This window comes from Burkholderia torrens (assembly GCF_984668525.1).
On record NZ_OZ480211.1, the window covers coordinates 3,110,026 to 3,512,147 of the forward strand.

Consider the following 402,122-nt stretch of genomic DNA (forward strand, 5'->3'; position numbering starts at 1 on the left):
CGGTGCTATGATGAAACGTCAGGATTCTCTGCTTCCCATGCGCATCGTCCTTATCACCGGCATCTCCGGCTCAGGCAAGTCCGTCGCGCTGAACGCGCTCGAAGACGCAGGCTATTACTGCGTCGACAACCTGCCGCCGCACGTGCTTCCCGAACTCGCCCGTTACCTCGCCCAGAACGGCCAGCGCCGGCTCGCGGTCGCGATCGACGCGCGCTCGAGCGCATCGCTCGACGAAATGCCCGGCCTGATCCGCGAACTGTCGGGCGAGCACGACGTGCGCGTGCTGTTCCTCAACGCCAGCACCCAAGCGCTGATCCAGCGCTTCTCCGAAACACGCCGCCGCCATCCGCTGTCCGGCTCGCGGTCGCACGATGCGGACGTCGGCCTGCTGTCGTCGCTCGAGGAAGCGATCGAGCGCGAGCGCGAACTCGTCGCGCCGCTCGCCGAATTCGGCCACCAGATCGATACGAGCACGTTGCGCGCGAACGCGCTGCGCACGTGGGTCAAGCGCTTCATCGAGCAAAAGAACAACGACCTGATGGTCATGTTCGAATCGTTCGGCTTCAAGCGCGGCGTGCCGCTCGACGCCGACCTGATGTTCGACGTGCGCGCGCTGCCGAATCCTTACTACGACCACCAGTTGCGCCCGCTCACCGGGCTCGACCAGCCGGTCATCGCCTTTCTCGACGCACTGCCGATCGTCCACCAGATGATCGACGACATCCATGCGTTCCTGATGAAATGGCTGCCGCACTTCCGTGATGACAACCGCAGCTACCTGACCGTCGCCATCGGCTGCACGGGCGGTCAGCATCGCTCGGTGTTCATCGCGGAAACGCTCGCCGCGCGCCTCGCGCATGAGGCGAACGTGATCGTGCGGCATCGTGACGCGCCAGTGGATGTCGACGCGTCGTCGCGGCTCGTCTCCGAGGTCGCCCGACCCTAGCGACGCCCGCTCCCTTGTCAGCGCGCCATGTCCTCCCTATCGACCACCCTGATCGACCTGCCGCTGTTTCCACTGCACACGGTATTGTTTCCGGGCGGCCTGCTCCCGCTCAAGGTGTTCGAGGCGCGCTATCTCGACATGTCCCGCGCGTGCCTGCGCGATGACGCGCCGTTCGGCGTGTGCCTGCTGAAGAGCGGGCCCGAAGTCGCGCAGGACGGCGCCGTATCGGTGCCCGAGACCATCGGCTGCATGGCGCGCATCACCGAGTGCGATACCGGTGAATTCGGGATGCTGTACCTGCAGGCGGTCGGCACGCAGCGTTTCGAGCTGCTGTCGTATCGCGTCGAAGGCAACGGGCTGCTGGTCGGCATCGCGGAGCCGCTGCCCGACGACGTCCCGCTCGAAGGCGAGCAGGCGCTCGCGCAGTTCGGCTCGTGCGCCGAGGTGCTCGAGCGCATCATCAACGCACTGAAGAAGTCCGATCCGGACAAAATGCCGTTCGGCGAACCATTCCGCCTCGACGATCCGAGCTGGGTGTCGAACCGCCTCGCGGAACTGCTGCCGCTCGACCTGCGTGCGCGGCAGAAGCTGATGGAGTTTCCGGACGTCGGGGCACGCATCGACGCCGTGCACCACGTGCTCGACCGGCACGGCTGGCTGTAAAACTCCGGGCTACTACGTGACGCAAGCCCGGTAGTCCGACGCTTCCGGGCGTGCGACCGGCGCAGCACCCCTCCCCCTTCGGCTTACAGCAGCGACCCGCTCAGCGCGTCGAGCAGCTTGCGCACGGGCGCCGGCACGCCGTACGCATCGAGCCGGCCCAGCGGCACCCACGCGGTATCGGCGTCCCGTGCGGACGAAGGCAATCCGCCGCTGCTCGTCATGTCGCTCAGCCGCGGCTCGATCTCCAGCCGGAAATGCGTGAACGTGTGCGTGAGCGGTGCGAGCGGCACCGTACCGCCGCCGCCGAAATCGCGGGCGAGCTCCGCGAGTGCGGCATCACCGTCCGCTTGCGGCAGGCTCCACAGCCCGCCCCAGATGCCGGTCGGCGGACGTCGCTCCAGCAGCACCGCGTCGCCGTCGCGCAGCACGAGCATCCAGGTCTTGCGCGTCGGCACGGCCTTCTTCGGCCGCGCGGCCGGCAGTTCGCGCTGGCGGCCCGTCGATTGCGCGACGCAGTCGCCCGCGAACGGGCAGCGCGCGCAATCGGGCTTGCCGCGCACGCACAGCGTCGCGCCGAGATCCATCAGCCCCTGCGTATAGGCACTCACGTCAGCGGCGTTCGCGGCGTCGGGCAGCAGCGATTCGGCGAGCGCCCACATGTCGTTCTCGACGCGCTTCTCGCCCGGAAACCCCTCGACGCCGAACACACGCGCAAGCACGCGCTTCACGTTGCCGTCGAGGATCGTCGCGCGCGCACCATAGGCGAACGATGCGATCGCCGCGGCCGTCGAGCGGCCGATGCCCGGCAGTTCGGCCAGCGCGTCGGGCGTCGCCGGAAACGCGCCGCCATGCTCGGCGACGACGACCTGCGCGCAGCGGTGCAGGTTACGGGCGCGAGAGTAGTAGCCGAGCCCGGCCCATAGCGCCATCACGTCGTCGGTCGGCGCAGCCGCGAGCGCGGCGACGTCGGGGTAGCGTTCGAGAAAGCGCGTGTAGTAAGGGATGACGGTCGACACCTGCGTCTGCTGCAGCATGATTTCCGACAGCCAGATCCGGTACGGATCGCGAGTGTTCTGCCACGGCAGGTCGTGGCGGCCGTGCTCGCGCTGCCACGCGACCAGGCGCGTGGCGAACGTGCGATGCAGCGGCGTGACGGGGAACGGAGCGGGAGCGATGCGGGGCGGCTTCAAGTTGTCTAATTGTGGAAAAGGGTTTCAACGCTGGCAGGTCGGACAGAAATAGGTCGACCGCTGGCCCTGCACGATCTGGCGGATCGGCGTGCCGCACACGCGGCACGGCTGGCCCGCCCGGTCGTAGACGAAACAGTCGAGCTGGAAATAGCCGCTTTCGCCGTTGCTGCCGACAAAATCGCGCAACGTGCTGCCGCCGCGCTCGATCGCGTCGGCCAGCGTCGCACGCACGGCGTCGGCCAGCCGCTCGTAGCGCGGCAGCGAGACCTTGCCGGCGGCCGTCGTCGGCCGGATGCCGGCGCGAAACAGGCTCTCCGACGCATAGATGTTGCCGACGCCGACGACCATGTCGCCCGCGAGAAGCGCCTGCTTGACCGACACCGTGCGGCCGCGCGTGCGCGCGTGCAGCAGCGCACCGGTGAACGCGGGCGAGAACGGCTCGACGCCGAGGCTCGCGAGGAGCGGGTGCGCATGCACGTCGCCCGCTTCGCGCGGGTGCCACAGCACGGCGCCGAAGCGGCGCGGATCGCGGAACCGCAGCACGAATTCGTCGAAGATCCAGTCGATGTGGTCGTGCTTCGCGGCGACCGGCACGCCGGCCGCGGGCAGCACGCGCAGCGTGCCCGTCATGCCGAGATGGACGATGAACCAGCCGGCATCGACCTCGAACAGCAGATACTTGCCGCGGCGCTCGACGGCGAGCACCTCGCGCGCGCGCAACTGCTCGGCGAGCTCCGCCGGCACGGGCCAGCGCAGCATCGCTGTACGGACGTCGACACGCTCGACGCGGCGGCCCGCGACAAAGGGCTCGATGCCCCGGCGCGTGACTTCGACTTCTGGCAACTCTGGCATGTTTTACGGGTCTGAGGCTACGGTCTGTTTACTATGGAACACACTATGCGCCGCCGCGAGAACGTCCGTTCTCGCGGCTTCGCCGGATCAAACACGCGAATGCCCGAAATCGCCCGCGTGGCACCACGCGCGGCGGACGATTTCGGGCATTCGCATGTGGGTTCCACAGGTAGCGGGACCCCATCACGATCGTGCGTGTATTGTAGCGAGCGCGTTACAATCGGTTGAAACATCGAACGGATTTCCATGACTCTGCCCTCGAAGCTGCTTCAGAAGCGCCCCGCCGCCGTGCGCGGCGTGCGCGCCTTCCCGGTCCGACGTGCACTCGGCGCCGCGCTGTTTGCCGCCTGGACCCTCACCGCCTTCCCGGCCCACGCGCAAGATCCGGCATCGGACGACGCGGAGCCGCAGGGCGCGTTCGAGCATGTGATGCCGGACGAGCAGAAGAATCTCCCCGGTGTGCCGCTGACGAGCCAGATCGTCTACCAGGTGCTCGCCGCCGAGGTCGCGCTCCAGCGCAACCAGCCGGCGCCGGCCTACCAGACCTACCTCGCGCTTGCCCGCGACACGCGCGATCCGCGCATGGCGCAGCGCGCGACCGAGATCGCGCTCGGCGCGCAGAGCCCGGCCGACGCGCTGTCCGCCGCGAACCTGTGGCGCCAATACGCGCCGGATTCGAACCGGGCGTCGCAGGTCGACGCCGCGCTGCTGGTGCTCGCCGGCAAGCCGGCCGACGCGCAGCCGATGCTCGCGCGCGAGCTGGCCCGCGCGACCGGCGAGACGCGCGGCCCGGCGATCCTCGCGCTGCAGGCGCTGCTCGTGCGCGGCTCCGACCGCGTCGGCGGCCTCGCAGTGCTGAAGGACATGCTGAAAAACGACATGAACCGGCCCGAGGCGCAGCTCGCGATCGCACGGCAACAGCTCGCGGTCGACGACAAGGACGGCGCCGCGCAGTCGCTGAAGCAGGCGCTGGCGCTGCGCCCCGACTACCTGCCGGCGGCGCTGATGCTGTCGCAGATGGGGCCGGCGGAACGCGCGGCCGGCATCGCGTCGTTCGAAAAGTATGTTCAGCAGAATCCGAAGTCGCGCGATGCGCGGCTCGCGCTGTCGCAGCTGTATCTCGCCGACGATCGCCTCGACGACGCGCAGAAACAGTTCGAGACGATGCGCAAGCTCGACGCGAAGGATCCGACGCCGCTGATGGCGCTCGCGCTGATCAAGATCCAGCAGAAGAAACTCGACGAGGCGACCGGCTACCTGAAGCAGTACGTACAGCTCGGCGACAAGCAGCCGAACCTCGACGTCGGCCAGGGCTACATCTACCTCGCGCAGATCGCGATCGACCAGAACAACGACGCGCAGGCGTCGCAGTGGCTCGACAAGGTCGACCAGACGAGCCAGCACTACCTGCCCGCGCAGATCACGCGCGCGCAGCTGCTGCAGAAACAGGGCAAGACCGACGAGGCGCGCAAGGTGCTCGACAACCTGCCGATCTCGGATCCGCGCGACGCGGCCGTGGTCGCACGCACGGACGCGTCGATCCTGTTCACGGCGAAGCGCTATCCGGAAGCGGAAGCGCGCCTCGGGCAAGCCGTCCAGGACTTCCCGGACGATCCCGACCTGCGCTACGACTATGCGATGGCGGCCGAAAAGACAGGCCACTACACGACGATGGAAAAGCAGTTGCGCGAGCTGATTCGCACGCAGCCCGACAACCCGCAGGCGTACAACGCGCTCGGCTATTCGCTGGCCGACCGCAACCAGCGCCTGCCGGAGGCCAGCAAGCTGATCGACAAGGCGATGGCGCTCGCGCCGAACGACGCGTACATCATGGACAGCCTCGGCTGGGTGAAGTACCGGATGGGCGACACGGCCGGCGCGACGAAGGTCCTGCGGCGCGCGTACGAGCTGCAGCCGAACGCCGAAATCGGCGCGCACCTCGGCGAAGTGCTGTGGAAGAGCGGCGCGCAGGACGACGCGCGTACCGCGTGGCGCGACGCGCAGAAGCTCGAACCCGACAACGACACGCTCGTGCAGACGCTGAAGCGCCTCCAGGTCAACGGTCTCTGATGCGGATGTTCCCGACGCTTTCCCTGTCCTCCCGCGCGCAGCGCACGCTGGCCGCGGCCGGCGCGGCGCTCGCGCTCGCCGGCTGCGCGAGCACGCCGCCGTCGGCCAGCGTGCCGGCGACGGGCGCGGTGCTGCAAACGGCCGCGACGCACGCTTACCACGGCCGCTTCGCGGTGCAGTACGACGACCGTCTCGGCAAGCAGCAGCACGTGTACGGCAACTTCGACTGGCAGGAGCGCGGCGACGACGTGTCGCTCGAGCTGCGCAGCCCGCTCGGCCAGACGCTCGCAATCGTGAAATCGACGCCGCAAGCGGCCTCGCTCGAACTGCCGAACCGTCCGACGCAATATGCACCGGATGTCGGCGACCTGATGCAGAAGACCCTCGGCTTCGAGCTGCCGCTTGCCGGCCTGCGCTACTGGCTGCTGCCGACGGCCGCGCCCGCGACGCACGCGGAAACCGTGCGCGACCCAGCCGACGACACGCGCGTCAAGCAGATCCGCCAGGACGGCTGGACCATCGACTACCTTGCCTACGCGGATGCCCCGGCCACGGGCGTCAAACGCGTCAACCTCGTGCGCGCGACACCGCCGCTCGACATCAAGCTCGTGCTCGACCAGTGAGCACCGGCCCAGCCCAGACCTACGCATGACCGATTCGACCCGCTCGCTGCGCAACTGCCTTGCGCCCGCGAAACTCAACCTGTTCCTGCACATCACCGGCCGTCGTCCGAACGGCTATCACGATCTGCAGAGCGTGTTCCAGCTGCTGAACTGGGGCGATACGCTGCACTTCACGCTGCGCGACGACGGCCGTGTCGCGCGCGTCACCGATGTGCCCGGCGTGCCCGAGGAAAGCGATCTCGTCGTGCGCGCGGCCAACCTGCTGAAAGCGCATACGGGCACCGCGCACGGCGTCGACATCGAGATCGACAAGCGCCTGCCGATGGGCGCCGGCCTTGGCGGCGGCAGCTCCGACGCGGCGACGACGCTGCTCGCGCTGAACCGCCTGTGGCAGCTCGACCTGCCGCGCGCCGAACTCCAGTCGCTCGCGGTCAAGCTCGGTGCAGACGTCCCGTTTTTTATTTTTGGAAAAAATGCGTTCGCAGAGGGTATCGGAGAAGAATTAGCTGAGGTACAATTGCCGACTCGCTGGTTCTTGGTTGTGACGCCAAGCGTTCATGTCCCCACCGCTGAAATATTTTCAGATGAGTTGTTGACAAGAGATACGAAGCCCGTCACAATTGCTGACTTTCTTGCACAGCAAACCAGCGATGCGGGATGGCCAGATAGCTTCGGCCAAAACGATATGCAGGAAGTTGTAACAAGGAAGTACTCGGAAGTTGCGCAGGCGGTTAAATGGTTGTATGATTTGACCCCCGCGAGGATGACCGGCTCCGGAGCAAGCGTGTTTGCAGCGTTTCACAGCAAGCACGAGGCAGAAGCGGCGAAAGCCAAGCTGCCCGCCAGTTGGAATGGCGCAGTTGCCGAGAGTCTGAACGAGCATCCGCTCTTCGCTTTCGCGTCATGAAGTTTTACTTTGCCGAACGGCCTACACGAGTTCGGTGAAGCAGTCAGTTAAGTGTAGGGGAGTCGCCAAGTTGGTCAAGGCACCGGATTTTGATTCCGGCATGCGAGGGTTCGAGTCCTTCCTCCCCTGCCAAAAATTTTCCCGCATTTCCCGCCCAAGCCTGAAGCAGGTGCACGATGAGCAGCCACAGCCATGATGGCCTGATGGTCTTTACTGGCAACGCGAATCCCGCGCTCGCCCAGGAAGTCGTCAGTATCCTTGGTATTCCCCTCGGCAAAGCAATGGTCAGCCGTTTCTCCGACGGCGAAATCCAGGTCGAGATCCAGGAAAACGTGCGCGGCAAGGACGTTTTCGTCCTGCAATCCACGTGCGCACCGGCGAACGACAATCTGATGGAACTGATGATCATGGTCGATGCGCTGAAGCGCGCATCCGCCGGCCGGATCACCGCAGCCATCCCCTACTTCGGCTATGCCCGTCAGGATCGACGCCCGCGTTCGGCGCGCGTCGCGATCTCGGCGAAGGTCGTCGCGAACATGCTGGAAATCGCCGGCGTCGAGCGGATCATCACGATGGATCTGCACGCCGACCAGATTCAGGGCTTCTTCGACATCCCGGTCGACAACATCTACGCAACGCCGATCCTGCTGGGTGACCTGCGCAAGCAGAACTACTCGGATCTGCTCGTCGTGTCGCCGGACGTCGGCGGCGTGGTGCGTGCCCGGGCACTCGCGAAGCAGCTCAACTGCGATCTCGCGATCATCGACAAGCGTCGCCCGAAGGCGAACGTCGCCGAAGTGATGAACATCATCGGTGAAGTCGAAGGCCGCACCTGCGTGATCATGGACGACATGGTCGACACGGCCGGCACGCTCTGCAAGGCCGCGCAAGTGCTGAAGGACCGCGGTGCGAAGCAGGTGTTCGCGTACGCGACGCACCCCGTGCTGTCGGGCGGTGCCGCAGATCGCATCGCCGCATCGGCACTCGACGAGCTGGTCGTCACCGATACGATCCCGCTGTCGGCCGAATCGCTGGCCTGCTCGAAGATCCGCTCGCTGACGAGCGCGAGCCTCCTGGCCGAGACGTTCTCACGGATCCGCCGCGGCGATTCGGTGATGTCGTTGTTCGCGGAATCCTGATCGCGAATCGACTGAACAAAGTATGCGCGGAAAGCGAAGCGGCAACGCTTCGCTTTTTGCACAATCGGACGGGATAGACGAAACCCCGGCCGTTTCATCAGGGGCCGCCGTTTGACGGCCCCGTTTTACTGCCTGGTCGCGGGCAGCTATTGGAGAATCATATGAAAGTCGTCGCTTTCGAGCGCCAAGAGCAAGGTACGGGTGCGAGCCGCCGCCTGCGCAACGCTGGTAAGACCACGGGTATCGTTTACGGTGGCGAAGCAGCCCCGCAAAAGATCGAACTCGATCACAACGCCCTGTGGCACGCCCTGAAGAAGGAAGCTTTCCACTCGTCGATCCTCGACCTCGAAGTGGCTGGCCAGTCGCAACAGGTCCTGCTGCGCGACGTGCAATACCACCCGTTCAAGCAACTGGTGCTGCACGTGGACTTCCAGCGCGTTGACGCGAAGAAGAAGCTGCACACGAAGGCTCCGCTGCACTTCCTGAACGCGGAAATCAGCCCGGCCGTGAAGCTGTCGAGCGCGATTGTTTCGCACGTCGCGACGGAAATCGAAATCGAGTGCCTGCCGGCTGACCTGCCGGAGTTCCTCGAAGTCGACCTGTCGAAGATCGAAGCCGGTCAATCGCTGCATGCGAAGGACATCACGCTGCCGAAGGGCGTCGTGCTGGTCGCGCACGTCGACGCGGAAAACCCGGTTGTCGCATCGGCGACGATCCCGGCTGGTGCCGTGTCGGACGCAGCTGAAGGCGAAACGCCGGCTGCCTAAGCGGCTGCCTGCTCGCCCCATCGATCCGTTTCACGAAACGGTCGACGCAACCCGCCGCGGCTTGCCCGGCGGGTTTTTCTTTTTCTGCGCCCAGGCGGCCGCTGCCGCCTTCGAAACGTCATGATCAAACTGATCGTCGGCCTCGGCAATCCCGGGGCGGAATACACCGCGACGCGCCACAACGCCGGCTTCTGGCTGATCGACCAGCTCGCCCGCGAAGCCGGCGCGACGCTGCGCGACGAACGCCGCTTCCACGGCTTCTACGCGAAAGCGCGCCTGCACGGCGAGGAAGTCCATCTGCTCGAGCCGCAGACCTACATGAACCGCTCCGGCCAGTCGGTCGTCGCGCTCGCGCAATTCTTCAAGATCCTGCCCGACCAGATCCTCGTCGCGCACGATGAACTCGACCTGCCGCCCGGCACCGTGAAGCTGAAGCTCGGCGGCGGCAGCGGCGGCCACAACGGCCTGAAGGACATCACCGCGCACCTGTCGTCGCAGCAGTACTGGCGGCTGCGGATCGGCATCGGCCATCCGCGCGACCTGATTCCGGAAAGCGCGCGCGCCGGCGCGAAGCCCGACGTCGCGAACTTCGTGCTGAAACCGCCGCGCCGCGAGGAGCAGGACGTGATCGACGCGTCGATCGAACGCGCGCTCGCCGTGATGCCGATGGTCGTCAAGGGCGAACTCGACCGGGCTACGATGCAGCTGCATCGCAACTGATCTGGGCTCGCACCGGCCCGGTGCATCGGGCCGTCCGCCCCACCACGACGCGCACATGCGGTAATCTCGACGTTTTGCCCGACAGGAGCCAAGCGGTGAGCCGTTACTGGAGCGACGTCGTTCAGCAACTCGTGCCTTACGTGCCGGGCGAGCAGCCCGCGCTCGCGCACCCCGTCAAGCTGAACACCAACGAGAATCCCTATCCGCCGTCGCCGCGCGTCGTCGCGGCGATCGCACGCGAACTCGGCACGACCGGCGACACGCTGCGCCGCTATCCGGACCCGGTCGCGCGCGCCCTGCGCGAGACGGTCGCGGCCCATCATCGCATCGAGCCAGAGCAGGTGTTCGTCGGCAACGGCTCCGACGAGGTGCTCGCGCACACGTTCCAGGCGCTACTGAAGCACGACCGGCCGCTGCGCTTCCCGGACATCACGTACAGCTTTTATCCGACCTACGCGCGCCTGTACGGCGTCGAGACCACGATCGTGCCGCTCGCGGACGACTTCTCGATCCGCGTCGAAGACTATCTCGACGACGCCGGCGGCGTGCTGTTTCCGAACCCGAATGCGCCGACCGGGCGCGCGCTGCCGCTCGCGGACGTCGAGCGGATCGCGGCCGCGAATCCGTCATCGGTCGTCGTGATCGACGAGGCGTATGTCGACTTCGGCGCGCAGTCGGCGATTACGCTGATCGACCGTCATCCGAACCTGCTCGTCGTGCACACGACGTCGAAGGCGCGCTCGCTCGCGGGCATGCGCGTCGGCTTCGCGTTCGGCGATGCGGCGCTGATCGACGCGCTGAACCGCGTGAAGGACAGCTTCAACTCCTATCCGCTCGACCGGCTCGCGCAGGTCGCCGCGCAGGCCGCGTATGAAGACACCGACTATTTCGACGCGACCTGCCGGCGCGTGGTCGACAGCCGGACGCGGCTCACGCACGCGCTCGACGCGCTCGGCTTCGACATCGTGCCGTCGGCCGCGAATTTCGTGTTCGCGCGTCATCCCGCGCACGATGCGGGCACGATCGCGGCGAAGCTGAAGGAACGGGAAATTTTCGTGCGGCACTTCCGGCTGCCGCGGATCGACCAGCACCTGCGCATCACGGTCGGCACCGATGCCGAATGCGATGCGCTCGTCGCGGCACTGCGCGAGCTGCTGGCCTGACACGGAAGAACCGGCGCCGGACGGCGCCGATCTGAAAGCGGAACGCGCGCTCGCCAGTCAACGGGCGCGCGTCACCGCCGGATCACGACGCGTCGTCGCCTTTCACGGCGATCAGCGCGTGATACTTCTCCATCAATTGCGCGTGCGATTCGTCATGCTGCGGATCGCGCGGAATGCATTCGACCGGACACACCTGCTGGCACTGCGGTTCGTCGAAATGGCCGACGCACTCGGTGCACTTGTTCGGGTCGATCACGTAGATGTCCGGGCCCATCGAAATCGCACCGTTCGGGCACTCGGGCTCGCACACGTCGCAATTGATGCACTCGTCGGTAATCATCAAAGCCATACTGATCTCACTTCTTCAGGCCAACGGCCGGCTTCACGACGAAACCGGCCGGCGCCGCATTACGCGGCAGGGCCTCCCATCGCCGTCACTTTCTCGGTCAGCCACTTTTCGACGGACGGGAACACGAACTTGCTGACATCGCCGCCCAACTGCGCGATTTCGCGCACGATCGTGCCCGAGATGAACTGGTACTGATCGGACGGCGTCATGAACATCGTCTCGACATCGGGCAGCAGGTAGCGGTTCATCCCCGCCATCTGGAACTCATATTCGAAATCCGACACGGCGCGCAGGCCGCGCACGATCACCCGCGCGTTGTTGGTCCGGACGAAATCCTTCAGGAGGCCAGTGAAACTCATCACCTTCACGTTCGGATAATGGCCGAGCACCTCGTTCGCAATCGTCAGACGTTCTTCGAGCGAGAAGAACGGCTTTTTCGCGCGGCTGTCGGCGACGCCCACAACCAGCGTATCAAAAATGCTCGACGCACGCCGCACGAGGTCTTCGTGCCCGCGCGTCAGCGGATCGAACGTACCGGGATACACGGCGACTACCATGTCGCTCCTCCTGTCATCACGCAAACGGGATGGCAGCCGCGCGATGCGCACGCCACTGCCGAGATGGGCATGCGTCGCCTTTGCGGCGCGCCGCCTCGTATGGAACGCGCATTATTCATCATTTTCGCGCCGCAGCAAATGATAGTGAACCGCCCCCGCCTTGCCGTGCTTCACCACCTGCCAGCCGGCGAGCGCGTCATGAGCGGCCGGGGCGAGTTCCGCCCCCGTTTCGACGTACAGCGCGCCGCCCGCCGCGACGAGCGGCGCCGCCAGCGCGATCGCGCGATCGAGCACGGCCGGTTCGCCGAACGGCGGATCGAGGAACACGACGTCGAACGCACCGGGCGTGAGCCCGGCCGCGAGCCGCAGCGCGTCGGCCTCGGCCACCTCGACCGAGCGCGCGCCGAGCTTGTCCTTGATCGCCCGCAGCTGCTGCGCGGCGCGCGGATGGCGCTCGACCATCACGACGCTCGCCGCGCCGCGCGATGCGGCCTCGAAGCCGAGCGCACCGGTGCCCGCGAACAGGTCGAGGCAGCGGCGGCCTTCGAGATCCTGGCCGAGCCAGTTGAACAGCGTCTCGCGCACGCGATCGGGCGTCGGCCGCAGGCCGTCGAGATCGAGCACCGCGAGCGGCGTGCGCTTCCAGTCGCCGCCGATGATGCGGATCGTGTGCGGCTTGCCGCGGGCAGGAGGGGCCGCCGGGCGGCCGGAAGAGGAACGGGACATACGGAATATCGACGACGGAGGGACCGGGCGCGCGCAGGGGCGCACCGCCAAACAGGCGCACGTTACCACAGCGGCGGCGCCCACTGACGCGGGCGCCACGCCGCACTGATAAAATGCACGGTTTCGGCCGCCGTGCGCCGCGCCCGCGCGAACGCACAACGGCCCGTCCAGCGCCCCGCTCTTCTCAGCGGGCCTGCCCTCTTCCCGACGTCAGACCATGTTCAGTTTCTTCAAACGATTCAAGAAATCGCAGGAGCCCGATCCGGCGGAATCGCAATCGGCCGACGCGCAGCAAGCGGACGAATCGTCCGACGCGCCCGCGCTCGAGGCCCCGCCCGCGGCCGACGTGCCGCAGGCGCCCGCACAACCGGCCGCACCGGCCGTCGTGATGACGGTCACGCCGACCAACGACGGCCGCGACGAAGTCGTCGAGACGGTCGAGATCGTCCCGCCACCGCTGCAGGATGCCTCCGCGAAGAAGTCGTGGCTCGCGCGCCTGAAAACGGGGCTCGCGAAGACGGGCTCGAGCATCACCGGCGTCTTCGTCAACACGAAGATCGACGAGGACCTGTACGAAGAGCTCGAAACCGCGCTGCTGATGTCCGACGCGGGCGTCGATGCGACCGAGTACCTGCTCGGCGCGCTGCGCGAAAAGGTGCGCACGGGCCGGCTGACCGACCCGCAGCAGGTGAAGGACGCCCTGCACGACCTGCTCGTCGAGCTGCTGGCGCCGCTCGAGAAATCGCTGATGCTCGGCCGCGCGCAGCCGCTCGTCATGATGATCACCGGCGTAAACGGCGCAGGCAAGACGACCAGCATCGGCAAGCTCGCGAAGCATCTGCAGAGCTTCGACCAGTCGGTGCTGCTGGCCGCGGGCGACACGTTCCGCGCGGCCGCACGCGAACAGCTCGCGGTCTGGGGCGAGCGCAACAACGTGACGGTCGTGCAGCAGGAAAGCGGCGATCCGGCCGCGGTGATCTTCGATGCCGTCAGCGCCGCGCGCGCGCGCAAGATCGACGTGATGATGGCCGACACGGCCGGCCGCCTGCCGACGCAGCTTCACCTGATGGAAGAGCTGAAGAAGGTGAAGCGCGTGATCTCGAAGGCGCACGACGGCGCGCCGCACGAAGTGCTGCTGGTGATCGACGCGAACACCGGCCAGAACGCGCTCACGCAGGTAAAGGCATTCGACGACGCGCTCGGCCTCACGGGCCTGATCGTCACGAAGCTCGACGGCACCGCGAAGGGCGGGATCCTCGCCGCGATCGCGCGGCAACGCCCGGTACCCGTCTACTTCATCGGCGTCGGCGAAAAGGTCGAGGACCTGCAGCCGTTCAGCGCGGTGGAATTCGCGGACGCGCTGCTCGGCTGAACCTCGCCGGCACGCATCGCACGGGGCGCCTTCGGGCGCCCTTTTTCATGCGCGCTCGCGCCCGCCCACGCTCGAAGCGGGCGCGCCGTGCTCATTCCGCGTCGGGCTGCACGCCGGGTTCAGCGGCCTTGAACGCGTCAAGCGTCGCGGCATGGTCGACGATCCGCTGGATCGTCGGAAAACGCGTGGTATCGATCGAGAAGCGGTTCGCGTTGAACACCTGCGGCACGAGGCACACGTCGGCGAGCGTCGGCGTGTCGCCGAAGCACAGCTTGCCGGTGCGCGGATCGCCCGCGAGACGCGTCTCGAGCGTCTCGAAGCCGGCCTCGATCCAGTGCCGGTACCACGCGTTCTTCGCGTCCTCGGGCACCTTCAGCGTGTGCTTCAGGTACTTCAGCACGCGCAGGTTGTTGAGCGGATGGATTTCGCACGCGATCTGCAGCGCAACCGCGCGCACGTACGCGCGGTCGACCGGCTGCTTCGGCAGCAGCGCGGGCTCGGGATGGGTTTCCTCGAGATATTCGATGATCGCGAGCGACTGCTGCAGCGTCGCGTCGTCGTCGATCAGCGTCGGCACGACCGCGTCCGGATTCAGCGCGCGGTACGCATCCTTCAATTGCTCGCCGCCGTCGCGCAGCATGTGCACGGGGACATAGTCGAACGGCAGCTGCTTCAGGTTCAGGGCAATCCGCACGCGGTACGACGCGGAACTGCGGAAATAGCTGTAGAGCTTCATGGGATGTCTCTCGTAGTCGTATTCGGCCGGCAACGGCACGGGCGCGGCGCAGCCGGCGCGCGCACCGCCGGGACCCAGAGTGTAGCGCGGCACGATGCGCGCCTGCGCCCGTGCGATACTCGGGCATTCCTCACCGCTCACCGCGCGGCCCGATGCCGGCCGCCCGCTCCACGTACCGATGACCGCTTCCCACGATCCCGCCACCGCTCCGTTCCCGTGCGCCCGCTTCATCAAGGAAATCGGCCGCGGCCCGAACGGCGCGCGCGCGCTGTCCGCCGAGGACACGTTCGAGCTCTATCGCGCGATGCTCGACGCGCGCGTGTCGGACGTCGAACTCGGCGCGATCCTGATCGCCTACCGGCTGAAGGGCGAATCCGCCGACGAGCTGGCCGCGATGCTCGCCGCCGCGCAGGCCTCGTTCGAGCCCGTGCACGTGCAGGACGCCGCGTTCCGCCCGGTCGCGATCCCGAGCTACAACGGTGCGCGCAAGCAGCCGAACCTCGTGCCGCTGCTCGCGCTGCTGCTCGCGCGCGAAGGCGTGCCGGTGCTCGTTCACGGCGTGGCGCGCGACCCGGGCCGCGTGACGAGCGCGGAAATTTTCTCGGCGTTGTCGCTCGCGCCGTCGACGTCGCACGATGCGATCGAGGACATGCTCGCCGAGCGCCGCGTCGCGTTCGCGCCGGTCGAAGTCCTGGCACCGCGCATCGCACGTCTGCTGTCGATGCGCAGCGTGCTCGGCGTACGCAACTCGACGCACACGCTCGTGAAGATCCTGCAGCCGTTCGCGCCGGCGGGGCTGCGGCTCGTCAACTACACGCATCCGCCGTACCGCGACAGCCTCGCGCAACTGTTCCGCGATCATCCGGACGCCGCGCTCGGCGGCGCGCTGCTCGCACGCGGCACCGAGGGCGAAGCCGTCGCCGACACGCGGCGCCAGGTGCAGGTCGACTGGCTGCACGACGGCGTGTGCGACACGCTGATCGAGGCCGAACGTTCGTCGACCGACGCGCCGCCCGTCGCGCTGCCCGAATCGCGCGATGCGGCGACCACGGCCGCGTGGACGGACGCCGTGCTGCGCGGCGAGGTGCCGGTGCCGGACACAGTTGCGCGGCAGGTCACGACGATCGTGCAGATCGCCCGTATCGCGCGCTGACGGCACGGGCGGCGCCCCGCCCCTTTATCCCGACCATTTGACACAATGCCGCATCCTGGCATAGAGTGGTCGCCATGCGTTCCTTTCCGAACACCCTCCGAATTACCTCCGGCCGCCTAGCGCGGCCGCTATCGCTACGACTAGCCTAAGGCTGTCGTAGCGCCGTGTGCTGTCCGCACGGTCCCTCCCAGCAGTTCCTCGCAGTACCCCTCTCGTAGTTTTTACAACCGAAGTCGTCAGCATTCGTCCGTCTATCCGTCGGCCGATTCGCGAAGATCATCCGCATCCGCGGCGCCATTGCGCGCGGCGGTGCGAGGCAGCGCCAACCGTCGCCCATGCCGCCCGTCTTCGCTCGCGACTTGAGACCCGAGGTCCAGAAGATGCAGCGCAATCCGCAAGACAAGTACCGTCCGTTCGAGCCCGTCCGCCTCAATGGCCGCCGCTGGCCGTCCCGCACCATCGAGCGTGCGCCCGTGTGGATGAGCACCGACCTGCGCGACGGCAACCAGTCGCTGATCGAGCCGATGAGCATCGAGCAGAAGCTCGAGTTCTTCGAGATGCTGGTTGCGATCGGGTTCAAGGAGATCGAAGTCGGTTTTCCGTCGGCGTCGCAAACCGACTTCGATTTCGTCCGCAAGCTGATCGACGACAAGCGGATTCCCGACGACGTGACGATCGAGGTGCTCGTGCAGGCGCGCGAAGACCTGATCGCCCGCACGTTCGACGCGCTCGAAGGCGTGCCGCGCGCGATCGTGCACCTGTACAACGCGGTGTGCCCATCGTTCCGCCGCATCGTGTTCGGGATGTCGAAGAACGACGTGAAGGCGCTCGCGATCGACGGCACGCGCATCATCAAGGAACACGCGGTCGCGCGCCCCGACACGCAGTGGACCTTCCAGTACTCGCCGGAAACCTTCAGCATGACCGAGCTGACGTTCGCACGCGAGATCTGCGACGCGGTCGCGCAGACGTGGCGCCCGACCCGCGACCACAAGATGATCGTCAACCTGCCGGCCACCGTCGAAGCCGCGAGCCCGAACGTGTTCGCCGACCAGATCGAATGGATGGACCGCAACCTCGCGTATCGCGACAGCATCGTGCTGTCCGTGCATCCGCACAACGATCGCGGCACCGCGGTCGCGGCGGCCGAACTCGCGCTGCTCGCGGGCGCCGACCGCATCGAAGGCTGCCTGTTCGGCAACGGCGAGCGCACCGGCAACGTCGATCTCGTCACGCTCGCGCTGAACCTCTACACGCAGGGCATCGACCCGGGCCTCGACTTCTCCGACATCGACGCGGTGCGCCGCGTCGTCGAGCGCTGCAACCAGATTCCCGTGCATCCGCGCCACCCGTACGCGGGCGACCTCGTGTTCACCGCGTTCTCGGGCTCGCACCAGGACGCGATCCGCAAGGGCTTTGCGCAGCAGCGCCCCGACGCGGTCTGGGAAGTGCCGTACCTGCCGATCGACCCGGCCGACCTCGGCCGCAGCTACGACGCGGTGATCCGCGTGAACAGCCAGTCCGGCAAGGGCGGCGCGACGTTCCTGCTCGAACGCGGCATGGGCTTCACGCCGACGCGCCGCGTGCAGATCGAATTCAGTCACGCGGTGCAGACACTCGCCGACGCATCGGGCGAGGAAGTGACGGGCGACGCGATCTGCGCGCTGTTCGCACGCGAATTCTTCGAGACCGAAGGCCCGGCCGCACGCAACGGCAGCGGCGCCCGCTGGCAGAACCGCGAGATCGCGGCAGCGGCGCCCGCCGCCGATGCAACGCCCGAAGACACCGTGCGACGTTTCGCCGCGGCATTCGCGGCGGCCGCCGGCGCCGCGATCGACGTCGCGTCGTGCGAATCCGTGCGCACGACGGACGGACGGTTCGCGGTATCGGCCGGCTGCCGGGTCGGCGACGCGCCGCTGCGGCACGGCGTCGGCCTGCATGCCGATGCGGCGAGCGCCGCGCTCGACGCGGTCGTCAGCGCGATCAACCGTTCGGCCTGGCACTGCGCGGATCGGCGCGCGGCGGCCTGACGGCCCGGCATCGACTCAGGGTTCAGACGTCAGCGAGCGGGACGTGACCGCCCGTGCGCCGCGCGATCCGCGCCGCACGGGCCAGCAAAAAGCGGCCCAGAAGGCCGCTCGATCGGGGGACATGAAAAGGAGCGCGACGCGCGCTCATGTCTCGGTCGCGCACCGCGTCGCCTGCCACGCGAGCAGGCACCAGCGCCCCTGCTCCTCGGTATGGACGGACGTATAGGCAATCGGGAACACCAGGCCGCCGTTGTTCGTTTCCATCTCGATCAACGCGCGCCCGGTGACGACGCAGGTTTCGCCGCCGGCCGGCAGCACGTCCTGCGACTGGATCTCGATCTGGCGGTAGCGGCGGCGGCCGGCAACGATGGCATCGATGAACTGCTGCTTGGTTTCGCGTTTGCCGTTGGTGTGTACGAAGAACACCTTGTCCGACAGCAGCGCGTCGAGCGCCTCGCCGTCCCCGTCCACCATCGCCCGGAACCGATCGCGCTCGAGCGCGCGGATCGCATCGACCACCTTCGCCATCGCCTGACTCCTCGGCAACGCGCCCGCCGTGCGCGGGCGTGCGGATCAGAAGTTGTACTGCACGTAGAACTGGTGGAAATTTATACCAGGATTCGGCTCTTTGATACCCGCGTTAGACACATGTTCAAAACGGTAGCCGACCTGATACTGTTGCCGTTGGCCGAACTGCACGCCGACGCCCGCGGTCGGTGCGAACTGGAACGCGGTCGACAGCGAGAAATTGTTCGAAATCGTCGGATGAGTCAGGAGCCGGACACCACCGCCGGCCTCGATGAACGGGCGAACCTCCCCCGCGCTCCTGATGAAGCGGAACATCGGCGTCACGCCGAATTCGCCGATGCTGCTGTGGACGTTGCCGCCCGTGTGCCAGTAGCCGACGTGCCCTTCGACGACGAACGCGAAGTGCCAGCCGCCGACCTGCCACCAGTTCCAGCCCGGATCCCACACGACACCGAGATCGCCCTTGTCGATCCCGCGACGATCCGAAAACCCGCCACCCGCCTGGATTCCCCATCGATCCGCGAACGCCGCGCCCGATCCGCCCAGAAGTGACGCCGCCAGCAACGCATGCAGCGCCAGCCGGCTGCGGGGTCGGCGATTCTTCTTGTTGTTCATTCTGACACTCCAACTTTTTGGGTTGAATGGAGCCGGCCGCGACGGCCTGGCCCGAGCGAACTGAATGGTATGGTAAAGGACTTTTCGGATCGGCATCACGAAGCGAAATGGCTTCCTTCCAAAACGACAAAAATCGAAATCGTCTACCGATTACCATCAGAAACAACGGCTTACGGAACTTCGCGCCGCACCTCGTGTCGCAGATTAGACTATCGGCTCGACTTCTTTGATAGAAAAAACGGGAACTCGGATGCCCACGCCCGCTCTAAGGAATTAGCACTCGTCTTGCGGGAGTGCTAAGATGGCCCACGGAATCTCATTCGAGACCGGGGGTTTGTCCCTGATTCCAAAGGAGTTTTTTAGTGAGCAACGCCCTGACCCTCCCGAATACCCTGAGCCCGGCGCCGGCCAAGGCCGAATCGGCAGGCTCGCTGGCGCTCGCAGCCCAATCGATGTTGCCCGGCCAGCTCGGCAACATCGACGCGTATATCCAGGCCGTCAACCGCATCCCGCTGCTGACCGCCGAAGAGGAACGCCAGTACGCAACCGAATTCCGCGAAGACAACAACCTCGACTCGGCGCGCCGCCTCGTGCTGTCGCACCTGCGTCTGGTCGTGTCGATCGCGCGCAACTATCTCGGCTACGGCCTGCCGCACGGCGACCTGATCCAGGAAGGCAACATCGGCCTGATGAAGGCGGTGAAGCGCTTCGACCCGGCGCAAAACGTGCGCCTGGTGTCGTACGCGATCCACTGGATCAAGGCCGAGATCCACGAGTACATCCTGCGCAACTGGCGCATGGTGAAGGTCGCGACGACGAAGGCGCAGCGCAAGCTGTTCTTCAACCTGCGCAGCCACAAGAAGTCCATGCAGGCGATGACGCCCGAGGAAATCGACGGTCTCGCGCAGGAGCTCAACGTCAAGCGCGAAGAAGTGACCGAGATGGAAACGCGCCTGTCGGGCGGCGACATCGCGCTCGAGGGCCAAGTGGAAGACGGCGAGGAGTCGTACGCGCCGATCGCCTACCTGGCCGACTCGCATAACGAGCCGACCGCCGTGCTCGCCGCACGTCAGCGCGACATGCTGCAGACGGACGGCATCGCGCAGGCGCTCGAGGCACTCGACGCGCGCAGCCGCCGCATCATCGAGGCGCGCTGGCTGCACGTCGACGACGACGGCTCGGGCGGCTCGACGCTGCACGATCTCGCGGCCGAATTCGGCGTATCGGCGGAACGCATCCGCCAGATCGAAGCGAGCGCGATGAAAAAGATGCGCACTGCCCTCGCCGAATACGCGTAAATCCCCGGCGATTCAGAGTGCCTCATCGAAAACCGCTGCCCCTCCGGCAGCGGTTTTTTTTCGCCCGTCTTTTCGCGTGTTTTCACACGCTTCCGCACGCGTTTCTCCGCCTGCTTTTCCGCCCGTTTCTCCGCCGATTAATTGACCTGATTCATCAGGTATATGGTCGTTTCCGGGCCCCTTCCGCATAAGCTTGATCTGCCTCAACTTTTGCCCCGCGTTTCGCGACGGTCTGCCGCAGTGCAGCACTCGGCTTCGGAAAGCCGTCCTTTTAAAATTGGCATGTCAGGCGCAAAAGGATTAAAACAGCTTCACGGCCGTCATAAATCCGACGTAAAGTCGCCCCAAATCCGACGTAAATCGATTCAGGATAATCGCCTTGATCTCGATCAATAAAAGGCCTGCGCCGCCGCCGTCCCCGCGACCGCCCGGCACGATCGGCTGGCGCGCGCGCATCGCCGCGTGGGCACGCGGCCCGACCCTCGCCCGCGACATCACCCTGGTACTGATCGTCAAGCTGATCCTCCTGATGTCGCTCAAATACGCATTCTTCAATCATCCGCAGGCCGAGCACATGTCGCTTCCGCCTGCCGCCGTGGCCGAGAAGCTGCTCTCGGTACCGGCGCCTGCATCTACCGAGGGAGACCACCATGATAAGTAGTGAAGTCGTCGATCTGTCACGTCTGCAGTTCGGCATCACGGCGCTCTACCACTTCCTGTTCGTGCCGTTGACGCTCGGCCTGTCCTGGCTGCTCGTCATTATGGAAGCCGTCTACGTGATGACCGGCAAACAGGTCTACAAGGACATGACCCAGTTCTGGGGCAAGCTGTTCGGGATCAACTTCGCGATGGGCGTGACGACCGGCATCACGCTCGAATTCCAGTTCGGCACGAACTGGTCGTACTACTCGCACTATGTCGGCGACATCTTCGGCGTACCGCTCGCGGTCGAAGGCCTGATGGCGTTCTTCCTCGAATCGACGTTCGTCGGCCTGTTCTTCTTCGGCTGGAACCGCCTGTCGAAGGTCAAGCACCTGATGGTCACGTTCCTCGTCGCGCTGGGCTCGAACCTGTCCGCGCTGTGGATCCTGGTCGCCAACGGCTGGATGAACAACCCGGTCGGCGCCGAGTTCAACTACCAGACGATGCGCATGGAGATGACGAGCCTGTTCGACGTGCTGTTCAACCCCGTCGCGCAGGTGAAGTTCGTGCACACGGTGTCGGCCGGCTACGTGTCGGCGGCGATGTTCGTGCTCGGCGTGTCGTCGTGGTACCTGCTGAAGAAGCGCGACGTCGACTTCGCGCTGCGCTCGTTCGCGGTCGCGGCCGGCTTCGGCCTCGCGGCGACGCTGTGCGTGATCGTGCTCGGCGACGAATCGGGTTATACGACCGGCGAAGTGCAGAAGATGAAGCTCGCCGCGATCGAATCCGAATGGGAAACGCAGCCGGCGCCCGCCTCGTTCACGCTGATCGGGATTCCGAACCAGGAAGAACAGCGCACCGACTATGCGATCAAGATCCCGTACGCGCTCGGCCTGATCGCGACGCGCTCGATCGACGAACCGGTGGTCGGCCTGCGCGAGCTCGCGAAGCACAGCGAGGAGCACATCCAGAGCGGGATGGTCGCGTACGGCGCGCTGCAGAAGATCAAGCAGGGCGACACGAGCGACGCGACCCGCGCGCTGTTCGACCAGCACAAGCAGTATCTCGGCTACGGGCTGATGCTCAAGCAGTTCACGCCGAACGTGGTCGATGCGACACCCGAGCAGATCAAGGCCGCCGCGAAGAAGACGATCCCGCCGGTCGCGCCCGTGTTCTTCTCGTTCCGGATCATGGTGGCCCTCGGCTTCCTGTTCGTCGCGACGTTCATTGCCGCGTTCTGGTTCTGCGCACGCCGCGAACTGCTGCAGGACAACCGCCGCTGGTTCCTGCGCTATGCGGTGTGGGCGATCCCGCTGCCGTGGATCGCGATCGAATTCGGCTGGATCGTCGCCGAGCTCGGCCGCCAGCCATGGACGATCGCCGGCGTGCTGCCGACGCACCTGTCCGCGTCGAGCCTGCAGCCGTCCGACCTGTACCTGAGTCTCGCGGGCTTCATCCTGTTCTACACCGCCCTGTTCGTCATCGAGATCAAGCTGATGTTCAAGTACGCGCGCCTCGGCCCGTCGTCGCTGCATACCGGCCGCTATCACCACGAACTCGCAGCCGCCAGCGAGCGCGCCCCGGCGTGAGCACGCACCTGAAACCGAACAAGGAATCGCTATGGACTATGCAACTCTCAAGCTGATCTGGTGGCTGCTCGTCGGCGTGCTGCTGATCGGCTTCGCCGTCACCGACGGCTTCGACATGGGCGCGACCGCGCTGCTGCCGTTCCTCGGCAAGACCGACGACGAGCGCCGCATCATCGTCAACACCGTCGGCGCGACGTGGGAAGGCAACCAGGTGTGGCTGATCACGGCCGGCGGCGCGATGTTCGCCGCCTGGCCGCTCGTCTACGCGGCGTCGTTCTCCGGCTTCTACTTCGCGATGCTGCTCGTGCTGTTCGCGCTGTTCTTCCGGCCGGTGGGCTTCGACTACCGCAGCAAGCGGCCGGACCCGCGCTGGCGCGCCGGCTGGGACTGGGGCCTGTTCGTCGGCGGCTTCGTGCCGGCGCTCGTGTTCGGCGTCGCGTTCGGCAACCTGCTGCAGGGCGTGCCGTTCAAGTTCGACAGCGACCTGCGCGTGACCTACTACGGCGGCTTCTGGGCGCTGCTGAACCCGTTCGCGCTGCTGTGCGGGCTCGTCAGCCTCACGATGCTCGTCGCGCACGGCGCCGCGTTCATCAAGATGAAGACCGACGGCGTGATCGCGCGCCGTGCGTCGATCGCGCTGCGCGTGGCGTCGTTCCTCGCGGTCGTGCTGTTCGCGCTGGCCGGCGTGCTGATCGCATCGTATGTCGGCGGCTTCCACATCACGCACGCCGCGCCGAACGACACCGTCGCGAACCCGCTGCTCAAGGACGTCGCCGCCGGCTCGGGCCTGTGGCTCGCGAACTACGGCGAATTCCCGTGGATGATCGCGGCGCCCGTCGTCGGCATCGCGGGCGGCCTGCTCGCGATGCTGCTCGCAGGCTCGAAGCAGGAGAAGACGGCCTTCTTCTGCACGGGGCTGATGATCGCCGGCGTGATCCTGACCGCGGGCTTCTCGATGTTCCCGTTCATCATGCCGTCGTCGCTCGACCCGCGCAGCAGCCTGACCGTGTGGGATTCGACGTCGAGCCACATGACGCTGCAGGTGATGCTGTTCGCGGTGATCGTGTTCCTGCCGATCGTGCTGCTCTACACGAGCTGGGTGTATCGCGTGATGCGCGGCAAGGTCACGCGCCAGACGCTCGAGGAAAACAAGCACTCGATGTATTGAAGAACCGGGCCGGGGCGCGCCCGCGCCCTCGCCCACCGTTTCGCAAGGAGTCGGACCATGTGGTATTTCAGCTGGATTCTCGGTATCGGCGTCGCGCTGTCGTTCGGCATCGTCAACGCGATGTGGCTCGAAGCGCGGCAGAAGGCCCAGGAAGCGCCCACGCGCGCACGCCGCGACTGATGCCCGCCTGACGCGTGCGGCCGAGCGCGCCGCCGCCGTCCGGAATGAACCTCGCCTCGTGCGAGGTTTTTTTTCGTCCGTCCCGTCCGGACAGGCGCGTCACGTCGATGCCAATTTAGCGCCAGATTGATACCACTTGAATACCAATAAAAGGTTTCATAAGATCGTTGGACACGGCCGCCGACAGGCCGATTCCTTCTGGTGGGGGAGACATGCGAATCCCGTGTGTGGCGCGCGCCTGCGCGCCGTGTCGACGTCCGCGCGCCGCGGCGTCTGCCGTCGCGCTCATGCGCGGCCGGCCGCGTGCCGTCTGTTGCGGCTGCAGTTGCCTCCACACCGCGGCGATTGCCGCGCACCGACGATGATCATGCGCACACCACCCCGCCGATCCAATCGGCACGCGTGTCCGCCTCCCGTTCCGTAACGCACGCCTTTGCGTGCAGCGTGCGCGCGGTGCGGCCGTATCGCCCCGCGTGCCGGTATCTCCCGCAGCGCCACTGAAAGACCCGATCGCAGCGACGTCGCCCCACGACGCCGCTACGCCCCCTTTTTTGTGAGGAGTTCGAATGAAGCACACCTTGCCATCCCTCATTGCCGGCCTGCTGATCGCGGTGCTGCCGCCCGCTGCGATCTCCGCGCAGCCGGCATCGCCCCCCGCCACCGCAACCGCCGGCACCGCGCAGTCGGGCGCATCGGCGGCCAGCCTCGCGACGCTGCTGTCAAACGGCCTCGCGTTGCGCGTGGCCGTCGACAACAACCATGCGGCCACGGCCGGCGTGCCGTGCGCCGATCTCGGCGCCGACGGCGCGGCCTGCGCGACGGGCCGCCTGATCCTGCAGAACCGCGGCCACCAGGCAATCGCCGACGGCGGCTGGAAGCTCTACCTGCACAGCATCCGCCGGCTGCTGCGGATCGACCGCCCGGGCTTCGCGCTGCGGCGGCTCACCGGCGACCTGTACGAACTGACGCCGCAGCCGGGCTCGGTGCGGCTCGCGCCCGGCGAGCGCATCGAGCTGCCGTTCGTCGCCGAATACTGGCTGCTGCGTTACAGCGACGTGATTCCGCGCCCGTATGTCGTCGTCGACGGCGCGCCGCCGGCCGTGCTCCGCTACAACGACACCGACGACGAGCTGCGCTACGTCGAATCGCTGCCGGCCGACGCGCAGAACAACTCGACCGGCAATGCGCCGCCCGTCGCCGCTCGGCCCGACGCGAGCCGCGCGCTGCCGAGCGTGAAGCGCGAACAGCCGCTGCCCGGCACGCTCGACCTGCGCGGCGTCGAACTCGCGCTGCCGGACCTGCCGGACGCGCAGGTCGCGGCGCTGCGCGACCGCGCGACGACCCTCGGGCTCGACGGCGCGCGCGTGCCGGTGCGCGGCTTCGTCGCGCCGCGCCGGCTGCCGGCCGACATCGCGACGCCGGGCGGCTACCGGCTCGCGATCGGGCCGCGCGGCGTGCTGATCGAAGGCTACGACCGCGCGGGCCTCTACTACGGCGTGCAGACGCTCTACTCGCTCGCACCGGCCGGCGGCGGCCCGATTCCGGCGATGCTCGTCGAGGATGCGCCGCGCTTCACGCATCGCGGGATGCACGTCGACCTCGCGCGCAACTTCAAGCATCCGGCGACGCTGCGCCGCCTGATCGACCAGATGAGCGCATACAAGCTCAACCGCCTGCACCTGCACCTGTCCGACGACGAAGGCTGGCGCATCGAGATTCCCGGCCTGCCCGAGCTGACCGAGATCGGCGCTCGCCGCTGCCACGACCCGAGCGAGACGCGCTGCCTGCTGCCGCAGCTCGGCTCGGGGCCGGACAACCGTTCGGGCGGCGGCTACCTGACGCGTGACGACTATGTCGCGCTCGTGCGCTACGCGGCCGCGCACTTCGTGCAGGTCATTCCCGAGATCGACATGCCCGCGCATGCGCGGGCGGCCGTCGTGACGATGGAGGCGCGCTACCGGCGGCTGCATGCGGCCGGCCGCGAGCAGGAAGCGAACGCGTACCGGCTGCTCGATCCGCAGGACACGACGAACCTGACGACGGTGCAGTTCTACGACCGGCGCAGCGATCTGAACCCGTGCGTGTCGGGCGCGCTCAATTTCGCGTCGAAGGTGATCCGCGAGATCGCGGCGATGCATGCGGACGCGCAGGCGCCGCTGCACACCTGGCACTACGGCGGCGACGAAGCGAAGAACATCTTCCTCGGCGGCGGCTTCCAGCCGCTGAACGGCACCGACCCGAACAAGGGGCGCATCGACCTCGCCGCGCAGGACAAGCCGTGGGCGCGTTCGCCCGCGTGCACGGCGCTGCTCCAGCGCGGCGAGATCAAGTCGATCGACGAGCTGCCGACGCGCTTCGCGAAACAGGTGAGCGCGGCCGTCAACGCGAACGGGATCGACACGATGGCCGCGTGGCAGGACGGCATCAAGCATGCGAACGGGCCGCAGGACTTCAGCACGCGCCACGTGATGGTGTCGCTGTGGGACACGATCTTCTGGGGCGCATCGGACAGCGCGCGCGACCTGAGCGGCAAGGGCTACCTGACGGTGCTTGCGTTGCCCGACTACCTGTACTTCGACTTCCCGTACACGCTCAACCCGCGCGAGCGCGGCTACTACTGGGGCTCGCACGCGACGGACGAGTACAAGGTGTTCTCGCTCGCGCCGGAGAACCTGCCGCAGAACGCCGAGGTGATGGGCGACCGTGACGGCAATCCGTTCGAGGTGACCGGCACGGGCCCCGCGCCGCGTATCGAAGGCATGCAGGGCCAGGCATGGGGCGAGGTGATGCGCAACGACACCTTCCTCGAATACATGACCTATCCGCGGCTGCTCGCACTCGCCGAGCGCGCGTGGCACCGGGCCGACTGGGAGCTGCCGTATGCGGCCGGCGTGCGCTTCAAGCGCGGCGACACGCATCACGTCGACACGGCCGCGCTGCAGCGCGACTGGGCCGGCTTCGCGACGCTGCTCACGCAACGCGAATTGCCGAAGCTGGAGCGCGCCGGGGTCGGCTACCGGAAGCCGACCTTCACGCTGACGAATCCGTGATCGGTTGAACGCATCGGATGAGGCGCGATGCGGGCGAACGCGGCGCGCCATCGCCCGCGCCAAAGAAAAACGGCTTGCGAGACGTACGTCGCAAGCCGTTTTCGTTTTACCGCCCGGCCGGACCCGCCACGCGGATCGGGCCGGTTTTCATCGCATCAGGCCGGTTGCGCGGCTGCGCCACCGCTCGACGGCGGCAGGCGCGCGCCGAGCTGTTCGGCATAGCGTGCGGCCGCGTTGCCGCAGACGATGTGGAACGTGTCGAGCGACACCCATGCGACGTCGAGCGCGGCGAGGCGATCGCGATCGACCGCCGACGGATCGCGCACGACGACGCGCAGGCGCGTGGTCGCCACCGCGTCGAGCGATGCGACGTTGGTCGCGCCGCCGAACACCGCGAGCCAGCGCGCCGGTTCCGGATCGAGCGGGCCGGCGGCCGCGCCCGTGACGGGCTGCGCGGCGGCGGCCGTCGCGGTCGACGCGACACCGGTCGCGCCGCTGCCGATCGCGGCACGCATCTCGTCGGCGATGATGTCCGCTTCCGGCCCGATGATCACCTGCACGCTGTTGCCGCCGCGCTTGAGCACGCCGCGCGCGCCGATCGACTTCAGTTCCGGCTCGGAGACCTTCTCCGGATCGACGACGGTCAGGCGCAGGCGCGTCGTGCAGGCGTCGACGACCGACAGGTTGGCCGCACCGCCGAGTGCCGCGATGTAGCGTTGCGCGCGCGGTGCGGCGGCCGTCGCAGCGGCGCCGGCAGCCGGCGCGACGAAGCCGCCCGATGCATACGATTCAGCGGCCGCATCGGCCGATGCCGGCTCGCGGCCCGGCGTCGCCATGTTGAACTTGCGGATGAAGAAGCGGAACAGCCCGTAGTACGCGACGCCGTACGCGATGCCGAGCGGAATCGCGATCCAGCCCTTCGTCGACAGCCCGTAGTTCAGCACGTAGTCGATCGCGCCGGCCGAGAACGTGAAGCCGAGCTTCACGCCGAGGATCTGGCAGATCGCGAGCGACAGCCCCGTCAGCACCGCGTGGATCACGTACAGCACCGGCGCGAGGAACATGAAGCTGAATTCGATCGGCTCGGTCACGCCGGTCAGGAACGACGTCAGCGCCATCGAGAACAGCAGGCCGCCGACCATCGCGCGGCGTTCCTTCGGCGCCTCGTGCAGCATCGCGAGACACGCGGCCGGCAGGCCGAACATCATGATCGGGAAGAAGCCGGCCATGAAGGTGCCCGCGGTCGGGTCGCCCGCGAAGAAGCGGTGCAGGTCGCCGTGCACGATCTCGCCGCCGGCCGGCGGCGTGAAGTTGCCGAACACGAACCACGCGAGCGAGTTGATGATGTGGTGCAGGCCCGTGACGAGCAGCAGGCGGTTCAGGAAGCCGAACACGAACGCACCGATCGCGCCCGCCGTCGTCAGCCACTGGCCGGCCGCGTCGATCACATGCTGGACCGGCTGCCACACGTACCCGAACACGATGCCGAGTACCACGCACACCAGCCCCGTGATGATCGGCACGAACCGCTTGCCGCCGAAGAACGCGAGGTAGTCCGGCAGCTTGATGTCCTTGTAGCGGTTGTACAGCAGGCCCGCGACGACACCCGCGATGATCCCGGACAGCACGCCCATGTTCAGCTTGGGATCGATGTCCTTCATGATCGCGGTTTCGATCAGGTAGCCAATCGCGCCCGCGAGCGCCGCCACGCCGTTGTTGTCCTTCGCGAAACCGACCGCCACGCCGATCGCGAACAGCAGCGGCAGGTTGTCGAAGATCGCGCCGCCGGCGTCGGCGATCATCTTGATGTTGAACACGTCCGGCTGGCCGAGTCGCAGCAGGATGCCGGCGACCGGCAGTACCGCGATCGGCAGCATCAGTGCCCGGCCCAGGCCCTGTATTTTCAGAAACGGATTCCCGTTCATTCAGTCCTCCAATCCTTGTCTCGTCGTTGATCGTCGTTGAGCTGATGGCTTTCGTCGTAATACGGGTCGCGAACCTGCCGCCGACGTTCAGTCGAGCGGCCAGACCTCGCGACTTGCTGCCCTTACCGCCTGTGCCGAATCGAGCGCGAGCAGGTCCTGCGCGCGCTGACGGCACAACTGGTAATCGAGACGGCGCACACGCGCCTTGATGCCCGGCACCGATACGGGGTCGACCGACAGTTCGGTCACGCCGAGGCCCACCAGGATCGGCACCGCGAGCGGATCGCCGCCGAGCGCGCCGCACACGCCGACCCACTTGCCGTGCTTCGCGGCGCCGCGCACCGCGATGTCGACCAGGCGCAGCACGGCCGGATGCAGGCCGTCGGATTGCGCGGCCAGGTCGGCCTGGCAGCGGTCCATCGCGAGCGTGTACTGCGTCAGGTCGTTTGTGCCGATCGACAGGAAATCCGCGTGCTGCGCGAGCTGGTCGGCCAGCAGCGCGGCCGACGGCACCTCGATCATCACGCCGACCTCGATCGGCTCGGTGCGGCCCTGTGCACGCGCGAATTCGTCGATACGCTTGCGCAGCCGCACGAGCTCGCCCGCATCGGTGACCATCGGCAGCAGGATGCGCACCGCGCCGAACGGCTTCACCGCGAGCAGGCCCTGCAGCTGGTCGTCGAGCAGATCGGGGCGCACCTGCGCGAGGCGGATGCCGCGCAGGCCGAGCGCCGGGTTCGGTTCGGGCGGCAGCGTCAGGTAGTCGACTTCCTTGTCCGCGCCGACGTCGAGCGTGCGGATGATCGCGGTGCGGCCCTGCAGCGCGTCGACGATCGACTGGTAGCTCTGCTGGTGTTCGACGGCCGTCGGCGCGGCCTGGCGATGGATGAACATCAGCTCGGTACGCAGCAGGCCGACCGCATCGGCGCCATTGTCGACCGCGGTGTTCGCGTCGTCGAGCGTCGCGATGTTCGCGGCGACCTCGATCGCGCGGCCGTCGACCGTCTCTGCTGCAACACCGGCCAGTTGCCGGTTCGCCTCGCGCACGCCGTCCAGGCGCTGGCGCTCGTGCCGCGCGCGTTCGACGTCGAGTGCGGTCGGTGCGTGTTCGAGCCGGCCCGCGCTCGCATCGACGACGACCTGCGTGCCGTCCGGAATCGCATACAGCGCATCGCCGACCGCGACCAGTGCCGGAATGCCGAGCTGCCGCGCGATGATCGCCGCGTGCGACGTCGCGCCGCCGCGCGCCATCACGAGCGCGGTCACGCGCTGGCGATCGAGCGACGAAAGGTCGGACGGCGTGAATTCCTCGGCCGCGAGCACGGCCTCGTCGGGCAGCGCACGCGCGGCGCCGTTCGTGTGGCCGAGCGCGCGCAGCACACGCTTCTCGATGTCGCGCAGGTCGGCCGCGCGTTCGGCGAGCAGCGCGTCGTCGAGCTTCGACAGCGTGTCGATCTGCGTGCGGATCGTCGCGCGCCATGCGAAGCCCGCGCTCTTGCCGAGGCTGATCAGGTCGCGCGCCGCGTCGATCAGCGTCGGATCCTCGAGCAGCACGCGATGCACCGCGAAGATGCCCGCTTCGCCGACCGCGCCGCGCGCCGATGCGTTGCGCACCGTTTCGTCGAGTTCGGCATCGACCGCCTTCAGCGCCTGGTCGAGCTGGCGGCTTTCGGCGGCCGGTGTGCCGGCCGCCTGCTCGGGCGGCACGATTTCCGCATGGTCGAGACGCACCAGCGTGCCGACCGCGATGCCGGGCGCCGCGCACACGCCGGCGAGCGTGTTCGGATCGATGGGGGCGCCGGTGTTGCGTGCGATCGTCTGCGGCACGGGCGACGACATCCGCGCCGGCCGCTCCTCGACTTCGCCGTGCGCTTCGCGCAGCAGCTCGTGCTCGACCGCCTCGACGGCCTGTTGCGCGTGCGCGCCGCGGCCGACCAGTTCGACCGTCGCGCCTTCGCCAGCGCCCAGGCCGAGCAGGCCGACGACGCTCGCGATCGACGCCTTGCGGCCGTCGAACAGCACGTCGACGGTCGCGTCGAACCCGCGCACGGCTTCACGCGCACGCGCGGCCGGCCGCGCATGCAGGCCGCCCGGCTGCGCGAGCACGATCTCGCGACGCACTTCGTTCATGGCCGCCGCGCCGGTTTGCGCCGCCTGCGCAGCGGCTGCGCCCTTGCCGCGCAGCGCGAGCAGCGGCGTCTCGCCGGCCGTCGCGAAACCGCTCGCGCGATCGACGACCTCGAACGCATCGGAGTTCGCGATCGCGACCACCGACACGAGCGAATGCGCATTGCGCGCCACCGCGTCCTGGTCGAACTCGATCAGCAACGCGCCGGCTTCGACGCGTGCGCCGGCCTCGACGTGCGCGATGAAGCCCTGCCCGTTCAGCTCGACGGTATCGATGCCGATGTGCAGCAGCACTTCCGCGCCTTGCGGCGTCGTGATCGTCACCGCGTGGCCCGTGCGCGCGAGATGCGACACGACGCCCGCGCACGGCGCGACGAGTTTGCCCGCGAGCGGGTCGATGCCGATGCCGTCGCCGAACATCCCGCCGGAGAACACCGGATCGGGCACGTCGGCCAGCGCGACGATCGGCCCCGTCATGGGGCTAAGCAGGACGATCTGATCGTGGGTAGGGCTCTTCAACTGGGACTCCTCGGCGCGTCTCATCGGCTGTCTCGGCTATCAGTGCGTTTCGGTGACTTTGTTCAGGTGGCGCGGCGTGTCGGGATTGCGGCCGCGCGCGACGGCGAGATCGGCTGCCATCACGTAGAACGAAAGAATGGCGGCGATCGGGTCGAGCGCCGGATGGGCGGACTGCGCGAGCGGCAGCACGGTGCCCGATACGCCGGGCGTGCCGGCCGGTGCCGCGAGCAGCACGGCCGCGCCGCGGGCGCGCATGTCGTCGGCGAGCTGCAGCAGGCCGGCCTGCTCGGGGCCCGGCGGCGCGAACACGAGCAGCGGATAGTCGCGGTCGATCAGCTCCATCGGACCGTGGCGGACTTCGGCGCTCGAGAATGCCTCGGCCTGGATGCCGGACGTTTCCTTCAGCTTCAGCGCGGCTTCCTGCGCGATCGCGAGGCCGAGACCGCGGCCGATGACGATCATCCGCTCGACGCCCGCGAGCGCGGCAACGGCCTGCGACCAGTCGAGCCGGCCGGCCTGCGCGAGCACGTCGGGCAGCCCGCGCAGCGCGGTCATCAGCGCGGCGTCGCGCTGCCAGTACGCGACGATCTGCGCGGACAGCGACAGCATCGCGATATAGCTCTTCGTCGCGGCGACCGACAGTTCGGGGCCGGCGAGCAGCGGCAGCTGGTGCTCGCATGCATCGGCGAGCGGCGACGGCAGCACGTTCACGGCGGCGACGGTGCGTGCGCCGGCTTCGCGCAGCGCGGCCATCGTGTTGACGAGATCGGGGCTCTTGCCCGACTGGGAAAACGCGATCGCGAGTTGATCCTGCACCTTCAGCGGCGCCTGCTGCAGCGTCGCGACCGACATCGGCAGCGACGCGACCGGCACGCCGAGGCGGCTCATCGTCAGGCTCGCGAAATAGCTCGCGGCGTGATCCGAGCTGCCGCGTGCGACCGTCAGCGCGACGGCCGGCGGATGATCGAGCAATTGGCCGGCGAGCGCTTCGACGCGCGAGGTGTCGGCGATCTGCGCGGCGACGACCTGGGCGGACTCGCGCGCCTCCTTAAGCATATTCGACAATCGATTCTCCTTCGACGTAGGTCGCGGTGAGGTTCAGGTCGCGATCGAACACCGCGAGGTCGGCCCATGCGCCGCGCTCGAGGCGGCCGCGATCGGCGACGCCGAGGTAGTCGGCCGCGTAGCGCGACATCCGGTTCGACACGTCGGCGATCGGCAGGCCGAGCGACACGAGGTTGCGCAGCGCCTGGTCCATCGTCAGCGTGCTGCCGGCGAGCGTGCCGTCGGCCAGCCGCACGCCGCCGAGGCACTTCGTCACGTGCTGGCTGCCGAGGCGGTATTCGCCGTCGGGCATGCCGGTGGCCGACGTGCTGTCGGTCACGACGTACAGGCGCGGGATCGCGCGCAGCGCGGCACGAATCGCGCCCGGGTGCACGTGCAGCAGGTCGGGGATGATTTCCGCGTATTCGGCGTGAGCAAGCGCCGCGCCCACCAGGCCCGGATTGCGGTGATGCAGCGGCGACATCGCGTTGAACAGGTGCGTGAAACCGCATGCGCCGTGCTTGAGCGCGGCGACCGCGTCGTCGTAGGTCGCGAGCGAGTGGCCGAGCTGCACGCGCACGCCGCGCGCGGCCATCTCGCCGATGATCTCGATGTGGCCCGCGATCTCCGGCGCGAGCGTGACGACGCGGATCGGCGCGATCGACAGGTATTTCAGCACTTCGTCGAGCACGGCCGATACGGCCGCGTCGGGCTGCGCGCCGAGCTTGCCGGGATTGATGTACGGCCCTTCGAGGTGCACGCCGAGCACGCGCGCGCCGCCCGGCGTACGCGTGCGCGCAACGGTGCCGAGGTTCGCGACGACCTGCATCAGTTCGTCGCGCGGCGCGGTCATTGTCGTCGCGAGCAGGCTCGTCGTGCCGAATTGCGCGTGCGTGCGGGCGATCGTCTCGATCGCGTCGCCGCCTTCCATCACGTCGGCGCCGCCGCCGCCGTGCACGTGCAGGTCGATGAAGCCGGGCAGGATGTACGGCGAGTCGTTCTTCGCGGGATCGACGGGCGTGCCGTCGAGCGTGGTGATGCGGCCGTTCTCGCTATCGAGCGAACCGTGAATCCAGCCGTCGGGGGTGAGGATGTTTCCAGTCAGCATGACGTTCTCTTGATGATCTGGTGACGCGGGCATCCGCGTCGTGATTTGCAAATTCGTGTCGTTGCTTCGCGCTTGTCGCGCGCGGTCAGTCTCGCGCGTCAGCGTTTCAGTTCGGCGACGAAGTCGTAGTAGTCGTCGCGGCAATACGTTTCAGTCACTTCGATCGCGCGCTGGTCGGCGCCGTAGCCGATCCGCGTGATCACCAGCAGCGCCGAGCCCGGCTTCACCGCCATCCATTTCGCGATCGCGTGCGGCGCATTCGCCGCGCGAAAGTGCTGCAGCGCGCGCACGACGGTCATGCCGCGCGCGTCGAGATATTCGTACAGCGACGCGCCAAGCGCCTGCGGATCGGGCACCACCGCAGCCGGCAGCGTCGAATGCTCGACGGCCATCACGATGCCGTCCGCGCGGCGCAGCCGTTCGAGCCGCGCCACCGACGCGCCGGGCGCGAGGCCGAGTCGCGTGATCTCGTCGCGGCTCGCGGTGCGCAGCGTGCGCGACAGCCACACCGAATCGGGCACGAAGCCGCGCTGCTGCATCTTCGCGGTGAAGCCGACGAGACGCGACAGCGGATCGGCGACACGCGGCGTGATGAAACTGCCCGCCCCGCGCGCCCGCTTGATCAGCCCCTGCTCGACCAGCAGCGCCAGTGCGCGACGGGCCGTGATCCGCGACACGCCGACCGACACCGACAGCAGCCGCTCCGACGGCAGCGCCTCGCCGGCCCGCCACGCGCCGCCGTGAATCGCGCTCGCCAGGTTGCGGGCGAGCTGCAGATAGAGCGGCGTGTCGTCGAGGGGATCGGGCGCCAGTTCGGACCAGCCGGTTTCCATGTGCCTCCGGGTGTCGGACGACGGCCTCGGGCCATCGAAAGTGAACGCATTATATAACCACCATAATACCAGTCAACGAACTGGTATTAGCGTCGCGAAAATCTCCGAAAGCCTTGCCCGGCAAGCGTTTTAGTACTGAGAAAACCTTTGTTTACAACGCAGTGCGGGATAGGGATTTACCCGGAGTGGTATGCAAGGGGACAGTTCCAGTGAGCGGTCCGGCCAGGTTTTGGGTGCGGATATGAGACCGGGATAGAACCAATTTGATCAACTGGTATGCATCGGCTGCGGGTGTGCCGTGCGACTCGCGTGTCAGTGAAACTCGCGGCTCGACGTGCGCAGGCCGCCGAGCAGCGGCGTCAGATCCTCGAAATGCTGCACGACGAGGTGCCTCACGTCGCTCGCGACCTGCCACACGCCGGACGCCGCGAGCAGCCGCGAATCGAGGGTTTCGCGGCGCTGCCGTGCGAGCAGCTCGGGCCGGACGATCAGGTTCACGCAGCCGGTTTCGTCCTCGAGCGTCATGAACATCACGCCTTTCGCGGTGCCCGGCATCTGCCGCGCGGTCACGAGCCCGCATGCGCGGGCGAGCCGGCCGTCGGGCCGGTCATGCAGTTCGGCCGCGGACGACAGCCGCCGCGCGCGCAGCGCGGGCCGCAGCAGCGCGACCGGGTGGCGGTTCAGCGTGAGGCCGGTGGTGTGATAGTCGGCGAGGATGTCGTCGGCTTCCGACGGCGCGCCGAGCGCGGGTTTCTCCGCTTCGTCGATCGGCGCGGCGGCGAGCAGGTCGCGCTCCGGCGCCGCGGCGACGGCCTGCCACAGCGCGTCGCGGCGATGGCCGGCGAGCGTCGCGAGCGCATTCGCGGCGGCGAGCGCTTCGAGGTCGCGGCGTTCGAGCTGCGCGCGGCGCGCGAGCGTGTCGACGTTGTCGAACGGGCCGGCGGCGCGGGCGGCTTCGATGCGGCGCGCGGCGGTTTCGCCGAGGCCGCGCACGAGCGACAGGCCGAGCCGCACGGCCGGCTGGCCGTGTGGCGGCGGCTGGCCGGGTAGCGCTTCGAGCGACGCCTCCCAATTGCTGTGCGTCACGTCGATCGGCATGACCTGAACGCCGTGGCGTTTTGCATCCTGCACGAGTTGCGACGGCGGGTAGAAACCCATCGGCTGGCTGTTCAGTAGCGCGGCGAGGAAGATCGCCGGTTCGTGACATTTGAGCCAGCTGCTCGCGTAGGCGAGTTTCGCGAAGCTCGCCGCGTGGCTTTCGGGGAAACCGTAATCGCCGAAGCCCTTGATCTGCTCGAAGATCTGCTCGGCGAATTCAGGCGGATAGTCGCGCTCCCGCATCCCGTCGACGATCTTGCGGTGATACTGCTCGAGATTGCCCTTGCGCTTCCAGGCGGCCATCGCGCGCCGCAGTTCATCTGCCTCGCCAGGTGTGAAGCCTGCCGCGATCATCGCGATCTGCATCACCTGCTCCTGGAAGATCGGCACGCCCTTCGTGCGTTCGAGCGCCGGCTTCAGGTCTTCCTTTGGATAACTGACCTTTTCGATGCCCTGGCGCCGTTTCAGGTAGGGATGCACGGCCCCGCCCTGGATCGGCCCCGGCCGCACGATCGCGACCTCGATCACCAGGTCGTAATAGGTGCGCGGCCGCAGGCGCGGCAGCATCGACATCTGCGCGCGCGATTCGATCTGGAACACGCCGACCGTATCTGCGCGGCAGATCATGTCGTAGGTCGCTTCATCGTCCTGCGGGATGTGCTTCAGCGTGAACGGCTCGCCGTCCGGCTCGGGCGGCCCACGCCACGCGGTGCGCATGTCGAATGCGCGATGCAGCGCCGACAGCATGCCGAGCGCGAGCACGTCGACCTTCATCAGCTTGAGCGATTCGAGATCGTCTTTATCCCACTGAATCACGCGCCGCCCGTCCATCGCCGCATTCTCGACCGGCACGAGCCGCGTGAGCTTGCCGCGACTGATCACGAAACCGCCCGAATGCTGCGACAGGTGACGCGGAAAATTGAGGAGCCGCGCGGCGAGTCGGGCCCATGCCTGGATGAGCGGCGTCTGCGGATCGAGCCCGATCGTCCCGAATTGCTGCAGCAGATCGCGACTGCCGTCGAACCAGCGGTGCCCCTTCGCGACACGATCGACCAGCATCGGATCGACACCGAGCGCCTTGCCGGTTTCGCGCAGCACACCGCGCGGACGGTAGGTCGATACAGCGGCCGCGAGTGCGGCACGGTCGTCTCCATATTTTTTGTAGATGTGCTGGATCACCTCTTCCCGGCGCTGATGCTCGAAGTCGACGTCGATATCGGGCGGCTCGCCGCGCTCCGCGCTGATGAAGCGTTCGAACAGCATCGTGCTCTGCTCGGGATTCACCTCGGTGATGCCGAGGCAGAAGCAAACGACCGAGTTCGCCGCCGAGCCTCGCCCCTGGCACAGGATGTTCTGGCTGCGCGCGTATTTGACGATGTCGTAGACGGTCAGGAAGAACGGTTCGTAGCTCAGCTTCTCGATCAACGCCAACTCGTAATCGATCCGCTCCTGCACGTGCCCGGGTATCTTTCCGGCGTAACGTTGAAGTGCGCCGCCCTGAGCCTCCTGCTTGAGATAACTCGTCGGCGTATGCCCCTTCGGCACGATCTCGTCGGGATACTCGTAGCGCAGCGAGTCGAGTTCGAAATCGCACGCATCGAGAATCGCGCAGGTCTCCTCGATCTCCGCCGGCGAATACAGATTCCCGATCCGGTTCCGCGCGCGCAGATGCTGTTCCGCATTCGGCGCCAGCGCATAGCCGCACTCCGAAACCGGCATGCCGACGCGGATTGCCGTCATCACGTCCTGCAGCTCCTTGCACGAGCGCCGGTGCATCGTCACGTCGCCGAGCGCAACGACACGCACGCCGCGCCGCTCGGCCGCAGCGCGAATCTCCTCGCGCTGCGCGCCGTCCAGCGCACGCTGCAACTGCACGAGCCCGAGCCGCGCACGTTCGCCGAACGTCGCGCGAAACCACGCGACCTGCGCATCGAGCACGTCGGCCCGCACCGGGTACGCGGGCACGAGAATCGCGAAACAGTCGGGCATGCCGCGCAAGTGCGCAAACTCCGCGGGCGGTGCCGACAGCATCCGCGACGTCAGCTTGTAAGTCCCCTTCGGCGACGCCATCCGCCGCCACGAAATCAGCTCGGACAGGTTGCCGTACCCCTCGCGGTTCTGCGCGAGCAACACGAGCCCGAACGCACCGGGGCCCGGGTCGTGGCCGGGCGCGACGTCATCCGGCGTGACTTCGAAGTACGAACCGATGACGAGCGGCAGCCCTTTCGCCTTCGCCGCGACATGCATCCGCGGCGCGCCGGCAAGCGAGCATTCGTCGGTGATCGCGATGCCGCGATAGCCGAGTTCCACCGCACGCTCGACCAGTTCGTCCGCATGCGACGCGCCATGCAGGAACGAAAAGTTCGAACGGCAGAACAACTCCGCGTAATCGGGCAGCCAGCTGAATTCCGCCACCATCTCCGTTCACCCGAACAAGCCGTGCAGGAACCAGTGCGGTTCGATCCCGCCACTGCTGCTCGGCAGTTCCTGAAAAATCCAGTAGCACGCACCGGCTTCGTCCTGCGCAACGTAGTAATCGCGCGCAGCGAGCTGGCCATCGAACCATCCGGCCTCGATCCGCTCCGCCGACGACATCCGCCTCAGCGGCGTATGGAATACCGGCCGCTCGCCACGCATCAGGAGCAGCAACGGCTCGGCCAGCAGCCACGCCGGCCGCGGCGGCACCGCCGGCGGCCCGCCGGCCGGCTTGCCGGCCTGCGCATCGAGCGGCAGCCAGCGGTTCGCGGCCTCGGGCCGGTGATCGGCCACCGGCGCCGCGCGCAATACGTTCTCCGCACCCAGCCGCGCGACCAGCAATTCGAACAGCCGCGCACGCGTCTCGCGCGTGCCGCCCGGCTCGGGGAAAAGATCGTCGGCCGGCGGCGCGACCGATTCGACGCGCGTGGCCTTCAGACGCACCGCGATCACGGCGGCCGGCAATTCGACGCGCGCGAGCCGCTCGCCGAGCAGCCGCATGAAGTGCACCTCGTCGCGCACCGGCGCGGCGAATGCAAGCTCGAGCGGCGTCGGCGGCACGGCCTGGCGGCCGCGCTCGTGTTCGAGATCGAACGTCATCGCGGCCAGCGACAGCTGCCGCGCGGCCAGCCAGCCGCACAGCTGCACGACGAGCCGGCGCGCGGCGAACAGCACGGCTTCCGCGTATTCGACGCGCTCCGGCAATTCGAGCCGCACGTCGAACACGGGCGGCACCGCCATCCATGCCAGCGGCTCGACCGCGTCGCCGTACGCGCGATCGAGCGCGGCCAGCAGCGCGGGGCCGCAACGGCGCTGCAACCCCGCGCGCGGCAGGCCGCGCAGATCGGCGAGCGTGCGGCAGCCGAGGCCGTCGAACCAACCCGCATACGGACGCGCATCGGGCAGCAGCACGCAGGGCAGCCGGTCGAGCGAGCGGACGAGCGAGGCCCTACCGGCGACGCGGCGCCGGATGCGCGAGCGCGCCGACATGCGCGCGAGCAGCCATGCCCCTTGCCCGGTCGGCGCGGCGGACAGGCGCGCCGCATAGCCGAGCGCCGCGAGCGTCGCGCGCACCTGGCGGCACAGCGACGGCAGGCCGCCGAACAGGCGCAGGCTCGGGCCGACGTCGACGAGCAGCGTGGCTTCGTCGTCGAGCGCGACGCACGGCGAGAAACGCAGCAACGCGAGCGCGACCGCGCGCAGCGCATCGGCCTCGCGTGCGGGATCGCGTTCGACGAGCTGCGTCTCGGGCGCAAGCGTGAGCACGCCGCCGCGCTTCATGCCCGCGCGCACGCCCTGCCGCCGCGCGGCCGCATCGGCGATCAGCACGACACCCTGCTCGAGCACCGCACGGCCCGCGCCGCCGGCCGCTGCGTCAGGCGGCGGCGGGGCGCACACGTCGAGCGGCAGGCGCGGCAGATGGATGCCGAGCAAGACGCGCATAGCGGCTCTCCACGATAGGCGACGGCAGGTCGAGCACGAGCGGCTCGCTGCGCGCGGGCCCGCGACGCTTGACGATGTCGAGCGACACGCCGCCCGGCACGGGATACAGCGCGACGCGCAGCACGGCCGGCGACGGCTGCCGCGCGGCCGACAGCGGGCGCAGCATCACGAACAGCGTGTCGCCCGTGCGCGCGGCCGCGAGATGCAGGCGCCGCAGCGCATCGGGTCGCGCGTCCTGCCAGAGCAGCAGCGCGCCGCAACAGCCGGTCCTGAGTGCCTGCTCGGCGGCCCATAGCGCGTCCGTACGGCTGCCGGCGCGCAGCCACAGCAGCGCGTCGGCCGGCACGCCGAGGCTGGCGAGCGCGGTTGCATGCGGCGATTGCGGCGGCGCGACGAGCGCGAGCGGACGCCGGGCGCTGACGGTGCGGGCAAGCGCGGGCGCAAGCAGCCGCATCTCGCCGCAGCCCGGCTGCGCGGCCAGCAGTTCGACGAGCCCGCCGACCGGCCAGCCGCCGCCAGGCAGCTCGGCCGACAGCGGCACGAAGCCGGTCTCGATCGTGCGCGGCCCGCCGCGCGCGAGCTGCGAGCCGCGCCAGAGCGACGGATGAAGGGATTCGGGAGAAATGGAGGATGCGAGCATGACGCCACCCACAACTGTATGGATATACAGTATATGGCAATGCGCCCGCGTCGCACAGCACCGGTGCGAAACCGGTTTTCGTCAGAGGAAAAACCGAGAGGAAGCCGGCGCGCGCGTCATGTCACCGCGCGCCGGCCCGCCTGCCGCCCGTCAGCCGAGCAGCAGCGCGTCGTCGTCGAGCTGCTCGTGGCGCACCTTCTCGAACATCTGCAGCAGGTCCGGCACGTCGAGCCCGCGGCGCGCGTCGCCCGACACGTCGAGCACGACCTGCCCCTGGTGCAGCATCACCGTGCGGTCGCCGTAGTCGAGCGCCTGCCGCATGCTGTGCGTGACCATCATCGTCGTCAGCTTGCTCTCGGCGACGATGCGCGCGGTCAGCTCCAGCACGAACGCGGCCGTCTTCGGGTCGAGCGCGGCCGTGTGCTCGTCGAGCAGCAGGATCCGCGACGGCCGCAGCGACGCCATCAGCAAGCTCACGGCCTGCCGCTGGCCGCCGGACAGCAGCCCGATCCGGTCGGTCAGCCGGTTCTCGAGGCCGAGATTCAGGAGCCGCAGCTTGTCGCGGAACAGCTCGCGCGACGGCCGGTCGAGCGCCGCGCGGAAACCGCGCCGCACGCCGCGCGCCATCGCGAGCGCCATGTTCTCCTCGATCGTCAGCGCCTCGCAGGTGCCGGCCATCGGATCCTGGAACACGCGCGCGACGAGGTGCGCGCGATCCCACGCGGCCTTGCGCGTCACATCCGTGCCGTCGATCGCGATGCGTCCCCCATCGACCGGCTGGTCGCCGCTGACCGCATTGAGGAAGGTCGACTTGCCGGCGCCGTTCGAGCCGATCACCGCGACGAACTGGCCATCGGGAATCTCGAGCGACAGCCCGCGCAGCGCACGCGTCTCGATCGGCGTGCCGGGATTGAACGTGAGTTTGAGATCTTGTGCGGACAGCATGTCATGCCCCTCCGTTCTTGCGCGCGAACAGCTTCCTGCGCGTCGCCGGCAGCACCAGCGCGATCGTGACGAGCGCGGCCGTCACGAGGTTCAGGTCCTGTGCCTTCAGGCCGATGAATTCGCTGTTCAGCGCGAGCGCGATGAAGAAGCGGTAGACGATCGCGCCGAGCACGACCGCCAGCGTCGTCAGCACGAGCCGGCGCGCGGGCAGCAGCGTCTCGCCGATGATCACCGCGGCCAGCCCGATCACGATCGTGCCGATCCCCATCGAGATGTCCGCGCCGCCCTGCGTCTGCGCGAACAATGCGCCGGCGAGCGCGACGAGCGCGTTCGACAGCGCCATCCCGGCGAGCGTCGCGCGGCCGGTCGCGATGCCTTGCGCGCGCGCCATCCGCGGGTTCGCGCCGGTCGCGCGCATCGCGAGGCCGAGCTGCGACGAGAAGAACCAGTCGAGGCCGAGCTTCGCGACCACGACGACGATCGCGAGCAGCGCCGGGCGCAGCACGTAGTCCGGCATCCAGTCGGGCTGCAGCACGGTGAACAGCGTCGGCTCGGTGATCAGCGGCACGTTCGGCCGGCCCATGATCCGCAGGTTCACCGAATAGAGCGCGATCATCATCAGGATACTGGCGAGCAGATCCATGATCTTCAGGCGCACGTTCAGCCAGCCGGTGATGAAGCCGGCCACCGCGCCCGCGACGATCGCGATCAGCGTCGACGTGAACGGATCGTAGCCGGCCGAGATCAGCGTCGCGGCGACGGCGCCGCCGAGCGGAAAGCTGCCGTCGACGGTGAGGTCGGGGAAGTTGAGGATGCGGAACGAGATCAGCACCCCGAGGGCGACGAGACTGAAGATCAGGCCGATCTCCAGCGCGCCCAGAAACGAGAACAGAGACATGATGGGGAAATCCTGTTGCTTCCCGGCCGGACGTGTACGGCCGGGCGAAGCGAACGGGCGGCTCCGGGTGGGAGCCGCCCGTCCGGCGATGTCGTCCAGGCCCGGATCGGGCCTGCAAGCGCGGCGCTCGGGCCGCTTACTTGATGACCGTCTTCGCTTCCTTCACGAGATCCGGCGCCAGCGTGACGCCCTGCTTCGCGGCCGCGCCCGTATTCGCGAACAGTTCGAGGTTGCTGCTCGTCTCCGACGCGATCGCGCCCGGCTTCTCGCCCTTCAGGATGCGCGCGACGACCTTGCCCGTCTGGCGGCCGAGGTCGCCGTAGTTGATGCCGAGCGCCGCGATGCCGCCGCGCTTCACGCTGTCGGTGTCGCCCGCGACGAGCGGGATCTTCGCCTCGTTCGCGACCTTCACGAGCGCTTCGTACGCGGACACGACGTTATTGTCGGTGTTCGTGTAGATCACGTCGACCTTGCCGATCAGGCTCTTCGCGGCCGGGCCGATGTCGACGGTACGCGGCGCGGCCGCTTCCTTCAGCGTCATGCCCTGCTTCGCGAGGATCTCCTTGAGTTCCTTCACGACGACGACCGAGTTCGCCTCGCCCGGGTTGTAGACCATGCCGACCGTCTTCGCATTCGGCACGACGCGCTTGATCAGCGCGACCTGGCGATCGAGCGGCAGCTTGTCGGACACGCCCGTCACGTTGGTGCCCGACGGGCCCCAGCCTTTCACGAGCTGCGCGGCGACCGGATCGGTGACGCCCGAATAGACGACCGGCACGCTCTTCGTCGCGGCAACGACCGACTGCGCGGCCGGCGTCGCGATCGCGACGATCACGTCGGGTTTGTCGCCGACGAACTTGCGCGCGATCTGCGCGGCCGTGCCCGTGTTGCCCTGCGCGCTCTGGTATTCCCACTTGAGCTTGTCGTCGCCGTAACCTTCCGCCTTCAGTTCGGCGCGCACGCCGTCGCGGATCGCATCGAGTGCCGGATGGTCGACGATCGACAGCACCTTGACGGTCTGTGCATGCGCGGCGCCTGCAAGCGCGAGTGCGGCGACGCCGGCCGTGATCGAACGGATCGCGAAATTCTTGAAACGCTTCATGGGTGTGTCTCCCCCGTATTGTGTTGGTTCTGGATGATGGATTCCCGCCGCCGTCGGGCGGGCGCCGCCGCACGTACGAGACGCGGCGATCGGCCCGCGCACGCTCCGGGAAAGCGTGCAGCGGCGAACGCACGAGGATACCATTTCCGCAGACCACCGCCTGACGCCGCGCTTTCGTGCGATCGGCCGATGCACGTTGCTGCCGCGCTGTCACGAAATGCCCGGGCAGCCCGGCTGGCGGCGCTTCGCGCCCGTTCCGGCACAACGCGCCAGCCGCGTTGACAGCTTTACGTTATGCTGTCCGCCGACCCGAGCCACATCATCGGAGGGGACTTGAAACGAACGATTCATACGATCGCATTCGCGGCCGTCGCGCTGGCGCTGCCCGGTGCGGCATTCGCGCTGACCGACGGCAGCGAGCAATACGACAACTGCATGCTCAATGCGCTGCGCGAAAGCCGCAACGGCGCGGCGGCGCAGCTGATCCAGCGCTCGTGCGACGCGCTGTATCGCAACAACGCGATGCTGCTGCCGCGCGAACGGCGCTTTCACGAGTGCGTCGTGCAGTCGCTGCCCGGCGTGCGCGACAACTACGCGATCCAGCAGATCATGTCGATCTGCTCGCGGCGCGGCGAGATGTGAACGGGCGGCGGACGCCGCGCCGTCGCCCCGCCTTTACGCGCACCGATTTGAAAAAAGGGGCTGCGCGATGCTTGCATCAACGCCGCACGGCGCCCCCTCAGGCCGCAGGCAAACTCGGTGAGCGGTCAGTCGTAGAGCCAGCGTCCCGCTTTTGCCGATGCGATCAGCATTCGAACATTCAGATCCGGTACACGATGGATCACTTTTTTCTTAAACGGATTGATTAAGTCAAGAAACGAAGAATCGTCTTCCGGATAATATTTTTTTATATCGAATCCACTTATATCAACATTGAATTTCATCGAATACTTCCGCATCAGATCCTCGACCTCACAATCATCAAAATCCAAGTCCAGATCCAAATCGGTACTTTCCGTTATCTCATCAGCCATGAACGATATAGAGAATCCGGACTTTTTCCTTATAAATTCAATCACCTCCTTCTCAATATCTACCATAGCCCATCCTCCTCCGTTGCAACTCTATTGTAGTGAGCCACCGCCTTGCCAGCAATAATGGAAATATCCCTTGCAAGAATTACCCAACCCAGCACGGGGATCGTCCTTCCTGCAAAGGTTCCGATATTTCTGACCATCCTGATTTTCAAATTTCTCACCGGCCCGCCCACCAGTGTTGGCAATTTCAATCCAAACGGGAATTGAGCTTTTTGAAAAACTCTTCTAGAGTATTTGCTTGCAAGCGAAGTTCCCTGTATCGCGCCGATCGGCTTTGTCCTGGTCGGCAAATTACTTCTACCAAGCAAGATCATGCCAACCGACACGGCATCATCGACGCCCAACTGATTCATCGTTTCGTCGATCATGATCCAGAAGAACAATTCTCCCGCAGTCAAGTTGACCATCCCATAATAATGGTAAGCCCCATTCGATTTCCCGACAGCATCCATTCAGCGTCCTCGTTCATATTTTTTAAAACTGTTTTTTTAGTCTAACGAAGACATACGGTTACCGTGCCGACAAACCCGGCCGATCTATTGACTGATCGCACCGCAACGATGGTGGAATTTCACGCGAAAAGAATCGTTATTCGGCTCGGCGTGAACAACGACGGGACGCGGCGGGATGCCGGAGAGAGAACGTGCATACCGATTCCGAATTGGAGCGGCCGCGCACACGCTCCATATGAACGTGACGAACCGTTATCAAACGGCTTTTATCCATGAGCGCCAATGCAATTGCGCCGTGCAATCTTCACGCTGCGCCTGAATCTCGAAAGCACTCCGATCGCACATAAAAAAAGGCCTGCATACATGCAGGCCTTCGTTCGATCAACCGATCGCGTTCAGAACGACGCGACCATCGAGCCCTTGAACTGCTTCTTGATGAATTCCTTCACTTCCGGCGACTGGTACGCCTTGACCAGCTTCTTCACCCACGGCTGGTCCTTGTCCTTCGCGCGCACGGCGATCAGGTTCGCATACGGGCTCGTCAGCGCTTCGAGCGCGATCGCGTCCTTGGTCGGCTGCAGGTTCGCGGCCAGCGCGTAGTTCGTGTTGATCACGGCGGCGTCGACGTCCGACAGCACGCGCGGCAGTTGCGCGGCGTCGAGTTCCGAGATCTTCAGCTTCTTCGGGTTCTCGGCGATATCGAGCACCGTCGCGTTGTTGCCGCCCGTACCGGCGCCGGCCTTCAGCTTGATCACGCCTTGCGTCTGCAGCAGCAGCAGCGCGCGGTTCTCGTTCGACGGATCGTTCGGCACCGCGATCTTCGCGCCTTGCGGCAGGTCCTTCAGCGCCTTGAACTTCTTCGAGTACACGCCGATCGGCGAGATGTAGGTCAGGCCCGCGCTGACGATCTTGTAGCCGCGCTGCTTCACCTGGCTGTCGAGGTAGGGCTGGTGCTGGAAGCTGTTCGCGTCGAGGTCACCCGAGTCGAGCGCCGCATTCGGCTGCACGTAGTCGTTGAACTCGATGACCTTCACGTTCAGGCCTTCCTTCTCCTTCGCGACCTTCTGCACGAGCTGCCACACTTCCGAATCCGGGCCGGCGACCGTGCCGACCTTGATCACCTTGTCTTCGGCATGCGCGCCTGCCGACAGCGTCAGCGCGGCGCCGGTGGCCAGCACGGAAAATACCTTCAGGAGACTGCGACGCTTCATCTGTTTCTCGCTTTCTTGCTTGACTGAAATGGGGCGCGATACGGGTAAGCCCCGACTCGCAGGAAGGGGCAAATGGTGTCACAGGATCAGCGGGAAGTGAAATACATCCCGCTCATATGGGTATGCACCGCAGCGGTGCTGCCGGTCGCTGCACGACTTGGCCGTTAGTTGCGTTCCCAATGTGCCGCGCCTCGGCCGGCACGCGTCACACCACTACCCAACCGCCTCGTCGGCCGCCTGCGCGCCGAACGCCGGTTCGGCCGCCCGCCCGCCGGCCCGGCGCAGCGCCGGCCCGCCGGTGTCGCGGACCCGGAACGCGCCGACCGCGTCGCGCAGCCGCGCGGCCTGTTCCTGCAGCGACGCGGCGGCCGCGGCGGCCTCCTCGACGAGCGCCGCGTTCTGCTGCGTCACCTGGTCCATCTGCGTGACCGCGCGCCCGACCTGCGTGATGCCGCTCGCCTGCTCCTCGGACGCGGCCGCAATCTCGCCCATGATGTCGGTCACACGCGCGACGGCCTGCAGGATCTCGCCCATCGTCGTGCCGGCCTGGCCGACCAGCGTCGAGCCGTTGCGCACGCGCTCGACCGAGTCGACGATCAGCTCGCGGATCTCCTTGGCGGCCGTCGCGCTGCGCTGCGCGAGCGAACGCACTTCGCCTGCGACTACCGCGAACCCGCGGCCCTGCTCGCCCGCGCGCGCAGCCTCGACCGCCGCGTTCAGCGCCAGGATGTTGGTCTGGAATGCGATGCCCTCGATCACGCCGATGATGTCGGCGATCTTGCGCGAACTGTCGTCGATCTCGCCCATCGTGCCGATCACGCGGTTCACGACGTCGCTGCCGGTGCGCGCGATGTCCGATGCGTTGTTCGCGAGCCCGCTCGCCTGCCGTGCGTTATCGGCGTTCTGCTTCACGGTCGCGGTCAGTTGCTCCATGCTCGCGGCCGTTTCTTCCAGCGACGCGGCCTGCTCCTCGGTACGCTGCGACAGGTCGTCGTTGCCGGCCGAGATCTGGCGGCTCGCCGACGCGATCGATTCGGCCGACTGGCGGATCCCGCCGATCGTCGCCTGCAGCCGCGCCTGCATGTCGTGCATCGCGGCCATCATGCTCGTGCGGTCGCCCGCGCGCACCGGCACCGGCTGCGTCAGGTCGCCCTGCGCGATCCGCGCCGCGAGCGCGGCCGCTTCGTCGGGCTCGCCGCCGAGGCTGCCGCGGACGTTGCGGATGATCACCAGCATCGCCGCGCTGATCACGAAGCCGATCACGAACACCACCGCGAGGTGGCCCAGAAGCGTCCGGTAATAGAGCGTGTCGATGTCCTTCAGGAACACGCCGCTCGAGATGTTCCAGTCCCACGGCGCGAACCGCGTGACATAGCTGATCTTCGGCACGGCCGTCTCGCTGTGCGGCAGCCGCCCGCGATATTCGGCGAAACCGCTGCCGGTCGCCTTCGCGGCGTTCAGGATCGTCACGAACAGCGGCTTGCCGTCCGGATCGAGATAGTCGCCGACCTGCGTGTCGACGAGCTTCGGCAGCGTCGGGTGCATCAGCACGACCGGCTTCGAGTCCATCACGAACACGTAGCCCGAATCGCCGTAGCGCATCGCGGCGAGACTCGCGAGCGCATCGCGCTTCGCGTCGGCCTCGGGCAGCGTGCCGCTCTGCGCGAGCGCGTGATACGCCTTCACGATGCCGGCCGCGGAATCGACGAGATTCGCGATGCCCGCCTTGCGTTCGTCCAGCATCGTCGCGCGCGTCTCGTACGCGCTCCATGCGCCGACGCCCAGGAGACCGATCCATACCAGCGCAAGCGCGAGCCACAGCTTGCGGTTCAAACTCATTCTGCTCATCTGCGTGCCTCTGTCGATGTCGATGCGCGCGAACGGCCTGTCCCGCGCAAACGGTTGCCTATTTATTTACGGCAACGAGGCTTACAACTTGAATACACGTCCGCATGGCGAACCGGCGAACGACAGGCCGTGCCGGCGCGACAGCCGCGATCCGCTGTGCTACAAAGACCGGCTGACCGGCGCGCCACGCGCCGGCACCATTCCAGGGCCATCCATGTACGTCATCGACATCCACTACACCGCGTCGCTCGCGCGCATCGACGACGCGCTCGAACGCCACCGCGCGTATCTGCAACCGCAGTTCGACAAGGGCATCTTCATCGCGGCGGGGCCGAAGGTGCCGCGCGAAGGCGGCGTGATTCTCGCGGCCCGCATCGATCGCGACGAACTCGACGCGATCCTCGAGACCGACCCGTTCGTCACCGAAGGGCTCGCCACGTATCGCGTGACCGAATTCCGGATCACGCGCGCCGCGTCCGGCTTCAACGTGCCGACGCTGCCGTAACGCGACGCCGGCGCATCACGCGCACGGGCAAACGCGCCGCCCGGCGGGCAGCGCATGCAGGCAACGGGAAAAGAGGGAAAGCGTGACGGCGCGGGTTGGCCGTCACGTGATCGCCGGGCCGTGCGCCCGGCGGCTGCCGGTCAGCCGACCAGCAGCTTCAGGTCGTGGACCCACGGGGCGGGACCCTGGCCGTCGCGCACGAACAGGCGCAGCTTGCCGTCGCGGTCGAACACATAGCTCGCGGCCGTGTGATCCATCGTGTAGCTGCCGGGCGTCTTGCCGGGCACCTTCGCGTAGTACACGCGGAAATCCTTCGTGACCTTCTTCAGCGCCGCTTCGTCGGCCGGCCGCAGGCCGATGAACGACGGGTCGAACGCGGGCACGTACTGGCCAAGCAGCGCCGGCGTGTCGCGCTCCGGATCGATGGTGACGAACAGCACCTGCACGCGCTTCGCGGCATCGGGCCCGAGCTGCTTCAGCGCTTCGGACAGCTCGGCCATCGTCGTCGGGCACACGTCCGGGCAGTGCGTATAGCCGAAGAACATCACGACGGCCTTACCCTTGAATTCGCCGAGCGTGCGCACCTTGCCGGCCGTATCGGGCAGCGAGAAGTCGCTGCCGAACTGCGTGTTGCCGGTGATGTCGAGATTCTGGAATTTCGGCGCGTTGTCGCATCCGGCGAGCAGCAGCGCTGCCGTGAATGCGCACGCGAGCATCCAGCCTTGGCGCGCGCGGCGCCCGAACCGTGAATGGAGCATTGCGTTCAAACCGTGCGGTTACACGCCGAGCAGCGGGCGTGCGTAGTGATCGACGAGCAGCGCGGCGAACAGCAGCGACAGGTAGACGATCGAGTAGCGGAAGGCCTTGCGGGCAAGTTCGTCCGAGTAGTCGCGGTGGATCTTCCACGCATACGCGAGGAACACCGCGCCGAGCAGCACCGCGCTCGTCAGGTAGACGGCGCCGCTCATCCCGGAGATGAACGGCATCAGCGTGACGGCGAACAGGATCACCGTGTACAGCAGGATGTGCAGCCGCGTGAATTTCTCGCCGTGCGTGACGGGCAGCATCGGCAGCCCCGCGTTCTCGTAATCCTTGCGGCGATAGAGCGCGAGCACCCAGAAATGCGGCGGCGTCCACACGAAGATGATCAGCACGAGGATCCACGCGTCGCCCGGCACCGCGCCGGTGACGGCGGCCCAGCCGAGCGCCGGCGGCATCGCGCCCGACGCGCCGCCGATCACGATGTTCTGCGGCGTCATCGGCTTGAGCAGCAGCGTGTAGATCACCGCGTAGCCGACGAACGTCGCGATCGTCAGCCACATCGTCAGCGGGTTCGTGAACGTATAGAGCGTCCATGCGCCGACGCTGCCGAGCACGGCCGAGAACAGCAGGATCTGCGGCGTCGTGATCTCGCCGCGTGCGGACGGGCGCCACGCGGTACGGCGCATCATCGCGTCGATCTTCTGTTCGACGAGGCAGTTGATCGCGAACGCGGCGCCGGCCAGCAGCCAGATGCCGATCGTGCCGCCGATCAGCACATGCCACGGCACCATGCCCGGCGTCGCGAGGAACATGCCGATCACCGCGCAGAACACCGCGAGCTGCGTGACACGCGGCTTCGTCAGCGCCATGTACTGGGAGAAGCGGCTACCGGGCGATTGGGAGAGGGTGCTTTGCATGGGGACGGTCACGCCGGGGCGGCGTCGCGCGCAGGCTGCGCGACACGGCCGGGGCGGCTTGAAAGGATGCGAAAGTTTAACATGACGACGAGCAGCAGCAGGACCGCGGCCCCGCCGTTGTGCGCGACGGCGACCGGCAGCGGCCACTGCAGCACGATGTTGGTCAGGCCCGTCACGAACTGCAGCAGCACGACCAGCAGCACGCCGTTCGCGGGCCGCCGCAGCGATTCGAAGCGGCGCATCTTCAGCGCGAACGCGACCAGGTACGCGACCACGACGAACGCGAACGTGCGGTGCGTCCAGTGGATCGCGACCAGCGCGTCCTGCGTGATCGCGTCGCCGTCCTTCGTCATCCCGAGCGCGCGCCACAGATGGAAGCCGTGCTGGAAATCCATCGGCGGGATCCACTGGCCGTTGCAGGTCGGGAAGTCGGTACACGCGAGCACCGCGTAGTTGGTGCTCACCCAGCCGCCGAGCGCGATCTGCACGACCAGCAGCACGAGCGCCGCGAGCGCGGCCGCGCGGAAGCGCCCTGCCTCCGGGTCATACGACGGCAGCGGGGTCTGCCGCGCCGCGAGCCAGCCGAGCGTGCCGAGCAGCGTGAGGCCGAGCAGCAGGTGGATCGTGACGATCACCGGCTGCAACTTCATCGTGACCGTCCACGCGCCGAACGCGCCCTGCACGAGGATCAGCAGCAGCAGGCTCGTCGGCCACCACGGCGACACGTGCAACGGGCGGCGGCGCAGCCGCGCGGCCCATGCGATCACGACCTGCGCGATGATCAGCACGCCGATCGCCATCGCGAAATAGCGGTGGATCATCTCGATCCATGCCTTGGTCATGCTGACCGGCCCCGTCGGCATCGCCTGGTGCGCGGCCGAGATCGCGGCGTGCGCGATGAACGGCGACGACGTGCCGTAGCAGCCGGGCCAGTCGGGGCAGCCGAGCCCCGAATCGGTCAGGCGCGTGAAGCCGCCGAACATCACGAGGTCGAGCGTCAGGAACGTGGTGATCCACACCAGCTTGCGGAACTTGTCGTCGTCGGCCTTCACCCACACGTACGACAGCGGCAGCAGCGCGATGCACAAGCCGATCAGGCCGAGTTGCAGTAGATACGACATCGGAATGGTGCCTCGTTCTCTCGCCTTAACCGATGCTCGACCACTTCAGCAGCTTCGTCACGTCCGACTTGATCTTGCTGGGATTCGGGTCTTTCGGGAAACGCATCATCAGGTTGCCGTTCGGATCGACCATGTAGATGTGGTCGCTGTCCTTCGTGCCGGCGTCGGCCGGCAGCCATGCGGCCACCGCGGCCGGATCGGCGACGAGCCGGCGCGTGTCCGGGTAGGCATCCAGCACCTTCTGCGGCATCGCGCCCGCATCGCTGCGCAGCCACACCATCGTGATCCGGTGCCGCTCGCCCGCCTGCGTGACGCGGATCTGGCGCATGAAATAGAGCTTCTGCGCACACGCGTCGTCGCACGCGCTGCGGTCGGTCATCACGAACAGCCACACGCCGCGCAGCGACGACAGCGGCACGGTCTTGCCGGTTTCGTCGGTCACCTGCAGATCGGCCGGGATCGGGCGCTGCGGCTCGATCAGCGTGCCGTAGTTCGTCGACCCGCCCTTCGGCTTGATCACGTAATAGGTGAAGTACGACGCGATCATCGGTGCGGCGCACACGAGACCCAGCAGCACGAGCATCCAGCGGCCGCGCTTGCGGGCCGCAGGCGAGATCGGCGCAGCGGCCGGACCCTGACGGGAAGATTGCATGGACAAATCAGACCTCTCGAAACGAACCCGCGGCGCCGGCGCCGCGTCCTGGGATGGCGCTCATGCGCCGGCCGACTTCTTCGCCGCACGCCGCGCGGCGTACAGGCCGAAGCCGAGCGCGGCCGCCGCCATCGCCCACCACTGAAACATGTAACCGTAATTGCGCTCGACGCCGGTCGTCGCCGCCGGCCAGTCGCGCACGAGCTTGTCGCCGTCGTCGCTCGTCTGCTGGATCACGAACGGCTGCAGCGGCAGCCCCGTTTCCTTCGCGTACTCGGCGACGTCCAGGTTCTGCCGGATCTTCTGGTGCGCGGCCGACCCGCCTTCGCCGAGCTCGAACGCACGCGATGCGTCGGCGCGCGCGATGCCGACGATCTCGACGTCGCCCGCCGGCGTCGCGAACGGCTCGATCGCCGTGCGATCGGCAATATTGCGCGGCAGCCAGCCGCGGTTCACGAGCACGACGCCGCCGCCCGTGAGTTTAAACGGCATCACGACGTAAAAACCCGGCTGGTCGTTATACGGCCGATTGTCGAGGAACACCGCCTGCTCGGGCAGGAACCGGCCCCTGGCCCGCACGCGATGAAACTCGATCGACGCGAGCGGCATCGGCTGCGCGCCGACGTCGACGGGCACCGCCTGCTCGTAGCGCGCGATGCTCGCCTGCAGCGCTTCCTTCTGGTGCGCGCGGTCGCGCTGCCAGAACCCGAGCCGGATCGTGACGGCGACGACGAAGAGGATCAGGAGCGCGGGCAGCCAGCGGATCTTCATCATGCGGCCCGCCCGGCACCTGCGCGAAAGCGAAGTGCGATAATTATCCTCTTCCTTTCGAATTGCCGTTGTCCGGTTCGTGTCATGCACATACTCGTTCCCATCGCCTTCGTCCTCATCATTGCCAGCATGGGCTCGGCGCTCTACTTCATGATGCACGACCGCGGCCACACGAAGCGCATGGTCTGGTCGCTCGCCACCCGCGTCGGGCTGTCGGTGTCGCTGTTCCTGCTCATCCTGGTCGCGAACTGGATGGGCTGGATCCATTCGACCGGCCTGCCGATCGGGCGTTGATGCCGTTGCCGCGGCCGCCGCTGCGACCACTGTGACATTTCGCCGCACGGCCGCGCCACCAAGCAAAAGCGCCGCCTGACTGAGTCGCGGCGGCGCCGGGGTGGTGTCGGCAGGCAGCGGCGCTGCCTGCCGACACCAATGAAAACGGCCCGCGCATTGCTGCGCGGGCCGTTGTTTCATTTACAGCCAGTAGACGACGACGTACAGGCCGAGCCAGACGACGTCGACGAAGTGCCAATACCACGCGGCGCCTTCGAATGCGAAGTGATGATCGGGCTTGAAGTGGCCGCGGATCATCCGCACCAGCACCACCGCGAGCATCGTGCCGCCGAGGAACACGTGGAAACCGTGGAAGCCCGTCAGCAGGAAGAACGTCGAGCCGTACACGCCCGAGTTCAGCGTCAGGTTCAGTTCGTTGTACGCGTGGTAGTACTCGAAGCCCTGCAGGAACAGGAAGCAGATACCGAACACGAGCGTCGCGGCCAGCCACGCGATCGCCTTCTTGCGATGATCGTCACGCAGTGCGTGGTGCGAGATCGTCAGCGTCACGCCCGACGACAGCAGGAACGCGGTGTTCAGCGTCGGGATCGGCCACGGGCCCATCGTCTTGAAGTGACCGGCGAGCGCGGCAGGGCCTTCGTTCGGCCACACGGCGGAGAAATCCGGCCAGATCAGCTTGTAGTCGAGGCTGCCGAGCTGGTGCAGCGCGATTTCGCGCGCATAGAACAGCGCGCCGAAGAACGCGCCGAAGAACATCACTTCCGAGAAGATGAACCAGCTCATGCTCCAGCGGTACGACTTGTCGACGTTCTTGCCGTAATGACCGCCTTCCGATTCGGCGATCGCGTCGCCGAACCAGTGATACAGCGTGAAGAGCAACCACAGCAGGCCGAGCAGCGCCGTAAACGGCGCCCAGTCGTGACCGTTGATCCACAGCGCCGCCGATCCGAGCATGACCAGCAGGCCGATGGCTGCACTGATCGGATGGTGCGACGGATGCGGCACGAAATAGTACGGGGTCTGGTTTTGACCGCTCATGCTTGATTCTCCACTTCTGTCCAATTTGTTTACCGGAAACCGCTCCGGCTTTATTTCTTGCGCGGCATGACTGCACCGCTCTTTCCTGCGCGCAGCACCATGGCGCTGCGCACTGCATTCTTTCGTGACCGCGGGCCGCGCGCCGCTGGCCGCACGCCCTCAACCCACGACGGCACGCACGATCAGGATCAGCACGCCGATGAACACGCCGGCCGCGAGCAACGCGACGATCAGCACGTGCAGCGGATTCAGCTGCGTCGCGTCGGCCTCCAGGTCGCGCCGCTTGCGCACCCCGAAGAACGACCACAGCACCGCTTTCAGCGCCTGACCGAACGTCCCGCTCCGCTTGACTTCCGTCATCGCCCCGCCTCCGTCGTCATGCGTCCGGCTTTACCGCGCCCTGCGCCGCGGTACTCCGCTGCGCCGGCGCCGGCGTGGCCGGCGTATTCAGCTCGAAGAACGTGTACGACAGCGTGATCGTCTTCACGTCCTTCGGCAGTTTCGGATCGATCACGAACACCACCGGCATCTTGCGCGACTCGTTCGCGGCCAGCGTCTGCTGCGTGAAGCAAAAGCACTCGATCTTCTTGAAAAACTCCGTCGCCTGCTTCGGCGCGTAGCTCGGAATCGCCTGCGCAACGACCGGCCGGCCCTGCCCGTTCGTCACGTCGTACACGATCGTCGTCAGTTCGCCCGGATGCACGTCGAGGCTGTTGTGCTCCGGCTTGAAACCGAGCGGCCCGCGCGCGTTCGCATCGAACTCGACCGACACCGTCCGGCTGGTGTCGACCTGCGAGTTCTTCACCTCGCGCTCGCTGACGTCGCGCTGCACCAGGTTGTTGATGCCGGTGATCTGGCAGATCGCCCGATACATCGGGATCAGCGCGAAGCCGAAACCGAACATCAGCCCGGCCACGACAAAGAGCTTCACCAGCATCGAACGATTGAACGCGCGATCGACGGCGCCCTCTTCCGGCTTCGACATACGACGACTTCCTCGCTACTGCGTCAGTTACTGCATCAGTGAGTGGACAGCCACCACTGCTTGATCACGACACCCACAAAGAAAACGGCGGCGATGACGAGCAGGATGAGGCCGAGCCGCTTGTTGCCCGCGCGAATCTGCTCGGGCGTTCGTCTTTCTTGTGGATTCCGGGTCATCTGAAACTTCGCTGAAACTTCAGTTCCGCGCCCGCCGCGCCTGCCTGCACGGCAGGCAGCGGCGGAGCGCACTGTGAAACTTACTCGACGTGCGGCGGTTGCTCGAACGTGTGGAACGGAGCCGGGCTCGGCACCGTCCACTCGAGGCCCGTCGCGCCATCCCACGGCTTGTCCGACGCCTTTTCCAGCTCGCCGCCGCCACGGTAGGCCGGCAGCGCGACTGCGAACAGGAAGTACACCTGCGCGAGGCCGAAGCCGAATGCGCCGATCGTCGCGACCTGGTTGAAGTCCGTGAACTGCGCCGGGTAGTCCGCATAGCGGCGCGGCATGCCCGCGAGACCGACGAAGTGCATCGGGAAGAACGTCAGGTTGAAGAAGATCATCGACGCCCAGAAGTGGATCTTGCCGCGCGTCTCGTTGTACATCCAGCCCGTCCACTTCGGTGCCCAGTAGTACCAGCCCGAGAACAGCGCGAACAGCGAGCCGGCCACCAGCACGTAGTGGAAGTGCGCCACCACGAAGTAGGTACCGTGATACTGGATGTCGAGCGGCGCCATCGCGAGCATCAGGCCCGTCAGGCCGCCGAACGTGAACACGAACAGGAAGCCGATCGCGAACAGCATCGGGGTTTCGAACGTCATCGAGCCGCGCCACATCGTCGCGAGCCAGTTGAACACCTTCACGCCCGTCGGCACCGCGATCAGCATCGTCGCGTACATGAAGAACAGCTGGCCGGTGACCGGCATGCCCGTTGCGAACATGTGGTGCGCCCAGACCATGAACGACAGGATCGCGATCGATGCCGTCGCGTACACCATCGAGCTATAGCCGAACAGCGTCTTGCGTGCGAACGCCGGGATCACCTGCGACACGATCCCGAACGCCGGCAGAATCATGATGTACACCTCGGGGTGGCCGAAGAACCAGAAGATGTGCTGGTACATCACCGGGTCGCCGCCGCCTGCCGCGTTGAAGAACGACGTGCCGAAGTGGCGGTCGAACAGCACCATCGTGATCGCGCCTGCCAGGACCGGCATCACGGCGATCAGCAGGTACGCGGTGATCAGCCACGTCCACGCGAACATCGGCATCTTCATCAGCGTCATGCCCGGTGCGCGCATGTTCAGGATCGTCACGACGATGTTGATCCCGCCCATGATCGACGACGCGCCCATGATGTGGACCGCGAAGATCGCGAAGTCCATGCCCGGGCCCATCTGCGTCGACAACGGTGCGTACAGCGTCCAGCCGGCGGCCGTCGCGCCGCCCGGCGCGAAGAACGAGCCGACCAGCAGCACGGCCGCGACCGGCAGCAGCCAGAAGCTGAAGTTGTTCATCCGCGCGAACGCCATGTCGGATGCGCCGATCTGCAGCGGAATCATCCAGTTCGCGAAGCCGACGAACGCCGGCATGATCGCGCCGAACACCATGATCAGGCCGTGCATCGTCGTGAGTTCGTTGAAGAACTCCGGACGCATGATCTGCAGGCCCGGCTCGAACAGCTCGGCACGGATGCCGAGCGCCATCACGCCGCCCGACAGGAACATGATGAACGAGAACAGCAGGTACAGCGTACCGATGTCCTTGTGGTTGGTGGCGAACAGCCAGCGACGCCAGCCGTGCGGCATTTCGTGCGCGTGGTCGTCGTGCGCGTGGTCCGCGGCTACGTCGTGCCCGATGCTAGACATGAGAATCTCCTAATGCGAATACGTCGACTAACTCAGCGACACGTCAAGCCGCCGGACCGATCTCGACACGCCGGGCTTCCTTGGCGTCAGCCCCGCCCGTGATCGTTTCCGGCTTTTTCATGATGATGTGGTCTTCCGCCACGCCTGCTGCCTTCAGCGCGTCGCGCACGGCCTGTGCACGATGCTTCGCCAGTTCGGCGTTTGCGTCGGCCGAGCCCGTCTTGTCGGTGAAGCCCGACAGCGCGAGCTTCGCGTCCGGATGTGCCTTCGCATAGTCGGCCGCGGCGGCGATCGCCGCTTTCGCGTCGGCCGGCAGCACGCTCTTGCCCGTTTCGAAGTAGATCGTCGACAGCGCGGCCGATGCCGCTGCTGCCGGCTGCTCGGCGGCGCCCGACGCGGCTTGCGCCGGTGCCGAAGCCGCTTCCGCCGGAGCTGCTGCCGCGCCTGCCGTGTCTTCCGGCATCTTGCCGTTGCGCGCGTCGGCCACTTGCTTGGGCTGCAGCAGGTCGTTCTTGTGATTGCCCCACGAGTTGCGTTCGTACGTGACGACCGAAGCGATGTCGAGGTCCGACAGCGACGCCCACGACGGCATCGCGCCCTTGCCGTGCAGCACGCGCTCGACGTGCGCGGCGATCGGGCCGTTCACGATCGGGCTGCCGTCCATGGCCGGGAACGCGCCGAGGCCCTTGCCGCTCACCTGGTGGCAGGCCGCGCAGTTCGCCTTGTAGACTTCCTCGCCGTGCGCGACGAGTTCGGCCATCGTGTAGACCTTGTTCGGGTCGACCGCCGCGCCGGCCAGCTTGGCCTTCTGCGCGGTGACCCACTTCGCGTAGTCGTCGTCCGACAGCACTTCGACCACGACCGGCATGTACGCGTGTTCCTTACCGCACAGCTCGGTACAGAAACCGCGGAACGTACCGACCTTGTCGGCCTTGAACCACGTGTCGCGCACGAAGCCGGGGATCGCATCCTGCTTCACGCCGAACGCGGGCACGTACCACGAGTGGACGACGTCGTTCGCGGTCGTGATGATGCGAATCTTCTTGTTGACCGGCACGACGAGCGGGTTGTCGACTTCCTGCAGATAGGTGTCGGTGATCGGCTTCTTGCCCATCACTTCGTCGCGCGGGGTGGTCAGCGTCGACAGGAAGCCGATGCCCTCGCCCGGGCCCTTCACGTAGTCGTAGCCCCACTTCCACTGGTAGCCGGTGACCTTGATCGTGAGATCGGCGTTCGTCGTGTCCTTCATCGCGACGACGGCCTTCGTCGCCGGCAACGCCATCAGCACGACGATGACGAACGGCACGATCGTCCAGATGATCTCGACGGTCGTGCTTTCATGGAAATTGGCGGCCTTGTGGCCCTTGGATTTGCGGTGCGCGAAGATCGAATAGAACATCACGCCGAACACGCCGACGAAGATCACCGTACACAGGATCAGCATCATCGTGTGGAGATCGTAGAGCTCCTCGGCGATCTTCGTGACAGGCGGCTGAAAGTTGATCTCGTTGACACGGGGGCCGCCCGGGCTATCACCGACCGCCAGGGCCGCACCGGCAAAGAGCAATCCGCTGCATGCCAGCACGCCCGCGAGGGCTCGCTTGATTGTTTTCATAGCATCCTTACCCAAAATTTCCATTCAAACCCTCCCCCGTCGCAAGCCGCCGGCCTGTTCCGGCCGGTGCCCGCGCCTCGTCAGCCGCAGCGCCTGAGCGACACGCGCAGTTCGTCGGCGAACTGCGCACGCTTGTGCTGCGCGAGATGCTGCCCGATTACGACGGTCTGCCCGCGCGATACCAGCCGAATCGGATCGCGTGGCGTCGCACCCGGCTCGACCCGCACCCAGCGCGGGTTGAATTCGATCTGCGTGAGCCGCTCCGCATCCATCCGCTCGATCACGAGCCGATGCGGATACAGCCTGATGCGCTCGTAGTCGACCGCATGGCGAGCGTAGATCGCAAATGCGACACCCACTGCCAGCAACTCGACTCCGGTAAAGGGCATGACGAGCCAGGCCCCTCTCCACATCAGCAACGTCGCGATCGCCAGCGAGAAGCCCGCGAGCGACGCGTAAAACAGCACGAACTGGCGTGGCGACACCGAACAGTTGCGTTTCATCAGCCAGTCTTCGAGAACCGGCTCGCCGTTCGTCGTCTCCGCCGAAACCCTCGCTGCTTCCATCGCCGCCTCACGCGAATGGCATGCGATGCATGCCTGCATCGGACTCGTCGCCCCGTATTGCGGGGACCCCGGGACGACAAGCTGACGCATTATAGGCGGGTTCAATGGCATCCACAAGCAAGCGGCTATCGCCCGCCGAGCCAAGCGCGACAAGCTTTTCGGCCATTTTTCGCACCATTTCGACCGCGCCTCGCGCCGCTAATTTCAGACATAACAAAACCCCTCTTTACCGCTTTACCGATTCTTCGGACGCCCCTTGCCGATATCCTCGATGCGCACGATCCCGTGCCCTTCGGCGGTCGTGCGCGGCACGGCCTTCCATGCGTGGCCGTAGATCACCTCGAAGGTCAGCGGAATCGTGCCGTCCTCGCGCCGGCGCGCCTCCAGCGCGTCGCCGAGCGCCGCGCGAAAGCGCCGCGTCGCGTGCCGCGGCGCCGTGCGCTCGAACGGATAGGCGCCCCAGCGGCGCACGTCGGCCAGCAGGGAATCGGGGGATTTGTAAGTGACGGTCAGCACTTCCTGATCCATCACGGGAATCTCGAAACCGCTCTCGACGAGCATGTCGCCGAGGTCGTGCATGTCGACGAAATCGATCACGCGTGCGGCCGGCGGCGCCATGCCGAGCGCCGCTTCGGCGTCCGCGCAGGCCGCGCGCAGCTCGCGCAGCGTGTCGGGGCCGAGCGTGCTGAACATCAGCAAGCCGTTCACGCGCAGCACGCGCTGCCATTCGGGCAGCACCGCGTCGGGACGTGAATGCCAGTGGAGCGCGAGATTCGACCAGATCAGGTCGAATGCGCCGCCCGGGAACGGCAGCGCGGCGAAATCGGCCTGCGCGACGCGCGGGCCGCGCTGGCCCAGCGCGCGGCCGAGCGACGCCGGCAGCCAGCGGCGCCAGCTGGCCTGCTCGACCTCGCGCTGACCGGCCCGCGCGAGCATCGCGCCGGACAGGTCGACGCCGAACACGGGGGCTTCCGGAAAGCGCGCACGCAGCGCCGGCAGGTCGTCGCCGGGGCCGCAGCCCGCATCGAGCACGGCCGCGGGGCTCACCTTGATGTATTCGAGACGCTCGTTCATCCGCTGCGCGATCTCGCGCGGCAGGAACGCGACCGCGTCGAAGGTGGCGGCGCGGCGGTCGAAGATCCGCCGCAGGCGCCTGGCGTCATTGGCCGGACGGCCGGTGGAAGTCGAAGCTGGGGACATGTCGGGCACACTGGCGAAGAGCCCGAAGTATACTCGCTCGCCCCGGAAGCTTCATTGAGGCGGGGTGGCAGGAGTGTTGCGATGATCCGCAGTTCCGCCGAGCGCACGATGCGCGTCGTTTTGTCGCAGGTTCGCGTGCTGGCGACGAAGGTCGCCGCCGTCGCGCTGCCGAATCGCTGCGCACTGTGCGGCAATTTGTCACATGCCGTGATATGCGATGCTTGCGACGCCGCGTACTGGAATGAAGCGCGATTGCGCTGCGACGCCTGCGCGCTGCCGCTGGGCGCCGGGCAGGCGCATGCGCGCCGTGGCGCGCGCACTGCCGCCGGCCACCCGGCCGCGTATCGGTGCGATGCGTGCCGCACCGCCCCGCCGCCGTTCGATGCAACGCTCGCGCTCGCGGATTACCGTGCGCCGCTCGACGGGCTCGCGCGCGGCCTGAAGTTTCACGCGCGGCTCGCGCTCGGCGCCGAATTCGCGGCGCGGCTCGCGCGGCTGGTCGACGATACGCCGGGCGCGAGCGGTTTCGACCTGGTCGCGCCGGTGCCGCTGTCGCGCCGGCGGCTCGTCGCACGCGGCTACAACCAGGCGTGGGCGATTGCACGTCCGCTCGCACATCGGCTCGGGGTCCGCGCGGACGCGGCACTGCTCGCACGCGTCGCCGACACGGCACCGCAGTCGCGGCTCGACCGGCAGGCCCGGCGCGACAACGTGATGGCGGCGTTCGCGGTGGCCGGTGATGTCGCCGGTCGCCACGTCGCGCTCGTCGACGACGTGATGACGTCCGGCGCGACGCTCGCGGCCGCCGCGCACGTGCTGAAGGCGGCGGGCGCCGCGCGCGTGACGAATCTGGTTGCGCTGCGCACCGCCAGGGATTAATTAGATAGGGAGGCCGGCCGCGCCAACGCGGCCGCTGCCGTCACGAACCGGCCGGCCGGGAACGCGCACGTTGCGCCGCCCCGGCCGGCCCAGCCAAACCGAAACATGTTCAACGTCGTCCTCGTCGCCCCCGAAATTCCGCCGAACACCGGCAACGTGATCCGCCTGTGCGCCAATACGGGCGCGCACCTGCACCTGATCGAACCGCTCGGCTTTCCGCTCGACGACGCGCGGATGCGCCGCGCCGGCCTCGACTATCACGAGTACGCGCAGATGCGCGTGCACCGCGACTGGGACGCATTCGTCGCGTCCGAGGCACCCGATCCCGCGCGGATGTTCGCGTTCACGACACGCGGCTCGGGCCGCTTCCACGATCATGCGTTCCTGCCGGGCGACTGGTTCGTGTTCGGTTCCGAGACGCGCGGCCTGCCCGCCGAACTGCTCGAGCGCTTTCCGAACGAACAGCGCGTGCGCCTGCCGATGCGGCCGGACAACCGCAGCCTGAACCTGTCGAACACGGTCGCGGTGGTCGTATTCGAGGCGTGGCGCCAGGCCGGCTTCGAAGGCGGCGCCTGACGCTCGTCGGCCATCACCCGCCGCGCGGAAGGCATCAGGCCCGCGTGAGCCGCACGCGATACAGGTCGTAGATGTCGGGGGAAAAGCACGCGAACACCACGCGTGCGAGGCTCGGCGCCTGCGGCAGCATTTCGGCGACGGTGCCGACCGCGATGCCGACGGCCTCTTCAACGGGATAACGGTAGATTCCGCAGCTGATTGCGGGGAATGCGATCGACGTCGCCGCGACCTCCTCGGCCAGCTCGATCGCCCGCCGGTAGCACGACGCGAGCAGGTCGGCCTCGCCGCGCCCGCCGCCGTACCACACGGGGCCGACCGCATGGATCACGTAACGCGCCGGCAGCCCGTGGCCGCGCGTGAGCTTCGCGTCGCCCGTGTCGCAGCCGCCGAGCGTGCGGCACTCGGCGAGCAGGCCGGGGCCGGCTGCGCGATGGATCGCGCCGTCGACGCCGCCCCCGCCGAGCAGCGAGCCGTTCGCCGCGTTGACGATCGCGTCGACATCGAGCGTCGTGATGTCGACGACCTGCGCGTCGAGCGTGGTGGAACCGATCTGCAGCATGACACCCTCCCGGAACGCCGGAGACTGTTCAAGCGTAGTCCGCTTTGGCGCCGCGCGCCCGGTGCAACCGCACCGGGGAGCAGCGGTTCGCGCTACTCGGCGCGCGCGTCGCGCCGCAGCAGGCCGCTGACCGCGTCGCGCGGTGCGATGCCGTCGAACAGCACGCCGCACACGGCTTCGGTGATCGGCATTTCGATCGACTGCGCACGCGCGAGCGCCAGCACGGCCTGCGCGCAGCGCACGCCTTCGGCCACGTGGCCGAGCGCACCGAGGATGTCGTTCAGCGTGCGACCGGCCGCCAGTTGCAGGCCGACCGTGCGGTTGCGCGACAGGTCGCCCGTCGCGGTGAGGATCAGGTCGCCGAGGCCCGTGAGGCCCGTGAAGGTTTCCGCGCGGCCGCCGAGCGCGACGCCGAGCCGCGACATTTCGGCGAGGCCGCGCGTGATCAGCGCGGCGCGCGCGTTCAGCCCGAGGCCGAGGCCGTCGGCAATGCCGGTCGCGATCGCCAGCACGTTCTTCACCGCGCCGCCGACCTCGACGCCGACCACGTCGTCGCCCGTATAGATCCGCATGGCGCCGTGATGGAACGCGGCGAGCGTGCGTTCGCGGCACTCGGCCGACGTGCTCGCCACCGTCAGCGCGACGGGCAGCGACTGCCCGACCTCGCGCGCGAAGCTCGGGCCCGACAGCACGCCGTTGCTCTGCTGTTCGGGCAGCTCGGCCGCGATCACCTGGTGCGGCAGCAGATGCGTGTCGGCCTCGAAGCCCTTGCAGACCCAGACGATATGCGCAGGCACGCAGCCCGCGTCGCGCATCGCGTGACACAGCGTGCGCAGCCCGGCCACCGGCGCGGCGATCACGCACAGCGCGTCGTCCGCGGCGCCATGCGCGAGCGCGGCGCCGAGATCGGCGTCGTAGCGCAACGCGTCAGGCAGCGCGATGCCGTCCAGATAGCGGGAATTTTCGTGCCGGGCCTGCAGCCCGGCGATGAGCGCGGCATCGCGCGCCCACAGAAGCGTATCGTGCCGCGCGGCCAGATGGCCCGCGAGCGCGGTGCCCCAGGCACCGGCGCCGAGAACGGCTACTTTCATACCCAGCACCGGTCCGAGTGAAACGTCAGTTCAGCGTCGTGCCGTTCGGCGCGCCTGCTGCGGCGCCGGCCTGCTGCTGAAGCTGCGCGAGACGCTGCTCGTACAGCGCCTGGAAGTTGATTTCCGCCAGGTGGATCGGCGGGAAGCCCGCGCGCGTGATCGCGTCGGCGATGTTCGAACGCAGGTACGGGAACAGGATCGTCGGGCATGCGATGCCGACGAGCGGGTCGAGCTGTTCGTCCGGAATGTTGCGGATGTCGAAAATGCCGGCCTGCTTCGCTTCGATCAGGAACGCGACCTTGTCCTTCACCTTCGCCGTGACGGTACCCGACACGACGACTTCGAACACGCTTTCCGCGAGGCGGTCGGCCTTCACGTCGACTTCGACTTCAACCGACGGCATGTCCTGCTCGAGGAAGATCGCCGGCGAATTCGGCTGCTCGAGCGACATATCCTTCAGGTAGACGCGCTGGATGTTGAAGAACGGTTGGTTTTCGACGTCGGACATGGTGTTTCCCTAAAAGTGGTGACGGAGCGGCCCGGCTTCTCGCCGGCCGCCACGGATGAATCCTGCGCGCCCAAGCCGCGGCGCGGCCGGCGGCCATTCTGCCCTAATCAGGCCGCTTGCAGAAGCGGAACGAGCCCGCCTTCGCGGTCGAGCTTCGACAGATCGTCGTAACCGCCGACGTGCGTGTCGCCGATATAGATCTGCGGCACCGTGCGGCGCCCCGTGCGCGTCATCATTTCCTCGCGGCGCGCCGGATCGCGATCGATCAGCACCTTTTCGATCTGCTCGACCCCGCGCAGCTTCAGCAGGCGCTCGGCCTGCATGCAATACGGACACACCTGCGTGCTGTACATCAAAACCTTGTTCACTTCGCCACTCCTTGTTTGACGACCGGCATCCCGGCCTGCTGCCAGGCGGCCACGCCGCCTTCGAGCACGTGCACTTCGGCGTAACCCGCCGCCTCGACCTCGCGCGCCGCCTTCTGCGACTGCTGGCCGTTCTGGCAGACGAGCAGCACCGGCGTGCTCTTGTTCTTCGCGACCTGCGCAATTTTCGCGCCGATCTCGCCCGCGGCGACCTGGCGCGCCGACGGCAGGTGGCCGGCGGCGAAATCGGCCGCGGCGCGCACGTCGATCACGATCGCGTTGCGGCGGTTGATGAGTTGCGTCGCCTCCGCGGCCGACAGGCCGCCACGGCCGCGGCGCAGTGCGGGCCAGGCCAGCAGGCCGCCGGAGACCACCAGGATCGCGATGAGGGCCAGGTTCGTGTAATCGGTAAAGAACGTCACGGAATTCCGCCGGAAAAAGAGAAATCGGATGAGGACAATCCCGCCATTATAAAATAACCGTCTTGCGCGATGGCGGGCCCGGGTCGGGTCCTGCACGACGCGCCACAGCTTCCTTCACTACCGACCGCAAGATCCATGTACAAACTCGTTCTCATCCGCCACGGCGAATCGACGTGGAACAAGGAAAACCGCTTCACCGGCTGGGTCGACGTCGACCTGACCGAACAGGGTCGCAACGAGGCCTACCAGGCCGGCGAATTGCTCAAGGAGGCCGGCTACACGTTCGACATCGCGTACACGTCGGTGCTCAAGCGCGCGATCCGCACGCTGTGGCACGTGCAGGACAAGATGGACCTGATGTACCTGCCGGTCGTTCACTCGTGGCGCCTCAACGAGCGCCACTACGGCGCGCTGTCGGGCCTGAACAAGGCGGAAACCGCCGCGAAGTTCGGCGACGACCAGGTGCTCGTGTGGCGCCGCAGCTACGACACGCCGCCGCCCGCGCTGGAGCCGACCGACGAGCGCGCGCCGTTCAACGACCCGCGCTATGCGAAGGTGCCGCGCGAGCAGCTGCCGCTCACCGAGTGCCTGAAGGACACGGTCGCGCGCGTGCTGCCGCTGTGGAACGAGTCGATCGCGCCGGCCGTCCGCGCCGGCAAGCAGGTGCTGATCGCCGCGCACGGCAACTCGCTGCGCGCGCTGATCAAATACCTCGACGGCATCTCGGACAGCGACATCGTCGGCCTGAACATCCCGAACGGCGTGCCGCTCGTCTATGAACTCGACGAAAACCTGAAGCCGATCAAGCACTATTACCTCGGCGACCAGGACGCCATCGCGCAGGCGCAGGCCGCCGTCGCGAAGCAGGGCAAGGCGGGCTGACGCCCGTCGCGCCGGGCAGGCCGCGTCAGGCGCGGCGTGCCCGGCCGCCGTCGGGCGCGCCGCGCGAACCTTCGCGCCCCCGGCGCTGTCGAATCCGCTTTCGAACCCGCAGCGCGTCCGGCGGTGCCCTGCCGGGCCGGCTCCAGGCCCTTTTCGACGCTTTTCGCGCCGTTCCACTGAGTCTTCGGACGAACAGTTATACTTGTCCGCTACATCCCCGCTACCGCCACGCGCTTCCCGACCGCACCAGATCTCTATGCGAATGAAATTGAAGAACATCGGCCTGATTGCCGCGGGCCTCGCCACGGGCGTGTTCGCCACGCTGCAGGTTTCCGCATCGGCCGAGCAGACCGCCACGGCGCCGCTTCCTCTCGACCAGCTCCGCCTGTTCGCGGAAGTCTTCGGCCAGATCAAGCGCGAGTACGTCGAACCGGTCGACGACAAGAAGCTGCTGACGGCGGCGATCAAGGGCATGGTGTCGAGCCTCGACCCGCACTCGTCGTTCCTCGACAAGACCGACTACGACGAGCTGCAGGAGCAGACGAAGGGCCGCTTCGCGGGTCTCGGCATCGAGATCTCGCAGGAAGACGGCCTCGTCAAGGTGATCTCGCCGATCGAGGATACCCCCGCGTTCCGCGCCGGCCTCCGTCCGGGCGACCTGATCACGCGCATCAACGACAAGCCGGTGCGCGGCATGACGCTCGACAAGGCCGTGAAGCAGATGCGCGGCGAGCCGGGCACCAAGGTCACGCTGACGATCTTCCGCAAGAGCGACGACCGCACGTTCCCCGTCACGGTCACGCGCGCGATCATCAAGGTCCAGAGCGTGAAGATGAAGATCCTCGATCCGGGCTACGCGTATATCCGGATCACAAGCTTCCAGGAACGCACGACGCCTGACCTCGCGGCGAAGCTGCAGGACATCGCACGCCAGCAGCCGAACCTGAAGGGCCTCGTCCTCGACCTGCGCAACAACGGCGGCGGCCTGCTGCAGAGCGCGGTCGGCGTGGCCGGCGCGTTCCTGCCGCCCGACTCGGTCGTCGTGTCGACCAACGGCCAGATCCCCGATTCGAAGCAGGTCTACCGCGATACGTACGACAACTATCGCCTGCCGTCTTTCGACGGCGATCCGCTGAAGAGCCTGCCGCCGGTCTTCAAGACCGTGCCGATGATCGTGCTGACGAATGCGTATTCGGCGTCCGCGTCGGAAATCGTCGCCGGTGCGCTGCAGGATTCGAAGCGTGCGCAGATCATGGGCAAGACGACGTTCGGCAAGGGTTCGGTGCAGACGGTTCGCCCGATGACGGCCGACACCGCGCTGCGCCTGACCACCGCGTACTACTACACGCCGAGCGGCCGTTCGATCCAGAACAAGGGCATCACGCCGGACGTGCCGGTCGATCAGTACGCCGACGGCGATCCGGACGACGTGCTCGTGACGCGCGAGGTCGACTACACGAACCACCTCGCGAACACGCAGGACCCGAACGAGAAGAAGGAACAGGAAGAGCGCGAGCAGCGCCGGATGGATCAGCTGCGCGTCCTCGAAGAGCAGAACGACAAGAAGACGCCGGAGCAGCGCCAGAAGGATCGCGATCGCAAGCCGATCGAGTTCGGCAGCACCGACGACTTCATGATGCAGCAGGCGCTCAACAAGCTCGAAGGCAAGCCGGTCCAGGAATCGAAGTCGCTGCTCGCCGAGAGCACGACGAAGAGCCCGGCCACCAAGGCCGCCACGGGCGCGAAGGCATCGGGCGCCAGCGCGAAGCCGGCTTCCGCACCGAAGCCCGCGTCCGCGCCGAAGTAAGCGCCGGCCGGCATCCGACGGGCCATCGCGGGAAGACCGCGATGGCCCGTTTTTCATGCGCGCCTAAAATAACGAAACGTCCGCCCGCCTCGCCCACGACTCTCCATGAACGACGATCAACTTCTGCGCTACTCCCGACACATCCTCGTCGACGAAATCGGCATCGAGGCGCAGCAGCGCTTTCTCGATGCGCATGCGATCGTCGTCGGCGCGGGCGGCCTCGGCTCGCCCGCCGCGATGTACCTCGCGGCATCGGGCGTCGGCACGATCACGCTCGTCGACGCCGATACGGTCGACCTCACGAACCTGCAGCGACAGATCCTGCACGTGACGGCATCGGTCGGCCGCAGCAAGGTCGAATCGGGGCGCGACACGCTCGCGCAGTTGAACCCCGAGGTGAAGGTGAATGCGGTCGCGGCGCGCGTCGACGATGCGTGGCTCGATGCGCACGTGCCGCACGCGGCCGTCGTGCTCGACTGCACCGACAACTTCGCGACGCGCCACGCGATCAACCGCGCGTGCGTCGCGCACGGCGTGCCGCTCGTGTCAGGCGCCGCGCTGCGTTTCGACGGCCAGATCAGCACGTTCGACTTCCGCGACCCGGCCGCGCCCTGCTATGCGTGCGTGTTCCCGGAAGACCAGCCGTTCGAGGAGGTCGCGTGCGCGACGATGGGCGTGTTCGCGCCGACGGTCGGCATCATCGGCGCGATGCAGGCCGCCGAAGCGCTGCGCGTGATCGGCGACATCGGCAAGACGCTCAACGGGCGGCTGATGATGCTCGATTCGCTGCGGATGGAATGGACGACGATGAAAATCACGCGCCAGGCCGACTGCCCCGTGTGCGGGGGCCGGCACTGACGCGCGGCGGGCATGCGCCGGACGGCGCATGCGTGACACTTCACTACAGTTAACGGCGGCCTGAACGCCTATGCGGCTGCATCCGCGCGTGGTTCGGCGACCGACAGGCGCTGCAGTGCCGCCTGCACTTCTTCCGGCTCGAACGCGGCCAGCACGTCGGCCGTCGGCTTCTCGAGCGCCTTCAGATGCGCACGCAGGATCTCCTGCTTCACGACGAGCAGCTGGCTCGGGTGCATCGAGAACTCGGTGAGCCCCATCCCCAGCAACAGGCGCGTGAGCGCCGGATCGCCGGCCATCTCCCCGCATACCGACACCGACACGCCCGCGCGCTTCGCTTCGCGCAGCGTATAGGCAATCAGGTGCAGCACGGCCGGATGCAGCGGGTCGTACAGGTGCGCGACCGCGTTGTCCGCGCGGTCGATCGCGAGCGTGTACTGGATCAGGTCGTTCGTGCCGATCGACAGGAAATCGAACCGCTTCAGGAACAGCGGCAGCGCGATCGCCGCGGCCGGAATCTCGATCATCGCGCCGATGCGCACGTTCGGATCGTACGCGAGCCCCGCGTCGTCGAGCTGGTGCTTCGCCTCGCGGATCAGGTCGAGCGTCTGGTCGATTTCCTGCGCGTGCGCGAGCATCGGGATCAGGATCTTCACCTGGCCGAACGCGGACGCGCGCAGGATCGCGCGCAGCTGCGTGAGGAACATCTGCGGCTCGGACAGGCTCCAGCGGATCGCGCGCAGGCCGAGCGCCGGGTTCGGCGCCGTCTCGTAGCCTTCGTCGAGCGCCTCGAGCGGCTTGTCCGCGCCGACGTCGATCGTGCGGATCGTCACCGGCATGCCCTTCATCCACTCGACGGCGCGCTTGTACGCGGCGAACTGCTCCTCCTCTTCCGGCATCTCCTTCTGATGCATGAACAGGAACTCGGAGCGGAACAGCCCGACGCCGACCGCGCCGGCCTCGACGGCCGCCTTCGCGTCGTCGGGCAGCTCGATGTTCGCGTACAGGTCGATCTTGGTGCCGCACAACGTTTGCGTCGGCGAGAACTTCAGGCGCTGCAGCTTGCGCTGCTCCAGCAGCTTCTCGGACTGGCGGTACGAATATTCCTCGAGGACGATCGGCGCGGGATCGACGATCACGATGCCCTGGTCGCCGTCGACGATGATCAGGTCGTCCTGGCGGATCAGCGCGCTCGCGTGCTGCACGCCGACCGCGGCCGGGATGCCGAGGCTGCGCGCGACGATCGCCGTGTGCGACGTGCGCCCGCCGAGGTCGGTGACGAACGCCTGGAACGACTGCGTCTTGAACTGCATCATGTCGGCCGGCGCGATGTCGTGCGCGACGACGATCATCTCGTTCGTGCCGTTCTTGGCCGCGCGGTCGAGCGCCTGCGACGCGGACGGCGCGCCGGCGAGCGCCTTCAGCACACGCTCGACCACCTGCTCGATGTCGGCCTTGCGCTCGCGCAGGTATTCGTCCTCGATGTCGTCGAAATGGCGCGTGAGCAGCTCCAGCTGCTCGGTCAGCGCCCATTCGACGTTGTAGCGGCGCGTGCGGATCAGGTCGATGGTTTCCTGGACGAGCATCTCGTCGCTCAGGATCATCGCGTGGACGTCGATGAATGCGCCGACTTCGCTCGGGGTGTCGTCGGTCAGGTCGGCGCGCAGCGCTTCGAGTTCGTGATGCACGACGTCGAGCGCCGTGCGGAAGCGCTCGACCTCGGCGTCGATCTGGTTGGCCTCGACCAGGTAATGGGCGACGTCGAGCGCCGCCGGCGCGATCAGATACGCTCGCCCGATCGCGATACCACGTGAGACGGGAATGCCATGCAGCGTGAAGGACACGCGCACCTCCTCTGTACAAGTAAAGCCGCGGCACACTGCTGCGATGCGCTTATGACCCCGGTTAGCGATTATAAATTCCGCGACTCACTGCTGACTGCATGCACTGCAGCATTGCGCATTCCGCATCAATGCTTCCGACGAAAAAAATGCCGCGAAATCCGCGGCATTCTGGCTGGAAAGGGCATCGATCGCACGTGGCGATCACTGGCCTTCGCCGAACTTGTCGGCGATCAGCTTCAGCAGCGCGTCCATCGCTTCCTGCTCGTCGGCCCCTTCGGTCTCGATCGTCACGGTGCTGCCGATGCCGGCCGCCAGCATCATCACGCCCATGATGCTCTTCGCATTGATCTTGCGCCCGTTGCGCGTCATCCAGACTTCCGACTGGAAGTTGCCGGCCAGTTGCGTAAGCTTGGCCGATGCGCGCGCATGGAGCCCCAATTTATTGACGATGGTGGTTTCTTGTTGAAGCATGATTCTCGGTCGGGTCGGTCGGGGCCGCCGGCGGCGCACGTCGGCGGTACGGTCTAAAACGGAAAACGGGCAATCAGTGCGATTCGGTGCGCGGCTGCGGTTCGGGCGGAATCGGCGCGCACTGGCCGCAGCCGGTTTCCGTCGGCGGCGGCGGCGTACCGGCCGACACCTCGTGGACGCCCTTCGCGCCGCCGGACAGCGCCTTGTCGACCAGCTTGTCGAGCGGCACGGTGCGGTAGCAGACGGCGCGCACGAGCATCGGCAGGTTCACGCCCGCCAGCACGCGCACGTTGTCGAGCTTGGCGAGCTGGCCGGCGATGTTCGCGGGCGTCGCGCCGTACATGTCGGTCAGCACGACCACGCCGTTGTCTTCCCTGAGCCGCGCGAGTTCCGCGTGGGCGAACGCCATCACCTGGGTCGGATCGCTGTCCGCCGTCACGTCGATACAGCCGATGCGCGCGGGCACGCCGCCGTAGATGTGCGCGATGCAGTCCCGCAGCGCGGTGGCGAGCGGGGCATGCGCGATGATCAGAATCCCGGCCATGTCAGATCGCTCCCGGCCGCCCCTGGCGGGCCGACACCCCGCGGCGGGGCAATGAGCGTAGCGAGTATGGGAAACGTTTCATGTTCAGCCTTGCAACAGTATCGGCCCGACCGCCGGGCCTTCGGTGCGCCGATCACGGCACCTGGCAAGCGGGCATTGTAACAGGCCGGTCAAGCTGCTCCGGCGACGGGGGACCTGCGCGGCCGCCGCCGGGGTTGCGCGGGAAGCGGCCTACGCGGCCGCCCGCTCCAGCGCGTCGATGAACATCGCGGCGACGTCGAAGCCCGTCTGCTCCATGATCTCGCGGAAGCACGTCGGGCTCGTGACGTTCACCTCGGTCAGCCAGTCGCCGATCGCATCGAGGCCGACCAGCAGCAGCCCGCGCGACGCGAGCACCGGGCCGAGCGTCTCGGCGATCTCGCGATCGCGGGCCGTCAGCGGCTGCGCGACACCCAGCCCGCCGGCGGCCAGGTTGCCGCGCACCTCGCTGCCCTGCGGAATCCGCGCGAGCGAATACGGCACGGGCTCGCCGCCGATCAGCAGGATGCGCTTGTCGCCGGCCTTGATCTCGGGAATGAATTTCTGCGCCATCACCGAGCGCGTGCCGTCGTGGCTCAGCATCTCGATGATCGAACCGAGGTTCATGCCGTCCGGCTTCACGCGGAACACGCCCATCCCGCCCATGCCGTCGAGCGGCTTCAGGATCACGTCGCCGTGCTCGGCGTGGAACGCGCGCAGCCGTTTCGCGTCGCGCGTGACGAGGGTCGGCGCGACGAATTGCGGAAACTCGCCGATCGCGAGCTTCTCCGAATGGTCGCGGATCGACTGCGCGTTGTTGAACACGCGGGCACCCGCCCGCTCGGCCAGCTCGAGCAGCCAGGTCGACGTCACGTACTCCATGTCGAACGGCGGATCCTTGCGCATCAGCACCGCGCCGAACGATTCGAGACGACGCGCGTCGACCGGGCCCGCGTCGAACCAGGTCTCGCGATGCAGGTCGTCCAGTTCGCCGACGAACGTGATGCGCCGCACGTCGGCCTCGACCGAGGAACCCGTCCACGCGAGATGGTTCGGCTCGCATGCGTACACCGCATGCCCGCGGCGCGCGGCCTCGGCCATCATTGCGTAGGTCGAATCCTTGTAGATCTTGAAGCGCTCGAGCGGGTCGGCGATAAAGAGAATGTCCATGCGGGTCCTGTACGTAGCGAAGGTCCGTTATACCTGGATGGCTTCGGGATCGGTCTTTTCCAGTTCGATCGACGACGCGATCAGCGACAGCCGCGCGACGACGCCGTACATGTAGAACCGGTTCGGCGGCGCGGCACCGGGCTTCGCGCCGGCATCCGGCAGCGCGGTGTGCTCGAAGCCGAGCGGCACGTAGTGCATGCCGGGCGCGTTCAGGTTCTGGTCGCGCTCGCGGCCGCCGTGCGTGCGGTAGAAGCCGCCGACCACGTAGCGGTCGATCATGTACACGACGGGCTCGGCCACTTCGTCGCCGACGCGCTCGAACGTATAGACGCCTTCCTGCACGATCACGTCGCGCACCGCGAGGCCGGCCTTCGACTCGGCCATCTGCGCGCGCTCGGCCTTCGACATCCGGCCGATCTCGGCCGCGTCGTGCACGGTCATCACGCCGCGCCCCGCCGTGCCCGCGTCGGCCTTCACGACGACGTACGGCTTCTCGCTGATCCCGTATTCGCGGTACTTGCGCGCGATCTTCTTCAGCACGCCGTCGATCGCGTCGGCGAGCGCCTGCTCGCCCTCATGCGCCTGCCAGTCGACGCCTTCGACGTGCGCGAAATACGGATTCACCATCCACGGATCGACGCCGACCATCTTCGCGAACTTCTTCGCGACGTCGTCGTAGCACGAGAAGTGCGTCGACTTGCGGCGCACGGCCCAGCCCGCATGCAGCGGCGGCAGCAGGTACTGCTCGTGCAGGTTCTCCAGCACGGCCGGGATGCCGGCCGACAGGTCGTTGTTCAGCAGGATCGAGCACGGGTCGAAATTCTTCAGGCCGAGGCGGCGCTGCGAACGCTCGAGCGGTTCGAGCACGATCTTCTGGCCGTCAGCCAGCGTGATCGGCGTCATGTCGGTGATGCTCGGGTCGAGCGAGCCGAAGCGCACGTTCAGGCCGGCCTGGCGCATGATCGTCGCGAGGCGCGCGACGTTTTCGAGGTAGAACGCGTTGCGGGTCGGCAGCTCGGGAATCACGAGCAGGTTCTTCGCGTCCGGGCAGATCTTCTCGATCGCGGCCATCGCCGCCTGCACGGCGAGCGGCAGCACTTCGGACGGCAGGTTGTTGAACGCGCCGGGAAACAGGTTCGCGTCGACGGGGGCCAGCTTGAAGCCGGCATTGCGCAGGTCCACCGAACAATAGAACGGCGGGGTATGTTCCTGCCATTCGAGCCTGAACCAGCGTTCGATCGCAGGCGTCGCGTCGAGGATCTTCTGCTCGAGTTCGAGCAGCGGACCGTTCAACGCGGTAACGAGGTGGGGAACCATGAATCACTCGCGAGCGGGAGAATGAAGATTGTAGAGCAATTGCCCTGCCCATTTGGGGATTGTTCCCGGCTTCACAAGGATATGGAGGAAGTTTTCGGCTATTGACCCGATAGAGTGAAGGGTTATCCGCTACGCCAGTGGATGACAGGAGAAAAAAAGCCCGCCGGGTGGGCGGGCCGAAGTCGCTGCGCTCATTCGGTGGCGGGCGCCGTCTTCGCGGCGGCCCGCCGGTCATCCTTGTGACTTATTCGACATGCTCGCCGTGCAGGATCACGTCGAGACCTTCGCGCTCTTCCTCTTCGGTCACGCGCAGGCCGATCGTCAGATCGATCAGCTTCAGCAGCACGAAGCTCAGCACGCCGCTGTAGACCAGCGTGATCAGGACGCCCTTCGCCTGCAGCAGCAGGCTGCCGTCGGCGCCGCCGATATCCTTGACCGCGAACACGCCGGTCAGCAGTGCGCCGAGAATCCCGCCGATGCCGTGCACGCCGAACGCGTCGAGCGAATCGTCGTAGCCGAGCTTCGACTTGAGCCACGTCGCCGACCAGAAGCACACGACGCCCGCCGCGATACCGATCACGAGCGCGCCTGCCACGCCGACGAAGCCGGCTGCCGGCGTGATCGCCACCAGACCCGCGACCGCGCCCGACACGATGCCGAGCACCGACGGCTTGCCCTTCGCGATCCATTCGGCAAACATCCAGCCGAGCGCCGCGCAGGCCGTCGCGACTTGCGTCGTCAGCATCGCGAAGCCGGCACGACCGTCGGCCGCGACCGCGGAGCCCGCGTTGAAGCCGAACCAGCCGACCCACAGCATCGAGCCGCCGATCATCGTCAGCACGAGGTTGTGCGGTGCCATCGATTCGCGACCGTAGCCGACGCGCTTGCCGAGCACGAGGCACGACACGAGGCCCGCGATACCGGCGTTGATGTGCACGACCGTGCCGCCCGCGAAGTCGAGCACGCCGTCGGCCGACAGCCAGCCGGTCGGTTCCCACACCATGTGCGCGATCGGCACGTAGACGATCAGCGACCAGAGCGTCATGAACACGAGCATCGCCGAGAACTTCATCCGGTCGGCGAACGCGCCGCAGATCAGCGCCGGCGTGATGATCGCGAACGTCATCTGGTAGACGAAGTAGACCGATTCCGGAATCGTCGTCGCGAGGTGGCTGACGGTCAGCGTCGTCGCCTTGTCGCCCTTGATGTAGTTCATGCCGTGCAGGAACGCGCGCGACAGGCCGCCGATGAAGCCGTTGCCCGGCGTGAACGCGAGGCTGTAGCCGACCACCGTCCAGAGCACCGTGATCACCGCGGTGATCGCGAAGCTCTGCATCACGGTCGCGAGCACGTTCTTCTTGCGGACCATGCCCGCGTAGAACAGCGCGAGGCCGGGGATCGTCATGAACAGCACGAGCGCGGTGGACGTCAGCATCCACGCGGTGTCGCCCGCGCTGATCTTCGACGAATCGACCGAGAACGGGGCGGTCGGCGCAGCCGGTGCGGCAGGCGCGGACGCGGCGGCGGCAGCCGATGCGTCGGCGGCGCCCGAGGCCGGTGCGGCGGCAGCGGCGGTCGCGGATGCGTCGGTCGCAGCCGGCGCCGAAGCGGCCGGCGCGGCGGCGGCCGGCGCGGCGGCGGCCGATGCGTCGGAAGCCGTGGCGGCGGGCGCGGACGCAGCCGCGGCGGACGCCGCGTCGTCGGCGAGCGCGGGGCCGACGCCGGCCGCGATCAGCGAGCCGGCCATCAGCAGGGACATCAGAAGTTTGCGCATCTTGGGTTTCCTCTTGTCGCTTGTCTTTGGTCTGTTCTGTTACAGCGCGTCGGCGCCGGTCTCCCCGGTGCGAATCCGGATCACTTGTTCGATGGGCGTGACGAAAATCTTGCCGTCGCCGATCTTGCCGGTGCGCGCGGCCCGCTCGATCGCTTCCACCGCCTGGTCGACGAGATCGTCCGACACGGCCGCCTCGATCTTCATCTTCGGCAGGAAATCGACCACGTATTCGGCGCCGCGGTACAGCTCGGTATGCCCCTTCTGGCGCCCGAACCCTTTCACCTCCGTCACCGTGATGCCCGAGACGCCAAGCGCCGACAGCGCTTCGCGCGTCTCATCGAGCTTGAACGGCTTGATGATTGCGGTAATGAGTTTCATGAAGTCCTCTCGCTGGGTTGTCCCGTCGAATTGGTTGGAATGTTGTAACGGACTCTTCTCAGCAACTCGCATGCCATGTCCGTTCGAACACCGTCTCGAAGGGCTCTGGAACAGGGTCGCATCCCGCGATGTAAGTCGCGGAAGCCCGGCCGAATGGCCAACGTGGCCCGGTTTGCTGGCGCGGCGAAAGGAACGTTGCTAGAGTGCACGCACGTCCCGGCTCGCCGGGCCATTCACCCATGCGGGCGCCATGCCCGGAATTCGCGCCCTGCGCGCACCATTTCCGGTCATGCGTGCATCATGGGCACGTACGCAACTGAAGATGCACATTTTTTGTGCAAGGAAGGGGAATCACATGAAGCAACCCAGCGACGTTTTCAACGATCTGCAGTCGCGCGTCAGCGACCTGCTGAAAAACTCGCCGGCCAAGGACGTCGAGCGCAACGTGAAGGCCATGCTGTCGCAAGGCTTCTCGAAGCTCGATCTCGTCACGCGCGAGGAATTCGACACCCAGGCGCAGGTGCTCGCCCGCACCCGCGTGCGCCTCGAGGAACTCGAAAAGCGCGTTGCGGAACTCGAGCAGAAGCTCGCCGCCCCGCAGGCCTGACGCCCCACCCGGCCGCAAGGTCCGGGCGCGGGCCGCCTCGTGCGGCCCGTGCCCGCCGCCCTGAAGGCGTTCCGCCGCTCCCCATAGTCCGTCGTTCTTCGCAGCATCCTCGCTCTTCGCAGTCCATCGCTCTTCGCAGTCCATCGCTCTTCGCAGTTCCTCGTTCCGCAGTTCGTCGTTCCGCAGTCCCTCGTTCTTTCCCCGCGCCACGCCGGCACGCGCGCACCGATTTCTCCCATTTCCGCGGCATGCGGCCCCGAACGGCCGTCGTCCGCCTGTCACGCAGGAGCCTCGCCATGTCGCTTGCCGTGGTGCGCAGTCGCGCGCCTGCCTCCGGCCGCGCGCCGGACGTCACCGTCGAAGTCCATCTCGCCAACGGGCTGCCGTCGTTCTCGATCGTCGGCCTGCCCGATCTCGAAGTCCGCGAAAGCCGCGAGCGCGTCCGCGCCGCGCTGCAGAACTGCGGCTTCGAATTTCCCGTGCGCCGGATCACCGTCAATCTCGCGCCGGCCGACCTGCCGAAAGAGTCGGGCCGGTTCGACCTGCCGATCGCGCTCGGCATCCTCGCCGCGAACGGCCAGATCCCGGCCGACGCGCTGGCCGGCCGCGAATTCGCGGGCGAGCTGTCGCTGACGGGCGCGCTGCGGCCGATGCGCGGCGCGTTCGCGATGGCGTGCGGCGCCGCGCGCGACTGGCGCGCGGAAGCATCCGGTGTAGGCGTCGCCGGCGGCGCGGGCCTGGATGCCGGCGCCCCGCGTGACTCCGTCGCTACCTCACGTCCGCCCGAGTTGTACCTGCCGTTCGACAGCGCGGCCGAGGCCGCGCTCGTCCCCGGCGTGACCGTGTACGGCGCGCGCGACCTGCCCGCGCTGTGTGCACACCTCGCCGATGCGCCGGACGGGCGGCTCACGCCGGTCGCGGCGCCCTGCCTCGACGGCCTGCCGGCGCCAGCCGCGCCCGACCTCGCGGACGTGGTCGGCCAGCGTGGCGCACGGCGCGCACTCGAAGTCGCCGCCGCGGGCGGTCATCACATGCTGATGGTCGGGCCGCCGGGGGCCGGCAAATCGATGCTGGCCGCGCGGCTGGCCGGCCTCCTGCCGCCGCTGACCGACGACGAAGCGCTGACGTCGGCCGCGCTGCTTTCCGCGAGCCGCCTCGGCTTCTCGCCCGCGCAGTGGCGCCGGCGGCCGTTCCGTTCGCCGCATCACTCGTCGAGCGCCGCCGCGCTGGTCGGTGGCCGCAATCCGCCGCAACCCGGTGAAATCACGCTCGCGCACCTCGGTGTGCTATTTCTCGACGAACTGCCGGAATTCGACCGGCACGTGCTCGAAATGCTGCGCGAGCCGCTCGAAGCCGGCCGCATCACGATCTCGCGCGCGGCCCAGCAGGCCGACTTCCCGGCCGCGTGCCAGCTGATCGCCGCGATGAACCCGTGCCCGTGCGGCTGGCACGGCGATCCGTCCGGGCGCTGCCGCTGCTCGCCCGACGTCGCCGCGCGCTACCTGCGCAAGCTGTCGGGGCCGCTGCTCGACCGCATCGACATCCAGATCGACCTGCCCGCGCTGTCGCCGGCCGAACTCGCGTCGCGCGCCACGGCGCCCGGCGAGCCGAGCGCGGCGGTGGCCGCCCGCGTCGCGCAGGCGCGAGCGCTGCAGCTCGACCGGCAGGGCAAGACGAATCACATGCTGAGCGGCCGCGAAACCGACGACCTGTGCCGGCCGACCGACGAAGGCGAGCGGCTGCTGCGCGAAGCGGGCGAGCGCTTCGGCTGGTCGGCGCGCGCGTATTTCCGCGTGCTGAAAGTGGCGCGGACGATCGCCGACCTGGCCGGCGACCCGCTGCCGACAGCCGCGCAGATCGCCGAGGCGATCCGCTACCGGCGCGCGCTCACGGCGCTCTGAGCGGCCTCGGAGGACAAAATCCGGCTGTCAAGACTTGACTTATGCACAATTTCACGAATCCGGCCCCGGATCGGGGCTCGCCGCGGCCTTTGCCGGATGGAATTCGTATCCCGTTGTTTTGATTGATTTTTCTCAAAGGTCGAACGGGCGACCAAACGGGCCGGAAGGCCGTCCGGCGTGGCTCTGCGGGAAATACCGGCTACTTTTCAACAAAGTTATCCACATGCGCTGTGGATAGCCGAAAAACCCTCGCAAAATCCGGCGATTAGCGTCGAAAGCTGCGAATGAACTTTCAGTTGTCACAGCGTGTCCGAGGCACCCTCGCCGGCCGCGGTCAATCGAGTTTGAACGAGCCGAAAAACTGGTCGAGCTGCTCCTGCGTGAGCGACCCGTCGGCAATCACGACGGCCTGGTACGCGTGCCGGCCGCGCGCGGCGAGCCGCGCGACGATCGTCTTGCGTGCGCGATCGCCGCCGGCAGCCGCCCCCGCGACGCGCAGCTCGATCCCGTTCACCGCGCCGCCGGCCGCGAGCGGCACCGGCACGGACGCCGTCTGCGGTGCGCCTTCGAGATTGCGCGAAAGTCCCGCGCGCAGGAATTCGAGCGCCGCACGGCGCGTGTCGTCGCGGTCGTCCGGCAGCGTCAGCGTGCCGACCGCGAACACCGCGCCGTCGACGTGCGCGGCCTGCATCCGCATCGGCATCGACGTGCCGCCGATCGCCACCGGCTGCTCCTCGACGGTCGGCTTCGCCGGCAGGTCGATCGTGTAGCCGGCGTCGTTGTGCAGCGTGCGCCAGTCGAACGACGGCGAGCACGCGGCCAGCGTGGCGCTCACGCAGGCAAGCGCGGCGAAGTGCCGCAGCGGACGAAAAAGGGGGCGCAACGATTCGATGACTTCCTTCGGCATGGCGTGGGTCGAGCAGGCAAAAACGGGCATTATCCGCCGAACCGGAAACCAGGGATGCGTGGCGGCCGCCGGTGCGCGCACCGCATTCGCGCTAAAATGAGCGCGAATTTCAACGTCGATTTCGACGTCCTTTGCATCGACCCGCGTCATCGACCGACTCCGAGAGCACCAGATGAACACCACGCCTCCCGCCCGCCGCCGTGCCGGCCCCGTCCGCTACCTCGTCGCGGCTGCCGTCGTCGCGGCCATCGCCGTCGCCGGCTTCTTCGCGTTCAACGGCAAGTCCAGCGTGCCGGACGCGACGTTCACGCTGCTGTCGGGCCAGAAGGTCTCGACCGCAGGCGACCTGAAGGGCAAGGTCTATCTCGTGAACTTCTGGGCGACGAGCTGCGCGACCTGCATGCAGGAAATGCCGCAGATGGTCGATACCTACAATCGCTTCAAGGGTCAGGGGCTGGAATTCGTCGCGGTCGCGATGAACTACGATCCGCCGATGTACGTCGCGAACTACGCGCAGACGCGCCAGCTGCCGTTCAAGGTCGCGCTCGACGACGGCAGCGTCGCGAAGCAGTTCGGCAACGTGCAGCTCACGCCGACGACCTTCGTGGTCGACAAGGACGGCAAGATCCTGAAGCGCTACGTCGGCGCACCGCAGTTCGCGGAACTCGACGCGCTGCTCAAGAAGGCGCTCGACGGCAACGCGGCCTGAGCGCCGCGAGATCCGGCTCGCCGGGGCGCACACCGCGCCCTTCCGGTAAAACGACGGACCGTACAACCGGGCACCCCGGTTCCGCGGTCCGTTTGCTTTTCAGCGCTCGGTTTCGCCTTTCGCCGACAAGCCGTAGCGCTTCATCTTCTCGTACAGCGTCGCCTTGCCGACATGCAGCCGGTCGGCCGTCGCGGCGACCGCGCCGCCCGTCTGGTTCAGCGCCTCGGCGATCACCGCGCGCTCGAACTGCTCGATGCGCTCCTTCAGCGTCTGGTCGTTGTCGGCATCGCCGCCGCCCGCGCCCGTTTCCTGCGGCATGTCGGCCACGCCGAGCACGAAGCGGTCGGCCGCATTGTGCAGCTCGCGCACGTTGCCGGGCCAGTCGCGCTGCATCAGGCTCGCGCGCTGCCGGTCGGTCAGCACCGGCGCGGGCCGCCCGTAGCGCACGGCCGCATCGAGCATGAAGTGCTCGAACAGCGGCACGATGTCCTCGCGGCGCTCGGCGAGCGGCGGCAGCGCGATCGTCACGACGTTGAGCCGGTACAGCAGGTCGCGCCGGAACGTGCCGGCCGCGACGAGCTCGCTCATGTCGCCCTTCGCGGCCGCGACGACGCGGCAGTTCACGCGGATCGGCTGGTTCGAGCCGAGCCGCTCCAGCACGCCGTCCTGCAGCACGCGCAGCAGCTTCACCTGCAGCGCGAGCGGCATACTTTCGATTTCGTCGAGGAACAGCGTGCCGCCGGACGCGTATTCGAGCTTGCCGACGCGGCGCTTCGCGGCGCCCGTGAACGCACCGGGCTCGTAGCCGAACATCTCCGACTCAAACATCGGCTCGGGCAGCGCGCCGCAATTCACCGCGATGAACGGCTTGTCGCGGCGCGGCGACAGCTCGTGCAGGCTGCGCGCGATCAATTCCTTGCCGGCGCCCGTGTCGCCGTTGATCAGCACCGACGCGTCGGTCGGCGCGACGTTCGCGAGCAGCTTGCGCACCTGCTCGATCGCGGGGCTGCGGCCGATGATGCGCGGCGCGACGACGTTCTGCCCGGCCAGCTCGCGCCGCAGCGCGTGGTTCTCGAGCACGAGCTCGCGGCGCTCCAGCGCACGGCGCACCGTCTCGATCAGGCGCTCGGCCGCGAACGGCTTTTCGATGAAGTCGTACGCGCCGTCGCGCATCGCCTGCACGGCCATCGAGATGTCGCCGTGACCGGTGACGAGGATCACCGGCACGTCGGGCACGCGCTCGCGGCACTGCGCGAGCACGTCGAGCCCGCTTGCGCCGGGCAACCGGATGTCGCTGACGATCGCGCCGGCGGTATCCGCGACGATCGCCTTCTCGGCCGCTTCGGCCGACTCGAAGCCGGCGACGTCGAAGCCCGCCAGCTGGAGGCTCTGCACGCTCGCCCGGCGAACGAGCGCATCGTCTTCGATATAGATCACTTGCAGCCGGTTGGCCATCGTACTCACTTGCTCCTGACAGGCCGCGCGAAGGTCTCGCGCGCGGCGCTCGTTGATGCCGGTCGTGCGCCGACCGGGCCGGGCCCGATCACGCTAATGCGAGCCCGCCGGCTCGGACACGGAGTCCGGATGATGCGTGCGTGCGCGCCGCAGCGTCAAGACGAACAGCGCGCCGCCCGACGGCGCATTGCGCGCGGTCAGCGCGCCGCCCGCGTCGCTCGCGATCGACGACGAGATCGCGAGGCCGAGCCCGAGCCCGCGCCCCATTTCCTTCGTCGTGAAGAACGGCTCGAACAGCCGCGGCAGCAAATCGGGCGCGATGCCGGAGCCGTTGTCGCGCACTTCGACCGCGAGCGTCGCGGCCGACACCGCGATCGTCACCTCGATCGCCGGCGCCGCAACGCCGGCCACCGCGTCCAGCGCGTTGCCGAGCAGGTTGATCAGCACCTGTTCGAGGCGCAAATCCTCGCAACGCGCCACGAGTGCCGGATAGTCGCGCGTGAGGTCGAGCGGCTCGTCGTGCGCGGGCGACACGGTCGCATCCTGCAGCGTCAGCGTGAGCGCGACGCCGCCCAGGCGCTCGCCCAGCAGCGACAGCACGCTGCGCAGCGCGCGCACGACGAGCGCCCGCTCGTTGCGCGGCTTCGCTCGGCCGACGAACAGCTTCAGCTGGTTCGTGATCTTGCCCATCCGCTCGGTGAGCGCCGCGATCGCCTCGAGGTTCTCGCGTGCGGCCGCCTGCTCGCCGCGGTCGAGCAGCACGCGCGTGTTGTCCGAGAAGCTGCGCAGCGCCGCGAGCGGCTGGTTCAGTTCATGCGTGATGCCGGCCGCCATCTGGCCGAGCGCGGCGAGCTTGCTCGCCTGGATTAGTTCGTCGTGCGCGGCGCGCAGCTCCTGCTCCGCGCGGATCCGGTCGCCGACCTCCTTCTGCAATTGCTCGTTCGCTTCCGACAGGTCGGCCGTGCGCTCCTCGACGCGCCGGTTCAGCTCCGCGTACGCCTGCTGCAACAGCGCGCGGCCGCGGATCATTTCGCGCACGCGCGCCCGGCGCATCCGCCAGTAGAACGCGAGCAACGCGACCGACACGAAGCCGAAACCCGTGACGATCGTCGCGTTGCGCGCGTCGGTGTCGATCGGCGCGATCGGCGCGAGCGTGACGAGCAGCCAGTCGGGCTCGCCGATCCGGCGCTTGCTGACGAGAAAACGCGGCGCGCGCCGGCCGGGGCCGAGCCGCACGATCTCCGCGTCGGCGCCGAGCGTCTGCTCGATGCGCAGCGGCAGCGGCGTGACCGGTTGCTGCGCGTACTGGCGCGTCTCGTAGATCGATGCGGCGACGGGGCCCGTGAGCGGGCGCAGCGTGTGGTATTTCCACGCGGGCACCGACGACAGGAACACGACGCCGTGATCGTCCGCGACGACGAGCGGCTCGGACGCATCGGCGCCCTGGAACCATTCGAGGTTGAGCTTCACGACGACGACGCCCGCGATCCTGCCGTCGCGCCATACGGGCTGCGAGATGTAGTAGCCGGGGTCGCGCGAGATCGTGCCGATGCCGAAGAAGCGGCCGACCTGGCCGTTCATCGCATCGACGAAATACGGCCGGAAGCGGTATTCGGTCCCGACGAAGCTGTCGGGCGCGCGCCAGTTGCTGGCGGCGACGCATAGGCCGTCCGCGCCGATCACGTAGGTGACGGTCGCGTGCGCGTGTTCGTTGAGATCTTCGAGATAGCGGTTGACGCGCGCGGTGTAGTCGCCGCGCTTCGGCTCGGCGAGCAGGTCCTGCACGTACGGATGGCTGCCGAGCAGGTAAGGGAGCGACTCGTAGCGGTCGAGCGTGCTCTTGAGCGCGTTGGTCGTGCGGTCGACGCGCACCGCGGCATTGCGCTGCAGCTCGGCGACGCCGCGCTGCCAGGTGATGGTCCACGTCAGCGCACACGCCGCGACGAGCGCGGCGGCAAGCACGACGAGGATGAGCAGGCGGCGCGTCACGGTCGAGGCTTCCTGGCGATGCGGATCGCCTATTGTGTCATAGGCCTCCGCACCCACGCGCCGATCGCCGCGTGCCGCGCCGCCGGCGGACGGTGCGGCCGCCTGCTCCTTCATGACGTCAGACGCCGGCCGTCTCGGTCGGCGCGACTTCGCCGCCGCCCTTCAGCGCCTGGCTCAGCTTGTTGCGATCGAGTTCCTTCTCCCACGCGGACACGACGACCGTCGCGACGCCGTTGCCAACGATGTTGGTCAGCGCGCGGCATTCGCTCATGAAGCGGTCGATGCCGAGGATCAGCACCATGCCCGACAGCGGGATCGTCGGCACGACGGCCAGCGTCGCGGCGAGCGTAATGAAGCCCGCGCCCGTCACGCCGCTCGCGCCCTTCGACGTCAGCATCGCGACGGCCAGCAGCGTGAGCTGCTGCATCCACGTCAGCTCGATGTTGGTCGCCTGCGCGATGAACAGCACGGCCATCGTCATGTAGATGTTGGTGCCGTCGAGGTTGAACGAATAGCCGGTCGGCACGACGAGGCCGACGACCGAACGCGAGCAGCCTGCCTTCTCGAGCTTTTCCATCAGCTGCGGCAGCGCGGCTTCCGACGAGCTCGTGCCGAGCACGATCAGCAGCTCTTCCTTGATGTAGGACACGAAGCGGATGATCGAGAAGCCCGTGAAGCGCGCGATCGCGCCGAGCACGACGAGCACGAACACGACCGACGTCAGGTAGAACGTGCCGATCAGCTTGAGCAGCGGCACCAGCGAGCCGACGCCGTACTTGCCGATCGTGAACGCCATCGCGCCGAACGCGCCGATCGGGGCCAGCTTCGTGACGATGTGCACGATGCCGAACAGCACGCGCGTCAGGCCGTCGATGAAGTCGGTCACGACCTTGCCGCGCTCGCCGAGGTGCGCGAGCACGCTGCCGAACAGCAGCGCGATCAGCAGGATCTGCAGGATTTCACCCTGCGCGAACGCATCGACCATCGTGTTCGGGATGATGTGCATCAGGAAGTCGACCGTCGACTGCCCGTGCGCCTTCGCCGCGTACGACGCGACGGCCTTGCCGTCGAGCGTCGCCGGATCGATGTTGAAGCCGACGCCCGGACGCAGCAGGTGCGTGGCCGCGAGGCCCAGCAGCAGCGCGAAGGTCGACACGATCTCGAAGTACAGCAGCGCCTTGCCGCCGACGCGGCCGACCTTCTTCATGTCCTCCATGCCGGCGATGCCGGTGACGACCGTACAGAAGATGATCGGACCGATCACCATCTTGATCAGCTTGATGAAGCCGTCGCCGAGCGGCTTCATGTCGGTGGCGATCGACGGGTAGAAGTGGCCGAGGATCACGCCGACGATGATGGCGAAAATCACCTGCACATAGAGCACTTTGTAGAAGGGTTTCTTCTTCACGATGGTTCCTGCTGAAGTAGATGAGCCGTGGAAACGGCGTCACGCGCGCAGGCGAATGCCAGGGGAGGACACTCGCCCGCGCGGCTGCCGTGCCGCAACAAGCGATGCCTCAGGACATCCGGAGGGGGAGGAAGGCATTGGTCATCGGTTGTCTCCTTGCTTGCTGTAGTAGTTCGGCCGGGGGGATGGCCGTGCGTTTTATATCGCAAGGTCGATGCCAGGTTTCCGGAACCCCTCAAACCGTTGTTTTCATTGTATTTCCCATAATGCGGCAGGCAAGAAAATCCGGGATTCCGGATTTCCAGAAAATATCCGTCCGGCGATCCGGACGGATGCATTGTTTCATCAGACGAATCAGTGCTGGACGGCCCGGCTCGCGAGCACGCCGGTCTGCGCGTAGAACTCCTGCTGCTCGAACGCGGCGCGCTCGCGCCGCGCACGCTCGCCGCGATCCGCGAGCGAGCCGACGACGATCCCGATGAACGCGAGCGGCACCGACACGAGCGCCGGGTTGTCGAGGAACACCGGTGCGTGCGCGTGGTGCAGCACGTCGACCCATACCGACTTCGACAGCACCGTGAGCGCGACCGCCGACACGAGGCCGAGGCCGCCGCCGAGCACCGCGCCGCGGGTCGTCATCCCGCGCCAGAAGATCGACATCGCGAGCACCGGGAAATTCGCGCTCGCGGCCACCGCCGCGACGAGCCCGACCATGAACGCGACGTTCACGTGCTCGAACAGGATCGACAGCCCGATCGCGACGGTCGACAGCACGATCGTCGCCGTGCGCGAGATGCGCATCTCCAGCCGTTCGTCGGGCTTGCCGCGCGCCCACATCTGCGCATACAGGTCGTGCGAGATCGTCGTCGCGCCGGCCAGCGTCAGGCCCGCGACTACCGCGAGGATCGTCGCGAACGTGACGGCCGCGATGAACCCGTAGAACCAGTTCCCGCCGACCGCCTGCGCGAGCTTCACGGCGACCATGTTCGAGCCGCCGAGCAGGTCGTGCGTCAGGTTGAACGTGCCGTTCGCGCCGAGCCGGAAGAATTCCGGATGCTGCGCGAGCAGCACGATCGCCGAGAAGCCGATCACGAAGGTCAGCAGGTAGAAGTAGCCGATGAAGCCGGTCGCGTAGAGCACCGACTTGCGCGCCTCCCTCGCGTTCGGCACCGTGAAGAAGCGCATCAGGATGTGCGGGAAGCCGGCCGTGCCGAACATCAGCGCGATGCCGAGCGACAGCGCGTTGGCCGGATCGCGGATCAGCTTGCCGGGCCCCATGATCGACAGCGCGCCCGGATGCACGGCCACCGCGCGGCGGAACATCTCGTCGATGCTGAAGCCGAATTCGCCGAGCGCGAGCAACGCGAGCAGCGTCGCGCCGCAGAGCAGCAGCACGGCCTTGATCACCTGCACCCAGGTGGTCGCGGTCATCCCGCCGAAGAACACGTAGACGACCATCAGCACGCCGACGATCAGCTCGGCAGTGCCGTACGACAGCCCGAACAGCAGCTGGATCAGCTTGCCCGCGCCGACCATCTGCACGACGAGGTACAGCACGACGATCGTCAGCGCGTTGGCGGACGTCAGCAGCCGGATCGGCCGCTGCGCGAAGCGGTACGCGACGACGTCGACGAACGTGAACTTGCCGAGGTTGCGCAGCGGCTCGGCGATCAGGAACATCACGAACGGCCAGCCGACCAGGAAGCCGATCGAATAGATCAGCCCGTCGAAGCCGAACATGAACACCATGCCGGACAGCCCGAGGAACGACGCGGCCGACATGTAGTCGCCCGCGATCGCGAGCCCGTTCTGCAGCCCGGTAATGCCGCCGCCGGCCGTGTAGAAGTCGCGCGTCGAGCGCGTGCGCCGCGCGGCCCAGCGCGTGAGCGCGAGCGTCGCGAACACGAACGCGAAGAACATCCCGATCGCGACCGGGTTCAGCTCGACCTTGTCGGGCATCGGGCCCGCGACGCCGGTCGCATGGGCGGAGGAGGAAACGAGAACGGCCGGCGCGACGAGCGCGCTCGAAATGAATCGCATGTCGGCCTCCGTCACGGACGTTGCAGGATCGCGTCGACGCGGCGGTCGAACGCACGGTTCGCGCGCAGCACGTAGCACGCGGTCAGGCCGATCGCGACCAGGATGATCGCGACGCCCGCGGCGATTCCGACCGTCGTCGTCGCGCCGCGGTACAGCGGCGCCGCGAGCACGTGCGGCGCGAGCGCGACGAGCAGGATGAAGCCGTAGTACGTGGCGATCATCAGTGCCGTGAGCGTGAAGCTGAAGCGGCGCCGTGCGCGCACGAGCTGCTGGTAGTCGCGGCGCGCCGTGACCGATTCGATGACGGAAAGCTCCATGTTGTCTCCATGTCCAGCTCGTCATTGCGAGCAGTGTTTTGTGGAATGGTCGGCGCGCCTCCACTGCCCCGCCCGCGCCGCGGCGGAACAAGCGATCTACACGACGCGATCCGCCCGCAGCCGTGCGACCTCGCCGGCCGACATCCCGAGCCAGCCGCCGAGCACCGCCTCCGTATCGGCGCCGAGCACCGGCGGCGCACCGCGCACCGGCAGCCGCGCGCCGTCGAAGCGGTACGGCGGAGCAAGCACGTCGACGCCACCCGCGACCGGATGCGGCTGCCGCGTGACGAGCCCGGCGCGCGTTGCACGTTCGGACGTCAGCGCTTCATGCAGCCCGAGCACTTCGCCGCACGGGATGCCCGCATCGGCGAGCGCGGCGAGCAGCGTCGCGCGCGACCGGCGTGCGAGTTCGCGGCGAATCTCGGGCAGCAGGTCCGCACGGTTTTCCGAGCGGCCGAGGTTGGTCTTGTAGCGTTCGTCCGCGGCGAGATCGGGCCGCTCGATCGCATCGCAAAAGCGTGCGAACTGCGTGTTGTTGCCGACCGTGATCACGAGCGGGCCGTCGGCCGCGTCGAACACGCCGTACGGCACGATCGACGGATGCGCGTTGCCGTAGCGCGGCGGGTCCTCGCCCATCAGCAGCGCGTCGAGCCCGTAGTACGCGGTGATCATCAGCCCGCAGTCGAACAGCGCCATCTCGATGCGGCGCCCGCGCCCGGTGGCGTGGCGTTCGTACAGCGCGGCGAGGATCGCCTGCGCCGAGTACATGCCGGTGAACAGGTCGACTGCCGCGACGCCGAACTTCAGCGGCGGCTGGCCGGCCTCGCCGTTCAGCGCCATCAGCCCGGCCTCGCCTTGCACGACGAGGTCGTAGCCGGGCCGCGCGGCTTCGGCGCCCGAACGGTCGTAGCCGGAGATCGCGCAGTGCACGAGGCGCGGATTCAGTTCGGCCAGCGCGTCGTAGCCGAGGCCGAGCTTCTCCGCGCCGCCGAACTTGAAGTTGTGAAGCACCACGTCGGCCTGCGCGGCCAGCTCGCGTGCGATGCGCTGGCCCGCTTCCGTCTGCAGGTCGAGACACATCGAGCGCTTGCTGCGGTTCACGCTGTTGAAATAGGTGGTTTCGGTATCGCCGATCCGCAGCCCCCAGTCGCGCGTATCGTCGCCGCGCGCCGGATGCTCGACCTTGATCACTTCCGCGCCGAAATCGGCGAGCACCATCGCGCACCACGGGCCTGCCAGCACGCGCGAGAAATCGAGCACTTTCACGCCGGCCAGCGGCAACGCGCGCGGTTCGTTCGTCATCCTTGTCTCCTCCATTCGCGCTTTGCGCCTTTACTGTCTCGACAGCGCGATGTAGCGCGCGAGATGGTGATCTTCATCACCGAGCTGGTGGTCGATCATCACGAGGCGCTTCGCGTAGTGCGACAGCGGCAGCTCCCACGTCATCCCGATCCCGCCGTGCAGCTGGATGCTCTCCTCGGCGACGAGCGTGCCGATCCGGCCGATGCTGTATTTCGCGGCCGCGAGCGCGCGTTCACGCACCGCGCGCGGCGCGTCGAGCTGCGCGGCCGCGTTGATCACCGCCGAGCGCGCCTGCTCGACTTCGAGCAGCAGGTCGGCCATCCGGTGCTGCAGCGCCTGGAAGCTGCCGATCGGCAGCCCGAACTGCTTGCGCGTGCGCAGGTACTCGAGCGTGTACTCCTTGGCGACATCCATCGCGCCGAGCGCTTCCGCCGACAGCGCGAGCAGCCCATAGCCGAGCACGCGTTCGAGCAGTTCGGCGCCCGCTTCGCCGTCGTGTACATCCGGCGCACCGAGCGCCGCATCGGCCGGCAGCGCGACGCGCTCGAAGCGCACCTCGGCCGCGCGGCCGCCGTCGATCTTCCGGTAGTCGCGCAACGACACGCCCGGCGCATCGGCCGGCACGACGAACAGGCCGATGCCGGCCCCGTCGTCGTCCTGCCCCGACACGCGCGCGCTGACGACGAAGAACGCCGCCTGCGCCGCCTGGTCGACGACGCCCTTCGCGCCCGCCAGCACCCAGCCGTCGCCCGTGCGTTCGGCGCGCGTGCGCACGGTCGTCAGTTCGTAGTGCGAGCCCGGTTCGTCGTGCGCGAACGCGGCGCTCGCGCTGCCGTCGATCAGCGCGGCGAGCCTGTCGCGGTGCGCATCGCCGCCGGCGAGCGCCAGCGCGCGGCCCGCGAGCAGCGCGCCGAGGAACGGCTCGACGACGAGCCCGCGCCCGAGGCATTCGAACACCACGGCGATGTCGAAGCCCGCGCCGCCGAAGCCGCCGTCGGCTTCGGCAAACAGCGCGCCGACCGTGCCGAGTTCGGCAAAGCGCCGCCACATCGCGCGATCGAAGCCTTCGGCCGACTGCGCGATGCGATCGCGCACCGGGAACGCGTACTGTTCGGCGATGAAGCGGTTCAACGTGTCCGCCAGCATCCGGCGGTCTTCTGTGTGCTGGAAATCCATCGTCGCGTCCCTCGTTACAGCCCGAGCATCATCTTCGCGATGATGTTCTTCTGGATCTCGTTCGAGCCGCCGAAGATCGACAGCTTCCGGTTGTTGAAGTACTGCTGCGCGGCGCTCGCGGCGTCGTCCGGGCCGACCGGCTCGCCGTCGTAATCGGCATCGAGTGCTTCCTCGACGAACGGCTGCGCGTACGGCCCCATCGCGCGCCGCATCAGCGCCGTGATCTCCTGGCGGATCTGCGTGCCGCGGATCTTGAGCATCGAGCTTTCCGCGCCCGGGGCGCCGCCGCCCGCCACCGCGGCCAGCACGCGCAGGTTGGTCGTGCGCATGTTCTCGAGTTCGATCTCGACCCGCGCGATGCGCGCCGCGAAGAACGGATCGTCCGCGAGCGGCCTGCCGTTCTTCGTGACTTTCGCCGCGACCGCGCGCAGCCGGTCGAGCGCGGCCGTCGAGAAGCCGATCCCCGCGATGTTGGTGCGCTCGTACGTGAGCAGGTACTTCGCGTAGGTCCAGCCGCGGTTCTCCTCGCCGACGAGGTTCTCCACCGGCACCCGCACGTCGGTGAAGAACACCTCGTTCACCTCGTGCTCGCCGTCGAGCGTGATGATCGGGCGGACCTCGACACCGGGCGTATTCATGTCGATCAGCAGGAAGCTGATGCCTTCCTGCTTGCGCACGTCGGTCGCGGTGCGCACGAGGCAGAAGATCATGTTCGCGTAGTGGCCGAGCGTGGTCCACGTCTTCTGACCGTTCACGACGTAGTGATCGCCATGGCGTACCGCGCTCGTCTTCACCGCCGCGAGATCGGAGCCGGCGCCCGGCTCCGAATAGCCCTGGCACCACCAGTCGGTGCCGTCGAGGATGCGCGGCAGCCAGTGACGCTTCTGCGCTTCGTTGCCGTACTTGATCAGCACGGGGCCGAGCATGTTCACGCCGAACGGCACGATGCGCGGCGCACCCGCGAGCGCGCATTCGTTGTCGAACAGGAACTTCTGCGCGACGCTCCAGCCGGGGCCGCCGTATTCGGCCGGCCAGTGGCTCGCGAGCCAGCCGCGCGCGTTGAGGATCGCGTGCCATTCGCGCATGTCGTCGCGCGTGATATGCAGGCCGCCCTTCACCTTGCGCGCGATGCGCGCGGGCAGTTCGGCTTGCAGGAAGCGCTGCACTTCCGTGCGGAAGGCTTCCTCTTCGGGAGTGAAATTGAGGTCCATCTTCGTTCCGTTGCGAATGCGGTTGGCGTTCAGTCGACGCGGTTCAGGCTCGCGAAATCCGCGCCGCGCGCGACGAGATCGACGAGCAGCGGCGACGGCTTCCAGAACAGCGGGTCTTCCTTCGCGAACGCGCGGATGTCGGCGAGCACGCTCGCGAGGCCGACCGTGTCCGCGTAGTGCATCGGGCCGCCGCGATAGCGCGGGAAGCCGTAGCCGTACAGGAACACCGCATCGACATCGAGCGGACGCAGCGCGATCTTCTCGTGCACGACGTTCGCGCCTTCGTTGATCATCGCGGCGAGGTAGCGGCGCAGGATCTCGTCGTCGGTGAACGTACGCGGCGTGACGCCCTTCTTCGCGCGTTCCTCCGCGACGATTGCTTCGACTTCCGGGTCCGGCGTGCCGACGCGCGCACCGTCCGGGTACAGGTAGTAGCCGCGCGACGTCTTCTGCCCGAACCAGCCGCGCTCGCACAGCCGGTCGGAAATCTCGACGTAGCGTGCGCGCGGGTCGCGCGTCGCCGCGCGGCGCTTGCGGGTCGCCCAGCCGATGTCGCCGCCCGCGAGGTCGACGACCTGGAACGGGCCCATCGGGAAGCCGAATTCGCGCACCGCGCGATCGATCTGGTACGGCGACGCGCCGTCTTCCATCAGGTAGTCGGCCGCCGTCCGATAGACGGCGAGGATCCGGTTGCCGATGAAGCCGTCGCATACGCCTGCCCGCACCGGCGTCTTCTTCAGTTGCTTCGCCAGCGCGAACGCGGTCGCGACGACGTCCGCGCTCACGCGCGCCGGCACCACGATCTCGAGCAGCTTCATCACGTTGGCCGGCGAGAAGAAATGCAGGCCGATCACGTCGGCCGGCCGGTCGATGCTCGCAGCAAGCGCGTCGATGTCGAGATACGACGTGTTGGTCGCGAGCACCGCGCCCGGCTTGCACACGCGTGCGAGCTCGGCGAACACGGCCTGCTTCACGGCCATGTCCTCGAACACGGCCTCGATCACGACGTCGGCCTGCGCGAGCGCGTCGTACGACGTGCTGCCCTTGAAGCGCGCGAGCCGCGCCGCATGCGCGGCCGGCGTCATCCGCCCTTTCGCGACGAGGCCGTCGTACACCTTCTCGACGTGCGCACGGCCGCGCGCGAGCGACGCTTCGTCGCGTTCGATCATCGTCACCGGCAGCCCGGCGTCGAGCGCCGCGACCGCGATGCCCGCGCCCATCGTGCCGCCGCCGACCACGCCGATCCGCTCGACCGGCCGCGCGCTCGCGCGCCGCGCCTCGGGCGCCTTCGCCGCTTCGCGCTCCGCGAAGAACGCGTGCACGAGGCCCGCGCGCTGCGGGCTGTCGATGCATTGCAGGAACAGGCTGCGCTCGAACTTCATCCCCGCGTCGAACGACTGCGTGAGCGCGGCCTCGACCGCGTCGACGATCTTCGCCGGCGAGAAGAGGCCACGCGACTTCTTCGGCAGCTCCGCGCGCGCCGCGTCGATCGCAGCCTGAGCGGCCGCACGATCGACGAGGCCCTGCGCGTCGCGCGTGCGGCGCACCGGTGCGCCGAGCGACACGAGTTCCTGCGCGTAGGCGAGCCCTTCGGCGAGCGTGTCGTCGCTGTGCGCGACGCGGTCGACCAGGCCGAGCGCGAGCGCCTCCTCGGCGCTCGCATGGCGGCCCGTCAGCATCAGGTCGAGCGCGGCCTTCGCGCCGATCAGGCGCGGCGCGCGCTGCGTGCCGCCCGCACCGGGCAGCAGGCCGAGCGTGACTTCGGGCAGCCCGAGCTTGGCGCCGGGCACCGCGAGCCGGTAATGCGCGGCCAGCGCGACTTCGAGGCCGCCGCCGAGCGTCGCGCCGTGCAGCGCGACCACGACCGGCTTCGTGCCCGATTCGATCCGCTCGCACACGTCAGGCAGCGACGGCGGCACCGGCGGCTTGCCGAATTCGCGAATGTCGGCGCCCGCGATGAAGTTGCGGCCGGCACCGACGATCAGCACCGCGCGGATCGCGTCGTCGGCCTGCGCGGCGTCGAGCGCGTCGGCCAGGCCGCGCCGCACGTCGGCGGACAGCGCATTGACGGGCGGATGGTCGATCGTGACGACGAGCACCTTGTCGCGGCGCTCGCGCGTGACCGTGCCGGCCGTCGGGCTGGCGGGGGAAGCAGTGGAATTCATCGTGTCTCCAGTAGTGCGGTGCGCCGGGCGGCGGGAACCGGCCGGGGCCGGCCAGCAGCGCCGGTGCGCGAGCCGGTTCGGGCGGCGCGGGAAACGGTCCGGCGTGGTTGCCAAGCATGACTCGATTCTCGATTGATCGAGATTCATTGACAATTCCCTCCCGCTTTTACAAGCTGTCAAGTCTGACTTGACACTGAATGCTTTCCGACCGTTAAACGGGACGGATCAGGAGACACCGGCATGGACCTGAACGCGCTGACGCTGCTCGTCGAGATCCTCGACGCCGGCAATCTCAGCAAGGCCGCGCAGCGGCTCAAGATGAGCCGCGCGAACGTCAGCTACCGGCTGAACCAGCTCGAGCGCTCGATCGGCCAGCAGCTCGTGCGGCGCACGACGCGGCGCATCGAGCCGACCGAGATCGGGCTGAAGCTGTACGAGCACGGCCGGCGCATCCGCAACGAGCTGCTCGCCGCGCAGGAATCGGTGACGACGCTCGGCCAGGACCTGCAGGGCCGCGTGCGGCTGTCGGTGCCGAGCGGCTACGGGCAGATGGTGATGTCGGAATGGCTGCTCGCGTTCAAGCGGCTGCACCCGGGCATCGTGCTCGACGTCGTGTTCGAGAATCGCGTGGAAGACCTGATGCGCGACGAAGTCGACATCGCGATCCGCGTGATGTCCGAGCCGCCGCAGAACCTCGTCGCGCGCGACATGGGCGCGGTGCGCTATGTCGCGTGCGCGTCGCCTGCGTTCGCCGCCGCGCACGGGATGCCGTCGAGCCTCGGCGCGCTGGCCGCCGCGCCGGTCGTCACCGCGACGGTGATGGGCCGGCAGTTGCGGATCGCCGCGTATCTCGGCGACGAGCGCCACGAGGTGCTGCTCGAACCCACGTTGATTTCGGAGAACTTCCTGTTCCTGCGCCAGGCGATCCTCGCGGGGATCGGCGTCGGCATCGTGCCCGACTACGTGATGCAGGACGACATGCGGCGCGGCACCGTCGTCACGTCGCTCGACGCGTACCGGCTCAGCATCTTCGGCACGCACATGTACATGCTCTACATGCCGAACCGGCATCACACGCGCGCGACGTCGACGTTCATAGAGTTCATCCTCGAACAGGCCGGAAAGACCGGCCGGGGCGGGCCAGGCGGGATTCGTCAGGGTTTTCTGTCGGATGACAAGCCGCCGGCCACGCGGCGACAATAGCGCGCCGGGGCCGGCAGCCGCGTGGCGCCGGCGCCATCGCCTCCTTTGAATTCACTGCTGCCGAGGGTTCAATGTTCGACCGGATTCGCCCGCCTTCGCGTCCCTGGACGCTGCTTGCCGCCGTCGCGCTCGTCGCGTTCAACGCCGGCTGCACGTCCCCGTCCACGCCGTCGGGCGCCGTCGTCCCGGTCGCCGCCGCATCGGGCGCGGCCGTCCCGCTGCCGGGCGTGCACGCGCCGGAACTGTCGTCCGGCTGGACCGACAAGGCGGGCTGGACCTCGCAGCACTTCATGATCGCGGCCGCGAACCCGCTCGCGACGCAGGCCGGCTACGACATGCTGAAGGCCGGCGGCACCGCGATCGACGCGGCCATCGCGACGCAGATGGTGCTCGCGCTCGTCGAGCCGCAGTCGTCGGGGATCGGCGGCGGCGCGTTCATGCTGTACTTCGACGGCAAGGCGACGCAGGCATACGACGGCCGCGAGACCGCGCCGGCCGCCGCGACCGACCGGCTGTTCTACGGACCGACCGGCCAGCCGATGGGCTTCTACGAAGGTGTCGTCGGCGGGCGCTCGGTCGGCACGCCGGGCGTGCTGCGCATGCTCGACGCCGCGCATCGCGCGCACGGCAAGCTGCCGTGGCGCCGGCTGTTCCAGCCGGCCATCCGGCTTGCCGAGCGCGGCTTCACGATCAGCCCGCGGCTCGCGATGCTGATCGCGAACGACAAGTACCTGAGCAACGACCCGGCCGCCCGCGCGTACTTCTACAACACGGACGGCACGCCGAAGGCCGCCGGCACCGTGCTGAAGAACCCCGCGCTCGCAACCGTGCTGCGCCAGGTCGCCGACCGCGGCGCGAATGCGTTCTACAGCGGCGCGATCGCACGCGACATCGTCACGAAGGTCCGCAAGCACCCGACCAATCCGGGCCTGCTGTCGCTGCAGGATCTCGCGCGCTACAAGGCGAAGGTGCGCACGCCGCTGTGCGCCGACTACCGGCGCTCGATCGTGTGCGGGATGCCGCCGCCGTCGTCGGGCGGCCTCGCGATCGCGCAGATGCTCGGCATCCTCGAGGCGATGCCCGACTGGCAGCAGATCGGCGCGCAGAAGCCGGTGCGCAACGATGTCGGCTACGAGCCGACGCCGTTCGCCGCGCACCTGTTCAGCGAAGCCGGGCGCCTCGCGTATGCGGACCGCGCGCGTTATGTCGCCGATCCCGATTTCGTGCCGCTGCCGGGCGGCAGCTGGGCGAGCCTCACCGACAGGACCTATCTCGCGCAGCGCGCGCGGTTGATCGGCGACAGCAGCATGGGCGTCGCGCAGGCCGGCGCGCCGCAGGGCGCGACGCTCGCGATGGCCGATGACCGCAGCCCCGAACTGCCGTCGACGTCCGACATCGCGATCGTCGACCGTTACGGCCAGGCGCTGTCGATGACGACGAGCGTCGAGGATGCGTTCGGCTCGCGGCTGATGGTGCGCGGCTTCATGCTGAACAACCAGCTCACCGACTTCTCGTTCGTGTCGAACGACAACGGCCGGCCGGTCGCGAACCGCGTGCAGCCAGGCAAGCGGCCGCGCTCGGCGATGTCGCCGGAGCTCGTGTTCGACAAGAAGACGAAACAGGTGACGATGATCGTCGGCTCGGCCGGCGGCCCCGCGATCATCAATCACGTCGCGAAGACGCTGGTCGGCGTGCTCGACTGGGGCATGACGATGCAGCAGGCGATCGCGCTGCCGAATTTCGGGTCGATGAACGGGCCGACCCAGCTGGAACGCGGTCGCGTGTCGGAGGCGCTCGCCGACGGGCTCAAGGGCCGCGGACACGACGTGCGGGTCGTCGAGATGAACTCGGGGCTTCAAGGAATCCAGCGGCTGAACGTGCAGGGGCAGACGGTGTGGTTCGGCGGGGCGGATCCGCGGCGGGAAGGCGTGGCGATGGGGGATTGAACGGACGACATCCGTCCGTGGCGGTGTGCGCGAATTGGTGTGCACCGCCTCCTCGTCGCCCCCTCAGTCCACGCGCCGACCGTGGCCGCGCACCGCCTGAGCGCTCCGATCCGTCACCCCCATCCCGGCGTTCACGCCGCCCCCACCATCGCGCAACCATAGCGCGTCCCATCCTCGCTCGATAAATTTCGTACCGGTCTGATCGACGGCGCCTACGTCCGTCCGTATAGTCGCTCGCTCATGTCGGGGCTACGTGATTGTGGTATGCCGCTCACGAGCAACAATGCCCTCGCCCCGCGCCTTTCGACCAAGCCACGTATGCGTCATCCCGCTGCGTCAACCCCCACGGTGATAAGGACTGCGATTCAATGTCACGTACCTCCGCCCCATTCTCCCGAGCCGCGCGTGCCCGCCCGCACGCTTCACCCAAACTGCAACGCACGCCATCCGTCCGCCTGTCGGCGCTCGCCTTCGCCATCGTGGCGCTCGCGCCGTGCCTCGCTCACGCCGAGGACCTGATTCTGGACAATCTGGTGGTCAACGCCGGCACCGGGGACCAGCCGACCGCGTCCGGCGCCGGCTCGATCGCAATCGGACCGGGCGCAAAAGCGAATGGCGAGACCGGTGGTGATTACTCGGCGATAGCGATCGGCGCGAAAGCCGAGGCCAACGGGCGCTCCACCGTTGCCGTAGGGGAATTAGCACGTGTCCAGGGCGACCGCTCGAGCGCGTTCGGCACGTCGTCGTCCATCGTGGGCGACCGCTCAAGCGCATTCGGCTCGTCATCGAGCGTCCAGGCGGTCCGCGGCGTTGCGCTCGGCGCGGATTCGAAGGTCACCGCCAACGGCGCGGTCGCACTCGGCCAGGGTAGCGTCGCCGCCCGCGCGAATACCGTATCGATCGGCGATACGGGCAGCGAACGCCAGCTCGTGAATCTTCGCGCCGGCACGCGCGACACCGACGCCACCAACGTGTCGCAGCTGAAGCCCGTTGTCGACGCGCTCGGCGGCGATGCGGCCGTCAACGCGGACGGAACCGTGCGCGGCCCGACCTACACGGTCAACGGACAATCGTTCAACAATGTTGGCGGTGCGCTGACCCAACTCGACGGACGCGTCACGACGATCGACGGGCGTGTCGCCACCGTCGAAAACAACGTGACGTCGATCCGCAACGACGTCACCGATCTCGGCACGCGGCTCGACAACGGCACGACCGGCCTCGTCCGGCAGGATCCGGCGAATCTCGCGATCTCGATCGGCGCCGACAAGGGCGGCACGTCGGTCAGCATCGCCGGCACGGCCGGCACGCGCACGCTGACCGGCCTGTCGAACGGCGTGGGCGATACCGACGCCGTGACGATCGCGCAGTTGAAGGCGACCGGCCTCGTCGACCCCGAAGGCAAGCCGCTCAGCGCTCTCGTGTACGACGACCTGTCGCTCGGTCGCGCAACGCTCGGCGGCGTGGGCGGCACGCTGCTGGACAACGTGCGGCCCGGTGCGATCGTCGCGGGCGGCATGCAAGCCGTGAACGGCGGGCAACTCTTTACGATGCAGCAGCAGTTCGACAATCGTTTCGATACGCTCGACACGCGTCTGTCGAACATCGAGAAGAACGGGCCGAGCGTCAAGCCGCCGACGGGCGACCATGGCAATCAGCTCGCGCAACTCGGCGATGGTTCCGGCGCGACCGGCTCGAATTCGATGGCGCTCGGCAACGGCTCGACCGCGTCGGGCAACAACAGCGTCACGATCGGCAACAACGCGACGGCGTCGGGCAACAATTCGGTTGCGCTCGGCAACAACTCTGTCGCCGATCGCGACGACACCGTCTCCGTCGGCGCGCCCGGCCAGGAGCGGCAAATCACGAACGTCAAGGCCGGCACCGCGCCGACCGATGCCGTGAACGTACAGCAATTGCACGACCAGATCGGCAGCGTGCGTAACGACGTCGACCACTATCGCCGCGATGCGAGCGGCGGCATCGCTTCGGCCGTCGCGATCGCGAACCTGCCACAGGCGTCGCTGGCAGGCGAGAGCATGGTGTCGATCGCTGGCGGCACGTACAGCGGCCAGTCGGCGGTTGCGTTCGGGCTATCCACCGCCACGCGCAACGGGCGCTGGGTGGTCAAGGCGTCCGGGTCGACCAATACCCGCGGCACGGTCGCAGTGGGCGCCGGCGCGGGCTATCGCTGGTAACTCACCACTTCAACACGATCCACATTAAACAGCAGGGGCCGAGGTTCGATCGACACGAACCCGGCCCATTTGCTTTCTCAATACGGGCACCAACCTGCGTCCGTGCAGCCTGTAACGCCTACCCTCTCCCCTTCCACGGCACCACCCGCCGCTCGACCCACCGCATCGCCAGATCGAACAGCCACGCGATCGCGCCGATGATCAGGATGCCCATCACGACGATGTCGGTGCGCAGGAAGCTCGATGCGTTGAGCACCATCTGCCCGAGTCCGGCCGTCGCGGCGACCATCTCGGCCGCGACGAGCGTCGTCCAGCCAAACCCGATCGCGATCCGCAGCCCAGTGAGGATCTCCGGCAGCGCGGCCGGCAGCACCACGTGGCGCACGATCTGCGCGAAGCTGCCGCCAAGCGAATACGCGGCGTTGATCTGCTCGACCGTCGCCGCGCGCACGCCCGCACGCGCAGCCATCGCGATCGGCGCGAAGCACGCGAGAAAGATCACGACGAGCTTCGCCGTTTCGTCGATGCCGAACCAGATCACGACAAGCGGCAGGTACGCGAGCGGCGGCAGCGGCCGGTAAAACTCCAGCAGCGGATCGAGCACGCCGCGCGCGATGCGGCTCACGCCCATCAGGATGCCGGCCGGCACGCCGATCGCGGTCGCGAGCGCGAACGCACCGAACACGCGCGCGGCGCTCCACAACAGATGTTCGGACAGCGGCAGGCCGCCCTGGATGCGGCCGTGCCACGCATCGACGAAGGCCGCCCACACCGCTTCCGGCGCGGGCAGGAACAGCGGCGGCAGCCACTGGAAATGCGTCGCGACCCACCACAGCACGGCCAGCACCGCGACGGTCGCCGCGCTCAGCCCTGCGGTCTTTCCTTGTCCCGGCAGCCGGTAACGGCGCGACGACGGCGCGCGACCCAACGCCGCCTGAGTCTGCGTGCGATCGCCCGGTTCGAAACCTGCGTCCGTGCGATCGGCCGTCCACGAATCCTGCGTGCTCATGCTGTCCTGCCTGTGCAAAGTACTGTTCCGGCCACGCCCGACGGACGCACCGTGCCGCGCGAGTTCGCCCATCACGCAGGCTCCGCGACCGCCTCGTCGCGATGCAGATACGCGATCAGCCGCTCGCGCCACGCGATGAAATCCGGCGACGACTTCACGGCGCGCGCATCGCGCGATTTGACATAGCGCCGCGCGAACGGCAGCTCGAAGGTTTCCGCGATGCGTCCGGGGCCCGGCGTCATCACGACGAGACGCGTCGCGAGGAACAACGCCTCCTCGACGTCGTGCGTGATGAAGAACACCGTCTTGCCGGTACGCGCCCACACGTCGAGCACGAGCGCCTGCATCGTGCCGCGCGTCAGCGCGTCGAGTGCGCCCATCGGCTCGTCCATCAGCAGCACGCGCGGATCGCTCGCAAGTGCACGCGCGATGCCGACGCGCTGCTGCATCCCGCCGGAGAGTTCATACACGCGCGCATGCGCATGGCCCTCGAGACCGACGAGCGCGAGCATCTCTCTCGCGCGCGCTTCACGCTCGGCCTTCGACACGCGCGCGAAGCGCAGCCCGAGCGCGACGTTGTCGAGCACGTCGAGCCACGGCAGCAGCGCGTATTTCTGGAACACGACACCGCGATCGGCGCCGGGGCCCGTGACCGGCACACCGTCGACGCGCACGTCGCCCGTCGTCGGCGCGACGAAGCCGGCCATGCAGTTCAGCAGCGTGGTCTTGCCGCACCCGGATGCGCCGAGCGCGACGACGAACTCACCGGCATCGATGCGCAGGTCGACGCGCGCGAGCGCCTGCGTCGTCGGCCTGCCGCGCCCGCCCGGATAGGCGACCGACACCTGACGGACTTCCAGCGTGCTCATGATCGGGGCTCCGCGATGAGTGAGTGGGCTGAATCGCCGCGCTCAGCGCGTGGCCTTCTGCACGAACTGCGGATCGACGCCGGCCGAATAGTCGGCGAGCACCGTCTGGATCGTGCCTTGCGATTTGAGGAACGTGGCCGTGGCCGCGAGCGACTTCGCGGCGCCCGATTGCGCGCCGCCGCCGAGCCACGTCGGCGATGCCTGCTCGGCCGCCGTCGGGAATGCGTAGAGCGCGAGGCTCGCCGGCACGTCCTGCGCGTTCGCGCCGGACACCTTTGCCACCGCCGCGACCTGCGGCGAGCCGACCTTCCACGCCGCCGCATGCGCGCGGTAGTCGGCGTCTGCCGCCGCGAGCACCTTCACGAAACGCGTGACGAACTCGGGGTTCTCGCGCGCGAACTTGCGGCTCACGACGAAGCCGTCGAAGGTCGCCTTGCCACTTTCTTTCGCAACCTGGCCCGACGTCGTCAGCACGGTGCCCGATTGCTTGACCTTCGCGAGCACCGGATCCCAGATATAGGTCGCGTCGATGTCGCCGCGCGTCCATGCGGCCGCGACTTCGGGCGGACGCAGGTTGACGATCTTCACGTCGTTCGGATTGACGCCCGCGGCCTGCAGCGCGACGAGCGTGTGAAAGTGAGACGTCGACACGAACGGCACGCCGATCTTCTTGCCCTTCAGCGCCGCGATGCTCGTGACGCCCGAGCCGTTGCGCGCGACGAGCGCCTCGGCGTCGTTGATGTTGTCGAGTACCCAGAACAGCGAAATGTCGAGCCCCTGCGACAGGCCGGCCGCGATCGGGCTCGACCCGGCTTCGCCGAGCTGCACGGAGCCCGACGCGAGCGCGCGGATCACGTCGGCACCGCTGTCGAGCTTGCGGAACGTGACCTTGTAGCCGGTCGCCTTTTCGACTTCACCGCTCGCCTGCGCGTAGCGCCACGGCACGACCATGTCCTGGTACGCGATCACGACTTCGCGCGATTCGGCGTGCGCCGCGCCCAGCGCGGCAAAGGCGGTCAGCGCGACGACGGCGCGGCGGATGAAGCTGAAACGGGACATGCGGCTCTCCTTCGGAATGCGGGCATTGCTGCGGGAGAGCCGACTTTACGAGCTTTGCGCGCGGCGGGAGCGAACTTATCCTGCGAAGCTATCGATGCCGTTTCAGCTTTGCTTTTCATGCTCGACTGGATTGCGCGTCCGGTCGGGTGGCGATTGCCGTGCGGCGGCGCGGATGGCCGCCGCACCAACGAAAAAGCCCGCATCGCTGCGGGCTTTTCCAGGCTCGTCCGAAGACGACGAAGCGAGGACGCTCAGACCACCCCGGCCCCGTGCGCCTGCAGATCGGCGTGATAGCTCGACCGCACCATCGCGCCGACGGCCGCGTGCGTGAAGCCCATCTTGTACGCCTCTTCCTCGTACATCTTGAACGTATCCGGATGCACGTAGGCACGCACCGGCAGGTGGTGTTCGGACGGCTGCAGGTACTGGCCGATCGTCAGCATGTCGACGTCGTGCGCGCGCAGGTCGCGCATCACCTGCAGGATTTCCTCTTCGGTCTCGCCGAGGCCGACCATCAGGCCCGACTTCGTCGCGACGTCCGGATGCTGCGCCTTGAAGTCCTTCAGCAGCTTCAGCGAATGCGCGTAGTCCGAACCCGGGCGCGCTTCCTTGTACAGGCGCGGCACCGTTTCGAGGTTGTGGTTCATCACGTCGGGCGGCGCGGCGTTCAGGATCGAGATCGCGCGGTCGAGACGGCCGCGGAAGTCCGGCGTGAGGATCTCGATGCGCGTTTCCGGCGACTGCTCGCGCACTTCGCGGATGCACTCGACGAAGTGAGCGGCGCCACCGTCGCGCAGGTCGTCGCGGTCGACGCTCGTGATCACCACGTACTTGAGCTTGAGCGCGGCGATCGTGCGCGCGAGGTTCTTCGGTTCGTCCGCGTCGAGCGGATCGGGACGGCCGTGGCCGACGTCGCAGAACGGGCAGCGGCGCGTGCACTTGTCGCCCATGATCATGAACGTCGCGGTGCCCTTGCCGAAGCATTCGCCGATGTTCGGGCAGCTCGCTTCCTCGCACACCGTATGCAGGTTGTGCTCGCGCAGGATCGTCTTGATCTCGTTGAAGCGCGAGCTGCCGGTGGCCGCCTTCACGCGGATCCACTCGGGCTTCTTCAGCTTCTCGATCGGAATGACCTTGATCGGGATGCGCGCCGTCTTCGCCTGCGCCTTCTGCTTGGCGGTCGGATCGTACGCAGCGGGGGCGGCCGAATCGGCCGGTGCGGGAGAAGCGGTAACGTCAGTCATTCGATTGTTCCAGTGCCTGCGGCTTGTCGGCGGCCGCGGATGCGCCGTCGAGGTTGGCGATCAGACGGCGCACCAGCGTGTGGGCGACGTCGTTCCAGTCGGCGGCAACCTCGAGGCTCGCCATGTCGACAGTTTCCAGTCCGGCATAGCCGCACGGGTTGATCGCAAGAAACGGGCGCAGATCCATCTTCACGTTCAGGCTCAGCCCGTGATAGCTGCAGCCGTTGCGGATCTTCAGGCCGAGGGCCGCGATTTTCCCGCCCTCGTGCACGCCGGACGCCACGTAGATCCCGGGCGCGCCCGCCTTGCGGACCGAAGCGAGATTATACGCCGCGAGGGTTTCGATCACGGCCTCCTCGATCTTCGTCACGAGCGTGCGCACCATCAGCTTGCGCCGGCGCAGGTCCAGCAGCAGGTAGACGACGATCTGGCCGGGGCCGTGGTAGGTGATTTGCCCGCCGCGATCGACCTTCACGAGCGGCACGCCGCTGTCGGCCACCAGCAGGTGGGCCGGGTCGCCGGCCTGGCCGAGCGTGTAGACGGGCGGATGCTCGACCACCCAGATCTCGTCGCCGGTGTCGGCGATGCGCGTGTCGGTGAACGCGCGCATCGCGTCGAAGCTCGTCTCGTAGGCCTCGAGGCCCCGCCAGCGCACGGTGACCGGCTGGGCCGGCTGATCCGGGGCTCCGGCGGGTGATGCGGGAACGGCGACAGGCGTGGACACGATGGAAACCGGCGAAACGGACATGGGCGGTAGTTTACCGAAAACCCATGGGTCTCGCCGGGCCAGGAAAGGGACGGATTGCCGGTATCCGTCGGACGAAATGAAGGTCAGACCGTGCGCCAGCCGTCGTGCAGCAGTGCGCTCACGCGTTCGCGCAGCCGTGCCAGCCCACCGAGCGCGACTTCCTTGGGCGGCCGCGACACCGAGAACGCGACGCGCGCGCCCTCGCGCCCTTCCGCGCTGAGCCACAGCCGCTCGCCGCGGCGCAGCTTCAGCGTCTCGCCGTCGACCAGGAAGTAGTCGTCGACGTCGTCGCTGCGCGTGGCCCACACCGGCCCGCATTGAACGATCAGCCGTGTGCTGCGTTGCACCTTCATCGGCACGGTTTCGCCCACAGGGATTTCGAACGTGATGCTTGAGGAAATTTCTTGCATGATCGACTCCGCCAAAAAGTGCTTCGATGGCTACAATCGTAGTCACTCCAAGGCGTCTGACAAAACGACCAATTTTCACGTCGATGTGAGGAAAATTAGCAAATGGACCTCCGACAGCTACCCGCGCTGAACGCCGTTCGTGCGTTCGAAGCCGCCGCCCGTCACGAGAATTTCTCGCGCGCTGCCGACGAGCTGTTCGTCACGCACGGCGCGGTCAGCCACCAGGTGCGCGCGCTCGAGGAAGAGCTGGGCGTGCAGCTGTTCACGCGCAACGGCAAGCGGCTGTGCCTGACCGATGCCGGCATGCGCTACGCGCAGCAGATCCGCACCGCGCTGATGGTGATCGCCGACGCGACGCGCGACGTGCGCGCCAGCGACCGCGACCGGCGGCTCGTGGTGTCGATGCTGTCGTCGTTCGCCGCGCGCTTCATCACGCCGCGCATCGGCACGTTCATCGAGCGGCATCCGGAGATCGACGTCGAGCTGCAGTCGACCAACTCGCTCACCGATTTCGCGCGCGACGACGTCGACCTCGCGATCCGCTTCGGCGGAGGCACCTATCCGGGGCTGCATGTCGAGCCGCTGTTCGAGGAGGTGTTCTTTCCGGCGTGCGCGCCGACGCTGAACGGCGGCAAGCTGCCGCAAACGCCCGCCGATCTCGTGCACTACAACCTGCTTCGCTCGGACGACGAGCTGTGGCGGCCGTGGTTCGACGCGGCCGGGCTCGACACGCTGACCGAGCCGAAGCGGGGGATCCTGTACCAGGATTCGTCGAACCTGCTGCTGGCCGCGATCGACGGCCAGGGCATCGCGCTGGTGCGCCGCTCGCTCGCGGTGCACGACCTGCTCGACGGGCGCATCGTGCGCCTGTTCGACATCGACGGGCAGAGCCCGTGGCACTACTTTTTCGTGTGTCCGCCGCCGGTTTTGAACACGCCGCGCGTGCAGGCGTTCAGGACCTGGCTGCTCGAGCAAGTCGTGGAATACAAGCGGATGTGCGAAGAACTGGACGCGCGGCGCGCGGCGGGGAAGTGCCCCGCCGAGTGTGCGCTGGAGGGAGGATGGAAAGGGATCAGCGGCCGTTCGCGCTGATCCCCGGGCCGCCGGGGCGGCCGCTCAGAGCACGACCTTGACCATCGGATGGCCGGTCAGTGCGCGGTAGATGTTGTCGAGCTGTTCCTGGCTCGTTGCCCGCACGGTGATCGTGAGGCCCGTGTAATTGCCGCCGCTCGATGCACGCTCCTCGATCTTCTCGACATCGATCTCGTTGTCGTGAACGGCCACGACCTTGAAGATCGTGTCCTTGAATTCGGGGTGCGCCTTGCCCATGATCTTGATCGGGAAATCGCACGGAAACTCCAGCAGCGACTCCTTCCGGGTATCGATCGCGCCGGTCACCTCGATGGTTTTGGTCGGTTCGCTCATCATTTTCTCTGGGTTAGGTCAAACTGTTCAAACTCGCGTGCCTTCGCACGCTGGTACGCGTCATACAGCGCCGCGAACACGGGGCCCGGCTTGCCGCCCTGGACGGGCAAGTCGTCGAGCGACGTGACAGGCAGCACTTCCTTCGTGGCCGACGTGATCATGATCTCGTCGGCCGCGCGCAGCTCCACTTCGCTGATCTCGCGCGCGACGAACGGGATCTTGCATTCGTCGGCCAGCTGCTCGATCAGCGCGTAGCGGATCCCTTCGAGGATCTTGTTGCTGCGCGGCGGCGCGAACAGCTCGCCGTTCTTCACGATCCACACGTTCGACGACGAGCCTTCGGTCAGGTAGCCGTCGCGCAGCTGCAGCGTCTCGAACGCATCGCGTTCGGCCGCATGCTGCGCCATCAGCACGTTGCCGAGCAGCGAGATCGACTTGATGTCGCAATGCAGCCAGCGGCGATCCTCGGCCGTCACGCAACGCACGCCCTTCGCGCGCTCTTCTGCCGACGGCAGGCGCAGCGCGCTCGTCATCGCGAACACCGTCGGCACCGCGTTCGCCGGGAACGCGTGGCCGCGCTTCGCGACGCCGCGCGTCACCTGCAGGTAGACGAGCGCGTTGCCGTCGCCGAGGCCTTCGGCATTCGCCGCGACCACGCGCTCGATCAGCGCGCGCCAACCGGCCGCGTCGTGCGGATTGTCGATGCCGATCTTCTTCAGGCTGCGCGCGAGCCGTTCCAGGTGCTGATCGATCCGGAACGGCACGTGCGCGCCGTCATGCGCATAGACGGGGACGACTTCATACACGCCATCGCCGAAGATGAACCCGCGGTCGAGCACCGGCACACGGGCTTCGGACAGCGGCACCAGTTCCTCCCGCGCCGAGACGCTGAGGTAGACGATCGGTTCGAATTCGGCTTGGCTCATAGCAGTGACAGATGGGGATGAAGTCGTGAAAACAAAGGCCCGTCGTGCTTACTTCTTCTTGCTGAACATCAGCAGGATCGAGTCCCAGATACGCCCGAAGATACCCGCTTCCGGCACGGCCTGCAGCGCGACGACCGGGAATTCCGACAGCGTCTTGCCGTCGGCGACGATCTTCACGGTGCCGACCTGCTGGCCTTCCGCGAGCGGCGCGATCAGCGGCGCGTTCACGACGACTTCGGTCTTGACCTTGTCGCCGAGGCCGCGCGGCACGGTCGCCCACTGGTCGCCCTTCACGCCGACCTGCACGGTGTTTTCCTTGCCCTTGTAGAGGCGCGGCGTCGAGATCGCCTGGCCGCCCTTGAACAGGCGCACCGAATCGAACGCGCTGTAGCCGTAGTTCAGCATCTTCATGCTGTCCTGCGTGCGCTCGCCTTCCTTCTGCTCGCCCATCATCACCGACACCAGGCGGCGCTGGCCGTCGACGCCCGGGATCGCGCGCTTCGCCGACGCGATCAGGCAGTAGCCGGCCGCCTGCGTATGGCCGGTCTTCAGGCCGTCGACCGTCGGGTCGAGCCACAGCAGGCGGTTGCGGTTGCCCTGGCGGATGTTGTTGTACTTGAATTCCTTCTCCGAGAAGATGCTGTAGTACTGCGGAAAATCGCGGATCAGGTGGGCCGACAGCTTCGCGAGGTCGCCGGCCGTCGTGTAGTGGTTCGGGTCGGGCATGCCGTTCACGTCGGCGAAGTGCGTGCCCTTCATGTCGAGGCGCTGCGCCTCGGCGTTCATCAGCGTGACGAACTGCCCTTCGCTGCCGCCGACGAGCTCGGCCAGCGCGATCGCGGCATCGTTGCCCGACTGGATGATCATCCCGTACACGAGGTCATGCACGGACACCGGCTTGTTCGCCTCGATGAACATGCGCGACTCGTCGCGGCCGACGCGGCGCACCGCTTCGCTCGGCGTGACGATCTGCTCCATGGAGATCTTCTTCTTGTCGAGCGCCTCGAACACGAGGTATGCGGTCATCAGCTTCGTCAGCGACGCAGGCTCGACGCGTTCATCCGCATTGCCCGACGCGAGCACCGTGTTGCTGGTCGCGTCGACGAGCACCCACGAGCGTGCGTTCACGCCCGGCGGCGGCACCGCGCCCGGCATGTAGGTCGCGGGCGCGCCGGTGAACTGCTCGGCGGCGGCCGGCGCCGCATGCGCGGCCTTGGCCTTGGCGGCCGGCTTCGCCTCGGCGACGACGATCGTCGACGCGAGCGCGACAGGCAGCATCACGCCGAGCGCGACGTTGCGCGCGGCGGTGCCGAAGGCGATGGAGGAAGCGAGGGACTTGAGGCCTTGGGAAGACAGACGCATGATCGATTCAGGCTGATGGCAGAAAGTGCGGTGCGAAACGCGCAGGGTTGAACGGCAAGGCGGCGGGCGTTCCGGGCACGCGCCCGACAACGTCGGGCGGCGCGAAACGCGCCGGTTGGACTCGTGCGGACGCGTTCGGTTCGCGGCCGTCGCGAGCGGGCGGACAGGCGGCGAAACGAGCGCCGCATGGGCCCAGCCGGGCCGCGGGCGACGCGGAATGCGGCCATTATACGTGGCCGCGCAGGGCGTTTTCGCGAACCTGGCGCCGGACGGCCGCACGGCGGCTTCGGGAGGATAGCGCGAGCAGGTTGCGGGCAAGCGCGCTCGAAGCCGCGCGAAAGGCATGCGCAGGCCGTGTGCAAGTCGGGTTGCGCCGTCGTGCGGCAAGCGATGCGCCGCGCGGTGCGGCGCGATGTCGCGCGAGGTTTCGGGAAGCGGCACGCATCATCCGGCCGCGTGCCGGTGCGCGCGACGGGACGCCGGCGCTTGCCCGCAGGCTAGCGCCACGCGTCGACGATGATGCGCTTCAGCACATGCAGCTTGCGGTGGAGGAAATGCTCGGCGCCGGGGATCACGACCACCGGCAGTTCCTGCGGCCGCGCCCAGTCGTACACCGACGCGATCGGCACCGTGTCGTCGGTTTCGCCGTGGATCACGAGCGTGTTCTCGGGCACGTCGGCCACCTGCCAGCGGCTCGCGGCCGTGCCGACGAACACCATCCGCTCGATCGTCTCGCCCGCGTCGCGCAGCCGCTTCGCGACGTGCGACAGCACGAAGGTGCCGAACGAGAAGCCCGCGAGCACGAGCGGCAGGTCCGCGTAAGTGGGCTGCGCGCGCATGTGCGCGAGCACCGCCACGAGGTCGTCGGCTTCGCCGGTGCCGTTGTCGTGCACGCCTTCGGTCGCACCGACGCCACGGAAGTTCGACCGGTAGACAACATAGTTCAATTGCACCAGCGTGCGCGCGAGCGTCTGCGCGACCTTGTTGTCCATCGTGCCGCCGAACAGCGGATGCGGATGCGCGACGAGCGCGATGCCGCGCGGCGCGGCGCCGCCTTCGCGCACGGCGTCGGGCAGGTCGACCGCGATTTCAATCTGGCCGATCGGGCCCGCGATCAGCGATTTCTGCGTATGAACGTTCATTCGGCCGGCCCGCTCAGATCTTCAGGCGGTCGACGACCTTGCCGTCGCGCAGGTGCGACTCGACGATCTCGTCGATGTCGGCCCGGTCGACGTACGTGTACCACGTGCCTTCCGGATACACGACCATCACGGGCCCTTCCTCGCAGCGGTCAAGGCAGCCGGCCTTGTTGATGCGGACCTTGCCGGGCCCCGCGAGGCCGAGTTCCTTCACGCGCTTTTTCGCGTATTCCTGCATGGTCTGCGCGTCGCATTGCGCGCAGCTCGGGCGTTCGGCGCCCGGTTCGCGCTGGTTCAGGCAGAAGAAGACGTGGTGCTGGTAGTAGGAATCCATGATGGTGGCGAGCGGCCCGGCGCGAGGCCGTGCGGAAAGAGGAGCGATTGCCGTTGCGCGCGGCAACGGAGGATGCCGAAGATTATAGCGACCGGCGCGCACGGCTACCCGCGCCACGGCCGCCGCCGCGCGGCCCGGACCGCCGCGTCAGCGGCGCAGCGCGGCCGGCAGCCACGCGCGCTCGACGCGCTGGCCGAGCCAGATCAGCGCCGCGTAGGGCCAGATCCACGCGAGCCAGCGCGCGATACTGTTGAAGTGCACGTAACGCCCCTGCCGCCAGCCCGACAGCGTGAAGTCGAAGAACGGATTGACCGGCAGCAGGTTCACGAGCGCCACGCCGGCCAGCAGCGCAAGCGCCGCGAGCGTCGCACGCCACGTCTCCGGCACGCGCAGCGCGACGAGCGCCGCGGCGAAGCCGAGCTCGATGCCGAGCCGCGCGCCGGGCGTCGCCCATACGACGACGAGGCCGGTGGCCGACTGCATGAACGTCGCGGCCGCCTTCAGCACGAGCGTCGCCACGACGAGCGCGATCAGCAGCCGGATGCGCGGCGCGCGCGGCCGCATCGCGAGCGACGCGATCGCCAGCGCGGCGAACAGCATCAGCCCGCCGAGCGTGGCCTCCCACGCGGAATCGGACAGCCAGCCGTCGACGCGCTCGGGCCATTCGCTGACCTGCCACGCGGCCGGCAGCCACGCGAGCAGCGCGCCCTGCATCGACGCGTCGGCGCGTTCCCACAGCGCGGCCGGCCAGTCGCCGATGCCGAACAGGAACGGCGACGGAAACAGGATCGCGAACGGCCACAGCGCGGCGAGCAGCAGCGGCGTCGCGCCGTCGGCCTCGAACCACGCGAAGCGCAGCCGGCGCAGCGCGCCGCGGTCGAGCAGCGCGCCCGTGGCCGGCGCGACGAGCGCCGCCCCCAGCAGCGCGCCGAGCGCGTTGGCGCCGAGGTCGAGATTCGACGCGATACGCGTCGGCAGGTAGGTCTGCAGCGCCTCCATCGAGCCCGACAGCAGCACGCCGAGCCCGCCCGCGATCAGCGTCGCGGCCACGCCGCGCCAGCGCGGGTGCAGCGCGAGCACGCCGAGCGCGCCGAACGGCAGGTAGCCGAGCACGTTCGTGACCACGTCGAACGCGGTCACATAGCGCTGCATCGGCGCGAACAGGTAGTCGAACGGCCCGATGCCGAGCGACACCCAGCCTTCGAACGGATACAGCGACGCGTAGACGACCAGCGCTGCGTAAGCGGCGAAGGCCTGCCGCGCGAGCGGCGATGCGCGATGCGTGCCGGTCGCGCTCATCGCGGCTGCGCGGCGCGCGTCACGGGGTGCCCGCGTACGCCTGCATGCCGGCCCACGCGGCGATCTGCGACACGAGCTCGTCGCTCGCGGCGGCGAGCGCGCGCGCGCCGCCGGCCGCGTCCGGCGTGCTCGACGGCGCGCGCGCGACGAACGTGCGCTGGCCGAGCACCTTGCCGTCGAGCGTCAGCGTCGCGCGCGCGGTGACGGCGCCGTGGCTCTGCGACTGCCCGTCGAACACCTGCTCGAATTCGTTCAGGTCGACCTTGAGGGTCGGCGCGCGCACGCCGTCGGACCCTTCGAGCACCGCGCCGCGCGACGACAGCGCGCCGCGCAGCCGCTGCGTGAGCAGTTGCGCGGGCGGCGCGGTCCAGCGGCTGTCGCGATAGACGGCCACGTGCTGCGCATCCGCGTACGCGAGGCGGTACGCGAACTTGTCCGAATCGAGCGCATCAGGCGCGGCGACGTCGAGCACCTTCAGCGCGGGGCCGGAACCGGCCGTCACGACCGACGATGCGGGCCCGAGGTCGTAGCGGACATTCGACAGCACCGCGCTGTCGCCAGCGCAGCCGGCCGCCAGCGCGAGCGTCAGCACGGCAAGCGCGGCCGCGGCGGGACGCAGCGCGCGGTCAAGGATTCGTGGCATGGCGTGTTCCTGCATGATGTTTCCGGTTTCGATGGGCGTCATGTCCGGCCTTTCGGCCGGACGATCGATGAACTGCTGCCGTGTCTCACTTCCCGGCCGTCGCACCGGGCCAGACGAAGCCCGCTTCGCCGGGCCCCGGCGCCGCGCCGGGCGAACCGAACAACAGACTGCGCGGGTTGCGGCCGAGTTCACCGGCCACGTCCTTCAATTGCCGCGACGCATCGCCGACGCTGCCGGCCAGCACGTTGAAGCGCGGCAGCGTGTCGTACTGCACGCGCGCGTTCAGGTCGTTCAGCGCGACACCGACCTGCTCGGCGGCCGTGCCGGCCTTGTTCAGGTTCGACACGAGCGGCCCGTTCGGCTGCAGCAGCGTGTTCGCCGACGCCATCGCGCGGTTCACCTCGTGCATCGTTTCCGGCAGCGCCGTGACCGCCGGGCCGAGCTGCTTCGTCAGCGTTGCCGCGCCGTCGGCCGCGTGCTGCAGGCTTTCGGCCGTCGCACGCAACTGCTCGCGCATCTCGGGCGACATCAGCGCGTTCGCGCTCTTGGCGGCCAGTTCGAGCTGCCGCAGCAGCACGTCGCCGCGCTCCTGGATCTGGTCGAACAGGCTCGGCCGCATCGGGATCTGCGCGATCGACTTCGGCGACGACGGCAGCGGCGCCAGGTCGCGCCCCGTATCCTCGAGCTGCACGAACGCGATGCCCGTCACGCCCTGGAACCCGAGACTGCCGTAGGTCGACTGCGTGATCGGCGCGTCGTGATCGACGAGGATCCGGATCCGGATCTGGCCCGGATGCGTGCGATCGAAGCCGATCGACTGCACCTTGCCGACGTCGAGACCGCGAAAGCGCACGGCCGCGTCCGGGAACAGCCCCGTCACGTTGGTGCGCGCGAGCAGGTCGTACGGCACGCGCACGGTGCGGTCGACGTTGAACCAGAACACGGTGCCCGCGATCGCGAGCGTCAGCGCGATCGTGAACAGGCCGGCCCAGAACGCATGTGATTTGTTTTCCATTCGCGGGTTCCTTGCTTCTACAGCTCGACGCTCGACAGCGCCGGTTCGAGGGCCGCCTTCGGCAGTTTCGCGCGCCGCTCGGGCGGCAGCGCCTGCAATGCGCGGCGCCCGCGCAGCCCCAGGAAATATTCGTGGATGAACGGATGGTCGACGTTCGCGGCCTCCTCGACCGGCGCGGCGACCAGCACCTTGCGGTCGGCCAGCACCGCGACGCGCGTCGACAGCGCGACCATCGTGTCGAGGTCGTGCGTCACCATCACGACGGTCAGCCCGAGCGTGCGGTGCAGCGTCGCGATCAGCTCGACGAATTCGTCCGACGCCTGCGGATCGAGGCCGGCCGTCGGCTCGTCGAGGAACAGCAGCTCGGGCTCCAGCGCGATCGCGCGCGCGATGCCGACGCGTTTCACCATCCCGCCCGACAGCGCGGCCGGCATCTTCGACGCGTGCTTGCAAGGCAGCCCGACCATCTCGAGCTTCAGCATCACGATGTCGTGCAGCAGGTCCGGCGGCACGCGGCCGAGCTCGCGCAGCGGCTGCGCGACGTTGTCGAACACCGTCATCGACGAGAACAGCGCGCCCTGCTGGAACAGCATCCCCGAACGCGTGCGCATCATCCGCGCGCTCGCGTCGTCGATCGTCGCGGTATCCTCGCCGAACACCTTGATCGTGCCCGACGTCGGCCGCTCGAGGCCGAGGATCTGGCGTACGAGGGTGGTCTTGCCGGAGCCCGAGCCGCCGACGATCGCCACGATCTCGCCGCGCCGCACGTCGAAGTCGAGCTTCTGGTGAATGATGTTGCGCCCATAGCGCTTGGTCAGGTTGCGCACCTCGATCACGAGGTCGCCGGCTCCGGCCTCCCCGGCCGGCCGCGCGCCGACCGACCCGGCGCCGACGGCCGCCGCGTGCGCGGTCGTTTCGTTCGATGCGTTCATCCGAGCCCCACGTTCTGGAACAGGATCGCGAACACCGCGTCGGCGAGGATCACGACCGTGATCGACGACACGACCGAGGTGGTCGTGCCTTCGCCGAGGCTCTGCGAGTTCGCCTTGATCCGGAAGCCGAAATGGCACGCGACCAGCGCGATCAGCATGCCGAACACGACGCCCTTGCCGACGCCGATGTACAGGTTCGCGATCGGCACGACGCCCGGCAGCGAGCGCACGAAATAGTTGACGTCGATCCCGAGCACGAGCTTCGCGGCGAGCGCGCCGCCCGTCAGCGCGATGATGTTGGTCCACATCACGAGCAGCGGCATGGCGATGCCGAGCGCGAGCACGCGCGGCAGGATCAGCCGCAGCCCGTGCGGGATGCCCATCACGCGCATCGCGTCGAGTTCCTCGGTCACGCGCATCACGCCGATCTGCGCGGTGATCGCCGAGCCCGAGCGGCCCGCGACGAGGATCGCCGACAGCACCGGGCCGAGCTCGCGGATCACCGACAGCCCGAGGATGTTCACGATGTAGCGGTTCGCGCCGAACATCTGCAGTTGCTGCGCGGACAGGTAGCTGAGCACGATGCCGATCAGGAACGCGACGAGCGCGGTGATCGGCAGCGCCTGCGCGCCGGCGCTGTAGATGTTCGCCGAGGTTTCCTTCCACGGCATCGTCTTCGGGCGGCGCAGCACCGACAGCGCATCGAGGATCACGCGGCCGAACATCGCGATGCCGCCCTGAAGATGCTCGCCGAACGCGAAGATCGCCAGGCCGAGCCGGGTGACGGGATCGAAGCGCACGACGCGTTCCGGCGCCTCGCGCTCGCTGTCGAGCCGCTCGATGCGCTCGAAGATCGTGCGCTGCGTGGCGCTCAGCGCGACGCCGGCCGGCAGCTTGCGGCCCCACACGCGCCACAGCGCCTGCCCGCCAACGTGGTCGAGCCGCTCGATGCCGGACAGATCCCATTCGCTCACGCGCCCGGTGGCGATGCTCGCGACGCGGCGCGCGACCGCGCCGCGATTGCGCGCGAGCGCGAGCGCGGTCCACTGGCCGTAGAGGCGCACCGTCTGGCCCTGGCCGCCGGCGTCGACCGACAGGCCGGGAGGAGTCTCGAAGTCCAAGGGCAGGTTGTTTGCAAAAGGATGACAGCGGCCATTGTAGCGAACCGCCCGATGCCGCGACGTGAGGATTTCGGCGGGTTGCGCAGCCGGCGGCGCGAACTCGGGAGGCGCAGCCGGGGCGCCGGGCTGGCGCCTGCCGGGACCGGCCCGAAGCCGAAGCGGACCTCGGCCCGCTGCCCGCATCGCGACCTTTCATTGTTCCGTCACGTTTCCTTTCGATACTCTCACGCGCCGCACCTCAGGCCGACGGCGCGCCGCGCCGCCATTCGTGCGTACCTCGCGTTTCATAAAACAGAACACCAAACAGGACAACCGATGCGTCTCCCCCCGCTTTCCCGCCGCCACGTACCGGCCGCCGCCGCGCTCGCCAGCCTCGCCTTCGTCCTCGCCGGCTGCGGCGGCGACGACGTCACCGCCACGCCGCCGTCGCAGCCCGAGGCCCAGGCGCCCGTCGGCACGACGGCCACGCTCGCGCTGCTCGAGACGACCGACTTGCACACCAACGTGCTGTCGTATGACTATTTCAAGCTCGCCGCCGACAATTCGCTCGGCTTCGAGCGCGTGTCGACGCTGATCGCGCAGGCGCGCAAGCAGTACCCGAACACGCTGCTGCTCGACAACGGCGACACGATCCAGGGCACCGCGCTGTCGGACTACCAGGCGCTCGTGAAGCCGGTCGGCTGCGACCAGACGCTCGCGATCTACAAGGTGATGAACGCCGCGAAGTTCGACGGCGGCGGGATCGGCAACCACGAATTCAACTACGGGCTGCCGTACCTGTCGCAGGTGACCGGCAACACGTTCGAAATCGACGGCCTGCCGGCGCCGGCCCAGCAGAAGAAGTGCGCGGGCCCGAACTTCCCGCAAGTGCTCGCGAACGTGATCAGCGCGAAGACCAATGCGCCGCTGTTCACGCCGTACACGATCCTGACCCGCACGGTGACGGCGACGACGCCGGACGGCAAGACCGTCAGCGCGCCCGTGAAGATCGGCATCATCGGCTTCACGCCGCCCGCGATCATGAACTGGGACAAGCGCTGGCTCGACGGCAAGGTCTACACGACGGGCCTGAAGGAAGCGGCCGAGAAGTACATTCCGGAAATGCGCGCGAAGGGCGCCGATCTCGTCGTCGCGATCTCGCACGGCGGCCTCGACAATTCCGCGTACTCGCCGACGATGGAAAACGGCAGCTGGTGGCTGTCGAAGGTGACCGGCATCGACGCAATGCTGATCGGCCACTCGCACCAGGTGTTCCCGGACGCGAACAGCACCGTGTCGCAGTTCAACCTGCCGGGCGTCGACAAGGTCAAGGGCACCGTCAACGGCGTGCCGACCGTGATGGCCAACTACTGGGGCAAGCACCTCGGCGTGATCAAGCTCGGCCTGAAGTTCGACGGCAAGACGTGGAGCGTCGACAAGTCGCAGACGACCGTCGAGGCGCGGCCGATCCAGAACGCCGACAAGAGCTACGTCGCGGCCGATCCGTCGGTGTCCGCCGCGATCGCGGCCGAGCACCAGGCGACGATCGACTACGTGAAGACGCCGATCGGCTCGACCGACTACCGGATGAACTCGTACTTCGCGGATGTCGGCGATCCGGGCGCGATCCAGATCGTCAACGAGGCGCAGGCCGACTACGTGAAGACCTACGTGCAGGCGAACCTGCCGCAGTATGCGTCGCTGCCGGTGCTGTCGGTCAGCGCGCCGTTCAAGAGCGGCTTCGGCGGCGGCACCGACTACACGGACGTCGCGCCGGGCGCGCTCGCGATCAACAACGCGGCCGACCTGTACCTGTACCCGAACACCGTGTACGCGGTGAAGGTGAGCGGCGCCGACGTGAAGAACTGGCTCGAGACGGCCGCCAAGCGCTTCAACCGGATCGACCCGACCAAGGCGACCGTGCAGCCGCTCGTCAGCACGTTCCCCGGCTACAACTTCGACATGTTCACGTCGGCCGATCTCGCGTATGAAATCGACGTCACGCAGCCGCTCGGCAGCCGCATCCGGAACCTGACGTACAAGGGCGCGCCGATCGACCCGAACGCGCAGTTCATCGTCGCGACCAACAACTACCGCGCGAGCGGCGGCGGCAACTTCCCCGGCCTCGACGGCAGCAAGACGATCTTCGCGTCGCCCGACGCGAACCGCGACGTGCTGATCGCATTCATCAAGAAACGCGGCGCGATCACGCGCACGGCGGACGGCGCGCAGCGCAGCTGGCGCTTCACGAAGCTCGCGAGCTCGGTCGCGCACGTCCAGTTCGCGTCCGCGCCGAACCGTCTCGGCGACGCGGCGGCGGCCGGCCTGGCCGGCATCACGCAGGTCGCGGCCGACGACGGCTCGGGCAAGAACCTCGCCACCTACGAGATCGACCTGACCCAATGAGACACGCGATGCAACCGATCCGGACGATGCGGCCGGCCGAAACCGGCCTCGCCGCTGCCGCGCGGCGCGTGCTGCGCGCGAAACTCCCGCCGGCCGCGCTGCTCGCGGCGGCGGCCGTGACCGTCGCCGCCGTCGTCGCGACGACCGGCCTGCGCGGCGCCGGCCCCGCGCCGAGCGCCGCGCAGCTCGACGAGTGGCAGGCGATGGTCACGCAGGCCACCGAGCCGCACGCGCTGGCGCAGTTGCGCACGCTCGCGCGCCGCGGCTCGGGCGCCGCGCAGGCGGCGCTCGGCATCGCGCTCGTCGATGCGCACGAACCGGGGCTGCGCGATGAAGGGCGCGGCTGGCTGGAAACGGCCGCGACGGCCGACGGCAAGGCCGACGCGCCGGCCGCACGGCGCGCGCAGCTCGCGCTCGGCAAGGCGCTGCTGCTCGGCAGCAACGACATCCCGAAAGACTATGCACGCGCCCGCGCGCTGCTCGGCGCGGCGGCCGGACAGGGCGACCCGGCCGCCGCGTACTACCTCGGGCTGATCTATCGCAGCGGTTACGGCGTCGCCGCCGATCCCGTGCAGGCCGCGCACTGGTTCGAGGTCGCGTCGCAAGCCGACATCCCGGCCGCGGACTTCATGCTCGCGAACGCGTATCGCGACGGCAGCGGCGTGCCGCGCGACGACGCGCGCGCACTGGCGCTGTATCGCCGGGCCGCCGAGCACGAGCTGCCGGAGGCCGTGCAGACGCTCGCGATGGCCTATCGCAACGGCGAGCTCGGGCTCAAGCCCGACGCGGACGCGTTCCACGCGCAGTGGATCGAGACCGCGCACGCGCTGAAGCATCCGGTCGTCGCGCCGTGACGGCCGTTCGGCCGGGACGCGCGCGAGCGTGACCTGGCCGGACAGCCGTGGTTGCGACACGCACGACCCGCGCCTCGACCCCGTGCATCGATCGTCCGGAAACGGCATCGATCGCGGGGCGTCGATTCGAACGCGCCCGCCGATTCGCGCGCGGCAATGCCTTAACATGCAGCCTCACAACAAAACCTGAGAGAACTGCATCATGTCCAATCGCCTGTCGCGGCTTCGCGCCGTCCTCGGCGTGACCGTCATTTCGGTCACGGCCGCCCCGCTCGCCGCACTCGCCGCACCGCCCGCCCACTACGACATCTTCAACGCCGCGCTCTGCAAGCCGCCGTTCACGTCGGACCTGATGGACTCGATCTACAACACCGCGAAGGCGGCCGATCCGAAGCCGGACCAGTCGATGCTGGGCGCCGCGGTCTATCGCCTGCCGGAGCCGATCCGCCGCGACGGCTTCACGACGCAGCACGTGGTGTTCGTCAGTACCGGCATCGGCGTGCTCGTCGACGGCGAAGTCGCCAGCCAGCTCGCCGAGCGCTACCAGCTCACACGTGAGAAGGGCCACCTGCTGGGCGCGTCGTCCGTCGGCTATTCGCGCCGGCTGACCGTCCGCGGCCCGGGCGGCGCGCTGATCCTCGTATCGGCCCGCCAGGGCCCGGCACTGAAGGGCAAGACGCTGCTGGCCTGCGAAATGACGTCCGAAGAGGACATCAAGGCGCTAGAGCAAATGGAGAAGCAGCGCTAAGCAGATGGAGCGCTGGCGCGACGCAACGCCACTGCGGGGATATCTCGCATGCGAATACCGTACGTCGTTACTTCTGCTCCGGCAAGACCGTACCGCACGGATTCTCGCAACTATCCGATGAACACGCTGGAATGAACTCTATCTCTATCTGATTGCGTTCACTCGACGGAACAACGGAGTTGCTTCGCCAGATTTTAGAGTCCATGTGAATCCGATCTTTTGCCACGCCGAGATCGAGCAGATACGTTTGAACAGCATTGGCCCGAGTACGAGCGGTCGAAATTGCGTCTCGCTCGTGCTCGTCGGCATATCCGTAGATCACGACGGGACCGTTGTTGGCCGCACTGTCCCGAACTCTAACCAACAAGCTGGCGAGCGCGATCCGGTCGGCATTCGAAATGGTCACGACGCCGCGGTCGAGCTTACTTGCATATTGCAAGGAAAAGCTGCAAGCAAACACGACGCCTGACGTACAAAGCCCCGCAAGGCTAATCGATGCACAAGATATACCACGCAATATTGTCCGCATTCCTGATCGCCATTGTCGGAGCCTCTTTGGCGAGTCGCCTGCTGAGAAATTGTCCATAGGTGTTCTTGTAGTCAACCGCTCCGAATGTATCCCGAAAATGCACGCACTCGTGAACAATGGTCAGTTGCATCGAGGAAAACGTACCCGCACTCGTATCCGGAAACTCACAGAACTTCGGGGAAATCGATATCGTGTGCGTGGCGGTATCGGGGCCGCAAACGTGCGCAACTTCACCGTCTAGATTTTTGGTATTCGGCGTACAGCCGAGAGCCCGATCAAGGTCGGGATCGGAGCGAACGAAATTCCTTGCCGTCAATCCATTCATGACTGTGATCAACGCCACCAATCCGTTCGTCAGCACCCCGCGAGTGGACTCGTCGGCGATCCCGAACCACTCTCTGACTCTCGCCCGCGTGGGCTCTCTCCAGACATCGAGTTCGTCAATTCGCTGCGTGATTATTTTTACGGCATCGTCGCGCAACGACCGGTGAAAGATCGTCCGTTCATCACATACGCCACTTAAGCAGACGGGAAACATAGGGCTCAAGGTAGAACAGGCCCGCGAGTAGGATTCCAGTGCCGAGCATGGCACTCCACCTCTTGTATGACCAGCGCCTATAAGCCACTACATTGACGATGCAGAAAAACAAGGCAGGCCCCAGCAAGTACGAAAAAAACAATACTCCCTGCCACCACGAGGTCGGGCACTTGTCGATCTCGTAACAACCGCGAGCCGGTGTACCTGCAAGTTTCGGCCAACTGATACGGCTGTATACGAAGAGGTAAAACCAAGTTAACAGCAAACCGCCTAGCGCCCCCGAGAGCACAATCGCAAACCGCTTCACTTGATCTCCCAAAACAAGACTGAATTCGATCTTCCGAGATCGGAATAGCTGAGACTTGGGAGGACATTCGCACCTTGCCGAAACGACGCTATCCCAATATATCGCCCTATCGTCGACGCGGCGCCCCAGAGGCCATTCATCGTCATTCGAGAGCCATTCCAGAGATCAATGTGCCCACCGCTCGCATTCAATTCCGACTCGCCGGCACGCGCCCAGTAACCATCGAACATCACAATACCTGTACGCCCCTTTATTTTCGCCTCCCAGTACGCTCCGGTAATCACCTCCGTCTTTCCGATACCGGCAAATGGCTGCAGGTTGAGCCACGAGCCGAGTTCATTGGCACGCGTGGCCGTTGCCTTTTCATTCAGCAGAATTCTCCCAATACTACGTTGACCGCCAAGCGGCCTGACGAGCCTCGACGAGAATGACTTCATGTCGACACCAACGCGGTGCAACGCGACACTTATACGAATAGCGCACTGATTCGTATAAGCAGGATTGTCGTGTGGATTCCCGGATGGATAGGCATCCCACAACGATTTGAACGTCACCGCCTGAAGCTGTACTACCTTGGTGGATCGAGGGATCGTATTCGCTCTCACCGCTGTCGGTCTGTTGGGCATGGTGTCCAGTCCGGATGAGCAAGCGCATCTTCGCCCCAATAAATCGTGTAACTGCCAGCGGGCTCGGTACCGATGCGTGGCAGTTGGCCATTCGTACCGACACGCCCTGCATACGTGAGTCCGTCGGTCATTTCGATCAAATAGGGATAGCTCTGCGGCAACGTTGTGCCAATACCAACACGTACCTGTTCGTCGTAATCGAGCGTGATATCCGCTCGCGCCGTGGCAACTGGCGCCTCGTCCTCAGGCGTTGGAGTGCGTCTATTCTCCATAGGCTCAGTCGCCTCATGCGAAGTCAGGATCATCCTCATGCCCCGCTCGGCATAGAACACAGGCGGCGGACTGCACCCGCATGCATTGACATCCCCACTCAACGCCCATCCTTGACCATTCGGTGCCCTGCCGGGCAAGCGCGGACCTTTCGGCGCGACAAACCCCACCTGCTCGCAAGCAGTGCAGTAGGTTTTCATGTAGAGCGTGGCGATCTGCACACGCGGCGGCGGATTGGAACACGTGACGCATTCCAGTCCCTCGGTGATCGTCGCGCTGCCGCCCCGATCGCCCCTGGCGAGGAAATAGCGGATCATGCGGCGTCACCTCGGCTCATCGCGCCCGAGCAACGCTCATCCGCGAAAGTACCGGGTCCCGCCCATCGGACGATGGTCGGCCTGCCAGCGGCATACCGACCGCCGCTAGTCATCAACCGGCCGACAATAGCCAATGAAGACTCGAATAACCATTGCTCACGACCATTCATTCGGATTCCCTCTCGTCGCTATCAGCGCAAATCTCACCGCACCAAAATGCACGATCGACATAAAGAAATCCATCATACGAATTCGAAATCCTGACCGATCGATATCGGTCGACGATGTTTCGTCAATCCATCAACCGGAATGTCGGAGCGGCATTTCTTCCAACTCGCGTGCCCATGATTACCTGAATGCAACTTCTGTCGATTCCGCACGAGCGCATTCGCGCGAAGCGTCGCACTTCAATCGGCCCCTGCCTCCCGGGGAAATGACCATTACCCCGCTTGCCGACGCGCCAACGCCCCCTGTCGCTACAATAGGCGCCATGAACGCCCCCACCTCCTCCGACACGCCCGAATCCGGCGACGCGCACATCGCGCGCAACCGGCTCGAGGCCCATCTGGACGCCGCGCCGCGCGCGTGGCCGCTCGACATCGTCGCCGCCACCGGCTCGACCAACGCCGACGTCGCGACGCGGCTCAAGGCGCTGCCGCGCAACGCAAAGGCACTGCCCGCGCCGCTCGTGCGCGTCGCGTTCGAGCAGACGGCCGGCCGCGGCCGGCAAGGCCGCCCGTGGTTCGCGCAGCCCGGCAATGCGCTGCTGTGTTCGGTCGGCTGCATCGTGCCGCGCCCCGTCGACGCGCTCGGCGGCCTCAGCATCGCGATCGGCGTCGCGCTCGCCGAAGGGCTGGCCGCGCTGCCGCTCGACGCCGGCTCGCGCGTCGCGCTCAAATGGCCGAACGACCTGCTGCTGACGACGACCGGCGACGGCGCACCGCGCATCGTCGGCAAGCTCGCCGGGATCCTGATCGAAACCGTCTGGACCACCGCCGACGCCACCGCCGTCGTGATCGGCTTCGGCATCAACGTGCGCGGCGCGGACGCCGTCGCCGCACAGGTCGATGCACTGCGTGCGCGCGAAGCGACGCTCGCGAGCGGGCTGCCGCCGGCCGCGCTGTCGATCGCGTGCGCATCGGCCAACCTCACCGACACGCTCGCCGCATCGCTGAACGCGCTCACGCCCGCGCTCGCGCAGTTCGGCACCGACGGCCTCGCGCCGTTCCTGCCCCGCTGGCACGCGCTGCACGCGTACGCGGGCCGCGAAGTCGTGCTGCTCGAACAGGGCGTCGAACGCGCGCGCGGCATCGCGACGGGCATCGATGCGACCGGGCAGTTGCTGCTCGACACGCCGAACGGCGTGCAGACGATCGCGGCCGGCGACGTGTCGCTGCGCGAAGCGCAATGAGCGAGTCGCACCTGCTGATCGACGCCGGCAACAGCCGGATCAAGTGGGCGCTCGCCGATGCGCAGCGCACGCTCGTCGAGACGGGCGCGTTCGGCCACACGCGCGACGGCGGCGCCGATCCCGACTGGTCGCACCTGCCGCAGCCGCGCGGCGCCTGGATCTCGAACGTCGCGGGCGCCGACGTGGCTGCACGGCTCGACGCGCTGCTCGACGCGCGCTGGCCGGGCCTGCCGCGCACGACGATCCGCTCGCGGGCCACGCAATGCGGCGTGACGAACGGCTATACGACGCCCGGACAGCTCGGCAGCGACCGCTGGGCCGGCCTGATCGGCGCACACGCGGCGTTTCCGGGCGAGCATCTGCTGATCGCGACGTTCGGCACCGCGACGACGCTCGAGGCGCTGCGCGCGGACGGCCGCTTCACGGGCGGGCTGATCGCACCGGGCTGGGCGCTGATGATGCGCGCGCTCGGCACGCACACCGCGCAGTTGCCAACGCTGACCACCGACATCGCGAGCGGCCTGCTCGCGGGCGCGCAGGCCGACCCGTTCCAGGTCGATACGCCGCGCTCGCTGTCGGCCGGCTGCCTGTATGCGCAGGCCGGACTGATCGAACGCGCATGGCGCGACCTTGCCGAAGCGTGGCAGGCACCCGTGCGGCTCGTGCTGGCCGGCGGCGCGGCGGACGACGTCGCGCGTGCGCTGACGGTCCCGCATACGCGGCACGATGGGCTGATCCTGTCCGGGCTCGCGCTGATTGCGGCGGAAGCCGCGCAGGATTGACGAAAAAGGCGCCGGCATCGGGCCGGTGCGCGGCGACGCGGGTCCGGACGGACACGCGGCACGCTGACGAGGCAGTGCGTGCGGGGCGGCGGCAACCGCCCGCGCAATCGATCGGCGGAAGCCATGAAAAAGCCGGCCATGCGGCCGGCTCGACTGAATGACGTGAACGACGTCGATGACGACAAGGAGTTTCGACGATGCTGCGCTGGCTGATCGCTGTTCTCTTTCTCGCCAACATGCTCGCGTTCGTGGTGGCGCGCGGCGTGTTCGGGCCGCTGCCGTCGGCCGGCCCGCGCGAACCCGGCGTGCTGTCGCGGCAGGTACGGCCCGATGCGCTGCGCGTGACACCGCTCGCGCAGGCGACCGACCAGCCCGTCATCGGCGGCCCGATCACGCCGCCGGCCGTCACGACCGCACCGCTCGCGGCGTCCGCGCCCTGACGGCGCCGGTCCGCGCTCAGGACTGCTGCGCGCGCACCTTCTTCAGCAACGCGGTGGTCGAGCGGTCGTGCTCGAACGGAATCGCCAGCGCGCGGCCGCCCCAGCCGCGCACGAGTGCCGATTCCGGCAGCGCATCCATGTCGTAGTCGCCGCCCTTCACGAGGATGTCCGGACGCACGGCCTCGATCAGTGACACCGGCGTCTTTTCCCCGAACGTCACGACCCAGTCGACGCTTTCCAGCGCCGCGAGCAGTGCCGCGCGATCTTCTTCGCGGTTGATCGGCCGGTCGTCGCCCTTGCCGAGCATGCGCACCGACGCATCGCTGTTCACGCCGACGATCAGGCACGCGCCGAGCGCTTTCGCGTCGGCGAGATACGTGACGTGGCCGCGGTGCAGGATGTCGAATACGCCGTTGGTGAACACGACGGGCGACGGCAGCGACGCGCGCAGCGCGACGAGGGCATCACGGGTGATCAGCTTGCGTTCGAAGGTAGCGGACATGGTGGAGGTCGGACGGAATGAACGACGGCGCACGCGACGGCGGCGCCAGTTAAAAAGCCCGCCGGGCTGGCCAGGCGGGCTTCATGCAACGGATACGACACGGCGCCACACGGCCGGCGTGATTCACGCCGGCGGCGGCACCTGCCGGCCTCAGGCCGGCTGCGCAGCCGACGACGGGCCGCTTTCGGCCTGCAGGCGGCCGGTGACTTCCTTGCGGTAGCGGTTCAGTTCCTGCGCGGTCGCGAACGTGCGCTCGAACAGGATCGACAGGTTGTGCAGGATGCGCTCGACGACCTTCTTTTCCCACTCGCCGTCGAAACGGATCTGCTCGTCGAGCCAGCGCTCGAGCCACTCCGGATCGGGCAGGCGCGACTGCACGGTGTCGCGCGGGAACAGCGCCTGGTTCACGTGCAGGTTGGTCGGGTGCAGCGGCTTCTCGGTGCGGCGCGCCGACGCCATCAGCACGCCGATCTTCGCGAACGCGGCACGCGCGACGTCGCCGCAGTTGTTCAGCGCCTTCTTCATGTAGCGCAGGTACGCACCGCCATGACGTGCCTCATCGCGCGAGATCGTTTCGTAGATCTGCTTGATGACGGGCTCGGTGTGCCAGTCAGCCGCGCAGCGATACCAGTGGTTCAGGCGGATCTCGCCGCAGAAGTGCAGCATCAGCGTCTCGAGCGGCGGCGCCGGGTCGAACTGGAAGCGCACCGCGTGCAGTTCCTCTTCGGTCGGCACCATTTCCGGCTTGAAGCGGCGCAGGTATTCCATCAGCACGAGCGAATGCTTCTGCTCTTCGAAGAACCACACGCTCATGAACGCGGAAAAGTCGCTGTCGTGCTGGTTGTCGCGCAGGAACATTTCCGTCGCGGGCAGCGCCGACCATTCGGTGATCGCGTTCATCTTGATCGTCTTCGCCTGCTCGTCGGTGAGCAGCGAAGCGTCGAACTTGTCCCACGGAATGTCCTTCTCCATGTCCCAGCGGACGGCTTCGAGCGACCTGTAAAGTTCCGGATAAAGCATCGTGTTCATGATGGTCCCACCCCTGTTCTGCGCAATGCGACTTCTCTAAACGTGACTGTTGCCGCGCAAGCACGCCCAAGCGCGCTTTTTGCAGCCAAGACTCTAATTTTACGCGGGAAACCGACCGGCCGGACGCTGATTCCTCGTCCGGCGGCCGGGCGGCCGCGTGCCGCCGTTGGGCATGCCGCAGCCCCGCTCCGTTCGGACGGAGCCGGCCGCGCTTGCCTGAGTTGGGGGCCGGCGCTGGCCGGCTCGTTGGCGCGCCCGTCCCCTGCCCCAGGCGGGTTCCCCGGAGGGTCCCGTGCGGATGCCGGATCGGCGGGCTGCTCGATATGGTGTATACGGCGGCGGCCATGATAGCACGCGTGCATGACGGTTCCGAGACGCCCGCCCGGTCGCGCGCCGCCAACCGCGGTGCGGCGATCGGTCGCGGGCGACCGTCGCGAAAACGCAACCTTACATTATCTTGCGCGTGTCAGACCCGTATTTCTCCGGCGGCGAGGCCGTCTTCCGGCGGTGGGCCGGCCGCCGGCGCGCTGCCGCCGGCCGCCTGCGCGATCCATCCGGCCAGCGTGTCGCGCTGCGCGCGCCCGTCGACGTAGCCGAGCTCGATCAGTTCACGTGTGAACGCCTCCTCGAACAGCAGATAGCTCGCGAACGACGCGCCGGCCGGCTGGCTGCCGCCGATCGCGCCGAGCAGCCCGCGCATCGTCGCCGGCATCTGCTTCAGGTGTTTCGCGGCGATCAGCTCGATGCGCTCGGACGGCGCGATCGCGAGCACGTCGACGTGCCGCCAGCCGCTGTCGAGCTCGACCTGGTGCGGCAGGTGCTCGATCATCCTGTTGATGTGCTCGATGCGTTCGATGTCCGAGCCGATCGAGTCGAGGAAAACGCTCGCGAGCACCTGCTGGCCGATCTGCGCGAGCGTCGGGTAGCCGCGCACCAGCCCGGCGCCGTTCGCGGCGGGAATCTCGGGCCGCGGGTCGGCCGCGCCGACGACGACGATCCGGTCGGCACCGAAGTGGATGGCCGGCGACAGCGGCGCGATCTGCCGGATCGAGCCGTCGCCGAAGTATTCGATCTGCCCGTCGAGCACGAGCGGCACGGCCGGGAACACGAACGGAATGGCCGACGACGCGAGCAGGTGCGACGCCGACAAGTCGACGAGCCGCGCGGTGCGCTGCGCGCGCCGCCATGCCTGGATCGGCTGCGCCGCCTGGTAGAAGGTCAGGTGCCGGCCGCTCGAATAGCTGAGCGCGGTGATCGACAGCGCATGCAGCAGGCGCGCCTCGAGCATCTGCTCGATCCGGTGGAAGCTCAGCTCGCGCTGCAGCAGGTGCGCGAGCGGCGCGTTGTCGAGCAGCCCGCGCGGCGAGCGGCGGGCGGCCCAGCCGAACGTCATGGTCGCGAGCCAGCGCGCGCCGGCGCCCGCAATGCCGAGCCAGTCGGTGCGATACACGTAATCGGCACGCAATGGCTCCCAGAATTCGAGCAGGCGCCGCACGCCGTGGGAAAAGTCGTCCGCGTGGCTCGCGATCGACGTCGCGTTGATCGCACCCGCCGACGAGCCGCACACGACCGCGAACGGCAGCGTGTGCCGCTGCGGATCGGCTTCGCGCGCGATTTCGGCCAGCGCCTTCAGCACGCCGACCTGATAGGCGGCGCGTGCGCCGCCTCCCATCAGAACGAGCGCGAGCCGCATGATCGACCTGCTACCTGCGCCGCGTCACGTCGAGCGCTTCGGCGGACGCGTTTCGGGCGACGAAGCGGCGGCTGCGCGCGCGGCGGCGGAACCGGACGGCTTCGCGCGTTTCGCGGCCGGCTTGCGCGGCGCGGCGGCGGCCGGTGCCGGCTTCGCGGCCGGCTCCGGCGCGGCAGCCGCGTCCGGCTGCGCGTCGCCGGGCGCGGCGGGCTGCATGCCCGGCTGCGCCATCGCGAGGCTCGCGAGCTGGTTGAACTGCGACTGCAGCAGGTTCCACCAGCCGGACGGATCGAACGCCTGCCCCGCGGCGTCGCCGGCCGGCGCATCGGCGGCATCCGGCGCCGGCGAGGCATCGCCGGACGGCGCGGCCTTCGCCGCCTGCGCGGCTGCCACGGCCGCGTCCTCGGCCGCCGACATCGAGCTTTGCGCGAACGCGCCGAACGCACGCAGCGTCGCGAGCGTCGCGCGCTGCACCTCGAGCGCCTGGATCGCGGACTGCAGCATCCCGAGGTTGAGCTTCAGCCACTGCTCGACCGCGCGCAGATCGGTGATCCGCTTGTCGAGCTCCTCGACGCTCGTGAGCGGCGCCATCATGTCGGACATGCTCGACAGCGACGGCGGCAGCCCTGGCGTGGCGCCCGGAAACGACGCCATCCCGCCGAACGGCGACATCCGCATCATGTCCCACATGCGGTCCATCATGTCGGCGGGCTTGAAGCCGGCAAAACCGGCGAAAGGGTTGGCGCCGGAGGCATCGGTCGTCATACGGGCATCCTGGTTGACTGGGGGAGCGAGGCGGCCGCCATGCGTCGCGCAGCCGCGCGTGGTTCGATCATAGCGCGCGTCAGAACGGTGCGTCGCCGGGGAACGCGGGCGGGCGCCGTTCGCGCAGCGAACGGACGCCTTCCTGCACGTCGGGCCCCGAGAAGCCCATGAATTCGAGCGCGAGCGACGTATCGAAGGCCGGCCCGGCCGAGCGCAGCCAGTTGTTCAGCGCGTACTTGGTCCAGCGGATCGCCGACTGCGAACCGTGCGCGAGCCGCTCGGCCACTTCGTACGCCTTCGGCAGCAGGTCGGCCGGCTCGACCGCGAGCGAGACCAGCCCGATCCGCTCGGCCTCCTCACCGCTCACGGGCTCGCACAGCAGCAGGTAGTACTTCGCCTTCGCCATCCCGCACAGCAGCGGCCACACGATCGCCGCGTGGTCGCCGGCCGCGACGCCGAGCCGCGTATGGCCGTCGATGATGCGCGCATCCTTCGCGGCGATCGAGATGTCGGCGAGCAGCCCGGCGACGAGCCCCGCGCCGACGGCCGGGCCGTGCATCGCCGACACGATCGGCTTGCTGCAGTTGATCACGTTGTAGACGAGGTCGCGCGCCTCGCGCCACACGCGGGCGCGCACGTCGAAGTCGTTCGCCATGTCCTCGACGAGCGCGAGATCGCCGCCCGCCGAAAAGCCCTTGCCTTCGCCGCGGATCACCGCGACGCGCGTGTCGGGATCGCGATCGACGTCGCGCCAGATGTCGGCGAGCTCGCGATGCATGCGCGCGTTCGCGGTCGCGAGGCCGCTGCGGTTCGCGCCCTCGCCGCTCATCACGATGTCGAGCACGCCGTGGTCGCGGCGCGTCACCTTCAGTGCTTCGTAACCGCCGTACGCGGCGAGATCGGCCATGTGCCGCTCCTTGTTCGAGGCTCTTGCGTCGAGTGTAGCCAAGCCCGCGCGGTCAAACATCGGGCGAAACCCGGCGCGCGGGCCGGAGCCGGGTTTCGCGGTGCGTGACGCCCCCCGCGCGGCTTACGCCGTGCCGTCGGGCGGCGCGACCGACTGCTCGATCGCGCCGAAGATCGACTTGCCGGCCGCGTCGAACATCTCGATGCGCACGGTGTCGCCGTAGCGCATGAACCCGGTCTGCGGCGCGCCGTGCTCGATCGTCTCGAGGCAGCGCTTCTCGGCGATGCAGCAGTAGCCGCGCTTCGCGTCCTTGTTCGACACGGTGCCGGAACCGACGATCGAGCCGGCACGCAGGTTGCGCGTCTTCGCCGCGTGCGCGACCAGCTGGCCGAAGTGGAACACCATGTCGGTGCCCGCGTCGGGCTGGCCGACCTTCCTGCCGTTCCAGTGGACGATCATCGGCCGGTGCACGCGGCCTTCGCGCCATTCGTCGCCGAGCTCGTCGGGCGTCACGGCGACCGGCGCGAACGCGGTGGCCGGCTTGCTCTGGAAGAAGCCGAAACCCTTCGCGAGCTCGGCAGGAATCAGGTTGCGCAGCGACACGTCGTTCACGAGCGTGACGAGGCGCACGGCCTTCAGCGCGGCGTCGGGCGAGGTGCTCATCGGCACGTCGCCGGTGATCACCGCGACTTCCGCCTCGAAATCGATGCCCCATTCCTCCGACGGGCACACGACGTCGTCGCGCGGCCCCAGGAAATCGTCGCTGCCGCCCTGGTACATCAGCGGATCGGTCCAGAACTCGGGCGGCATCTCGGCGCCGCGCGCGCGGCGTACCAGCTCGACGTGGTTCACGTAGGCGGAGCCGTCGGCCCACTGGAACGCGCGCGGCAGCGGTGCCATGCAGTTGGCCGGATCGAACGCGAACGCATTGCGCGCGCGGCCGTGGTTCAGCGCGTCGTACAGGTCGCGCAGCTGCGGTGCGTAGAACGCCCAGTCGTCGAGGACGCGCTGCAGCGTCGGCGCGATCGCGTCGGCGATCGCCGCGGTGTGCAGGTCGCGCGACACGACGATCAGCTGGCCGTCGCGCGTGCCGTCCTTCAGCGAAGCAAGTTTCATAAGGGGGACTCTGCCGTTGTAGTGACGATGGAGGGAATCTATTTTACGATGGTGAATCCATGCGGCGCGCGACGATCACGCCTGCCGTTTTCACCCCCGTTTTCACCCCGATTCCTGCCGCATTTTCGCGCACCCGCTGCCCATGCCCGCCAACCCGCTTCCCGACGACGATCTCGCCGACTCCGACACCGACGACGCCGCTTCCGGCGAGCACGGCGAGAAGGTCCGTTCCGGCATCCAGTCGATCGAGGTCGGCTTCCGCCTGCTCGACGTGCTGACGAGCGAGCCGCGCGCGATGATGCTGCGCGATCTCGCGCAGCGCGCGGGCATGAGTCCTGCAAAGGCGCACCGCTACCTCGTCAGCTTCTCGCGGCTCGGCGTCGTGTCGCAAGACCCCGTCTCCGGGCGCTACGAACTCGGCGGCTTCGCGTTGCAGATGGGACTCGCGCGGCTCGCGCGCGTCGACGGCGTGAAGCTCGCGCGGATCGCGCTGACCGAATTCCGCGACCGCCTCGACCAGACGGTCGGGATCGCGGTGTGGGGCAACCAGGGGCCGACGATCGTGCACTGGATGGAATCGAGCCATCCGGCGAAGGCGTCGCTGAAGCTCGGCGACGTGATGCCGCTGCTCGGCTCGGCAACCGGCCTGCTGTTCGCCGCGTACCTGCCGCGCAGCAAGACCGCCGCGATGCTCGAGCGCGAACTCGCCGACACGCGCCGCTCGCCGCACCACGGCGGCCCGCGCACGCTCGACGAAGTCGACGCGGTGCTTGCCGACGTGCGCCGGCACGAGGCCGCGCGCGTCGAAGGGATGCTGCTGCCGACGATCCACGCGTTCTGCATGCCGGTGTTCGATGCGGTCGGCGAACTCGCGCTCGCGATCGTCGCGCTCGGCCAGGAAGGCTCGTTCGACATCGCGTGGGGCGGCGAGATCGACACCGCGCTGCGCGCATGCGCGCAAAAACTGTCTTACGAACTCGGCTATAGTCCCGACGCACGCGACGCCTGACGCACCGGATTCATCCGGCGTCACGCGGCGCGAACGCGCGGCGCATCCGACGGTCCGATTCCTGTGACGCGCCGTGCGCCCGACGTCACGCGACCGCCCCGATCCTGTTCCGATGCCCATGCCGCCTGCCGACATCCGCCCGAGCCATGCCCTGCCCCGCCGCTGGCTGCGCGTGGGCGTCGCGCTCGTCGTCGTGCTGGTGCTGCACGCGCTTGCGGCGTTCTGGCTGATGCGCAACCGCGATGCGTTCACGCCGCCGCCCGCCGAGATCCCCGTGCAGATCGAGCTGCTGAAAGCGCAACCGATCGAGCGCCAGCCCGCGCCGCCGGCTCCCAAGCCGGCCGAGCATCCGGCCGCGCCTGCGCCCGCGGCACCCAAGACCGCCGCGCCGAAGCCCGCGCCGTCGCCCGAACCGGTCCTCACGTCGACGCAGACGGCCGAGCACGGCGAACCGCCGGCTGCCGTATCCGCCGCGAGCGGAGCATCGGGTGCATCGGGCGCATCGAGTGCGAACGCCGCATCAGCCGCCGGCGCCGCGACGCCAGGCCCCGCGACGAATGGCGTGAAGTTCTCCGCGCCGCCGTCCGGCGACCTGCAGTACGACACGTTCTACAACGGGATGCAGAACATGATCGGCACGATCCGCTGGCGCACCGACGGGCATACGTACGACCTGTCGGTGTCGATGCCCGTGCCGTTCGTCGGCCCGTTCACCTATCGCAGCGAAGGCCGCATCGACGCGTTCGGCGTCGCGCCCGATCGTTACGTCGAGAAACGCGGCAAGCGGCCGGAAGACATCGCGATCTTCAACCGCGAGATCCGCCAGGTCGTGTTCACGCGCACGCCGAACAACGCGCCGCTGCCCGACGGCGTGCAGGACCGCTTCAGCATGCTGATGCAGCTGTCGGGGCTCGTGCGCGGCAATCCGTCCGCGTACAAGCCGGGCGTCACGCAGCAGTTCTTCGTGATCGACAACAACAGCGGCGAGAACTGGCCGATCGCCGTGATCGGCGACGAGCAGGTGCAGACGCAGGCCGGCATCGTCGACGCGCGGCACTTCATGCGCCTGCCGCGCCGCGACGGCGACACGCGCCGCATCGACATGTGGCTCGCGCCGTCGCTCGGCTGGCTGCCCGCGCGGCTGATGCAGACCGAGCCGAACGGCGCGCAGATCGAGCTGGTGTGGCATGGCCGCCTCTCGGCACCGAACGTGCCGGCCGACGTCGCGCCAGCAGGCGGCGCAACGAACGCGCCCGCGGGCGCACCGGCGCCCGATGTGCCGGCCGCACCGGCCGCGGAACCGGCACAACCCGCGCAGCCGGCTGCCGTGCAACCGGCTGCACAACCCGCACAACCGGCTGCACCGCCGGCATCTTCGACTGTCACAGAGTGAACTCGCGCGTGAACGCGCACGATTCGGCAATTTCGACCGATTACAGATTTCCGTGAAATGGCCGATGACACTCTTTAACAACTATTTCAGTCCACCGGCAGACAATGGGAAACGTTTCATAGACATCGGCTTCTAACCGATACACCCCACGCGAACGGGAACGGGGTGTGCAGCGCAAGCCCCTTGAAACCGGCAAGGCTTGCCCCACCTAGGGGACAACAAGGCCAGATGCCACTGCGAAGAGGAGTGCCGCCATGCAAATGATCTACAACAGCCCCAACTACTGCGTCGTCGAATTTGCGCCGCAGGCCGGCCATCACCTGATGAATGCCGGCGGATACGAAATCGTCGACAAGAACGCGCAGCGCGAGATCTTCATCGACGGCGAACTTGCCGAACGATTCCGCGCACACGTGAAGCAGCTGATCGAGGATGAGCCGTCGCTCGACGAGGTCGACGAATTCCTCGGACAATTCGACAGCCTGATGATGATGCCCGTCGTGCTGCACTGACGGGCCACTGCCCGGCGCCGCGTGCGGCCGCCGGGTCATTCGCCGCGCACCGACGCGGCGCCGCGAGCACTCCGATCCTGCCCCCGCCCGGTTCGCCGGCGGGGGTTTTCATTTGGCCGGCCGGCCCGCGCCGCGCAAGGCCGGGCGGCACCCAGGCGCACCGGCTACAATGGCGGTTTTCCCGTCTTCGCCGATCTTCCGCCCATGTCTGCGACACCTCTCGCCGCTTCCGCCCCGCTCGACGCGCGCTACACGCGCGGCGGCGCCCTGCCCGCGCTGCTGAAATCGCGCATCCTGATCCTCGACGGCGCGATGGGCACGATGATCCAGCGCTACAAGCTCGACGAAGCCGCGTATCGCGGCGAGCGCTTCAAGGATTTCCCGCGCGACATCAAGGGCAACAACGAACTGCTGTCGCTCACGCAGCCGCAGATCATCCGCGAGATCCACGACCAGTATTTCGCGGCCGGCGCCGACATCGTCGAGACCAACACGTTCGGCGCGACGACCGTCGCGCAGGCCGACTACGGGATGGAAGATCTCGTCGTCGAGATGAACGTCGAATCGGCGAGGCTCGCACGCGAATCGGCCGCGAAATACGCGACGCCGGACAAACCGCGCTTCGTCGCGGGCGCGATCGGGCCGACGCCGAAGACGGCCAGCATCTCGCCGGACGTCAACGATCCGGGCGCGCGCAACGTCACGTTCGACGAGCTGCGCACGTCGTACTACCAGCAGGCGAAGGCGTTGCTCGACGGCGGCGTCGACCTGTTCCTCGTCGAGACGATCTTCGACACGCTGAACGCGAAGGCCGCACTGTTCGCGCTCGACGAGCTGTTCGAGGACACCGGCGAGCGCCTGCCGATCATGATCTCGGGCACCGTCACCGATGCATCGGGCCGGATCCTGTCGGGCCAGACGGTCGAGGCGTTCTGGAATTCGCTGCGCCATGCGAAGCCGCTCACGTTCGGCCTGAACTGCGCGCTCGGCGCGGCGCTGATGCGCCCGTACATCGCCGAGCTCGCGAAGCTGTGCGACACCTACGTGTCGTGCTACCCGAACGCGGGCCTGCCGAACCCGATGAGCGACACGGGCTTCGACGAAACGCCGGACGTCACGTCGGGCCTGCTGAAGGAATTCGCGCAAGCCGGCCTCGTGAACCTCGCCGGCGGCTGCTGCGGCACGACGCCCGAACACATCGCCGAAATCGCGAAGGCGCTCGCCGACGTGAAGCCGCGCCGCTGGCCGAACCAGTACAGCGACAACGCCTGACCCGACCGCCCCACGTCCTTCATCAACAAATTCGCACCGCCATGACCGATCACATGATGCGCCTTGCCGGCCTCGAGCCGTTCAACGTCACGCCCGGGACGCTCTTCATCAACGTCGGTGAACGCACCAACGTCACCGGCTCGAAGGCGTTCGCACGGATGATCCTCAACGGCCAGTTCGACGAGGCGCTCGCTGTCGCACGCCAGCAGGTCGAGAACGGCGCGCAGGTGATCGACATCAACATGGACGAGGCGATGCTCGATTCGAAGGCGGCGATGGTGCGCTTCCTGAACCTGATCGCATCGGAGCCGGACATCGCGCGCGTGCCGATCATGATCGACTCGTCGAAGTGGGACGTGATCGAAGCCGGCCTCAAGTGCGTGCAGGGCAAGGCGATCGTGAACTCGATCTCGCTGAAGGAAGGCGAAGACGCGTTCCGCCACCACGCGAGCCTGATCCGCCGCTACGGCGCGGCCGCCGTCGTGATGGCGTTCGACGAAACGGGCCAGGCCGATACCTATGAGCGCAAGACCGAGATCTGCAAGCGCTCGTACGATTTCCTCGTGAACGAAGTCGGCTTCCCGCCGGAAGACATCATCTTCGACCCGAACATCTTCGCGGTCGCGACGGGCATCGAGGAGCACAACAACTACGCGGTCGACTTCATCGAGGCGACCCGCTGGATCAAGCAGAACCTGCCGTACGCGAAGGTGAGCGGCGGCGTGTCGAACGTGTCGTTCTCGTTCCGCGGCAACGACCCGGTGCGCGAGGCGATCCACACCGTGTTCCTGTACCACGCGATCCAGGCCGGGATGGACATGGGCATCGTGAACGCGGGCCAGCTCGGCGTGTACGCCGATCTCGACCCCGAGCTGCGCGAGCGCGTCGAGGACGTGATCCTGAACCGTCGCGAGGATTCCACCGACCGCCTGCTCGAGATCGCCGACAGGTTCAAGGCGGGCGGCGCGAAGAAGGAAGAGAACCTCGAGTGGCGCAACCAGCCGGTCGAGAAGCGGCTCTCGCATGCGCTGGTGCACGGCATCACGACCTTCATCGTCGAGGACACCGAAGAAGTGCGCGCGAAGATCCACGCGGCCGGCGGCCGTCCGATCAACGTGATCGAAGGCCCGCTGATGGACGGGATGAACATCGTCGGCGACCTGTTCGGCCAGGGCAAGATGTTCCTGCCGCAGGTCGTGAAGTCGGCGCGCGTGATGAAGCAGGCCGTCGCGCACCTGATCCCGTTCATCGAGGAAGAAAAGCGTCTGCTCGCGGAAGCGGGCGGCGACGTGCGCGCGAAGGGCAAGATCGTCATCGCGACCGTGAAGGGCGATGTGCACGACATCGGCAAGAACATCGTGTCGGTCGTGCTCCAGTGCAACAACTTCGAAGTGGTCAACATGGGCGTGATGGTGCCGTGCAACGAGATCCTCGCGAAGGCGAAGGTCGAGGGTGCGGACATCATCGGGCTGTCGGGCCTCATCACGCCGAGCCTCGAGGAAATGGCGTACGTCGCATCCGAAATGCAGCGCGACGACTACTTCCGCGTGAAGAAGATCCCGCTGCTGATCGGCGGCGCGACGACGTCGCGCGTGCACACGGCCGTGAAGATCGCGCCGCACTACGAAGGCCCGGTCGTCTACGTGCCCGATGCGTCGCGCTCGGTGTCGGTCGCGTCGAACCTGCTGTCCGACGAAGGCGCGGCGAAGTACCTCGACGAGCTGAAGTCCGACTACGAACGCATCCGCGACCAGCACGCGAACCGCAAGGCGCAGCCGATGGTCACGCTCGCCGAAGCACGCGCGAACAAGACGAAGGTCGACTGGGCCGGCTATACGCCGGTGAAGCCGAAGTTCATCGGCCGCCGCGTGTTCAAGAACTACGACCTCAGCGAGCTCGCGAACTACATCGACTGGGGCCCGTTCTTCCAGACCTGGGATCTCGCGGGCCCGTATCCGGCGATCCTGAACGACGAGATCGTCGGCGAATCGGCGCGGCGCGTGTTCTCGGATGCCAAGTCGATGCTCGCGCGCCTGATCCAGGGCCGCTGGCTGACCGCGAGCGGCGTGATCTCACTGCTGCCGGCGAACACCGTCAACGACGACGACATCGAGATCTACAGCGACGAGTCGCGCTCGGAAGTGCTGCTCACGTGGCGCAACCTGCGCCAGCAGAGCGTGCGCCCGGTGGTCGACGGCGTGATGCGGCCGAACCGCTCGCTCGCCGACTTCATCGCGCCGAAGGAATCGGGCGTCGCCGACTACATCGGGATGTTCGCGGTGACGGCCGGCCTCGGTGTCGACGTGAAGGAAAAGCAGTTCGAAGCCGACCACGACGACTACAGCGCGATCATGCTGAAGGCGCTCGCCGACCGCTTCGCGGAAGCGTTCGCCGAAGCGATGCACGCACGCGTGCGCCGCGAGCTGTGGGGCTACGCGAGCAGCGAGACGCTCGACAACGACGCGTTGATCGCCGAGAAGTACGCGGGCATCCGCCCGGCACCCGGCTACCCGGCCTGCCCCGATCACCTCGTGAAGCGCGACATGTTCGACGTGCTGCATGCGGACGAGATCGGCATGAGCGTGACCGACTCGCTGGCGATGCTGCCGGCCGCGAGTGTGTCGGGCTTCTACCTCGCGCATCCGGACAGCCGCTACTTCTCGGTCGGCAAAATCGGGCAGGATCAGCTCGAGGACTACGCGCAACGCATGGCGCTGTCGCTCGACGACGCGCGCCGCGCGCTCGCGCCGCAGCTGTAACCAGCAAGCCGCGGCCAGCCTGCCGCGACTTGCCGTCACGCGCCCCGGTCACGGGGCGCGTTGTACGACCGCCTCTTTAATCAGGATACCTAATCTCAATATCGATCGATCGAAACTGTAGACACCGAGGCGTTCAGGCACCGGTGCGTGGATAGCCCTTCCCCTGACAGCCCGACACTCCTCCGCCATGCCGCCTTTCGAGATCAGGATCACCGAAACGACGATCGACGCCGCCAGCCCGTTCCCGCAGGCACGCTACCGCGGCGAAAACTGGGACCTGAGTCATTTGCGTCCGTTGACGTTCACATGCGATCTCGACACCGGCTTCGACGTGACGGTTCTGGTCCTGTTCTCCTGTCACTGCTTCACGCGCAGTTTCAAGTGGGACGGGCGCGCCCGCGACACCATTCCGGACGACGAGATCTACGACGACGGCCGCGAAACGCGCGTGCTCTGCGCGGACCGGTATCGCGCATCGCGGCATCTGTTACGTGGCGTGATCGTCGGGCTGGCGACGCGCCGGATCGTTGTCGCGGATGAACGGCAACCCAATTTCGTGACGGTGGAAGCGGTCGCATCGGACGGCACGCAACGCGTGTACGCCGTGTTCTTCGAGGTCTCGAAGGACCGGACCAGAAAACGCCGGCTCATCCTGCGCGTGCAGTCGGCCATTTGCTGGATGGCGAGTTGACCCGACGCCAGCGGGAGGCCCGGAAGGTGGCGTTGCGCACGTTGCTGCGCGCCAGCCTGGAAGGCCGCAAGATCCGGGCATAGAAAAACCAACGGCCGCCTTTCGGCAGCCGTCGCATGCGGGATTCTCTTTCCGTCTTTCGACGCAATACCCACTCCAGGTGGGACCCGATTGCTCGGGCGGCGCTATGTTTTCGCACCCGCTTTCACATAGTCTTGCTTTGAATTATAAGGAATTTCCCCTTTCGGTCAAGGCGGACGCCGCGCTGCCGCCTCCCGTTTTCACACGCATCGTCCGCGAAGCACGCTTTCGTCAGACAAAATGAAAAGCCCGCTCGAAAGCGGGCTTTTTGCCTGACGAATCTCTCGTCCAGCCAGACAAGGAAGCTCAGAAGCCCCAGTGCACGTCGGCCTGACCGGCCTTCGCTTCGCGCAGCATCGTGAGGAACGGCGCGACGCGCTGGGCCAGGCTCGGCGGCACTTCGTGGTGCGCGTGGTCGGCTTCGTCCTCATGGAAATGGCCGGCATGTTCGGCGCGTTCCTGCTTCGCCTGCGCAACGGCGCCTTCCAGCTTGGCGATCGCGTGGTCCAGCTCGTCGTGCGTAATCACACCGCGCTCGCCCAGCTGCTTGCCGACGAGACCCAGCACATACACGGCGAAATCCTTCAGCACGTCGAGATCCTGTGCCGCCTTGCTCTTGAACGTAATCATGACAATTCCCTTTTCATCTTGTTGTGCCTGCGCGGCGCGGTTGGGGAACGCCGGCAGACCGGCGTCCGGCCTCGCGGACGCGGGCCGCCTGAGCGGCATATTAGCACCTGTTAAAATTCTGCGATCCCTGAAACGCGCGCTTAAAAAGCGCGCCGGCGGGCCGGCGTTTCCGGCCGCCACCAACGAAGCCTTCTACCAGCATGCTGCCAGCACACAAACAGACCCTCGAAGCCCTGCTCGCGGATAGCGTCAAGCAGGTCGCACACGCGCTGAAAGGCGCCGACGCAGCATCCGTCGCCCCGACCATCACGCTGGAGCGCCCGAAGGTCGCCGCGCACGGCGACGTCGCGTGCAACGTCGCGATGCAGCTCGCCAAGCCGCTCGGCACGAACCCGCGCCAGCTCGCCGAGCAGATCGTCGCCGCGCTCACCGCGCAGCCCGCCGCGCAAGGCCTCGTCGAGGCCGCCGAGATCGCCGGCCCCGGCTTCATCAACCTGCGCCTGTCGGCCGCCGCGAAGCAGGCGGTGATCGCCGCCGTGTTCGACCAGGGCCGCGCATTCGGCACGTCGGATCGCGAGAAAGGCAAACAAGTGTTGCTCGAATTCGTGTCGGCGAACCCGACCGGCCCGCTGCACGTCGGCCACGGCCGCCAGGCCGCGCTCGGCGACGTGCTCGCGAACGTGATCGCGAGCCAGGGCTACGCGGTGCACCGCGAGTTCTACTACAACGACGCAGGCGTGCAGATCGGCAACCTCGCGATCTCGACGCAGGCGCGCGCACGCGGCCTGAAGCCGGGCGACGCCGGCTGGCCGGAAGCCGCGTACAACGGCGAATACATCGCCGACATCGCACGCGACTTCCTGAACGGCGAAACGGTCGCCGCGTCGGACGGCGAGCCGGTCAAGGGCACGGGCGACGTCGAGGATCTCGACGCGATCCGCAAGTTCGCGGTCACCTACCTGCGCCGCGAACAGGACATGGACCTGCAGGCGTTCGGCGTGAAGTTCGACCAGTACTACCTCGAATCGTCGCTGTACAGCGAAGGCCGTGTCGAGAAGACGGTCGACGCGCTGATCAAGGCCGGCATGACCTACGAGCAGGACGGCGCGCTGTGGCTGCGCACGACCGACGAAGGCGACGACAAGGATCGCGTGATGCGCAAGTCGGACGGCACGTACACGTACTTCGTGCCGGACGTCGCGTACCACGTGACGAAGTGGGAGCGCGGCTTCACGAAGGTGATCAACATCCAGGGCTCGGACCACCACGGCACGATCGCGCGCGTGCGCGCCGGCCTGCAGGGGCTGCACATCGGGATTCCGAAGGGCTATCCCGACTACGTGCTGCACAAGATGGTCACCGTGATGCGCGACGGCCAGGAAGTGAAGATCTCGAAGCGCGCGGGCAGCTACGTGACGGTGCGCGACCTGATCGAATGGTCGGGCGGCGCGGCGGCGGGCCAGGAAGCGGCACCCGACCTGATCGACGAGGCCACCATCACGCGCGGCCGCGACGCGGTGCGTTTCTTCCTGATCTCGCGCAAGGCCGACACCGAGTTCGTGTTCGACATCGACCTCGCGCTGAAACAGAACGACGAAAACCCGGTCTATTACGTCCAGTACGCGCATGCGCGGATCTGCTCGGTGCTCAACGAGCTGAAGTCGCGCTACAACGTCGACGTCGCGCAGCTGCCGGGCGCCGACCTGTCGCAGCTGACGAGCGCGCAGGCGGCGTCGCTGATGCAGAAGCTGGCCGAGTACCCGGACATGCTCACGCACGCGGCGAACGAACTGGCGCCGCACGCGGTCGCGTTCTACCTGCGCGACCTCGCTGGCGAATTCCACTCGTTCTACAATGCGGAGCGCGTGCTGGTCGACGACGAAGCGCCGCGCAATGCGCGCGCCGCGCTCCTCGCCGCGACCCGGCAGGTGCTCGAGAACGGTCTGGCGGTGCTCGGCGTGTCCGCGCCCGCCAAGATGTAAGGATGCAAGCAGCCCGATCCGGGCTGTGAACGGCCGCGGCAGCGCCCGCCGCGGCTCTCACGATTCTTTTTGCAGGTGACTCAAGCAATGGCACAACCACGCCGAACTTCGAAGCAATCGAAACAAGCCGGAGGGACATTTCTTGGAATCGTGCTGGGCCTGATCGTAGGCCTCGCGATCGCAGTGGTGGTGGCGCTCTACATCACGCGTTCGCCGTCGCCGTTCGTGTCGAAGGTCGCACCGCCGCCGGCCGACAACGGCGCGAGCCAGCCGCAGCAGTTCGACCCGAACCGCGCGCTGCAGGGCAAGACGCCCGGCCAGCCGGTGCCGCAGGCCGCGCAGTCGGCGCCGCCGAACACCGCGCCCGGCCAGGCCGCGAACCAGACCCAGGGCGGCCTGCTGCCCGAGCCGCAGATCGTCGAAGTGCCGCCGTCGGCCAACGGGTCGAGCGGCTCGAACAACACGGGCAGCTCGAGCAACACGACCGCGTCGAACAATGCGTCGTCGGGCAACGGCGTCGCCGTCGCGCCGAAGCCGGCCGACACCACGCCGCCGCCGAAGAAGACGCAACAGGCGCAGCAACAGCAGCAAGGCGGCGAGGACGATCTCGCACGGTTCGCCGCGCAGAAGCAGGCGCAGCAGGCCGCCGCGCAAAAGCAGCAGCAACAGCAGCTGGCCGCGAACACGCCGAAGCCGACGTCGTCTGCCACGGCCGCGGCAGCAGCGAAGCCGCCGACCGCGAACGACGCGAACACCGGCTACTTCCTGCAAGTAGGCGCGTACAAGACCGAAGGCGACGCCGAGCAGCAGCGCGCGCGCCTCGGCTTCCAGGGCTTCGAGTCGAAGGTGTCGAAGCGCGATGTCAGCGGCGTGACCTATTTCCGCGTGCGCGTCGGCCCGTTCTCGAAATTCGAGGATATGAACTCGGCCCGTCAGCGCTTGTCCGATGCAGGTGTCGACACGGCGGTGATCCGCTTCACGAAGCAGTAAGCCAACCGGCCGAGCCCACGCAGAACCCGTTACGTTCCGTAACCCGAGCAACCGATTCGACGTTCACAACATGAAAAAACTGCTTAGCACGCTCCTTCTGTCCCTGGGCCTGGCTGCCGGCCTCGCCCAGGCTTCGCCTGCCGCGCCGGTCGCCGGCAAGGACTTCGAGGTGATGAAGTCGCCGCAGCCGGCATCCGCGCCGGCCGGCAAGGTCGAGGTGATCGAGTTCTTCTGGTACGGCTGCCCGCACTGCTACGAATTCGAGCCGACGATCGAGGCCTGGGTGAAGAAGCAGGGCAACAACATCGACTTCAAGCGCGTGCCGGTCGCATTCCGTGACGATTTCGTCCCGCACTCGAAGCTGTTCTACGCGGTGTCCGCGCTCGGCATCTCCGAGAAGGTCACGCCGGCGATCTTCAACGCGATCCACAAGCAGAAGAACTACCTGCTGACGCCGCAGGCGCAAGCCGACTTCCTGGCCACGCAGGGCGTCGACAAGAAGCAGTTCATGGACGCGTACAACTCGTTCAGCGTGCAGGGCGAGGTGAACCAGTCGGCCAAGCTGCTGAAGGACTACGCGATCGACGGCGTGCCGACGGTCGTCGTGCAGGGCAAGTACAAGACGGGCCCCGCCTACACGAACAGCATCCCGGGCACGGCCCAGGTGCTCGACTTCCTCGTGAAGCAGGTTCAGGACAAGAAGCTCTGATCGCCGCCCGCGCACCGGCATGACTACTCCGCTGAAGGTCTTCATCACCGGTGCGTCGAGCGGCCTCGGCCTCGCGATGGCCGAGGAATACGCCCGCCAGGGCGCCACGCTCGCCCTTGTCGCGCGACGCACCGATGCACTAGATGCGTTCGCGCGGCGCTTCCCCAAGCTGTCCATTTCCGTCTATTCCGCCGACGTGCGCGATGCGGATGCGCTCGCGACGGCCGCTGCGTCGTTCATCGCGACGCACGGCTGCCCCGACGTCGTGATCGCGAACGCCGGCATCAGCCAGGGCGCCGTCACGGGCCAAGGCGATCTCGCGACGTTCCGCGACGTGATGGACATCAACTATTACGGGATGGTCGCGACGTTCGAGCCGTTCGTCGGCCCGATGACGGCCGCGCGCCACGGCACGCTGGTCGGCGTCGCGAGCGTCGCCGGCGTACGCGGCCTGCCGGGCTCCGGCGCGTACAGCGCGTCCAAATCGGCCGCGATCAAGTATCTCGAAGCGCTGCGCGTCGAGCTGCGCCCGGCCGGCGTCGGCGTCGTGACGATCGCGCCCGGCTACATCCGCACGCCGATGACCGCGCACAACCCGTACCGGATGCCGTTCCTGATGGACGCCGACCGCTTCGCCGCACGCGCGGCGCGCGCGATCGCCCGGCAGCGCGCGTTCCGCGTGATTCCGTGGCAGATGGGCGTCGTCGCGAAGGTGCTGCACGTGCTGCCGCGCTGGCTGTACGACCGCCTGTTCGAAAAGGCGCCGCGCAAGCCGAAGGCCGGCGCGCACTGACGCCCCGATGAGCGCTCGGCCCGCGTGAAGCTTCGCGGGCCGCCTCTCCGCCTCTCCTCACCGACGCCTGGCCGCTTCGTCACTTCGATTCACCGCACGCACCGCTCCCGCGCCGTCCCCGACACGCTGCCATCCCGCCTCCCGGGTCCCAGCGGCCTTCCACCCGCCGCCTCCGTCGCCCCACTCGCCGCCCCAACACCCGTTCCGTCGCGAACGCAGCCGTTTTTCGGCCAATTCGCCGCGTTCAGGCGCCTTTTTTCACGCGCCGTACGCTTTGACGGTATGCTATTCGCCAGCCGCGCCGGCCCTGTCCGCTTCCGGGCCGCGCCCGCATCCCGTCACCCAGCAAAAAACACAAGCCACGTGGGAGATCCTATGCACGTCAAGCTGTTCGCGGCGGCCGCCGTTGCCGCCGCCCTCGCCGTCCCCGCCCTCGCCGCCGCCAAGCCGCTCACCGTCTGCACGGAATCGAGCCCGGACGGCTTCGACGTCGTGCAGTACAACTCGCTCGTCACGACCAACGCGTCGGCCGACGTGATCTTCAACACGCTCGTGTCCTACGACGAAGCCGCGAAGAAAGTCGTACCCGCGCTCGCCGACAAATGGGAAGCAAGCGCCGACGGCCTCACGTACACGTTCCACCTGCGCCCGAACGTCGCGTTCCAGACCACCGATTATTTCAAGCCGGGCCGCACGCTCAATGCGGACGACGTCGTGTTCACGTTCGCGCGGATGCTCGACGACTCGAACCCGTGGCACAAGGTGGCCGGCGCGAGCGGCTTCCCGCACGCGCAGTCGATGGGCCTCGTGAAGCTGGTGAAGTCGGTCACGAAGGTCGACGACAGCACGGTGAAGTTCGTGCTGAACGAGCCGAACGCGACGTTCGTGCCAATCCTGACGATGGGCTTCGCGTCGATCTACTCGGCCGAATACGCGGACCAGCTGCTGAAGGCCGGCAAGCAGGCCGACCTGAACGCGAAGCCGGTCGGCACGGGCCCGTTCGTGCTGAAGAGCTACACGAAGGATGCGCTGATCCGCTACGACGCGAACCCGACGTACTGGGGCACGAAGCCGAAGGTCGACCGGCTGATCTACGCGATCACGCCCGACCCGTCGGTGCGCCTGCAGAAGGTGAAGGCCGGCGAATGCCAGATTGCGCTGTCGCCGAAGCCGCAGGACGTGCTCGCCGCGAAGGGCGAAAGCGCGCTGAAGGTCGTGCAGACGCCCGCGTTCATGACCGCGTTCGTCGCGCTGAACACGCAGAAGAAGCCGCTCGACAACGACAAGGTGCGCGAGGCACTGAACCTCGCGTTCGACCGCGCGACCTACCTGAAGGTCGTGTTCGACAACACCGCGACGGCCGCGAACAACCCGTATCCGCCGAACACGTGGAGCTACGCGAAGGACGTCGCGCCGTATGCGTACGATCCGGCGAAGGCGAAGCAGCTGCTCGCGCAGGCCGGCTTCCCGAACGGCTTCTCGACGACGATCTGGACGCGCCCGACCGGCAGCGTGCTGAACCCGAACCCGAAGGTCGGCGCGGAACTGCTGCAGGCCGACCTCGCGAAGATCGGCGTGAAGGCCGAGGTGAAAGTGATCGAGTGGGGCGAACTCATCAAGCAGGCGAAGCTCGGCCAGCATGACATGCTGTTCATGGGCTGGGCCGGCGACAACGGCGATCCCGACAACTATCTGTCGCCGCTGTTCAGCTGCAACGCGGTGAAATCGGGCATCAACTTCGCGCGCTTCTGCGATACGCAGCTCGACAAGCTGATCGCCGATGGCAAGTCGACGGCCGACCAGGCGAAGCGCGCAAAGCTGTATGAATCGGCGCAGAAGATCATCCACGACCAGGCGCTGTGGATCCCGCTCGGCTACCCGACCGCGGCCGCTTTGACGCGCACGAACGTGAGCGGCTATCACGTGAGTCCGTTCGGACGGCAGAACTTCACGACGGTCGCCGTGCAGTAACCGTGCGTGGCACGCAAGCGACGGCGCACACGCCGCTCGCTTGCCGCCCGCGCGTGACGCTTGCTACACTGCGCGCCTGTTCCTCATACCGGACGCCAGCCAAAGTGAACAACTAAGCCTTCCCGAAATGTTTTCGCCGCCCGTGCCACGCACGCCGCGCGCGAAGGTCTTCACGCATTTTTGGAGGTGCTTATGGCTGCAGCCACGCCCACCGGCGCGCTCGTCGCGCTTCATCACGTTTCCTTCCGCTTCGACGACGGCATCACGCTGTTCGATTCGCTCGACCTGTCCATCGATCGCACGCCGACCGGCATCGTCGGCCGCAACGGCGTCGGCAAGAGCCTGCTCGCGCAACTGATCGCGGGCCGTTGCGCGCCGAGCGCGGGGACGATCGAGCGGCATACGCACGTCGTCTACGTCGCGCAGCAGCACGATCACGACAACGCAGCAGCCAGCCCGCGGACCGTCGCGCAGATCGCCGCGCTCGATGCGCCGCTCGGCGCGCTCGCGCGTCTCGCGGACGGCCGCGCGGAACCGCACGACTTCGACCTGATCGGCGAGCGCTGGGATCTCGCGGAGCGGCTGCGCACGGCGCTCGACGCGGCCGGGCTGCGCGACGTGCAGCCCGGCACGCCCGCGCACGCGCTGAGCGGCGGCCAGCTCGCACGGGTCGCGCTGATCGGCGCGCTGCTGTCGGGCGCCGGCCTGCTCGTGCTCGACGAACCGACCAACCATCTCGACGCGCCGGGCCGCGCATGGCTGCATGCGGCGCTCGACGGCTGGCGCGGCGGCGTCGTCATCGTGAGCCACGATCGTGCGCTGCTCGCCGGCGTGCAGCGCATCGTCGAGCTGACGCCGCACGGCGTGCACTCGTACGGCGGCAACTACGCGCTCTACCGCGCGCAGCGCGACGCGGAACGGGATGCCGCGCAAGCAGCGCTCGACCATGCGCGCACCGAGCGCGGGCGCGTGCGGCGCAGGCTCGAACAGGAACACGACACGATCCAGCGCCATGCGGCCGCGTCGCTGCGCGACGCGAAGACGGCCAACCTGTCGTCGGGCGCGAAGCAAAGCCGCAAAGGTGCGGCACGCAGCATCATGGGGGCGGTCCGGCGTCATCAGGGCGACTTCAAGGCGACGCTCGACGAGCGCGTGCATGAAGCGGCTGCACGCGTCGAAGCCGACGCGCCCGTGCTCGTGTCGCTGCCGGGTACCGAGCTCAGCGCCCGCCGCCAGCTGTTCACGCTCGACCGTGCGCAACTGCCGTGGCACGTCGCTGGCGCTGCCGATGCGATCACGTGGTCGGCGAGCGGCGCGGTGCGTATCGCGCTGACGGGCCCGAACGGCTGCGGCAAATCGACGTTGCTGAGGATGCTCGCGGGCGAGCTCGCGCCGCGTTCAGGGAAATGCGCGACGCATGTAAGCGCCGCGTATCTCGACCAGCGGCTCGCGTTGCTCGATCCCGGGCGCTCGATCGTCGAGCAACTGGGGCTGCTCGATACGCCGCTTGCCGAAGGCGACCTGCGTAGCCGTCTCGCGCTGCTGCAGCTCGACGCGACGCGCGCGACGCAGCCCGCCCGGCAACTGAGCGGCGGCGAACGACTGAAGGCCGCGCTCGCATGCGCGTTGTGGCGGGGCACGCCCGCGCAGCTGTTGCTGCTCGACGAGCCGACCAATCACCTCGATCTGGAATCGGTGCGCGCGATCGAAGCCGCGCTGGGCGGCTTCCCGGGCGCGATCGTCGTCGCGTCGCACGACCCCGCGTTTCTCGCGGCGCTCGAACCGACGCACACGATGCAATGGCATCGCGACGGGTGGCGCTACGAGCCCGTCGTGTAAGGACGACGACGCGCGCTCAGCCGGCCGTGCGGAATCGCAGCACCCCGTCGTCGCCCTGCTCGCGCACGAGCTCGCCCGCGAGCCACAGCAGGTTCAGGTGCGCGAGCGCCTCGCCGAGCGCGAACGTCATCTGGTGAATGTCGAGCTCGCGGCGGCGGAACATGATCGGCACGATGTCCGCTGCGCTCGTCGGCTTCTCCGCGCACGCGACGCGCACTTCGGCAAGCCGCGCATCGTGGTGTTCGCGCAGTTGCGCGATGCGCGTGCGCACGCCGCGGAACGGCTTGCCGTGCGACGGCAGCACGAGCGTATCGGGCGCCATCGTCTCGTAGCGGCCGAGCGACTGCAGGTACAGCGCGAGCGGGTTGCCTTCCGGTTCGAGGTCGAACACCGACACGTTCGTCGAGATGCGCGGCAGCACCATGTCGCCGGAGATCAGCACGCCGTCCGCTTCGCTGTGCAGCGCGCAATGTTCAGGCGAATGACCGAAGCCCGTGACGACGCGCCACGTGCGCGCGCCGATCGTCACCGCATCGCCATCGCGCAGGCGCCGGTAGCGCGGCGGCACGGCCGGCACGAGGTCCGAGTAGTAGTTGCGGCGGTTGCGCAGCTTGTCGAGCGCGGCCGGATCGGTGAGCCCGTGGCGCGCGAAATGATCGGCAGCCGCGGCGCCGCCCGCGTTCGAGCCGTTGCCGGCCGCCATCAGGCAGCCGAACATGTATTCGCCGAGCGTCATCCACAGCCGCACGTTCCAGCGGCCCCGGTCGCCGCCTTCGCACAGCCAGTTCGCGAGGCCGAAGTGATCGGGGTGGCAGTGCGTGACGAGCACGCGCAGCACCGGCAGGCCGTCGAGATGCGTGTCGAAGATCTGCTCCCAGTGCGTGCGGATCGCGTCCGACGCGATCCCGCAATCGACGATCGTCCAGCCGGCCTGCCCGTCGATCTCGTCGCGCAGCAGCCAGAGGTTGATGTGGTCGAGCGAGAACGGCAGCGGCATGCGCAGCCAGCGCACGCCGGGCGCGACCTCGAACGTGTCGCCCGCGGCGGGCAGCGTGTCGGCGAAGGGGTAGTCGAGTTGGTGTTCCAGGGCGTTCATCGGTGGGGCGTCTCGTCGTTATCGGTGCGAATGCACGCCGGCGGCAGTCACGGCGGGCGTTGCGCCGATTCTATCGCCGTCACGCGAAACGCGTGCCCCGGCGGCGGCCGGGCCGGCAAAAAAGTTCGTGCCAGAATCGGTTCCGTACCCGTATCTTTACGCGAAGATGCACCGAACGGCACGCAACGGCAAACAACGCACCGATCGACGGCCGTCGGCGCGTCACCGCGAAAGTCATTGAAACGCCGACTTGGGCGCTAAAATGGCGAGTGCTTACAGCCCCTTGAACGAGCCTGCACGCGATGAATCACTTCCCCAAACTGCTGTCGTCGCAGATCGGTTTCGACGTCGCGCAGACGATGCTCGAATACTTCGATCGCCATTACCGGATCTTCCGCGAAGCGGCGGTCGAGGCGAAGACGCTGTTCGAGCGCGGCGACTGGCACGGGCTGCAGCGGCTCGCGCGCGAGCGGATCACGTCGTACGACGATCGCGTGCAGGAATGCGTCGAGGTGCTCGAAGACGAATACGACGCCGAGAACATCGACGACGAAGTGTGGCAGCAGATCAAGCTGCACTACATCGGCCTGCTCACGTCGCATCGCCAGCCCGAGTGCGCGGAAACCTTCTTCAATTCGGTGTGCTGCAAGATCCTGCACCGTTCGTACTTCAGCAACGATTTCATCTTCGTGCGCCCGGCGATCTCGACCGAGTACCTGGAGAACGACGAACCGGCCGCGAAGCCGACCTACCGCGCGTACTATCCGGGCACCGACGGGCTCGCCGCCACGCTCGAGCGCGTCGTCACGAACTTCCAGCTCGAACCGGCATTCGAGGATCTGCCGCGCGACATCGGCTGCGTGATGCAGGCGATCGACGACGAATTCGGCCACTTCGACGCGGCGCCGAATTTCCAGATCCACGTGCTGTCGTCGCTGTTCTTTCGCAACAAGAGCGCGTACGTCATCGGCCGCATCATCAACGCCGACCGCGTGCTGCCGTTCGCGGTGCCGATCCGCCACGTGCGTCCGGGCCTGCTCGCGCTCGACACGGTGCTGCTGCGCCGCGACCTGCTGCAGATCATCTTCAGCTTCTCGCACTCGTACTTCCTCGTCGACATGGGCGTGCCGTCCGCGTACGTGGATTTCCTCTGCACGATCATGCCGGGCAAGCCGAAGGCCGAGATCTACACGTCGGTCGGCCTGCAGAAACAGGGCAAGAACCTGTTCTACCGCGACCTGCTGCACCACCTGTCGCATTCGAGCGACCGCTTCATCATCGCGCCCGGGATCAAGGGCCTCGTGATGCTCGTGTTCACGCTGCCGTCGTTCCCGTACGTGTTCAAGATCATCAAGGACCAGTTCCCGCCGCCGAAGGAAACGACGCGCGCGCAGATCATGGAGAAGTACCAGCTCGTGAAGCGCCACGACCGCCTGGGGCGGATGGCCGACACGCTCGAGTATTCGAGCGTCGCGCTGCCGCTCGCGCGGCTCGACCACGCGCTCGTGCGCGAACTCGAGAAGGAAGTGCCGTCGCTGCTCGAATACGAGGACGACAACCTCGTGATCAAGCACCTGTACATCGAGCGCCGGATGACGCCGCTCAACCTGTACCTGCAGAACGGCAGCGACGCGGACGTCGAGCACGGCGTGAAGGAATACGGCAACGCGGTGAAGGAGCTGATGAAGGCGAACATCTTCCCCGGCGACATGCTGTACAAGAACTTCGGCGTCACGCGCCACGGCCGCGTCGTGTTCTACGACTACGACGAGATCGAATACCTGACCGACTGCAACGTGCGCCGCGTGCCGCCGCCGCGCAACGAGGAAGACGAGCTGTCCGGCGAACCGTGGTATACCGTCGGCCCGCACGACATCTTTCCGGAGACCTACGGACCGTTCCTGCTCGGCGACCCGCGCGTGCGCAGCGTGTTCATGAAGCATCACGCGGACTTTTTCGATCCCGCGCTGTGGCAGGCGAGCAAGGACAAGCTGATGCAGGGCGAACTGCCCGATTTTTACCCGTACGACACGGCGCTGCGCTTCAGCGTGCGCTACCCCGCGCGCTTCGGCGCGGCGGACCAGAACGACGGCGAAGGCGACGCGCAGCGCGCGGCCTGACGCCGGTGACACCGAACCCGATATCGACCCGATTTCCGCCAACGGAATCCACACCGATGAACACCCAAGACAATCCGCTTTCACATCTGTTCGACAACAACGAAGCCTGGGTCAAGCGCAAGCTCGAGGACGATCCGGAATTCTTCGCGCGCCTCGCCGACCAGCAGGCGCCGGAATATCTGTGGATCGGCTGCTCGGATTCGCGCGTGCCCGCGAACCAGATCATCGGCCTGCCGCCGGGCGAAGTATTTGTGCATCGCAACATCGCGAACGTCGTCGTGCACAGCGACCTGAACTGCCTGTCGGTGATCCAGTTCGCGGTCGACATCCTGCGTGTGAAGCACATCATGGTCGTCGGCCACTACGGCTGCTCGGGCGTGAACGCGGCGCTGCTCAACCGCCGCGTCGGCCTCGCGGACAACTGGCTGCACCACGTGCAGGACGTGCGCGAGCGCCACGCGGCCCTGCTCGACGGCTGGCCGGTCGGCGAAGCGCGCTATCGCCGCCTGATCGAGCTGAACGCGATCGAGCAGGTCGTCAACGTGTGCCGCACGACGATCGTCAACGACGCGTGGGCGCGCGGCCAGTCGCTCACCGTGCACGGGCTCGTGTACGGCGTGCACGACGGCCGGATGCGCAACCTCGGGATGTCCGTGTCGAACTTCGACGCGCTCGACGAGACCTACAAGCGCTGCGTGGCCGCACTGACCGCCGGGGGCCAGCATGCACCGGACAACGACATGATCGCGGCGGACGCCGCCGCTCGGCTCGAAGGCGTTGCGCAGGCGGTCGCCGCGACGCTGAAGCCGTGCGACGACGCGAAGCAGTAATGCGCCAGCAGCCTGGCGGCGGCCGCGACGCGGCCACGGCACGCATCGAACGGATCTGACACCGGCGCCGCCAAGGCGGCGCCCAGGAAAGGAGCGATGGGCATGAAAACCGTACTGATCGTCGGCGCATCGCGCGGCCTCGGCCGCGAATTCGTCCGGCAATACCGGCGCGACGGCTGGAACGTGATCGCGACCGCGCGCGACGAAGCGTCGCTCGACGCGCTGCGCGCGCTCGGCGCGCACGCGCATGCGCTCGACATCACGCAGCCCGAGCAGATCGCGGCGCTCGGCTGGAAGCTCGACGGCGAACGCCTCGATGCAGCCGTGCTCGTGCCGGGTGTGTACGGGCCGCGCACCGAAGGCGTCGAGACGATCACGGCCGAGGATTTCGACGCGGTGATGCATACGAACGTGCGCGGGCCGATGCAGCTGCTGCCGATCCTGCTGCCGCTCGTCGAGGACGCACGCGGCGTGCTGGCCGTCGTGTCGAGCCGGATGGGCAGCATCGCCGAGGCGACCGGCACGACCGGCTGGCTGTACCGCGCGAGCAAGGCGGCGCTGAACGACGCGCTGCGCATCGCGTCGCTGCAGACGCGCCATGCCGCGTGCATCTCGCTGCATCCCGGCTGGGTGCGCACCGACATGGGCGGCGCGCAGGCCGCGATCGATCCCGAAACGAGCGTGACCGGCATGCGCCGCGTGATCGCCGAATCCGGCGCGGACGTGTCGCAGGCCAACGGCCGCTTCTTCCAGTACGACGGCGTCGAGCTGAGCTGGTGAGCCGAATCGACAACCGATCGTCGTTAATTCCCGTTTCGCATGATTTTGAACCGACCTGACGCGTGCCCGTGCGGCGGCGCGTCCCCCGCGCCCGCCGGCAAAGCGCCGGCGCCGCGCTACGCGGCCTGCTGCGGCCGCTTCATCGACGGCGGCGAAGCCGCGCCGACCGCGCTCGAGTTGATGCGTTCGCGGTACAGCGCGTACGTGCTCGGCGCGACCGGCTACCTGCGCGCGACGTGGGCCGCGCGCACCTGCCCACCCGATCTCGATACCGACCCCGATGCACCCGACGCGCCGCGCTGGCTCGGCCTCGCGGTCAAACGCCATGCGCCGCTCGACGAACGCCACGCGGAGGTCGAATTCGTGGCCCGCTACAAGGTCGGCGGACGCGCATACCGGCTCCACGAGACGAGCCGTTTCGAGCGCGACGAACACGGTTTCTGGCGCTATGTCGACGGCGAAGTAAGTGAACGCTGACAAATAGTTGCCATGTCAGACGCCGGGTAATTCCCGCATTGCACAACCCGATTTTGTCGGGCTACGATGAGCTCGAATTGGTCATGTTGCATGGCAGGGCTTACGAATGGCGTTCAGCAAGGTATTGGTGGGATGGATGGCGGCCTGTGCGCTGTCGGCCGCTCAGGCCGGTACGCTGCCGAACGCAAATGCGGGTACGGGCGCCAGCGGGTCGCTCGCCCATGCCGAGCGCTTCGATTACGGCGACTCGAACCTGCCGCAGGTCGCGGCCGATCTCAACGAACGGATTCTCCGCATCCCGGCCGATGCGTCGGGCGCCGTCACGCTCGAGGCGACGCTCTTCAAGCCGGACGGCCCCGGCCCGTTCCCGCTCGTCGTCTTCAATCACGGCAAGAACACCGGCGATCTCCATCTGCAGCCGCGCAGCCGGCCGCTCGCGTTCGCGCGCGAATTCGTGCGTCGCGGCTATGCGGTGATCGCGCCGAACCGCCAGGGCTTCGCCGGCTCGGACGGCACGTACCAGCAGGAAGGCTGCAACGTCGGCAAGAACGGCCTCGCGCAGGCCGCCGACGTCGACGCGACGGTGCGCTACATGTCGCACCAGCCGTATGTCGATGCGTCGCGCATCGTCGTCGCCGGCACGTCGCACGGCGGCCTCGCATCGGTCGCGTACGGCACCGAGGCCGCACCGGGCGTGCGCGGCATCATCAACTTCTCGGGCGGGCTGCGCCAGGACCTGTGCGACGGCTGGCAGCGCAACCTCGTCGATGCGTTCGACCAGTACGGCGCGCACACGGCCGTGCGCTCGCTGTGGCTGTACGGCGACAACGATTCGGTCTGGACGCCCGCGCTCGTCGCGCAGATGCACGACGCGTACGTGTCGCACGGCACGCAGGCGCAGTTCATCGATTTCGGCCGCTACAAGGACGATGCGCACCGGCTGATCGTCGATCGCGACGGCGTGCCCGTATGGTGGCCGGCCGTCAATGCGTTCCTCGCAACACTGAACCTGCCGACCTCGGTGCGCTATGCGGTCGCGAACCCGCACGAGCCGAAGGCCACCGGCTACGCGTCGATCGATGCGGTCAACGCGGTGCCGTATGTCGACGAAGCCGGTCGCGAAGGCTATCGCCGCTTCCTGAACCAGCATCCGAGCCGCGCGTTCGCGGTGTCGTCGGAAGGCGCCTGGTCGTGGGCGGAAGGCGGCGACGACCCGATGGCGCTCGCACTCGACAACTGCTCGAAGCAAGGCGCGGGCGCATGCCGGCTGTACGCGGTCAACGACCATGTCGTGTGGAACACGACGCAGACGGCCGACAACGGCGACGCCAACGCGCGCGACGCCGATACGCACGCACTGGCTTCGCGCTGACGCGCGGCGGGTCCTCCGCCGCCGCACCCTTCCCGCCTGATCCGGTTCTGCCTCCCGCCTCTCCTCGGCGTGCGGTTACGGCTGCCTGCCGTTCCGGCTGCCCGTTTTCGCCCTGATTCCGTAGACGATTCTGGCGCCGCCGCGTAGGCGCGACGTCGCCGCGCTCCCCCCGCGCTCGCCTTCGATCCCCGTTTTTCCCTGGTCATGCCGGCGCGCGGCCCGCGATTTTTTTCTGTCAGGGGGGCTCACTCGAACGTCGCCATCTACGGTCATTTCCCCGCTTCCGCCGCGTTCCGTCCCGAGCACCCCCGAACTGCGCCGAACTCCCGCCCGGCAAGGCTTTGCGGCGTTTGTAACCGCTAGTGCAACGTCCCGCGGAACACGCTAATCTCAGCGCGTTTCGTGTCCCGCCGCGCGGCATCCGTTCGATGCCGCGCGGTCGTTTTACCCCCCGGAGTCGCCTTGAGTACGCCAGCCACCGACGACTGGGTCGCGCGCAGCCTGCGCGCGGTCTGGCATCCCTGCACCCAGATGAAGCATCACGAGCGCCTGCCGCTCGTCCCCGTCGCGCGTGGCGCGGGCGTGTGGCTGTACGACCGCGACGGCCGCCGCTACTTCGACGCGATCAGCTCGTGGTGGGTCAACCTGTTCGGCCATGCGAACCCGGACATCAACGCGGCGCTGAAGGACCAGCTCGACACGCTCGAGCACGCGATGCTCGCCGGCTGCACGCACGAGCCCGCGATCGAGCTCGCCGAACGGCTGCACGCGCTCACCGCGCGCAACCTCGGCCATGCGTTCTTCGCGTCGGACGGTGCGTCGGCCGTCGAGATCGCGCTGAAGATGAGCTTCCACGCGTGGCGCAACCGCGGCCGCGCGAACAAGCAGGAATTCGTCTGCGTCGCGAACAGCTATCACGGCGAGACGATCGGCGCGCTCGGCGTGACCGACGTCGCGCTGTTCAAGGATGCGTACGATCCGCTGATCCGCCACGCGCACGTCGTCGCGTCGCCCGATGCGCGCGGTGCGCTGCCGGGCGAGACGGCCGCCGACGTCGCGGGCCGCGCGCTCGCGGACGTGCGGCGCCTGTTCGCCGAACGCGGCGACCGGATCGCCGCGCTGATCGTCGAGCCGCTCGTGCAGTGCGCGGCCGGCATGGCGATGCACGATCCGTCGTACGTGCGCGGGCTGCGCGCGCTGTGCGACGAATTCGGCGTGCACCTGATCGCCGACGAGATCGCGGTCGGCTGCGGCCGCACCGGCACCTTCTTCGCGTGCGAGCAGGCCGGCGTCTGGCCCGATTTCATGTGCCTGTCGAAAGGCATCAGCGGCGGCTATCTGCCGCTGTCGCTCGTGCTCACGCGCGACGACGTATACGCGGCGTTCTACGACGACGACACGACGCGCGGCTTCCTGCACTCGCACTCGTACACCGGCAACCCGCTCGCGTGCCGCGCGGCGGTCGCGACGCTCGACCTGTTCGCGCGCGACGACGTACTCGCGGGCAATGCGCGCAAATCGGCGACGCTGCGCGCCGCGCTCGCACCGCTCGACGCGCACCGCCAAGTTCGCCACCTGCGCGAGCGCGGCACGCTGTTCGCGTTCGACGTCGCGCTCGACGGCGACGCGGCGCGCGGTTTCTCGCGGCGGTTCTTCGAACGCGCGCTGGAGCGCGAGCTGCTGCTGCGCCCGATCGGCACGACCGTGTACCTGATGCCGCCGTACGTGATGAGCGACGACGATATCGCGTGGCTCGCGCAAAGCACGCGCGACACGCTCGATGCGACGCTGGCGGAGATCTCGCCATGACGAACACGAACAAGCTCCTCGACACCCTGCAACGCGGCCTCGCCGATCTCGACGCGCAAGGGCTGCGCCGCGTGCGCCGCACCGCCGACACCGCGTGCGATGCGCGCATGACCGTCGACGGCCGCGAGATCGTCGGCTTTGCGAGCAACGACTATCTCGGCCTCGCCGCGCACCCGGCGCTCGTCGCCGCGTTCGCCGAAGGCGCGCAGCGCTACGGCTCCGGCAGCGGCGGCTCGCACCTGCTCGGCGGCCATTCGCGTGCGCACGCGACGCTCGAGGAAGAACTCGCGGCCTTCTCGGGCGGCTTCTCCGACGCACCGCGCGCGCTGTACTTCAGCACCGGCTACATGGCGAACCTCGCCGCGATGACGGCGCTCACCGGCAAGGGCGCGACGATCTTCTCCGACGCGCTGAACCACGCGTCGCTGATCGACGGCATGCGGCTGTCGCGCGCGCAAGTTCAGGTCTATCCGCACGCGGATACGGCCGCGCTCGCCGCGCTGCTCGACGCATCGGATGCCGAAACGAAGCTGATCGTCAGCGACACCGTGTTCAGCATGGATGGCGATATCGCGCCGCTCGCCGAACTCGTCGCGCTGGCCGAACGCCACGGCGCATGGCTCGTCGTCGACGATGCGCACGGCTTCGGCGTGCTCGGCCCGCAGGGCCGCGGCGCGCTCGCGGCCGCCGCGCTGCGTTCGCCGCATCTCGTGTACGTCGGCACGCTCGGCAAGGCCGCCGGCGTCGCGGGCGCGTTCGTGATCGCGCATGAAACCGTGATCGAATGGCTGATCCAGCGCGCGCGCAGCTACATCTTCACGACGGCCGCGCCGCCGGCCGTCGCGCACGCGGTCTCGGCGAGCCTGAAGGTGATCGCGGGAGACGAAGGCGACGCGCGACGCGCGCATCTCGCCGCGCTGATCGAACGCACGCGCGCGCTGCTGCGCAACACGTGCTGGCAGCCGGTCGATTCGCACACGGCCGTGCAACCGCTCGTGATCGGCAGCAACGACGCGACACTCTCGGCGATGCGCGCGCTCGACGCGCACGGCCTGTGGGTGCCCGCCATCCGGCCGCCGACGGTGCCCGCCGGCACGTCGCGGCTGCGCGTGTCGCTGTCGGCCGCGCATTCGTTCGACGATCTCGCGCGGCTCGAAGCCGCATTGATCGAAGCCAGCGAGAGGCAGGCCCTGCAGGAGGCCGCCGCATGACCGCCCCGCTCTCGCTGTTCGTCACCGGCACCGACACCGAAATCGGCAAGACCTTCGTGTCGGCCGCGATGCTGCACGGGTTCGCGCGACACGGCCTGCGCGCGGCAGCGTTGAAACCCGTCGCGGCCGGCGCGTACGAACGCGACGGCGTCTGGCGCAACGAGGATGCCGACCAGCTCGACGCGGCCGCGAACGTCGTGCTGCCGCCCGAACTGCGCACCCCGTTCCTGCTGAAGGCGCCGGCCGCGCCGCATATCGTCGCCGCGCGGGAAGGCGTGACGCTCGACCTCGACACGATCGTCGCGTGCCATCGCGAAGCGCTGACGCGCGCGGATATCGTCGTCGTCGAAGGCGCCGGCGGCTTCCGCGTGCCGATGAACGACACGCAGGACCTGGCCGATCTCGCCGTCGCGCTCGGCGTGCCGGTCGTGCTCGTGGTCGGCGTGCGGCTCGGCTGCATCAACCACGCGCTACTGACGGCCGACGCGATTGCCGCGCGCGGCCTCACGCTCGCAGGCTGGGTCGCGAACCACGTCGACCCGGCGATGTCGTTCCCCGACGAGAACATCGCGACGATGCGCGACTGGCTCGCCCGCGAGCACGGCGCACCGCTGCTCGGCCGCATTCCGCACATGAGCCCGGCCGCGCCCGAATCCGCCTCGGCGATGCTCGACATCGCCACGCTCGTCGAGACGCTGCGCACCGCGCAGCATTGACCCTACCGAAACAGATCCCTCGATCCCTCGATCCCTCATCCCCGACCAGGACAGGAAAACGATATGACCCAAGCCCAGACCGCTACCGTGCAACCCGACGCGATTCCCGTGGCCGCTCCGGCCTCGCAGCGCTGGCGTGTCGCCGACGTCGTCGCGCTGTTCGAGCTCCCGTTCAACGACCTGCTGTTCCGCGCGCAGCAGGTGCACCGCGAACACTTCGACGCGAACGCGGTGCAGCTGTCGACGCTGCTGTCGATCAAGACGGGCGGCTGCGAGGAAGATTGCGGCTACTGCTCGCAGTCGTCGCACCACGACACGGGCTTGAAGGCCGAGAAGCTGATGGACGTCGACGCGGTGCTCGACGCCGCGCGCGCGGCGAAGGCGAACGGCGCGAGCCGCTTCTGCATGGGCGCCGCGTGGCGCAACCCGAAGGAGCGCCACATGCCGGCGCTGACCGAGATGGTGCGCGGCGTGAAGGAACTCGGCCTCGAGACCTGCATGACGCTCGGCATGCTCGAGGACGAACAGGCGCAGGAACTCGCGAACGCCGGCCTCGACTACTACAATCACAACCTCGACACGTCGCCGGAGTTCTACGGCCAGGTGATCTCGACGCGCACGTACCAGGACCGCCTCGACACGCTCGACCGCGTGCGCGACGCCGGCATCAACGTGTGCTGCGGCGGCATCATCGGGATGGGCGAATCGCGCCGCGAGCGCGCAGGCCTGATCTCGCAGCTCGCGAACCTGAACCCGTATCCGGATTCGGTGCCGATCAACAACCTCGTCGCGATCGAAGGCACGCCGCTCGAAGGCACCGCACCGCTCGACCCGTTCGAGTTCGTGCGCACGATCGCGGTCGCGCGCATCACGATGCCGAAGGCCGTCGTGCGCCTGTCGGCCGGCCGCGAGCAGCTCGACGACGGGCTGCAGGCGATGTGCTTCCTCGCCGGCGCGAATTCGATGTTCTACGGCGACCAGCTGCTGACGACCAGCAACCCGCAATCGCAGAAGGACCGCGCGCTGTTCGAGCGCCTCGGCATCCGTGCGAGCGACGCGGACGCGATGTCGGCCAGCGCGTAAGCGGCATCGGCCGGCGGGCCGGGCCCGCCAACGAGAAAGCCGGGGCATGCCCCGGCTTTTTTTCATCCGGTCGTCTGCACCGGGTTGCCCTTCGCGTCTCGAATCACCTGCGCGCGGCGTCAGCGTGCGCGCCGCCCTGCTCGTCGTGTGTCGCGTCGGTCATGCAGCCCGCTCTCCCGATTCGTGCTCAAGTGCACATCACACGTGCGCCGCCGCGCCGTCGAGCGCCGCGCGCACGCGCTCGACGCGCTGCTCGTCGACGGGCGCCAGCACCTCGCCGCGCGGCCGCACGCCCGAGCCGAAATGCACCGCGCGCACGCCGGTCGCACGGACGAAATCGCCGACCGCGTCGATCGTCAGCCCCGAGCCGGCCAGCACCGTGCAGGTCGAGCCGGCCGCCTGCCGCACCAGCCGCGTGATCGTCGCGACCGCGTCGAGCACCGACGGATGGCCGCCCGACGTCAGCACGGACGTGACGGCCGGCACGCGCAGCAGCGCGTCGAATGCGGCGTTGAGATCGCGCGCGACGTCGAACGCACGGTGGAACGTGAGCGCGCGCCCGTCGGCGGCGGCGGCGATGCGGGCCAGCGCATCGAGATCGACGTCGCCGCGCGCATCGAGCGCGCCGAACACGACACCGTTCGCACCGGCCGCGACGGCCGCGCGCACGTCGCGTTCGATCACACGCAGGTCGTCGGCGTCATAGACGAACGAGCGGCTGTGCGGGCGCACGATCACGTTGACGGGAATCGGCACGGCAGCCACGACGGCCTCGATCAGGCCGACGCTCGGCGTCAGCCCGCCTTCCGTGATCGCGGTCACGAGCTCGAGCCGGTCGGCGCCCGCGCGGGCGGCGGCCTTCGCATCGCCGACGGTCGTGGCGATCACTTCGAGGAGGATGGAAGAAGCGGCGTTTCGGTTCATGGGCGGCCCGCGAATCGTCAGGACAATTCGCGCATCCTAGTCAGTATGACTCCGCGGGGCAAGGGCTGGCGTGCCGTGCGCGTCAGGCGCGCCGCACGAGCCCGATGCCGGCCAGCGCGGACAACGCCGTCAAGGCGGTGCCGGGCACGAACCTGAACATCCGCGCGTCGAAGTACGCACTCTGCTGCATCATGTCGACGATCTTCGGTGTGAGCACGAGCATCGCCCAGCCCAGCGCCCCGAACGCAGTGATCGCGGTCGCGACGAGCAGCGCGATGCCCGCGCCGCGCTTACGCGGCCGGAATGTGCCGGCAAACGCGCCTGCGGCGAGGAGCACGGCCGACACCGCGAACAGCACGGCGACGAATACGGCCGTCGCGCCCGCCTGGCCGACTTTCATGAACGTGACTGTCTGCGCGGCGCTCACGCAGAAGCCCGCGATCGCGAACAGCACGATCGCGAGCGCATTGCGCACGACGCTCATGCGGGCGTCTGGCGGAAATACGCGGTCGCGGGGCGCCGGAACAGCAGGTAGACGAACAGCGCGAACAGCAGGACGCCGGGAATCAGCACCGCGAGCATCGACGCCGGCATGTTGACCAGCGAGAACGCGATGCCGAACACGAACGTCGCGACGTACGCCTTGCGCGACCATTCGCGCCCCTTGAGGATCGCGATGCCGATCACGACGTTCGCGACTTCGATGATCATGCTGATGCCGAACGTCGCCCAGACGGGCAGCAGGTAGTGCGACATCAGCGCCTGGGTGGTCGGCATCCCGATCGAGAACGGCGTATAGACGCACGTGATCGCGTTGGTCACGATGACGACCCACGCGAGGATGGTCAGCGAAATCGGTCTCTTCATGATGTTTTCCTTTTATTCGCCGCCATGGTGGCCCCCGGGGCGGCGCGATCGCGGACACGACGGCCGCGATCGCGCCATTGTCGGGGAAGCATGCAGCGAACGCAACGGCCGCCCCGCGCCGCCGCGCCCCGATCGCCGCATGCGATCCGCGCGGCGCTAGCCGCCGTCCGCCTCGTCGTCGACCCAGTCGATATCGCCGCACAGCACGCGCTGCGCATCGCCGACGCGCACGGCCACCGACAGCGTCACGCACGGCTGCGCCTCGTTGATCGACAGGTACGGCCGCGTGACCTGCACGCGGCCCGGCTCGGTGATCGCCGAACGGAAATACGGCCGGCGCAGCCAGTTCGCGCCCTGCGCGTCCGCCAGCGGCGAGAAGCGCGCCTCGGCGAGCGCGCGATCGGCGCGCAGCACGACGTTGCGGCCCGACTGGCGGCCGTGCGCGTCGAGCAGGAAGCAGCGCGCGGCCGCGTCGAGCGCGAGGAAGTTCCAGCACACCTCGTCGAGCGGTTCGCCGGCCGCGAGACGCTCGGCCGCCCGCTCGAACGCACGCAGGTACGGCGCGAGCCGCTGCGCGTCGCGCCGCTCGCGCGCTTCGGTCTGCTGACGAAAGCGCTCGGTCAGCTCGCCGATGCAGCCGGTCGCGGTCGCGCTGTCGGGCAGCCCCGGCGCCGGTCGCCCGAAGTAGTAGCCCTGCACGAAATCGGCCTCGCACGACAGCGCGATCTGCGCCTCGTGCTCGGTCTCGATCCCTTCGACGAGCACGAGCTTGCCGGCCTCGTGCAGCAGCGTGACGAGCCCGTGCAGGATCGCGGTGAGCCCGGTGCGGTGCGCCGCGTGCGACAGCATGATCCGGTCGAGCTTCACGATGTCCGGATTCAGTTGCCAGATCCGTTCGAGGTTCGAATGACCGGCGCCGAAATCGTCGAGCGCGATCAGGAAGCCGTGCGTGCGGAATTCGCGCACGGCCTCCGCGAGCCGCTCGACGTCTTCCGCGCGCTGTTCGAGCACTTCGAGCACGATACGGCGCGGCGGCATGCCGAGCCGCTTCAGGTTCGCGAGCAGCGCGGCGGCCTGGAACGGGTCGGTCAGCACGCCCGGATGGACGTTGAGAAACAGCCACTCGCGCTCGGCGCCGAGCAGCGCGAAGTTCTCCAGATGCAGCGCCTGCGCGAGCCGGTCGAGTTGCAGCAGCTCGCCCTGGCGCGCCGCGGCGCCGAACACGTCGAGCGGCGACACCGCGCGGTCAAGCGCATCGTGCGCGCGCAACAGCGCTTCGTAGCCGACCGCACGCTGGTGCGACAGGCTGAATATCGGCTGGAACACGGTCGTCAGCGTCAGGTCGCGATGCTGCGTGGCCAGGCGTTCGAAGCCGGAACTCATCTCCCGCTCGAACCGGTACGGCGACGCGGCGGACGGACGCTCCTGTTGAACGATCGTCATGCCTTCCTCCTGGTGATGCCTTCGAACGCGCCGTCCGGCGAAACGGACGGCGCACTCAATGTCATGGTTGGACCCTCGATTGCCCGGTCGATGCCGGGCGGCTGCCCACTTCAAGCAAGCTCCGTGCAAGGCGCCGACAATCCATATGCCATGCGGCCTGGCCGGGCCATCGCACCACTGCGGCGCACGTCGGGCGCACCATTTTCGTGCGCACGCACCGGCCGCTTGAGCGCAGCCGTCACGTCGGCACGCTACACTCCGTACGATCGTTTCATTCCGCGTTATTCGCCGTATCGATGGAAATCGTTTTCACAGTCCTGATTCTGCTGCTGACCGTCGCACTGTCCGGCGCCGTCACGCGCCTCCTGCCGCTGCAATTGCCGCTGCCGCTGATGCAGATCGCGTTCGGCGCGATGCTCGCGTGGCCGAAGCTGAACCTGCACGTCACGTTTGACCCCGAAATCTTCATGCTGCTGTTCATTCCGCCGCTGCTGTTCGCGGACGGCTGGCGAATTCCGAAACGCGAGCTGTACCTGCAGCGCCGCGCGATCCTGATGCTCGCGTTCGGGCTCGTGTTCATGACGGTACTCGCAGTGGGCTACTTCGCGCATTGGCTGATTCCCGAGTTGCCGCTGCCGATCGCATTCGCGCTCGCGGCCGTGCTGTCGCCGACCGACGCGGTCGCGCTGTCCGGCATCGCCGGCAAGGGCCGGATTCCGCCGCAACTGATGCACATCCTCGAAGGCGAGGCGCTGATGAACGACGCGTCGGGCCTCGTCGCGCTGAAGTTCGCGATCGCGGCCGCGCTCACCGGCGTGTTCTCGCTGCGCGCCGCGTCGGTGACGTTCGTGATCGTCGCCGCCGGCGGGCTCGCGACGGGCGCGATCGTGTCGTGGTTGTTCAGCGCGCTGTCGACGCGCTTCCTGAACGCCGAGCAGGAAGGCGACCCGGCCCCCGGCATCGTGATGACGCTGCTGGTGCCGTTCGCGGCCTACCTGTTCGCCGAGCACCTCGACCTGTCGGGCGTGCTCGCGGCCGTATCGGCCGGGATGATGATGAATTACACGAGCTTCTCGCGCAAAAGCACCGTCGCGTCGCGTGTGCGTGCCGAAAGCACGTGGGCGATGATCGAGTTCGTCTTCAACGGCATGGTGTTCATCATGCTCGGGCTGCAGTTGCCGCACATCATCGGCCGCGCGCTCGTCGACGCGCACCACACGAGCGACGCGCTGGTCGGCCGGATGATCTTCAACGTGGGCGCGATGATGCTCGCGCTGTATGCGATCCGCTTCACATGGGTGTGGCTGCTGCGCTGGTTCGCGAGCCGCCGCGCCGCGCGCCAGGGCCTCGCGGGCACGATGGCCGGCGTGCGCACGATCGCGGTGATGACGGTCGGCGGCGTACGCGGCGCGGTCACGCTCGCCGGCGTGCTGTCGATTCCCGTCGCGTTGTCGGACGGCGCACCGCTGCCGGGGCGCGACACCGCGGTCTTCGTCGCGTCGGCCGTGATCCTCGGTTCGCTGATCGTCGCGGTGATCGGGCTGCCGCTGCTGCTGCGCGGCGTGCGTTCGACGCGCAACCCGCTCGGCGACGAGGAGCGCGTCGCACGCTCGGCCGCCGCGCAGGCCGCGATCCGCGCGATCGACTCGTCGCACGATGCGATCTCGGCCGAGCTCGACGAATCGGGCGCGGCGCGCTGCGCGGACATCTCCGCACGCGTGATGGACCAGTATCGCCGCCGGCTCTCCGCACTCGCCGAGGACGGCCCCACGCCGCGCGCGGAAGCGAAGCAGGCCGAAACGATGGAGCTGCAGATGCGGATCGCGGCCGTGCGCGCGGAACGCTCCGCGCTGTACCGGCTGCGCAGCGACAGCAAGATTTCCGACGAGACGCTGACGAAGCTGATCCGCGAGATCGACCTGTCGGAAACCGCGCTGTCGACGCGCAAGAAAGGCATTCTCTGACGGTTCTGCAACTGCCCGCGTACGGGTACTGAGACGCAAAAAAAACGGCGACGCAGCAGCGTCGCCGTTTTCACATCCGCCCGCGTTCGCGTTACTTCGCGACGACGACCGGAATTCCCTTCAGCATGCCCGTCCCCTTCATCTCGTCGAGTGCGTGCTGCACGGCCGCGCTCGTCGCCGCGTCGATGCCGAGCTGCAGCGCGAGCTCGCGCTCCGCGCGCTTCACGCCGGCCAGGTTGCGCACCTTCACGTGGCCGAAGCCGCGCACGCGGGCGTGCAGGTCGGCCAGCTGCACGACCTGCGCCGCATTGCCGGCCGTCATCGCGGCGAACGCGCGCGTGAGCGTCGTCTCGTAGTCGTCGGCGAGTGCGCGCTCCATCTTGCGCTCGACGGTGCGGCCGAACGGATCGAGCCACGTGCCGCGCAGGCTGCGCACGCGCGCCAGCACGCCGAACACCGGCCACATCCACTGGCCGAACACTCGCTTCTTCGGCGTGCTGCCGTCGCGGCCGGCCTTCGCGACCGTCGGCGGCGCAAGGTTGAACTTCACGCGATACGCCTGCCCCGGCACGCCTTCGAACTGCGCCTCGAGCGCCGTGCGGAACGCGTCGTCCGTGTACAGCCGCGCGACCTCGTATTCGTCCTTCACCGCGAGCAGCCGGTAGAACGTCGTCGCGACCGCGCGCATCAGCGTGTCGTCGCCCTTCGCGCGTGCGGCGTTCACGAGCGCACGGTAGCGCTCGACGTAACGCGCGCCGCCGTAGGCGTCGAGACGCGCTTCGCGATCTGCGATCAGCTCGGCGAGCGTCTCCGGCGCGGTCTGCGCGGCCACCGTGTGACGCGCATTCCACAACGCTTCGAGGCCGGCCGCGTCGCCGGCCGCCATCCGGCCGATCGAGAACGCGAGCTTGTTCATCGGCACCGCGACGTTGTTCAGCTCGATCGCGCGCATCATCGCGGCGAGCGACACCGGCACCAGGCCGAGCTGCCACGCATAGCCGAGCATCAGGATGTTCGCGCCGATCGAATCGCCGAGGAACTTCGCGGCGAGCGCCTGCGCGTCGCAGCTCGACAGGTAGCCGTCGCCGGCCGCGTGATGCATCTTCTCGAGCAGCGCGTCCGCATGCAGGTTCGCGTCGGGGTTCTGCACGAACGACGCGTTCGGGATCCGGTGCGTGTTGACGACGATCCGCGTGCGCTCGTGACGCACCGTCTGGAGCGCTTCCGCGCTCGCGCCGACGACCATGTCGCACGCGAGCAGCACGTCGGCCTGCTGCGTGTCGATACGCACCTGGTTCAGCCAGCGGTCGCTCGACGCGATCCGCACAAACGACAGCACCGAGCCGCCCTTCTGCGCAAAGCCCATGAAGTCGAGGACCGACGCGCTCTTGCCTTCGAGATGCGCGGCCATGCTGATCAGCGCGCCGACCGTTACGACACCCGTACCGCCGACGCCCGTCACGAGCATGTCGAACGGCGCCGCGTCGAGATGGGTCGCCGGCACCGGCAGCCCGTCGACGCGCACCGCGAGCGCCGCTTCGTCGAACGCGGCGCCGGCCGCCTTCTTCAGCGCCGCGCCTTCGACCGTCACGAAGCTCGGGCAGAAGCCGTTCACGCACGAATAGTCCTTGTTGCACGACGACTGGTCGATGCGGCGCTTGCGGCCGAGCGGCGTCTCGAGCGGCTCGACCGACAGGCAGTTCGACTGCACGCCGCAATCGCCGCAGCCTTCGCACACGGCGTCGTTGATGAACAGGCGCTTGTCCGGGTCGGGGAATTCGCCTTTCTTGCGGCGGCGGCGCTTCTCGGCCGCGCAGGTCTGGTCGTAGATCAGCACGGTGACGCCCGGCGTCTCGCGCAGCTCGCGCTGCACCGTGTCGAGCTCGCTGCGGTGATGGAACGTCGTGCCCGTCGGGAACTGCCCGTGATGGCCGTCGTACTTCTCCGGCTCGTCGGACACGACGACGAAGCGCGACACGCCCTCCGCCTCGACCTGCCGTGCGATCTGCGGCACCGAGATGCTGCCGTCGACCGGCTGGCCGCCCGTCATCGCGACCGCGTCGTTGTAGAGGATCTTGTACGTGATGTTCGCTTTCGCGGCGACCGCCTGGCGGATCGCGAGGATGCCCGAGTGGAAGTAGGTGCCGTCGCCGAGGTTCTGGAACACGTGCTTCGTGTTGGTGAACATCGCGTGCGCGGCCCAGTCGACGCCCTCGCCACCCATCTGGATCAGCCCCGTCGTGTCGCGCTCCATCCACGACGCCATGAAGTGGCAGCCGATCCCGGCCTGCGCGATCGAGCCTTCCGGCACCTTCGTCGACGTGTTGTGCGGGCAGCCCGAGCAGAAGTACGGCGTGCGCTTCACCGCGTCGGCTTCGTTCGACAGGATCTGCGGCGCGACCAGATCGACGACGCGTTCGCGGCGGTCGAGCGCGGGCTTGTGCCGCGCGAGCCATTCCGCGAACACCGGCAGGATGCGCGACGGGCGCAGTTCGCCGAGCTCGGACAGCAGGCAGGCGCCGGCGGCGTCGTGCTTGCCGAGCACGCGCGGGCGCGCGCCTTCGCTGCGGTTGTACAGGTAGTCCTTGAGCTGCTGCTCGATGACCGGGCCCTTCTCTTCGATCACGAGCACTTCGTCGAGCCCGTCGACGAAGGTCTCGACGCGCGTCATCTCGAGCGGATACGACAGGCCGACCTTGTAGATCCGCACGCCGGCGGCGTCGAGATCGGCGACCGTCAGGTCGAGTCGGCGCAGCGCTTCCATCAGGTCGAGGTGCGCCTTGCCGCAGGTGACGATGCCGACGTTCGCGTGCGTGCTCGGCGCGATCCACTTGTCGATGCTGTTGGTGCGCGCGAAATGGCGCACCGCGTCGAGCTTCGCGGCGAGGCGCGCCTCGATCGTCAGGCTCGGCAGGTCGGGCCAGCGGTTGTGCAGGCCGCCCGACGGCGGCGTGAAGCCTTCCGGCGCCGGCCACTGCGTCTGCAGCGCGTCGAGGTCGACGGTCGAGCCCGACTCGACCGTTTCCGAGATCGCCTTGAAGCCGACCCATGCGCCGGAGTAGCGCGACAGCGCCCAGCCGTACAGGCCGAATTCGAGCATGTCGGCGATGTTCGCCGGATTCACGACCGGCATGTGCCACGCGATCATCGCGAAGTCGCTCTGGTGCGGCATCGACGACGACACGCAGCCATGGTCGTCGCCCGCGACGACCAGCACGCCGCCGTGCGGCGACGAACCGTACGCGTTGCCGTGCTTCAGCGCGTCGCCGGCGCGATCGACGCCCGGACCCTTGCCGTACCACATCGCATACACACCCTCGACCGTGCGCTCGGGATCGGCTTCGACGCGCTGCGTGCCGAGCACGGCCGTGCCGCCGAGTTCCTCGTTGATCGCGGGCAGGAAGCGCACGCCGCCGGCGTCGAGCAGTTTCTTCGCCTTCCACAGCTGCTGGTCGACCATGCCGAGCGGCGAGCCGCGATAGCCGCTGACGAAGCCGGCCGTGTTGAGTCCCTGCTCGATGTCGACCGCGCGCTGCATCAGCAGCAGGCGGACCAGCGCCTGCGTGCCGGTCAGGAAGATCCGGCCGCGCGTCGCGGTGAGGTTGTCGGTCAGGCGGTAGTCGGACAGGGCAGGCGAGCCGTCGACGGGCAGGCGGGCGGTCATGGGGGATGTCTCCGGATTGTGCTGTTCTGGGCTGCGCGGCGGGGCGTCGGGCGACGCGTGACCGGCGGCAGCGAATGGCTCTATTTTTTCGTGCGCAGCCGAGAATGTTTTTTCTCATCTTGCTCGGGCGGGGCCGTAGCGAGAAAAACTGCGCAGGTTTTCGCGTGGATTTGAGAGAGTTTTCGCGCGCGGTGGTGGGGGCGCGGTTGGCGGGTGTCGAGGCGGCCGGGCGGCCCGCCGCGCAAATCGGTGCGTGCCTGATGGTGCCGCCGCGGCCGCGCGATGGGTGCTCAAACCCCGTCCGGCAAGGGTTTCGGAGGCTTTTGGCAGTCACCCTCACCGTTGAATTGCACAGGGTTCAGATTGGTCGGGGGCGCCGGATGTCCACAACGCCGCGCCCTTCGCGCCGACCGGGTCCGCGCGCTCACCGTTCGATTGCACAGCATTTCGACTGGCGTCGGGGCCGGGATGTCCACATCCGGAATCGGCATGCCATTCGCCCGGGTGTCGACGCTCACCGTTGGAATTCACAGCGCGGCGAGTGGGTCCTGGCGGTGGATATCCACATCCTGGCCGGCTCGTTTCGACGATCCGCTGTTCACTCTCACCGTTCGAATACACAGGGTCGTGAGTGGGTTCGTCGGGCGGATAGCCACGCCGGAAACCGCATGCTGCGCGACTACCGCTTCGCACTCACCGTTGAAATACACAGGGCTTCGACTGGCTGCGGCGGCTGTTTTCCACGGCCGGACCTGCATTGCCCGCGGGCCGTGCGCGCATGCTCACCGGTGAAAATCACAGCGCTTCGACTGGCTTGGCGAGCCGGATATCCACATCGGAAAGAACCGGCCGATCGCCCGCAGAGGCGCGTTTCATCGAGCGTCGGCGACGCGGCAATCCATGCCGGAGGCGGCTGGCCACCCGATCGGACGCCGACACTCACCGTCGAAAAACACAGTGCCGCGAGTCGTTTCGACGGCCGGATATCCACATCGAAATGCGCACGGTGCTCGTGACAGGGCACGTGCTTCAGGCGACGTCGCCGGCCGGACAGCCGCGCCTGGACGGGTTGCCGGCAATCACGCGCGGATACTCACCGTTGAATTCCACAGCGCGTCGAGTCGCTTGAGAGATCGCGAATGCGCGACGAAATTCGCACGTTCCGGACCACGTGCTCGCGCTTGCCGTTAGAATGCACGCCCATTCGATCGCGATCCGGACCCGGATATCGGCGGCGCGACGCACGTCGGGTTCGGTCGCGCATTCATGCATTCCGTTAGAATGCGCGGCGCGCCAAATCACGGCAAAGGCCGCCGAGCCTTGCTGGAAGCGGCGCATCGCGCGATCGGCGTCGACACTCACCGTCGGATTTCACAGCATTTCGCTTCGTCTCGGAGCGAGTTGTCCACACCCCTCTTCATGTATTGCGCGACATCCGGCGATCCTCACCGGTGAAATCCACAGCGCGCCGAGTCGTTTCGGAGCGAGGATATCCACAACCGGTTGCGCGACGGAATCGTCATGCGCACATCAGCGAACGCCTCGGAGCACCGCAACCGGGGAAAGCCGCAAAGGCTTGTCCGGACTGCCTCGGCGGCACGCTCACCGTTCAAATGCACAGCGTTTCGAGTCGTCGCGGAGCGGGTTGTCCACATCCGCTCGTCGATGCGCGATCGCGCCGGCACGCGCGCCCGGGCAATGTCATTCGGCAATCGACCGGATGACCGCTGCCGGATTGCCGCCGACCAGCGTATTCGGCGGAACGTCGCGCGTGACGACGGCCGCGGCCGCGACGACCGAATTCTCGCCGACCGTCACGCCACCGATGATCGTCGCGCCGGCGCCGATCCATACGTTCCGTTCGATCACGATCGGCTTCGCGACGACACCGTCGCGCCGCCGCGAAGGCTCGACCGGATGACCGGACGTGATCAGGCTGACGTTCGGGCCGATCATCACGTCGTCGCCGATCTCGAGCCCGCCCAGGTCGTAGAACGTGCAGTTCTGGTTGACGAACACGTTGCGCCCGAGCTTCATGCCGGTGCCGCCCGTCGCGTGAAACGGCGGGATCAGCACGAAGCCGTCGTCGACCTGCGTGCCGATCAGTTCGCCGAACAATGCACGAACCTCGCCTGCATCGTCGAACGTCAGACGGTTGAGCCGCGCGATGATCGCCATCGCGCGCTTGACCTCGGCCACCATGGCCGCCGATTCCGGTGTTCTCCGCGGAATGATCGTGGTGCGATCGTCGTTTGCCATGCGTGACTTGTCTCCAGTGATTTCCGTGTTTCGCGATGCATCGGCGGTCGTGGTCGAACGCCTGCGAGGTCATGTGCCAGGAGGCTGCGGGGGCCGCGGCGTCCACGGGTGGCGATGTCGTTTTCCGTCAGGATTTCGTCGATTTTCATAACTAGTTTCAATATAACTAGTTATTCGAAAACCTCCTTATCCCACCGGGCTTTGCACGATTTTTCTCCCGATTCACGCTCGACATGCAACGCCGCCAACAGACTTGCTCAGCCGAACCGCCCCGGGCCGGGCGCCCCTAGCCGGGCGCCCCTGTCCTAACCTCCTGCGCTCGGGTACGCTTGAGCATCGACCTGACCGACACCGGCACCCAAACGCGGAGGCGCGATGAAGCTCTACTACTGGCCGAAGACCCGGGCATTCCGGGCGTTGTGGATGCTCGAGGAACTCGGCGTAGTGTACGAACTCGTGCCGATCGACCTGCGCTCGCACGAGCAGGGCAGCGACGCATTCGTGCAGGTCAACCCGATGGCCAAGCTGCCCGCGCTCGACGACGGCAGCGCGCCGTTCGCCGAATCGGGTGCCGTGCTGCTCTACCTCGCCGACCGCTGCCCGGGCGCCGGGCTCGGCATCGCGCCCGACGATCCGCTGCGCGGCCGTTTCCTCCAATGGATGTTCTTCACGCCGACCTGCCTCGAACCGGCGATGGCAGAGAAATTCACCGGCGCGTCGGGCAATCCGGTCGCGTTCGGCTGGGGCAACATCACGCGCGTGCAACGCGCACTCGCGCAAGCGCTCGCCCATCACCCGTGGCTCGTCGGCGACCGCTTCACCGCGGCCGACCTGCTGCTCGCCAGCACGCTGAAGATCGCGTTCGACGCGCATCTGCTGCCGGACGAAGGCGTGCTCGGCGACTACGTTGCGCGCGCCGAGGATCGCGACGCGTTTCGTCGCGCCGTTGCGATCGAACAACGCGAAGCGGCGCGATTGCTGCACGCGTGACGCGCGAGAGGCCGGCCCCTCGCTCACGCCTGCGCGGCCGGACCCTGCGCCGACGCGCCCGCTTCGACCACCACGCCTGGCGACCCACGCTCGTCAGTGTCGACGTCGATCGGCACGACTTCATGAAAATACGTGTAGTCGATGTGCGTGATGCCGTCCTCGTCGTGCATCAGGTCGACATAGCGGTGACGCCAGCGGATCTCGTCATGCGCCCACGAATGACGCGCCTGCATGACCTGCGCGGTCGTTTCGTCCGAGCCCTCGATCGTGATCAGCAACGACGCGTCGCGCGCGGCGAGCGATTCGGGCGTCTCGCCGAACAGCGCGCTCGACTCGTCGATCACGTGCATCAGGTTCCAGCCGAGCAGGAAGATCGGGTGCTCGCTGCGCACGAGCGGCAGGTCGTGGATCTTGCGCAGCGAGTAGCCCTCGTGCGTGCCTTCGATGCGCATCAGCCGCAACTTCGCCTGCGCCTCGGCAATCACGTTCTGGCGCGCATTCGCGGCGCGGACCATCAGCGTCATCCTGCCGTTCAACGGCCGCACGATCGCATTGCGCGCGAACAGGATCTTCGCCTGCGGCCGCGAGAAGCGCGCGAACACGAGCCCCGTGGCCAATGCGATGCTCGACATCCCGACGAAGATCTCGAACGTCGCGACGAGGTGCGCATAGACGGTCTGCGGATGCATGTCGCCGTAGCCGACGGTCGCGAGCGTCTCGACGCTGAAGAAGAACGCGCCGCCGAAGCCGGCCGGCGACTGGTTCGCGATCGACGCATGGCCGAGCAGGTAGAGCGTCGCGAAGCCGCCGTTGAGCAGCAGGAACAGCACCGCGAGCGACAGGAAGAACACGGGCCAGCTCACCGTCAGCGCGCGATGGTAGAAATCGCGCCAGCCGAGCGGCGGCATCCCGTACGCGATCACCGGGCGGGTGCCCGACCAGATCTTGCGGCCACGGCCGCGGGGGGCTGGGGAGGACGAATCGACGGTCATCGCGCGGCGCCGGTTGCAGGGAGGCGATGAGCGTAGCATGCGCGGCGGCGGCCGGGAATGCGTGCCGTCGCGAAACGGAAGTCCGCCGCGCGATGCCGAAAAAAAACCGGCCGCGTGTGCGGCCGGCTGCGATGTCGTCGTGTGGGCCCGCGCGCGATGCGCGCCGCGCTCACTTCCGGTCGACGATCACCTGGTCGAACGTGCCGCCGTCGGCGAAATGCGTCTTTTGCGCGTTCGCCCAGCTGCCGAAAACCTGCTCGACGCTGAACGTCTTCAGCGCCTTGAATTCGGCCGCATGCTTCTTCAGCACGTTCGCGTCGCGCGGGCGCAAATGGTGCTGCGCGATGATCTCCTGCGCTTCCGGCGTGTACAGGTAGTCGAGATAGGCCTGCGCGACCTTGCGCGTGCCTTTCTTGTCGACGACCTTGTCGACGACGGCGACGGGCGGCTCCGCGAGGATGCTCGCCGACGGATACACGGCGTCGAACTGCGCGCCCGAGGCGCCGGTGTCCATCAGCGCGACTTCGTTCTCGAACGTGACGAGCACGTCGCCGATGCCGCGCTGCGTGAACGTCGTCGTCGCGCCGCGGCCGCCCGAGTCGAGCACCGGCACGTTGCGGAAGATCGCCTTCTCGAAATCGAGCGCCTGCTGGTCGGTCGCGCCCTTCTGCTTCTGGAAGCCCCACGCGGCAAGATACGCGTAGCGGCCGTTGCCCGACGTCTTCGGATTCGCGATGATCACCTGGACGCCCGGCTTGGCGAGATCGCTCCAGTCCTTGATCGCCTTCGGATTGCCCTTGCGCACGAGGAACACCATCGTCGTGGAATACGGCGAGCTGTTGTCCGGGAAGCGTGCGCGCCAGTCCTTCGGCAGCAGCTGGCCGCGCTCGGCGAGCAGGTCGATGTCGTTCGGCTGGTTCATCGTCACGACGTCGGCCTGCAGCCCCTGCAGCACCGACAGCGCCTGCGCGCTCGACGCGCCGTGCGACTGCTTGATCGTGACGGACTCGCCGGTCTTCTGCTTGTACGCGGCGGCAAAGCTCGTGTTGATGTCCTTGTACAGCTCGCGCGTCACGTCGTACGACACGTTCAGGATCGACGTGTCCGCGTGCGCGGCCGTCGCCGCCACGACCAGCGCCGCCGCTGCGCCCGTGTGCAGCCAGCGGCCGATCCCCTTGATGCTTGCCATCGTGATGTGCCCCGTTTCCAGTGGTGGTGAATGTGCGTGACGGCACGCGTACGCGCTGTCATCGAAACGTAAGCGGGCATTCTAGCGGCCGGGCACGGCGCGCTTTCCAATCAGTCGTGGAAAGCAAATCTCGAATCCTGCTAAGCGCTGGCCGACGCTCGCGCGCGCCGCCGATCCGGTGTTAAGATCGCCGCTCAGCCCACTCACGGTTCGTCCATGTCCGCTACCCTGCGCTCGCTTTCGATCCTCGCCGCCGTCGCGGCAGGTACGCGCGCGGCCGGGCTGAAACTGAAAAAACGACTCCTCGACTGACGGGGACGTCGCGTCCCGTCAGGCGAATGCCGGACGGGATGCCCGCAGGTCGTTTCTTTCTCCTTGCACGCACGCCTCGCTCCGGCCCCCCGCCGGCGGAACGGTTCCTTCCCACTCCGTTTCCACCATGAGGCTTTGCATGAACACACGTTTCGAAGGTATCTGGCTGCCGATCATCACGCCGTTTCACCACGGTGAAGTCGACCATGCAGCGCTCGCGCGGCTCGCGCGCCACTACGCGGGCGCAGGCATCGCGGGCTTCGTCGCGGGGGCGACGACCGGTGAAGGCGTGCTGCTCGACGCGCGCGAACAGGACGCGGTGTTCGCGACGCTGCGCAACGCGGCGCCCGGGCTGCCGATCGTCGTCGGGCTGACCGCGAGCGCGACGCACTTCGCGGCAGCGCGCGCACGCGAACTTGCCGCGCTGCGACCCGACGGGCTGCTCGTCACGCCGCCCGTCTACGTGCGGCCGACGCAGGACGGCATCCGCCGCCATGTCGAGGCGATCGTCGACGCGGCCGACTTGCCGGTGCTCGTCTACAACATCCCGTACCGCACCGGCGTGAACGTCGAACTGGACACGCTGCAGGCGCTCGCGCGCGACCCGCGTGTCGCCGGCATCAAGGAATGCGGCGGCACGCTCGACCGGATGAGCCGGCTCGTGCACGACACGCCGCTCGCGATCCTGTCCGGCGACGACAACCAGAACTTCGCGGCGATGTGCGCCGGCGCGCACGGCGCGATCGCGAGCAGCGCGCATGTGCTGCCGGAATGGCATGTGCGCATTCATGCGCTGTTGCGCGACGGGCGGCTCGCCGACGCACGACGCCTGTCGGTCGCGCTGCAGCCGCTCATCGCGGCGCTGTTCGCGGAGCCGAACCCGGCGCCGGTGAAGGCCGTGCTCGCCGCGCAAGGGTGGTGCGAGGACGGGTTGCGGCTGCCGTTCGTGCCGGCGAGCGAGGGGTTGCGGGAGCAGCTGGCCACGATCTGCGCGGCGCTCGAAGCATCGATGCAAGCTGCCTCAGCGGCGTAGGATTTCGCGTCGAAAATTGTTTCAGACCGTCAAAATCCGGGACGCGCCATACTGCGAAAGATGGCCGTCCGCGGTGACAAGCAGCAGCGGCTCACACCACGCCTGCGCGACGAGCAGCCGGTCGAACGGATCGAGATGATAGTGGGGCAGATGGCGCACGGCAGCGCCGTGCGCGACGCGAACCGGCAGTTCGCGGTACTCGCTCGTGTTGATCTTGTCGACCAGACGCTCCACATTGACATCCAGCTTTCCCTTTCCGGCCTTGATCGCTACTTCCCAGATACTCGCGCTGCTGACGAACACTTCATCGGCAGCGGTAATCAGGCTGCGCGCGCGAGCGCTCAGCTTCGGATCGTTCGCCACTGCCCAGAGAAAGATGTGCGTATCGAACAGCAGTTGCATTACTTCCCCATGAATGCGGCCAGTTCTTCGACGGAAAGCGGCGCATCGAAATCATCCGCGATCCACATCTGCCCCTCGAGGGCACCGAACGGATGAATCGGCCTGAGCGGTACGAGCCGGACCGACTGCTTGCCGTTCTGCGTGATCACGACACGTTCGCCGGCGATCGCGGCATCGAGCAGCCTTTGCAGGTCGAGTGTGGCTTCTGGGACAGTGGCAACTTGCATGATGGGCTCCATTGGGTGACCCACCATTGTTACGACATTCACCCTGTTGCACCAATAGGCCGAACGTCCAGCCGAACGCACGCTTGCCGATCGATATCAGGCCGCCAGCGCCCCCGCCCCCTCCGTCGCCTCCCGCACCGCCTGCGTCACGATCCGCGCGAGCCGGTCGACCGTCGGCGTCGCCGACGACGTGCGCCGCAGCAGGATCAACGGCAGACTCGGCAGTGCCGGCAGCCCGCACGACGCCGCGTCGAGCACGCGCACCGACGTCGGCAGCCCGTAGTGCGAGCGCACCGTCAGCCCGAGGCCGGCCGCCGCCGCGGCCCATAACCCGGCGAGGCTGGGCGTCGTGAACGCGATGCGCCACGCCACGCCCGCGCGATCGAGCGCATCGGTCGCCGTGCCGAAGAACCGGCACGGCCGGTCGAACACGACGAGCGGCAGCGGCTCGCCGCGTGCTCGCTCGACACGGCCGTTCGTTTCATCCGCATCACCTTCGGCCCCGTCGTCGCCCTCCGGTACCCCGAATCCACCGGCACCCACCGCACCGATCCATTGCATCGGCACCTGCGCGATCGTCTCGCTGCCGATCCCCGCACGCGACACGAACTCGGCCAACGAAGGATCACCCCATACCAGCGCCAGATCGAGCTGGTTCGCATCGAGCCGGTCGAACAGGTCGGCATTGCACGCCACGCGCGCCTCGATCTTCACCTTCGGATGCGCACGCGCGAATCGCCCGAGCACGTCCGGCAGGATCGCCTCGCCGAAATCTTCCTGCAGCCCGACACGCACCCAGCCGTCGAGATTCACGCCGCGCACGGCCGCCGCGGCTTCGTCGTTCAGCGCGATCATCCGCCGCGCATAACGCAGCATCGCGTCGCCGGCGTCGGTCAGCGCGAGCCCGCGCCCGGCCTTCACGAACAGCGGCGTGCCGGCCTGCTCCTCGAGCTTGCGAATCTGCGCGCTCACGGCCGACGACGAGCGCGCGACGCGGTCGGCCGCCTTCGCGAAGCTGCCGAGATCCACGCCCGCGACGAGGCTGCGCAGCGCGGCCACGTCGAAGTTGGGCCGCGCCAGCGCGGCATCGGCCCAGGCGAGCGGCTCGCCGCCGCGCGGAGTGTCTTGTCCGGGCATCTGAATCATCCTGTTTTATCGAACGGTTCATCAAAAACTTTCCGATTTTCAGGATGAATGTAGGCCGCCAGACTAGGGATGTCAATTTCCAACCGGGCCTGCCGCCATGGATACCTCGTGCATCGTTTCCTCCTCCTCGCCCGCCCGCGCCGCGCGCGGCGCGGCCCATCGCTGGCGCGTGCTGGCGGCCGGCGTCGCCGCGAACATGAGCTTTTCGGCGGCCGCGGCCGGCATTCCGACCACGGCCGTCTGGATGCGCTCGGCCTATCACCTCGACAACGGCGCGCTCGGCCTCGTGCTCGGCGCGCTCGGCTTCGGCGTCGCGCTGTCCGAGCTGCCGTGGGGGATCGCGGCCGACCGCTTCGGCGATCGCCGTGTGCTGCTGACCGGGCTCGTCGCGACGGCCGCGATGCTTGCGCTGATGGTGTGCACGATCGTCCCGACCGCCCATGCGGCACCGCCGTTGATGCGCGTCGTCGCGGCGATGTGCTGCGTCGGCCTGCTCGGCGGCAGCGTGAACGGGTCGAGCGGACGCGCGGTGATGCGCTGGTTCGGCGAGCGCGAACGCGGGCTCGCGATGAGCATCCGCCAGACGGCCGTGCCGCTCGGCGGCGGTGTCGGCGCTGCGCTGCTGCCGTCGCTCGCGTCGCATCTCGGCTTCGCCGCGGTGTTCGGCGCGCTGATGCTGCTGTGCGCGGGTTCGGCCGCGTTGACCTGGCGCTGGCTGCACGAGCCGCCCGCCGAGCCGGCCGCGCCGCAACTCGCCACGCATCGCCCTGCCGAGCGGCAGCCGTCCGCGCAGCATGCGCGCAACCCGCTCGCGAGCGGCCCCGTGTGGCGCATCGTGGTCGGCATCGGCCTGCTGTGCACGCCGCAGTTCGCGGTGCTCACGTTCGCGACGGTGTTCCTGCACGACTTCGGCCGGCTCGGCCTCGCCGGCATCAGCGCCGCGATGGTCGTGCTGCAGATCGGCGCGATGGTGATGCGCGTATGGAGCGGCCGTCATACCGACCGGCACGGCAACCGGCGCGCGTATCTGCGCGGATCGGTGTTCGTCGCGGCCGGGTCGTTCGCGCTGCTCGCAGCCGCAACGGCCGGTAGTACGCACGTGCCGCTCGCCGCGATCGTCGCGATTCTCGTGTTTGCCGGCATCTGCGTGTCGGCGTGGCACGGCGTCGCGTACACGGAGCTCGCGACGCTCGCGGGCGCCAACCACGCGGGCACCGCGCTCGGGATGGCGAACACGGTCGTCTACCTCGGGCTGTTCGCGACGCCGCTCGCGATTCCGCCGCTGCTCGCGGTCAGTTCGTGGAGCGTGGTGTGGCTCGCGACCGCGCTGATCGCCTGCGCGACCTATCCGCTGTTCTCCGCGAAATAGCAGCCACCCGCCTCATGCGGGCGTCGCGGCACACACCGTGACACCCGCCCATCCGTCAGGCCGCCTCGCGCGCCAGCGCGCGGCGCGCTGCCGGCCGCTCGGCCTCGCGCTGCGCATGGGCCGTCCACGCCGCATGCCGCGTCATGTCGAGTCCGATCGCGACGCCCCAGCGATACAGCACGAACAGAAACGGATCGACGATCGAATGCGCGCCCGGCTCGGCCCACGTGCGGCCGTCGGCGAGCGCGGCTTCGATCGACGCGTTCGCCGCTTCGATCGTGCCGCGCCCGTGCGTGCTGACCGCACCGTGCAGCGCCGGATCGCCGATGAAGCGGCCAGGCCGCCACAACGCACCGTAACCGACGCCATGCACCCAGCCGACCAGCCAGGCAAGCCATTCGTGACACCGCGCCTCGCGCAGCGGATCGCCGAGCGGCAGCAGTTGCGCATCCGGATGGCGGCGAGCGAGATACGTGAGGATCGCCGGTGTTTCGGTCAGCACGCGCGGTTCGCCCGGAATCGCGAGCACGGGCACGCGCGCCTTCGCGTTGATCGCGAGATAGGGTGCTGCGAGGTTCTGCCGCTTCTGCACCGAGACGATCTCGACGTCGAACGGCGCGCCGGTTTCCTCCAGCGCGATGTGGGCGGCAAGCGAGCAGGCGCCCGGGGAAAGATAGAGACGATATGCGTTCATGGTGTATGGCCCGACGGCGCTGTGGAAGACGGAACCGAGTGTAGGAACGCGTACCGGTGCGCGACAAACGATGAATTGTCGTGCTCGGACATTAGTGTTACTAATACCCGCATGCGACGCATCCACCTCCCTCCGCTGCAGACGCTGCGCGTGTTCGAGACCGCCGTGCGGCTACAGAGCTTCACGCGCGCGGCCGACGCGCTCGCGCTCACGCAAGGCGCGGTGAGCCAGCACATCCGCGCGCTCGAGGCGCAGCTCGGCTATCCGCTCTTCACGCGCGAACGCAACGGCGCGACACCGACGCATGCCGCGCATGCGCTCGCGCTGCAGGTGCGCCAGGGGCTGAGCGTGCTCGAACGCGCGTTCGAGCCGGCACTCGCGGTACGCAGCCGCCCGCGTACCGGCGACGTGACGCTGAACGTCAGCGTGCTGCCGAGTGTCGCCGAGCGCTGGCTCGCGCCGCGCCTGCCTCGCTTCACGGCCGCGCATCCGCACATCGCGATCGCGCTGCACCCGGACGTGGCGCTCGCGCCGCTGCGCAAGCGCGACCGCATCGACGTCGCGCTGCGCTACGGGCCCGGCACCTGGCCGAGCGTCGTCGCCGAAAAGCTGATGAACGAGACGATCTTCCCGGTCGCGAGCCCCGCGTACCGCAACCGCGACGGCATCGCGCCACGCGTGCCGGCCGATCTCGTGCGTGCGACGCTGCTGCGCCATCCCGCGCAGCCCTGGGAGCCGTGGTTCCAGGCCGCGCGGCTCGACCTCACCGAATCCGCGCGCGCGCCGCGCTTCACCGATACGAACGCACTGATCGACGCGACGCTGCAAGGCCGCGGCGTCGCACTCGCGCGCCGCTCGCTGATCGAACCCGAGCTCGCGGACGGCACGCTCGTGCGCGTGTCGACGGTGCGCGTGACCGACGTGTATGCGCACTACGTCGTATGGCGATCCGGCCATCCGCACGAAGCGGCGATCCGCACGTGGCTCGACTGGCTGCGCAGCGAGGTGCGGCGCAGGACGCCGCGGCGCTGACCGGCAGCGATCGACGGCAGCCGGCTGCCGGTCGGCCGCACGCGAAAGCCATTGGTCAGCTTGACGAAAGCCTTTCGCGATCACGTACCGGACGCAAACGATTCACCGAAACGTCGCATCGCACCGGCATACTCGAAAACGTTTCCCGATCAGCCCGCCAGGAGAGAAGTCATGCGTCGCGTTTCCGTCGTCGTCGTTCTGTGTGCCGCCGTTCTCGTCGCCGCCTGCAGCGACGACGGGCAGCACGACGCCCACGCGACCGACGCCTCGCAGCAAACCGGCGCATCGGCCGGCTCCGCCAGCGCATTCAACAACGGTGCCGCCACGAACGCCGCGGCGTCCGATGCCGCACCGCTCGCGCCGCCCGTCGTGCACTACCCGCCCGATGACGACGACGACGCGAAGCCTGCGACGAACGCAACGAACGCGGCCGCGTCGAGCGCCGCGGCATCGTCGCCGGGCTGATCCCGCCGCTTCCGTCCCCCGACCGCAGAACCGAGGTGAACAACATGACGTCATCGAGCCGCCGCCGTTTCCTGCATACCGTTGCACAATCCGCGGGCGCCGCCGTTGCGCTCAACGCTTTCCCCGAATCGATCCGCCGCGCGCTCGCGATTCCCGCGGCGCGCGGCACCGGCACGATCCGCGATGTCGAGCACATCGTCGTGTTCATGCAGGAAAACCGCTCGTTCGATCATTACTTCGGACACCTGCGCGGCGTGCGCGGCTACAACGACCGCTTCCCGATCCCGCTGCCGAACGGCAAGCCGGTGTGGTACCAGCCGTCGAAGGCCGATCCGGGCAAGCCCGTGCTGCCGTTCCGGCTGAACACGCTGACGACGAGCGCGCAGTGCGTCGGCGATCTCGACCACTCGTGGTACAAGACGCACGCGGCGATCGACGGCGGCCGCTACGACCAGTGGCCCGCGAACAAGACCGACATGACGATGGGCTATCACGTGCGCGAGGACATCCCGTTCCACTACGCGCTCGCCGATGCGTTCACCGTGTGCGACAACTACTTCTGCTCGCTGCCGGGGCCGACGCACCCGAACCGCTCGTACCTGATGACGGGCACGGTCGACCCGACCGGCAAGTTCGGCGGCCCGCTGCTCGACAACAGCGACTACGTCGACGGCGACGGGCCGCCGGCGTACCAGCTGCTGTCGTGGACGACCTTTCCCGAACGCCTCGAGGCGCACGGCGTGTCGTGGCAGATCTACCAGCAGGGCACGACCGGCAACGATCCGTACAACGGCAACTACGGCACCAACGTGCTGCAGAACTTCGCGAACTTCATCAACGCGAAGCCCGGTTCGTCGCTGTACCAGCGCGCGCAGACGGTGCGCACGCTCGACAACCTGAAGGACGACGTGATCAACGACCGGCTGCCGCAGGTATCGTGGCTGTGCCCGCCGGCCGCGTTCTCCGAGCATCCGAAATACACGCCCGCTTACGGCGCGAACTACACGTCGCAGATCCTCGATGCGCTCACGTCGAACCCGGACGTGTGGCGCAAGACCGTGCTGTTCATCATGTACGACGAAAACGACGGCTTCTTCGACCACATCGTGCCGCCGCAGCCGCCGACGTCGGCCGCGCAGGGCGCGTCGACCGTGACGACCGACGGCGAGCTGCATACGGTCGTGAACCCGGGCCGCGGCGGCAGCTACACGGCCGACGGCCTGCCGTACGGCCTCGGGCCGCGCGTGCCGATGACGGTCGTGTCGCCGTGGACCAAGGGCGGCTACGTGTGCTCGCAGGTGTTCGACCACACGTCGGTGATCCGCTTCATCGGCGAACGCTTCGGCATCGACGAACCGAACATCACGCCGTGGCGCCGCACCGTGTGCGGCGACCTCACCGCCGCGTTCGACTTCCGCTCGTCGGATGCATCGTTCCCGCCGCTGCCCGACACGAGCCAGTACCGCTCGATCGCGGACCAGCAGTGCACGTCGCAGCCCGCGCCGACCGTGCCCGCGACGCCGTCGCCGGTCGATCCGCAGGAGCCCGGCGTGCGGCCCGCGCGCGCGCTGCCGTATGAACTGCACGTGAACGCGAGCATCTACGACAGGACGAAGCTGCGCATCGAGTTCGCGAACCGCGGCAACCAGGGCGCGCACTTCCACGTGTACGCGACGAACCGTACCGACGGCCCGTGGCGCTATACGGTCGGCGCGCGCCGCGTGCTGCACGCGGACTTCGACCTGACGGAGACGAACGGCGTGTATGCGTTCTCGGTGTACGGGCCGAACGGCTTCGTGCGCGTGTTCTCCGGCAACGTGTCGGCCGCGACCGCGCATCACCGCAATCCGGCGCAGCCTGAGGTGAAGGCCGGCTACGACATCGCGAACGGGAACCTGTACCTGAAGCTGCGCAACCACGGCGGCGCCCACGTCACGTTGACGCTGACCGACAACGCGTACGGTGCGCCGTCACGGCAGGTGACGCTGCACGGCGGCGACGAGCAGGTCGAGCAGTGGGCGCTCGCGTCGAGCCACCACTGGTACGACGTGACGGTCAGCGACGGCGCGAACGGCACGTTCTCGCGCCGCTACGCGGGCCACGTGGAAAACGGCCGGCCGAGCTATTCGGATCCGGCCGCCGTCAAGCCCGTCGCCGCGTCGTAAGCGCGACCGCCTGCGCCATCAGACCGCGTGCGCCAGCGCGCGGTCGACGAGCGCGGTTTCGAAGCCGTCGTCCGCGTCGCGAAAGCGCAGCGGCGCCGCGCAATGCACCAGCGTATCGATGAAGTATTTCGCGCGCGGCCACGGCCCGAAGCCGGCCGCCGTGTTGATGTGCCCGGCGTCGCCGAGGTTCACGAACGCGCTGCCCAGGCGCTGTGCGAGCGTGCGCGCATCGGCGAGCGGCATCCACGGATCGGTCTCGCTGCCGATCACGATCGACGGCACCGCGAGCCGGCGCGCGTCGAACGGCCCGGCGAACGTGAATTTCTTCGGGCTGGCGGGCGCGACGAACAGGACGCCCGCGACATCGCCCGTATGCGGCCCCTGCGTGAGCGCATGCGCGGCCGCGAGGCAGCCGAAGCTGTGCGCGGCGAGCACGAACGGGCCGCGCTCGCGATCGAGCAGCGTGCGCACCGAGTGCGCCCAGCCCGCGAGATCGGGCGCGTCCCAGTCGTCCTGCTCGACGCGCAGCGAACGCGGAAACTGTCGCTCCAGCCAGGTTTGCCAGTGAGCGCCTTCGCTGCCGTGCAGGCCCGGAACGGTGACGAGCCGCGGCGGCCACGCCGATTTGCTGCATGCGCTCATGATTGCCCTCGCTTGCTTGAAGACGAGGTTCGATTGTGGCGCGGCGGCCGCGGCCGCCGAACCAATATTTTGTGCTTTGCTTTTGCGCGGCCGGCGCCCCGGTGGCCGGCACCCCGGCGGCCGCGCGCCGGACGGACGGCCCGCGCGACGGCGCAATGCGCCGCGAAACCGTAGAATGTGGGCTTCCCGTCAGCTTCACACCGAGCCGGGCCGGGCGCCAATGCGCCGGGCCCGGTCGTCAGGAGACGCCCGATGTCCGCTACGCCCGCCGGCGCGCTGCGCCCGGCCCCGTTCCCCTTGCCCGTGACGCGCCCCGCCGGCGCGCACGCCATCACGCAATGAAGATCCTGTTCTACTCCCCGCACCAGGAAGCCGCCGCATGGCGCGACGAGATCGCGCACGCGCTGCCGGAAGCCGAACTGCGCGCGTGGCAGCCGGGCGACACGGCCGCCGCCGACTACGCGCTCGTGTGGCGCGCGCCGCGCGAATTCTTCGCACCGCGCGACGGCCTGCGCGCGATCTTCAACCTCGGCGCGGGCGTCGACGCGCTGCTCGCGCTCGAGCGCGCGCATCCGGGCACGCTGCCCGCGCACGTGCCGCTCGTGCGGCTCGAAGATTCGGGCATGGCGCAGCAGATGGTCGAATACGTGACGCACGCGGTGCTGCGCTACCTGCGCCGCTTCGACGAATACGACGCGCTGCAGCGCGAGCGCCGCTGGCAGCCGCTCGAACCGCATCCGCGCGCGAGCTTTACCGTCGCCGTGCTCGGCCTCGGCGTGCTCGGCGCGCAGGTCGCGCGCGCACTCGCCGCGCTCGGCCTGCCCGTGCGCGGCTACAGCCGCAGCGCGAAGCAGCTCGACGGCGTCACGACCTTCGCCGGCGAAGGCGCGTTCGACGCGTGCATCGACGGCGCGAAGGTGCTCGTCAACCTGCTGCCGAGCACGCCCGACACCGACGGCATCCTGTCGTCGCGTGCGTTCGCGCGGCTCGCGCCCGGCGCGTACGTCGTCAACGTCGCGCGCGGCGCGCATCTCGTCGAGGCCGACCTGCTCGACGCGCTCGCGAGCGGCCGGATCGCCGCGGCCACGCTCGACGTGTTCCAGCATGAACCGCTGCCGGTGGACCATCCGTTCTGGCACGCGCCGCGCGTCACGATCACGCCGCACAGCTCGGCCGAGACGCTGCGCGCGGACGCCGTCGAGCAGATCGCCGGCAAGATCCGCGCGTTCGAGCGCGGCGAGCGTGTCGGCGGCGTCGTCGACTACGCGCGCGGCTACTGAATTCCGCCCTACCGAAAAATCAGGAGACAACCATGACGTTCCCCACCGCCGTCAAGATCGTCGAAGTCGGCCCGCGCGACGGCCTGCAGAACGAGAAGACCTTCGTGCCGACCGACGTGAAGATCGCGCTCGTCGACCGGCTGTCGCGCGCCGGCTTCCGCAATGTCGAGGCCGCGTCGTTCGTGTCGCCGAAATGGGTGCCGCAGATGGCCGACGGCGCCGACGTGATGGCCGGCATCGAGCGCCGCGCGGGCACCGTGTACTCGGTGCTCACGCCGAACCTGAAGGGCTTCGAGAACGCGGTCGCCGCACGCGCGGACGAAGTCGTGATCTTCGGCGCGGCGAGCGAGGCGTTCTCGCAGCGGAACATCAACTGCAGCATCGCCGAGAGCATCGCGCGCTTCGAGCCCGTCGCGAAGGCCGCGAAGGACGCAGGCCTGCGGCTGCGCGGCAGCGTGTCGTGCACGCTCGGCTGCCCGTACCAGGGTGAAGTGCCGGTCGCGTCGGTCGTCGACGTCGTCGAGCGTTTCGCGGCGCTCGGCTGCGACGAGATCGACATCGCCGACACGATCGGCGTCGGCACGCCGAAGCGTACGCGCGAAGTGCTCGCGGCCGTCACGCGCGTGTTCCCGCGCGAACGCCTGTCGGGCCACTTCCACGACACCTACGGCCAGGCGCTCGCGAACATCTACGCGGCGCTGTTCGAAGGGATCGAGATCTTCCACGCGTCGGTCGCGGGCCTCGGCGGCTGCCCGTACGCGAAGGGCGCCACCGGCAACGTCGCGACCGAGGACGTGCTGTACCTGATGCAGGGCCTCGGCATCGACACCGGTATCGATCTCGCGCAGGTCGTCGCCGCCGGCGACTTCATCTCGAACGCGATCGGCCGCGCGAACGTGTCGCGCGCCGGTCGTGCACTGCTTGCCAAGGCGCAGAGCGCGACCGACGACGCGACCTGCGTGTGACCACTGCACTTCACGGATTCCTCAACATGACGACACCTGCTTCCTTCGATTCCCTCCCCGATTCCGCGCGACGCGTCGCGCTCCTGCTGCGCGAGCGCGGCCATGCGAACGGCATCGTGATGCTCGCCGAAACCGGCAAGACGTCGGCCGAAGCCGCGGCCGGGCTCGGCTGTTCGGTCGCGCAGATCGCGAAGTCGATCCTGTTTCGCCGGCAGTCGGACGGCGCACCCGTGCTGGTGATCGCGAGCGGCGTCAATCGCGTCGACGAGAAGAAGGTGGCCGCGCAGGTCGGTGCGGTCGGCCGCGCGGACGCGAAGTTCGTGCGCGACAACACCGGCTACGCGATCGGCGGCGTCTGCCCGATCGGCCATCTCGTCGAACCCGTCACGCTGATCGACGCCGACCTGCTCACGCTCGACAGCCTGTGGGCCGCGGCCGGCCATCCGCACGCGGTGTTCAACCTGTCGCCTGACGAACTCGTGTCGCTGACGGGCGCGCCGGTCGCGGACGTCGCGTTGCGGGAGCCCGCATGAGCGACGTGACGGTAGCGGTGCCGGTCGCGACGGTCGCGTCGCCGTGCACCGACGTATGCCGGATCGATCCGCGCACGGACTGGTGCGCGGGCTGCCTGCGCACGCGCGACGAGATCAAGGGATGGCGGGCGTCGGACGACGACGCGAGGCGCGCGCTGCTCGCGCGGCTCGACGCGCGGCGGCGCCTGCTCGCCGGGAGCGAAGCATAAAAAAAAGCCGTTCAGCCTCACGGGCGAACGGCGTCGAGATCGGAATCCTGTGAACGTGATCAACGTCACAGCCCGCATCATACGAGCGACGCGGCCGCATCGCATCGGGTGTTTCCCTACAAATTCCTGCAGCGTCTTTCGCGCCTGCGCGCGGGCCGCTTTCGCGCGCAATCGTCGTTCCCGGCATTCCCGTTCGGCGGGCCGCAACGGCATCGCGCCGCGGCGCCGAATCGTACGAGCGTTTCAGTTGCCGACGGCCGCGCGACGCGCAGGCACGATGCGCCAGCCGAGGTTCACGCCGGCCGCCGCGAGCAGGATCAGCAGCGCACCGAACACCTGCGTCCACGCGAGCGTCTGCCCGAACGCGACGCGATCGACGACGATCGCGACAACCGGATAGATGAACGACAGCGCGCCCGTCATCGCGGTCGGCAGCTTCTGGACCGCGCCGTACAGCAGCACGTACATCAGCCCCGTGTTGACGATGCCGAGCACGATGAGGTCGGCCCATTTCCCGGCCGTCGCCGGCAAGGTGTCGAAGTGTGCGAACGGCGCGAGCAGCAGGATGCCGAGGCCGACCTGCAGCAGCGCGAGCAGATGCGGCGGCGTGCCCTTCAGGTGCTTCGTGATGATCGACGAGATCGCATACAGGAACGCCGCGCCGAGCGACAGCGCGACCCCTTCCAGGTATTCGCCGGGCACCGCGAGCACGGCCGGCTCGACGCGCACCACGAACACGAGCCCGGCGAACGCGAGCACGAGCCACGCGACCGTCGACGCGGTGATCCGCTCGCGGAACACGATGGCGCCGAGCGCGACGAGCATGAAGGGCTGCGTGTTGTAGACGGCCGTCGCCATCGAGATCGACGCGCGCGAATAGGCGGCGAAGAGCAGCAGCCAGTTCGCGACGATCGCGAGGCTGCCGAGCGTCGTGAGCACGAGCATCCGCGGCGAGAACAGCGAGCGGCGCAGGAAGCCGAACGCCGCGCAGACGATCGCGAGCGTCGCCGTGCCGAACACGCAGCGGAAGAACACGACATTGGTCAGCGGCTGCTGCGACGACATCACGAGCCAGCCGATCGTGCCGGACATCAGCATCGCGACCACCATCTCGGCGGCGCCGCGGCGCATTTCATTCGAGGCCATCATGAACTCCGTTGCAGAGAGTGGATGACTTCGATTCTAGAAACTTGCTTTCGCCGCAACCATGACTAAACTGAAGTGAATCAGCCGATTCACCTTCGAAAGCAAAGCGATCATGCCGAAACGCCTTTCCCCGCCTGCCGTCGCGTCGCTCGACGCGACCGACCGCGCGATTCTCGCGGCGCTCGCCGACGACGCGCGCATCGCCACCAGCGAACTTGCGCGGCAGATCGGGCTGTCGGCGCCCGCGACCGCCGACCGCGTGCGGCGGCTCGAAGCGCAGGGCGTGATCGCCGCGTTCACCGTCGAGCTCGACCCGCGCGCGCTCGGCTACACGCTGCAGGCGATCGTCCGCGTGAAGCCGCTCCCGGGCCAGTTGCACCTGGTCGAGGAGTTGCTGCGGCGCATTCCGGAATTCGTCGAATGCGACAAGGTGACCGGCGAAGACTGCTTCATCTGCCGGCTCTACCTGCGCACGATCGAGCACCTCGACGACATCCTGTCGAAGGTGACAGAGCGCGCGGAGACGAGTACCGCGATCGTGAAATCGACGCCCGTGCCGCGCCGCCTGCCGCCGCTCGTCGAGGACGACCACGCGCACCGCTGAGCCGCGCGCGGCGCACGTTGCCGAGCCGCGGGCGGCGCCCGCGGCCCGCCCGCCCCCTCACGCGGCCGGGTCGCGCGCCTCGAAGAACGCGAGCAGTTCGTCGATCAGCGCGACGGGCGCCTCTTCCGGAATGTAGTGCCCGCAGTCGAGCGCGCGGCCGCTGACGTCGCGCGCGACGCGCCGCCATTCGTCGAGCGGATCGAAGCAGCGGCCGACGACGCCGTGCTCGCCCCACAGCACGCGCAGCGGGCACGCGACCTTGTTGCCGCGCTCGAGATCCGCACGGTCGTGCTCGAGGTCGATCGTCGCCGATGCGCGGTAGTCCTCGCACATCGCATGCACGGCGCCCGGCTGCGCGAGCGCGGCACGGTACGCGTCGAGCGCTTCGGGCGCGAACGGCGCAAGCCCGGCCGACCGGTTGCCCATCACGCGCTCGATGTACGCATCGGTATGCGCGCCGACCAGCGTCTCGGGCAGCGGCGCCGGCTGGATCAGGAAGAACCAGTGGAAATATGCGGTCGCGAATGCGCGGTCGGTTTTCTCGTACATCGCGAGCGTCGGCGCGATGTCGAGCAGCATCATCCGCTCGACGGCGTCCGCGTGATCGAGCGCGAGCCGGTGCGCGACGCGCGCGCCGCGATCGTGCGCGCACACATGGAAGTGCTCGAAGCCGAAATGCCGCATCACCGCGACCTGGTCGGCCGCCATCGCCCGTTTCGAATACGGCAGGTGCTGCGCGTCGCTCGGCGGCCGGCCGGACGCGCCGTAGCCGCGCAGGTCGGTGGCGATCACCGTGAAATGATTCGCGAGCGTCGCGGCAACGCGATGCCAGATCATGTGGGTCTGCGGATGGCCGTGCAGCAACAGCAGCGGCGGCCCCGCGCCTCCTTTGACACCGAAGATGTCGGTGTCCTGCACCGTCACGCGAAACGGTGCAAACGCCTCAAACGACATGGTTTGTTTCTCGTTGGTTTGTTATGGCGACTATTTTATGAGTGCCCATGCATCTACACAGCGGGACAACCACCCGAAACCGTAGAAAGAGAACACTCACTCGATTGCCGCCACACCGAGCATTTTGTTAAGCTCGCGTAGAATCGCACGACCGTTCGTATTAATATGAACGTCCTCGAACGCGCCCGGTTCGCCGCTACACTCGAATCACCGTTCGAATGCAAAGCATGGTGTCGGCATCCGCGCGACCGCGCGGACACCGACGGCCCCTGGAGACTGGAGACATCACATGGCATTGCCCGCTGTCCTGCAGAACCTGACGCTGCCCGTCATCGCATCGCCGATGTTCATCGTCAGCTACCCCGAACTCGTGCTCGCGCAATGCAAGGCGGGCATCGTCGGTTCGTTCCCCGCGCTCAATGCGCGTCCGGCCGAACTGCTCGACGAATGGCTCACGCAGATCCAGTCGGAGCTGGCCGACCACAAGGCGAAGCACCCCGACGCGGTGATCGGCCCGATCGCGGTCAACCAGATCGTCCACCAGTCGAATGCGCGGCTCGAGCACGACGTGCGCGTGTGCGTCGAGCACAAGGTGCCGATCTTCATCACGAGCCTGCGCGCGCCGGCGCGCGAGATCGTCGACGCGGTGCACAGCTACGGCGGCATCGTGCTGCATGACGTGATCAACCTGCGCCACGCGCAGAAGGCGCTCGAAGCCGGCGTCGACGGGCTGATCCTCGTCGCGGCCGGCGCCGGCGGCCACGCAGGCACGACGTCGCCGTTCGCGCTGGTCGGCGAAGTGCGCAAGATCTTCGACGGCCCGATCGTGCTGTCCGGCTCGATCGCGAACGGCGGCTCGATTCTCGCCGCGCAGGCGATGGGCGCCGACTTCGCGTACATGGGCACGCGCTTCATCGCGACGCAGGAAGCGCACGCGATCGACGACTACAAGCACGCGATCGTGAACGCGAAATCGTCGGACATCATCTACACGAACCTCTTCACCGGCGTGCACGGCAACTACATTCGCGAGAGCATCGAGAAGGCCGGCCTCGATCCGGACGCGCTGCCGGAATCGGACAAGACGAAGATGAATTTCGGCAGCGACAAGACGAAGGCGTGGAAGGACATCTGGGGTGCCGGCCAGGGCGTCGGCCTGATGGACGACCTGCCGAGCGTGGCCGCGCTCGTCGAGCGGCTCAAGCGCGAATACGACGACGCGAAGGCGCGGCTCGGCATCCCGCGCTGACGGAAGCGGCGGCCGTCACGGCCGCCGTCGGCGCTCGAATCGTCGGACCAAACAAAAAGCGCGAACCGCAGCGGTTCGCGCTTTTTTGTTGCCCCGCCGCGGCGGAATCCGCCGCTCAGACCGCGCGCTTCATCCGCGTGATCGGCAGCACGCGCAGGCGCGATTCGATCGACGGGCACAGCGACTGCCCTTCGAAACGCGCCGCGAGGAAGTCGACGAACGAACGCACTTTCGCGGACACGTGACGGCGGCTCGCGTACACCGCATAGATCGGCGCTTCGTGCGGCGGCACCGAATCGAGCAGCACCGGCACGAGCCGGCCCGACTCGATGTCGTCGCCGACCACCTCGGTGCCGAGCAGCGCGATGCCCGCGCCGGCGAGCACGGCAGCACGCAACCCTTCGAGATGGTTCACGATCAGGTTGCCGTTCAGGTTCACGCGCGACGCAGCGGCCGCGTCGATCATCAGCGAATCGAGCATCGTCGAATTCGAATCGCGCCGCAGGTAGTTGTGGTGCGCGAGATCGGCGATCGTCTGCGGCGTGCCGCGTTTCTCGAGATACTCGGGCGACGCGACCAGCAGGATGTGCGCGGTCGCGATCTGCCGCGCGACCAGCGACGACGATTTCAATCCGTTCGGCGCCGCGCGTACCGCGACGTCGTAGCCTTCCTCGATCAGGTCGACCACGCGATCGGACAGCGTCATGTCGACGGTCACGTCCGGGAAGCGGCCCGCGTAATCGGTGACGGCCTGCATCACGTGCCGCAGCCCGAACGCGGACAGCGACGTCACGCGCAGCCTGCCCTGCGGCACCACGCTCGCGGCGCCGACGGCCTGCCCGGCTTCGTCGAGTTCGGACAGCGCCTGCACGAGGCGCTCATAGTATTCGCGTCCCGCCTCGGTAGGCGCGACGCGTCGTGTCGTGCGATGCAGCAGCCGCGCGCCGAGCTGCTGCTCGAGATGCATCACGTGCTTGCTCGCCATCGCAGCCGACATCTGCATGCGTTCGGCCGCGCCGACGAAGCTGCCCACTTCGACGACGTAGCGAAACACATTCATGCTGACGAGGGTATCCATCGAACTAGCTCGTAATGACGGGGGAATGGTCCAATTACGAGATAGGGTAACAAAGGCGAGGAAACAGAAAGGTCAAGAAAGGCAAAACGGCGCCGCGAGTGGCGGCGCCGTTTCTGGCGAGAAAACATGCAGCGGGAACGCGCGATTTACGCGCGCGGCCGGCGCACCGATCGCGCGTACGCGTCAGAACTTCGCGCGAATGCCTGCGCCGAACGTGTTGCCGGACGACAGGCCGCTGATCTTGTCGTTCATGTAGGCCGCGTAGACGTCCGTGCGCTTGGACAGCGGATAGTCGTAGCCGACGGCCCAGGTCTGGCGCGTCTGGTCGAGGCCGCCCGCGTCGCGCGAGTACGCGTACGACGCCATCGCGTTGCCCACGCCGATAGGCACCGACACGCCGCCTTGAGCCGTGTTCACGTGCCAGCTTCCCGCGACCTGGTCGTTCTTCGTGTACATGTACTGGCCGAACAGCTTCACGAGCTTCAGGTCGTAGGTGGCGCCGACCAGCGCGATGCCCTGGCTCTTCATGCCGGCGACGAGCGCGCTCAGATCCTGCGGACCGTTGTTGAAGTTCACGTACTGATACGTGGCAGTCGCCGCGAACGGGCCGTTCGCGTAGTTGAACTGCGCGCTCCACTTCTTCGAACGGTTGTCGCCGGCCTGGTTGCCGAGCGCGTACATCGCACCGAAGTTCAGGCCACCGAACGAAGGCGACGTGTATGACAGCGCGTTGTTCCAGCCCGAATCGCCGACCGCGCCCTGGTCGCTCGGATAGGTCGGGAACGTGCCGAGGCCGAGGAACACGTGGTACACCATCGGCGAGAAGGTGTACGAGTCGTAGAACGGGTTGAACAGGATCGTCGACAGGAACAGGTGCGTCGTCAGGCGCCCTGCCGTCACCGTGCCGTACGGCGAGCTGACGCCGACGTACGCGTTGCGCGCGAAGAACGTGTCGCCCTGGAAGCGGCCGTACTGGCCGTTCTGCGCGCGGAAGAAGCTTTCCAGCGTGAAGATCGCCTTGTAGCCGCTGCCGAGATCCTCGGCGCCATGCAGGCCCCAGTAAGACGTCGACATGCCGCCGCCCGACACGTTCCATGCGCGATTGCCGCCCGGGAACTTGGTGGCGCCGACCCATTCGTCGACCTGACCATAGAGCGATACGCTCGACTGTGCATGGACGGGCGCAGTGGCCGCCACGCAGGCGGCCGCGGCGATCAGCTTGACGGACGTGCGCGACGCACGGCGAGCAAATGCTTTCATGGGATCTCCAGGTTTTGTCGGATAGTCGATAAGTGGCGCGAGCGTTGTTTTAAGGAGCCGAGTGCTTGCGTCTTGTGGGGCGCAGCCATCTTTACGGATCATTCGTCCGGTCAAAATTGCGCACACTTATTGCGGGTATAGCGGCGGCATTAACTTCGCGGGGTCGATACATGGCCGGATGCCCGGCGGCGGCCCGGCGCAAACGCGAGCGCGCGGCGGGGCGGCGGCGTGGCATGCACGTGCCGGGCGCGAAAGATAGCGCAATGCGACGGGAAAATCAGCGGAAATCTGCGCGCGACTGTGGCGAATTCGCATCAGCCGGCAGGGGGACGAGCGCCGGGGCGCTCAGTTTCGGTAGAACGGGGAGAAAAACGGCGAGTGCGCAGGCTCTTCCTGCGAGCGGGGCGGCGGCATCGGACGGCCGCCGCGCTCCTCGTTGTAGCGCGCGACGTCGGCGCGGATCGAGCCGGCGCGCAGCGGCACGTTGCCGCCGCCCGGCGGGCGCGGCATCTGGCGCACCTCGGCGCTGATCGGACGATACGGGCTTTGCGCGGCGTAATGGCCGTACGACGGCGTCGGCCGCAACCCCCAGCGGGAGCCGTAGCTGCCCACGCCGCCGGGACGCATGCCGCCGGAAGGCGGGACGCGGCGCCAGACCGGCACACCGCCGGGCCCGCCGCCATTCGGCTGACCGTACGCGCGCATGTCGCCGCCACCGAAGCCGTGGCCGCCGAACCCATGACCACCGCCGTGGGGCGGCTGGGCGAGCGCGAGCGGCACCAGCAACGCGCCGAGCACGCCTGCCGCCCATCGTCCGATCTTCCGTTTCACCCGTTCCGTCATCGTTCAGTGCCTGTCCATGCCCGCCGCCGGCTCCTTTCGGCCGACCCAAGGCTTTCAGCAGTAATTTATGAGCGGTCCGAAACGGTGTCGAGCCAAAAAGTGTTATGTCGCGGGCATCGGTGTAACACCATGTTACTGCTAGGTTTTTTCACTTCCGGGCGCGATCGCGACAGAACATTCTTCTGCCGCTTTGCGCGTCGCCGGGCCGGCGCGACAGCCGCATTCTCATGCAATGAATTCATCAATCAATTCGCACAATGAATTTGTGTAGTGAATCGTCAACCGGGACAATGGCGCTATCCGCGCGCGCGACGCGCGCCTCCGTCGTTTCCGAATCGAGTTCCCGATGGCCCGTCCCCGTTTTCTTCCCGACAACTTCACGCTCGCGCTCGTCGGCACCGTCGTGCTCGCGAGCCTCCTGCCCTGCCGCGGCCCGGCCGCCCACGCGTTCAACTGGGCGACCAACATCGCCGTCGGCTTGCTGTTCTTCCTGCACGGCGCGAAGCTGTCGCGCGAAGCCGTCGTCGCGGGCGCGACCCACTGGCGGCTGCACGCGGTCGTGCTGCTGAGCACGTTCGCGCTGTTCCCGCTGCTCGGCCTGGCGCTGAAACCCGTGCTGCAACCGCTCGTCACGCCGACGCTGTACGCGGGCGTGCTGTTCCTGTGCACGCTGCCGTCGACGGTCCAGTCGTCGATCGCGTTCACGTCGATCGCGAAGGGCAACGTGCCGGCCGCCGTGTGCGCGGCATCCGCGTCGAGCCTGCTCGGGATCTTCGTCACGCCGGCGCTCGTCGGGCTGATGATCACGTCGCAATCGGCCGGCGCCGCGTCGCCGTGGAGCACGGTCGGCAGCATCGTGATGCAGCTGCTCGTGCCGTTCATCGCCGGCCAGTTGCTGCGCCCCGTGATCGGCGGCTGGATCGACCGCAACCGCGGCGTGCTGCGCTTCGTCGACCAGGGCTCCATCCTGCTGGTCGTCTACGTCGCGTTCAGCGAAGCCGTCAACGAAGGCCTGTGGCACCAGATCCCGCCGCGCGCGCTCGGCGGCCTGCTCGTCGTCAACCTCGTACTGCTCGCGATCGCGCTGCTGCTGACGGCGTTCGTCAGCAAGCGGCTCGGCTTCAACCGCGCCGACCAGATCACGATCATCTTCTGCGGATCGAAGAAGAGCCTCGCGGCCGGCGTCCCGATGGCGAAGGTGATCTTCTCGGCGAACGCGGTCGGCGCGGTCGTGCTGCCGCTGATGCTGTTCCACCAGATCCAGCTGATGGCGTGCGCGGCGCTCGCGCAGCGCTGGGGCGCGCGCGACACGAGCGGCGAGCACGACGAGGGCGACGCGACGTCCGCGCGCGGCGCGCTGAGCGCGGGCAAGCGCTGACGCGCCGACGGAATGACGGCCGCCGGAAGGCAGCCTTCTGCCGCCGCGCCCTCCCCGCCACCTTCCGGACGCACGTCGATGCACGTCCGGCGCGACGCACCAGTCGCGTGCATCGTGTCACGAAATCTTCATTCAATTCCCTGCGCGCGGCGCCGTTAAGCCGGACGTCCCGTCGATTCGGCTGCCCTCGCCCATGCCCGCGCTCCACACCGACTCCGCTGCCGCCAGCACCACGCGCCTGATCGCGGATCGCGCGCTCGCGGCCGTTTTCCAGCCGATCGTCGACCTCGCGTCGGGCACGGTCGTCGGTTACGAAGGGCTGATCCGCGGCCCGCGCGGCACGGACCTCGAGCCGCCGGCCGCGCTGTTCGCGCAGGCCGCGCGCGAAGGCAAGACCATCGCGCTCGAGCAAGCCGCCGCACTCACCTGCCTCGACGCGTTCGCGGCGCTCGGCTGCGACGGCAAGCTGTTCCTCAATTTCAGCGCCGGGACGATCCTCGCGCTCGCCGGCGAACGCGAGCGCGCGCGCCAGTTCCTCGGCCGCGCACGGATCGGCGCCGAGCGCATCGTGATCGAGCTCACCGAGCAGAACGCGATTCCCGATGTCGCGCACATCGGGCCGGCGGTCGCGTCGCTGCGCGACGCCGGCATCCAGTTCGCGCTCGACGACTACGGCACCGCGAACGCGAGCATGAACCTGTGGCTGCGCCTGAATCCGGACGTCGTGAAGATCGACCGCTTCTTCATCCACGACATCGCGCGCGACCCGCTCAAGTTCGAGGCCGTGAAGGCGATGCAGCACTTCGCGCAAGCGAGCGGCGCGCAACTGATCGCGGAAGGCATCGAGAACGAATGCGACCTGATCGTCGTGCGCGACATGGGCATCTGCTGCGTGCAGGGCTTCCTGCTCGGCCGGCCGAACGCACAGCCGTCGCGCGTCGTCGCGCCGGCCGCGCGCGACGCGATCCGCGCGCCGCACATCGCGGTGTTTCCCGGCGCGACGCGCTCGGTGCGGCCGGCCGGCACGATCGCCGGGAAGATGCTGGTTCCCGCGCCGGCCCTGCCGCGCGACGCGACCAGCAACGACGTGCTCGACCTGTTCAACCGGATGCCCGACCTGCACGCGGTCGCGCTGGTCGAACGCGGACGGCCCGTCGCGCTCGTGAATCGCCGCGGCTTCATCGACCGCTTCGCGCTGCCGTATCACCGCGAAGTGTTCGGGAAGAAGCCATGCCTGCAGTTCGCGAACGACGCGCCGCTGATGATCGACAACGCGACGACGTTCGAGCAGCTCGCGACGCTGCTCGCGAGCCACGACCAGCGCTATCTCGCGGACGGCTTCGTGATCACCGAGCACGGCCGCTACGTCGGGCTCGGCACCGGCGAGAGCCTGGTGCGCACAGTGACCGAGATGCGCATCGAGGCCGCGCGCTACGCGAATCCGCTGACCTTCCTGCCCGGCAACATCCCGATCAGCGCGCACATCGACCGCCTGCTCCAGCGCGACGCCGGCTTTCATGCATGCTACGTCGACCTGAATCAGTTCAAGCCGTTCAACGACCAGTACGGCTACTGGCAGGGCGACGAGGTGCTGAAGTTCGCCGCGACGGTGCTGGCCGGCGTGTGCGACCCGCAGCGCGACTTTCTCGGCCACGTCGGCGGCGACGATTTCCTCGTGCTGTTCCAGCGCGACGACTGGCGCGAGCGCGCCGCCGACGCGATCGCGCGCTTCAACGACGGCGCGCGGCTCTTCTACACGCAAGCCGACCGGCAGGCGGGCGGGTTGCGCGGCGAAGACCGCCACGGCAACCCGGCGTTCTTCGGCTTCGTGACGATGGCGATCGGCGCGGTCGGCGTGCCGGCCGGCGCGCACGGCGCGAAACGGTACGGCAGCGACGAGATCGCGTCGGTCGCGGCACTCGCGAAGCGGCGCGCGAAACAGCAGCCGGACGGGCTGGCGGTCGTCGATCTCGACGCGGGGCGCGCCGCGCTGCGCCATCGCGGCGAGCCGCCGGCCGTGGCGGCGGGCTGAACGGCACGCGGCCGGCGTTCGCAGGGGGCACGGCCGCACGCCGTGCCATGGCGACGGATGTCCGCTCGCCGCTTACCCTTTTCGCTCGCCGCCAGGATCGTTGCGCACCGCACCGGCTTCAGGCCTGCCCGCGCTGGCCGCCCGGACCAGCGATGCACGCTCGCTTCCAGCCCACCTGCCGCCCGCGACGCGCGCCGCCCGACCCCACACGTCCACCTTGCCTTTTTCGTGTTTTGTTTAGTATTTTTAGTAACGGCGTTTTCGCAGATTAGCGCGTAAAAAGCCGCTATTCGCGGGTATTCCCCGGTTATCCGGCCCGAATTCCGCGATTCGTTTTACTATACAATCGCTTTCACCCTAAACAAACCGGACCCGAACCAACGATGGGTACGACCATTCGCGATGTGGCGCGGGCGGCAGAGGTCTCGATCGGCACCGTCTCCCGCGCGCTGAAGAACCAGCCGGGCCTGTCCGAAGCCACGCGTGCGCGCATCGTCGGGATCGCGCAGCAGCTCGGCTACGATCCCGCCCAGTTGCGGCCGCGCATCCGCCGGCTCACCTTCCTGCTGCACCGCCAGCACAACCGCTTTCCCGCCAGCCCGTTCTTCTCGCACGTGCTGCACGGCGTCGAGGACGCGTGCCGCGAGCGCGGCATCGTGCCGACGCTGCTGACGGTCGGCCCGAACGACGACGTGCTGCGCCAGATGCGCCCGCACGCGCCCGACGCGATCGCGGTCGCCGGCTTCATCGAGCCCGAGACGATCGAGGCGCTCGCCGCGACCGGCCGGCCGCTCGTGCTGATCGACCTGTGGGCGCCCGGATTGCGCTCGGTCAACATCGACAACGCGACGGGCGCCGCGCTCGCGATGCGCCACCTGCTCGCCACCGGCCGTTCGCGGATCGCGTTCATCGGCGGCTCGCCCGCGCACTACAGCATCGCGCAGCGCGCGATCGGCTACCGGCGCGCGTTCTTCGAAGCCGGGCGGCTGTTCGATCCCGCGTACGAGGTGACGATCGACGCGGGGCTCGATCCCGACACGGGCGCCGCGCGAGCGATGGAGCAACTGCTCGACGCACCGGGCCCGCGCCCCGAAGCCGTGTTCGCCTACAACGACGCGGCCGCGCTCGCCGCGCAGCGCGTGTGCACCGCGCGCGGCCTGCGGATTCCGGACGACATCGCGATCGTCGGCTTCGACAACATCCCGGCCGCCGCGCACGCGAACCCGCCGCTCACGACGCTGTCGGTCGACAAGGAAGCGCTCGGCCGCCGCGGCGTCGAGCTGCTGCTCGCCGACTCGCCCGAGCGCACCGAAATCTCCCTGCCCGTCGAGCTGATCGTGCGGGCCAGCAGCCAGCCCGCCGCCTCGGCGGCACTCGACACTGCCACCGTCACCGAATCATGAACATGCCCCCGGTCCAACCCCACCCGGCCGCGCCGGCCGCCCACACGCCAGCCGCACCGTTCGTCGCGAGCTTCCGCGATCCGGCGTTCCTGCTGTCGCACATCGAGGACACGCTGCGCTTCTACGCGACCAACGCATTCGACCCGACGGGCGGCTTCTATCATTACTTCCGCGACGACGGCAGCATCTACAACCGCACGTCGCGCCACCTCGTCAGCACTTGCCGGTTCGTCTTCAACTACGCGATGGCGTACCGGCATTTCGGCGACCCGCGCCATCTGGAATACGCGCGCCACGGGCTGCGCTTCCTGCGCGACGCGCACTGGGACGACGCACTGCAGGGCTACGACTGGGAGCTCGACTGGCGCGACGGCGCGAAGCGCGAGACGCTCGACGGCACGCGCCACTGCTACGGCCTCGCGTTCGTGCTGCTCGCGGCCGCGCACGCGACGATGGCCGGCATCGACGAGGCACGCCCGCTGATCGCCGCGACCTACGAACTGGCCGAGCACCGCTTCTGGGATGCGGCCGCGGGCCTGTACGCGGACGATGCGACGCCGAACTGGATCGTGTCGTCGTACCGCGGCCAGAACGCGAACATGCACATGACGGAGGCGCTGCTCGCCGCGTACGAGGCGACCGGCCACCTCACGTACCTCGATCGCGCGGAGAAGGTCGCGTCCCACATCACGCAGCGCCAGGCCGCGCTGTCGGGCGGGCTCGTGTGGGAGCACTACCATGCGGACTGGTCGGTCGACTGGGACTACAACAAGGAAGACAGCTCGAACATCTTCCGTCCGTGGGGCTTCCAGCCCGGCCACCAGACCGAATGGGCGAAGCTGCTGCTGATCCTCGAACGGCACCGCCCGCTCGACTGGCTCGTGCCGCGCGCGGCCGAGCTGTTCGACGCGGCGCTCACGCACGCGTGGGACGCCGATCACGGCGGCCTGTGCTACGGCTTCGGCCCCGACTTCACGATCTGCGACCACAACAAGTATTTCTGGGTGCAGGCGGAAACCTTCGCGGCGGCCGCGATGCTCGGCGCGCGCACGGGCAGCGAACGCTTCTGGGACTGGTACGACGAGATCTGGCGCTACAGCTGGGCCCATTTCGTCGATCACCGCTACGGCGCGTGGTATCGGATCCTCACCTGCGACAACCGCAAGTACAGCGACGAGAAGAGCCCGGCCGGCAAGACCGACTATCACACGATGGGCGCGTGCTACGACGTGCTCGCGACTCTCGCGCGCATGCAACGCAGCGAGCCGACGCAATGAGCGGCGGCACGTTTCCGGCTTTCGTGTCGGCGGGCGACATCCTGACCGACATGGTGCGTGCGGGTGATGCGCAGTGGGCCTCGGTGCCGGGCGGCGCCGGCTGGAACGTCGCGCGCGCGGTGGCGCGGCTCGGCGTGCCAAGCGCGCTCGCGGGTTCGATCGGCGAAGACTGCTTCTCCGACGAACTGTGGCGCACGAGCGAAGCGGCGGGGCTCGACCTGCGCTTCCTGCAGCGCGTCGCACGGCCGCCGCTGCTCGCGATCGTCCACGAGACGCGCCCGCCCGCGTACTTCTTCATCGGCGAAGCGAGTGCCGATCTCGCGTTCGATCCCGCGCTACTGCCGGCCGGCTGGACCGAGCACGTGCAATGGGCGCATTTCGGCTGCATCAGCCTCGTGCGCGAACCGCTCGCGGGCACGCTGGCCGCGCTCGCGTCCGACCTGCACGCGCGCGGCGTGAAGATCAGCTTCGACCCGAACGTGCGGAACCTGATGACGGCCGCGTACCGGCCGACGCTGGAGAAGATGGCCGCGCTCGCCGATCTGATCAAGGTGTCCGACGAAGACCTGCGGCACCTGTTCGGCGGCGACGGCCCCGACGCGATCGCGGCGGTGCGCGCGCTGAATCCTCAGGCGGCCGTGCTCGTCACGCGCGGCGCGCAGGCGGCGACGCTCTACGCGGACGGCGACGTGCACGAGGCCAGCCCGCCGCGCGTCGAGGTGGCCGACACAGTCGGCGCGGGCGACGCGTCGATCGGCGGCATGCTGTTCAGCCTGATGGCCGCGCCGCAGCGCACCTGGCGCGAGCATCTCGTGTTCGCGCTGGCGGCCGGCGCCGCCGCGTGCCGGCATACCGGCGCGCACGCGCCGACGCTCGACGAGGTCGTCGCGCTGATCGAACGCTGATGGAAAGACGGTGACCGGGCATTGTTCGGTCACCGATAAGCGACGCTGTACATGTTGCGCCGCAGTGCTACGATGAAGTGTCCTTTTGCGGGAGAGCACGATGGACACGAACACGTTCACGAAAGGCATCTACACGGCCAAGGCGCATACCCAGCATGCGGGCAACGGGCAGTTCCAGGGTTACGTGATCCTCGCGCGCGATGACGGCGACGACACCGAGAACACGCGTTACGACGTCCACTCGACGAGCCCCAGCGAGGAAGAAGCGTTCGACGAGGCAAAGGCGCTCGCGCACCGGATCCTCGGCGAGATCGAGCTGTAAGGCCCTCCTTCCGGCGCGGCTCAGAGCAGCCGCGCCACCATCGACAGCAGCATCGTCAGCACCAGCGTCGACATGAACGGGAACGGGTAGCGCCGCCCGCCGAGCGTCAGCGTGACGTCGCCCGGCATCCGCCCGATGCCGAGCTTGCCGAGCCACGGCCAGCAGCGCGTCAGGATCATCACCGCGATGAACGTCGTCAATAGCCAGCGCAGCATGCTAGGGCCTGTTTCCATATGGAACGCGCATGCGTTGCCACGAGAACGGCCGCTCGCGAGGCGCGCGACGCCGCGAATACTGGACGTATTCGCAAGGAGCGCAACGTGGCGAGCGGCCGTTCTCGTGGCAACCCCAAATTAAAAAAATCATGTCACGGGAATGCCCGAAATCGCCCGTATGGCGGCGTCGCTCGTCGCTTGTTTGGCTCGGCCAAACGGCGCTTCTCACTCCTTGCCCTACGAGCGATTTCGGGCATTCGCATGTGCGTTCCATATGGAAACAGGCCCTAGCTCCGTCAGAGTGCGTGCGAGCGGTCGCCGCGCGCGAACGCGTCGAGCGTGCCGTCGATGCCGCGCGAGAACGCGATCACCTTGAACAGCTCGCCCATCTCGGCTTCCGAGATCAGCTTCTGCACCGCGTTCGCGGCCGGCAGGAACGCGCGGATGTCGGACGGATCGATCGCGGCCAGCGCGTCGGTGATGCCCGCGTTCAGCAGGAAGCGCGCCTGCGACGTGTAGCCGAGCAGGTCCGTGCCGGTGGCGACGGCCGCATCGTAGATGCCGGTGAATTCGACGTGCGCGGTGATGTCCTGCAGCCCCGGGTACAGGAACGGGTCGTCGTGCGCGTGGTGGCGGTAGTGGCACATCAGCGTGCCGCGGTCGCGCTGCGGATGGTAGTACTCGTGCGCCGGAAAGCCGTAGTCGACCAGCAGCACCGCGCCGCGCGCGAGCATCGTGCAGACGGTGCGCGTGAACGCCAGCGCGGCCTCGTGCGTCTCGGTCACGTAGCCGTCGCCGACGTCGAGCCCCGCGAGCACCGGCGGCAGGCCGGCTGCATCGGCGGGCCGGTCGTCGAACACGAACGCCTGCTGCGCGTCGAGCGCGACGCCGCGCTCGTGCCACGCGCCGCCCGCTTTCGCGAACAGCCGCACCGGCATCGCGTCGAGCACCTCGTTGCCGACCACGACGCCTTCGAACCGCTCGGGCAGCGCGTCGAGCCAGCGCACCTTCGCGGCGAGCGCCGGCACGGCGGCCGCGATCGTGTCGCGCTGCCGCTCGCGCAACTCGCCGGACAGGTCGACGATCAGGTATTCGTCGAGTTCGACGCCCTGCGCGTCGAGCGCGGCGAGCAACCCGCCCGCGAGCTTGCCCGTGCCGGCGCCGAATTCCATCACGCGACGCGTATCGCTCGCCGCAAGCGCTTGCGCGACCGGTTGCGCGAGCGTCTGCGCGAACAACGGCGACAGCTCGGGCGCGGTGACGAAGTCGCTGCCGTCGTCGGCGCGGCGCCCGAACTTGCGCGCGCCGCCGCTGTAATAGCCGAGGCCCGGCGCATACAGCGCGCGCTCCATGAAGCGGTCGAACGGCAGCCAGCCGCCGGCCGCCGCGATCTCGCCGCGCAATTGCGCGGCAAGGGTTTCGGACTGCGCGAGCGCGTCAGGGCCGGGAGCAGGTAAACTAGCGGGTTCGTGAGCTTTCGGGTTCATCCCGGCATTGTAAATGACCGTTTCAGCCGATACGTCGACCCCGCGCGTGGTGCTCGTCACGGGCGCCCTGGGCAGCGCAGCCGACGCCGCGTCGATCGGCCGTGCGCTCGCGACCGGTTTCGCCCGCCGCGGCTGGGACGTCGCGCTGCAGCGCAGCCCCGGCGCGCCGCGCGCGGCCGCCGATGCGCTCGTCGCCGAAGTCGCGGCGCGCGGCCGCCGCGCAGCCGTGCTCGACGCCGATCTGGCCCTGGAAGCCGATGCGGCCGCGCTCGTCGCCGCGTGCGGCGAAGCGCTCGGCCGGCCGGCGTGCGCGGTGTTCGTCAGCGCCAGCGCGGGTGCCGACGACGCGCAGACGGTGGACGGCGCGTCGCTTGCCGGTGCGCTCGCGCGTAACGTGACGGCGCCGCTCGCGCTGGCCCGCGCGCTCGCCGATGCCACACCCGACGCCGCGCGCGAGCATGAAGCACTGCGCGCGTGTGCGATCCACGTGCTGGATCAGGCCCTGTTTCACCCGGCACCGGCGCAACTGTCGCATGCGCTGATGCAGGCCGCGCTGAACCGCGCGACGTCGGCGCTGGCGCTCGCGCTCGCACCGAAGGTGCGCGTCGCGGCGCTCGTGCGCGGCCACGCGCCGCACGCGGACGATATCGCCGCGGCCGCCTGCTATCTCGCGAGCGCGCCCGGCGTGACGGGCGCGACGCTGACCGTCGACGGCGGCGAGCACCTGGTGCCGCCCGCCGCCGGCCCGAATGAATGAACTGCGCGGGTCGCGCGGCCTGACTGCCGCCGCCCGCGCCGCTTTGCGTGCGCGCACGCCAATTTGACTGGGACGACCATGTTTTCCGCTCTCCTGCACCCCCGCCTCGCGGATTGCCGCAGGCTCTACCTGCGCGACTACGAGGTGCACATCAACATCGGGGCCTTCGAACACGAGAAGCGCGGCGAGCAACGCGTCGTCATCAATGTCGACCTGTTCGTGCCGCTCGCGCTGTCCACCCCCGTCGACGACCGGCTGCATGAAGTCGTCGACTACGACCTGATGAAGCAGAGCGTCGCGCAATGCGTGGCGCGCGGCCACATCCACCTGCAGGAAACGCTGTGCGACGCGATCGCCGCGCACCTGCTGGCGCACGATGCCGTGCGCGCGGTACGCGTCTGTACCGAGAAACCGGACGCTTATCCGGACTGCGACGCCGTCGGCGTCGAAGTCTTTCGCATCAAGGACGAGGAGCGCGCATGAACGCCCCCCACATGAATGACACGGCGGCCGATGCCGCCCCCCTGGACGACGCCGCCGCGGCCGGCCGCCCCGCGCTGACGCGCCGCGAGCAGAAGGAAGCGTACGAGAACAACAAGCTGTACAAGCGGATCGTGCGCCAGGTCGGCCAGGCGATCGGCGACTACAACATGATCGAGCAGGGCGACAAGGTGATGGTGTGCCTGTCGGGCGGCAAGGACAGCTACGCGATGCTCGACGTGCTGCTGCGCCTGCGCGAGCGCGCGCCGATCGACTTCGACATCGTCGCGGTGAACCTCGACCAGAAGCAGCCGGGCTTCCCGGAACACATCCTGCCGGAATACCTGAAGCAGGTCGGCGTGCCGTTCCACATCGAGAACCAGGACACCTACAGCATCGTCAAGCGGCTCGTGCCCGAAGGCAAGACGACCTGCTCGCTGTGCTCGCGGCTGCGCCGCGGGATCCTGTACCGCGTGGCCGGCGAACTCGGCGCGACCAAGATCGCGCTCGGCCACCATCGCGACGACATCGTGCAGACGCTGCTGCTCAACATGTTCTACGGCGGCAAGCTGAAGGGGATGCCGCCGAAGCTGCAGTCGGACGACGGCAAGAACATCGTGATCCGCCCGCTCGCGTACGTGAAGGAAACCGATCTCGAGAAATACGCGGAGCTGCGCGAATTCCCGATCATCCCGTGCAACCTGTGCGGCAGCCAGCCGAACCTGAAGCGCGCGGAAATGAAGGCGCTGATCCGCGAATGGGACAAGCGCTTCCCCGGCCGCGTCGACAACATGTTCAACGCGCTCGCGAAGGTCGTGCCGTCGCACCTGATGGACACGACGCTGTACCCGTTCCAGTCGCTGCGCGCGACCGGCGAGGCCGATCCGCAAGGCGACATCGCGTTCGACGAGGAACCATGCGCATCGGGCGACGACACCGCCGCGCCGGGCGCCGCCCAACCGATCTCGATCGTCCAGTTCGACGACCTGTAAGCGGGGCCCGAACGCCGCCGGAACAGGGGCCCGCGGCCCCTTTCCCCCCGCTGTCGCCCCGCCGCGACAGGCCAGGAACGGCGGGGGCCGCATGCTAAAATGGTCGGCTTCGAACTCCTCTGACAAGCTGGCGCCATGAATATCGTGATTTTGGCGGCAGGCACCGGCAAGCGCATGCGTTCCGCGCTGCCGAAAGTGCTTCATCCCCTGGCCGGCAGGCCGCTCCTCTCCCACGTCATCGACACCGCACGCACGCTGCAGCCGTCCCGGCTGGTCGTCGTCGTCGGTCACGGCGCCGAGCAGGTCGAGGCCGCCGTCGCCGCGCCGGATGTCCAGTTCGCGTTGCAGGCCGAGCAGCTCGGCACCGGCCACGCGGTGCGCCAGGCACTGCCGCTTCTCGATCCCGCGCAACCGACGCTCGTGCTGTACGGCGACGTGCCGCTCACGCGCGCGTCGACGCTGCAGCGTCTCGTCGATGCCGCGCGCGAGGGCCGCTACGGGATCCTGACCGTCACGCTCGACGATCCGAGCGGCTACGGCCGCATCGTGCGCGATGCCTCGGGCTTCGTCACGCGCATCGTCGAGCAGAAGGACGCGTCGCCGGTCGAACTGAAGATCGCCGAAATCAACACGGGCATCATCGTCACGCCGACGGCCCAGCTGTCGATGTGGCTCGGCGCGCTGAAGAACGAGAACGCGCAGGGCGAGTACTACCTGACCGACGTCGTCGAACTCGCGATCGAGGCCGGCTTCGAGGTCGTCACGTCGCAGCCCGACGAGGAATGGGAAACGCTCGGCGTCAACAGCAAGGCGCAGCTCGCGGAACTCGAACGCATTCATCAGCGCAATGTCGCGGAAGCATTGCTGGTCGACGGCGTCACGCTCGCCGATCCGGCGCGCCTCGACGTGCGCGGCACGCTGCGCTGCGGCCGCGACGTGTCGATCGACGTGAACTGCGTGTTCGAAGGCAACGTGACGCTCGCCGACAACGTGACCATCGGCGCGAACTGCGTGATCCGCAACGCGTCGGTCGGCACCGGCACGCGCATCGACGCATTCACGCACATCGACGGCGCCGAGCTCGGCGCGCACACCGTGATCGGCCCGTACGCGCGGCTGCGCCCCGGCGCGCAGCTCGCGGACGAAGCGCACGTCGGCAACTTCGTCGAGGTGAAGAACGCGGTGATCGGCCACGGCTCGAAGGCGAACCACCTCACCTATATCGGCGACGCCGACATCGGCGCGCGCGTGAACATCGGCGCGGGCACGATCACGTGCAACTACGATGGTGCGAACAAGTTCCGCACCGTGATCGAGGACGACGTGTTCGTCGGCTCCGACACGCAGCTCGTCGCGCCCGTGCGCGTCGGCCGCGGCGTGACGATCGCCGCCGGCACGACGATCTGGAAGGACGTGGCCGACGGCGTGCTCGCGTTGAACGAGAAGACGCAGACCGCGAAGAGCGGCTACGTCCGCCCGGTCAAGAAGAAGAGCTGAACCTTTTGCGGGCGCCCCGGCGGCGCCCGCGTCGACTTACAGGATTGACCATTCATGTGCGGCATTGTCGGCGCAGTTGCGCAGCGTAATATCGTTCCGGTGCTGATCGAAGGATTGCGGCGCCTCGAATACCGTGGCTACGACTCGTGCGGCGTCGCCGTGCTCGAGCCCGGTGCACCGAAGCGCGCGCGCAGCGTCGCGCGCGTCGCCGATCTCGACACGCAGGTGCGCGAATCGCACCTCGAAGGCACGACGGGCGTCGCGCACACGCGCTGGGCCACGCACGGCGCGCCCGTCACGCACAACGCGCACCCGATCTTCTCGTCGAACGCACTCGCGCTCGTCCACAACGGCATCATCGAGAACTTCGAGACGCTGCGCGATGCGCTGCGCGCGAAGGGCTACGAGTTCGTGTCGCAGACCGACACCGAGGTGATCGCCCACCTCGTGCACAGCCTGTATCGCGGCAACCTGTTCGACGCGGTGCGCGAGGCCGTCGGCCAGCTGCACGGCGCGTATGCGATCGCCGTGATCCACAAGGACCAGCCGCATACCGTCGTCGGTGCGCGCCAGGGTTCGCCGCTCGTCGTCGGCCACGGCGACGGCGAGAACTTCCTCGCGTCCGACGCGCTCGCGCTCGCAGGCAGCACCGACCGCTTCACGTTCCTCGAGGAAGGCGACGTGTGCGAGCTGTCGCTCGACGGCGTGACGATCGTCGATCGCCACGGCGCCACGGTGCAGCGCGAGATCCGCGTCGTCAGCGCGTACGGCGGCGCGGTCGAGCTTGGGCCCTATCGCCACTTCATGCAGAAGGAAATCTTCGAGCAGCCGCGCGCGATCGGCGATACCGTGCCGCAGACGGAAGCGTTCGACGGCACGCTGTTCGGCGACGCCGCACCGGCCGCGTTCGCGGAGATCGACAGCCTGCTGATCCTCGCGTGCGGCACGAGCTACTACTCGGGCCTCACCGCGAAGTACTGGCTCGAATCGATCGCGAAGATCCCGACGCAGGTCGAGATCGCCAGCGAGTACCGCTACCGCGAATCGGTGCCGAACCCGCGCCAGCTCGTGCTCGTGATCTCGCAGTCGGGCGAGACGGCCGATACGCTCGCGGCGCTCAAGCATGCGCAGTCGCTCGGCCACACGCATACGCTCGCCGTCTGCAACGTCGCGACCAGCGCGATGGTGCGCCTGACCGAGATGCAGTTCCTGACGCATGCGGGCACCGAGATCGGCGTCGCGTCGACGAAGGCGTTCACGACGCAGCTCGTTGCGCTGTTCGTGCTGGCCGCGACGCTCGGCAAGCTGCGCGGGCACGTCGACGCCGCGCAGGAAGCCGAATTCCTGAAGCAGCTGCGCCACCTGCCGGCCGCGTTGAACAGCGTGCTCGCGCTCGAGCCGCAGATCATCGCGTGGTCGGAAGAATTCGCACGCAAGGAAAACGCGCTGTTCCTCGGCCGCGGGCTGCACTACCCGATCGCGCTCGAAGGCGCGCTGAAGCTGAAGGAAATCTCGTACATCCACGCAGAGGCCTATCCGGCCGGCGAACTGAAGCACGGGCCGCTCGCGCTCGTCACGGAAGCGATGCCGGTCGTCACGGTCGCGCCGAACGACACGCTGCTCGAGAAGCTGAAATCGAACATGCAGGAAGTGCGTGCGCGCGGCGGCGAGCTGTACGTGTTCGCCGATGCCGATACGCAGATCGTCAACGACGACGGCCTGCACGTGATCCGGATGCCGGAACACTACGGGCAACTGTCGCCGATCCTGCACGTCGTGCCGCTTCAGCTGCTCGCGTATCACACCGCGTGCGCACGCGGCACCGACGTCGACAAGCCGCGGAACCTCGCGAAATCGGTGACGGTGGAGTAAGGCTGGACGACAGGGATGGCCCGCATCGGGCCGTCCCGACCGCGTCGCGGAACGAAGCAGGCCATTCGGCCAGGTCGAAATATGTACCACGTAGTGGTATATAATCCTGTGCTAACTCGACCGGCTCGACATGTCTGCTTCCGTACGACGCGTCTTCAAGACGAAGTGGTTTCACCAGGCAGCCGGGAAAGCGGGAATCGCCGATGGCGAGCTCTGCCGCGCGGTGCGGGAACTGGCCCGCGGCCAGGGCGTCGATCTCGGCGGCAACGTCTGGAAGAAGAGCCTCGACGGCAATCGGCAGCGCGGAATCGTGCTGGGCAAGATCGGGCACACGTGGATGTTCGTGTTCCTGTTCGCGAAATGCGACCGCGACAACATCGATACACGCGAACTGCGCGCCTTCAGAAAGCTCGCCGCGGACGTAGGTCGACACACCGACAGCGACATCGCGACGCTGGTCGCACTGAAAGAGCTTGTGGAGATTTGCAATGGCTAAGAGTCGATTCAAGAGCGACGCGACGGAGGCGGTCCACAGCGCCGCGTCGGGGCTTTATCGCGCCAGTCTGATCGACAAGAAGACGATGCGGGAATACGACGATCTCTGCATCGAAGCCGCGCCGCAATTCGATCCCGAAGCGATCGCCCGCATCCGCAAGTCCGTCAACGTCAGCCAGAGCGTGTTCGCGCTCTACCTGAACACGACGACGTCGACGATCCGCCAATGGGAACAGGGCGACAAGCGGCCCAGCGGCATTGCCGCGCGCATGCTCCAGATCGTCGAGAAACACGGGCTCGAGGTGTTCTCCTGAGCCGGCTTCCCCGAATGCGCATGCACGGCCGACCGGACGCGGGCCGCAAGGAATATGACGGAGAGACAATGGTAAGACTGATTGGATGCGGTTTGCTGGCGCTGACGTTCGCGTCGACGGGTTGGGCCGCCGAGCATTACGTCGAGGTCTGGAATCCGCCCGAGGCGCGCCATCCGGCGGCCCGTACGCCGGACGCCCGCACGCCGGCCGCACGCACGGGCGCCGATGCGCGCACCGGCAAGAGCGCGGAGAAGCACGCGAGCGTCACGCCGAAAGCCGCCGCGAAGCCGCACAAGCGCCGTGTCGCCCAGACCGTGAAAGCCGGTTCGCACCGCCCGGCCGCCACCGCGACCGACACGTCGGCCGCACCGCGCCCCGTCGCACAGCCCGCGCCGGGCCGCCTCACGGTGATGCGCCCTGCCGGCTCGGACGAGACGCACGCACTAAACTTCTCCAGTATCCCGCGTCAATACACGCCGGACGGCAACGTGCTGCAGGTCGGCACGCACGGCCGCGCTGCGGAGGTGACTCGATAATGGAAGCGCAAACCTACCACGGCTACCAGATCTGGGGCCACGCGATTCTGCAGCAGGACGAGATCATGCAGCCCGAGCGCTTCGCGGCGAGCGGCACGATCACGCAGAACAACCGGCTCGTCGAAGCGTCCGGCGTGCTCGGCGTGTTCGACACCGAAGACGACGCGCGCAATGCAGGGCTCGAATGGGCGCGCGCCTGGATCGACAACCACCGCTGATCCCGTCGCGCGCGCGGATCACGCATCGCAAATGCAGAAAGGGGCGTCATCGACGCCCCTTTCTGCATTCAAACCCGGACATTCAGGCGGCGGCCCGCGGCGGCCTCACCGTCACCTGCGGCCGGCCGACGAGCCGGGCCAGCACGACGATCGCCACCAGCGTCGCCACGTATGCGGCGATCTGGATGCCCGCCGGACGCGCGGTATAGCCGATCAGCGTATGCAGTGCCTTGCCGACGATGCTCGATTCCTTAAGCAGCCACGACGTGTCCCAGACCGCATCGCCCCACGACGGCACGAGCCCCGCGGCCAGCAGGAAGCCGACGCACTGGCTCGCCATTCCCGCCGCGAGCAGCACGATCAGCGCGTTGGTGACGGAGAACAGGCGCTTCAACGGAATCTGCAGCAGGCCCGCATACATCGCGTAGCCGAGCCCGGCGCCGCCGAGCACGCCCAGCAGCCCGCCGGCGATCATCTGCGGCGTCTGCCCCGGATCGCCCGCCGCGATCCCGTAGAGGAACAGCACGGCCTCGGAGCCCTCGCGCAGCACCGCGACACCGACCACGATGGCGAGGCCCGTCAGCGGCCGGCTGCCGGCCGCGACGGCCCGGCCGACCGCGCCCATGTGCAGCGCCATCTCGCGGCCGTGCCGGCTCATCCAGATGCAGTGCCATGCGAGCATCAGCGTCGCGACAAACATCACGCCCGCGTTGAAGACTTCCTGCCCCATGCCGGACGCCCACTGCGAGATCACGTCGGCAAATGCCGCGATCAGGCCTGCACCGATCACGCCGCCGGCCAGCCCGCCGCTCACCCACCAGCCGCGCCGCGGCACGCCCTTCGTGGCGGCCATCACGATCGAGACCACCAGCGCGGCCTCGAGCACTTCACGAAAGACGATCAGGGCAGTCGACAGCATGTCGGTATCCGCTTACTTGACGGTCAGGTGCGTCTTCGACTGCGCTTCGTGATACTCGTCGTGGAACTCGTAGGTCCCCGCCTTCAGCGGCCCGACCAGGATCTCGACCGACTTGCCGGCCGGCACGACCTTCTCCGCCTTGAAGTCGTCACTCTCGAATTCCGCGGGCGTCGCGTCGAGGTTCTTCACGACGAACTTCACCTTCTTGCCGGCAGGGATCGTCACGCCATCGGGAGAAAACTTGTGGTCCTTCAGGGTCAAGTTGACGACGTCGTCGGCAGCGAATGCGGACGTTGCCGATGCGCCCAGCAGGGCCAGCGCGAAGCCGAAAGCAAAACGATTCATGGTGGGAAACGGAGAATGGATCTTGAAGAGAATCGATACTAAGAGCGATTCGCATTTCCGTATCGAATGCCCTCGTTGCCGCCATGGAAATAGTGCTTCACACCGTTTCGCAGTCCGTTGTCCGGAAAGGCTTTTCCCGATGCACGGCGCTGCACGGCCACGGTCAATCGGGCCATACACCGACCGGCATGCGCGGCGCCGCCCCCATTCGTCAGACCACGGCCTGACGCGTCGTCGGCCAGGCGGTATCCTGCACGCAACGCTTGACCTTCCCACCATGGCAAACTTCATGCTGACGGTGTTCGTCAATCGACCACTCAGGAGAACACGATGGAATTCGAAGTCCAGGACATGACCTGCGGCGGCTGCGCCAATGCGATCACGCGTGCGGTGACGGCTGCCGATCCCGCCGCGAAGCTCGACATCGACGTCGCGGCGAAGATCGTCAAGGTCGAATCGGCGCAAGGCGCCCAGCGCGTGCAGTCGATCATCGAAGCCGCCGGCTTCCACCCCGCGCTGCGCACCGCCTGACGCGCACCCGGGAGTCGGGCGCACCGCCGAACGGCGATGCGCCCGTGCATCGCAACGCGTCAGCGCAGCCGGATCAGCGTCGACTTCAGCTCGGTGTATTTCTCGAGCGCGTGCAGCGACTTGTCGCGGCCGTTGCCCGACTGCTTGTAGCCGCCGAACGGGAAGTTCATGTCGCCGCCCTCGTCGTAGCAGTTCACCCACACGGTCCCCGCACGCAACCGGCGCGATACGTCGTGCGCGGTCGTCAGGTTCGACGTCCACACGGCCGCGGCCAGCCCGTATTCGGTGTCGTTCGCGATCCGCACGGCCTCGTCGACATCGTCGAATACGATCACCGACAGCACGGGCCCGAAGATTTCCTCGCGCGCGATCTTCGCATCGGGTTTCACCTCGAACACCGTCGGCTCGACATAGAAGCCGCCCGTCTCCTGCTTCACGCGCGCCCCGCCCGTGACGAGCCTGCCTTCGCTGCGCCCCGCGTCGATATAACCGAGCACGCGCTCGAGCTGGATGCCGTCGACGATCGCGCCCATCGACACCGACGGATCGAGCGGATTGCCCGGCACATAGGCGCGCGCGGCCGCCACGAGCTTCTCGATGAAGGCGTCCTTGATGTCGCGATGCACGAGCAGCCGCGAACCGGCCGTACACATCTCGCCCATGTTGTAGAAGATCGCGCCGGCCGCCGTTTGCGCGGCACGGTCGAGATCGGGGCAATCGGGCAGCACGATGTTCGGCGACTTGCCGCCGAGCTCGAGCCACGCGCGCTTCAGGTTCGACTGCGCCGCATACTGCATGATCAGCTTGCCGACGGCCGTCGAGCCCGTGAACGCGATGCAGTCGACGTCGCGATGCAGCGCGAGCAGCTTGCCCGGTTCGCCCGCGCCCGGCACGACGTTGAACACACCGGCCGGGATGCCGGCTTCGAACGCGAGCTGCGCGACGCGGATCGCGGTCAGCGGCGATTTCTCCGACGGCTTCAGCACGACGCTGTTGCCGGCCGCGAGCGCGGGGCCGAATTTCCACGCGGCCATCAGGATCGGAAAGTTCCACGGCACGACGGCCGCCACCACGCCGACCGGCTCGCGCGTGACGAGCCCGACGAGATGATGATCGGCCGGCGCGACCTCGCCGCCGACCTTGTCGATCGCTTCCGCGAACCATTCGACGCAGTACGCGGCGCCCGGCACGTCGACCGTCGTCGTGTCGCCGATCGGCTTGCCCGCGTCGAGCGTCTCGAGCAGCGACAGTTCGTCGAGATGCTCGCGCATCAGCGCGGCCCAGCGCAGCAGCACGGCCTTGCGTGCACGCGGGTTCAGGCCGGCCCATACGCCTGCGTCGAACGCGCGGCGGGCAGCCGCGACGGCCGCGTTCACGTCGGCTTCGCCGCAGTCGGCGACCTTCGCCAGCACGCGGCCGTCGATCGGGCTCACGCAGTCGAACGTCTTGCCGCCCTGCGCGTCGCGCGACGCGCCGTCGATGAATGCGCGCCCTTCGATCTCGAGCGACGCCGCCTTGTCCTGCCAGTCAGCCAAAGTCAACTTGTTCATCAGGATGCCTCAGTTTTTTGGCATTCGCGATGCGGCACGCCGCTGCGCGTGATGCGCAGCCAGCCAGCAGCGAATGCAGTGATGCGCGGTGGGAAGGTCAGAAGGTCGCCGGCGAATTGGCCGAGACGACCTCGCAGATCAGTTCCGCGCTGGGATTGCGAAAACGGTGCGGCAAACGGCTTTCGAAGTAGTAGCCGTCTCCGGGGTCGAGCAGCCACGTCGCGCCGTCGACGGTCAGCTCGAGCCGGCCCGATACGACGACGCCGCCCTCGTGCCCCGCGTGCACGAGCATCTCGGGCCCCGTGTCGGCGTGTGGCTGATAGATCTCGCGCAGGATGCACATGTTGCGGTCCTTCACGCTCGCGCCGACCAGGTGAAACGCGAGCGTGTCGTTGCCGAGGTTCGGCATCTCGTCACGACGCGACACGACCGAGCGCGACTCGACGAGCTCGAACGTGAAGAACTCCGCAAGACTCATCGGTATGCATTCGAGCAATTTCTTCAGCGAGCCGACCGACGGGCTCACGCGGCCCTGTTCGATCAGCGAGATCGTGCCGTTGGTCACGCCGGCGCGCTTCGCGAGTTCGCGCTGCGACAGGCCATGCTTGTTGCGCACGAAGCGCAGGCGCTCGGCGACTTCGGTGGACATCGATTCGGTTTCGGACACGATAAGTGCGATGACAAAGTGAAACGACGCGGTGGACAGCCGTTGAATATTCTAATCACTTTATGCCGCATATCAGCGGGGAAAACCCTGAAAGGCGTTCGAAATAATGAACACCTCGCCGACCATTCCTTTTGCGAATCTTTTGTTCCCGTTGCTCGGGAAAGCCCTGATACAGGACCGTTAAAAAACATTTGACGCCGTTTTTGGCTCGTATATGCTGGCTCTCAGGTTGGCGTCATCAGACTTTAATGAGCAGCAAAAAAGCGTTATTGCAACGCAAAAATTGATGCTCATCAATGTAAATGATGCCGAACCGGCGCCTTGATTATTTTAAACGCCCAGTGCGTTGAAACGGTCGGGTGTTCAAAACTTTCAACAAACCAGTCGAGTGTAATCGTGAGAGTCCGTGGCCCTCTGGTGAGGTGGGATCGAGGCGATGTGCGAAGTTTGCGCAGCGCCGTTCCCGCTTCCGACGGCAGTTGCGGCTGGCATAGTCCTCGCCTGCTTCACCTGTCGATCTACACCATCCTGTCCCGTCGTTCCGTTCGGCGCCACAACGCCGTTTCCGCACGCGCATTCGTCGCCGTCGATACCGACGAAGTGGCGTCGCTGCTGCCGTAGCGCCTCTCCTTTCTTTACGTCGTTCGTTTCGCCTGCTGATTCGCCAACCGCATGGTCCGTGCGGTGACGGAACGCGTTCGCGCATTCGTTGCCGCGTCGCGTGTCGCAATGAAACGAACGACGGCCTGATCGTCGCGCGCAGCGCGGATCGCCACGCCATCCCGTTGCGCCCATTCACCAGCGGCCTTGCGCCTTGCGCCAGGCTGCGGGGCTGTTGCACGCCTGCGTTTCGCGCCGTCCGGCGAAATGCACGCAACAACCCTCCGGATAACTGATTGACGTCATGGAAAGGAAACCCCTCGTCGGCATCACTGCCGACCTCACGCAAATCGGCGCACATGCGTCGCACACGGTCGGCGACAAATACGTCGCCGCGATCGTCGACGGCGCGCACGCGTTCGCGATGGTGCTGCCCGCGCTCGGCGCGCGCCAGTCGGTCGACGACGTGCTCGCCACGGTCGACGGGCTGCTGTTTACCGGTAGCTACTCGAACGTCGAGCCGCACCTGTATGGCGGCGAACCAAGCGCGCCCGGCACGAAACACGACCCGGCGCGCGACGCGACGACGCTGCCGCTGCTGCGCGCCGCGATCGCCGCGGGCGTGCCGGTGCTCGCCGTCTGCCGCGGCTTCCAGGAGCTGAACGTCGTCTGCGGCGGCACGCTGCACCAGCGCGTGCATGAAGTGCCGGGCCTCGCCGATCACCGCGAGGACGACGACGCGCCGATGGACACGCAATACGGCCCCGCGCACGTCGTGCGCCTGACGCCCGGCGGCAAGCTGCACGCGCTCGCCGGCGGCCGCGACGAAGTGCACGTGAACTCGCTGCACAAGCAGGGCATCGCGCAGCTCGGCTCCGGCCTCGCCGTCGAAGCCGTCGCACCGGACGGCCTGATCGAGGCCGTCAGCGTCGTCGACGCACCGGCTTTCGCACTCGCCGTGCAGTGGCACCCCGAATGGCGCCATGCGCAGGACCCGCTGTCGAGCGCGATCTTCCGCGCCTTCGGCGATGCCTGCCGTGCCCGCCGCACTGCCCGCACGCGCGCCATGGCCGCCGCCGCACTCGCCTGAGCGCGCCGACCCAAACAAAACGAGAACAGACATGCAAGACATCGAAAGTTTTCTGAAACAACACCGGATCACCGAAGTCGAGGCGATCATTCCCGACATGGCCGGTATCGCGCGCGGCAAGATCACGCCGCGCAACAAGTTCACGTCCGGCGAATCGATGCGCCTGCCGCAGGCCGTGATGGTGCAGACCGTCACCGGCGAGTATCCGGAAGACGGCTCGCTGACCGGCGTGACCGATCCCGACATGGTGTGCGTGCCCGACGAGTCGACGATCCGCCTGATCCCGTGGGCCGTCGACCCGACCGCGCAGGTGATCCACGACTGCGTGCACTTCGACGGCTCGCCCGTCGAGATCTCGCCGCGCTACGTGCTGCGCCGCGTGCTCGAGCTGTACAAGGCCAAGGGCTGGAAACCCGTCGTCGCGCCGGAGCTCGAGTTCTATCTCGTCGACATGAACAAGGACCCGGACCTGCCGCTGCGTCCGCCGGTCGGCCGCACGGGCCGCCCCGAAACGGGCCGCCAGTCGTATTCGATCGAGGCCGTCAACGAGTTCGATCCGCTGTTCGAGGACATCTACGAGTACTGCGAAGCACAGAACCTCGACATCGACACGCTGATCCACGAAGTCGGCGCCGCGCAGATGGAGATCAACTTCATGCACGGCGACGCGCTGTCGCTGGCCGACCAGGTGTTCCTGTTCAAGCGCACGGTGCGCGAGGCCGCGCTGCGTCACAACATGTACGCGACGTTCATGGCCAAGCCGATGGAAGACGAGCCGGGTTCGGCCATGCACGTGCACCAGAGCATCGTCGACGAGGAAACGGGCCTGAACCTGTTCACGTCGCAGGAAACCGGCGGCGCGACGTCGATGTTCTACAACTACCTCGCGGGGCTGCAGAAGTACACGCCGGCGCTGATGCCGATCTTCGCGCCGTACATCAACTCGTACCGCCGCCTGTCGCGCTTCATGGCCGCGCCGATCAACGTGCAGTGGGGCTACGACAACCGCACGGTCGGCTTCCGCATCCCGCACTCGGGCCCGTCGGCACGCCGCATCGAAAACCGCATCCCGGGCGTCGACTGCAACCCGTACCTCGCACTCGCCGCGACGCTCGCGGCCGGCTACCTCGGCATGACGCAGCGCCTGGAGCCGACCGAGCCGCTCGTCAGCGACGGCTACGACCTGCCGTACCAGCTGCCGCGCAACCTCGAGGAAGGGCTGACGCTGATGGCCGCGTGCGAACCGCTCGGCGAGATCCTCGGCCACAAGTTCCTGAAAGCGTATTTCGCGCTGAAGGAAACCGAATACGAAGCGTTCTTCCGCGTGATCAGCTCGTGGGAACGCCGCCATCTGCTGCTGCACGTCTGAGCGCGCGCACAACCGAATACGGAATCACGGAGGAAACATGACTTACCGCAACGAATCTGCCTGGATCCAGCCGGCCGCACCAGCCGCCGCGCCGCGCGCGACGCAGGCACGCTCGACCGCCGAATACCGCGCGCTCGACGCCGCGCACCACATCCACCCGTTCTCGGACATGGGCGCGCTGAACCGCGCCGGCAGCCGCGTGATCGTGAAGGCCGACGGCGTCTACCTGTGGGACTCGGACGGCAACAAGGTGATCGACGGGATGGCCGGCCTGTGGTGCGTGAACGTCGGCTACGGCCGCAAGGAACTCGCCGACGCCGCGTATCGCCAGCTGCAGGAACTGCCGTTCTACAACACGTTCTTCAAGACCACGCACCCGCCGGTGATCGAGCTTTCCGCGATGCTCGCGGAAGTGACGCCGGCCGGCTTCAACCACTTCTTCTATTGCAACAGCGGCTCGGAAGGCAACGACACCGTGCTGCGCCTCGTGCACCAGTACTGGCGCGTGCAGGGCAAGCCGCAGAAGAAGTACGTGATCTCGCGCAAGAACGGCTACCACGGCTCGACGATCGCGGGCGGCACGCTCGGCGGGATGGGCTACATGCACGAGCAGATGCCATCGAAGGTCGAGCACATCGTGCACATCGACCAGCCGTATTTCTTCGGCGAAGCGCAAGCAGGCGAGACGCCGGAAGCGTTCGGCCTCGCGCGTGCGCAGCAGCTCGAAGCGAAGATCCTCGAACTCGGCGCGGAGAACGTCGCGGCATTCATCGGCGAGCCGTTCCAGGGCGCGGGCGGCGTGATCTTCCCGCCGTCGACGTACTGGCCGGAAATCCAGCGGATCTGCCGCAAGTACGACATCCTGCTGGTCGCCGACGAAGTGATCGGCGGCTTCGGCCGGACCGGCGAATGGTTCGCGCACCAGCACTTCGGCTTCGAGCCGGACCTGATCACGATGGCCAAGGGCCTGACGTCGGGCTACGTGCCGATGGGCGCAGTCGGCATTCACGAGCGCGTCGCGCGGCCGATCATCGACAACGGCGAGTTCAATCACGGCCTCACGTACTCGGGCCACCCGGTGGCGGCGGCCGTCGCGGTCGCGAACCTGAAGCTGCTGCGCGACGAAGGCATCGTCGAGCGCGTGAAGAACGACACGGGCCCGTACTTCCAGGCGTTGATGCGCGAGACCTTCGCGCGTCACCCGATCGTCGGCGAGGTGCATGGCCACGGCCTCGTCGCGAGCCTGCAGCTCGCCGAATCGCCGGCCGACCGCCGCCGCTTCGCGAACGGCGGTGACGTCGGCACGATCTGCCGCGACTTCTGCTTCAACGGCAACCTGATCATGCGGGCGACCGGCGACCGGATGCTGCTGTCGCCGCCGCTCGTGATCACGCGCCAGGAAATCGATGAACTCGTGTCGAAGGCAAAGAAGGCCGTCGATGCAACCGCCCAGCAACTGGGTATTTCGTAACGGCTTTGCCTACAGGCGTGCGGCGGGCGCCGCACGCCGCCATAACCCAAGGGAATTCCACCATGCGTGCCTGCTTTCTTCGCCAAGCCTGTTCAGTCGCCGCCCTTGCCGCCGCGGCAGCGTTCACGTCAGTCGCCAGTCCGTCGGCGCATGCCGAGGACCTGAACGTCTACAACTGGTCCGACTACATCGCACCCGACACGATCCCGAACTTCCAGAAGCAGACGGGCATCCACGTCAAGTACGACAACTACGACAGCGACGACACGCTTCAGGCGAAGCTGCTTGCCGGCAGTTCGGGTTACGACATCGTCGTGCCGACGTCGAACTACATGGCCAAGCAGATCCAGGCCGGCGTGTACCAGAAGCTCGACAAGTCGAAGATTCCGAACCTCGCGAACCTCGATCCGCTGCTGATGAAGATGATTGCCGATGCCGATCCGGGCAACCAGTACGGCGTCCCCTGGGCGTACGGCACGGACGGGATCGGCTACAACGCGCAGGCGGTGAAGAAGGCGCTCGGCGACAAGGCGCCGGTCGACAGCTGGGCGCTGGTGTTCGACCCGGCCAACATGGAGAAGCTGAAGAGCTGCGGCGTATCGTTCCTCGACCAGGCCGTCGACGTGTTCGCCGCCACGCTGCAATACATGGGCAAGGATCCCAACAGCAAGAACCCCGGCGACTACCAGGCTGCGTTCGAAGTCCTGAAGAAAGTCCGCCCGTACATCACCCAGTTCAACTCGTCCGGCTACATCAACGACCTCGCGAACAACGACGTGTGCGTCGTGCTCGGCTGGTCGGGCGACGTCGGCATCGCGCACCGCCGCTCGTCGGAAGCGAAACGTTCGTACGACATCAAGTTCTCGAACCCGAAGGAAGGCGGCCTGCTGTGGTTCGACGTGATGGTGATCCCGAAGGATGCACCGCACCCCGAAGCCGCACTGAAGTGGATCAACTACGTGTCCGATCCGAAGGTCAATGCGGCGATCACCAACACGGTGTTCTACCCGACCGCGAACAAGGCCGCACACCCGTTCGTCACGCCGGCCGTCGCGCAGGATCCGACCGTCTACCCGCCGGAAGACGTGCTGAAGAAGATGGTGCTGATGAAGCCGATGCCGGCCGACATCCTGCGCCTCGAGAACCGTCTGTGGGCCCAGCTTAAGACGGGCCACTGATCGTCATGCATCACGGCGGCGCCGGCATCGCTTCACGCCTGCCCGCCCGAGATTCGCGGACCTCCGTCCGCCCGCGCGCGCCGCGCGCACTGTTCCATCCGGCACGAGCCGTCGTCCGCGAGTCGCGTTGCGCGCCTCGTGCGGGGACGCTCACGCCTGCAATCCGTGAAGAACGAATGGTGACTCCCATGCAATCGATACCCTCTTCCGCTGCTGCACGACAGACTCAACCGGCCGCCGCGGCCCGCCCGCAAAACGATACGTTCGTCCGCATCGAGAACGTCGTGAAGAAGTTCGGCGACAGCACGGCCGTCGACAACGTGAACCTGACGATCGCGAAGAACGAACTGTTCGCACTGCTCGGCAGCTCCGGCTGCGGCAAGTCGACGCTGCTGCGCATGCTCGCCGGGCTGGAGACGGCGACCTCCGGCAAGATCTTCGTCGACGGCGAGGACCTTGCGTCGCTGCCGCCGTACCGCCGCCCCGTGAACATGATGTTCCAGTCGTACGCGCTGTTCCCGCACATGACGGTCGAATCGAACGTCGCGTTCGGCCTGAAGCAGGAAGGCACGCCGAAAAACGAGATCAAGGAGCGCGTGGCCGATGCGCTCGCGCTCGTGCAGATGAGCAAGTACGCGCAGCGCAAGCCGCATCAGCTCTCCGGCGGCCAGCAGCAGCGCGTCGCGCTGGCGCGCTCGCTGGTCAAGCGCCCGAAGCTGCTGCTGCTCGACGAGCCGATGTCCGCGCTCGACAAGAAGATCCGCCAGAAGACCCAGCTCGAACTCGTGAACATCATCGAGAAGGTCGACGTGACCTGCGTGATGGTCACGCACGACCAGGAAGAGGCGATGACGATGGCCAGCCGCCTCGCGGTGATGAGCGAAGGCAAGATCGTGCAGATCGGCGCGCCGGGCGAGGTGTACGAGTTTCCGAACAGCCGCTTCTCCGCCGAATTCATCGGCTCGACCAACCTGTTCGAAGGCCGCGTGGTCGAGGATGAACCCGATCACATCTTCGTCGAGAGCGATGACCTCGAGGCGCGCATGTACGTGAGCCACGGCGTCACGGGCCCGCTCGGGATGCCGGTCGGCATTTCGGTGCGCCCGGAGCGCATCCACGTGTCGCGCGAGAAACCCGGCTCGAAACACAACTGGGCGCGCGGCGTCGTGACCGACATCGCGTACATGGGCAGCTACTCGCTGTACCACGTGCGCTTGCCGAGCGGCAAGACGGTCGTGTCGAACCTGTCGAGCTCGCACCTGATGAGCGACAACGCACCGGCGTGGAACGACGACGTGTTCGTGTCGTGGTCGCCGGCCAGCGGCGTCGTGCTGACGCAATGAGGACGACGCGATGAGAACCTCTGCTTCCACGCCCTCCACGCCGGTGTCGACCGGCGCCGCGAGCGTTGGCGCGGGCCGCGCCCGCCCGGGCCGCTTCGCCGCGCTGTCGCGCTTCTTGCCGTCGGGTCGCAGCGTCGCGATCGGCGTGCCGTTCCTGTGGCTCGCGGTGTTCTTCGCGCTGCCGTTCGTGCTGGTGCTGAAGATCAGCTTCGCCGACCAGGTGATGGGCATCCCGCCGTACACGTCGCTCGTCGAGTTCAAGGACGGCGTCGTGCACTTCGCGCTGCAGCTGTCGCACTACGCGTTCCTGCTGCAGGACGACCTGTATGTCGCGACCTACCTCAGCTCGCTGAAGATGGCCGCCGTGTCGACGGTGCTGTGCCTGCTGATCGGTTATCCGATGGCGTACTACATCGCGCGCTCGGAGCCGAACCGCCGCAACGTGCTGATGATGGCCGTGATGCTGCCGTTCTGGACGTCGTTCCTGATCCGCGTGTACGCGTGGATCGGCATCCTGAAGGACGACGGTCTGCTGAACCACACGCTGATCGCGCTCGGCATCATCCACACGCCGCTGCGGTTGTATCACAGCGACGCGGGCGTCTACATCGGGATGGTCTATTCGTACCTGCCGTTCATGGTGATGCCGCTGTACGCGCACCTCGTGAAGATGGACCTGACGCTGCTCGAAGCCGCGTACGACCTGGGCGCGAAGCCATGGGTCGCGTTCACGCGGATCACGCTGCCGCTGTCGAAGAACGGGATCATCGCCGGCAGCCTGCTGGTGTTCATCCCGGCGGTGGGCGAGTACGTGATTCCGGAGCTGCTCGGCGGCGCCGACACGCTGATGATCGGCCGCGTGATGTGGGATGAGTTCTTCAACAACATGGACTGGCCGATGGCGTCGGCGGTGACGGTCGCGATGGTGCTGCTGTTGCTGGTGCCGATGGCGCTGTTCCAGTACTACCAGGTCAAGGAACTGGAGGAAGCGAAATGATCAAGCCGAGCAAACCGCTGTCGACGGGCGTCCTCGCCTTCGGCTTCCTGTTCCTGTACATCCCGATCATCAGTCTCGTCGTGTACTCGTTCAACGAGTCGAAGCTGGTGACGGTGTGGTCGGGCTTCTCGCTGAAGTGGTACGCGGCGCTGCTGGAGGACGACGAGCTGCTGACGGCCGCGTGGCTGTCGCTGAAGATCGGCCTCTTGACGGCGACCGCGTCGGTCGTGATCGGCACGTGGGCGGGCTTCGTGCTCGCGCGCTTCGGCCGCTTCAAGGGCTTCACGCTGTACACGGGGATGATCAACGCGCCGCTGGTGATTCCGGAGGTGATCCAGGGCATCTCGCTGCTGCTGCTGTTCGTGGCGCTGGAGCAGATGTTCGGCTGGCCGAAAGGTCGCGGGATGGTGACGATCTGGATCGGTCACGTGATGTTGTGCGTGTCGTACGTGGCGATCATCGTGCAGTCGCGCGTGAAGGAGATGAACAAGTCGCTGGAGGAGGCCGCGCTGGATCTGGGCGCGACGCCGCTGAAGGTGTTCTTCGTGGTGACGCTGCCGCTGATCTCGCAGGCGCTGCTGTCGGGGTGGCTGCTGTCGTTCACGCTGTCGATCGACGACCTGGTGCTGTCGGCGTTCCTGTCGGGGCCGGGTTCGACGACGCTGCCGCTGGTGGTGTTCTCGCGCGTGCGGCTGGGGCTGAACCCGGAGATGAATGCGCTGGCGACGCTGTTCATCACGGCCGTGACGATCGGCGTGATCGTGGTGAACCGGATGATGATCGCACGCGAGCGGCGCCGGATGGCCGACCTGAAGGCGGCGTTCGCGATGGCGTGACGCCCCGTCTCCCGCATCAAGGATAACAAGCACTGCAGACAAGCAAGGCGCGCTGCCCCAGGGGGGGCGCGCGATTCGATCCCGATTTGACAGGCGCACGACAAGGAGAATCCGCAATGAAGAAGAAACTGATCTGCCTGCTGGTGGCCGGCGCGTTGCCGGGCATCGCGCTGGCCGGCTCGACATCCGCCGAGATCAAGGCGCTGCAGGCGCAGGTCGCGGCGCTGCAGAAACAGATGAAGGCGATGCAGGCGCAGCTCGCCGCGAAGCCGGGCGGCGGCGCGGTCGCGACGGCCGGCGCGAGCGCGGGTGCGGGTGCGGGTGCGGCCGGCGGCAGCAAGGCCGTCGCGGTGGCGGCCGATCCGGGCTCGCCGGATTACGGCAAGGCGCAGGCCACGCTGACCAACGACGACGTCAGCGAAATGAAGCAGCAGATCGCGAACCAGCAGCTGAAGGTCGACTCGCTGACCGACGCGGCCAACACCGGCCCGCTGGCCGGCCTGTCGGTCACCGGCTACATCGATCCGACCTACATCTACAACCGTGCGGCCGGCACGTCGTCGTTCCTGTTCGCGAACCACGAGAACGCGTACAACTACTTCAACAGCACGTTCGGCGATCTCTACCTCGACATCAAGAAGACGTTCGGCGTCGGCCCGATGGCGCCGTCGGCCGAGATCACGCTGATGCCGAACCGCGGCAACGGCATCACGTTGCTGCAGAACTCGCGCGGCTCGATCACCGACAACCTGCTGAACACGGCAGTCATCAACGTGCCGATCACCGCCGAGACGACGCTCGTCGCCGGCCTGATCCCGAGCTTCGGCGGCTACGAGGTGCAGCAGTCGAACCAGATGCTCACGCTCACGCACAACCTGCTGTACGATTTCTCCGATCCGGGCAGCTACGTCGGTATCGGCGCGAACTACACGAAGGGCGCCTGGGCGTGGAAGTTCTTCCTCGGCAACGAGCAGTACCGCACGTACGGTTCGGTCACGCAGACAGGCACCAACGCGCTCGGCGACCCGATCACCACCAGCAACAGGGTGCCGACCTTCACCGCGCGCGCGGACTACACGTGGTCGAGTGCGCTCGATCTCGGCGGCTCGTTCAACATCGGCCGGCAGACGCTGTCGAGCGCGATCGACGATCAGGGCAACGTCCACTATGGCCCGGGCGGCGCGGCGCCAAGCGCGTACGGTTCGTTCTTCTTCGGCGAACTCGACGCGACCTACACGCTCGCCGATATTCAGTACAACGCGGAAGTCGACTACGGCCGGCAGCAGCATGCGGCGTTCAACGGCGGGCTCGCGCAGTGGTACGGCCTGTCGCTGCTCGCGCACCGCAAGTTCAACGCGCCGGTGGTCGGCCGCATGGGCGTGACGCTGCGCTACGACCTGCTCGCCAACTCGAAGAACGGCGGCGGCGGCGGCGGCATCGCGCTGAACGGCAACGGGATGGATCCGAGCAACGGCTTCGGCGTCGACGCGGACTGCCTCGCGCAATCGAAGGCCGGCGGCGGCCTGGGCTTCGAGTGCAAGGGCGCGGTACGCCAGGATGTCGCGCTCGACCTGCTGTTCTATCCGACCCAGCAGATCACCGTGAAGGTCGAATACCGGCACGACTGGGCGAACAACAAGGTGTTCCTGCGCAACGACGGCTCGTACGGCAAGTCCAACGACCTGCTCGCCACGCAGTTCATCTATTCGTTCTGACGCAGCACACGCGGGACGCCGTGCCGCGCGCGCGGCGTCCCGCGCCGTTTTCAGGGTGGCTGCGTGCAGGTTGCAGCCTTTTCGAGGGAGTCGTTTTCATGACGCAGTCTTTCACCCGCCGCGCCGATGCGCTCGCGCGCGACTCGTACTACGAAGCAACCGTCACGCGGCCCGTGGTCGACGTCCCCGTGCTCGACGACGCGATCGATGTCGACGTCTGCGTGATCGGCGCCGGCTTCGCGGGCCTGTCGACAGCGCTCGACTGCCGTGCGCGCGGGCTGTCCGTCGCCGTGATCGATGCGCACCGGCCCGGCTGGGGCGCGTCGGGCCGCAACGGCGGCCAGGCGATCACGGGCTTCGCGAAGGACGAGGTGATCGAGCAACAGCTCGGCGCCGACGGCGCGCGTGCCGCGTGGTCGCTGTCGCTCGACGGCGTCGCGCTGATCGCCGAACGCATCGCGCGCTACGGGATCGACTGCGACTTCACGCGCGGCTACCTGACGGTCGCGACCAAACCGCGCCGCATCGACGACCTGCGCGCGTGGATGGCGGCCGCGACGTCGCGCTGGGGCCATCCGTCGCTCACCTGGCTCGACACCGGCGAAATCCACGCACGCATTGCGTCGACACGCTATCTGGCCGGCGTGCACGACCCGCTGTCCGGCCACCTGCATCCGCTCAAGTACTGCCTCGGTCTCGCCGAGGCCGCGCGCCGCGAAGGCGTCGCGCTGTATGCGCATACGCCGGCGCTCGACGTCGTGCGCGGTGCGCGCCCCGTCGTGCGCACGCCGTCGGGCGAGGTGCGCTGCCGCTACGTCGTGTCGTGCTGCAACGCGGGGCCCGGCGGCATCCTGCCGGCCGCGACCGCCGCGCGCATCGCCCCGATCGCGTCGTACATCATCGCGACCGAGCCGCTCGGCCAGGCGCGCGCCGACGCGCTGATCGCAAAGCGCGAAGCCGTGTGCGACAACAATTTCTTCCTCGACTATTTCCGGCTGTCGGCCGACCACCGGATGCTGTTCGGCGGCCGCGCGAACTCGGCCGGCGCATCGCCCGCCACGCTCGCCGAAACGATCCGCCAGCGCATGCTCGGCGTGTTCCCGCAACTCGGCGACGTGCGCGTCGACCACGCGTGGGGCGGCTTCGTCGACGTCACGCGCAACCGCGCGCCGGACTTCGGCGCACTCGATCCCAACTTCTTCTACGTCCAGGGTTTCAGCGGGCACGGCGTCGCGCTCACCGGCATTGCCGGACGCGCGATCGCCGGTGCGATCGCGGGCGACACGCGCGCATTCGACCTGTTCGCGCGTCTGCGTCACCGGCGCTTTCCCGGCGGCGACGCATGGCGGCAACCCGCGCTCGAACTCGGGATGCTGTACCACCGCGTGCGCGAGCTGTTCTGAGCCTACTTACTTCGTTATCCAGACCATGCAGACATTCGCCAACCAGCCGCACGTCGCGTCCTACTACGCGGCGACCGCCAACGATACGACCCGCCACGCGCCGCTCGCCGGCACGATCGACGCCGACGTGTGCGTGATCGGCGCGGGCCTCACGGGCCTGTCCGCCGCGCTCAACCTCGCCGAGCGCGGCCATTCGGTGACCGTGCTCGAAGCGTCGCGGGTCGGATGGGCGGCGAGCGGCCGCAACGGCGGCCAGCTCATCGGCGGCTTTGCATGCGACATCGACACGTTCGCGCAATTCATGCCCGAAGGCGACGTGAAGCGCATCTGGGACATGGGGCTCGAAACGCTGTCGCTCGTGAAATCGCGCATCGCGCAGCACGACATCGACTGCGCGCTGGTGCCCGGCTACCTGACCGCCGCGAACACCGAGCGCGACGCCGATTCGCTGAAGCGCTGGCGCGACGAAGCCGCGAAGCGCTTCGGCTACGACCGCTTCCACTTCGTCGAAGCCGACGAACTCGGCGACTACGTGCAGTCGGCCCGCTATCGCGGCGGTCTGTACGACCCCGACAGCGGCCACCTGCATCCGCTCAACTACACGCTCGGCCTCGCGCGCGCGGCGACCGACGCAGGCGTGCGCATCCACGAGGACAGCTGCGTGACGCGCGTGCGCGACGTCGCCGGCGGCCACGTCGTCGAGACGAGCGGCGGCAACGTGCGCGCGCGCTTCGTCGTGCTCGCGTGCAACACTTTCGTCGGCACGCTCGCACCCGCGCTGTCGAGGAAGATCATGCCGGTCGGCACCTACGTGATCGCGACCGAGCCGCTCGGCGAAGCGCGCGCCGCCGCGCTGATGCCTGCGCGCGCGGCGATCTGCGACAGCCGCTTCGTGCTCGACTATTTCCGGCCGGCGCCCGACACGCGGCTCGTGTGGGGCGGCAAGGTCAGCTATTCGACGCGCGAACCGCGCGACCTCGCCGCGGCGATGCGGGCGGACATGCTGAAGACGTTCCCGCAGCTCGCGGACGTGAAGGTCGACTACGCGTGGGGCGGCTTCGTCGACATCACGATGAACCGCGCGCCGCACTTCGGCCGCATCGCGCCGACGCTGTACTTCGCGCAGGGGTTTTCGGGGCACGGCGTGAACACGACCGCGCTCGCGGGCAAGCTGATCGCCGAAGCGATCGACGGACAGGCGAGTCGCTTCGACCTGTTCGAGAAGATCCGGCATCGCGATTTCCCCGGCGGCGAAGCGCTGCGCACGCCGGCGCTGGTGCTCGCGATGAGCTGGTACCGGATGCTCGACGCGTTCGGCGTGCATTGAGCACCACGAAGCATCGATGCGCGGATACAAGACGGCCGTGCGCTCGCGCGGCCGTTCAGACCGGTTCCGGCACGCCGGGACGGCTGCCGTGCGTCAGTCGGTGCCGTACTTCGGCGAGCGCGGCCCGTACAGCAACCCGTTCGGCGGGCCGGCCGACAGCAGACGGCTGCTCGTCAGTCCGGCCACGTCGTGCGCTTCGTCGGTCAGCGAATGCGCAACCTGCTTGACGGCTGCCTGCACCAGCGCCCCGACGATTCCGAACGCATTGACGCTCATGTTGTTGCCGACTTCCTTGCCTGTCGCCCGGCCCTCGCCCTGCCACAGCACGTCACCGCTCTTCAGGTCGACGAGTTTCGCCGATGCCGAAACGATCGTCGTGCTGTCGACCAGCTGATAGACCGAGCCGTACTGCGTGACCTTCGAGTACAGCGCGGCGTCCGCGCCGAAGATCTCGCGCAGCTTTGCGGGCGACGTGCCCTGGATATCGGTTGCGTTCGTCAACCCGTTTTGCTTGAACGTCTCGTCCATCACCGCGACGGGCACCACGTAGTAACCCGACTCGGCAAGCGGCAGCGTCATTTGCGACAGCACGCCGTAGGTCGCGCCGACGTCAGTGGTTTCGTTGACCGGCGGCAGCACGAGAATCGAGCGCGGCTGGCTCTTCTTGAACGCCGTGTAGTCGGGACGTTGCACCGGTTGCGCGCACGCGCTCAGCAGTGCGGCGATCGACAGCACGGACAGCAGCTTGAATGAAAGTGTCTTGAACATGGCGGGCGCGTCACTGTTTGGCGGAGTTCGAATCGGCGTGCTTCTCGGCGGCGACCGTCTGGCCGGCGGCCGCCGGATTCGCGGCTTTCGATGCGCCGGTTTTCTTCTTCATCAGGAAATCCATGTACGGCGCGGATTCCGGGAACAACTGCTTCTCGGCCTGCAGTTCCTGTTCGGCCTGCTGCCCGTTGCCGACGCTCGCATACAGCATCCCGAGATGCGCATGGAAACCCGGCGGCGGCGTATGCCCCTTCGCGCGAATCTCCTGCAGCGCCTTTTCGAGCGCATCGATCTGCTGCTGCGGTGCTTGCTGACCCTTGAAGTATTCGTACACCTGCGGCTGATAGCCGGTCCATTGATACAGCGGCGGCGTGGTGGGTGCCGCGCAGCCCGCGAGCAGCAATGCAGCCGCCGTCGCCGGCAGCCAGATTCCCCGTTTCATGGTCTAGTCTCTTCTGGTTGATGGAATGATGCGTCCGCGCCGGATTGCGCGCGGGTTTTACTGCGCAGCCTTCAACGCCCCGGCGTCGACCTGGTCGACGAGATGGTTCACGGCTTCCTGGATCGCGAGGTCGAGTACCTTGCCGTTGAGCGTCGAGTCGTAGCCGGCCGTGCCGCCGAAGCCGATCACCTCGCGGTTCGACAGGCTGAATTCACCCGCGCCCTGACTCGATGCGATGACTTCCGACGTCGTCGTGTCGACGATGTTCAGGTTGACCTTCGCATACGCAACCTGCGTCTTGCCGCGGCCGAGAATGCCGAACAGCTGGTGATCGCCGACGTCCTTGCGGCCGAATTCGGTCACGTCGCCCGTCACCACGTAGTTCGCGCCCTTCACGGCCTGCGCCTTCTTCATGAAGCCGGCTTCCTGCCTGATCTCGTCGAGATTCTCGCGGTCGAGCACGTTGAAGCGCCGGCTCTGCTGCAGGCGCGTGACGAGGATCGTCTTCGCCTGCCCGCCGAGGCGGTCGATGCCGTCGGAGAAGATGCCGCGCATATAGCTCGAGCGATTGTCGAACTTGCCGACGGCGATCGCGACGGGCTTGCCCGCATACGGCTTCTGCGCGCTGCTGACGGCCGGCACGTCGAGCGTGCGCGACGATTCGGTCGCGCAGCCGGACAGCGCTGCGACAACCGCAGCCGCCACGAGGACGGTGCGTCGAGTCTGATGGTTCACTGCTGGTCTCCTTGCATGGAAAGATGGCCCTGGCGGACACGCCGGCTCGCGGACGAACCTGCGTTCGAAACGGCTGCGGTGAGGGCTGACACGTACGCATCGGCGCGATGCGCACGTGCGCCGTCATCGCCGGGCCGGCGATCGCGGTATCGGATGGATGGGTACGCGCAACGGATGTGTTGCGGCACAAAGCGGACAGGCAAATCGATGCGCGAATGCGTCGCGCACGTGAATTACCCCGTTATTCTGATTGCTGCGCTGTTGATCGCGCATGACCGGCCCCGGATAGGATTTTGCGCGATCATATCAAGCCTGATTATCGAGACGGGGGTTCTTGATAATAGTTGACGATTTTCGTACTTATATTAAATATCCGCCGGGATCGCACGCGGGTCGCCACGGGCAAAGGCTTTCCGGGAAAGAATCCGGAGCATGCCGATTGCTGCGCATTGCAACGCCGGGCCAATGTGCGACCCGATAATTTCGAGAAACGTGACCGGCACGGTCAGTCGGCGTTATCAAAAGCTCGACCACCATCACCAAAACTCATTCGGCTTTGCCGTGAAAGGAAACGACTCACCGGCCAATGCGCACCGCGGCAATCGAGCCGCACGCGCGCGTGTGTGCCCGCACGCATGCCGCGCCCGCTAGTCGGCCACCTTCTGCCGCATCGTCACGAATTCCTCGGCCGCGGTCGGATGGATGCCGATCGTGTCGTCGAACTGCGCCTTCGTCGCGCCCGCGCGAATCGCGATCGCGATGCCCTGGATGATCTCGCCCGCGTCGCGGCCGACCATGTGCGCGCCGACCACGCGCTGGCTGCCGCGTGCGACGACGAGCTTCATCATCGTGCGCTCGTCGCGGCCCGACAGCGTATGACGCAGCGCCTTGAACGACGTGCGATAGATATCGACCTCGCCGTGCGCGTGACGCGCATCGGCTTCGGTCAGGCCGACCGTCGCGACCTCGGGCTGGCTGAACACGGCCGACGGCACGTACGCGTGATCGGCCGCGACACGCGAGCCGCCGAACAGCGTGCGCGCGAGCAGCCCGCCGTCGCGCGTCGCGACCGGCGTGAGCTGCGGCCGCGACGTGACGTCGCCGATCGCGTGGACCGACGGCACCGACGTCGCCGAATAGGCATCGACGGCGATCGCGCCGCGTGCGTCGAGCAGCACGCCCGCCTGCTCGAGCCCGAGCCCGTCGACGTTCGGCACGCGGCCGGTCGCATAGAGCACCTGGTCGTACGGCCCGTGCCGCGCATCGCCGACCCGCACGCTCAGCGTGCCGTCGTCCGCGCGCTCGATCGACTCGACCACCGCACGCGCGTGGATCGCGACGCCCTGCTTCGTCATCTCGTCGGTCAGGAACCGGCGCACGTCGTCGTCGAAGCCGCGCAGGATCTTCTCGCCGCGATAGAACAGGTCGACGTGGCTGCCGAAGCCGTTGAAGATGCCCGCGAACTCGACTGCGATATAGCCGCCGCCGACCACCGCGATGCGCTTGGGGCATGTCGCGAGCGACAGCGCCTCGCGCGACGTGATCGCGTGTTCGATGCCGGGCCGCGCCGGCATCGACGGGCGCGAGCCGGTCGCGATCGCGATGTGGCGCGCGCGGATCGTGCGGCCGCCGATCGCGACGGTATGCGCATCGACGAGCGTCGCGCGGCCGGCGTGCATGTCCACGCCCGATTGCCGCAGCAGGTTGATGTAGATGTCGCTGAGCCGGTTGATCTCGCGATCCTTCGCGGCGATCAGCGCGGACCAGTCGAGCGTGCCCGGGCCGAAGGTCCAGCCGAAGCCCTTCGCGTCCTCGACTTCATGCGGGTAATGCGATGCGTAGACGAGCAGCTTCTTCGGGATGCAGCCGCGCAGCACGCAGGTGCCGCCGATCTGCTCTTCTTCCGCGATGCCCACGCGTGCGCCGTACGACGCGGACATCCGCGCGAGCCTCACGCCGCCGGAGCCGGCGCCGATGACGAACAGGTCGTAGTCGAAATCCATCGCATCCCCTCATCGCAGTTCGGATGACGGCACGATAGCAAGATTCGGCGATTCGTGCGGCGCACGGCGCGACCCGGCGCGCGCCCAATAAAAAACGGCGAGAGACGTGGCCTCTCGCCGGTCAAACCGGCTGCCGGGTGTGTCATGCGTCACCGATCGACCGCATGCCCGACCCGCCGGCTGCGCGGCACCGGTCCGCCCGGGCGCGCGAAGGGCGCGCCCGCGGCCGGACCAGCCGCCATGCTCAGGCCTGCGACGTGTCGCTACCGTCCGTCGCCTGCGTGTCGTCTGCTGCTTGCACGTCGTCCCTCTTCTTCTCGAGCATGCCTTCGATCGCTTCGGCGCCCTTGAAACCGGCGATGGCCGCGGCCGCCTTGGTCAGCAGGCCCGCATCCGGATCCAGCTTTTCCGCGCCTTCGACGGCTGCCACTGCGCCAGCGATTTCACCCACGGTGTTCAGGATACCCATCGTCATCCCCTTTCAAGAAAATCGTGAGCGCATCGTCCCACGAAAAAAAACCGGCAGACCGCGATTGTCATCACCGGATACACAAGTTACGCACCTGGCCGGCCGCGCTCGCCGAGCGCCACCGGAACGACGCACGCGCGCGCCTCTCGGCACGCAACGGGCGATGCACGCAGCGTAGCGGAAAGCGCTCGCGCGTACTGTAAAAGTATGTTCTGGAATGCCGACGGATCGCTTACGGCGCGGGACTTCCGCAATGGAGCGATTACCGAATAGTCGGGCGCGCGTATGAAGGTCGCGCGTCAAAAAAAAGAGGCGCCTCGCGGAGCCTCTTCGATGCGCGCCGGGCGAATGCCGGCGCATGCGTTCCGACGTTCGTCAGAAGATATTGCGCAGGCCGATCGCGATGCCGGTCTGGTTGTTGCGCCCCGGCAGCTCGACGTTCGCCGCGCCGGTCGTCTTGTTGAAGTCGACGGTGCCGTAGACTTCCGCGCGCTTGCTGAGTGCGTACTCGGCAATGCCGACGACCGCGTAGCGGTTGCCGCTCGCGAGCGTGCCGTTCTCGGTCATCGCATTGCGCATGTGGTCGTAGTAGAACGCGCCCGTCAGCGTCAGCGGCGCGCTGACCTGCCAGCTCACGCCCGCGAACGGACCGTCGTCGATCCGGCCGGTGCCCTTCGCGACCGGAATCGTCTTCTGCGCGAGCAGGCTGTCGACGAAGCCGGTGTCGTCCTTCGAGCGCAGGTAGCCCGCGTAGATCTTCGCCTTGCTGAACGCGTACACGACGTTCGCGTGGTAGATCGTCTGCTTGCGTGCCGAGTTGTCGCTGTTCTGCTGCGCGCCGGCCGCGATGCTGAGCGGGCCCATCACGTACGACAGCGACACGCCCCACGCATTGCCCTTGCCGAGCGAGCCCGGAATCTGGCCCGAGAAGCCGCCGGCGCCGGTCGATTCGTAGTTGGTGCCGGTCGAGTACATCGCCTTCGCGGTCAGGCCTTCGAACTTGCCCGTGTACTTGATCTGGTTGTCCGCATACAGGCCGCCGCCGAGTGCGACCGGCAGCCACGCGTTTTCGAGGTAGTTGCCGACCGTCAGCGGATCGTAGGTATCCGACAGCAGGTCGAACAGCGGCGTCTTCTGGCGGCCGAGGGTCACCGTGCCGTACGGGCTCTGCAGGCCGACGTACGCTGCGCGGTTGAACAGGCGGCCGCTGTCGGCGAAGGCGCCGTTCTGCAGGTTCACGCCGCTTTCGAGGTTGAACACGGCCTTCAGGCCGCCGCCGAGATCTTCCGTGCCGTAGATGCCGAAGCGGCTGTTCGTGATCGCGCCGTTGGTCATCGACAGCAGGCCGTCGTTCTTGGCGTTGGCGTTGGTCAGGTAACGAATGCTGGCGTCGGCGACGCCCCAGAGCGTGACCGAGCTTTGTGCGGCCGCGTACTGGCTGGCAAATGCGAGCGCGGCGCCCCCTGCGATGGCTGCGAGTCGAGTGGTCTGCTTCATGAGCTTTCCTGTTTGTAGGTGTCTCCGTTCATGGCCGGCCGCGTGCGCAGCCGGGTGGCGATCGCTCACGTTCTTGGCGCTCGCGATGTGGGCTGAATCATATGACGAGTGCGATCGCTGAAAGAAATTGAAATGTGCGGTAACGGCGGAACTGTCGCCCGCGCACAACGTTGCGCGTGCGACGCTTGTCCGGCGGGCCGCGGGCGCCGCGCAGCAGCAACCGGCCGCGCGGCTTGCGGTGCGTCGGGGCTGTCAGGATCACGCGGCAGGTGCCGCGGAACGGACGGGCGCACGGGGGCGCCCGCCGGATGCGCGGTCACGCCGCCGCCGGCCCGCCGTCGGCCGTATGCCGGCGCCACGCGCGCCGCACGATTTCCGCGAAGGCGCCGACGAGCAGCAGCACCGCGCCCCACAGCGCGACGTCCGGCACGAGCCGCGTCACGAGACCGCCGACCACCGCGCCGGCCAGGAAGCAGAAGCTGATCGTCGCGAGCAGCGCCGAGTCGTGCAGCGCGCCCGCGTCGTAGCGCGGGATCAGCCCGACGAACAGCTTCTGCGCGGCGCGCCGCAGGTTGCCGGTCGTCATCACCGACGTGTACGACAGTTCCTCGAGATGGGTGAACGACAGCGTCTGCAGCGTCGCGACGAACGAGATGCCCGGAATCAGCCACGCGCTCGACGCGCCGACGAGGCCGCTCGCGGCGATGCCGAGAAACGCGATCTCGACGATCAGGCTCGCGAACGCCGTGTGCCGCATCCAGCCGCGCTGCGCGGCGAGGCCGAGCAGGTGCGCGACGAACACCGCGAGCACGAAGCCGACGAGCGGCGGCACGTGATGCAGCGCGGCGGCCCAGTCGCCGGCCGACAGGTTGATGCCGAGCAGTGCGACGTTGCCGGTCATCGTGTTCGCGAATACGTGGCCGTGGCCGACGTACGTGTATGCGTCGAGATAGCCGCCGGACAGCGTCAGCAACGCGGCGACGGTGAGATTGCGGCTGGCGCCGTCGAGATCCATCGATCCTCCCGTGAAAAGTCGCGCCAGTATCGCGCACGGGCGGCCGGTTGTGCGTCGCTCACTGCCCGATACCCGTGAGTCCGATCAGCGCGCCGCCGGCGAGCAGCCACAGCGGATGGATGCGCGTGCGCCACGCGAGCACCGCACACGCGGCCGTGATGCCCCACTGGATCGCCGTGCGGTTCGACGCCTCGGAGATCAGCACCGCGCTTGCCGCGACGAGCCCGGCCGTGACGGGCATCATCCCCTGCTGCACGTAGCGGCGCCACGGCCGGTCGCGAAAGCGCTCCCACGCATGCAGCGCGAGCACGGTGACGATCGACGACGGCCCGAACTTCGCGAGCGACGCGACCAGCAGCCCGGCCCAGCCGGCCACGTGCCAGCCGACCAGCGACACGATCATCATGTTCGGCCCGGGCGCCGCCTGGGCGAGCGCGAACAGCGCGGTGAACTCGTGCGCGCTCATCCAGTGATGCACGTCGACGACCTGCCGCTGCATCTCCGGCAGGATCGTGTTGCCGCCGCCGAACGCGAGCAGCGACAGCTGGCTGAAGATCGTCGCGATGGCGATCAGCGTGTCGGTCATGAGCGGTCTCCCGGCCGGGTGTCGCGCGCGGCGGCCTGCGCCGACTGCGGCTTGCCCGCGTCGCGGCGGCGTGACGCGAGCCATACGCTGACGGGTGTCAGCACGAGCATCGTGGTCAGCAGCGGGATGCGCAGTACCGCGATCGCGACGAACGCGAGCGCCGCGATGCCGGCCGCCGCGGGTGCGTGCCGCAACGGCTTCGCGACCTTCACGGCCATCGCGACGAGCAGCCCGGCGGCCGCGGCGGCGAGCCCCGCGAACAGGTGCTGCACGTGCGGATCGTTCTGCGTCTTCGCGTACAGCACGCCGAGCGCGACGACGACGAGCGTCGGGCCCGCGATCAGCCCGAGAATGCCGGCGAACGCGCCGGCCACGCCGCGAAAGCGCATGCCGACGGCGACCGACAGGTTGATCACGTTGCCGCCCGGCAGAAACTGGCACAGGCCGAGCAGATCGGTGAATTCGTCGGCGGAGAGCCACTTGCGCTCGTCGACGATCGTGCGCCGCGCGAACGGCAGCGCGCCGCCGAACGACATCAGGCCGAGCGACAGGAAACCGGTGAACAGCTCGGCGAGGCCGACGCTGCGGGGCGTCGCGGCAGACGGCGGGGAAACGGATTGCATGGTGCTCCTCACTAAACGGTGAACCGAGGTTACCGCCGTTCCGGATCGTGGCAAAACGATTTTATCGGCACGCCCTTGTGATCTAGAATCACAAGCATGGCACGTGATCTCCCGCCCTTTTCCGCGCTTCGGGCCTTTGAAGCCGCGGCACGACATGAAAGCTTCAGCGCCGCCGGCGACGAGCTGCATGTGACTCATGGTGCCATCAGCCGGCAGATCGCCGCGTTCGAGGCGTGGCTCGGCAAGCCGGTGTTCCACCGCTACGGCAAGCGCGTGAAGCTCACCGACGAAGGCCGCCGCTACCTGGACACCGTGCGCGCGGCGTTCGACAGCATCGCGCATGCGACCGAGCAGTTGCGCAACACCGGCGCGGCGCGCGTGCTGCGCATCAACGCGCTGCCGACCTTCGCGATGAAATGGCTGCTGCCGCGCCTGTCGCGGTTCCAGCGCGACGTGCCGAACGTCGAGCTGAAGCTGTCGACGTCGAATGCGCCGCTCGACATGCTGAACGGTTTCGATGTCGCGATCCGCCGCGGCCCCGGCCACTGGCCGAACTGCACGAGCGGCCATTTCCTCGACGAAAGCGTGATCCCGGTCTGCAGCCCCGCGCTGCTCAAGCGCGCGCCGATCGTGCGCGCGGACGATCTCGCGCGGCACGTGCTGCTGCATTCGGATACGCGGCCGGAAGGCTGGCGCGACTGGTTCGCGGCGGCCGGCGTGGCGATGAAGGGGCGCAAGCGGCAGTCGTTCGACCACTTCTACCTGGCGCTGCAGGCGGCCGTCGACGGGCTCGGCGTCGCGCTCGGCCCGCTGCCGCTGATCGACGACGAGCTCGCGAGCGGCCGGCTCGTGATGCCGCTCGACGGGCCGCGCATCGCGACGCGCAGCTACTGGTGGATCGCACCGGGCGCGCCGGCCGACGATCCGCTCGTCGCGCAGTTCTGCGCGTGGCTGCAGGCGCAGTCGAATACCGGCGCGTGAGGGCGCGCCGGCGGGCGGCATTGCACCGCCCGCTGTTGAATCAGACCACCGGGCCCGGTTCCTTTTCCTTGCGCAGGATTGCGTACAGGATGATCGCGCCGAACGTCGCGGTGCCGATCCCGCCGAGCCCGAAACCGCCGATCTTCAGCGAGAAGTCGCCGGCGCCGAGCACGAGCGTGACGGCCGCGACGATCAGGTTGCGGTTGTCGGAGAAGTCGACCTTGTTGACAACCCAGATCCGCGCGCCCGTCACCGCGATCAGCCCGAACACGACGATCGACACGCCGCCGAGCACGGGGCCCGGGATCGTCTGGATCACCGCGCCGAATTTCGGCGAGAAGCCGAGCCCGATCGCGATCAGCGCGGCGACCGCGAACACCAGCGTCGAATAGATCCGCGTGACGGCCATCACGCCGATGTTCTCGGCGTAGGTGGTCACGCCCGTGCCGCCGACGCTGCCCGATACGATCGTCGCGAGCCCGTCGCCGATGAACGCGCGGCCGACGTAGCGGTCGAGGCTGGTCCCCGTCATCGCGCTGACGGCCTTGATGTGGCCGAGGTTCTCCGCGACCAGGATCACCGCGATCGGCGCGAGCATCAGCATTGCGTGCGGATCGAAGACCGGCGCACGGAAGCTCGGCACGCCGAACCACGCGGCATGCGCGACGATCGCGAAATCGATCGGCTTGCCGAGGCCCATCCCGTTGGTCGCGACGGCATAGAGCGCGTACGCGATCGCGAGCCCGACGAGGATCAGCAGGCGCTGCATCATCCCGCGCGCGAACACCGCGACGCCGCCGACGCACAGCACCGTGACGAGCGCCATCACCGACTCGAAGGTCGAGCCCGACACGCCCTTCACCGCGATCGGCGCGAGGTTCAACCCGATCACCGCGACGACCGCGCCGGTGACGACGGGCGGCATCAGCGTCTCGATCCAGCGCGTGCCGATCGCCTGCACCAGCGCGCCGAGCGCGACATACACGATGCCGCACGCGACGATTCCGCCGAGCGCGACCGGGATGTTCGGGTTCGGGCCGCTGCCGCTGTAGCCCGTCACCGCGATCACGAGGCCGATGAACGCGAAGCTCGAGCCGAGGTAGCTCGGCACGCGGCCGCCGACCAGCACGAAGAACAGCAGCGTGCCGATGCCCGACATGAAGATGCACAGGTTCGGGTCGAAGCCCATCAGCAGCGGCGCGAGCACGGTCGAACCGAACATCGCGACGACGTGCTGCACGCCCATCGCGACCATCTGCGGCCACGGCAGGCGCTCGTCGGGGCCGACCACGCGCGAGGCCGCGCCGGTCGACTGGACCCGCCAGCGCGGGAAGTAGGAATCGGACATGGGGAAAGGGCTCCTGTCGGTCGCCGGCTGCCAAGGATGCGCCGGTCTGGAATCTGGCGCGAGTTTACGGAGCGGAAATGGGGCTGGCAAGCAGGCTGACATGCGGGCTGACATGCGGGGCGGAATCGCCGGCTGGCCGGCGTGCGACGCGGCTTGCCGGACAAGCGCACCGGTGCGCGGCCGCGCGGCCCGGTGCAACGGCCGCCCGCGCAGGGCACGCGGGCAGCGGATCGCGCCGGCGGTGACGCAAGCGTGCGCTCACATCGCTGCCGGCGCGCCGTGCATCAAGGATTGATGTACTGGAACAGCGACATGTTCTGCAGTTGCACGTAGGCCTTCTGCGCGCCGGTCAGCGCGTTCTGCACCTGCAGGTACTGGCTGATCGTCGTGACCATGTTGGTGCTGGTCAGGTCCGACAGGTTGCTGTTCGTCTGCAGCGCCGCCGTCTGGTTGACGGCCTGCATCGCCTTGACTTCCTGCTCGCGGCCGCCGACCGATGCCTGGATCGTCGTGACGTTGCGCATCGTGTTGCCGAGCTTGGTCGAACCCGTCGTCAGCGCGTTTTTCAGCGCCGCGCCCGCCACCGCATTGGCCGTCACGGGCGTCTTCAGCGCCGAAATCATCGCGTCGAGCGTCGAGAACACGTCGGAACCGCCGCTCGCCTGCGGCGCGGGCGAGACCGCGAACGTGTCGCCGGCGGCCGGCGTGCCCGACACGGCTACCGTCATCCCGCCGCCGAGCGAGATCGCCGAGCCCGCCGAATAGGCCTGCGCCGGCGTGGTGGTCGGCGGGCTGGCCGAGTTGTCGGTCACCGTGTAGGTCGGCGCCGCGGCCGTGCCGCCGAACGTGATCGAATACTGATGGCCGTTCGTCGCGATCGAAGGATTCGTCACCGTGACCGCGCCGATCGTGCCGGTGCCCGTGTTGCCCGCGCCGGCCGACGGCACCGGCGAGCTGCCGATCGTCGGCACCGACATGAAGACGGCCGCGCCCGTGTCGCCCTGCGACACGGTGCTCGAATCGGCGATCTGCACCTCGCGCGTCCCCGTGTCGCCGACATAGGTGACGCTGCCGTTCGCCGTCGTCGAAAACGGCGCCGCCGAATTCTTCGTGCCGGCGAACAGGTAGTTGCCCGCGCCGTCGTTGGTGTTCCCGAGCGTCATCAACTGGTCGCGGTAGCCCTGCAGCTGCGTCGCGAGCGCCGAGCGGTCGCTGTCGGACAGCGAACCGTCGCCGGCGCGCACGAGCAGCGTCTGCGCGCTCGTCAGCACGCCGCTGACGCTCTGCAGCGTCTGATCCTCGGCCTGCAGCGACGCGAGCGCCGCGTTCTGGTTGGTCGCGTACTGCGACAGCGTCGCCGACGTCATCGACAGCTGCACGGCCTGCGCCGCGCCGGCCGGGTTGTCGGCCGCCGTCTGCAGGCTTACGCCGCTCGAGATCTGCTGATACAGCTGCGCGAGCTGGGCCTGCTGGTCGTTCATTTGTGAAACGTTCAGCTGGAAGAACTGGGTGCTGGAAATCCGCATCGCCTCTATCCCTCGAATCCGGTCAGTTGAACAGGCCGAGCACGGTCTGGAACAGCGTCGCCGCCGTCTGGATCACCTTCGCGTTCGCCTGGTAAAGCTGCTGGTACTGCATCAGGTTGGCCGCTTCCTCGTTCTGGTTCACGCCCGACACCGACTGCTGCGCCTGGGTGATCTGGCCGACCAGCCCGGTCTGCGCGGCGCTCGACGATTTCAGCTGGGTCGTCGTGTTGCCGATGCCGTTCACGTAGCTCGCGTACGCGCCCGTGAGCGTCGCCGTGCCGTTGCCGAGCGCCTTCGCGTTGACCAGCTTCGACAGCGCGAGCGCGTTGGAGCCGTCGCTGGTGCCGCCCGCGTACGGCCCGATCGTGAACGAGTCGCCGGTCGCCGGTGCGCCGGACAGCGTGACGCTCACGCCGTTGAGCGCGCCCGCGGCCGTCCCCGACATCGTCATCGTCGCGCCGGCCGCCGGGTCGTACGGGACGGTGTCCGTCGGGCTGCCGATCGTGACCGACGTCGGCGGCGTGGTGCCGACCGTCACCGTGGTGCCGACCGGGAAGCCCGTCAGCGTCTTCGCCGTCGCGTCGTAGGTCAGCTTGGTCGTCGGCACCTGGTAGCCCGCGCTCACGCCGGCCAGCGTGATCTTGCCCGTGCCGGTGTTGGTGCCCGCCGCCGACGTGACGGCCGGCGACGCGGCCGCGATCGCCGACGCGCTCGTCGTCGCGAGGCCGAAGCCGTTCAGCACGCCGCGCGTCGGCAGCACGGTGAACTTGTCGCCGGCGCTCATCGAGCCGGACGGGGTCGAGAAATTCAGCCCGCCGAGCGAGACCGGCATCGGCCCCGCCTTCTGGTCGACCACCGCACCGCTCGCACGGTCGGTCAGCGTGTAGTTGGCGCCGTCGTAGGACAGCGTGTAGTCGCCCGTCGTCGGCTGCGACGCGTTCGCGAACGACACGGACAGCGACGCGTTGCCGGTGTTGCCCTGGTTCGAGTACACGGTCGGCGACGGCGTCGTGAACAGGTTGCCGCCCTTGTTGCCCGACAGGTCGATGCCGAGCGCGTTCTGCGCGTTGACCTGCGCGGCGAAGCTGGTCGCGATCGCGCCGAGCTGGGCCTGCGCGGGGTCGAGCGTCTGGCTGCGGAACGCGAGCAGGCCGCCGAGCGTGCCGCCCGACAGCGACGAATCGGGCAGCGCCTGGTTCGGCCCCTGCGGGTTCGCGCCGGCGATCCCCTGCGACACGACGGTCAGCTCGCTCGGATCCGACGGCGACGTGACGGCCGCGAGCTGGTAGCTCTTGTCGGCGACGACGAGCGGCTGGCCGCCCGACATGAACACGCTGTAGCCGCTGTCGTTGCGCACGACCTGGATGCCGGCGAGGCCCGACAGGTTCGACACCGCGAGGTCGCGCTGGTCCATCAGCTGGTTCGGCGGCTGCCCCTGGCTGCTCGCCGCCGCGATCTGCTGGTTCAGCTGTGCGATCTGCGTGGTGTACGTGTTGATCTGCGATACGGTGCTGGTGAGCTGCGTGTTCACGCTCTGGCGCAGCGCGTCGTACTGCTGGCCGGCCGCGTTGATCTGGTTGGCCAGCGTCTGCGCGTTGCTGATCGCGGTCTGACGCACCGACGGGTCGGACGCGTTGTTCGCGACGTTCTGCAGCCCGGTGAAGTAGCTCGTGATCCCGGTCGAGATCCCCGCCGTCGGGCTGCCGATGTAGTTGTTCAGCTGCGCGACGAGCGTGTACCACGTCGACAGCGCGCCGCCCTGCGTCTGCGCGGTGTTCAGCTGGTCGCTCAGGTACTGGCTGTACTGGCGCTGCACGGTGACGGTGCTCACGCCTTGCGGCATGTAACCGCTGCCCGTGTACTGGCCGCTCGTTTCGGCATAGACCGGCCGCTCGACCGAATAGCCGGGCGTCGCGGCGTTGCTGATGTTGTTGCCGGTCGTCGTGAGGCCCCAGAGCGCGGCATTCAGGCCGCTGACGCCGAGGTTCATGAGTGTGTTGGACATGCGCGATCCTGATGAGCCGGCCGCGCTGCGGCCGCCGGGTTGCGTGACTCCCGGTATAACGGCCGCCGATGGGAAAAATTGAGGAAAAAATGCACGCGCGACGCGCGAATGCGCGGCGCGGGCCGAGGCGTCCGGCAGGTGGCGCCGGCGGAGGGTCGCGAGGCGCGCCGGGCCAGGCCGGCGGCCGCGGGCGCGTCAGGCCCGCGCGAGCGAGCGGCGCTTCATTTCGAGTTGCGTGATCAGCCGCTGCAGCGTGTTTTCCGCGCTGCCCGGCAGCGACATGTAGCGGAAGCCGAGCTGGTAGCGCCGCGACCCGTTCGGCATCTGCGTCGAGCGCTGCGACACGAGCTGCAGGTCGAGCGACAGCTTGCCGTGACCGGTCAGCTCGAGCTCGACGTCCGGCAGCAGCGTGCCGACCTCGAGCGCCTCGACGCGTTCGTCGGCCGTGCGCAGCCCCACGCCGCCGAGCGACAGGTTGTGCACCTCGAACAGGAAGCTCTCGCCGTCCGGCAGCTTGCCGCGGCACAGGAATGGATCGACGATCGGCGCGTCGACGCGGAAATATTCACGGCGCTGGATGCAGACCAGCACGTCGGGGAAATCGGCGACGAACGCGGGCAGCCCCTCGTAGCGCGTCTCGCGCGGCGTACCCGTGGTGAATTCGACGCGCACGCCCTCCGGCGAGGCCGCGAACGTGCAGTGCGACGCGCCGAGGATGCCGGCGTTCTGCTCGGACAGCGCACCCCAGTCGAACGTGAACGTCCGCGCGCCGACATCGACCTCGAGCAGGCGCGTGACGAGCTGGCCGCCCGGATACTGGACGGTCAGGAAATCGCCGCGATTCACGAGGTTGCGCAGCTGCACGCCGATTTCCAGCGGATTGCGGCGGGCATAGTCGGGCCCGGAGTGGCCTGCATCCAGGCTGGGGTCCGTCGACGTTTCGATATTCATGGCTAGCCGGTCTTTCTTGTCATGGGCGCCCGGGCAACCGGTGCGCAGTAAAACCGGGCCAGATCACAGGCCCGGTCGCAGGTCTCTCACACTTAGCGGCAGTGCTGACCGAAAGTTTAGATCGAATTGGCGAATTTTTTCGCGCAAACGTTGAAACCGCGCGCGGCGGGCTGCCGGGCGCGGTCCTGAGGGGGGAAACGGATGGCGGCGGGCGCCAGCTTTCAGCGAAGCGGGCGCTGGCCGTCAGCCGATCTGCTGCATGATCGAGATCAGCTTTTTCGCGTAATTCGGGTCGGTCGCGTAGCCGGCCTTCTGCATCCCGTGCGCGAAGCCTTCGACGCTGCGGCTCGCGCTGAGCACGCCCGAGTAGCGTGGGTTGTTCTTCAGCAGGTTCGCGTAGTCGGTCATCGCGTGCTCGTACGAGTCGTACGCGCGGAACTTCGCGACCACGCGGCGCGGCGTGCCGTTCACGTATTCGGTCGTCAGCGCCGATACCGTGCGGCCCGTCCAGCTCTTGCTCGCCTTGATGCCGAACACGTTGTAGCTGGTCGAGCCGTCGGACGCGCGGATCTCGCGCTTGCCCCAGCCCGATTCGAGCGCGGCCTGGCCGACGATGAAGCGTGCCGGGATGCCGGTCGTCGCACTGGCCGCCTGCGCGGGGCCGGCGAGCCGGTCGACGAACGCGTCGGCGTCCTGCACGCCGCTCGCGCCCTTGACCGGCGGCGTCAGCGCGCTGCCGGCCGAGTAGCCGCGCGCACCGGCGAGCCCGCCGTTGTTCGCCGCGTTCGCATAGGCCTTCGCCATCGCGTTCATCGCGGCGAGGCTGCCTTCGTTGCCGGCCGTGCCAAGGCCGCCGGCACCCATGCCGCCCATGCCGCCTGCGCCGAGGTCGGCCGCGGTGTCGCTGCCCGTGCCCGCACCGGCGTTGCGCAGCAGCTGCTTCATCAGCGCGTCGGCGACGCCGATCCCGTGCTTCGACATCTGCTGCGCGAGCTGCTGGTCGAGCATCGACGTGTACATCTTCGACGTATGCGAATCGAACAGCCCGCCGTCCGGCGACGCGTCGCGCATGCTCTTGAGCATCATCTGCGTGAACATCGCGTCGAACTGGCCGGCGACCGCCTTCGCGCCGGCCTGCGGCGACTGCTTCGCCTGCGCGCGCAGCGCATCGAAACCCTGCACGTCGAGCGCGAAGCGCTGCGTGAGGTCGTTCGCGTTGGGGAGATTCGCCGCCATTTAGATCACCTCCAGGTCGGCGCGCAGCGCGCCGGCCGCCTTCATCGCCTGCAGGATCGACATCAGGTCCGCGGGCGTCGCGCCGAGCGTGTTCAGCGCCTTCACGACGTCGGCGAGGTTCGCGCCGGCCGTCACCATCTTCAGCGCGCCGTTGTCCTGCTTCAGCTGGATCTGCGACTGCTGCGCGACCACCGTCTGCCCGTTCGAGAACGGCCCCGGCTGCGACACCACCGGCTGCGTATTGACGACGACCGACAGGTTGCCGTGCGCGACCGCGCAGCTCTGCAGCGTGACCATCTGGTTCATCACGATCGAGCCCGTGCGCGCGTTCAGGATCACCTTCGCCGCGGCCTTGTCCGGGCTCACGTCGAGGTTCTGCAGCCGCGCCATGAACGCGACCTGCTGCGCCGAATCGGCCGGCGCCGCGAGCTGGATCGTGCGGCCGTCGAGCGCCGTCGCCGTGCCCGGGCCGAAGCTCGAGTTGACCGCGGACACGATCCGCTGCGCGGTACCGTAGTCCATGTCGTTCAGTTGCAGTTGCAGCACGCCGTTCATCTGCGCGACCGCGTTCGGCACCGCGCGTTCGACGATCGCGCCGCCGACGATCCGGCCGGCCGCGAGCTGGTTCACCTGCACGCGGCTGCCGTTCGCGCTGGCGCCCGCGCCGCCGACCGCCATGTTGCCCTGCGCGAGCGCGTACACCTGCCCGTCCGCGCCCTTCAGCGGCGTGAGCAGCAGCGTGCCGCCGCGCAGGCTCTTCGCGTTGCCGAGCGACGATACGGTCACGTCGAGCGCCTCGCCCGGCCGCGCGAACGGCGGCAGCGTGGCCGTCACCATCACGGCCGCGACGTTCTTCAGCTGCATGTTGTTCAGCGACGACGGGCCGCCGTTCGCCGAACCGTTGTTGATCGAGATGCCGAGGTTCGCGAGCATGTTCGCGAGCGTCTGCGTCGTGAACGGCGTCTGCATCGTCTGGTCGCCCGTGCCGTCGAGACCGACGACGAGGCCATAGCCGATCAGCGGGTTGTCGCGCACGCCCTGGATCTGCGCGAGGTCCTTCAGGCGCTCCGCCTGCGCGGGCGCCGCGCCGAGCATGCAGGCCGCGGCCACGAACGCGACGGCGAGCCGTGCGGCACGATGCGCGCGCGCCGACAGGCGGTGGATCAGGGTCGTCTGCATCGTCATCACCACGGCGCGATGTTGAGGAAGAAGCGCTGCAGCCAGCCCATCGTCTCGGCTTCGTTGATGTAGCCCTTCGACGAGTATTCGATCTTCGCGTCGGCGACCTGCGTCGAGTAGACGGAGTTCGCGCCCGAGATCGTGTTCGGGTTGACGACGCCCGAGAAGCGCACGAATTCGTTGCCCTGGTTGATCAGCATCTGCTTCTCGCCGCTGACCACGAGGTTGCCGTTCGGCAGCACGCCCGTGACCGTCACCGTGATCGTGCCGTTGAACGTGTTCGCCGCGCTCGCGCCGCCGGTGGCCGCGAACTTGTTGGCGCCGGTGGCCGACAGGTTCGCCTTCGCGAACAGCCCGCCGAGGAAGCCGGCCGTCGGCACGTTGAAGTCGGTGTTGCCCTGCCGGTTGGTGTTCGCGCCCGACGACTTGGTCGCGTTGATGTTCTCCGCGATCATGATCGTCAGGATGTCGCCGATGTTGCGCGGCCGCTGATCCTCGAACAGCGGCCGCCCCGCGTAGCCGGGGTTGTAGATCGAGCCGGGCGCCTGCATCGACATCGGCGCCGGCGGCTGCGCGGTCATCGGCTGCTGGATGATCGGATCGCGCGGAATCTGCGCGCAACCGGCGAGCGCCGCCACCGCAACCGCGCAGGCTGCGCGGTAGGGGGCTGACGGGAGGAGGCGAACCTGCTTCATGGCTGCGACGGGACTTTCCGGTTAGCTCTTCATCTGCGTGACGGTCTGCAGCATCTGGTCGGACGTCGTCACGGCCTTGCTGTTGATCTCGTAGGCACGCTGCGTCTGGATCATGTTGACGAGTTCCTGCACGACGTTCACGTTCGACGCTTCGACGTAGCCCTGGTTGAGCACGCCCGCGCCGTTCAGCCCCGGCTGCGACACGTTCGGCGCGCCCGACGACGTCGTTTCCGCGAACAGGTTCTCGCCCTTCGCCTCGAGGCCGGTCGGGTTGATGAAGGTCGCGATCTGCAGCGAGCCGATCTGCACCGCGTTGCTCGAGCCCGGCTGCGTGACCGACACGACGCCGTCCTTGCCGATCGTCAGCGACTGCGCGTTCTGCGGCACGGTGATCGCCGGCAGCACCTGGTAGCCGCTCGACGTGACGAGCTGGCCCTGCGCGTTGGTCTGGAACGAGCCGTCGCGCGTGTACGCGTTCGTGCCGTCCGGCATCAGCACCTGGAAGAAGCCCGCGCCGTTGATCGCGACGTCCTTCGAGTTGCCGGTCTGCGTGAGGCCGCCCTGCGTGTACAGGCGCTCGGTCGCGACCTGCTGCACGCCGGTGCCGAGCTGCAGGCCCGACGGCAGCTCGGTCTGCTGCGTCGAGTTCGCGCCGGGCTGGCGGATGGTCTGGTACAGCAGATCCTCGAACACCGCACGCGACGCCTTGAAGCCGTTCGTGCTGGTGTTCGCGAGGTTGTTCGAAATCACGTCCATCTGCGCTTGCTGCGCATTCATGCCGGTGGCGGCGATGTAGAGCGAACGGTTCATTTATCGATTCTCCTGCTTGGGCTGGCGCGGGCGCTCAGCTGAAGTTGAGCAGCTGGTTCGCCGTCTGCTCGTTCTGGTCGGCCGTCTGGATCAGCTTCGACTGAAGCTGGAACGCACGCGCGTTGTCGATCATCGCGACCATCGCGGTCACCGGGTTGACGTTGCTGCCTTCGAGCGAATTCGGCGTGACGACCACGCTCGTGTCGGCATCGGCCGGATTGCCGTCGGCGGTACGGAACAGCCCGTCGTTGCCGCGCGTGAGCGTGGCCGGATCGGGATTGACGAGCTTCATCTGGTCGACGATCGCAACGGCCGTCGGCGGGTCGCCCGGCATCAGCGCGGACACCGTGCCGTCCTTGCCGATCGTCACTTCCGCATTCGGCGGCACCGAGATCGGGCCGCCGTTGCCGATCACCGGCAGGTTGCTCGCGTTGACGAGCTGGCCGTTCTCGTCGACGTGCAGGTTGCCGGCGCGCGTGTACGCCTCGCTGCCGTCGGCCGTCTGCACCGACAGCCAGCCGGCGCCCTGCACGGCGACGTCGAGCGGGTTGCCGGTGCGCGTGATCGGACCCGGTGCGTAATCCGCGCCGGGCGTCGACGCGAGCACGTAGGTACGCGTCGTCGTCGGGTCGATGTTGCTGCCGTCGCCGAAATTCATCGGCACCGCGCGATACGTCGCGAGCTGCGCGCGAAAACCCGTCGTCGATGCGTTCGCGAGGTTGTTCGCGACGATCGCCTGCTGGTCGAGCGACTGCGACGCGCCCGTCATCGCCGTGTAGATCAGTCGGTCCATGGCTGCCGGTTATCCGCGCTTACAGGTTGATGAGCGTCTGGTCGACGGTCTGCTGCGTCTTGATCGTCTGCGCGTTCGCCTGGTAGTTGCGCTGCGCGGTGATCAGGTTGACGAGCTGCGACGTGAGGTCGACGTTCGAGTTTTCCAGCGCGCTGCCCTGCAGCGTGCCGTGGTTCGTGCTGCCCGGCGCGGAGACCTGCGGCACGCCCGACGCGGAGCTTTCCGCATACTGGTTGCCGCCGAGGTTCACCAGCCCGTTCGGGTTGTTGAAGTTCGCGAGCGCGATCAGGCCGAGCACGGCGGTCTGGCCGTTCGAGTAGTTGCCGGTCAGCTTGCCGTCGGAGCCGATCGAATAGGTCGTCAGCGTGCCGCTCGCGAAACCGTTCTGCGCGAGGTTGTTCACGCCGTCCTTGCCGCCGTACTGCGTGGTGCCGGTCAGGTCGAGCGTGAGGCTCTGCGGCGTCGCAGAGCCGTCGGTGTTCGGCACGGTGAACTGGAACTGGCCGACCGAAGCGGTCGGCGCCGGCGGCGTGCCCGTCGTCGTGCTCTTGATCGCGCCCGACGTATCGAACGTGACCGTGCCGAGATCGGTCGTCGTGCCGCCCTGGACGCCCGCGTACGCTTCCCACGTGCCGGCTGCCGACTTCACGAAATACATGTTGACCGCTTGCGAGCCGCCGAGCGAGTCGTACACCTGGATCGACGTCGAGTAGTTGTAGGTCGTGCTGTCGGTCGCGCTGAACGGCGTCTTGGTCGGCACCGTGTCCTGCGAGTTCAGGTTGAACTGGCCGGTGATCTTGGTCGTCGCGGTCGGCGCGATGTTGGTCGTCGGCGCCTGCAGCGGCACGGTCTGCGCGGTGTTGATCACGCCGCCCGCGCCGGCCGCATAGCCCATCAGGTTACGGCCCTGCGAATCGACGATGAAGCCGTTCTTGTCGCGCTGGAACGTGCCGTCGCGCGAGTACGTCGTCACGCCGTTGTTCGACATCTGGAAGAAGCCGTTGCCGTTGATCGCGACGTCGAGCGACGAGTTCGTCGTATTGATCGTGCCCTGACCGAACTGCTGCTGCACCGACCCCAGCGACGTGCCGATGCCGATCTGCGTGTTGACCGACGTCGCGACCGAGTTCGCGTACATGTCGGAAAACTGCGCGGTGCTCGACTTGAAGCCGACCGTGTTCGCGTTCGCAATGTTGTTGCCGATCACGTCGAGTGCGTTCGAGGCACCGGCGAGGCCGCTCAGACCCTGTTGATAACCCATTTCGGTCTCCGTTTCGAGAAAGCTCGATCAGTTGGTGGGGGTGTCGCCGGTCGTGGACGACGTCTTGACGTTCGGGAAGATCGACGCGACCTGGGTGAGCCCCACCGTCGTACCGTTCGACAGCACCAGCCCCGCCGTGCCGTCCGCCTGCTTGATCACGCTCTGCACCGTGGCGGCTGCCAGCACGGTCGGCGCGTAGGCCTTGCCGTCGGTGCCGGTGTACTGCGCGCTGACCGTGTATGCGCCGTCCGGCAGCGCGTTGCCGGCCGCGTCGGTCGGCGTCCAGTTGAACGGCACCGTGCCGGCCGACTGCTTGCCCGCGTTGATCGTGTTGACGACGACGCCCGCGCTGTTCTTCACGGTGATCGTCAGGTTCGACACGTCGCTCGCGAGCGACACGCCGAACGGCGACGCCGCGCCGCTCTTCACCGCGACCGCGTTGCCCGGCGCGAGCACGTTCGTGCCGATCAGCAGCGCCGCCTGCGTCTGCTGGCCGGCCGTGAGCTGCGTCGACAGCGACGTCAGCGACGTGTTCAGCTGCGCGATGCCGCTCACCGTGTTGATCTGCGCGAGCTGCGACGTCATCTGCGAGCTGTCGACCGGGCTCGTCGGATCCTGGTTCTGCAGCTGCGTGACGAGCAGCTTCAGGAACGTCGCCTGCAGGTCGCTCGCCGACGTGCCTTTGGTCGACGACACGTTGTTGGTGTTCATCGTGTCGGTCGGCAGGGTCGACACGTTCGTGCCATTGCTGCCGATCGTCGTGCTGGAGGAAGTCATCCTGGGTGGCCTTCTGTCGAAACTGTCGGGTCTGTCGGGTCTGTGAGGTCGGTGGACGCGCGGCTTACGAGCCGATCGTCAGCGTCTTGAGCATCAGCGTCTTCGCGGTGTTCAGCGTCTCGACGTTGGCCTGGTACGAGCGCGACGCCGAGATCATGTTCACCATCTCCTGCACCGGATCGACATTCGGCATCTGCACGTAGCCGTTCGCGTCGGCGGCCGGATTCGCCGGGTCGTAGGTCGACTTCATCGGCGACGGGTCGTCCATCACCTTCGTCACGCGCACGCCGCCCACGCCCTGGCCGGACGCGGTGCGCGCGCCGCCGATCGGGTCGGTCGCGAACACGACCTGCTTGGCCTTGTACGGCTTGCCGTCGGGGCCGGTGGCGCTGTCGGCGTTCGCGAGGTTCGACGCGGTGACGTTCAGGCGCTGCGATTGCGCGGACAGCGCCGAACCGGCGACGCCGAAGATGTTCATCAACGAAGGCATGGTGGCTCCTGGTGCTTGTGCTCGGGTTCGGTTGCGCTTACGAGTTCGTCGAGATCGCGGCGATCATCGCCTTGATCTGCTGGGTCATCACGGTCATCCCGGTTTCGTAGTGCAGCGCGTTGTTCGCGAACTGCACGCGCTCGACGTCGAGATCGACCGTGTTGCCGTCGAGCGACGGCTGCAGCGGCATCCGGTACTGCGCACGGCCGTAGTCGTCCGACGGGCCGCCGGTCGGGATCAGCTTCGCGGTGCCGGCCATGTGACCGGCCGCCGTCGACACCATCGACATGCCGTTCGTCACGCCGGCCGGCTGCGCCATCGGCAGCTGCGCGGCGTTGCTCGGCGCCAGGCCGCCGCTCGTCTGCTTCAGCGAGCGCGCGAGCGTCGACGCGAAATCGACGTCACGGGCCTGGTAGCCGGGCGTGTCGGCGTTCGCGATGTTCGACGACAGCAGTTCCTGCCGGTAGGCGCGCACGTCGAGCGCCTGTCGGCCGAACGCGAATTCCGCATCGAGTTTGTCCAGCATGTGTGCGTCCCTCCGTATGAAGCGCTGCACGCCCCTCGCGCCGGATGGCGACCCGAGAGGCTTTTTTCCATGACAGCGATGGTAGGCGCCGGACGCAACCGGCAATCGGGCGAATAACGCGGCAAAGGCCCCCTCTATTCATCGTTTGCGCGGCGGCCCGGCTCCCTAGAATGCGAATCGGATCAACGGATCGAGGACACGGCGATGACGGGCGGCGCACTTCGCGGCAGGAACGGGCGGCTCACGCGCGTCCGGCGTGCGTTTGCGTTCGCCGCGGCGCTGTGGATCGTCGCGCCGGCCGCGCACGCGGAAGACGGGATGATCGTGATTCCCGGACGCGGCGAGACGGCCGAAACCGCGCTCGCGCACGCCAACGCGGCGAGCGGCGGGCAGTTCGGCGGGAATGCGGGAACGGCTTCGGGTGCGGGCGTCGCGCCGGAAACGGGCCGCGCGGCGTCGGCGGCAAGTACCGCGACCGGCGTGGTCACCGGCTACGCGGCGCAACCGGCCGGCGCGATGGTCGTGACGACCGTGCCGCCGCCGGCTCCCGTTTATGCAGCCGCCCGCGCAAACACAGGCTCCAGCGCGCAGCAGCGTGCGGCCGACCCGGCGGCAATCGCGACGGTCGTCGCCGGCACGGCCGAACCCGCATCGAACCCCGTTCGGCAGGCGCAACCGTCGGCCGCCGCCGCACGCGTCGCGGCGGTCCGCGCCGCGCCGGCCGCACCGGCACCGCGCACGGCGGCGGGTACCGCGAACGCGGCCCCGGCTGCCGCCGCGGCCCAGCCCGCGACGCCGCCCGGCCAGCAGGATCCCGAGACGATCCGCCGCGCGGCCCTCGCGTTCCTGCAGCAGCAGATCGCCGGCCTGCCCGGCAAGACCACGGCGACGGTCACGACCGCGTTTCCGCGCGGGCTCGCCGCGTGCACGACGCTCGAGCCGTTCCTGCCGACCGGCGCGCGCCTGTGGGGCCGCACGACGGTCGGCGTGCGCTGCGCGGGCGAGCGGCCGTGGACCGTCTACCTGCAGGCGAAGGTCGCCGTGCAGGCCACCTATTACGTCGCCGCGCGCCAGATCGCGCCCGGCGAGCCGCTCTCCGCTGCCGACCTGGTCGCCCGCGACGGCGACCTGACGGTCATGCCGCTCGCGGTGATCACCGACCCGGTGCAGGCGATCGGCGCGACCGCGCTCGCGCGCATCTCGGCCGGCCTGCCGCTGCGGCAGGACATGCTGAAGAGCGCGGCGTCGGTATCGGCCGGCCAGACGGTGCGGGTCGTCGCGGCCGGCCCCGGGTTCACGATTTCGGCCGAAGGCAGCGTGCTCGCGAATGCGGCACCGGGCCAGTCGGTGCGGGTGCGGATGGCCGCGGGCCAGATCGTCACGGCGATCGTCAAGGACGCCGGCACCGTGGAAATTCCGCTATAGGGACGGATTCAACCGCAAGAGTGTAAAGAATTGTTTATTCGGAGCATTTCGGGCTCGCGATGCTAAAGTTCGGGCCGACCCGGCCGTTATCTGGGTCAAACCGTACAGGAAACCCATCGTGAAGATCGATTCCACTCCGAACCCGAGCCCCCTGGCGCCGACCGGCAACGGCGCGTCCCGTGCGCAATCCGGCACGGCCCAGTCGTCCGCGCAGGCGGCCGACGCCGGATCGACCGTCGGCGACACGACCGTGAACCTGTCGGGTCTGTCCGGCCAGCTGCGTTCGGTATCCGCATCGGGCGGTGCCGATATCGACACGGGCCTGGTCCAGTCGATCAAGGACGCGCTGAACAACGGCACGTTGACGATCGACGCGCACAAGATTGCCGACGGCGTATTGAATACCGCCCGCGAGCTGCTGCAGCAGCAGCGCCCGCAGGGTAACTAAGCCGGCCTCGCGGCCGGTTCCACCGGTTTGCCGGCGCGCGCCACCGCGTGCACCGGCGCGACGAGCATGACGCGATGAGAGAAGAGCTGCTGGCCACGGTCAACGACGAACACGCGACGGTCGAGGCGTTTGCGTCCCTGCTCGTCTACGAGGAAAAGGCGCTGACGACGGCCGAGCCGCTCGAGATGCTGCCCGGCATCGTCGAAAGGAAAAGCGCGCTGATCGACCGGCTCGCGCAGCTCGAACGCACGCGCGACACGCAGCTTTCCGCGCTCGGCTTTCCGGCCGGCAAGAAGGGCATGGACCAGGCCGCCGAGCGCGATGCACGCCTCGCCGGCCGCTGGCAGTTGCTGCAGCAGGCCGCCGAACGCGCGCGCCAGGCCAATGCGAACAACGGGATGCTGATCCGCATCCGGATGGACTACAACGAGCGCGCGCTCGCGGTACTGCGCTCGGCCCCCGCGCCGACCGGCGTCTACGGCCCGGACGGGCGCGTATCGGCGCTCGCGCGCTGACCGGCCGGCGGCACCGCCGCTACCGTATCAACTGCCGTTCGCGGCACTTCACGTTTCGACAGACCGGGCCCGAGCCCGGCACCCACGGTCCCTTCCGATACACGGCTGCGCAACCGCGCCGCCGTCCCGTCACAACAATCAGAAGAGGGCCGCATGTCTCATTTCCGTATTCCGCTGTCGTCCCGTGTCTCGTCCCGAGTCGTCGCCGCTTCCACCGTCGCGGCGCTGGCCGCCGCGCTGACGCTCCCCGCCGCCCATGCCGCCGGCCCTGCGCCGCTGCCCACGCCGACTGGCGACATGTCGCTGTCGCCGGCCGGCCCCGAGGTCGCGCCGCCGCCCGCATCGAGCACGCCTGGCGCGACGGCGCGCGCGGCGCGCCGCGGCTCCGACACCTACACGTACCTGCGCTGCTGGTACCGGATCGACACGGATCCGCTGAAGCCGGCCGCGACCTACGAATGGGCGCGCGACCCCGCCGCCGGCGACTGGTATCGCGTGCCCGGCTACTGGTGGGCCGACGGCATCACGCAGTGGAAGAACATGTTCTACAGCACGACGACGCAGGACACGCTCGCCGACGTGTGCCGCAAGACGCTGGCCGCGAAAGGCATCCGGTCCGGCCTCACGCAGGCGGTCGCCGCCAACAACGCGCTGTCGTTCAACTACACGGTATGGACCATCGATGCCGCGCAGCAGGACGCGCGCGTCAACAAGCTGATCGTGTTCGGCGACAGCCTGTCCGACACCCAGAACATGTTCAACGCGAGCCAGTGGACGCTGCCGAACGGCACGAGCTGGCATGCGGGCCGCTTCAGCAACGGCCCGGTGTGGGCCGAATATCTCGCGAACGCGCTGCGGCTGCCGTTCTACAACTGGGCGATCGGCGGTGCGGCGACCGACCAGCACCTCGTCGTGCCAGGCCTCGTGCAGCAGATCGACTCGTGGCGCGAATACATGGATCGCGCGCCGGACTACCGGCCCGCCAACACGCTGTTCGCGGTGTTCGCGGGCGGCAACGATCTCGTGAACTACGGGCGCTCGCCCGAGCAGGCGGCGAATGCGGTGCGCGACAGCCTCGAGCGGCTCGCCGCGGCCGGCGCGACGCGGATCATGCTCGTCACGCTGCCGGACGTGTCGCGCGCGCCGGTGTTCGCGACCCGCGCCGACACGGCGAGCGTCGCCGCGCAGGTCAAGGACTACAACCGGCGCCTCGTCGACGCGGCCGCCGCGCTGCGTGCCCGCTACGGCGCGACGCTGCGGCTCGAGGTGTTCGACGCGTACGCGCCGTTCGACGACCTGCTGAGCCACCCGGCCCAATACGGCTTCGACGACGCGACGCGCGCGTGCCTCGACATCCCGAAGCCGTCGTCGCTCACCTATCTGGGCGCGCAGGTGCCGCGGGCGGACTGCCGCGATCCGGCGCGCTTCGTGTTCTGGGACACGCTGCACCCGACGACGCGCACGCATGCATGGCTCGCCGAGCGGATCGCACCGTTCGTGCGCGCGCGCCTGCTGAACTGAGCGCCGCGGGCGGCGGTGCTTACAGCAGCGGACACGCGGTGACCTGCGTGCCGCGCTCCACGCAAAGCCGCTCGTAGTCGCGCAGGTAAGCGCGCTCGTCGTCGTCGAGCAGCGCGAGATCGATCAGGTCCCAGTCGTAGCCGACCGTCACGATGTTCTCGAACCGCACGGTATCCGACTGCGTTTCGTCCGGGCGGATGATCACGATGTTCTCGATCCGCACGCCGCCCTTGCCCGCCAGGTAGATGCCCGGCTCGACCGAGATCACCGCATTCGGCACCAGCCCGTACTGCGCGCCCGGCGCGAACCGCACGCCGCCTTCGTGCACGTGAATCCCGACGCCGTGCCCGGTGCCGTGGCCGAAATCGTGGCCGTGGTCGCGGCACACCTGCCGCACGAGCGCGTCGACGTCGGCACCCGTCGCCGTGCTCGGGAAGCGCGTGACGAGCCCCTTGATGCAGGCCTTCAGCGCGACCGTGTAGATCTCGCGCTGCCACGGCTGCGCAACGGTATCGGGACGCGTGCGGCGCAACACGACGCGCGTGCAGTCCGTCGCGAAACCGGCTTCGTAGTACGCGCCGCTGTCGAGCAGCACGAGCTCGCCTTCCGTCAGCTCGACGCCGGCGCTTGCCGCCGTGTAATGCGCGAACGCGCTGTTCGCGCCGTTCGCCGCGATCGACGGGAACGTCAGCGCGACGGCCGAACGCGCGCCGTACGCGTCGTTGATCGTGCGGGCGAGGTCGTATTCGGTGTGGCGGGCGCCCGGCTCGCCGGTCTTCGCCCAGCGCATCGTCTCGGCGATCGCCGCCGAGCTGCGCGCGAACGCGTCGCGGAACCGGTCGAGCACCGCCGGCGTCTTGCTCGCCCGCATCGCCTCGACCGGATTGAAATCGGTATGCGGCGCGTGCGGCCACACGCGGCGCACCGCGTCGACGAGCGCGCAGTTCACCGATTCGAAGCCGTAGCACACGTGCTCGACCGCGAACTGCGCGAGAAAACGCTCGAGCGCAGCCACCTCGCGGCGGATCACGTGCAGCGCCGGATACGAATCGAGCACGACCTCGCAGCGGTCGCAGCCTTCCGGCAGGAACAACACGACCTCCCCGCCGACCGCGAACAGGTAGCCGAGGTGCGACGACACATTCGGGATGTGATAACCGCGGCTGTTCAGCAGATACGCGAGATCGTCCGACGCGCACGAGAAGAACGCGGTCTTGCCGTCGGCCGCGCCGGTCCGTGCGGCGAGCCGGCGGTTCAGCGTGTCGAGGTTCTGCGCGACGCTCAGGCCGGTCATCGTTTCCGGCACCTCGAAGATCGGCCGCTCGACGATCCAGCCCGGCAGCGCGATCGCGCGGTCGATCTCGCGATCCGCGAGGCTCGTCCAGTCGAGCGATGCGGCCTGCGTCTGCGCGAGCAGCCGGTCGCGCTGCCCGACGCTGATTCGCAGCGCGTCGTAGCCGACCCGCGCGAGCCGGCTGGCATGCACGACCAGCCAGTCGGCCAGCGCCTGCCAGATCGTCACGTTCATCCCGAGCTTCTCGATGCGCACGCGCGCCGGATCGCACTGCTGCTCGGCCTGCAGGTGGTAACGGCCATCGACGAACAGCACGAACGGCGGCACGCCGAGCGCCTGCGCGGTCGCCGCGCTCAGGAAGATCCCGCAGCCGGCCGAGCCGTCGAAGCCCGACAGCGCGTAGCGCGGGTTGTTGCTGCGCGGCAGGTACTCGGTCACGTATTCGTCCTGCGACGTGACGACCACCGCGTCGAGGCGCGCGGCATCGAGCAGGCGCGACAGGCCGGCCTGCGTGTCGGCGACGGACGCGTCGTACGGGGGAAGGCCGGAGAAGCTGTATTTCAGTCGATCGATCATCGTGTGCCCGTGATTCGTTGTTGTCGGCAGCCGGCGGCGTGACGCGGCATCGCGCATGCCTGAAGCGACACGCCGCCGTGGCGCCGATCACGCACGACCCGGCGCGCCGCCGGGTCGCGGTGCCGTTCCGGCGGCAGGCCTTCGGGAAATTTTTGTCTCACTTAACTTTGTTTGATGCGCGACAGAATCTAGAGCACGTGGAAATTGAGGTCAAGCTAAAATTTTCGTAGGACTAAAATCGGCGCGACGGCTGCGGATCCCGGCACAACGCCAATTCACCCGGCGACGGTGCACGGTACAATGCGCCGGCATTGCCGCCCCGGCGGCCGTGCTTCGTGCGATGCGCGCAAAGCAAGTCCCGGCGACTGCACCGCCCCTCCGCTCGCCTCCCGACTCGTTGCCGCGAAAGAGATTCATGGATTCAGACATCATGCGTATCGGCCTGCGCATTCGCCGCCTGCGCCGGGAAGCGAAGAAGACGCTGCTGGAAGTCGCGACCGAAGCGAAGCTGTCGGTCGGGTTCCTGTCGCAGGTCGAGCGGCATCTCACCGGCATCTCGCTGTCTTCGCTCGTCAACGTCGCCAAGGCGCTCGACGTCCCGCTCGGCGCGCTGATCGACCAGCCGCGCCAGGCGCAGCCCGATTCGCACGAAGGCAGCCGCAAGCCGTACGCGCTCGACGCCACGTCGCAGTGGTACGAGCGCCTCTCCACCACCTTCGACGGCAGCCAGGTCAACGCCCTCAAGGTGCGGATGATGGAAGGCTACCGCTCGGAATGGGTGTCGCACGGCGGCGACGAGTTCGTGTACGTGCTGACCGGCCGCATCTGCTACACGGTCGGCAAGAAGGTGTACCCGCTGGCGCCCGGCGATTCGCTGCACTTCGATGCGCGCAAGCGGCATCGCGTCGCGAACGTCGGCGAAGGGCCGGCCGAGCTGATCGCGGTCGGCACGCTGCCGCTGTTCGACGACAGGTGTGCCGAATTGGTGTCGGCGACGATGGAAATCGGGCAGCCGGTGCCGGGCGAGCCGCGCGTGAAGCGACGCGCCGCGCCGAGCGCCAAGCGCAGCGATCGCGACGGCGATGCGGCACGGCCGGCCACGGCCGGTGCCGCAGGCAAGAAGGCGTCGGCGAAGCCGCGCGCGTCCGCCGGCAAACGCCCGGCGGCCGCCACCCCGGCGCGCAAGAAGAAGCCGTAACGGCTGCGGGCGCGCGCCGCCCGGTCGCCGCCCTTATTCGCCGATCTCGAGCGCTTGCGCAACGGCCTGGATCCGCGCGCGATGCACGGCATCCTTGATCTTCTCGGTATCGTTGCCGACGCCGCGCGCGATCGCGCCGGCATCGACGCTGCGCGCGGCCGCGAGCGCGATGCGCAACCGCTCGGCCTGCGGATACGGTTGCGCATCGAGCCCGAGCCGCCCGCGCGCATCCGATTCGCACGCCTGCAGCATCTCGGCGAAACGCGCCGGCTTGCGCAGCGCATCGCTGCGCTCGAACAGCCGCACCAGCGCGGCCGCCCCCATCTCCATCACGCGATGCAGGTTGCCGTGCTCGCGCGCGACCACGAGCGCGAGATCGCGGCATTCGTTCGGCACGCGCAGCCGCTCGCACAACGGCTTGAGCAGGTCGACGCTGCGGCCTTCGTGGCCGACATGACGCGGCAGCACGTCCGCAGGCGTCGTCGCCTTGCCGAGATCGTGCGTGAGCGCCGCGAAGCGCACCGGCAGCGAATAGCGCTGCTTCGCCGCATAGTCGACGACCATCATCACGTGCACGCCCGTATCGACTTCCGGGTGGTAGTCGGCGCGCTGCGGCACGCCCCACAGCGCATCGACCTCGGGCAGGATGCGCGCGAGCGCGCCGCACTCGCGCAACACCGCGAACATCCGCGACGGCTTCGCTTCCATCAGCCCGCGCGCGATTTCCTGCCACACGCGCTCGGGTACCAGCGCGTCGACCTCGCCCGCGTCGACCATCCGCCGCATCAGCGCGAGCGTCTCGTCCGCCACCGTGAAATCCGCGAACCGCGCGGCGAAGCGCGCAATCCGCAGGATCCGCACCGGATCCTCGACGAATGCGTCGCTCACGTGCCGGAACACGCGGGCGCGCAGGTCGGCCTGCCCGTCGAACGGATCGATCACGGGCCCGACCAGCACACCCTCCGGGTTCACCTCGCGCGCCATCGCGTTGATCGTCAGGTCGCGCCGCGCGAGATCCTCGTCGAGCGTCACGTCCGGCGCGTAATGGAACTGGAAGCCGTGATAGCCGGCCGCCGTCTTGCGCTCGGTGCGCGCCAGCGCGTACTCCTCCTGCGTCTGCGGATGCAGAAACACCGGGAAATCCTTGCCGACCGGCCGGTACCCCTGCGCGGCCATCTGCTCGGGCGTCGCGCCCACCACCACGTAGTCGCGGTCCTGCACGGGCACGCCGAGCAATTCGTCGCGGATCGCTCCGCCTACTGCGTAAATGTTCATGGCGTCGGCTCGTATTCGGCGATCACGTTCGTTTCGCGGCGCGCGGCGTCGATCCAGCGCTGCACGGCCGGCAGCGCCGTCACGCGCGCCGCATAGCCGGCCGCGTCCGGCGACAGGCCCGGCGCATACGTGTTGAAGCGCATCACGACGGGCGCGTACATCGCATCGGCGATCCCGAATTCGCCGAACAGGAACGGGCCGCCCGACGCTTCGAGACACGCGCTCCACAGCGCATCGATGCGCGCGACGTCGGCGAGTGAATCGGGCGTCGCCCCGCGCCCCGGCATCGACGCGCGCACGTTCATGCCCATCTGCGTGCGCAGCGCCGCGAAACCCGAGTGCATCTCGGCCGACACGCAGCGCGCGTGCGCACGTTCGAGCGGATCGGCCGGCCACATCGGAAATTGCGGATAGCGCTCGGCGAGCGTCTCGGCGATCGCGAGCGAATCCCAGATCGCGAAGCCGTGATCGTCGATCAGGCACGGCACCTTGCCGGTCGGCGAGTATTCGCGGATGCGCGCGGCCGAGTCGTCGCGGCGCAGCTCGACCACGATCTCGTCGAACGGGATGCCGAAATGCGCGAGCAGCAGCCACGGCCGCATCGACCACGACGAGTAATTCTTGTCACCAATGACGAGTTTCATGACGGGGTTCCGGACAACGCGAAAAGGGAAAACAAAGGGGCCGGACGACGGCGCCGCACGCGGGCGCTAGCGTCGCGAGCGGAACCAGTCGAATCGCGAGCGCTTCGTGGCTTCGCCGAGATACGCGGGCGCGATGCTTTCGAGACTCGCGGGCGAGATCCCGAGTTCCGGCGCGAGCGGGCCCGACAGCACGTTCGGCACCGACATCGTCGCGAGATTGTCCCGCGTGAGCACGGGCTCGCCGGGCAGGCACTCGAACACGCTCGCCTGCAACCGCGCGAGCGCGTCGGGCAACCGCACGATGCGTGCCTGCCGGCCGACCAGCGTGCCGCAATAGCGCACCAGCTGTTCGAGCGTATAGACGGTCGGGCCGCCGAGTTCGTAGGTCTTGCCGTGCGCGGCCGCGAGATCGAGCGTGTTGACGAACGCACGGACGACGTCGCCGACAAATACCGGCTGGAAGCGCGCATCGGGCATCGCGAGCGGCAGCACGGGCACCGTGCGCTGCAGGTTCGCGAACGTGTTGAGGAACGCGTCGCCGGGGCCGAACACGACCGACGGGCGGAAGATCGTCAGCGCGAGCGAATCGGTCGCCGCGATCGCATGCAGCGCGGCCTCGCCGTCGCCCTTCGACCGCTGGTACATGCTCGCGCCGCGCGAATCGGCGCCGAGCGCGCTCATGTGCAGCACGCGCCGCACGCCGACTTCGGTGCAGGCGCTCGCGAGTGCGGCCGGCAGCGCGACGTGCGCGCGCTCGAAGCCTGGTCCGTACGGCGTGCCGCGGCCGCCGTGCAGCACGCCGACCAGGTTGATCGCCGCGTGCGCGCCGGCGACGAAGCGTGCGAGCGTGCGCGTGTCGAGCGCTTCGAGCTCGACGATCTCGACCGGCAGCATCTGCAGGTGGCGCGCGTGGTCGCGCCGGCGCGTGGCGATCCGGACCTGCTTGCCGGCGTCGATCAGCGCATTGACGAGCCGGCTGCCGATGAAGCCGGTGCCGCCCAACAGCGCGACGGTCTGGCGATCCATATGTTCGGGACCTCAAAAGAACACTGCCGCGTCTCGCGCGGCAGTGTTTAAGTTGCGTATCAGGGCGAGATCATGCCTAGACGTTTCTTCAACGACTGCGGTTTGCCTTCGAAGAGCGCCGCATAGTAGACGGTGTTCGACAGCACGTTCTTCACGTAGTCGCGCGTCTCGTTGAACGGAATCGTCTCCGCGAAGATCGCGCCTTCGACCGGCTGCGTCAACACCTGGCGCCACTGCCGCGGCCGGCCCGGGCCCGCGTTGTAGCCGGCGGTGGCGAGCACCGGCGAGCTGTCGAAGTTGTTGTAGATGTCCGCCAGATACCAGGTGCCGAGCTGGATGTTGGTATCGATGTCGTGCATCTGCGCCCGCGTGATCGCGCCCATGCCGAGCTTCTTCGCGACCATCTGGGCCGTCGCCGGCATCAGCTGCATCAGGCCGCCCGCGCCCACCGACGAACGCGCGCTGATGATGAAGCGCGATTCCTGGCGGATCAGCCCGTATGCCCATTCGACGTCGAGGCCCGTCGACTGCGCATAGCGCTCGACGATGTTGCGGTACGGCGACGGATAGCGCAGCGTGAAGTCGTGCTCGGCCTTCGTGCGGTCGGCCGTGTTGACCGTGCGGTCGAGCAGCTCGACGCGCTTGCCGTATTCGGCGGCCGCGAGCAGCTGGCGATCGGTCATCCCGCGCAGCGGCCAGTTCCATTCGCGGTTGCCTTCGAGGCGCAGGTTCAGCCCGTAGAAGCGCTGCGCGAGCGCGAAGCCCGGAATCTTGCCCATCGCGTCGACCTCGGCGTCGCTCACCTTCGTGCGCGGCGGGATCGACGTGCGCTGGCCGAGCTCTTCGCCGGCCAACTGCCCGTAGAAGTTGAACTGACCGGCGACCTGCTCGAATTCCTGGTTCGCCTGCAGCGTGTCGCCGCTCTGCTTGAGCGCGCGCGCATGCCAGTAGATCCAGGCCGGATCGTCGCGCAGCGACGGCGGCATCTGCTCGATCGACCAGCGCACCATCGGCCAGTTGCCGGCGAGCAGCGCGGCGCGCGTGCGCCATTCGTAGCCCGGGTTCGACAGCGGCGCGTTGGTGGATTTCGCGTACCAGACCGACGCGAGCGCCGAGCGCTTGATCGCGCCCTGATAGCCGATCGCGCCCCACGCGATCGCCTGTTCCTGCTTGGTCAGCGACGGCGCGACCGTCGTCAGCATGCCTGCGGCCGCGTCCGGATCGTTGCGCGCCATGCGGCCGAGTGCGATCAGCGCGAGCTGGTGCGACGTCGCGTCGGCGCCAACGCCGCGCGCGAGGTACAGCGGCGGCGCGCTCGTCGCCTGGTCGAAACCGGCCGGGCGCGGGCCGAGCGCATCGACGATCTTGCCGCCGAGCGTCGTGTAGTTCTGCTCGTACGCGAGGCGTGCCTGCTGCCACACGTCGTCGCTCGTGAACTGCTGGTTGACGGTGAGCGCGGTGATCAGGTCGACGCAGGCGTCGCCGTAGTTCTTCGGCTCGACGAGCAGCGCACGCGCCGCGTCGGCGACGTTCTCGCCGCGCGCCGCGCGCGATTCGAGCGCATAGCACTTGACCTGCGTGTCGTCGTCGAGCACGAAGCGCTTGTACTGGTCGTCGAAGTTGCGCCAGTCGTGGCGCGCGCCGAGCACGAGCAGGTAGTCGTTGCGCAGGCGGTCGGCGATCGCCTGGCCATCGTAGCGCTGCAGGAACGACTGCACGGGCGCGTCCGGCGCATCGACGCGCGCGCGGCCCGTCGAATCGAACAGCTGCGGCTTGATCTGGAAATACTCGACGTAGGACGGGACCGGATAGTTCGGGATCATCGACGCGAGCTGCGCGGCTTTCGCGGCGTCGTTGCGGCGTGCGGCTTCGCGAAGCTGCACGAAGATCTGGTCATCCCCGGCGAGCGTGTCGTCGTTCGGTGCGGCGCACGCGGCCGTACCCGCGACGAGCGCGGCGGCCGCAAGCGTCAGCGCGACCGCGCGATATACTCGAAAAAGGCTGTTCGACATCGTTTTGAATGGAGCACGAATTGAGCGAAAGCATAGCACGCAACCCTGTGCCGAACCCGAAGGTTGCGCTGCGCAAAACGCTGTCCGGCGCGCGTCGCGACGCCGCGTCGCAGCCTGCCGCGAACGCCGCGCTCGATGCGCGGCTGCGCACGCTGCTCGACCGCCTGGCGCCGCACACGGTCGGGTTCTACTGGCCGCTGCCCGGTGAATTCGATGCGCGCGATGCGGTGCTCGCGTGGTGCGCGGCAGGTGCCGGCCGGCGCGCCGCATTGCCGGTGATCGGCGAGCGTCACACGCCGCTCGCGTTCCATGCGTGGGATGCACACACGCCGATGCGCGAAGGTCGTCACCGGATTCCGGAGCCTGCGTCGGGAATCGTCGTCGTGCCCGACCTGTTGCTGATTCCCTGCGTGGGATTCGATCCGCAGCGCTACCGGCTCGGCTACGGCGGCGGCTACTACGACCGCACGCTCGCCGCGTGGCCGGATGACACGCTGCCGGTGACGGTCGGCATCGCGTACGAAGCGTGCCGCGTCGACGCGCTGCCGGCCGAAGCGCATGATCTCGCGCTACGCTGGATCGTGACCGACGGCGCGCTGTACCCGGCCGCCGGATGACGCGGCGCGCGGCGTCGCGGTCGCCGCCGCACGCCCGTCAGCGCAGGCTCGCGCGCAACAGTTTTCGCAATCGCTTACAGCGACGCCGCCGCGCGGGCGGCCGTGTCGTAGAGGCCCGATGCGTGGCGCAGCAGCTGCGCCGCGTCGCCGATCTGCTCGTTGGTGAGCCCGCTGTCCTTCAGCGTCTCGATCAGGCAGTGCTCACGCACCTCGCGATATTTCAGGCACAGGTCGCGGCCCGCGTCGGTCGCGAAGAAAAACGCTTCCTTACCGCTCTTCTCGCTCTTCACGTAGCCGCGGGCGATCAGTTTTTTCAGCGCATAGGTCGCGACGTGCGTATCCTCGATATTGAGCACGAAGCAGATGTCGGCAAGCTTCTTCTTGCGTTCGCGATGGCTGACGTGATGCAGCAGCGACACCTCGACCGCCGTCATGTCCTTCGCGCCGGCCGCCGACATGCAGCGCACCATCCAGCGGTTGAACGCGTTGCCGGCCATGATGAGCCCGTATTCGAGCTCCGACAGCTCCGCGCTCGAATCGGAAACGAGGTGTTCGGATGACACGATCTTGGTCGGATGACGCTTCATGGAAAGGCGGCGCAAGCGGGATGTCAGGGTGTGCCGAGTGTACGCCAGAAGCCCCGGTATACGGGCTAGGCGAAAACGCTTATTGGTAACTTATCGATATCTTATTGACAATGTGCGCTAACATTGCCGTCCGAACCGTGCCAGCCCGATGACGCAACCCCGCATTTATCCGCTCGGCGATGCCGCCCTCGTCTGCGAGGTGCCGCCGCCCGCCACGCTCGATTGCCAGCGCCGCGTCTGGGCCGTTGCCGAGGCCGCGCGCGCGTGGCCCGACGTGATCGACGTCGTGCCGGGCATGAACAACCTGACCATCGTGTTCGACGCGCTCGCCGCGACGGCCGACTCGCTCACGCCCGCGCTGCGCGACGCGTGGGAGACGGCCGACGTCGAGCATGCTGACGGTCGCGAGGTCGAGATCCCGGTCGAATACGGCGGTGCCGCCGGCCCCGACCTGGCGGCCGTCGCCGCGCACACGGGCCTGCCGGCCGACGAAGTCGTCGCGCGCCACGCGGCCGGCGAATACGTCGTGTTCTTCGTCGGCTTCCAGCCCGGCTTCGCGTATCTCGGCGGCCTCGACGCGTCGCTGCACACGCCGCGCCGCGCGGCGCCGCGCCTCGAGGTGCCGGCCGGCTCGGTCGGCATCGGCGGCGCGCAGACGGGCATCTACCCGACCACGTCGCCCGGCGGCTGGCAGCTGATCGGCCGCACGTCGCAGGTGCTGTTCGATCCGGCGCGGCCGCAGCCGACGCTGCTGCTGCCCGGCGATCGCGTGCGCTTCACCATTGCGGGAGTCGACGCGTCATGACCCAGAGCAACGCACCGGGCACCATCGAGGTGTTGCGCGCCGGCCCGCTGTCCACCGTGCAGGATCTCGGGCGCCGCGGCACCCGCCACCTCGGCGTCGCGCAGGGCGGCGCGCTCGACGGCCTCGCGCTCGAGGTCGGCAACCGGCTCGTCGGCAACCGCCCCGACGCGGCGGCCGTCGAAGTCACGATCGGCCCCGCCGCGTTCCGCTTCACGCGCGCGACGCGCATCGCGATCACCGGCACAGAATTCGGCGCGACGCTCGACGGCCAGCGCGTGTATTCGTGGTGGAGCCTGCCGGTCGAGGCCGGGCAGACGCTCGTGCTGCCGGCCGCGAAACGCGGGATGCGCGGCTATCTGTGCATCGCGGGCGGCATCGACGTGCTGCCGATGCTCGGATCGCGCAGCACCGATCTCGCGTCGCGCTTCGGCGGCCTCGGCGGCCGCACGCTGCGCGACGGCGACCGGCTCCCGGTCGGCGTGCCGCCGGCCGGCGCGGGCTGCCTCGCGGCCGATGCGCCCGAATTCGGCGTGAAGGCGCCCGCTTGGTGCGCCTTCGCGCGCGTCGACGAGCCGCCGCGCCGTCACCGCCCCGCGCATGCGCCGTGGGCGATGCCCGTGCGCGTGCTGCCGGGCCCCGACTACGCATCGTTCGCGGCCGATTCGCAGCAGGCGTTCTGGGACGAGGAATGGCTCGTCACCGCGAACAGCAACCGGATGGGCTATCGCCTCGCGGGCGCCGAGCTCGCGCGCGAGCGGCCGGTCGAGCTGCTGTCGCACGCGGTGCTGCCCGGTACGATCCAGGTGCCGCCGAACGGCCAGCCGATCGTGCTGATGCACGACGCGCAGACCACCGGCGGCTACCCGAAGATCGGCACGGTAATCCGCGCCGATCTGTGGAAACTCGCACAGGCGCGGCTCAACCTGCCGATCCGCTTCGTGCGCACGACACCCGACGCCGCGCGCGCCGCCCTCTCCGCGGAACGTGCCTATCTGCGGCAGATCGACATTGCGATCGACATGCGAGAAGAAGCGCGCCGCCGCGCTCAATCGCGCGCAGCGTGACAATGGCGGAAGCAGTAACGAAGGACGCGCCACGCAATCAGTGGACGAGGAAACATCATGGAAATCGATCTGAATGCCGATCTCGGCGAAGGATGCGGATCTGACGAGGCGCTGCTCGACCTCGTCACGTCGGCGAACATCGCCTGCGGCTGGCATGCAGGCGGCGCGAATGCGATGCGCGACTGCGTGCGCTGGGCCGTGCAGAAAGGCGTGTCGATCGGCGCGCACCCGAGCTTTCACGATCCGGAGAATTTCGGCCGCAAGGAAATGCAGCTGCCGGCCGGCGACATCTATGCGGGCGTGCTGTACCAGCTCGGCGCGCTGTCGGCGATCGCGCAGGCCGAAGGCGGGCGCATCGCGCACGTGAAGCCGCACGGCGCGCTGTACAACCAGGCCGCGCGCGACCCGCTGATCGCCGACGCGGTGGTGTCCGCGATCCACGACTTCGATCCGTCACTCGCGGTGTTCGGGCTCGCGAACAGCGTGTTCGTCGCGGCCGCACGGCACGCGGGGCTCGCCGCCGTGGAGGAAGTGTTCGCAGATCGCGGCTACCGCGCGGACGGCTCACTCGTGCCGCGCAACCAGCCCGGCGCCTTGATCGACGATGAAGACGCGGTGCTCGCGCGCACGCTCGACATGGTGCGCAACCGGCAGGTGCGTGCATTGAGCGGCGAATGGGTGCCGCTCAACGCGCAGACCGTCTGCCTGCACGGCGACGGGCCGCATGCGCTCGCGTTCGCGAAGCGGATCCGCGCGGCGCTTGAGGCCGCCGGCGTCGACGTCGTCGCGCCCGGCGCGCTGCAGGCCGACGAAGGCGCGTGACGCGCATTCATCCCGTGCAGCGCACGCTGCACGCATCGGCCGCACAAAAGAAAAAAGCGCCCTCGTGGCGCTTTTCCGTTGGCGCAATCGCTGCGGCTTCGCCGTCTGTCGATTCGCCCCCCGAAACCGTCTTTCGACGGTGACCGGAAAAATCTTCCGGATTAAAAAACGTCCGCCGCCGCCCGATCACTGCATTCCCCGGTCAGACGACGGAACGTTGCTTATGTGCAAGTCGGCCTGCATGCATGTGTTATTCGACGATGATTGGCCCCGCCGTGCATGCAGACTCTCCGCGGCCGGCACGTGCTTCACGTGCCGGCGACGCTCACCCCGCGCTTTATTTCTGCTACCCCGTAGAACTTATCTATTCTTTTCATTTTTTCAACTTGTGGGGTGAAGAATAGAGATTGCCAGAACGGGATGTCAATCGTTTTAAACGCTATTTTCCGACGAATCAAGGGTTTTCCTTATCGATACCCACCACGGCTCAGGCGCTTCACGCCGTGCGCGCGATGTCAATCAAACAGGGGAAGATCAGGGCGTACCGCCGGGCGCGATCAGTTCGCGTCGACCCGGTATCCTTGCTGGCGCAACAATTCGAGCACGCCGCGCGGGCCGCCCAGATGCAGCGCGCCGATCGCGACGAACAGCGGCCGGTTCGGCGCGGCGATTGCGGTCATTCGTGCAACGAAGCGCCGGTTGCGCTCGTACACGATCTTGTTGTCGATCGACGCCGACAGCACCTTCGAACGCGCGAGCCGCTCGCTCTTCGCGACGGCCCACGCGGAGATCGCGTCGGCGTCGCCAATTCGCCACAGCCGGTGCAGCGCCTTGATGTCGTCGGCGTTCTGCGCGGGCGTCTGCACCATGTCCTGCGCGAGCATCTCGCGCTGCTCGGCCAGCGTCAGCCCGGTGAACGCGCGCATCTGTTCGGCGAGCGTCTCGAGCCCGATCACGCGGCCGCCCTTCTTCTTCAGGAACACGTTCTGCAGCTGCGCCTCGGTGCCGTATTCGGTCTGCAGGCCGGCCGACAGCGAATCGTAGGTCTCGACGACGAGCGCCGCGAGCCACGGCCGCATCTTGCGGATTTCGGCGAGCGCGGCCGGATTGCCGCGCAGGCGCGCCGCGAGCCGCTGCCACAGCGGTTCGGGCAGCAGGCGCTGCAGGCACGGATAGCGGCACACGCCGTACTTCGACACGTCGTCCTGCGATTCGAGCAGGTCGTCGGGCGACAGCTCGAGCGCAAGCGTCGGCGATGCGGCGAGTGCCGCGAGGATGCGCGGCCGGAACGGCTGCGCGCTCGGGTAATCGGACGGGTCGCCGGTGTGCAGCGTGCCGAGCACGTACAGCGTGACGTTGCCCTTGGTCGCGACGTAGAACGGCATGCGCGCGGGCTGCACGCGCACGGTGCCGCGCGACACCGTGCCGTCCGACACGGACGGTGCGTGGAAGCCCGGCAGGCTCATGCCGGGCGGCGGGACTTGCGACGGATGGATCGGTGACGTGGCCGGCGCGCGCCCTTCGGCGCGCGCGGATTCGACGGGAACCACGAGGCTGGCCGCCACGCACGCGCCGGCCAGCGCCGCGCCCGTGACGGTGCGCACGCTCCAGCGCCGCGCGTAGCGGTACGCACGCATCACGCGCGCACCGCTCGTCCCCGCACGGCGCACGCCGGACACGCGCGCCGCCAACACTTCAGGCATTCGCCTCCCCTACCTCCTCGGCGCGATGGCACGCGACCTGCCGGCCATCGACCTCGCGCAGCTTCGGCTCCTCCACGCGGCACCGCTCGACCGCGTACGGGCAGCGCTGGTGGAACGCGCAGCCCGACGGCGGATTGAGCGGCGACGGCAGTTCGCCCTGCAGCTTGATCTGCACGCGGCGGTCTTCCTCGAAGATCGCCGGCGTCGCCGACATCAGCGCCCGCGTGTACGGATGGCGCGGCCGCGCGTAGATCGTCGCCTTGTCGCCGAGCTCGGCGACGCTGCCGAAATACATCACCATCACGTCGTCCGCGACGTGCTCGACCACCGACAGGTTGTGCGAGATGAACACGTAGCTCGTCTTGAACTGCTCCTGCAGATCCATGAACAGGTTCAGGATCTGCGCCTGGATCGACACGTCGAGCGCGGACACCGGCTCGTCGGCGACGACGATGCGCGGATCGAGGATCATCGCGCGCGCGATCGCGACACGCTGGCGCTGGCCGCCCGAGAACATGTGCGGATAGCGCTTCGCATGCTCGGGCCGCAGGCCGACCGTGCGCATGATCTGCGCGATGCGCTGCGCGCGCTCGGCCGCCGTCAGGTTCGCGTTGATCTCGAGCGGCTCGGCGAGCGTCTGCTCGACGGTCTTGCGCGGGTTCAGCGACGCGAACGGGTTCTGGAACACCATCTGCACGCGGCGGCGCAGGTCGGCGACCGTCTCGCGGCTCGCGCCGGCGACGTTCTTGCCGTCGATCGTCAGGCTGCCCGACGTGGGCGTCTCGATCATCGTGAGCTGGCGCGCGAGCGTCGACTTCCCGCAGCCCGACTCGCCGACGACGGCAAGCGTCTTGCCGCGCTTCAGCGAGAACGACACGCCGTTCAGCGCCTTCACGGTGCCCTGCCCGAACATCCCGCGCTTCACCGAGTAGTGTTTCGCGAGGCCGTCGGCCACCAGCACAGCTTCATCGTCGTGCGACGCGCGAGGCGTCTGATTGACTGCGTTCATCGTGCGCCTCCCGTCAGGTCGAGGTTGGAAACATTGAGCGGCTTGATGCAGCGCGCGCGCATCGCATCGTTGGCCGGCACCAGCGTGTCGAGCGCCGGCCGCGCCTTGCGGCAATCGTCGACGACATATTTGCAGCGCGGCGCGAACAGGCACCCGGACGGGCGATCATCGCGGCCCGGCACCATGCCGGGCAATGCGGCAAGGCGACGCGCCCCCTGATTGTGCTCGGGAATCGCCGCGAGCAGCGCTTCGGTGTACGGATGATGCGGCGCACGGAAGATGTCGGGCACGCTGTTGGTCTCGATGATCTCGCCCGCGTACATCACCGCGACGCGCTGCGCGACCTCCGACACCACGGCCAGGTCGTGCGAGATCAGCACGAGCGCCATCCCGCGTTCCTTCTGCAGCTTCACGAGCAGATCCATGATCTGCGCCTGGATCGTCACGTCGAGCGCGGTGGTCGGCTCGTCGGCGATCAGCAGCTTCGGGTTGCACGCGACGGCCATCGCGATCATCACGCGCTGGTTCATCCCGCCCGACATCTGGTGCGGGAACGACGCGATGCGGTTCTTCGCATCGGGAATGCCGACCTGGTCGAGCAGTTCGAGCGCGCGCCGGTTCAGCGCGTCGCCGCGCAGGCCTTCGTGCAGCTTCAGCACCTCCTTGATCTGGTAGCCGACCGTGTAGCTCGGGTTCAGGCTCGTCAGCGCGTCCTGGAACACCATCGCGATGTCCTTGCCGACGATCTTGCGGCGCGCCTTCGGCGACGCCTTCAAGAGATCCACGCCGTTGAACGTGACCTCGTCGGCCGTCACCTTGCCCGGTGCGTCGATCAGGCCCATCAGCGCCATCATCGTCACGCTCTTGCCCGAGCCCGATTCGCCGACGACGCCGACCACCTCGCCCGGCGCGATCGACATGTTGATCCGGTCGACAGCGGGCAGGCCGTTGAAGTTCACCGCGAGATTGCGGATGGTCAGAAGATTTTGGCTCATGGTCACGCCATCCGTTTCAGTTTGGGATCGAGCGCGTCACGCAGCCCGTCGCCGAGCAGGTTGATCGCGAGCACCGAAATCAGGATCGACAGGCCCGGCATCGTCACGATCCACCACGCGTTGTCGATGTAGTCGCGCGCGGAGGCCAGCATCGCGCCCCACTCTGCGGTCGGCGGTTGCACGCCGAGGCCGAGGAAGCCGAGCGCGGCCGCGTCGAGGATCGCCGACGAGAAGCCGAGCGTCGCCTGCACGATCAGCGGCGCCGTGCAGTTGGGCAGCACCTGCGAGAACATCAGGCGCAGCGTGCCGGCACCGGCCACGCGCGACGCCGTCACGTATTCCTTCTGCAGCTCGCCGAGCGCCGACGCGCGCGTCAGGCGCACATAGGCCGGCAGCGCGACGATCGCGATCGCGAACATCGTGTTGGTGAGGCCCGGGCCGATGATCGCGACGACCGCGACCGCGAGCAGCAGCGACGGCAGCGCGAGCAGCACGTCCATGATGCGCATCACGGGCGTGTCGGCCCACTTCTGGAAGAACGCGGCGACGAGCCCGAGCACGATGCCGGGGATCAGCGCGAGCACGACCGACACGAAGCCGATCCAGAACGACATCCGCGCGCCGAACATCAGCCGCGAAAGAATGTCGCGGCCCGCCTCGTCGGTGCCGAGGATGAATTGCCAGTTGCCGCCGGCGAGCCACGCGGGCGGGATCTTCACGAAGTCGCGGTATTGCTCGACCGGGCTGTGCGGCGCGATCAGCGGCGCGAGCAGCGCGACTGCGATCAGCACGATCACGACGATGCCGGCGCCGACTGCGCCGCGGTTGCGCGAGAAGTTGGCCCAGAACTCGCGCAGCGCGAGCGCACGGCCGCCGGCCGGCGCGGATTCGGTCGGCAGGGTGTTTTGCAGATTGCTCATGGAATTACCTCGTGTGGCGGATGCGCGGATTCAGCACGCCGTACAGCAGGTCGACGACCAGGTTCACGACGATCACGAGCGTCGCGATCAACAGGATGCCGCCCTGGACGACCGGATAGTCGCGGCGGCCGATCGCATCGATCAGCCACTTGCCGACACCGGGCCACGAAAAGAGCGTCTCGGTCAGCACGGCGCCCGCGAGCAGCGTGCCGATCTGCAGGCCGATCACGGTGACGACCGGGATCAGCGCGTTGCGCAGCGCATGCACGACGACCACGCGCACGGGCGACAGCCCCTTCGCGCGGGCGGTGCGGATGTAGTCCTCGCGCAGCACTTCGAGCATCGACGAGCGCGTCATCCGCGCGATCACCGCGAGCGGGATCGTGCCGAGCACGATCGCGGGCAGGATCAGGTGGCTGACCGCCGACTTGAACGAGCCTTCGTCCGGCGCGAGCAGCGCGTCGATCAGCATGAAGCCCGTCGGGTGCGGGAAGTCGTATTCGACGGCGATGCGCCCCGACACGGGCGTCCAGCCGAGGTATGACGAAAACACCATGATGAGGATCAGCCCCCACCAGAAGATCGGCATCGAGTAGCCGGTGAGCGCGGTGCCCATCACGCCGTGGTCGATGACGGAACCGCGCCGCAGCGCGGCGATCACGCCGGCCGGCAGCCCGACCGCGAGCGCGAACACGAGCGCGCACAGCGACAGCTCGACGGTCGCCGGGAAGCGCGCGAAGAATTCGCCCGCGACGCTCGTGTTGGTGATGATCGACGTGCCGAGGTCGCCATGCAGCGCCCGGCCGATGTAGTGGACGTACTGCATGGGCAGCGGCTGGTCGAGCCCGAGGCGTTTCATCGCCTCTGCGTGCATCGCGGGGTCGACGCCGCGCTCGCCCATCATCACTTCGATGGGGTCGCCCGGTATCAGGTGAATCAGCGCAAACGCCAGGATGGTGATGCCGATGAAAGTCGGGATCACCATGCCCACGCGGCGCAACACGAATCTGAACATGATGCGTCTCGTATTTTCTTGTGGGAAATGTGCGACCGGCGACGGGAAGCTTTTGGCCTCCCGCCGCCGGATGAGTTAGCCGGTCTTCGCGACAGCTTACGACAGGTGTGTTACTTCACGCTAACACCGTCGAAGCGGGCATAGCCGAGCGGTTCGATACGCATGTCCACCACGTTCTTGCGCACCGGCTGGTAGACCGTCGAGTTCGCGATCGGCGAGAACGGCAGCTGTTGCGCGAAGATCTGCTGGGCCTGCGTGTAGAGCTTCGTCCGTGCGTCCTGGCCCGTCGTCGTACGGCCCTTCTGGACCAGTTCGTCGAACGGCTTGTAGCACCAGTGCGAGAAGTTGTTGCCCTTGATCGCTTCGCAGCCGAGCAGCGTGCCGAGCCAGTTGTCCGGATCGCCGTTGTCGCCCGTCCAGCCGATCAGCATCGTGTCCTGCTCGCCCGAGTGCGCGCGCTTGATGTACTCGCCCCACTCGTACGTGACGATCTTCGCCTTCACGCCGATCTTCGCCCAGTCGGCCTGGATCATCTCGGCCATCAGGCGGGCATTCGGGTTGTACGCGCGCTGCACGGGCATCGCCCACAGCGTGATCTCGAAACCGTTCGGGAAGCCTGCCTTCGCGAGCAGCGCCTTCGCCTTCGCGGTGTCGTAGGCCGGCATCTTCAGGTTCTTGTCGTACGACCATTGGGTCGGCGGCACCGGTGCGTTCGCGGCCTGGCCGGCGCCCTGGTAGACGGACTCGAGGATCGCCTTCTTGTTGATCGCCATGTCGAGCGCCTGACGCACTTCGAGCTTGTCGACCGGCTTGTGCTCGACGTTGTACGCGAGGTAACCGAGGTTGAAGCCGGCCTGCGACGGCATGTCGACGTTCGAGTCGGCCTTCAGCGTCGCGATGTCGGCCGGGCGCGGATAGCTCATCACCTGGCATTCGTTGCGCTTGATCTTCTGCACGCGCACGCCCGGATCCGGCGTGATCGAGAAGATCAGCTTCGAGATCTTCACTTCGCCCTTCTTCCAGTAATCAGGATTGCCATCGAAGCGGATCGTCGCGTCCTTCGTGTAGCTGCGGAAGATGAACGGGCCCGTGCCGACCGGCTTCTGGTTGATGTCGGCGGCCTTGCCGGCCTTCATCAGCTGGTCGCCGTATTCGGCCGACAGGATCGACGCGAATTCCATCGCCATGTTCTGGATGAACGGCGCGTTCGGTTCGGCCAGCGTGAACTTCACGGTGTACGGATCGACCTTCTCGATCTTCGTGATCAGCTTGTCGAGGCCCATGTCGGTGAAGTACGGGAACGACACCGGGTACGCCTTGCGGAACGCATTGTTCGGATCGAGCATGCGCTCGAACGAGAACACGACGTCGTCCGCGTTGAATTCACGCGTCGGCTTGAAGAAGTCGGTCGTGTGGAACTTCACGCCGTGGCGCAGGTGGAACGTGTACACCTTGCCGTCGGACGATACGTCCCACTTCTCGGCGAGGCCCGGCTCGACCTTCGTGCCGCCGCGCTCGAATTCGACGAGACGGTTGTAGACGGTGAACGTGGCGGCGGTGAAATCGACGCCGGTCGTAAATTGCGCGGAATCGAAACCCGCCGGGCTGCCTTCTGAGCAGTAGACGAGCGTTTTGTTCGGGATCTGTGCGAATGCAGAGCCCGCGACGCCGAGCGATGCCGCTGCCACGCCTGCAATGGCGGTAACACGCAGGGTGTGCAACAGACGGTTGTATTCCATGTTTCCTCCAGGTCTCCAGATCGGAACCGGCCCCGCCAGGGTCCGGCGTACGCGGATATTACTTGAGCTAACGATGCGGCAACAAGCTGGAGAAAAAACTCTTCTAGACGCACCCACACGGGTTTTTGCCGATGTATCGCGCGAATGAAAAATGCGAAAAACGCGCGCGAGCGACAGTTCCGTTCATTCGGCGCAAGTTTCGTTCGACAACTAAACAATTCGGGCGCGAACGCGTCGGTTCAGCGAGGCTGCTTTCGTCGTCGGGCCACCCATCATTGCGTTTTACGAAACGATCCGATGGCCGTCTTCAATCCGTCATCCGATCACGCCGGCGCGTCGAGGTCGGCACTGCGCGCGGGCACGAATGCGACCGCGACGATCGACAGCGCGATCCCGGCCATCACGTAATAGGTCGGCGCGAGCGGCGTGCCCGTCACCTTGATCAGCCACGTGACGATGAACTGCCCGAAGCCGCCGAACAGCATCACCGCGACGTTGTACGCGATCGACAGCCCGGTCGAGCGCACGTTGGCCGGGAACAGCTCGGCGATCATCGCGCCGAACGGTCCGTAGTAGCCCGCGAGCGTCACCGACAGCACGGCCTGCACCGCGATCAGCCGTCCGATGCTCGGCGCCGCATCGAGCCAAGCGAACAGCGGATACATCAGCGCGAGCGTCAGCACCAGCGACCACAGCGACAGCCCCTTGCGACCGATGCGATCGGACCATGCGCCCGCGATCGGCGACAGGACCATCAGCAGCAGGTTGCCAACGATCACCGCGTAGAACGATTCCGAGTACGGCAGCTTCAGCTGCTTCACCGCGAAGGTCGGCAGATAGCTGATCAGCACGTAGATCGTCACCGTCAGCGCGATCACCGAGCCGAGCCCGCACAGCACCTCGCGCGGGTAGCGCGTGAACACTTCGCCGAGCGTCGCGCGGCGCGCGCTCTGCTGCGCATGCAGGAACGCTTCGGAATCGGCGAGATGGCGGCGGATGTAGAAGCCGATCGGGCCGATCACGAGCCCGAGGATGAACGGCACGCGCCAGCCCCAGCTGCGCAGCGCGTCGTGCGACAGCCCGCGCGTGACGGCCGCGCCGACGAGCGCGCCGATCAGCAGCGCGGCTGCCTGGCTCGCCATCTGCCAGCTGCCGTAGAAACCGCGTTTCGAGAACGGCGCCGCTTCGATCAGCAGCGCCGTCGCACTGCCGAATTCGCCGCCCGCGGAGAAGCCCTGCAGCAGCCGGCCGAGCACGATCAGGATCGGGCCGCCGATGCCGATCGCCGCGTAGGGCGGCGCGATCGCGAGCAGGAAGATGCCGGCCGTCATCAGCAGGATCACGAGCGACAGCGCGGCCTTGCGGCCCGCGCGATCCGCGTACAGTCCGAACACGATGCCGCCGATCGGGCGCATGAAGAACGCGACGCCGAACGTCGCGGTGGTGAGGAGCAGCGACGAATACTCGCTGGAGGTCGGGAAGAACAGCTCGGCGATCACGACCGTCATGAAGCCGAACACCGTGAAGTCGTACCACTCGAGCGCGTTGCCGATCACGGCAGCGGCCACCGCACGGCGGTTCAGCGCACGCTCGGGCCGGACCGTCTTGGTTGAATTCGCAATCGTCGCCATGCGTGCCTCGTCCTCGTGATTTCGCCGTGTCGGGCGGTGCGGCGCGCGGGTGGGTCGCGGCGCGCAGGTTTGCAGCGAGTGTAGAAAGCGACGGAACCGTTTTCAAGCATTAAAAAACGCCCGCCATCTTTCGACGGCGGGCGTTTTGCGGTTTTCGCCACAATGCGGCATCGCACGATGCCGCACGGACTCAACCCATCTTCGAGAAAGCGCTGCACCAGCCCTTCGCCGACACCTGCTTGCCGGGGAAGGCGCCGCACGGGCCCGATGCCGAGCCCTTCTTGCCCTGGTACAGCATGCAGGCCGCACAATCCTGGCCCGCTGCGTATTTCGGGTACTTCGTCTTGTCGACCTTCGTGGCATCGGCCTTGTAGCCGAGCGCCACGGCGGTCGGATCCGTCTCCGACAGCATCGGCGCATCGGCCAGCGCTTCGCGCGACAGCGCCAGCGCGGACACGGCACCAATGCTCGTAATCAGGAAACTCCGACGGGATGTTTTCATGGGGGACTCGCTCCAACGTTATCGGTTTGAAAGCTGTTCTGGCGACAGCCCGTCAACAGAATACCGCTCAAGCGCATAAATGTGCGCGCCGAAATGCCGGAGATAAGGGATTTCACACGGGAACTTCACGCATCCGGCCCGCGCGGGCGCGAGCCGGATGCGTCATGCACGCGACGTCATCTCGCCCACGCGCTGCGCGAGCGCGAGCGACGCGGTGAGCCCCGGCGACTCGATGCCGAACAGGTTCACGAGCCCGCGCACGCCATGCTGCGCGGCCCCCTGCACGATGAAATCGGCCGGCGGCTCGCCGGGCCCCGCGAGCTTCGGCCGGATGCCCGCGTAAGCCGGCTGCAGCGCGTCGTCGGGCAGGCCCGGCCAGAACGCACGGATCGACGCGTAGAACGCGGTCGCCCGCGCCGGATCGACTTCGTAGCGCAGCGAGTCGCACCATTCGACGTCCGGGCCGAAGCGCGCCTGCCCGCCGAGATCGAACGTCAGGTGCACGCCGAGCCCCGCGCGATCGGGCATCGGGTAGATCAGGTGCGAGAACGGCGCGCGGCCCGACAGGCTGAAGTAATTGCCGCGCGCGAGATAGAGCGGCGGCACCCAGCGCGGGTCGAGCCCGCGCGTGCGGCGCGCGAGCGCCTGCGCACCGAGGCCCGCGCTGTTGATCACACACGCGGCCTCGATCTCGGTCGGCGTGTCGCCGCCCGTGCGCACGATGAAGCGCCCGCCGCGCAGCACGTCGATCGATTCGACCGGCGATTGCAGCGCGCACATCGCGCCGTCGCGTTCCGCGTCGCCGAGCAGCGCGAGCATCAGCTGGTGGCTGTCGACGATGCCCGTCGACGGCGAGAACAACGCCTCCACGCATTCGAGCTGGGGCTCGAGCGTCTGCGCCTCCGCTCGCGTGAGCGGCAGCAGGTCGAGTACGCCGTTTTCGGCCGCGCGCGCGGCGATCGCCTTCAACTGCTTCACCTGCGCGGCGCTCGTCGCGACGAGCAGCTTGCCCGTGCGCCGGTGCGGCACGTGATGCGTCTCGCAGAATGCATACAGCATGTCGCGGCCACGCACGCACGACGTCGCCTTCAGCGACCCGCGCGGATAGTAGAGCCCCGCGTGAATCACTTCGCTGTTGCGCGAACTCGTGCCGGTGCCGATCGCGTCGGCCGCCTCGAGCACGATCGTTTCACGTCCGCGCGCGGCCAGTTCCCGCGCAATCGCCAGACCGACGACACCCGCGCCGATCACGACACAATCCATCTGCTCCATGACATTTCGCGCCGCTAACGCGTCGAAGGGAGAGAAGGGAATTGTACGTCCCGGTTCGCACGCTTGCCGAACGCATCCGCAGCGCGGTGCGCGCACGCCGCAGCCGTGCGCGCACCGCCGTGTCAGAAGCCGATCGGCCGGCGCTTCGCGGCACCCTCGTCCGCGCGGATGTCGTGCGGCGCGATCACATCGCGGCCGTCGAGCCGCGCCGCGCCGAATGCATGCAGCAGCGCGCGGCGCATCGTGCGCGGCGGCGTCGCGGCGAGCACGTCGAGCGCATCGTCGCCGAGCGTGTCGGGGAAGCGCCGCCCCCACGCGTGCGACGTGCGGATCTCGTCGTAGATCGTCTGCGCGATCCGGCGCGCGCCGGCCGCGTCGGGCGGCGCGATCTCGTACACGTTCATCCGGTTGAGCAGCGGCTCCGGAATCGCCTGCGCGTCGTTCGCGGTCGCGATCCAGATCACGTTGCCCGCATTGATCGGCACTTCCGCGAATTCATCGACGAACGCGCGCGCGGTGTCGTGTTCGAGCAACGCATACAGCGCGCCGAGCGGATCGTATTGCGCATCGCTGCCGGCCTTGTCGATCTCGTCGACCGCGATCACCGGGTTCGCGTAGCTGCCGTTCACGAGCGCCTCGAACACCTTGCCGGGCTTCGCGTTCTTCCATTGCGACGACGCGCCGGACAGGATCCAGCCGGCCGTCAGCGAACTCATCGGCACGTAGTGGTACGCGGTGCCGAGCAGTTGCGCGAGCGCCTTCGCGAAATGCGTCTTGCCGATCCCGGGCGGCCCGAGCAGCAGGATCGGCATCAGTTCGAGCCGGTCGTCCGTCTCCAGGCACAACGCGACCTGCTTGCGCACGTCGTCGAGCGGTTCGCCGAAATTCGGCAACGCTTCGCCGAGCTCGTCGAATGAAGGCATCCGGTTCGGCTTCACGCAGAAGCGCAGATTCCCCGTCTTGAGCATTCGCTCGTAAGTGGCGCGCAATGCCTCGCTCGCGCTCTCGTTCAGGTCGCTCAGCGCGGCCTCGACCTGCTCGAGGTCGTACACCGTGCTGAAGGACGCCACCGCCAGTTCCTGTTTCACCATCGCCGTCGTCATACCAACCTCGCTGCACTCGCTGTCACACACTCATCAGACCCTTACGATTTCAGTGTAGCGATCCAGTATTCCGGCGCAAGCAAGCAGCCGCGCGAGTCTGCTGCTAACACTTCGCGTGCGCTGCACCGCCGCGCGCCGCGGCGTATGATCGTTGGTTCACCCACCCGCCGCGCCGGCGTTGCCGACGGCGCCCGCACGGCGCGTCGCGCGATGCCCGAAAGGTATGCCGATGTCCGTCCCCGCTGCTTCCCCGCGCGTCGATGCCGATGCGATCGACGCCGTCGACACGGCGCTCACGTCGCGCCGCGCGATCCGCGCCTTCCTGCCGACACCCGTGCCGCGCGACACGCTCGAGGCGATCCTCGAAGCCGCGAGCCGCGCGCCGTCGGGCACCAACATCCAGCCATGGCGCGTGTACGTCGCGACGGGCGCCACGCGCGATGCGCTCGCCGCCGCGCTCACCGCGGCGTACGACGATCCCGCGCGCGACGAGAAGTACGTCGCCGAATACGACTACTACCCGCGCGAATGGGTGTCGCCGTATATCGACCGGCGCCGCAAGGTCGGCTGGGACCTGTACGGGCTGTTGAACATCGGCCGCGACGAGAAGGCGCGCATGCATGCGCAGCACGCGCGCAACTTCCGTTTCTTCGATGCGCCGGTCGCGCTGTTCTTCACGCTCGACCGCGTGATGACGTTAGGGGCCTGGCTCGACTGCGGGATGTTCCTGCAGGGCGTGATGACGGCCGCGCGCGCACGCGGGCTCGATACCTGCCCGCAGGCCGCGTTCGTGCCGTTTCACCGGATCGTCGCCGACCACCTCGGCATTCCCCCCAACGAACAGCTCGTCTGCGGGATGTCGCTCGGCCATGCGAACCCCGACGCGATCGAGAACCGCCTCGTCACCGAGCGCGCGCCCGTCGCCGAGTTCGCGCGCTTCTTTGCTTGAAAATGCACGGCACGGCCCTACCTTTCGAGCAGGACCGAATCGTGCGGCGAACCTGTCGCCGCCTGTCCTGTCACATCACGATCGAAATCGATCGGGCGTAAGATGTGCGTCCGTTCCCCGCTATTGCGCGTTTCCGGAGACGTTTCATGCTGAAACACGGCCTGGCCGTCCTGCTTGCGAGCGTCGCGCTCGCCGCCCATGCGCAAAGCCCCGCGCCGGCCTCCGTCGCGTGGGAGATCCAGGTGCAGCGCGACGGTCAGACGATCGACACGTTCCAGCAACGCACCACCGTCGGCCAGTCCCGCACCGACACCCATCGCTATCCGTCCGCCGTGCCCGTCGGCTGCGGCAATGCCGCGCGCGTCGTGCCGACCGAGCGCACGCGTTCGGTCACCGTCGCGCCGCTCACCGTCGACACCGGCGCGAACACGGTATCGCTTGCGCTCGACGTGCAGGAAACGCTCGACGACGAAAACGCGACGCGCAGCGATCCGTGCGTGCCCGTGTCGCCGCGGCAGATCGTCGCGAGCCACCCCGGCCTGTCGGTCGGCGGCGATGCATGGACCGACTGGACGCTCGTCGAGCAGCATCCGCATCTCGTGTACCGCGTGCGTGCGCACGTCGCGAAGGACTGAGCGTCATGTCCGCCGACGCCCTGTCCTTGCCGTTCGCCGAACCGCACGCCGCGCCCGACGAAATCACCGCGGTGAGCTGGAACCTGCACAAAGGCCGCTCGCCGCTCGGCTTCACCGCGTGGAACGCGATGCGCAACTGGATGCAGTCGACGCACGCCGACGTGTATTTCCTGCAGGAAGCGATGGCGCGCCGCATGCCGCGCCCCATACTCGCGCCCGGCTTCGGCGCGCAGATGGACGACGCGGTCGACGACGTGTGGCATTGCCAGGCCACCGAGATCGCGCATGCGCTCGACTGGCAGATCGCGCTCGGGCCGAACGTGTTCAAGCCGTCGTGGCGGCACGGCAATGCGATCCTGTCGCCGCATCCGCTCGACCTCGGCGGCCGCTGGGACATCTCCGCGCACCGCTTCGAGCGGCGCGGGCTGCTCGTCGCGCGTGCGACGCTCGCGGGCGCGCGCCCGGTCACGCTGCTGTGCGCGCACCTTGCGCTCACGCGCGCCGCGCGGCTGCGCCAGATGCACTGGATCGCGCACTGGATCGTGCGCAACGCGGGCGACGGCCCGCTGATGCTCGCCGGCGACTTCAACGACTGGCGCAACGATTCGGTCGCGCTGTTCGGCGAGATCGGGATGTCCGAGGTCGCGACGCTACTCGGCGAATCGGGCCGCACGTTCCCCGCGTTCTCGCCGGCGCTCGCGCTCGACAAGATGTTCGTGCGCGGCCTGACGCCGCTCGAATGGCGCGCGCCCGCCGGCGAGGCCGCGTGGCTGTCGGACCACCTGCCGTACATCGCGCGCCTGCGCCTCGATCCGCAATGACGTTCCCCGATACCGGGCGGCGCGCGGCCGATCACTGAAAGCTCGCTGCAAGGATTTGTTGCGCCAAATCCGCGCAGCCGCGCGGGTCAAGCCCGCGATTCGCGCCCACAGGGTAAAATAACGAGTTCCTCAAACGTCTGTCATCGAGAAGGCGCGTGTCCGACGCGCCGGCCGGCCGATCCGTGATCGGGCCGTCGCACTCGGTTTTTTGCCCGTTTTTGGGCCCGTTACACGCGTCCGCTACGCGCGTCCGTTTTCAAAGCCATGAGCAAATACGACACCGCCACCGTCCAATCCGTCCATCACTGGACCGACACGCTGTTCAGCTTCACCTGCACCCGTGAGGCGAGCCTGCGCTTCAACAACGGCGAATTCACGATGGTCGGCCTCGAGGTCGACGGCAAGCCGCTCGCGCGCGCCTACTCGATCGTCAGCCCGAACTACGAAGAGCATCTCGAATTCTTCAGCATCAAGGTGCAGAACGGCCCGCTGACGTCGCGCCTGCAGCACCTGAAGGTGGGCGACACGGTGCTGATCGGCAAGAAGCCGACGGGCACGCTGGTCGCCGACAACCTGCTGCCGGGCAAGACGCTGTGGATGCTGTCGACGGGCACGGGCCTCGCGCCGTTCATGTCGATCATCCGCGATCCGGAGATCTACGAGCGCTTCGACAAGGTGATCCTGACGCACACGTGCCGCCTGAAGGGCGAGCTCGCGTACATGGACTACATCAAGCACGACCTGCCGGGCCACGAGTACCTGGGCGACATCATCAAGGAAAAGCTCGTCTACTACCCGACCGTCACGCGCGAAGCGTTCGACAACGAAGGCCGGATCACCGACCTGATCGCGACGGGCAAGCTGTTCACGGATCTCGACGTCCCGCCGTTCTCGCCGGAAAACGACCGCGTGATGCTGTGCGGCAGCACCGCGATGCTGAAGGACACGACCGACCTGCTGAAGCAGGCCGGCCTCGTCGAAGGCAAGAACAGCGCGCCGGGCCACTACGTGATCGAGCGCGCCTTCGTGGACTGATCTGCCCCCGAAATTTGTGCGGCATCAAGGACCGGAGCGAAAGCTCCGGTTTTTTTTCGTCCGGACTTGGCGAATTCGTAACAAACTGGGACCATCTCATCTCAAATAGTTACATTTGGATACGTCACCGCCGGGTGTTCGAGTGTCAGTGTTTTTCCTACAACACCTTCATTCCGATTATTCACATTTACCCTTAAATGTCCGCCCGACATGACCTTTTCAGAAATTTTGAGATATTATTCGCCGCGCATGGTTGCCGTTTGAACGAGAGTGGAAGGGTCGGATGCAAGTGTTACAAGATGTAACTTTTGTTACCTCGGCATGGCGCGATTCTCTGGCGGCGACCGTCATCGAAACGGCAGCCGATCCACGCAGCCAGCCGGTGTCTGAACCGCTTTCTGACAGCAGGGAGAGTCATGGATACGTCGCTTAACGCGCCCTCGGGCGCCCACGCCCCGTTCCCGTCGCGGCAGCGTGTGCCCAGCTGCGCCGCTACTCCGCCCGTTGCCGACACCGCGTCGAAGCGCGACGCTTCCGCCGCACGGATCGCAGCCCTGTCCGCCCAATTGCTCGCCGCCGACGAAGCGGCCCGCCGCCACCTGGCCGGCGAGCTGCACGACGGGCTCGGTGCCGAATTGACCGCCGCGCGTTTCGCACTCGCAAACGTTCAAACGTGGCTGCCGGCCGATGCGCCGGAAGGCTGCCTGCGCGCGCTGGCACTGGCGCAGCAGGCGCTCGACGCCGCCACCGACGCGAATCGCCGGCTGATCGACGAACGCGACACGCCGGCGCTCGACGCCGGCATGATCGGCGCGCTGTCGTCTTGGATCGACACGCACGCGGCCCGCACGGGCCTGCGCACGAGCTTCGTGTGTGCGGCCGACGCACGCCTCACGCAGATCGCCGGCGCCAGCGCGCTCGCGGTATTCCGCGTCGCGCAGGAAGCGCTGTCGAACGTCGCGAAGCATGCCCGCGCGACGTCGGTCGACGTACGGATCGTCACGGACGGCACGCATCTGTCACTGATTGTCACCGACGATGGGACCGGTTTCGCGCGCAGCCGCCGCAGCGGCTACGGCCTCGCCGGCATGCGCGCCCGCTGCGAGGCGTTCGGCGGCGGCTTCGAGACGGCCACGCCGGAAACCGGCCACGGCACGCGCGTCGTCGCGCGCTTCGCGTGGGATTCGCTGCTCGCGGTGCCCGTCGCGGCCCGCCGCGCGTCGCTTTCGTGAGGTCGTCATGAGCCTGAACATCCTGCTCGTGGATGATCACGCGATCGTCCGGCAAGGGATTCGCCAGTTGCTGATCGACCGCGGCATCGCGCGCGACGTCACCGAAGCCGAAACCGGCGGCGACGCGATGGCAGCCGTCGACAAACAGGAATTCGACGTGATCCTGCTCGACATCTCGCTGCCCGACACGAACGGCATCGAGGTGCTCAAGCGCCTCAAGCGCAAGCTGTCGCGCACGCCGGTGCTGATGTTCTCGATGTACCGCGAGGACCAGTACGCGGTGCGCGCGCTGAAGGCCGGCGCGGCCGGCTACCTGTCGAAGACGGTCAACGCCGCGCAGATGATCGGCGCGATCCAGCAGGTCGCGGCCGGCCGCAAGTACGTGAGCCCCGCGATGGCCGAGGCGCTCGCCGAATACGTGTCGTTCGAGAACGAGCCGCTGCCGCACGAGAAGCTGTCCGACCGCGAATACCAGACGCTCTGCATGCTCGCGTCGGGCAAGCGGCTCACCGACATCGCGAACACGCTGTCGTTGTCGGTGAAGACGGTGAGCGTGTACCGGTCGCGGCTGCTCGAGAAGATGCGGCTGTCGAACAACGCGGAACTCACGTTCTACGTGATGAGCAACCAGCTCGTCGACATGGCGCCCGCGGCCGGCGCCTGACCGGTGCGACCGGCCTTCGCCTGAACGCTCGGATTCGTCCGATTCCATGACGCGGCGCACGCCGCGTCGCCTCCCCCCCGCCCGTTTCGCGCGCAAGCGCTTGTTTTATCGGCCGATTCCGCGGCACACCGCTGCACCGCAGCAGGGCTTGTACGCCAAATCGGCTAAAATTATCGGTTTTTACTTAGTCGGCGCGCCGTGCCTGCGCGCGCTGGCGATTCATCCGCAATGTCTCTCTTCCGCAAGAAAAACGTCGATCGCATGATCGCCGGCGCACACGCCGCCGGGCTCAAGAAAGCGCTCGGCGCGATCGACCTCACCTTCCTCGGCATCGGCGCGATCATCGGCACCGGCATTTTCGTGCTGACCGGCACCGGCGCCGTGCAGGCCGGCCCCGCGCTGATGCTGTCGTTCGTGATCGCCGCGATCGCGTGCGGCTTGGCCGCCTTGTCGTATGCGGAGTTCGCGTCGACGATCCCCGTCGCCGGCTCGATCTACACGTATTCGTACGCGACGCTCGGCGAGCTCGTCGCGTGGATCATCGGCTGGGACCTGATGCTCGAGTACGGCCTCGCGTCGTCGGCCGTATCGGTCGGCTGGTCGGGCTACCTGCAGTCGCTGCTGCAGGGCTTCGGGCTGTCGCTGCCGGCCGTGCTGACGGCCGCGCCCGGCGCCGTGCCGGGCGTCGTCACGTGGTTCAACCTGCCCGCGTTCCTCGTGATGATCGTGATCACGACACTGCTGTCGATCGGCATCCGCGAGTCGACCCGCATCAACAACATCATGGTGTTCATCAAGGTGTCGGTCGTGCTGCTCGTGATCGCGGTGGGCCTGTTCCACGTGACGCCCGCGAACTGGAAGCCGTTCATGCCGCACGGCTGGAACGGCGTGTTCGGCGCGGCAGCCGTGATGTTCTTCGCGTTCATCGGCTTCGACGCGGTGTCGTCGGCGGCCGAGGAAGTGAAGAACCCGAAACGGGACCTGCCGATCGGCATCATCGCGTCGCTCGCGGTGTGCGCGGTGCTGTACGTGACGGTCGCCGCGGTCGCGACCGGCATCGTGCCGGCAGCCCAGTACGCGAACATCTCGCACCCGATCTCGTACGCGCTGCAGATCGCCGGCGAGAAGTGGGTCGCGGGCTTCATCGATCTCGGCGCGGTGCTCGGCATGCTGACCGTGATCCTCGTGATGAGCTACGGCCAGACGCGCGTGATCTTCGCGATGTCGCGCGACGGGCTGCTGCCGGCCGCGCTGTCGCGCGTGCACCCGCGCTACGCGACGCCGTTCCTGACGACCTGGCTCGTCGGCCTGTTCTTCGGCCTGATCGCCGCGCTCGTGCCGCTCAACGTGCTCGCCGAGCTGATCAACATCGGCACGCTCGCGGCGTTCTCGATGGTGTCGATCGCGGTGCTCGTGCTGCGCCGCACGCATCCCGACCTGCCGCGCGCATTCCGCTGCCCGGGCGTGCCCGTGGTGCCGATCCTCGCGGTCGCCGCGTGCCTGTTCCTGATGCTGAACCTGCAACCCGTCACGTGGGCCGCATTCGGCATCTGGCTCGTGATCGGCCTCGTGATCTACTTCCTGTACTCGCGACATCACTCGAAGCTCGCGCACGGTCACCACGACGCGCACTGAGCGCCGCCGTGCCGCACACGGCACGATGCGCACCCGCGGGGCCGGATACCGGCCCCGCATTCCCCCTCCCTTCCCCCCCTGCTTCACGCGCCACGCCGCCACGTTGCTTTTTCCGCAACGATCCGCACGGTAATTCCGATTTTCATTTGTTGTTTTTCGAATACCGATATATTCGATTCCGATCACAAAGTCGATCGATTAAAAATTCAACCAGATTGAGTTGAATATGAATAGAAGAAAATAATATCGCGGCCAGCATTGAACTCTTGCATCGGCCAAACTAGTATTCAAGTCGGCTGGCGCGTGCCTCGTCCAGCCCTGACCAGACGGGGCGTGCGCCGCAGCGGGAGCGCGGCGCGCTGCAATCGATTTCATCGAAGCGTCTTTTCATTAAACGGAAATTCATCAAACATTCAAAAAAGAATTTTCAGCACATTTTTAAATAAAACAATTTAAACCGGTTAATCCGGTCGCTGGTATCGAATTGCCTCCATTCGGAGGCATGTCGCTGTACCTGTCCGAAGTTCAACAAGAACCAGAGAGGTCTTTCATGAGCAATACATTGGTCAACGTCACGGCGAAGGTCGAAATCAGCGCGACCAACCAGACGATTGCGGGGCTCAAGGATTATCAAAGCAAGAACTGGGCGATCGGGCTGAACGGGGATACGCTGGCACCGGACGGCTTCCTGACGTTCTTCACCGAGCGCAACCTGCCGTTCAGCTACTACGTCCGTGCGCGTGGCGTCTCGGTCGGCGAGCCGAGCGCTTACCAGGCGAACATCGAAACGCTGACGCAGCGCATCGCCGCGATTCGCGCGTCGGAGACGAACCTGGTCCAGGCGACGATCCGCGATCTCGAGCTGTACAAGTCGAGGAACTGGGCGATCGGCCTGAACGGCACGACACTGCAGCCGGACAACTTCCTGCCGTTCTTCGGCACGCGCTCCGTGCCGTTCGAGTACTACGTGCGCAGCGGCGGCGTCGAGCTTGGCTCGCCGAGCGCGTACGACAACAACATCCGCAACCTGACGCAGTACCTGGGCTCGCTCTGACGCATCGCCCCGCCGGGCGGATGCCTCCGCCCGGCAACCTCCCCGACGGCCCCGTCACGGGCCGTCCTGCCCGCCTTCCTTGCCGCTGCACTGCTCCCTTCCCCGTTTGCGCGTTCCCCGTTGCCTGCACGCTTGCCGCGGCCGGTTCATAATCGCGCCATCGAACCGCGGCCCGCATCGGCGGGCGCGTCCGGCAACAGGAAGAAGATGATGGAAAGCGTCGATCTCGATGTATTGAAATCCAGCGCGCGCTGGCTCGAAGAAGGGCGCCGCGTGCTGCTCGTGACGGTCGTGAAGACGTGGGGCTCGTCGCCGCGCCCCGAAGGCGCGATGCTCGCGGTACGCGAGGACGGGCTCGTGGTCGGCTCCGTGTCCGGCGGATGCATCGAAGACGACCTGATCGCTCGCGTGCACGCGAGCGGGATCGCGGCCGACGCGCGCCCGGAAGCGCTCAAGTACGGCGTGACGGCCGAGGAAGCGCACCGCTTCGGGCTGCCTTGCGGCGGCACGATCCAGCTCGTGCTCGAACCGCTCACGCGCGACAGCGGGATTGCCGCGCTGTGCGCGGAAGTCGAGGCCGGCCGCCTCGTCACGCGCACGATGACGCTCGCGACCGGCCGCGCATCGCTGTCGCCCGCGCAGGCGACCGACGCTCTCGCGTTCGACGGCGAGCGGCTCGTGACGATCCACGGGCCGCGCTACCGGATGCTCGTGATCGGCGCCGGCCAGTTGTCACGCTATCTGTGCCAGATCGCGGTCGGGCTCGACTACCAGGTGACGGTGTGCGATCCGCGCGAGGAATACACGGATGCGTGGGACGTGCCGGGCACGCGCGTCGTGCGCACGATGCCCGACGATACGGTGCTCGACATGAAGCTCGACGCGCGTTCGGCCGTGATCGCGCTGACGCACGATCCGAAGCTCGACGATCTCGCGCTGATGGAGGCGCTGAAGACGCCTGCGTTCTACGTGGGTGCGCTCGGCTCGCGGCGCAACAATGCGGCGCGGCGCGAACGGCTGCGCGAATTCGACCTGAACGAAGCGGAACTGGGCCGGCTGCACGGGCCGGCCGGCATCTACATCGGCAGCAGGACGCCGCCGGAAATCGCGATCTCGATCCTCGCCGAGATCACCGCCGCGAAGAATCACGTATCGTTGCCGACGATCCTGCAGGTCGAAGGCGCGAAGGCCGCGCGCGAGATCGCGGCGAACAGCGGCGCGACCTGCGGGCTCTGACCCGCCGCCGCAGCCAACGACGATCGCGCCGGCTGCGGCCCGGCGCGCGTGCGGGTCAGGTCAAAATCAGGTCAGGCCGGCAGCAAGCGCGGCGGCGACCGAACCGACCACCAGCACGACGCCGACCGTACGGCGCTTGTTCAGTTCGGTCCACAGCAGCACGCCGGTCAGCGACAGCAGGATCAGCGACCCCGCGATCGTATCCATCAGCAGCACCCAGCCGAGGTTCATCCCGACGCCGCGATGCAGGTTGTTCAGCGTCGTCAGGAACGTATTGCCCGTGCGCTTCACGGACACATAGCCGTTGCCGACCCAGTATTCGGCCTGCAGGTTCTGGTGCGGGCCGAACACGCCGAACTGCCAGTGTTCGGGTTGCATCACGCGCTTGTCGCCCCACGCGACGGCCTGCGCGGGCTCCTTGCGCATGCGGCCCGGCTTGCCGTCGAAATGCAGTTCCTGCTGCAACCACTTCGTCATCGCGGCCGGCGTCTTCGGCACCGGATCCGGCAGCGCGACCTGCAACTCCTCGACCTGCGGCTCGCCGGTCGGGATCTTCAGCGGCGGCGCGCGGTGATTGAGCAGCACGCCCGTCACGCCGAACAGCAGCCCGAGCACCGCGCCCCACAGCCCGACCCAGCCGTGCACCTTGCGCAGCCACTTGATGAAGGTGGCGCGGCGCGAGCGCTGGCGGCGCGCGGCCAGCTCGTCGTCGCTCAAATGGCGGCCCGCCGGGTGCAGCACGGTGACGCCGGCGCGCGGCATGCCCGCCTTGGGCGGGTCGATCGTTTCGGGCGCGTTCACGCGGAAGTATCCATTCGTTCAAAACAACGGCCGGCGCGCAATGCATGCGCGCCGGCCGAGCAACATGAAAATGAGAATGGATATCATTACATAAATCAATTGCGAGCTCAATCCGCCGGGATCGCCGGCGGCAGGCCGGATGCGCGGATCAACGCGACCGATGCGCTCGCGTTGCGATGAAATGCCGACCGATCGCAGACAAATGCCGTCAGAACGACCTTGCAAGGCCGAGACAGCATGGCGTAAGAAACCGCGTGATGCCGGCGCCGTCAGCGCAACGGCGGCAGCGGAAAACGCGGCGCGGCGCCGTCCGGCGCGGGATCGGTGCGATCGAGCGCGTACAGCCACGCGAGCAGGTCCGCGACGGCCTGGTAGAGCTGCGGCGGAATCCGGTCGTCGAGATCGACCTGCATCAGCAGCGACACCATCTCCGGCGCCGTATGCACGTACAGCCCCGCATCGCGTGCGCGCACGACGATCATCTCGGCGAGCAGGCCGTAACCTTTCGCGACCACGCGCGGCGCCGTGTCGCCGCCTTTCGGGTCGTAGACGAGCGCGGCCGCGCGCTTGCGGGACGTCATGCTCATCGCGGCGCCTCGTCGTCGGCCGCATGCGCCGGCTGGGCACCGGCCGCGCCGCGCGCATAGGCGGCCGCCGCCGCCTGGGCCGCGAACAGGTCGAAGCCGTCCGGGCCGCCGTCGACCGCGCGGATCGACAGCCCGCCGACCTTGAGCCCCGATCCCTCGAGCCGCTGCCGCAGCGCAGCCTCGTTGCGCGCGAGGCGGTCGGCGCCCGTCTGGTTCGCGCGCAGCCGCGCGACGAGCTGCTCGCCGTTCAGCACCAGTTCCGCATCGACCGTGCCGAGCGACGGCAGCGTCAGCGTCAGGCGCGTGCGCCAGGCGATGCCGTCGCCCGTGTCGTCGCCCCCGCCGCGCGGCCCGCGGTTGCCCGGTTCGTCAGGCTCGATCGTCCAGTCGAGCCGCGCGCCCGGCCAGGCCTCGCCGGTCCAGCGAAACTGGTCGGTCGCGAGCGCATCGAGCTGCTGCCTGACGATCGGTACGGCGGCCGGATGGACGGTCGCGAGGGTCTGCGCCTGCGGATCGGACGATGCGGCAGCCAGGTCGGCACGCGCGGGCGTCCAGCGCGTGTCAGCACGCGCACCCAGCGGATCGGCGGAATCGGGCTGCAACGATCCGCCTTGCCGGGCCGCCGCCGGCATCGCCTGCGCGGGATCGCGAGCCGGTGCGCCGCCCTGGGCCGGCGTGCCCGGCTGCGCGGCCGCCCGCGCGGGCGCGGGTAGCGGCGAACGCTGCGCCAGCAGTTCGTCGAGCACGTCGGTCGAGCCGGGCGGCAAAGCATCGCGGTCGGCCGGCGCGAGGGCGGCCGTCAGGCGTGCCTGCGGCTCGCGCATCAGCGCCGCGAGCGGACGCTGGCCGGCCAGCCACTGCGCCAGATGGGATTCATAGAAGAGGCCGCTCTCGCTCACGGCCTGCGCGAGCGCCTCACGCAGCGCCGCGACCGGCAGCGGCGCGGCCGCTTCGCGTACAGCCGCGGCGGACGATGCCGCGGCGGAGGCAGCCGGGGACGACGTGGCCGGCGCGGATGCGGCCGGCGCGGGTGTAGCGGGAACGCGCGCCGGCGCGGCCGGATCGGTCAGCAGCACGCTGGGATCGGCCAGCAGCGGCGTGCGCCCGGCAATGGCGGGCGTCGCATCGCCGCCCGCGCGCGAAATCGCGTCTAGCACGCGCCCGACATCGGACAGTGCGGTCTGCGTGGAGGCCGGCGGCGCGGCCGGCGGGCTGCCGGCCGGCGGCGGAGACGACGCGCCGGCGCCCGGCGTGCCGACCTGCGCGGTCGCGCCGCCGCCGGCGGGCGCCGCTACGGTGTCGGTCAGCAGGCTGTCGAGGCGGCTCGCCAGCAGCGCGGCCGCAACGGAATCGATACCGGTCATGATCGGAGCCTGCTCACCCTGGGGTGTGTTTGCCTATGGAACGCACATGCGTGGCCCCGAAAACGGGCCCTACCCGCGCGCCCGATAGAGATCGGTCAATACCTGGGTCGAGCGCCGCGCCTCGAACAGCGCGGACAACCGCGCGACGTCCGGGCTCGCGAGATCGCGGATCGCCGCGTCGTCGGCCAGGATGCGGCGGATCAGGTCGAGCTTGCGCCCGAGATCCGATTCGTCGAGCGCGACGCCCGGATCGGCTTCCTTCAACCCGTCGACCAGTTGCATGAATTCGGCCTGCAACCCCGGCAACGCGCTCCAGTCGGCGTCGCGGGCGGCGCACAGCATGCGCCCCGACACGGCGGCGAGCGCCTCGTAAAGTGCGAAGTATTCGGCCTTGTGATTCATCGTGATGCGTCCGCTGCCTGTTGCGCGGCCATCCGCGCGACTTCCGGGCCGATGCCCGTCCATGCTTCCTCGAGCGTCGCGAGCAGCCTGTCGACCTCGACCAGCATCGCGTCGCTCGCCTGCGCGTTCGCGTCCATCAGGCGCCGGCCGATATACGTGTACAGCGCATCGAGCCGGTCCGCGATCTCGCCGCCCGCGTCGCGGTTCAGCGAGGCCTGCAGCCCGCTCTCGACGATCCGGATCGCCTTGCTGATCGCTTCGCCGCGCGCGGGCACGTTGCCCTGCTGCAAATGCATGCGCGCCAGCGCGATCGCCTGCCGCGCGCCCTGGTACAGCATCGCGATCAGCCGGTGCGGGGAGGCGCCCATCACCCCCGTCTCGACGCCGACACGCGCATAGGCACTGGCTCCAGCGTGTCCTGGGGAAAACATGCGCTTCTCCTTGTTCTGCCTTGGCTATACGGTCGCCGCCACCGTGCATCGCACGGCGCGGCCTTCTCCGGAGTTATCGGAAGGGATTTGAAAAGCTTTAGGCGCACGCGGCGGCCGCCGGGCGCTGAAAGCCGGCCCACCGGCCCCGCCCGGCCCGCCTGTCACACCGACATCTGCATGATGTCGTTGTAAGCGCTCACTAGCTTGTTGCGGACCTGGAGCCCGAACTGGAAGCCGATGTTGGCTTTCTGCATGTCGACCATCACGTCGTTCAGCGACACGTTCGGCGCGCCGACCTCGAACGCCTTCGCCTCGCCGAGCGCGTGCTGCTGGTCGCCGCTGATCTTGTCGAGCGACGCCTTCATCGCGCTCGCGAACGTGCTGGCCGTCGCCGCGCCCGAGCCGGCAAGCGCTGCCGTCGGGCTCGCGACGCCGCCGGACGCCTGCGCGGCCATCGACTGCATCTGTTGCAACACCGAACCGATTCCGCTGACGTTCGCAGTCATGCTGTCCCCAGGCTGAGAGAAGAGACCCGGACGTACCGGGCGGATCCGCCGGCGCCGCACCACGCGCACCATGCCGGATCGCGAAAAAGGATAGCAGCGCGCCGCGCGTCAAAGCCGAGAAAGTACGGGGGAAACCCCGCTCTTTTCGGTCGATCGGAGTGCGGCGCGGATCACGATAATCGCATCGTGTCATTGTCCGCCCGCTCGTCCGAGCGAGCTCAGTGGTCCCGCTCCGGAGAAACTCGACGCATGGATTCGCAGGCCAACTCGCTGATCAACCCCGACGCCCGCGCGGGCCTCGCCAGCCCGGCGTCCGGTGCCGCCGCGGCCGCCGCGTTGCCGGGCGCGGGCGTCGCCGGCGCTGACTTCGGGCTGGGCGGCTTCGCGGAACGCATTCCCGGCATCTCGCGGATGAAGGGCAACCCGAAGCTGCCGTTCCTGATCGCCGTCGCGTTCGCGATCGCCGCGATCACCGCGCTCGTGCTGTGGAGCCGCGCCCCCGACTACCGCGTGCTGTACAGCAACCTGTCGGACCGCGACGGCGGCGCGATCATTGCCGCGCTCCAGCAGGCAAACGTTCCCTACAAGTTCGCCGACGCCGGCGGCGCGATTCTCGTGCCGTCGAGCCAGGTGCACGAAACGCGCCTGAAGCTCGCCGCGATGGGGCTGCCCAAGGGCGGCTCGGTCGGCTTCGAGCTGATGGACAACCAGAAATTCGGCATCAGCCAGTTCGCCGAGCAGATCAATTACCAGCGCGCGCTCGAAGGCGAGCTGCAGCGCACCATCGAATCGATCAATGCCGTGCGCGGCGCGCGCGTGCATCTCGCGATCCCGAAGCCGTCGGTGTTCGTGCGCGACAAGGAAGCGCCGAGCGCGTCGGTGTTCGTCGACCTCTACCCGGGCCGCGTGCTCGACGAGGGCCAGGTCCAGGCGATCACGCGGATGGTGTCGTCCGGCGTGCCCGACATGCCCGCGAAGAACGTGACGATCGTCGACCAGGACGGCAACCTGCTGACCCAGACCGCGTCCGCCTCCGGACTCGACGCGAGCCAGCTCAAGTACGTGCAGCAGGTCGAGCACAACACGCAGAAGCGCATCGACGCGATCCTCGCGCCGATCTTCGGCGCCGGCAACGCGCGCTCGCAGGTCAGCGCGGACCTCGATTTCTCGAAGATCGAGCAGACGTCGGAAAGCTACGGCCCGAACGGCAATCCGCAGCAATCCGCGATCCGCAGCCAGCAGACCAGCAGCTCGACCGAACTCGCGCAGGGCGGCGCGTCGGGCGTGCCGGGCGCGCTGTCGAACACGCCGCCGCAGCCGGCGTCCGCGCCGGTCGTCGCCGGCAACGGCCAGAACGGGCCGCAGACGACGCCGGTCAGCGACCGCAAGGACCAGACGACCAACTACGAAGTCGACAAGACGATCCGTCATCTCGAACAGCCGATGGGCAACGTGAAGCGGCTGTCGGTCGCGGTCGTCGTCAACTACCAGCCGGTCGCCGACGCGAAGGGCCACGTGACGATGCAGCCGCTGCCGCCGGCCAAGCTCGCGCAGGTCGAGCAGCTCGTGAAGGACGCGATGGGCTACGACGAGAAGCGCGGCGACTCGGTGAACGTCGTGAACAGCGCGTTCTCGACCGCAAGCGACCCGTACGCCGACCTGCCGTGGTGGCGCCAGCCCGACATGATCGCGATGGCGAAGGAAGCCGCGAAGTGGCTCGGCATCGCGGCGGCCGCGGCAGCGCTCTACTTCATGTTCGTGCGCCCGGCGATGCGCCGCGCATTCCCGCCGCCCGAGCCGGCTGCGCCGGCGCTCGCGGCACCGGAAGATCCGGTCGCGCTCGACGGCCTGCCCGCGCTGGAGAAGGCGGAGGAGCCCGACTCGCTGCTGCTCGGCTTCGAAACCGAGAAGAACCGTTACGAACGCAACCTCGACTACGCGCGCACGATCGCCCGCCAGGATCCGAAGATCGTCGCCACCGTCGTGAAGAACTGGGTGTCCGATGAACGCTGAAGGCTTGACCAAGAGCGCGCTGCTGCTGATGTCGATCGGCGAGGAAGAGGCCGCGCAGGTATTCAAGTTCCTCGCGCCGCGCGAGGTCCAGAAGATCGGCGCCGCGATGGCCGCGCTGAAGAACGTCACGCGCGAGCAGGTCGAGGGCGTGCTGCAGGAGTTCGCGAAGGAAGCCGAGCAGCACACCGCGCTGTCGCTCGATTCGAGCGACTACATCCGCTCGGTGCTGACCAAGGCGCTCGGCGAGGACAAGGCCGGCGTGCTGATCGACCGGATCCTGCAAGGCAGCGACACGAGCGGCATCGAGGGTCTGAAGTGGATGGACTCGGCCGCCGTGGCCGAACTGATCAAGAACGAGCATCCGCAGATCATCGCGACGATCCTCGTGCATCTCGACCGCGACCAGGCGTCGGAAATCGCGTCGTGCTTCACCGAGCGGCTGCGTAACGACGTGATCCTGCGGATCGCGACGCTCGACGGCATCCAGCCGGCCGCGCTGCGCGAGCTCGACGACGTGCTGACGGGCCTGCTGTCCGGCAGCGACAACCTGAAGCGCAGCCCGATGGGCGGTATCCGCACCGCGGCCGAGATCCTGAACTTCATGACGAGCGTGCATGAGGAAGGCGTGCTCGAAAGCGTTCGCCAGTACGACGCCGAACTCGCGCAGAAGATCATCGACCAGATGTTCGTGTTCGAGAACCTGCTCGACCTCGAGGACCGCGCGATCCAGATGGTGCTCAAGGAAGTCGAGTCGGAAACGCTGATCATCGCGCTGAAGGGCGCGCCGCCGGCCCTGCGCCAGAAGTTCCTCGCGAACATGTCGCAGCGCGCGGCCGAGCTGCTCGCCGAGGATCTCGACGCGCGCGGCCCGGTACGCGTGTCCGACGTCGAGACGCAGCAGCGCCGCATCCTGCAGATCGTGCGCAACCTGGCCGAGAGCGGCGCGATCGCGATCGGCGGCAAGGCGGAAGACGCGTATGTCTGATTCGGCGAGCGATCGCGTGGGCACCCTCACCGCGTACCAGCGGTGGGAGATGGCGTCGTTCGACCCGCCGCCGCCCCCGCCGCCGCCCGACGACGCGGCGGCTGCCGCCGCCGCGCTCGCCGAGGAACTGCAGCGCGTGCGCGACGCCGCGCACGCCGAAGGCCATGCGGCCGGTCACGTCGAAGGCCAGGCGCTCGGCTACCAGGCCGGTTTCGAGCAGGGCCGCGAACAGGGTTTCGAGGCCGGCCAGGCCGACGCGCGCGAACAGGCCGCGCAGCTCGCGGCGCTCGCCGCGTCGTTCCGCGAGGCCGTGTCGACCGTCGAGCACGATCTCGCGTCCGACCTCGCGCAGCTCGCGCTCGACATCGCGCAGCAGGTCGTGCGCCAGCACGTGAAGCACGACCCGGCCGCGCTGGTCGCGGCCGTGCGCGACGTGCTCGCGGCCGAACCGGCGCTGTCCGGCGCACCGCATCTCGCGGTGAATCCGGCCGACCTGCCCGTCGTCGAAGCCTACCTGCAGGACGATCTCGATACGCTCGGCTGGAACGTGCGCACCGACGCGTCGATCGAGCGCGGCGGCTGCCGCGCGCATGCCGCGACCGGCGAGGTCGATGCGACGCTGCCCACGCGCTGGCAGCGCGTCGCCGCCGCGATCGGCAAGGTGAGCACGTGGTGACGCGGCCGCCCGAAGCGCTCGCGCACGACGGCATGACGCCGCTCGAACGCGAGCTCGCGCTCGCGTCGTTCGGGCCGGCTGCCGCGCACGACACCGCACACGGTGCCACGCCGCATACGGACGCCGCCCCCGCCGGCGCCGCACCGCGCGCACCGCACAATCCGCATCTCGCGCACTGGCGCACGCACCTGAACGGGCTTGCCGCGCGCAGCCACCGCGCGCTGCCGCTGCGGCCGTGCGGGCGCCTCACGCGCGCGGCCGGCCTCGTGCTCGAGGCGATCGGGCTGCGCCTGTCGGTCGGCGCCGAATGCACGATCGAGCTGCCGCCCGGCAGCACGCTGCCGCACGCGGAAGCCGAAGTCGTCGGCTTCGCCGGCGACCGCCTGTTCCTGATGCCGACCACCGACGTCGCGGGCGTGCTGCCCGGCGCGCGCGTGTGGCCGCGCGAAAGCGCACCCGTCGCCGATCCGCTCGCGGGCGCGAAGCGGCTGCCGGTCGGCTGGGAAATGCTCGGGCGCGTCGTGGACGCGTCGGGCCGCCCGCTCGACGGCCTCGGCCCGCTCACCGCGAAAGTCGAGGCGCCGCTGTCGGCGCCGTCGATCAACCCGCTCGAACGCGAGCCGATCCACCACGTGCTCGACGTCGGCGTGCGCGCGATCAACGCGCTGCTCACCGTCGGCCGCGGCCAGCGGATGGGCCTGTTCGCCGGCTCCGGTGTCGGCAAGTCGGTGCTGCTCGGCACGATGGCACGCTACACGAGCGCGGAAGTGATCGTGATCGGGCTGATCGGCGAACGCGGCCGCGAAGTGAAGGAATTCATCGAGCAGATCCTCGGCGAGGACGGGCTCGCGCGCTCGGTCGTCGTCGCGGCGCCGGCCGACGTGTCGCCGCTGCTGCGCATGCAGGGCGCCGCGTACGCGACGTCGCTCGCCGAGTATTTCCGCGACCAGGGCAAGCACGTGCTGCTGCTGATGGATTCGCTGACGCGCTACGCGATGGCGCAGCGCGAGATCGCGCTGGCGATCGGCGAGCCGCCCGCGACCAAGGGCTATCCGCCGTCGGTGTTCGCGAAGCTGCCCGCGCTCGTCGAGCGCACCGGCAACGGGCCGGAGGGCGGCGGCTCGATCACCGCGTTCTACACGGTACTGACCGAGGGCGACGACCAGCAGGACCCGATCGCCGATTCGGCGCGCGCGATCCTCGACGGCCACATCGTGCTGTCGCGCGCGCTCGCCGAGGCCGGCCACTATCCCGCGATCGACATCGAGGCGTCGATCAGCCGCGCGATGACCGCGCTGATCGACGAAGGCCATCTCGACCACGTGCGGCAGTTCAAGCAGATGCTGTCGCGCTACCAGCGCAATCGCGACCTGATCGCGGTCGGCGCCTATGCACCCGGCCGCGACGCGCAGCTCGACCGCGCGATCGCGCTCTACCCGCGCATCGAGGCATTCCTGCAGCAGGGCTTTCGCGAATGCGCGCCGTTCGCATCGAGCCTCGCTGCGCTCGACGCGCTGTTCGACGCTTACGGAGGCTGACCCGAATGGCTCACGGCTTTCCCCTTCAGCTGCTGCTCGACCGCGCGCAGGACGACCTCGACTCGGCCGCAAAGCAGCTCGGCACTGCCCAGCGCGACCGCACCGCGGCCGCCGAGCAGCTCGACGCGCTGCTGCGCTACCGCGACGAATATCACGCACGCTTCGCGCAGTCCGCGCAACACGGGATGCCGGCCGGCAACTGGCGCAATTTCCAGGCGTTCATCGACACGCTCGATGCGGCGATCTCGCAGCAGCGCAACGTGCTGGCCGCCGCCGAAGTCCGCATCGACGAAGCGCGCCCGAACTGGCAACAGAAGAAACGCACCGTCGGCTCGTATGAAATCCTGCAGGCGCGCGGCGTCGCGCAGGAAGCGACGCGCGAGGCCCGGCGCGAACAGCGCGACGCCGACGAACACGCCGCGAAGATCCTGCGCATGCGGGCCGACGCGGCCCGCTCGTCGTAACCGACCACCGCATTCGAACGAGAGAACCGTCATGCCTCCCCTGCCCCTGCTCGGCGCGCTGCTCGACACCGCCGGCGCCGCACTCAAGGCCGCCCGCGGCTCGGGTTCGTCCGCCGCCGGCAACGATGCGGCGGCGGCCGCGACCGCCGTACCGTTTGCGCAGACGCTGAAGCAAAGCGTCGTCACGCGTCGCGACGCGTCGAATCCCGCTACGCCCGATGCATCGACGACGCAGGCTGCGTCGAAGCCGGCTACGAGCACGAAGCCGTCCGGCACGGACGACGATGACAAGTCGACCGACGTCGCGAACGCGACGGCCAATCCCGACGCCGCCGCGCTCGCGGCCGCCGCTGCCGTGCAGGCACAGCTGCAGGCGCGCACGGACAACGCGGCGCCGGCCGATCCGGCCACCGCCGCTGCCGCCATCGCCGACACGGCGCGCAAGACGACCGTGCCCGGCCAGCCCGACGCCACGGCGACGCTGGCCGATCATGCGGTCGGGGATGCCGCTGCCCAGCCGCTCGAACCGGCGTCGAGCCGCGACGCGCTGCAGGCCGCGCTCGCCAGGCTGACCGGCGGCGCGGGCGCGATTGCGATGCCGGCGACCGGCGCGTCCGCCACTGCGACGACCTCGGCGCCGGCAGCGAGCACATCGACCGCCGCCGCCGCGCCGCTGACGCCGAAGGTGCCGACGTTCGACCGTACGCTCGCCGACGCGAAAGGCGCGCTCGCCACCCAGCAGGCGCCGACCCAGGCCACGCCGCAGGCGCTGCAGGCCGACGCGAACGCGCAGTCCGGCGCACAGCACGCACTCGCGGCAGCCAGCGAAGCGACCGATCCGGCCGCCAGCGCGACGCTCGCGGCCGGCGCAACGGCCGCGGCCGCCGCGCAGGCAAACCTGCAGCTGTCGCCCGCCGCCGGTGCGATCGCCGCCGCCAACGCGCACGTGCTCGCGCCGCATGTCGGCACCGCCGACTGGACGGACGCACTGAGCCAGAAGGTCGTGTTCCTGTCGAATGCGCACCAGCAGAGCGCCGAGCTGACGCTCAACCCGCCCGATCTCGGGCCGCTGCAGGTCGTGCTGCGCGTCGCGGACAACCATGCGCACGCGCTGTTCGTGTCGCAGCACGCGCAGGTGCGCGAGGCCGTCGAAGCCGCGCTGCCGAAGCTGCGCGAGGCGATGGAAGCGGGCGGGCTCGGGCTCGGCAGCACGACCGTCAGCGACGGCGGTTTCGCTTCCCAGCAGCAGAACCCGCAACAGACCTTCGCCGGCGGCCAGTCGTCGCGGCGCGGGAACGGCGGATCGTCAGCCGTCGATGCACCGGCCGACGTTGTGCAATCCGCACCGGCCGCCGCGAGCGTGAGCCGCGCCGGCCTCGTCGATACGTTTGCCTGAGCATGCCGTTTCGGTGCGCGCGCCGCGCTCAGCGGCCGTGCACCGCGGCAGCCGCCTCGCCGCGCGGCACCGCACCCTTGCGCGCCGCGACGATGAAGTCCGCCGCGCGTTCGCCAATCATCACCGACGGCGCATTCGTGTTCCCGCCGACCAGCGTCGGCATCACCGACGCATCGACCACGCGCAGCCCTTCGACGCCGCGCACGCGCAGTTGCGGATCGACGACCGCGCGCGCATCCGAGCCCATCCGGCAGGTGCCGACCGGGTGGTAGATCGTGTCGGCATGCGCGACGATCGTCGCGCGCAGCTCGGCCTCGCTCTGGTCCGCCCGCGTATACAGCTCGCGCCCGCCCTGCGACGCGAGCGGCGCCTGCGACAGGATCCGGCGCATCGCTTGCGTGCCGCGCACGAGCAGGTCGAGATCGCGTGAATCGCTGAAGAAGCGCGGATCGATCAGCGGCGCGTCGCGTGCGTCGCCGGTCGCGAGCGCGACCGTGCCGCGACTGAACGGCCGCAGCGCGCACACGTGCAGCGAGTAGCCGAAGCCCCAGTGCATCTTGCGGTTGTGGTCGTCGACGAGCGCCGTGCAGAAATGCAGCTGCAGGTCGGGACGCTCAAGCGACGGATCGCTCTTGATGAAGCCGCCGGCCTCCGCGACGTTGCTCGTCATCATCCCCGTGCGGCTCGAGAAATAGCGCGCGAGCGCGGGCGTCATCTTCGCGATGCCGCGCAGGCACACGCCCACCAGTTCCGACGAATTCACGCGCGTGTTGATGATGAAGTCGATGTGGTCGATCAGGTTCGTGCCGACGTCCGGTGCATCGTGCACGACCGCGATCCCGTGCCGGCGCAGTTGCTCGGCCGGGCCGATCCCCGAGCACATCAGCAGTTGCGGCGAATTGAACGCGCCGGCCGACAGGATCACTTCCCCGCGCGCGCCCAGCGTCTCGACGCGGCCGTTGCGCGAGACCGCGACGCCGACCGCGCGCTTGCCGTCGAAGCCGACGCGCAGCACCGTCGCGTCGGTGATCACGTGCAGGTTCGGCCGGTTGCGGCCGTAGATGTACGCGCGCGCCACGCTGCAGCGCGAGCCGTCGCGGTGCGTGACCTGATAGAAGCCGACGCCTTCCTGCGTCGCGCCGTTGAAGTCGTCGTTCAGCGGATAGCCGGCCGCGTGCGCGGCCTGGATGAATCGTTCGGAGAACGGATTGCGAAAGCGCAGATCGGAAACGGTCAACGGGCCGTCCGCGCCGTGCCATTCATCCGCGCCGCGTTCGTTGCCTTCCGCGCGACGGAAATACGGCAGCACGTCCTGCCAGCCCCAGCCCGTCGCACCGAGCTGCGCCCACTCGTCGTAGTCGCCCGGGTGGCCACGCGTGTAGATCATCGCGTTGATCGCGCTCGAACCGCCCATCCCGCGCCCGCGCGGCTGGTAGCCGCGCCGCCCGCCGAGGCCCGGCTGCGGCACCGTCTCGTAGCCGTAGTTCGTGCCGAGCTTGTACGGCACCAGCGCCGCGATGCCGACCGGCATGTTGACGAGCAGATTGCGCTCCGTATGCGAGCCGGCCTCGATCAGCGCGATCGTCGCATCGGGGCAGGCATCGGCGAGGCGGCCTGCCAGGCTCGACCCGCCCGAACCGCCGCCGACGATGATGTAGTCGTATTGCATGTCACGTCTCCGTCGTGTCATGGATGGCGCCCGGCACCGCCGCGCGACCGCGTCCCCTCTTGTGTTCGGGCATTGTAGGAATGGCCGCCGCGCACGCGGCGCGCGGATTCAAGAGCGATTCCTCTAAACGCCCGCGTGAACTAAATTTAAGATGTATCGATTCGCTTCGCGCGATCCACCGGCCACGAGAAGCCGATTCGTCGCGAAACGGGAGGGACGACGATGCAGCGCCAGGTTCTGCAGGACGTGTGCCGACCCGGTCCTCCGGATGCCGCGCGCGCGGCCCGCATTTCATTTCAAACGGCGGCCCGCGCGACGTTGCACGACGGCATGCGCGCAGTCGATGGAAATCGAACGGCACGTATCGTCGCCGACCGTTTGGACGGTCTGCCGCCGCGGCAGCACGATGCACCGCGACACGCCGTCGCGTACCCGTCGCGCCGCCGTGCGTCGGTGCACCGGCAGGCGCCGGCAACGCGGCATCCCGCACCTGCTTGCCGTCGCATCGGGTCGTGCGCGCGTGCCGTGCGGCACGATTTTCGGACGCCGATACCGTCGCGCGGATGCGACGCCGGCCGAATGCAGCAACCGGTTTTCGAGCACACGTCGCATCCGGCCCCGCGCCGCGCGACACGCATCACCCGATCCGCGTCGCCGCGCTCGCCGAGCGTGCGCGTGCGGCGCGACGGCCGGCCCGCCGGCCAGGCCCAACTGGAGGAGACGACATGAAGAACGACCTGCCCGAACTGGCCCCGCAAGCATTGCCGTCGGTCGATGCGCTGACGGCGCTGCTGCGCGATCAGCGCGCGGCGTACCTGCGCGCCCCGTATCCCGCATGGGAGACGCGCGCGCAGCACCTGCGCGCGCTGCGCACGATGCTGATCGACTATGCGGACGCACTCGCCGAAGCGATCAGCGCCGATTTCGGCCATCGCGCGAAGCAGGAAGTGCTGCTGTCGGAAGTCTGGATGGCGAAGGAAGAGATCGACGACGCACTGAAGCACGGCAAGCGCTGGATGAAGCCGATCCGCAAGCCGATGAACAAGTGGCTGCGCCCGGCACGCGCGAAGGTGATTCCGCAGCCGCTCGGCGTGGTCGGCATCGTCGTACCGTGGAACTACCCGGTGCTGCTCGCGGCCGGCCCGCTGATCTGCGCGCTCGCCGCCGGCAACCGCGCGATCATCAAGATGTCCGAACTGACGCCGCGCACGTCGGCGCTGTTCGAGCAGCTCATCGGCAAGACCTTCACGCGCGACCACGTCGCGGTCGTGAACGGCGATGCGGAGGTCGGCGCCGCGTTCAGCGGGCTGCCGTTCGATCACCTGCTGTTCACCGGCTCGACGCATGTCGGCCGCCACGTGATGCGCGCGGCCGCCGACAACCTCACGCCCGTCACGCTGGAGCTCGGCGGCAAGTCGCCGGCGATCGTCGGCCCGAACGCGCGCTTCGATGCAGCCGTCGACGCGATCGTCGCCGGCAAGACGCTGAATGCGGGCCAGACCTGCATCGCACCCGACTACGTGCTGTTGCCGCGCGGAATGGAAGCCGCGTTCATCGAGCGCGCGCGGGCACGCTTCGCGAAGATGTATCCGGACCTGTCGACGAACGGCGACTACACGACGATCGTGTCGCCGCGCCACTACGCGCGCCTGCAGCAACTCGCGAGCGACGCGCAGGCGGCCGGCGCGCAACTGCATCCGCTGTCCGACGCGCAATCCGATCCCGCGTCGCGCCGCTTCGTGCCGTGCGCGGTCACGCAGGTGCCGGCCGCGTCGCAACTGATGCAGGAGGAAATCTTCGGGCCGCTGCTGCCGCTCGTGCCGTACGAGCGGCTCGACGAGGCGATCGCCTACGTGAATGCGCGCCCGCGTCCGCTCGCGCTCTACCTGTTCGACGAAGATGGCGGCACGATCGATCGCGTGATGCGCGAAACGATCTCGGGCGGCGTGTCGATCAACGAAACGCTGATGCACATCGCGTGCGGCAGCTTGCCGTTCGGCGGGGTCGGTGCGAGCGGCATGGGTGCGTACCACGGCTACGACGGCTTCGTGACGTTCTCGAAGATGAAGCCGGTGCTCACGCAGGCGCGCCTGAATGCGCGCAACCTGCTCGCGCCGCCGTACGGCAAGCGCTTCGCCGCGCTGATCAAGCTGATGCTGAAGTTCTGAGGCAGTCGGCCCGGACGGGCCGCGCGCATCGCGCCGCGGCCCTTGCCGGCCTGCCGCGCGGCGTGAATGCCGCGTGCGCCGTCATACGGGCCAGAGCGGCCCTTCCTGCATCGCGCCGATCTGCTCGCGCAACTCGAGCACGCGCGCTTCCCAGTAGCGATGCGTGTTGAACCACGGGAAGGCGGCGGGAAACGCGGGATCGTCCCAGCGCCGCGCGAGCCATGCCGCGTAGTGGATCAGCCGCAGCGTGCGCAGCGCTTCGACGAGATGCAGCTCGCGCGGCTCGAATTCGCAGAAATCCTCGTAGCCGGCGAGCAGGTCCGCCAGCGCGCGCGACGCGCCTTCGCGATCGCCCGGCAGCAGCAGCCACAGATCCTGGATTGCCGGCGCCATCCGGCTATCGTCGAAGTCGACGAAATGCGGGCCCGCATCGGTCCACAGCACGTTGCTCGGGTGGCAGTCGCCGTGCGTGCGCAGCAGGCGGATGTCGCCCGCGCGCTCGAACGCGGCCTCGACGCCTTCCAGCGCGAGCGCGACGGCCGTCTCGTACGCCGGTCGTACGTCATCCGGAATGAAATCGTGCGCGAGCAGGTAGTCGCGCGGCTCATGGCCGAACGTTTTGATGTCGAGCACGGGACGCGCGACATAGGGTTGCGTCGCGCCGACCGCGTGAATCCGGCCGATGAAGCGGCCGAGCCATTCGAGCGTGTCGCTGCGGTCGAGATCGGGTGCGCGCCCGCCGCGCCGCTCGAAGATCGAGAAGCGGAAGCCGTCGAACGCGTGCAGCGTGCGGCCGTCGAAGGTGCGCGCAGGCACCGCCGGAATCTCGCGCGCGGCGAGTTCGGCGACGAAAGCGTGCTCTTCGAGAATCGCGTCGTCCGACCAGCGCGCCGGGCGATAGAACTTCGCGACGACCGGCGGGCCGTCTTCGATGCCGACCTGGTAGACGCGGTTTTCGTAGCTGTTGAGGGCGAGCAGGCGCCCGTCGGTGCGCAGGCCGGCCGGCATCAGCACGCTGTCGAGCGCGTCGAGCACGCACTCGGGCGTGAGGCCGGCGAACGGCGGGCTGGCGGGAGAAGCGGGAGCGGAAGTGGCGTCTGTCATGCCCCGCATTGTGCCGCCAGCCGGACCGAAAGACGAGCGTCCGGTGCGATGTGCGCTTAGTGAAGCGCCGCGCCGGCCGGCAGGACGGATTCGCCGGTGTCGATCAGATCCTCGAGAAAGAACGGCTCGGTGTTGAGTTCTTTCGAATCACCCGGCACGCCCGCGTACCAGGTCACCATGGCCATGTCGCCCAGGATGCGCTGGACGATACCGCGCGCGCCCTTCGGCACCGCGATATGGGTAGTGCAGACAATCGACCCGATATGCATGATGGTTCCCCACTCTTGAATCTTGAAACCCGGCCCGCTGGCGAGCCGGCAAATGCACGATCCGCGCCGCTCTCGGAGGAGCGTTGCGCGTGATCCCATTGTTCACGGTTTATCGAAGCGCGAAAAGAAGAAGAAGCAGGCGAAGTGCCGCGAATTCGTCGAATGTCTCCAATCAACCACTGCGCCGGGCAGGCACTTGCCCGCCCGGTCACCCCCATCATACCCTGTCGAATGTGACTGCCCGCCGAAACCGCCCGGCACTGCGACGCGCACGGGATCGACGCACTGCTGCGTCGTTCGCGATGCAACACCGCCGACAGTGATTGCGCTCGATGGCTGCCTTGCGGTACCTTAGGCTTTCATTCGCGTTCAATCGCATTCCGACACGATGCATCCGCTCACGTCCGCCCTCGCAAAATCCCGGCCGCAGTTCGACTCGCGGCCGCAGGCGTGCGCGCATCCGTCGGTTCTTCCTCCTCCTGTCGCACCGCCGCTCGTCGGCGCCGCGCCGCCCCCTCCGGCAGCGCGCGCCGGCTGACCAGCCGGCTTCCGTTTCGTCTTCCATTCGCCCCCGTCGGCTTCAGTGCATGCGTCGTCACGCATCGCACGTTGCTGCGCGCGCGAATGGAACGTTCCGATCCGTTCGACAGGTGGATTCACATGGTTTCGTTCAAACGCGCGCTTGCCGCGCATGGCGCGACGTCGCTCTTCGTGCTGCTGTGGAGCAGCGGCGCGATCTTCTCTGAACTCGGTCTGCGTCACGCGTCCGCGTTCGCCTTTCTCACCGCACGCTTCGCACTCGCGTCGCTCGTGCTGCTCGCGCTGGCCTTCATGCGCAAACGCTGGCTGCCGCCGCGCGGCGAGCGGCGCATGGCCGCGCTGACCGGCTTGCTGATGATGGGCGGCTATTCGATCTTCTACCTGCTCGCACTCGAGCGCGGGATCGCGCCCGGTGTGCTCGCAACGATCCTCGGCGTGCAGCCGATCCTCACGCTCGCGATCGTCGAGCGGCGCTGGCAGCCCGTGCGCGTCGCGGGGCTCACACTGTCGCTGGCCGGGCTCGCGCTCGTCGTGTGCCGTGGCGCGAGCGGCGGCGCGGGCGGCCTGTCGGCTGCCGGCATCGCGTGTGCGCTCACCGCCCTCGTCGCGCTGACCGCCGGCTCGCTGCTGCAAAAGCGCGTACGCGCGGCACCTGCCGACGTGCTGCCGCTGCAGAATGCGATCGGCCTCGCGCTGTGCGTCGCGATCGTGCCGTTCCGGCCGGTGTCGTTCGAGATGAGCTGGGCATTCGTCGTCCCGCTGCTGTGGCTCGGCATCGTGATTTCGGTGATCGCGCAACTGCTGTTCTACCGGTTGATGCAGCGCGGCGATCTCGTCAACGTGACGAGCCTGTTCTATCTCGTGCCCGTCGTCACCACGCTGATGGATGCCGTGTGGCTCGGCAACCGGCCGGAGCCGCTCGCGCTCGCCGGCATGGGCGCGATCATCGCGGGGCTCGTGCTCGTGTTCCGCGCATCGGCCACCCGCGCGCAACCCGGGCGCGCGTAAGCGAGCGGGCCGCCGCGCCTGCGGATGCGACGGCCCGCATCGGACACATACGATGATTCCGCGAAAATCGAAAGGAACGAGAAAGATCCGTGCAAGACATTCGTCCGACTTGCAGGAAAAACGCGTGATTCACGCGGCTTTCCGCCGATTTTTAATGGTTCGGATAGCGAAAAGCGCCGCCGGTTGCCTATACTCGAATTGACCGCCCCGCTCGCAACGGGTCGGACAACACTAGAAACACCCGGCATGGGGCCGAATCAAGCGCTGATGCGCTGACCTCGGTCAAGACCTGGAGACACGCATGACGACCTATTTCACGATCGGCGACTTCATCCTGTTGATCCCGATGGCGCTGGCCGGAGCGCTATTTCTCGGCGCGGTACCGTGCGCAACCGAATTTCGTCACAACCTGCTACGCGTGCTCGGCGTCATCCTCGGCGTCGGCGTCGCGGTGCTGCTCGTTGAAGGCCTGCCCGCGCTGATCTAGCGCGACACGACAGCCGGCGCATCACGCGCATCGCTGCACCGCAGCGATGCGCTGTGCTGCCCGCCAGCCCGTGATACGGCACGTGACGTTGTTTCGCATGCCGTATCGACTTCCGGTCAGATCGCCTGATCGGTGGACGGCTTTTCCCACAGATTGATGCCGCCTTCGGTCGCGTAACGGTCGATCTCCGCGAGTTCCTCTGCCGAGAATTCGAGGTTCTTCAGCGCGCCGACGTTTTCGCGCACCTGCTCCGCGCGGCTCGCGCCGATCAGCGCAGACGTCACGCGGCCGTTGCGCAGCACCCACGCCAGCGCCATCTGCGCGAGGCTCTGCCCGCGTCGTTCGGCAATCGCGTTGAGCTTGCGCACATGCTCGAGATTGTCCGCGCTCAGGTGATCCTGCTTCAGCGAGCCGCCGCCCGGCTTGTTCACGCGCGCGTCGGCCGGCACGCCGTTCAGGTACTTCGACGTGAGCAGGCCCTGCGCGAGCGGCGTGAACGCGATGCTGCCCGCGCCGACGTCGTCGAGCGTGCCGAGCAGATCCTCTTCGATCCAGCGGTTCAGCAGGTTGTACGACGGCTGGTGGATCAGCAGCGGCACCTTGTATTGCGCGAGCAGCTCGGCCATCTCGCGCGTCTTCGCGGCCGAATAAGACGAGATGCCGATGTAGAGCGCCTTGCCCTGCTGCACGGCCGACGCGAGCGCGCCTGCCGTTTCCTCGAGCGGCGTGTGCGCATCGAAGCGGTGCGAATAGAAGATGTCGACGTAGTCGAGCCCCATCCGCTGCAGGCTCTGGTCGAGGCTCGCGAGCACGTACTTGCGCGACCCGCCGCCGCTGCCGTACGGCCCCGGCCACATGTCCCAGCCGGCCTTCGTCGAGATCAGCAGTTCGTCACGATACGGCCGGAAATCCTCCTTCAGCAGCCGCCCGAAGTTGGTCTCGGCGCTGCCGTACGGCGGCCCGTAGTTGTTCGCGAGATCGAAGTGGTTGATGCCGAGGTCGAACGCGGTGCGCAGGATCTCGCGCTGCGTCGAGATCGGCGTCGTGTCGCCGAAGTTGTGCCACAGGCCAAGCGACAGGGCGGGCAGTTTGAGCCCGGATTTGCCGCAGGTGCGGTACTGCATGCCGGCATAACGTTCGGAAGCTGCTTCGTAGGCCATGAGTCTGTTCCGTCAGGACATCGGGGGAAGGGACGCGCGCCGGCCGCACACATGGCGCGACGGCGGCGAAGGAGTCATACGACGACTATGGTAGCGAAAGCGGCCGGATCGCGCACGGCGGCACGGCGATGGACGCGACCGCGGTCGTCGCCTACACTGCGGCGTCTCGAATCACCGTTTCAGCGAGGTTGGTATGTCCCGGGTCATCTCGGTTGCACTGCTCGTCGGCGGCGTCCTGCTGCTGTACTTCGGCGGCCAGTCGTTCCATTCGATCAACGACAACGTGTCGCGCTTCTTCACCGGTTCGCCCGCGACGAAGACGATCCTGCTGATCGTCGGCGGCGCCGTCGCATCGTTCATCGGCCTGATCGGCCTCGCGATGCCGGGCGGCAAGCGCTGACGCGCGCCGTCGCGCGGCGCACGCACGGCCCGCGCACCCATCACGCACGCGGGTCGCATCAAACGAAACGGGCGGCCAGGCCGCCCGTTGCTTCATTCGCCGGCGATGCGTCGCATCGCCTGGACATCGCGGCGTCACCGCGCCGCCCGATTCGCACCTAGAACTGCACTTCCGGCTTCGACGCCGAGCGCGTGCCGGGCATCGGCCGGTTGCTCGCGCCGTGGTACGTGTACACGAGCGAGAATTTCACCTGGTCGGAGCGGTTCTGCCCGGCCGAATGCAGCGTGTTGCTGTGGAAGAACACGACGTCGCCGGTCTGCAGCGACGGGCACGTGGCCGCGTCGATCATCCTGCGGTTCTCCGGCAGGTCGCTGCGGAAGAACTTCGCGTCGTCGAACGCTTCCGGCCCGAATTCGGCCGTATGCGAACCCGGCACCAGCCACAGCGCGCCGTTCTCGTTCGTTTCCGGCCCCAGCGCGAGCCACACCGACACCATGTCCGGACGCGCGAACGACCAGTAGCGGAAATCGCGATGCCAACCCGTCAGGCTGCCGTACGCCGGGTGCTTCGTCATCATGCAGTTGTGATGCGCGCGCGACAGCACGGGCTCCTCGCCGAAATACTCGCGCATCCACGCGCCGATTTCGGGCGCAACCGCGCGCTCGGCGAACGCCGGATCGCGCGAGTACGCGTCGAGCAACCGCCGCACCGTGTGCCCGCCCGGCGCATGCTTCGACTCGGGCGCGCCCGGGTAGCGCAGGTCGGCCTCGAATTCGATCGGTTCGGCGGCCTCACGCAACTGGCGCTCCGCGATCTGCCTGAGCGTCGCGCACTGCTGCTCGCCGACGAGGCCACGCGCGACGACGAAGCCGCGCTCGCGCAATTCCGCGACTTGCGCGCGGATCGATTCCAACTGCAATGGAGACGACATGGGATGCCAGACGTTTATTGTGTGAATGTGACGATTGTAAATCGGCGCCGGATGCCGCGAACAGCACCATTGCCGTACGCAGGGGCATGCCAATCGCGGATTTGATCCGGCTCAAGGGAACTGTTCGCCGCAGCACCTGCCTCACCGACAGGCGGTATGCGGCACACGCCTTGTGGCACAAGGGTTTATCGCGACTTTTGCCCGTCATGAATCCCCTGTAGCCTGTCGCGGCCTGTCAATTCTGGCGGGCGCGGCGCGCAGCGAGTTTCAGTAAGATCCGTTGCGCAATCCGAGGCCGTTCATACCAGTGCGCTCTGCAGAGCGCCACCCATACAAGCAAAGCATCGTTCACATGCCATTCCGTCTGACTTCCCGTTTCAACCGCGCTGCGAAGCGCGTCGTGCCGCCCGCTCCTGCCCGTTCGCTGCGCCATCACCGCGCCCGCACGCAGGCGCTGGCCGAGCGCGCGCCCGCACACAGCCGGCTGGACGGCATCCGCGCGTGGTTCCACGCATTTTTCTCGATGATGAGCACGCAGGCGTTCGCCCGCCGTGCCGGCCTGCGCTCGCTGCTGCAGAAGCCGTCGTCGCTGCGCGCGCTCGCGCTGCGCCGTGCGCTCGGCCCGCAGCGCCGCGTCAACCGCCCGCGCCGCCTCGCGGCCAGCAACGGCTGGTTCGGGTTCGGCGCGCGCTGAACGCACACCGGCGGGCACGGCCCGCGACGATCGCCGCCGTCGTGCCGGCGGTCGAAGCCCATAAAAAAACCCCGGCAAGCCGGGGTTTTTCTTTGCGGGCGAACGACGCTTACGCGACGCGTGCCGTCGGCTCGACGCCGGCCGCTTCGGCCAGTGCGAGCGCCTTGTCGGTCGCTTCCCACGAGAATTCCGGCTCTTCACGGCCGAAGTGGCCGTAGGCAGCGGTCTTCTCGTAGATCGGACGCAGCAGGTCGAGCATCTTGATGATGCCCTTCGGACGCAGGTCGAAATGCTCGCGCACGAGCTTCGTGATCACCGCATCCGACACGCGGCCCGTGCCGAACGTGTTGACCATCACCGAGGTCGGCTCGGCGACGCCGATCGCGTACGACACCTGGATCAGCGCGCGCGACGCGAGGCCGGCGGCGACGATGTTCTTCGCGACGTAGCGGCCTGCATAAGCAGCCGAACGGTCGACCTTCGACGGATCCTTGCCCGAGAACGCGCCGCCGCCGTGCGGTGCGGCACCGCCATACGTGTCGACGATGATCTTGCGGCCGGTCAGGCCGCAATCGCCCTGCGGGCCGCCGATCACGAACCGGCCGGTCGGGTTCACGAGGAACTTGATGTCGCCCTTGATCAGGTCGGCCGGCAGCGTCGGCTTGATGATTTCCTCGATCACGGCTTCGCGCAGCGCCGGCAGTTCGATGTCCGGTGCGTGCTGCGTGGACAGCACGACGGTGTCGATCGAATCGGGCTTGCCGTCGACGTAGCGGACGGTGACCTGCGACTTCGCGTCCGGGCGCAGCCATTGCAGGCGGCCGTCGCGGCGCAGGCTGGCCTGGCGCTCGACGAGGCGGTGCGACAGGTAGATCGGCAGCGGCATCAGTTCCGGCGTTTCGTCGCATGCATAGCCGAACATCAGGCCCTGGTCGCCCGCGCCTTGGTCGAGGTTGTCGTCGTGTGCACGATCGACGCCCTGTGCGATGTCCGGCGACTGCTTGTCGTACGCGACGAGCACCGCACAACCCTTGTAGTCGATGCCGTAGTCGGTGTTGTCGTAGCCGATGCGCTTGATGGTGTCGCGCGCGATCTGGATGTAATCGATGTTGGCCGTCGTGGTGATTTCACCGGCCAGAACGACGAGACCCGTGTTGCACAGCGTTTCAGCCGCAACGCGGGAATATTTGTCCTGCTCGAGGATGGCGTCGAGAATCGCGTCCGAGATTTGGTCCGCGACTTTGTCCGGATGGCCTTCGGAGACGGATTCGGACGTGAAGAAATAATCGTTTGCCACTTTTTCAGGCTCCTGTGTGGTTACGGGTGGTTTCACGTAGCCAGCTTCGTTGGGCCTGAAGCGGCGACGCTTTAGCGGATTACCAGGACCGGGCAGTGCGTGTGGCACCAGCCGGCTTCGCCCCGCAAGTTGTCAGTTAACTCGGCGAAGACCGTATTATAGCGGCTTTCCTGAATTGTCACAGAGCGCCGCCCGTGCTGCATCTTCCGCCGTCTTACCACCCTGTTCGCAACGTGCCGGCCAGCCTGCCCTACGGAGATTCCGCATGCTAGGCCGCCTCGGCACGCACCTCGCCATCGGCTTGCTGAAGCTGCTCGCGCTGCTGCCGTACGGTCTGACCGCACGGTTCGGCGATGGCCTCGGCTGGCTGCTGTATCAGATCCCCAGCCGGCGAAAGCGCATCGTACATACGAATCTGAAACTCTGCTTCCCCGACTGGAGCGACGAGCGGCGCGAGGAAGTGGCGGGCAAGCATTTCCGCCATGCGATCCGCAGCTACGTCGAGCGCAGCTACCAGTGGTTCGCGTCGGAAGCGGCCTACCGCAAGCTGTTTACGATCGAGAGCGAGATCGACCTCACCGATCCCGACATGCCGCCGACCCTCTTGCTCGGGTTCCATTTCGTCGGCATCGAGGCCGGTTCGATGGCGATCAACCTCGCGCTCGACCGTCCGTGCGGCTCGCTCTACACGCCGATGAAGAGCCCGGAAATCGAAGCCGCGGCCAAAGCCGGCCGCAGCCGCTTCGGCGCGGAACTCGCGAGCCGGGCCGACAGCGCGCGAACCGTGCTGCGCTGGCTGCGCGACCGCAAGCCGGTGATGCTCGGCGCCGACATGGACTACGGGCTGCGCAACTCGACGTTCGTGCCCTTCTTCGGCGTGCCGGCCTGCACGCTGACGGCCGTCGGCCGGTTCGCAAAGACGGGCCACGCGCAGGTCGTGCCGTTCATCGGCGAGGTGCTGCCGAACTACAAGGGCTACCGTCTGAAGGTATTCAAGCCGTGGGATAACTACCCGACCGGCGACGACGATCTCGACGCGCGGCGCATGAACGCGTTCCTCGAGGAACAGATCCCGCTGATGCCGGAGCAGTACTACTGGGTCCACAAGCGCTTCAAGACGCGCCCGCCCGGCGAGCCGAGCCTGTACTGACCCTGCCGCGCGGCATGCGCGGGCGCGCCGTCAAGTGCGCGCCTGCGCTCTCGCCACCTTCGGCGCGCCCTTCGCGCGCGCCCGCCACAGATCGTGGGCCGACTGCTGCGCGAGCCACAGATCGGCCCTTCCGCCGTTTTCCTCGCCGAGCCACGCCTCGAGGCGCAGCGCCATTTCCGGCGAGATGCCGGCATGGCCGTGCAGGATCCGCGACAGCGCGGCACGTGTCACGCCGAGCTGCGACGCGGCCTCCGTGACGGTCAGGCCGAGCGCCGGCAGCACGTCGTCGCGCAGCGTTTCGCCCGGGTGGGGTGGGTTGAAGATGCGAGTCATGGCTTGAATCACCTCAGTGGTAGTCCTGGTAATCGACCAGAATGACGTCGGAGCCCTCGAACCGGAACGTCAGCCGCCAATTGCCGTTGACGCCGACTGCGTAATATCCGTCCAGCCCGCCGGCGAGGCCGTGAAAGCGCCAGCCGGGCACATTCATGTCGCACGGCGTGCCGGCGACATCGAGGCGCGCCAGCATGCGCCGCAGCCGGGGCGCGTGATCGGGCCGAATGCCCGCCTTGCTCCCGGTGACGAAAAACGCTTCCAGTCCCTTGTGTACCCATGACTTGATCATGGACCTCCCACACTCGAGCGCGACGTCGACAGCATGGCTCGAATGTGTATAGCCAGACTATACGAATCACTTGATTTCCCTGTCAATTTGACCTGTACGAAAAAGCTCGTCCGAGTCGCCCCATACCTTCGTCGTGCATTCGGGCACGAATCGCCAGCCCGCCTCCGTTGCGCCCGCTACACCACGCCAATTTGTTCGCTCGCCACGTCCCTGACCAGTCGACCAATCGACAGATGCCGCCCGTCCGGCCTACCGAAGCGCCCCGAAGCACCATCCCCGCGCAGGACGCCCCAGTCGGCTGCATGTATCATTTGCGGTTGAGATCTGCACGACGAACGAAGCCGCCCGGCATGGCCGCCGGCCGTTCGCACCGTGCCGACCGCCTTGTTCGCCATGGAATTCCGGACCCAGTGAAACTCTCGTTCACCAAGATGCACGGCGCGGGCAACGACTTCGTCGTGCTCGACGGCTATTCGCGCGCGTTGCCGCCGCTCACCGAAGCGCAGGTGCGCGCACTCGCCAACCGTCACTTCGGCATCGGCGCCGACCAGTTGCTGCTCGTCGAGAAACCGACCGTCGACGGTGCGGATTTCAAGTACCGGATCTTCAATTGCGACGGCGGCGAGGTCGAACACTGCGGCAACGGCGCGCGCTGCTTCGTGAAGTTCGTCAGCGACCGCGGCCTGACCGACAAGCGCAGCGTGCGCGTGCAGGTCATGAAGGGCCTGATCACGCTGACGCTGCAGGACAACGGTGAAGTCGTCGTCGACATGGGCGCGCCCGTGTTCGCGCCGGCGCAGGTGCCGTTCGACGCGTCGGGCCTCGACGGCCGCCACGAAGGCCGCGACACGCTGTGGCCGCTCGACGCCGGCGGCGCGACGCGCTGGATCTCGACGGTGTCGATGGGCAACCCGCATGCGGTGCAGGTCGTCGACGATGTCGAGGCGTACCCGGTGCTGGAAGAAGGCCCGCTGATCGAGCGCCATGCGCGCTTCCCGCAGCGCGTGAACGCCGGCTTCATGCAGATCGTGTCGCGCAACGAAGTGAAGCTGCGCGTGTACGAACGCGGCGCGGGCGAGACGCTCGCGTGCGGCACCGGCGCGTGCGCGGCGGTCGCGGCCGGCATCCGGCGCGGCCTGCTCGATTCGCCCGTGACCGTGCACACCCACGGCGGCACGCTGACGATCGGCTGGGACGGCGCGCGCGACGAAGCCGCCGCGCTGATGATGGCCGGCCCCGCCGCGACCGTGTTCGAAGGCGAGATCGACCTGAACGCCTGACCCTGCAACGTCCTTGATAACTGAACGCGCCAGCCACATGAACGATCGCGAAGTCGCCGACTACCTGCTCGCCAATCCCGAATTCTTCGCGCAGCACGCCGAACTGCTCGCGACGATCCGTCTCGCGAACCCGCACGGCAAGGCCGCGATCTCGCTGCAGGAGCGGCAGATGGAGATGCTGCGCGACAAGAACAAGCATCTCGAGCGCCGGCTCGCCGAGCTCGTGCGCTACGGCCACGAGAACGACAGCCTGTCCGCGAAGTTCAGCCGCTGGACCGCACGCGTGATCGCGGAACGCGATCCCTACGCGCTGCCGCGCACGATCGCCGACGGCATCGCCGACGTGTTCGACGTGCCGCAGACGGCGCTGCGCGTGTGGGATGTCGCCGACACCTACGCGCAGGCCGACTTCGCGCGCCAGGTCGGCGAGGAAGTGCGCCTGTTCACGAACGGGCTGTCGACGCCGTACTGCGGCGCGAACACGGGCTTCGAAGCCGCGCAATGGCTCGCGCCCGCGCTCGCCGCGCCGGCCGCGAACGCGGCGGAAGGCGCCGAAGCCGCACCGGCCGGCGACGGCTCGGCCACGTCGGTCGCGCTGCTCGCGCTGCGCACGCCGCTCGGCGGCACCGATGCGCCCGCGTTCGGCCTGCTCGTGCTCGGCTCGCCCGATCCGCGCCGCTTCCACGACGGAATGGCCACCGACTTCCTCGCGCAGATCGCGACGCTCGCGAGCGCCGCGCTCACGCGCCTGCTGCCGCACTGATCCGCCGCACGCGATGACCGACGATCCGATCGCCGCCTACCTGTCGAACCTGAAACACGTCAGGCAGCTGTCGGAACACACGCTGCGCGCGTACACGCACGAACTCGACGAGCTGAAGAAGCTCGCGTCCGGCCGGCCGCTCGACGCATTGACGGCCGCCGACATGCGCGGCGCGGTCGCGCGCGCGCATGCGGGCGGGCTGTCCGCGCGGTCGATCTCGCACCGCCTTTCGGCATGGCGCGCGTTCTACCGCTGGCTCGCGCAGCGCATCGAGATGCCCGCGAACCCGGTGGCCGCGGTGCGCGCGCCGAAACGCCCGAAGACCTTGCCGAAGGCGCTGTCGGTCGACGACGCGTCCGCGCTGATGGACGCGCCGCTCGCCGGCACGACCGAAGGCATCCGCGATCACGCGATCCTCGAGCTGTTCTATTCGTCGGGGCTGCGCCTCGCCGAGCTGATCGGGCTCGACGTGATGTACACGCAGGCCGACGGCTACCGTTCGACCGGCTGGCTCGATCTCGCCGAAGCCGAAGTCACCGTGCGCGGCAAGGGCAACAAGGAACGCAAGGTGCCGGTCGGCCGCAAGGCGATCGACGCGCTGAACGCGTGGCTCGCGGTGCGCGGCGAATTCGTGAAGCACGACCCGCATCCGCTGTTCGTATCGGTGCGCGGCAACCGGATGTCGCCGGGCGTCGTGCGCGAGCGCGTGAAGCGCGCGGCGCTCGCCGCGGGCATCCCCGCCAACGTCCATCCGCACGTGCTGCGCCACTCGTTCGCGACACACGTGCTGCAGTCCAGCGGCGACCTGCGCGCGGTGCAGGAACTGCTCGGCCACGCGAGCGTCGCCGCGACCCAGGTCTATACGTCGCTCGATTTCCAGCATCTCGCGAAGATTTACGACAGCGCGCATCCGCGTGCGAAGAAGCGCGACTGACGCGCTTCCCGTGTTACCCGCCGCGCGCGGCGACCGATCGCGGTCGGCCTCCGTCGCGGCTCATTTCGATCTCATCATGCAAACCGTCACCCTCAAGCCGTCCAAGGAAAAATCGCTGCTGCGCCGCCATCCGTGGGTCTATGCGAATGCGATCGACCGCGTCGACGGCAAGCCCGCGCCCGGCGCGACCGTGCTCGTGCGCGCACACGACGGCCGCTTCCTCGCGCGCGGCGCGTACAGCCCGCAGTCGCAGATCCGCGTGCGCGTGTGGAGCTTCGACGAGCACGAGCCGATCGACCACGCGTTCTTCAAGCGCCGCGTGCAGCGCGCGGTCGCGCACCGCACGACGATGGTGTCGGGCACGGGCGCGGTGCGGCTCGTGTTCGGCGAAGCCGACGGGCTGCCGGGCCTGATCGTCGACTACTACGTCGCGGACACCGCCGAAGCCGGCGCGGCGCCGCGCGGCCAGCTCGTCTGCCAGTTCATGGCCGCGGGCGTCGAAGCGTGGAAGGACGCGATCGTCGCGGCGCTCTCCGGCGCGACGGGCTGCCCGAACGTGTACGAGCGCTCGGACGTGTCGATCCGCGACAAGGAAGGGCTCGAACAGACGACCGGCGTGCTGGCCGGCGACGCGCCGCCCGCGACGCTGATCTCGAACGAAAACGGCGTGCGCTATCACGTCGACGTGCCGAACGGCCACAAGACGGGCTTCTACGTCGACCAGCGCGACAACCGCGCGCTGGTCGCGCAGTACGCGGCCGACCGCGACGTGCTGAACTGCTTCTGCTACACAGGCGGGTTCTCGCTCGCGGCGCTCAAGGGCGGCGCGAAACGCGTCGTGTCGATCGACTCGTCGGGCGATGCGCTCGCGCTCGCGCAGCAGAACGTCGTCGCCAACGGCTTCGACGCCGAACGCGCGACCTGGCTCGACGCCGATGCGTTCAAGACGCTGCGCCGCCTCGTCGACGAAGGCGAGCGTTTCGACCTGATCGTGCTCGATCCGCCGAAGTTCGCGCCGACCCGCGACAGCGTCGACCGGGCGGCACGCGCGTACAAGGACATCAACCTGAGCGGCTTCAAGCTGTTGCGCCCGGGCGGCCTGCTGTTCACGTACTCGTGCTCGGGCGCGATCGACATGGACCTGTTCCAGAAGATCGTCGCGGGCGCGGCCGCCGACGCGAAGGTCGATGCGCGCATCCTGAAGCGGCTCGGCGCGGGCGTCGATCACCCGCTGCTCGCCGCGTTCCCGGAAGGCGAATATCTGAAGGGCCTGCTGTTGCAAATCGTCTGATCGCCCCGATCTACGCGCGTAACCGTCCGCCGGCCGCGGCCTGGCGCCCGGCGGATCAGCGCTTTCGCCTGTCGTTCGGACGACGGGCGAGGGCTTGACAGGTATGTTTCAATGGATGGTTGTGCGCCCCGGCTGACAAAGCCCCGGGCGCGACGCACATCCTGGTTTTGACCCCGATTCACGAACCACAGGCGACCGACATGGCCACTCCCGTCACCATCCTTACCGGCTTTCTCGGCAGCGGCAAGACGACGCTGCTCAAGCGCATCCTGAACGAACAGCACGGCATGAAGATCGCCGTGATCGAGAACGAGTTCGGCGAAGAGAACATCGACAACGAAATCCTCGTGCAGGATTCGAACGAGCAGATCATCCAGATGAGCAACGGCTGCATCTGCTGCACGATCCGCGGCGATCTCGCCCGCGCGCTCGGCGATCTCGCCGCGAAGAAGCGCGAAGGCAAGCTCGACTTCGACCGCATCGTGATCGAGACGACCGGCCTCGCGAACCCGGGCCCCGTCGCGCAAACTTTCTTCATCGACAGCGAAATCGCCGACGACTTCCTGCTCGACGCGGTCATCACGCTGGTCGACGCGAAGCACGCGAACGCACAGCTCGACGAACACGAAGTCGTGCAGCGCCAGGTCGGTTTCGCCGACCGCCTGTTCATCACGAAGTCGGACCTCGTCGACGACCAGACCGTCGCCGGCCTCAAGCACCGCCTGATGCACATGAACCCGAAGGCCGCGATCAAGGTCGTGAACTTCGGTGAAGCCGATATCAAGGAAATCTTCGACCTGCGCGGCTTCAACCTGAACGCGAAGCTCGAGATCGACCCCGACTTCCTCGCCGAAGACGACCACGCGCATCACGACCACGATCACGGCCATGATCACGATCACGCCGGTTGCGACCACGATCACGGCCAATGCGCGCACGATCACGACCACGGCCACCACCATCACCACCACGCGCACCACGACGACAAGATCAAGTCGTTCGTGTACCGCAACGACCGCCCGTTCGACCCGAACAAGCTGGAAGACTTCCTCGGCGGCATCCTGCAGATCTACGGCGAGCGGATGCTGCGCTACAAGGGCGTGCTGTACATGAAGGGCGTCGACCGCAAGGTCGTGTTCCAGGGTGTGCACCAGATGATGGGCAGCGACCTCGCGGCGAAGTGGCTGCCGGTCGAGAAGAAGACCAACAAGATGGTGTTCATCGGCGTCGACCTGCCGCAGGACCTGATTACCGACGGCCTCGACGCCTGCCTCGCCTGACGCGCGCGGGCACCGGCCGCGCACCGCGTCGCCCGGCCGCCTCTTCCGGTGGCCGAGGCGCCCGCGCGGCGCCGTTTTCGGGCAGGGTTTCGCCGTCATCGCTTTTTCGCGATTTGCGCGTTATATTTTCTAGATATTGGCGCAGCCGACGGGGATCGACCCGATACGGCGCCCGCTTGCGATTCAGTTACAATACGTGCCCGCTGGAGTACGGCAACAAACAGGCCCGGTTCTTGCTGAACCAGTTTTCCGGGCATCGCAACCGCGCCGGATCGCCAATCCGCCTCCCGGCCGCGGCCGATGCGATGTGCCGCGCAGCACACCGGTTCGCAGCGCGCGCAACTCCGCGCCAGGCCTATCCTGGTATTTGAGAACCGGTTTTCCAGAGGCTTTCGGCCCCGCGGCGGCAAATCGCAAATGAATGCAAACGCGGTTGCGGGTAATCCCAAAGTGCAGGCAATATCTCTCGATTTGCCGCACATTGAAGAAGCAAGCAGATGACGAAGAAACTCTTGACCGAAGCCGAAATCCTGAAGATGAGCGACAAGGATTACATGAATGAGGATCAGCTCGCCTTCTTCAAAAATCGGCTCGAACAGTTGCAGGCGGACATCCTCAAGAATGCAGGCCAGACGACCGAGAACCTGCGCGAGACGGTGATCGTGCCCGATCCCGCCGATCGTGCGACGATCGAGGAAGAGCACGCGCTCGAACTGCGTACGCGCGATCGCGAACGCAAGCTCCTCAAGAAGGTTCAGCAGTCGCTCGCCCGCATCGATTCCGGCGATTACGGCTGGTGCGAGGAAACCGGCGAGCCGATCGGCATTCCGCGGCTGCTCGCCCGTCCGACCGCCACGCTGTCGCTCGAGGCGCAGGAGCGCCGCGAGTTGCGCCAGAAGCTGTTCGGCGACTGATCGAGCGGCGTTCCGCTCAGACACGCTGCTTCCCGAAAGCGCGCGGCCTGCCGCGCGCTTTTTGTTTTTCCGGCACCGGCTCCCGGTTGGCCGGCTTTCCGATTTGCCTCCCGCCTCTTGATATCCCCGCGCCCGCCCTAAAATGAAACGGACGCGCGCCGGGCCGCTCCCCGGCGCACTGCGGATTCACGCGGCGGCGCCTCGCGCCGCCCGACTCTTCCCCGTTTTTCTCAAGGAACGCAGATGGAGCAATTTCACGGCACGACCATCGTTTCGGTCCGGCGCGGCGACAAGGTCGCGCTCGGCGGCGACGGCCAGGTAACCCTCGGCAACATCGTCATGAAGGGTGGCGCGCGGAAAGTGCGGCGGATCTACAACAACCAGGTTCTGGTCGGATTCGCGGGCGGCACCGCCGATGCGTTCTCGCTGCTCGACCGCTTCGAGGCGAAGCTCGAGAAGCACCAGGGCAACCTGACCCGTGCGGCCGTCGAGCTCGCGAAGGACTGGCGCACCGACCGGATGCTGCGCCGCCTCGAGGCGATGCTGATCACGGCCGATGCCACCACCACGCTCGTGATCACCGGCAACGGCGACGTGCTCGACCCCGAAGGCGGCATCTGCGCGATCGGCTCCGGCGGCGCGTACGCGCAGGCCGCGGCCCGCGCGCTCGTCGAGAACACCGAGCTGTCGCCGCGCGAGATCGTCGAGAAGTCGCTCGGGATCGCCGGTGACATGTGCATCTACACGAACCACAACCGCATCATCGAAACGATCGAGTAAGGACACCCCATGAGCACCATGACCCCTGCCGAGATCGTCTCGGAACTCGACAAGCACATCATCGGCCAGGCGAAGGCGAAGAAGGCCGTCGCCGTGGCGCTGCGCAACCGCTGGCGCCGTCAGCAGGTCGCCGACCCGCTGCGCCAGGAAATCACGCCGAAGAACATCCTGATGATCGGGCCGACGGGCGTCGGCAAGACCGAAATCGCGCGCCGCCTCGCGAAGCTCGCCGATGCGCCGTTCATCAAGATCGAGGCGACCAAGTTCACCGAGGTCGGCTACGTCGGCCGCGACGTCGACAGCATCGTGCGCGACCTGATCGAAATCTCGGTCAAGCAGACCCGCGAAACCGAGATGCGCAAGGTGCGCAGCAAGGCAACCGACCAGGCGGAAGACCGCATCCTCGACATCCTGCTGCCGCAGCCGCGCGCGGTGGGCTTCGGCGGCAACGCCGACCACGCGAACGACGATAACAACGCGACGCGCCAGACGTTCCGCAAGCGCCTGCGCGAAGGCCAGCTCGACGACAAGGAAGTCGAGCTCGACCTCGAGCAGCCGTCGGTCGGCATGGACATCATGGCGCCGCCGGGGATGGAAGAGATGACCGAGCAGATCCGCTCGATGTTCTCGAACCTCGGCAGCGGCAAGAAGCAGCGCCGCAAGGTGAAGATCAAGGAAGCGCTGAAGCTGCTGACCGACGAGGAAGCGGCGAAGATGCTGAACGAAGAGGAAGTGAAGACGAAGGCCGTGCAGAACGTCGAGCAGAACGGCATCGTGTTCCTCGACGAGATCGACAAGATCACGTCGCGCAACAACGAAGGCAGCGGCGGCGAAGTGTCGCGCCAGGGCGTGCAGCGCGACCTGCTGCCACTCGTCGAAGGCACGACGGTCAACACGAAGTACGGGATGGTGAAGACCGATCACATCCTGTTCATCGCGAGCGGCGCGTTCCACCTCGCGAAGCCGAGCGACCTGATTCCCGAACTGCAGGGCCGCTTCCCGATCCGCGTCGAGCTCGACTCGCTGTCGGTGAACGATTTCGAAGCGATCCTCGTCGCGACCGACGCGAGCCTCGTCAAGCAGTACCAGGCGCTGCTCGCGACCGAAGACGTGCAGCTCGAATTCGCCGAAGACGGCATCCGCCGGCTTGCGGAGATCGCGTTCGCGGTCAACGAGAAGACCGAGAACATTGGCGCGCGCCGACTGTACACGGTGATCGAGAAGCTGCTCGAGGAAGTGTCGTTCTCGGCCGGCAACCACGCCGGCGAGCGCGTGACGATCGACGCGAAGTATGTCGACCGCGCACTCGGCGAAGTGTCGCAGGACGAAGACCTGTCGCGCTACGTGCTGTAACGCGCGCGGCGCCGGATACGAAACGGGCGGCCCCTTCAGCGGGGCCGCCCGTTTTCGCTGGTGCGCCGCTTACTGCCGCACCGGCTTCTTCGCGAGCTTGCGCTGCAGCGTGCGGCGGTGCATGTTCAGCGCACGCGCGGTCGCCGAGATGTTGTTGTTGTTCTCGGCCAGCACGCGCTGGATGTGCTCCCATTCGAGCCGGTCGACCGACAGCACGACCGGGTTCTCGAGCGCCTCGTCGGCCTGCACTTCGGTCGCGTTGGTCTGCAGCGCGGCCAGGATCGACTCGACGTTCGCCGGCTTCGCGAGATAGTTGTCGGCGCCTTCCTTCACGGCCTGCACGGCCGTCGCGATGCTCGCGTAGCCGGTCAGCACCAGGATCCGCGCGTCGGGCTGCAGGTCGCACAGCGGCGCGATCAGGCTCAGGCCCGAATCCTCGCCGAGATGCAGGTCGACGGTGATGAACTGGAACTTGCCGCCGGCGGCGAGCCGCAGCGCCGCCTCCTTGTCGTGCGCCTGCTGGACCGCGTAACCGCGGCGCTCGAGGCCGCGCGCGAGCGTGCCCGCGAACACCTCGTTGTCGTCGATCACCAGGAAATTGTTCTCGCTCATGTGGTTTCTCCGTCTACGTGTTGGTTGAGGCGGCCGGCGCCGCGACGCGCACGACCGGCAGGCGCAGCACGGCCCGCGTGCCGCGCGCGGCGGTCGCAGCGGCCGGGCGGCTGTCCGGCGAGCCGGCCGGCCGGTCGGCTGCACGTTCGCCCGGGCGCTGGCCCGTGCGCGGTCCCGATACGGCAGCGGCGTGGCCATTCGCCGCACCGCCGGCCCGCCCGTTGCCGCCCGCCGCACGCGGCACGACATCGGACAGTTCGATCTCGCCGCCGAGCCGCGCGGCCGCACTGAACGCGAGATACAGGCCGACCCCGTGCCCGCCCTGCGTGCTGTCGACCGGCATCGCGCCGAGCGATTCGCGCAGCGAGGCCGGAATGCCGGGCCCGTCGTCGCATACCTCGAATTCGATCTCGTCGGCCGTGCCGCCATGCGCGACCTTCGCGGCCAGCGTCACGCGCTGCGGGCTCGCGCGCGCGGCGTTGTCGAGCAGGATCGTCAGGATCTGGCCGGCCGCGACCGTATCGTCAAGCGCGACACCGGCCGGACGCGCGCCGAGCAGCTCGAACTGCACATGCGGATGCCGCAGGCGCCAGTGCTCGACGAACGTGTCGAGCCAGTCGTCCACCGGCTGGCGGCTCGCCGGCGCGCTCGCGCGGCTGCGCAGGCGCGCGAGCGCCGACGTGCAGAGCGTCATCTGCTCTTCAAGCACCTTCAGGTCGGCTTCGTAGCGCGCGAGCCCCGGATCGGCGCGCGCCGCGTCGCGCAGCTCTTCGGCGAGCATCGCGATCGTCGACAGCGGCGTGCCCATCTCGTGCGCGACGGTGGCGGCCTGCACGCCGAGCGCAACGGCGCGCTCGTCACGCAGCAGGTGCTGTTGCGCCTCGCCGAGCGCCGCATCGCGCTGGCGCAGCGCATTCGACATGCGCGCGACGAACCACGCGATCAGCCCGACGCTCACCATGAAGTTCGCCCACATGCCGGTACGGTAGTAGTCGAACAGGTTCGCCGGATTGTCCATGTTGAGCGGCACCGAATCGAAGCCGAGCGCCGCGTAGCACGCGACCGCGAACGCCGCGAGCCAGATCATCAGGTGCCACGGCAGCACGGCCGCCGCGATCGCGAGCGACGGCAGGTACAGCGACACGAACGGGTTGGTCGTGCCGCCCGACAGGAACAGCAGCGCCGACAGCGCGCCGAGGTCGACCCACAGCTGGCCGAGCAGCTCGAAATTGGTCTCGGGCCGCGCGCGCAGCACGCGCACCCAGGTCAGCGCGTTGAAAACGATTTCGAGCGCGATGACCATCAGCATCGCCGGCAGCGGCAGATGCACGCCGAAATAGGTCTGCACGACGCCGATCGTCACGAGCTGGCCGATGATCGCGAGATTGCGAAGCCAGAACAGGTGACTGAGGTTGACGCGCCCGGTGGTGGTGATTCGTTGCATCCGAGCAGTTTACCCGTTTAGCGGCCGGCGCCTCTAGCGGGGCCGGATCGGTGCGCTGGGCCGATGCCGTCAGCCGGTCGCGCCGGCCATGCGCTGCGCGATCTCGTCGGCGAGGCACTCGGGGCAGCGGCAGCGCGCGCCGGCCGCCGGTTGGGCGCCGCCGGGCAGCACCGGCATCGACGCGCACCAGCAGTCGAACGGCTGCGTCTGCGCGCCGCAGTCGAAGCCGCGCCCGCAGTGCGGGCAGCGCGCGCGGCGCGGGGCGGAACGGGCGTCGGCGGCGGGATCGGTCATGGCGCAATCGCGGAAACGGGCGGGAAGTCGCCCCACGCGACAAGCATAGCGCGGCGAACGGATTTTGCACGCCGGCCGCCCGGCCGCAGCCCATCGCAGACGCACGCGCGCCGGCCCGCCGGCGACACCCGCGCGCCGCCGCCGGAATCGCGCCGCGCCATAGCCGGCGGGCCGCCGCGCGCGGTGCCGGGTTCGCGCCGCCGGTGTTCCGGCCCGTCCAAAAACCCGATGCTGCGCTGCGCCACTCCTGTACAATTCGCCGTGTTTCAACCGTTCCCAGCCAGAGCCGCCGCCATGTCCGAGCCCATCGACCTCTCGCAGATCGCCCCCACGCTGAAAGCAGAAATCCTCGCCGAGGCGCTGCCGTACATCCGCCGTTACCACGGCAAGACCGTGGTCATCAAATACGGCGGCAACGCGATGACGGAAGAGCGGCTCAAGCAGGGCTTCGCGCGCGACGTGATCCTGCTGAAACTGGTCGGCATCAACCCGGTGATCGTCCACGGCGGCGGTCCGCAGATCGATCACGCGCTGAAGAAGATCGGCAAGGCCGGCACCTTCATCCAGGGCATGCGCGTCACCGACGAAGAGACGATGGAAGTCGTCGAGTGGGTGCTGGGCGGCGAAGTGCAGCAGGACATCGTGATGCTGATCAACCACTTCGGCGGCCACGCGGTGGGCCTGACGGGCAAGGACGGCGGCCTGATCCACGCACGCAAGCTGCTGATGCCGGATCGCGACAACCCGGGCCAGTACATCGACATCGGCCAGGTCGGCGAAGTCGAGGCGATCAACCCGGCGGTCGTGAAGGCGCTGCAGGACGACGCGTTCATCCCGGTGATCTCGCCGATCGGCTTCGGCGAAGACGGCCTCTCGTACAACATCAACGCCGATCTGGTCGCGGGCAAGCTCGCGACCGTGCTGAACGCCGAGAAGCTGCTGATGATGACCAACATCCCCGGTGTGATGGACAAGGACGGCAACCTGCTGACCGATCTGTCCGCGCGCGAGATCGACGCGCTGTTCGAGGACGGCACGATCTCTGGCGGCATGCTGCCGAAGATCTCGTCGGCGCTCGACGCGGCAAAGAGCGGTGTGAAGTCGGTGCACATCGTCGACGGCCGGATCGAGCATTCGGTGCTGCTGGAAATCCTGACCGAGCAGCCGTTCGGCACGATGATCCGCTCGCATTGAGCGCGCGCCGCCCGCCCTCCTCTCCCGATCTGCCGGCGTCATTGCGACGCCGGCGCATTTCCCGCAGCCGGCCGCGCGCCGGCGCGCCCGTCTGGCTGTTCGATCTCGACAACACGCTGCACCACGCGTCGCATGCGATCTTTCCCGAGATCAACCGTGCGATGACGCAATACATCATCGACACGCTGCAGGTCGAGCGTGCCGAAGCCGACCGCCTGCGCATCGGCTACACCGAGCGCTACGGCGCCGCGCTGCTCGGCCTCACGCGCCACCATCCGATCGACCCGCACGACTTCCTGCGCGTGGTCCACACGTTTTCCGACCTGCCCGCGATGGTGCGCGCGGAGCGCGGCCTCGCGCGCATCGTCGCCGCGCTGCCGGGCCGCAAGCTGATCCTGACCAACGCGCCGGAGAATTACGCGCGCGCGGTGCTGCGCGAGCTGCGCATCGAGCGGCTGTTCGAGCGCGTGATCGCGATCGAGCACATGCGCGACCGCCGTGCGTGGCGCGCGAAGCCCGATCACACGATGCTGCGCCGGACGCTGCGGGCCGCGCATGCGCGGCCCGCCGACGCGATCCTCGTCGAGGATACGCGCGGCCACCTGAAGCGCTACAAGCGTCTCGGCATCGGCACGGTATGGATCACCGGCCACCTGCCGGGCCATTTGCCGGTTACCGGGCGTCCCCACTATGTCGACCAGCGCATTCGTTCGTTAAAATCGCTGCGACTGGGCACACGATCGGGGCGACAAAAATGCAGCCGACTTACCCGCAGGACCAAGCCGTAACGGAAAGCCAGGCCACACCCTCCCGCCCGCGCCCGAAGCCGGGCGAGCGCCGCGTCATGATCCTGCAGACGCTCGCAGCGATGCTCGAGGCACCGAAACCCGAGAAAATCACGACGGCCGCGCTCGCGGCCCGGCTCGAGGTTTCGGAAGCCGCGCTGTACCGGCACTTCACCAGCAAGGCGAAGATGTACGAAGGGCTGATCGAGTTCATCGAGCAGGCGCTGTTCGGGCTCGTCAACCAGATCGTCGCGAAAGAGCCGAACGGCGTGCTGCAGGCGCGCACGATCGCGCTGACGATGCTCAATTTCGCCGCAAAGAACCCGGGGATGACGCGCGTGCTGACCGGCGAGGCGCTGGTCGGCGAGGACGAGCGGCTGACCGAGCGCGTGAACCAGTTGCTCGATCGCATCGAGGCGACCGTCAAGCAATGCCTGCGCGTCGCGCGTACCGAGGCGAATGCGCCGCAGGACGGCGCGACGCCGTTCGTGCTGCCGGCCGACTACGATCCCGCCGCCCGCGCGAGCCTGCTCGTCAGCTACGTGATCGGCCGCTGGCACCGCTTCGCGAAGGGCGGATTCCAGAAGCCGCCGGGCGAGCAGGCCGATGCGCACCTGCGGCTGATCCTGCAGTGATGCGACGCTGGCGGCACGCCACGCCATGCCCGCCGGAATCCGCGTCCCGCAATTTCCGCTATACTTTGCCGACTTGCCGCCCCTCGGGTGGCAGGTCGGAAGCGCGCCGATTTGCTGACTCGATTGCGGGCGCGCGAACCGGCCGGGGCGTAGAAGTTGTCCGTGTCCCGGCGGTTCACTACAAATGCGGCTAAAGAGGTCGTCAGCCGCGCATCTCCGACTCCGCGCTTCGCCGACACCATTTAGCTGCCCAGTCATAAGGCGGAACGAATGGAATCGATCGGCATCGTCGCTCCACAGACCATGCACTTCGCCGAACCGCTGCGCTTGCAAAGCGGCAGCGTGATCGGCAACTATCAGCTCGTCGTCGAGACGTACGGCGAACTCAACGCCGCGCGCTCGAACGCGGTGCTCGTCTGCCACGCGCTCAACGCGTCGCACCACGTCGCCGGCGTCTACGCGGACGATCCGCGCAGCACCGGCTGGTGGGACAACATGGTCGGCCCGGGCAAGCCGCTCGACACCAACCGCTTCTTCGTGATCGGCGTGAACAACCTCGGCTCGTGTTTCGGCTCGACCGGCCCGATGAGCATCGACCCGTCCACCGGCAAGCCGTACGGCGCAAGCTTTCCGGTGGTGACCGTCGAGGATTGGGTGCATGCGCAGGCGCGCGTGGCCGACGCGTTCGGCATCGAGCGCTTCGCCGCGGTGATGGGCGGCAGCCTCGGCGGGATGCAGGCGCTCGCGTGGAGCCTGATGTATCCGGAGCGCGTCGCGCACTGCATCGACATCGCGTCGACGCCGAAGCTGTCCGCGCAGAACATCGCGTTCAACGAGGTCGCGCGCTCGGCGATCCTGTCCGATCCCGACTTCCACGGCGGCGACTACTACGCGCACGGCGTGAAGCCGAAGCGCGGCCTGCGTGTCGCGCGGATGATCGGCCACATCACCTACCTGTCCGACGACGACATGGCCGAGAAATTCGGCCGCGCGCTGCGCCGCGCCGACGGCGCGCTCGACGCCTACAACTTCAGCTTCGACGTCGAGTTCGAGGTCGAGTCGTACCTGCGCTACCAGGGCGACAAGTTCGCCGACTACTTCGACGCGAACACGTACCTGCTGATCACGCGCGCGCTCGACTACTTCGACCCGGCAAAGGCGTTCGACGGCAACCTGACGGCCGCGCTCGCGCACACGCAGGCGAAGTACCTGATCGCAAGCTTCTCGACCGACTGGCGCTTCGCGCCCGCCCGCTCGCGCGAAATCGTGAAGGCGCTGCTCGACAACAAGCGCACGGTCAGCTACGCGGAAATCGACGCACCGCACGGTCACGACGCATTCCTGCTCGACGACGCGCGCTATCACAACCTGCTCCGCGCGTATTACGAACGAATCGCCAACGAGGTGGGCGCATGAACCAGCAAGCGCTGAATTCCCTGTCCGCACGCGCGGACTTCCGCACGATTGCGCGCTGGGTCGAACCGCGCTCGACGGTGCTCGACCTCGGCTGCGGCGACGGCTCGCTGCTCGCGCTGCTGATGGAAGAACTGGATGTGACCGGCTACGGAATCGAGCTGAACGACGCGGGCGTGCTCGCGAGCGCGAAGAACGGCATCAACGTGATCCAGCAGAACCTGGAAGACGGCCTGCGCCTGTTCGAGGACCACAGCTTCGACATCGCGATCCTGTCGCAGACTTTGCAGACGATTCACCAGACGGCCGCGATCCTGCGCGAAACCGCGCGGGTCGGGCGCGAATGCATCGTGTCGTTCCCGAATTTCGGTTACTGGCCGCACCGGCTGTCGGTGCTCAACGGCCGGATGCCGGTGTCGAAGTCGCTGCCTTATCAGTGGCACAACACGCCGAACGTCCGGGTGCTGACGATCGAGGATTTCGAGGCGCTCGCGCCCGAAGTCGGCGTGACGATCCTCGACCGCGTCGTGCTGCACGAAGGCCAGCCGATTCGATGGGGAGCGAACTGGCGTGGTAGTCTTGCTGTCTATCGCGTCAAGCGCAGCTGAGCCGGGGGGCCGTTGACGGACGCCGACGGTCCGCACGCACGTGCGGCCGCGCTCCTGTGCTACCCGCGCCGCCTGCGCTGCCGCCGCAATCAGTCAACGCTACCCAGTTCCAGCCCATGTCGAAAACGCCACACGAGGCGCCCGCACTCACTGCTCACGAGGAGCACCCCGGCTGGCGAGCCTATCTGAACACGCACATGCTGATCTGCGTGTTCCTCGGCTTCACGTCGGGCCTGCCGCTCTTCACGCTCGTCTACCTCGTGCAGGCATGGCTGCGCTCCGAGGGCGTGAACCTGAAGGAAATCGGCCTGTTCGCGCTGATCCAGTTCCCGTATACGTGGAAGTTCCTGTGGGCGCCGCTGATGGACCGCTACGTCCCGCGCCTGCCCGGCTGGCGGCCGGGCCGCCGGCGCGGCTGGCTGCTGCTCACGCAGGTGCTGGTCGCAGGCGCGATCGCCGCGCTCGGCTTCGTGTCGCCGCGCGACTCGATCTGGACGGTGGCCGCGCTCACGACGCTCGTCGCGTTCTTCGGCGCGAGCGCCGACATCGTGATCGACGCGTACCGCCGCGAGCTGCTGCGCGATACCGAGCAGGGCCTCGGCAACGCGGTGCACGTGAATGCGTACAAGCTCGCCGCGCTGATCCCCGGTTCGCTCGCACTGATCCTGTCCGACCACCTGCCGTGGGACGCCGTGTTCGCGCTCACCGGCGCGTTCATGCTGCCGGGCATCCTGATGACGCTCGTCGTGCGCGAGCCCGAAGTGGTCGGCACGCCGCCGCGCAACCTGCGCGACGCGATCGTGCTGCCGTTCCGCGAATTCATTCAGCGCGACGGCTGGGCCGGCGCGCTGCTCGTCATCGCGTTCATCTTCCTGTTCAAGATCGGCGACACGATGGCCACCACGCTGTCGACGTCGTTCTTCCTCGACATCGGCTTCTCGCGCACCGAGATCGGCATCGTCGCGAAAACCACCGCGCTCGTCGCGAGCGTCGCCGGCGGCATCATCGGCGGCATCTGGCTCGTGAAGATCGGCATCGGCCGCGGGCTGTGGATCTTCGGCGCACTGCAGATGGTGTCGACGCTCGGCTTCGCGTGGCTCGCGCAGCTCGGCCCCGGTTCGCCGGTGCTCGCAGCGCTCTACGATTTCACGGTCGCAGCCAGCCACGCGCTCGCGTCGTTCATGTCGGTGTTCGGTGTCGAGATCACGCCGAAGCTGAGCCCGATGACCGTCGCGCTCGCGATCGTCTACGGCTTCGAAACCTTCACGACCGGCCTGACGATGGCCGCGTTCGTCGCGTATATCGCAAGCACGACCGACCCGCGCTATACGGCCACGCAGTTCGCGCTGTTCACGAGCCTCGCGTCGGTGCCGCGCACGCTGGCGTCGGCCGCGAGCGGCTTCGTCGTCGCGAAGATCGGCTGGTACGACTATTTCATCGTGTGTACCGCGCTCGCGATTCCCGGCATGCTGCTGCTGTTCAAGATCGCGCCGTGGAACGGTGCCGCCCGTAACGGCGAGGCCAGCCGTGCGCAGTGACCGTCTGCACCGCGTCGCGCACGCGGCGGCCTCGCTGAGCATCGGCGCCGCGGCACTCGCCGCGACGTTCGCTCACGCGTCCGACACCGCCGCGACCGCAACGGGCTCCGCGCCGGCTGCCGCACCCGCCACGCCGCCCGCGCCCGCGACTTCCGCCGCCCCCGCCGCGCCGCCGGCCGCCGAAGCCGCGCAGCCGACCGGCGCCGCCGCGCCGGCGAAGGCGTATGCGCAGACGCAGCAGCAACAGCAGCAGGTCCGATACGGCAACGCGATCGCGTTCCGCACGCTGATCCCGTCGCCGCTGCTCGAGCAGCTCACCGCGAACGAATACGCGCAGATCGTGCAGGCCGCCGCCGACAGCAACCGGTTGCTGCCCGCGAACCAGCCGCGCGTGAAGCGCCTGCGCGCGATCGTCGCGAAGCTCGCGCCGTATTCGGTGAAGTGGAACGATCGCGTGAAGAACTGGACGTGGGACGTCAACGCGATCCGCTCGCGCGACATCCGCCTGACCTGCCTGCCGGGCGGCAAGGTGCTCGTGTACGGCGGCATGCTCGACCGTGTGCGCCTGAACGACGACGAGCTCGGCGTCCTGCTCGCGCACGGCATCGCGCACGCGCTGCGCGAACACGCGCGCAGCAACTTCAGCGCAACGTCGCAGACGTCGCTGCGTGCGGCCGCGCTGCCGCCGCTGTTCGGCGTCGGCGATCCGCTGCCGCAGGCGCTGAATCTCGGCGAGCGCCTGCAGTCGCTTCACTACGAACCGACCGACGAGACCGAAGCCGACGTGATCGGCGGCGATATCGCCGCACGCGCGGGCTTCGATCCGCGCGCCGCGATCACGCTGTGGGACAAGCTCGCCGTCGCGACGCGCGCGAACAAGGCAACGGGCTTCATCTACACGCACCCGTACAGCACCGCGCGGCGCCAGGACCTGCTGAACCGGCTGTCCGACCTGATGCCGCTGTATGCGAAGGCGACCGGCAAACGCGTCGAATCGCTGCCCGACTACGCGGGCATCAGCGCGCAGCGGCGCAAGGTCGCGCGGCGCTGAGCGCCGCCGTGTGACCTCGCACGCTATGCGTCCACGTCGGCCATCGCCGGGCGCACCGCGCTGTCACGCATCCAGCGCACATCGTCTCCGGGGCTGCGGCCGAACAACCGCTTGAACTCGCGGCTGAACTGCGACGCGCTCGCATAGCCGACCCGCGCGGCCGCCGCGCCGGCACCCAGCCCGTCGCGCACCATCATCAGCCGCGCCTGGTGCAGCCGCGCGGCCTTCACGTACTGCATCGGCGACGTCGCCGTCACGTGCTTGAACTGCGCGTGAAATACCGCGAGGCTCATCCCGGCTTCGCGGGCGAGCGTCTCGACGTCGAGATCGGCCTTCAGCTCCGCATGGATGCGCCGCAACGCCTTCGCGATGCGGCCGAAATGATGCTGCTGCACGAGCGCCGCGCGCATCGCGTCGCCCTGCTCGCCGGTCAGCACGCGATACGCGATCTCGCGCATGATCGCCGGCCCCAGCACGCGCGTGTCGTGCGGCGACGCGAGCACTTCGAGCAGCCGCACGACCGCGTCGGCCAGCGGCGCATCGAGCGGCGTCGAATAGACGCCGAGCGGCTCGCTGATGGCCGCGCCGAGCGTCTCGTCGAGCAGGATCGCGAGCTCGGCGATCACCGCGAGATCGACGCGGATCGAGATCGCGAGAAACGGCTCGTCGATGCTCGCGAACGTCTCGCACTCGAACGGCAGCGGCACCGACAGCACCAGGTATTGCTGCGCGTCGTACACGAACGAGCGGTCGCCGAGATAGCCGAGCTTGCGGCCCTGGCACACGACGATGATGCTCGGCTCGTACAGCACGGGCATGCGCGGCGCGGGACGGCTCACGCGGAAGAATCGCACGCCGTCGAGCGCCGCGAGCGTGTCGCCCTCGTTCGGCGCGAGGCGCGTGTGCAGCTCGATCATGCGGCGCTGCACGCGGTCGCCCGAGTCAGCAAAAAGGGGCTGGAAGCTCATCTGCGTGGTCCTGTCCGGCAAGAGAATCTGGCTCGCAATTTAGCACCTTGAACGTGTTTTGACCGGCGTTCGCGTGCAATTCGAGAGGAATAGGCAAATCTTCCAGACCTTCATGTATTTCGCCGCGGTGGTGCGCTCCTTACGATAGGCACCTGTCTCGCCGCATCGCCACATGGTGCGGCGGCAGTCTGTTTCGCCGGATGTTTCCGGACAAGGAGCCTTTGCATGAGCACGACCTATGCCTACGCGGCGACCGATTCGCAATCGCCGCTCGCCCCGTTCGAATTCCAGCGTCGCGCGCTGCGCGACCTCGACGTCCAGATCGACGTCCTCTACTGCGGCGTCTGCCACTCGGATCTTCACCAGGCGCGCAACGAATGGCGCAACACGATCTACCCGGTCGTGCCGGGCCATGAAATCGTCGGCCGCGTGACCGCGACCGGCCCGCAGGTGTCGCGCTTCAAGGTCGGCGAGCTGGTCGGTGTCGGCTGCCTCGTCGATTCGTGCCGCACCTGCGCGAGCTGCGAGGAAGGCCTCGAGCAGTATTGCGAGAACGGCTTCGTCGGCACCTACAACGGCCAGGATCGCGTGACGGGCGACATCACGTTCGGCGGCTATTCGACGCAGCTCGTCGTCGACGAGGCGTTCGTGCTGCGCGTGCCCGAGACGCTCGACCCGGCCGGTGCCGCGCCGCTCCTGTGCGCGGGGATCACGACCTACTCGCCGCTGCGGCAGTGGAACGTCGGCCCCGGCAAGAAGGTCGGCATCGTCGGTCTCGGCGGCCTCGGCCACATGGGCGTGAAGCTGGCGCGCGCGATGGGCGCGCACGTCGTGCTGTTCACGACGTCGCCGTCGAAAGTCGAGGACGGCAAGCGGCTCGGCGCGCACGAAGTGGTGATCTCGAAGGACGAAGCGCAGATGAACGCGCACCTGAACAGCTTCGACTTCATCCTGAACACGGTCGCCGCGCAGCACGACCTGAACCCGTTCCTGCACCTGCTGAAGCGCGACGGCACGATGACGCTCGTCGGCGCGCCGGAGCACGATCACCCGTCGCCGCAGGTGTTCAACCTGATCTTCAAGCGCCGCCGCCTCGCGGGCTCGCTGATCGGCGGGATCGCGGAAACGCAGGAAATGCTCGATTTCTGCGCGGAGCACGGCATCACGTCGGATATCGAAACGATTCCGATGCAGCAGATCAACGCCGCTTACGAGCGGATGCTGAAGAGCGATGTGAAGTACCGGTTCGTGATCGACATGGCGTCGATCAAGCAGTAAGCGCCGCTTCAAACGAAACGGGCCGCATGTTCGACATGCGGCCCGTTTTGCGTTCGGCAGCTACGCGCGTGGCGCAGCGCCAGCAATCACTTCTTGTAGTCGTAGTCGATCGTCAGCGGCGCATGGTCGCTGAACTTGATGTCCTTGAAGATCGACGTGCTTTTCGCGGTACCGGCCACGCCCGGCGTCGCGATCTGGTAATCGATCCGCCACCCGACGTTCTTCGCATACGCCTGGCCGCGGTTGCTCCACCATGTGTACTGCTCGGCGCGCGGATCGAGCGTGCGGAACACGTCGACGTAGCCGACGTCGTCGAACAGCTTCGTGAGCCACTCGCGCTCTTCCGGCAGGCAGCCCGAGTTCTTCTGGTTGCTCTTCCAGTTCTTGATGTCGATTTCCTTGTGGACGATGTTCACGTCGCCGCACAGGATCACCTCGCGCTTCTTCTTCAGCGCGGCGAGGTGCGGCATGAATTCGTCCATGAAGCGGTACTTCGCCTGCTGGCGCTCTTCGCCGCTCGAGCCGGACGGCACGTACACCGACACGACCGACAGCTTGCCGTAGCGCGCCTCGACGTAGCGCCCTTCGGCATCGAATTCGCTGCTGCCGAAGCCGATGATCACGTCATCGGGCTCGTGGCGGCTGTACACGCCCGCGCCGCTGTAGCCCTTCTTCTCGGCGTGGTGGAAGTAGCTCTTGAAGCCGTGCGGCTCGACGAATTCGGCCGGCAGGTCGTCGGCCGATACCTTGATTTCCTGCACGCACACGCAATCGGCGTTCTGTTCGCCGAGCCAGTCGAAGAAGCCCTTCTTCGCGGCGGAGCGGATGCCGTTGAGGTTGGCGGTAATCACTCGCATCATGTCGGGTTCCGTTCAGTTCGATATTTTTACAGGGTGGCAGCTTAACGGATCTTCACGCCTTCGAGCTCGGGCTTCGGCGGCGGGAATTCCAGCTTCATGTCGGTCATCGTGCGCAGCAGCAGCTCGGCGATCATCACGTTGCGGTGCGTCTTCGAATTCGCCGGGATCACGTACCACGGCGCATGCTCGACCGACGTCGCGGCAAGCGCGTCGCGATACGCGGACTGGTATGCGTCCCAGTGCTTGCGCGCGTCGAGATCGGAGATGTCGAACTTCCAGTGCTTGGCCGGATCGTCGATGCGCGCCTGCAGCCGCTCGCGCTGCTCGTCCTTCGAGATGTGCAGGAAGCACTTGACGATCGTCGTGCCGTTCTCGAACAGCATCGTCTCGAAATCGCGGATCTGCCGGTAGCGGCGCTCGCACTCCTTGCCGTCGATCAGATCGAGCACGCGCGGCACGAGCACGTCTTCGTAGTGGCTGCGGTTGAAGATCGCGAGCTCGCCCGCGGCCGGCACCTGCGCATGCACGCGCCACAGGAAGTCGTGCGCGGCCTCGATCGGCGTCGGCGCCTTGAACGGCACGATGCGCAGGCCGAGCGGATCGACGTCGCGGAACACCGCGCGCACTGTGCCGTCCTTGCCGCTCGTATCCATCCCCTGCAGCACGAGCAGCACGCGCTTCTTCTGCTGCGTGTGCAGGCGCTCCTGCTGGACGTCGAGCTCGGTCGACACGACCGACAGCCGTTCGCGGTCGGCGTCCTTCGAGCCGGACGAAAACGGCTTCGCGGCCGGGTCGAACGCATCGAGCTTGAATGCGGCGGCTTCCTTCTCGCGCGTGCTGTAAGGCACGCGGAAATCGTCGAGCGACGGTTGTTTCGCCATTCGTTCCTCCGTTGGACGCTGTGGTGCATACGATAACGCATCCGCCAAACGCAACGGGCCGCCCCGAACTGGTTCGGAGCGGCCCGTCGTCAAGCGCGGTTCAGGCGCGCGGTCATGCTCAGCCGAGCTTCTTCTTCAGCAGTTCGTTGACCTGCTGCGGATTGGCCTTGCCCTTGGTCGCCTTCATCGCCTGACCGATCAGCGCGTTGAACGCCTTTTCCTTGCCCGCGCGGAATTCCTCGACCGACTTCGCGTTCGCCGCGAGCACTTCGTCGATGATGGCTTCCAGCGCGCCGGTGTCGGAGATCTGCTTCAGGCCCTTCGCGTCGATGATGCGGTCGGCCGCGCCTTCGTCGGTCGCCTTCTCGTCCCAGATCGCCGCGAAGATTTCCTTCGCGATCTTGTTCGAGATCGTGCCGTCGGCGATGCGCTGCAGCAAAAGCGCGAGTTGCGCAGCCGACACGGGGATCGCGTCGATCTCGATGCCGTCGCGGTTCAGCTGCGACGACACGTCGCCCATCAGCCAGTTCGCGACGATCTTCGCGTTTGCCGCGCCGGCCTTCGCGACCACCGACTCGAAATAGGCGGCCATCGCCTTGCTCGACGTCAGCACGCCCGCGTCGTACGCGGACACGCCGTACTCGTCGGCGAAGCGCTGCTGCATCGCGGCCGGCAGTTCGGGCATGCCCGACTGCACACGCTCGATCCAGTCCTGGCCGATCACGAGCGGCATCAGGTCGGGGTCGGGGAAGTAGCGGTAGTCGTGCGCGTCTTCCTTGCTGCGCATCGAGCGCGTCTCGCGCTTGTCCGGATCGTACAGGCGCGTTTCCTGCACGACTTCGCCGCCGTCCTCGATCAGCTCGATCTGGCGACGAACTTCGTAGTTGATCGCTTCCTCGAGGAACCGGAACGAGTTCAGGTTCTTGATTTCCGCACGCGTGCCGAACTTCTCCTGGCCGACCGGGCGCACCGACACGTTCGCATCGCAGCGGAACGAGCCTTCCTGCATGTTGCCGTCGCAGATGCCGAGCCACACGACGAGGCCGTGCAGCGCCTTCGCGTAGGCGACGGCCTCGGCCGCGCTGCGCATTTCCGGCTCGGTGACGATCTCGAGCAGCGGCGTGCCCGCGCGGTTCAGGTCGATCCCCGTCATCCCGGCGAAGTCTTCATGCAGCGACTTGCCCGCATCCTCCTCGAGGTGCGCGCGGGTCAGGTTGACCGTCTTCTCGTACGCAGCCTTGCCGGCCTTCTCGTTGGCAGGCACCTGGATCGTGATCTGGCCGCCCTGCACGACCGGAATCTCGTACTGGCTGATCTGATAGCCCTTCGGCAGATCGGGGTAGAAGTAATTCTTGCGCGCGAAGATGCTGCGCGGCGCGATGGTCGAGCCGATCGCGAGGCCGAAGCGGATCGCCCGCTCGACCGCGCCGCGGTTCAGCACCGGCAGCACGCCCGGCAGCGCCAGGTCGACCGGGCAGGCCTGCGTGTTCGGCTCGGCGCCGAACTGCGTCGACGCGCCCGAGAAAATCTTCGAGACGGTCGACAGTTGCGCGTGTGTCTCGAGACCGATGACGACTTCCCATTGAGTCATGCTTATACCCCCGCCGGAACTTGCTTGTGCCAGTCGGTCGCGCGCTGGAACGCGTCGGCGACCTGCAGCATCCGGGCTTCGTTGAAATAGTTGCCGATGATCTGCAGGCCGACCGGGCGCTTCGCGTTCGCGCCCGCGCCGAAGCCGCACGGCACACTCATGCCGGGCAGGCCCGCGAGGCTCACCGACAGCGTGTAGATATCCGCGAGATACATCTGCACCGGATCGTCGCCCTTCGCGCCGAGATCCCATGCGACTGTCGGCGACGCCGGGCCCATGATCACGTCGCAGGACTTGAACGCTTCCTGGAAATCGTTCGCGATGATGCGGCGAATCTTCTGCGCCTGCAGGTAGTACGCGTCGTAGTAGCCGTGCGACAGCACGTACGTGCCGACCAGGATGCGGCGCTTCACTTCGGGCCCGAAGCCTTCGGCGCGCGACTTCTTGTACATGTCGAGCAGGTCGCCGTACTGCGCGGCGCGATGGCCGAAGCGCACGCCGTCGAAACGCGACAGGTTCGACGACGCTTCCGCCGGCGCGATCACGTAGTACACGGGGATCGACAGCTCCGTCTTCGGCAGCGACACCGGCACGAGCGTCGCGCCGAGCGCTTCATACTGCTTCAGTGCCGCGTCGATCGTCGCGCGCACGTCGTCGGCGAGGCCTTCGCCGAAATACTCGTTCGGCAAACCGATGCGCAGGCCCGCGAGCGGCTTGCCCGCGTCGTTGCCGGCCGCCCACGGCTGGCCGAGATGGCGCGTGAAATCCTCATCGTCGCGCTCGAGGCTCGTCGAGTCGCGCTCGTCGAAGCCGGCCATCGCGTTCAGCAGCAGCGCGCAGTCGGACGCGCTCTGCGCCATCGGGCCGCCCTGGTCGAGCGACGACGCGAACGCGATCATCCCGTAGCGCGACACGCGGCCGTAGGTCGGCTTGATGCCCGTCACGCCCGCGAACGACGCGGGCTGGCGGATCGAGCCGCCGGTGTCGGTGCCGGTCGCGGCCGGCGCGAGGCGCGCGGCGACGGCGGCCGAGCTGCCGCCCGAGCTGCCGCCCGGCACGGCGTTCGTGTCCCACGGGTTCTTCACCGCGCCGAACGCCGAATTCTCGTTCGACGAGCCCATCGCGAACTCGTCCATGTTGGTCTTGCCGAGCGTGACCATGCCGGCCGCCTGCAGGCGGGCGACGACGGTCGCATCGAACGGGCTCTCGTAATTCGCGAGCATCTTCGAGCCGGCGGTCGAGCGCCAGCCGCGCGTGACGAAGACGTCCTTGTGCGCGATCGGCAGGCCGGTGAGCGCGCCGCCCGCGCCGCGCGCGAGCTCCGCGTCGGCGGCTTTCGCCTGCGCGAGGGTCAGATCGGCATCGACGTGGACGAACGCGTTCAGGTCGCGTGCGGCGTCGATCCGTTTCAGGTAGTGCTGCGCGAGCTCGACGGCCGAGCATTCCTTGGCGGCGAGCGCGGCGCGCAGTTCGGTCAGGCTTTTTGCGTGCATTGAGTGGTTTTCCTGGGAATTCTGGGTGGCGCGCGGCACAGGGCGGCCGGCGCGCTTGTCATCGAATGCTTACTCGATCACCTTCGGCACGAGATAGAGGCCGTCCTGGACGGCCGGCGCCGGACGCTGGTTGTCGTCGCGATTGACGACTTCCGTCACGGCGTCGTCGCGCAGGCGCTGCGCGACTTCCTGGATCTGTTCGATCGGGTGGGCGAGCGGCGCGATGCCGGCGGTATCGACCGCCTGCATCTGCTCGACGAGGCCGAAGAATTCATTGAGCTGGCCGAGCATGTGCTCGGCGTCGGCGTCGGCCATTTCGAGTCGCGCCAGGTGCGCGATGCGTTTCACATCGGTCAGGGTCAGGGCCATGCGATCACCGGAAAAACAAGGCTGCGCAGCGCATCGAAAGCAGCACTGCGGCGGGGGGTTGGAGGGTGCGATCCCACCCTCAAAAATCGGGGCCGAAGCGGCAAAAATACCGCCCGTTTCGATTCAAATACCGAGAAATTATAAGGTATCATTACGCGTTCGACCCAAACCCGGCAGCCTTTTCCCGCACCGTTTCGCCCCGCTTCGGCAAGCCGTGCGTGCATCGTGCGATCCCCGGTAGACATCACTCGCAGCTTCGTGCGCCGCGGCGGCCGCTTCCGCCACGCTTCCCGAGGCTGTTATTTTTTCCGCTGCCGCCCTCAGCGCTCGCTATGCAGGGCCGGCCCAGAGCGAAACAGGATTCTGAATGTTCGGTTTTTTGCGCAGCTACTTCTCCAACGATCTCGCGATCGACCTCGGCACCGCAAACACCCTGATCTACATGCGTGGCAAGGGCATCGTGCTCGATGAGCCGTCCGTCGTGTCGATCCGCCAGGAAGGCGGCCCCAACGGCAAGAAGACGATCCAGGCGGTCGGCAAGGAAGCCAAGCAGATGCTCGGCAAGGTGCCGGGCAACATCGAGGCGATCCGCCCGATGAAGGACGGCGTGATCGCCGACTTCACCGTCACCGAGCAGATGATCAAGCAGTTCATCAAGACCGCTCACGAATCGCGCATGTTCTCGCCGTCGCCGCGCATCATCATCTGCGTGCCGTGCGGCTCGACCCAGGTCGAGCGCCGCGCGATCAAGGAAGCCGCGCACGGCGCCGGCGCATCGCAGGTCTACCTGATCGAGGAGCCGATGGCGGCCGCGATCGGCGCGGGCCTGCCGGTGTCGGAAGCCACCGGCTCGATGGTCGTCGACATCGGCGGCGGCACGACCGAAGTCGGCGTGATCTCGCTCGGCGGCATCGTGTACAAGGGTTCGGTCCGCGTCGGCGGCGACAAGTTCGACGAGGCGATCGTCAACTACATCCGCCGCAACTACGGGATGCTGATCGGCGAACAGACCGCCGAGGCGATCAAGAAGGAAATCGGCTCCGCGTTCCCGGGCTCCGAAGTCAAGGAAATGGAAGTGAAGGGCCGCAACCTGTCGGAAGGCATCCCGCGCAGCTTCACGATCTCCAGCAACGAAATCCTCGAAGCGCTGACCGATCCGCTGAACCAGATCGTGTCGTCGGTGAAGATCGCACTCGAACAGACGCCGCCGGAACTCGGCGCCGACATCGCCGAGCGCGGGATGATGCTAACGGGCGGCGGTGCGCTGCTGCGCGACCTCGACCGCCTGCTCGCGGAAGAAACCGGCCTGCCGGTGCTCGTCGCCGAAGATCCGCTCACCTGCGTCGTGCGCGGTTCGGGCATGGCGCTCGAGCGCATGGACAAGCTGGGCAGCATCTTCTCGTACGAGTGATCGCCTAAGCAGTCCCGTTTGACATGACGCACCCGCGGCGTGGCCGGATCGCTCGTTCAGAACGAACCGCCGCGCCGTTTGCGCGTCTGAGCATCATTTAACCGATCACACGCGCCCGGCGCCGACCATGGAATACAGTCCGCCGCCCCTCTTCAAGCAAGGTCCGCCCGCGCTCGCGCGGCTCATCTTCTTCGTTGCCCTCGCCATCGCGCTCCTCGTGTCGGACGCGCGCTTCAGCACGCTCGAAATCGTGCGCGGCGTGCTCGGCACCGTGCTCTATCCGCTGCAGCGCGCGGCGCTCGTGCCGCGCGACCTGTTCATGGGCGCGGCCGACATCGCCGTCACCGGCGCATCGCTGCGCCACGAGAACGACGATCTCCGCAAACGTAACCTGCAGCTGTCCACGCAGGCCAACCAGGCCGCCGTGCTCACGCAGGAAAACGCGCACCTGCGCGCGGTGCTCGAGCTGCGCCAGCACATCGCGACGCAATCGACGCCGGTCGAGATCCAGTACGACACGAGCGATCCGTTCACGCAGAAGATCGTGATCGGGCAAGGTTCGCAGCAGGGCATCCAGAACGGCTCGCCCGTCGTCAGCGAAGACGGCGTGGTCGGCCAGGTCACGCGCGTGTTCCCGCTGCAGGCCGAAGTCACGCTGATCACCGACCGCGATCTCGCGATTCCCGTGCAGGTGCTGCGCACCGGCTTGCGCAGCGTGATCTACGGCACGCCGAAGGGCGATTCGCTCGACCTGCGCTTCGTGCCGACCAGCGCGGATCTCGTCGCCGGCGACGAGCTCGTCACGAGCGGCCTCGACGGCGTCTATCCGCCCGGCCTGCCGGTCGCGAAGGTCGCGCGCGTCGACAAGCTCGCCGATACCGCCTTCGCACGCGTGACCTGCGCGCCGGTCGCCGCCGTGCGCGGCGCGCGCCAGATGCTCGTGCTGCATTACCAGAACGACATCCCGCCGCGCCCGGTCGAGCCCGATCCGGCTGCCGACAAGAACGCGAAGGGCAAGAAAGGCGCGAAAGCCGCCGCGAAGGGCGAGAAGGCTGACAAGGCCGACGCGAACGCGAAGCCGGCCGCCGCGGCCCAGCCCGCCGCGAAGCCTGCGCCGGCGGCACCCGCCGCCCCGGCCAAGCCTGCCGCCGGGCAACCAGGAGCCCAGCGATGAACCGCCCGCAATACATCCTGCAGCCGGTCAATCCGTACTTCATCGTCTTCAGCCTCGCCGCCGCGTTCCTGCTGAACCTGATGCCGTGGGGCCGCCTGCCCGGCGTGCCCGACTTCGTCGCGCTCGTGCTACTGTTCTGGAACATCCACCAGCCGCGCAAGGTGGGGATGGGCGTCGCGTTCGCGCTCGGCATCCTGATGGACGTGCATGACGCGGGGCTGCTCGGCGAGCACGCGCTCGCCTATACGCTGCTGTCGTACGGCGCGATTACGATCCACCGCCGCGTACTGTGGATGCCGATCGGCGTGCAGGTGCTGTATGTCACACCGCTGCTCGTCGTCGCGCAACTCGTGCCGTTCGTGATCCGTCTCGTGATGGGCGCCGCGTTCCCCGGCTGGCGCTACCTCGTCGACGGCTTCGTCGAAGCCGCGCTGTGGCCGATCGCGAGCCACCTGCTGCTGATGCCGCAGCGCCGTCCGGTCGATCCGGACGATACGCGCCCCATCTGAGCCGGACCGACCTTGAATACCCGCCGCCCCCACGCCCGTTGCACGCCGCGTTCCGGGGCGGCACCTCGCCCGCCTGCGCGCGGGTCGGATTGCCCCTAACCGCATGACCGAATTCAACGACACCCAACAGCAGCTCTCGAAGTTCCGCCTGCGCGTCGCGGCGGCGGGCGTGTTCGTGTTCGTCTGCTTCGGGCTGCTCGCGAGCCGCTTCTTCTACCTGCAATTGATGCAGCACGGCAAATACGCACTGCAGGCCGAGGAAAACCGCATCTCGGTCGCGCCGATCGTGCCGAACCGCGGGATCATCACCGACCGCAACGGCGTGATCCTCGCGAAGAACTATTCGGCCTACACGCTCGAGATCACGCCGTCGAAGCTCAACGACACGCTCGACAACACGATCGACAAGCTGTCCGAGATCATCCCGATCGACGCCCGCGACCGCCGCCGCTTCAAGAAGCTGCAGGAAGACTCGAAGAACTTCGAGAGCCTGCCGATCCGCACGCGGCTCACCGACGCGGAAGTCGCGCGCTTCACCGCGCAGCGCTTCCGCTTCCCCGGCGTCGACGTGCGCGCGCGGCTGTTCCGGCAATACCCGCTCGGCATGACGGCCGCGCACGTGATCGGCTACATCGGCCGGATCTCGAAGCGCGACCAGGATCGTATCGACGCGATGAGCGACGAGAACGACAGCGATCAGGAAAACTACGATCCGCGCCGCGATGCGAACAACTACAAGGGCACCGACTACATCGGCAAGATCGGCGTCGAGCAGAGCTACGAAGCCGAGCTGCACGGGCTGACGGGCTTCGAGGAAGTCGAGGTGACGGCCGGCGGCCGGCCAGTGCGCACGCTGTCGCGCACGCAGGCGACGCCCGGCAACAACCTCGTGCTGTCGCTCGACATCGGGCTGCAGCAGGTCGCCGAGCAGGCGTTCGCCGGCAAGCGCGGCGCGCTCGTCGCGATCGAGCCGAAGACGGGCGACGTGCTCGCGTTCGTGTCGTCGCCGAGCTTCGACCCGAACTCGTTCGTCGACGGCATCGACCAGCAGACCTGGGACGAGCTGAACAACTCGCCCGACAAGCCGCTCCTGAACCGCCCGCTGCACGGCACCTACCCGCCCGGCTCGACGTACAAGCCATTCATGGCGCTCGCGGGCCTGACGCTCGGCAAGCGCACGCCCGGCTGGGGCTTCCAGGATCCCGGCTACTTCACGTTCGGCGGCCACACGTTCCGCAACGACGTGCGCTCCGGCCAGGGCTGGGTCGACATGAACAAGGCGATCATGGTGTCGAACGACACCTACTTCTACATGCTCGCGCGCGACCTCGGCGTGAACTCGATCGCGAACTTCATGAAGCCGTTCGGCTTCGGCCAGATCACCGGGATCGACATCCAGGGCGAGGCGCGCGGGATCCTGCCGTCGACCGACTGGAAGAAGAAGGCGTTCAAGAAGGCCGCGCAGCAGAAGTGGTTCGACGGCGAGACGATCAGCCTCGGGATCGGCCAGGGCTACAACTCGTTCACGATCCTGCAGCTCGCGCACGCGACCGCGACGCTCGCCAACAACGGCGTCGTGATGAAGCCTCACCTCGTGAAGGAGGTCGAGGATCCGATCACGCGCGGGCGTCACCTGACCGTGCCGAAGGAAAGCGAAGTGATCCCGCTCAAGCAGGCCGACATCGACGTCGTGAAACGCGGGATGGAGAACGTGATCGAGAACCCGTCCGGCACCGCATACAAGGTGTTCCGCGGCGCGCCGTACCTCGCCGCCGGCAAGACCGGTACCGCGCAGGTGTTCTCGCTGCAGGGCTCGAACTACAAGGGCCACCTGCTCGCCGAGCACCTGCGTGACCACGCGCTGTTCATTGCTTATGCACCGGTCGACCATCCGCAGATCGCCGTCGCGCTGGTCGTCGAGAACGGCGGCTGGGGCGCGCAGGCCGCGGGCCCGATCGCGCGCCGCGTGCTCGACTACTACCTGGTCGAGCGCCAGAACCCGAAGAACGAGGCCGCGGCTGTGGCAGCCGCCGCGTCGGCGACCGAACCCATCAGCGCGCCGGTGATCGGCGACGCGAACAAGCCCGCCGCCGTCGCGGCCGGCTTCACGGCGCTGCCGCAGCCGGTCGTGCCGACCGCGGCCAGCGCGGCGGATGCGGCATCGGCTGCGTCGGACGCAGCAGCCGCCAGCGCGGCCCAGCCGGCCGACGCGAGCGCCGCGGCGCCGCGGGCCGCGAGCCTGCCGCCGATTCGGCGCCCGCACCGGCCGCGCCGGCCCGCCAGCGATGCGCAGCCGCTCGTCGCCACGCCGCGGGACGACAACCACCGTGCGACGGCCCCCGCGAAAGCCGCGGACGCCGGCACCGCTCATTAACGGAGAAAGGCATGCAATTCGACAAGCGCGCCTGGCTCGACAAGATCAAGCAGATGTTCGCGGGCTTCGACCGCCCGCTCGCCCTCATCGTGTTCCTGCTGCTGTGCGTCGGCATCGTCACGCTGTACAGCGCGGCGATCGACATGCCGGGCCGCGTCGAGGACCAGTTGCGCAACATCCTGCTGACGTTCGTGCTGATGTGGGTGATCGCCAACATCCCGCCGACCACGCTGATGCGCTTCGCGGTCCCGCTCTACACGTTCGGGGTCGCGCTGCTGATCGCCGTCGCGCTGTTCGGGATGACCAAGAAAGGCGCGAAGCGCTGGCTGAACGTCGGCGTCGTGATCCAGCCGTCCGAAATCCTCAAGATCGCGACACCGCTGATGCTCGCGTGGTACTACCAGCGCCGCGAGGGCGGGCTGCGCTGGTACGACTTCCTCGCCGCGTTCGGGATCCTGATGGTGCCGGTCGGGCTGATCGCGAAGCAGCCCGACCTCGGCACGGGCCTGCTCGTGTTCGCGGCCGGCTTCTTCGTGATCTACCTCGCCGGCCTGTCGTTCAAGCTGATCGTGCCGGTGCTCGTCGCGGGCGTGATCGCGGTCGGCTCGATCGCCGTGTTCGAGGAGCGCATCTGCCAGCCCGAAGTGCAGTGGCCGCTGATGCACGACTACCAGAAGCACCGCGTGTGCACGCTGCTCGACCCGACCTCCGACCCGCTCGGCAAGGGCTTCCACACGATCCAGGCCGTGATCGCGATCGGCTCGGGCGGCGTGCTCGGCAAGGGCTACCTGAAAGGCACGCAGGCGCACCTCGAGTTCATTCCGGAAAAGCACACCGACTTCATCTTCGCGGTGTTCTCGGAGGAATGGGGGCTCGTCGGCGGGCTCGTGCTGCTGACGCTGTACATGGCGCTGATCGCGCGCGGGCTCTACATCGCCGCGCAGGGCGCGACGCTGTTCGGCCGCCTGCTCGCGGGCTCGCTCACGCTCGCGTTCTTCGTCTATGCGTTCGTCAACATCGGGATGGTGAGCGGCGTGCTGCCGGTCGTCGGCGTGCCGTTGCCGTTCATGAGCTACGGCGGCACCGCGCTCGCGACCCTCGGCATCGCGATCGGGATGATCATGAGCGTCGGGCGGCAGCGGCGGCTGATGAAGAGCTGACCGCACCGCGGTCAAGGAAAACGGCGCCCCAGGGCGCCGTTTTCCATGGGGCGGGCCGAACGCCGCGTACGCTCACAGCGGCGGCGCATGCGGGCCGCCCGGCTCCGCTCCGCTGCCCGATGCCGGTCCCTGCGACTTCAGCCGCGCGCTCAGCTCCTTGAATTTCAGCCCGGCCGTCTCGTCGCCCTGCGCGGCCGCCGCCGCGTAATACGCCCGCGCGATGTTCAGGTTCTGCGCGACGCCGTCGCCGCCGCGCTCGTAGAACGACGCGGTCACGTACTGCGCGGTCGGCTCGCCCGCGTCGGCGGCCTGCTTGTACCACGCGAACGCCTGCCGGTTGTCGCGCGGCGTGCCGCGCCCGTCGAGGAACTGGTTCGCGAGCGACAGCGCGGCCTGCACGTGCCCCTGCTTCGCCGCGCGCAGGAACCAGCGGTGCGCTTCGGCCGGATTGCGCGCGACGAACTCGCCGTCGTCGAACATCCGGCCGTACACGTACTGCGCATGCGACATGTTCGCGTCTGCCGCGCGCTTCAGCCAGCGCAATCCTTCGTCGACGTTCGCGGTCACGCCTTCGCCCGTCAGCAGCATCATCGCGTAGTTGAATTGCGCGAGACGATCGCCGCGCTCGGCCGCGTCGTGGAACTGCACCAGCGCCGCGCGAAAATCGCCGGCGTTGTAGTCGGCGACCGCCGACTGCGTCTCGCGCGACGGATCAGGCTTCGCTTGCGGCGCGCCCTGCGCGGCCGCCGCGATACACAGGGCCCACAGGCCGAACATCACACCGATCCGCGCGCGCCTGCGGCACGCGCCGTCTCCGCCGTTCATGACCGCACCTCCTGCAACGCCTGCCGCGTCGCGCGCAACAGCCAGCTCACGTCGGCCGATACCGTGATCATCCGGTAGCCGGCCTCGCGGTACTGGCGCGCGGCCGCCGTATCGCCCGCGAAGATGCCGACCGCGACGCCGGCCTGCCGGCCGGCCGCGAGCACGCGCGCCATCGCGGTTTCGACGTCCGGGTGGCGGATGTCGCCGAGATGGCCGAGGCTCGCCGCGAGATCGGCCGGGCCGACGAACAGGCAGTCGACGCCCGGCGTCGCCGCGATCCGTTCGACCTCGTCGACACCGCGTGCCGATTCGATCTGCACGATCACCGCGACCTGCGCGTTCGCGGTCTGCACGTAATCGCGGCGCATGCCGAACGCCGCCGCGCGCACCATGCCCGCAACGCCGCGCAGCCCGTCCGGCGAATCGGGCGACGGATAGCGCGTAAGCCGCACCGCATGCGCGGCTTCGTCGGGCGTCTCGATACCGGGAAACATCAACGTGCGCGCGCCGGCGTCGAGTGCACGCTTCACGAGCCACGGCTCGCGCGCCGGCACGCGCACGACGGGCTCGCTCGGCAGGTGGGCGGCCGCGATCGCGCGCAGCTGCGAGGCCACGTCACGGCTGTCGTTCGGCGCGTGCTCCATGTCGATGCAGAGCCAGTCGTAGCCGGCGTGCGCGAGCGCTTCCGCGGCCGATTCGCTGCCGAGCGACAGCCACAGGCCGTACAGCGGATCGTCGCCGTCACGCAGGCGCTGCTTGAGGGAATTGGTGAGCGTGCTCATCGATACGGCCTCCTGGACGGAACGGCAATCGAACGGGACAAGCAACTGGCGAAGCGGAGCGCGACACGTCGTGCAGCGCAGCAAGGCGGCTGCACCGGATCGCACTCTGGAACGTTAGTCGGCGACGGGCAGCCGATCTGACAGCACGTGCGGCGCGACGGCGCACGGACGCATTGTCCGTTGCCACTCAACGATCATAGCGCGGCGTTACGCGAAATGTGGGAACAGGCGGGAAGCTGCGCCGGTGCGGGTCGAAGCCGCACGGCACGGTGACGGACAGCCTGCGCCGGCCGGCGCGGGCTGCCGGGAAGGCAGGATCAGCGGCCGGGCTGGCGCTCGACGTCGGCCCAGCAGTTCGGCGTTTCGTACAGGCGCACGCGCTCGAGGCGCAGGTTCACGCCGTAGTGCGCGTCGTACACGTTCGCGAGCAGGTCGAACGCGATTGCCGCGAGGTTCTCGACGGTCGGGATCCGGTCGATCACGACGGTCTTGTGGTCGGCCATCTGTTCGAGGAACGAGCGCACGACTTCGTCGCGCGCATAGACGAGGAACGCGTGGTCCCACTTGCTGACGAGGTGCTCCATCGCGAGCGCCTTCACGTCGGCGAAATCCATCACCATGCCGCGGTCGGGTGCCCCCTCGGTATCGACGAGATCGCCGCGCAGCGTGATTTCGAGCACGTAGCGATGGCCGTGCAGGTTCCTGCACTGGCTGCGGTGATCGGGGATGCGGTGGCCCGCGTCGAATTCGAGTTTTCGGGTAATCAGCACGATGTCAAAAGCCGTGGCTCAGGGAATGTTCAGATATTTATGGGTCTGCATCGACAGCCGCCACTGCGGATGACGCTTGCACCAGTCGATCGCGAGCTTCGTATTGAGGTCGCGCGACGGGCCGTCCATCGGCTGGACCAGGAAGTACTCGAAGTCGAGCTTCGCATAGTCTGCCAGCCGCTGGTTGTCCTGCGGGATCACGACTTTCAGCTCGTTGCCCTTCGTGACGACGAGCGGTGCATCGGCCTTCGGGCTCACGCAGATCCAGTCGATCGATTCGAGCACCGGCAGCGAGCCGTTCGTCTCGATCGCGATCTCGAAGCCGGCCGCGTGCAGCGCGTCGACGAGCGGCTGGTCGAGCTGCAGCATCGGCTCGCCGCCCGTGCAGACGACGAAGCGGTGCGCCTCGCCCTCCGGCCACAGGCAGGCGATCGTCGCGACGAGCGCGTCGGCGTCCTTGAACTTGCCGCCGTTCTCGCCGTCGGTGCCGACGAAGTCGGTATCGCAGAAGCGGCATACGGCGTCCGCACGATCCTCTTCGCGGCCCGACCACAGGTTGCAGCCGGCGAACCGGCAGAACACGGCCGGCCGGCCCGCATTCGCGCCTTCGCCCTGCAACGTGTAGAAAATTTCCTTGACCGCGTAAGTCATCGTGCTTCGTCCGGCTCGCGCCGCTCGTTGTCGATCAGAATCCGTTATTCAATCCGTGCTGCCGATGCACCCGCATCACAGCGGCGCTTCGGTCACCCGCTCGCCCTTCAGGTAGGCCTCGTAGCCGCGCTTGCGCAGCTTGCAGGCCGGGCATTCGCCGCAGCCGAAGCCCCAGTCGTGCAGTTCCGCGCGCTCGCCCACGTAGCACGTGTGCGTCTCGACGCGGATCAGCTCGACGAGCGCCTCGCCGCCGAGCTGCTCGGCGAGTTGCCACGTCTGCGCCTTGTCGAGCCACATCAGCGGCGTCTCGAGCACGATGCGCGTGTCCATCCCGAGGTTCAGCGCGACCTGCAGCGCCTTCATCGTGTCGTCGCGGCAGTCGGGGTAGCCCGAGAAGTCGGTCTCGCACATCCCGCCGACCAGCACGCGCAACCCGCGACGATAGGCGATCGCCGCGGCGATCGTCATGAACATCAGGTTGCGACCGGGCACGAACGTGTTCGGCAGGCCGTTCGCGGCCGTTTCGATCTCGATCGTGCGCGTCATCGCGGTATCGCTGATCGCGCCGAGCACCGACAGGTCGATCATGTGATCGTCGCCGAGCCGGTCCGACCAGGCGGGAAAATCGCGCTTCAGCGCTTCGCGCACGCCCTCGCGACATTCGAGTTCGACGCGATGGCGCTGGCCGTAATCGAAGCCGAGCGTCTCGACCGTCTGATAGCGTTCGAGGGCCCATGCCACGCACGTGGCCGAGTCCTGCCCGCCGGAAAACAACACGAGCGCGCCGTCTTTAGCGTCTGTCCGAATCACCGTGATACTCCGTGAATGTGTAGGCTCGCGTCGCGCTGCACCCCAGGGCCGGCTGCCGCCGGGCGGCCCGACGCGGCCGGCCTGCGCCGGCTCGACCAGTATAGGCAGCGCGGTCGGCCGCGAACGCGGCGGTGCGCTTATACCGCCCATCGCGCGGCATCGTTGCCGCATGACACGGCGGCGCGAGACTCGCAGCCTGCCGTGCGCGTGAAGCGATGCGCTAAGTCATTGAGCGGGCACGGATTTTATCACGCCCCTGCGAATGCTGCCGGCCACACCGCCCACGACACGCAATACCCACCACAAACGAAAAACCCCAAGAACCTTCCGATTCTTGGGGTTTTAAATGCTGGTGGCCTGGGACGGAATCGAACCATCGACACGCGGATTTTCAATCCGCTGCTCTACCAACTGAGCTACCGGGCCAACGAAGAATGAAAGTATATCGAGCTATTCATCCTTGGGCAAGTGCTTTCGCAAAATATTTTAAAGCGCGCCTTCGGACGGCTTCTTGCCGAGCTCGACGCCGAGCTGCTTGAGCTTGCGATACAGGTGCGTGCGCTCGAGGCCCGTCTTCTCCGCGACGCGCGTCATGCTGCCGTTTTCGCGCGCGAGGTGATATTCGAAGTACGCGCGCTCGAACGCATCGCGTGCTTCGCGCAACGGGATGTCGAACGGGATCGCGGCCGTCTGCCCCGCGAGGCCGAGTGCCGAAGCCATGTCGTCGCCGAGCGTCGGCAGCGCAGCCGCGGACGCCACCGCCGCCGGCCCCGCCGCCTGCCCGGCGCCGGCCTTCGCCGCCGCGTTCGCGGACACGGGCGCCGCACCACGTGCGAGACCGTGCTCGACGGACTTCAGCAGTTTCTGCAGCGCGATCGGCTTCTCGAGGAAATCGAGCGCGCCGATCTTGGTTGCCTCGACGGCCGTATCGATCGTCGCGTGCCCGGACATCATGATCACGGGCATCGTCAGCAGCCCCTGCGCCGCCCACTCCTTGAGCAGGGTCACGCCGTCGGTATCGGGCATCCAGATATCGAGCAGCACGAGATCGGGCGCCTGATTCAGCCGGTATTCCCGCGCGGCCTGCGCGTTCTCCGCTGCCTCGACGACATGTCCTTCATCGCTGAGGATCTCCGAGAGCAATTCCCGGATGCCCATTTCATCATCTACCACCAGGATGGTTGCCATTTACGCTGCCTTTGTCTGCTCACTTGCTTTTGTCTTGGCGGGGGCCGCCCCGTCCTGCGCGCCCGATTCGGCACCTGGCGCATCGCTCGCCATCTGCAGGAACAGGATCGACACCTGCGCACCCTCGACGGTCTCGCCGTGCATACGATTGCGCAAATCGATCCGCGCACCATGCTCGTCGACGATTTTCTTGACCGTGGCCAACCCGAGCCCCGTGCCCTTCGCCTTCGTCGTCACGTAAGGCTCGAACGCGCGAGTCAGGATGCGTGCCGGAAAACCGGGCCCGTTGTCGGACACGGTAAGACGTACCGCGACGCGCGTTTTGCCCTCGGCGTCGGGATCGCCATATTCTACTGTCTTGGTTTCGATCAACACACGCGGATGCGCAGACTCCGCGACCGAATCCTGCGCATTCTGCAGCAGGTTGTGAATCACCTGGCGCAATTGCGTCGCATCACCGCGAATCACCGGCAGCGACGGCGCGAGCTCGGCGACGATCGGGCTCTTGCCTTCGCCGACACCATACAGCCCGAGCACCTCGCTCGCCAGTTCGTTCAACTGCAGGTTCGCGAGCACCGCCGGCGGCGTGCGCGCGTATTCGCGGAAATCGTCGACCATCCGCTTCATCGCGGCCACCTGGTTCACGATCATCGTCGCACCGCGCTTGAGCACGTCCGCATCGGGCGGCGCGAGCTTGTCGGACAGCTTCATCTGCAGCCGCTCGGCCGACAGCTGGATCGGCGTCAACGGATTCTTGATCTCGTGTGCGAGCCGGCGTGCGACTTCGCCCCATGCAACCGAACGCTGCGCGGAGATCACGTCGGAGATGTCGTCGAACACGACGACGTAACCGGACGTCTGCGGATCGTCGGCCTGCCCCTCGACCGTCGACACGAGGCGCGTGCCGCGCACGAGCAGCGTCAGCGGATCGGTTTCGCCCGGCACCTCGATCGCGAACTGCTGCTGCCAGTGGCCACGATCGCCGCTGCCGCCGTCGGACGCCGCCTCGCGATCGGCGAACGCCTTGCGCACCATCGCGCCGAATCCCGCCGCCACGCCGATCCGGTCGAGCGTCGTGCCGATCAGCGAATTGAACGGCTGCCGGAAGATCCGCTCGGCGCCGCGATTGGCCGTCGTCAGCCGGAACTGGCGGTCGAGCACGAACACGCCGGCCGTCAGGTTCGCGAGGATGCTTTCGAGATACGTCTTCGAATGCTCGAGCGCGATGCGGTTCTTCTCGACCGCGAGCCGCGCCTCGGACAACTGGCGCGTCATCGCATTGAACGACTGCGTGAGGAAGCCGAGCTCGTCGCGCGTCTTGATCTCGCGCTTCGGCGTGTAGTCGCCTTCCGTGATCTCCTTCGTGCCCTGCGCGAGCAGGAACAGCGGCCGCGCGAGCTGCTGGCCGAGCGCGAGCGCGAGCATCATCGCGATGAAGGTCGCGAGGAACAGCGCGAGCGTCAGCGTGCCGATATACATCTTGCGCAGCCCCGTGCGGCCGAGCGACTTTTCCTGGTACTCGCGATACGCGCGCTGCACGGCGTCCGCGTTGTGCGCGAGCCCGGGCGGCACCGGCTGCGTGAGCTGCAGGAAGCGCTCCGCCGGCTGCAGCAGCGACGTCGTCGCATCGGGAATCGGCCGCACGACGCGCAGCCGCAACGCACCCTTCGCGCCATGCGCGCGCGGGTCGCCGTCGACCTCGCCCTCGATCGCCGCGTACGCACCGTGTTCGCGCGCCTGGTTCAGCATCAGCGGCGTCGGCAGGTCGTCCGGAATCAGCGCCGCGAAATTGCCCGACGCCTGCGCGACGATGTGCAGCTCGGGCGCCGCACCCGAGCCGCCCCGGCCCGGCTCGACGATCGTCGCGTCCTGCACGCCGAACTGGTCGCGCAGCCGCAGCAGCGTGAGCGTCGTGCCGTTCGTGTTCGCATCGACGCTCGCGAGCTGGTCGGACATCAGCCGCGCCTTCGTCTGCAGGTCGGACAGCGACGCATCGAGCATGCCGCGGCCGAGGTTCAGGCCGGCCGTCAGCGCGGTCTCGACGTTCACGTCGAACCACGACTCGATACTGCGCGACACGAACTGGTACGACACGATGTAGATGATCCCGCCCGGCACCACGCCGACGAGCGCGAAGAACACCGCGAGCTTCGCGAGCAGCCGCGTGCCGAACTTGCCCTTCCTCAGGCGCACGACGATCATCCCGATCAGCCCGAGCACCACGAGCAGGAATACGAGCGCGACGACAATGTTCGTCGCGTACAGCCACGAGTAGTAGCGATCGAAGAATTCGGTGTTCGCGCTCGCGGCCGCGAGCAGCACGAGCAGCAGCAGCGCGGTCAGCGCGACGGTCGAGACGATCACGCGGACGAGGAGGCTCTTCCCGCTGGCCGCACGGCGCACTTTATTTAGCACGTTCGGTCACCGTGAAGTTGAAGCGCTTCCAGTCCGACCCGAGCGTCCAGTCGCGGTTGTTCACGGCATCGACCTGGAACGGCTTCGGCATCAGCGCCGTGTCGAGCTGCATCCGCACCGACGCCGTGTAGGTTTCGCCCGCGCGCACCTGATTGCGGTCGATCACGTGCCACGACGTGATGTGCCGGACCACCGCGAGCGCGTCCTTCAGCGACGGGAAGCCGAGCTGCAGGCCGCCGGTCGACACGCGGTACTCGCGCGTGAGCGGCTGGAACGACAGGCGGATCGTCTGCGTGACCGCCACCGGCTGCTCGTCGAACCAGTACCAGCGCGCGCGACTCAGTTCGAAGTCGGTCGTGAAGTAAAGCGGGATGCCCTTGTTGACGGCATCCTCGAGGTTCGGGTTCAGCTCGAAGTCGAAACGCGCGTCGAGGCTCCAGCCGCTTCCATCGGACTGGAGCGACGCGCGCTGCACGGCGATCGATTCGGCATGCGCCGGCCGGACGACGGCCAGGCACAGCATCAACGCGACCAGCAGGACGGCCGCGAGCCGAAATGGAAAAAGGTGTTTGATCGTCACCGTTTCTGAAACCGCGCGTAGAAAAATCCGTCGTGATCGGTGTTCTGGTCGAGTGCGGCGGCGGCCGCCCGTCCCTGCACGCCGCCTGGCAACAGCTGGCCGGGGGCGTCCAATCGTACCGCATCTTCACAGGCCGCTTCAAACCAGCGGGCCTGCGATTCGCCTTCCTCGGGGAAGATCGAACAGGTCACGTAAAGCAGTTCGCCGCCCGGCTTCACGAGCGGCCACAGCGCCCACAGGATGCGGCGCTGTTCCGCGACGAGCGCCGGAATGTCGGCCTCGCGGCGCAGCCAGCGAATGTCGGGGTGCCGCCGCACGATGCCGGACGCCGAACACGGCACGTCGGCGAGGATACGGTCGAACGGGCGCCCGTCGTACCACGCGTCGGGCGCACCTGCATCGCCGACGCGCACGTCCGCTTCGAGCGACAGGCGCACGAGGTTCTCGCCGATGCGCGCCGCGCGCGTTGCATCGCTTTCGAGCGCAACGACTTCCGCGTCAGCCAGCTCGAGAATGTGGCCGGTCTTGCCGCCGGGTGCCGCGCATGCATCGAGCACGCGCATGCCGTCGCGCGCGTCGAGCCATTCGGCCGCGAGCTGCGCGCCGGCGTCCTGCACCGACACCACGCCGTCGGCGAAGCCCGGAATGCGCTCGACCGGCAGCGCCGACGCGAGCCGCACCGCGTGCCGGCCGATCGCGGTCGCCTCGATCCCGCTCGCCCGCAGTGTGTCGAGATACGCGTCGACGCTCGCGCGGCGCGCATTCACGCGCAGCGTCAACGGGCCCTGGCGTTCGCCTGCCGCGAGGATCGCCTGCCATGCATCGGGCCATGCGCGCTTCACCGCATCGACCCACCATGCGCGGTAATTCCAGCGCGCGACCGGGTCGGCCTGCATCGCCGCGACGAGCGCGTCGCGCTCACGCAGGAAACGGCGCAGCACCGCGTTGACCATGCCCTTCGCGAACGCGCACTCGCGCCGCGCGCCGATCACGGTGACGGCCTGATCGACCACCGTGAACGCCGGATACGCGGCGGCGTCGGCCGGGTCGAGCAGCAGCGCGAGCGCGCCGGCGAGCACGGCGTGCACGTGCGCGGGCGGTGCCTTGCTGACGAGTTTGCCGACCAGCCAGTCCGCGCTGCCGAGGCGACGCATCGTCCGGTACGCGACGTCCTGCGTCGCGCCGCGCGCGAGCGCCTGCGCACCGGACGGCATCTGTGCGAATACCGCCGACAACGCTGCCGGCAGCGCAGTGCCGCGCCGTACCGCGTCGACCGCCTGCGCGGCCGCGTCGAGCGCGAAGCCGAGCGAATCGGGCGCCAGATGCAGCGCGGCCAGATGCGCCGGGCGGCCGGAAGAAGACGGAGCGGAAGAACGGGTTCGTGTCATCGGTACGGAATCGGCAATCAGGCGCGGCAGACAGGCGCAGCAATCAAATACGGCAAACGGCAGGATCGCTGCGGCCGCACGGCCTCGCGATCCCAAACCGCGCATTGTAGCCTGCGACCACGCGGCCCCTTTGGCCCCTTTACAGCGCGCGCAAATGAAACACCCCGCAGCGCGAAGCGTGCGGGGTGGCGTGACGGCCCCCGTGCGGCAACGCCCGCGCGGGATGCCGGGGTTCAGTCGAAGCGGCCGGTACGCGCCATCTCCATCAGGCGCGCGATGCGCTCCTCGGTGGCCGGGTGCGTCGAGAACAGGTTCTGCAGGCCGCCGCCGTGCAGCGGGTTCATGATCATCATCTGCGCGGTGGCCGGATGGGCCTCGGCCGCCTGGAACGGGATACCGGCCGCATAGCGATGGATCTTGTCGAGCGCGGTGGCGAGCGACTGCGGATCGCCGGAAATCTGCGCGCCGCCGCGATCGGCCTCGAACTCGCGTGCCCGCGAAATCGCCATCTGGATCAAGGCGCCTGCGATCGGGGCGAGCAGCGCGACCGCGATACCCGCGATCGGGTTGGCCGGCCGGCCGTTCTCGTCGCGCCCGCCGAAGAACATCGCGAAGTTCGCGATCGCCGAGATCGCGCCTGCCATCGTGGCGGTGATCGTCGAGATCAGGATGTCGCGGTGCTTCACGTGCGCGAGCTCGTGCGCCATCACGCCGCGCATCTCGCGCTCCGACAGCACGCGCAGGATGCCGGTCGTCGCGGCGACCGCCGCGTGCTCGGGGTTGCGGCCCGTCGCGAATGCGTTCGGCGCGTCCTCGTTGATCAGGTAGACGCGCGGCATCGGCAGGTTCGCGCGCGTGGCCAGCTCGCGCACCATCCGGTAGAACTGCGGCGCCGTGTTCTCGTCGACTTCCTGCGCGTTGTACATGCGCAGCACCATCTTGTCCGAGAACCAGTAGGAAAAGAAATTCATGCCGAGCGCGAACAGCAGCGCGATCGTCATGCCCCGCGAACCGCCGATCATTCCGCCGATCACGATGAACAGGGCCGTGATCGCGGCCATCAGCATCGCCGTTTTGACCCAATTGAACATACCCACTCCTTATCCGTCAGGGGACCCGCCACGCATTACCGGGCGCGGCGGAAAATTGTAAGCGATTTGTTAGATAAGGTCTTGCCGGAAAAATTCAATCTCAGCGTTGCGATGTTGCAAGACGCAGCCCGAGGCCGACGAACGCGCTGCCGACCGTGCGGTCGAGCCACTTCCTGACGCCCGGCTTGCCGGAAAAGCGCTGCGTGACGCTGCCCGCGACCCACGCGACGAGGCTGGTCCAGACCGTGCTCATCGCGACGAACACCGCGCCGAGGGTCAGGAACGCCCATGCCTTGTGCGGGCTGTCGGCCGACACGAACTGCGGGAAGAACGACACGAAGAACAGCACGACCTTCGGATTCAGCACGTTGGTCCAGAAACCCTGCATGAACAGCTGGCGCAGCGGCTTGGCGGCCGTGGCCTGCGCGGTATCGGCGCCCGACGGCGCGGCGGCTTGCTTCGCGACGATCATCCGTACGCCGAGGTAGATCAGGTAGGCCGCGCCGACCAGCTTGATCACCGTGAACGCGGTGGCCGACGCCGCGAGCAGCGCGGTCAGGCCGAATGCACAGGCGAGCGCGTGAACGCAGCAGCCGGCCGAGATGCCGAATGCCGACATCAGCCCCGCGCCGCGGCCCTGCGCGACGCTGCGGCCGACGATGTACGCCGTGTCGGGGCCGGGCGTGATGTTCAGCAGGAATACCGCGAACACGAAGAAGCCGAAATGGGTGATGCCGAACATGAAGACCTCGAAACCGGGGAGCGCAGGGAAATTCTACGCGCGCCTGCCGCGCCGTGCGACTCGACCGTCCGGCCGATTGCGCAGCGCCGGCAGACCGTGTCGAATGGCGATCGGGCCGTGTCAGGCAACGTCGGGCAGCGCGAAATGCTGGCCTGCGGCGAGCGGCGAGCCGGCCAGGAATTCGCGTGCGGGCAGCCGCTTGCCGCCCGGCTTCTGCAACTGCGTGACGCGCAGCGCGCCGCTGCCGCATGCGACGACCACGCCTTCCGGCGCGGCTTCGACGATCGTGCCGGGCGCCGCATCGCCGTGCGCCGCCACGGGCTCGGCCGCCCACAGCTTGATCGCCGCGCCGTCGAGCGTCGCGACGCCGCCCGGGAACGGATCGAACGCACGCACCTGGCGCGCGAGCACGTCGGCAGGCTTGCGCCAGTCGAGCGCCGCTTCGTGCTTGCCGATCTTCTCCGCATAGGTCACGCCGTCGGCCGGCTGCGGCGTCGCCGGCAGCGTGCCGTCGCGCTCGAGCCGCACGAGCGCATCGACGATCAGCCGCGCGCCGTCGGCGGCCAGACGGTCGTGCAGCGTCGCGGTCGTATCGTCGGGCGCAATCGCGAGGCGCGCCTCCTCGATCATCGCGCCGGTATCGAGGCCGACGTCCATCTGCATCAGCGTGACGCCCGTCTCGGCGTCGCCGGCTTCGATCGCACGATGGATCGGCGCGGCGCCGCGCCAGCGCGGCAACAGCGACGCGTGAATGTTGATGCAGCCGGCGCGCGGGATGTCGAGCACTTCCTGCGGCAGCAGCAGGCCGTAGGCGGCCACCACCATCACGTCGTGCGGCGTCGTGCGCAGCAGCTCGATCGCGTCGGCCGCCTCGGCCGGGTACTTGCCCGCGCGGCGCAGCGACGGCGGCTGCGCGACGGGCATCCCGTGCTCGACGGCGTAGCGCTTCACGGCGCTCGCCTGCAGCTTCATCCCGCGCCCCGCAGGGCGATCGGGCTGGGTGAGCACGAGCGGCACCGGGAAACCGGCCTCGTGGATCGCGGCAAGGGCAGCCGCGGCGAATTCCGGCGTGCCGGCAAAAATCACGCGCAACGTATGGGTCATGACAGCGTTCGGGGTCGGGCAGCGTGAACGCGCATTACATCGCGCGTTCGAGTTTCTTCATCTTCGTCTTGATGCGCGTCTGCTTGAGCGGCGACAGGTATTCGACGAACACGCGCCCCATCAGGTGATCCATCTCGTGCTGGACGCACACGGCGAGCAGGCCTTCGCAGTCGAGCTCGAAGGTCTCGCCCTGTTCGTTGAGCGCGCGCACGCGCACATGGTCGGGCCGCTCGACTTCGTCGTAGATGCCGGGCACCGACAGGCAGCCCTCTTCGTAGATCTGCTTCTCGTCGCTCGACCACACGATCTCGGGGTTGATGAACGCGCGCAGCTCGTTCTTCTCCTCGGAGACGTCGATCACGATCACGCGCTCGTGCACGTCGACCTGCGTGGCCGCCAGGCCGATGCCGGGCGCCGCGTACATGGTCTCGGCCATGTCGGCGACGAGCTTGCGGATCCGGTCGTCGACCTTGTCGACGGGCTTGGCGACCTTGTGCAGCCGCTTGTCGGGGTAATGAAGAATATTGAGCAAAGCCATGGTGTTCGGTATTCGGTGGAGCGGCGTGCCGCATCGGCCATCCGGCCGGCTGGTGCCGCCTCCGGGATGCAATGAAGATGAGGCGGATGCGTGGCGAATCAACGCCGCGGATCGCGCCTCCTGCAATTGGCCGGGCGCTCGTGCGCGCGGCCCTGTCGAGTATTTCGGATGATGAAAATTTTATCATGGCGCCACGCGGTCCGCTGGCCGCCGCATTCGAGGGCTGTCTCATGTCGCCGCAAGCGCTGACGCCATCCGCGCTGCGCGCGTGGCTGCAGCTCGCGCATGCACCCGGCCTCGCGCCCGCCGTGCTGCAGATCCTGCTCGATGCATTCGGCTCACCGGCCGCGCTGTTGCGCGCATCCGACCCGGCCATCGCCGCGGCGAGCAGCCCCGCCGCCGCACAAGCCGTGCGCGCGAGCGAGCGCGGCGATCTCGACGCGCGCACCGAGGCCGCGCTCGCGTGGCTCGACGCGCCGGGCAATGCGCTGGTCACGCTCAACGATCCGGCCTACCCGCCGCGGTTGCGCGACCTGCACGATCCGCCGCCCCTGCTATATGTAAAGGGCCGGCTCGACCTGCTGCGTGCACGCGGCCTCGCCGTGGTCGGCAGCCGGCATGCGACACCGCAGGGGCTCGCCGACGCAACGGGCTTCGCGCGTGCGTTGTCCGACGCGGGGCTCTCGATCGTCTCCGGCCTCGCACTCGGGATCGACGGTGCCGCGCATCGCGGCGGGCTCGACGGCCGCTCGGGTACGGTCGCCGTCATCGCGACGGGCGCCGATATCGTCTATCCGGCGCGGCATCGCGCGCTCGCGCACGAAATCGCCGCGCACGGGGCGATCGTGTCGGAATGGCCGCTCGGCACGCCGGCCCGTGCCGCGCATTTCCCGCAGCGCAACCGGCTGATCGCCGCGCTGGCGATCGGCACGCTCGTCGTCGAGGCCGCGCCGCGCTCCGGCTCGCTGATCACCGCACGGCTCGCGAACGAACTGGGGCGCGATGTGTTCGCGGTGCCGGGCTCGATCCACGCGCCGCTCGCGCAGGGCTGCCACGCGCTGATCCGCGATGGCGCGAAGCTCACGGCGGCGCCGCTCGATGTGCTCGAGGAGTACGGGCTGGCCGAACCGGTCGCGCGTGCAACCGGCCGCACGGCTCGCGCCGGGCATCATCCCGGCACGAACGCCGACGGCATCCTCGCGATGGCAATGGCCGGCACCGACCAGACGGATCCCGCCGTTCCGGCCGCCGCGCCATCCCGAACCGACACCCTGCCGCCGCCAGGCACCGCGTCCGAGCATGCGGTACTGGCCGCATTGGGTTACGGCCCCGTGACCTACGAATGGCTTGCCGAGCACAGCGGCCTGTCCGACGACGTGCTGCACGGCGCGCTTCTGGCGCTGGAGCTGGCCGGCCGCGTCGCCAGCCTGCCTGGCGGGCGCTTCGCGCGGCTTGACGCCGCGCCCACCCCGGCCGCACGCGGCGTGCTACATTCCCCGGCATAGGGGCGGCCGCGCCGCCGACGATATCCAAGGAATTCCATGCCCGCGCTGAATCTCGACACCGATGCGGATCGGATCGCCGAGCGCCTCGCCGATCCCGGCACGTTGCTCGTCGCCTGCCTGTGCGCCGAGTGGTGCGGCACGTGCCGCGATTACCGGACGGCCTTCGACCAGCTCGCCGACGCCCACCCGAACGCCTGTTTCGCGTGGATCGACATCGAAACGCATGCCGACCAGCTCGACGATCTCGACGTCGAGAATTTCCCGACGATCCTGATCGAGGACGCCAACACCGCACGCTTCTTCGGCACGGTGCTGCCGCACGCGGCGATCGTCGAGCGGATGCTGTCCGACCTGAGCGCGGTACCCGGCGCGCCGCACGCACCGAAATTGCGCAACGTCCTGATCGTCGAAGCCTGAATGCGCGGGCCGGCGCGGCGGTTCGGCGCGCGTTTGCGCGCCCCGCCGCGGCGGGCGCTTGCCGCCGTTGCAGCCCCCCTCTATGATGAGCCGCTTTTTACACGCTGAGCCGCCGTCGCTGCGGCGTGTGCTATAAAGCGGTCGTAAAAGGGACCCACAACCGGCGAACCCGGTCTACCAACACACACCTGTCATGTCCAAAGCACTGATCATTGCGGAAAAGCCTTCTGTCGCGAACGACATCGCACGCGCTTTGGGCGGCTTTACCAAGCATGACGAGTATTACGAGAGCGACGATTTCGTCCTTTCGTCCGCTGTCGGCCACCTGCTGGAAATCGCCGCCCCGGAAGAGTACGAGGTCAAGCGCGGGAAATGGAGCTTCGCGCATCTGCCCGTCATCCCCCCGCATTTCGACCTGAACCCGATCGCAAAAAGCGAGTCGCGCCTCAAGGTGCTCACGAAGCTGATGAAGCGCAAGGACGTCGACCGCCTGATCAACGCATGTGACGCGGGGCGCGAGGGCGAGCTGATTTTCCGCCTGATCGCGCAGCACGCGAAGGCGAAGCAGCCGGTCCAGCGCCTGTGGCTGCAGTCGATGACGCCGCAGGCGATCCGCGACGGTTTCGCGAACCTGCGCAGCGACACCGACATGCAGCCGCTCGCCGACGCCGCACGCTGCCGCTCGGAAGCCGACTGGCTCGTCGGGATCAACGGCACCCGCGCGATGACCGCGTTCAACAGCAAGGGCGGCGGCTTCTTCCTGACGACTGTCGGCCGCGTTCAGACGCCAACGCTGTCGATCGTCGTCGAACGTGAAGAGAAAATCCGCCGCTTCATCCCGCGCGACTACTGGGAAGTGAAGGCCGAATTCGCGTGTGCGGGCGGCTTCTACGAAGGCAAGTGGTACGACCCGAAATTCAAGCGCGACGAATTCGATCCGGAAAAGCGCGACTCCCGCCTGTGGAGCCTGCCGGCTGCCGAAACGATCGTCGCCGCATGCCGCGACCAGGTCGGCACGGTGTCCGAGGAATCGAAGCCGTCGACACAACTGTCGCCGCTGCTGTTCGACCTGACGAGCCTGCAGCGCGAGGCGAACAGCCGTTTCGGCTTCTCCGCGAAGAACACGCTCGGCCTCGCGCAGGCGCTGTATGAAAAGCACAAGGTGCTGACCTACCCGCGTACCGACGCGCGCGCGCTGCCGGAAGACTACCTGTCGACGGTCGAGTCCACGCTCGAGATGCTCAAGGAGAGCAACAACTACCTGCCGCATGCGAAACAGGTGCTCGATAAGGGCTGGGTGAAGCCGAACAAGCGGATCTTCGACAACTCGAAGATCAGCGACCACTTTGCAATCATCCCGACGCTGCAGGCGCCGAAGTCGCTGTCCGAGCCGGAGCAGAAGCTGTACGACATGGTCGTGAAGCGCTTCCTCGCCGTGTTCTTTCCGGCGGCCGAATTCCGCGTCACGACACGGATCACCGAAGTCGCCGGCCATCACTTCAAGACCGAAGGCAAGGTGCTCGTCGAGCCGGGCTGGCTGCAGGTGTACGGCCGTGACGCCGAAGGCGCGGACGCGAACCTCGTGCCGGTGCAGAAGGACGAGAAGGTGAAGACGGACGAAATCGCCGCCGTCGCGCTCGTGACGAAGCCGCCCGCACGCTACTCGGAAGCGACGCTGCTGTCCGCGATGGAAGGGGCAGGCAAGCTCGTCGAGGACGACGAACTGCGCGAGGCGATGGCCGCGAAGGGTCTCGGCACGCCGGCGACGCGCGCGGCGATCATCGAAGGCCTGCTCGGCGAGAAATACCTGCTGCGCGAAGGCCGCGAACTGATCCCGACCGCGAAGGCATTCCAGCTGATGACGCTGCTGCGCGGGCTCGGCGTGAAGGAACTGACCGCGCCCGAGCTGACCGGCGAATGGGAATACAAGCTGTCGCAGATGGAGCGCGGCAATCTCGGGCGCGATGCGTTCATGCAGGAAATCGCCCGCATGACGCAGCAGATCGTCAAGCGCGCGAAGGAATACGATTCCGACACGATCCCCGGCGATTACGCGACGCTCGAGACACCGTGCCCGAACTGCGGCGGCCAGGTGAAGGAAAACTACCGCCGCTTCGCGTGCACGAAGTGCGAGTTCTCGATCTCGAAGATCCCGGGCAGCCGGCAGTTCGAGATCCCTGAAGTCGAGGAGCTGCTGCAGAAGAAGGAAATCGGGCCGCTGTCCGGGTTTCGCAGCAAGATGGGCCGCCCGTTCTCGGCGATCCTCAAGCTGTCCTTCGACGACGAGACGAAGAACTACAAGCTCGAGTTCGATTTCGGTCAGGACCAGGGCGGCGAGGAAGGCGAAGCGCCCGACTTCTCCGCACAGGAACCGGTCGGCGCGTGCCCGAAGTGCAAGGGCCGCGTGTTCGAGCACGGGATGAGCTACGTGTGCGAGCACTCGGTGGCGACCCCGAAGACCTGCGACTTCCGCTCGGGCAAGGTGATCCTGCAGCAGGAAATCACGCGCGAGCAGATGGGCAAGCTGCTGGCCGACGGCCGCACGGATCTGCTGCCGAACTTCAAGTCGTCGCGTACCGGCCGCAACTTCAAGGCGTTCCTCGTGAAGCAGCCGGACGGCAAGATCGGCTTCGAGTTCGAGAAGAAGGAACCGAAGGCCGCTGCCGCGAAGAAGACGGCAAAATCGGCGACGAAGGATGCCGAAACCGTGACGGAAGGTGCGGAAGAGAAACCGGCACCGGCCCGTAAAACGGCCGCCCGCAAGACGACGGCGCGCAAGACGGGTTCGTGACGGCCCGGCCGCCGGCCCTGCCCCGGCGCGTCAGGCTCCCTCCCGGAGCCATAAAAAAACGCGGATCGATCGCTCGATCCGCGTTTTTTCTTTGTGCCGGCGGCAACCGCCGCCCGGCCGTCGCGCCGTTACAGCGGCGACGGCACCGCGACGCGCGTGCGCGGCGAACGCGGCAGACGCGGCGACAGGTTCGGGTCGGCCGCTTCCGGCTGCTCCGCACGCGTCTCGACGCCGATCGGCGCGAGCGCCGAACTCTGCGCGGCCCACTGCTCGCCGATCATCGCGTCGGTCGAGTGGCTGAAATGCTCGACGAGGTGGTCGATGAACGTCCGCACCTTCGCCGGCAGATGGCGCCGGCTCGGGTACGCGATGTTGATCTCGACCTGCGGCAGCCGGAAATCCGGCAGCAGACGCACGAGCGCGCCGCGCGCGATGTCGCTGCCGATCAGGTAGCTCGGCAGGATCGCGACACCCATCCCGAGCAACGCGAACTGGCGCAGCATCGCGGTGTTGTTCGCGACGATCACGTTGGTCGGGCGCACGCGCACTTCGCCGTCGGGCCCCGTGAACACGCGCTCGTCGCCCCAGTATTCGGCCGGCAGGCTCAGGCTCGGGTGCTCGGCGAGCTGCTCCGGGTGGGTCGGCACGCCATGCTTCTCCAGATAGCTCGGCGTCGCGCACACGGTCATGCAACCGGTGGTCAGGCGCCGCGTGACGATGCTCGCGCTGCGCATCTGGCGCGTGACGACGATACCGACGTCGAAACCCTCCTCGACGAGATCGACCTGCCGGTCGACCAGCGTGAGATCCGGCACCACTTTCGGGAAATTCTCCGTGTACGACTGCAGCACGGGGGCGAGGTTGTGCAGCCCGAACACGACCGGCGCGACGATGCGCAGCGTGCCGACGGGCTCGTGATTGCGTGCGACGACCATCTGCTCGACGTCCTCGAGCTCATCGAGGATCTGGCGGGCACGCTCCAGATAGACCTGACCCGACTCCGTCAGGGAGAGGCTGCGCGTGGTGCGATTCAGCAAGCGCGTGCCGAGCCGGCCTTCCAGGTCGGCGACGTGGCGCGTCGCGACCGCGTTGGAGATATCCATTGCGCTCGCGGCCCGCGCGAAACTGCCGAGATCTGCAACCTTGACGAAAACGCGCATCGACTGCAAGTGATCCATAAACGACTCCTGCCGCTAGTACAACTTCAAAAAGATGAAGCAAATGCGTAATTCTCCTACGACAGCGGAAATGATGCAGAGTTGCTCAACAAAGGGGCTGTTGACGATAAAAATAGTCAAAAATCCTCGCCCTTCGCGGATAGATGATCCAATTATTCTGATTGGAGCAACAATTTGGTGAACCTCGTCGAGTAAGTAGCCGAATCAGGAAAGACGTGTTTGATGCGACACAACAGCGCACCCTTCCGCCCCGCACGCAAGCGGCGCCGGGTCAGGCTCCCGCCAATTGCGGCGGGGCGTAACAACCTGTTAAAAAGACACCATGAAGGCGGCCGACGTAGCATCATGTCGGCCCCGGCCGGGCGGAACGGATGCGCGACGTGCGCCCGCCGCCACTGCCGCTTTCAACGCGCGACACCCCGTTCACCATGAAAATTGCCATCCTCGACGACTACCAGGACGCCGTCCGCAAGCTGAACTGCTTCGAGATGCTTGCCGGCCACGACGTGAAGGTCTTCAACAACACGGTGCGCGGCCTGGGACAGCTCGCCAGCCGCCTGGCGGAAGTCGAGGCGCTCGTGCTGATTCGTGAACGGACCCCGATTTCGTCGCAACTGCTCGCCAAGCTGCCGAACCTGCGGATGATCAGCCAGACCGGTCGCGTGTCGAGTCACATCGATCTCGAAGCCTGTACCGACCGCGGCATCGCGGTGCTCGAAGGCACCGGTTCGCCGGTCGCGCCCGCCGAGCTGACGTGGGCGCTCGTGATGGCCGCCCAGCGCCGCATCCCGCAATACGTCGCGAACCTGAAGCAGGGTGCCTGGCAGCAGTCGGGCCTGAAGACGTCGGCGCTGCCGCCGAACTTCGGCCTCGGCCAGGTGCTGCGCGGCCAGACGCTCGGCATCTGGGGCTACGGCAAGATCGGCCGGCTCGTCGCCGGCTACGGCAAGGCGTTCGGGATGAACGTGCTGATCTGGGGCCGCGAGCATTCGCTCGAAGCCGCACGCGCCGACGGCTACACGGCGGCCGAGAGCCGCGAAGCGCTGTTCGAGCAGAGCGACGTGCTGTCGCTGCACCTGCGCATGCACGACGACACGCGCGGGATCGTGAAGCAGGAAGACCTGATGCGGATGAAGCCGACGTCGCTGCTCGTCAACACGAGCCGCGCCGAGCTGCTCGAGGAAAACGCGCTCGTCAACGCGCTGTCGCACAACCGGCCGGGCATGGTCGCGATCGACGTGTTCGAAAGCGAGCCGATCCTGCAGGGCTACAGCCTGCTGCGGATGGAAAACGTGATCTGCACGCCGCACATCGGCTACGTCGAACGCGAAAGCTACGAGCTTTATTTCAGTGCAGCATTCCGCAACATTCTCGCGTTCGACGACGGCGACATGTCGAGCGTCGCCAACCCGGAAGCGCTGACGCCGATCCGCAAGCGCTGACCGCACGGGCTGCGCACGTCTCGCGGCCCTGCTCCTCCGTTCCCGATCGTCAGGCGGCCACGCGGCCGCCCGTCATCGCGCCGACGCGCGTGAGGAAATGCTCGCCGTCGCGCCGCCCGAGGTCGTACGCATGCCGCATCTGCTGCGGGCTCGTGTAATCCCAGCTCGAAATCGGCACCTTGCTCGACGGCTGTACATACAGCCGCCGCTGGTCGCCATGCGCGACCGTGAACATCTGCGGGCGCGGATACAGCCGCGTGACAAGCACCAGCACGTTGCCCGGCGACGGATCGAGCGCGTCGACCGGCACGTTGTCGACCATTCCGCCGTCGAGCACGGGCCGCCCACCGCGGCGCAACACCGGCGTAAACGGCGGTGTGCACGACGACTGCAGGATCAGGTCGGCAAGCTCGTCGACTTGCGTGCAGGCCTGCGCGCGCACGAACTCGGGCCGAAAGCCGAGCGTGCGCCCGAGCGTCGGGTGCAGCGTCTTGCGCACGTATTTCTCGATGTTGTACGCGACGAGCCCGGCGGCGACCGCGCTGCGCGCGCCGAGCCAGCGCGGCACGTGCGACACGCCGATGCGGATCTCCGGCGCGTCGGCCAGCTTCGCGAACGGCTCGCCGTAGATGTCGAGCAACGCCTGGCGATAGATCCGGTAATGCGGGAACACGGGCTCGCGCCCGAACAGGTTGCCCCAGTACGCGTTCTTCCGGTTGTGGCGCAGCGCCTCCTCGTAATAGCGCATCACCCATGCGGCGTCACGCGTATACAACATGCACGCGGTCGCCGCGCCGGCCGAGATGCCGGTGATCACGCGCGGGCGCAGGTCGAGCGCCGGCCGCGCGACATCCCAGAAGCCGGCCTGCCACCAGCAGCGATTGCCGCCGCCCGCAAAGACGATCTGGTCGAACATCGCGCCGCTCAGCTGACGAGCGCGTAGGTCGACGTCGCGTGGACGGCCATCTTGCCGTCCTCGTCGAACAGCTCGACTTCGCCGAACACGAGGTTGCGGCCCATCCGCAGCACGCGCGCGGTGACGAGCACGTCGCCCTTGCGCACGGGGCGCATGAAGTTGGTGTTCAGCGATACCGTCGTCATCGGCCGGAACTCGCCGAGCGCGGACGAGATCGCGACCACCATCGCGGTATCGGCGGCCGCCGTGAACACCTGACCGCAGATGATGCCGCCCGAATGGCGGAATTCGCCGGAAAACGGCAGGCGCAGCGTGACGCTGTCGTCGCCGATCGACACGGGGACCAGACCGAGCGAGCGGACCCACGGGGCCAGCAGGCGATCCAGCAACTCGCGGACTGCGTTTTCGTCCATCTTCGAATGTCCAGAAAGTGTTGCGCGACCGCCGCGCAACACGTGTGGCGTCATCATACCGGGAGCGCGCAAACTGCGATCGCTCGTTGCCGCGCCGGCAGCCGCCATCGGCGTGACGAAATATTTTCAGGAAATTTGCAGAAAGGTGTTGCCAAGCCCAAAAGGCTCGTGCATAATCTTTCTTCTGTTGGGGGCGTTAGCTCAGTTGGTAGAGCAGCGGACTCTTAATCCGTAGGTCGAGTGTTCGAGTCACTCACGCCCCACCAGGAATTTCAAAGGCCGGTCAGCGCAAGCTGACCGGCCTTTTCCTTTTTCGCCGCCGTATTCACGGCGCGCGCCATTCGCAGCATCGTTTCCGCTAGAATCGTCCGACAAATATCATACGACCGGCACAACGCACTGTCGTTTGCCCGCCGGCACTGAGAGAACATGGGACGTCAGACATGGAAGCATGCGAACGAGACGCGACCATTCAGAGGGGATGGTTGCGCCGATATCGGCCTGTCCGTCGGGACGAGCCGTTCATCCGATCACACCCGAATCCGCCGCGCGGCGCACGAACCGGATCGGGTCATGCCCGGTAAGGGCCCGCTCGTCGCGATGCTGCTCGGCGTCGTGCTGCTGGTGCTGGCCGGCGTGCTCGCCGTCACGGCCGGCGGCGCGACCGGCCGGCTGGTCCGCGCGCCGGGCACGGTCGTGCGCATCGTGCAGGACAGCGACGCGATGCGCGCGTACCGGCCGATCGTCGCGTACCTGTCGAACGACGGCCGGCGCCGTGAAGTTGCCGGCAATACCGCGTCGACCGTCCCCGCGTACGACATCGGCGAGAACGTCGATGTGCTGCTCGACCCCGACCATCCCGACCGCCCCGCGCTGATCGACGATTTCGCGCAACACTGGTTTCCGGTGGTCGTGCCGGCACTGCTCGCTGTCGTATCGCTCGCGATCGGCGGCCTGCTGATCGCCGGCGAGCGTCGCCGCCGGCAATTCGACCCCGCACCGCCGACCCGCGCCGCACGCAGGGCGACGCGGCGCCGCTGGAATATCGCGATCGTGCTGATCCCGGTCGCGATCGGCACGGGCTTTCTCGCCGGCGCCGGCGCGGCCGGCCTGCGCCAGTGGCAGATCGTCCATCACTATGCGCGCTCGACCGGCCATGTCGTCGAGATCGCGACGAACGGAAAATCGTCGCGGTCGCGCACGTCGCTGTATTCGGCGATCGTCGCGTTTACGACCGACAGCGGGCGGCTGATCACGTTCGCGCAGGGCTCGGCGTCGTCGCATCCGGGCTTGCACGAAGGCGATGCGGTCAACGTGCTGTACGACCCCGTCACCCCCGAGCGCGCAATCGTCGACCGCTTCTGGGATCGCTGGGGCCTCACGACGATCCTGTTCGCGATCGGCGCGCCGTTCGTCGCGGCCGGGTTGTTCGTCGCCGCGACGCTGTGGCCCGATCACCGGCCGCACGAAGCCGCCCATTGATGCACGCGCGGCACGGCGGTCGTCACGCCGCGCCGCTTCACCGCTCCCGAAACGCCTCCACCTTCGCGCGATTCCCGCAGGTCCGCATGTCGCACCAGCGGCGCCCGACGCCGCGGCCGCGATCGACGAAGAACCACGTACACCGGCCGCACTGCCGCACGCGCACGAAATCGTCGCTGCGCAGCAACTGCTCGAAGCCGAGCGCGGCCGCATCGATCCAGCGCGACGCGGCACGCGCGTCGGGCCGCCACGCGAAACGGCCGTCGACCGCGTCGAACGCACTGCGCCCGATCGCTTCGCGGATCGCCACCGCAAGCCGGTCCACTACGCGCGCACCGGCGCCGCCGCCCCCGGCCGTCAGGTGCGCGACCGCGACATACGCATCGTCGCGAAAGCGACGCAGCGCAGCCAGCTCGTCAGGCCCGTCCTGCCGCGGATGACGCAGCAGCCGCGCCAGATCGTCCGGCGCCAGCAATCCCGATTGCTCCGCCCACGCGCGCACGGCCGGCCAGTCGACGAGCTTGTCCTCGTCGCGCGTCTTGCCCGTGTCGGCCACCGTATTGAGAAAATCGAGCGCCGGATGGCCGCCGACGAAATCGGCCGCACCCCATGCGTGCGCGTGTCGCGCAGGCTCGGATCGAGTAACCATTTAATTTCACCTATAGGTTTCATATCCGGAGAATCCGGCGTAACCTGTTAACAACCAAAACAGGTTAGCACGGAGAAGCCGATGCTCGAACTCGCGAATCGCTTCAATTTCGAAGGCCACCGGATTGCATGGGGCGCGCTCGGGGAAGGCCCGCCGCTCGTGCTCGTGCACGGCACGCCGTTTTCGTCGCAGGTGTGGCGCCGGATCGCACCGTGGCTCGCGCGGCGGCATCGCGTGTATTTCTACGACCTGCTCGGCTACGGCCAGTCCGACATGCCGGACGCCGACGTATCGCTCGGCCGACAGAACGCGTTGTTCGGCGCAATGCTGAACGAGTGGGGAATTTCGCGGCCACGCGTGCTCGCGCACGACTACGGCGGCGCCACCGTGTTGCGCGCGCACTTTCTCGACGGCATCGCGTATGCGGATCTCACGCTCGTGAACCCGGTCGCGATCGCACCGCAAGGCTCGCCGTTCGTGCGGCACGTCGCGCAGCACGAAGCCGCATTCACCGGCTTGCCCGCGTATGCGCATCACGCTCTCCTGACGGCCTATCTCGGCAATGCAGTGGCGCGGCCGCTGGGCGACGAAGCGCTATCGATCTACCGTGCACCGTGGCTCACGCCGGCCGGCCAGGCCGCGTTCTATCGCCAGATCGCGCAGATGCGCCAGCGCTACATCGAGGAAGCCGAGGCGCGCTACGCGCCGCCGGACTTCCCCGTGCGCATCGTGTGGGGCGAGGACGACGCGTGGATTCCGCTCGAGCAGGGGCAGGCGCTTGCCGATCGCATCGCGAACGGCACGCTGATCAGGGTGCCGCGCGCCGGGCACCTGGTCCAGGAGGATGCACCGGAGGCGATCGTCGCCGCGGTACTGGATGGGCACGCGCCGGACTGAACGCCATCGGCATCGCGTGCCGCATCAAAACGCCGGCACGCCCTGCGCGAGCGTCGCGACGAACTTCGCGGTGCGCGGGTCGCGCGGCCGGCCGAACAGGTCGCGCGATGCGCCGGCTTCGACGATGCGGCCGTCGGCGAGGAATACCGCGTCGTGCGCGATCGACGCGGCCAGGCGCAAGTCGTGCGTGGCCATCAGCATCGTCGTGCCTTCGCGCGCGAGCTGGCGCAGCACCTCGACCACTTCGACGGACAGCTCCGGATCGAGCGCCGACGTCGGCTCGTCGCACAACAGCACCTGCGGAGACGGCGCGAGCGCCCGTGCGATCGCGACGCGCTGCTGCTGTCCGCCCGACAGCGTGGCCGGCCATCCATCGGCCTTGTCCGCGATACCGACCTTGTCGAGCAACGCGAGCGCCCGCTCGCGCGCCCGTTCGCGCGGCCAGCGCTGCACGGTCACGAGCCCTTCCATCACGTTCTGCACGACACTCAGGTGCGGAAACAACTGGAAGTTCTGGAACACCATGCCGGTCTGCCTGCGCACCGCGAACACCGCGTCGCGCGACGGCCGGCGCCCCGGCGCGAATTCGATGCGCGCATCGCCGACCGTGAGCGTACCGGCCTCCGGCACTTCGAGCAGGTTCACGCAGCGCAGCAGCGTGCTCTTGCCGCTGCCGGACGGCCCGATCAGCGCGGTCACGCTGCCCGGCTGCAACGCGAGGTCGATCCCGCTCAGCACGCGATGCGCGCCGAACGACTTGTCGATATGGTCGAGACGAATCACCGCAACTCCGCCTGGAACAGCGCATGCCGACCGAAGCGGGCTTCGAGGCGACGTTGCAGCGTGGACAGCACCGAACTGAACAGCAGATAGATCAGCGCGGCTTCGGTATAGAGGATCAACGGCTCGTAGGTCACGGCCGCGATCCGCTGCGCAGCCTGGAAAATCTCGGGCACGGTCAGCACGGCTGCGAGCGACGTGTCCTTCACGAGCGAGATGAACGAGTTCGACAGTGCGGGCAGCGCCACGCGCGCGGCCTGCGGCAGGATCGCGCGACGCAGCGCCTGCGCGCGCGTCATCGCCATCGAGTACGCGGCTTCCCACTGCCCCTTCGGCATCGATTCGATCACGCCGCGGATCACCTCGGCGTTGTATGCGCCGACGTTCAGCGAGAAGCCGATCACGGCGGCCGTCAGCGGGTCGAGCACGATGCCGACGTTCGGCAATCCGTAGAAGATCACGAACAGCTGCACGAGCAACGGCGAGCCGCGGAACAGCCAGATATAGAAGCGCACGGCAGCCTGCGCCCAGCGCGGCCCGAACAGCCGCGTGAGCGCCGCGCCGAATGCGAGCAGCAGGCCGATCGCGAACGACGCGAGCGTGAGCGGAACCGTGAACACGAGCCCCGCGTAAAGCAGGGGTCGCAGCGATTCCGCCATCAGGTGCAGCCAGGCCGGCATCGTTCAGCCTCGCGTCACGGCTGCGACACGTCGCGGCCGAAGTACTTCTGCGAGATCTTCGCGTAGGTACCGTCCGCCTTGATGTCCGCGAGCGCCTTGTCGATCGCGGCCACCAGCGCGGGGCTGCCCTTGCGCAACAGCACGCCGGACGCGTCGCCGGCGCCGCTCTTGTCGGTCGCCGCGATCTTCAGTTTCGCGTCGGGCTTGTGCTTGCGGAAATCGAGGTACGACAGCGAATCGTTGATCGTCGCGTCGACACGCCCGGACGTCAGCAGGTCGATCGATTCGTTGAAGCCCTGTACGGGCACCACGTCGGCGCCATGCGCGGCCGCGAGCTTGCCGAAATTGCTCGTCAGCGTGTTCGCGGATTTCTTGCCCTTCAGGTCGTCGAACGAGCGGATCGTCGTGTTGTCCGCGCGCACGATCAGCACCGCGTGCGACGTGATATACGGCGACGAGAAATCGTATTTCGCCTTGCGCGCGTCGGTGATCGACACTTCATTGACGACCGCGTCGTAGCGGTTCACGTCGAGGCCCGCGATCAGGCCGTCCCACTTGCCTTCGACGAACTGCGGCTTCACGCCGAGGCGCTGCGCGATCGCCGTGGCGATATCGACGTCGAAACCCGTCAGCTTGCCCGTTTCGTCGTGGTACGTGAACGGCGCGTAGGTGCCTTCGGTGCCGACCCGGAACACGCCGGCCGATTTGATCTGCGACAGGTCGTCGGCAGCCAGCGCACTGGTGGCCGCGGTGGCCTGCAGCAGTGCGACGATCAGGATGGAACGGAGGAATTTCATGGTGCGGACCCCGAATGATTGGAGAGAATCATCCCGCCGGCATGCATGCGCCGTTCGAGAGGTCCGCGAATTCTACCGACGCGCCGGGACGCGGCAAAAACGCAAATCGGCTAACGATATGACCGCGACGAATAACGCGCCGGCCAGCCCCTCTCATCCCGCAGATGAAATCCGTCGCGATGCGGCGCGGCAATCGTCCGACGATTCGTTACCGTCGGTTACAGAAGCGACACCGCGGTATCACCCGTTCGGCATGCGCTACGTACCATGAAGGCAGGTAAAACTGTTGCTCGCGGGCCTTGCCCCCGCGAACGGAGTGAACGGCAAATGAAACGCATCCTGTTCTCCAGTGCCGTCGGCCTCGCGGCCGCCTGCCTGTCGGCAAGCGCATTCGCGCACGCCGACGTCGGCGTGTACTTCGGCGTGCCGGGGCCGGTGATCGAGGCGCCACCGCCTGTCTACTACACGCCGCCGCCTGTCGTGTACGAGCCGGCACCCGCCTATTACGGCCCGTACTACGGCGAATATCGCTACCGCCGCTACCGGCACGACAACGGCTGGCATCGCGGCTGGCGACATCACCGCGACGACGACGATTGACGTCGCCCGGCGGCCATCGCGGCCGCATCCCGCCCCGGGGAAATTCCGCGCGCCGGCCTTCGAGCCGGCGCGCGCGCATCACACGCCGCTTACCACGGCAGCGAATACGTCTTCGTATTCGTGAAGCTCTTCATCGCTTCCTGCACGCCTTCCTTGTACCCGAGCCCCGAATCCTTCACGCCGCCGAACGGCGTCAGTTCGAGCCGGTAGCCCGGCACCTCGCGCACGTTCACGCTGCCGACTTCCAGCTCGGTGATGAAGCGCGTGATGTTGTCGAAGCGATTCGTGCACACCGATGACGACAGCGCATAGTCGGTGCTGTTCGACATCCGGATCGCTTCGTCGATGTCGCTAAAGCGCATGATCGGCGACACGGGGCCGAAGGTTTCATACTTCACGAGCGGCATGTCGGGCGTCACGCGATCGATCACCGTCGGCGAATACAGTGCGCCGTTGCGCACGTTGCCGACCAGCAGCCGCGCGCCGCGCGCAATCGCATCGTTCACCTGCTGCTCGCAGAACTTCGCGGCCGCCTCGTCGATCACCGTGCCCATGTCGACCGACGGATCGGACGGATTGCCGTACGACCACGCACGCGTCTTCTCGACGACGAGTTCCGTGAAGCGATCGGCCACCGATTCATGCACGAGCATCCGCTTGATCGCCGTGCAGCGCTGCCCCGAGTTCTTGTACGACCCCGACACCGCGAGCGTGCTCGCTTCGTCGAGATCGGCATCCTCCATCACGATGATCGGATCGTTGCCGCCGAGCTCGAGCACCGCGCGCCGGTAGCCCATGCGCGACGCGATCGACTTGCCGATCGACACGCCGCCCGTGAACGTGATCAGGTCGATCGCCGGGTTCGTGATCAGTTCGTCGGCAATCTCCTTCGGGTCGCCGGTAATCACCTGCAGCATCTGCGGCGGCAAGCTGGCTTCGTACAGGATGTCCGCAAAGAGATAGCACGACAGCGGCACCTTCTCCGACGGCTTCACGACGATCCGGTTGTTGGTCGCGACCGACGGCACGATCTTGTGCGCGACCTGGTTCATCGGATGGTTGAACGGCGTGATCGCCGAAATCACGCCGAGCAGCGGATCGCGCTGCGTGTACACGCGACGCTTCTTGCCGTGCGGCGTCAGATCGCACGAGAAGATCTGGCCGTCGTCCTTCAGCACCTCGCCCGCGCCGAACGTCAGCACGTCGGCCACGCGGCCCGCCTCGTACGTCGAATCCTTGATGCACAGCCCGGCCTCGGCCGTGATCAGCGCCGCGATCTCCGCGGTGCGCGCACGCACGATCTCGGCCGCGCGGCGCAGGATCGCCGCGCGCTCGTGGCGCGTGAGCGTCGGCCGGTATGCACGCGCGACCGCGAATGCGCGCCGCACGTCGTCCAGCGTCGCCTTCGGCACGGTGCCGACCAGCGAGCCGTCGTACGGATTTCGCACGTCGATGACCGCGTCCCGATGAATCCGTTCTCCATTGATTCGCAGTGCTTCGCGTCGAATCCCGCGGACGTCCGTCGATGCTGCAATGGCGTTCATGAGTGTGTCCCCTTACGGATGCATGCGTATCACTGCAGGTGGTTGAGCGCGATGTCGATGATGTCGAAGTTGCGCAGCCGCGCGCGGCCCGTGACGTCGGTCGCGACCGGCTTGCTGAAGATCAGCGGCACGATCTGCTCGGAGATGCCGCCGTGCGAGCGCAGCGGCACGTCGAGGCCCGACAGGTCGTGCTTGATGCGGCGCGTGCCGAGCACGACGTCCTGCTTCGAGATCACGATCAGGTCGCCCATCCGCGCGGGCGGCAGCTCGAAACGCGCGCAGCCTTCGGCGCCCGTCAGCACGACCTCGATGCCGTCGACCGCGGCAAGCCGTGCGCGCAGCGCGTCGGCATCGGCCGTCGGCGGCACGTAGACGGTCGCGAACGAGCCGAGCGCGCCGTGGTGCACGACGTACGGATCGGTGATCGGCAGGATCACGCGCGCGGCGTCGTGGCCGAGCCACTCGTCGAACAGCTCCTGCAGGTAGATCACGTTCGGCTCGCCGGTCTCGCCGTCGTGCTTCGCGTTCATCCCGTGGTCGGCCGTGATCGCGACGATCGCGCCGAGTTCGTCGAGACGCCGCAGGTAGGTGTCCATCATCGCGTAGAACGCGTTCGCGCCTTCCGTGCCGGGCGCGCACTTGTGCTGCACGTAGTCGGTGGTCGACAGGTACATCAGGTCGATCGGGCGCGTCTCGAGCAGGCGCACGCCGGCCGCGAACACGAATTCCGACAGGTCCGCGCTGTACACGCTCGGCACCGGCTTGCCGACCAGCTCGAGCACGTTGTCGATGCCGTTTTCCTCGACGCTCGCCTCGTCGGCCTTTTCCGACGAGAAGCAGATGCCCTTCAGCCCCTTGCCGAGCAGGCGGCGCAGCTTGTCCTTCGCGGTGACGACCGCGACGCGCGCGCCCTGATCGGCGAAGGTCGCGAGCACGGTCGGCGCGACCAGGTACTTCGGATCGTTCATCAGCACCTCGGCGCCGGTGTCGCGATCGTAGAAGTAGTTGCCGCTTATCCCGTGGATCGCCGGCGGCACGCCGGTCACAATCGACAGGTTGTTCGGGTTCGTGAAGCTCGGCACCACGCACTCGCCCTTGAGCGCCGTGCCCGGCTTCAGCAGCGTGCGCAGGAACGGCGCGACGCCGGCCTGAGCGGCTTCTTCCAGATATTCGTATGCGCAGCCATCGACGCAGACGACCACCACGGGCCGGCTCATCCAGTTGTAGCGGCGGCCGTTCACTTCCACGGATACAGGCGTTTCACTCATGACGTTCATTCCTTTCAGGTCGAAGGGTGTGAGCCGTCGGCGCCCGCGCCGCGCCGAAGGGAGGTGTTTTCCATGCTTGACATTAAAATTGATGATTTGTAGATTGTCAACAACATGCAGAGAACAGAAAGCAAAACAACGTAGCAGCAAGAGGGCTGGTCTCCACTCATCCGCCGTGTGCCGCGGCGCCACATTCAAGGGGTCTGAAGATGAACGAAGTGCCGGTAAACAAGCGTTTGAATGCAGGGGCGGCGGGCGCGGCCCGTTTCGCGCTGGCCGCGGCGGTCGCGCTCGGCGCCGCGCAGGCGGCGCACGCGAAGACGTCGCTGCTCGTCTACACCGCGCTGGAAGACGAGGCGATGAAGCCCTACAAGGACGCATTCGAGAAAGCGAACCCCGATATCGAGATCCGCTGGGTGCGCGACTCGACCGGCTCGGTCACCGCGAAGCTGCTCGCGGAGAAGAACAACCCGCGCGCGGACGTCGTGCTCGGCCTCGCCGCATCGAGCCTCACGCTGCTCGACCTGCAGGGCATGCTGATGCCGTACACGCCGAAGGGCTTCGACCAGCTCACGCGCAAGTACAGCGACGCGAATACGCCGCCGCACTGGGTCGGCATGGACGTGTGGGGCGCGACGATCTGCTACAACCGCGTTGCCGCGCAGGCGAAGAACATTCCGAAACCGACGTCGTGGGAAGACCTGACGAAGCCGGTCTACAAAGGCGCGATCGTGATGCCGAGCCCCGTGTCGTCGGGCACCGGCTACCTCGACGTGACCGCATGGCTGCAGACCTTCGGCGATGACAAGGGCTGGAAATTCATGGACGCGCTCGACAAGAACGTCGCGCAGTACGTCCATTCGGGCTCGAAGCCGTGCACGCTCGCCGGCACCGGCGAATTCCCGATCGGCATCTCGTTCGAGTTCCGCGGCCACGAACTGCAGGCGCAGGGTGCACCGATCGATCTCGTGTTCCCGAAGGAAGGGCTCGGCTGGGACATGGAAGGCACGGCGATCATGAAGACGACGAAGCAGCCCGATGCGGCGAAGAAGCTCGCCGACTTCATGGCGAGCAAGGACGCGAACCAGATCACCGCGCGCTGGTGGGCGATCGTCGCGTATCCGGGCGTCGCGCGGAAGCTGGCCGGCATCCCCGACAACTACTCGGACCTGCTCGTGAAGAACGACTTCGTGTGGTCAGCGAAGAACCGCCAGTCGATCCTCGATACGTGGCAGAAGCGCTACGGGGCGAAGGCGCAGCAATAACGCGGCAACCGGTAGCGGGGCCGCGCAGCGCGCCGCCCCGCCCGTCCCCTCGTCGAATCCGGCCTCCGGGCCGCCCCAGCATGGAGGCGCGCATGGCACCTTACCTGAGCGTAGAACGCATCGAGAAGCGGTACAACGACACGCAGGTCCTCACCGACATCAACCTGAGCGTGATGAAGGGCGAGATGATCTGTTTCCTCGGGCCGTCCGGCTGCGGAAAAACCACGCTGCTGCGGATCATCGCGGGGCTCGAGACGCAGAACGCCGGCCAGATCATGCAGGACGGCCGCGACATCTCGCGGCTGCCGCCGCAACTGCGCGACTACGGCATCGTGTTCCAGTCGTACGCGCTGTTCCCGAACCTCACCGTGTACGACAACGTCGCGTACGGGCTCGTGAACCGCAGGATGAAGCGCGATGCGATCCACGAGCGCGTGCACACGCTGCTCGCGCTGGTCGGCCTGCCCGACAGCCATCGCAAGCATCCCGGCCAGCTGTCCGGCGGCCAGCAGCAGCGGATCGCACTGGCGCGTGCGCTCGCGACATCCCCCGGCCTGCTGCTGCTCGACGAGCCGCTGTCGGCGCTCGATGCGCGCGTGCGCGTGCGGCTGCGCCAGGAGATCCGCGCGCTGCAGCAGCGGCTCGGCGTGACGACCATCATGGTCACGCACGACCAGGAAGAAGCGCTGTCGATGGCCGACCGCATCGTCGTGATGAACCACGGCGTGATCGAGCAGATCGGCACGCCGCTCGAAATCTACCGGCAGCCGGCTTCGCCGTTCGTCGCGGACTTCATCGGCCGCGTCAACACGATTCCCGCCGAAGTCGCGCAGGACGGCACGCTGCGCGCGGGCGCGGTCGGCCTCGACTGCCGCCACGGCGCGGCCCGCCCCGCGCAAGGCGCGGCGGTATCGGTCTACGTACGGCCCGAGGACCTGCGCATCCGCGTGCCGGGTGAAACGGCCGACAACGTGCTGGCCGGCCGCGTCGAGAAGCTCGAGTTCCTCGGCGCGTTCTGCCGCGTGAGCTTCCGGATCGACGGGCTCGACGGCCAGGAGATCGTCGCCGACCTGTCGTATCACGACGTCGACCGCACCGGCGTGCAGGCCGGCGCGCGCATCGACCTCGCGCTCGATCGCGAGCATGTCCGCGTGTTCCCGTGCGCGAAGGAGCGACTGCAATGAGCACCGTCCTCACCGAGCGCCGCCGCGGCGCCTCCGCCCCCGCCGACGTGCGGCAGATCACGCACTGGCACGACCGCATCGCACAGCTCGCGCTCGTCGCGATGGCCGCGCTGATGTCGCTGTTCCTGCTGCTGCCGCTCGCGCTCGTCGTGCAGAAATGCTTCGTCGACGCGGACGGGCGCTTCGTCGGCGCGCACAACTTCGTCGAGTATCTCGAGGACAGCGGCGTGCTGCGCTCGATGCTGCATTCGCTGACGGTCGGCGCACTCGTCACGATGATCGTCGTGCCGATGGCGTTCACGTTCGCGTATGCGCTGACGCGCTCGTGCATGCCGCTGAAGAACGCCGCGCGCACGATCGCGCTGCTGCCGCTGCTTGCGCCGACGCTGCTGTCGGCCGTGTCGTTCATCTACTGGTTCGGCAACGCGGGGCTGCTGAAGCCGCTGCTGCACGGCCATTCGATCTACGGGCTGCCCGGTATCGTGCTGAGCATGGTGTACGCGTCGTTCCCGCACGTGCTGATGATCCTCGTCACCGCGCTGTCGCTCGCGGACGGCCGGCTCTACGAGGCCGCCGACGCGATGGGCACGAGTCGCATCCGCAAGTTCTTCACGATCACGCTGCCCGGTGCGAAGTACGGGCTGATCAGCGCGACGATGGTCGCGTTCACGATGTGCATCAACGACTTCGGCGTGCCGGTCGTGATCGGCGGCTCGTACAACGTGCTGTCGACCGACATCTACAAGCTGATCATCGGGCTGCAGGAATTCAACCGCAGCGCGGTCGTGAGCCTGATGCTGCTGTGTCCGGCGCTGGTCGCGTTCGGCGTCGACTTCTTCATCCGTCGCCGCCAGCAATCGCAGCTCGGTGCGCGCTCGACGCCGTACCAGCCGAAGCCGTCGCGCGGCTTCGACGCCGCGATGCTCGCGTACTGCACGCTCGTGTGCGCGTTCTTCGTCGCGGTGGTCGGCATCTCGGTATTCGCGTCGTTCGTGAAGTTCTGGCCGTACCAGATGAGCGTCGGGCTGCAGCACTACGAGATGGGGCTGATCGGCGCCGGCATCTTCGACGCGTACAAGAACAGCCTGCGGATGGCCGCGACGGTGGCGGCCGGCGGCACGATCGTCGTGTTCGGCGGCGCCTACCTGATCGAGAAGACGCGCGGCGCACGCTGGCTGCGCGGCTTCATCAGCCTGTGCGCGATCCTGCCGATGGGCGTGCCGGGGCTCGTGCTCGGCATCAGCTACATCTTCCTGTTCAACGCGCCGGGCAATCCGCTGAACGGGCTGTACGGTTCGCTGTGGCTGCTCGCGATCGTCACGGTCGTTCACTACTACGCGTCGAGCCACCTCACCGCCGTGACCGCGCTCAGGCAGATCGACAGCGAGTTCGAGGCCGTGTCCGCGTCGCTGAAGGTGCCGTTCTACAAGACCTTCCTGCGCGTGACGGTGCCCGTGTGCCTGCCCGCGATCCTGCTGATCGCGCGCTACCTGTTCGTCAACGGGATGACGACGGTCTCGGCCGTCGCGTTCCTCTACTCGCCGGACACGCAGCCCGCATCGGTCGCGATCCTGAACCTCGACGACGCGGGCCAGATGGGCCCGGCCGCCGCGATGGCCACGCTCGTGCTCGCGACCTCGTCGTTCGCGTGCGTGCTGTTCGCCTGCATCTCGCATCGACTGTTGCGCCGTACGCAGGCCTGGCGCAACCCGCATCGCCACTGATTTTTTAGCCGCATTCACGTGACGTCCCGACTTCATCAAGGAGACACCATGCCGCTCGCCGCCCAGCCCATCCTGCTCACCCCCGGCCCCCTGACGACCTCCGACACCACGCGCGACGCGATGCTGCGCGACTGGGGGTCGTGGGACAGCGACTTCAACGCGATCACCGCGCGGCTGCGCGAACGCCTGCTGCAGATCGTGCACGGCGAAGGCACGCACGAATGCGTGCCGCTGCAAGGCAGCGGCACGTTCTCGGTCGAGGCGGCCCTCGGCACGCTCGTGCCGCGCGACGGCCACGTGCTCGTGCCGAACAACGGCGCGTACTGCCAGCGCATCGCGAAGATCTGCCGCGTGCTCGGCCGCCGGCTGACGACGATCGACTACCGCGAGGATCGCCGCGTCGATCCGGCCGATGTCGAGCGCGCGCTCGCCGCCGATCCGACCATCACGCACGTCGCGCTCGTGCACTGCGAGACGGGTGCCGGCGTGCTGAACCCGCTGCACGACATCGCGCAGGTCGTCGCGAAGCACGAACGCGCGCTGATCGTCGATGCGATGAGCTCGTTCGGCGCGATCGACATCGACGCGCGCACGACGCCGTTCGACGCGGTGATCGCGGCGTCCGGCAAATGCCTCGAGGGCGTGCCGGGGCTCGGCTTCGTGATCGCGAAGCGCAGCGCGCTCGAACGCTGCGAAGGCAACAGCCATTCGCTCGCGATGGACCTGTACGACCAGTGGGTCTACATGCAGCGCACGACGCAGTGGCGCTTCACACCGCCGACGCACGTGGTCGCGGCGCTCGACGCGGCCGTCGCGCAGTACGTCGACGAAGGCGGGCTCGCCGCGCGCGGCGGCCGCTACCAGCGCAACTACCGCGCGCTGATCGACGGGATGCTCGCGCTCGGCTTCCGGCCGTTCCTCGATCCGGCGATCCAGGCGCCGATCATCGTCACGTTCCACGCGCCGGACGATCCGAACTACGACTTCAAGCGGTTTTATCAGGAGGTCAAAAAGCGCGGCTACATTCTGTATCCGGGCAAGCTGACCGAAGTCGAGACGTTCCGCGTCGGCTGTATCGGCCACTTCGGCGAAGCCGGTATTCCGGGCGCCGTCGCGGCGATCGCCGACACGTTGCGCGCGATGGGCGTGAGCCGCGTGTCGGCCGAAGCCGCGGCATGACGGCGTAACACGATGCACCCGGCCGCGTGCGTACGCGCATGCGGCCGCCGGGTTTTGGCTGTGCGCGGCACGGCCCCTTATTGACGAAGCTTCCAATGCGACCCTTCTGGATCGAACAAGCGCTGTTCAACGACGGCGATCTCGCCCCCGCGCTGCAGGGCGCGACGCAGGCCGACGTGTGCATCGTCGGCGGCGGCTTCACGGGGCTCTGGACCGCGATCCAGGCGAAGCAGCAGTACCCCGCGCTCGACATCGCGATCGTCGAGGCCGACCTGTGCGGCGCCGGCGCGAGCGGCCGCAACGGCGGCTGCCTGCTCACGTGGTCCGCGAAATTCCTGACGCTGCGGCGCCTGTTCGGCGAAGCCGAGGCGATCCGGCTCGTGAAGGCCTCCGAAGCGGCCGTGCAGCACATCGCCGAGTTCTGCCGCGCGCACGCCATCGATGCCGAACTGCGGCTCGACGGCACGCTGTACACGGCGACGTCGCGCGCACAGGTCGGCACGCTCGCCCCGGTGCTCGACGCGCTCGCCGCCTGCGGCATCCACAGCTACGAACCGTTGCCGCCCGCCGAAGTCGCGCGCCGCTCGGGTTCCGCGCGCAATCTCGACGGCGTCTACTCGCCGATCGCCGCGACCGTGCATCCCGGCAAGCTCGTGCGCGGGCTGCGCCGCGTCGCGCTCGCAATGGGCATCCGCCTCTACGAACGCACACCGATGCTCGACTTCACGCCGGGGCAGCCGGCCGTCGTGCGCACGCCGTCGGGCAGCGTCACCGCAGGCAAGCTCGTGTTCGCGATCAACGCGTGGATGGCGAGCCGCTTCCCGCAGTTCGAGCGCACGATCGCGGTCGTGTCGAGCGACATGGTGATCACCGAGAAATGCCCGGAGCTGCTCGAGAAGACCGGGCTCGTGGACGGCGTGTCGGTGCTCGACTCGCGGATCTTCGTCTACTACTACCGCACGACGGCCGACGGCCGGCTGATGCTCGGCAAGGGCGGCAACACGTTCTCGTGGCGCAGCCGCATCGCGCCGGTGTTCGACCGGCGCTCGCCGTACGAGGCGCAGCTCACGCATAGCCTGCGCGAATTCTTCCCGTCGCTCGCCGGCGTGCCGGTCACCGCGAGCTGGAACGGCCCGTCGGATCGCTCGGTCACGGGCTTCCCGTTCTTCGGCCGCCTCGACGACGCGCCGAACGTGTTCTACGGCTTCGGCTATTCCGGCAACGGTGTCGGGCCGACCTACATGGGCGGGCAGATCCTGTCGTCGCTCGTGCTCGGCCTCGACAACGCATGGACGCGCAGCCCGATCGTGCGCGGCCCGCTCGGCCACTTCCCCCCGGAGCCGATCCGCTATGTCGGCGCGCACGTCGTGCGCAACGCGATCCGCCGCAAGGAGCGCGCGGAGGACGAAAGCCGGCGGCCTTCGGTAGTCGATACGTGGCTCGCAAAGTTTGCAAGTGCCGCGGGGAAGGCGGACAAGGCGTGACTGCGTCGAGCAGATGACGTGTCGATTCATTTCGAGCATATGCAGACCAGGATCGTCGCGATACGATTCGTGATCTCGCCAATACATATGAAGAAATGATGCGCTTTCTGCTGTTCGCCGCACTCGTCGTGATGGTCGGTGGGTGCTCGAAATATAGAGATGAGAAGTGGACGGCGCTTCGTGAAATGCCGGCCTTCGCCGAACCAAACGACGATAGGACCCAACCGATCTTTACGGTCAGGAAAGGCGAGTCCTGCGCACCCGTGGCGGATCGGGTTGCAAAGGTCTATGCATACACGCTAGTGCGCTGTGAATCCGGAACCGGTTGGGTACTGGACGACTTCTTCAATAAACAGCGCGGCAAATGATCAGCTGCGAAGGATCACCGCATTCGGGCGGACATCGTCAACGTCGAGTGAAGCGTCGGCAGTCATATTCGGCTACACGAACGCGCCGTACGCAGGCCCGCGTCGACCACGCAGGCTGTAATTCAGCCGCTCCGTAGCTTTTCGTCGTCAACGTGCGGGACAGATAACACGTCCACTCACGCGCCCGCCTTCTCCCGCGCCGCCTTGCCCGCCGCAGGCAGCCCCTGCTCATGCGTACGACGCATCCGCGCGAGGCCGTGCGCGACGTGCTCGCGCACGAGCGCGACGGCCTTCTCCTCGTCGCCGCCGGCCAGCGCCTGCACGATCTTGTCGTGCTCGGCCGCGGACACCGAGATCGCATCCTCCTCGGCCTCGATCGCGGCCTGGCGCAGCAGCCCGAGCTGGCGCACGAGGCGCCGGTAGGTATCGGTGAGGTGCGTATTGCCGACGCCGACGACCATCGCGTCGTGGAACTGCACGTTCAGCTCGGTATAGCGCGTGACGTCGTGCGTCTTCGCGGCATCCTTCATCGACTGGATGATGCCCTTCAGCACCTTCAGCGTATCGGGCGAGATGCGCTTCGCGAGCGCGCGGGCGACCGATTCGTCGAGCATCGCGCGCACTTCGTAGATCTCTTCCGCCTCGCGCAGCGGCACGACGCGCACCGTCACGCCGCGGTTCTTCTCGTTGCGCAGCAGGCCGGCCTGCTCCAGCGCGCGGAACGCTTCGCGCACCGGGCCGCGCGACACGTTCAGCTTGGTCGCGATATCGACTTCGTTGAGTTTCTCGCCCGGTGCGTATTCGCCGGAGACGATCGCGCGCTCGAGCATGTCCTGGACGATCATCGCGAGCGACTGGCTTTGCAGGAGTTCGATGGCGCTGAGCGCATTCGGGGAGGTCATGGTCGGGCAGGCAGCGGCGCTGCGGTAGGAAACGAGGGCGCCATATCGGCGAATGATCGTTGTATACCCTCGGCCCGACACATTGTCAACAGTATTCAGTTTCCAAAAGCCAATTTCGCCTGCCGGAATGTACCCGGCGTCCCGGCAGGCGGCGATCGGCGGTCGGCGGTCGCGCGGCGGGTGAGCCTCCCCGCCTCGCGCGACGTGCGGCCGTCAGGCCGTGTGCTTCACCGGCCCCGGATCGCTCTGGCTCGGCCGGCCCGTCTCGACGTGGCCCGCGAAGCGGCGCACGACCTTGTCGTCACCGCCGCGCAGCGTCGTCGCGGTAATCGTCAGATCGTACCAGCCGTGGCTCGACGACAGCGCGAAGTGGTCCTCGACGCGCTCGCCCGGCTCCAGCGTGTAGGTGCGCGCATGCGCATGGCTGTATGCGTTGTCGACCGTGATGCGGCACGTCGCGCGCCCGCTGTTGCGCAGCTGCAGGTACACGTGGCGGTTGCGCACGTCGTAGCCGATCTTCGCTTCCGGGTTCGCGTGGCGGCCGTCCGCGGCGAGCCGCGTGTTGCCCTGGAACTCACACAGATAGCCGTTCGGGCCATAGGCGGCGAGATGGTAATCGCCGCGCGCGGCCGACGTGCTCCACGTGTCGGCGAAGCGGTCGTGCGCGGACACCGCGTAACGGCGCGGCGTCGCCGCCGGGTTGCGGCGGTCGTACACGTAGAACGCGGCGCCCGCGTCACCGGAGTTCGCGAAGTCGAGCGACACGCTGTCGTCGCGGCCATGCACGTGGGCGTGCACGAACAGCTCGTACGGCAGCGCACGCGCCGGACGCGTGCCGGGCTCCTGCGCCGGCATCGACTGCTGCGCGGGCACCTGGTACGCCTGGCCGGCCGTCGCAATGTGCTGCGGCACCGTGAAGCTCACCGTGCGCGTGTCGGGGCGCGCGGAGAAGTCGAATGCCGACGTGAGGTCGCCGCAGATCGACCGGCGCCATGCGCTGATGTTCGGCTCCTTCACGCCGAAGCGCGCTTCGAGGAAACGCAGCACCGACGTGTGGTCGAACGTCTCCGAGCAGACCCAGCCGCCCTTCGTCCACGGCGAGATGATGATCAGCGGCACGCGCGGCCCGAGGCCGATCGGCTGGATGCCGCCCGGGTCGGCGCCCGGCACGAGCGGGCTCATTTCGCCCGGGTACTTGTTCAGGTCGAGCAGCTCGTCGCCGAGGTTCGACAGCAGGTTCGACGACACGATGCCCTGGCCGCCCACGCCGCTCGTGACCGGCGGCACCGGCGGCACGACGTGGTCGAACAGCCCGTCGTTCTCGTCGTAGTTGAGGATGAACACCGTCTTCGCCCACACCTCCGGGTTCGACGTCAGCGCCTCGAGCACCATGTTGATGTAAAACGCGCCGTCGGTCGGCGACGCCTGCGGGTGCTCGCTGTACTTGTACGGCGACACGATCCACGACACCTGCGGCAGCCGGTTCGCCTGCACGTCGGCCTTCAGCTCGGCGAGCGTGTGGTCCGATGCGCCCTTGTCGACCAGCGGGCCGCTCGCGCCCTCCTTCACCTGGAAGCGCTTGAAGAACATCAGCGAGTTGTCGGTGTAGTTGTCGGTCGGGTCGCCCGGGATGCCCGTGCCGCCCTGGTACACCTTCCAGCTGATCTTCGCGTTCTCGAGGCGCTCGGCGTAGGTCGTCCACGTGTAGCCGTTCACGTCGTCGCGCTCGCCGATGCCGGGGCCGTTCGGCGGGTTGCCGTAGATGTTGCGCGGGTCGACCGTGCCGGTCCACAGGTAGATGCGGTTCGGCGCCGTGTCGGCGTGCGCGGAGCAGAAGTACGAATCGCAGATCGTGAACGCGTCGGCCAGCGCGTAGTGGTACGTGAGATCCTGGCGCTTCAGGTAGCCCATCGTCAGCACGTCCTGCTTCTGGTTCACCCACTGGTCCCACTGGCCGTTGTTCCAGGACAGGTGGCCGCTGCTCCAGCCGTGGTTGGTGCCCGGCTGGAATTCGGTCGTCTGCTTCGGGTCGAGGTAGAACGGCAGCACGTACGGCGCCGACGGATCGAGGCCGCGCGAATGGTAGTTCTTCGTGAACACCGACGCCGGCGGCTGTTGCCACACCGGCGCACCGCTCGGCAGCAGGTGCGGGCGCGGGTCGTTGAAGCCGCGCACGCCGCGCAGCCCGCCGAAGTAATGATCGAACGAACGATTTTCCTGCATGAAGATCACGACGTGTTCGACGTCGCGGATCGTGCCGGTGCGATAGGCGGCCGGCATCGCCAGCGCGTTGCGGATCGCGGGCGGGAAGCCCGCGTAGGCGGCCATCGCGCCGGCCGACTGCGCGGCGAGGCGCAGGAAATCGCGTCGATTGTTCGAGGACATGAAGAGAACCCTGTTGTCGATAGGAGTGGGGCGCCGGTCGAGCGGGGCCGGCGGTGGTGCGTTGCCGTTATTACCCCGCACCGGCATGTCCCGGCCGTGACCGGTTACCGCAGGTTTCTTTGGGTGACCCACAGGAATCTTTCGAAGCGGCGCACGACGCGCCTTTCATGCGGCCGACACACGCGCGCGCTACGCTGACGCGCGATACAGAGGGGGAGAAGCCGAGTCGTGTTCGATCAGCTGAAGGCGTTCCACGCGACCGTCCGGCAGGGCAGCATCACGCGCGCCGCGCGCCACCTGGGCGTGAGCCAGCCGACGATCGCCGCGCAGATCCGGCAGGTCGAGCAGGTGTACGGCGTCGAGCTGTTCTACCGCAGCGGCCGCAAGCTCGAGGTGACCGAAACGGGCATCGAGCTGCTGCCGCTCGTCGAGAAGATGATCGCGCTCGAGGCGCAGGCCGACATCATGCTGCGCAACGTCGGCGGCCTGTTCGAAGGCCACCTGCGGATCGGCGCGACGGGCCCGTACTACATCATGGATGCGGTCGGCCGCTTCTCGAGCGCGCATCCATCGATCGCGCTCACGTGCCGGATCGGCAACTCCGAGGAAATCCTGCAGGCGCTGCAGGAGTTCCGCATCGACCTCGCCGTCTCGTCGCAGCGCAACGACGCCGACGGCCTCGAACGCAAGGTGATCTCGACCGATCCGCTCGTGCTCGTCGTGCACCGCAACCATCCGCTCGCGCGGTTCGACGCGATCGATCCGGCACAGCTCGCCGACGTGCGGCTGCTGATTCGTGAAGAAGGTTCGGTCACGCGCCGCTGCACGGAGACGATCCTCGCGACGGCCGGAGTCGCGGCCGTGTCGGTTGCCGAGATCGGCAGCCGCGAAGCGATCCGCGAGGCGATCCTGCACGGCGTGGGCGGCAGCCTGTTTCCGCTCGGCGAGGCCGAGCGCCATCCGGACCTGCGCGTGATCGCGCTGCGCGGCGTCGGCACGACGATCGACGAATACGTGTACTACCTGAAAGCGCGCCGCCAGAGCCCCGCGATCGACGCGTTCCTCGCCTGCATCCTGCCGGACGGTGCCGAAGCGGCCGGCGCGCCCGACCACGGACAACCCGCGCGGCGGGCGAGCGCGCGCTGAGCTGCCGCGCGCTCGCCGGTTCCGCACTCGACTGGCGCTTTTCCCGCGCCTTCCCTCGTGTTTCCTCGTGCCTTCCTTCTGTCGTTGCGCTCACCTCATTTCGGCAGTGCCGGAATCATCCACGTCAGCACGTGCTGCTGCAGGAACACCAGTACGCCGAGCAGCAGCGTGAGGATCACGCTGTGCCAGAAGGTGCGCGCAAACACGACACCTTCCTGCCCTTTCAGGTCCGTCGTCGACACGCCCGTCGCGATGTTCTGCGGCGAGATCATCTTGCCCATCACGCCGCCCGACGAGTTGGTCGCGGCCATCAGCACCGGATCGAGGCCGAGCTGCCGGGCGGCCACGACCTGCAGGTTGCCGAACAACGCGTTGCCCGACGTGTCGCTGCCGGACAGGAACACGGCGATCCAGCCGAGCGACGCGGACACCAGCGGGAACAGCGCGCCCGTCGACGCGACGCCGGTGCCGAGCGTGTAGCTGATCCCCGAGTAGTTCAGCAGGTACGCGAGCCCGACGATCATCATCACCGTGACGATCGCGATCCACGTCTGCCGCCACGTCTTCACCACGCATTCGACGAACGCGCCGGGGCCGGTGCGCGTCAGCGCGGCCGTGACGATCGCCGACAGCAGGATCGCGGTGCCCGTGCCGAGCGGCTGGAAATCCCAGATCGCCGCATACGGCTTGTGATACAGCGACACGTACACGGCGTTGTGCAGGCCCGGCCACTTGATCTTCACGTCGCCGATCGCCGCGATGTTCGCGTGCACCCACACGATCACGACCACCGACACGACGAGCCACGGCAGCCAGCCGCCGAAGCCCGCGCGCGCGGCGCCGGCTGCCGCCGGCACGCTGCGCGCAAGCGCGTATTGCGGATCGGGCTGCGGCTTCCACACCTGCAGGAAGCCGATCGTCACGATCAGCGACGTGAGCGAGGACAGCACGTCGGTGAGCTGGTAGCCGAGGAAGTTCGACGTGACGAACTGCGCGAGCGCGAAGCTGCCGCCCGACACGAGCAGCGCCGGCCACAGCTTCGAGATCGAGCGCAGGCCGCCATACGCGCCGACCACGTAGAACGGCAGCAGCAGCGCGAAGAACGGCAACTGGCGGCCGACCATCTGCGCGAGCGTCGCGGGCGGCAGCGACGTGACCGCGCCGAGCACGGTGATCGGCACGCCGAGCGCGCCGAACGCGACCGGCGCGGTGTTGAACAGCAGCGTATAGGTGAGCGCTTCGAGCGCCGGGAAGCCGAGCGCGATCAGCAGTGCGCTCGTGATCGCGACCGGCGTGCCGAATCCCGAGATCCCTTCGAGCAGGCAGCCGAACGAGAACGCGACGACGAGCAGCACGAGGCGGCGGTCGTCGGGCAGGTTGTCGAGCATCCACTGCCGGAACTGGTCGAAGCGGCCCGACTTCACCGCGATGTTGTACAGCAGCAGCGCGTTGAAGACGATCCACATCACCGGCACGACCGCGAGCGCCATGCCGGCGCCGACCGCGTTGAACGCGAGCCCGGCCGGCATCCCCCACGCGCCGATCGCGACCGCGAGGCCGGCGACGAGCCCGGCGAGCGACGCCTGCCACGCGGGGCGGCGCAGCACGCCGAGCGCGATCAGCGCGACGGCGATCGGAATCGCGGCGACGAGAAACGACAGCAGCAGCGAGTTGGCGACCGGCGTCAACGGCTGCGCGAAGACGATGCCGGGCGGTAGGGCGTCGGTAGGGTTCATCGTGTCTCCAGATGTCGACCCGAGTTGGCGCTTTAGCGCCTACTCGGGTCCCATGCCTTGCGCTGTCGACCCGAGTTGGCGCTTTAGCGCTTACTCGGGTCCCATGCCTTGCGCTGACGACCCGGGCTGGCATGCCGATGCCCCCGGGTTCGGTACAAGGCGATGTCCTGCGGTCACGACCGCGATCAGGCGCTTGCGCACGCAACGACGTTGCACGGCCAACCGATCGGTCGCTTAAAAGAGGTTAGGAGGCGCGTGGCGCTTGTACAAGGGGGACAAGCCCGATGCGCAACGACCCGATACGTCCGCGGCGCCGCACGATGACCGGCGGATGGCGGGCGGCTGTCACGTTCGACAGGAAAGCCGGTCATGCCGTCGCCCGCGCAATGTTGCACGCGCGACAAAGGTGACTGACGGCAACGCGGGTGTTTCGTCCGGCATCCGAAGCCTAGACTGGCTGCATCGATTCCGGCCTGGCCAGAAACGGTGCGGCACCGGAACGTCATGGAGCAATCACGATGAATACGATGAAACACACGGCATGCGCCCTCCTGCTGATGGGCGCGGCCTTCGCCGCCCACGCTCAGGCGGCATCGACGGTGACGCGCGCGCAGGTCCGCCAGGAACTCGTGGAGCTGCAGGCCGCCGGCTATCGGACGAGTCTCGCAAGCAGTCCAGACTTTCCGGAGAACATGCGGGCGATCATGCAGCGTGCCGCGCAGGCGCGCGGCGAGGACGCCGGTTACGGCAGCGACGGCCGGGCGAACGGGGAATCAGGCAAGCTGGCGCTGCCGCGCGCAATCGATCGCGACACGTACGCCCACCACTGATCATTGACGGAACCGGCCCGATCGCACGGCAGAGCGGCGCGACGCGTGCTGCGCCGGCCGCCTGCGATCGTCAGACGCTGAAGCGGTTCAGCGTATACGCGCGGTAGGCCGCCACGAACGCGTCGAACGATCCGGCCTCCTTCGCTTCGAGCTCGGCCTGCTCGGCCAGCGACTTCGCGGCGAGCGCCTGCTCGGTGCGCAGCGTGTCCGCCGACGGCGGATGCGCGCGGAAATGCGCGGCATGCGTTTCGCTCTGCGCGAGCGCGAACGCGAGGAATGACTGGCCGTTTTCGCGCATCGTGCGCAGCACGCGCGCGGACGGCGTGCGCTCCGGATCGGCGAGCTTCTCGCGCTGCGCGGCAATCGCGCGCGCATGCTCGTCGCCGCCGCGAATTTCGTCGAGACGGCGGCCGATGGTTTCGATATCGGCCATCAACTCGTCGGCCCACTGCTGCAGCGTGATCGACTGGCCGTCGCGCGTGAGCGTGAGTCCCGGCTTGCGGCCTTCCATCGTCACGCTGCCGAAGTTCGCGTTCGCTTCCTTGTACGCGGGGCAGTCGAGCGCCGGGCTCTCGTCGAGCGCACACGCGAGCAGGAACGCGTCGATGAAGCGCGCGGTTTCCAGCGCGATGCCGGTCGGCTCGAACGGATCGATGTCGAGGCAGCGTACTTCGATGTACTGCACGCCGCGCGACGCGAGCGCATGCAGCGGCCGCTCGCCCGAATACGTGACGCGCTTCGGCCGGATCGTCGAGTAGAACTCGTTCTCGATCTGCAGCACGTTCGTGTTGATCTGGATCCACTCGCCGTCGCGGTGCGTGCCGATCGCCTCGTACGCCGGATACGGCTCGCTCACGGCCTTCGACAGCGCGTCGAGATAGCCGGGCAGCGTGTTGTAGTCGACGTGCAGCGCGGCCTGGGCCGTCGTGTTCGAATAGCCGAGATCGCTCATCCGCAGGCTCGTCGCATACGGCAGGTACAGCGTATCGGCGTCGAACGTGTCGAGCTTGTGCGGCTTGCCGCGCAGGAACTTCGTGTCGAGCGACGGCGACGCGCCGAACAGGTACATCAGCAGCCAGCTGCGGCGGCGGAAGTTGCGGATCTGCGCGAGATAGCGTTCCGACTGGTAGTCGACGAGCGTGGCCGTCGAGCCTTCGTCCGCATGCAGGCGCCGCCACACTTCCTCGTGAAGCGAGTAGTTGTAGTGGATGCCCGCGATGCACTGCATCGTGCGGCCGTAGCGATACGCGAGGCCGCGCCGGTACACCGTCTTCAGGCGGCCGATGTTCGACGAGCCGTAGTCGGCGATCGGAATCTGATCGTCGGCCGGCAGCAGGCCCGGCATCGAGTCGTTCCACAGCATCTCGTCGCCGAGCGACGCATAGACGTAGCGATGCAGATCGTCGAGGCGTTCGAGCGTGATCGCGGCGTCGCGCTCGGCCGGCGTGATCAGTTCGATCAGCGCTTCGGAATAGTCGGTCGTCAGCGCCGGATGCGTGAGCGCCGAGCCGAGCGCGTGCGGATGCGGCGTGAACGCGATCATCCCGTCGCGCGTCACGCGCAGGCTTTCCTTTTCGATGCCGCGCAGGCCGTCGGGCAGATGCTGCCGCGTCGGGCCCGAGCTCAGCGCTTCGAGACGATTCAGCAGCAGTTCGGACTGGCGGTGAGTCATGGTGTTCGACATGGAGACGCAAGTGCGTGACGGCCGCGCGCAGAATGCCGCGCGCGGCCGGCTGGATTGTTGGTCGCTTCGTTGGTAGCGGGCACTTTAACATCTCGCCGAAACACGCGCTTGAGGTGGCTCCGGGCCGGGTGCGCGGGCTTGAGCGGGCCGCCGGACGGGCCGGCCGCGGTTCTCGAAACACGTGTGACCGGTTCCAGGCGGCGCCGATCGTCACGCCGGTCAGCCGAATTCGTCGGACGGAACGTGGGCAGCAAACAGGTGGCGGCAGGTGCAACCGCGCCACCGAACCGACCGGGACACGACGCGTGCACCTGCATCGCACGCACGGCATCCGGCAGGCGCCGGATTCGAGGAATGGCCGCGACGGCCTGCATCCGGCGGGTAGCCTGAGGAGTCCTGCACGGCCGGCGCAACGGGTTGCATCGCGGCCCGGCCCGGTCGCATCCGGCCGCACGCCGCCGCGTTCACCCGCCGCGCGCGCCGCCCGCCCGGTCGGCCACTTCGTTCCACAGATGCAGTGCCGCATACGCGCGCCACGGCCGCCAGCCTTCGGTGCGGCGCTTCTGGCTGGTGAGCCGGTCGAGCGCCGGATCGCGCGCAGCGATCGACTGCATCAGCACGAGATCGGAGGCCGGCCACGCGTCCGGGTCGCGCCACGCGCGCATCGCGATGTATTCGACGGTCCACGGGCCGATGCCCGGCAGATCGAGCCACGCGCTGCGCAGCGTCGCGAGATCGGCGTGTGCGTGATCGACCGGCACGTCGCCGGCCGCCACCGCGCGCGCCACGCCCGTCAGTGCCGCCACCCGCTTGCCGGGCATCCCGATCCTGTCGAGATCGCACGCGGCCAGCGCGTCGGGCGTCGGGAAACGCCACGCCGGCGCGCCGTCGTCCTCGTGCACCACGCGCTCACCGGCCCGTTCCACGAGCCGGCCGACGATCGTCGTCGCCGCCTTCACGCTCACCTGCTGGCCGACGATCGCACGCACGGCCAGCTCGAACCCCGACCATGCGCCCGGCACGCGCAGCCCCGGCGCGGCCTCGACGAGCGGCGCGAACCACGGATCGCGTGCGAGCCCGCCGCCGATCGCGGCCGGATCGGCGCCGAGGTCGAACATCGTCGCGACGCGCGCGGCGAACGCCTTGTCGACATGGCGCGCAACGGCCCCTTCGACGGTCGCGATCAGGCAATGCTTGCGCGGATGTTTGGCGACGGTGAGCCGGCCGGCATCGCCGTGCAGGTCGACGATGCGGCGATACATGCCGTCGGCAACCTGCTCGACGCCCGGGATCGCGCGCCCGCTGAAGAAGCGCAGCACGCGCGCCCAGTCGTACGGCGCCTTGTAGCGCAGCTCCATCTGCGCGGACGGCGGCACATGGCCGCCGTTCGCGATGGACGTGATCGTTGCTGTTTCGATGCTCAAACCTCACTGCCCTCCGTCACTGCTTCGGGTTCATCGTTGTGGGCATGACGCGCCTCGGACGCGAGCAGCGTCGCCTTGCGGCGCACACCCCAGCGATATCCGGCGAGCGCGCCGCCCTTCTGCACGACACGGTGGCACGGAATCGCGAGCGCGACCGGGTTCGACGCGCACGCGGACGCGACGGCCCGCACCGCGCGCGGCGAACCGAGCGCCTCGGCAATCTCCGAGTAGCTGCGTGTTTCGCCGTACGGAATATGCGTCAGCGCTTCCCATACGCGCTGCTGGAACGCAGTCGGCGCGATGTCGAGCGGCAGGTCGAATGCGTGCCGCGTGCCGTCCAGGTACGCGCGGATCTGTGCGACGAACGGCGCGAGCCGCGCGGACGCTTCGACCAGTTCGGCGCGCGCGAACGCATCCTTCAGCTCGCCGACGAGCGCAGCCGGTTCGTCGCCGAACGCGATCCGGCAGATGCCCTGACCGGTCGCGGCGACGAGCACCGTGCCGAGCGACGTCGACGCGGTCGCATACTCGATCCGCAGGCCTGCGCCCTGGCGGCGGAACGCGGACGGCGCCATCCCGAGCTCGCGCGGCACCGACGCATAGAGCCGCGACGGCGAGTTGAAACCCGCGTCGACGGCCGCCTGCGTGACCGGCTGCCCGCTTTGCAGCGCCTGCCGCAGCGCGGCGCCGCGCTGCGCGGCCTGGTACTGCCGCGGCGACACGCCGACCACGCGCTTGAAGAGCCGCTGCAGGTGGAACGGGCTCACGTGCACGGCGTCGCTCAGTTGCTGCAGCGTGAGCCGCTCGGCATGCGCGTCGAGCACCGCGCATGCGCGGTTGACGATCTCGAGTTCGCGCGGCAGCCCTTCCGGCTGGCAGCGCTTGCACGGCCGGAAGCCGGCCGCGCGTGCGGCCGCCGCATCGGTGAAGAACGACACGTTCTCGCGGCGCGGCTGGCGCGACGCGCAGGTCGGACGGCAGAACACGCCGGTCGTGCTCACGGCATAGAAGAACGCGCCGTCCGCATGCGGATCGCGCTCGGTCACGGCGCCCCAGCGGGCATCGTCGGTCGGATAGGCGGTTTTCATCTGAACCTCGTACGCTTTAGTGTAGATGGTGCCTACTCTAGACATCGGCACATACCGTCGCGCCCTGAATCTTGCTCTGTGATTCGATCGACGAACCGGGGACGCATCAGTTGACAATAAATCCGACGAAACGTGCGCGGCGGCCGCTCCGGCACGATTTTCGTCATCGTCCCGTCACTCTTTTGCTGCAGTGCGGATGCGACAAATCGCCGTCCTGACGTTTTTTTGCAATCGGAATATTGCGTCGCACCATCGCCGTGTGTATAGTTGGAACTGTCTCCTCCATGTCTCCTCCTGATATGGATTAAGCCCGCTCCGCACTGCGTGAGCGGGCTTTTTTTCGTCTGTCGATTGTGCCGCGTTCCGGCCTGCGGCGCAGGCGCGATGCGCCTACACTCGATGCTCGTCGACAGCGAAGGAGTAACCGTTCATGAAGCCCACCATTCGCGGGATCGATCACATCGTGCTGCGCGTGACCGAAATGGCGGCGATGACGCGCTTTTACTGCGACGTCGTCGGCTGCCATGTCGAGAAGGAGCAGCCCGAGCTGGGCCTCGTGCAGCTGCGCGCCGGCGATGCGCTGATCGACCTGCTGACGGTCGGCGGCCCGATCGACCGTCCCGACAGCGGCCCGCCCGGCACGGGGCGCAACCTCGATCACCTGTGCCTGCGCGTCGAGCCGTTCGATCCCGACGCATTGATCGCCCATTTCGCCGCGCACGGCGCGCGGCCGGACGCGCCGGCCGAACGCTACGGCGCCGGCGGCTACGGGCCGTCGATCTACCTGTTCGATCCCGAGGGCAACATGGTCGAAGTCAAGGGGCCGCCGGCCGCGCTCGGCTGAACGCGGCCGGCGCGCGGGCCGTTACGCATCCGCGCGCGCCTTCAGCACCGTCCATTCGACCGCGACCGGATCGTGGTCGGCGCTCGAGATCCATGCGGTGCCGTCCTGCACCGTGCACTGCAGGCGCATCGTGCGCTCCGCGAGCCGCCCGAGCGCGGTCGCGACGCCGTCGGCAAGCGACAGCACCTGCACGTTGCGCAGCCGCTCGACCTTGCTGCGCACGCCCTGCCACCAGATATCCGACGTCTTGCCGCCGTACGCGATCACCGTGACCTGCCCGGCGCGGCCGGCCGCCTTCGAGATGCGCCGTTCGTCGGGCTGGCCGGCCTCGATCCATACGTCGATCGCGCCCGTCAGGTCCTTCTGCCACAGATCGGGCTCGTCGACGTCCGACAGTCCCTTGCAGAATTCGAGCCGCTCGTGCGCGAACAGCGCGAACGCGACGATGCGCACCATCATCCGGTCGTCGGTTTCCGACGGATGGCGCGCCACCGTCAGCGCGTGATCGGCGTAGTAATGCCGATCCATGTCGGCGATTTGCAGTTCGGCTTTGTAGATCGTGGATTTCAGCGCCATGCGGAGTCGGCCCGGGCGGGCATTCGGTTCGGTCGGGCCGTGATGATACCGAATGCGCGCCGCCCGGCGCGTGTCATGCGTACTCCACAGCGCAACGGCCCGGCATCCGCCGGGCCGTGTTCGGTTCGCGCCGCCGGCCCGTCGGGCCGGCGCGCTCGCGCGTCGTGCGACTGCGCGCGGATCGACCGGTTACTGCTTGACGAAGCGCGAATCGGTCCAGAGGCCTTGCTGGTCGCTGTTGTCGGCGCTGACGAACTGCACGTCGCCCTGGTCGACCGACACCACGCGGAAGCGCTGGCCTTCCGGCACCGACAGGCAGCGGAAGTCGTCGAAGTATTGCTGCTTCGCCTGCGACTTGCCGTCACGCTCGTGATTCAGTACGGAATCCAGATTGTCTTTCGACAGGCAGCCCCAGGCGTTCTTCGTCAACTGGATTTCCTGCTTCGGCTTGACGGCCGAATCGCCGCCGGCCTGGGCAATCGACACTGCGCAAAATGCGCCGACGAGGGCAAAAAGGATACCGGTACGCTTCATCATGTTCTGTCTCCAGGCTGCGGGCACCAGGCTTGGGTTAGCTATGCGTTTAAAGATGATCGTGAACCCGCGTTTTTCACTTTAGAAGACCGGCAAACGATAGCAAGCACATTTGTTGTGCGACCGCAATAGCGGCGGATTGTCGCACCCCGTGCGCAGCCCGTTTTTCGCTTGCCGCGCGCCCGCAGCAACGCCCGGCGCGCAGCAGGCAGGCCCGTGACGCCAGGCGCAAAGCGTTGCCAGGCAGGGCTTTCAGGAAAGTTACATTGCGACGATTGAACGGTTTGGATAATCCATTTCGCCATCCGGATCATTTTGATGCGCCGCACATAAAGTCACCCGAAATGATTCAACTTTACTGCGGCGCGGAATCGCAAATACCTGATACAAGAAAAATGCCAGGTATAAGCGAATCCGTATTTATCCGTAGTTCCCCGAATGGTTTCGATGCCCGCGGAATCCCGCCGCGAGCGCTTTTCGTCAGCGTGTTTACCCTGCCTTGTTCGGGCTGGCTTGATGATGCTCGAAATAATCGCGCTGGAAAATGCACATGCGATAGGCGTTGTGATACGCGCCGTTGCCGAAAAACTCCTCCTTCAATTCGGCCTCGTGCTGGAATCCGCATTTCTCGTACACGTGAATCGCCGCCGCATTCGACGTATCGACGATCAGGTACAGCTTGCGCATGTTCAGCACCTTGAATGCGTACTCGATCGCGAGGCGCGTCGCCTGGCCCGCATAGCCGCGCCCCTGGCAGTGCGGCGCGATGATGATCTGGAACTCGCCGCGGCGATGGATGTAGTCCAGCTCGATCAGCTCGACGAGGCCGACCAGTTCGCCTTGCGCATCGACCGCGACGAAACGGCGTTCGCGCTGGTCGTGCACGTGGCGGTCGTACAGTTGCGACAGCTCCGAGAAGGTTTCGTACGGTTCCTCGAACCAGTAGCGCATGATCTTCGCGTCGTTGTTCAGCTCGTGGACGAAGCGCAGGTCCTGGCGCTCCAGCGGCCGCAGCGCGAGCGTGTTGGTATCGTTCTGGAGTTGCATGTTCATGTCCTTTTTGATGCCGGCGCACGTGCGGAATGCCCACGCGGCACGCCCGCGTCCGGGCCCGTTCCGCACTGTAAGAAAATGAACGCGGGCCGGGTTCAGAGCCTAGAATGGGAGCAAGGGTTCCTGCCACCGCAAGGAGGCTATCGTGATCGAGCAAGTCATACTCGGAATATTCCTCGTGCTGCCACTCGTCATCGTCGCGGCGCTGTTTTCCGACGAACTGTGGCAGGAGCACCGGCGCCAGCATCCGCGCGACGAAAACGCACCGCATATCGACTGGAAGCATCCGTGGCGCCGCGTGCGACGCGGTCATTGAGCCGCTTCATCCTCGACGCGCAGCACACGCCGGCCGGGCCATCCCGGGCCCGGTAGCGCGCGGTGCGCCGCCCCTCCGCTTCGATCCGATTCCCGCCCAACCCGCGAGACGCCGCCGTGAACGACAAGCCCGCTGCCCCTGCTCACGATATCCCTCACGAAACGATCGACCTGCAGATCGCCGACGTGCTGGCGGCCGTCCGGTACCCGGCGAACAAGGATGCGATCGTCGATGCCGCGCGCGACGCCGGCGCCAGCAACGAGGTGCTGTCGATGCTCGACGGCCTGCCCGAACAGGACTACGCGGACGTCAATGCCGTCACGCAATGGGTCGCCGGCAACTTCGGCCCGGGGCTCGGCATTTGAGCGGATGGCAATAACGCGATAGGATCGGGCCGCACCGGTCGCGCCGCGATCGGGAGGCGTGCCGCCCGGCGCAAGAACGGGCGTTCGAGCACGCGTGTCCGGGGGACTCCATGGAAGGCATCCTGATCCAGCATACGACGCGCCGTCAGCTCTGGTTCGGCGCGCTGACGGCGCTCGTCATCCTGCTTGCACTCGGGATCGCCGCGCCGCACGCGAACGTCTCGCTGCCGGCCATCGAGCCGTTCATGCCGATGTGCGCGCTCACCGTGTTCACGACCGCGAGCATCGCCGCATTCTTCCTCGGCGCGCAGTTCACCGTCACGCGCCAGCCCGTGCTCGGTGCGCTCGGCGGCGCCTATGCGTTCACCGCGCTCGCCGTCGCGCTGCAACTGCTCACCTTTCCCGGCGTATTCGCGCCGCAGGGCCTGCTCGGCGCGCGCCCGCAAAGCGCTGCGTGGATGTGGGTCTTCTGGCATGCCGGCTTCCCGTGCTTCGTGATGGCCGCGCTGCTCGCACGCGAGCGGCTGACGCGCGCACCGGTCGGCGAGAAAGAGACGCGCCGCTGGACGGTCGCGCTCGTCGGCGGGCCGGCCGTCGCAGCGGCGCTGCTATGCGCGCTCGCGCTGAACGTGTCGCTGCCGCCCGCGTTCCATCCGCCCGGCGACGCGGCCGTGCTGCCCGTCAACGGCATCGCGCTCGTCGTGTGGATCCTCAATGTGCTCGCGCTCGTCACCGTGGTCGTCACCGGCCGGCTGCGCACGACACTCGACCTGTGGCTCGCGATCGCCGTGCTCGCGTGCCTCACCGATACGACGCTGAACCTGCTGGCGACGAACCGCTTCACGGTCGGCTGGTACGTCGCGCGCGTGTTCAGCATGTTCACGCCCGGCGTGCTCGTGTGCGTGCTCGCGTGGGAAGTGACGATGCTGTACCGGCAGCTGTTCGAGGCGCACGCGACGCTGATCCGGTCGTCCGCGCGCGACGGATTGACCGGCGCGTTCAACCGCAGCCACTTCAACGATCATTTCCACACGCTGTTCCTGCAGGCGCGGCGTCAGGGCGAACCGTTGTCGCTGCTGATGATCGACGTCGATCACTTCAAGGCCTACAACGATGCGTTCGGCCACGTGAAGGGCGATGCGTGCCTGATCGCGATTGCGAATGCGCTGGCCGGCGCGGTGCGGCGGCCTGCGGATATCGTCGCGCGCTACGGCGGCGAGGAGTTCGCGATCGTGCTGCCGAACACGGGCGCGCGCGGCGCACGCGTGGTGGCCGACGAAGTGCGCGACGCGGTGCTGCGGCTCGACCTCGAGATGCCGGATTCGCCGGCCGGGCGCGTGAGCGTCAGCGTCGGCTGCGCGACCGTGTCGGCCGACGATCTGTCGACGCCCGATGCGTTGATCGAAGCCGCCGATGCCGCGCTGTATCGTGCGAAGGATACGGGGCGAAACAGGGTCGTCGTCGCCTGAAAACGTCTGCTGTTTGGCTAATTGTTACGGTCATTGTGACCGGAATAATCCGCCGTTACGGATTGCGCAACAGGGAAACGATCGCTTACATCCGGGGTGGGAGGCGCTCGCTATGCTGGGTTTCATATCGAACCCGAGCAGGTGAGTGCCATGAAGAAAACCCTTTTGCTGATTGCCGGTGTCGCCGTGTTGCTGAGCGGCTGTATCGTGGTGCCTGACGGCGGTGGATATTACGGGGATGGGTATTACCACCATCATCGTCATTGGGATTGAGGCGGGTGAAGGTTGCGGCGCTACGGTCGCGAAAAGGTCGGCGCACCGTTGTTGTCGCGAAGGATACGGATGCGTCGATCGCCTTGTTGTCTGCAACGCGATCGATGCGCCGGACTGAAACCCGATCAGGCCGGCCTGGTCAGATCGGCGTGCATCAGGAACACCTGTAGTGCGGCGAGCGTTTCGCCGTGAAGCCGCTCCAGACGCGCATCCTTTTTCCCATCCTTGACCAAGTTGCCACTGGTATCCCGCTTGTACGGCTCCCCCAGCAGTTCGGCCATGTCGAACTGGTAGTACGTGCGATCCCCGTATGGCCGCTTGCCGTCGATGTAGGCCATCGGCCAGAAATCACCTTCGCTCAGCACGTCGTCTATAGCGTCCGCATCGACCGTCCGCCAGTTGGCGCCCCTCAGCACGGCAAGATGCGCGGCACGAAATTCGAAACGGCCCGACGCATCGACACCGCTCCCCTTGAAGGCAAACAGCTTGCGAAGCGCTGGCGGGATCGTGTATCGCCCGGGCGCCAGCGTGCCCGCCGTCGCGACAAACACGGGGACGAGGTGTCCGAGTTCGGCGAGCGTGCGAATGGCGAGCGCATCGTCATTGGTTTTGAGTGCAGCCTTGGCCAACATAATCGTCGACCCTTCGCCGATCAGCGGATGCATCGGATCGATGCCCGGTGCGCCGGATTCGACCGGCACCCACATCACCCGCAACTGCTTCATCAACGCAACGTGGCGCGAGGTCAGGTCGGGAAGAGATGCGCCGTCGGCGAAAACGTCGCGGATGATCGCGTTGCGGTCGGCAGGTCGTGACGACACGGGAGCGCCCGACGCCGCGCGTGCGGCAAGCATCGGGAATGCGGCGAGGGAGGCAACGAAATGTCGGCGGGACAGGGACATGGGTGGTGATCGTTCGGTGATGCCGGATCAGGCTGGCACGCGAGCCGCTATAGATCCACGTCGGGTTAAGTCTTGCTTGAGCCCGACGGAATGTAGCATCAGGACAGCGACCAGCCATCTGACAAGGCTGTCAGGTCGGCGCCGAAGGATCTTCATCGATCAAACCGGCGTCGTTATCGGCGTGATGACGATTCCGGACATTCAATCCCGAACAATTGCTCGATCACGGCATCCGGTCCATCGGGAGATACGTCGAGAGAAACGAAGTCTGACCGCGATAACGAACGCTGCCCGTCTCGAACCGCCTTTTCGCCGTGGGCATTGGCCCGCGTATGGCGCACGGCGCCACGATCGGAAATGTCGGGAAGCGGCATGCCCGGTGGTCCGCCAAACCAACGATATTCGACGATCTTGAGATTGCGATCGACGACGATCCAGATGACGCAACCACTTGGCGTATTTCCCAGTTTCAAGTTGATGTTGATCCGGGACCGCGCGCCGTCGACGAGCGACACCTTGAGCTGAATATGACGCAGGACGCTCGCGCGGCTCATGACGAGGTCGTAGCCGTTCGTGTCAAACTCCGCACGCAGCACTTCGATATCCATGATGTCTCGCTGCCAAAGCCGACGCATGACATCACCGATGAATACATGCTCGACGATGCGCTCCCTCAACACCGAATACGTTGCGTGCTTGGCTCGAACCTCTCGATCCACGCCTTCACTCTCGGACACTTTGTCCTCTTCTCTCATTCGTTGGTGTTTCGCGGGACAAATTAGCGCCGCACAAGCTTCGTGGACGTTAGGCTACCTTGAGCGCCCACTCACTTCCCGATACAAAACCTGCTGAAAATCACCCCCAGCAGATCATCCGAAGTGAACTCCCCCGTAATCGAATTCAGCTGCTCCTGCGCGAGCCGCAGCTCCTCGGCAAACAGATCGAGCGACTGAGCGCGTTGCTCCGCATGATCCGCCGCCTGCGCGAGATGTTCCTGCGCCGCCCGCAGCGCGATCAAATGCCGCTCGCGTGCGAGATACACGCCTTCCGCCCCTGCCTGCCACCCTGCAATCCGCAGCAGCTCCGCACGCAGCATGTCGATCCCGTCGCCGCGCTTCGCCGACAGATGCACCTCCGTCAGGTCGCCCTCGGCCGCCGGATGCTCGACGCATGCCGGCACGCCGGTCAGGTCCGTCTTGTTCAGCACGCGCACCACCGGCACGCCGCCCGGAAACCGCGCCGCGATCACTTCGTCATCGGGCGTCATCCCCGTGCGCGAATCCAGCAGATGCAGCACGACATCCGCGCGCTCGATCTCGCTCCACGTGCGCGCAATGCCGATCCGCTCGACCTCATCCTCCGTCTCGCGCAGCCCGGCCGTATCGATGATGTGCAGCGGAATCCCTTCGACCTGGATCGTCTGCGCGACCTTGTCGCGCGTCGTCCCGGCGATCGGCGTGACGATCGCCAGCTCCGCGCCGGCCAGCGCGTTCAGCAGCGACGACTTGCCGACGTTCGGCTGCCCCGCGAGCACGACCGACAACCCTTCGCGCAGCAGCGCACCCTGCCGCGCATCGCCGAGCACGTGCGCGAGCTGCGCGCGGATCTTCGCGAGCTTGCCACGCGCGTCGGCCGCTTCGAGGAAGTCGATCTCCTCTTCCGGGAAATCGAGCGTCGCCTCGACCAGCATCCGCAGCGTGATCACGTCGTCGACGAGCACATGGATCTGCCGCGAGAACGCACCGTCGAGCGAGCGCCCGGCCGAGCGCGCCGCCGCCTCGGTGCTCGCCTCGATCAGGTCGGCGACGGCCTCGGCCTGCGCGAGGTCGAGCTTGTCGTTCAGGAACGCACGCCGCGTGAACTCGCCCGGCTCCGCGAGCCGCAGCCCGAAACCACGCCCCGCATCGAGGCAGCGCTGCAGCAACAGCTGCATCACGATCGGCCCGCCGTGCCCCTGCAGCTCGAGCACGTGCTCGCCGGTGTACGAATGCGGCGCCGGGAAATACAGCGCGATCCCGCGGTCGAGCGGTGCGCCATGCTCGTCGAGGAACGGCACGTAGCTCGCATGACGCGGTGCGAGCTTCTGCCCGCACAACGCGTCGATCAGCGGCAGCGCGGCCGCCTCGCCGCCGCGCCCGAACGACACACGAACGACCCCGATGCCGCCTCGGCCGGCAGCAGTGGCAATGGCGACGATCGGATCGGAATCGGTAGCGAGCATGGGAATCGGGAAATCAGGATGAAAATGGTGCGCCCGCGCAACAGTTCGGGCATCGGAACGCCGGCATTGTAGCGTGCCGGCTCACACGCCACCGGCCGCCCCGCCGGATTCGGACTCGCCCGAATTTATCCCGCCGGGGATAAGGCAAGTATCAGTCCATCGGGATAACACCGCCATCGCTTCGGACGAGTATGCCTGCCGGAGCGGCCCAACGATTTGCCCCCAAATTCCCATCCCCAATCCGGTCGAGGTCGGGATTCGTCCGAATGAGATATGTTTAGCGCATATGGTTGTCTGAAACGCGTCGAGGGAATTGCACAATCTCCCCCATGCCGACATCCGAAGAAAAAGCCGCGTTCTCGGAACGCCTGAAATTCGCCCTGCGGCGCAGCCCGGAGAAGGTCACCGGTGCGACCGAGCTGGCGAACCGATTCAATCTGCGCCACCGCGGAACGCACCCTGTTTCGCCGCAAACCGCGCACAAATGGCTGACGGGCCGCACGATTCCGACATCGGACAAACTCGAAACGCTCGCCGAGTGGTTGCGCGTCGAAGTGCACTGGCTGCATTACGGGCCGTCGCCGAGCGTGATCGAACACCCGACGCCGCAACCGCTGCCGCGTGACGAGCGCTATCCGCCGACGCCCGAGACGATCGAACTCGCGTCGAAGATCGAGGCGCTGTCCCCGCATCAACGCTACCTCGTGCAGGAACTGGTCGAGCAGTTCTACGGCGATCTGAAACTCGAAGCAAAGAAAGCCTGATCGGGAACGGCACGCGCCGCCGCCGTCGCAGCCTGGAAATAACCGCCGGGAAATGAAAAAGCCGCATGGTCACGAACCATGCGGCTTTTTTTGCGTGCATCGCGGGCGGCTGGCCGCCCGCGCGTGCAACGAGCGTCAGGCTGGCTTCTTCTTGACGCCGCCGAGCTTGCGCGTGATGTAGTACTGCTGCGCGATCGACAGCACGTTGTTCACGACGTAGTACAGCACGAGGCCGGCCGGGAAGAAGAAGAACATCACCGAGAACGCGATCGGCATGAACTTCATCATCTTCGCCTGGACGGGGTCCGGCGGCGTCGGGTTCAGGCTCGTCTGCACGAACATCGACACGGCCATCAGCACCGGCAGGATGAAGAACGGATCGCGCTGCGACAGGTCGTGAATCCACAAAATCCACGGCGCGCCGCGCATTTCGACCGATGCGAGCAGCACCCAGTACAGCGAGATGAACACCGGGATCTGGATCACGACCGGCAGGCAGCCGCCGAACGGATTGACCTTCTCGGTCTTGTACAGCTCCATCAACGCGGCGTTCATCTTCTGCGGATCGCTCTTGAAGCGTTCGCGCAGCGCCTGCATGCGCGGCGTGATTTCCTTCATGCGCGCCATCGACTTGTAGCTGGCAGCCGACAGCGGGAAGAACACGGCCTTGATCAGCACCGTCAGCAGCACGATCGCCCAGCCCCAGTTGCCGACATAGCCGTGAATCTTCTCGAGGAGCCAGAACAGCGGCTTCGCGATGATCGTCACCCAGCCGTAGTCCTTCACGAGCTCCAGGCCCGGCGCGATGCCTTCGAGCATGCGCTCTTCTTCAGGACCGGCGAACAGGCTGGCCTGCACGTCGGCCGATTGGCCCGGCGCAATCGCGGCGACCGGCTGCTTCACGCCGACGCGGTACAGCGTCGGATCGATCTTTTCAGCGTAGATGTCGCGCTTCACGCCCTGCTTCGGAATCCAGGCCGACGCGAAGTAGTGCTGCACCATCGCGACCCAGCCGTTGTCGGCGGAGTTCACGAAGTCGGCCTTGTTCTTGTCGAGGTCGCTGAAGTTGATCTTCTGGAAGTGCTTCGCGTCCGTGTAGACCGCCGGCCCGAGGAACGTATGCGAGAACATCGGCGTTTCGACGGCTGTGTTGTCCCGGACGAGTTCCATGTAGACCGTCGGCGTGACCGGTGCCGTGCCGACGTTGTCGATCTTGGTGTCGACGCCGATCACGTAGCTGCCGCGCGTGAACGTGTAGGTCTTCACGACCTTCACGCCGCCCTTCACCGGCGATTCGAACGACAGCTTCAGCGTGTTCTGGTCACCCGTCAGCGACGTCGAGCCGGGGTTCAGCTGCGTGTAGACGTCGTTGTGGTTTGGGAAATCGCCGCCGAGCAGGCCCGTGCGTGCGAGATACGTGTGGCCGGCCGTGTGGTCGAACAGCGTGATGTACAGGTCGGGCTGCTTGCCGTCGCCCTGCTTCTTCAGCGTCAGCTTCGCGAGCGTGCCGCCGCGCGTGTCGATTTCGCCGTCATAGACGTCGGTCGAGAACTTCACGAGCTGCGCCTGAGCGGCCGATGCAGTGGTCGACGGTGCGGCGCCGGCTGCGGCAGCAGGCACTTCACCTGCGGTCGTCGTCGTCGCGCCCGTGCCCGATGCACCGCCGGCAGCGGCCGCGGGGGCCGTCTGCGTGGCGCTCGGGAAGAACATCGACGGGCGTCCATGGGACCGCTGCCAGTTGTCGTACAGCATGACAGCTGACATGAAGAAGATCACCCATAGGACGGTGCGTTTGATATCCATGCGTTGTCTCAGAGTCGATGGGACCGCGCGTCGGCTTCGCCGCTAGCGCGAGTGTCGGAGTTGGGCGGCGGGACGAGGTCGATGCCGCCCGCGGAAAACGGATGGCATCGGCACACGCGCCTGACGGCGAGATACGTGCCGCGCGCGGCGCCATGATACTGGATTGCCTCGCGCGCGTAATCCGAACAGGAAGGATAAAAACGGCAACGGTTGCCGAGCATCGGGCTCACGGCAACCTTGTAGAAGCGCAGCAAGGCGATCAATACCGTTTCCATACCTTGGGCGGCGCCGTACGACGCCGCGTCAAAACCGGCCGGGCAGGCGCGAACGCCGCACCGGGCACGGATGCGTCACTCGGACGCGGGCTTCGACGCACGGCGGGCGATTTCCCGGACTGCCCTGTCGAGCAGTTCGCGGATCTCGGCCGCGCACATCGCCGCGAGCGGGGCGGAAGCCGCGCTCGGCAGCGCTTTCTTGTCGAAGCGCGTGTGCTGCCGCAGCAGCAGGTCGTAACCGGCGAATTCGGCCCGGCGCAGGCGAAACTGATCGCGCGCCAGCCGCTTCACGAGGTTACGTGTTACTGCACGCGGCGCATACTTCTTGCCGACGACGAGCCCCAGACGCGCGGGCTGACCGGTCGGCTTGCCGTAAATCACGAAGTGCGCGGAGCGCCGCCAGGGACGCAAACGAAAAACGGATGAAAATTCATCCGTTTTCAGAAGTCGCGCAGCTTTCGGGAAGGCGGCTTTCGTCTGCGACGGATTCGCACCCGGCTCGACGGTACCTTCCGCAGGACTGCGGACGGCGGACACAGCGCGCAACCTGCCTTAGATGGCGAGGCGCTTGCGGCCCTTCGCGCGGCGAGCGTTGATGACCTTGCGGCCACCTGCCGTCTTCATGCGGACACGGAAGCCATGGGTGCGCTTGCGGCGCGTCACGGACGGTTGGTAAGTACGTTTCATGATGTTCTCACTTGTTCGAGAATGTCGAAATTCAGGGGACCGCGTGCCCTACCGGAGGCATTCGGGCGAACGCAATCGCCGGGAATACAGGATTGGTTTTCGCGGAACCCGCTATTTAAACCGTTTTTCCGTTGACGGTCAATACTTTAGGAGTCGATCGCCTGTGCACGCCCCGCGCGATCCGGCCCCGCCCCCCACAATCACAGCCTGTGGATAAGTCCCGCTGTGGCCGCTTTTGGCGTTAGAATCTCGCCTTATCTCCAAGAATCCCGCACACCGCTTCGGCTCGCGCCTGCCTCTCCACGACTGTGACGCAGGCGTCCGAGGCACGCTCGCACGACCGCTTCGGGCCTTGTTGCGCAACCGCGACAAGGGCGCCGGCGAGCCGCGCTGTGCACGCAAAAAACGACAGTTACTTG

At 67.7% G+C, this 402,122-nt stretch carries 384 protein-coding genes and 3 tRNA genes; 176 read left to right on the forward strand and 211 right to left on the reverse strand.

From position 1 onward, the window contains the following. Positions 1 to 37 precede the first annotated feature (37 nt). Positions 38 to 946, forward strand: coding sequence for an RNase adapter RapZ (gene rapZ, locus AC5LXX_RS14410; protein WP_124452055.1), 909 nt, complete (start codon positions 38 to 40; stop codon positions 944 to 946). A 27-nt stretch (positions 947 to 973) separates the two neighbouring features. Further along, positions 974 to 1,609: an LON peptidase substrate-binding domain-containing protein gene (locus AC5LXX_RS14415; RefSeq protein WP_493409874.1), complete on the forward strand. Its 636-nt coding sequence runs from the start codon at positions 974 to 976 to the stop codon at positions 1,607 to 1,609. Between the two features lie 83 nt (positions 1,610 to 1,692). Here AC5LXX_RS14415 and mutY read toward each other — a convergent pair whose 3' ends face one another. After that, on the reverse strand, positions 1,693 to 2,799 hold the full coding sequence (gene mutY / locus AC5LXX_RS14420) for an A/G-specific adenine glycosylase (protein WP_493409875.1): 1,107 nt from the start codon (positions 2,797 to 2,799) through the stop codon (positions 1,693 to 1,695). Between the two features lie 24 nt (positions 2,800 to 2,823). Beyond that, entirely contained in the window at positions 2,824 to 3,651 is an 828-nt protein-coding gene (gene mutM / locus AC5LXX_RS14425; protein WP_493409876.1) for a bifunctional DNA-formamidopyrimidine glycosylase/DNA-(apurinic or apyrimidinic site) lyase, read from the reverse strand. 246 nt (positions 3,652 to 3,897) lie between these two features. Between mutM and AC5LXX_RS14430 the strand changes: the two genes are divergently transcribed. The 8 genes from AC5LXX_RS14430 to hisC all read left to right on the forward strand — a co-directional run bounded on the left by AC5LXX_RS14430 (position 3,898) and on the right by hisC (position 11,040). Further along, positions 3,898 to 5,721, forward strand: coding sequence for a tetratricopeptide repeat protein (locus AC5LXX_RS14430; protein WP_493409877.1), 1,824 nt, complete (start codon positions 3,898 to 3,900; stop codon positions 5,719 to 5,721). Next, positions 5,721 to 6,344 carry a lipoprotein insertase outer membrane protein LolB gene (lolB, locus tag AC5LXX_RS14435; protein ID WP_493409878.1) on the forward strand — a complete coding sequence of 208 codons (624 nt, stop codon included), beginning with the start codon at positions 5,721 to 5,723 and terminating at the stop codon, positions 6,342 to 6,344. Before AC5LXX_RS14430 ends, lolB begins: the two co-directional genes overlap by 1 nt. Positions 6,345 to 6,369: 25 nt before the next feature. Further along, positions 6,370 to 7,251: a 4-(cytidine 5'-diphospho)-2-C-methyl-D-erythritol kinase gene (gene ispE / locus AC5LXX_RS14440; protein WP_493409879.1), complete on the forward strand. Its 882-nt coding sequence runs from the start codon at positions 6,370 to 6,372 to the stop codon at positions 7,249 to 7,251. A 55-nt stretch (positions 7,252 to 7,306) separates the two neighbouring features. Then, positions 7,307 to 7,383, forward strand: a tRNA-Gln gene (locus AC5LXX_RS14445). A 44-nt stretch (positions 7,384 to 7,427) separates the two neighbouring features. Beyond that, on the forward strand, positions 7,428 to 8,390 hold the full coding sequence (locus AC5LXX_RS14450) for a ribose-phosphate pyrophosphokinase (RefSeq protein WP_059575643.1): 963 nt from the start codon (positions 7,428 to 7,430) through the stop codon (positions 8,388 to 8,390). A 161-nt stretch (positions 8,391 to 8,551) separates the two neighbouring features. After that, entirely contained in the window at positions 8,552 to 9,157 is a 606-nt protein-coding gene (locus tag AC5LXX_RS14455) for a 50S ribosomal protein L25/general stress protein Ctc (RefSeq protein ID WP_493409880.1), read from the forward strand. A 120-nt stretch (positions 9,158 to 9,277) separates the two neighbouring features. Continuing rightward, positions 9,278 to 9,877, forward strand: coding sequence for an aminoacyl-tRNA hydrolase (gene pth, locus AC5LXX_RS14460; RefSeq protein ID WP_021163050.1), 600 nt, complete (start codon positions 9,278 to 9,280; stop codon positions 9,875 to 9,877). Positions 9,878 to 9,972: 95 nt separating this feature from the next. Next, positions 9,973 to 11,040, forward strand: coding sequence for a histidinol-phosphate transaminase (gene hisC / locus AC5LXX_RS14465; RefSeq protein ID WP_493409881.1), 1,068 nt, complete (start codon positions 9,973 to 9,975; stop codon positions 11,038 to 11,040). An 82-nt stretch (positions 11,041 to 11,122) separates the two neighbouring features. On the opposite strand, the gene AC5LXX_RS14470 is transcribed toward hisC, so the two are convergent. The 3 genes from AC5LXX_RS14470 to rsmD form a co-directional block, all read right to left on the reverse strand. Continuing rightward, the gene (locus AC5LXX_RS14470) at positions 11,123 to 11,389 is read right to left on the reverse strand and encodes a YfhL family 4Fe-4S dicluster ferredoxin (RefSeq protein ID WP_006477774.1); all 267 of its coding nucleotides are present in this window, start codon (positions 11,387 to 11,389) and stop codon (positions 11,123 to 11,125) included. Between the two features lie 59 nt (positions 11,390 to 11,448). Further along, positions 11,449 to 11,946: a pantetheine-phosphate adenylyltransferase gene (coaD, locus tag AC5LXX_RS14475; RefSeq protein WP_021163047.1), complete on the reverse strand. Its 498-nt coding sequence runs from the start codon at positions 11,944 to 11,946 to the stop codon at positions 11,449 to 11,451. Between the two features lie 111 nt (positions 11,947 to 12,057). Next, on the reverse strand, positions 12,058 to 12,672 hold the full coding sequence (gene rsmD / locus AC5LXX_RS14480; RefSeq protein WP_493409882.1) for a 16S rRNA (guanine(966)-N(2))-methyltransferase RsmD: 615 nt from the start codon (positions 12,670 to 12,672) through the stop codon (positions 12,058 to 12,060). Between the two features lie 217 nt (positions 12,673 to 12,889). On the opposite strand from rsmD, the gene ftsY reads away from it, so the two are divergent. Next, positions 12,890 to 14,044, forward strand: a complete 1,155-nt coding sequence (ftsY, locus tag AC5LXX_RS14485; RefSeq protein WP_493409883.1) for a signal recognition particle-docking protein FtsY — start codon at positions 12,890 to 12,892, stop codon at positions 14,042 to 14,044. A gap of 91 nt (positions 14,045 to 14,135) precedes the next feature. Here ftsY and maiA read toward each other — a convergent pair whose 3' ends face one another. Beyond that, entirely contained in the window at positions 14,136 to 14,780 is a 645-nt protein-coding gene (maiA, locus tag AC5LXX_RS14490) for a maleylacetoacetate isomerase (protein WP_124452079.1), read from the reverse strand. Between the two features lie 178 nt (positions 14,781 to 14,958). Between maiA and ybiB the strand changes: the two genes are divergently transcribed. Both ybiB and leuA read left to right on the forward strand, forming a co-directional pair. Continuing rightward, a complete protein-coding gene (gene ybiB, locus AC5LXX_RS14495) occupies positions 14,959 to 15,933 on the forward strand; it encodes a DNA-binding protein YbiB (RefSeq protein ID WP_493409884.1) in 975 nt (324 codons plus the stop codon). Positions 15,934 to 16,313: 380 nt separating this feature from the next. After that, the gene (gene leuA, locus AC5LXX_RS14500) at positions 16,314 to 17,963 is read left to right on the forward strand and encodes a 2-isopropylmalate synthase (RefSeq protein WP_493409885.1); all 1,650 of its coding nucleotides are present in this window, start codon (positions 16,314 to 16,316) and stop codon (positions 17,961 to 17,963) included. A 144-nt stretch (positions 17,964 to 18,107) separates the two neighbouring features. On the opposite strand, the gene AC5LXX_RS14505 is transcribed toward leuA, so the two are convergent. Next, entirely contained in the window at positions 18,108 to 18,491 is a 384-nt protein-coding gene (locus tag AC5LXX_RS14505; RefSeq protein ID WP_124452085.1) for a nuclear transport factor 2 family protein, read from the reverse strand. A gap of 45 nt (positions 18,492 to 18,536) precedes the next feature. Then, a complete protein-coding gene (locus AC5LXX_RS14510; RefSeq protein ID WP_124452087.1) occupies positions 18,537 to 19,106 on the reverse strand; it encodes an acyloxyacyl hydrolase in 570 nt (189 codons plus the stop codon). A gap of 362 nt (positions 19,107 to 19,468) precedes the next feature. Between AC5LXX_RS14510 and rpoH the strand changes: the two genes are divergently transcribed. From rpoH to AC5LXX_RS14540, 6 genes are all read left to right on the forward strand, one after another. Continuing rightward, a complete protein-coding gene (rpoH, locus tag AC5LXX_RS14515) occupies positions 19,469 to 20,404 on the forward strand; it encodes an RNA polymerase sigma factor RpoH (protein ID WP_124452091.1) in 936 nt (311 codons plus the stop codon). Between the two features lie 379 nt (positions 20,405 to 20,783). Further along, on the forward strand, positions 20,784 to 21,065 hold the full coding sequence (gene cydP / locus AC5LXX_RS14520; protein WP_493409886.1) for a cytochrome oxidase putative small subunit CydP: 282 nt from the start codon (positions 20,784 to 20,786) through the stop codon (positions 21,063 to 21,065). Beyond that, entirely contained in the window at positions 21,055 to 22,635 is a 1,581-nt protein-coding gene (locus AC5LXX_RS14525; RefSeq protein ID WP_493409887.1) for a cytochrome ubiquinol oxidase subunit I, read from the forward strand. The genes cydP and AC5LXX_RS14525 overlap by 11 nt, the downstream gene beginning before the upstream one ends. A 31-nt stretch (positions 22,636 to 22,666) precedes the next feature. Continuing rightward, on the forward strand, positions 22,667 to 23,803 hold the full coding sequence (gene cydB, locus AC5LXX_RS14530) for a cytochrome d ubiquinol oxidase subunit II (protein WP_124452097.1): 1,137 nt from the start codon (positions 22,667 to 22,669) through the stop codon (positions 23,801 to 23,803). A 57-nt stretch (positions 23,804 to 23,860) separates the two neighbouring features. Then, positions 23,861 to 23,983: a cytochrome bd-I oxidase subunit CydX gene (gene cydX, locus AC5LXX_RS14535; protein ID WP_493409888.1), complete on the forward strand. Its 123-nt coding sequence runs from the start codon at positions 23,861 to 23,863 to the stop codon at positions 23,981 to 23,983. A gap of 566 nt (positions 23,984 to 24,549) precedes the next feature. After that, positions 24,550 to 27,033 (forward strand): beta-N-acetylhexosaminidase, encoded by a 2,484-nt coding sequence (locus AC5LXX_RS14540; protein ID WP_493409889.1) that lies wholly within the window; start codon positions 24,550 to 24,552, stop codon positions 27,031 to 27,033. A 155-nt stretch (positions 27,034 to 27,188) separates the two neighbouring features. Here AC5LXX_RS14540 and nagE read toward each other — a convergent pair whose 3' ends face one another. The 11 genes from nagE to AC5LXX_RS14595 form a co-directional block, all read right to left on the reverse strand. Then, a complete protein-coding gene (nagE, locus tag AC5LXX_RS14545; RefSeq protein ID WP_124452101.1) occupies positions 27,189 to 28,958 on the reverse strand; it encodes an N-acetylglucosamine-specific PTS transporter subunit IIBC in 1,770 nt (589 codons plus the stop codon). A gap of 87 nt (positions 28,959 to 29,045) precedes the next feature. Then, entirely contained in the window at positions 29,046 to 31,628 is a 2,583-nt protein-coding gene (ptsP, locus tag AC5LXX_RS14550) for a phosphoenolpyruvate--protein phosphotransferase (RefSeq protein WP_493409890.1), read from the reverse strand. A 15-nt stretch (positions 31,629 to 31,643) separates the two neighbouring features. After that, positions 31,644 to 32,660 (reverse strand): SIS domain-containing protein, encoded by a 1,017-nt coding sequence (locus AC5LXX_RS14555; RefSeq protein ID WP_493403169.1) that lies wholly within the window; start codon positions 32,658 to 32,660, stop codon positions 31,644 to 31,646. Beyond that, entirely contained in the window at positions 32,653 to 33,756 is a 1,104-nt protein-coding gene (gene nagA, locus AC5LXX_RS14560; RefSeq protein WP_124452104.1) for an N-acetylglucosamine-6-phosphate deacetylase, read from the reverse strand. The genes AC5LXX_RS14555 and nagA overlap by 8 nt, the downstream gene beginning before the upstream one ends. A 98-nt stretch (positions 33,757 to 33,854) precedes the next feature. Continuing rightward, positions 33,855 to 34,589 (reverse strand): GntR family transcriptional regulator, encoded by a 735-nt coding sequence (locus AC5LXX_RS14565; RefSeq protein ID WP_493409891.1) that lies wholly within the window; start codon positions 34,587 to 34,589, stop codon positions 33,855 to 33,857. 312 nt (positions 34,590 to 34,901) lie between these two features. Continuing rightward, positions 34,902 to 38,105, reverse strand: coding sequence for an error-prone DNA polymerase (locus AC5LXX_RS14570; protein ID WP_493409892.1), 3,204 nt, complete (start codon positions 38,103 to 38,105; stop codon positions 34,902 to 34,904). Between the two features lie 6 nt (positions 38,106 to 38,111). Beyond that, positions 38,112 to 39,605 carry a Y-family DNA polymerase gene (locus tag AC5LXX_RS14575; RefSeq protein ID WP_493409893.1) on the reverse strand — a complete coding sequence of 498 codons (1,494 nt, stop codon included), beginning with the start codon at positions 39,603 to 39,605 and terminating at the stop codon, positions 38,112 to 38,114. Beyond that, the gene (imuA, locus tag AC5LXX_RS14580; protein ID WP_493409894.1) at positions 39,538 to 40,245 is read right to left on the reverse strand and encodes a translesion DNA synthesis-associated protein ImuA; all 708 of its coding nucleotides are present in this window, start codon (positions 40,243 to 40,245) and stop codon (positions 39,538 to 39,540) included. The genes AC5LXX_RS14575 and imuA overlap by 68 nt, the downstream gene beginning before the upstream one ends. Before the next feature lie 150 nt (positions 40,246 to 40,395). Continuing rightward, complete coding sequence (locus AC5LXX_RS14585) at positions 40,396 to 41,190, reverse strand: ABC transporter ATP-binding protein (protein ID WP_493409895.1); 795 nt, start codon at positions 41,188 to 41,190, stop codon at positions 40,396 to 40,398. Between the two features lies 1 nt (position 41,191). Next, the gene (locus AC5LXX_RS14590; protein WP_493409896.1) at positions 41,192 to 42,088 is read right to left on the reverse strand and encodes an ABC transporter permease; all 897 of its coding nucleotides are present in this window, start codon (positions 42,086 to 42,088) and stop codon (positions 41,192 to 41,194) included. A 136-nt stretch (positions 42,089 to 42,224) separates the two neighbouring features. Beyond that, entirely contained in the window at positions 42,225 to 43,190 is a 966-nt protein-coding gene (locus tag AC5LXX_RS14595) for an ABC transporter substrate-binding protein (protein WP_493401622.1), read from the reverse strand. Positions 43,191 to 43,523: 333 nt separating this feature from the next. On the opposite strand from AC5LXX_RS14595, the gene AC5LXX_RS14600 reads away from it, so the two are divergent. Continuing rightward, the gene (locus tag AC5LXX_RS14600; protein WP_493409897.1) at positions 43,524 to 43,832 is read left to right on the forward strand and encodes a VF_A0006 family four-cysteine protein; all 309 of its coding nucleotides are present in this window, start codon (positions 43,524 to 43,526) and stop codon (positions 43,830 to 43,832) included. Positions 43,833 to 43,957: 125 nt separating this feature from the next. Here AC5LXX_RS14600 and AC5LXX_RS14605 read toward each other — a convergent pair whose 3' ends face one another. From AC5LXX_RS14605 to AC5LXX_RS14620, 4 genes are all read right to left on the reverse strand, one after another. Next, a complete protein-coding gene (locus AC5LXX_RS14605) occupies positions 43,958 to 44,290 on the reverse strand; it encodes a DUF1493 family protein (RefSeq protein ID WP_493409898.1) in 333 nt (110 codons plus the stop codon). Then, complete coding sequence (locus tag AC5LXX_RS14610; RefSeq protein ID WP_493409899.1) at positions 44,284 to 44,739, reverse strand: STM2901 family protein; 456 nt, start codon at positions 44,737 to 44,739, stop codon at positions 44,284 to 44,286. Before AC5LXX_RS14610 ends, AC5LXX_RS14605 begins: the two co-directional genes overlap by 7 nt. Positions 44,740 to 45,134: 395 nt before the next feature. Then, positions 45,135 to 45,950 carry a MetQ/NlpA family ABC transporter substrate-binding protein gene (locus AC5LXX_RS14615; protein ID WP_124452126.1) on the reverse strand — a complete coding sequence of 272 codons (816 nt, stop codon included), beginning with the start codon at positions 45,948 to 45,950 and terminating at the stop codon, positions 45,135 to 45,137. 213 nt (positions 45,951 to 46,163) lie between these two features. Beyond that, a complete protein-coding gene (locus tag AC5LXX_RS14620; RefSeq protein WP_493409900.1) occupies positions 46,164 to 47,798 on the reverse strand; it encodes a methyl-accepting chemotaxis protein in 1,635 nt (544 codons plus the stop codon). 214 nt (positions 47,799 to 48,012) lie between these two features. Here AC5LXX_RS14620 and AC5LXX_RS14625 point away from each other — a divergent pair, with 214 nt between their 5' ends. Next, the gene (locus AC5LXX_RS14625) at positions 48,013 to 48,303 is read left to right on the forward strand and encodes a YciI family protein (RefSeq protein ID WP_493409901.1); all 291 of its coding nucleotides are present in this window, start codon (positions 48,013 to 48,015) and stop codon (positions 48,301 to 48,303) included. Positions 48,304 to 48,443: 140 nt separating this feature from the next. Here the strand turns inward: AC5LXX_RS14625 and AC5LXX_RS14630 are convergent, their stop codons facing one another. Genes AC5LXX_RS14630 through AC5LXX_RS14650 form a run of 5 tightly spaced genes read right to left on the reverse strand, consistent with a single transcriptional unit; the run spans position 48,444 to position 52,526 of the window. Next, the gene (locus AC5LXX_RS14630; protein ID WP_493409902.1) at positions 48,444 to 49,061 is read right to left on the reverse strand and encodes an SCO family protein; all 618 of its coding nucleotides are present in this window, start codon (positions 49,059 to 49,061) and stop codon (positions 48,444 to 48,446) included. An 18-nt stretch (positions 49,062 to 49,079) separates the two neighbouring features. Further along, positions 49,080 to 49,982 carry a heme o synthase gene (gene cyoE / locus AC5LXX_RS14635; RefSeq protein ID WP_034189234.1) on the reverse strand — a complete coding sequence of 301 codons (903 nt, stop codon included), beginning with the start codon at positions 49,980 to 49,982 and terminating at the stop codon, positions 49,080 to 49,082. A gap of 8 nt (positions 49,983 to 49,990) precedes the next feature. Continuing rightward, complete coding sequence (locus AC5LXX_RS14640; RefSeq protein WP_493401627.1) at positions 49,991 to 51,103, reverse strand: COX15/CtaA family protein; 1,113 nt, start codon at positions 51,101 to 51,103, stop codon at positions 49,991 to 49,993. A 25-nt stretch (positions 51,104 to 51,128) separates the two neighbouring features. Next, complete coding sequence (locus AC5LXX_RS14645) at positions 51,129 to 51,755, reverse strand: SCO family protein (protein WP_493409903.1); 627 nt, start codon at positions 51,753 to 51,755, stop codon at positions 51,129 to 51,131. A 60-nt stretch (positions 51,756 to 51,815) separates the two neighbouring features. Beyond that, positions 51,816 to 52,526, reverse strand: a complete 711-nt coding sequence (locus AC5LXX_RS14650) for an SURF1 family protein (protein ID WP_493411132.1) — start codon at positions 52,524 to 52,526, stop codon at positions 51,816 to 51,818. Between the two features lie 84 nt (positions 52,527 to 52,610). On the opposite strand from AC5LXX_RS14650, the gene AC5LXX_RS14655 reads away from it, so the two are divergent. After that, positions 52,611 to 52,820, forward strand: a complete 210-nt coding sequence (locus tag AC5LXX_RS14655; RefSeq protein WP_059688661.1) for a twin transmembrane helix small protein — start codon at positions 52,611 to 52,613, stop codon at positions 52,818 to 52,820. 180 nt (positions 52,821 to 53,000) lie between these two features. Here the strand turns inward: AC5LXX_RS14655 and AC5LXX_RS14660 are convergent, their stop codons facing one another. From AC5LXX_RS14660 to AC5LXX_RS14695, 8 genes are all read right to left on the reverse strand, one after another. Then, complete coding sequence (locus tag AC5LXX_RS14660) at positions 53,001 to 53,858, reverse strand: cytochrome c oxidase subunit 3 (RefSeq protein WP_027789064.1); 858 nt, start codon at positions 53,856 to 53,858, stop codon at positions 53,001 to 53,003. Between the two features lie 159 nt (positions 53,859 to 54,017). Beyond that, positions 54,018 to 54,218: a DUF2970 domain-containing protein gene (locus AC5LXX_RS14665; RefSeq protein WP_011546273.1), complete on the reverse strand. Its 201-nt coding sequence runs from the start codon at positions 54,216 to 54,218 to the stop codon at positions 54,018 to 54,020. Positions 54,219 to 54,234: 16 nt separating this feature from the next. Next, a complete protein-coding gene (locus AC5LXX_RS14670) occupies positions 54,235 to 54,843 on the reverse strand; it encodes a cytochrome c oxidase assembly protein (RefSeq protein ID WP_493409904.1) in 609 nt (202 codons plus the stop codon). A gap of 35 nt (positions 54,844 to 54,878) precedes the next feature. Then, on the reverse strand, positions 54,879 to 55,019 hold the full coding sequence (locus AC5LXX_RS14675; protein ID WP_034179107.1) for a cytochrome oxidase small assembly protein: 141 nt from the start codon (positions 55,017 to 55,019) through the stop codon (positions 54,879 to 54,881). An 80-nt stretch (positions 55,020 to 55,099) separates the two neighbouring features. Then, a complete protein-coding gene (gene ctaD, locus AC5LXX_RS14680) occupies positions 55,100 to 56,707 on the reverse strand; it encodes a cytochrome c oxidase subunit I (RefSeq protein WP_021163746.1) in 1,608 nt (535 codons plus the stop codon). A 43-nt stretch (positions 56,708 to 56,750) separates the two neighbouring features. Then, positions 56,751 to 58,346 carry a cytochrome c oxidase subunit II gene (coxB, locus tag AC5LXX_RS14685; RefSeq protein WP_493409905.1) on the reverse strand — a complete coding sequence of 532 codons (1,596 nt, stop codon included), beginning with the start codon at positions 58,344 to 58,346 and terminating at the stop codon, positions 56,751 to 56,753. A gap of 56 nt (positions 58,347 to 58,402) precedes the next feature. Beyond that, positions 58,403 to 58,927 (reverse strand): DUF2244 domain-containing protein, encoded by a 525-nt coding sequence (locus tag AC5LXX_RS14690; protein ID WP_493409906.1) that lies wholly within the window; start codon positions 58,925 to 58,927, stop codon positions 58,403 to 58,405. A gap of 195 nt (positions 58,928 to 59,122) precedes the next feature. Further along, positions 59,123 to 60,088, reverse strand: coding sequence for a methyltransferase domain-containing protein (locus AC5LXX_RS14695; RefSeq protein WP_124452147.1), 966 nt, complete (start codon positions 60,086 to 60,088; stop codon positions 59,123 to 59,125). 81 nt (positions 60,089 to 60,169) lie between these two features. On the opposite strand from AC5LXX_RS14695, the gene AC5LXX_RS14700 reads away from it, so the two are divergent. Then, a complete protein-coding gene (locus tag AC5LXX_RS14700) occupies positions 60,170 to 60,967 on the forward strand; it encodes a ComF family protein (RefSeq protein ID WP_493409907.1) in 798 nt (265 codons plus the stop codon). Between the two features lie 105 nt (positions 60,968 to 61,072). Further along, positions 61,073 to 61,543 (forward strand): tRNA (uridine(34)/cytosine(34)/5-carboxymethylaminomethyluridine(34)-2'-O)-methyltransferase TrmL, encoded by a 471-nt coding sequence (trmL, locus tag AC5LXX_RS14705; RefSeq protein WP_124452151.1) that lies wholly within the window; start codon positions 61,073 to 61,075, stop codon positions 61,541 to 61,543. A 34-nt stretch (positions 61,544 to 61,577) separates the two neighbouring features. On the opposite strand, the gene AC5LXX_RS14710 is transcribed toward trmL, so the two are convergent. The 5 genes from AC5LXX_RS14710 to AC5LXX_RS14730 all read right to left on the reverse strand — a co-directional run bounded on the left by AC5LXX_RS14710 (position 61,578) and on the right by AC5LXX_RS14730 (position 64,488). Next, positions 61,578 to 62,102 carry an O-acetyl-ADP-ribose deacetylase gene (locus tag AC5LXX_RS14710; protein WP_493409908.1) on the reverse strand — a complete coding sequence of 175 codons (525 nt, stop codon included), beginning with the start codon at positions 62,100 to 62,102 and terminating at the stop codon, positions 61,578 to 61,580. Positions 62,103 to 62,194: 92 nt separating this feature from the next. Continuing rightward, positions 62,195 to 63,193, reverse strand: a complete 999-nt coding sequence (locus tag AC5LXX_RS14715) for an NAD(P)H-dependent glycerol-3-phosphate dehydrogenase (RefSeq protein ID WP_322082670.1) — start codon at positions 63,191 to 63,193, stop codon at positions 62,195 to 62,197. Between the two features lie 25 nt (positions 63,194 to 63,218). Beyond that, positions 63,219 to 63,701: a protein-export chaperone SecB gene (gene secB / locus AC5LXX_RS14720; RefSeq protein WP_011353285.1), complete on the reverse strand. Its 483-nt coding sequence runs from the start codon at positions 63,699 to 63,701 to the stop codon at positions 63,219 to 63,221. Positions 63,702 to 63,808: 107 nt separating this feature from the next. Further along, positions 63,809 to 64,069, reverse strand: coding sequence for a glutaredoxin 3 (gene grxC / locus AC5LXX_RS14725; protein WP_006477722.1), 261 nt, complete (start codon positions 64,067 to 64,069; stop codon positions 63,809 to 63,811). Further along, positions 64,066 to 64,488: a rhodanese-like domain-containing protein gene (locus tag AC5LXX_RS14730; RefSeq protein ID WP_124452157.1), complete on the reverse strand. Its 423-nt coding sequence runs from the start codon at positions 64,486 to 64,488 to the stop codon at positions 64,066 to 64,068. Before AC5LXX_RS14730 ends, grxC begins: the two co-directional genes overlap by 4 nt. Before the next feature lie 135 nt (positions 64,489 to 64,623). Between AC5LXX_RS14730 and gpmA the strand changes: the two genes are divergently transcribed. The 3 genes from gpmA (at position 64,624) to AC5LXX_RS14745 (ending at position 68,035) form a co-directional block, all read left to right on the forward strand. Then, positions 64,624 to 65,370: a 2,3-diphosphoglycerate-dependent phosphoglycerate mutase gene (gene gpmA / locus AC5LXX_RS14735; protein WP_027789056.1), complete on the forward strand. Its 747-nt coding sequence runs from the start codon at positions 64,624 to 64,626 to the stop codon at positions 65,368 to 65,370. A gap of 256 nt (positions 65,371 to 65,626) precedes the next feature. Next, a complete protein-coding gene (locus tag AC5LXX_RS14740; RefSeq protein WP_124452160.1) occupies positions 65,627 to 67,177 on the forward strand; it encodes a S41 family peptidase in 1,551 nt (516 codons plus the stop codon). Between the two features lie 105 nt (positions 67,178 to 67,282). Next, positions 67,283 to 68,035, forward strand: coding sequence for a HesA/MoeB/ThiF family protein (locus tag AC5LXX_RS14745; RefSeq protein ID WP_493409909.1), 753 nt, complete (start codon positions 67,283 to 67,285; stop codon positions 68,033 to 68,035). 68 nt (positions 68,036 to 68,103) lie between these two features. Here the strand turns inward: AC5LXX_RS14745 and ptsP (AC5LXX_RS14750) are convergent, their stop codons facing one another. The 7 genes from ptsP (AC5LXX_RS14750) to AC5LXX_RS14780 all read right to left on the reverse strand — a co-directional run bounded on the left by ptsP (AC5LXX_RS14750) (position 68,104) and on the right by AC5LXX_RS14780 (position 75,548). Next, complete coding sequence (gene ptsP, locus AC5LXX_RS14750) at positions 68,104 to 69,876, reverse strand: phosphoenolpyruvate--protein phosphotransferase (protein ID WP_493409910.1); 1,773 nt, start codon at positions 69,874 to 69,876, stop codon at positions 68,104 to 68,106. Positions 69,877 to 70,077: 201 nt separating this feature from the next. After that, on the reverse strand, positions 70,078 to 70,347 hold the full coding sequence (locus AC5LXX_RS14755; RefSeq protein WP_059233115.1) for an HPr family phosphocarrier protein: 270 nt from the start codon (positions 70,345 to 70,347) through the stop codon (positions 70,078 to 70,080). A 73-nt stretch (positions 70,348 to 70,420) separates the two neighbouring features. Beyond that, complete coding sequence (locus AC5LXX_RS14760) at positions 70,421 to 70,891, reverse strand: PTS sugar transporter subunit IIA (protein ID WP_124452168.1); 471 nt, start codon at positions 70,889 to 70,891, stop codon at positions 70,421 to 70,423. 231 nt (positions 70,892 to 71,122) lie between these two features. Next, complete coding sequence (gene gshB / locus AC5LXX_RS14765) at positions 71,123 to 72,079, reverse strand: glutathione synthase (RefSeq protein WP_493409911.1); 957 nt, start codon at positions 72,077 to 72,079, stop codon at positions 71,123 to 71,125. Between the two features lie 27 nt (positions 72,080 to 72,106). Then, positions 72,107 to 73,396 carry a glutamate--cysteine ligase gene (gene gshA, locus AC5LXX_RS14770; RefSeq protein ID WP_044848231.1) on the reverse strand — a complete coding sequence of 430 codons (1,290 nt, stop codon included), beginning with the start codon at positions 73,394 to 73,396 and terminating at the stop codon, positions 72,107 to 72,109. A gap of 244 nt (positions 73,397 to 73,640) precedes the next feature. After that, positions 73,641 to 75,170 carry an ammonium transporter gene (locus AC5LXX_RS14775; protein WP_493409912.1) on the reverse strand — a complete coding sequence of 510 codons (1,530 nt, stop codon included), beginning with the start codon at positions 75,168 to 75,170 and terminating at the stop codon, positions 73,641 to 73,643. A 39-nt stretch (positions 75,171 to 75,209) separates the two neighbouring features. Next, positions 75,210 to 75,548 carry a P-II family nitrogen regulator gene (locus AC5LXX_RS14780; protein ID WP_006398175.1) on the reverse strand — a complete coding sequence of 113 codons (339 nt, stop codon included), beginning with the start codon at positions 75,546 to 75,548 and terminating at the stop codon, positions 75,210 to 75,212. A 355-nt stretch (positions 75,549 to 75,903) separates the two neighbouring features. On the opposite strand from AC5LXX_RS14780, the gene AC5LXX_RS14785 reads away from it, so the two are divergent. Beyond that, positions 75,904 to 76,155 (forward strand): accessory factor UbiK family protein, encoded by a 252-nt coding sequence (locus AC5LXX_RS14785; RefSeq protein WP_006489451.1) that lies wholly within the window; start codon positions 75,904 to 75,906, stop codon positions 76,153 to 76,155. A 296-nt stretch (positions 76,156 to 76,451) separates the two neighbouring features. Next, on the forward strand, positions 76,452 to 78,056 hold the full coding sequence (locus tag AC5LXX_RS14790) for a YifB family Mg chelatase-like AAA ATPase (protein WP_493409913.1): 1,605 nt from the start codon (positions 76,452 to 76,454) through the stop codon (positions 78,054 to 78,056). A gap of 334 nt (positions 78,057 to 78,390) precedes the next feature. On the opposite strand, the gene AC5LXX_RS14795 is transcribed toward AC5LXX_RS14790, so the two are convergent. Continuing rightward, positions 78,391 to 78,963, reverse strand: a complete 573-nt coding sequence (locus AC5LXX_RS14795) for a hypothetical protein (RefSeq protein ID WP_493411133.1) — start codon at positions 78,961 to 78,963, stop codon at positions 78,391 to 78,393. A gap of 172 nt (positions 78,964 to 79,135) precedes the next feature. Here AC5LXX_RS14795 and AC5LXX_RS14800 point away from each other — a divergent pair, with 172 nt between their 5' ends. Then, positions 79,136 to 79,672, forward strand: coding sequence for a peroxiredoxin family protein (locus tag AC5LXX_RS14800; RefSeq protein ID WP_493409914.1), 537 nt, complete (start codon positions 79,136 to 79,138; stop codon positions 79,670 to 79,672). A gap of 99 nt (positions 79,673 to 79,771) precedes the next feature. Here AC5LXX_RS14800 and AC5LXX_RS14805 read toward each other — a convergent pair whose 3' ends face one another. The 9 genes from AC5LXX_RS14805 to AC5LXX_RS14845 form a co-directional block, all read right to left on the reverse strand. Further along, positions 79,772 to 81,127 (reverse strand): sigma-54-dependent transcriptional regulator, encoded by a 1,356-nt coding sequence (locus AC5LXX_RS14805; RefSeq protein WP_124452397.1) that lies wholly within the window; start codon positions 81,125 to 81,127, stop codon positions 79,772 to 79,774. 93 nt (positions 81,128 to 81,220) lie between these two features. After that, complete coding sequence (locus tag AC5LXX_RS14810) at positions 81,221 to 83,230, reverse strand: sensor histidine kinase (RefSeq protein ID WP_493409915.1); 2,010 nt, start codon at positions 83,228 to 83,230, stop codon at positions 81,221 to 81,223. 4 nt (positions 83,231 to 83,234) lie between these two features. After that, positions 83,235 to 84,524: a dicarboxylate/amino acid:cation symporter gene (locus tag AC5LXX_RS14815; RefSeq protein WP_493409916.1), complete on the reverse strand. Its 1,290-nt coding sequence runs from the start codon at positions 84,522 to 84,524 to the stop codon at positions 83,235 to 83,237. A gap of 354 nt (positions 84,525 to 84,878) precedes the next feature. Then, on the reverse strand, positions 84,879 to 86,564 hold the full coding sequence (gene actP, locus AC5LXX_RS14820) for a cation/acetate symporter ActP (RefSeq protein WP_493409917.1): 1,686 nt from the start codon (positions 86,562 to 86,564) through the stop codon (positions 84,879 to 84,881). Positions 86,565 to 86,575: 11 nt separating this feature from the next. After that, positions 86,576 to 86,881 carry a DUF485 domain-containing protein gene (locus tag AC5LXX_RS14825; RefSeq protein WP_069620222.1) on the reverse strand — a complete coding sequence of 102 codons (306 nt, stop codon included), beginning with the start codon at positions 86,879 to 86,881 and terminating at the stop codon, positions 86,576 to 86,578. Positions 86,882 to 86,977: 96 nt separating this feature from the next. After that, the gene (locus AC5LXX_RS14830) at positions 86,978 to 88,183 is read right to left on the reverse strand and encodes a CaiB/BaiF CoA transferase family protein (protein WP_493409918.1); all 1,206 of its coding nucleotides are present in this window, start codon (positions 88,181 to 88,183) and stop codon (positions 86,978 to 86,980) included. Between the two features lie 30 nt (positions 88,184 to 88,213). Beyond that, complete coding sequence (locus AC5LXX_RS14835; protein WP_493409919.1) at positions 88,214 to 89,359, reverse strand: acyl-CoA dehydrogenase family protein; 1,146 nt, start codon at positions 89,357 to 89,359, stop codon at positions 88,214 to 88,216. A 14-nt stretch (positions 89,360 to 89,373) separates the two neighbouring features. Next, a complete protein-coding gene (locus AC5LXX_RS14840) occupies positions 89,374 to 90,570 on the reverse strand; it encodes an acyl-CoA dehydrogenase family protein (protein ID WP_493409920.1) in 1,197 nt (398 codons plus the stop codon). 29 nt (positions 90,571 to 90,599) lie between these two features. Further along, positions 90,600 to 92,735, reverse strand: coding sequence for a 3-hydroxyacyl-CoA dehydrogenase NAD-binding domain-containing protein (locus AC5LXX_RS14845; RefSeq protein ID WP_493409921.1), 2,136 nt, complete (start codon positions 92,733 to 92,735; stop codon positions 90,600 to 90,602). A gap of 240 nt (positions 92,736 to 92,975) precedes the next feature. Here AC5LXX_RS14845 and AC5LXX_RS14850 point away from each other — a divergent pair, with 240 nt between their 5' ends. The 3 genes from AC5LXX_RS14850 to AC5LXX_RS14860 all read left to right on the forward strand — a co-directional run bounded on the left by AC5LXX_RS14850 (position 92,976) and on the right by AC5LXX_RS14860 (position 98,082). Beyond that, positions 92,976 to 93,938 (forward strand): LysR family transcriptional regulator, encoded by a 963-nt coding sequence (locus tag AC5LXX_RS14850; RefSeq protein ID WP_124452197.1) that lies wholly within the window; start codon positions 92,976 to 92,978, stop codon positions 93,936 to 93,938. Positions 93,939 to 94,009: 71 nt separating this feature from the next. Continuing rightward, positions 94,010 to 95,884, forward strand: coding sequence for a gamma-glutamyltransferase (ggt, locus tag AC5LXX_RS14855; protein ID WP_493409922.1), 1,875 nt, complete (start codon positions 94,010 to 94,012; stop codon positions 95,882 to 95,884). Between the two features lie 368 nt (positions 95,885 to 96,252). Continuing rightward, positions 96,253 to 98,082 carry a YadA family autotransporter adhesin gene (locus AC5LXX_RS14860; protein ID WP_493409923.1) on the forward strand — a complete coding sequence of 610 codons (1,830 nt, stop codon included), beginning with the start codon at positions 96,253 to 96,255 and terminating at the stop codon, positions 98,080 to 98,082. A gap of 118 nt (positions 98,083 to 98,200) precedes the next feature. Here the strand turns inward: AC5LXX_RS14860 and AC5LXX_RS14865 are convergent, their stop codons facing one another. The 6 genes from AC5LXX_RS14865 to AC5LXX_RS14890 all read right to left on the reverse strand — a co-directional run bounded on the left by AC5LXX_RS14865 (position 98,201) and on the right by AC5LXX_RS14890 (position 103,421). After that, positions 98,201 to 99,163, reverse strand: coding sequence for an ABC transporter permease subunit (locus tag AC5LXX_RS14865; protein ID WP_493409924.1), 963 nt, complete (start codon positions 99,161 to 99,163; stop codon positions 98,201 to 98,203). Beyond that, the gene (locus AC5LXX_RS14870) at positions 99,163 to 99,960 is read right to left on the reverse strand and encodes a taurine ABC transporter ATP-binding protein (RefSeq protein WP_493409925.1); all 798 of its coding nucleotides are present in this window, start codon (positions 99,958 to 99,960) and stop codon (positions 99,163 to 99,165) included. The genes AC5LXX_RS14865 and AC5LXX_RS14870 overlap by 1 nt, the downstream gene beginning before the upstream one ends. 42 nt (positions 99,961 to 100,002) lie before the next feature. Next, a complete protein-coding gene (gene tauA, locus AC5LXX_RS14875; protein WP_493409926.1) occupies positions 100,003 to 101,019 on the reverse strand; it encodes a taurine ABC transporter substrate-binding protein in 1,017 nt (338 codons plus the stop codon). 251 nt (positions 101,020 to 101,270) lie between these two features. Then, the gene (gene lipA / locus AC5LXX_RS14880) at positions 101,271 to 102,263 is read right to left on the reverse strand and encodes a lipoyl synthase (protein ID WP_124452210.1); all 993 of its coding nucleotides are present in this window, start codon (positions 102,261 to 102,263) and stop codon (positions 101,271 to 101,273) included. Next, positions 102,256 to 103,011 (reverse strand): lipoyl(octanoyl) transferase LipB, encoded by a 756-nt coding sequence (gene lipB, locus AC5LXX_RS14885; RefSeq protein ID WP_493409927.1) that lies wholly within the window; start codon positions 103,009 to 103,011, stop codon positions 102,256 to 102,258. The genes lipA and lipB overlap by 8 nt, the downstream gene beginning before the upstream one ends. A gap of 83 nt (positions 103,012 to 103,094) precedes the next feature. Next, positions 103,095 to 103,421: a DUF2917 domain-containing protein gene (locus tag AC5LXX_RS14890; protein WP_124452213.1), complete on the reverse strand. Its 327-nt coding sequence runs from the start codon at positions 103,419 to 103,421 to the stop codon at positions 103,095 to 103,097. A 102-nt stretch (positions 103,422 to 103,523) separates the two neighbouring features. Here AC5LXX_RS14890 and AC5LXX_RS14895 point away from each other — a divergent pair, with 102 nt between their 5' ends. Further along, a complete protein-coding gene (locus tag AC5LXX_RS14895; RefSeq protein ID WP_124452215.1) occupies positions 103,524 to 104,513 on the forward strand; it encodes a transcriptional regulator GcvA in 990 nt (329 codons plus the stop codon). A gap of 24 nt (positions 104,514 to 104,537) precedes the next feature. Here the strand turns inward: AC5LXX_RS14895 and AC5LXX_RS14900 are convergent, their stop codons facing one another. The 10 genes from AC5LXX_RS14900 to AC5LXX_RS14945 form a co-directional block, all read right to left on the reverse strand. After that, on the reverse strand, positions 104,538 to 104,846 hold the full coding sequence (locus AC5LXX_RS14900; protein WP_011353335.1) for an HP0495 family protein: 309 nt from the start codon (positions 104,844 to 104,846) through the stop codon (positions 104,538 to 104,540). Further along, complete coding sequence (locus AC5LXX_RS14905; RefSeq protein WP_493409928.1) at positions 104,846 to 105,772, reverse strand: D-amino acid aminotransferase; 927 nt, start codon at positions 105,770 to 105,772, stop codon at positions 104,846 to 104,848. Before AC5LXX_RS14905 ends, AC5LXX_RS14900 begins: the two co-directional genes overlap by 1 nt. 48 nt (positions 105,773 to 105,820) lie before the next feature. Continuing rightward, a complete protein-coding gene (locus AC5LXX_RS14910; RefSeq protein WP_124452218.1) occupies positions 105,821 to 107,134 on the reverse strand; it encodes a D-alanyl-D-alanine carboxypeptidase family protein in 1,314 nt (437 codons plus the stop codon). A 497-nt stretch (positions 107,135 to 107,631) separates the two neighbouring features. Then, positions 107,632 to 108,276, reverse strand: a complete 645-nt coding sequence (locus AC5LXX_RS14915) for an alpha/beta hydrolase (protein WP_493409929.1) — start codon at positions 108,274 to 108,276, stop codon at positions 107,632 to 107,634. Positions 108,277 to 108,289: 13 nt separating this feature from the next. Further along, positions 108,290 to 108,607 carry a (2Fe-2S) ferredoxin domain-containing protein gene (locus AC5LXX_RS14920; protein ID WP_045567109.1) on the reverse strand — a complete coding sequence of 106 codons (318 nt, stop codon included), beginning with the start codon at positions 108,605 to 108,607 and terminating at the stop codon, positions 108,290 to 108,292. Positions 108,608 to 108,754: 147 nt separating this feature from the next. Further along, on the reverse strand, positions 108,755 to 109,906 hold the full coding sequence (locus AC5LXX_RS14925; protein ID WP_493409930.1) for a VanZ family protein: 1,152 nt from the start codon (positions 109,904 to 109,906) through the stop codon (positions 108,755 to 108,757). A 19-nt stretch (positions 109,907 to 109,925) separates the two neighbouring features. Beyond that, positions 109,926 to 110,564, reverse strand: coding sequence for an ABC-type transport auxiliary lipoprotein family protein (locus AC5LXX_RS14930; RefSeq protein WP_493403171.1), 639 nt, complete (start codon positions 110,562 to 110,564; stop codon positions 109,926 to 109,928). Between the two features lie 70 nt (positions 110,565 to 110,634). Continuing rightward, positions 110,635 to 111,564: an MlaD family protein gene (locus AC5LXX_RS14935; protein WP_493409931.1), complete on the reverse strand. Its 930-nt coding sequence runs from the start codon at positions 111,562 to 111,564 to the stop codon at positions 110,635 to 110,637. A gap of 17 nt (positions 111,565 to 111,581) precedes the next feature. After that, complete coding sequence (locus AC5LXX_RS14940; RefSeq protein ID WP_493409932.1) at positions 111,582 to 112,496, reverse strand: ABC transporter ATP-binding protein; 915 nt, start codon at positions 112,494 to 112,496, stop codon at positions 111,582 to 111,584. Further along, complete coding sequence (locus tag AC5LXX_RS14945) at positions 112,493 to 113,617, reverse strand: MlaE family ABC transporter permease (protein ID WP_493409933.1); 1,125 nt, start codon at positions 113,615 to 113,617, stop codon at positions 112,493 to 112,495. Before AC5LXX_RS14945 ends, AC5LXX_RS14940 begins: the two co-directional genes overlap by 4 nt. Positions 113,618 to 113,932: 315 nt before the next feature. Between AC5LXX_RS14945 and AC5LXX_RS14950 the strand changes: the two genes are divergently transcribed. From AC5LXX_RS14950 to AC5LXX_RS14960, 3 genes are all read left to right on the forward strand, one after another. After that, a complete protein-coding gene (locus tag AC5LXX_RS14950; protein WP_493409934.1) occupies positions 113,933 to 116,002 on the forward strand; it encodes a bifunctional 2',3'-cyclic-nucleotide 2'-phosphodiesterase/3'-nucleotidase in 2,070 nt (689 codons plus the stop codon). An 8-nt stretch (positions 116,003 to 116,010) separates the two neighbouring features. Next, positions 116,011 to 116,856, forward strand: coding sequence for a tetratricopeptide repeat protein (locus AC5LXX_RS14955; protein WP_124452234.1), 846 nt, complete (start codon positions 116,011 to 116,013; stop codon positions 116,854 to 116,856). Positions 116,857 to 117,058: 202 nt separating this feature from the next. After that, positions 117,059 to 117,604: a hypothetical protein gene (locus AC5LXX_RS14960; RefSeq protein WP_493409935.1), complete on the forward strand. Its 546-nt coding sequence runs from the start codon at positions 117,059 to 117,061 to the stop codon at positions 117,602 to 117,604. 67 nt (positions 117,605 to 117,671) lie between these two features. Here the strand turns inward: AC5LXX_RS14960 and AC5LXX_RS14965 are convergent, their stop codons facing one another. The 4 genes from AC5LXX_RS14965 to AC5LXX_RS14980 all read right to left on the reverse strand — a co-directional run bounded on the left by AC5LXX_RS14965 (position 117,672) and on the right by AC5LXX_RS14980 (position 120,191). After that, positions 117,672 to 118,010, reverse strand: coding sequence for an OmpA family protein (locus AC5LXX_RS14965; RefSeq protein ID WP_493409936.1), 339 nt, complete (start codon positions 118,008 to 118,010; stop codon positions 117,672 to 117,674). Positions 118,011 to 118,092: 82 nt separating this feature from the next. Next, a complete protein-coding gene (locus tag AC5LXX_RS14970) occupies positions 118,093 to 118,614 on the reverse strand; it encodes a M35 family metalloendopeptidase (protein ID WP_493409937.1) in 522 nt (173 codons plus the stop codon). A gap of 360 nt (positions 118,615 to 118,974) precedes the next feature. Continuing rightward, positions 118,975 to 119,604: a type VI secretion system amidase effector protein Tae4 gene (locus tag AC5LXX_RS14975; RefSeq protein ID WP_493409938.1), complete on the reverse strand. Its 630-nt coding sequence runs from the start codon at positions 119,602 to 119,604 to the stop codon at positions 118,975 to 118,977. Further along, on the reverse strand, positions 119,580 to 120,191 hold the full coding sequence (locus tag AC5LXX_RS14980) for a hypothetical protein (protein ID WP_493409939.1): 612 nt from the start codon (positions 120,189 to 120,191) through the stop codon (positions 119,580 to 119,582). Before AC5LXX_RS14980 ends, AC5LXX_RS14975 begins: the two co-directional genes overlap by 25 nt. Before the next feature lie 490 nt (positions 120,192 to 120,681). Here AC5LXX_RS14980 and AC5LXX_RS14985 point away from each other — a divergent pair, with 490 nt between their 5' ends. From AC5LXX_RS14985 to AC5LXX_RS14995, 3 genes are all read left to right on the forward strand, one after another. Beyond that, the gene (locus AC5LXX_RS14985; protein ID WP_493409940.1) at positions 120,682 to 121,602 is read left to right on the forward strand and encodes a biotin--[acetyl-CoA-carboxylase] ligase; all 921 of its coding nucleotides are present in this window, start codon (positions 120,682 to 120,684) and stop codon (positions 121,600 to 121,602) included. Beyond that, positions 121,599 to 122,384, forward strand: a complete 786-nt coding sequence (locus AC5LXX_RS14990; protein ID WP_493409941.1) for a type III pantothenate kinase — start codon at positions 121,599 to 121,601, stop codon at positions 122,382 to 122,384. Before AC5LXX_RS14985 ends, AC5LXX_RS14990 begins: the two co-directional genes overlap by 4 nt. 197 nt (positions 122,385 to 122,581) lie before the next feature. Continuing rightward, positions 122,582 to 122,824 carry a hypothetical protein gene (locus tag AC5LXX_RS14995; RefSeq protein ID WP_493409942.1) on the forward strand — a complete coding sequence of 81 codons (243 nt, stop codon included), beginning with the start codon at positions 122,582 to 122,584 and terminating at the stop codon, positions 122,822 to 122,824. A 16-nt stretch (positions 122,825 to 122,840) separates the two neighbouring features. On the opposite strand, the gene rfaE2 is transcribed toward AC5LXX_RS14995, so the two are convergent. The 6 genes from rfaE2 to AC5LXX_RS15025 form a co-directional block, all read right to left on the reverse strand. After that, positions 122,841 to 123,326, reverse strand: a complete 486-nt coding sequence (gene rfaE2, locus AC5LXX_RS15000; protein WP_012329309.1) for a D-glycero-beta-D-manno-heptose 1-phosphate adenylyltransferase — start codon at positions 123,324 to 123,326, stop codon at positions 122,841 to 122,843. A 150-nt stretch (positions 123,327 to 123,476) separates the two neighbouring features. After that, positions 123,477 to 124,355, reverse strand: coding sequence for a ferritin family protein (locus AC5LXX_RS15005; RefSeq protein WP_011353352.1), 879 nt, complete (start codon positions 124,353 to 124,355; stop codon positions 123,477 to 123,479). 466 nt (positions 124,356 to 124,821) lie between these two features. Then, positions 124,822 to 126,048 (reverse strand): patatin-like phospholipase family protein, encoded by a 1,227-nt coding sequence (locus AC5LXX_RS15010; RefSeq protein ID WP_493409943.1) that lies wholly within the window; start codon positions 126,046 to 126,048, stop codon positions 124,822 to 124,824. A 24-nt stretch (positions 126,049 to 126,072) separates the two neighbouring features. Continuing rightward, positions 126,073 to 126,813, reverse strand: a complete 741-nt coding sequence (locus AC5LXX_RS15015) for a PhaM family polyhydroxyalkanoate granule multifunctional regulatory protein (protein WP_493409944.1) — start codon at positions 126,811 to 126,813, stop codon at positions 126,073 to 126,075. A gap of 79 nt (positions 126,814 to 126,892) precedes the next feature. Continuing rightward, positions 126,893 to 127,720, reverse strand: coding sequence for an enoyl-CoA hydratase/isomerase family protein (locus tag AC5LXX_RS15020; RefSeq protein ID WP_493409945.1), 828 nt, complete (start codon positions 127,718 to 127,720; stop codon positions 126,893 to 126,895). 123 nt (positions 127,721 to 127,843) lie between these two features. After that, positions 127,844 to 128,836, reverse strand: coding sequence for a fumarylacetoacetate hydrolase family protein (locus AC5LXX_RS15025; RefSeq protein ID WP_493409946.1), 993 nt, complete (start codon positions 128,834 to 128,836; stop codon positions 127,844 to 127,846). Between the two features lie 142 nt (positions 128,837 to 128,978). Between AC5LXX_RS15025 and AC5LXX_RS15030 the strand changes: the two genes are divergently transcribed. The 6 genes from AC5LXX_RS15030 to AC5LXX_RS15055 all read left to right on the forward strand — a co-directional run bounded on the left by AC5LXX_RS15030 (position 128,979) and on the right by AC5LXX_RS15055 (position 136,472). After that, complete coding sequence (locus AC5LXX_RS15030; RefSeq protein ID WP_493409947.1) at positions 128,979 to 129,845, forward strand: IclR family transcriptional regulator; 867 nt, start codon at positions 128,979 to 128,981, stop codon at positions 129,843 to 129,845. A gap of 112 nt (positions 129,846 to 129,957) precedes the next feature. Continuing rightward, positions 129,958 to 131,238, forward strand: coding sequence for a DUF3108 domain-containing protein (locus tag AC5LXX_RS15035; RefSeq protein ID WP_493409948.1), 1,281 nt, complete (start codon positions 129,958 to 129,960; stop codon positions 131,236 to 131,238). 254 nt (positions 131,239 to 131,492) lie between these two features. Further along, the gene (locus tag AC5LXX_RS15040) at positions 131,493 to 131,750 is read left to right on the forward strand and encodes a BTH_I0359 family protein (RefSeq protein ID WP_006477667.1); all 258 of its coding nucleotides are present in this window, start codon (positions 131,493 to 131,495) and stop codon (positions 131,748 to 131,750) included. 204 nt (positions 131,751 to 131,954) lie between these two features. After that, entirely contained in the window at positions 131,955 to 133,022 is a 1,068-nt protein-coding gene (locus AC5LXX_RS15045; RefSeq protein ID WP_493409949.1) for a homocysteine S-methyltransferase family protein, read from the forward strand. 41 nt (positions 133,023 to 133,063) lie between these two features. Beyond that, on the forward strand, positions 133,064 to 135,781 hold the full coding sequence (metH, locus tag AC5LXX_RS15050) for a methionine synthase (RefSeq protein ID WP_493409950.1): 2,718 nt from the start codon (positions 133,064 to 133,066) through the stop codon (positions 135,779 to 135,781). 187 nt (positions 135,782 to 135,968) lie between these two features. Next, positions 135,969 to 136,472: a YjaZ family protein gene (locus AC5LXX_RS15055; RefSeq protein ID WP_493409951.1), complete on the forward strand. Its 504-nt coding sequence runs from the start codon at positions 135,969 to 135,971 to the stop codon at positions 136,470 to 136,472. A gap of 387 nt (positions 136,473 to 136,859) precedes the next feature. On the opposite strand, the gene AC5LXX_RS15060 is transcribed toward AC5LXX_RS15055, so the two are convergent. Then, the gene (locus AC5LXX_RS15060) at positions 136,860 to 137,183 is read right to left on the reverse strand and encodes a DUF1840 domain-containing protein (protein ID WP_006489103.1); all 324 of its coding nucleotides are present in this window, start codon (positions 137,181 to 137,183) and stop codon (positions 136,860 to 136,862) included. Between the two features lie 200 nt (positions 137,184 to 137,383). Between AC5LXX_RS15060 and argS the strand changes: the two genes are divergently transcribed. The 6 genes from argS to AC5LXX_RS15090 all read left to right on the forward strand — a co-directional run bounded on the left by argS (position 137,384) and on the right by AC5LXX_RS15090 (position 145,467). After that, positions 137,384 to 139,165, forward strand: a complete 1,782-nt coding sequence (gene argS, locus AC5LXX_RS15065) for an arginine--tRNA ligase (RefSeq protein WP_034189171.1) — start codon at positions 137,384 to 137,386, stop codon at positions 139,163 to 139,165. 87 nt (positions 139,166 to 139,252) lie between these two features. Continuing rightward, entirely contained in the window at positions 139,253 to 140,155 is a 903-nt protein-coding gene (locus tag AC5LXX_RS15070) for an SPOR domain-containing protein (RefSeq protein ID WP_493409952.1), read from the forward strand. A 70-nt stretch (positions 140,156 to 140,225) separates the two neighbouring features. Further along, complete coding sequence (locus AC5LXX_RS15075) at positions 140,226 to 140,864, forward strand: thiol:disulfide interchange protein DsbA/DsbL (protein WP_493409953.1); 639 nt, start codon at positions 140,226 to 140,228, stop codon at positions 140,862 to 140,864. A 19-nt stretch (positions 140,865 to 140,883) separates the two neighbouring features. Continuing rightward, a complete protein-coding gene (locus AC5LXX_RS15080) occupies positions 140,884 to 141,657 on the forward strand; it encodes an SDR family oxidoreductase (RefSeq protein ID WP_493409954.1) in 774 nt (257 codons plus the stop codon). A gap of 375 nt (positions 141,658 to 142,032) precedes the next feature. Continuing rightward, a complete protein-coding gene (locus AC5LXX_RS15085; protein ID WP_493409955.1) occupies positions 142,033 to 143,628 on the forward strand; it encodes an ABC transporter substrate-binding protein in 1,596 nt (531 codons plus the stop codon). Between the two features lie 192 nt (positions 143,629 to 143,820). Then, positions 143,821 to 145,467 carry an ABC-F family ATP-binding cassette domain-containing protein gene (locus AC5LXX_RS15090; protein WP_493409956.1) on the forward strand — a complete coding sequence of 549 codons (1,647 nt, stop codon included), beginning with the start codon at positions 143,821 to 143,823 and terminating at the stop codon, positions 145,465 to 145,467. A 16-nt stretch (positions 145,468 to 145,483) separates the two neighbouring features. Here the strand turns inward: AC5LXX_RS15090 and AC5LXX_RS15095 are convergent, their stop codons facing one another. Continuing rightward, complete coding sequence (locus AC5LXX_RS15095) at positions 145,484 to 146,563, reverse strand: MBL fold metallo-hydrolase (RefSeq protein WP_493409957.1); 1,080 nt, start codon at positions 146,561 to 146,563, stop codon at positions 145,484 to 145,486. Positions 146,564 to 146,865: 302 nt separating this feature from the next. Here AC5LXX_RS15095 and aceK point away from each other — a divergent pair, with 302 nt between their 5' ends. The 9 genes from aceK to bioB all read left to right on the forward strand — a co-directional run bounded on the left by aceK (position 146,866) and on the right by bioB (position 156,961). Continuing rightward, a complete protein-coding gene (gene aceK, locus AC5LXX_RS15100; RefSeq protein ID WP_493409958.1) occupies positions 146,866 to 148,683 on the forward strand; it encodes a bifunctional isocitrate dehydrogenase kinase/phosphatase in 1,818 nt (605 codons plus the stop codon). A 56-nt stretch (positions 148,684 to 148,739) separates the two neighbouring features. Continuing rightward, complete coding sequence (gene can / locus AC5LXX_RS15105) at positions 148,740 to 149,513, forward strand: carbonate dehydratase (RefSeq protein WP_493409959.1); 774 nt, start codon at positions 148,740 to 148,742, stop codon at positions 149,511 to 149,513. A 102-nt stretch (positions 149,514 to 149,615) separates the two neighbouring features. After that, positions 149,616 to 150,293 carry an SDR family oxidoreductase gene (locus AC5LXX_RS15110; protein WP_493409960.1) on the forward strand — a complete coding sequence of 226 codons (678 nt, stop codon included), beginning with the start codon at positions 149,616 to 149,618 and terminating at the stop codon, positions 150,291 to 150,293. Positions 150,294 to 150,332: 39 nt separating this feature from the next. After that, positions 150,333 to 150,770: a YchJ family protein gene (locus AC5LXX_RS15115; protein ID WP_493409961.1), complete on the forward strand. Its 438-nt coding sequence runs from the start codon at positions 150,333 to 150,335 to the stop codon at positions 150,768 to 150,770. A gap of 106 nt (positions 150,771 to 150,876) precedes the next feature. Further along, positions 150,877 to 152,142: a dienelactone hydrolase family protein gene (locus tag AC5LXX_RS15120; protein WP_493409962.1), complete on the forward strand. Its 1,266-nt coding sequence runs from the start codon at positions 150,877 to 150,879 to the stop codon at positions 152,140 to 152,142. Between the two features lie 462 nt (positions 152,143 to 152,604). Continuing rightward, a complete protein-coding gene (gene bioA, locus AC5LXX_RS15125) occupies positions 152,605 to 153,951 on the forward strand; it encodes an adenosylmethionine--8-amino-7-oxononanoate transaminase (protein WP_493409963.1) in 1,347 nt (448 codons plus the stop codon). Continuing rightward, the gene (gene bioF, locus AC5LXX_RS15130; protein WP_493409964.1) at positions 153,948 to 155,162 is read left to right on the forward strand and encodes an 8-amino-7-oxononanoate synthase; all 1,215 of its coding nucleotides are present in this window, start codon (positions 153,948 to 153,950) and stop codon (positions 155,160 to 155,162) included. The genes bioA and bioF overlap by 4 nt, the downstream gene beginning before the upstream one ends. Then, entirely contained in the window at positions 155,159 to 155,878 is a 720-nt protein-coding gene (gene bioD, locus AC5LXX_RS15135) for a dethiobiotin synthase (RefSeq protein WP_493409965.1), read from the forward strand. The genes bioF and bioD overlap by 4 nt, the downstream gene beginning before the upstream one ends. 63 nt (positions 155,879 to 155,941) lie before the next feature. Next, positions 155,942 to 156,961, forward strand: a complete 1,020-nt coding sequence (bioB, locus tag AC5LXX_RS15140; protein ID WP_493409966.1) for a biotin synthase BioB — start codon at positions 155,942 to 155,944, stop codon at positions 156,959 to 156,961. 198 nt (positions 156,962 to 157,159) lie between these two features. Here the strand turns inward: bioB and AC5LXX_RS15145 are convergent, their stop codons facing one another. The 4 genes from AC5LXX_RS15145 to AC5LXX_RS15160 all read right to left on the reverse strand — a co-directional run bounded on the left by AC5LXX_RS15145 (position 157,160) and on the right by AC5LXX_RS15160 (position 160,195). After that, positions 157,160 to 157,885, reverse strand: coding sequence for a copper homeostasis protein CutC (locus AC5LXX_RS15145; protein ID WP_124452289.1), 726 nt, complete (start codon positions 157,883 to 157,885; stop codon positions 157,160 to 157,162). Positions 157,886 to 157,967: 82 nt separating this feature from the next. Then, entirely contained in the window at positions 157,968 to 158,369 is a 402-nt protein-coding gene (locus AC5LXX_RS15150; RefSeq protein ID WP_493409967.1) for a hypothetical protein, read from the reverse strand. Next, entirely contained in the window at positions 158,366 to 158,752 is a 387-nt protein-coding gene (locus AC5LXX_RS15155) for a hypothetical protein (protein ID WP_493409968.1), read from the reverse strand. The genes AC5LXX_RS15150 and AC5LXX_RS15155 overlap by 4 nt, the downstream gene beginning before the upstream one ends. Positions 158,753 to 158,908: 156 nt before the next feature. Further along, complete coding sequence (locus AC5LXX_RS15160) at positions 158,909 to 160,195, reverse strand: sensor domain-containing phosphodiesterase (protein ID WP_493409969.1); 1,287 nt, start codon at positions 160,193 to 160,195, stop codon at positions 158,909 to 158,911. Positions 160,196 to 160,491: 296 nt separating this feature from the next. Here AC5LXX_RS15160 and AC5LXX_RS15165 point away from each other — a divergent pair, with 296 nt between their 5' ends. After that, positions 160,492 to 162,159 (forward strand): Na+/H+ antiporter, encoded by a 1,668-nt coding sequence (locus tag AC5LXX_RS15165; protein ID WP_493409970.1) that lies wholly within the window; start codon positions 160,492 to 160,494, stop codon positions 162,157 to 162,159. A gap of 91 nt (positions 162,160 to 162,250) precedes the next feature. Here AC5LXX_RS15165 and AC5LXX_RS15170 read toward each other — a convergent pair whose 3' ends face one another. The 3 genes from AC5LXX_RS15170 to AC5LXX_RS15180 form a co-directional block, all read right to left on the reverse strand. Further along, on the reverse strand, positions 162,251 to 165,823 hold the full coding sequence (locus AC5LXX_RS15170; RefSeq protein WP_493409971.1) for an indolepyruvate ferredoxin oxidoreductase family protein: 3,573 nt from the start codon (positions 165,821 to 165,823) through the stop codon (positions 162,251 to 162,253). A gap of 1,029 nt (positions 165,824 to 166,852) precedes the next feature. Further along, positions 166,853 to 167,185 carry a hypothetical protein gene (locus AC5LXX_RS15175; RefSeq protein ID WP_493409972.1) on the reverse strand — a complete coding sequence of 111 codons (333 nt, stop codon included), beginning with the start codon at positions 167,183 to 167,185 and terminating at the stop codon, positions 166,853 to 166,855. A 339-nt stretch (positions 167,186 to 167,524) separates the two neighbouring features. Continuing rightward, complete coding sequence (locus tag AC5LXX_RS15180; RefSeq protein ID WP_493409973.1) at positions 167,525 to 168,082, reverse strand: DapH/DapD/GlmU-related protein; 558 nt, start codon at positions 168,080 to 168,082, stop codon at positions 167,525 to 167,527. 375 nt (positions 168,083 to 168,457) lie between these two features. Here AC5LXX_RS15180 and AC5LXX_RS15185 point away from each other — a divergent pair, with 375 nt between their 5' ends. Further along, a complete protein-coding gene (locus tag AC5LXX_RS15185; protein WP_493409974.1) occupies positions 168,458 to 169,072 on the forward strand; it encodes a glutathione S-transferase family protein in 615 nt (204 codons plus the stop codon). A gap of 23 nt (positions 169,073 to 169,095) precedes the next feature. Here the strand turns inward: AC5LXX_RS15185 and AC5LXX_RS15190 are convergent, their stop codons facing one another. Together AC5LXX_RS15190 and AC5LXX_RS15195 are read right to left on the reverse strand one after the other, a co-directional pair. Beyond that, entirely contained in the window at positions 169,096 to 170,064 is a 969-nt protein-coding gene (locus AC5LXX_RS15190; RefSeq protein ID WP_493409975.1) for an ion channel, read from the reverse strand. A gap of 169 nt (positions 170,065 to 170,233) precedes the next feature. Beyond that, positions 170,234 to 171,253: a sulfate ABC transporter substrate-binding protein gene (locus AC5LXX_RS15195; protein WP_493409976.1), complete on the reverse strand. Its 1,020-nt coding sequence runs from the start codon at positions 171,251 to 171,253 to the stop codon at positions 170,234 to 170,236. A 451-nt stretch (positions 171,254 to 171,704) separates the two neighbouring features. Between AC5LXX_RS15195 and dapA the strand changes: the two genes are divergently transcribed. Continuing rightward, on the forward strand, positions 171,705 to 172,598 hold the full coding sequence (gene dapA / locus AC5LXX_RS15200; RefSeq protein ID WP_493409977.1) for a 4-hydroxy-tetrahydrodipicolinate synthase: 894 nt from the start codon (positions 171,705 to 171,707) through the stop codon (positions 172,596 to 172,598). 21 nt (positions 172,599 to 172,619) lie between these two features. Here the strand turns inward: dapA and AC5LXX_RS15205 are convergent, their stop codons facing one another. The 3 genes from AC5LXX_RS15205 to AC5LXX_RS15215 all read right to left on the reverse strand — a co-directional run bounded on the left by AC5LXX_RS15205 (position 172,620) and on the right by AC5LXX_RS15215 (position 174,364). Further along, positions 172,620 to 173,000: a type II toxin-antitoxin system VapC family toxin gene (locus AC5LXX_RS15205; protein ID WP_493409978.1), complete on the reverse strand. Its 381-nt coding sequence runs from the start codon at positions 172,998 to 173,000 to the stop codon at positions 172,620 to 172,622. Then, on the reverse strand, positions 173,000 to 173,227 hold the full coding sequence (locus AC5LXX_RS15210) for a type II toxin-antitoxin system Phd/YefM family antitoxin (protein ID WP_493401745.1): 228 nt from the start codon (positions 173,225 to 173,227) through the stop codon (positions 173,000 to 173,002). The genes AC5LXX_RS15205 and AC5LXX_RS15210 overlap by 1 nt, the downstream gene beginning before the upstream one ends. 96 nt (positions 173,228 to 173,323) lie before the next feature. Further along, positions 173,324 to 174,364 carry a LysR substrate-binding domain-containing protein gene (locus AC5LXX_RS15215; RefSeq protein WP_493409979.1) on the reverse strand — a complete coding sequence of 347 codons (1,041 nt, stop codon included), beginning with the start codon at positions 174,362 to 174,364 and terminating at the stop codon, positions 173,324 to 173,326. Between the two features lie 106 nt (positions 174,365 to 174,470). Here AC5LXX_RS15215 and AC5LXX_RS15220 point away from each other — a divergent pair, with 106 nt between their 5' ends. Continuing rightward, positions 174,471 to 175,742, forward strand: coding sequence for an MFS transporter (locus tag AC5LXX_RS15220; RefSeq protein WP_493409980.1), 1,272 nt, complete (start codon positions 174,471 to 174,473; stop codon positions 175,740 to 175,742). 55 nt (positions 175,743 to 175,797) lie between these two features. Here AC5LXX_RS15220 and AC5LXX_RS15225 read toward each other — a convergent pair whose 3' ends face one another. After that, positions 175,798 to 176,436: a glutathione S-transferase family protein gene (locus tag AC5LXX_RS15225; protein ID WP_493409981.1), complete on the reverse strand. Its 639-nt coding sequence runs from the start codon at positions 176,434 to 176,436 to the stop codon at positions 175,798 to 175,800. A gap of 111 nt (positions 176,437 to 176,547) precedes the next feature. On the opposite strand from AC5LXX_RS15225, the gene AC5LXX_RS15230 reads away from it, so the two are divergent. From AC5LXX_RS15230 to AC5LXX_RS15240, 3 genes are all read left to right on the forward strand, one after another. Then, complete coding sequence (locus AC5LXX_RS15230; protein WP_493409982.1) at positions 176,548 to 177,468, forward strand: LysR substrate-binding domain-containing protein; 921 nt, start codon at positions 176,548 to 176,550, stop codon at positions 177,466 to 177,468. A 171-nt stretch (positions 177,469 to 177,639) separates the two neighbouring features. Beyond that, entirely contained in the window at positions 177,640 to 177,933 is a 294-nt protein-coding gene (locus AC5LXX_RS15235; RefSeq protein ID WP_493409983.1) for a hypothetical protein, read from the forward strand. Between the two features lie 44 nt (positions 177,934 to 177,977). After that, positions 177,978 to 180,098 carry a phosphocholine-specific phospholipase C gene (locus AC5LXX_RS15240; RefSeq protein ID WP_493409984.1) on the forward strand — a complete coding sequence of 707 codons (2,121 nt, stop codon included), beginning with the start codon at positions 177,978 to 177,980 and terminating at the stop codon, positions 180,096 to 180,098. 18 nt (positions 180,099 to 180,116) lie between these two features. Here AC5LXX_RS15240 and AC5LXX_RS15245 read toward each other — a convergent pair whose 3' ends face one another. Further along, positions 180,117 to 180,740 (reverse strand): RBBP9/YdeN family alpha/beta hydrolase, encoded by a 624-nt coding sequence (locus AC5LXX_RS15245; RefSeq protein ID WP_493409985.1) that lies wholly within the window; start codon positions 180,738 to 180,740, stop codon positions 180,117 to 180,119. Between the two features lie 338 nt (positions 180,741 to 181,078). Here AC5LXX_RS15245 and AC5LXX_RS15250 point away from each other — a divergent pair, with 338 nt between their 5' ends. From AC5LXX_RS15250 to AC5LXX_RS15265, 4 genes are read left to right on the forward strand one after another with little or no spacing between them, the layout of a single operon-like run. Continuing rightward, complete coding sequence (locus AC5LXX_RS15250) at positions 181,079 to 182,020, forward strand: 2-hydroxyacid dehydrogenase (RefSeq protein WP_493409986.1); 942 nt, start codon at positions 181,079 to 181,081, stop codon at positions 182,018 to 182,020. 32 nt (positions 182,021 to 182,052) lie between these two features. Further along, positions 182,053 to 182,985: a hydroxymethylglutaryl-CoA lyase gene (locus AC5LXX_RS15255; RefSeq protein ID WP_493409987.1), complete on the forward strand. Its 933-nt coding sequence runs from the start codon at positions 182,053 to 182,055 to the stop codon at positions 182,983 to 182,985. 26 nt (positions 182,986 to 183,011) lie between these two features. Then, positions 183,012 to 183,518, forward strand: a complete 507-nt coding sequence (locus AC5LXX_RS15260) for a YbaK/EbsC family protein (protein WP_124452336.1) — start codon at positions 183,012 to 183,014, stop codon at positions 183,516 to 183,518. After that, positions 183,515 to 183,727, forward strand: a complete 213-nt coding sequence (locus AC5LXX_RS15265; RefSeq protein WP_124452338.1) for a DUF1289 domain-containing protein — start codon at positions 183,515 to 183,517, stop codon at positions 183,725 to 183,727. Before AC5LXX_RS15260 ends, AC5LXX_RS15265 begins: the two co-directional genes overlap by 4 nt. 243 nt (positions 183,728 to 183,970) lie before the next feature. Here the strand turns inward: AC5LXX_RS15265 and AC5LXX_RS15270 are convergent, their stop codons facing one another. After that, positions 183,971 to 184,873, reverse strand: a complete 903-nt coding sequence (locus AC5LXX_RS15270) for a DMT family transporter (protein ID WP_493409988.1) — start codon at positions 184,871 to 184,873, stop codon at positions 183,971 to 183,973. 112 nt (positions 184,874 to 184,985) lie between these two features. Between AC5LXX_RS15270 and AC5LXX_RS15275 the strand changes: the two genes are divergently transcribed. After that, complete coding sequence (locus AC5LXX_RS15275; protein WP_493409989.1) at positions 184,986 to 185,477, forward strand: Lrp/AsnC family transcriptional regulator; 492 nt, start codon at positions 184,986 to 184,988, stop codon at positions 185,475 to 185,477. 57 nt (positions 185,478 to 185,534) lie between these two features. On the opposite strand, the gene AC5LXX_RS15280 is transcribed toward AC5LXX_RS15275, so the two are convergent. Next, positions 185,535 to 186,431: an alpha/beta fold hydrolase gene (locus AC5LXX_RS15280; protein WP_493409990.1), complete on the reverse strand. Its 897-nt coding sequence runs from the start codon at positions 186,429 to 186,431 to the stop codon at positions 185,535 to 185,537. 289 nt (positions 186,432 to 186,720) lie between these two features. On the opposite strand from AC5LXX_RS15280, the gene AC5LXX_RS15285 reads away from it, so the two are divergent. Further along, entirely contained in the window at positions 186,721 to 187,680 is a 960-nt protein-coding gene (locus AC5LXX_RS15285; RefSeq protein ID WP_124452346.1) for an NAD(P)H-dependent flavin oxidoreductase, read from the forward strand. 115 nt (positions 187,681 to 187,795) lie between these two features. On the opposite strand, the gene AC5LXX_RS15290 is transcribed toward AC5LXX_RS15285, so the two are convergent. The 3 genes from AC5LXX_RS15290 to AC5LXX_RS15300 form a co-directional block, all read right to left on the reverse strand. After that, a complete protein-coding gene (locus tag AC5LXX_RS15290) occupies positions 187,796 to 188,758 on the reverse strand; it encodes a LysR family transcriptional regulator (protein WP_124452348.1) in 963 nt (320 codons plus the stop codon). A 183-nt stretch (positions 188,759 to 188,941) separates the two neighbouring features. Next, on the reverse strand, positions 188,942 to 190,018 hold the full coding sequence (locus tag AC5LXX_RS15295) for a porin (RefSeq protein WP_493409991.1): 1,077 nt from the start codon (positions 190,016 to 190,018) through the stop codon (positions 188,942 to 188,944). A gap of 345 nt (positions 190,019 to 190,363) precedes the next feature. Further along, complete coding sequence (locus AC5LXX_RS15300) at positions 190,364 to 190,861, reverse strand: peptide-binding protein (protein ID WP_493409992.1); 498 nt, start codon at positions 190,859 to 190,861, stop codon at positions 190,364 to 190,366. A gap of 346 nt (positions 190,862 to 191,207) precedes the next feature. Here AC5LXX_RS15300 and AC5LXX_RS15305 point away from each other — a divergent pair, with 346 nt between their 5' ends. The 6 genes from AC5LXX_RS15305 (at position 191,208) to AC5LXX_RS15330 (ending at position 198,178) form a co-directional block, all read left to right on the forward strand. Then, on the forward strand, positions 191,208 to 192,239 hold the full coding sequence (locus AC5LXX_RS15305; protein WP_124452354.1) for a bile acid:sodium symporter family protein: 1,032 nt from the start codon (positions 191,208 to 191,210) through the stop codon (positions 192,237 to 192,239). Between the two features lie 193 nt (positions 192,240 to 192,432). Beyond that, on the forward strand, positions 192,433 to 194,271 hold the full coding sequence (locus AC5LXX_RS15310; protein WP_493409993.1) for an EAL domain-containing protein: 1,839 nt from the start codon (positions 192,433 to 192,435) through the stop codon (positions 194,269 to 194,271). Positions 194,272 to 194,654: 383 nt separating this feature from the next. After that, positions 194,655 to 195,674, forward strand: a complete 1,020-nt coding sequence (locus tag AC5LXX_RS15315) for a LacI family DNA-binding transcriptional regulator (RefSeq protein ID WP_493409994.1) — start codon at positions 194,655 to 194,657, stop codon at positions 195,672 to 195,674. Then, positions 195,671 to 196,951 carry an AGE family epimerase/isomerase gene (locus tag AC5LXX_RS15320; RefSeq protein WP_493409995.1) on the forward strand — a complete coding sequence of 427 codons (1,281 nt, stop codon included), beginning with the start codon at positions 195,671 to 195,673 and terminating at the stop codon, positions 196,949 to 196,951. Before AC5LXX_RS15315 ends, AC5LXX_RS15320 begins: the two co-directional genes overlap by 4 nt. Further along, positions 196,948 to 197,856: a carbohydrate kinase family protein gene (locus AC5LXX_RS15325; RefSeq protein WP_493409996.1), complete on the forward strand. Its 909-nt coding sequence runs from the start codon at positions 196,948 to 196,950 to the stop codon at positions 197,854 to 197,856. Before AC5LXX_RS15320 ends, AC5LXX_RS15325 begins: the two co-directional genes overlap by 4 nt. 100 nt (positions 197,857 to 197,956) lie before the next feature. Then, positions 197,957 to 198,178, forward strand: coding sequence for a hypothetical protein (locus tag AC5LXX_RS15330; protein ID WP_011353424.1), 222 nt, complete (start codon positions 197,957 to 197,959; stop codon positions 198,176 to 198,178). A gap of 20 nt (positions 198,179 to 198,198) precedes the next feature. Here the strand turns inward: AC5LXX_RS15330 and AC5LXX_RS15335 are convergent, their stop codons facing one another. Further along, positions 198,199 to 198,393, reverse strand: coding sequence for a DUF2905 domain-containing protein (locus AC5LXX_RS15335; RefSeq protein ID WP_006477606.1), 195 nt, complete (start codon positions 198,391 to 198,393; stop codon positions 198,199 to 198,201). Between the two features lie 296 nt (positions 198,394 to 198,689). Then, positions 198,690 to 199,880, reverse strand: a complete 1,191-nt coding sequence (locus AC5LXX_RS15340; RefSeq protein WP_493409997.1) for a class I SAM-dependent methyltransferase — start codon at positions 199,878 to 199,880, stop codon at positions 198,690 to 198,692. Between the two features lie 13 nt (positions 199,881 to 199,893). On the opposite strand from AC5LXX_RS15340, the gene AC5LXX_RS15345 reads away from it, so the two are divergent. From AC5LXX_RS15345 to AC5LXX_RS15385, 9 genes are all read left to right on the forward strand, one after another. After that, a complete protein-coding gene (locus AC5LXX_RS15345; RefSeq protein ID WP_493409998.1) occupies positions 199,894 to 200,637 on the forward strand; it encodes an SDR family oxidoreductase in 744 nt (247 codons plus the stop codon). A 78-nt stretch (positions 200,638 to 200,715) separates the two neighbouring features. Continuing rightward, positions 200,716 to 201,120, forward strand: coding sequence for a dihydroneopterin aldolase (locus AC5LXX_RS15350; protein WP_059521150.1), 405 nt, complete (start codon positions 200,716 to 200,718; stop codon positions 201,118 to 201,120). After that, on the forward strand, positions 201,117 to 202,109 hold the full coding sequence (ttcA, locus tag AC5LXX_RS15355) for a tRNA 2-thiocytidine(32) synthetase TtcA (protein WP_493409999.1): 993 nt from the start codon (positions 201,117 to 201,119) through the stop codon (positions 202,107 to 202,109). The genes AC5LXX_RS15350 and ttcA overlap by 4 nt, the downstream gene beginning before the upstream one ends. A 135-nt stretch (positions 202,110 to 202,244) precedes the next feature. After that, the gene (gene glmU / locus AC5LXX_RS15360) at positions 202,245 to 203,606 is read left to right on the forward strand and encodes a bifunctional UDP-N-acetylglucosamine diphosphorylase/glucosamine-1-phosphate N-acetyltransferase GlmU (RefSeq protein ID WP_493410000.1); all 1,362 of its coding nucleotides are present in this window, start codon (positions 202,245 to 202,247) and stop codon (positions 203,604 to 203,606) included. Between the two features lie 54 nt (positions 203,607 to 203,660). Next, positions 203,661 to 205,478, forward strand: coding sequence for a glutamine--fructose-6-phosphate transaminase (isomerizing) (glmS, locus tag AC5LXX_RS15365; RefSeq protein WP_493410001.1), 1,818 nt, complete (start codon positions 203,661 to 203,663; stop codon positions 205,476 to 205,478). A gap of 130 nt (positions 205,479 to 205,608) precedes the next feature. Beyond that, positions 205,609 to 205,974 carry a type II toxin-antitoxin system RelE/ParE family toxin gene (locus tag AC5LXX_RS15370; RefSeq protein ID WP_493410002.1) on the forward strand — a complete coding sequence of 122 codons (366 nt, stop codon included), beginning with the start codon at positions 205,609 to 205,611 and terminating at the stop codon, positions 205,972 to 205,974. After that, a complete protein-coding gene (locus AC5LXX_RS15375) occupies positions 205,967 to 206,287 on the forward strand; it encodes a helix-turn-helix domain-containing protein (protein ID WP_059727806.1) in 321 nt (106 codons plus the stop codon). The genes AC5LXX_RS15370 and AC5LXX_RS15375 overlap by 8 nt, the downstream gene beginning before the upstream one ends. Before the next feature lie 68 nt (positions 206,288 to 206,355). After that, positions 206,356 to 206,823 (forward strand): hypothetical protein, encoded by a 468-nt coding sequence (locus AC5LXX_RS15380; protein ID WP_493410003.1) that lies wholly within the window; start codon positions 206,356 to 206,358, stop codon positions 206,821 to 206,823. Further along, positions 206,823 to 207,041 (forward strand): DUF6566 family protein, encoded by a 219-nt coding sequence (locus tag AC5LXX_RS15385; RefSeq protein ID WP_124452374.1) that lies wholly within the window; start codon positions 206,823 to 206,825, stop codon positions 207,039 to 207,041. Before AC5LXX_RS15380 ends, AC5LXX_RS15385 begins: the two co-directional genes overlap by 1 nt. Before the next feature lie 82 nt (positions 207,042 to 207,123). Here AC5LXX_RS15385 and AC5LXX_RS15390 read toward each other — a convergent pair whose 3' ends face one another. Further along, positions 207,124 to 207,960, reverse strand: coding sequence for an FTR1 family iron permease (locus tag AC5LXX_RS15390; protein ID WP_124452376.1), 837 nt, complete (start codon positions 207,958 to 207,960; stop codon positions 207,124 to 207,126). 12 nt (positions 207,961 to 207,972) lie between these two features. Further along, on the reverse strand, positions 207,973 to 208,305 hold the full coding sequence (locus AC5LXX_RS15395; protein ID WP_011353437.1) for a cupredoxin domain-containing protein: 333 nt from the start codon (positions 208,303 to 208,305) through the stop codon (positions 207,973 to 207,975). A gap of 330 nt (positions 208,306 to 208,635) precedes the next feature. Here AC5LXX_RS15395 and AC5LXX_RS15400 point away from each other — a divergent pair, with 330 nt between their 5' ends. After that, positions 208,636 to 208,836, forward strand: a complete 201-nt coding sequence (locus AC5LXX_RS15400; protein WP_124452383.1) for a heavy-metal-associated domain-containing protein — start codon at positions 208,636 to 208,638, stop codon at positions 208,834 to 208,836. Positions 208,837 to 208,895: 59 nt separating this feature from the next. Here the strand turns inward: AC5LXX_RS15400 and AC5LXX_RS15405 are convergent, their stop codons facing one another. Both AC5LXX_RS15405 and AC5LXX_RS15410 read right to left on the reverse strand, forming a co-directional pair. Continuing rightward, complete coding sequence (locus tag AC5LXX_RS15405; RefSeq protein WP_493410004.1) at positions 208,896 to 210,386, reverse strand: aldehyde dehydrogenase; 1,491 nt, start codon at positions 210,384 to 210,386, stop codon at positions 208,896 to 208,898. 97 nt (positions 210,387 to 210,483) lie between these two features. After that, on the reverse strand, positions 210,484 to 211,035 hold the full coding sequence (locus AC5LXX_RS15410) for a cupin domain-containing protein (RefSeq protein WP_034189292.1): 552 nt from the start codon (positions 211,033 to 211,035) through the stop codon (positions 210,484 to 210,486). Positions 211,036 to 211,491: 456 nt separating this feature from the next. Here AC5LXX_RS15410 and AC5LXX_RS15415 point away from each other — a divergent pair, with 456 nt between their 5' ends. The 11 genes from AC5LXX_RS15415 to AC5LXX_RS15465 all read left to right on the forward strand — a co-directional run bounded on the left by AC5LXX_RS15415 (position 211,492) and on the right by AC5LXX_RS15465 (position 224,382). Beyond that, positions 211,492 to 211,674 (forward strand): hypothetical protein, encoded by a 183-nt coding sequence (locus AC5LXX_RS15415; RefSeq protein ID WP_006488040.1) that lies wholly within the window; start codon positions 211,492 to 211,494, stop codon positions 211,672 to 211,674. A gap of 283 nt (positions 211,675 to 211,957) precedes the next feature. Further along, positions 211,958 to 212,743, forward strand: coding sequence for a gamma-glutamyl-gamma-aminobutyrate hydrolase family protein (locus tag AC5LXX_RS15420; RefSeq protein ID WP_124452387.1), 786 nt, complete (start codon positions 211,958 to 211,960; stop codon positions 212,741 to 212,743). A 31-nt stretch (positions 212,744 to 212,774) separates the two neighbouring features. Then, positions 212,775 to 214,112: a glutamine synthetase family protein gene (locus AC5LXX_RS15425; protein WP_124452389.1), complete on the forward strand. Its 1,338-nt coding sequence runs from the start codon at positions 212,775 to 212,777 to the stop codon at positions 214,110 to 214,112. 37 nt (positions 214,113 to 214,149) lie between these two features. Beyond that, entirely contained in the window at positions 214,150 to 215,583 is a 1,434-nt protein-coding gene (locus AC5LXX_RS15430) for an aspartate aminotransferase family protein (protein ID WP_493410005.1), read from the forward strand. A 62-nt stretch (positions 215,584 to 215,645) separates the two neighbouring features. Continuing rightward, complete coding sequence (locus AC5LXX_RS15435; protein WP_493410006.1) at positions 215,646 to 216,761, forward strand: polyamine ABC transporter substrate-binding protein; 1,116 nt, start codon at positions 215,646 to 215,648, stop codon at positions 216,759 to 216,761. A gap of 188 nt (positions 216,762 to 216,949) precedes the next feature. After that, positions 216,950 to 218,104, forward strand: coding sequence for an ABC transporter ATP-binding protein (locus tag AC5LXX_RS15440; protein WP_493410007.1), 1,155 nt, complete (start codon positions 216,950 to 216,952; stop codon positions 218,102 to 218,104). 10 nt (positions 218,105 to 218,114) lie between these two features. Further along, on the forward strand, positions 218,115 to 219,101 hold the full coding sequence (locus tag AC5LXX_RS15445) for an ABC transporter permease subunit (protein ID WP_493410008.1): 987 nt from the start codon (positions 218,115 to 218,117) through the stop codon (positions 219,099 to 219,101). Then, complete coding sequence (locus AC5LXX_RS15450; protein WP_124456775.1) at positions 219,098 to 219,937, forward strand: ABC transporter permease subunit; 840 nt, start codon at positions 219,098 to 219,100, stop codon at positions 219,935 to 219,937. Before AC5LXX_RS15445 ends, AC5LXX_RS15450 begins: the two co-directional genes overlap by 4 nt. Positions 219,938 to 220,053: 116 nt before the next feature. Next, positions 220,054 to 221,652 (forward strand): DUF3138 family protein, encoded by a 1,599-nt coding sequence (locus AC5LXX_RS15455; protein ID WP_493410009.1) that lies wholly within the window; start codon positions 220,054 to 220,056, stop codon positions 221,650 to 221,652. Between the two features lie 98 nt (positions 221,653 to 221,750). Continuing rightward, positions 221,751 to 223,055, forward strand: coding sequence for an NAD(P)/FAD-dependent oxidoreductase (locus AC5LXX_RS15460; protein ID WP_493410010.1), 1,305 nt, complete (start codon positions 221,751 to 221,753; stop codon positions 223,053 to 223,055). A 25-nt stretch (positions 223,056 to 223,080) separates the two neighbouring features. Then, positions 223,081 to 224,382 carry an NAD(P)/FAD-dependent oxidoreductase gene (locus AC5LXX_RS15465; protein WP_493410011.1) on the forward strand — a complete coding sequence of 434 codons (1,302 nt, stop codon included), beginning with the start codon at positions 223,081 to 223,083 and terminating at the stop codon, positions 224,380 to 224,382. Positions 224,383 to 224,475: 93 nt separating this feature from the next. Here the strand turns inward: AC5LXX_RS15465 and AC5LXX_RS15470 are convergent, their stop codons facing one another. The 9 genes from AC5LXX_RS15470 to AC5LXX_RS15510 all read right to left on the reverse strand — a co-directional run bounded on the left by AC5LXX_RS15470 (position 224,476) and on the right by AC5LXX_RS15510 (position 232,520). Beyond that, positions 224,476 to 225,150 carry a DUF799 domain-containing protein gene (locus AC5LXX_RS15470; protein WP_322082974.1) on the reverse strand — a complete coding sequence of 225 codons (675 nt, stop codon included), beginning with the start codon at positions 225,148 to 225,150 and terminating at the stop codon, positions 224,476 to 224,478. A 10-nt stretch (positions 225,151 to 225,160) separates the two neighbouring features. Further along, positions 225,161 to 225,592: a DUF4810 domain-containing protein gene (locus AC5LXX_RS15475; protein WP_322082973.1), complete on the reverse strand. Its 432-nt coding sequence runs from the start codon at positions 225,590 to 225,592 to the stop codon at positions 225,161 to 225,163. 57 nt (positions 225,593 to 225,649) lie between these two features. After that, the gene (locus tag AC5LXX_RS15480; RefSeq protein WP_322082972.1) at positions 225,650 to 226,327 is read right to left on the reverse strand and encodes a CsgG/HfaB family protein; all 678 of its coding nucleotides are present in this window, start codon (positions 226,325 to 226,327) and stop codon (positions 225,650 to 225,652) included. Positions 226,328 to 226,974: 647 nt separating this feature from the next. Then, entirely contained in the window at positions 226,975 to 228,330 is a 1,356-nt protein-coding gene (gene gor / locus AC5LXX_RS15485) for a glutathione-disulfide reductase (protein ID WP_493410012.1), read from the reverse strand. Positions 228,331 to 228,574: 244 nt separating this feature from the next. Next, on the reverse strand, positions 228,575 to 228,799 hold the full coding sequence (locus tag AC5LXX_RS15490) for a hypothetical protein (protein WP_493410013.1): 225 nt from the start codon (positions 228,797 to 228,799) through the stop codon (positions 228,575 to 228,577). 375 nt (positions 228,800 to 229,174) lie between these two features. Continuing rightward, on the reverse strand, positions 229,175 to 230,296 hold the full coding sequence (locus tag AC5LXX_RS15495; RefSeq protein ID WP_493410014.1) for a porin: 1,122 nt from the start codon (positions 230,294 to 230,296) through the stop codon (positions 229,175 to 229,177). A 316-nt stretch (positions 230,297 to 230,612) separates the two neighbouring features. Continuing rightward, positions 230,613 to 231,311, reverse strand: a complete 699-nt coding sequence (locus AC5LXX_RS15500; RefSeq protein WP_493410015.1) for a YoaK family protein — start codon at positions 231,309 to 231,311, stop codon at positions 230,613 to 230,615. Between the two features lie 58 nt (positions 231,312 to 231,369). Continuing rightward, on the reverse strand, positions 231,370 to 231,897 hold the full coding sequence (locus AC5LXX_RS15505) for a chromate transporter (RefSeq protein ID WP_176050724.1): 528 nt from the start codon (positions 231,895 to 231,897) through the stop codon (positions 231,370 to 231,372). Beyond that, complete coding sequence (locus AC5LXX_RS15510; protein ID WP_493410016.1) at positions 231,894 to 232,520, reverse strand: chromate transporter; 627 nt, start codon at positions 232,518 to 232,520, stop codon at positions 231,894 to 231,896. Before AC5LXX_RS15510 ends, AC5LXX_RS15505 begins: the two co-directional genes overlap by 4 nt. 96 nt (positions 232,521 to 232,616) lie before the next feature. Here AC5LXX_RS15510 and AC5LXX_RS15515 point away from each other — a divergent pair, with 96 nt between their 5' ends. Further along, positions 232,617 to 233,501: a transcriptional regulator GcvA gene (locus AC5LXX_RS15515; protein WP_493401794.1), complete on the forward strand. Its 885-nt coding sequence runs from the start codon at positions 232,617 to 232,619 to the stop codon at positions 233,499 to 233,501. A 40-nt stretch (positions 233,502 to 233,541) separates the two neighbouring features. Here AC5LXX_RS15515 and AC5LXX_RS15520 read toward each other — a convergent pair whose 3' ends face one another. The 13 genes from AC5LXX_RS15520 to flgB form a co-directional block, all read right to left on the reverse strand. Continuing rightward, positions 233,542 to 234,849: a solute carrier family 23 protein gene (locus AC5LXX_RS15520; RefSeq protein ID WP_493410017.1), complete on the reverse strand. Its 1,308-nt coding sequence runs from the start codon at positions 234,847 to 234,849 to the stop codon at positions 233,542 to 233,544. A gap of 284 nt (positions 234,850 to 235,133) precedes the next feature. Further along, positions 235,134 to 236,375 (reverse strand): flagellar hook-associated protein FlgL, encoded by a 1,242-nt coding sequence (gene flgL / locus AC5LXX_RS15525; RefSeq protein ID WP_493410018.1) that lies wholly within the window; start codon positions 236,373 to 236,375, stop codon positions 235,134 to 235,136. 22 nt (positions 236,376 to 236,397) lie between these two features. Continuing rightward, positions 236,398 to 238,380: a flagellar hook-associated protein FlgK gene (gene flgK / locus AC5LXX_RS15530; RefSeq protein WP_493410019.1), complete on the reverse strand. Its 1,983-nt coding sequence runs from the start codon at positions 238,378 to 238,380 to the stop codon at positions 236,398 to 236,400. Between the two features lie 195 nt (positions 238,381 to 238,575). Continuing rightward, complete coding sequence (locus AC5LXX_RS15535) at positions 238,576 to 239,331, reverse strand: flagellar brake protein (RefSeq protein ID WP_006477567.1); 756 nt, start codon at positions 239,329 to 239,331, stop codon at positions 238,576 to 238,578. Positions 239,332 to 239,574: 243 nt separating this feature from the next. After that, positions 239,575 to 240,567, reverse strand: coding sequence for a flagellar assembly peptidoglycan hydrolase FlgJ (gene flgJ, locus AC5LXX_RS15540; RefSeq protein WP_493410020.1), 993 nt, complete (start codon positions 240,565 to 240,567; stop codon positions 239,575 to 239,577). Then, positions 240,568 to 241,746 carry a flagellar basal body P-ring protein FlgI gene (locus AC5LXX_RS15545; RefSeq protein WP_124456789.1) on the reverse strand — a complete coding sequence of 393 codons (1,179 nt, stop codon included), beginning with the start codon at positions 241,744 to 241,746 and terminating at the stop codon, positions 240,568 to 240,570. It lies immediately after the preceding gene. A 5-nt stretch (positions 241,747 to 241,751) separates the two neighbouring features. Beyond that, the gene (gene flgH / locus AC5LXX_RS15550) at positions 241,752 to 242,441 is read right to left on the reverse strand and encodes a flagellar basal body L-ring protein FlgH (RefSeq protein WP_493410021.1); all 690 of its coding nucleotides are present in this window, start codon (positions 242,439 to 242,441) and stop codon (positions 241,752 to 241,754) included. A 21-nt stretch (positions 242,442 to 242,462) separates the two neighbouring features. After that, positions 242,463 to 243,251, reverse strand: coding sequence for a flagellar basal-body rod protein FlgG (gene flgG, locus AC5LXX_RS15555; protein WP_006477564.1), 789 nt, complete (start codon positions 243,249 to 243,251; stop codon positions 242,463 to 242,465). A gap of 34 nt (positions 243,252 to 243,285) precedes the next feature. Further along, a complete protein-coding gene (gene flgF / locus AC5LXX_RS15560; protein ID WP_493410022.1) occupies positions 243,286 to 244,044 on the reverse strand; it encodes a flagellar basal-body rod protein FlgF in 759 nt (252 codons plus the stop codon). Positions 244,045 to 244,063: 19 nt separating this feature from the next. After that, the gene (gene flgE / locus AC5LXX_RS15565; RefSeq protein ID WP_322082965.1) at positions 244,064 to 245,305 is read right to left on the reverse strand and encodes a flagellar hook protein FlgE; all 1,242 of its coding nucleotides are present in this window, start codon (positions 245,303 to 245,305) and stop codon (positions 244,064 to 244,066) included. A 27-nt stretch (positions 245,306 to 245,332) separates the two neighbouring features. Beyond that, the gene (locus AC5LXX_RS15570; RefSeq protein ID WP_124456793.1) at positions 245,333 to 246,082 is read right to left on the reverse strand and encodes a flagellar hook assembly protein FlgD; all 750 of its coding nucleotides are present in this window, start codon (positions 246,080 to 246,082) and stop codon (positions 245,333 to 245,335) included. Positions 246,083 to 246,146: 64 nt separating this feature from the next. Beyond that, positions 246,147 to 246,572 carry a flagellar basal body rod protein FlgC gene (gene flgC, locus AC5LXX_RS15575; protein WP_034190310.1) on the reverse strand — a complete coding sequence of 142 codons (426 nt, stop codon included), beginning with the start codon at positions 246,570 to 246,572 and terminating at the stop codon, positions 246,147 to 246,149. A gap of 37 nt (positions 246,573 to 246,609) precedes the next feature. After that, complete coding sequence (flgB, locus tag AC5LXX_RS15580) at positions 246,610 to 247,098, reverse strand: flagellar basal body rod protein FlgB (protein WP_124456794.1); 489 nt, start codon at positions 247,096 to 247,098, stop codon at positions 246,610 to 246,612. Between the two features lie 204 nt (positions 247,099 to 247,302). Here flgB and flgA point away from each other — a divergent pair, with 204 nt between their 5' ends. The 4 genes from flgA to AC5LXX_RS15600 all read left to right on the forward strand — a co-directional run bounded on the left by flgA (position 247,303) and on the right by AC5LXX_RS15600 (position 251,007). After that, positions 247,303 to 248,523: a flagellar basal body P-ring formation chaperone FlgA gene (gene flgA, locus AC5LXX_RS15585; protein WP_493410023.1), complete on the forward strand. Its 1,221-nt coding sequence runs from the start codon at positions 247,303 to 247,305 to the stop codon at positions 248,521 to 248,523. Between the two features lie 118 nt (positions 248,524 to 248,641). Next, complete coding sequence (gene flgM, locus AC5LXX_RS15590; protein WP_493410024.1) at positions 248,642 to 248,971, forward strand: flagellar biosynthesis anti-sigma factor FlgM; 330 nt, start codon at positions 248,642 to 248,644, stop codon at positions 248,969 to 248,971. Between the two features lie 74 nt (positions 248,972 to 249,045). Further along, positions 249,046 to 249,486, forward strand: coding sequence for a flagella synthesis protein FlgN (locus tag AC5LXX_RS15595; protein WP_034190345.1), 441 nt, complete (start codon positions 249,046 to 249,048; stop codon positions 249,484 to 249,486). 153 nt (positions 249,487 to 249,639) lie between these two features. Further along, a complete protein-coding gene (locus AC5LXX_RS15600) occupies positions 249,640 to 251,007 on the forward strand; it encodes an SGNH/GDSL hydrolase family protein (RefSeq protein ID WP_493410025.1) in 1,368 nt (455 codons plus the stop codon). Between the two features lie 19 nt (positions 251,008 to 251,026). Here AC5LXX_RS15600 and AC5LXX_RS15605 read toward each other — a convergent pair whose 3' ends face one another. Continuing rightward, positions 251,027 to 252,877: a M24 family metallopeptidase gene (locus AC5LXX_RS15605; protein ID WP_493410026.1), complete on the reverse strand. Its 1,851-nt coding sequence runs from the start codon at positions 252,875 to 252,877 to the stop codon at positions 251,027 to 251,029. A gap of 415 nt (positions 252,878 to 253,292) precedes the next feature. On the opposite strand from AC5LXX_RS15605, the gene AC5LXX_RS15610 reads away from it, so the two are divergent. Then, the gene (locus tag AC5LXX_RS15610; protein ID WP_493410027.1) at positions 253,293 to 254,075 is read left to right on the forward strand and encodes a helix-turn-helix domain-containing protein; all 783 of its coding nucleotides are present in this window, start codon (positions 253,293 to 253,295) and stop codon (positions 254,073 to 254,075) included. Between the two features lie 33 nt (positions 254,076 to 254,108). On the opposite strand, the gene AC5LXX_RS15615 is transcribed toward AC5LXX_RS15610, so the two are convergent. The 4 genes from AC5LXX_RS15615 to AC5LXX_RS15630 form a co-directional block, all read right to left on the reverse strand. Beyond that, positions 254,109 to 255,350 carry a multifunctional CCA addition/repair protein gene (locus AC5LXX_RS15615; protein WP_493410028.1) on the reverse strand — a complete coding sequence of 414 codons (1,242 nt, stop codon included), beginning with the start codon at positions 255,348 to 255,350 and terminating at the stop codon, positions 254,109 to 254,111. Continuing rightward, the gene (locus AC5LXX_RS15620; protein WP_493410029.1) at positions 255,347 to 255,994 is read right to left on the reverse strand and encodes a glutathione S-transferase family protein; all 648 of its coding nucleotides are present in this window, start codon (positions 255,992 to 255,994) and stop codon (positions 255,347 to 255,349) included. Before AC5LXX_RS15620 ends, AC5LXX_RS15615 begins: the two co-directional genes overlap by 4 nt. Positions 255,995 to 256,060: 66 nt before the next feature. Then, positions 256,061 to 257,020, reverse strand: coding sequence for a complex I NDUFA9 subunit family protein (locus AC5LXX_RS15625; RefSeq protein ID WP_493410030.1), 960 nt, complete (start codon positions 257,018 to 257,020; stop codon positions 256,061 to 256,063). A 59-nt stretch (positions 257,021 to 257,079) separates the two neighbouring features. Further along, a complete protein-coding gene (locus AC5LXX_RS15630) occupies positions 257,080 to 259,032 on the reverse strand; it encodes a lytic transglycosylase domain-containing protein (RefSeq protein WP_493410031.1) in 1,953 nt (650 codons plus the stop codon). Positions 259,033 to 259,040: 8 nt separating this feature from the next. On the opposite strand from AC5LXX_RS15630, the gene AC5LXX_RS15635 reads away from it, so the two are divergent. After that, entirely contained in the window at positions 259,041 to 259,649 is a 609-nt protein-coding gene (locus AC5LXX_RS15635) for a 5-formyltetrahydrofolate cyclo-ligase (RefSeq protein ID WP_493410032.1), read from the forward strand. 74 nt (positions 259,650 to 259,723) lie between these two features. Here AC5LXX_RS15635 and AC5LXX_RS15640 read toward each other — a convergent pair whose 3' ends face one another. Then, the gene (locus AC5LXX_RS15640) at positions 259,724 to 260,236 is read right to left on the reverse strand and encodes a winged helix DNA-binding protein (RefSeq protein WP_124456805.1); all 513 of its coding nucleotides are present in this window, start codon (positions 260,234 to 260,236) and stop codon (positions 259,724 to 259,726) included. A gap of 148 nt (positions 260,237 to 260,384) precedes the next feature. On the opposite strand from AC5LXX_RS15640, the gene pxpB reads away from it, so the two are divergent. The 3 genes from pxpB to pxpA are packed head-to-tail and all read left to right on the forward strand — an operon-like array spanning position 260,385 to position 262,927. Continuing rightward, entirely contained in the window at positions 260,385 to 261,041 is a 657-nt protein-coding gene (pxpB, locus tag AC5LXX_RS15645) for a 5-oxoprolinase subunit PxpB (RefSeq protein WP_493410033.1), read from the forward strand. Continuing rightward, positions 261,038 to 262,105 (forward strand): 5-oxoprolinase subunit C family protein, encoded by a 1,068-nt coding sequence (locus AC5LXX_RS15650; RefSeq protein ID WP_493410034.1) that lies wholly within the window; start codon positions 261,038 to 261,040, stop codon positions 262,103 to 262,105. The genes pxpB and AC5LXX_RS15650 overlap by 4 nt, the downstream gene beginning before the upstream one ends. A gap of 57 nt (positions 262,106 to 262,162) precedes the next feature. Beyond that, positions 262,163 to 262,927 (forward strand): 5-oxoprolinase subunit PxpA, encoded by a 765-nt coding sequence (gene pxpA, locus AC5LXX_RS15655; protein WP_124456808.1) that lies wholly within the window; start codon positions 262,163 to 262,165, stop codon positions 262,925 to 262,927. Positions 262,928 to 263,484: 557 nt separating this feature from the next. Here the strand turns inward: pxpA and AC5LXX_RS15660 are convergent. The 10 genes from AC5LXX_RS15660 to AC5LXX_RS15705 form a co-directional block, all read right to left on the reverse strand. Further along, a complete protein-coding gene (locus AC5LXX_RS15660; protein ID WP_493410035.1) occupies positions 263,485 to 264,630 on the reverse strand; it encodes a TraB/GumN family protein in 1,146 nt (381 codons plus the stop codon). After that, on the reverse strand, positions 264,623 to 265,639 hold the full coding sequence (locus AC5LXX_RS15665; RefSeq protein ID WP_124456810.1) for a peptide ABC transporter ATP-binding protein: 1,017 nt from the start codon (positions 265,637 to 265,639) through the stop codon (positions 264,623 to 264,625). The genes AC5LXX_RS15660 and AC5LXX_RS15665 overlap by 8 nt, the downstream gene beginning before the upstream one ends. Continuing rightward, positions 265,636 to 266,634, reverse strand: a complete 999-nt coding sequence (locus AC5LXX_RS15670) for an ABC transporter ATP-binding protein (protein ID WP_493410036.1) — start codon at positions 266,632 to 266,634, stop codon at positions 265,636 to 265,638. Before AC5LXX_RS15670 ends, AC5LXX_RS15665 begins: the two co-directional genes overlap by 4 nt. A 2-nt stretch (positions 266,635 to 266,636) precedes the next feature. Then, entirely contained in the window at positions 266,637 to 267,554 is a 918-nt protein-coding gene (locus AC5LXX_RS15675; RefSeq protein WP_124456812.1) for an ABC transporter permease subunit, read from the reverse strand. A gap of 4 nt (positions 267,555 to 267,558) precedes the next feature. Then, entirely contained in the window at positions 267,559 to 268,569 is a 1,011-nt protein-coding gene (locus AC5LXX_RS15680) for an ABC transporter permease subunit (protein WP_493401820.1), read from the reverse strand. A 110-nt stretch (positions 268,570 to 268,679) separates the two neighbouring features. Beyond that, entirely contained in the window at positions 268,680 to 270,308 is a 1,629-nt protein-coding gene (locus tag AC5LXX_RS15685; protein ID WP_493401821.1) for an ABC transporter substrate-binding protein, read from the reverse strand. Positions 270,309 to 270,631: 323 nt separating this feature from the next. Further along, the gene (locus AC5LXX_RS15690; RefSeq protein ID WP_124456815.1) at positions 270,632 to 271,939 is read right to left on the reverse strand and encodes an MFS transporter; all 1,308 of its coding nucleotides are present in this window, start codon (positions 271,937 to 271,939) and stop codon (positions 270,632 to 270,634) included. 190 nt (positions 271,940 to 272,129) lie between these two features. Further along, the gene (locus tag AC5LXX_RS15695) at positions 272,130 to 272,441 is read right to left on the reverse strand and encodes a high-potential iron-sulfur protein (RefSeq protein ID WP_021163765.1); all 312 of its coding nucleotides are present in this window, start codon (positions 272,439 to 272,441) and stop codon (positions 272,130 to 272,132) included. 162 nt (positions 272,442 to 272,603) lie between these two features. Next, positions 272,604 to 273,713 carry an NAD(P)/FAD-dependent oxidoreductase gene (locus tag AC5LXX_RS15700; RefSeq protein WP_493410037.1) on the reverse strand — a complete coding sequence of 370 codons (1,110 nt, stop codon included), beginning with the start codon at positions 273,711 to 273,713 and terminating at the stop codon, positions 272,604 to 272,606. 122 nt (positions 273,714 to 273,835) lie between these two features. Beyond that, positions 273,836 to 274,816, reverse strand: coding sequence for an AAA family ATPase (locus tag AC5LXX_RS15705; protein WP_493410038.1), 981 nt, complete (start codon positions 274,814 to 274,816; stop codon positions 273,836 to 273,838). Between the two features lie 229 nt (positions 274,817 to 275,045). Here AC5LXX_RS15705 and AC5LXX_RS15710 point away from each other — a divergent pair, with 229 nt between their 5' ends. The 9 genes from AC5LXX_RS15710 to AC5LXX_RS15750 all read left to right on the forward strand — a co-directional run bounded on the left by AC5LXX_RS15710 (position 275,046) and on the right by AC5LXX_RS15750 (position 284,077). Next, complete coding sequence (locus tag AC5LXX_RS15710; protein ID WP_493410039.1) at positions 275,046 to 275,765, forward strand: nitroreductase; 720 nt, start codon at positions 275,046 to 275,048, stop codon at positions 275,763 to 275,765. A gap of 146 nt (positions 275,766 to 275,911) precedes the next feature. Beyond that, positions 275,912 to 276,400 (forward strand): hypothetical protein, encoded by a 489-nt coding sequence (locus AC5LXX_RS15715; RefSeq protein ID WP_493410040.1) that lies wholly within the window; start codon positions 275,912 to 275,914, stop codon positions 276,398 to 276,400. A 5-nt stretch (positions 276,401 to 276,405) separates the two neighbouring features. After that, positions 276,406 to 277,221, forward strand: a complete 816-nt coding sequence (locus AC5LXX_RS15720) for an endonuclease/exonuclease/phosphatase family protein (protein ID WP_493410041.1) — start codon at positions 276,406 to 276,408, stop codon at positions 277,219 to 277,221. A 264-nt stretch (positions 277,222 to 277,485) separates the two neighbouring features. Further along, a complete protein-coding gene (locus AC5LXX_RS15725) occupies positions 277,486 to 278,256 on the forward strand; it encodes a ferredoxin--NADP reductase (RefSeq protein ID WP_034190283.1) in 771 nt (256 codons plus the stop codon). A 416-nt stretch (positions 278,257 to 278,672) separates the two neighbouring features. Then, positions 278,673 to 279,488 (forward strand): quorum system sensor histidine kinase RqpS, encoded by an 816-nt coding sequence (rqpS, locus tag AC5LXX_RS15730; protein WP_493410042.1) that lies wholly within the window; start codon positions 278,673 to 278,675, stop codon positions 279,486 to 279,488. A 7-nt stretch (positions 279,489 to 279,495) separates the two neighbouring features. Then, positions 279,496 to 280,152, forward strand: coding sequence for a response regulator transcription factor RqpR (gene rqpR, locus AC5LXX_RS15735; RefSeq protein ID WP_493410043.1), 657 nt, complete (start codon positions 279,496 to 279,498; stop codon positions 280,150 to 280,152). A 228-nt stretch (positions 280,153 to 280,380) separates the two neighbouring features. Next, positions 280,381 to 281,787: a branched-chain amino acid transporter BcaP gene (bcaP, locus tag AC5LXX_RS15740; protein WP_322082953.1), complete on the forward strand. Its 1,407-nt coding sequence runs from the start codon at positions 280,381 to 280,383 to the stop codon at positions 281,785 to 281,787. Positions 281,788 to 282,337: 550 nt separating this feature from the next. Beyond that, positions 282,338 to 282,841, forward strand: coding sequence for a hypothetical protein (locus tag AC5LXX_RS15745; RefSeq protein ID WP_493410044.1), 504 nt, complete (start codon positions 282,338 to 282,340; stop codon positions 282,839 to 282,841). A 210-nt stretch (positions 282,842 to 283,051) separates the two neighbouring features. Then, the gene (locus AC5LXX_RS15750; protein WP_493410045.1) at positions 283,052 to 284,077 is read left to right on the forward strand and encodes an XdhC family protein; all 1,026 of its coding nucleotides are present in this window, start codon (positions 283,052 to 283,054) and stop codon (positions 284,075 to 284,077) included. A gap of 66 nt (positions 284,078 to 284,143) precedes the next feature. Here the strand turns inward: AC5LXX_RS15750 and AC5LXX_RS15755 are convergent, their stop codons facing one another. The 6 genes from AC5LXX_RS15755 to fliE all read right to left on the reverse strand — a co-directional run bounded on the left by AC5LXX_RS15755 (position 284,144) and on the right by fliE (position 288,168). Further along, positions 284,144 to 284,878, reverse strand: a complete 735-nt coding sequence (locus AC5LXX_RS15755) for a PepSY-associated TM helix domain-containing protein (RefSeq protein WP_493410046.1) — start codon at positions 284,876 to 284,878, stop codon at positions 284,144 to 284,146. A gap of 269 nt (positions 284,879 to 285,147) precedes the next feature. Then, positions 285,148 to 285,465, reverse strand: coding sequence for an EscU/YscU/HrcU family type III secretion system export apparatus switch protein (locus tag AC5LXX_RS15760; RefSeq protein ID WP_493410047.1), 318 nt, complete (start codon positions 285,463 to 285,465; stop codon positions 285,148 to 285,150). Next, positions 285,462 to 286,829, reverse strand: coding sequence for a flagellar hook-length control protein FliK (gene fliK / locus AC5LXX_RS15765; RefSeq protein ID WP_493410048.1), 1,368 nt, complete (start codon positions 286,827 to 286,829; stop codon positions 285,462 to 285,464). The genes AC5LXX_RS15760 and fliK overlap by 4 nt, the downstream gene beginning before the upstream one ends. Before the next feature lie 69 nt (positions 286,830 to 286,898). Then, positions 286,899 to 287,231 carry a flagellar protein FliT gene (locus AC5LXX_RS15770; protein WP_493410049.1) on the reverse strand — a complete coding sequence of 111 codons (333 nt, stop codon included), beginning with the start codon at positions 287,229 to 287,231 and terminating at the stop codon, positions 286,899 to 286,901. Next, positions 287,228 to 287,662, reverse strand: a complete 435-nt coding sequence (gene fliS / locus AC5LXX_RS15775; protein WP_493410050.1) for a flagellar export chaperone FliS — start codon at positions 287,660 to 287,662, stop codon at positions 287,228 to 287,230. Before fliS ends, AC5LXX_RS15770 begins: the two co-directional genes overlap by 4 nt. Before the next feature lie 161 nt (positions 287,663 to 287,823). Further along, a complete protein-coding gene (gene fliE, locus AC5LXX_RS15780) occupies positions 287,824 to 288,168 on the reverse strand; it encodes a flagellar hook-basal body complex protein FliE (protein WP_034190274.1) in 345 nt (114 codons plus the stop codon). 249 nt (positions 288,169 to 288,417) lie between these two features. On the opposite strand from fliE, the gene fliF reads away from it, so the two are divergent. From fliF to AC5LXX_RS15810, 6 genes are read left to right on the forward strand one after another with little or no spacing between them, the layout of a single operon-like run. After that, positions 288,418 to 290,181 carry a flagellar basal-body MS-ring/collar protein FliF gene (fliF, locus tag AC5LXX_RS15785; protein ID WP_493410051.1) on the forward strand — a complete coding sequence of 588 codons (1,764 nt, stop codon included), beginning with the start codon at positions 288,418 to 288,420 and terminating at the stop codon, positions 290,179 to 290,181. Next, positions 290,171 to 291,166, forward strand: coding sequence for a flagellar motor switch protein FliG (gene fliG / locus AC5LXX_RS15790; protein WP_124455735.1), 996 nt, complete (start codon positions 290,171 to 290,173; stop codon positions 291,164 to 291,166). The genes fliF and fliG overlap by 11 nt, the downstream gene beginning before the upstream one ends. Continuing rightward, positions 291,159 to 291,842 carry a flagellar assembly protein FliH gene (gene fliH / locus AC5LXX_RS15795; RefSeq protein ID WP_493410052.1) on the forward strand — a complete coding sequence of 228 codons (684 nt, stop codon included), beginning with the start codon at positions 291,159 to 291,161 and terminating at the stop codon, positions 291,840 to 291,842. The genes fliG and fliH overlap by 8 nt, the downstream gene beginning before the upstream one ends. 32 nt (positions 291,843 to 291,874) lie before the next feature. Then, positions 291,875 to 293,380, forward strand: a complete 1,506-nt coding sequence (gene fliI / locus AC5LXX_RS15800; protein WP_493411134.1) for a flagellar protein export ATPase FliI — start codon at positions 291,875 to 291,877, stop codon at positions 293,378 to 293,380. Positions 293,381 to 293,385: 5 nt separating this feature from the next. Beyond that, positions 293,386 to 293,844, forward strand: a complete 459-nt coding sequence (gene fliJ / locus AC5LXX_RS15805; RefSeq protein WP_124455738.1) for a flagellar export protein FliJ — start codon at positions 293,386 to 293,388, stop codon at positions 293,842 to 293,844. Between the two features lie 31 nt (positions 293,845 to 293,875). Further along, a complete protein-coding gene (locus tag AC5LXX_RS15810; protein WP_493410053.1) occupies positions 293,876 to 295,240 on the forward strand; it encodes a flagellar hook-length control protein FliK in 1,365 nt (454 codons plus the stop codon). Positions 295,241 to 295,268: 28 nt separating this feature from the next. On the opposite strand, the gene AC5LXX_RS15815 is transcribed toward AC5LXX_RS15810, so the two are convergent. After that, positions 295,269 to 296,909 carry a GMC family oxidoreductase gene (locus AC5LXX_RS15815; RefSeq protein WP_493410054.1) on the reverse strand — a complete coding sequence of 547 codons (1,641 nt, stop codon included), beginning with the start codon at positions 296,907 to 296,909 and terminating at the stop codon, positions 295,269 to 295,271. 222 nt (positions 296,910 to 297,131) lie between these two features. On the opposite strand from AC5LXX_RS15815, the gene AC5LXX_RS15820 reads away from it, so the two are divergent. Together AC5LXX_RS15820 and AC5LXX_RS15825 are read left to right on the forward strand one after the other, a co-directional pair. Further along, on the forward strand, positions 297,132 to 297,638 hold the full coding sequence (locus AC5LXX_RS15820; RefSeq protein ID WP_493410055.1) for a hypothetical protein: 507 nt from the start codon (positions 297,132 to 297,134) through the stop codon (positions 297,636 to 297,638). Then, positions 297,635 to 299,077: a coniferyl aldehyde dehydrogenase gene (locus AC5LXX_RS15825; protein WP_493410056.1), complete on the forward strand. Its 1,443-nt coding sequence runs from the start codon at positions 297,635 to 297,637 to the stop codon at positions 299,075 to 299,077. Before AC5LXX_RS15820 ends, AC5LXX_RS15825 begins: the two co-directional genes overlap by 4 nt. An 81-nt stretch (positions 299,078 to 299,158) precedes the next feature. Here AC5LXX_RS15825 and AC5LXX_RS15830 read toward each other — a convergent pair whose 3' ends face one another. Further along, positions 299,159 to 300,181 carry a serine/threonine protein kinase gene (locus tag AC5LXX_RS15830; protein WP_493410057.1) on the reverse strand — a complete coding sequence of 341 codons (1,023 nt, stop codon included), beginning with the start codon at positions 300,179 to 300,181 and terminating at the stop codon, positions 299,159 to 299,161. A gap of 56 nt (positions 300,182 to 300,237) precedes the next feature. After that, positions 300,238 to 300,450, reverse strand: coding sequence for a hypothetical protein (locus tag AC5LXX_RS15835; protein WP_124455744.1), 213 nt, complete (start codon positions 300,448 to 300,450; stop codon positions 300,238 to 300,240). A 660-nt stretch (positions 300,451 to 301,110) separates the two neighbouring features. Here AC5LXX_RS15835 and AC5LXX_RS15840 point away from each other — a divergent pair. Both AC5LXX_RS15840 and AC5LXX_RS15845 read left to right on the forward strand, forming a co-directional pair. After that, positions 301,111 to 301,998 (forward strand): DMT family transporter, encoded by an 888-nt coding sequence (locus AC5LXX_RS15840; RefSeq protein WP_493410058.1) that lies wholly within the window; start codon positions 301,111 to 301,113, stop codon positions 301,996 to 301,998. Positions 301,999 to 302,299: 301 nt separating this feature from the next. Beyond that, on the forward strand, positions 302,300 to 302,485 hold the full coding sequence (locus AC5LXX_RS15845) for a hypothetical protein (RefSeq protein ID WP_011353526.1): 186 nt from the start codon (positions 302,300 to 302,302) through the stop codon (positions 302,483 to 302,485). A 116-nt stretch (positions 302,486 to 302,601) separates the two neighbouring features. On the opposite strand, the gene mgrA is transcribed toward AC5LXX_RS15845, so the two are convergent. Further along, positions 302,602 to 303,645 (reverse strand): L-glyceraldehyde 3-phosphate reductase, encoded by a 1,044-nt coding sequence (gene mgrA, locus AC5LXX_RS15850; protein WP_124455747.1) that lies wholly within the window; start codon positions 303,643 to 303,645, stop codon positions 302,602 to 302,604. 193 nt (positions 303,646 to 303,838) lie between these two features. On the opposite strand from mgrA, the gene AC5LXX_RS15855 reads away from it, so the two are divergent. Beyond that, positions 303,839 to 304,045 (forward strand): DUF3185 family protein, encoded by a 207-nt coding sequence (locus AC5LXX_RS15855; RefSeq protein ID WP_124455748.1) that lies wholly within the window; start codon positions 303,839 to 303,841, stop codon positions 304,043 to 304,045. Between the two features lie 157 nt (positions 304,046 to 304,202). On the opposite strand, the gene AC5LXX_RS15860 is transcribed toward AC5LXX_RS15855, so the two are convergent. Then, positions 304,203 to 304,976, reverse strand: coding sequence for a phytanoyl-CoA dioxygenase family protein (locus tag AC5LXX_RS15860; protein ID WP_493410059.1), 774 nt, complete (start codon positions 304,974 to 304,976; stop codon positions 304,203 to 304,205). Positions 304,977 to 305,328: 352 nt separating this feature from the next. On the opposite strand from AC5LXX_RS15860, the gene AC5LXX_RS15865 reads away from it, so the two are divergent. Beyond that, complete coding sequence (locus AC5LXX_RS15865) at positions 305,329 to 305,670, forward strand: hypothetical protein (protein ID WP_493410060.1); 342 nt, start codon at positions 305,329 to 305,331, stop codon at positions 305,668 to 305,670. Positions 305,671 to 305,779: 109 nt separating this feature from the next. On the opposite strand, the gene metK is transcribed toward AC5LXX_RS15865, so the two are convergent. Next, positions 305,780 to 306,967, reverse strand: a complete 1,188-nt coding sequence (metK, locus tag AC5LXX_RS15870) for a methionine adenosyltransferase (protein WP_039353866.1) — start codon at positions 306,965 to 306,967, stop codon at positions 305,780 to 305,782. A 265-nt stretch (positions 306,968 to 307,232) separates the two neighbouring features. Here metK and AC5LXX_RS15875 point away from each other — a divergent pair, with 265 nt between their 5' ends. Then, positions 307,233 to 308,117 (forward strand): lipid A biosynthesis lauroyl acyltransferase, encoded by an 885-nt coding sequence (locus AC5LXX_RS15875; RefSeq protein WP_124455751.1) that lies wholly within the window; start codon positions 307,233 to 307,235, stop codon positions 308,115 to 308,117. A 30-nt stretch (positions 308,118 to 308,147) separates the two neighbouring features. Here AC5LXX_RS15875 and AC5LXX_RS15880 read toward each other — a convergent pair whose 3' ends face one another. Both AC5LXX_RS15880 and AC5LXX_RS15885 read right to left on the reverse strand, forming a co-directional pair. Then, a complete protein-coding gene (locus AC5LXX_RS15880; protein ID WP_059232932.1) occupies positions 308,148 to 308,450 on the reverse strand; it encodes a HigA family addiction module antitoxin in 303 nt (100 codons plus the stop codon). A 13-nt stretch (positions 308,451 to 308,463) separates the two neighbouring features. Beyond that, positions 308,464 to 308,742: a type II toxin-antitoxin system RelE/ParE family toxin gene (locus AC5LXX_RS15885; RefSeq protein WP_493410061.1), complete on the reverse strand. Its 279-nt coding sequence runs from the start codon at positions 308,740 to 308,742 to the stop codon at positions 308,464 to 308,466. A 410-nt stretch (positions 308,743 to 309,152) separates the two neighbouring features. On the opposite strand from AC5LXX_RS15885, the gene dapF reads away from it, so the two are divergent. The 8 genes from dapF to hslU all read left to right on the forward strand — a co-directional run bounded on the left by dapF (position 309,153) and on the right by hslU (position 317,337). Further along, a complete protein-coding gene (gene dapF, locus AC5LXX_RS15890; RefSeq protein WP_185658248.1) occupies positions 309,153 to 310,022 on the forward strand; it encodes a diaminopimelate epimerase in 870 nt (289 codons plus the stop codon). Positions 310,023 to 310,059: 37 nt separating this feature from the next. Further along, complete coding sequence (locus AC5LXX_RS15895) at positions 310,060 to 310,785, forward strand: DUF484 family protein (protein WP_124455754.1); 726 nt, start codon at positions 310,060 to 310,062, stop codon at positions 310,783 to 310,785. A 13-nt stretch (positions 310,786 to 310,798) separates the two neighbouring features. After that, the gene (gene xerC / locus AC5LXX_RS15900) at positions 310,799 to 311,719 is read left to right on the forward strand and encodes a tyrosine recombinase XerC (RefSeq protein WP_493410062.1); all 921 of its coding nucleotides are present in this window, start codon (positions 310,799 to 310,801) and stop codon (positions 311,717 to 311,719) included. 76 nt (positions 311,720 to 311,795) lie between these two features. After that, positions 311,796 to 313,010: a class I SAM-dependent rRNA methyltransferase gene (locus AC5LXX_RS15905; RefSeq protein WP_322082942.1), complete on the forward strand. Its 1,215-nt coding sequence runs from the start codon at positions 311,796 to 311,798 to the stop codon at positions 313,008 to 313,010. A 200-nt stretch (positions 313,011 to 313,210) separates the two neighbouring features. Then, on the forward strand, positions 313,211 to 314,290 hold the full coding sequence (locus AC5LXX_RS15910) for a CobW family GTP-binding protein (protein WP_493410063.1): 1,080 nt from the start codon (positions 313,211 to 313,213) through the stop codon (positions 314,288 to 314,290). Positions 314,291 to 314,787: 497 nt separating this feature from the next. Continuing rightward, entirely contained in the window at positions 314,788 to 315,204 is a 417-nt protein-coding gene (gene dksA, locus AC5LXX_RS15915; RefSeq protein ID WP_006477498.1) for an RNA polymerase-binding protein DksA, read from the forward strand. 243 nt (positions 315,205 to 315,447) lie between these two features. Further along, entirely contained in the window at positions 315,448 to 315,984 is a 537-nt protein-coding gene (gene hslV / locus AC5LXX_RS15920; RefSeq protein ID WP_006477497.1) for an ATP-dependent protease subunit HslV, read from the forward strand. Between the two features lie 9 nt (positions 315,985 to 315,993). Then, positions 315,994 to 317,337, forward strand: coding sequence for an ATP-dependent protease ATPase subunit HslU (gene hslU / locus AC5LXX_RS15925; RefSeq protein ID WP_493401852.1), 1,344 nt, complete (start codon positions 315,994 to 315,996; stop codon positions 317,335 to 317,337). 69 nt (positions 317,338 to 317,406) lie between these two features. Here hslU and AC5LXX_RS15930 read toward each other — a convergent pair whose 3' ends face one another. The 3 genes from AC5LXX_RS15930 to AC5LXX_RS15940 all read right to left on the reverse strand — a co-directional run bounded on the left by AC5LXX_RS15930 (position 317,407) and on the right by AC5LXX_RS15940 (position 319,687). Continuing rightward, a complete protein-coding gene (locus AC5LXX_RS15930; RefSeq protein ID WP_021156278.1) occupies positions 317,407 to 317,949 on the reverse strand; it encodes a response regulator transcription factor in 543 nt (180 codons plus the stop codon). A gap of 13 nt (positions 317,950 to 317,962) precedes the next feature. Further along, positions 317,963 to 319,393, reverse strand: coding sequence for an ATP-binding protein (locus AC5LXX_RS15935; protein WP_493410064.1), 1,431 nt, complete (start codon positions 319,391 to 319,393; stop codon positions 317,963 to 317,965). A gap of 69 nt (positions 319,394 to 319,462) precedes the next feature. Beyond that, the gene (locus AC5LXX_RS15940) at positions 319,463 to 319,687 is read right to left on the reverse strand and encodes a cysteine-rich CWC family protein (RefSeq protein ID WP_493410065.1); all 225 of its coding nucleotides are present in this window, start codon (positions 319,685 to 319,687) and stop codon (positions 319,463 to 319,465) included. 294 nt (positions 319,688 to 319,981) lie between these two features. Between AC5LXX_RS15940 and argB the strand changes: the two genes are divergently transcribed. From argB to AC5LXX_RS15975, 7 genes are all read left to right on the forward strand, one after another. Next, entirely contained in the window at positions 319,982 to 320,881 is a 900-nt protein-coding gene (gene argB, locus AC5LXX_RS15945; protein WP_006490510.1) for an acetylglutamate kinase, read from the forward strand. Then, positions 320,878 to 321,669: a pyrimidine 5'-nucleotidase gene (locus AC5LXX_RS15950; RefSeq protein ID WP_493410066.1), complete on the forward strand. Its 792-nt coding sequence runs from the start codon at positions 320,878 to 320,880 to the stop codon at positions 321,667 to 321,669. The genes argB and AC5LXX_RS15950 overlap by 4 nt, the downstream gene beginning before the upstream one ends. Beyond that, positions 321,636 to 322,301 (forward strand): nucleoid occlusion factor SlmA, encoded by a 666-nt coding sequence (gene slmA, locus AC5LXX_RS15955; RefSeq protein WP_493410067.1) that lies wholly within the window; start codon positions 321,636 to 321,638, stop codon positions 322,299 to 322,301. Before AC5LXX_RS15950 ends, slmA begins: the two co-directional genes overlap by 34 nt. 270 nt (positions 322,302 to 322,571) lie before the next feature. Further along, entirely contained in the window at positions 322,572 to 323,717 is a 1,146-nt protein-coding gene (gene metX, locus AC5LXX_RS15960) for a homoserine O-succinyltransferase MetX (RefSeq protein WP_493410068.1), read from the forward strand. Then, a complete protein-coding gene (gene metW / locus AC5LXX_RS15965) occupies positions 323,714 to 324,322 on the forward strand; it encodes a methionine biosynthesis protein MetW (RefSeq protein ID WP_006755281.1) in 609 nt (202 codons plus the stop codon). Before metX ends, metW begins: the two co-directional genes overlap by 4 nt. Positions 324,323 to 324,438: 116 nt before the next feature. Next, positions 324,439 to 325,860, forward strand: coding sequence for an AmpG family muropeptide MFS transporter (locus AC5LXX_RS15970; RefSeq protein ID WP_322082936.1), 1,422 nt, complete (start codon positions 324,439 to 324,441; stop codon positions 325,858 to 325,860). Then, a complete protein-coding gene (locus tag AC5LXX_RS15975) occupies positions 325,850 to 326,911 on the forward strand; it encodes a M48 family metallopeptidase (RefSeq protein WP_493410069.1) in 1,062 nt (353 codons plus the stop codon). The genes AC5LXX_RS15970 and AC5LXX_RS15975 overlap by 11 nt, the downstream gene beginning before the upstream one ends. A gap of 23 nt (positions 326,912 to 326,934) precedes the next feature. Here the strand turns inward: AC5LXX_RS15975 and AC5LXX_RS15980 are convergent, their stop codons facing one another. Further along, a complete protein-coding gene (locus AC5LXX_RS15980; protein ID WP_493410070.1) occupies positions 326,935 to 327,879 on the reverse strand; it encodes an AraC family transcriptional regulator in 945 nt (314 codons plus the stop codon). Between the two features lie 225 nt (positions 327,880 to 328,104). Between AC5LXX_RS15980 and AC5LXX_RS15985 the strand changes: the two genes are divergently transcribed. Beyond that, on the forward strand, positions 328,105 to 329,157 hold the full coding sequence (locus AC5LXX_RS15985; RefSeq protein ID WP_493401866.1) for an NAD(P)-dependent alcohol dehydrogenase: 1,053 nt from the start codon (positions 328,105 to 328,107) through the stop codon (positions 329,155 to 329,157). Positions 329,158 to 329,243: 86 nt separating this feature from the next. Here AC5LXX_RS15985 and AC5LXX_RS15990 read toward each other — a convergent pair whose 3' ends face one another. The 5 genes from AC5LXX_RS15990 to gatC form a co-directional block, all read right to left on the reverse strand. Beyond that, positions 329,244 to 330,017 (reverse strand): exodeoxyribonuclease III, encoded by a 774-nt coding sequence (locus AC5LXX_RS15990; RefSeq protein ID WP_322082932.1) that lies wholly within the window; start codon positions 330,015 to 330,017, stop codon positions 329,244 to 329,246. 41 nt (positions 330,018 to 330,058) lie between these two features. Then, positions 330,059 to 330,898, reverse strand: coding sequence for a polyphosphate kinase 2 family protein (locus AC5LXX_RS15995; RefSeq protein ID WP_493410071.1), 840 nt, complete (start codon positions 330,896 to 330,898; stop codon positions 330,059 to 330,061). A 118-nt stretch (positions 330,899 to 331,016) separates the two neighbouring features. Further along, a complete protein-coding gene (gene gatB / locus AC5LXX_RS16000) occupies positions 331,017 to 332,489 on the reverse strand; it encodes an Asp-tRNA(Asn)/Glu-tRNA(Gln) amidotransferase subunit GatB (protein ID WP_493410072.1) in 1,473 nt (490 codons plus the stop codon). A 2-nt stretch (positions 332,490 to 332,491) separates the two neighbouring features. Continuing rightward, a complete protein-coding gene (gene gatA, locus AC5LXX_RS16005) occupies positions 332,492 to 333,982 on the reverse strand; it encodes an Asp-tRNA(Asn)/Glu-tRNA(Gln) amidotransferase subunit GatA (RefSeq protein ID WP_493410073.1) in 1,491 nt (496 codons plus the stop codon). A 69-nt stretch (positions 333,983 to 334,051) separates the two neighbouring features. Then, positions 334,052 to 334,351: an Asp-tRNA(Asn)/Glu-tRNA(Gln) amidotransferase subunit GatC gene (gatC, locus tag AC5LXX_RS16010; RefSeq protein WP_006477478.1), complete on the reverse strand. Its 300-nt coding sequence runs from the start codon at positions 334,349 to 334,351 to the stop codon at positions 334,052 to 334,054. A gap of 367 nt (positions 334,352 to 334,718) precedes the next feature. Here gatC and AC5LXX_RS16015 point away from each other — a divergent pair, with 367 nt between their 5' ends. From AC5LXX_RS16015 to rodA, 5 genes are all read left to right on the forward strand, one after another. After that, the gene (locus AC5LXX_RS16015) at positions 334,719 to 335,762 is read left to right on the forward strand and encodes a rod shape-determining protein (protein WP_004189550.1); all 1,044 of its coding nucleotides are present in this window, start codon (positions 334,719 to 334,721) and stop codon (positions 335,760 to 335,762) included. Positions 335,763 to 335,889: 127 nt separating this feature from the next. Beyond that, a complete protein-coding gene (gene mreC, locus AC5LXX_RS16020; RefSeq protein ID WP_493410074.1) occupies positions 335,890 to 336,936 on the forward strand; it encodes a rod shape-determining protein MreC in 1,047 nt (348 codons plus the stop codon). Next, a complete protein-coding gene (gene mreD, locus AC5LXX_RS16025) occupies positions 336,933 to 337,445 on the forward strand; it encodes a rod shape-determining protein MreD (protein ID WP_009687274.1) in 513 nt (170 codons plus the stop codon). The genes mreC and mreD overlap by 4 nt, the downstream gene beginning before the upstream one ends. A 103-nt stretch (positions 337,446 to 337,548) precedes the next feature. Beyond that, on the forward strand, positions 337,549 to 339,819 hold the full coding sequence (gene mrdA / locus AC5LXX_RS16030) for a penicillin-binding protein 2 (RefSeq protein ID WP_493410075.1): 2,271 nt from the start codon (positions 337,549 to 337,551) through the stop codon (positions 339,817 to 339,819). A gap of 11 nt (positions 339,820 to 339,830) precedes the next feature. Next, positions 339,831 to 340,979: a rod shape-determining protein RodA gene (rodA, locus tag AC5LXX_RS16035; RefSeq protein WP_124455772.1), complete on the forward strand. Its 1,149-nt coding sequence runs from the start codon at positions 339,831 to 339,833 to the stop codon at positions 340,977 to 340,979. A gap of 72 nt (positions 340,980 to 341,051) precedes the next feature. On the opposite strand, the gene AC5LXX_RS16040 is transcribed toward rodA, so the two are convergent. From AC5LXX_RS16040 to def, 14 genes are all read right to left on the reverse strand, one after another. Then, positions 341,052 to 341,804: a tetratricopeptide repeat protein gene (locus AC5LXX_RS16040; protein WP_322082927.1), complete on the reverse strand. Its 753-nt coding sequence runs from the start codon at positions 341,802 to 341,804 to the stop codon at positions 341,052 to 341,054. Continuing rightward, positions 341,801 to 342,586 (reverse strand): HpcH/HpaI aldolase family protein, encoded by a 786-nt coding sequence (locus AC5LXX_RS16045; protein ID WP_493410076.1) that lies wholly within the window; start codon positions 342,584 to 342,586, stop codon positions 341,801 to 341,803. Before AC5LXX_RS16045 ends, AC5LXX_RS16040 begins: the two co-directional genes overlap by 4 nt. 317 nt (positions 342,587 to 342,903) lie before the next feature. Continuing rightward, the gene (queD, locus tag AC5LXX_RS16050; protein ID WP_006482561.1) at positions 342,904 to 343,356 is read right to left on the reverse strand and encodes a 6-carboxytetrahydropterin synthase QueD; all 453 of its coding nucleotides are present in this window, start codon (positions 343,354 to 343,356) and stop codon (positions 342,904 to 342,906) included. An 18-nt stretch (positions 343,357 to 343,374) separates the two neighbouring features. Then, positions 343,375 to 344,007, reverse strand: a complete 633-nt coding sequence (gene queE, locus AC5LXX_RS16055) for a 7-carboxy-7-deazaguanine synthase (RefSeq protein ID WP_493410077.1) — start codon at positions 344,005 to 344,007, stop codon at positions 343,375 to 343,377. A 75-nt stretch (positions 344,008 to 344,082) separates the two neighbouring features. Next, on the reverse strand, positions 344,083 to 344,817 hold the full coding sequence (gene queC / locus AC5LXX_RS16060) for a 7-cyano-7-deazaguanine synthase QueC (RefSeq protein ID WP_014895698.1): 735 nt from the start codon (positions 344,815 to 344,817) through the stop codon (positions 344,083 to 344,085). A gap of 350 nt (positions 344,818 to 345,167) precedes the next feature. Further along, positions 345,168 to 345,243, reverse strand: a tRNA-Phe gene (locus tag AC5LXX_RS16065). Between the two features lie 60 nt (positions 345,244 to 345,303). Next, complete coding sequence (esaR, locus tag AC5LXX_RS16070; RefSeq protein ID WP_493410078.1) at positions 345,304 to 346,005, reverse strand: response regulator transcription factor EsaR; 702 nt, start codon at positions 346,003 to 346,005, stop codon at positions 345,304 to 345,306. Beyond that, positions 346,006 to 348,420, reverse strand: coding sequence for a sensor histidine kinase EsaS (gene esaS, locus AC5LXX_RS16075; RefSeq protein ID WP_493410079.1), 2,415 nt, complete (start codon positions 348,418 to 348,420; stop codon positions 346,006 to 346,008). It abuts the gene before it with no gap. After that, positions 348,410 to 349,000, reverse strand: a complete 591-nt coding sequence (locus AC5LXX_RS16080; protein WP_124455777.1) for a DUF4390 domain-containing protein — start codon at positions 348,998 to 349,000, stop codon at positions 348,410 to 348,412. Before AC5LXX_RS16080 ends, esaS begins: the two co-directional genes overlap by 11 nt. Next, complete coding sequence (gene rsmB, locus AC5LXX_RS16085) at positions 348,997 to 350,388, reverse strand: 16S rRNA (cytosine(967)-C(5))-methyltransferase RsmB (protein ID WP_493410080.1); 1,392 nt, start codon at positions 350,386 to 350,388, stop codon at positions 348,997 to 348,999. The genes AC5LXX_RS16080 and rsmB overlap by 4 nt, the downstream gene beginning before the upstream one ends. A 233-nt stretch (positions 350,389 to 350,621) precedes the next feature. After that, positions 350,622 to 351,479, reverse strand: a complete 858-nt coding sequence (gene htpX / locus AC5LXX_RS16090; RefSeq protein ID WP_059232900.1) for a zinc metalloprotease HtpX — start codon at positions 351,477 to 351,479, stop codon at positions 350,622 to 350,624. A 100-nt stretch (positions 351,480 to 351,579) separates the two neighbouring features. Continuing rightward, positions 351,580 to 352,221 (reverse strand): LysE family translocator, encoded by a 642-nt coding sequence (locus tag AC5LXX_RS16095; protein WP_493410081.1) that lies wholly within the window; start codon positions 352,219 to 352,221, stop codon positions 351,580 to 351,582. A gap of 120 nt (positions 352,222 to 352,341) precedes the next feature. Next, positions 352,342 to 353,325, reverse strand: a complete 984-nt coding sequence (gene fmt / locus AC5LXX_RS16100) for a methionyl-tRNA formyltransferase (protein ID WP_493410082.1) — start codon at positions 353,323 to 353,325, stop codon at positions 352,342 to 352,344. Positions 353,326 to 353,359: 34 nt separating this feature from the next. Further along, on the reverse strand, positions 353,360 to 353,863 hold the full coding sequence (gene def, locus AC5LXX_RS16105; RefSeq protein WP_011353573.1) for a peptide deformylase: 504 nt from the start codon (positions 353,861 to 353,863) through the stop codon (positions 353,360 to 353,362). A 185-nt stretch (positions 353,864 to 354,048) separates the two neighbouring features. Between def and dprA the strand changes: the two genes are divergently transcribed. The 3 genes from dprA (at position 354,049) to AC5LXX_RS16120 (ending at position 358,576) form a co-directional block, all read left to right on the forward strand. Next, complete coding sequence (gene dprA, locus AC5LXX_RS16110) at positions 354,049 to 355,368, forward strand: DNA-processing protein DprA (RefSeq protein ID WP_493410083.1); 1,320 nt, start codon at positions 354,049 to 354,051, stop codon at positions 355,366 to 355,368. A gap of 36 nt (positions 355,369 to 355,404) precedes the next feature. Beyond that, positions 355,405 to 355,785 (forward strand): thioredoxin family protein, encoded by a 381-nt coding sequence (locus tag AC5LXX_RS16115; RefSeq protein ID WP_176050826.1) that lies wholly within the window; start codon positions 355,405 to 355,407, stop codon positions 355,783 to 355,785. A gap of 193 nt (positions 355,786 to 355,978) precedes the next feature. Further along, positions 355,979 to 358,576, forward strand: coding sequence for a DNA topoisomerase III (locus AC5LXX_RS16120; protein WP_493410084.1), 2,598 nt, complete (start codon positions 355,979 to 355,981; stop codon positions 358,574 to 358,576). Positions 358,577 to 358,704: 128 nt separating this feature from the next. Here AC5LXX_RS16120 and AC5LXX_RS16125 read toward each other — a convergent pair whose 3' ends face one another. After that, entirely contained in the window at positions 358,705 to 359,754 is a 1,050-nt protein-coding gene (locus tag AC5LXX_RS16125; protein ID WP_124455784.1) for a LysR family transcriptional regulator, read from the reverse strand. Positions 359,755 to 360,182: 428 nt separating this feature from the next. Here AC5LXX_RS16125 and AC5LXX_RS16130 point away from each other — a divergent pair, with 428 nt between their 5' ends. Then, entirely contained in the window at positions 360,183 to 361,196 is a 1,014-nt protein-coding gene (locus AC5LXX_RS16130; protein ID WP_034179363.1) for a D-2-hydroxyacid dehydrogenase family protein, read from the forward strand. Between the two features lie 49 nt (positions 361,197 to 361,245). Here the strand turns inward: AC5LXX_RS16130 and AC5LXX_RS16135 are convergent, their stop codons facing one another. Beyond that, positions 361,246 to 362,112 carry a patatin-like phospholipase family protein gene (locus AC5LXX_RS16135; protein ID WP_493410085.1) on the reverse strand — a complete coding sequence of 289 codons (867 nt, stop codon included), beginning with the start codon at positions 362,110 to 362,112 and terminating at the stop codon, positions 361,246 to 361,248. A gap of 8 nt (positions 362,113 to 362,120) precedes the next feature. Further along, on the reverse strand, positions 362,121 to 362,525 hold the full coding sequence (locus tag AC5LXX_RS16140) for a PaaI family thioesterase (RefSeq protein ID WP_034201217.1): 405 nt from the start codon (positions 362,523 to 362,525) through the stop codon (positions 362,121 to 362,123). A gap of 190 nt (positions 362,526 to 362,715) precedes the next feature. On the opposite strand from AC5LXX_RS16140, the gene AC5LXX_RS16145 reads away from it, so the two are divergent. Continuing rightward, positions 362,716 to 362,791 (forward strand) — tRNA-Lys (locus AC5LXX_RS16145). A gap of 163 nt (positions 362,792 to 362,954) precedes the next feature. Continuing rightward, the gene (locus AC5LXX_RS16150; RefSeq protein WP_493410086.1) at positions 362,955 to 364,007 is read left to right on the forward strand and encodes a DUF3592 domain-containing protein; all 1,053 of its coding nucleotides are present in this window, start codon (positions 362,955 to 362,957) and stop codon (positions 364,005 to 364,007) included. A gap of 37 nt (positions 364,008 to 364,044) precedes the next feature. On the opposite strand, the gene AC5LXX_RS16155 is transcribed toward AC5LXX_RS16150, so the two are convergent. Further along, positions 364,045 to 364,656 carry a CGNR zinc finger domain-containing protein gene (locus AC5LXX_RS16155; protein WP_493410087.1) on the reverse strand — a complete coding sequence of 204 codons (612 nt, stop codon included), beginning with the start codon at positions 364,654 to 364,656 and terminating at the stop codon, positions 364,045 to 364,047. 81 nt (positions 364,657 to 364,737) lie between these two features. On the opposite strand from AC5LXX_RS16155, the gene AC5LXX_RS16160 reads away from it, so the two are divergent. Next, positions 364,738 to 365,553: an alpha/beta fold hydrolase gene (locus AC5LXX_RS16160; protein WP_493410088.1), complete on the forward strand. Its 816-nt coding sequence runs from the start codon at positions 364,738 to 364,740 to the stop codon at positions 365,551 to 365,553. A gap of 24 nt (positions 365,554 to 365,577) precedes the next feature. Here the strand turns inward: AC5LXX_RS16160 and AC5LXX_RS16165 are convergent, their stop codons facing one another. Genes AC5LXX_RS16165 through AC5LXX_RS16175 form a run of 3 tightly spaced genes read right to left on the reverse strand, consistent with a single transcriptional unit; the run spans position 365,578 to position 367,810 of the window. Beyond that, complete coding sequence (locus tag AC5LXX_RS16165) at positions 365,578 to 366,336, reverse strand: amino acid ABC transporter ATP-binding protein (RefSeq protein WP_493410089.1); 759 nt, start codon at positions 366,334 to 366,336, stop codon at positions 365,578 to 365,580. Continuing rightward, positions 366,333 to 367,013: an amino acid ABC transporter permease gene (locus tag AC5LXX_RS16170; RefSeq protein WP_059232887.1), complete on the reverse strand. Its 681-nt coding sequence runs from the start codon at positions 367,011 to 367,013 to the stop codon at positions 366,333 to 366,335. Before AC5LXX_RS16170 ends, AC5LXX_RS16165 begins: the two co-directional genes overlap by 4 nt. A 14-nt stretch (positions 367,014 to 367,027) precedes the next feature. Continuing rightward, entirely contained in the window at positions 367,028 to 367,810 is a 783-nt protein-coding gene (locus AC5LXX_RS16175) for an amino acid ABC transporter substrate-binding protein (RefSeq protein WP_493401890.1), read from the reverse strand. Positions 367,811 to 368,137: 327 nt separating this feature from the next. Here AC5LXX_RS16175 and AC5LXX_RS16180 point away from each other — a divergent pair, with 327 nt between their 5' ends. Next, positions 368,138 to 368,410, forward strand: coding sequence for a hypothetical protein (locus tag AC5LXX_RS16180; RefSeq protein WP_124455792.1), 273 nt, complete (start codon positions 368,138 to 368,140; stop codon positions 368,408 to 368,410). Positions 368,411 to 368,499: 89 nt separating this feature from the next. Here AC5LXX_RS16180 and phnY read toward each other — a convergent pair whose 3' ends face one another. Further along, positions 368,500 to 369,954 (reverse strand): phosphonoacetaldehyde dehydrogenase, encoded by a 1,455-nt coding sequence (gene phnY, locus AC5LXX_RS16185; RefSeq protein ID WP_493410090.1) that lies wholly within the window; start codon positions 369,952 to 369,954, stop codon positions 368,500 to 368,502. A gap of 29 nt (positions 369,955 to 369,983) precedes the next feature. After that, entirely contained in the window at positions 369,984 to 371,222 is a 1,239-nt protein-coding gene (gene phnA / locus AC5LXX_RS16190; protein ID WP_322082912.1) for a phosphonoacetate hydrolase, read from the reverse strand. A gap of 209 nt (positions 371,223 to 371,431) precedes the next feature. Between phnA and AC5LXX_RS16195 the strand changes: the two genes are divergently transcribed. The 6 genes from AC5LXX_RS16195 (at position 371,432) to AC5LXX_RS16220 (ending at position 378,426) form a co-directional block, all read left to right on the forward strand. Beyond that, positions 371,432 to 372,487: a putative 2-aminoethylphosphonate ABC transporter substrate-binding protein gene (locus AC5LXX_RS16195; protein ID WP_493410091.1), complete on the forward strand. Its 1,056-nt coding sequence runs from the start codon at positions 371,432 to 371,434 to the stop codon at positions 372,485 to 372,487. Between the two features lie 92 nt (positions 372,488 to 372,579). Further along, a complete protein-coding gene (locus AC5LXX_RS16200; protein ID WP_322082911.1) occupies positions 372,580 to 373,671 on the forward strand; it encodes a putative 2-aminoethylphosphonate ABC transporter ATP-binding protein in 1,092 nt (363 codons plus the stop codon). Continuing rightward, the gene (locus tag AC5LXX_RS16205) at positions 373,668 to 375,395 is read left to right on the forward strand and encodes a putative 2-aminoethylphosphonate ABC transporter permease subunit (RefSeq protein WP_493410092.1); all 1,728 of its coding nucleotides are present in this window, start codon (positions 373,668 to 373,670) and stop codon (positions 375,393 to 375,395) included. The genes AC5LXX_RS16200 and AC5LXX_RS16205 overlap by 4 nt, the downstream gene beginning before the upstream one ends. Positions 375,396 to 375,443: 48 nt before the next feature. Beyond that, positions 375,444 to 376,574, forward strand: a complete 1,131-nt coding sequence (locus tag AC5LXX_RS16210) for a 2-aminoethylphosphonate--pyruvate transaminase (protein WP_493410093.1) — start codon at positions 375,444 to 375,446, stop codon at positions 376,572 to 376,574. 95 nt (positions 376,575 to 376,669) lie between these two features. Beyond that, complete coding sequence (locus AC5LXX_RS16215; RefSeq protein ID WP_493410094.1) at positions 376,670 to 378,058, forward strand: FAD-dependent oxidoreductase; 1,389 nt, start codon at positions 376,670 to 376,672, stop codon at positions 378,056 to 378,058. Positions 378,059 to 378,156: 98 nt separating this feature from the next. Next, positions 378,157 to 378,426 (forward strand): hypothetical protein, encoded by a 270-nt coding sequence (locus AC5LXX_RS16220; RefSeq protein ID WP_493410095.1) that lies wholly within the window; start codon positions 378,157 to 378,159, stop codon positions 378,424 to 378,426. A 176-nt stretch (positions 378,427 to 378,602) separates the two neighbouring features. Here the strand turns inward: AC5LXX_RS16220 and AC5LXX_RS16225 are convergent, their stop codons facing one another. Then, positions 378,603 to 379,328, reverse strand: a complete 726-nt coding sequence (locus AC5LXX_RS16225; RefSeq protein ID WP_493410096.1) for a phosphonate utilization associated transcriptional regulator — start codon at positions 379,326 to 379,328, stop codon at positions 378,603 to 378,605. Positions 379,329 to 379,541: 213 nt separating this feature from the next. Further along, positions 379,542 to 381,713, reverse strand: a complete 2,172-nt coding sequence (locus AC5LXX_RS16230; RefSeq protein ID WP_493410097.1) for a phosphocholine-specific phospholipase C — start codon at positions 381,711 to 381,713, stop codon at positions 379,542 to 379,544. Positions 381,714 to 381,941: 228 nt separating this feature from the next. Between AC5LXX_RS16230 and AC5LXX_RS16235 the strand changes: the two genes are divergently transcribed. Continuing rightward, positions 381,942 to 382,859: a LysR family transcriptional regulator gene (locus AC5LXX_RS16235; RefSeq protein ID WP_493410098.1), complete on the forward strand. Its 918-nt coding sequence runs from the start codon at positions 381,942 to 381,944 to the stop codon at positions 382,857 to 382,859. 95 nt (positions 382,860 to 382,954) lie between these two features. On the opposite strand, the gene AC5LXX_RS16240 is transcribed toward AC5LXX_RS16235, so the two are convergent. After that, on the reverse strand, positions 382,955 to 384,595 hold the full coding sequence (locus AC5LXX_RS16240) for an L-lactate permease (protein ID WP_493410099.1): 1,641 nt from the start codon (positions 384,593 to 384,595) through the stop codon (positions 382,955 to 382,957). A 518-nt stretch (positions 384,596 to 385,113) separates the two neighbouring features. Here AC5LXX_RS16240 and AC5LXX_RS16245 point away from each other — a divergent pair. Further along, on the forward strand, positions 385,114 to 385,425 hold the full coding sequence (locus AC5LXX_RS16245) for a DUF4148 domain-containing protein (protein ID WP_493410100.1): 312 nt from the start codon (positions 385,114 to 385,116) through the stop codon (positions 385,423 to 385,425). A gap of 70 nt (positions 385,426 to 385,495) precedes the next feature. Here the strand turns inward: AC5LXX_RS16245 and gshA (AC5LXX_RS16250) are convergent, their stop codons facing one another. The 3 genes from gshA (AC5LXX_RS16250) to ada all read right to left on the reverse strand — a co-directional run bounded on the left by gshA (AC5LXX_RS16250) (position 385,496) and on the right by ada (position 389,621). Then, the gene (gene gshA, locus AC5LXX_RS16250) at positions 385,496 to 387,109 is read right to left on the reverse strand and encodes a glutamate--cysteine ligase (RefSeq protein WP_493410101.1); all 1,614 of its coding nucleotides are present in this window, start codon (positions 387,107 to 387,109) and stop codon (positions 385,496 to 385,498) included. Positions 387,110 to 387,573: 464 nt separating this feature from the next. Further along, positions 387,574 to 388,533, reverse strand: a complete 960-nt coding sequence (locus tag AC5LXX_RS16255; RefSeq protein ID WP_493410102.1) for a DNA-3-methyladenine glycosylase family protein — start codon at positions 388,531 to 388,533, stop codon at positions 387,574 to 387,576. After that, positions 388,530 to 389,621, reverse strand: coding sequence for a bifunctional DNA-binding transcriptional regulator/O6-methylguanine-DNA methyltransferase Ada (ada, locus tag AC5LXX_RS16260; protein WP_493410103.1), 1,092 nt, complete (start codon positions 389,619 to 389,621; stop codon positions 388,530 to 388,532). The genes AC5LXX_RS16255 and ada overlap by 4 nt, the downstream gene beginning before the upstream one ends. A gap of 430 nt (positions 389,622 to 390,051) precedes the next feature. On the opposite strand from ada, the gene AC5LXX_RS16265 reads away from it, so the two are divergent. Beyond that, on the forward strand, positions 390,052 to 390,465 hold the full coding sequence (locus AC5LXX_RS16265) for a VOC family protein (protein WP_493410104.1): 414 nt from the start codon (positions 390,052 to 390,054) through the stop codon (positions 390,463 to 390,465). A gap of 21 nt (positions 390,466 to 390,486) precedes the next feature. Here the strand turns inward: AC5LXX_RS16265 and AC5LXX_RS16270 are convergent, their stop codons facing one another. From AC5LXX_RS16270 to speG, 3 genes are all read right to left on the reverse strand, one after another. Further along, positions 390,487 to 391,041 carry a YaeQ family protein gene (locus AC5LXX_RS16270; protein WP_493410105.1) on the reverse strand — a complete coding sequence of 185 codons (555 nt, stop codon included), beginning with the start codon at positions 391,039 to 391,041 and terminating at the stop codon, positions 390,487 to 390,489. A 189-nt stretch (positions 391,042 to 391,230) separates the two neighbouring features. Next, entirely contained in the window at positions 391,231 to 391,578 is a 348-nt protein-coding gene (gene sap1 / locus AC5LXX_RS16275; protein ID WP_034190197.1) for a surface attachment protein Sap1, read from the reverse strand. Between the two features lie 486 nt (positions 391,579 to 392,064). Then, positions 392,065 to 392,622, reverse strand: coding sequence for a spermidine N1-acetyltransferase (gene speG / locus AC5LXX_RS16280; protein ID WP_493410106.1), 558 nt, complete (start codon positions 392,620 to 392,622; stop codon positions 392,065 to 392,067). Positions 392,623 to 392,773: 151 nt separating this feature from the next. Here speG and AC5LXX_RS16285 point away from each other — a divergent pair, with 151 nt between their 5' ends. The 4 genes from AC5LXX_RS16285 to AC5LXX_RS16300 all read left to right on the forward strand — a co-directional run bounded on the left by AC5LXX_RS16285 (position 392,774) and on the right by AC5LXX_RS16300 (position 395,051). Beyond that, positions 392,774 to 392,944: a hypothetical protein gene (locus AC5LXX_RS16285; protein WP_006489933.1), complete on the forward strand. Its 171-nt coding sequence runs from the start codon at positions 392,774 to 392,776 to the stop codon at positions 392,942 to 392,944. Between the two features lie 116 nt (positions 392,945 to 393,060). After that, the gene (locus tag AC5LXX_RS16290; RefSeq protein WP_059232870.1) at positions 393,061 to 393,309 is read left to right on the forward strand and encodes a DUF2795 domain-containing protein; all 249 of its coding nucleotides are present in this window, start codon (positions 393,061 to 393,063) and stop codon (positions 393,307 to 393,309) included. A gap of 110 nt (positions 393,310 to 393,419) precedes the next feature. Beyond that, entirely contained in the window at positions 393,420 to 394,778 is a 1,359-nt protein-coding gene (locus tag AC5LXX_RS16295) for a GGDEF domain-containing protein (RefSeq protein WP_493410107.1), read from the forward strand. A 150-nt stretch (positions 394,779 to 394,928) separates the two neighbouring features. Further along, complete coding sequence (locus AC5LXX_RS16300; RefSeq protein ID WP_256976788.1) at positions 394,929 to 395,051, forward strand: hypothetical protein; 123 nt, start codon at positions 394,929 to 394,931, stop codon at positions 395,049 to 395,051. 125 nt (positions 395,052 to 395,176) lie between these two features. Here the strand turns inward: AC5LXX_RS16300 and AC5LXX_RS16305 are convergent, their stop codons facing one another. The 3 genes from AC5LXX_RS16305 to mnmE all read right to left on the reverse strand — a co-directional run bounded on the left by AC5LXX_RS16305 (position 395,177) and on the right by mnmE (position 398,174). Further along, a complete protein-coding gene (locus AC5LXX_RS16305; RefSeq protein ID WP_493410108.1) occupies positions 395,177 to 395,953 on the reverse strand; it encodes a hypothetical protein in 777 nt (258 codons plus the stop codon). A gap of 173 nt (positions 395,954 to 396,126) precedes the next feature. Next, on the reverse strand, positions 396,127 to 396,708 hold the full coding sequence (locus AC5LXX_RS16310; RefSeq protein ID WP_493410109.1) for a hypothetical protein: 582 nt from the start codon (positions 396,706 to 396,708) through the stop codon (positions 396,127 to 396,129). A gap of 71 nt (positions 396,709 to 396,779) precedes the next feature. After that, entirely contained in the window at positions 396,780 to 398,174 is a 1,395-nt protein-coding gene (gene mnmE / locus AC5LXX_RS16315) for a tRNA uridine-5-carboxymethylaminomethyl(34) synthesis GTPase MnmE (protein WP_124456942.1), read from the reverse strand. A 329-nt stretch (positions 398,175 to 398,503) separates the two neighbouring features. On the opposite strand from mnmE, the gene AC5LXX_RS16320 reads away from it, so the two are divergent. Then, entirely contained in the window at positions 398,504 to 398,938 is a 435-nt protein-coding gene (locus AC5LXX_RS16320; RefSeq protein WP_034190192.1) for a transcriptional regulator, read from the forward strand. A 135-nt stretch (positions 398,939 to 399,073) separates the two neighbouring features. Here the strand turns inward: AC5LXX_RS16320 and yidC are convergent, their stop codons facing one another. From yidC to rpmH, 4 genes are all read right to left on the reverse strand, one after another. Beyond that, entirely contained in the window at positions 399,074 to 400,741 is a 1,668-nt protein-coding gene (gene yidC / locus AC5LXX_RS16325; RefSeq protein WP_493410110.1) for a membrane protein insertase YidC, read from the reverse strand. An 8-nt stretch (positions 400,742 to 400,749) separates the two neighbouring features. After that, positions 400,750 to 401,016: a membrane protein insertion efficiency factor YidD gene (gene yidD / locus AC5LXX_RS16330; RefSeq protein ID WP_059232865.1), complete on the reverse strand. Its 267-nt coding sequence runs from the start codon at positions 401,014 to 401,016 to the stop codon at positions 400,750 to 400,752. Positions 401,017 to 401,091: 75 nt separating this feature from the next. Then, positions 401,092 to 401,553, reverse strand: a complete 462-nt coding sequence (gene rnpA / locus AC5LXX_RS16335) for a ribonuclease P protein component (protein WP_059232864.1) — start codon at positions 401,551 to 401,553, stop codon at positions 401,092 to 401,094. A 15-nt stretch (positions 401,554 to 401,568) separates the two neighbouring features. Beyond that, a complete protein-coding gene (gene rpmH / locus AC5LXX_RS16340) occupies positions 401,569 to 401,703 on the reverse strand; it encodes a 50S ribosomal protein L34 (protein WP_004198824.1) in 135 nt (44 codons plus the stop codon). Positions 401,704 to 402,122 lie beyond the last annotated feature (419 nt).

Excerpts from the sequence above, each read along its gene's own strand:
- AC5LXX_RS14640 (WP_493401627.1), bottom strand. The coding sequence starts at position 51,103 with ATGTCGTATCTACTGCAACTCGGCCTGATCGGCTTGTGCATCGCGCTG.
- AC5LXX_RS15240 (WP_493409984.1), top strand. The coding sequence starts at position 177,978 with ATGACGTCATCGAGCCGCCGCCGTTTCCTGCATACCGTTGCACAATCC.
- glmS (WP_493410001.1), top strand. The coding sequence starts at position 203,661 with ATGTGCGGCATTGTCGGCGCAGTTGCGCAGCGTAATATCGTTCCGGTG.
- AC5LXX_RS14950 (WP_493409934.1), top strand. The coding sequence starts at position 113,933 with ATGCGTCTCCCCCCGCTTTCCCGCCGCCACGTACCGGCCGCCGCCGCG.
- AC5LXX_RS15460 (WP_493410010.1), top strand. The coding sequence starts at position 221,751 with ATGACGCAGTCTTTCACCCGCCGCGCCGATGCGCTCGCGCGCGACTCG.
- AC5LXX_RS15670 (WP_493410036.1), bottom strand. The coding sequence starts at position 266,634 with ATGAGCCAAAATCTTCTGACCATCCGCAATCTCGCGGTGAACTTCAAC.
- AC5LXX_RS15280 (WP_493409990.1), bottom strand. The coding sequence starts at position 186,431 with ATGTCGTTTGAGGCGTTTGCACCGTTTCGCGTGACGGTGCAGGACACC.
- AC5LXX_RS15345 (WP_493409998.1), top strand. The coding sequence starts at position 199,894 with ATGACCGTTTCAGCCGATACGTCGACCCCGCGCGTGGTGCTCGTCACG.
- AC5LXX_RS15205 (WP_493409978.1), bottom strand. The coding sequence starts at position 173,000 with ATGCAACTGCTGTTCGATACGCACATCTTTCTCTGGGCAGTGGCGAAC.
- ispE (WP_493409879.1), top strand. The coding sequence starts at position 6,370 with ATGACCGATTCGACCCGCTCGCTGCGCAACTGCCTTGCGCCCGCGAAA.
- fliS (WP_493410050.1), bottom strand. The coding sequence starts at position 287,662 with ATGTTTTCCCCAGGACACGCTGGAGCCAGTGCCTATGCGCGTGTCGGC.
- argB (WP_006490510.1), top strand. The coding sequence starts at position 319,982 with ATGTCCGAGCCCATCGACCTCTCGCAGATCGCCCCCACGCTGAAAGCA.
- AC5LXX_RS14980 (WP_493409939.1), bottom strand. The coding sequence starts at position 120,191 with ATGATCCGCTATTTCCTCGCCAGGGGCGATCGGGGCGGCAGCGCGACG.
- AC5LXX_RS15675 (WP_124456812.1), bottom strand. The coding sequence starts at position 267,554 with ATGAGCAATCTGCAAAACACCCTGCCGACCGAATCCGCGCCGGCCGGC.
- def (WP_011353573.1), bottom strand. The coding sequence starts at position 353,863 with ATGGCTTTGCTCAATATTCTTCATTACCCCGACAAGCGGCTGCACAAG.
- xerC (WP_493410062.1), top strand. The coding sequence starts at position 310,799 with ATGACCGACGATCCGATCGCCGCCTACCTGTCGAACCTGAAACACGTC.
- AC5LXX_RS14690 (WP_493409906.1), bottom strand. The coding sequence starts at position 58,927 with ATGCAGGCATGCATCGCATGCCATTCGCGTGAGGCGGCGATGGAAGCA.
- AC5LXX_RS14940 (WP_493409932.1), bottom strand. The coding sequence starts at position 112,496 with ATGAACGCATCGAACGAAACGACCGCGCACGCGGCGGCCGTCGGCGCC.
- AC5LXX_RS15390 (WP_124452376.1), bottom strand. The coding sequence starts at position 207,960 with ATGCTGTCGACTGCCCTGATCGTCTTTCGTGAAGTGCTCGAGGCCGCG.
- AC5LXX_RS14655 (WP_059688661.1), top strand. The coding sequence starts at position 52,611 with ATGCACATACTCGTTCCCATCGCCTTCGTCCTCATCATTGCCAGCATG.
- AC5LXX_RS15195 (WP_493409976.1), bottom strand. The coding sequence starts at position 171,253 with ATGGCAAGCATCAAGGGGATCGGCCGCTGGCTGCACACGGGCGCAGCG.
- AC5LXX_RS16320 (WP_034190192.1), top strand. The coding sequence starts at position 398,504 with ATGCCGACATCCGAAGAAAAAGCCGCGTTCTCGGAACGCCTGAAATTC.
- rfaE2 (WP_012329309.1), bottom strand. The coding sequence starts at position 123,326 with ATGTCCGCTACCTTCGAACGCAAGCTGATCACCCGTGATGCCCTCGTC.
- flgF (WP_493410022.1), bottom strand. The coding sequence starts at position 244,044 with ATGGACCGACTGATCTACACGGCGATGACGGGCGCGTCGCAGTCGCTC.
- AC5LXX_RS16270 (WP_493410105.1), bottom strand. The coding sequence starts at position 391,041 with ATGGCGCTGAAATCCACGATCTACAAAGCCGAACTGCAAATCGCCGAC.
- AC5LXX_RS15260 (WP_124452336.1), top strand. The coding sequence starts at position 183,012 with ATGACGACACCTGCTTCCTTCGATTCCCTCCCCGATTCCGCGCGACGC.
- AC5LXX_RS16215 (WP_493410094.1), top strand. The coding sequence starts at position 376,670 with ATGCGACCCTTCTGGATCGAACAAGCGCTGTTCAACGACGGCGATCTC.
- AC5LXX_RS15425 (WP_124452389.1), top strand. The coding sequence starts at position 212,775 with ATGCAAGACATCGAAAGTTTTCTGAAACAACACCGGATCACCGAAGTC.
- AC5LXX_RS16125 (WP_124455784.1), bottom strand. The coding sequence starts at position 359,754 with ATGGATCACTTGCAGTCGATGCGCGTTTTCGTCAAGGTTGCAGATCTC.
- coxB (WP_493409905.1), bottom strand. The coding sequence starts at position 58,346 with ATGGAAATTTTGGGTAAGGATGCTATGAAAACAATCAAGCGAGCCCTC.
- AC5LXX_RS15005 (WP_011353352.1), bottom strand. The coding sequence starts at position 124,355 with ATGAACACGATGCTTTATCCGGAACTTTACAGGTCGCTCGAAGCCGTC.
- AC5LXX_RS14780 (WP_006398175.1), bottom strand. The coding sequence starts at position 75,548 with ATGAAACTCATTACCGCAATCATCAAGCCGTTCAAGCTCGATGAGACG.
- AC5LXX_RS16295 (WP_493410107.1), top strand. The coding sequence starts at position 393,420 with ATGGAAGGCATCCTGATCCAGCATACGACGCGCCGTCAGCTCTGGTTC.
- AC5LXX_RS15010 (WP_493409943.1), bottom strand. The coding sequence starts at position 126,048 with ATGCGGCTCGCGCTCGTTCTGATGGGAGGCGGCGCACGCGCCGCCTAT.
- AC5LXX_RS15265 (WP_124452338.1), top strand. The coding sequence starts at position 183,515 with ATGAGCGACGTGACGGTAGCGGTGCCGGTCGCGACGGTCGCGTCGCCG.
- speG (WP_493410106.1), bottom strand. The coding sequence starts at position 392,622 with ATGCAACTCCAGAACGATACCAACACGCTCGCGCTGCGGCCGCTGGAG.
- AC5LXX_RS15055 (WP_493409951.1), top strand. The coding sequence starts at position 135,969 with ATGCCGCCTTTCGAGATCAGGATCACCGAAACGACGATCGACGCCGCC.
- slmA (WP_493410067.1), top strand. The coding sequence starts at position 321,636 with ATGCAGCCGACTTACCCGCAGGACCAAGCCGTAACGGAAAGCCAGGCC.
- AC5LXX_RS14470 (WP_006477774.1), bottom strand. The coding sequence starts at position 11,389 with ATGGCTTTGATGATTACCGACGAGTGCATCAATTGCGACGTGTGCGAG.
- glmU (WP_493410000.1), top strand. The coding sequence starts at position 202,245 with ATGAATATCGTGATTTTGGCGGCAGGCACCGGCAAGCGCATGCGTTCC.
- AC5LXX_RS16130 (WP_034179363.1), top strand. The coding sequence starts at position 360,183 with ATGAAAATTGCCATCCTCGACGACTACCAGGACGCCGTCCGCAAGCTG.
- AC5LXX_RS15895 (WP_124455754.1), top strand. The coding sequence starts at position 310,060 with ATGAACGATCGCGAAGTCGCCGACTACCTGCTCGCCAATCCCGAATTC.
- flgE (WP_322082965.1), bottom strand. The coding sequence starts at position 245,305 with ATGGGTTATCAACAGGGTCTGAGCGGCCTCGCCGGTGCCTCGAACGCA.
- AC5LXX_RS15035 (WP_493409948.1), top strand. The coding sequence starts at position 129,958 with ATGCCCATGCCGCCTGCCGACATCCGCCCGAGCCATGCCCTGCCCCGC.
- AC5LXX_RS14695 (WP_124452147.1), bottom strand. The coding sequence starts at position 60,088 with ATGTCCCCAGCTTCGACTTCCACCGGCCGTCCGGCCAATGACGCCAGG.
- AC5LXX_RS14585 (WP_493409895.1), bottom strand. The coding sequence starts at position 41,190 with ATGCTGTCCGCACAAGATCTCAAACTCACGTTCAATCCCGGCACGCCG.
- AC5LXX_RS15380 (WP_493410003.1), top strand. The coding sequence starts at position 206,356 with ATGGTAAGACTGATTGGATGCGGTTTGCTGGCGCTGACGTTCGCGTCG.
- secB (WP_011353285.1), bottom strand. The coding sequence starts at position 63,701 with ATGTCCGACGTCGAAAACCAACCGTTCTTCAACATCCAGCGCGTCTAC.
- AC5LXX_RS15070 (WP_493409952.1), top strand. The coding sequence starts at position 139,253 with ATGGCACAACCACGCCGAACTTCGAAGCAATCGAAACAAGCCGGAGGG.
- AC5LXX_RS14955 (WP_124452234.1), top strand. The coding sequence starts at position 116,011 with ATGCAACCGATCCGGACGATGCGGCCGGCCGAAACCGGCCTCGCCGCT.
- AC5LXX_RS15190 (WP_493409975.1), bottom strand. The coding sequence starts at position 170,064 with ATGACCGTCGATTCGTCCTCCCCAGCCCCCCGCGGCCGTGGCCGCAAG.
- AC5LXX_RS15615 (WP_493410028.1), bottom strand. The coding sequence starts at position 255,350 with ATGAACATTTACGCAGTAGGCGGAGCGATCCGCGACGAATTGCTCGGC.
- AC5LXX_RS15075 (WP_493409953.1), top strand. The coding sequence starts at position 140,226 with ATGAAAAAACTGCTTAGCACGCTCCTTCTGTCCCTGGGCCTGGCTGCC.
- AC5LXX_RS15760 (WP_493410047.1), bottom strand. The coding sequence starts at position 285,465 with ATGAGCATGACGTCCCGCAAGCGCGCGGCCGCGCTCGTCTACGACCCG.
- AC5LXX_RS15510 (WP_493410016.1), bottom strand. The coding sequence starts at position 232,520 with ATGCAATCCGTTTCCCCGCCGTCTGCCGCGACGCCCCGCAGCGTCGGC.
- AC5LXX_RS16265 (WP_493410104.1), top strand. The coding sequence starts at position 390,052 with ATGAAGCCCACCATTCGCGGGATCGATCACATCGTGCTGCGCGTGACC.
- gpmA (WP_027789056.1), top strand. The coding sequence starts at position 64,624 with ATGTACAAACTCGTTCTCATCCGCCACGGCGAATCGACGTGGAACAAG.
- AC5LXX_RS16150 (WP_493410086.1), top strand. The coding sequence starts at position 362,955 with ATGGGACGTCAGACATGGAAGCATGCGAACGAGACGCGACCATTCAGA.
- AC5LXX_RS16160 (WP_493410088.1), top strand. The coding sequence starts at position 364,738 with ATGCTCGAACTCGCGAATCGCTTCAATTTCGAAGGCCACCGGATTGCA.
- pth (WP_021163050.1), top strand. The coding sequence starts at position 9,278 with ATGATCAAACTGATCGTCGGCCTCGGCAATCCCGGGGCGGAATACACC.
- AC5LXX_RS16220 (WP_493410095.1), top strand. The coding sequence starts at position 378,157 with ATGCGCTTTCTGCTGTTCGCCGCACTCGTCGTGATGGTCGGTGGGTGC.
- AC5LXX_RS15040 (WP_006477667.1), top strand. The coding sequence starts at position 131,493 with ATGCAAATGATCTACAACAGCCCCAACTACTGCGTCGTCGAATTTGCG.
- AC5LXX_RS16230 (WP_493410097.1), bottom strand. The coding sequence starts at position 381,713 with ATGTCCTCGAACAATCGACGCGATTTCCTGCGCCTCGCCGCGCAGTCG.
- AC5LXX_RS14830 (WP_493409918.1), bottom strand. The coding sequence starts at position 88,183 with ATGACGAACGAACCGCGCGCGTTGCCGCTGGCCGGCGTGAAAGTGCTC.
- AC5LXX_RS14455 (WP_493409880.1), top strand. The coding sequence starts at position 8,552 with ATGAAAGTCGTCGCTTTCGAGCGCCAAGAGCAAGGTACGGGTGCGAGC.
- AC5LXX_RS15335 (WP_006477606.1), bottom strand. The coding sequence starts at position 198,393 with ATGCTGCGCTGGCTATTGACGACGTTCATCGCGGTGATGATCCTGACG.
- ptsP (WP_493409890.1), bottom strand. The coding sequence starts at position 31,628 with ATGAGACGCGCCGAGGAGTCCCAGTTGAAGAGCCCTACCCACGATCAG.
- AC5LXX_RS14570 (WP_493409892.1), bottom strand. The coding sequence starts at position 38,105 with ATGGTGGCGGAATTCAGCTGGCTGCCCGATTACGCGGAGTTGTTCTGC.
- AC5LXX_RS15935 (WP_493410064.1), bottom strand. The coding sequence starts at position 319,393 with ATGCAACGAATCACCACCACCGGGCGCGTCAACCTCAGTCACCTGTTC.
- pxpA (WP_124456808.1), top strand. The coding sequence starts at position 262,163 with ATGGAAATCGATCTGAATGCCGATCTCGGCGAAGGATGCGGATCTGAC.
- dapA (WP_493409977.1), top strand. The coding sequence starts at position 171,705 with ATGAACACACGTTTCGAAGGTATCTGGCTGCCGATCATCACGCCGTTT.
- AC5LXX_RS14905 (WP_493409928.1), bottom strand. The coding sequence starts at position 105,772 with ATGAGCCAAGCCGAATTCGAACCGATCGTCTACCTCAGCGTCTCGGCG.
- bioD (WP_493409965.1), top strand. The coding sequence starts at position 155,159 with ATGACCGCCCCGCTCTCGCTGTTCGTCACCGGCACCGACACCGAAATC.
- AC5LXX_RS16155 (WP_493410087.1), bottom strand. The coding sequence starts at position 364,656 with ATGGTTACTCGATCCGAGCCTGCGCGACACGCGCACGCATGGGGTGCG.
- mnmE (WP_124456942.1), bottom strand. The coding sequence starts at position 398,174 with ATGCTCGCTACCGATTCCGATCCGATCGTCGCCATTGCCACTGCTGCC.
- lipB (WP_493409927.1), bottom strand. The coding sequence starts at position 103,011 with ATGTCCGTTTCGCCGGTTTCCATCGTGTCCACGCCTGTCGCCGTTCCC.
- fliJ (WP_124455738.1), top strand. The coding sequence starts at position 293,386 with ATGGCTCACGGCTTTCCCCTTCAGCTGCTGCTCGACCGCGCGCAGGAC.
- AC5LXX_RS16200 (WP_322082911.1), top strand. The coding sequence starts at position 372,580 with ATGGCACCTTACCTGAGCGTAGAACGCATCGAGAAGCGGTACAACGAC.
- dksA (WP_006477498.1), top strand. The coding sequence starts at position 314,788 with ATGACGAAGAAACTCTTGACCGAAGCCGAAATCCTGAAGATGAGCGAC.
- AC5LXX_RS14555 (WP_493403169.1), bottom strand. The coding sequence starts at position 32,660 with ATGCTTAAGGAGGCGCGCGAGTCCGCCCAGGTCGTCGCCGCGCAGATC.
- AC5LXX_RS16120 (WP_493410084.1), top strand. The coding sequence starts at position 355,979 with ATGTCCAAAGCACTGATCATTGCGGAAAAGCCTTCTGTCGCGAACGAC.
- htpX (WP_059232900.1), bottom strand. The coding sequence starts at position 351,479 with ATGTTCAATTGGGTCAAAACGGCGATGCTGATGGCCGCGATCACGGCC.
- AC5LXX_RS14785 (WP_006489451.1), top strand. The coding sequence starts at position 75,904 with ATGAAGCAACCCAGCGACGTTTTCAACGATCTGCAGTCGCGCGTCAGC.
- ybiB (WP_493409884.1), top strand. The coding sequence starts at position 14,959 with ATGACCGCTTCCCACGATCCCGCCACCGCTCCGTTCCCGTGCGCCCGC.
- AC5LXX_RS15625 (WP_493410030.1), bottom strand. The coding sequence starts at position 257,020 with ATGGATCGCCAGACCGTCGCGCTGTTGGGCGGCACCGGCTTCATCGGC.
- AC5LXX_RS16225 (WP_493410096.1), bottom strand. The coding sequence starts at position 379,328 with ATGACCTCCCCGAATGCGCTCAGCGCCATCGAACTCCTGCAAAGCCAG.
- AC5LXX_RS15620 (WP_493410029.1), bottom strand. The coding sequence starts at position 255,994 with ATGAAACTCGTCATTGGTGACAAGAATTACTCGTCGTGGTCGATGCGG.
- mgrA (WP_124455747.1), bottom strand. The coding sequence starts at position 303,645 with ATGGCCTACGAAGCAGCTTCCGAACGTTATGCCGGCATGCAGTACCGC.
- AC5LXX_RS16180 (WP_124455792.1), top strand. The coding sequence starts at position 368,138 with ATGAAACGCATCCTGTTCTCCAGTGCCGTCGGCCTCGCGGCCGCCTGC.
- AC5LXX_RS14610 (WP_493409899.1), bottom strand. The coding sequence starts at position 44,739 with ATGGATGCTGTCGGGAAATCGAATGGGGCTTACCATTATTATGGGATG.
- AC5LXX_RS16205 (WP_493410092.1), top strand. The coding sequence starts at position 373,668 with ATGAGCACCGTCCTCACCGAGCGCCGCCGCGGCGCCTCCGCCCCCGCC.
- AC5LXX_RS14710 (WP_493409908.1), bottom strand. The coding sequence starts at position 62,102 with ATGCTGCAGATCGGTTCCACCACGCTCGACGCGCAGGTCGTCGACATC.
- AC5LXX_RS14790 (WP_493409913.1), top strand. The coding sequence starts at position 76,452 with ATGTCGCTTGCCGTGGTGCGCAGTCGCGCGCCTGCCTCCGGCCGCGCG.
- AC5LXX_RS15855 (WP_124455748.1), top strand. The coding sequence starts at position 303,839 with ATGTCCCGGGTCATCTCGGTTGCACTGCTCGTCGGCGGCGTCCTGCTG.
- AC5LXX_RS15930 (WP_021156278.1), bottom strand. The coding sequence starts at position 317,949 with ATGAGCGAGAACAATTTCCTGGTGATCGACGACAACGAGGTGTTCGCG.
- AC5LXX_RS15325 (WP_493409996.1), top strand. The coding sequence starts at position 196,948 with ATGAGCGGCGGCACGTTTCCGGCTTTCGTGTCGGCGGGCGACATCCTG.
- AC5LXX_RS14840 (WP_493409920.1), bottom strand. The coding sequence starts at position 90,570 with ATGGACCTCAATTTCACTCCCGAAGAGGAAGCCTTCCGCACGGAAGTG.
- AC5LXX_RS14595 (WP_493401622.1), bottom strand. The coding sequence starts at position 43,190 with ATGAAGCGTTTCAAGAATTTCGCGATCCGTTCGATCACGGCCGGCGTC.
- pxpB (WP_493410033.1), top strand. The coding sequence starts at position 260,385 with ATGACGCAACCCCGCATTTATCCGCTCGGCGATGCCGCCCTCGTCTGC.
- flgG (WP_006477564.1), bottom strand. The coding sequence starts at position 243,251 with ATGAACCGTTCGCTCTACATCGCCGCCACCGGCATGAATGCGCAGCAA.
- AC5LXX_RS14615 (WP_124452126.1), bottom strand. The coding sequence starts at position 45,950 with ATGAAGCGTCGCAGTCTCCTGAAGGTATTTTCCGTGCTGGCCACCGGC.
- AC5LXX_RS14700 (WP_493409907.1), top strand. The coding sequence starts at position 60,170 with ATGATCCGCAGTTCCGCCGAGCGCACGATGCGCGTCGTTTTGTCGCAG.
- AC5LXX_RS15085 (WP_493409955.1), top strand. The coding sequence starts at position 142,033 with ATGCACGTCAAGCTGTTCGCGGCGGCCGCCGTTGCCGCCGCCCTCGCC.
- phnY (WP_493410090.1), bottom strand. The coding sequence starts at position 369,954 with ATGAACGCCATTGCAGCATCGACGGACGTCCGCGGGATTCGACGCGAA.
- AC5LXX_RS14760 (WP_124452168.1), bottom strand. The coding sequence starts at position 70,891 with ATGGCCGGGATTCTGATCATCGCGCATGCCCCGCTCGCCACCGCGCTG.
- AC5LXX_RS15245 (WP_493409985.1), bottom strand. The coding sequence starts at position 180,740 with ATGAGCGCATGCAGCAAATCGGCGTGGCCGCCGCGGCTCGTCACCGTT.
- AC5LXX_RS14645 (WP_493409903.1), bottom strand. The coding sequence starts at position 51,755 with ATGCAATCTTCCCGTCAGGGTCCGGCCGCTGCGCCGATCTCGCCTGCG.
- hslU (WP_493401852.1), top strand. The coding sequence starts at position 315,994 with ATGAGCACCATGACCCCTGCCGAGATCGTCTCGGAACTCGACAAGCAC.
- bioB (WP_493409966.1), top strand. The coding sequence starts at position 155,942 with ATGACCCAAGCCCAGACCGCTACCGTGCAACCCGACGCGATTCCCGTG.
- rapZ (WP_124452055.1), top strand. The coding sequence starts at position 38 with ATGCGCATCGTCCTTATCACCGGCATCTCCGGCTCAGGCAAGTCCGTC.
- yidC (WP_493410110.1), bottom strand. The coding sequence starts at position 400,741 with ATGGATATCAAACGCACCGTCCTATGGGTGATCTTCTTCATGTCAGCT.
- AC5LXX_RS16170 (WP_059232887.1), bottom strand. The coding sequence starts at position 367,013 with ATGCCGGCCTGGCTGCACCTGATGGCGGAATCGCTGCGACCCCTGCTT.
- rqpS (WP_493410042.1), top strand. The coding sequence starts at position 278,673 with ATGGATACGTCGCTTAACGCGCCCTCGGGCGCCCACGCCCCGTTCCCG.
- AC5LXX_RS15060 (WP_006489103.1), bottom strand. The coding sequence starts at position 137,183 with ATGATTACGTTCAAGAGCAAGGCGGCACAGGATCTCGACGTGCTGAAG.
- AC5LXX_RS14915 (WP_493409929.1), bottom strand. The coding sequence starts at position 108,276 with ATGAACGTTCATACGCAGAAATCGCTGATCGCGGGCCCGATCGGCCAG.
- rpmH (WP_004198824.1), bottom strand. The coding sequence starts at position 401,703 with ATGAAACGTACTTACCAACCGTCCGTGACGCGCCGCAAGCGCACCCAT.
- AC5LXX_RS14935 (WP_493409931.1), bottom strand. The coding sequence starts at position 111,564 with ATGGAAAACAAATCACATGCGTTCTGGGCCGGCCTGTTCACGATCGCG.
- AC5LXX_RS14775 (WP_493409912.1), bottom strand. The coding sequence starts at position 75,170 with ATGCGCAAACTTCTGATGTCCCTGCTGATGGCCGGCTCGCTGATCGCG.
- AC5LXX_RS15080 (WP_493409954.1), top strand. The coding sequence starts at position 140,884 with ATGACTACTCCGCTGAAGGTCTTCATCACCGGTGCGTCGAGCGGCCTC.
- mreD (WP_009687274.1), top strand. The coding sequence starts at position 336,933 with ATGAACCGCCCGCAATACATCCTGCAGCCGGTCAATCCGTACTTCATC.
- AC5LXX_RS15825 (WP_493410056.1), top strand. The coding sequence starts at position 297,635 with ATGAAGAACGACCTGCCCGAACTGGCCCCGCAAGCATTGCCGTCGGTC.
- AC5LXX_RS14985 (WP_493409940.1), top strand. The coding sequence starts at position 120,682 with ATGAACGCCCCCACCTCCTCCGACACGCCCGAATCCGGCGACGCGCAC.
- AC5LXX_RS15220 (WP_493409980.1), top strand. The coding sequence starts at position 174,471 with ATGGATACCTCGTGCATCGTTTCCTCCTCCTCGCCCGCCCGCGCCGCG.
- AC5LXX_RS15015 (WP_493409944.1), bottom strand. The coding sequence starts at position 126,813 with ATGACGACCGATGCCTCCGGCGCCAACCCTTTCGCCGGTTTTGCCGGC.
- AC5LXX_RS15285 (WP_124452346.1), top strand. The coding sequence starts at position 186,721 with ATGGCATTGCCCGCTGTCCTGCAGAACCTGACGCTGCCCGTCATCGCA.
- AC5LXX_RS15110 (WP_493409960.1), top strand. The coding sequence starts at position 149,616 with ATGAAAACCGTACTGATCGTCGGCGCATCGCGCGGCCTCGGCCGCGAA.
- AC5LXX_RS16240 (WP_493410099.1), bottom strand. The coding sequence starts at position 384,595 with ATGAACCCTACCGACGCCCTACCGCCCGGCATCGTCTTCGCGCAGCCG.
- lolB (WP_493409878.1), top strand. The coding sequence starts at position 5,721 with ATGCGGATGTTCCCGACGCTTTCCCTGTCCTCCCGCGCGCAGCGCACG.
- actP (WP_493409917.1), bottom strand. The coding sequence starts at position 86,564 with ATGCGATTCATTTCGAGCGCGCTCGTCGCGCCGGCCGTTCTCGTTTCC.
- flgH (WP_493410021.1), bottom strand. The coding sequence starts at position 242,441 with ATGAAGCAGGTTCGCCTCCTCCCGTCAGCCCCCTACCGCGCAGCCTGC.
- AC5LXX_RS14835 (WP_493409919.1), bottom strand. The coding sequence starts at position 89,359 with ATGGATTTCCAGCACACAGAAGACCGCCGGATGCTGGCGGACACGTTG.
- AC5LXX_RS15910 (WP_493410063.1), top strand. The coding sequence starts at position 313,211 with ATGGCCACTCCCGTCACCATCCTTACCGGCTTTCTCGGCAGCGGCAAG.
- AC5LXX_RS15185 (WP_493409974.1), top strand. The coding sequence starts at position 168,458 with ATGAAGCTCTACTACTGGCCGAAGACCCGGGCATTCCGGGCGTTGTGG.
- AC5LXX_RS14890 (WP_124452213.1), bottom strand. The coding sequence starts at position 103,421 with ATGCAAGAAATTTCCTCAAGCATCACGTTCGAAATCCCTGTGGGCGAA.
- AC5LXX_RS15545 (WP_124456789.1), bottom strand. The coding sequence starts at position 241,746 with ATGCAGACGACCCTGATCCACCGCCTGTCGGCGCGCGCGCATCGTGCC.
- AC5LXX_RS15885 (WP_493410061.1), bottom strand. The coding sequence starts at position 308,742 with ATGATCAAGTCATGGGTACACAAGGGACTGGAAGCGTTTTTCGTCACC.
- AC5LXX_RS14625 (WP_493409901.1), top strand. The coding sequence starts at position 48,013 with ATGTACGTCATCGACATCCACTACACCGCGTCGCTCGCGCGCATCGAC.
- metX (WP_493410068.1), top strand. The coding sequence starts at position 322,572 with ATGGAATCGATCGGCATCGTCGCTCCACAGACCATGCACTTCGCCGAA.
- AC5LXX_RS15600 (WP_493410025.1), top strand. The coding sequence starts at position 249,640 with ATGTCTCATTTCCGTATTCCGCTGTCGTCCCGTGTCTCGTCCCGAGTC.
- AC5LXX_RS15095 (WP_493409957.1), bottom strand. The coding sequence starts at position 146,563 with ATGAACGCCCTGGAACACCAACTCGACTACCCCTTCGCCGACACGCTG.
- AC5LXX_RS15225 (WP_493409981.1), bottom strand. The coding sequence starts at position 176,436 with ATGAACGCATATCGTCTCTATCTTTCCCCGGGCGCCTGCTCGCTTGCC.
- AC5LXX_RS15450 (WP_124456775.1), top strand. The coding sequence starts at position 219,098 with ATGATCAAGCCGAGCAAACCGCTGTCGACGGGCGTCCTCGCCTTCGGC.
- AC5LXX_RS15315 (WP_493409994.1), top strand. The coding sequence starts at position 194,655 with ATGGGTACGACCATTCGCGATGTGGCGCGGGCGGCAGAGGTCTCGATC.
- rqpR (WP_493410043.1), top strand. The coding sequence starts at position 279,496 with ATGAGCCTGAACATCCTGCTCGTGGATGATCACGCGATCGTCCGGCAA.
- AC5LXX_RS15680 (WP_493401820.1), bottom strand. The coding sequence starts at position 268,569 with ATGTTCAGATTCGTGTTGCGCCGCGTGGGCATGGTGATCCCGACTTTC.
- AC5LXX_RS14715 (WP_322082670.1), bottom strand. The coding sequence starts at position 63,193 with ATGAAAGTAGCCGTTCTCGGCGCCGGTGCCTGGGGCACCGCGCTCGCG.
- AC5LXX_RS14415 (WP_493409874.1), top strand. The coding sequence starts at position 974 with ATGTCCTCCCTATCGACCACCCTGATCGACCTGCCGCTGTTTCCACTG.
- AC5LXX_RS14930 (WP_493403171.1), bottom strand. The coding sequence starts at position 110,564 with ATGCAGGAACACGCCATGCCACGAATCCTTGACCGCGCGCTGCGTCCC.
- rsmB (WP_493410080.1), bottom strand. The coding sequence starts at position 350,388 with ATGACACGAACCCGTTCTTCCGCTCCGTCTTCTTCCGGCCGCCCGGCG.
- ggt (WP_493409922.1), top strand. The coding sequence starts at position 94,010 with ATGTTCGACCGGATTCGCCCGCCTTCGCGTCCCTGGACGCTGCTTGCC.
- fmt (WP_493410082.1), bottom strand. The coding sequence starts at position 353,325 with ATGACCCATACGTTGCGCGTGATTTTTGCCGGCACGCCGGAATTCGCC.
- AC5LXX_RS15340 (WP_493409997.1), bottom strand. The coding sequence starts at position 199,880 with ATGAACCCGAAAGCTCACGAACCCGCTAGTTTACCTGCTCCCGGCCCT.
- mreC (WP_493410074.1), top strand. The coding sequence starts at position 335,890 with ATGGAATACAGTCCGCCGCCCCTCTTCAAGCAAGGTCCGCCCGCGCTC.
- AC5LXX_RS15030 (WP_493409947.1), top strand. The coding sequence starts at position 128,979 with ATGCCCGCCAACCCGCTTCCCGACGACGATCTCGCCGACTCCGACACC.
- AC5LXX_RS15350 (WP_059521150.1), top strand. The coding sequence starts at position 200,716 with ATGTTTTCCGCTCTCCTGCACCCCCGCCTCGCGGATTGCCGCAGGCTC.
- queE (WP_493410077.1), bottom strand. The coding sequence starts at position 344,007 with ATGACTTACGCGGTCAAGGAAATTTTCTACACGTTGCAGGGCGAAGGC.
- AC5LXX_RS15120 (WP_493409962.1), top strand. The coding sequence starts at position 150,877 with ATGGCGTTCAGCAAGGTATTGGTGGGATGGATGGCGGCCTGTGCGCTG.
- phnA (WP_322082912.1), bottom strand. The coding sequence starts at position 371,222 with ATGAGTGAAACGCCTGTATCCGTGGAAGTGAACGGCCGCCGCTACAAC.
- AC5LXX_RS14960 (WP_493409935.1), top strand. The coding sequence starts at position 117,059 with ATGTCCAATCGCCTGTCGCGGCTTCGCGCCGTCCTCGGCGTGACCGTC.
- AC5LXX_RS14430 (WP_493409877.1), top strand. The coding sequence starts at position 3,898 with ATGACTCTGCCCTCGAAGCTGCTTCAGAAGCGCCCCGCCGCCGTGCGC.
- argS (WP_034189171.1), top strand. The coding sequence starts at position 137,384 with ATGCTGCCAGCACACAAACAGACCCTCGAAGCCCTGCTCGCGGATAGC.
- AC5LXX_RS15875 (WP_124455751.1), top strand. The coding sequence starts at position 307,233 with ATGCTAGGCCGCCTCGGCACGCACCTCGCCATCGGCTTGCTGAAGCTG.
- AC5LXX_RS15300 (WP_493409992.1), bottom strand. The coding sequence starts at position 190,861 with ATGACGGAACGGGTGAAACGGAAGATCGGACGATGGGCGGCAGGCGTG.
- AC5LXX_RS14900 (WP_011353335.1), bottom strand. The coding sequence starts at position 104,846 with ATGAGCGAACCGACCAAAACCATCGAGGTGACCGGCGCGATCGATACC.
- leuA (WP_493409885.1), top strand. The coding sequence starts at position 16,314 with ATGCAGCGCAATCCGCAAGACAAGTACCGTCCGTTCGAGCCCGTCCGC.
- AC5LXX_RS14650 (WP_493411132.1), bottom strand. The coding sequence starts at position 52,526 with ATGAAGATCCGCTGGCTGCCCGCGCTCCTGATCCTCTTCGTCGTCGCC.
- mrdA (WP_493410075.1), top strand. The coding sequence starts at position 337,549 with ATGACCGAATTCAACGACACCCAACAGCAGCTCTCGAAGTTCCGCCTG.
- AC5LXX_RS14565 (WP_493409891.1), bottom strand. The coding sequence starts at position 34,589 with ATGGAAACCGGCTGGTCCGAACTGGCGCCCGATCCCCTCGACGACACG.
- AC5LXX_RS14745 (WP_493409909.1), top strand. The coding sequence starts at position 67,283 with ATGAACGACGATCAACTTCTGCGCTACTCCCGACACATCCTCGTCGAC.
- bcaP (WP_322082953.1), top strand. The coding sequence starts at position 280,381 with ATGTCTCTCTTCCGCAAGAAAAACGTCGATCGCATGATCGCCGGCGCA.
- AC5LXX_RS15810 (WP_493410053.1), top strand. The coding sequence starts at position 293,876 with ATGCCTCCCCTGCCCCTGCTCGGCGCGCTGCTCGACACCGCCGGCGCC.
- AC5LXX_RS15475 (WP_322082973.1), bottom strand. The coding sequence starts at position 225,592 with ATGAAACGGGGAATCTGGCTGCCGGCGACGGCGGCTGCATTGCTGCTC.
- AC5LXX_RS14630 (WP_493409902.1), bottom strand. The coding sequence starts at position 49,061 with ATGCTCCATTCACGGTTCGGGCGCCGCGCGCGCCAAGGCTGGATGCTC.
- AC5LXX_RS15635 (WP_493410032.1), top strand. The coding sequence starts at position 259,041 with ATGGAGCACGAATTGAGCGAAAGCATAGCACGCAACCCTGTGCCGAAC.
- AC5LXX_RS16115 (WP_176050826.1), top strand. The coding sequence starts at position 355,405 with ATGCCCGCGCTGAATCTCGACACCGATGCGGATCGGATCGCCGAGCGC.
- hslV (WP_006477497.1), top strand. The coding sequence starts at position 315,448 with ATGGAGCAATTTCACGGCACGACCATCGTTTCGGTCCGGCGCGGCGAC.
- imuA (WP_493409894.1), bottom strand. The coding sequence starts at position 40,245 with ATGCTCGCATCCTCCATTTCTCCCGAATCCCTTCATCCGTCGCTCTGG.
- cydX (WP_493409888.1), top strand. The coding sequence starts at position 23,861 with ATGTGGTATTTCAGCTGGATTCTCGGTATCGGCGTCGCGCTGTCGTTC.
- AC5LXX_RS15445 (WP_493410008.1), top strand. The coding sequence starts at position 218,115 with ATGAGAACCTCTGCTTCCACGCCCTCCACGCCGGTGTCGACCGGCGCC.
- AC5LXX_RS14975 (WP_493409938.1), bottom strand. The coding sequence starts at position 119,604 with ATGCCCAACAGACCGACAGCGGTGAGAGCGAATACGATCCCTCGATCC.
- aceK (WP_493409958.1), top strand. The coding sequence starts at position 146,866 with ATGAATCACTTCCCCAAACTGCTGTCGTCGCAGATCGGTTTCGACGTC.
- AC5LXX_RS16095 (WP_493410081.1), bottom strand. The coding sequence starts at position 352,221 with ATGTTCGGCATCACCCATTTCGGCTTCTTCGTGTTCGCGGTATTCCTG.
- AC5LXX_RS14665 (WP_011546273.1), bottom strand. The coding sequence starts at position 54,218 with ATGACGGAAGTCAAGCGGAGCGGGACGTTCGGTCAGGCGCTGAAAGCG.
- AC5LXX_RS15465 (WP_493410011.1), top strand. The coding sequence starts at position 223,081 with ATGCAGACATTCGCCAACCAGCCGCACGTCGCGTCCTACTACGCGGCG.
- AC5LXX_RS15320 (WP_493409995.1), top strand. The coding sequence starts at position 195,671 with ATGAACATGCCCCCGGTCCAACCCCACCCGGCCGCGCCGGCCGCCCAC.
- AC5LXX_RS14540 (WP_493409889.1), top strand. The coding sequence starts at position 24,550 with ATGAAGCACACCTTGCCATCCCTCATTGCCGGCCTGCTGATCGCGGTG.
- gshB (WP_493409911.1), bottom strand. The coding sequence starts at position 72,079 with ATGGACATTCTCTTTATCGCCGACCCGCTCGAGCGCTTCAAGATCTAC.
- AC5LXX_RS15455 (WP_493410009.1), top strand. The coding sequence starts at position 220,054 with ATGAAGAAGAAACTGATCTGCCTGCTGGTGGCCGGCGCGTTGCCGGGC.
- AC5LXX_RS14850 (WP_124452197.1), top strand. The coding sequence starts at position 92,976 with ATGGACCTGAACGCGCTGACGCTGCTCGTCGAGATCCTCGACGCCGGC.
- AC5LXX_RS15995 (WP_493410071.1), bottom strand. The coding sequence starts at position 330,898 with ATGGCGAAACAACCGTCGCTCGACGATTTCCGCGTGCCTTACAGCACG.
- lipA (WP_124452210.1), bottom strand. The coding sequence starts at position 102,263 with ATGACTGACGTTACCGCTTCTCCCGCACCGGCCGATTCGGCCGCCCCC.
- AC5LXX_RS15980 (WP_493410070.1), bottom strand. The coding sequence starts at position 327,879 with ATGAGCTTCCAGCCCCTTTTTGCTGACTCGGGCGACCGCGTGCAGCGC.
- AC5LXX_RS15430 (WP_493410005.1), top strand. The coding sequence starts at position 214,150 with ATGACTTACCGCAACGAATCTGCCTGGATCCAGCCGGCCGCACCAGCC.
- AC5LXX_RS14895 (WP_124452215.1), top strand. The coding sequence starts at position 103,524 with ATGGACCTCCGACAGCTACCCGCGCTGAACGCCGTTCGTGCGTTCGAA.
- gor (WP_493410012.1), bottom strand. The coding sequence starts at position 228,330 with ATGGATTTCGACTACGACCTGTTCGTCATCGGCGCCGGCTCCGGCGGC.
- AC5LXX_RS15725 (WP_034190283.1), top strand. The coding sequence starts at position 277,486 with ATGAGCAAATACGACACCGCCACCGTCCAATCCGTCCATCACTGGACC.
- fliI (WP_493411134.1), top strand. The coding sequence starts at position 291,875 with ATGACGCCGCTCGAACGCGAGCTCGCGCTCGCGTCGTTCGGGCCGGCT.
- AC5LXX_RS15330 (WP_011353424.1), top strand. The coding sequence starts at position 197,957 with ATGGACACGAACACGTTCACGAAAGGCATCTACACGGCCAAGGCGCAT.
- AC5LXX_RS15990 (WP_322082932.1), bottom strand. The coding sequence starts at position 330,017 with ATGATGCGAGTGATTACCGCCAACCTCAACGGCATCCGCTCCGCCGCG.
- AC5LXX_RS15405 (WP_493410004.1), bottom strand. The coding sequence starts at position 210,386 with ATGAACAAGTTGACTTTGGCTGACTGGCAGGACAAGGCGGCGTCGCTC.
- AC5LXX_RS15880 (WP_059232932.1), bottom strand. The coding sequence starts at position 308,450 with ATGACTCGCATCTTCAACCCACCCCACCCGGGCGAAACGCTGCGCGAC.
- AC5LXX_RS16245 (WP_493410100.1), top strand. The coding sequence starts at position 385,114 with ATGAATACGATGAAACACACGGCATGCGCCCTCCTGCTGATGGGCGCG.
- ada (WP_493410103.1), bottom strand. The coding sequence starts at position 389,621 with ATGAAAACCGCCTATCCGACCGACGATGCCCGCTGGGGCGCCGTGACC.
- flgC (WP_034190310.1), bottom strand. The coding sequence starts at position 246,572 with ATGCCTTCGTTGATGAACATCTTCGGCGTCGCCGGTTCGGCGCTGTCC.
- gshA (WP_044848231.1), bottom strand. The coding sequence starts at position 73,396 with ATGGTTCCCCACCTCGTTACCGCGTTGAACGGTCCGCTGCTCGAACTC.
- AC5LXX_RS14870 (WP_493409925.1), bottom strand. The coding sequence starts at position 99,960 with ATGAGCACGCTGGAAGTCCGTCAGGTGTCGGTCGCCTATCCGGGCGGG.
- metW (WP_006755281.1), top strand. The coding sequence starts at position 323,714 with ATGAACCAGCAAGCGCTGAATTCCCTGTCCGCACGCGCGGACTTCCGC.
- AC5LXX_RS14740 (WP_124452160.1), top strand. The coding sequence starts at position 65,627 with ATGCGAATGAAATTGAAGAACATCGGCCTGATTGCCGCGGGCCTCGCC.
- gatB (WP_493410072.1), bottom strand. The coding sequence starts at position 332,489 with ATGACTCAATGGGAAGTCGTCATCGGTCTCGAGACACACGCGCAACTG.
- coaD (WP_021163047.1), bottom strand. The coding sequence starts at position 11,946 with ATGGTAGTCGCCGTGTATCCCGGTACGTTCGATCCGCTGACGCGCGGG.
- AC5LXX_RS14525 (WP_493409887.1), top strand. The coding sequence starts at position 21,055 with ATGATAAGTAGTGAAGTCGTCGATCTGTCACGTCTGCAGTTCGGCATC.
- AC5LXX_RS14925 (WP_493409930.1), bottom strand. The coding sequence starts at position 109,906 with ATGAGCGCGACCGGCACGCATCGCGCATCGCCGCTCGCGCGGCAGGCC.
- AC5LXX_RS14920 (WP_045567109.1), bottom strand. The coding sequence starts at position 108,607 with ATGGATTCCTACTACCAGCACCACGTCTTCTTCTGCCTGAACCAGCGC.
- AC5LXX_RS15170 (WP_493409971.1), bottom strand. The coding sequence starts at position 165,823 with ATGACCGCCCGCCTGCCCGTCGACGGCTCGCCTGCCCTGTCCGACTAC.
- AC5LXX_RS14910 (WP_124452218.1), bottom strand. The coding sequence starts at position 107,134 with ATGCGTCTGTCTTCCCAAGGCCTCAAGTCCCTCGCTTCCTCCATCGCC.
- fliF (WP_493410051.1), top strand. The coding sequence starts at position 288,418 with ATGGATTCGCAGGCCAACTCGCTGATCAACCCCGACGCCCGCGCGGGC.
- AC5LXX_RS15440 (WP_493410007.1), top strand. The coding sequence starts at position 216,950 with ATGCAATCGATACCCTCTTCCGCTGCTGCACGACAGACTCAACCGGCC.
- AC5LXX_RS15570 (WP_124456793.1), bottom strand. The coding sequence starts at position 246,082 with ATGACTTCCTCCAGCACGACGATCGGCAGCAATGGCACGAACGTGTCG.
- AC5LXX_RS15025 (WP_493409946.1), bottom strand. The coding sequence starts at position 128,836 with ATGAAACTTGCTTCGCTGAAGGACGGCACGCGCGACGGCCAGCTGATC.
- AC5LXX_RS14860 (WP_493409923.1), top strand. The coding sequence starts at position 96,253 with ATGTCACGTACCTCCGCCCCATTCTCCCGAGCCGCGCGTGCCCGCCCG.
- yidD (WP_059232865.1), bottom strand. The coding sequence starts at position 401,016 with ATGGAAACGGTATTGATCGCCTTGCTGCGCTTCTACAAGGTTGCCGTG.
- AC5LXX_RS15835 (WP_124455744.1), bottom strand. The coding sequence starts at position 300,450 with ATGCATATCGGGTCGATTGTCTGCACTACCCATATCGCGGTGCCGAAG.
- AC5LXX_RS15845 (WP_011353526.1), top strand. The coding sequence starts at position 302,300 with ATGACGACCTATTTCACGATCGGCGACTTCATCCTGTTGATCCCGATG.
- AC5LXX_RS15255 (WP_493409987.1), top strand. The coding sequence starts at position 182,053 with ATGACGTTCCCCACCGCCGTCAAGATCGTCGAAGTCGGCCCGCGCGAC.
- AC5LXX_RS15505 (WP_176050724.1), bottom strand. The coding sequence starts at position 231,897 with ATGACCGACACGCTGATCGCCATCGCGACGATCTTCAGCCAGCTGTCG.
- AC5LXX_RS15690 (WP_124456815.1), bottom strand. The coding sequence starts at position 271,939 with ATGGCGACGATTGCGAATTCAACCAAGACGGTCCGGCCCGAGCGTGCG.
- AC5LXX_RS15640 (WP_124456805.1), bottom strand. The coding sequence starts at position 260,236 with ATGAAGCGTCATCCGACCAAGATCGTGTCATCCGAACACCTCGTTTCC.
- bioF (WP_493409964.1), top strand. The coding sequence starts at position 153,948 with ATGACGAACACGAACAAGCTCCTCGACACCCTGCAACGCGGCCTCGCC.
- AC5LXX_RS15840 (WP_493410058.1), top strand. The coding sequence starts at position 301,111 with ATGGTTTCGTTCAAACGCGCGCTTGCCGCGCATGGCGCGACGTCGCTC.
- AC5LXX_RS15370 (WP_493410002.1), top strand. The coding sequence starts at position 205,609 with ATGTCTGCTTCCGTACGACGCGTCTTCAAGACGAAGTGGTTTCACCAG.
- AC5LXX_RS15495 (WP_493410014.1), bottom strand. The coding sequence starts at position 230,296 with ATGAAGCAGACCACTCGACTCGCAGCCATCGCAGGGGGCGCCGCGCTC.
- AC5LXX_RS15715 (WP_493410040.1), top strand. The coding sequence starts at position 275,912 with ATGCTGAAACACGGCCTGGCCGTCCTGCTTGCGAGCGTCGCGCTCGCC.
- AC5LXX_RS14845 (WP_493409921.1), bottom strand. The coding sequence starts at position 92,735 with ATGAATTCCACTGCTTCCCCCGCCAGCCCGACGGCCGGCACGGTCACG.
- AC5LXX_RS14825 (WP_069620222.1), bottom strand. The coding sequence starts at position 86,881 with ATGGAGCTTTCCGTCATCGAATCGGTCACGGCGCGCCGCGACTACCAG.
- AC5LXX_RS15230 (WP_493409982.1), top strand. The coding sequence starts at position 176,548 with ATGCGACGCATCCACCTCCCTCCGCTGCAGACGCTGCGCGTGTTCGAG.
- nagE (WP_124452101.1), bottom strand. The coding sequence starts at position 28,958 with ATGAACGGGAATCCGTTTCTGAAAATACAGGGCCTGGGCCGGGCACTG.
- AC5LXX_RS15250 (WP_493409986.1), top strand. The coding sequence starts at position 181,079 with ATGAAGATCCTGTTCTACTCCCCGCACCAGGAAGCCGCCGCATGGCGC.
- AC5LXX_RS15395 (WP_011353437.1), bottom strand. The coding sequence starts at position 208,305 with ATGAATCGTTTTGCTTTCGGCTTCGCGCTGGCCCTGCTGGGCGCATCG.
- esaR (WP_493410078.1), bottom strand. The coding sequence starts at position 346,005 with ATGGCAACCATCCTGGTGGTAGATGATGAAATGGGCATCCGGGAATTG.
- AC5LXX_RS15705 (WP_493410038.1), bottom strand. The coding sequence starts at position 274,816 with ATGACGACGGCGATGGTGAAACAGGAACTGGCGGTGGCGTCCTTCAGC.
- AC5LXX_RS15520 (WP_493410017.1), bottom strand. The coding sequence starts at position 234,849 with ATGTCCGATTCCTACTTCCCGCGCTGGCGGGTCCAGTCGACCGGCGCG.
- AC5LXX_RS15235 (WP_493409983.1), top strand. The coding sequence starts at position 177,640 with ATGCGTCGCGTTTCCGTCGTCGTCGTTCTGTGTGCCGCCGTTCTCGTC.
- AC5LXX_RS15770 (WP_493410049.1), bottom strand. The coding sequence starts at position 287,231 with ATGAATCACAAGGCCGAATACTTCGCACTTTACGAGGCGCTCGCCGCC.
- AC5LXX_RS15970 (WP_322082936.1), top strand. The coding sequence starts at position 324,439 with ATGTCGAAAACGCCACACGAGGCGCCCGCACTCACTGCTCACGAGGAG.
- AC5LXX_RS15650 (WP_493410034.1), top strand. The coding sequence starts at position 261,038 with ATGACCCAGAGCAACGCACCGGGCACCATCGAGGTGTTGCGCGCCGGC.
- AC5LXX_RS15275 (WP_493409989.1), top strand. The coding sequence starts at position 184,986 with ATGCCGAAACGCCTTTCCCCGCCTGCCGTCGCGTCGCTCGACGCGACC.
- AC5LXX_RS15305 (WP_124452354.1), top strand. The coding sequence starts at position 191,208 with ATGGCCCGTCCCCGTTTTCTTCCCGACAACTTCACGCTCGCGCTCGTC.
- AC5LXX_RS15215 (WP_493409979.1), bottom strand. The coding sequence starts at position 174,364 with ATGCCCGGACAAGACACTCCGCGCGGCGGCGAGCCGCTCGCCTGGGCC.
- AC5LXX_RS15630 (WP_493410031.1), bottom strand. The coding sequence starts at position 259,032 with ATGTCGAACAGCCTTTTTCGAGTATATCGCGCGGTCGCGCTGACGCTT.
- AC5LXX_RS15385 (WP_124452374.1), top strand. The coding sequence starts at position 206,823 with ATGGAAGCGCAAACCTACCACGGCTACCAGATCTGGGGCCACGCGATT.
- AC5LXX_RS16040 (WP_322082927.1), bottom strand. The coding sequence starts at position 341,804 with ATGAACGGCGGAGACGGCGCGTGCCGCAGGCGCGCGCGGATCGGTGTG.
- AC5LXX_RS15145 (WP_124452289.1), bottom strand. The coding sequence starts at position 157,885 with ATGAACCGAAACGCCGCTTCTTCCATCCTCCTCGAAGTGATCGCCACG.
- gatC (WP_006477478.1), bottom strand. The coding sequence starts at position 334,351 with ATGGCCCTGACCCTGACCGATGTGAAACGCATCGCGCACCTGGCGCGA.
- AC5LXX_RS15115 (WP_493409961.1), top strand. The coding sequence starts at position 150,333 with ATGATTTTGAACCGACCTGACGCGTGCCCGTGCGGCGGCGCGTCCCCC.
- AC5LXX_RS15940 (WP_493410065.1), bottom strand. The coding sequence starts at position 319,687 with ATGACCGATCCCGCCGCCGACGCCCGTTCCGCCCCGCGCCGCGCGCGC.
- AC5LXX_RS14670 (WP_493409904.1), bottom strand. The coding sequence starts at position 54,843 with ATGTCGAAGCCGGAAGAGGGCGCCGTCGATCGCGCGTTCAATCGTTCG.
- AC5LXX_RS15665 (WP_124456810.1), bottom strand. The coding sequence starts at position 265,639 with ATGAACGCAGTCAATCAGACGCCTCGCGCGTCGCACGACGATGAAGCT.
- metH (WP_493409950.1), top strand. The coding sequence starts at position 133,064 with ATGACCGATCACATGATGCGCCTTGCCGGCCTCGAGCCGTTCAACGTC.
- AC5LXX_RS14800 (WP_493409914.1), top strand. The coding sequence starts at position 79,136 with ATGAACACCACGCCTCCCGCCCGCCGCCGTGCCGGCCCCGTCCGCTAC.
- AC5LXX_RS15535 (WP_006477567.1), bottom strand. The coding sequence starts at position 239,331 with ATGAATATCGAAACGTCGACGGACCCCAGCCTGGATGCAGGCCACTCC.
- AC5LXX_RS15905 (WP_322082942.1), top strand. The coding sequence starts at position 311,796 with ATGCAAACCGTCACCCTCAAGCCGTCCAAGGAAAAATCGCTGCTGCGC.
- AC5LXX_RS15470 (WP_322082974.1), bottom strand. The coding sequence starts at position 225,150 with ATGTTCAAGACACTTTCATTCAAGCTGCTGTCCGTGCTGTCGATCGCC.
- AC5LXX_RS15830 (WP_493410057.1), bottom strand. The coding sequence starts at position 300,181 with ATGACAGACGCCACTTCCGCTCCCGCTTCTCCCGCCAGCCCGCCGTTC.
- AC5LXX_RS15700 (WP_493410037.1), bottom strand. The coding sequence starts at position 273,713 with ATGGAGCAGATGGATTGTGTCGTGATCGGCGCGGGTGTCGTCGGTCTG.
- AC5LXX_RS16140 (WP_034201217.1), bottom strand. The coding sequence starts at position 362,525 with ATGGACGAAAACGCAGTCCGCGAGTTGCTGGATCGCCTGCTGGCCCCG.
- AC5LXX_RS15180 (WP_493409973.1), bottom strand. The coding sequence starts at position 168,082 with ATGGCAAACGACGATCGCACCACGATCATTCCGCGGAGAACACCGGAA.
- AC5LXX_RS15610 (WP_493410027.1), top strand. The coding sequence starts at position 253,293 with ATGGATTCAGACATCATGCGTATCGGCCTGCGCATTCGCCGCCTGCGC.
- maiA (WP_124452079.1), bottom strand. The coding sequence starts at position 14,780 with ATGAAGCTCTACAGCTATTTCCGCAGTTCCGCGTCGTACCGCGTGCGG.
- AC5LXX_RS14575 (WP_493409893.1), bottom strand. The coding sequence starts at position 39,605 with ATGCGCGTCTTGCTCGGCATCCATCTGCCGCGCCTGCCGCTCGACGTG.
- AC5LXX_RS15865 (WP_493410060.1), top strand. The coding sequence starts at position 305,329 with ATGCCATTCCGTCTGACTTCCCGTTTCAACCGCGCTGCGAAGCGCGTC.
- AC5LXX_RS16195 (WP_493410091.1), top strand. The coding sequence starts at position 371,432 with ATGAACGAAGTGCCGGTAAACAAGCGTTTGAATGCAGGGGCGGCGGGC.
- flgK (WP_493410019.1), bottom strand. The coding sequence starts at position 238,380 with ATGTCCAACACACTCATGAACCTCGGCGTCAGCGGCCTGAATGCCGCG.
- AC5LXX_RS15155 (WP_493409968.1), bottom strand. The coding sequence starts at position 158,752 with ATGAAGAGACCGATTTCGCTGACCATCCTCGCGTGGGTCGTCATCGTG.
- ctaD (WP_021163746.1), bottom strand. The coding sequence starts at position 56,707 with ATGTCTAGCATCGGGCACGACGTAGCCGCGGACCACGCGCACGACGAC.
- AC5LXX_RS15860 (WP_493410059.1), bottom strand. The coding sequence starts at position 304,976 with ATGTCGTCTCCATTGCAGTTGGAATCGATCCGCGCGCAAGTCGCGGAA.
- AC5LXX_RS15150 (WP_493409967.1), bottom strand. The coding sequence starts at position 158,369 with ATGAGCGTCGTGCGCAATGCGCTCGCGATCGTGCTGTTCGCGATCGCG.
- AC5LXX_RS15660 (WP_493410035.1), bottom strand. The coding sequence starts at position 264,630 with ATGCCTGAAGTGTTGGCGGCGCGCGTGTCCGGCGTGCGCCGTGCGGGG.
- AC5LXX_RS15820 (WP_493410055.1), top strand. The coding sequence starts at position 297,132 with ATGCAGCGCCAGGTTCTGCAGGACGTGTGCCGACCCGGTCCTCCGGAT.
- AC5LXX_RS14660 (WP_027789064.1), bottom strand. The coding sequence starts at position 53,858 with ATGAGCGGTCAAAACCAGACCCCGTACTATTTCGTGCCGCATCCGTCG.
- AC5LXX_RS14605 (WP_493409898.1), bottom strand. The coding sequence starts at position 44,290 with ATGGTAGATATTGAGAAGGAGGTGATTGAATTTATAAGGAAAAAGTCC.
- AC5LXX_RS15605 (WP_493410026.1), bottom strand. The coding sequence starts at position 252,877 with ATGATCGATCGACTGAAATACAGCTTCTCCGGCCTTCCCCCGTACGAC.
- AC5LXX_RS15160 (WP_493409969.1), bottom strand. The coding sequence starts at position 160,195 with ATGACGATCGTTCAACAGGAGCGTCCGTCCGCCGCGTCGCCGTACCGG.
- AC5LXX_RS16015 (WP_004189550.1), top strand. The coding sequence starts at position 334,719 with ATGTTCGGTTTTTTGCGCAGCTACTTCTCCAACGATCTCGCGATCGAC.
- AC5LXX_RS14590 (WP_493409896.1), bottom strand. The coding sequence starts at position 42,088 with ATGTCTCTGTTCTCGTTTCTGGGCGCGCTGGAGATCGGCCTGATCTTC.
- AC5LXX_RS15290 (WP_124452348.1), bottom strand. The coding sequence starts at position 188,758 with ATGGATACCCTCGTCAGCATGAATGTGTTTCGCTACGTCGTCGAAGTG.
- AC5LXX_RS16305 (WP_493410108.1), bottom strand. The coding sequence starts at position 395,953 with ATGTCCCTGTCCCGCCGACATTTCGTTGCCTCCCTCGCCGCATTCCCG.
- AC5LXX_RS15295 (WP_493409991.1), bottom strand. The coding sequence starts at position 190,018 with ATGAAAGCATTTGCTCGCCGTGCGTCGCGCACGTCCGTCAAGCTGATC.
- AC5LXX_RS14795 (WP_493411133.1), bottom strand. The coding sequence starts at position 78,963 with ATGCCGAAGGAAGTCATCGAATCGTTGCGCCCCCTTTTTCGTCCGCTG.
- dprA (WP_493410083.1), top strand. The coding sequence starts at position 354,049 with ATGGCGCCACGCGGTCCGCTGGCCGCCGCATTCGAGGGCTGTCTCATG.
- flgA (WP_493410023.1), top strand. The coding sequence starts at position 247,303 with ATGACGGGCGGCGCACTTCGCGGCAGGAACGGGCGGCTCACGCGCGTC.
- rsmD (WP_493409882.1), bottom strand. The coding sequence starts at position 12,672 with ATGTCCCGTTCCTCTTCCGGCCGCCCGGCGGCCCCTCCTGCCCGCGGC.
- AC5LXX_RS14995 (WP_493409942.1), top strand. The coding sequence starts at position 122,582 with ATGCTGCGCTGGCTGATCGCTGTTCTCTTTCTCGCCAACATGCTCGCG.
- AC5LXX_RS14505 (WP_124452085.1), bottom strand. The coding sequence starts at position 18,491 with ATGGCGAAGGTGGTCGATGCGATCCGCGCGCTCGAGCGCGATCGGTTC.
- AC5LXX_RS14675 (WP_034179107.1), bottom strand. The coding sequence starts at position 55,019 with ATGACCCGGAATCCACAAGAAAGACGAACGCCCGAGCAGATTCGCGCG.
- AC5LXX_RS15310 (WP_493409993.1), top strand. The coding sequence starts at position 192,433 with ATGCCCGCGCTCCACACCGACTCCGCTGCCGCCAGCACCACGCGCCTG.
- fliH (WP_493410052.1), top strand. The coding sequence starts at position 291,159 with ATGTCTGATTCGGCGAGCGATCGCGTGGGCACCCTCACCGCGTACCAG.
- fliG (WP_124455735.1), top strand. The coding sequence starts at position 290,171 with ATGAACGCTGAAGGCTTGACCAAGAGCGCGCTGCTGCTGATGTCGATC.
- ttcA (WP_493409999.1), top strand. The coding sequence starts at position 201,117 with ATGAACGCCCCCCACATGAATGACACGGCGGCCGATGCCGCCCCCCTG.
- gshA (WP_493410101.1), bottom strand. The coding sequence starts at position 387,109 with ATGTCGAACACCATGACTCACCGCCAGTCCGAACTGCTGCTGAATCGT.
- AC5LXX_RS16045 (WP_493410076.1), bottom strand. The coding sequence starts at position 342,586 with ATGAGCACGCTCACCAATTCCCTCAAGCAGCGCCTGCGTGACGGCGAC.
- AC5LXX_RS15045 (WP_493409949.1), top strand. The coding sequence starts at position 131,955 with ATGTCTGCGACACCTCTCGCCGCTTCCGCCCCGCTCGACGCGCGCTAC.
- mutM (WP_493409876.1), bottom strand. The coding sequence starts at position 3,651 with ATGCCAGAGTTGCCAGAAGTCGAAGTCACGCGCCGGGGCATCGAGCCC.
- AC5LXX_RS16175 (WP_493401890.1), bottom strand. The coding sequence starts at position 367,810 with ATGAAATTCCTCCGTTCCATCCTGATCGTCGCACTGCTGCAGGCCACC.
- AC5LXX_RS16135 (WP_493410085.1), bottom strand. The coding sequence starts at position 362,112 with ATGTTCGACCAGATCGTCTTTGCGGGCGGCGGCAATCGCTGCTGGTGG.
- AC5LXX_RS16210 (WP_493410093.1), top strand. The coding sequence starts at position 375,444 with ATGCCGCTCGCCGCCCAGCCCATCCTGCTCACCCCCGGCCCCCTGACG.
- AC5LXX_RS15750 (WP_493410045.1), top strand. The coding sequence starts at position 283,052 with ATGGAAAGCGTCGATCTCGATGTATTGAAATCCAGCGCGCGCTGGCTC.
- AC5LXX_RS15165 (WP_493409970.1), top strand. The coding sequence starts at position 160,492 with ATGGAAATCGTTTTCACAGTCCTGATTCTGCTGCTGACCGTCGCACTG.
- AC5LXX_RS15270 (WP_493409988.1), bottom strand. The coding sequence starts at position 184,873 with ATGGCCTCGAATGAAATGCGCCGCGGCGCCGCCGAGATGGTGGTCGCG.
- flgB (WP_124456794.1), bottom strand. The coding sequence starts at position 247,098 with ATGCTGGACAAACTCGATGCGGAATTCGCGTTCGGCCGACAGGCGCTC.
- cydB (WP_124452097.1), top strand. The coding sequence starts at position 22,667 with ATGGACTATGCAACTCTCAAGCTGATCTGGTGGCTGCTCGTCGGCGTG.
- AC5LXX_RS15710 (WP_493410039.1), top strand. The coding sequence starts at position 275,046 with ATGTCCGTCCCCGCTGCTTCCCCGCGCGTCGATGCCGATGCGATCGAC.
- AC5LXX_RS16300 (WP_256976788.1), top strand. The coding sequence starts at position 394,929 with ATGAAGAAAACCCTTTTGCTGATTGCCGGTGTCGCCGTGTTGCTGAGC.
- AC5LXX_RS14865 (WP_493409924.1), bottom strand. The coding sequence starts at position 99,163 with ATGGGCGAACTCGCGCGGCACGGTGCGTCCGTCGGGCGTGGCCGGAAC.
- flgL (WP_493410018.1), bottom strand. The coding sequence starts at position 236,375 with ATGCGGATTTCCAGCACCCAGTTCTTCCAGCTGAACGTTTCACAAATG.
- AC5LXX_RS15020 (WP_493409945.1), bottom strand. The coding sequence starts at position 127,720 with ATGGCCGATCTCGCCGCGTACGGCGGTTACGAAGCACTGAAGGTGACG.
- AC5LXX_RS14755 (WP_059233115.1), bottom strand. The coding sequence starts at position 70,347 with ATGCTTCAACAAGAAACCACCATCGTCAATAAATTGGGGCTCCATGCG.
- AC5LXX_RS15685 (WP_493401821.1), bottom strand. The coding sequence starts at position 270,308 with ATGGAATACAACCGTCTGTTGCACACCCTGCGTGTTACCGCCATTGCA.
- gatA (WP_493410073.1), bottom strand. The coding sequence starts at position 333,982 with ATGCACGCAAAAAGCCTGACCGAACTGCGCGCCGCGCTCGCCGCCAAG.
- trmL (WP_124452151.1), top strand. The coding sequence starts at position 61,073 with ATGTTCAACGTCGTCCTCGTCGCCCCCGAAATTCCGCCGAACACCGGC.
- cyoE (WP_034189234.1), bottom strand. The coding sequence starts at position 49,982 with ATGCAAAGCACCCTCTCCCAATCGCCCGGTAGCCGCTTCTCCCAGTAC.
- AC5LXX_RS15435 (WP_493410006.1), top strand. The coding sequence starts at position 215,646 with ATGCGTGCCTGCTTTCTTCGCCAAGCCTGTTCAGTCGCCGCCCTTGCC.
- AC5LXX_RS14805 (WP_124452397.1), bottom strand. The coding sequence starts at position 81,127 with ATGGCCAACCGGCTGCAAGTGATCTATATCGAAGACGATGCGCTCGTT.
- AC5LXX_RS14510 (WP_124452087.1), bottom strand. The coding sequence starts at position 19,106 with ATGAACAACAAGAAGAATCGCCGACCCCGCAGCCGGCTGGCGCTGCAT.
- AC5LXX_RS15595 (WP_034190345.1), top strand. The coding sequence starts at position 249,046 with ATGAGAGAAGAGCTGCTGGCCACGGTCAACGACGAACACGCGACGGTC.
- AC5LXX_RS14620 (WP_493409900.1), bottom strand. The coding sequence starts at position 47,798 with ATGAGCAGAATGAGTTTGAACCGCAAGCTGTGGCTCGCGCTTGCGCTG.
- AC5LXX_RS15420 (WP_124452387.1), top strand. The coding sequence starts at position 211,958 with ATGGAAAGGAAACCCCTCGTCGGCATCACTGCCGACCTCACGCAAATC.
- AC5LXX_RS15500 (WP_493410015.1), bottom strand. The coding sequence starts at position 231,311 with ATGGATCTCGACGGCGCCAGCCGCAATCTCACCGTCGCCGCGTTGCTG.
- AC5LXX_RS15720 (WP_493410041.1), top strand. The coding sequence starts at position 276,406 with ATGTCCGCCGACGCCCTGTCCTTGCCGTTCGCCGAACCGCACGCCGCG.
- AC5LXX_RS14990 (WP_493409941.1), top strand. The coding sequence starts at position 121,599 with ATGAGCGAGTCGCACCTGCTGATCGACGCCGGCAACAGCCGGATCAAG.
- AC5LXX_RS15695 (WP_021163765.1), bottom strand. The coding sequence starts at position 272,441 with ATGAAAACATCCCGTCGGAGTTTCCTGATTACGAGCATTGGTGCCGTG.
- can (WP_493409959.1), top strand. The coding sequence starts at position 148,740 with ATGAACACCCAAGACAATCCGCTTTCACATCTGTTCGACAACAACGAA.
- AC5LXX_RS14450 (WP_059575643.1), top strand. The coding sequence starts at position 7,428 with ATGAGCAGCCACAGCCATGATGGCCTGATGGTCTTTACTGGCAACGCG.
- tauA (WP_493409926.1), bottom strand. The coding sequence starts at position 101,019 with ATGTCCCGTTTCAGCTTCATCCGCCGCGCCGTCGTCGCGCTGACCGCC.
- AC5LXX_RS15375 (WP_059727806.1), top strand. The coding sequence starts at position 205,967 with ATGGCTAAGAGTCGATTCAAGAGCGACGCGACGGAGGCGGTCCACAGC.
- sap1 (WP_034190197.1), bottom strand. The coding sequence starts at position 391,578 with ATGATGAAGCGTACCGGTATCCTTTTTGCCCTCGTCGGCGCATTTTGC.
- flgJ (WP_493410020.1), bottom strand. The coding sequence starts at position 240,567 with ATGGCGGCGAATCTCCCCAACGCGAACGACCTCACGCAGCGCTTCGCG.
- AC5LXX_RS15410 (WP_034189292.1), bottom strand. The coding sequence starts at position 211,035 with ATGTCCACCGAAGTCGCCGAGCGCCTGCGCTTCGTGCGCAACAAGCAT.
- rodA (WP_124455772.1), top strand. The coding sequence starts at position 339,831 with ATGCAATTCGACAAGCGCGCCTGGCTCGACAAGATCAAGCAGATGTTC.
- ftsY (WP_493409883.1), top strand. The coding sequence starts at position 12,890 with ATGTTCAGTTTCTTCAAACGATTCAAGAAATCGCAGGAGCCCGATCCG.
- AC5LXX_RS15210 (WP_493401745.1), bottom strand. The coding sequence starts at position 173,227 with ATGCAAGTTGCCACTGTCCCAGAAGCCACACTCGACCTGCAAAGGCTG.
- AC5LXX_RS15400 (WP_124452383.1), top strand. The coding sequence starts at position 208,636 with ATGGAATTCGAAGTCCAGGACATGACCTGCGGCGGCTGCGCCAATGCG.
- AC5LXX_RS14810 (WP_493409915.1), bottom strand. The coding sequence starts at position 83,230 with ATGAAGGAGCAGGCGGCCGCACCGTCCGCCGGCGGCGCGGCACGCGGC.
- nagA (WP_124452104.1), bottom strand. The coding sequence starts at position 33,756 with ATGCTGACTGGAAACATCCTCACCCCCGACGGCTGGATTCACGGTTCG.
- AC5LXX_RS16310 (WP_493410109.1), bottom strand. The coding sequence starts at position 396,708 with ATGAGAGAAGAGGACAAAGTGTCCGAGAGTGAAGGCGTGGATCGAGAG.
- fliE (WP_034190274.1), bottom strand. The coding sequence starts at position 288,168 with ATGACTGCGAACGTCAGCGGAATCGGTTCGGTGTTGCAACAGATGCAG.
- AC5LXX_RS15515 (WP_493401794.1), top strand. The coding sequence starts at position 232,617 with ATGGCACGTGATCTCCCGCCCTTTTCCGCGCTTCGGGCCTTTGAAGCC.
- AC5LXX_RS15745 (WP_493410044.1), top strand. The coding sequence starts at position 282,338 with ATGAGCAATACATTGGTCAACGTCACGGCGAAGGTCGAAATCAGCGCG.
- AC5LXX_RS15090 (WP_493409956.1), top strand. The coding sequence starts at position 143,821 with ATGGCTGCAGCCACGCCCACCGGCGCGCTCGTCGCGCTTCATCACGTT.
- AC5LXX_RS15985 (WP_493401866.1), top strand. The coding sequence starts at position 328,105 with ATGAGCACGACCTATGCCTACGCGGCGACCGATTCGCAATCGCCGCTC.
- AC5LXX_RS15815 (WP_493410054.1), bottom strand. The coding sequence starts at position 296,909 with ATGCAATACGACTACATCATCGTCGGCGGCGGTTCGGGCGGGTCGAGC.
- AC5LXX_RS15490 (WP_493410013.1), bottom strand. The coding sequence starts at position 228,799 with ATGGGTATCCTGAACACCGTGGGTGAAATCGCTGGCGCAGTGGCAGCC.
- fliK (WP_493410048.1), bottom strand. The coding sequence starts at position 286,829 with ATGACCGGTATCGATTCCGTTGCGGCCGCGCTGCTGGCGAGCCGCCTC.